Below are 381,935 nucleotides of genomic sequence, written 5' to 3' on the forward strand. Positions count from 1 at the left end.
CCATTGCGTCAGCGTCGCATCCCAATAGCCGCCGACGAAGCTGCTATTGGATTTCAGCCATTGCTCATCCCAGTTCCATTGCAGTCCGCCGCGCACAAACTGCGACTTATTACCGCTGGCGAACTCAGCGGAATAGGAATCAATGGCTGATGCGCTAGCGCTGGCGAGCAGACAAGCTGCACCGAGCAGGAATCTTTGTGTTAGTGTTTTCATGGGATGAACAGAGCTTGGGTTGACGATCAGTAAAACAGCAAGACTAACACAATTTCAGGCCTCACTTTTGGCGCGGAAACAAGGATCAATTGCAAGGAGCAAATGCAGCGATGGAGCAGACAAGCACAAATTCAAATATGGCGTTCAGGCCGCGCCGTATCGCCTTACTCGGAACCGGTCTGATGGGGCTTCCTATGGGGCTACGCTTGCTGGCAGCAGGGCATCAGCTACATGTCTGGAACCGCACTGCGGCTAAGGCCGCGATGTTAATGCAGCAAGGTGCCGTGCTGGCCTCTGACCCTGCCCACGCCGTTGCGGATGGAGAGTGGCAGGCAGAACTGATCATCAGCATGCTGGATTCCGGACCCATCGTGGCGCAGGTTCTGGAACAGTCAGCGGCTGCCTGGCGTAAGGGGATGTGCGTGATCGATATGAGTTCAAGCCGCCAGTCTGAAGCGCTGGCATTGAGTGCGCGCTGTGAGGCCAGCGGTCTCGCGTTTGCGGATGCACCGGTGTCCGGCGGTGTAGCGGGGGCGCAGGCCGGAACTCTGGCGATCATGGTTGGTGCCCGCCCTGAGGTTTTTGCTGAACTTGAACCTGTGCTGCAGGCTTTGGGCAGGCCTGCTCTGGTGGGGCCACCGGGTTCCGGACAGTTAGCTAAGTTATGCAATCAGCTGATCGTAGGTGGCACCATACAACTGGTGGCTGAAGCTTTGTTACTGGCACAGGCTGGTGGTGCCGATCCGGCCGCAGTCAGAACTGCTTTGCGTGGTGGGTTTGCCGAAAGCCGCATTTTGGAGCTGCATGGACAGCGTATGCTGGAAAGGAATTTTATTCCCGGTGGTCAGGTGAAAACCCAGGCCAAAGATATGCGCAATATTCAGGCTGCAGCCGATGCAGCCGGGTTGCAATTACCTGCAACGGCCTTGATTGCTCAGCTGTTCAGTGAATTGGAAACCCATATTGCGACGGCCGATCATTCTGCGGCACTGCTGCAACTGGAAATGATGAATCCTGGTCAGCGCTTGGGATTGCAGCACAATAATTTACCTGAAAGTTGAGCTTTCTGGACGTTTGTAAAGCCAGATGCCAGGCGCCGTACGTGGTTTTTGTGCGCTGCAACCAGGGCTAGAGGAGATTTTCAACTGGACTTTAAAATGCTTGCCTTGCCTGCACTAAGCCGCTAGCATCGGCGCTGGAGATATTGCGGTCGATAAAAAGAACGGGCATGCTTTTTATTTGCCTGTTGATGAACGTTTTATACAATAAAAATCAGCGAAAAGGAGAGTTATGGACAAGTTTTGGCTTAAATCCTACCCAGAAGGTATTCCGACGGAAATTAATGTCAATCAATACCAGTCACTGGTTCAGTTATTGGAAGAATCGTTTAAGAAATTTGCGGACCGCAAAGCTTATGCCTGCATGGGTAAATTCCTGACTTACGCACAGGTCGACCGCATGTCACAGCAGGTCGCTGCATGGCTGCAGGGGCAAGGGCTGCAAAAAGGTGCACGTGTCGCCATTATGATGCCTAACGTGTTGCAATACCCAGTGGTAATGGCTGCTATTCTGCGTGCCGGTTATGTGGTGGTGAATGTGAATCCCTTATATACGCCACGCGAACTCGAGCATCAGTTGACCGACTCTGGTGCGGAAGCGATTTTTATTCTTGAAAATTTTGCGACCACCTTAGAACAGATACTGCCAAAAACGAAGGTCAGGCACATCGTGGTCGCCAGCATGGGTGATCTGCTGGGCGGACTAAAAGGGACCATCGTCAATTTCGTCGTCCGGAATGTGAAAAAGATGGTGCCAGCCTTCAGTCTGCCGACCGCGATCCGGTTTAATCAGATGTTGTCTGCTGCAGCAGGCAAGCGTTTTCAGCCTGCGACGCTGCAACCGGGTGACGTCGCTTTCCTGCAATATACGGGTGGGACTACCGGCGTCTCTAAAGGTGCGACGCTGTTGCACAGTAATGTGGTCGCCAATATTCTGCAAAATGATGCCTGGCTGCGCCCCAGCATGTCGGGACATGAAGATGAAGCCAAAGTCATCGTTTGCGCTTTGCCGCTGTATCATATTTTCGCGCTCACCGTTTGCAGCCTGCTGGGTACCCGCATCGGTGCGATGAATCTGCTGATTCCTAACCCGCGTGATATTCCGGGTTTTGTCAAAGAACTCCGTAATTACCGCGTGAATATTTTCCCAGCAGTGAACACGCTGTACAACGGTTTGCTGAATAATCCTGACTTTGCCTCGCTCGATTTTTCTGGCTATGAAATCTGTAGCGGTGGCGGTATGGCGGTGCAAAAAGCAGTGGCCGATAAGTGGCTGAAGATCACTGGTTGCGCGATCGCAGAGGGGTATGGTTTGTCCGAAACCTCACCGGTTGCAACAGCCAACCCTGCTAATACCAAGGAATTCTCCGGTACTATCGGTTTGCCTATCCCATCGACAGAAATAGCCATTCTGGATGATGATGGTAATCGTCTGCCTTTAGGTCAGCCCGGTGAAATTGCAATTCGTGGACCGCAGGTGATGGCGGGTTACTGGAACCGTCCGGATGAAACTGCTAAGGTCATGACTCCGGATGGTTTCTTTAAAACCGGTGACGTAGGCATCATGGATTTCCGCGGTTACACCACCATCGTCGATCGTAAGAAAGACATGATTCTGGTCTCTGGATTTAATGTGTATCCAAATGAAATCGAAGGTGTGGTGGCGCAGCATCCTGGCGTGCTGGAATGTGCGTGTATCGGTGTGCCGGATGCGAATTCCGGTGAGGCTGTGAAATTGTTCGTGGTGCGCAAAGATCCTACACTGACCGTGGATCAGCTGATGGATTATTGCAAAGAGCAGTTCACTGCTTACAAAAAACCGAAGTACATAGAATTCCGCATGGAACTGCCGAAAACGAATGTGGGTAAGATTCTGCGTCGCGAATTACGTGATGAGAAAAAAGCGTAAACCAGACTGAACATCGATCAAAAAGGCAGCTGCGGCTGCCTTTTTTACGTACTAACTTCATGTGCCGGCAATGCCGGGTTTGCCGTGTTCGACCACAAAGGATTTAAGCACTTTAATACCGGAGTCGGCTTTGCTCACATCGTCCAGCGCTAAGTACTGCGTCGTCATGCTGGTACCATTGATATCGCTCAGCATAAAGCCGCGTTTATCACTGCGCCCGTAGACCAGGTGGGGATTCTCTTGCAGGATTTGCTCAGTCTGAGATTGCGGACGTGAATTTGAGGTCAGTGAGGTGCCGCAAAATTCGGTCGCGATCACCGGATTGCTGGCTGAGGCCGGCTGATTGAGATCACGCGTCAGGTTCGCAGCATAAAAAGTATGTACATCGCCTGACAATATAACGGGGTTCAGATTCTGATGGCGATGCAAATTATCCAGCAAACGCTGACGTGCAGCCGGATAGCCATCCCAGCCATCAGTCCAGATCTGACTGTCCCCTGTGGACTGGCTGGCAGCGCTATGTTTGCATGGTGCGAACAAGGTCTGCTGTGCCAGAATATTCCATTTAGCTGTTGAGCTCGCTAAGCCCTGACTTAGCCAGGTTTCCTGTTCTTGTCCCAGCATAGTGCGACCAGCGGCAGACAAATCTGCGCAGGCATTTGGGCTGACCAGGCGTGAGCCACCACGGTCAGCAGGTGTGCATGCCTGGTAGCTGCGGTATTGACGGTCATCCAGTAGATGAAAACGCGCCAGCCTGCCCCAGTCATAGCGCTCATAGATGCGCATGTGGGCGAACTGTGAAGGATGCACCGTCACCTGATGCAGTCTGACAGGCATGTGCTCATAGAAAGCCTGATAGGCGGCGGCCCGTCTTTGCAGAAATTGCGGGTTCAGGCGTTCATCACGGTCTGCAGCATAATCATTCGCGACTTCATGGTCATCCCAGGTGACTATCCAGGGAGCACAGTGATGCGACATTTGCAGCAGCGGATCGCTTTTGTACTGCGCATAGCGGGCACGGTATTCGCTGAGGCTAAAGCTCTCTATATCACGGCGTCTCGGTCTGGCCGGATGCTTCAGGTCATACGGTCCCCATTCATAGATGTAATCACCGAGGAAGGCGATCAGATCCGGATTGGCGGCGGCAATATGTTGATGCGCCGCATACTCGCCGAACTCCCAGTGCTGACAGGACGCGACCGCGAGACGCAGTTTACTCAGACTGTCGTTATCCGGTGCGGTCCGGGTGCGTGCAATCGGGCTGATCGCAGCACCATGCATAAAACGGTAAAAATACCAGCGGTCCGGACTAAGACCAGTGACATCCACATGCACACTGTGCCCCAGTTCAGGCAGCGCAAATACTTCACCCTGGCGCACTATGCGTTTGAAATGTATGTCCTCCGCCACTTCCCAGTTGAGCTTGTACACCAGCGGTGGTAGAGGCACGGCATTGAGCGGATCGGGCAGCAGTCGGGTCCACAGCACCACGCTGTCATGGCGTGGTGAGCCGGAGGCGACGCCGAGTGAAAAAGGATAGCTGGAAATCTGCTCAGCAGCATGGCTGGGAAAGGCTTGCGATAAAGCAGCGAGTGTTCCCAGTTGCAGCAAATGCTGCAGAAAGTGACGGCGGGATGGCATCAATTTAAAGTTTGTGAGCCAGACTTATACTGAGCCGGAAAGTGATTCCAGCGGCGGAATCTGGCGCGGCTTGCGGTCTTCACCAGTGGCGACGTAGGTCAGGATGGCCTCTGTCACTTTGACGGTTTCAGCTTGCAGACGGTTACGTTCTGCATATACTTCAACTGAGATCGTGATCGAGGTTTTACCGACTTTCACGATATCTGCATAGAATGAGAGCAGATCGCCCACAAATACCGGTTGCTTAAACAGGAAAGAATTCACCGCGATGGTGGCAACCCGTCCATTGGCGCGGCGTGCCGCCGGAATGGCACCGGCAATATCGACCTGCGCCATGATCCAGCCGCCAAACACATCGCCGTGGACATTGGCATCAGAGGGCATAGGCATCACACGCAAGGTAGGCATGTGGGCTGGCAGGGTAGTATGTAGATGTTCAGACATCGCGGACTTTCTTAAAACGTTACAATCATAATGACGCCAGAACGCTGACAGCTGCCTGATTTCATCAGACAATATAGTCAGTTCTGCGGGCTTTACCAATAACAGGACTTACGCAAAACCATCCCGGCGGTGTTATGGCTCCTTGTCGTACACTGCGTACTGCCTGCGTCGCCATGCCTTGCCGGGGTAATTTTGCGTGAGTCCTAAATAAATACGTAAATAACGCAAAATGCATACCATGGCGCTGCGAGCGCGGCAGGATCAGCCTTAGCGGCGAACCCGTCATGATAAACCACTTCAAGAAAAGACACTTTCCATGCGTCGCAGAGACTCCTCGTCACAAATTCCCCCTGACAGTCAGCAACAACGTGGCGACTGGGGAACGATCAAAACCTTGCTGCCCTATTTTTGGGCGTACAAATGGCGCGTCATCCTCGCTTTAACGCTGCTGGTCGGCGCCAAGCTGGCCAATATCGGTGTACCGGTTGTACTCAAGCATATCGTCGACAGCCTGACGATCACTGCGGGTAATCCGGCTGCAATCATGGTGTTGCCAGTCAGTTTATTACTGGCTTATGGCGCATTACGTTTATCGACCACGGCATTTACCGAGCTCCGGGAGTTTGTATTTATCCGCGTTACTCAGCGTGCAGTCAGGACTATCGCCTTGCAGGTATTCCGGCATTTGCATGCGCTCTCACTGCGCTTTCACCTGAATCGCCAGACTGGTGGTGTCACGCGCGATATCGAGCGTGGCACGCGTGCCGTCTCTTCTCTAGTCTCATTTGCGCTGTTCAGTATCGTACCGACTTTGCTGGAAATTGCGCTGGTGCTGATTTATCTGTCGACGCACTACGACATCTGGTTTTCCATTATCACCTTCAGCGCGTTGGTGATTTATATTACTTTTACTATCGTGGTCACGGAGTGGCGTACCCATTTTCGCCGCACCATGAATGAGCTCGATTCCAAAGCCCAGAGTAAGGCGATCGATTCGCTGCTCAACTATGAGACAGTCAAATATTTCAGCAATGAAGAATATGAAGCAGCGCGTTACGACCGTGGTTTACAGAGTTATGAAGATGCCGCAGTCCGCTCCCAGAGCAGTCTGTCGCTGTTGAATACCGGGCAATCGCTGATCATTGCGACAGCTGTGACCCTGATTTTATGGCGTGCGACGCAGGGGGTGATCGATGGCAGCATGAGTCTGGGTGACCTGGTGCTGGTCAATTCCTTTATGCTGCAACTGTATGTGCCTTTGAATTTCCTGGGCGTGCTGTACCGCGAAATCAAGCAAAGTCTGGCCGATATGGAGAAGCTGTTTTCACTTCTTGAACAAAATAAAGAAGTCGCAGATCAGGAACATGCACAGGCTTTGCAGATATCCGAACTGCAGGGCGCTGCGATCCGTTTTGCGGCAGTGAATTTCAGTTACGAGAGTAAGCGCCAGATTTTATTTGATGTCGACTTCACGATACCTGCAGGTAGCACCACCGCCGTGGTCGGACACAGTGGTTCCGGTAAATCGACTTTATCGCGCTTACTGTTCCGCTTTTATGATATTCAGTCTGGCAGCATACAGATACAGGATAGGGATATTCGCAGCTATACCCAGTCCAGCCTGCGCAATGCAATTGGCATCGTGCCGCAGGATACCGTGCTGTTCAATGACAGCATCGCATACAACATCGCGTATGGCAGACCGGATGCCAGCCATGAAGAGGTGGTTGCGGCGGCGAAAGCAGCTTTCATTCATGATTTTGTGGAGTCGCTGCCTGACGGCTATCAAACCACGGTTGGTGAGCGTGGTTTGAAATTATCCGGTGGCGAGAAGCAGCGCGTTGCGATTGCGCGTACCTTGCTCAAAAATCCGGCTATCCTGATTTTTGATGAAGCGACTTCTGCGCTGGATTCGCATTCCGAACAAATGATACAAGCCCAGATTAAGGAAATCGCGCGCAGCCGTACCAGCCTGGTCATTGCGCATCGCTTGTCGACTATCGTGGATGCGCAGCAGATACTGGTGATGGATCAGGGCCACATCATAGAACGTGGCACCCATCAGCAATTAATGGAACAACGCGGTAAGTATGCGCAGATGTGGGAGCGCCAGCAAAGCGGTATGTCTGATGATGCAGACGACGCAGAAGATGAAGATAAGTTGCAGCAGACAGTGAGCGGCGGACAGCAAAATATGGCAGCAGGAGTGTAAATGGAAACCAAATGGTTAGAGGATTTTGTGTCACTGGCGGAGACCAATAGTTTCAGCCGTTCGGCAGAATTGCGCCATGTGACGCAGCCTGCTTTTTCACGCCGCATACAATCGCTGGAAGCCTGGCTGGGTAGCGATCTGATCGACCGTACTTCCTATCCAACCCGGCTCACGCATGCCGGTGAAGTGTTTTATGAGCAGGCGATTGTGATGCTGGGCCAGATCAACAATGCTCGCGCGCTGTTGCGCGGCAAGCGCACCAGCACCCAGACTACGGTGGATTTTGCCGTACCGCATACCTTGTCGCTGACTTATGTACCGCGCTGGCTGACCGGACTGGAGCAAGCCTTTGGTGAAATCAATAGCCGCCTGCTGGCGCTGAATGTACACGATGCGGTCATGACCTTGGTCGAGGGCGGCTGCGATTTGCTGCTCTGCTATCACCATCCACGTCAGCCTTTGCTGCTCGATGCCAGCCAGTACGACATGATCAGCATGGGAACGGAGGCTTTGCGCGCTTATACCCGTTGCAATCAGCAAGGCGTGCCGGATTTTGTCTTGCCCGGTAGCGAAGAGCAGCCTTTGCCTTTTCTCGCTTATGCCAATAATGCCTATCTGGGACGTATGGTGGATCTGCTACTGAATGACGCACGCACGCCGCTGCATCTGGAAAAATGCTATGAAACCGATATGGCGGAAGGCTTGAAAATGATGGCATTGGAAGGGCGTGGTATCGCTTTCCTGCCTGAGTCTGCCGTGACCCGTGAAATCCGCCAAAAGCAACTGGCGCGCGCTGACGACGGCAGCGGTGCATGGGAAGTGAATATGGAAATCCGGCTTTACCGCGAGCGGCCATCGATACAGCGTCCCGGCAAAATGTTGGTCTCACGTTTGTGGGATTACCTGCAGCAGTTGCAGGCAGAAGCGGTCTCCGGCAAGGCTAAACGCCTGCGCCATGCCTCAGAAAAATAAGTGCCGCCGGGCTGTCCTGAGCAGTCCAATTAATGGTTATGCATTTCGTGCATAGATTAATGCAAACAAAGCATTGGCTGATCTGCGTGAGATAAGACTACTATGCGTCACCTTTTTGGTGCGAATTCATGATTTTCGCACCAAAACAATACACATAATTAGTCTAACCCTTGCAGGAGGCCTCATCATGTCCAGCCAACACCAGATTCCGTCTTACCTGACTCCGGCCGAAACCGGTCCTTGGTCCGTCTACCTTGAACAAATCGATCGCGTTACGCCTTACCTGGGCAGCTTGTCACGCTGGGTGGAAACACTGAAGCGTCCTAAGCGTATTCTGGTGGTTGATGTCCCTATCGAACGTGATGATGGCACGATTGCGCATTTTGAAGGCTACCGCGTGCAGCACAACACGTCCCGTGGCCCGGGCAAGGGTGGTGTGCGTTTCCATCAGGACGTGACTTTGTCTGAAGTAATGGCATTGTCGGCCTGGATGACGATCAAAAACTCGGCAGTGAACGTACCTTACGGTGGCGCTAAAGGCGGTATCCGTGTTGATCCTAAGACCTTGTCCAAAGGCGAACTGATGCGTATGACACGTCGTTATACGTCTGAAATCGGCATCATCATTGGCCCGGACAAAGATATTCCTGCACCAGACGTTAACACTAACGAACAAACCATGGCATGGATGATGGATACCTATTCCATGAACGAAGGCCGTACTTCTACCGGCGTCGTGACTGGCAAGCCTATCACCCTGGGCGGTAGTCTGGGTCGTCGCGAAGCGACTGGCCGTGGCGTGTTTGTGGTTGGTTGTGAAGCCGCTGCAAAACGTGGTCTGCAAATCGCTGGTGCCAAAATTGCGGTACAGGGCTTTGGTAACGTCGGTGGTATCGCTGCGCGTCTGTTCGCAGAAGCGGGTTCCAAAGTAGTCGCAGTACAGGATCACGGCGGCACGATTTTCCACTCTAATGGTCTGAACGTACCTAAGCTGTTAGCCCATGTAGAAAAACATGGCAGCGTTGCCGGCTTTGAAGATATCGAAGCGGTATTGCCTAACCACGAATTCTGGGAAGTGAACTGCGACATCCTGATCCCAGCTGCATTGGAACAGCAAATCACTTTGCTCAATGCCGATAAGATCAAAGCGAAGATCATTCTGGAAGGCGCGAATGGTCCAACCACACCGGAAGCAGATGATATCCTGCGCGAAAAAGGTGTACTGGTGGTGCCGGACGTGATCGCGAATGCAGGCGGTGTGACAGTTTCCTATTTCGAATGGGTACAGGATTTCTCCAGCTACTTCTGGACTGAAGACGAAATCAACAACAAACTGACGCGCATTATGAAAGACGCGTTCAATTCAGTGTGGGAAGTGACTGAAGATAAGAATGTTTCCCTGCGTACTGCAGCATTCATCATTGCATGTACCCGTGTACTGCAGGCGCGTGAAGTGCGTGGCTTGTATCCATAATCTGGCTTTGCCGTATCGTTCCTGATGCGGCAGCTTGTTAAAAAGCGCCCATGATCTAAGCTGACATTTTGTCTTCAGATCATGGGCGCTTTGTTTTTTTACTGCCTGTGTTAAGCAAGTGCTTTTCTCGTTTTGCCTCTGTGTGCCAGCCTGAAGTAAATGAAGATGCTCCGGACACACTTGCAGGCAATTTGCCTGGCGTGCAAATAAAATGCATTGAAGAAATTATCACAATTTTTGTCGGATAATTACTATTTTAACTTTTTAGTAATGCTTAATTATCAGATTTAGCCAAACAATATTTTGGAAATATCTGCGTTTTTTGTTGGATTTTGTTGCCGTTTGTCATTACCATCCTGAGCAATTCAATATTAGGAGGTGTTATGCGTCAATTCAACATCGGCTGGCAGCGCTGCTTGCTGACGATACTCGCAGCCTGGGTGGCCTTGCCTGCTGCGGCCAATACGATGGCTCATATTAAGGAAACACAAACAATTACGATCGCACACAGAGAAAGCTCGGTGCCGTTTTCCTTCGTCAATGACGGTAAGCCTGTTGGTTACTCGGTTGATCTGTGTATGAAAATTGTAGACGCGATCAAAAAAGAATTAAAGCTGCCTCAGCTTAAAGTGAACACCTTGCTGGTCAATACCAGCACGCGTATTCCTGCTATCGCCGAGGGTAAGGCAGATCTGGAGTGCGGCTCCACTACCAATAATGCAGAGCGCAGAAAACAAGTCGCGTTCACCATCCCGCACTTTTTTGCGACTACCCGTATGGTAGTACGCAGCGATTCCGGTATCAAAAACTGGACTGATCTGAAAGATAAAAAAGTGGTGACGACCAAAGGCACGACTACAGTGAAGCTGCTGAATGATCGTGATAAGGCGCGCAATCTGAACGTACGTCTGTTGGAAGGCGCAGACCATGCTGAGTCTTTCAATATGGTGGAAAATTTCCAGGCCGATGCCTTCGCGATGGACGACGTGTTGTTGTTTGGCCTGCGTGCCAAAGCCAAAGATCCGGAGAAATTCTCTGTGGTAGGTGAGGCCTTGTCGACCGAGCCTTACGCCATCATGTTCCGCAAAGATGACCCGGCATTCAAGGAATTTGTAGACAAGGAAGTCTCTAAACTGATGAATGAAGGTGAAGTCACACGCTTGTATGAAAAATGGTTTAAAAAGCCTATTCCACCAAAGGCAACAACCTTGGCGATGCCGATGGGATTCTTATTACGCGATACGATCCGCTTCCCAACGGATAAAGTAGCGGACTAAGATCGCTTAACTTGTCACTGTTTTACCGGAAGTCGTAAAAATATCGGATAATTTACGTATATTTACGTATGAAATGATGCGACAAACAAGGTCAGTTAAGCCTGGCTTTTGTTAAACTCGTTTGTATGAACTTTTTCGGTTTACTTATAGGAGACGGTATGAAATTGTTGAAAGTTTTAGCGGTGATGATCAGCGCTGGTGCAATTGCAGGTGTAGCTCAGGCAGAAGAAACTGGCACCCTGAAAAAAATCAAAGACACAGCGACGATCACGCTGGGTGTACGCGACTCTTCGATCCCGTTTTCCTATTTGGATGACAAACAATCGTATCAGGGGTACTCCATCGACCTGTGTATGAAGATAGTCAGTTCCGTACAAAAGCAACTGGGCTTGCCGGAATTGAAGGTCAAAATGAATCCTGTCACATCGGCGACCCGTATTCCGCTGATGGCCAACGGCACCATTGATCTGGAATGCGGTTCGACCACAAACAATGTTGAACGCCAGAAGCAAGTATCGTTTGCACCAACCACCTTCGTGACTGCCAACCGTATTCTGTCCAAGAAAACCGCTGGCATTAAAACTCTGGCTGACCTCAAAGGTAAGGCTGTGGTGTCTACTTCCGGTACTGCCAATCTGAAACAGCTGACTACTTTGAATGCAGATCAGAATCTGGGTATCAATATTCTGCCAGCCAAAGATCATGCTGAAGCTTTCCTGATGGTAGAAACCGGACGTGCTGTGGCATGGGTGATGGACGACATTCTGCTGATTTCTCAGGCGGCTAACTCCAAGTCGCCAGGCGACTATGAAATCAGCAAAGAAGCGCTGTCGGTTGAGCCTTACGGCATCATGCTGCGCAAAGATGACGCAGCGTTCAAAAAAGCTGTTGATACAGCGATCAGCACAGTACTGACTTCAGGTGATATCAACCGCATCTACCATAAGTGGTTCCTGCAACCGATACCACCAAAAGGCATCTCGCTGAACTTGCCTATGTCTGATCAGTTGAAAGCTGTGGTCGCTAAGCCGACTGACTCCGGTGAGCCATCTGCCTACGCAGCGGTACCGGAAGCTCAAAAAGCTGTTCTGAAAAAAGTAAAAAAATAACAGAAGCCGCAAAGTGTTAACAAGCGGGGGGCGAAGCTCGCCTCCCGTTTTATTTGGGATGCGCAATTTGTGTGTCCCAGGCAGCGTGCAGCCTGAATCTACAGGCGTCGCAGGTCTGCTGTGGTCGTGTACAGGAGGGATAGACAATGAATTACAACTGGAACTGGAACATCTATTGGGAAGATGCGCCAGATGGGATGGGCACCTACTTTGACTCGCTGATTGCCGGTCTGAAGTGGACACTGGCTACTGCCGGTACGGCCTGGGTATTAGCCTTAGTGATCGGTTTGCTGATCGGTACCCTGCGCACAGCACCCAATAAATGGATAGTCAGGGCAGCCAACGCCTATGTCGAGTTATTTCGCAATATCCCGCTGATCGTACAAATGTTTTTGTGGTATTTCGTATTCCCTGAATGTCTGCCAGTAGACATGGGAAATGCGCTCAAACAGTTGCCGAATGCACCGTTTGTGACCGCAGTGCTGAGTCTGGGATTCTTTACTTCTGCGCGCGTCGCGGTACAGGTTTCCACCGGTATTCAGGCCTTGCCACGTGGTCAGCGTATGGCTGGTGTGGCACTGGGACTCACGCTGCCGCAGACTTATCGCTACGTGCTGCTGCCTATGGCTTTCCGTATCATTATTCCTTCCCTGACCAATGAAGTCGCTGCGATTATCAAGAACAGCTCCGTGGCTTTGTCCATCGGTCTGATCGAGCTGACCGCAAGTGCGCGCTCTATGCAGGAAATGTCCTTCCAGACGTTTGAGGCATTTGGTGCCGCCACAATAATTTATCTGGTGGTGTCAGTGATCGCGATTCTGTTGTCGAATCTGTTGGAAAAAACTTTGCGTGTGCCCGGCTTTATTGCCGCTGGCAGTGCGAAGTAAGCGGGGAGAAAAGTATGGGAAATTTTGATTTTGACGTGATTCAGCGCTCCTGGGTATATCTGTTCCAGACCGGCATGGTGTTCACGCTCAAGCTGACTTTGCTGGCGATGACGGGCGGTATCGTGTTTGGTACGCTGCTGGCCATGATGCGCTTGTCCAGCAATAAGCTGGTGTATTTGCTGGCCTCCGGCTATGTGAATATCATGCGCTCGATTCCGCTGGTACTGGTGATTTTCTGGTTTTACTTCCTGGTGCCATATATCGGTGCCTGGATTACCGGCTCGAATGAACCGGTGCAGGTGGGTGCGTTTGCTTCCTGTCTGATTACCTTTGTGATGTTTGAAGCTGCGTATTACTGTGAAATCATGCGCTCCGGCATACAGTCGATTCCGCGTGGTCAGATCTGGGCCGGTTATGCGATGGGGATGAACTATTGGCAGACTATGGCGCATATCGTGCTGCCTCAGGCCTTCCGCAATATGATCCCGGTGTTGCTGACCCAGACCATCGTGCTGTTTCAGGACGTGTCACTGGTGTCGATCTTGTCGATTGCAGACTTTTTTGGTTCCGCTGCCAAAGTGGCGCAACGCGATGGTCGTCTGGTCGAAATGTATAGCTTTGCGGCCGTGGTGTATTTCATCATGTGCCTGAGCTTATCGACTGCAGTCAAGAAACTGCAACAGAAAGTCGCGATCATCCGCTAAACCTCAGTCATTACAAAACGCTATACAGCGGGGTTTTCTCGGCATACGCCTGGCAGGAAACCCGCTTTTCAGAACAGAATTGGAGAATCACATGATTAAGATTAACAACGTCAGCAAATGGTATGGCCAGTTTCAGGTACTGACCGACTGCACGACCGAAGTCAAAAAAGGCGAGGTAGTGGTGGTCTGCGGTCCTTCCGGCTCCGGCAAATCCACGCTGATTAAAACCGTCAATGGTCTGGAACCTTTCCAGAAAGGTGACATCACAGTCGACGGCATCTCGGTCGGCGATCCGAAAACCAATTTGTCCAAGCTGCGCGCGCGCATAGGCATGGTGTTCCAGAACTTCGAATTATTCCCACATCTGTCTATACGTCAGAATCTGACGCTGGGTCAGGTCAAGGTACTCGGCCGTTCAGAAGAAGAAGCGACTGAGCGTGGTTTGAAATATCTGGACCGGGTTGGTCTTCTCGCGCATAAAGACAAATTCCCAGGTCAGTTATCCGGCGGTCAGCAACAGCGCGTTGCGATTGCACGTGCCCTGTCTATGGACCCGATCGCCATGTTATTCGATGAGCCGACTTCGGCGCTGGATCCTGAAATGATTAACGAAGTGCTCGATGTGATGGTAGGTCTGGCACAGGAAGGCATGACCATGATGGTGGTTACGCATGAAATGGGCTTTGCGCGTAAAGTCGCTAACCGCATCGTATTCATGGATAAAGGCCTGATCGTGGAAGACTGCGCCAGAGATGAATTCTTTAATAATGCGCGTTCAGACCGCGCGCGTGATTTCCTGGCAAAGATCATTTCTCACTGATTCCGCACTGGCAGTTTCAGCACGCCTCGTGAACAACCCGTACCACGCTGTGGTGCGGGTTTTTTTATCTTTATCGCCCCGCAAGGTAAAATGCAGCCTGCAACGTATTTGACCTGAATTCAGAAAGCCGACCTCATGACTTCCACGCCATCCTCCCTGACTATTACCCGCCCTGATGACTGGCATCTGCATTTGCGCGATGGCGCTGCATTAGCCAGTGTTTTGCCGCATACTGCCGCGCAGTTTGGCCGTGCCATCGTGATGCCTAACCTGAAACCCCCGGTCACCACGACCGCACAGGCGCTGGCCTATCGTGAGCGCATTCTGGCTGCCCTGCCAGCCGGGATGAAGTTTGAACCGCTGATGACGCTGTACCTGACGGATAACACGGCACCTGATGAAATTCGCCGTGCCAAAGACAGTGGTCTGGTGCATGCAGTCAAGCTGTATCCGGCCGGCGCAACTACGAACTCGGATGCCGGTGTGACCGACCTGAAGAAATGCTATGCAGCGCTGGAAGCCATGCAGGAAGTTGGCATGCCTTTCCTGGTACATGGTGAGGTGACCAATCCTGAGATAGATTTATTCGATCGTGAAGCCGTGTTTATCGAACGTGTGATGCAGCCGCTGCGTAGCGATATGCCTGAGCTGAAAGTGGTGTTCGAACACATCACCACCAGCGATGCTGCTGCCTATGTGGCAGAAGCTTCCGGCCCTATCGCCGCCACCATCACAGCGCATCATTTGCTGTATAACCGCAATGAAATTTTCAAGGGTGGCATACGTCCGCATTACTACTGCCTGCCTGTGCTGAAACGTGAAACCCATCGTCAGGCTTTATTGAAAGCGGCGACTTCCGGCAGCCCACGCTTCTTCCTTGGCACCGACTCTGCGCCGCATCCTAAAGGCTTGAAAGAACATGCCTGTGGTTGCGCCGGTTGTTATACCGCTTTGCATGCAATGGAGCTGTACACCGAAGCCTTCGATCAGGCCGGTGCGCTCGATCAGCTGGAGGCGTTTGCCAGCTTCAATGGCCCGGACTTCTATCAACTGCCGCGCAATACAGACCGCATCACGCTGGTGCGTGAAGACTGGACCATACCCGCCGAACTGCCATTCTCAGAAACCGTGATCGTGCCGCTCAACAGTGGTGAAACCATACACTGGAAAATGCAGGCAGCCTGATGTCTGTAGTGCGTTTTTTTGATGGCATAGACTGGTCCTGTGCCTGGTTTTCTACCGTCCGGCCGGTGGCAACTGAGTTGCTGGCCGCAGCTGACTGGCGTAGTTGGCTGAATCATCAGGCACATCAGCTCGCCTTGCGTAATCATCGCGGTTTGCCTTTGCAATTCATCCCTCAGGAAGACTTGCCGGATGGTGTTGCTTATGAGGCGCATATCAGTGCCAGCGGCTGTGTGCCTACGCGTGAGAATCTGCATGATTTTTTTAATGCCCTGGTCTGGCTGCGTTTCCCGCTGATTAAACGTCAGCTCAATGCCTTACAGGCGGCGCAAATTGCGCAACTGGGCATAGGTAAGTCGCGTGGCCCGGCGCGTGATGCAGCGACGATCTTTGATGAAAATGCAGCTTTGCTGGTGGTGGCAGATGATGCGCGCGGCGATAGTCTGACGGAAGCATTACGCCAGCATGACTGGCAGCAGGCATTCATCACGCAGCGTGAAGCATTTGGTCAGTGTGCCGAAGTGTGGAGCTTTGGCCATGCCTTGATGGAGAAACTGGTTGCTCCCTATAAGGCGATTACCGCGCATAGCTGGGTAGTGCGGGTCAGCCCGGAATTTTTTACGGCGGACGCCGATGAAAAGTGTCGTTGGCTAGATAGTCAGGTGGCAGCGCAACTGGAGCAGCATAGCCTGACTACCGCGGATTACACCCCTTTACCAGTGCTGGGGATACCGGGTTGGTGGCCGGAACAGGATCTGGCGTTTTACCAGGATACCCAGGTATTTCGTCCTGCCCGGCAAGCCAGGCGTTGAGCTGAGTCTGGCGCAGTTGGCGTCGTCCACAAATGCCATTAAGACCGCTATCGCTCAGCAAGGATAGCGGTTTTTATCTTGACGATCAGGCATCAAAGCGGGAATTGGCGATTTTTTTGTGCTGCATGTCATTCTGTATATGAGTGGCAACCACAGCGGCCTGGACAGGTACTTTTTTAAACTGAGTGCTGTGTGCAGTTAAAGGTTTTTCGTCATTCAGTTTGAATACGCTGACCATCTGCGCCAGATGTTGTGCCTGATCTTGTAAGGATACCGACGCGGTCGTTGCTTCTTCCACCAGTGCTGCATTTTGCTGCGTCGTATCATCCATTTGATTGATGGCCTGATTGACCTGGGCTATCCCCTGACTTTGTTCCTGGCTGGCGCTGGTAATGTCATGCATGATGCTGGCCACCTGCTCCACACTTTGCACGATATCCTGCATGGTAGTACCGGCTTGTTCGACCAGCTTGCTACCGGCCTGCACCTGATTCACAGAGTCACCGATCAATACTTTGATTTCTTTCGCGGCGGCGGCACTGCGTTGCGCCAGATTACGCACTTCGGTCGCCACCACTGCAAAGCCACGGCCCTGATCACCGGCACGTGCGGCTTCGACCGCAGCATTCAGCGCCAGAATATTAGTCTGGAAAGCGATGCCGTCAATCACACCAATGATTTCTGTAATCTTATGCGCAGAGTTGTTGATGCCATGCATAGTATGTACCACCTGGCTCACGACTTCGCCTCCCTTGGCTGCAATATCAGAGGCTGATGCTGCCAGCTGATTGGCCTGCCGCGCATTATCGGCATTTTGACGTACGGTGGAATTCAACTGCTCCATCGATGCGGCAGTTTGTTCCAGTGCACTGGCCTGTGCTTCGGTACGTCCGGATAAATCAAGATTACCGGCTGCAATCTGATCTGAGGCGCTGGCGATGGTTTCCGTACCGGCCCTTACCTGGCTGACGATATTGGCCAGGCCATCGCGCATGGTTTTCATGGCATACAGCAGGCTGCTTTGATCACGTGGCTGTAACACCACCTCAGTCGCGAGATCGCCTTGCGCTATGCGTCGAGCAATGGCGGAAGCATAGGCCGGTTCACCGCCGAGTTCGCGCAGGATACTGCGTGCCAGTAGCCAGGTACACAACAGTCCACATAAAAATGCGAGCAGGCTTAAGCTGGTGAGTATCGTTTTTGTGCTCTGATAATCCACTTCGATTTTCTTCGCCAGCCGGTTTAACTCCTCGCGCTGCTCTTCTTGTAATTCCTGTATCAGTCCTTGATAGCGTTTTGCCGCCGGCATGAACGTCGTCGTAATCAGCTGATTCGCCATTGCTGTATCGCCACGCTCTTTGGCTGCCAGTATTTCTTCCCGCGCATTGGTATAGATTTTCCGTTCTGCCGTGATATCCGCAAACAGCTTCTTTTCTTCGTCAGTGCTGAGCAGGCTTTCTATTTTGTTTTGCATATCGCTCGCGCCCTTCATGGTCGCTGCGGCGTCTTCAGAAAAAAATTGCAGTAAGGAGGTGTCGCTGCTTTTAGCGATCGCTGCAGTTCTGCGTACGCCGACCTGGATGTAACGATACCAGTCAGAAATCATACGTTCTTTTGCTAAGGGCTGCTCCATCATCTGGCGGGTTTCGTCGGCAGTCTGTTGCAGGCGCCATTGGGCGAGCGCGGTGGCGAGAAAGGAGAAGACCAGGATGCTGGCAAAGCACAGCGCGAGCCGGGTAGCGATTTTGAGTTGAGGGAGATTCATGATGACGTTCGATAGACAAGGAAAACAGTGTTGAACTATGTGACAGACGAAATCCGGCCTGCCCGCTTACCGGGGGCGGTAAGAAAAGTCAGAGCTGATTGCTGGCCGCTGCTGCCGGTCGGGCCGATAATGTGCCTGGTGGCGTTTCAGCAGAGATGCCTGTGGAGGCGGAGAACATAGGGCAGAGCGCGCGCCTCTGCCCAAATGTGAAGATTAGTTTGCCGCCGATTTCAGCAATTGAAACAGCTGGTCTTTCAGGCTGATGCGAACTTTTTTCAAGTCTTCCAAAGCGACATCGGCCAGATGCTCGACGCCGTTTTCTGCACGGATGACCGCCTTGTCTGCGTCCTCATATTCTGTGAACAGTTTAGCGAAATGCGCATTGTTCATTTTCAGATGATGAATGGTCTCTTTGTATTCTGGAAAATCAGCAGCTAATGGATGATGGTCAACTTGCATTTTGGCTCCTTAGGGGATGCAGGACAATTCCTGTTGACTCCATCGTATATTTTTAGCACTCGTTGTTCGTGATATACATCAAGCCGGAATGACATTTTATTCAGATTTCAACTATCCGCATTTTGTCGGAAACGCGCTTCAGGCAGTCTGGCTTCAATCGGCCCTGAACAGAGGAAGGCATTAAGGCAAACGGAAGACGCTGACGGCCTGGGCTAATACCAGTGCCTGTTCTTCCATGCTTTCCGCAGCAGCTGCAGCTTGTTCTACTAAGGCTGCATTTTGCTGCGTCATTTCATCCATTTCAGTGATCGCAAGGTTGATCTGTTCTATGCCTGCGCTTTGTTCCGTGCTGGCGGCACTGATTTCACTCATGATGTCGGCTACATGCTGCACGCTGCTGACAATGTCTTGCATAGTCTTACCCGCATCATCCACCAACAGGCTGCCGCGTTCTACATTGCCGACCGAGTCATCGATCAATTGTTTGATTTCTTTAGCGGCACCCGCGCTGCGCTGCGCCAGATTGCGCACCTCGGCAGCGACTACCGCAAAACCGCGCCCCTGTTCACCAGCGCGCGCTGCCTCGACCGCTGCATTCAGTGCCAGGATATTGGTTTGAAAAGCGATGCCATCGATAACACTGATGATGTCGACAATTTTCTGTGAACTGCTCTTAATCTGGCCCATGGTGTCAACTACCTGACCAACTACACTGCCGCCTTTAGTGGCGACCTGGCTGGCTGACAAGACTAATTGATTCGCCTGCCTTGCATTGTCCGCATTTTGTCTGACCGTACTGGTCAGTTCATCCATAGAACTTGCGGTTTCTTCCAGCGAGCCAGCCTGGTTTTCGGTGCGGGACGACAGATCGGCATTGCCAGTCGCTATTTCCTGTGAGGCTGTTGTGATGGTGGATGCGCTGTCTTTAATTCTGGCGATGGTCTGCACAAAGTTATCCTGCATCTGTCGCAAAGAGCCGAGCAATTCCCCCAGCTCGTCCTGCGTCCTGACCTCTATTCTCGCAGTCAGATTATTGTTGGCGATCGCATCGGCAATATGCACCGCAGCTTTCAGAGGGGATACGATGCTGCGTGCAATCAGCCATCCGGCCAGTGCGCCTGTGATTAAGGTTAGTACACCGATGATGAGTAAACTGATCACAGAGCTGCGGTAATTCGCCAGTGATTGCTCGTAGGTAGAGCGCATTGCATCATGCTGTAATTTGGCCAGTTCGGTCAGCTCAGCCATCCATTTTTCATGCGGTACCAGAAACTCGGTTTGCAATAAGCCTGAAGCATCGAAATAATTGCCTTCAGCAACGAAGGCCTGGATTTTTTTGATCACCGCGAGTACTGCTTGTTTTTGAACGATGGCTGCTTGCAGACGTGTCAGGTCATTCGGATCGGACAACAGTTTTTTGGCGACGGCTTCAGATTCTTCAAAGCTGCTAAGGGCACTGACCAGGCGTTTGGTTTCTTTTTCTGCCTCACCCTGATCGCGTGGTGCCGTCATTTTGCGCAAGGTCAGGGTAAGGGCGCGTCCTTGCTCGCGCATCTCCGTTGCTGCATCCAGACTCGCCACCTTAGTCTGGAAAATATAATCTGTGCTGCGTTGCAACTGACTGAGTTTAAATAAGCCCAGACCCAGTATGCCGCTGGTCAACAGCAACACTATGCCAAAGCCCAGTGTGAGTCGTAAGCGTATCGTGATACGGGTCAGAATAGTCTTCAGCATGTGATCAGTCCAGGTGAGAGTCAGCTAGATATCGGGATTTCTGTTGGGTAACATGTTAATGCAGGGCATGAAAATTGTTCTACGTATTTTCCGATGTGTTACTTGCTATGCACAGAATTCTTAATAATCAACATTGCCGTTCTTGACGAGGAAAATTTTTAATGCCATGAATCAACAATAGAACGGGAGCGGAATTTTTCAAGCCAGGAGACAATTTTTCATCTGTGGGCTGAGTGCTGTGACTGGCTGTGACTGCATGTTGCAATACAAAATGCGCAAAAAAAACGGAAGCACTTGCTTCCGTTTTTGTCAGGGAGAGGTCAGACTGCGATTACTGCTCGCGTATCCACACTTGTGAACGTCCCAAAAATGGCGTACCTATATAACCGCGCACATTGAGCTTTTTATTGTTATCGGTCAGGTGCATTTTGCTGCTATATACCTTGCCATTGGCCGGATCGATAATTTTTCCGCCATTGTATTCTTCACTGTCTTTTTTGAGACCGTACAGGATAGTCATGCCTATCACAGGCTGATCTTTATTCGCACCTTCGCATTTATCACATTTCGGATTTTTGTCTGCGCCATCCTCGAGAAATAACTTTTCGATTTTCCCCTGCAATTCGCCGTTGCTCTCAGTAATCCTTATCAGAGCCTTGGGCTTGCCCGTTTTATCATCAATATTCTTCCAGAGTCCTACCGGTGTCTCTTCCGCATGCGCAAAAGGCATGGCCACGAGCGAGAACAGTATCGCTAAAATACTCATTTTTTTCATGTTGTCTCCTGATTCGGTTTTTAATGACGCGCAATAGACATCAGTCCTGTCGGTGTGCTACCGATTGCTGATTGTACGTGTTAGCTCTGGTATTTTGTTTAAGTTTTATAGAGGGCAGCCTTTAGATTTTTTTGTGTTGTGCGATACGCAGCTGCAAACGAAAATTTGGAAAATCACGCTTTGCCCAGCTTTATTTCTTCAACGTAAATTATTTGACTGAAATGACGAAGGCAGCAGGCAAAAAAAACCGGAGCAGCATAAAAACGCGCTCCGGTTTTATGTTGGCCTTATTGGTTGTATGGGCTTCAGGCTGGCGGTAACTTCGCTGCCTGTTCACGTAATTTTGCCAGCGTCGCAGAGAAGTTCGCCATTCTTTCTTTTTCCTGTGCGACTACCGCTGCCGGAGCGCGCGCGACAAAGCTTTCATTGCTCAGCTTAGCTTCAGCTTTTGCAATTTCTGTTTCCAGACGCGTGATTTCTTTGCTCAGACGTTCACGTTCGGCGGCAACATCGATCTCTACTTTCAACATCAGTTTCGATTCACCGACGATAGAAACCGGTGCCGGAGAGTCAGGTAAAGCATCCACCACCTGGACTTCAGACAGCTTGGCCAGTGCCTGCAGATACGGTGCAAATGACTGCAGTCTTGCCTTGTCTTCCGCATTGGCTGCCTGCATTAACAAAGGAACGCGCAATGCGGGCGACAACTGCATTTCACCACGCAGATTACGGCAGGCGTCAGTCATTGCTTTGAGTGCTGACATCCAGCCTTCGGCTTCTTCATTCACATTGGCTGCGACTGCCAGCGGATACGGCTGCAGCATGATGGAATCGCCAGCCGGATTGAGCTGCTTGCCTGCCAGCGGTGCCACGGTTTGCCATAACTGTTCGGTCACGAAAGGAATCACCGGATGCGCCAGACGCAGGGTGACTTCCAGTACGCGCAGTAATGTGCGACGGGTTGCACGTTGCTGTGCTTCTGTGCCTTGCTGTACCTGGACCTTAGCCACTTCCAGATACCAGTCACAATATTCGTCCCAGACAAATTTATAGATCGCAGATGCAATATTATCGAAGCGGAAGTCACTGAAGCCCTTTTCGATTTCCATCTCAGCGCGTTGCAGCGTCGAGATGATCCATTTGTCCGCTTGCGAGTAATCCAGATCTGCGTCTGTGACATCCGCGCCAAAGCCACAGTCCTTGCCTTCGGTATTCATCAATACGAAGCGTGTCGCATTCCACAGCTTATTGCAGAAGTTACGATAACCTTCGCAGCGGCCCAGATCAAAATTGATATTGCGACCCAGTGACGCATAGCTGGCCATAGTAAAGCGTAAGGCATCGGTGCCATAGGCCGGGATACCATCAGCAAATTCCTTGCGGGTAGCTTTTTCGATCGCCGTTGCCTGCTTAGGATTCATCAGGCCGACAGTACGTTTAGCGACCAGATCATCGATCTTAATGCCATCGATCAGATCAATCGGATCTAGCGTATTGCCTTTGGATTTAGACATTTTCTGGCCGCTGGAATCTCTGACCAGACCATGCACATACACGGTGTTAAATGGCACTTTTCCAGTGAAATGCACGGTCATCATGACCATACGCGCAACCCAGAAGAAAATAATGTCGAAGCCAGTGACCAGCACAGAAGACGGCAGGAAATGGCGTATATCCGGTGTCTCTTCCGGCCAGCCCATGGTGGAGAAGGGCACCAGCGCCGATGAGAACCAGGTATCGAGCACATCATCATCGCGTTTCAGGGCACCTTGGTAACCCGCTGCCTGTGCTTTCGCCTGCGCGTCCGCTTCATTGCGCGCCACGAAGACTTGGCCATCATCGCCATACCAGGCAGGTATCTGATGGCCCCACCACAACTGACGGGAAATACACCAGTCCTGAATATTGTTGAGCCACTGGTTGTAAGTGTTACTCCAGTTTTCAGGAACGAACTTAATTTCACCGGAAGCGACTTTTTCAAGCGCGACTTCAGCGATGGATTTGCCCGGGAAGTGGGTACCTTCCGGTGCCGGTTTGCTCATCGCCATGAACCACTGATCGGTCAGCATAGGTTCGATCACGACATTGGTGCGGTCGCCGCGTGGCACCATTAATTTGTGTGGCTTAACCGATTCCAGCAAGCCTTGTGCATCGAGGTCAGCCACGATTTGCTTACGAGCTTCAAAGCGGTCCAGACCGCGGTATTTTTCCGGTGCATTGTCATTGATTTTCGCATCCAGTGTCAGGATGCTGATCTTTTCCAGGTCGTGGCGCTGACCAACAGCGTAATCATTGAAGTCATGCGCAGGTGTGATCTTCACACAGCCGGTACCGAATTCTTTATCGACATAGCTGTCGGCAATCACAGGAATTTCGCGCTCAGTCAAAGGCAGTTTGAGCAGCTTGCCGACCAGCGCGCTATAGCGCTCATCGGTAGGGTCAACCGCGACGGCCACGTCACCCAGTAAGGTTTCAGGACGCGTAGTAGCAACGGTCAGATGACCCGAACCATCCGCAAACGGATAGCGGATATGCCACATAGAACCGTCTTCTTCTTCCGATACCACTTCCAGATCGGATACCGCAGTACCGAGTACTGGGTCCCAGTTGACCAGGCGTTTGCCACGGTAAATCAGGCCTTGCTCCACCAGACGCACAAACACTTCAGTCACAGACTTGGAGCGTTCCGCATCCATAGTGAAGTATTCACGGTCCCAGTCTGCCGATGCACCCATACGACGCATCTGACCGGTGATGGTGGAACCGGATTTCTCTTTCCATTCCCAGACTTTTTCCAGGAACTTTTCACGGCCCAGATCATGGCGTGAGATCTTTTGTGCATCAAGCTGACGTTCCACCACGATCTGCGTCGCAATCCCAGCATGGTCGGTACCCGGTACCCAGGCAGTGTTGTAGCCACGCATACGGTAGTAGCGGGTCAGGCCATCCATGATGGTCTGATTAAAAGCATGGCCCATATGCAGTGTGCCGGTCACATTTGGCGGTGGCAATTGTATAGAGAATGAAGGTTTGCCATCGTCCATGCTGGCCGCGAAATATCCGCGTTGCTCCCATTCGGCGCGCCATTGTTGTTCGATTTCTGCGGGTTCGAAAGACTTCGCTAATTCCATGATGATCTGTTGGTTGAGTGCTAAACGTTTGATTATAAATGAGAGTAGTGCTGCTGACGTGGACTTCGCCTTGCTTTTTAAGCGGGTATGCCCTGTATTGCAGCAGTGCCTTGCTGATCGCGCAGAAATAGCAGGGTTTAAGTGTAATTTGTGATTTTTTTATTAATTTGCATCGTCAGGTGTGATCATTTTTTTTGCAAGTGACTGTAATTGCACTATAAAGTAGGTGGGGCAGTTTGTTTGCTGAAGTGTAATTTTACTCAGCCAGCGTGGAGGCGCAGGCGGCATTGAGGTACTTTGTAACGCCTGACGCAGAGGGAATGCAAACATTGTTACGATGCTGCTTGAATTAAAGTCAGCAAATGAATCAGATGAATCAACGCGGCCATCACATGTGCAATTGACCGATTATTGTACAGACCCGAAGACGGATGGCAGCACGTTGCAGCAGGCCTGAACAGGCGTATCCGTTACACTTAACTAAAAACGATCTCATGCATAAATCTAAAACGGGCGTTTGTCATCTGTTACTCTTTCTTGGTCTGATGTTTACCCTGTTGTGCATGCGTAGTGCGTATGCAGATGAGCAGCGTGAACTGCAAGCCGTATTTGATATTTTCTCCGTGGCTGATTCCGACAATGCGCGTGCTTTGCAACAGCTGGAGCAGCTCTATCGACAACAGGATGCATCCACCAGTATTCCGGTCAGGCTGACGACACTCAGAGCCTTATATCATCTGCATGCAGAACTGGGTAACAACAGCGCCGCCCAGTTATTTTTATCTGCGATGCGAAAACTGGCTATCGATAGCGGAGACAAGGATGCCTTATTGATGGCGGATGTGATTTTGGCTTACCAAAAGTATTCATCAGGACAGCCCGCTCAAGCCCTGAAGGAATTAACGCAATTATTAGACAATTTGCACGCCAATGTGAGTGATGACGCCAAATTCCGGCTTTACGGCGCACTTGGCGCCATGCATTTCGTGATGGGTAACTACGAAGCTTCGCTACGTTTCTATCACGATGTATTACGACTGACTGACAAACTGCCGTATCGTCGCGAGCAAAACCGGATTTTCATGCTTGAGGGCTTAGCCCAGTTATATATTGCGATGCGTGATCCGGAAAAATCGCTGCAGACTGTGAATGAGGCGATGGCATTGACGCCTTATTCCAGAGCCCCCAAAAATTATGCATCGCTGTTGATCGATGAAGGGGGGGCACTCACTCTGCTCGGGCGCGATGAACAGGCACTGGATGCTTATCGACGCGCCTTGAAAATTGCACGCGACAGCCATCTGGAAGAAACTGAGCTTAACTGCCTGCTTTATATTTCCACTTATTATCTGCAGAAGCACGACTATAAAAGCGCAGAAGCGAATGCGCGCCTGGCCTTCCAGTTAACAACACAATTTCCTGACAGTAGCTATATCCGGGGGACAAAAGCGAATATTGGTTTCGCTTTGCTCGGACAAGGAAAAATCAGCCAGGGTGCTGAACTGGTGAATGAGGCGCTTAAGATCACGACTGCGACGGGTCAGAAAAACGAAGCCGAACAAATACTGGAGCAACTAGCCGCGATCTATGAGCATGCTGGTATGTACAAAGAAGCCTTAGCTGCATTGCGTCAGCATCAGGAGTTCAGCGCAGAGTTATTTCGGGCTGACCGCAGTAAGGCCATTGCCGCAATGCAGGAACAATTCCAGTCTGAGCAAAAGCAAAAACAGATCGCCTTACTGGAACGCGACTATGCCTTAAAAGATGCTGATTTACAGACTCAGCTATTGCACCAGCGGGTTACGATGCTGATTGCTGGCATGATCGTGGTCGCCGGGATATTTATTTTTGTGTTGTATCGCCGTGTCAGTCAGACCAACCAAAAATTACGTGAAGCCAATACACAATTGGAGTTTCATGCCGTGCATGATCCGCTGACGGGTTTGCATAATCGTCGCTCTTTTGTCGACATGATGAAGCACCGTCAGGATTGCCAGAGTCAGGAGCGTCGCTCGCTCGATATGGATAGTCCTGATTGCCTGATCTTGCTGGATATCGATCACTTTAAGCAAATCAATGACACCCTCGGACATGCGGCAGGCGATGTTGTGTTGGTCGAAGTGGCCAGACGTCTGCGTGCAGCAGTGCGTGACAGCGACATGGTATTGCGCTGGGGCGGTGAAGAATTTCTGGTGTATTCCCCCAAGTCGCAATATGTCCAGGTGCTGACTTTGGTTGAACGGGTGTTGTATGCAATCGGGGAAAAGAGAATTCATGCTGGCGGCCGTGATATTCAGGTGACTGTTTCTGCTGGTTTTATCGCTCTGCCGTTTTCAGGTGTGAGTGAAAGTCAATTGAATTGGGAAAAGGTCTTGCAAATTGCTGATATGGCGCTGTATCTGGGTAAAGTAAATGGCAGGAATCGCGCCTATGGCGTGTCCGAATTGCTGGTCGCGCCCGATCTGGCGTTGCCGATACTGGAGCAGGATCTGGCCGCTGCGATCGATGCCGATATGGTCAGTCTCACTGAGGTTGAGGGACCGCCACGCTTTGAACAGACGATATTCGATAAACATACAAAAAAGGAACAAAACGAATTATTAGCGCTATAATGCGCCCGCTGTTACGAGCGAAGTCGTGACAACACAAATGCTAGGGGTCCTGTTTTCTGCGTATGAATTTGCAGATAACGGGTGAGAAATACCCTCGAACCTGATCTGGATAATGCCAGCGAAGGGAAGCTGCTAGAGCGTGCACAAACCCAGGTTTGCTGTGGTTCTATACCAACTCCTTTGCTGGCTCCAAGCCATAAGTAAAGTGCAAAGGAGCCACACCCATGAATGCCAATCCAAAATTTTTGTCCGCAACTGCGACAGTGGATGAAGCTGCAATTCAAGCCTTACCCAATTCCCGTAAAGTTTATGTCCAGGGCAGCCGTCCGGATATCCGCGTGCCTATGCGCGAAATCTCGCAATCCGACACGCCGGCCATGTTTGGCTCAGAAAAAAATCCGCCAGTGTATGTCTACGATACCTCAGGTCCTTACACGGATCCGGAGGCAAAGATCGATATCCGCTCTGGTCTGGCTTCGGTACGTGGCGCCTGGATTGCAGAGCGTGCAGATACTGAGGAGCTGTCTGGTCCCAGCTCTGAATATGGCATCGCAAGACTGAATGATCCGGCACTGGAAGAGCTGCGTTTTAATCTGAAACGCCAGCCAAGACGTGCGCTGGCCGGACGCAATGTGACGCAGATGCATTATGCACGTCAGGGCATCATCACACCGGAAATGGAATTTGTCGCGATTCGTGAAAATCTGCGTCGTCAGGAATATCTGGAGAATCTGCAATCCTCTGGCCCCATGGGAAAAAAACTGGCTGATATGATGGGGCGTCAGCATCCTGGCCAGTCTTTCGGTGCCTCGATTCCGGCCGTCATTACCCCTGAATTTGTGAGGGATGAAATCGCACGCGGCCGTGCCATTATTCCTGCCAATATCAATCATCCTGAATCTGAGCCTATGATCATAGGCCGTAATTTCCTGGTCAAAATCAATGCCAATATCGGTAACTCGGCAGTGACTTCTTCAATAGGCGAAGAGGTCGAAAAAATGACCTGGGCGATACGCTGGGGTGGTGACAATGTGATGGATTTATCGACTGGTAAGCACATCCATGAAACGCGTGAATGGATCATCCGCAACTCGCCGGTACCTATCGGCACCGTGCCGATTTATCAGGCACTGGAAAAAGTTAACGGTAAAGCCGAAGACCTGACCTGGGAAATTTTCCGCGACACGCTGATCGAGCAGGCAGAGCAGGGCGTAGATTACTTCACCATCCATGCCGGCGTCCGTTTGCAATATGTGCCGCTGACCGCCAGGCGTCTGACCGGCATTGTGTCGCGTGGTGGTTCCATCATGGCGAAATGGTGTCTTGCACATCATAAAGAGAGCTTCCTGTACGAACATTTCGAAGATATTTGCGAAATCATGAAGGCCTATGACGTGTCCTTCAGTCTGGGTGATGGACTGCGTCCGGGTTCTATTTATGACGCGAACGATGACGCGCAGTTAGGTGAGTTGCGTACGCTGGGTGAACTCACCCAGATCGCGTGGAAGCATGATGTACAGGTCATGATAGAAGGTCCAGGACATGTGCCCATGCAGCTGATCAAAGAAAATATGGATCTGCAGCTCGAGCAATGCCACGAGGCGCCGTTCTACACGCTGGGCCCGCTGACTACCGATATCGCCCCTGGCTATGATCACATCACGTCCGGCATAGGTGCTGCGCAAATTGGCTGGTATGGCACTGCCATGCTGTGCTATGTGACACCAAAAGAACATCTGGGCTTGCCCAATAAAGTCGATGTGAAAGACGGCATCATCACCTACAAAATCGCGGCCCATGCGGCTGATTTGGCTAAGGGCCATCCGGGGGCGCAAATCCGCGACAATGCCTTGTCCAAAGCGCGTTTCGAATTCCGCTGGGAAGATCAGTTTAATCTCGGCCTCGACCCGGATAAAGCACGCGAATTCCATGATGAGACTTTGCCTAAGGATTCCGCCAAAGTCGCCCATTTCTGCTCCATGTGCGGCCCGCATTTCTGCTCCATGAAGATCACCCAGGAAGTGCGCGACTTTGCGCAGAGCCAGGGCATCTCTGAAATTCAGGCCTTGAAGCAGGGTATGGAAGTCAAGGCCGTGGAGTTCGTTAAATCCGGTGCTGAAATCTATAAGAAGCAGTAAGGAGCGCAACGATGGAAATTCAGTTAAACGGTACTGCTCATCACTTGCCGGATGCGCAGTTATTGTCCGAGCTGATCGCCAGTATGCAACTGACCCAGCAAGCGATAGCGGTCGCCGTCAATCGCCAGATTGTTCCACGTCCGGCCTGGGCCACACGCATTTTGCAAGCGGCGGATCAGGTTGACATCGTACGTGCAATCGGCGGCGGCTGAGTGCTTGCTTCATTGCTGAAAATCTTAAACCTTAAAACCTTGAAACCTGAAAACCTCTCAACACAGAGGCACAGAGACACAGAGGAAAAAAAGAGAAAAGCTCGAAAGTGAAATTTTCCGCTGTGCTTGCTCTGAGCCTCTGTGTCTCTGTGGTTTGGCTTTTGACTGGGCTGTGATTAGGTGGCCGGAGTCAGTTTGAAAAACCTGAAAATCTCTCAACACTGAGACACGGAGACACAGAGGAAAAGAGAGAAAAGCTCGAAAGTGAAATTTTCCTCTGTGCTTACTCTGAGTCTCTGTGAATCTGTGATTTAGCTTTTGACTGAGCTGTGTTTAGGTAGTCAGAGTCAGTTTGGGAAACCTGAAGACCTTTCAACACAGAGGCACAGAGACACAGAGGAAAAAAAGAGAAAAACGGAGATCGGAAGCGATTCCGCTGTGTTTTCTCTGAGCCTCTGTGTCTCTGTGGTATAGCTTTTGGTTTGATTAGCTTCTTAAGTGATGTGCAGTTTTAGGTTGAATTGCACGCTCTGCGCCTGATGGGGCGGATATAAAAAGGAATTGAAATGCAAAATCAGAAAGACAGCGGATTGACGATCGCTGGTACAACGTATCGTTCGCGTTTATTAGTGGGTAGTGGGAAGTATAAAGACCTGGAACAAACCAGGCTGGCGACGGAGGCCAGTGGTGCTGACATTATTACGGTTGCGATACGCCGGGTGAATATTGGTCAGGATCCGAATGCACCTAGTTTGCTGGATGTGGTGCCACCTAGTCGCTACACCATATTGCCGAATTCTGCCGGTTGCTATAACGCAGAAGATGCGGTCTACACACTGCAGCTGGGGCGTGAGCTGCTCGGTGGGCACAAGCTGTGCAAGCTGGAGGTGTTGGGTAATGAGAAAACTTTGTTTCCGAATATGCCGGAAACCTTGAAGGCAGCAAAAATTCTGGTGCAGGATGGCTTCGATGTGATGGTCTACTGCAGCGATGATCCGATTCAGGCGAAGATGCTGGAGGACATAGGCTGTGTCGCCGTGATGCCGCTGGCGTCCCTGATAGGCTCAGGTATGGGCATACTCAATCCTTGGAATTTATCGCTGATCATCGAGCAATCCAGCGTACCGGTGCTGGTTGATGCCGGTGTCGGCACTGCATCGGATGCAGCGATTGCGATGGAGCTGGGTTGTGACGGCGTATTGATGAACTCTGCCATCGCGGCCGCACAAGACCCGGTTCGTATGGCGCATGCAATGGGGCTGGCGGTACAGGCCGGGCGTGAGGCGTATCTGGCAGGACGTATGCCACGTAAATTTGCGGCCTCGCCATCTTCTCCGATGAGCGGACGCGTGGTGTCCTGATGCCAGGGAAGCGACCGCTGGTGCTGGTGCTGGCTGGCCATGATCCCTGCGGCGGCGCAGGGATACAGGCGGATGTCGAAGCGATTGCAGCCCAGGGTGCGCATGCCATGCCTATTATCACCGCACTGACCGTGCAGGATCATGAGCGGGTTTATAGCGTGCACCCGGTAGCGGGCGATATCGTCCTCGTGCAGTTACGAACCTTGCTGCAGGCATATCGCTTTGATGCGGTGAAACTGGGCATTATCGGCAGTCGTGTATTGGCAGAGACATTAGCTAAAGAACTGGCACAGCTGCGATATGAACAGCCAGACTTGCCAGTGGTGCTGGACCCGGTATTGGGCAGTGGTTATGGTGATGCATTGAGCAAAGATGATGCGGTGCTGACGCTGCAAACTCTGCTGCAACAAGCGACCCTGATCACGCCCAACTTACCTGAGCTGGCGCGTTTGTCTGGGACCAGCGCAACTGACTGGCAAGCGCAGCTGGCGACATGGATGCCAACGCATGCGGCCGACGTTTTGCTCAAGGGCGGACACGGCACTGACCGCCTGGTACACAACTACTGGATACAGCGTGGTGGCAGGCTGGCGCGCGAATGGCAGTGGGAAAGGCTGGCGGGCGAATTTCATGGCAGCGGTTGCACGCTGGCGGCTGCGATTGCAGCACAACTGGCACTGGGCCAGTCGCTGGAAAACGCGCTCGATCAGGCGCAAGTCTATACCCAGCGCAGCCTGCAGCACGCGTTTGCTGTCGGTGCCGGGCAGCGCATTCCACAGCGTACTTTTATAGACTTTGAATGAGAATTTCATGATTCAGGAATCACAAGCGGGCCTGCGTGGCCTCTACCTCGTTACCCCTGACTGGGATGACACCCGGCAGTTAATCAGCGTCACTGAGCAAGCCTTGCTAGGCGGCGCAGCGCTGGTGCAATATCGCCATAAAACCGCCAACCCTGTACTCAGAATGCAGCAGGCTAGCGAATTGCTGCAACTATGCCGCTCGTATGCAGTCCCCTTCATCGTGAATGATCATCTGGAATTGTGCCAGGCAATTGATGCCGATGGTTTGCATGTAGGCGGCACTGATATGCAGGTGCAGGCCGCACGTGAGGCTCTGGGGCCAGGGAAAATTCTCGGGGCTTCCTGCTATGGCGATCTGGAGCGCGCACAACGTGCAGCAGAAGCGGGTGCCAGCTATGTGGCTTTTGGTGGATTTTATCCGTCCCGCATAAAAAAATATGAAGTCTCGACCGTACCCGACATCGTCAACGACGCTGCCGGGCTGGCGTTGCCACGTGTTGTGATCGGTGGTATGACGCTGGAAAACTGCAAGCCGCTGGTCGTGCGCGGCGCGGAAATGGTCGCAGTGATCAGCAGTGTGTATTTTGAGCGCGATCCGCAAGCTGCGGCACGTGCTTTGGCTGATTTGTTTGTATGAACTGACTGCTCAGTCTGCTCAGGTTTAGCAGACTGAGCAGACTTAGCAGACTGAGCAGACTGAGCAGATGTGTGTGGTGTAGCAGACGGAGCTGCCTGTGAAAGGCTGCTTTATTTTTCCACGCTTTTATCGACAGGATCTGTTTTTTCTTCACCGGGTTTTTCTGTTTCAGTCTTAGGATCGAGCGTGGATACATCCAGTCGCGCCAGCGTGGTGATGATGCCGGCACTGAGCGCGTCACCTTCCAGTTTCTCGCATCCTTTTGGACGTGGGCGCGCATTCGCCGGGCAGAACCAGACGCTTTGCTTACCCTCTTCCGGATAGTAGAAAATCAGCATATCCGAGGCATCCCGGATGTTCATGGCCTTATCGAGTAACTCAGGCGGGAACTTACCACCGCTGGTTTTCACTAAATATTCGCGCAGTCTGGGCACGCCATCGACTGAGATTTCCTTGGTCTCCTTATTGTGAGGAGCATGGAAGCCAAGTATGGTTTTTTTGTAATTTTTTTCTTCAATAATCTGACGCTGTTCACCCGCCATAAACATGACAGCGCAGGATGAGACACAAAATCCTTTGACTGAGGTGTTCAGATGGTTTTTACGGATCAGATCGGCAATGCCATAGGCAGAGCGTAAATCGCCGCCCGGGCTTTCCGCCAGTACCACATGCTTGACCGGGGCGCGTGACAGTTCCTGGCGAAATGGTGCCAGATCTTCAGGCAGCACCCTGCCGTACAGGATAATATTGGTATCCAGTCTGAGGATAGTCATCGCGTGCGCATGGACAGCCGGCAATAAGCTGGCACTGCTCAGCAAAAGGGTGGAAAGCAAACGGCGCATAGTGAAAATCCAGAAGTATGTTGATAGATAATCATTATGCATTTTTCTGTTCGTTATAACAAACATTGGCAGCTCCTTTCATCAGTCTGGTATCGCTTACTGCATGCCATACTTCGCTCAATTAGCTGTGTATATGTTCAGTATCTATGTCCAGCACCCATGTTCTGAACGTATAATCGGGGTATGCAAAATTTACTCCATAACCTGAATCCAGAGCAGCTTGCGGCTGTGACCCTGCCGGCCCAGTCGGCGCTTATTCTTGCCGGTGCCGGTTCCGGTAAGACCCGTGTACTGACCACGCGTATTGCCTGGCTGATCCAGACTGGACAGATCTCGCCGGGCGGCATACTGGCTGTGACTTTTACCAATAAAGCGGCAAAAGAAATGCAGACCCGTCTGTCGGCTATGTTGCCGATCAATACGCGCGGTATGTGGATAGGTACTTTCCACGGCTTGTGTAATCGCTTATTGCGCGCACACCACCGCGATGCCGGGCTGCCACAGACGTTTCAGATACTCGATTCGGGTGATCAGTTGTCGTTTATTAAGCGCTTATTGAAAGCGAATAATATCGACGATGAGAAATTCCCACCCAAGACCCTGATGTACTTTATCAACAGCGCCAAAGATCAGGGCTTGCGTGCGGCCCAGGTGGATGCCAGTGATGATTTCAATCGCAAGATGGTCGGGCTGTATGATTTATATGATGCGCAATGTCAGCGTGAAGGCGTGGTCGATTTTGCGGAACTGCTGTTACGTACTTACGAATTGTTGAGCCGCAACCAGCCACTGCGTGAGCATTATCAGGAGCGCTTCCGGCACATATTGGTCGACGAATTTCAGGATACCAATGACCTGCAGTATAAATGGCTGAAACTGATGGCCGGAGCCGGTAACCGGCGTCCGAATGCTGTGTTTGCTGTGGGTGATGATGATCAGAGTATTTATGCTTTCCGTGGTGCGAACGTGGGCAATATGACGGCGTTTGAGCGTGAATTTGAAGTGCAAAATCTGATTAAGCTGGAACAAAACTACCGTTCGCATGGTCATATTCTGGATAGCGCCAATATTCTGATCGCCAATAACAGCAAGCGTCTGGGCAAGAATCTGCGTACCGATGCCGGACATGGCGAACCGGTGCGCGTGATGGAAGCCAGCAGCGACATCCAGGAAGCCAACTGGATCATCGATGAAGCGAAAAACCTGATCCGTGAAGGTTCAGCGCGTAGCGAAATCGCCATCCTGTATCGCTCCAATGCGCAATCCCGTGTGATTGAGCATGCCTTATTCACGGCGAATATTCCATATCGTGTCTATGGCGGCCAGCGCTTCTTTGAACGCGCTGAAATCAAGCATGCGATTGCCTATCTGCAGTTGATGGATAACCCGCATAATGATTCGGCTTTTTTGCGGGTGGTGAATTTCCCTACCCGTGGCATAGGAGCGCGCTCCATAGAGCAATTGCAGGATGCGGCCAGACTGCACAATATCTCGCTGTACGCAGCGGTACCGCATGTGGCTGGCAAGGCCGGATCGGCACTGGCTAATTTTGTGCGTCTGATTGAGGGGGCACGCTTCGAAACGCAGAATCTGCCTTTGCCGGAAATGGTCAGGGTGGTGTTAGATATGAGCCAGTTGCTGGTGCATTATCAGACCGAAAAGGAGGGTGCGGATCGCATAGAAAACTTAGAGCAGCTGGTGAATGCAGCAGTCTTGTTTGTCTCGGAAGAGGGTTTCAATAAAGAGGCGCCCGCATTTGCCGGACCTGCGGTCAGGCAGCCAGTTTTGCTTAACAATGGCGCCAACGATGTCATTATCGATGCCGATGCGGCGTTGCCAACAGTGATGTCACCGCTGTCTGCGTTTTTGTCGCATGCCTCGTTGGAAGCTGGTGATAATCAGGCGCAGGCAGGGCAGGATGCTATGCAACTGATGACGGTGCATTCGGCCAAAGGGCTGGAGTTTGATGCAGTCTTTATCACCGGGCTGGAAGAGGGCTTGTTCCCGCATGAGAACAGCGCGCAGGAAGAAGCTGGCCTGGAAGAAGAGCGGCGCCTGATGTATGTGGCGATCACGCGTGCGCGCAAACGTCTGTATCTGAGTTTTTCACAGACCCGCATGTTGCACGGTCAGACCCGCTACAACATGCGTTCTCGCTTCTTTGATGAATTACCGGATGAGTCACTCAAATGGTTGTCACCCAAGGTACAACCCAGCTGGTTCGGGCAAAAAAAATCAGCCTGGGATGAAGTGCCTATGGCCGATGTGAACCAGATTGCACAGAATTTCAGCCAGACTTCTGCGCAGCAGAGCTGGCGGGTTGGACAGAATGTCGCGCATGCTAAATTTGGCGAAGGCGTGATCGTGAATATTGAGGGCAGCGGCATGAATGCGCGCGCTCATATCAATTTTGGCAAATTCGGGATGAAGTTACTGGACCTGAGTATCGCCAAGCTGGAAAAAATCTGAAGGCCACAGGGCGTAAGCTCTGTGTGCCATCTTCAACTGCATAAGGAGTAAGGATGAACACAGAGTTAATGCTGCAGTATTGTGCGGCCGGTATTTTTGCACTGGCCGTATTACATACTTTTTCCACCAAATATTTTCTGCATCTGGCGCACCAGAGTAAGCACCATGCCGGGCTCTGGCATTTGTTGGGTGAGGTCGAGGTGGTGTTTGGTTTTTGGGCCTGTGTTCTGGTATTGCTGATTTCTGCCATGGTGAATCAGAAAGAAGCAATCCATTATCTGGAAGCGCAGAATTTTACCGAGCCCTTATTTGTATTCGTGATCCTGGTGATCGCAGGCACCCGTCCGGTACTGTGGTTTGTGCAGAACGTAGTCTCGCGCATAGCACGCGCATTGCCGCTTAACACGCAGCTCGCTTCGTATTTCTTATGCCTGTCGCTGGTGCCTTTATTTGGCTCGTTTATTACCGAGCCGGCCGCAATGACGCTGGCGGCACTGATGTTGCGGGACAGTTTTTTCTCTAAAGCGATACCAGAAAAAATGAAGTACATGACACTCGGTGTCTTGTTTGTGAATGTGTCGATAGGCGGCGTGCTGACTTCTTTTGCGGCTCCACCGGTGCTGATGGTGGCGGAAAAATGGGGCTGGGATATCGCCTTCATGATGCAGAATTTTGGCTGGCGCGCGGCGATTGCGGTGCTCGTGAATGCCTTGTGGCTGACTATATTTTTCCGTCGTGAGCTGTGTGCTTTAGATCAGGCCGCTGGCTCAGACACTAATACACAGAACGCGACAGCGACGATACCTTTGAGTGTGGTCGCGATCCATTTTCTGTTCCTGGCAGCGACCGTCTGGTTTGCCCATTATCCAGTCGTGTTTCTTGGCTTGTTCTTATTTTTCCTGGGCTTTACCGAAGCCTATCAGCAATTCCAGGACCGCCTCATGCTGCGCGAAGGTTTGCTGGTCGCATTCTTCCTGGCGGGTCTGGTGGTGTTGGGCGGTAAGCAGGAATGGTGGTTGCAGCCGATATTGGCCGGGATGAATACCACCGTATTATTTTTCGGCGCAACCGGGCTGACCGCGATCACTGATAATGCAGCGCTGACTTATCTGGGCTCATTAGTCAGCGGCTTATCGGACAGTGCAAAGTATGCACTGGTGGCCGGTGCGGTGACTGGCGGTGGCTTAACTGTGATTGCCAACGCACCCAATCCGGCCGGGTATGCCATCTTGAAAGACTACTTTCATGAAAAGGCCATCAGCCCGGGCGGTTTGTTTTTGTCGGCGCTGATACCGACCGCTATCGCAGCTGTTTGTTTCCGTTTCTTTTAACCGGGGATGGCTGCCTTGCTGCAGCCTGTCTTGGTCCTGACGCTGGCTGTGCAGAATTACCTGCACGGCTTAACGTGAAGACGCTGATTGCCTGCTGCAAACGCAGAGTCTGGTCAGCTAAATTCCCCGCAGAAGCTGCAGCTTCTTCGACCATGGCCGCGTTTTGCTGCGTCATCTCATCCATGTGTGCCACCGCGCTGTTCATTTGCTCCACACCTTCTTTTTGCTCGCGGCTGGCGATCGTGATTTCATGGATAACAGCACTCACATGCTGCACTGACTGTACTAAGTGTTGCATGGTAGCTGAGGTGTCCTGCACCAGTTGATTGCCTTGCCCGACTTTATTGACCGAGTCATCAATCAAGACCTTGATTTCCTTAGCTGCACTGGCTGAACGCTGCGCCAGATTCCTGACTTCGCTGGCGACTACTGCAAAGCCGCGTCCCTGTTCACCGGCACGCGCTGCTTCCACGGCCGCATTCAGTGCCAGGATATTGGTTTGGAAAGCGATGCCATCAATCAGACTGATGATGCTTTCTATCTTACGCGCTGAACTACTGATTTCCTGCATCGTATCGCCGACCCGGCTTACCATTGCACCACCCTGATGAGCGACTGCTGACGCAGTTTCCGCCAGCGTATTGGCTTGCGCTGCATGGTCGGAATTCTGACGTACTGTCTCCGCAAATTGCTCCATGCTGGAGGCGGTTTGCTCCAGGCTGGACGCCTGCGATTCGGTACGCCCCGATAAATTCATGTTGGCATCTGCGATTTCCCGTGTGCCGCTGGAAATGGCTCTGGCATTCAGGTGTACATCATTAATGACGGAAACCAGATTGATATTCATCTGTCGCAGAGCCTGCAATAGCTGGCCCATTTCGGTGTCATCACCGCGCGGTATGTTGCGTGTCAGATCGCCACCGGCGATCGCTCTGGCGGCACTGACAGCAATCCCAACGGGATTGAGTAACTTTACGTGGATGACCACCCATTGATAGATCACCAAGGCTGCGCAGGCGATCAGACTTGCGACATTTGCCAGACTTGTGCCGTGTTCCGCGATATGCAGTCCACCCCAGATCAGCAGCGAAAGCAAAGTCAGACTCATGCCCAGCGCGAGTCTGGGCTTGGCAGCTAGCCGTAAGCGGCGCGCGATGCGGCCAGTCACAGTATCGGATAACAAGCGGCCTTCGCGTAGTAACAGACCCGTTTCACGACCAGCACGCATGCTTTGGTACAACTGGCTGGCTGCTTCGATTTCCTTACGTTCGGGCTTAGTCCTGACCGACATATAGCCAACCACCGCACCATTTTCGATTAAAGGCGTGACATTAGCGTTGACCCAGTAATGATCCCCGTTTTTACAGCGGTTCTTGACCAGCCCAGTCCACGGAATGCCACGCTTAACGGTATCCCATAAATCAGCGAAGGCTTGCGCCGGCATATCAGGGTGACGCACGATGTTATGTGGCGCACCAATCAGCTCGTTTTCGTCGAAGCCGCTAAGCTCCACGAAATACGGATTGCAGTAAGTGATTTTTCCCTTCAGGTCAGTCTTGGAAACGATGGAATGCCCATCTTTCATCAAAATTTCACGACCTGTCACTGGCAAATTTGTGCGCATAAAAATCTCCGCTGAAGGCGCGGAAGTGAGTATTCAACCGCGCCAGGTATGTTTCAGCATAGAACATGAACGTTCAGGTAGCGGAGGAAATGTCGTTTCCTTTGCCTAAATACCTGTCTATGAGGCAAGTATGCTGAAAAGAAGCGGGATTAAAGCACAAAAACAGAAAAAGTTCCTCAGGGAAACTGTTTGTGCTGAATCGGCTTGATACGCAAAAACTTAGATGTGGTAAGCAGTGCTGGTCATGATTTTAGCCATCGCCTTCATCCCCAGTCTGACTGGCAATGGTGTGCCTGTTGCTCCCAGCTGTTGAGCCGCAGCACCGTGGGCGATTTCGTCAATGCGCATCTGATCGACAATCGCGCGTGAGCGCAAATCGGCAACTGGCAATTCCCTGAGATGCCCCTCCAGATGAGCTTCTACTTGTCGTTCTGTCTCGACCACAAATCCGAGGCTGGCTGCATCGCCACATTTCGCAGCTATGACACCGCAGGTGTAGGCGCCGGCATACCATAAGGGATTGAGCAGGCTGGGTCTGGAATTGAGTTCTTTCAGGCGGCGTGCAGTCCAGGCCAGGTGATCCTCTTCCTCTAAGCAAGAGTGTGCCAACTGGCGCGCCACTTCCGGCGCATGCGAAAAAGCAGCTTGCGCATCATAGAGTGCCTGGGCACAGATTTCACCTACGTGATTAACCCGCATTAAACCTGCACTATGTTTTTTCTCGGCTTCACTGAGTGCTGACTCTGTAATACCAGCATCCGGATCTGGGCGCGAACTTCTGGTCTGGGCGGAAACAGTACGTAAAGCCCGGTCTAAGCCTATGATCAGGCGGTCGGTGGAAAGAAATGGCATCTTGCTGTCCTTGCAGAAATTTTTCGCCTTATTGTAATCCAAGCCCGGCCTGCACCACACTTGCCAACTGCTTTTCACTGGCTTTCTTGATATGCCTTAAATGATTGTTTAAATTGAAATTATTGAAGGGTTTTCTGAATAAAACGCTGTGGAGAAACCAATTCACCAACAAATTGTTGTCTGCTAACCACATAAAATTTGCATAAAAACGGTCGTTCGCAAATTCTCTTTGCTCAAATGCATTTGCTTTGGTTCAATGGAGTTCAACTTCTAGCAGCGATATTCCGAAGTGTTTGCACTATCCCTCAGACAAAATAGCCAAGCGCAGAGCTATGTCTGAAAGCCTGACTGACCAACTTATCTGGAGACTTTGACAATGAAAAAATCAGTACTCGCATTAGCTGTTCTTGGTATGTTTGCCTCTGCGGCGCAAGCCCAGTCCTCAGTAACTTTGTACGGCATCATTGATGCAGCGGCGGTTTACAACACAAATCAGGCAGCAAATGGTGGTGGCAAATTTTCCGTAGATGCTGGTCAATTGCTAACTTCGCGCTGGGGGATTAAGGGTTCTGAAGATTTGGGCGGTGGTTTGAAAGCAAATTTCAATCTGGAAGGTACGCTGGCCAATGATACCGGCGCGGCCGGTGCTGGATTCGGCGGCAATAGCTTTACTCAGGCGGGTAATAACACTTCCTTGTTTGACCGTTTATCCTGGGTTGGTATATCCGGTGATTTCGGTGCCGTGACACTGGGTCGCAATAACATTCTGGGTGTGGATTCTGTCGGTCTGGCGGACCCTATGAGCCTGGCACATGCGGGAACCAACCCTAACATTATGTTCAGCGGCATGAATTCGGGCGGGTTTTACGGTGGTTTTGGTACGAATCAGGGCGGTTCTGCCTTACGTCAAAATAACTCGATTAAATATGTTTCTCCCATCATGTCAGGCTTTGGTGGTGCGCTGATGTATGGCTTCGGTGAAAAAGCGGGTGATAACAGTGCCAGCTCCTATGCCGGTCTGTCAGGGTTTTTCACCGATGGCACCAATGGTGCAGCGATTGCTTATGCAAAAATGAAAGACGTATCGAATGCCGCGACGCTGACCAGCTGGGCGGCCGGTGCTAAGTACAAGGTCATCCCGACTTTGGGCTTGCGTGGTACTTACTCACATAGTGTCGTGGATGGCAATATCGTCATTGCACCATTTGGCAATGCGAATAACCGTAAAATTGCCGTGATCGGTCTGGGCGCAGATTACTTTTTATCTGATCAAATTACGCTGACTGGTGCTTATTACAACACCAAGCGCTCAGGTGACTTTGAAGGCAAGGCCGACCAGTTCATTGCTTTAGCAAAATATGCTTTCAGCAAACGTACTACTGCCTATGCCTCTGTGACTTACGCCAAAGCGGGCTCCGCTGCAATTCAGGATACCTCTCTGGCATTGGGCATTATCGGGGTAAATACCGGTAGTTCACGTGCCGGCCGTACTGCGGTAGGTCTGTTGCACTCATTCTGATTGCAATTCAATCCAGAAAAAGCCGCGTTTCGCGGCTTTTTCTTTTTTCTCTAAGAAAGCTTATTTAGAGAAGAAGTGATATGTTTTATATAATGGTCGTTGTCAATTTGAGACAATTTCTTGCTTAATTTGGCTAAAAGTGGCGAATCTGCTTGTGGCTTATAAGCAAAATTTGGTCAAATACGTAAAACAGTTTTCAGAATTAGCAGTTTTTAGGCAATTGTGTCGCTTCCGCTGGTGTTTCAGTTTTCTGCGATGCAGCTGCAAAATTAGGTTTATCTCAAAATCCTTTGGAGAAAAAAGAAATGAAAAAATCCTTGATCGCTCTGGCCGTTCTGGCTGCTGCAGCAGGTTCCGCACAAGCACAATCTTCCGTTACCGTGTACGGTGTTCTGGATATGGCTTTCAATGCAGAAAACAATGGCCAGTTTTCTAAAGGCAAAGGCAACATCTTCTCGCTGGATAGCGGCGTGCAATCCGGTTCCCGTCTGGGCTTCAAAGGCTCTGAAGATCTGGGCAATGGTTTGAAAGCTAACTTCAAACTGGAAATGGGCGTACAAGCTGACACAGGCGCATCTGCGCAAGGCGGTCTGGCATTTGGTCGCGCAGCATGGGTAGGTTTGTCCGGTGACTTCGGTGCGGTTCAGGTTGGCCGTCAAAACAAACCAATTTTCGATGCAGTTGACGCAGTGGATCCATTCAGCACCGGTATCATCGGTGGTTCCGCAACTGACAGCACCAGCGCAACTGGCCTGGGTAATCTGTTGTTCGCAACTAACCCACGTTCTAACAACACCATTAACTACACGACTAACAACCTGAGTGGTTTCACAGGTTCCCTGGCTTACTCTGCTGGTGAGCAAGCTGGTAACGTTGGTAGCGGCCGTGGTATCGGTGTGTCTGCTTCTTATGCAGGCGGCCCATTGCTGGTAACTGGTGCTTACCATGCAGATAACAATGTAGCAGTTGTTACAAATGCTACTAAAACAGCATTCATTGGTGCAACATACGATTTCGGTATGGCTAAAGGTGCTTTGTCTGTTGGTAAAGTTAAAACTGACAATGACAGCGTTGCATACAAACTGTGGAGCGTTGGTGTAACAGTTCCTGTCAGTGCAGCTGGTGCAGTGATCTCTTCCCTGACTATGGTTAAAAATGACGTAGTTAGCAGCGATAACGCTTCTAACCAGTTCGCTCTGGGTTACACACACTCCCTGTCCAAGCGTACTAACCTGTACACATCGGTTTCCCGTCTGAAAAACGATGCTAAGGTGAATGCTGGTGGTATCGCTTCCGGTATCGGCGCTACAGAACGTATGTTCAACGTTGGTATCCGCCACATGTTCTAATCATCGGCAAGCTTAGGCTTGCTGTTGAAAAGATCAAAAACAAAAAGCACCTTCGGGTGCTTTTTGTTTTGTTGTTTGTAAAATTTAAATCTGCCTGTGAGTATGTGTGTTGGTGTCGCAACTAGCCTCTCATACACCGACACTCAGGAAAAAGTGTCGAACCTGTGCAGGCAGACGAGCAGATTTGAATTGCCCATGGTAAAGCCAGGCCAGCGCTTAAGCGACCGGCCTGGCGGTGCGCGCAGATGGGATACGAATTAAGAAGCTGGCATCGCCACGCCAAAATGCTGGTAAGCCAGTGCAGTCGCAATCCGGCCACGCGGGGTGCGCTGCAGATAGCCTTGCTGGATCAGATAAGGCTCCAGTACATCTTCTATGGTGTCGCGTTCTTCACCGATGGCTGCCGCCACGTTATCAAGCCCGACCGGGCCGCCGCCAAATTTGAACAAAATCGCTTCCAGCAGCTTTCTGTCCATCAAATCAAAACCAGCCTGATCCACGTCCAGCATACGCAATGCCGCATCAGCAATGGCTTTGGTGATTTCACCATTGCCTTTGACTTCAGCATAATCCCTGACCCGGCGCAGCAAACGGTTGGCGATACGCGGCGTGCCGCGTGCGCGGTTAGCGATTTCACGCGCGCCGTCTTCCTGTATCGGTGCATTCAGCAGGGCAGCCGAGCGCGTCACGATGCGCGTCAATTCGTCAGCAGTATAAAATTCCAGTCGCGCCACGATACCGAAACGGTCGCGCAGCGGGTTGGTCAGCATACCGGCGCGCGTCGTCGCGCCAACCAGTGTGAATGGTTGCAGATCCAGTTTTACTGAACGTGCGGCTGGTCCTTCACCGATCATAATGTCGATCTGGTAATCCTCCAGCGCCGGATACAGAATTTCTTCCACCACCGGTGACAGCCGGTGTATCTCGTCGATGAATAACACATCATTGGCTTCCAGATTGGTCAGCAGCGCTGCCAGATCCCCGGCACGCTCCAGCACCGGCCCTGAAGTCTGGCGCAGATTGACGCCCATTTCACGCGCAATGATGTGGGCCAGTGTGGTTTTGCCCAGACCCGGCGGGCCAAACAATAAGGTGTGATCGAGCGCTTCCTGACGCTGGCGTGCAGCCGCAATGAAAATCTCGAGCTGACCGCGGATTTTTTCCTGCCCTACATACTCATCGAGCTGCTTAGGGCGCAGGGCGCGTTCTATCGCTTCTTCCTGTTGCGACACAGGCGTAGCAGCGATCAGGCGCGGCTCAGAAAAGTCGATAGACAGATTATCGGTTTGTATACTCATGGCGGGCTTCCGGTAGTGCTGAATTAAGGCGCAGTCAGGTTAGTGGCTCAGGCTTTAGATAAGGCTTTTAAGGCCAGCTTAATGCCTTCCGAGACGCCACTGTCTTTCGGTACCGCTTTGAGTGCAATGCGTGCCTCTTTGTCTGAGTAGCCAAGTGCCAGCAGCGCATTCAGTATGTCTGCGCTGTGATCACCACCAGGGCTGGCTTCAGCAGCGGAGAACAGGTCGGCACCCAGTTTGCCTTTCAGCTCCAGCAGCAAGCGCTCAGCGGTTTTCTTGCCTATGCCGGGGACGCGGGTGAGGCGACCGGCTTCCTGCATGCTGACGGCCTGTGCCAGATCCGCTACCGACATGCCGGACAGGATAGACAAGGCAGTACGTGCGCCGACGCCTGAAATTTTGATTAACTGGCGGAAGGTGGCACGTTCTTCGGCGCTGCCGAAACCAAACAGCACATGCGCATCTTCGCGTATCGCCAGGTGCGTCAGCAGTACCACTTTCTCACCCAAAGGTGGCAAATGGTAGAAGGTGCTCATCGGCACATCGACCTCATAGCCGACGCCCTGACAGTCGATCAGTAGCTGAGGGGGATTTTTTTCTATCAGGGTACCTGCGATGCGACCTATCATGCTGAACTTTCATACTGTATGAATAAACAGTGATAGTAAACGATTCTGTCTGGATTGAGGAGGGTGCAGGCAGGATTTTCCATCGCTCAGCAGCTTTCATCGCCGCAGCGCAGTCTGATACAACTGAAAAAGCTGCTTAGTATAGATAGTCCGCACAGAATAAGGCTGTCAGGCCATTTTGCCTTGGTAAGGCGCATGAATACTCAGTCTGTGCTTTCAGAACACAAAGCTCTATCAGCCTGTCAGCCTATCAGACGTCCGGCTTTCACGCGCAGCCCGCGTTTCGCCAGTTCCGGCGCGATAGCGCCCAGTGTGGCTAAGGCATCACCGCTATGGGCATGGCAAATTGCGACGCCCAGCGCATCGGCCGCATCCGGGCTGGGTGTGCCAGATAGCATGAGCAGCCTTTGCACCATATCCTGCACCTGCTCTTTGCTGGCGCGCCCTTGACCTACTACACCTTGCTTCACTTGTAAGGCGGTGTATTCAGCCACTGCCAGATCGGCTGCCACCAGCGCGCAGATTGCGGCGCCACGTGCCTGACCCAGTAATAATGTGGATTGCGGATTGACGTTGACGAAGACTTTTTCTATTGCCGCACAATCGGGCTGATAGGTGCGCACGATTTCGGAAACGCCGGAGAGGATAGTCTTGAGCCGTTCCGGCAAAGAGCCTTCAACGGTTTTGATAGTGCCGGAAGCGATATACGTCAGCTTCTGCCCCTGTTTGTGGATGACCCCGAAACCTGTGGTACGCAGGCCGGGGTCTATGCCTAATATTTTCATCGTTTCTCGTCATTCCTGCGCAGGCAGGAATCCAGTGGCTTACAAGATGCCTGAATATAAATCATTCCAATACGGATTAGTGGCTTCTATCAGCTTTATTTTCCACTCCCGGTTCCAGGCTTTGATTTGCTTTTCGCGCCGGATCGCAGATTCGATGGAGTCGGTTTGTTCATACCAAACCAGTTGATCAACGTGATATTTTTTCGTGAAACCATCCGCCAGATGCTGTTTGTGCTGAAAAACTCTTTGCACCAGATCACTGGATACACCTACATACAGCGTACCATTTCTGCCGCTGCTTAGTATGTAGATGTATGCCGACATAGACGCTAAAAAACGCCGCTGGGTTCCAGCCTGCGCTGGAACGACTGGGTATTAATGACGGAAATGACGCGTGCCAGTATAGACCATCACGACGCCGCGTTCATCTGCGGCATCGATGACTTCCTGATCGCGCATGGAGCCGCCTGGATGGATCACGCAAGTTGCACCGGCATCCACCACCACATCCAGACCATCACGGAAGGGGAAGAAGGCGTCGGACGCGACCGCAGAACCGCTTAAAGTCAGACCGGCATTTTGTGCCTTAATCGAAGCGATGCGGGCGGAATCGATGCGGCTCATCTGACCGGCGCCGACACCCAGTGTCATGCCATTGCCACAGAAGACGATGGCATTCGATTTGACGAACTTAGCGACGCGCCAGGCGAACATCATGTCTGCCATTTGCTGCGGTGTAGGCTGCAGTTTAGAGACCACGCGCAGTTCTTCCTGCAAAACGTTTTTCGCATCCGGTGCCTGTACCAGCAGACCACCGCCTACGCGTTTCAGGTCGTACTGATTGACGCCGCCGCCCAAAGGAATTTCCAGCAGGCGCACGTTTTGTTTGGCTGCGAAAATCGCTTTTGCTTCTGCTGTAAAGGAAGGAGCGATCAGCACTTCAACGAATTGTTTCGCGACTGCTTCTGCAGCTTTACCGTCGAGTTCGCTGTTGAAGGCAATGATGCCGCCAAACGCCGAAGTCGGGTCAGTCTGCAAAGCTTTGCTGTAGGCTTCCAGCGCATCGGCACCGAGTGCGACGCCACATGGATTGGCATGTTTGACGATCACGCAGGCTGTGCCCTGGAAGGATTTGACGCATTCCCAGGCCGCATCTGCATCGGCGATATTGTTGTACGACAGTTCCTTGCCTTGTAACTGGGTGTAGTTGGCCAGCGCGCCATCCACTGCTTTCAGATCGCGGTAGAAAGAGGCGGACTGATGCGGGTTTTCACCATAGCGCATTTCCTGCACTTTTTCGAAATGCAGATTCAGGGTTTGCGGATAGGCACTGCGTGTCGCATGGGCCTTGTCTTCTGCCAGGCTGGTCAGGTAATTGGTAATGGCACCGTCGTATTGCGCGGTATGGGCGAATACTTTTTTAGCCAGTGTGAAGTTGGTGTCATAGCTGACTACATTCGCATTGGCCTTCATTTCAGCCAGCACGATGCTGTAATCACTCGGGTCAACGATCACAGTCACGTCTTTGTGATTCTTGGCCGAAGAGCGCAGCATGGTCGGGCCACCGATATCAATATTCTCAATCGCGTCTTCCAGCGAGCATTCTGCCTTAGCGACAGTTTGCTGGAATGGATACAGATTCACTACCACCATGTCTATGGTCGGGATGCCATGCTGTTCCAGCGCTGCCACGTGTTCAGGCAGATCGCGTCTGGCCAGGATGCCGCCATGTACTTTCGGATGCAGGGTCTTCACACGGCCATCCAGCATTTCCGGAAAGCCGGTGTAGTCTGCGACTTCAGTCACAGCCAGGCCATTATCGGCCAGCAGTTTGGCGGTACCGCCAGTTGACAGCAGTCTGACACCGAGTGCTGACAATTCACGTGCAAAATCGAGCACACCGGTCTTGTCGGAGACGGATATGAGGGCTTGTTTGATCATGATAAGTTTTGAGAGTGAGGAAATCGGTGTCAGCCTGCTGAGCTATCCTAGAGCAAACCGTGTTGCTGCAGTTTTTTACGCAGGGTATTACGGTTGATACCTAACATATCCGCAGCCTGGGACTGGTTGCTGGACGCGCGTGACATCACCATTTCTAACATGGGTTTTTCTACGGCCAGTACCACCATGTCATAGATATTGGAGGCAGGTTGTTCGCCCAGATCACGGAAATATTTTTCCAGATTTTTGTGAACGGCGTCTTGGATACTATCTTTGCTCATGCTGTTTTTATTCAGTTCGTTCAGTGTGTTTATGCAGGGCGGCGTTTTGTGGCTGCGGGTAGCAGCAAAAAACGCAAATGGGTGTTGCTCGTTGCTACCTAATGCTGATCAAGCCGCCAGTTTTTCTTCAAAGGGGCGGTATTGTAACCGTTCCCCCGCCATGCAATCAAAAAAATGACCAACGGCTGCGAGTTGCTCTTCACAGTCGGTCAGCAGATTCATTTGCTGCCGGAATTCCTCACCGCCGACCAGATCCTGTACATACCAGCCTATATGCTTACGCGCAGTCCGGACGCCCAGGTACTCACCGTAAAATGCATAATGCGCCTGCAGATGATGCAGCATCAGTTGCCTGACTTCGGCAATCATCGGTGGCGGCAGATGCTCGCCAGTTTGCAGAAAATGCGCTACTTCACGGAAGATCCAGGGACGACCCTGCGCCGCACGACCTATCATGATGGCATCAGCACCGGTGTATTCCAGCACAAAGCGCGCTTTCTCCGGTGTGGTGATATCGCCATTGGCCACGACCGGAATTCCGACCGTCGCCTTAACTTGCGCGATGGTGTCGTATTCCGCGTCGCCTTTGTAAGCATCGGCCCGGGTTCTGCCATGCAGGGTCAGCATTTGTATGCCAGCTGATTCCGCCATGCGTGCAATCGACAAGGCATTTTTATTGGCTCTGTCCCAGCCGGTACGGAACTTCAGCGTGACCGGTACATCGACTGCACTGACGACCGCATCGAGAATTTGCCCGACCAGGCTTTCATGCTGCAATAAGGCGGAACCACACCAGGCATTACAGACCTTTTTGACCGGGCAACCCATATTGATGTCGATGATCTGCGCACCTTTATCCACGTTGTAGCGTGCACAGTCGGCCAGCATTTGCGGATCGGCACCGGCGATCTGGACCGCCTTGGGCTCCATCTCACCTTCATGGTTAGTGCGGCGGGTGGATTTCTCGGTTTCCCATAATTTAGGATTCGATGCAGCCATTTCTGATACGGCGTAACCGGCACCCAGCTCTTTGCATAACTGACGAAAAGGTCTGTCTGTCACGCCGGCCATAGGAGCAACAAATAAATTATTTCGCAGGAGATAAGGTCCGATTTGCACGATGAATCTGAGGGGAATTTTGAAGAAGCGCTATTCTACCTGAAAGCTGCCTAAATAATTAGCAAAAACAGCCTGTGTGGCAGGCTTTATTTATTGTGACAAATAATCATTTTTCATTGCCTTTTTTTAGCGTGTTTCTGCATCTGGTGGTGGACGACGGTCGTCGTCAAAACTGTGTATACTTTGTTCATGGATTTGCGCTGTTTTTTTGTTCAGTCTCGTTAAGTCTATCTACTCTTGTAACAAGTATGAATTCCTGAGCTGTCTGACAGTTGCTGGCGAACGGGTGTTTGCAGTGATCTCAGGAATGAATATTGACATCAGGAGGCACTATGCAGGCAACAGCATCTTTACCCAGAATTACCATCGTCGGTGGTGGAGCAGGAGGTTTGGAACTGGCAGTCCGTCTCGGTAAGCGTTTAGGAAAACGCGCTAAGGCGCACATCACGCTGGTTGACGCCAGCCGGACCCATGTGTGGAAGCCCTTATTACATCAGGTGGCAGCCGGTACGCTGGACAGTCATGCTGATGAACGAGAGTATTTTGCGCTGGCCAGGAGTAATCACTTTACTTTCCGCTTAGGCCGCATGGAGGGGCTGTCGCGTCAGAGTAAGGAAATTTTTCTGGCGCCGGTGCTGGATGAGCATGGTGAAGAGCTGTTGCCGCGGCAAGCGATCCCTTATGACACGCTGGTGATCGCACTCGGCAGCCAGACCAATGATTTTGGCACACCCGGCGTGCGTGAACATTGCATCATGCTCGATTCGCTGCCCGCTGCGCAGCGCTTTCATGAAAAATTGATTAACAGCTGTCTGCGTGCGCAGGCGACTTCCACGTCTGCCGGTGCAGGACGCTTCAACGTGACCATCATCGGTGGTGGTGCGACCGGTGTTGAACTCGCGGCCGAGCTGCATATGACCACCAGTATTCTGTCCAGCTACGGATTGCGCAATTTTCATCCCGAAAAAGAAATCAAGATCGCCATTGTCGATGCCGCGCCGCGCTTACTGCAAATGTTGCCCGAACGTTTGTCGGATGCAGTCGCGCGTGAATTACGCGGTATGGCGATAGAAATACACAGTAATGAACAAGTGCAGCAAGTGAGCAAAACCGGCGTGCACATGGTGAGTGGCAAAGTACTGCCCAGCAGTATCGTGGTGTGGGCAGCCGGGATTAAAGCGCCGGAATTTCTGAAGGATCTGGATGGACTGGAGACGAATCGCCTGAACCAGCTGGTGGTGAATCCGCAATTACAAAGCAGTCGTGATCCGGCGATTTTTGCGATTGGCGATTGCTGTGCCTGTCCGCAGGGAGAGGGGCTGCCGAATGTGCCGCCACGTGCGCAGAGCGCGCATCAGCAAGCCAGTTTGCTCGCGCGTTCGCTGGAGCGTCAGTTGCAAGGCAAATCCTTACTTGATTTCCGTTATAAGGATCATGGCTCGCTCGTATCGTTAGGTAATTACAGTACGGTAGGCAGTCTGATGGGCGCCATCGCCAGTGGTTCTGTATTTATTGAAGGGACGCTGGCAAAGTGGATGTACTGGTCGCTGCATAAGCACCATCAGGTCGCAGTGAATGGCTTATTTCATACCTGGTTATCGACCTGGGCCGAAACCATAGACAGAGTAAGAAATCCACGTATCAAATTACATTAAGCGAATAAGGATGAGCGAACAAGGATGAGACGCAGCAGGCTTTTCAGACTGCTGCGGCAGCTCTTTCAGGCTTGTGTCTGATTGATTTCATCCAGCGCATCAGCCGCATCCAGGTGAGCGATATCGCCCCACTGTAATAAGCTGATTTGACCGTCCTGGTAAACAAAACGGTTAATGCTGGCGTTATAAATCGTGACTTCGCGTGGCGCATCGAGTGGCAGTTGTTTCGCGGCGCGATACGCGCATTCCAGTACGCCGCCATGCGCGACGATGGCGATTTTTTTGCCGTCGAACTGACGCGCATAATGAAGAATATGCTCCATCACGCGCTGGTGAAAGCGGCGTATGGTTTCACCCGCATTTTCACCGGGAGGAAATTCCGCATCCGGATCATGCGCGCGCCAGGCCGCATGTTCTTTCGGATATTTATGCGGCAGTTCGCTATACAGCTCCCCTTCAAAACCGCCAAAGCAGCGTTCGCGCAAGCCTGGATCTGTACGCGTGCTCAGGCCTTGCAGGCGAGCGATCTCACCTGCGGTCTGCACGGCTCTTTGTAAGTCACTGGCGATAATGGCATCCAGTTTTTCATTTTGTAATGCTGCCGCCAATGCCTTGGCCTGACGCCTGCCTTCCGCATTGAGTGGAATATCGAGATGGCCTTGCAGTCGTTTCACCGCATTCCAGGCAGTTTCGCCATGGCGTATCAATAAAATTTCTGTCATGGCTCAGGAGGGTATTGCAGTATTAGCCGGTGCACGCTTGGTTTCCAGCCAAAAGGTGACTGGCCCGTCATTGGTGAGCGATACCTTCATGTCAGCGCCGAAGCGACCGGTTTGCACCAGTGCGTGCCGACTGCGTGCCTGGTCCACGAAGTAATCAAACAATTCCTGTGCCACGGCAGGCGTAGCAGCAGGTGTGAAAGAGGGGCGGGTGCCGGACTGGGTATCGGCCGCCAGCGTGAACTGCGGTACCAGCAGCAAGCCACCCTGGGTATCGCGGATACTCAGATTCATTTTTCCAGCTGCGTCGCTGAACACCCGGTAACTGAGTAATTTAGTCAGCAAGGCATCGGCTTCTTTGCGTGTATCGCCACGTTCTGCGCACAGCAACACCATCAGACCGGCATCGATACTGCCCAGCGTGTGGCCATCGACCACCACGCTGGCATGACTGACTCTTTGTAACAGCGCGATCATGCGCTGAGTGTGACGCGCGCAAACTTACGCTTGCCAACTTGCAGCACAAAGGTACCGGCTTCAACTTTCAAGCCCTTGTCGCTGATCACGACGCTGTCTATACGTACGCCACCTTGTTCTACCATGCGCAGTGCTTCAGACGTGGATGCACACAGATTTGCCTGTTTCAGCAACTGACCTATGCCGACCGGTGCGCCGCTCAGGCTGAGTTCAGGAATATCGTCCGGAATACCGCCTTTGGAACGGTTCACGAAATCTGCCAGCGCATCTTCACCGGCTTGCTTGCTGTGGAAGCGTGCCACGATTTCCTGTGCCAGTGCGACCTTGATATCACGTGGGTTCTGACCTTCCGCCACGGCTTTTTTGTAGCCTGCGATTTGCTCTATGGAGGTGAACGAAAGCAGGTCATAGTATTTCCACATCATTTCATCGGAAATACTCATCACCTTGGCGAACATGGTGTTCGCAGGTTCGGTGATCGCAATGTAGTTATTTTTGGATTTGGACATTTTTTCAACGCCGTCCAGACCTTCCAGCAAAGGCATGGTCAGAATACATTGCGGCTCTTGTCCGTAATCTTTTTGCAGTTCGCGACCAACCAGCAAATTGAATTTCTGATCGGTACCACCGAGTTCCAAATCGGATTTCAGTGCGACCGAATCATAGCCCTGCATTAATGGGTACAGGAATTCATGCACAGAAATCGGCGTACCTGCCTTGAAGCGTTTAGTGAAATCATCGCGCTCCATCATGCGTGCCACGGTGTATTTGGATGACAGTTGTATCATGCCGCGCGCGCCGAGCGGATCGCACCATTCGGAGTTGTAACGGATTTCGGTTTTGGACGCATCCAGCACCAGGCTGGCTTGCTTAAAGTAAGTCTGCGCATTGTCCTCGATTTGCTCGCGGGTCAGCGGCGGACGGGTGGCATTGCGTCCGGATGGGTCGCCGATCATGGAGGTGAAATCACCGATCAGGAAAATCACGGTGTGCCCCAGATCTTGCAATTGACGCATCTTATTCAGCACCACGGTGTGACCCAGATGCAAGTCAGGAGCGGTTGGGTCCAGACCGAGTTTAATTCTTAAGGGAACACCACTTTGTTCGCTGCGCGCCAGTTTCTGCGCGAATTCGGATTCGATGAGTAATTCATCCACACCGCGTTTTGCCACGGCCAGCGCGTGCTGGACCGCATCGGACAAAGGCAGAAGCTGATTAGGTGTGCTGGAGACTGGAGTTGGATTAGCTGTTGAAGTCATAATTAATTTACATCAAATTTTTTGTAACACCGCTGGTCATGGCTGCGCTTCTGAATCCATAATCAGCTTTTTGTCAAATTCTGGGTGGGGATAAACTCGGTATTTTGCCGTATTTTGTGCAGACTATTGATTTATAATCCCGTCTTTACTTTGTCAGCCGCATTCATTATTTTGCAATTTTTGCAAAGCCGACGGCGGCAACGACCTCGAATTTTCTATAAAACAGTCAATTTTAACTTATTGCATGCGTCCTACAGATAAATTACTTCGTGTGGCTACTGGCAGCAGACTGTTGTTCGGTTCGTCCCGTGTTTCCCGTGTTGTGAGCGTCACCGCTTTTTTCTTTGCCGTATGTGCCGTAGGTGCGACTGCAGTCGCGCCGCTGGCGCCCGATGCAGCAGATCTTCCGGTTAAAAAAATTACCCAGGTTTTAGCTTTACCATCACTCGATGAGCAAATCGCAGCGATCGCCGCCGTTGAACATCAGTATGTGCGTGAAGATGTGGTGCGACGTGGTGACACCCTCAGTGGCCTGTTGTTACGCCTCGGCGTGGATGATCAGGATGCCGACAAGTTTATCAAGTCCGATCCTGTCGCCCGTACTCTGTTGCAGTTACGCGCAGATAAAACCATACGTGTCAAAACCAATGAAGATGGCGACCTTGAATGGTTGCAGACCACGGTGTCTGATGGCCCGGATAAACCGGCGCGTAACCTGGAAGTCAAGCGCAATGCGGACGGACACTTTAGCGCCAGCGACAGCACAGCCCAGCTCGAACGCCGGATAGAAATGGCATCCGGTAATATCCGTTCCTCGCTGTTTGCAGCAACCGATGAAGCGCATATTTCTGATGCGATTTCTTCCCAGATCGTCAGCATGTTTGAGACCAATATCGATTTCCGTCGCCTGCAGCGCGGTGATCAGTTCAACGTGGTCTATGAAAGCTTCTGGCAAAACGGACAATTGATACGCACCGGTCGCGTGCTGGCCGGTGAATTCAAAAATGCCGGTAAGACTTTTCAATCGGTATGGTTTGATGAAGCCGGTGGTCAGGGTGGCTATTACACCTTTGACGGCAAGTCACTCAAAAAAGCCTTCCTGAAATCGCCTTTAGAATTTACCCGTGTCTCTTCCGGTTTCTCGATGCGGGTCCATCCTATTTCCGGTCAATGGAAACAGCATAAAGGTGTAGATTTCGCTGCGGTCAGCGGCACACCTATCCGTGCTACCGCTGATGGCGTGATCGATTCGGTTGGCCCTAGCGGTGGTTACGGTAATTTAGTGGTGGTACGCCATCATTCGAATTACACCACGGCCTATGCCCACATGAGCCGTTTTGCTGCGGGTATCCGTAAAGGCAGCCGTGTGAGTCAGGGTGAAGTGATCGGTTATGTGGGCTCGACTGGCTGGTCGACCGGGCCACATCTGCATTATGAATTCCGCGTCAATAACGAGCCGCGCGATCCTATGTCAGTGATCGTGCCGGATGCGCCGCCACTGGCTGGTGCAGATATGCCGCGCTTTAAAACCGTCGCCGGTGATATGCAGCATCGCTTTAATTTGCTGCGTCCTGAGCGTATGGCTGAATCCATGAAACTGGCTTCGCGCTGATCTGCGCAATGCAATATCACATCAGGCCGGACCGCGAGGTTCGGCCTTTTTTTTAATGCTGATGTGTGCCAGCTCGCCTGCTTTTGCAGTCAGGGTGAACGCGCCAGCCGTTTAGTGTTTGAGGACTTATGCATCCTTTACCTCCCATACCTCCCATACTCCCCATGAGTCAGTATATCTATATAGGGCTGATGTCAGGCACCAGCCTGGATGGCGTCGATGGCGTGATGGTGCAATTTGCGCCGGGTGGCGCGACGATGCAGATACTGGCTACTGCTTATCAGCCATTTGACGCAGCCTTGCAGCAGGCCGCCATGCAATTGCAGCAGCCCGGCGAGAACGAAATCGAGCGCGAAGCCGCATTGGCACAGCGTCTGGCGCAAGTTTATGCGGCCTGCGTGGCCGACTTGTGCAGACTGGCTCCGGATCAGACCGTACAGGCGATAGGTGTGCATGGACAAACGATACGACACCGGCCTGAACTCGGCTGGACCCGTCAGACCAATCATCCGGCCTTGCTGGCCGAACTCAGCGGGCTGGATGTGATTGCCGATTTTCGCAGTCGCGATCTGGCTGCAGGCGGGCAGGGCGCGCCCTTGGTACCCGCTTTTCATCAGGCGATATTCGGTTCATCTGTGCACCAGCGCGTGGTGGTGAATATCGGTGGCATCAGCAATATCAGTATCCTGTGTCCCGACGGAGCGGTGAGTGGCTTTGATACCGGTCCCGGCAATGTGCTGATGGATGGCTGGATACGGCAACATCTGGGACATGGCTATGATGCGGACGGCGCCTGGGCCGCCAGCGGTCAGGTGAGTCAGGCTTTGCTTGATTGTTTGCTGCAAGAACCTTATCTGCAACTGCCTGCGCCTAAGAGCACCGGGCGTGACTTGTTTCATGCTGAGTGGTTGCGCCTGCAATTGCGTGATTTTACCGACTTGGCTGCGGCTGATGTGCAGGCTACCCTGTGTGCCTACACTGCGCAGACTATCATCATGGCCAGCCTTGCACATAGCCCGGTCTGCGATGCGCTGTATGTCTGCGGCGGCGGTGCTTACAACAGCCAATTGATGCAGCAGATGCGTCATTATCTGGCGCTGTATGGCAGCAATGCGCAAGTACATAGCACAGCGGCGTTGGGCGTGGCACCGGAATATGTGGAGGCACTCGCATTTGCCTGGCTGGCACGCCAGTTCTGCCTGCGGCTGCCGGGTAATCTGCCAGCGGTGACCGGTGCCAGGGGCTTGCGCATCCTGGGGGCGCTGTACCCTGCCTGAGCAGGCTGAGGCCGCATCCTTTACAATCGTCCGCTTAGTACATTTACAGCACACATATTGAAAGACAGGACATGACAAAAGAACCCTTGCAACTACTCTATATCGCCGACCCTATGTGTTCCTGGTGTTATGGCTTCGGTCCTGAACTGGAGCAAGTGCTGAATGCATTGCCTGAGGCTGAACTGGACATCATGACCGGCGGTTTGCGTGCCTATGAAAAAGAAGTGTTGAGTTCAGAAAAACGCAGCACCATCATGGAACACTGGCGTCAGGTAGCGCTGGTAAGCGGTTTGCCGTTTTCTGATCAGGCCATGGCACAAACTGATTTTGTGTACGACACTGAGCCCGCCTGTCGCGCGGTGGTGACGGCCAAGCTGGTGGCCGATCATTTGAGTGGTCGCCAGTTGTTGCAAGTGTTCAGGGCAATTCAGCACGCGTTTTATGCCGAAGGCCGCGATGTCACGCAAGCGCAAGTGTTGACTGAAGTCTGCGTGCGCAGCATCAATCAACTCGAACAGGGCGCTGACTATGATCAGCCTAGTTTTGCCGAAACCCTGGCATCACCGGTGGCGATGGCAACGGTACAGGAAGAATTCCGCCAATGCCAGCAGTGGGGCGTGCGCGGTTTTCCCGCTTTGCTGATGGTGCATGATGAGGCTTTACATATGCTCACCTCGGGTTATACCCAAGCTGAGCAAATTCTGCAGACGATAGCGCAGGTGAGACAGTCATGAGCCAGCGCACGCCGCAAACAGAGATAGCGCCGCAAGGCCCGGCGTTTTCGCGCATCATCCTTGGATTGTGGCGGCTGGCGGAATGGAAAATGACGCCAGCCCAGCGTGTGAGTTTCCTGCAGCAGGCGCTGGAACTGGGCATCAATACCATCGATCAGGCGGATATCTACGGTGACTATCAGAGCGAGCTTTTATTGGGCGAAGCGCTGAACGCGGCGCCGGAACTGAAATCCGCCTTCCGCTTTGTGAGTAAATGCGGTATCTGCCTGCCATCGCGTCATCGCCCGGCGCATACGGTGCATCATTACAATACCAGCCGCGCGCACATTATCGCTTCAGCTGAAAACAGCCTGCAGGCGATGGGCATAGAACAGCTCGATCTGTTACTGATACATCGTCCCGATCCTCTGATGGATGCCGATGAAATTGCCGGGGCTTTCCTTCATTTGCAGCAAAGCGGCAAGGTGCGTCATTTCGGTGTCTCCAATTTCACCACTGCGCAGTTTGACTTACTCGCAGCGCGTTTCCCGCTGGTGACGAATCAGCTGGAATTATCGGTATTGCAGCAGCAGGCTTTGCATGACGGCACGCTGGATCAGTGCCAGCGTTTGCGTATTTCTCCGATGATCTGGTCCGCTCTGGGTGGCGGTACGCTGTTTCAGCAGCCTGCACCAACCGCGCAGATCGCCCGGGTACAAAGCGAGCTGCAACGCCAGTCTGCAGCCTCAGGGCTGCCAGCCAGTACCATCGCCTTGAGCTGGGTGCTGCAGCATCCGTCTAAACCCTTGGTACTGACCGGTTCCGGCCGGGTACAGGCCTTACAACAGGCGGTACAGGCCTGTGCTCATACGCTGAGCAGGCCAGACTGGTTTGCACTGTGGACGGCAGCTGCGGGTCATGCTTTACCCTGAAGTGGCCCAGCCACGCAATAATTGGAAAAAACAGATGAAAAAAACAGCTGACAAAATCTAAAAATTTTCCCTGTTTAAATTGATATTGTTGGTATAACATTAGCAAGACAAGTGTTCATGTTCGCTGATGCATAGCCATATCTATGGTCTGGTTTTGAGCTGATTCTGGAATGAGCATGGTCCGAACGCGACCAGATTATTGCCTGTTATCACTGACTACATCTTCATTGTTACGCATCACAGGGATGGTCGCCCGAGAAACGGCCAAACCTGTGCCGCCCGCAGCTTCAATCTGGCATCAGGCAACAAGAAGTATGCGCAGTTCGCCAATTTCCATCGCCTGGCAAGCAAGGATCAGAGAAGGACAGAGTTGTGACTGTTTTTCAATATTGTTATCGTCGCTTTCTATCGTTCGGGCCTGCGGGCTCGGGGACGCGCGCATGGCGCGACCAGATGCTGTCCGCTATTTTATTTGTTGGTCTGGTGTTAGGCGGCATTGCAGCCATACCCAGCATCGGGCTTGCCATCAGTGAAGGTTTGTGGTCTATCGTCGCGATCGACTTGCTGGCGCTGGGTTGGGTGGCAACACTGATCTTTCTGCCTAAGCTGAGTTTCAAGGCGCGGGCTTTACATTTTCTGGCGCTGATCTATTTGCTGGGCATCTGGTTTTTGCTCAAGGTTGGCGTCACTGGCCTGATTTATCTGCTGGCGTTTCCTGTCATTTGCTCGTTTTTATTTCCCTTACGCGAAGCCGTGTATGCCTTACTGCTGGCCTCAACTTCTTTACTGCTGGTCGGTTACTTCGGTGACGCGAATTTGCAGTTGCTGGGCTTCGAGATCAATGCGCTGCTGCGCTGGGTGATCATTACAGTCAATTTTTCTTTTATCAGTGCACTCATGACGGTCACTTGTAATGTGCTGATACACAGGCTGGAATATGCGCTGGAGGCACAACAGAAAGTGAGTGCGAGTTTGCAGCAGGAGCAGGAATCACTGCGTGCTGCCAACGAAGAGTTGCGCCTGACGGTCGCTGCCGTTGCGCGTCTCAACGATATCGTGATGATACTGGCTGATACAGAAGCGCCGGATAGTGCTTATTACCTGCGTATCGTACTGGTCAACGATGCATTTGAGCGCCACACTGGCTATGACAGTCTGGAGGTATTGGGGAAAAGACCTGACTTTCTGGCTGGCCCGAATACTCAGCCAGAAGAGCTGGAACGTATACGCTATGCAGTGCGTCAGCTGGAAGCTGTGCATGTGGAGATGATCGTATATACCATGGGTGGCAATGAATTCTGGCTGGAAGCGGATATCATTCCGCTGGCTAATGATGAAGGTGTGTATACCCATTGGGTGGTGACGGGGCGCGATATCAGTGAGCGTAAAAAATCAGAAGAGCATATCCAGCGGCTGGCTTATTTTGATGTGCTGACCGGATTACCGAACCGCCGCTTACTGCATGACCGCCTGCAATCCTTGCTGCAAGCGGCGCATCGTAGCGGCATGGTCAGTGCGGTACTGTATATCGATCTGGATAACTTTAAACTGATCAATGATGCGCGTGGTCATGTGGTGGGGGACGCCTTGCTGAAGCAAGTCACGCAACGCCTGTTACATACTTTACGTGAAGTTGATACAGTGGCCCGCATTAGCGGCGATGAATTCGTGGTGTTGCTGGCCAATCTCAGTGATGAGGTGCGCACCGGTGCGCACATGGCCTTGCATGTGGCAGAGAAAATCCGGCTGGCGATGATGCAGTTGTTCGAGGTCGACGGCTTGCAATACAGTTCTACCTGCAGTACGGGTGTGACTCTGCTGCCGCGCGAAAATCAGACTGCTGACGATATTTTGCGTGAAGCCGATACCGCGATGTACCGCGCAAAATCAGGTGGCCGTAACCAGGTCGTGTTTTTCGAAACAGGAATGCAGTCGGAAATTGAATTGCGCCTGACCATGGAGCGGGAACTCAGTCAGGCTATGGATGGCGGGCAGTTACAGATGTATATACAGTCACAGGTCGACCGGCTGGGTACGCCAGTCGGCGGTGAATTGCTGATGCGTTGGCATCATCCGCAGCGCGGACCGATTTCACCTGCAATTTTCATTCCTGTGGCAGAAGAATCCGGCATGATTATCCGGCTTGGTGACTGGGTGCTGCGTCAGGGTTGCCTGGCACTGAATCAGTTAGCCGGAGCGGGGTTCCTGTTGTCGCTGTCCGTGAATGTGAGTCCGAGACAATTTCGTCAGCCGGATTTCGTTGATAAGGTCCGCTTGGTATTGGCTGAGACACGGGCTGATCCGCATCATCTGATTTTCGAAGTCACCGAAGGTTTATTGATCGATAATCTGCATGACACCATTGCACGGATGCGGGAACTCGCCACACTGGGTATACGTTTTTCGATTGATGATTTTGGCACCGGATATTCGAGTTTTTCGTATCTGAAAAAACTGCCTTTATACGAATTGAAAATTGATAAGAGCTTTGTGCAGGATACGCCGGGAGATAAAAATGATACGGCCATCGTGCAGTCTATGCTGTCGATGGCCGAACATCTGGGCTTACGGGTGGTGGCTGAAGGTGTGGAAACCAGAGACCAGGCCGATTTCCTGATTGCCAATGGCTGCAGCTGTATGCAAGGTTATTTGTTTGGCCGGCCTATGCCGCTCGATGCATGGATAGACTTGCAGCGCAAAGTGGCGCTGCAGCCAGCCATGCCTGTGATCAGCGCGCCTGAAAAGTCGTTAGCATCCACTGAATAAACAGCTCCACTTCAGGACGCAGACTGGGTTGCGCCTCATGCACCAGATAATAGGCATGGGGTGGTGACGCCAGTTGGGTATCAAACAGTCTGACCACGTCGCCACTCTGTATCATCTCTTGCGCAAAATGCTGGCGTGTCAGACCTACACCATGACCGTGTTTGACCGCTTCCAGCAATAAGCCCAGATCATCTATCCGTAAACCGTGCGTGGGTTCGGCCCAATCCAGTCCTGCCACTTCAAACCAGGGCTGCCAAGGCTCGAGTGCCGAGCGCAACAAGCGCGCATGCTTGAGATCGGCCGGTGTGCGGATAGGGGGGATGGTTTTCAGATAGGCTGGGCTGGCGACGGTAAAGCTGGGTTCGACAAACAGTTTTTTGGTCACCAGATTCGGATACTCACCGGCACCGAAGCGGATTTCCACATCGCTTTCAGACAAGCTGAGGTCATACAGCGGTACAAACAAATAAACTTCAACTTCGATGTCCGGATACTGAGTGGAGAATTCCGCCAGTCTGGGCATGAACATATAGCGCGCAAAGGTGGGCGGCACCGTGACCTTGATGCGTTGCTGATGCTGAGCTGCTTTATGCGGCAGCGGGAATTCTGACAGGGTACGTAAGGCAGCGCGTACCACATCCAGATAACGCCGCCCAAACTCAGTCAGTGTCACACTGCGACCCTCGCGTACAAATACGCGTTCGCATAAGTGTTCTTCCAATAAACGGATGCGGTGAGATAAAGCGGAAGGCGTAATGCACAATTCTTCCGCGGCGACCGCAAAGGAACCAAAGCGGGCCGCAGCTTCAAAGGCTGACAATGCATGTACGGGCGGTAATCGTGTTGCCATTCTGTATCCTCAATATCCCAGTTAGCTCACTCGCGAAGAATGAACTTCTGTATCTGCTAAATCTACTGAATTTGCTGAATCTGCATAAGCTGAGCAATCTGCACAAGCAGCACAATCTGTGTTGCTGTGTTATCGACATGCTGCAAGCAGAGGTCTGCACTAAAAATCTGCCCTGGCATACAAGGCGTGGCAAAAGCCATATCGTGCGGAGGGTCTATTATGATGCGTTATTCTGTTTTTTGGCTTATCCTCTGCGACTTCTTACCAAATATTATTCGATATGGGCAACCGACTTTCAAAAATTGCGACGCGTACCGGCGATGCGGGAACTACTGGCCTCGGCGATGGAACCCGGGTCGATAAAGATGCGCTGCGTGTACATGCTATGGGGGACGTGGATGAACTGAATTCGCAAATCGGCGTGTTGTTATGCGAGGATATTCCTGAGACGATGAAGCAGGAGCTGTTTTCTATCCAGCACGATCTGTTTGATATGGGCGGCGAACTCTGCATACCCGGTTACACCATGATCACAGATGCCCAGGTCGCCAGGCTGGATGCTTTGCTGGAAAAGTACAATGCTGATTTGCCGCCGCTGAAGGATTTTATTTTACCCGGTGGTTCACGCGCTGCTGCTATCGCGCATGTATGCCGCACCGTGTGCCGTCGTGCTGAACGTGCGATAGTCAGCGTCGGTAAGGCCGAGATACTGAATGATCACCCTCGTCAGTACATGAACCGTTTATCGGATTTGTTATTCGTGTTGTCGCGCGTGCTGAACCGCTATGCGGGCGGCAGCGACGTGTTGTGGGAAAAAGAACGCGAGCGTTGATTGCTCAGACTGAGCTGCATGTCAATGCGGTATGTGGCCAGTCTTTGTTGACAGTATTACTTGTTTTGATGGCGCGCAATCATGCGCGCTAAAGCGGCATGCAAATCGCTATTGTGCTTGTTCTTTTCTAACGATTGTTCGAGCTCCGTCAATGCGTGCAGCGCGTGATTGGATAAACTGATCTGCTTGACCGGTGCCGGTTTCTCGATCACGCGTTTCACTTGTACTTTGATACGGATTGCGTTAACCTGCCAGCCTCGTTCTTGTAGGCAAGTTTGCAATTTCGTGCCAGATTGCTTGAGTTTGGTGGCGAGCGCCGCATTCGGCGCTGCCAGTGTCAGAACGTCGTCCTGTAATTGCAAGACCTCGCAACTATCAAACATGCGTGGCAGGATGTGCTGGCAATCCTGTTTCAGGCGCAGATTGCGCTGTATCGTCGGTAACAACATCGCCATCTTGTCGTTCAGACGCAAATAGTCTGCGGCACCGCTGACTTTCTGTTGAGGCCGGCCCCGATGGATAAAAATACGCGCTGGATTTTTCGTTGGTGTTGACATGCGCGACACCATAACACAAAGCGCCTGACCATTCAGTAGCTGATTTCTGAGGACCGTATTGATGCAAATAATATTAATGCATTCTCGCTTCACTCAGGCCAAGTCGGTCACCCTGAGTTCACATCATCTGATACTCGCCGTACTTGGCTTTTTGCTTATTACCTGTGTGTGTGGCGCCTTAATGGCAGCGCTGACTTTGCGTCTGGCCAGTGCGGACGTGCCGCTGTTGCGCAATCTGTTACCAGCCAGCGTCAGTCTGGCGCATGATCCGGATGCGAAAGAGCGCTATCTGAAAGAAAACCTGGCCGCCATGGCTGCACGACTGGGCGAAATGCAGGCGCAACTGGTGCGATTGGATGCGCTCGGCGAGCGGGTACAAGGTCTGGCCGGTGTTAAACCGGAAGAATTCAACTTCAAAGAAGCGCCCGGCCGCGGTGGCCCTGAAATACTGAAATCGCCTTCTGCAGAGCTGGATATGAAGGAATTGCAGGCTGCACTGGATGCCTTGGCGACCGATATCGAGCACCGCTCAGATTATATGAATGTGGTGGAAACCAAGCTGATGGCCTTTAAAATTCAGTCTAAGTTATTACCCACTATCCAGCCTGTCAATGTGGCCTATAACGCGTCCGGTTTTGGCTGGCGCATGGACCCGTTCACCGGTCGCAGCGCTTTTCATGAGGGGATAGATTTCTCCGCACCGACCGGTACGCCGATTATGGCCGCCGCCGGTGGCGTGGTGATCGCGGCTGAATACCATCCTCAGTTCGGTAATATGCTGGAAATTGATCATGGCGGCGAGCTGATCACCCGTTATGCGCATACCTCGAAAATCTATGTCAAACTCGGTGACATCGTGAAGCGCGGTCAGCATGTGGCCGATATCGGCTCGACCGGCCGCTCAACCGGCGCCCATCTGCACTTTGAAGTCAGGGTGAAAGATGTGCCGCAAAATCCGCATAAATTTCTGTCGGCCGGCGCAAATCAGGCAAATCTGGCGAAACTCGATCAGAAATAAGCTTGTTTTTGTGTATTTAGTCACCAACTCCGTATATGTGGCAGAGTTTTGATCAGTGTTTACTGGTCAAGGTGGTGTCACATGGTAAAATCGTGAGTTATCCATATTGTTGCTGTGCAAGCAAGTTTTTGCCGCGGCGTTTTTCAGAATTTAACTTTCCGTTCATAGCATGTCATTCCTGACCAAGATATTCGGCAGCCGTAATCAACGGCTTTTGAAGCAATACCAAAAGACGGTGCGTGAGATCAACGCATTGGAACCTCAGCTGGAAACTCTGTCGGACGAGGCCTTGCAGGCCAAGACTGCTGAATTCAAAGCACGCGTTGCAAAGGGCGAAACTTTAGATAGTTTGCTGGTTGAAGCCTTCGCGGTATGTCGCGAAGCCAGTAAGCGCGTATTGAAAATGCGCCATTTCGATGTGCAGCTGATTGGTGGTATGACTCTGCATTACGGCAAAATTGCTGAAATGGGTACCGGTGAAGGTAAAACCCTGATGGCGACCCTGCCGATTTACCTCAATGCCTTGTCTGGTAAAGGCGTGCATGTGGTGACGGTGAATGATTATCTGGCACAGCGCGATGCTGAATCCATGGGTAAGCTGTATGGCTGGCTGGGTCTGACTACCGGTACCAATCTGGCGCAGCTGGATCACGATGCCAAGCAAAATGCCTACGGCTCCGATATTACCTACGGAACCAATAACGAATTCGGTTTCGACTATCTGCGCGATAACATGGTGTTTGAAGCCAAGGACCGCGTGCAGCGCGGCCTGAACTTTGCTGTGGTCGATGAAGTTGACTCGATTCTCATCGATGAAGCACGTACGCCGCTGATCATCTCGGGTCAGGCTGAAAACCATACTGAACTGTATTACCAGATGAATGAAGTGCCTAAGCTGCTGACTTTGCAGGTAGGCGAAGAGACCCCTGACGGTAAAGGCGTGGTTGAAGTCCCTGGTGATTACACCAAGGATGAAAAAACGCATCAGGTCTTGCTGACTGAAGCGGGTCACGAAAAAGCAGAAAAAATTCTGACGCAAATGGGTCTGCTGCCGGAAGGCGCGTCGCTGTATGATCCGGCGCATATCACCCTGATTCACCATCTGTATGCCGCCTTGCGTGCACAGGCACTGTATTTCAAAGACCAGCACTATGTGGTGCAGGATGGCGAGATCGTGATCGTGGATGAATTCACTGGCCGTATGATGACTGGACGCCGCTGGTCGGATGGTCTGCATCAGGCGGTTGAAGCGAAAGAGGGCGTGCGTATCCAGAACGAGAACCAGACGCTGGCCTCGATCACCTTCCAGAACTACTTCCGTATGTACGGCAAGCTGTCCGGTATGACCGGTACTGCCGATACCGAAGCATATGAATTCCAGGAAATCTATGGTCTCGAAACCGTAGTGATTCCGCCTAACCGTCCATCCCAGCGTAAAGACCGCCAGGATCAGGTATATAAAACCTCGGAAGAAAAATATGGTGCGATGCTGAATGATATTCAGGATTGCTATACCCGTGGTCAGCCAGTATTGGTGGGTACCACATCGATCGAAAATTCCGAGTTATTGTCCGGCATCCTGACTAAGGCGAAGCTGCCGCACAACGTACTGAACGCCAAGCAGCATGCACGCGAAGCGGAAATCGTGGCACAGGCAGGCCGTCCACAGGCCATCACCATCGCTACCAATATGGCAGGTCGTGGTACTGATATCGTGCTCGGTGGTAATGTCGGTAAACAGGTGCAGATGATAGAGGCGAATGCCGCTTTGTCTTATGCTGAAAAACAGACTCAGTCCGATAAATTGCGCAATGAATGGCAGTCGCTGCATGACCAGGTGGTGGCAGCCGGTGGCTTGCACATTATCGGTACCGAACGTCATGAATCGCGTCGTGTCGATAACCAGTTGCGCGGTCGTTCCGGTCGTCAGGGTGATCCAGGCTCCAGCCGTTTCTACCTGTCGCTGGATGATCAGTTGCTGCGCATTTTTGCCGGTGACCGGGTAAGGGCGATCATGGACCGTCTGAACATGCCGCAAGGTGAGCCTATCGAAGCTGGCATGGTGACCCGTTCTATCGAATCAGCGCAACGTAAAGTGGAAGCACGTAACTTCGACATCCGTAAGCAATTGCTGGAATACGATGACGTCGCCAATGATCAGCGTAAAGTCATTTACCAGCAGCGTAACGAGTTACTCGAAGCGCATGACATGACAGAGATGATGACTTCGCTGCGTCATGGTATGTTCCACGATGTCGTGCGTACTTATGTGCCGGAAGAATCGGTGGAAGAACAATGGGATATCGCCGGTCTGGAATCCGTGTTGGCCGCAGAGTGGGACATCCATCTGAATCTGAGCAAGATGCTGGCTGACGAGGCTGACCTGACTGACGACGACATACTGGAGCGCGTGTTGCAGGTCGTGAACACGAACTACGATGCCAAGGTGGAATTGGTGGGCAAAGAATCCTTCGCAGGATTTGAACGCAACGTGATGTTGAATAGCATCGATACTCACTGGCGTGAGCATCTGGCTGCACTCGACCATCTGCGTCAGGGCATCCATCTGCGTGGCTATGCACAGAAAAATCCTAAGCAGGAATACAAACGTGAAGCGTTTGAACTGTTCGCCCAGATGCTGGATCAGATCAAGAGCGAAGTGATACGTACGGTCGTTACAGTACGCATACAGTCGCGCGAGGAAATCGAAGCAGCGGAACAGCAGATGGCACATTCTCAGGTAGAGAACGTGTCTTACCGTCATGCTGATTTTGATGCTAACGCGTCACCGGAAGAAATGCTGGCACCACCAGCTCTGGCAGACGGTGAACCGGAAGTGACAATGGGCCTCAAGATAGGCCGCAACGACCCTTGCCCATGCGGCAGCGGTAAGAAGTACAAGCAATGTCACGGTAAACTGGCCTGAGCCAGTTGGCAGTGAAAAGTGAGTAGTAAAAAATGAGTAGTAAAAAGTGAGTAGTAAAAAGGGCGGACAGGTTCCGCCCTTTTTGCATTTTTGGCTGATGTGATTCAGCGTGCGCTTGAAAATTGTTTCAGGTTTTGAGTTTGCTGAGTACAACTGTAATGACGAAGCATGTGATGCCAACAACCACTGCACGCTCCCAATCGAAGGTCGCGGCTGACGACAGGAATCGCGAATACAACAAAGTGCCACATGCAATACCCAGGCTGAATTTAAATGCGGCTTTCATTCTTTAACCCCTGACCAGTCGTGCTGTACTGGATGTTGAAAAAAGTTAGCTCTATGTGTCAGTAAGTATATTAACGCTGATAACGCTGATCTCAATGCGTCAGCGTCATGATCAGGCGCCAGCTGCGGGGGCGTCCCGGGAAGAAGGTGTTATCGCTGTCCACTTCCCAGGTATCACGGTTGAACAGATTACTGACCTGAAAGCGCAATTGCAGCTTCGCTTTGCCCCAGTCCAGTTGATGACGCAAACCCAGTTGTACCAGGACTTTCTTATCGAGCCTGCTGCCACTGGATTCTGAGCTCGTTTGTGGGCCAGTGTACTGCAGCCCCAGATCGGCTGAACTATTCGGTAATTGAGGCGGGCTGTATTCGAGATAGCTGCGCACTTCCAGCGGCACACTGGCAACCGGTCTGACGCGGGCCGTATTGCTGAGTGGCTGATTGACGCGTGCATCCAGATAAACCGCGGCCATCACCAGATTCAGGTGTGGCGTCAGATTCCCGGCAATACTGCCTTCCAGTCCACGGTGCTGCACTTGTCCGGTCTGTACATACAGTTGTTGGCTGTTGAAGCCGTAATGCGGCTTGCTGACTTCAAAATAGCCCAACACCGCATTCAGGCTGCGTTCATCCTGCTGCCATTTCCAGCGCAGGCCCGCATCTTTTTGCGAGGTATGGATGGCGGGCAGCGCGGCAAAGCGGTTGCTGGCACTAACCGGCGCCACGCCACTTTCTTCCAGTCCCTGGGTTTGACCGCCATACAGCGAATAGCCTGCACCTAAAGCCAGACTGAGATTCCAGTAACCGAGCAAGGGTTGATCCTGCATGCGCACAAAGCTGCGTTCCTGTGCAGTGCCGGTCCAGGTTTGTTTGTCATAGTAAGACTTCATCAGACCCAGATTCAGCGTGGCACGTGCATTTTTGTATTCGTAGGCCAGTCCCAGATTATTTTGTCGTACGCGGTCCAGTGAGCGTTCGCCATATTGGAAATCAGGGGCCGTAGCGGGCAGCGTCAGTTCGGCGAATTGCTGGCGAAATGCTACAGTTCCAAGATCGGCGTAGGCTTCGCCACCATAGCGTTGTTCGCTGCGCCGTCCACGCCAGACCAGATGAAACTGTTGCCTGCTGTCCTCATGTTGCAGGGTTTTACTCAGCCTCAGTTCGGCACTGTCAGCTTGCTTACTGACGTTTTTTTCTGAGTAGTAACTGTTCTGCCAGTGATTCGCGGACAATTGTTCGATCACATGCGTTTCTGATCGGGGGGAGTCGGCCGCTGAACGTATCAGGCTGCCTTTGATCAGCCACTGCCCTGGTAACTGTTGTTGGTAGATGATACCCAGGGTACGTGAGTGACCGTGGCCACGCATCCAGTCTGCCTTCATCGCGGACTTGTTCGCGATGTGATAGCTCTCTGCGGGCGGCAGTTTCCCATCCGGCACATACCAATAGCTGTGCGGTGTTTCATACGGCACCTGATCGTGGCTATAAAACGGCAGCAGTTCGAACGCGGTGTCGCCCTGATCTGCGCTGCGGATATGGCCTACGATGGCGGCCGAGCGGTAATACGATGCTTCATGCTGCGGGGTCAGTTCTTTAAAGGCCGATGCCGCAACCGATACGCCCATTTTGACGCGCGCATCAGGCGCTGTCAGTGGCAGCAGCGCATTGACATCGAGTGCACGGTCACCGGCGCCGCGCATAGAGTTTTCTAACTCCACAGAATAACTATATTCGGCCTGATCACCGGCTTTGCGCAGTTGATAATCCACGATGCCAGTCGGCGCCGGAAATGGATAACCTGTGACCGTGGTGCCTATCCTGACTTTAGAGCCATCCAGCAGCAAATGACCGAGATAAGCACGCTTATCAAAGTACATGCCTTCTATCCGCAAATTACCTGCTTTGCCAGGGGAGAAGCCGCGCACATTGCTGTCGCTGTAGATGCCGATGGATTCTTTTCCCGCCTGATTACCAAAGCCATCTTCGGCCTGCGTGACGGCATTGTTTTTATCTGGGGCAGCGGTTTCCGTGCGCACCGGACTGGCCAATTCATCCGCCTGCGCGGGTAGCAGCCAGGCCTGTGTGACCAATGCCAGCACAGTCAGGCACAGGTGTTGATGTTTTTTGACGGTGCGGGTCTTTTGCTTCATGGATTGGCCGGTGAAATCGTGAAAAAGCTTGAAAGTATGAACCTGCGCTCAGAAAGGTCAGTGTGTTTTTTTTTGAGGTGACAAAATAGCAAAGTCTCTGACCATGATTGTGGTCTTGAAGTTCCCAAATATGACTTGCTGTTGCAGAGGGATGTTGGCTCTGTCTTAGCGGAATGCAGGCGTTGATTTTGTTATCCGCCATGAGCGAACTCAGGCGTCGCAGCGCAACAAAATGCCCTACAATGTCGGCTTGATTTCATCGCTAGGAAAAAACATGGCTGTCAATTCCCCTATCCCCGTTGCTGCTGATCTGAAACCGGTCGCAGGTATCCGTCTTGGACATGCTGAGGCTGGCATTCGTAAAGCCAATCGCAAGGATGTGCTGGTCATGGAACTGGCGCCAACTGCGACTGTCGCAGGCGTGTTCACGACTAACCGTTTCTGCGCTGCGCCAGTGCAGGTGGCCAAGGCCCATCTGGAAAGCCTGCACATGGCGTCAGGCCCTATCCGTGCGTTGGTCGTCAATACCGGTAATGCGAATGCTGGCACCGGTGATGCGGGTCTGGCGGCAGCGAATAAAACCTGTGCCGCACTGGCTGATTTGCTGGGTTGCGAAGCGTCCCAGATACTGCCGTTTTCTACTGGCGTCATTTTGGAACAATTGCCGGTAGACCGCCTGGTGGCTGGCTTGCCGCAGGCGATTGCCAATCTGCAGGAAGATAACTGGTTCCTGGCAGCAGAATCCATCATGACGACCGACACGCAGCCTAAGGCAGCATCGGCTACCGTGCAAGTCGGCGGTCAAACTGTGACCATGACTGGTATCAGCAAAGGTGCTGGCATGATCAAGCCTAATATGGCGACCATGCTGGGCTATCTGGCGCTGGATGCAAAGGTATCCCAGCCTGTGCTCGACCATCTGGTCAAGCAGGCAGCTGATCAATCCTTTAACTGCATCACCATCGATGGCGATACCTCGACCAATGATTCCTTCATGCTGATCGCAACCGGTGCTGGCAGCGTGGAAGTCAGTGAGATCGACAGCCCGGAATATGAGCAACTGGCGCAGGCGGTGATAGCCCTGTCCCAGAAACTGGCGCACATGATTATCCGTGACGGTGAAGGTGCGACGAAGTTCATGACTATCGCCGTAGAACAAGGCCGTGACGTTGAAGAGTGCCGCAAAATCGCGTATTCGATCGCGCATTCGCCACTGGTCAAGACCGCCTTCTTTGCTTCCGATCCTAATCTTGGCCGTATCCTGGCTGCAATCGGTTATGCTGGTGTGACGGATCTGGATGTGAGCAAGCTCAATCTGTATCTGGATGATGTCTGGGTCGCTAAGAATGGCGGCCGTAATCCTGACTATCAGGAAGCCGACGGTCAGCGCGTGATGCAGCAAAGCGAAATCACGATACGCGTGAAGCTCGCGCGCGGTGAGGCGCAGGCCACGGTCTGGACTTGCGATTTGTCGCATGACTATGTGTCTATCAATGCCGATTACCGTTCCTGATCACGTCTGATATGACGCAACTGGAGCATTTCCTCAATCGTGCCGAGCAGGTGCTGGCGAGACTGGAAGCCTTGCTGCCAGCCGCTACGCCAGTGCCGGACTGGGCGCTGGGTACGGCCTTCCGCTGGCGTAAGCGCGGTGGCATAGGCTATTTGCAGGTAGTAAGGCATCCGGCCACGATACGGTTGGAAGACTTGCAAAACATCGTGCGTCAGAAAGACCTGATCACTCAGAATACGCGCCAGTTTGTACTGGGTTTGCCGGCCAATAATGTATTACTGACTGGCGCACGCGGCACCGGTAAGTCATCGCTGATCAAAGCCTGTCTGCATCAGTTTGCTGACCAGGGCTTGCGTCTGATCGAGGTAGATAAAGCGGATCTGGCCGATTTGCCGGATATCGTCGATCTGGTGGCAGAGCGTCATGAACGTTTCATTATTTTCTGCGACGATTTATCTTTCGAAGAAGGTGATGCGGGTTACAAGGCATTGAAAGTCGCACTCGATGGCAGCATCGCCAGTCCATCCGACAATGTGCTGATTTACGCGACCTCGAACCGGCGTCATTTGTTACCGGAAAAAATGTCGGATAACCAGGGCTATAGCCATGGCGATGATGGTGACCTGCATCCGGGTGAAACGGTAGAAGAGAAAATTTCTCTGTCCGAGCGCTTTGGTCTGTGGGTTTCCTTCTATCCCTTCCGTCAGGATGATTATCTGGAGATCGTGGCGCACTGGTTATGCACACTGGGCTGCGATGCGGAACAGATTGCGGCCGCGCGGCCTGAGGCTTTGCGCTGGGCCTTGCAACGCGGTTCGCGCTCAGGCCGCGTGGCATGGCAATTTGCGCGTGATTATGCAGGACAGTCAGCAGGGAGAAAACATGTCTGAAATTGCAGCAAAAGCGAAGCGCCCGGTCGATGTCGCGGTCGGCATCCTGATGCGTCCAGATGGGGATGTATTGCTGGCGCAACGTCCGCCCGGCAAGCCTTATGAAGGTTACTGGGAATTTCCGGGCGGTAAGGTCGAGTCCGGTGAGGATATCCTGGCAGCCCTCAAGCGTGAATTTCTGGAAGAACTGGGCATACGGATTATCGATGCCCAGCCCTGGTGTGGTGTTGAGCATGTTTATCCACACGCCCATGTGAGGCTGCATTTTTTCATCAGTCATCAATGGGAAGGTGAGCCGCAAAGTCTGGAAGGACAGGCGTTTGCCTGGCAGGGTCAGGTTGCGGTAGAGCCTCTGTTGCCTGCTACCATACCCTTACTCAGCTACCTGGGTTTATTGCAGGACGATTTGCAGGCCGCCTGAGCCCCACTCTGGGCTCAGACTAAAACGATACACCAGGCGGCACGGAAGCCACCGTGCCCGCGAGTCCTTGCTCTGTTCCATTTCCACATCTTCATACCGTCGCCTTGACGGGCGGCGCTTTTTCATCTGTTTGTCCAGCATTCGTGCGCTGTCTTATCTATACAACTCACTCCGTAGTTTTACTTATTGCCGGAACTAATCCTGACTGAGATGATCAGCACTTGATTTTCTTTATTGTGTATTGAAAACAATACAGTGTATTAAATTTGATACACTGTTCATGAATTCGTACGCTCTAGAGGGAGGCTTCAGTCTTTTGACTGGAGAATCAGTGAAGGGTGTACGGATTTTAATACACCTGGTTGCCAGAGTTTTTTCTGGTGTGTTGTAAGTCATTGAATCAGCTGACTATTTTGCAGTGGCATGAGCATTGCTAGGTGGAGTAAAACTTTCTACTAAGGGTGGCGCGGCCGCAAGTTGGAATATCTTGGCAAATGCCAGTGAAATTCGCAGGCTAAGGGCTCGCAGACATCCGGCTATCGAGCAATGGAGTGCGTGAATGATGCAAGAAATGACGGGAAGAAGTGGTGCAGTGCTGCGGGTGGATTTGCAAGCTGTGCAAAACAATTACCGCTTACTGAGTCAGAAACTGGGTAAGGCGCAATGTGGTGCGGCCGTCAAAGCCGATGCCTATGGGCTGGGCGCGATCCCGGTCTCGGGTGCCTTGTATGCGGCCGGATGCCGGCATTTTTTTGTAGCGCATCTGGAAGAAGCGATCAGTTTGCGTCCGCATCTGCCGTCTGACGCGCGCCTGATTGTGATGCATGGTTCGCCGGTCGGGTATGAAGCCGAGTTCCTCGAACATGGCTGCATGCCGGTACTGAACAGCCTGGCTCAGGTAAGCGCCTGGCGTGCTCTTGCGAAACAACAGCAGCGTGCATTGCCTGCCATCGTGCAGTTCGATACCGGCATGGCGCGCATGGGCTTGTCAGCACAGGAAGTGGAAGTCTGGCGCAATGATGCAGATTTCCTGGAAGGCATACAGGTTGAATACCTGATGAGCCATCTGGTCAGTGCGGAGGATGCGTCCCATCCTGTGAATGCAATGCAGTTGGCACGCTTCAACGACTTACGCGGTTTGTTGCCACAGGCGAAGGCAAGTCTGGCTAACTCCTCGGGTGTATTCCTGGGAGCGGCCTATCACTTTGATCTGGCGCGTCCGGGTGCTGCTTTGTATGGGGTGGCGCCGGTAGCAGGACAAGCCAATCCTATGCAGGCAGTCGCGTATTTGCAAGGCCGCATCATTCAGGTACGTGAGATTCCACCGGATACCGGCGTTGGTTACGGCTCCACCTGGCGTAGCCGGGATACTGCGAAAATCGCGACAGTCGCGGTCGGTTATGCCGATGGCTGGATGCGTAGTCTGAGTAACCGTGGTGTGGCACAGATAGGTGGGCAGGAAGTACCACTGGTAGGGAATGTATCGATGGATACCATTACGCTGGACGTGACAGCGATTGCCGACAGTGAGCTGCAAGAGGGGGCACTGGTGGATTTGCTGTCTGCCAGCAATACCGTCGATCAGGTCGCTGCGCGCGCAGGCACCATAGGTTATGAAATCCTGACCAGTCTGGGCCACCGCTATCAGCGCGTTTACCGCTAAGCAGTCAGCAGCATCTACAACACATCACTTATTAAAACAGGCATCAAGGAGCAAAACAATGAAAGTTATCGTACTCGGCGCAGGCGTGATCGGAACCGCAACTGCCTATTATCTGGCAAAAGCGGGTCATGAAGTGACCGTGATTGAGCGTCAGCAAGGTGCCGCACTGGAAACTAGTTTTGCCAATGCCGGTGAGGTATCGCCTGGCTACTCGGCACCTTGGGCTGGTCCCGGCGTGCCGCTGAAAGCCATCAAATGGCTGATGATGGAGCATAGCCCGCTGGCGATACGTCCGACTTTCGATCTGAACACCTGGCGCTGGGTCATGCAGATGCTGATGAATTGCACCAGCTCCCGCTATGAAGTGAACAAGGGACGCATGCTGCGTATGGCTGAATATAGCCGCGATGTATTGCAACAACTGCGTGCCGATACCGGTATTTCCTATGATGAGCGCACGCAGGGTACTTTGCAGTTGTTCCGTAATCAGGCACAACTGGAAGGCGCTGATGCCGATATCGCGATTCTGAACCGCTATGGCGTGAAGTATGAAAAACTGGATAAAGCAGGATGCCTGAAAGTAGAACCGGCACTGGCTAAAGTACAGGAAAAGTTTGTCGGCGCATTGCGTCTGCCTGGTGATGAAACTGGCGATTGCTTTAAATTTACGCAAAACCTTGCCAAGCTGGCAGAGGGCCTGGGCGTCAAGTTCCGTTACGGCGTCAGCATACAGCGTCTGGTGTACAGCGGTGATCAGGTCAGCTCAGTCATTACCTCAGAAGGCGAGCTGAAGGCCGATAGTTTTGTGCTGGCGCTAGGCAGCTATTCGCCTATCCTGTTGCGCGAGCTGGGCATACGGATTCCGGTCTATCCGATCAAGGGTTATTCGATCACCGTGCCGATTACCGATGCCAGCGCCGCGCCGGAATCCACCGTGATGGATGAAACCTATAAAGTGGCGATCACCCGTCTGGGCGACCGTATCCGTGTTGGCGGAACCGCAGAAATCACCGGTTACAACCTTGAGTTGCGTGCAGATCGCCGCGCGACACTGGAGTATTCTGTGAGTGATCTGTTCCCGGCTGGTGGCGATGTCAGCAAAGCGGAGTTCTGGACTGGTCTGCGTCCTATGACACCGGATGGCACGCCAGTGGTTGGTCCTACGCCTTACCGTAATTTATTCCTGAACACAGGACATGGCACCTTAGGTTGGACCATGGCTTGCGGCTCAGGGCAATTCGTTGCCGATATCGTTTCCGGAAAACGGCCGGCAATTTCCACGGAAGGTTTATTCATGAGCCGTTATGGCAGCGTGAACCGTCCCATCATTGTTCCCAAGGAGTTGGCATGAGCCAGTTTGAACAATTGTTTTCTTCTACGCAGGTGTTTGCAGACGCCAATCTGAATACCCGTTTTTATACCGCCATTGAATTGCTGGCGCAGGTGATGATGGTCATGCCACGCGCCGCGACCATCAGCAGTCTGGCGGAAGCAACGGGAAAAACACCGCGTCTGGTCCGTTCTATCTTATCGACCTTGAGTAAGGATGGACTGGTCGGCCGCGATGCCAAGGATAAAGATGCCTGGCATTGCCGCGACTGTAACGGCATCATCACACTGGCCGATGTGTACCGGTGTTTTGTCGAAGCAGAAGAGCGTGCGGCCCTGAAAGCAGCCCGGCGTGCAGAAAAAAATGCTGAGCACGCAGAGTTGGGAGTGCAGACTTCCAGAAGTTCAAGCCAGCAAAGTGTGGACCTGCTGATGTTGCAGGTCAAAATGACGGTCAACCGCGCAGTGTTGCAACAGTTGGAGCAATTCGACCTGAGCCGTCTGCGTGGCTTGGCCAGCACCACTGCATTCCGCGCGCAGCATGCCAGACCGCGCGGCTATATTCCTGAGCCTTACTGAGTTCCGGCCGCCTCTGCATGCGTATTAATATCCAGTTTCAGGACAGGGTCGGCATCGCCCATGAAATACTGGCCGTGCTGGCACAGCGCGGACTGAACGTGGTCGCGGTTGAGGTTGATCCGCCTCAGGTCTATATCGATATCCCTGAGCTGAGCAAAGACATGCTGCCTTCGCTGCAGCAAGCCTGTCAGCAAATCAGCGGCGTGACACAAATACAGGTGATCGACGTATTACCCGGTATGCGCCGTCGCCTGCATCTCGACACCATGATGGCCGTGATGGAAGATCCGGTACTGGCCATCGATGGTGAAGCCAGACTGGTGATCGCGAATGCCGCTGCGGCAGCCGTGACTGGCCTGAGTGAGGCGCAGTTAGCTCAGCTCAAACTCAGTGATGTGCTGGATGATCAGGGCTTGCAGGAAGAATTACTGCAGGCAGGCTTACGTATTCCCAGCCGCGAAGTGCGTTTGCATGGCGAACCGTTTTTCATGGATGTGACGCCGGTATCCGAGCCGGTGCTGCCGGATGGTACGGCGCTGCATCGCTCGGTCGGCGCGGTGCTGACCTTTCATGCGCCTTCACGCATAGGCGGACGGCTGCATGCCTTGCAGAATACCCAGGGAAATGGCTTTGATCTGATCATCGGTGATTCAGAGCAAATCCGCGCCATGAAAACCCGCGCCGCCCGAGTTGCGGTGGTCGATGCTCCTTTGCTGATCACTGGTGAAACCGGTACTGGCAAAGAATTGCTGGCGCAGGCCTGTCATGGCGTCAGCGCGCGCAGTAATGCGCCTTTTCTCGAACTGAATTGCGCTGCTCTGCCGGAAAGCCTGGCGGAAAGCGAATTGTTTGGCTATATGTCAGGCGCTTTCACTGGTGCGCAAAAAGGCGGCAAGCCGGGTCTGTTTGAAATGGCCGATGGCGGCACCGTTTTTCTGGATGAGATCGGGGAAATGTCGCTGTATTTGCAGGCGAAATTATTGCGCTTCCTGAATGACGGCAAATTCCGTCGTATCGGCGGCGATAAAGAGATACGTGTGAATGTACGCATCATCAGCGCCACGCATCGCAATTTGCGCAAAATGGTACAGGAAGGCTTGTTCAGGGAGGACCTGTTTTATCGCCTGAATGTCTTACATCTGGAAATGCCGGCACTGCGCGAGCGTCCGGATGACATCCTGCCACTGGCCCGCCATTTCATTGAACGTGCCTGTACCCAGTCGCAAAAGCCGGTGTGCCGTCTCAATACCGCAGCCTGTGCAGCCTTGGTAGCCAATCATTGGCCAGGTAATGTGCGGCAATTGCAGAATGTGGTATTCCGGGCCATTACTATGTCAGACCAGCGTGTGCTGGATGCGGCAGATCTGGATTGGGCTGAGGGCAGCATCAGTGCAGATGAACACAGTGCCGTTGACACAGAAAGCTGGGATCTGGCCTTACAACAGTTTGAGCAGAGTCTGTTGACGCGCCTGTATCCGCATTTTCCTTCCAGTCGTAAGCTCGCCGCGCGCTTGCAGACTTCACATTCAACGATCGCGGCCAAGCTCAGGAAATACGGCATACCGCAAAAGCGTTGACTGTCATTTGACAGTTCAGGCCAGCAGCAGGCAAATTTAATTTAGCTGGACTGGCTGAACTCATTGAGAAAGCAGGAAGGATTTACTCAGGCTGATCCGGATCTTCCGGCAGATTGACGGCGGGGATAGTGTATTTCTCTTCGGCCCAGGCACCCAGGTCGATTTGCTTGCAGCGTTCAGAGCAAAACGGACGCCATGTGCTGTCGGGCGTCCAGGCGACTTTTGCCTGACAGGTCGGGCAATTGACGAAGGTGGTCATAGTATTCAGGGCGTATTCAGTGTATCTTCAGAAGTTACAGAGTGTCAGATCAAACGGGATATCGTGCTCAGAGGCTTTAGGCTTCATATCCCCATCCTGGCTCATGTAACGTATCCAGAGCATGTATTTGTTGGCGGATATTTCCGGGATCGCGCCGAGTTCCTGTGGAATATTCACACGTAACAGCTGATACACCTTACCCTGCAACATTTGTTGGTAACTACCGGCCTGGGCAATTACCTTAGACGTGGTGCCAGACTCGCGTAACAGGCGTAAGACCACGCTAATGGCGGTAAACAGCGGTGCGATAGGTGCAAACCAGGCAGAAATATCCGCAAAGCGTTTCTCTGGCGGATTCTGCTGCCACGCATGATAACTCGGCAAATCAAACTCGCAGGCGCCACCCGGTATGATGGTACGGCCACGTATGCTCATCAGCCATTCATTTTCACGGATATGCTGACCGGTTTTGCCTGTGCTGGCGATCAGTGCAGAGCTGGCCTGATCGACTTCTTCCAGTACCTTGTCCAGCATTTCAGCCTGTACGTTAGGATTGGATTTAAAACTGATCAGTGTATGTTTTTGACGTTCGAGTTCCTGCAGCAAATCTGATTTCAGATCGGCACGACCAGCGACTTCCAGCATTTCAAAAATGGTGGCAAGCGCAACGTGATGCTGCAGTGGGTCTGACTGGTGCAAGAAAAAATTAAATTTTTCGTACAGGTCTTCCAACCGCAATAGCGTGCGAATACGCTCGTTGAAAGGGTATTCGTAAACAATCAAAATAGTATCCCTGTTCTAAATATGTGCCAAGCTCAGCTCCACGTGATTCTGAACCATACTGTCAGAAAATACAAATACCATGTGCGTTTTTTAAGAATTGTTTTTGTAGCAGACCATGCCGCAAACAGCCAGAAATCAGTTCCTGCCTGATTTTTTGGCAGCAAGGCGCAAGTAATGCTGATGCAAAGTGAGAATTTTCGCCTGTAGCAGATGGAGCTCTTCCTCATTCACTATCACATCGTCTGCTGCTGCCAGTCTTTCTTGCCGTGAGGCCTGATTGCGCATGATGGCTGATACTTGTTCCCGGCTTAGCTGGTTACGCTGCATCACACGTGCGATCTGGACTTCCTCCGCACAATCGACGACCAGGATACGATCCACTCTTTGCTTCCAGTTGCCGGACTCAATCAGCAGTGGCACCACAAAAATCAGATAATCTCCTGTTGCACTGGCGGCTGCCTGCTCAGTCTGTGAACGTATCAGTGGATGCAAGATGGCTTCCAGTCTGAGTTTGGCAGCGCTGTCATTGAAGACCAATGCGCGCATTCTGGCTCTGTCCATACTGCCATCATCAGAAATCGCCTGATCGCCGAATTCTTCGCGTATCTGCGGCATGGCCAGGCCATCTTTCCGGGTCAGAGCGTGAGCGATCAGATCGGTATCGATCAGGCTGGCGCCCAGCGCCTGAAATGCATTAGCGATGGTCGTTTTACCGCTGCCTATGCCTCCGGTCAGACCCAGGCTAAACTTTTCCAGACTCATCATCAGTTTATAAATGGCTAAGATAGGCCTGTACGATCTGCGGGCCCCAGAGCATCGCAATCAGGCCTGCCATGGCCAGATAAGGTCCGAAGGACAGTTTTGTTTCAAAGCCCATTTTAGATAAGAGTATCAGCGTGATACCGACCACTGAGCCGACTAAGGATGACAGCAGAATAATCAGCGGCAGCATTTGCCAGCCCAGCCAGGCACCAAGCGCAGCCAGCATTTTGAAATCGCCATAACCAAAGCCTTCTTTGCCGGTCAGCAGGCGATACAGGTGAAACACCAGCCATAAAGACAGATAGCCTGCGACTGCACCCAGTACCGATGCAGCCGGGCTAGAAAATGCACCAGTCAGACTTAGCAGCATGCCCAGCCAAAGCAGGCTATAGGTCAGATCATCGGGCAGGAATTGGGTGTCCGCATCGATCAGCGTCAGGGTAATCAGAAAAAAACAAAATACTGTTGCTGCCATTCCCGTAACACCGGTGCCGAAATGCCAGGCCATCGCCGCTGCCAGTGCCCCTGTGATCATCTCCACTAAGGGATAGCGCACTGAGATGTGGGCTTTGCAACTGGTGCATTTGCCGCCTATCAGCAGGTAACTGACAACCGGAATATTTTCCCAGGCCCGTATCTGATGTCCGCAATGCGGGCAGGCTGAACGCGGTACGACCAGGTTGTAGCGCTCAGTATGTGGTGGTTGCTTGCCCAATTCTTCAGCGAGATCATTGTCAAACTGGCGCTGCATCATTTTCGGTAGCCGGTAGATCACGACATTTAAAAAACTTCCTGTCAGTAAGCCGATCAGACCGAAACAAAATGTACCGAACCAGTTTGCTGCTGGTTGAAAAAAAATTTCTTGCAACATCAGATGACCGAACCCAGTTTGAAAATTGGTAAATACATCGCAACCACCAGACCACCGATCAGTACACCCAGGATCACCATGATCAACGGTTCCATCAGACTGGATAAAGAGGCGACCGCTTCATCCACTTCTTCTTCATAGAAGTCCGCCACTTTGCCCAACATATTATCAAGTGCGCCGGATTCCTCACCAATCGCGACCATTTGCGTGACCATGCTTGGGAATACATTAGAATTTTGCATCGCGACAGTCAGGCTGGTACCAGTGCTGACTTCAGTCTGAATTTTAATGGTGGCATCCAGGTAGACCGCATTGCCAGCAGCACCACCCACAGAATCAAGCGACTCAACCAGCGGCACACCAGCTGCGAACATGGTAGCCAGGGTTCTGGTCCAGCGTGCAATGGTGGCTTTGCGTATCACCGCGCCAAAAATAGGTGCCTGCAACAGGATGCGATCCATCGCTCTTTGCATTTGCAATGAGCGTCGCCAGGTCTGGAAGAAAAAGTAAATTGCGCCGAACAGACCGCCAAAGATGATGTACCAGTAGGTGACGAAGAAGTCTGACAGCGCCATCACAAACAGCGTTGGTGCAGGTAACTCTGCGCCGAAACTCATGAAGACTTCTTTAAATGCGGGTACCACCCAGATCATAATCACAGCGGTGACGATGAAAGCAACCGACAAAATAGCAATAGGGTAGGTCAGTGCAGACTTGATCTTTTTCTTAATAGTCTGGGTTTTTTCTTTATAAATGGCGAGTCGCGTCAGCAAGTCTTCTAAAATACCTGCCTGCTCACCGGCGCCAACCAGATTGCAGAACAGCGGATCAAAATAGAGAGGATATTTGCGGAAAGCCTGATTCAGGCTGGTCCCGGTTTCTACATCGCCGCGTATGTCTTGCAGTAATTTCGAGACAGAGGGGTTGGCGTTGCCTTTGGCGACGATATCAAACGACTGCAGCAGCGGTACGCCTGCTTTCATCATCGTCGCTAGCTGACGGGTGAATAAAGTAATGTCTGCATCTGAAATGCGTTTGCCCGAGCTATAGCTTTTTTTCTTGAGCTTGGTGACCAGAACACCCTGGCGGCGCAAGGTCGCATTGACGATCGCCTCGCCGCCAGCGCGCATTTCTCCTTGCACTTTTTTGCCAAATTTGTCCTTGCCTTCCCAGGCATACAGGACTTCCTTGACTTGCTTGGCTGGTTTCTGGGGATTTGTTGCCATTTAAGGGACTCCGGTTATTCGTTGGTGCAGCCGAGCACTTCTTCGAGGCTGGTCAGACCTTGTTTGACTTTGAGCAGGCCGGATTGGCGCAGATTACGTATGCCCTCGCTTTGTGCCTGCGATTCGATATCCAAGGCAGATCCGCTGGCCAGAATAATGCGCTCGATGGACTCAGAAATCGGCATCAGCTGATAGATACCAACCCGGCCCTTATAGCCGCTGCCACTGCAGCGATCACAGCCGACCGGCTCGTAAGGTTTCCAGCTGCCATCCAGATCTTCTTCTTTAAAGCCAGCCGCCAGCAAGACCTCGTCCAGCACCGTTGCCGGGCGCTTGCAGGTACACAGGCGTCGGGCCAGACGTTGTGCTGTAATCAGAATGACTGAAGACGCAATATTAAATGGCGCCACGCCCATATTCATCAAACGTGTCAGGGTCGATGGTGCATCGTTGGTATGCAGTGTGGAAAAGACCATATGGCCGGTTTGCGCTGCCTTGATCGCAATATCTGCCGTCTCCAGGTCACGAATCTCACCCACCATGATGACGTCAGGATCCTGACGCAGAAAGGACTTCAGTGCAGCGGCAAAGGTCAGACCCGCCTTGTCATTCACGTTTACCTGATTTACACCGGGCAAATTGATCTCAGCCGGATCTTCTGCAGTCGAAATATTGATGCCTGGCTTGTTGATCACGTTCAGACAGGTGTAGAGCGAAACGGTCTTACCGGAGCCTGTTGGCCCGGTCACCAGCACCATGCCATATGGACGCGTAATCGCATTGAGCAGCGTTTCTTTCTGATCCGGATCATAGCCCAGCGCATCAATACCCATTTGCGCCTGCGAGCCATCCAGAATACGCATAACGATTTTTTCACCGAACAAGGTCGGCAGGGTACTCACACGGAAATCGATGGATTTATTCGCATTCAAGTGCAGCTTCATACGGCCATCTTGCGGTACCCGTTTTTCCGAAATATCCAGCTTGGAAATGACTTTGATACGGGACGACAGCTTATCTTTGATCGCCAGTGGTGGTTGCGCGATCTCACGCAGCTCGCCATCGATACGAAAGCGGATGCGGTAAAACTTTTCAAAAGGTTCAAAATGTAAATCGGATGCGCCCATATTGATCGCATCAATCAGCATTTTTTGCAAGAATTTGACGATAGGCGCGTCATCGACTTCATTGGCTTGCGCATCGGCGGCAGCCTGATTCAGATCTTCTTCTTTAAAATCCAGTTCAAAATCATCACCGGCCAGTTCACTCAGACTTTGCTCTGAGGTTTTGCCAATTTTTTCCAGCAGCTTGCTCAGTGCATCGTGCTGTACGATGATGATTTCCAATGCAAGGCTGGTTTGAAACTTTACCTGATCCAGAGCGGAATTATTGGTCGGATCAGCAATGGCAACCGACAGCTTGTTACCCTTTTTAGCAATAGGAACCAGACGCTGTGACAGCATCAGCTTGAGATCCACCAGTTTTTCCGGGAGCAGCTCTTCGTTAATAGCAGATAAGTCGAGTAAGGGATAGCCAAAGGTGTCAGAGCAAAAACTGGCGACATCTCGGGCGCTCATAGAGCCACTGGAAATCAATGCATCTATAAATGGCGACTTATCGGCTGCGGCTTTTTTTAACGCCGTATCCAGCTGCGCGGCATTTAATAAGTTACCTTGCATTAAAGCGCGGGCAAGACCAGGCGTGCTGGCCGCGGGAGCAGAGTTCGGAGGGACAGCGGACATAGTGACTTATCGGTAAAGTTTGCCAAAACAATCAGTTGCCTAGCGATAATGCAACTGATGCCAGTATTTGTAAAGCGATGCTACTCTTTTTTACATATGCGGAGAAGCGCACCGCCGCCTGGCGCAACACTCGCCAGGTATCGTGTAAAAAGTAGCTTTTTCAGACAGGGTGAGGCGCGCGCCGGCTGGGATAATCCGGCGCTGCGTGTTCTTCAGTGGAATTGCTGTTCAATGGTTGCGGCTGACCGCAAACTGAGTGAGGGCAAGTAAGGCTGATTTGTAGGCAGATTCAGGTAAGTCAGTAACGGATTGTTTCGCAACTTCCGCAGCAGCCACTGCTTTATTGCGTGTATATTCAAGCGCGCCGGAGTCGGTGATAGCTCGCAGAATTGCATTGAATTGTGATTCATCGCCTTGCTCGATGCAAGTTCTGACTAGTTGCCGCTCTGCATCCGAGCCGTTTTTCATCAGATAGATCAGCGGCAGGGTCGGTTTTCCTTCGCGTAAATCATCGCCGACATTTTTGCCTATATCATCGGCATTGCCGGAATAGTCAAGCACGTCATCTATGAGCTGGAAAGCGGTGCCGATGGAACGTCCGTATTCACCGGCAGCACTGATTTGCGCATCATTGGCGCCCGCAATTAAGGCACCAATTTCAGCGGCTGCCTCAAACAACTTGGCCGTTTTGGAGCGTATCACTTGCAGATAGCGTTCTTCTGACACATCAGGATCATGCATGTTGAGTAATTGCAACACTTCACCCTCAGCGATCACGTTGGTCGCATCGGCCAGGATCTGCATGACGCGCATGCTTTGGATGGAAACCATCATCTGAAACGCACGCGAGTACAGGAAGTCACCCACCAGTACGGAGGCAGCATTACCGAACATCGCATTAGCGGTCTGGCGTCCACGGCGGAGAGAGGATTCATCCACCACGTCATCATGCAGCAAGGTGGCGGTATGGATGAATTCCACGATGGCGGCCAGATCGAAATGGTGTTTGCCCTGATAGCCGTAGGCATTGGCTATCAGTAGCACCAACACCGGACGAATGCGCTTGCCACCTGCGCTGATAATGTATTCGGCGATCTGGTTAACCAGTGCAACTTCAGAATACAGCTGCTGACGTATCACTTGATTCACTGCCACCATATCCGTGGCAATCACATCGGTAATCGGGTTGGGTTGTGCTGTGGCAGACAAGGGAAGATCCTGCTAAAGAATTCTAGACGCCGAGATTATACGATGAGGTGACTAAAATTGCTGTTCGCATCATGAGTAAAATCAGTAAGCACGCTGTTACAGACCCTGAAACAGCGTTTGATTTGATCTTTAACAAGCGAAAACCCGTTTTCTGCAGAACGGTAGTGCTGAAAAAATATGCAAATTGTTTTTGACGCTACTGCTAAGTCTATGTATAATTTGGGGTTTTCCCGAAAACAAACCCTGTTTTTGGGTGAAAAAAGAAATTCCCTATATTTATTTGATGAGGTTTCCCATGTACGCGGTCATAAAAACCGGCGGTAAACAATATAAAGTTGTTGCCGGTGAAAAACTTAAAGTAGAACAGATACCTGCAGACATTGGCTCCGAAATCACCATTGATCAAGTGCTCGCATTGGGCGCAGGTGAAACCATTAAATTTGGTGCTCCATTGGTCGCAGGTGCTACGGTGCTGGCTAAGGTAGTAGATCACGGTCGTCACGACAAAGTACGTATTTTCAAAATGCGTCGTCGTAAGCATTACCAGAAGCGTCAAGGCCATCGCCAAAACTACACTGAATTGCAAATCGTATCTATCAACGGTTAATCTCAGTTTCCACTGAATTACTGTTTATTACCTGTATCAAGGAGCTATTAAATGGCACACAAAAAAGGCGGCGGCACCACGCGCAACGGCCGTGACTCAGAGTCAAAACGCTTAGGCGTTAAAGTTTACGGCGGCCAGTCTATCAATGCTGGCGGTATCATCATTCGTCAACGCGGTACACGTGTTCACGCTGGTGAAAATGTTGGTATGGGCAAAGATCACACTTTGTTCGCTCTGGTTGACGGCAAAGTACAATTCGCGACCAAAGGTGCAAACAAGCACCAGTACGCAATTGTTGTTGCAGCTTAAGTTTTGAAGTAATTCAAAACCAGGCGCAAGCCAGTACTATAAATAGGCTCTGCCATTGGTAGAGCCTTTTTTTCTATGGTTTCACAAACTGTCCTATAGTGTGTCAGTGAAACAGAGAGATCCTGTATAAATCGGTTGCACCAATCGGGTGGCAAGGATTTATACAAGCTTTTTTAGGTGCTTAACATGAAATTTATTGATGAAGCCAGAATTGAAGTGATCGCCGGTGATGGCGGTAATGGAGTTGCCTCATTCTGTCGCGAAAAATTCCGCCCGTTCGGCGGTCCGGATGGTGGTGATGGTGGCCGCGGTGGCAGTATCTGGGCGGTTGCTGACCGCAATATTAATACCCTGGTTGATTACCGTTATTCCAAGCTGCATAAAGCGAAAGATGGCGAAAATGGCCGTGGCGCTGACTGCTATGGTAAAGGTGCGGATGATATTTTCCTGCGCATGCCAGTTGGTACTTTAATCTCAGACCGTAATACAGATGAAGTGATTGCCGATCTGACCGAGCATGGTCAGCAGGTTGAGCTGGTCAAGGGTGGCGAGGGTGGCTGGGGTAATATCCATTTCAAAACCTCGACCAACCGTGCACCACGTCAGCGTACTGAGGGTAAGGAAGGCGAACGCCGCGAATTGCGTCTGGAGTTGAAGGTCTTAGCCGACGTTGGTTTGCTTGGTATGCCAAACGCGGGTAAATCCACATTTATCACTGCGGTATCGAATGCGCGCCCTAAGATTGCAGATTATCCGTTTACTACGCTGCATCCGAATTTGGGCATGGTGCGTGTCAGCCATGAAAAGAGTTTTGTGATTGCCGATATCCCCGGTCTGATTGAAGGCGCGGCCGATGGTGCAGGTCTGGGCATACAGTTTCTGAAGCATTTGCAGCGCACTGGTATTTTGCTGCATATCGTCGATCTGGCGCCTTTTGACGAAAATGTCGATCCGGTCAAGGAAGCAAAAGCCTTGATCAAGGAGTTGCGTAAATACGATGAAAGCCTATATGAGAAACCACGCTGGCTGGTACTCAATAAGCTGGACGTATTAAGCGAAGATGAGCGTAAAAAGAAGGTGAAGGATTTCATCAAACGCTTTGCCTGGAAAGGTCCGGTATTCGAGATTTCCGCCCTGAGCCGCGAAGGTTGTGAAGACCTGGTCACGGCTATCTATGCACATCTCGAAGAAAAACGTACCCAGGAGCAGCGTTCCCAGGAAACCAAAATGAAAGAGGAAGCCCAAGGCATACTCTCGATTGATCCTGATGATCCACGTTTCAAAGTAATCGAAGAATAAAAAAAAGGCCTGAAATGTTCAGGCCTTTTTTACGTCTGCCTGCTTAGGTGGGATTAATTGTATTTAATGAAATCAATCAGTATTTATACGCAATTTAATCATCCAATTCTAAATAATATTCAGATTTAGTTATATCATTCCACATAAAGTATAATTGTGCGCATTCGGCAATGCTGCCCGGGTGACGTAGCTGTTCGTGCGCGCGCTCCGCCATCATCGCCAGCTCTGCAATCAACGCAGTCAACACATTCTTACTTTGTCGTGGTCTTACTATGCAATCTGTGATTCAACAAGCAAAACGCCTCATAATTAAAGTCGGTTCTTCGCTGGTAACGAATGATGGGAAGGGGCTGGACAGCGTTGCCATTGCCAAATGGGCGACCCAGATCGCTGCGCTGCGTGCGATGGGCAAGCAAGTTATTTTAGTCAGCTCCGGTGCAATTGCTGAGGGACGGCAAAGGCTGGGTTTTGATAAGCGTCCGACCGGCATACATCAGTTACAGGCTTGTGCTGCTGTGGGGCAGATGGGGCTGGCACAAATTTATGAGAGCAGTTTCCGGGTTCATCAGCTAGGCACGGCGCAGATTTTGCTGACCCATGCGGATCTGGCTGACCGCGAGCGCTATCTGAACGCAAGGTCAACTTTATTCACGCTGCTGGGCTATGGCATCGTCCCCATCATTAATGAAAATGATACGGTAGTAACCGATGAAATCAAATTCGGCGATAACGATACCCTGGGCGCGCTGGTCGCAAATCTGACCGAAGCGGATGCGCTGATTATTCTGACCGATCAAAAGGGTTTGTACACGGCCGATCCACGCAAGCAGCCAGATGCCGAGTTCGTGCATCAGGCACGCGCCGGTGATGTCGCGTTGGAGGCGATGGCTGGCGGCGCTGGCAGCAGTCTGGGTAGTGGCGGCATGCTGACCAAAATATTGGCAGCTAAGCGCGCTGCGAGTTCCGGTGCGCACACTGTGATTGCCTGGGGGCGTGAAGAAAACGTATTGATACGCCTGGCTCAGGGCGAGGCAATTGGTACGCAACTAGTTTCTGAGCGGGCTCCACTCGCCGCACGCAAGCAATGGATGGCCGATCATTTGCAAACGGCAGGCCAGTTCGTGCTCGATGCCGGTGCGGTTCAGAAGCTGCTGAAGGAAGGTAAATCTTTGCTGCCTATCGGTGTGACTGAGGTCAGTGGTGAATTTGGCCGTGGTGCGGCGGTGACGTGTGTTGATCAACAGGGTAATGCGATAGCGCGTGGCTTATCGAATTATGGCAGTGCCGATGCACGTCGTATTCGTCAAAAATCATCGCAGGATATTGCCGGGATACTGGGCTTTGTCGAAGAGCCAGAGCTGATACACCGTGATAATCTGGTGCTGTTGACTACATCAGCGCTCAGCGATAGCTAAGCTTGGCTTAAGCATCAGTGCAGCACAGCTTGCGAATTGCGCCGCAAGCTGTGGGCTTCAGAATTAGCGGCCGTAAAGGGTGCGCTTGCCACGCAGCCGGTCAAGTATGCTGTTTGCTTTACCCGCGATGGTATTTCCTTCGCAAAAATACTCTGTGAATAAGTTGTGGTGCTGCTTATTCGCGCCTGTTTGCGAAATCTTATCCCATTCATCACGACGGCTACGCGACCAGGTACCATCGCTGCGCCCAAAGGCATACAGCTTTTTTTCATAGGTCGCGCAACGTATGCCTTCATAGCTCACGTTGCGCGCGCCTGCGCTGCTGCTGGCGACCAAGGTGTAGCGTATGGTGCCATCACTGGCGATACTTAAAGACGTCGCATCGATGAAAAACTGCATGCTGCCGGACTGATAAAAAGGCAGCAAATTTTCATTTTTAGGTGCAGCCGGTAATTGCGCCTCGACTTCACGCCATTCCTTGTCAGGCTCGTCTTCCGCCGCCAGCGCAGTAGTGCTGTGCAGGCTGCCCGCTAACAGGAGCAGAGCCAGTGAGGCTGAGGTCATTAGGGATCGTTTGTGCATGGTTTTATTTGGTTTGTTCAGACTCATCGGTCTGCGGGGCCGGGATTTTTGCGGCTGCTTTATGCTGATTGCGCCGGTTACGTTGCGCTCCGGGGTGGTCCTGTCTGTGGATGAAACGCGATAACTCTTGCAGTGCAAGCTGGTACACGCCGCGTTTAAATTCAATCACCACATCCAGCGGCACCCAGTATTCATGCCAGCGCCAGGCATCAAATTCCGGGTGGTTGGATGCGCGCAGGTTGACGTCGCAATCGCGACCCACCATGCGCAGCAAAAACCAGATTTGCTTTTGCCCGCGATAATGCCCACGGATTTCACGTTTGATGAAGTGATCCGGTACTTCATAGCGTAACCAGTCACGGGTGCGGCCTATAATTTTGACGTGCTCAGGCAACAATCCTGTTTCTTCTTCCAGCTCACGAAACATAGCTTGTTCAGGAGACTCACCATACTTGATCCCGCCCTGAGGGAACTGCCAGGAGTGCTCGCGCACACGCTTTCCCCACCAGACTTGATTGTTGGCGTTCAGCAAAATTATGCCTACGTTAGGGCGGAAGCCTTCACGGTCTAGCATAGTTAACCTCAAAACTTTCTGTGGCTAACCGCTCGGTCTTGCAATTTCCTGGTTCTGAAATCGGTGTTTACGTCGAAAAGTGTGCCCATTTTGCTGCGGGCAGCATCAAGTCTGGCGAACAAAACGCGGTTTCCTTCATCAAATATGCAAAGAGTGGGCGCATTAGCCAGCTAATCCTTTAAAATTGAGTTGATTATAACCTTCCATTTAAAAAGAATCACTGTCATGCGAGCTACCCGATTTTTTATTTCTACACTCAAAGAAGCACCGGCAGACGCAGAGATCGTCAGCCACAAACTGATGATGCGCGCCGGCATGATCAAGCGTCTGGGTTCCGGCATCTATAACTACATGCCGATGGGGCTGCGCATTATCCGTAAAGTGGAAAATATTATCCGTGAAGAGATGAACCGCGCGGGTGCGATAGAGATGCTGATGCCAGTAGTGCAGCCCGCAGAATTGTGGCAGGAAACTGGCCGCTGGGACAAAATGGGCCCGGAACTGATGCGCGTCAAAGACCGCCATGGTCGTGATTTCATTATCCAGCCAACTTCTGAAGAAGCCATCACTGACGTGGTGCGTACAGAAATTCGCTCCTACCGCCAGTTGCCAGTGAATTTTTATCACATCCAGACTAAATTCCGTGATGAGCGTCGTCCGCGTTTCGGTCTGATGCGTGGTCGTGAATTCACCATGAAAGATGCCTATTCGTTTGATCGCAATGTCGAAGGCCTCAAGCAGTCTTACCAGGTGATGTACGACGCCTACACCCGTATTTTTCAGCGCTTTGGCTTGCAGTTCCGCGCAGTCGCAGCCGATAACGGTGCGATTGGCGGTTCCGGCTCCCACGAGTTCCATGTGATCGCGGAAACCGGTGAAGATGCACTGGTTTACTGCCCGACTTCCGACTATGCAGCGAATATGGAAGCGGCTGAAGCCTTGCCACTGGTGACGACACGTCCTGCCGCACAGGCAACACTGACTAAAACAGCGACACCAGGTAAGGCAAAATGCGAAGACGTGGCTGCCTTGTTGTCCATTCCTTTGCAAAACACAGTTAAGTCTATCGTTCTGACCGTGGATGCAGAAAAAGAAGAAGACAAACAAGTCTGGCTGCTGTTGTTACGCGGCGATCATGAACTGAATGAAGTGAAAACCAGCAAAGTGCCTGGCTTAGCGACGTATCGCTTCGCGACCGAAGCGGAAATCGTGGAGTGGTTTGGTACCAAGCCTGGCTATCTCGGTCCGATTCATACCCTGAAACCTGTCAAGGTCGTAGCAGACCGCACTGTGGCGAATATGGCCGATTTCGTCTGCGGCGCGAATGAAGCCGATTTCCACTTCACCGGCGCGAACTGGGGCCGTGATTTGCCTGAGCCAGTGGTGGCGGATTTGCGTAATGTGGTCGATGGCGATCCTTCACCGGATGGCAAAGGCGTACTGGCGATCCAGCGTGGCATCGAAGTGGGCCACGTATTCCAGCTTGGCACCCGCTATTCCGAAGACATGAAGGCGACCTTCCTGGATGAAAATGGCAAACCGCAGCTGTTACAGATGGGTTGCTATGGCATAGGCGTGACCCGTATTCTTGGCGCGGCGATAGAACAGAATTTTGACGACAAAGGCATCATCTGGCCAACTTCTATTGCGCCGTTTGAAGTCGTGATTTGTCCTATGGGCATGGATCGTAGCGAAGCGGTCAAGGCAGAGACTGAAAAGCTGTATCAGGCGATGCTGGAAGCCGGTATCGACGTGATTCTGGATGACCGTGGTGAGCGTCCTGGTGCGATGTTCGCAGACTGGGAGCTGATCGGTGTGCCGCATCGCGTCGTGATCGGTGACCGTGGTCTGAAAGATGGCAAACTGGAATACGTGGGCCGTCGCGATGCAGAAGCGACTATCGTTCCGGTGGCTGAGATGCTGGCTTTTGTACAGGCTAAGCTTGCGGCGTAACAGAGCGGGCAGGCCAGCCTGCCCGTTACTGTCTGTGCTGAACATCGTTCGCAGTATGTCCCGGATTGTAGTTCCTCTCTCTCTAAGCCGATTTTCCGTGAAATCCTGTTGTCGTCTGGCGGCAGGATTTTTCTTGTCCGCGACCTTAGGCGCGATGCCTGCGTGGGCCGGTAATCAAAAGGAAGAAGCGATGGCTGATTCCGTACGTCTGGCTTTATCCAAGGCGATCTCTGATCCACGTCCACCTAAGCCCAGCTTCAATAATATTGACGAACGTATCAGATATCTGCACTGGCTGGGTGAGATGTCGGTACGTCTGAAGCGGCGTATTCCCGATTACCAGAGCCGGATAGAATTGCTCGAAACGATATGGTACGAGTCCAAACGCGCAGGGCTGGACCCGGCGCTGGTAATGGGCCTGATGCAGGTGGAATCGGCATTCCGTAAATATGCGACCTCCGTGGTTGGTGCGCGTGGTTATATGCAGGTGATGCCGTTCTGGTCACGTGTGATCGGCGATGGCGATGCGAAGAAGCTGTTTCAGATGCAGACCAATCTGCGCTATGGCTGTTCTATCCTGCGTATGTATATCGATATGGAAAAGGGGGATTTGTATCTCGCTTTAGGTCGCTATAACGGCAGTCGGGGCAAGCCTGAATATCCGAACGCAGTGTTAGCTAACTGGAAAAACTGGGAATACACGCCGCCACGTTAAGACCTGCGTTACTCCCGCTATTAGGGAGTATCGCTATGCATCGCTATCAATACCCTGCGCGGCCCTGGCTGATACTGCCTTTGGTTGCGGCCTTTCATCTGCTGATACTGTGGTACTGGCCTGCATTTCACGCGCCAGCTAACTCACAACAGGCGAATGCTATGCACTTCGTACTGTTGTCGCCAGCGATCCGGCCGACACTGCCATTGTCTGAACCTGCATTGGAGGCAAACGCAAGAAGCAGCAGCACCCAAAGCAACCCGGAGCGTACGCGCCAGCGCACTGTCAGCGCGCCGTCTCAGGTTTTAAGCTCAACTCAAACACCAACCAAAGAGCAGGTAAAGGCTGAGCCGGAACAAGCTGTAGCGGTAGAGTCAGCTAATTCGGCTACATCAGCGACATCAGCACCCGCCAGTACTGAACTCAAGCGCGATGTACGTAGCCTGTTCTTCGGCCTGAAGAAAGAGTTTGAAGCGCGTGACCGGGTGTTAACGGCGGCAGAGAAATCGGCGTTCGCCAAATTTGCAGATCAGATCGCACGCTCAGGAACTGTGAATCACGAAGGGGTGAAACATGAGGTGCATATCATGGGCGATGGCCGTCCGGTGTCAAAAGTTATCACGCCGTTTGGCACCTACTGCATCATGCATCGAAAGCCCGGTGAGTTATTGGGCAACGAGATGCCGACTATTCCTATGAGTTGCGGGAATCTCTGAAGTCAAATCCGTCGCTGCGATATTCTTTGGATGGGAATTAAACTCAGCCTGACTGCCTGAAAACAAAAATGCCCGCGCGATGCGGGCATTTTTGTTTGGGATGGGATCATGACTCCCATTCAGCTTCCCAACGCACTTGGGCACTGCTCTGACGAATCAGGACAGATGACCGGAAATGAGTTTAGTCATTTCGAACATGGAGACTTGTTTCTTGCCACCGAAAACGGCTTTCAGTTTGTCGTCTGCATTGATGTTGCGTTTGTTTTCTGCGTCTTGCAGATTGTGCTTTTTGATGTATTCCCAAACTTTTTTCGTGACTTCAGTACGTGGAATTGGTGCTGCACCGATAACTGCTGCCAGTGTTGGGGAAATCGTCATAGGCTTCATGAACGCGGCGTTTGGCTTGCGTTCTGCAGCTGGTTTTGCTGCTGCTTTCTTAGGTGCCGCTGCAGGCTTTTTGGCTGCTGCTGCTGGTTTTGCTGCTGTAGATTTCTTTGGTGCTGTTGCCATAAATAGCCTCCTTCACAAATTTCTTGGATGGAGCTTTGATCGTTTTGAAAAGCTCCTGCATTGCGTCACTTCACGCATCGCTAATAGTGGTGTGGTTTTTATAGTGATGCAAGTCTTTTTTACTAGTTTTTTGTGAAAAAATGCAGGAATTTACGCTTCGTTGGATTTCTGGGCAAAAAAAAGCCGGATCAGCGTGATTTCTCCTCTGATCCGACCTGTTTTTTGACTGAATTTCGGAATGCGAATTAACGGCGTCCCGGCATCATTCCCTTCATACTGCGCAGCATTTTCATCATGCCGCCACCGCGCAGTTTTTTCATCATGCTCTGCATTTGTTCGAACTGGGCCAGCATGCGATTCACTTCCTGGATCTGTACGCCGGCACCTGCCGCGATACGGCGTTTGCGTGAGGCTTTGATCAACTCCGGCTTGGCACGCTCCAGCGCTGTCATGGAATTGATAATACCTTCCATGCGGCGTACCGATTTCTCAGCCTGATCCATATTGGCACCGCTGGCAGCCTGTTGTAACTGGGCAGGCAGTTTATCCATCAGATTCGACAGACCACCCATATTACGCATCTGGGAAATCTGCATCTTGAAGTCGTTCATGTCGAACTTGCCGCCATCCTTGATTTTATGCGCGAGGTTTTGCGCGGCGGCGACGTCCATGCCTTTTTGTGCCGATTCGACCAGGGCCAGAATGTCACCCATACCCAGCACACGGTTGGCCATACGGGTCGCGTCGAAGGATTCCAGACCATCCAGTTTTTCAGCGACACCCACAAATTTGATCGGCTTGCCAGTGATATGGCGGACTGACAAAGCGGCACCACCACGCGCATCACCATCGAGCTTGGTCAGCACTACGCCTGTGAGCGGCAAGGCATCATTAAAGGCCTTGGCAGTATTGACTGCATCCTGACCCAGCATTGCATCGACCACGAACAGGGTTTCAATAGGACGGACTGCAGCGTGAACCTCCGCGATCTCTTTCATCATCGCTTCATCGATACCCAGACGACCAGCGGTGTCAACGATCAGCACATCGTGATAATGCTTCTTGGCGTAATCCAGTGCAGCCAGCGCGATATCAACTGGTTTCTGGTCCGGGGTGGATGGGAAAAAGTCAGCACCCACCTGTTCAGTCACGGTCTGTAACTGACCGATCGCAGCCGGACGGTATACGTCGGCAGATACGGTCAATACTTTTTTCTTCTTTTGTTCGCGCAGGTATTTGGCCAGCTTACCGACAGTCGTGGTTTTACCGGCACCTTGCAGACCTGCCATCAGGATAATCGCCGGTGGCTGGCAGGCAAAGCTGAGTTGGGACGCATCTTCACCCAGATCGGCACCCATCAGGATAGCCAGTTCTTTCTGTACTACGCCAACCAGTGCCTGGCCCGGTGTCAGGGAAGAAATCACTTCTTCACCCATGGCTTTTTCTTTAACCCTGGCGATCAGTTCGCGCACTGCTGGCAGCGCTACGTCGGCTTCCAATAATGCCATGCGCACTTCACGCAGCATGTCGGCGGTGTTGGATTCTGTCAGTCGGGCTTCGCCGCGCATAGTCTTGACGACTTTGGCGAGGCGTTGGGTGAGATTATCAAGCATAGCGCAGAGTTCAGTTCTTTGAAATAAACACAATTAAGTAAAAAGTATGGGCAAAACTGCAGTGCAGGCACTGAAGTCGCCAAATCATCCCGCATTTTACCTGATCGCGATCTGTGTTCCGTGGAAAACCTGAATACCGCACTGTTACTTAGCCGCTTTTCCCATACTGAAGCTGTGATGGCTCAAGTCAGAGCGAAGTGTTGATGGAACAAATTGCTGTCATTGGCAGTCAAAGTTGCATTGCGGTAATTTTTGTCGACTAAGCTGTAACGGCATGAAGCTGGCGTTTCCAAGTTCCAGGTATAGCCTGCGCCAGGTTCTGGTCTGACCAGTCCGGTAGCGCATGCTTGTGCGGAATATCAGACGCTAGTCGTGCAAAATTCTGATTTTGCGGAAAAGAGATGAGGAGTGGCATTGCTTTTTAGCCAGCCGTCCGACGGTTTGAGGCAGAAGGCTAAGAATTGATACGGGACGGCATGTTTAGTGCTAATCCAGGAAACAAACAAAAAAGCAGATGCGCAAATGTGTTGCATCTGCATCAGATCATCAAGGAGACATCATGAACGTATTTTCCAGCCGCCGCCGTCAGGTCGCGGGTTTACTGGCTGCTTCAGCCATCTTGTTGCCATGCAGCGCAATGGCCGAGGATGGTATCAGCGACAGCCAGATACTGCTCGGCCAAACCGTAGGCGTCAGCGGGCAGATCGCTGGGCCAGTCAAGGAAATGATGGCTGGTGCCAATGCCTATTTTGCTAAAACCAATGCGGGCGGCGGTGTACATGGCCGTAAGATAGAGCTGATTACGCTGGATGATCAGTTCGACCCGGTCAATGCGGGGAAAAATGCGGAGCAACTAATACGTAAAGAACGCGTGTTTGCATTATTCCAAAGCCGTGGCACGCCGCATACCCAGGCCATCTTACCCTTATTGGCGGAACATAAAATTCCGCTGGTGGCGCCTAGTACCGGTGCTGCTATATTTCACCAGCCTGTGAACCATTACCTGTTCAATGTCAGAGCCATGTATCAGACCGAAGTGAAAAAAGCGATTGAGCATTTTTCCATGACCGGCCTGAAGGATATTGCACTGGCCCATGTCGATGACACCTTTGGTAAAGATGGCTTGACTGGATTTCAGGAGACCATGCAAAAGCAGGGATTGAAACCCAGCGCTGTTCTGAGCTATGACAGGGCCAAGCCGGATGTGCCTAAGGTAATACAGGCACTACACAATTCGAATGCCAAAGCCCTGATTGTGATTGGCTCCGCGGTGACTACTGCTGAAATCATTAACGGTTTGCGTAAAGCCGGGAATGCCATGCAGATCATGACCTTGTCCAACAATGCCTCGCAATCCTTCATTGACAGCCTCGGTAACAACGCACCGGGTATTATCGTTTCGCAGATTATGCCGGCGCCATTTTCCATTACTACCGCTTTGGGGCAAGAGTTTAAGCAGGCCGCCAAAGAGTACAAATTGCCGGAGTCTTACGCCGCGATGGAAGGCTATGTCTCTGCCAAGTTAATGGTGGAAGGCTTGCGCAGAGCAGGGCGTGGCTTGAGCCGGGATGGCTTGATACGCGCCTTGGAAGGTATCAAAAAGCATGATCTGGGTGGGATAGTGATTCAATACAGTGACAAAGATCATACTGGCAGTGAATTTGTAGAGCTGACCCTGATCGGGCGTGATAAGCACTTTATACGCTGATACGCTCAGGCTGCTTTTCCGCACGCACCCGGGGTGTAAAATCCGGTTATCCCGACGCTTTTTCACTTTGAGTGCTTGTTCAAACTGGTTCAGGCTTGAAAAATCAAGGACTTAGTAGCGGGCGGAAAATTGGCACAGTCTTTGCAGTATTTGGAGTGCATATAAAAAACATCAAGGAGATCAGTATGTTGAAAAAAGCGATGTGCCTGGCAGGTTTGTTGTCTGTAACGCTGGCTGGCAGCGCCACTGCGCAGGAAGTTGTGCGGCTGGGTAATCTGAAATTTGCGCACTATGGCGCGGTGTCCTATATCAAGGAAATCGCACCTAAGTGTGGCCTCAAAGTGGAAGAGCGCGTGTTCGCCAAAGGTCTGGATGCGATGCAGGCTGTGATCGCCGGTGAACTCGATGTCGGTGCCGTTTCTTCTGAAGCTGCGATTTCCGGTCGTGCCAGCGGCACACCGCTATATCTGGTGGCTGGCTTTGCCAAAGGCGGTGCGCGTCTGGTGGGGCGCACTGAGCTGGGCATTAAGACGGTGAAGGACCTGAAGGGTAAGAAAGTCGGCGTCACGCGCGGCGGCATTCAGGAAATTCTGCTGGCGGCGGAGCTGGCACAGAATGGACTGAGTTATTCGGATCAGCCTGGCAAAGATGTGCAGATTATTTATCTGGGCTTTCCCGATCTGAACCAGGCGCTGCTCGGCAAAAATATCGATGCCATCATGCAGTCCGAGCCGTATTCTTCACAGGCGATCAATAAGGGCTTTGGTAATGAAATCATCAAGCCTTATGACACACCGATAGGCGAGCCTATACGTACCATGGTGATGACAGAAAAGTTTTACAAAGAACGTCGTCCGGTCGCTGAAAAATTCATGCGCTGCTTTGTGGAAGCCACCAAGACTTTCATCGACAAGCCTGAAATCGCCGAAAAATATGTACGTGAAAATATGTTCAAAGGCCAGATCACGCGCGATGACTTTGCTGATGCAATCAGTAATTCGCCTTACAGCTATGATGTGACGCCTGAACATATACAGATCACTACCGATCTGATGCAGAAATATGGCATAGGCAAAATGGCCAAGCCACCAGTCGCTAAAGACTGGGTCAAGACTGATTTGCTGGAGCAGGCAAAGAAGTCATTGGGTATCAAATAATCCGTCTTCATACTGAGCAGTTCAGCCTGAAACAAAGCTGAACTGCCGGATAAATTTTCAAGGAATTTCTATGAATAGCAAATGGCGTGAAATTGGCGCGGGGCTGATTGTGCCCGTCGTTCTGATCGCACTCTGGCAATGGGTGACCAGTAATGGCTGGGTCAATCCGCAGGTATTGCCGTCACCGTTGGCGGTCGTTAAAAAATGGATAGAGTATGCGAGCCCGCTGGAAGCCTATGATCCGGCCAGCATGAGCCGCCTTGCCTGGATTTTTTCTGGTGAGCTGATCCGCGATACCTTAGGCAGTATGTATCGCGTCGTGGTTGGCTTTCTGATCGGGGCCGGACTGGCCTTGCCGCTGGGACTGGCGATGGGTTCCAGTCAGCGTGTGTATGCATGGATGAATCCGCTGATACAGGTGTTGCGTCCGATTCCACCGATTGCCTATATCCCGCTCTCTATTTTGTGGTTTGGACTGGGTAATCCACCAGCGGTTTTCCTGATTTCTATCGGTGCGTTTTTCCCGGTACTGATGAATACCATAGCCGGCGTCCGGCATGTGGATGGCATCTACATTCGTGCTGCGCGCAATCTGGGTGCCAGTCAGACAACCATGTTCTTACGTGTGATGCTGCCAGCGGCCGTGCCTTACATCTTGTCCGGTGTACGCATCGGTATCGGTACCGCTTTTATCGTGGTGATCGTATCGGAAATGATCGCGGTGAATAATGGTCTGGGTTTCCGCATTCTGGAAGCGCGTGAATACTTCTGGTCGGACAAAATTATTGCCGGCATGTTCAGCATAGGATTTTTAGGTCTGGCGATTGATCTGGCGATGAATAAACTGAATAACCACTTGTTGCGCTGGCACCGTGGATTGGAGAACTGAGATGACAAACACTGCACAAATTCAAGTTAAGGGCGTCAACAAGATTTTCCGCACCGGCGATAAAGAAGTCGTCGCCTTGCGCGATATCCAGCTGGAGATTCCGGAAGGGCAGTTTGTCTGCCTGCTGGGGCCTTCCGGCTGTGGTAAATCGACTTTGCTTAATGCCATCGCTGGCTTTTCGCTGCCAACATCGGGAGAATTGATCGCCAATGGTAAAGCCGTGACTCAGCCAGGGCCGGATCGTGGCATGGTGTTTCAGGAATATGCGCTATTCCCGTGGATGACGGTAGAACATAACATCGCGTTTGGTCTGGAAATCAAAGGTATGTCCAAAGGCGATATCGCAGCCCGCGTCAGTAAGTTATTGAGTATGCTGGGCTTGTCCGATTTCCGTCAGCGTTTTCCCAAAGATTTGTCCGGCGGTATGCGGCAGCGGGTGGCGATTGCGCGGGTGCTGGCGCTGGATTCTCCTATCATGTTGATGGACGAACCTTTCGGCGCGCTCGATGCACTGACCAGACGTAATCTGCAGGATGAGTTATTGCGCATCTGGGCAGAACTCAAAAAGACCATCATCTTCGTGACGCATAGCATAGAAGAAGCGATTTATCTGGCGGACCGGATCGTCGTGATGACTTATCGTCCGGGAACAGTGAAAAAAGATTTGCTGATCGATATGCCGCGTTTGCGTGATCCTTCATCCGCGGAATTCAATCAGCTCAAGCGCGAGCTGGGGCAACTGGTGATGGAAGAGCAGCAGCGTCATCACAATGATGAATTAAAAATGGCCGCAGTGGATTAAGCTGGCCGCGCAGGGACAAAGTCGGAAATAATACAGCCTTTGCCCCTGCGCTACAGAGCATGAATTCCTATAAACGCCAGATTGCCATGCTGTTACTTGCCACGCTCGCTGTGGTCAGTATTTTTGCGACCTATCTGTTCTCCAGCTACCAGGCCAGAAAAGATCTGCGTCAGAGTGGTGAGCGTCAGTTGCAGATGATCGCGCTGGATCTGGAGGCGGTGTTGGAGCGGCATGAAACCCTGCCCTACACCTTGTCTTATCTGCCGCAGGTAGCACAGGTTTTGGCCCATCCTGAGAGTCAGGACGGGATACGCGCACTCAATCTGGATTTGCAGGCGATACAGCAGCAAGCCAAGATTGCCGCCATCTATCTGATGGATGCACAGGGCAATACGATTGCAGCGAGTAACTGGGATCAGCCGCAAAGTTACATAGGTCAGAACTTCAGTTTTCGTCCCTATTTTCAGGATGTGATGCAAAGGCGTAGTGGGGCTGGCCATTTCTATGCGATCGGAAACACCACGAATATCCCCGGCTATTTTATTTCTCAACCAGTGTTCGCCTCACCCGGTCTGCGCGGCAGCAGCGAACCGATAGGCGTGCTGGCAGTCAAAATCAGCCTGCATGAATTTGAAAAAGCCTGGCGCAGCAGCGAAGATCCGATTGCACTCAGCGACCGGCATGGCGTCGTTTTTCTGAGTAACCGCGAAGTCTGGCAGTATCGCAGTCTGCGTCCGCTCGATGCGGAAGTGCAGCGTGATATTCAGGCGACGCTGCAGTATTCGGGAAAAACCATCCATGCTATTTCTGCACTGTCAAAAAAAGAACAAAACGGCTACGGTGAATACCTGACGCGTCCGATCGGACGCCTGGGCTGGCAATTGATGCTGTTTCCCGATGAAGCCAAAGTGAATACGGCAGGCTTAGAAAGTGCGGCTATTGTATTGCTGTTGTTAGTGGTGCTGGCGACTATCGCTGCCGCCTGGGATCAGCGTCAGCAACGTTTGCAGGAGCGGCTGGCGGCTCAGCAGGCTTTGCAACAGGCGGCTGCGCAGCTGGAACAACGTATCGCCCAGCGTACCCGCGATCTGACCCAGGCGAATGCAGACTGGGAGGCGCAATTCTGCAAATTACAGCAGGCAGAGCAGGTTCTGCGCTCTACTCAAAACGAGATGGTACAGACTGGTAAACTGGCCATGCTGGGTCAGATGGCAGCCGGAATTACGCATGAACTGAATCAGCCGCTGACCGCGATCCGCGCTTTTGCCGATAATGCGGATGTGTATCTGCAGCGCGGTAAGCTTGAACAGGTCAGCGCCAATCTGCATCACATCAGCAGTGCCAGCGAGCGCATGGGTATCATCATCGCACAGCTCAAAGGATTCGCACGCAAGAGCAGTGAGCAGCTGCAGGCTGTCAACGTTACACAATCGGTGCATGCCGCCATCGCTTTATTGCAAAATGACTTGCACAGACTGGGCTTGCAGCTGGAGCTGCATTTGCCTGAATCCTTACTCGTCTTAGGGGACAATATCCGTCTCGAGCAAGTCATCGTGAATCTGCTCAGGAATGCGATGGATGCGGTCGAACAACAGCCGCGCATATGGATAGAAATACGGGTTAGCGAACAGGTGGGGCAAGTGTGGATACAAATTTCAGACAGTGGTGCTGGCTTGCCGGATGCCGTGATCGCACATTTATTTGAGCCCTTCTTCACGACCAAGCCCAGTGGCCAGGGACTGGGTTTAGGACTGGCGATTTCTTCATCGATAGTGCAGGCCATGAATGGCACGCTGCAGGCTGAAAATCGCTCCGCCGGTGGCGCATGTTTTACTGTACGGCTACCGCTGCTGAATGCGGCATCCTGACAGGATAGAAAGGAAACAGAGTGACTGTAGCACGTGTGATATTGATAGAAGATGAGCAGGCGGTCCGGCTGGCGACTACACAAAGTCTGGAGCTCGGTGGTTTTGAAGTCAGCGCTTATGCCGCGCTGGAACAGGCTCTGCCGCATATTCATGCCGACTATGAAGGAATCGTCGTCAGTGATGTGCGTTTATCAGGCATGTCCGGCCTGGAAGGACTGGAAAAAATCAGTGCATTGGACAAGGATTTACCCGTGATACTGATTACTGGACATGGTGATGTACGCATGGCAGTTTCCGCCATGCGTAGCGGTGCTTACGACTTTATTGAGAAGCCATTTTCTGCCGAGCGCCTTAGCGAGACCTGTAGCCGGGCGCAGGAAAAGCGTCGCCTGGTGCTGGAAAACCGTCAGCTGCGGCGGACCCTGGCACGCCACCCGGCCACGCCGGAACTGATAGGGCAAAGTGCAGGTATAGAAAAATTGCGTCAGTTTATCCGGCATATCGGGCCGACCCAGGCGGATGTACTGATACATGGCGCCACCGGTACCGGCAAGGAAGTGGTGGCGCGTCAGTTGCATCTGGCCAGCGGCAGGACAGGAGAGTTTGTCGCCATCAATTGCGGAGCCTTGCCTGAGTCGGTATTCGAAAGTGAAATTTTCGGACACGAAGCCGGTGCCTTTACCGGTGCGCAGAAGCGTCGTATTGGCAAGCTCGAGTATGCGAATGGAGGCACCGTATTTCTGGATGAGATAGAAAGCATGCCGCTGGCCTTGCAAGTTAAGCTGTTGCGCGTTCTGCAGGAACGTAAGCTGGAACGGCTGGGCGGCAATGCGCTGATCGACCTCGACTGCCGCATCATCGCTGCCACGAAGGCCGATTTGCTGGCGCTGGCCGCGCAAAATCAATTTCGGGAAGATTTGTATTTCCGGCTCGCGATAGTGCAGCTTGCCTTGCCGCGTTTGCAGGACAGACGTGAAGATATACCTTTGTTGCTGGCCCACTTTGTACAATTATCGGCGCAACGTTTTGCGCGTCCTGTCCCGGCCTGGACACCAGCGCATATACAGGTATGGCAGCAGAAGGACTGGCCCGGTAATGTACGCGAATTACGTAATTTTGCCGATCAGCTGGTGCTGGGTTTAGTTGATCCTGTCGGAAGTGAGCCGGACGGCTCGTCTCCATTGCCAGCCAATACTGCGCCAGACAGCTTGCCACGTCAGCTGGAGCTGATGGAGATTTCGCTGATTTCCGAGGCCCTGCAAAAGCACCAGTTTCAGGTCGCTGCTGCCGCAGAGGCCTTAGGTATTCCGAAAAAGACGCTGTATGACAAGCTGAAAAAATATCAGATAGCATTGTAAGTTTGCACCGCATTCAGCCTGATGCCTATGATTGCTGCTGACGGCGAAATTCTTGTAGATTGCAGTGAGCTTTTCACCATCATCTTTATCCGCTTGATAGCAAAAAGCCCCCGTGTGTAACGGGGGCTTTCAGGATCATGCCGGGAGCGAGATTATTCTGCGCCCATTTCCTTGATCAGCTTGTCAGCTTTATCCACGTGTTTCATTTGCCACAGCATGTAGCGCAGATCAACTTGAATAGAGCGGGTTTTGGCTTTATTGAAATCCCAGTCAGAGATGATGGAATCCAATGTGCCGTCGAAGGCCAGACCGATAAATTCACCTTTGGCATTCAGCGCTGCGGAGCCTGAGTTACCACCTGTGATGTCGAGTGTCGCCAGATAAGCCAGCGGTACCGCTTTCAGGTGAGGATCGACATATTTACCAAAGTCTTTGGCTTTGATCGCAGCCAGTTGTGCAGCAGGTGCATTGAACTCGCCTTTGCCAGTTGCCTTAGGTGGGATACCATTGACAGTCGTGAAGGCAGACCATGCCAGACCATCGGCGGTGCCGTGATCGCGGCCAGCAACTTTACCGAAAGTGACGCGCAGGGTGCTGTTTGCATCCGGATAGACAGCCTGGCCTTTGCTGGTCATGTAAGCGATTTTTGCTTTCATGTAGTTGGCATAAGCTTGCTGGATTTTGCCAGCCAGCTCTTCATCTTCAGCTTCGCGCTTCATAAAACCATCATACATGGCGACTGCAGCTTTGATGAAGCTGTCATCGCTGGTTTTAAAGTCTGCTGGTTTTGCAGCCAGCCACGCTGTGCGTGCTGCTTTGTCAGCCAGTTTGCTGCCTGCATAGATCTTATCCAGCAATGCTTTCAGATCTGCTTCAGACATGTTATCGCTGATACCGATCGCTGCATCAAAATCTGCATTGCGTTCCGCTTTGGATTGCGCTGCATATTTTTTCAGGTTATTGAGTACCAGTGCCTTGTCTACACTTTCCACATAGCTGCGCTCCAGGCTTTCTACGCCAGCTTTGAAGCGTGGCAGATCACGTTCCTGGAAGCCTGCTTTACGTTCCGCATCCGGTTTGACACGTTCGTTAGCGAGACGGTACAGCGTACGTGCTGTGCCTAACAGGCGTGGGAAGGAGCTGCCCAGATAGAATTCCTGTTTGCTTTGTGCATCGCGTGCCGCGATCAGTTTTTCAACCTGAACCAGATCTTCGCCAAACTGTTTGGCACGTTCCGGATTGCCGTTGACCCAGGCTTTCAGCTCTTCATGTTCCTTGGTTTTACGTGCCAGGAAGTCGCTGCCAGCATAGCTGTCGAGCATACCCTGACGGTTTTTGTAGTAATTATTGATGCCGGCAACCTGACTTGCATACTTCAGGCGCGCATCATCATTGCCAGCGGTTTCTTTAGCGATGATCGCCAGTGTTTCGCCTGAGGATTTCACGAATGCAGGATAGTTCCAGTCAAAAGTGTAGGCTACTTCAGACGGCAGACGATGACGGTTAGTACGGCCAGGGTAGCCCAGTACCATCACGAAATCGCCTTCTTTCAGGCCGTCTTTTGCCAGTTTCAGGAAGTGCTTAGGAACGTAAGGAACGTTATCCTTGCTGTAGTCAGCGGCTTTGCCGTCTTTGCTCACATAGGCGCGGTAGAAGCCGTAGTCGCCGGTATGACGTGGCCACATCCAGTTATCGGTATCTCCACCGAATTTGCCTACACCTTCAGCTGGTGCATGGACCAGACGGACGTCGCGGATTTCCATCTGTTTGATCATGTAGAACTCGAGTCCACCATAGTAAGGGTAGACGTTGCAACGATGACCTTCGTCTTTTTCACAGGCGGAAACCAGTGCTTTGGAATTCTTTTCGATCGCATCGACGCGTTTTTTGCCAGTCAGTTTGGCGGTGTCTTTGTCGATGATTTTGTCGGTGACATTATTGACTTCTTTGGTCACGAAAATACGTGAACCTGGCTGAGCCGGTAATTCTTCTTCCAGGGTATTGGCCAGGAAACCATTGGCCAGCAAATCACGGCCTGGTTTAGAGTTGTAAGCAACGCTGCCGTATACGCAGTGGTGGTTGGTCGCAACCAGACCCTGAGGTGATACGAAAGAAGCCGAGCAACCACCCAGGCTGACGATGGCACCCATAGGGAATTCAGTCAGTTTGGTCAGGTTTTTCGGATCGAGTTGCAGACCAGCCGCCTTGAGCTGTTTCGCAACTTGCGGCAATTGTTGTGGCATCCACATACCTTCGTCGGCATAGGCGACGGAAGCAGTGCTGAGCACAGCCAGCGTAAGAAGTGTCTTTTTCATCTTTGTATTTATCTGAAAGTGTGAAATAAAATTTCTGTCCCTTGGGGCAATCCGGTAAGCCGGAAGGCGCGCAGTTTAGTGTGAATTCCAGCGAAAAAGTTCAAAAAAACCTGAAAATGCGGGAAATTTTATTCAGTCTTGAATTTCATTAGCTTCGAATTTGTCTTTTTAATAATTTACTTTTCTTCGTGAACGTGAGTCCGCCATCTGTGCATAGCCTTGCGCTATTGGTGGAAATCAAAAAAAGCTGTTGCAGATAGTGTAAACTTAGGCGATGCAAATCTATTTACCTTTCCTGTCTGCAGCCCTGTATCTGGCTGCGCTCCTGCTGCCATTACGACAAGTGCGCGCTGCTGCAGCACTCACGGCTGTTGCCTGGCTGCTGCAGGCGATCTCCTTGTGTAGCCATGTATTTGCGGGCGATGCCTTGCGCGTTGGCTTCGCAGTGATGTTATCGGCAGCGCTGTGGATGACAGTCAGCGCCTATGTGCTGGAAAACCGCAGCTTTGCCTTGGGTGGTTTGAAAATACTTTTGCTGCCGCCCGCCTTGGTTGCCGTCAGTCTGACCGCCTTGTTCCCAGGCAGCCTGATTCCGCTGGATGGGAAAACCCAGATGTTTCCCTGGCATGTAGCCATTGCGCTGCTGGCCTATAGTACGCTGACCATCGCTGCGTTCCATGCTGCGATCATGAGTCTGCAAGATAAGCATTTGCACAAACTACGTGCGCAGCCGGTCAGCCCGTGGCTGAATCAATTGCTGGATCAGTTACCCGCTTTGCTGACGATGGAAAAAGTCTTATTCCGGCTGATCACCATTGGCTTTGTATTGCTGACACTGACGGTGTTTTCCGGTATCGTTTTTTCCGAGCAGGTATTGGGCGTCGCGTTTAAATGGGATCATAAGACGGTCTTGTCTTTATTTTCCTGGGCCTTATTCGGCACTCTGTTAATGGGGCGTCATTGGCGTGGCTGGCGTGGAAAAACTGTGCTGAGTTTTACACTGTCTGGCTTTCTGGTCTTATTGCTGGCCTATGTGGGCAGTCGTTTTGTGCTTGAAGTGCTGTTGCACCGGAGTCTGGTATGAGAATTATTTTGTGGCTGGTGCTGGGCGTGCTGGTTATTCTGGCTTTGAAAAAGAAAGCAAGGGATATGCAATCCCGTGCATATCAGTCCCGCTCTGAGATGGGGCCGGCCTCTGCGCCATCGGCTGCACCCGCACATACGGTAAAAGATGCTGAAGATATGGTCAGCTGTGCCCATTGTCAGTTGTATGTGCCGGTTTCTGATGCGGTGCTGCGTGGCGAACTGCACTTCTGCAGCGTGGCGCATGCGGATCAGCATACACATTAAGCAGCACGATGCCGGCTCCTTTTCCCGGATTGTCTAATCCTTCGCCTTCGTTCTGGCGTTCGCTGCAGACTTTCAATATCTCGCGCATTATCATCGCAGCTTGCTTATTGCTCTTACTGAATTTGCGCAGTACCAAGGATATCTGGGTCTTCAGTCATTTGTTTGCCAAAGACATTTGCTTCGCCTACCTGTTTGCCAGTATTAGTTTTGCTTTAATCCGTTTTTTTCATCAGCGGCATTTCGTTGCACAGTTGTTATTGCAGATTATTGTTGATCTGCTTGTCATTTCCTTGCTGTATCTGGGTTCGGGCGGCGGGCGCGGCGGTCTCAGCATCCTGTTTATGTTTCCGCTGGCTGGTGTGGCTATCTTGTCGCCACTGATCTGGGCCTTCTTTTTTTGCGCCATCGTCAGTCTGTTTCTGCTGGTGGAAGGTGTGTACCGCGCGCTGGAACTGAATGATGGCAATCTGGTGTCGCAGGCTGGTTTGTTCGGTGCCTCTTATTTCGCCGTGATTTATGTGGTGAGTCGGCTGGCTAATAATCTGATCCGTCAGGAGCAACTCGCGACCCAGCGTGGCAATGAATTGGCGATGCAACAGGCGATTAACCGGCTGGTGATCGCAGATATGGGCGACGGCATCCTGGTACTGGATCATTCCGGCCGCGTGTTTGAAATCAATCCGGCTGCAGAGCGTATGCTGGGCGGTAACCTGACGAAGGAAATGCTGGGCATCAAGCTGGCCAATATTGTTGCGCTCAGACCGATGGCCGAGACCCTGGCTGATATGCGCCAGCGCAGTATCAGTGAGCTGGGGCGGAATCCCGAGGATGATATTTCCTTTGTGTCGATTCCCTGTTATCTGGATGAGGGGCGCGGTGGTTTGAAATCCGGCTTTGAGGTCAGCAGTTTCGGGCTGCGTGCTGAACGCCCGCATTTCGTGACCCATCTCAAGCTGCGTTTTATTCTGGTCGAGGATAGTCATCTGTTGCCGCTGTCCACACAACAGGCACTGGACCGGCGGTATACCATCGTCTTCATGCAGGATGTCTCGGATATAGAGAATCAGGCGCAGCAACTGAAGCTGGCTTCGATGGGGCGCTTAACCGCCAGTATTGCGCATGAAGTCAGGAACCCTTTGTCTTCGATTTCGTATGCGGCCTCCTTGCTGAATGAGGATTTAAGCCAGTTACTGCCTGAAAATCCGCAAGCACGGCGTTTGCTCCGTATCGTCGATGATAATGTCGCACGTTTGAATCAGTTGATTGAAGATATACTTAAGCTGTCGCGCAAAGCGAGAACCGACGTCGAAGCTTATCCTCTGATGCGTGTCGTGCGTGAGTGTGTACAGGATTTCAGTGAAACCCGCAGCATAGATCCAGAGCTCATCCTGATCAGCGATGAGGTGGATTTCCAGGTCAGTTTTGATCCTGGACATTTGTTTGAAGTGCTGACCAATCTGCTGTCGAATGCCGTTCGTTATGCCAGTGGTCAGCCCGGCAGTATCCGGCTGCATGCCATGACCAGCGCCAATGGCCGTCAGGAATTGCATATACAGGATGATGGTCCGGCGATCAGCTATGATGTCAGGGCACACTTGTTCGAACCGTTTTATACAACTTCGCGCATGGGCACCGGTCTGGGTCTGTACATGGCGCGTGAGCTGTGTCTGAATAACCGTTCTTTACTCGATTATGAGTACCGCGTTGATGACAGCCTGGGTGAAGCGGCTGAGCCTAGCGGTAGGTTTGTGATTAATTTCTCAGGATTGTCGGTGTAATGGTAATGAACACAAGCAGTTGCCCAAAAATTCTGGTCGTCGATGACGAGGCTCATCTGCGCGAGTTACTCGAGATTACGCTGATTAAAATGGGACTCGATGTCGACAGTGCAGAGAATCTCAGTGTGGCACGCAGTTATCTGCAGAAAAATACCTATTCGCTGGTGCTGACCGATATGCGACTGCCCGACGGCTCGGGGATGGAGCTGGTGGAGGAATTGAGTGCCAGCGATAAAAATACACCGATTGCAGTGATTACTGCTTTCGGCAGTGCAGACAATGCGGTAATCGCTCTGAAGGCGGGCGCCTTTGATTACGTATCCAAGCCGGTTGCGCTTGATCATTTGCGCAAACTGGTGCGTTCAGCGCTGGAAATGCATGAAGTGGCGGCCGCACCGGTCAGCCCTGATCCGGATGCCAGCCTGCGTGCACCGTCCTTCCTGATCGGCAGTTCAGCCGGTATGCAGATGGTACGCAGCCAGATCGAAAGACTGGCGCGCAGTATGGCGCCGGTGATTATTACCGGTGAATCTGGCAGCGGTAAAGAACTGGCTGCACGTGAAATTCACAAGACCAGCGCGCGTGCAGCTCAGGCATTTGTCGCGGTGAACTGCGGTGCAATTCCGGAAAACCTGATGGAAGCCGAGTTTTTTGGCTATCGCAAAGGGGCGTTTACCGGTGCCGTGGACGACAGGGATGGTTTTTTTCAGGCTGCCAATGGCGGCACCCTGATGCTGGATGAGGTGGCCGATCTGCCACTCGCGATGCAGGTTAAATTGTTGCGGGCTATCCAGGAGCGCCGTATCCGTAAAATCGGCGCCACGACGGAAGAATCTGTCGATGTCAGGATTATCAGTGCGACCCATCAGAATCTGGCGCGTTGTGTTGAAGAAGGGCGCTTCCGTCAGGATTTGTATTACCGCCTGAATGTGATTGAACTGCATTTGCCACCGCTGCGCCAGCGCCTGGAAGATATACCGGAACTGGCACAAGGCATGCTGACCAAGCTGGCACAGACGCCAGTCAGTCTGGCACCGGCCGCACTGCAAGCTTTGTTGCAATATGATTTTCCCGGCAATGTGCGTGAGCTGGAAAACATACTGGAGCGGGCACTGGCATTTGCCAATGATGGTTGTATAGAGCCCGGTGATCTGATGTTGCGTGGCACCCGCAGTGATACGCATGGGCTGCCTGCTGCAGCCTCAGCCTCGGCAGCTTCAGCCGTCGCTGCCGATCATGGTGCTGCCCCTGCAGCTATAGCTGAAGGGGCGTTGGAGTTGACTTTGCCCAGCTTGCCTTGTTCGCTGCCTGACTTCCTGGAACAGGTCGAGCGCGAAATGATACGGCGCGCCTTACAGCAAACCTATCAGAACCGGACCCAGGCGGCAGAGCTGCTGGGTGTCAGCTTCCGTCAGTTACGTTATCAGATTCAAAAGCTGAAAATACAATAAGCTGGTAACTCCGCCTGGCCTGGAATAAATGCATGCTTATTGGCTTCGTCAAGTCCCTGATTTCTGCTGTGCTGGCCGGAAACGGCTTTCGGTTAGTGCTTACTTGCACTGCTGGGCAGCATTTTCTGTGAGCCTCAGAAAGTCAATTCCCTCAGGGGAATTTTCATCAAAAAAATAAATATTTTTTCAATCAGAAAGCGCTTGCTACTGCCGCAGTGTGACACTAGAATTAGGGCTGTCGAGAAAATATGCACTATATCTAGTGTTTGATCTCATGATGAATTCTATGTTTTACCTTTCTTGCTTCACATCCCCCTCTAGCATTAACTGTTACACAAAGATGAGATTTACATAGCATTCAGCTATGTCAGGCAGTCTGTCGTAAAGCGCTGTACCCAATTAATCCCTCGTTATTCTGCGCACAATTTGCGCCGTATGACGCCCAGAAATTACTGAACCGGAGGCTCAATGCACTCTTCAACCGAAACATCCACGCTGACTCATTCTGATATTCCTGGTCTGCTGAACCCTGTCAGCGGATCTGCTGCGTCCAGCGGCCAATTCAGTCAATACATGGTGATCCGTCGTAATGGCGCAGTCGTTGGTTTTGAACCATCGAAAATTGCGATTGCGATGACTAAGGCCTTCCTCGCAGTGAATGGCGGTCAGGGTGCGGCTTCGGCACGGGTACGTGAACTGGTTGAGCAATTAACTGCGACAGTAGTTACTGCGCTGATGCGCAGACAGCCTGCCGGTGGCACATTTCATATTGAAGACATCCAGGATCAGGTCGAACTCGCATTGATGCGTTCGGGTGAACACGATGTAGCACGTGCTTATGTGTTGTATCGCGCCAAACACCAGGAAGAGCGCCGGCTGGCGCAGGAAGCACAGCGCGCATCCCAGGCCAGTCTGCCACAGATCCATGTTGTGGTCGATGGCGCAAAAGTTGTGCTCGACGTAGAAAAAGTACGTGCCATGATCGCGGCTGCCTGTATCGGCCTAGATAAACTGGCAGACGCAGAAGCGATCCTGACTGAAACCCTGAAAAATCTGTATGACGGCGTACCTGTCGAAGAACTGCACAAATCTGCCATTCTGGCGGCACGTGCCCTGATGGAAAAAGAGCCGGCTTACAGTCAGGTGACTTCCCGCCTGTTGCTGCATACAGTGCGTAAAGAAGTGTTTGGCAAAGAAGTCGCACAGAATGATGCGGCTGCTGAATACATTACTTACTTCCCTGAATTTATCCGCAAAGGTATCGCTGCTGATCTGCTCGATACCCGTCTGGCAGAATTTGATCTGCCTACGCTGGCTAAGGCCCTGGTGGCTGATCGCGATCTGCAATTCAGCTATATCGGTTTGCAAACTCTGTATGACCGTTATTTCCTGCACATCCGTGGTACCCGTATCGAAATGCCTCAGGCTTTCTATATGCGTGTAGCGATGGGGCTGGCACTGGAAGAAAAAGACCGTACTGCACGTGCGATTGAGTTTTACCATTTGCTGTCCAGCTTTGACTTCATGAGCTCGACACCGACGCTGTTTAACTCCGGCACACAACGTTCGCAATTGTCGTCCTGCTATCTGACTACCGTGGCTGATGATCTGGCCGGTATTTATGATGCGCTCAAAGAAAATGCCTTGCTGGCGAAATATGCAGGTGGTCTGGGTAATGACTGGACACCGGTGCGCTCACTGGGCGCGCATATCAAAGGCACCAATGGTAAATCCCAGGGCGTGGTGCCTTTCCTGAAAGTGGTCAACGATACCGCGGTTGCAGTCAATCAGGGTGGTAAGCGTAAAGGCGCAGTCTGCGCCTACCTCGAAACCTGGCATATGGATATTGAGGAATTCCTCGACCTGCGTAAGAACACCGGTGATGACCGTCGCCGTACGCATGACATGAATACAGCTAACTGGATTCCGGATCTGTTCATGAAACGTGTGATGGAAAAGGGCGACTGGACGCTGTTCTCCCCATCCGACGTACCGGATCTGCACGATAAATTCGGTAAAGCATTTGAAAGTGCCTATCTCGCTTACGAAGCCAAAGCCGCCAGCGGTGAGATCGAACTGTCGAAAAAAATCCCGGCACTCGACCTGTGGCGCAAGATGCTGTCCATGTTGTTTGAAACCGGACATCCATGGATTACATTCAAAGATCCTTGCAATATCCGCAGCCCGCAGCAACACGTCGGTGTGGTGCACTCGTCGAATCTGTGTACCGAGATCACGCTGAACACGAACGAAAGCGAAATCGCCGTATGTAATCTGGGTTCGGTCAATCTGCCGGCACACATGAAGGATGGCAAGCTCGATCACGTCAAACTGCAAAAAACGATACGTACCGCGATGCGTATGCTGGATAACGTGATTGATATTAACTACTATGCAGTTCAGAAGGCACGTGAATCCAATTTGCGTCACCGTCCGGTCGGCATGGGTATCATGGGCTTCCAGGATTGCCTGCACATCATGCGTGTGCCCTATGCATCCAACGAAGCAGTACAGTTTGCTGACACCTCGATGGAAGCCGTTTGCTATTACGCTTATCTGGCATCGACTGAACTGGCCGAAGAGCGCGGTACTTACAGCTCTTACAAAGGCTCGCTGTGGGATCGCGGCATCCTGCCACAGGACTCGCTCAAGCTCTTGATGGAAGAGCGTGGCGGTTATCTGGAAGCGGATTTCAGCGAATCGATGGACTGGACTGTCGTACGTGAGCGTATCAGGCAACACGGTATGCGTAACTCGAACTGCGTAGCGATCGCACCGACCGCGACCATCTCGAACATTATCGGCGTCTCGGCCTGTATCGAGCCTACTTACCAGAATCTGTATGTGAAATCTAACCTGTCCGGTGAATTCACTGAAATCAATGAATACCTGGTACGTGATCTGAAACAGCGTGGCTTGTGGGATGAAGTCATGATCGCCGATCTGAAATACTTCGACGGCAGTCTGGCTCGCATAGACCGCATCCCTCAGGATCTGCGCGAATTGTATGCGACCGCATTTGAAGTCAGCCCATCCTGGCTGGTCGAAGCTGCGTCACGCCGTCAGAAGTGGATAGATCAGGCGCAATCCCTGAATATCTATATGGCCGGTGCTTCCGGTAAGAAGCTGGATGAGACCTACAAACTGGCCTGGTTGCGTGGTCTGAAAACGACTTACTACCTGCGTACTATCGGTGCAACGCATACAGAAAAATCCACCACGAAAACCGGTGCCTTGAATGCGGTTGCGGTAGATGGCGGTAGTGGTTCTTTCAGCGCCGCATCGGTCGCGACAGTTCCGGCAGTTGCGCCTGAAGCGGAAGGTGCAGCCTGCTATCTGCGTCCGGGTGACGCTGGTTTTGAAGAATGTGAAGCTTGCCAGTAAGCGCTGGCGCTTGATTGTATCAACCGGTGACAGTCAGCTGATTGTCACCTCTGTGTACTGATAGCGGATGCAAAACAGAGCTCAAGTCTCTGCATAGTCATCAGTACTCATCAATGTAAGGAATAGTGAAATGTTATCTTGGGATGATGAGGCCACTCCGGCCGCGCCGGCACCGAAAGCTGCTGCCCCTGAACAGCAAACACGTTTGCAAACACAGGAAGTTGCGCTGAATCCGGCGCTGGTCAGCAAACCGGCTGCCGCTACAGATGAAACTGCACGCCGTGTGAATGCTGCAGACAAGCGCATTATCAATGGTCAGACTGATGTGAATCAGCTGGTGCCATTCAAGTACAAATGGGCCTGGGACAAATATCTGGCTGGTTGCGCAAATCACTGGATGCCGCAGGAAATCAATATGCAGCGCGACATCGAGCTGTGGAAAAATCCGAATGGCTTATCCGAAGATGAGCGTCGTCTGGTGAAGCGTAATCTGGGCTTTTTCGTGACCGCCGATTCGCTGGCTGCTAACAATATCGTGCTCGGTACTTACCGCCACATTACTGCGCCGGAATGCCGTCAGTATCTGCTGCGTCAGGCATTTGAAGAAGCGATTCACACGCATGCGTATCAATACATCGTTGAATCGCTGGGCCTGGACGAAGGCGAAATTTTTAACGCCTACAATGAAGTGGAATCGATACGCGATAAAGATCAGTTCCTGATTCCTTTCATCGACGTGCTGACTAATCCTGAATTCAAAACCGGCACCACAGAAGCGGATCAGACTTTGCTGCGTTCGCTGATTGTGTTTGCGTGTCTGATGGAAGGTCTGTTTTTCTACGTGGGCTTCACACAAATTCTGGCCTTAGGTCGTCAGAATAAAATGATGGGCGCAGCAGAACAGTATCAATACATTTTGCGTGATGAATCGATGCACTGTAATTTCGGGATCGATCTGATCAATACGATTAAGATGGAAAATCCACATTTGTGGACACCTGAATTCAGAGATGAAATTAAATCGTTGTTTTTGCGCGCGGTGGAGTTGGAATATCGCTACGCAGAGGATACAATGCCGCGTGGAGTGCTTGGATTAAATGCGCCTATGTTTAAAGGATATTTGCGCTTCATCGCAAATCGCAGAGCACAACAAATTGGTCTCGAAACTTTGTTCCCTCAGGAAGAAAATCCTTTCCCTTGGATGAGCGAAATGATAGACCTGAAAAAAGAGCGCAACTTTTTTGAGACGCGTGTAATTGAGTATCAGACCGGTGGAGCCCTCAGTTGGGAATAAACGCTTAATCAGCACCACGGGATTCCTGCCAGGGAGTACTCAAGGCTAACGCGAGATGTAAAACTCGAGAGGCCTCACCAAACCGAATGAACAGTCACAGACTACAAAGATTTGTACTGTCAGTGCCGCACTACCTGAGAAATTCAGGTATGGCGGCTTTTGGTCGTTCGTTTCGGAAGTCAGACATACCGACGCCGGCGTAGAACGCGGGCGTTTTTTTTGGTTTGATGTATTCTGCAGGAATAGATAAACCGATATGGCTGAAGTGCTGCATCGAGAGGGGATGCAGCAGTTCAGCCGGTGCCGAATTCATTAGCGCAACCAGCAGACTGTTTGCGCCGATGAATAATCCGCTTGAAAGGATAGAGCGGATTTAACTTTTATCCGATTTTTTTCCATCTCAATTGAAGGAGAAACAAAATGGCAACAGCACCACAAGATCAGCCAGGTTCGCCAGAACCAGCTGGCAAAAAAGCACCGGCAAAAAAAGCGACAGCGAAAAAAGCAGCAGCTAAACCAGCAGCTAAACCAGCAGCTAAACCAGCAGCTAAAGCGACTAAAGCTGTAGCGAAACCAGCCGCTAAGCCAGCAGCTAAAGCGACCAAGGCAGCAGCGAAGCCAGCAGCTAAAGTCACTAAGGCAGCAGCAAAGCCAGCAGCTAAAGCGACTAAGGCAGCAGCGAAGCCAGCAGCTAAAGTAGCGAAAGCGACTAAAGCCGTAGCAAAGCCAGCAGCTAAAGTAGTGAAGGCGACTAAGGCAGCAGCGAAGCCAGCAGCCAAAGTCACTAAAGCAGCAGCAAAGCCAGCCGCTAAAGTAGCGAAGGCAACTAAGGCAGCAGCGAAGCCAGCAGCGAAAAAAGCCGCCGCAAAACCAGCAGCTAAGGCGACTAAGGCAGTCGCAAAACCAGCAGCTAAAGTAGCGAAGGCAACTAAGGCAGCAGCGAAACCAGTAGCGAAAAAAGCAGTCGCTAAACCAGCAGCTAAGGCTGCAACAAAAGCAGTAGCGAAGCCAGCAGCTAAAGCAACGAAGGCAGCAGCGAAGCCAGCAGCTAAAGCGACAAAAGCAGCAGCGAAGCCAGCAGCTAAAGTGACAAAAGCCGCAGCGAAGCCAGCAGCAAAAGCGACAAAAGCAGCAGCGAAGCCAGCAGCTAAAGCGACAAAAGCAGTAGCGAAGCCAGCAGCGAAAGCGACTAAGGCCGCAGCGAAGCCAGCAGCTAAAGTGACTAAAGCAGCAGCCAAGCCAGCAGCTAAAGTAGCGAAAGCCGCAGCAAAGCCAGCCGCTAAAAAAACAGCAGCGAAGAAAACCACTGAAGCGAAAGCAGTTGTGAATGCCAATGCAGCATGGCCATTCCCAACCAGCGCGAATCGCCCTGCGTAATTCTGAACTGCTTGGACGCCTGTGAGTCTTCAGGCACAATACCCACTGTGTGAACCTTCACCCGGTGGGTTTTTTATTTTGAGGACGACCTGTGCTGCATGAACTTTTGACTTTTGTCGTGGATACCATCACTGGCTTGTTTGCCAGTTTCCTGCTGTTGAGATTTTGGATGCAGGTGCTCAGAGTCCGGCCGCCAGCTCAGTTGGCGCAAGCGATATTTCAACTGACCGATTGGCTGGTCCATCCTATCCGGCGTCTGGTGCCTGGCTATAAGGGTTATGACTGGGCCAGCCTGATCGCGACCTTTCTGGTTGCATTAGTCGCGATGCTGGTTGATTTCTGGGTGTTGGCGCAGTTTCCGGTGCAGGCCATACTGATCATGGCATTGTTCCGCGTGGTGCAATGGATATTGTATGGACTGATGGCGCTGCTGGTGTTGGAGGCTATCTTCAGCTGGGTGAATCCGAGTGCACCATTTGCACCTTTAATCCGCGCTTTGAATGAGCCAGTATTAAATCCGATCCGCAAAATTCTGCCGTCGCTGGGTGGTCTGGATTTTTCTCCGCTGCTTGCTTTGCTGTTGCTGCAGGTAGTGCACCGGGTGCTCAGTGCATCGCTACCTGCGTTGCTGATGCTCTGAGCTGCTTCAGGCTTGCACCAGCGCTGCGGTAGATTGCCGGATGATCAGTGCAGACTTCAGCATTTCGCGGCGTAATGGTGCATCAGGTTCCGCAATGCGCTTGACCAGGGTCTGCGCCGTCAGCTGCCCGATCGCATGTTTAGGCTGGGCGATCGTGGTCAGCGGCGGGTTGCTGAATGAAGCCAGTGCGATATCATCGTAACCGATCACCGATAAATCCTTCGGTATGCTCACGCCCGCTGCATTCGCGGCACAAATGCCACCGATCGCCATCAGATCATTGCTGGCAAAAATCGCAGTCGGCCTGTCGCTCAGTGCCAGCAACTGCTGAAATGCGTTATATCCGCCCTGGCTGGTGAAATCGGCATGGATCAGATAATCGGGACGGAAAGCGATGCCCGCTTCTTTGAGTGCCTGCATATAGCCGGTCACGCGGCCACCACTGGGCAGCAGGGTATCCGGGCCAGCCACGCAGGCGATTTTGTGATGACCCAGTGACAGCAGGTAGCGTGTCGCTTCATAGCCACCTTGTACATGATCGGCTTCAATAAAGTCTGCCGCCACACCGGTCACTTCGCGGTCGACCAGCACTTTGGGAATGCCTTCATCTGCCAGTAACTGACTCAGGTCTTCATCTGAACCGGAGGAGACCAGGATCAGACCATCTATCCTTTTCTCCATCAGTACGCGAATGTAGGCCGCTTGTTTTTTCGGGTCATCGTAGGAATTACACAGGATGATGTTGTAACCCAGCTTGAAAGAAGCATCTTCTATTCCCTGTATCACTTCTGCAAAATAAGGATTAGAGTTATTCGGTATCATCATCCCCAGCGTGTGGGTACGATCATTCTTCAGGCTGCGGGCGACGGCGCTAGGGATATAGCGCAACTCCTGAATAACCGACAAAACACGTTCGCGCGCATCTTCACTCACCACCCGGGTGTTGTTGATGACATGCGAAACGGTAGTAGTGGAGACGCGTGCTTTTTCAGCGACCTGCTTCATTGTTGCCATAAAAATTCCTGCCTTTCTGGGTCGTGATTATGACGCAGCTACACGACTGCGGTTAAACTTTTTATAAATTAACAGCGCAGACGAAGTAATGAGCCGGTCTCGTGACACGCAGTCTGCTGACAGATAAGGACCCAGCATGAATGATCTTATAGTGAGAAACGCCAGTTTAGCGGATGGCCGTCGTCATATCGATATCCTGGTCAGGGATGGAAAGATAGTCGCCACGGAGCCAGCTATTGCCGTGACCGGCATGCCTGAGCTGGATGCGGGCGGTGATTTGCTGTGTTCGCCTTTTGTCGATGCACATTTTCATATGGATGCAGTACTCAGCTATGGGCAGCCACGGGTGAATCAATCCGGTACGCTGTTGGAGGGCATTGCTTTATGGGGTGAGCTGAAACCGCATCTGACCCAGCAGGCCCTGGTTGACCGGGCACTCCAATACTGCGACTGGGCGGTTGCCAAAGGCTTGCTGGCGATACGCTCGCATGTGGATATCTGCGATCCGCGTTTGCTGGCGGTGGAAGCTTTGCTGGAAGTCAGAAAACAAGTGGCGCCTTATCTCGATCTGCAGCTGGTTGCCTTTCCTCAGGATGGTTTACTGCGTAGCGCCGACGCCTGGACTAACTTGCAGCGTGCCATCGCGATGGGTGTCGATGTGGTGGGGGGTATTCCGCATTTTGAACGCACTATGCAGGACGGCGCTGAATCGATACGTCTTTTGTGTGAATTCGCAGCAGAGCGCGGACTGATGGTCGATATGCATTGCGATGAGTCGGACGATCCTATGTCGCGTCATATTGAGACCCTGGCCTACCATGCACACAGGCTCGGTTTGCAAGGACGGGTCACAGGTTCACATCTGACTTCCATGCATTCTATGGATAATTACTATGTCAGTAAGCTGTTGCCGCTGATGAAGGAAGCGGGCGTAGCCGCTATCGCTAATCCCCTGATCAATATCACTTTGCAGGGGCGTCATGACCATTATCCTAAACGGCGTGGTATGACGCGGGTGCCGGAAATGCTGGCGCTTGGTATCCCGGTCGCGTTTGGGCATGATTGTGTGATGGACCCTTGGTATAGCATGGGAGCGGGCGATATGCTGGAGGTGGCGTCTATGGGCTTACATGTGGCGCAGATGACTTCGCAGGCGGCCATGCATCAGTGCTTTGACGCTGTCACGCGCAACCCCGCACAGATACTGGGCTTGCAGGGCTATGGGCTGGAGCCCGGCTGCCAGGCTGACTTTGTGATTCTGGATGCGCGCGACCCGATTGAGGCTTTGCGTCTGCGCCCGGTAAGGCGTTATGTAGTACGGCGCGGTCGTGTCATCAGTCAGACTGCCGCGCCAATTGCGCAGCTGAGTCTGGACGGAAGACAACAGTCTGTGAATTTCCGTTTGGGGTAATGCCTGATGCGAGGCAGCATGGTCAGTCCTGAGGGGCAACCATGCTGTCTGCTTCTTGTGGATCAGAGGCGGGCGAATGCGCGTTGTGCCGCTTCCAATGTGGCGGCAATGATGGCACTGTCGTGCTGGATAGAGACAAAGCCAGCTTCAAAAGCAGATGGCGCCAGATACACGCCTTCGTCCAGCATCAGATGGAAGAAGCGATTGAATTTCTCTTTATCGGTCGCCATCATGGCCGCGTAGCTGCGTGGGATTTCTTTGGCAAAGTAAATGCCGAACATGCCACCAACTGCATCGGCGCAGAAGTCGAAACCAGCGGCCTGACCTGCTGCTTGCAGACCATCCGCCAGTTGCCGCGTCTGTGTGGTCAGTGTTTCATAAAAGCCGGGTGCCTGAATCAGCTTGAGCGTGCTCATACCCGCAGCCACCGCAACCGGATTGCCGGACAGTGTGCCAGCCTGATAGACGCCGCCCAGCGGTGCCATATGTCCCATCAGATCGGCGCGGCCACCAAAGGCTGCCACCGGCAGGCCACCACCGATGACTTTACCCATACAGATCAGGTCAGCCGCAATGCCGTACAAGGCCTGGGCACCTTGCAGACCAACGCGGAAGCCGCACATCACTTCGTCAAAAATCAGGATGCTGCCATGCTGAGTGCACAGGCTGCGCATGGTTTGCAGGAATTCTTTGGTGGCCGGAATCAGATTCATATTGCCGGCGACCGGCTCCACAATCACGCAGGCGATCTGATCACCGATAGACGCAAATACCTCTTCCAGTTGCTGGCTGTTGTTGTAGTCGAGTACCAGCGTATGTTTGCTGAAATCTTCAGGAACGCCAGCGGAAGTCGGATTACCAAATGTCAGCAGGCCGCTGCCCGCTTTGACCAGCAAAGAATCGGCATGACCGTGATAGCAGCCTTCAAATTTGATGATCTTGTCGCGCTTGGTGGCGCCGCGTGCCAGACGCAGTGCACTCATGGTGGCTTCCGTGCCGCTGGAAACCAGTCTGACTTGCTCTACATTTGGCACGATTTTGCAGATTTCTTCTGCCATCAACACTTCACCTTCGGTCGGCGCACCAAAGCTCAGCCCTCGGGTGATCGCTTGCTGCACGGCGCTGATGACTTCCGGATGGGTGTGACCGACGATGGCCGGACCCCAGGAGCCGATGTAATCAATATAGCGTTTGTCATCCGCATCCCAGAAATACGGTCCTTCTGCGCGGGAAATGAAGCGTGGCGTGCCGCCGACTGAACGGAAAGCGCGTACAGGCGAATTCACGCCGCCCGGCGTGGTTTGTTGGGCACGGGCGAACAGGATGTCGTTATTGCTAGTCATGGTAAGAGCAGTCTGAAGAAAAATGAAAGGCTAAACAGCGGAGTCGGGCAGCGTTTCGCGTGCCCAGAAAAAACGGTCAGGGATCAGCTTGCCCATGCCCAGTTGCTGCGCATGGCGTAAGGCAGCATGGGTGAATTCCTGCGCTTCCAATACGGCTTCCGGCACATCAATGCCACAGGCCAGCAGTGCTGTAATCGCTGCCGATAAGGTAGTACCTGCGCCTGCATGGGAACCTGGTATGCGTTGCCATACGTCGCGCCGCACGACGCCCGCCTCATTGAATAAGGTATTGGCAAATTCATTGTTGCCAGCCTGAGTCCCGGTGACCAATACAAATTTGCAGCCAGAATCAATCAGGGTCATCACGTCGGCGGTCAGATCGTCGTCCTCGCCCTGATCTTTCCAGGTTTCAGCAAGACGGGATAATTCTACGGCTGAGATCACCAGCACACTCGCTTGCGGAATCAGTAACTCACGGATGGCCAGTATCAGGTCTTCTGCTTCAGCCGTCTGTTCATTCACTTCGGAATGGAAAGGGTCTAGTACAAAGGGCAGATCCGGATAATCAGATGCGATTTCAGCAATCGTGGTGACATTGTCTACACTGCCCGCCTGTCCCAGTTTTAATGCAGCGACCGGCATATCTTCCAGCACGGAGCGGGCTTGCTCGTCAATCAGGTCGGCTTCCAGTGCATGGATACTGTCTATTTGCGCTGTATCGCCGGTCAGTACCGAGGTCACAACCGGCAAACCATGACAAGCCATGGCCGCAAAAGTGCCGATATCGGCAAATAAACCAGTGGCAGAGACCGGATCGGAAGCGCCGAAGCTGAGAATGAGAGGAGAAATTTGGTTTTGCACGTTACGTAGATTAATATAGCCAGCTTAGCAGCGCAGTCAAACCTGAATTAGGGGACTATGCGGTCTGTTTATGCAGGATTTGCAGCAATTTTAATATTCTACTTGATTGAAGGGCTTTAGTCGTGAGTGATAACGTTGGTGGTACGCCTGAGTACAAAACATGGATGTGTCTGATTTGTGGCTGGGTGTACGATGAAGAGCAGGGTTTGCCGGATGAAGGCATTGCGCCAGGCACCAAATGGGATGATGTACCAATGAACTGGACTTGTCCTGAATGCGGCGCGCGCAAGGATGACTTTGAAATGGTTGTGATTTAACCGCAAATCCAGTTTTTTTCCTTGTATTAAATGTTTATTCAGGGAAAATAAGCACAGGTGTAATTTTTTTTTGATAGAGTGCTTGTTTGCTCCGAATTTGTCGGATTTAGTCGGGAAGAGATGCGTTTATGTCAACGATGACTGGTAATGAAAATTTAAAAATTATGGTGATCGACGACAGCAGTACCATACGTCGCTCAGCAGAAATTTTTCTCGGACAGGCAGGATACAAAATTGTATTGGCTGAAGATGGATTTGATGCCTTGGCCAAAATCAATGATTCGCATCCTGACCTGATCTTTTGCGACATCCTGATGCCGCGCCTGGATGGTTACCAGACTTGTGCCTTGATCAAGAAAAGCGCGAAATTCCGCGATACACCTGTGATTATGCTGTCCTCTAAGGATGGCTTGTTTGACCGCGCACGCGGCGCTATGGTAGGGTCTGATGAATATCTGACTAAGCCATTTACTAAGGACAGCCTTCTGAAAACAGTAAAGAATTACACATCAGAAGCGCAGGACAAATAATTCAGTTTTAAGTGAGGTATTAGCAATATGGCTATTCAAAAAATTCTGGTTGTAGATGATTCCCCAACCGAGCGTTATTTTCTGACCGATGTTCTGGTAAAGCACGGCTTTTCCGTGTCGACCGCAGAAAACGGCGAAGAAGCACTGCTGAAAATTAAAGCAGACAAGCCACAACTGATACTGATGGACGTGGTGATGCCGGGCCAGAATGGCTTCCAGATCACGCGTGCGATTGCCAAAGATCCGGAAACACAGGATATTCCCGTGATTATCTGTACCAGCAAAAATCAGGAAACTGACCGTATCTGGGGTTTGCGTCAGGGCGCGCGTGACTACCTGGTCAAGCCTATAGATCCTCAGGAGTTGCTGACCAAAATTGCTGCGCTCGGCTAAGCCGTTGGCGCACTGATCTCTGTTTCTTTCTATACTCCGGATAAGTTCATGACCCAAGCGTTGAGTGATACTGCCACTCTGTCTGAAGTGGCAAAGCCTGACAATAGTGTCAGGCGCACCCGCCTGCGCGAATTCCAGGCGCAGTTGGTTGACCGTATGCAGGCGGCTCAGCGTGGTGGTTTCACCCAGCTGAGTCAGTTGGGAGTGCTGATCGGTGGCGTACGGTATTTGCTGGATCTGCGCGAGGCAGGCGAAATCGTCAGTGTCGGTACGCTGACAGAAGTGCCGCTTACCCGCGACTGGTATAAGGGTGTGTCGAATATCCGCGGTAATCTGACCAGTGTGGTGGATTTGCCGCGTTTTCAAGGGCAGGAGCTGACGTCGCTGGACGCGTCCTGCCGTATTGTCGGTTTTGCTTCTGTGCTCGCATTTAATGGCGGGCTGCTGGTGTCTCAGGTTCTTGGCCTGCGTAACGTGGCGGAAATGGAAGTTGTTGTAAATGAACCCGGTGCGGCCGACAGTCGCGCCTGGTTGCCCAGAAGCTTTCGCGACAGCGAAGGCCGGATCTGGCATGAGCTCAGCCTGGCTGCCTTGGTGCAGGACCAGGATTTTTTGCATATAGGTTTGTAATCAGTAGTTGTTTATGAGTTGTTCAGTAGTTTATTGAATACTGCTGATAGCTTTTCAATCGTTTAGGAGACTTAGTAATGGCATTCAATCTACCGTTCTTGTCCAAAGGAAAAGAAACTCCGGAAGTTGACGGAACCGACGTTGCGGCAAGGTCGCTTGGAAATGCTGATTCGGTTGAAATAGAAGAAGCAACAAATGTCCGTATGCTGACCCCGGAAGCAGCACCGGCAGCAGCGGCAGGGGCCGAGACACGCCCGGCCTTAGCGGCAGACCCGCTGTCAGAAACCCACCCAGATGCGACCTTCATTGGTGATGCGCTGGAAAAAGGTGGTGATATCCGCCTGCCAGTCATCGGCAAGATGACCCTGCAAAAGCAGATGCGTATCCTGTCGATTGCGATGGGTGCTTCGCTGTTATCCGGCGCGGTGTTTGTGTATCTGAATGCGAGTCAGTCTGCGCTGGTGTCTACCCAGGTACAGATCGCGGGTGACGTGCTGATGCACTCCCAGCGTATCGGTAAAGCGGCGCCAAATGCGATTCAGGGTAATGTGGAAGCGTTTAAGCAGCTGGAAGACAGTCGCAAGGAAATCAATTCAGATCTGAAAATTCTGCTGGAAGGCGGTAACTATCAGGGCCGTGATGTGCGCAGTGCAAGCTCTTCGTTGACGCCGGTACTGAATGACACGATCAAAATCTGGCAAAGTTCGAATAAAGCGTCGGAAACAATTTTGAACCGCCGTAAAGAACTGACCGGTTTCGGTCAGACCCTGCGTAAATTGAATACTTTGTCGCCGGTTTTGCTGGAACTCACAGAACAGATTTCTACCTTAAAAGTTCAGGGCGGTGGCTCTGCGCGTGAAATTTCTGCTTCCGGTCAGCTGGTCATGTTGACCCAGCGTCTGGGTCGTAGTGCGAATGAATTCCTGACTTCTGAGGGTGTTAATCCTGAAACGGCTTTCTTGCTGAGTAAAGATACCAACACTTTCTATGATCTGGTGGAAGGTTTCCTGGCCGGTAGTGATGTTTTGCGTCTGACGGCCACCAAGGATGCAGATACCCGTGAAAAACTGGAAGAGCTGAAAAAAGTGTTCGCGGAATACAAAGACAGCGTGTCTGTGATTCTGGGTAACTTGCAAAACTTCATTGCAGCTAAACAGTCCGAACAGTTACTGTTTAACGAAAATGAGGAATTGAAAGCCAAGCTGAGCAATCTGCAAAAAACCTATACCGCGCAGCAGGATTCCACCAGCATCAGCTTCGTCTTGTTGATGTTGTCGGCAGCTGCCGCGCTGGCTTCTGCGTTAGGTATCGCGCTGGTTCTGTTGCAGGATAGCCGTAACCGCGCTAAAGAGGCGAATGAACGTCGTCAGGAAGCAGCGTCCCAGATGCTGCAGGCGAAGAAGCAGGAAGAAGAAGCGAAAGCTGCTAACGATCAGAACCAGGCTGCGATTTTGCGACTGATGAATGAATTGCAGGAAGTGGCGGACGGTGACTTGACAGTGCAGGCGACGGTTTCTGAAGATATTACCGGTGCGATTGCCGACTCGGTTAACTATACGGTGGAAGAGTTGCGTGGTCTGGTCGGTCGTGTTACCAACACAGCGGAACAGGTTACCTCTGCGTCTGATCTGGCGCAGGATATTTCTAATAATCTGCTGGATGCGTCTGAACAGCAATCACGTGAAATTACCGATGCAGGTCAGGCAGTTCTGACGATGGCGGCGGAAATTACCGACGTTTCGCGTTCTGCGAATGAATCGGCCGAGGTTGCGCGTCAATCGGTTGCTGCGGCGGAGCAGGGCGCGCATGCGGTGGAAGACGCGATCAAGGGTATGAACGAGATTCGCGAACAAATCCAGGAAACGTCTAAACGTATTAAACGTCTGGGTGAATCTTCCCAGGAGATTGGTGAGATCACAGAACTGATTTCTGACATTACCGAACAGACCAACGTACTGGCGCTGAATGCGGCGATTCAGGCGGCATCTGCGGGTGAAGCAGGACGAGGCTTCTCGGTGGTTGCGGAAGAGGTGCAGCGACTGGCGGAACGTTCCGCTGAAGCGACCAAGCAGATCGGTGCGCTGGTTCGTACGATTCAGACCGATACCCATGATGCGGTAGCGGCGATGGAAAAATCCACCCAGGGTGTGGTTGAGGGTGCGAAGCTGTCCGATGCGGCCGGTACTGCGCTGTCAGAAATCCGTAGCGTTTCTAATCGTTTGGCGGAACTGATTCAGGGCATCTCGCTGGCGACGGAACAGCAGGCAACTTCTGCGAATGGCGTTGCACAAAACATTCAGCACATTTTGAGTATGAATGACCAGACCCGTACCGGTACCCAGCAGACAGCTGACTCCATTAAGCAACTGGCGTTGCTGGCGGAAGAGCTGAAAAACTCGGTGTCACGATTCAAAGTGACGGCCTGATTTTCAAGCTATGGGGCAGTGTTGCCCCTGTCTTTTTGCAAGGCAATGAAGATTTCTTCATTGCCGCTTGAGTTTGCGGAGTACGCATGACATACGAATTTTCCAATTCGCCTGAGCTGTCAGAAGAACAGTTTGACACCGGACCTCTGTCCTGGGTAATGGCGGATATCCGTGAAGCGATTAATCATTCAGGCAAGTTCCTGACTGAGGCCCTGGTGCAGGATGAGGAAAGCCGCACCACGACTTTACTGCATGCGAAAAATTATCTGCATCAGGCGCATGGTGCTTTACAGATCGTTGATATTGATGGCGTTGCCATCGTCACAGAAACCATAGAAGAGTTACTGGAGCGCCTGCAGGCAAAGCAGCTCGATCTCAACCAGGAAAATATAGACGTTATCCTGGATGCTTTTCATGCGGTATTGCGCTATCTGGAAGACTTACTGTCTGGCGCCAGTCATCAGCCAGTCCGTCTGTTCCCTTACTACCGTGGCTTATTGCAGTTGAAAGGTGCCGAACGTATTCATCCGGCCGACCTGTTTTTCCCTGCACTCGCAGTACGTGAAAAAATCCCTGAACTGACCGTTACGCATACTGGTCCGGCACCGGCCTACAACGGTTTGCGTCAGCGTTTTGAAAAACAATTGCTGACGGTGCTGACTGCTAAAGATGCGCAAAAACAGCAGGAAGCCGCATTGGCGATGCAAGAGCTGGTTGCTGAAATCGATCAGGTCCAGTCTAACCCGCAGGCCAAAGCCTTCTGGGTGGTGATGCGTGCCTTCATCGAATCGGTAGCGACAGGCAGCATTCCGAATCAGCAATATGTGAAGCAAATTTTTGGCCGTATCAATTTACAGATACGCCGTCTGGTCGAGGGTGTCACCACGATACCGGAACGTCTGTTACGTGATGCGCTGTTTTTTATCGCCCAGGTCGAACAGCCTACGCCTTTTGTTGCGCGTGTGCGTCAGGCCTATGCACTGAATAACACTGTACCGCTCGATTATGACCAGAAAAATTATGGTCAGATCGCAGCTGGTGTGTTGAGCAGCGCGAAAGAGCAATTGACTGCAGTGAAAAATCTGTGGGGGCGCATTGCCAACGGCGAGTCCGGTCTGGCAGATAAATTCTCGGCGAAGATGAAAGACCTGGCTGAAACCGGCAGTGGCTTGAATTCTCCTGCGCTGTCCAAACTGTTGCGTGAACTCAGCGGTATTGCGCGTCATGTCGCGCATTCGGAAGATGGCAACAAGCTCGCGCTTGAACTCGCGACCAGCCTGCTGTTCGTCGAAAATGCACTGGATCAGATTACCCGTTTACCAGCGCATTTTGCGGAGCGTTCGGAAGAGATCACCTCTCGTTTATTGTCAGTCGTGTCTGGCGATGAACCACAATCCCAGGCCGCCTGGATGGGCGAAATCTCGCGTGAAGCACAGCAGCGTCAGACCATGTCAGTCTTGGTCGCTGAGATGCAGGCCAGCTTGCGTCAGATTGAAAAAAATCTGGATGAATATTTCCGTCATCCGGAACAGACTGACTTACTCAAACCAGTCGATGGTACCTTGCATCAGATCGGTGGTGCGCTGGCGATCCTGGATCAGGATGATGCTATGCGTGCAGTGGAGCATACCCGTGCGCTGATTACGCAATTTGTCGCGCCGGAAGACGGGCAGCTTAGCCCGGAACTGGAAGCCAGTCATCGTCAGGTGGCGCAGAATATCGGTGCCCTGAGCTTCTTCATCGAAACGATGCAGACGCAGCCCGAAACCGCCAGGAAGAAATTCACTTTTGATCCTGACAGTGGTGTGTTCCGTTCCCATTTACTCGAAGCCCCGGTACAGAAAGAGTTGTTGCCAGCTAACGCAGATGTGCAAACCGCGCATACCGCAGGTCAGGCCGCCGCTGTGCAGACTGCAGAACAAGAGCTGGCACATCAGCAACAGGAATCAGCCCGTCTGGCTGCGTCCTTAGTGGCGCATCCGGAAGATCAGGATTTGCAGGAGCAATTAAAGCAATCGCTGGAGTCGGAGCGCAAAGTGGCGACCCTGCTGGATGATGCCGATGCGAGTGACCGCGCACGCGCAGCGATTGCCATGCTGGATAATGCAGATGATGAAGCGCATTCCGGTTTGCAGCATCTGGTGGCGGGCGAAACACAGGCTGCGGCAGCCGCCGCACCTGCTGCGCTGAATACGCTGCCACAATCGGAAGAAGCGATCGATGCCGAATTGCTGGAAATTTTCCTGGGCGAAGCGGAAGAAGTGCTGGAATTCGTCGGCCAGACTTTGCCTTTGTCGCGTAAAGACACGGATAATCAGGAATACCTGACCAGCCTGCGTCGTTCTTTCCACACACTCAAAGGCAGCAGCCGCATGGTAGGCCTGAATGTGTTTGGCGAGACCGCATGGCATATTGAACAGGTCATGAATATCTGGCTGTCCGAATCTAAGCCAGGTAATGAGAATTTGTATCGCTTGCTGGAGCGTGCTTCCCATGAGCTGGCATTGTGGACCGAAGAACTGAAGCAACAAGCCTGGTCGCACCGTACAGGCGCTGCGATTATCGAAGCTGCGCAGCGTGTGAAATCCGGACTTGACTATGAAGATGTGCCTGAGACCCTGGCACCGGCAGCTGTTGCACCTCATGAGGTCGCAGAGGCCACAGATACCGGCGCTGAAGTCATTGAGCTTGCTGAGTTTGCTGAGCCGGTTCAGCCTGACAGCGCGCAATTGGATAGCATTGCTGAACAGCTGGCGCCGGATCATGCAGCGCTGACGGCGCAAGCCGGTTTATCGGTTGAAGCTGGTGCAGAGATAGCAGCGGGCCCTGCTGCAGACGACGCACATGAAATCGTTGCTGATGGCGTTATTGGTGATATAGCTGATATAGCTGATATAGCTGCAAATGCGCTGACAGACACGCACGAGAGCGATCAGGCTGCTGTGCATGAGCTGGACATAACAGATGTCGCGCCAAGCGCTGAGCTGGAATCAGCAGCTGTGATCGAGGCAGAGCCGTTCATTGCAGATGCCTCACCGGAATTTGAACTTACTGCAAGTACACCGCATCAGTTCCCGGAAACGATCGCTGCGCCTTTGCAGGCGGCGGCCTTGGCGATGGATGACCTGGCTGCTGATGTGGCTGAGGATGTGGTCGCGGATGTGAGCCTGGATACAGCGTTGCCGGAACTGACTACACTGTCGGATGTGCCGGCACTGTCAGAAGATACTGAGCTCGCAACAATTGCGGCTGAGGTACCGGCTGATCTGGCACATGTGGTACTTACACCTGACGCTGAACCGCTGGCCGGGACACATGCGGAAGCAGAATTCCAAACGGATGCACTGATGCCGCCAGTCAGCCCTGAACATCTGCCTGAGCACAGCGATACACCGCCGGACAGCTTGCCTGAGCTGACTTTGCCTGAAACAGCTGATAATGAATTTACTGTTACCGCTGAAGAGCTTGCTGCCTCAGTTTCTGGGCCTGAAACTGAAACTGCTGATATCCTGGCGTCGGAATTACCGTCTGAACCGGAACTGACTGCGCAGATACTGGCGGAAATCGATGCTGAAGTGCGCGCCGAAATGCAACAGGCAGCACAACAACCGGATGAACCGAACCCAGAGTCTGTTATGCCGGAAGACCAGCTGGCACAAGTCACAGCGCAAACTGAAACGGTGGAACCTGTTCAGAACGGCGCCAAAATCATTGAATTCCCTGACTTAAGCAAACCGGCAGTCACACTGGATGACAATATTAAGCGCATCGGTGATCTGGAAATCAGTTTGCCGCTGTTCTCTATCTACATGGCAGAAACCGATGAAATCGTGCGCTTCCTGAGCCAGGATTTCGCGGAGTGGCGTCATGAGTCCTACCGGCCTGTGACCACCCATGCGATTCATGCGACGCACTCACTGGCGGGCAGTTCTGCCACGGTTGGACTCAAGCCTTTGCAAGAACTTGCGCACAGCCTGGAATTGGTATTGCAGCGTCTGGCGCGTCACTCTGTGGTGTTGCAAGCCCATGAGTATGATGTGCTGGATCACGCGCTGGATACGGGCAAACGCATGCTGCAAAAGTTTGCCTTGTCCGAAATGGCCGATTATGCGCCGGATGAAGTCAAACAGCTGGAAGCCTTATTGCAGGATGTGATCAGCCGCTCGGATGCAGGTGCGGATGAGGAATTCATCACCTCCACCAATGAGCGTCTGGATTTGTCCGATTTGTCTGTAATGCATGACGATGCCGCTGAACAGCTGGTGCAAGCGGAATCTACTGAGCATGCACAGCCTTCCCCGGAACCTGTCGCCAGCAGTATCAACCTCATTGATACCCAGACTGTCAGTGAAAACACCGCTGGCATCCAGATCAATGATGAACTGGATCAGGATTTGCTGCCGGTATTTATCGAAGAAGGACAGGATTTGCTACCTATGGTAGGGCAGTTATTGCGCAGCTGGCAGGATAATCCGGCTGACAGTGCGACGCCACAGGCGATCGCGCGTCTGATGCACACCATCAAAGGTAGTGCAAGGATGGCTGGTGCGATGGGACTGGGACAGCATATCCATGATATGGAAACCCGCATCGAAAGTCTGATGGCTGCCGGTAGTACGGTACGTTTGCCTTTGCTGGATGATCTGATGGCACGCCACGATCTGAGCATGCAAATGTTCGATCAGCTGCAAAATCCTGAAGCATTTGCCCAGCCGGTCGCAAGCGATGTGCCGCTGACAGCTGCGCAAGAACTCGATCAGTTCCAGGAAGCGATGGTGGCTGGTGAAGCTGAACCCGCGGCTAAACCGCGCGATATGGTCAGTCTGACGCCATTGATGCCACTGAATACAGACGGCGTGAAGAAAACCAGTTTCACGCCAGCTGTTCCAGCTGCTACTCCGGCGGCTGCAACCGGTCCGGTACCGCTGGTGCGCGTGCGCGCTGACGTACTGGATCGCCTGGTCAATCAGGCCGGTGAAGTGTCGATCTCGCGCTCACGTCTGGAAAACGAAGTTGGCACCCTGCGTGCTTCGCTCAGTGAGCTGACCGAAAACGTGAACCGTCTGCGTTCCCAGTTACGTGAAGTGGAAATTCAGGCGGAAACCCAGATTACTTCGCGTATGGCACATTCCGGCGACCGCGAATTTGATCCGCTGGAGTTCGACCGTTTCACGCGTTTGCAGGAGCTGACCCGTATGATGGCCGAGAGCGTGAGCGACGTGGCGACGGTGCAGACCAATCTGACCCGTACCATCGATGGCGCTTCCGGTAATCTGCATGTGCAGGCCCGTCTGACCCGTGAATTGCAACAGGATTTGATGCGTGTGCGTATGATCCCGTTTGCCAGTGTGTCTGAGCGTTTATACCGTGTGACCCGACAGACTGCGAAAGAACTTGATAAGCGCGTCAATCTGGATATCCGTGGTTCCAACATAGAAATGGACCGTGGCGTTCTGGAAAAAATGGTAGGTCCGTTTGAACATTTGCTGCGAAATGCGATTGTGCATGGCATAGAAAGCCGTGAGCAGCGTAAAGCCACAGGTAAGAATGAAACCGGCGAGTTACTGATAGAAATCCGTCAGGAAGGTAACGAGGTCGTGATCCGCTTTAAGGATGACGGCCAGGGGCTGAACCTGAACTTTATCCGTGAAAAAGCCCTGAGCGTGGGCTTGTTGAGTCTGGATGATGAGCCAGGTGAAGCTGAGACCGCTGGCCTGATTTTTGAGCCAGGCTTCACTACCGCATCTGAAGTGACTGAGCTGGCTGGGCGCGGCGTTGGTATGGACGTGGTACGTTCCGAAGCTGCATCCTTAGGTGGCCGTGTCGAAGTCGCCACCAGCAGCGGTCAGGGTGCGGAATTCACGATTCACTTGCCGCTGACACTGGCTGTGACGCAGGTTGTATTGTTGTCCGCCGGTGGCCGTACGTTTGCCGTTCCCTCTGTATTGGTGGAGCAGGTACAGCATCTGAAATCGAATGCGCTGGCGAATGCATATAACGATGGTGCCGTCATGTGGCAGGGTCAGCGGGTAGCGATGCATTTCCTGTCATCGCTGCTTGGACATCGTGAGGTGGTGCCGATGGCGCAGCAATACACACCTTTGCTGATCATGAAGAGCGGTACTGAGCGCGTTGCTTTGCACATCGATGAAATTCTGGGTAATCGCGAGGTGGTGGTTAAAAACATCGGCCCGCAGCTGGCGCGTATGGCAGGTATTGCCGGTGCAACGGTGCTGGGTTCCGGTGAAATCGTGTTGATTCTGAATCCGGTACCACTGGCGCAGCGTTTCGAAACTGAACGTGCGCGTCTGCCACAGGCGGGCGTGGAAGCCGTGCCGGGTGCCGTGGCTGATCTGCATCATCAGGAAGCGGTGCAGCCTGTGCGTAGCGAACCGGTACAGGGTTTGCGTACCCAGCATACGGTGATGGTGGTGGATGATTCGCTGACTGTGCGCCGCGTGACCCAGCGTTTGCTGACACGTGAAGGCTATCAGGTGATATTGGCCAAAGACGGTATCGACGCGCTCGAGCAATTACAATCGGTCACGCCGGATGTGATGCTGGTGGATATTGAAATGCCGCGTATGGATGGTTTCGATCTGACCCGTAACGTGCGCAGTGACAGTCGTACCAGCCATATTCCTATCATCATGATCACTTCGCGTACCGCGGATAAACACCGTAATTATGCGAAGGAGCTGGGTGTGAATGAGTATTTCGGTAAGCCTTACCGTGAGGATGACTTATTAGCTGCGATCGTGCATTTTGTCGGACAGGAGCATGCCGTCATCGTCTGATGGTTTGAAGACTGGGTATTTGAATAAACAAAAAAGCGGAGTTAGTCTCCGCTTTTTTGTTGTGGTGACTTATTGTGCATTTGTTGCTTCTTACTTAGCTGTCGCCAGAAACAGCTGGATTTTTCACGACTGCGTAACGGCTGAGTGTTTGCTGGCGCGCGACATCGTGTTCAACGATGGGATAGGGGTAATTCTCACCCAGCTTGATGCCGGCCTGCTGCAGTAACATGGGCGCGGCTTTCCACGGTGCGTGTAGGCTTTTCTTATCCAGTCTGGCCAGCTGTGGCAGATAGCGTGTGATGAATTTGCCGTCCGCATCAAATTTCTCAGATTGGGTGATGGGATTAAAAATCCGGAAATAAGGTTGCGCATCGCAGCCTGAAGACGCGGCCCACTGCCAGCCACCATTGTTAGCCGCCAGATCAAAGTCCAGTAATTTTTGTGCGAAGTAGGCTTCGCCGCGCCGCCAGTCTATGCCCAGATCCTTGATCAGAAAACAGGCGGTTACCATTCGTAAGCGGTTATGCATGTAACCGGACTGATTCAACTGCCGCATCGCGGCGTCGACCAGCGGATAGCCGGTATTACCGCTACACCAGGCCGCAAAATGCTGATCTGCCTGTGCACCTTGCTCCCACTGGATAGCGTCATAAATGGGCTTGAAAGCATGTTGTACTACACGTGGATGGTGGTGCAGTATCATGAAATAAAAATCCCGCCAGATCAGCTCCGATAGCCAGGTTTCCGCGCCACTGCTGGCCTGAGTCCGTATCGCTTCTAACGCGTGCCTGACCAGCTGGCGTATCGAAATCGTACCGAAACGCAGATGTACGCTCAGGTAGGATGGGCCTTTTACAGAAGGATAATCACGCCTGACATCGTAGTGGTTCAGCCGTGGCAGAAATGCTTCGCACAGTGCTTCAGCGCCGGAGACACCGCTGGCTATTTTTAAATCTTCATCCAGGCTGGCGGCAAAGCCCATTTCGGCCAGACCCGGGACTTCACTGCGCAGCGGCGCCTGTAACTGCTGACAATAAGCATCGGATGGATAGGCACGCGCATAGAAATCACTGCCTTCGGCATAGAATTTTTTCAGCCACGCATTTTTATACGGGGTGAAGACAGAGAATGGCGTACCGCTTTGAGACAGGACTTCATTCTGTTCAAAAATGACCTGATCTTTGTCGTCCAGGAATGCACAGGACTGCGCTTGCAACTGCGTCGCTACACGCTGGTCGCGTGCGATGGCTGCAGGTTCGTAGTCGCGATTCACGAACACCGCATCGATGCCCAATTCGTGTACCAGTGTAGGGATCGCGCTTTCAGCTGCATCGTAGCGTACGATGAGTTCACCGCCACGTGTGCGTAGCAATTGCTGTAACTCGAGCACGCTGGCATGGAGGAAGCGTAGCCGCCTGTCATCGGCTGGCAGGTCTTGCAAAATAGACTTATCGAAAATAAAAGCAAAACAGACTTCGCGGCTTTGCTTCAAGGCGTGATACAGCGCTGCATGGTCGTGCAGACGCAAATCGCGGCGGAACCAGACCAATGCGCGCTGAAAATTAGGAGTCTTAGTCATACAGAACAGATCAGGTTTAGGGGGCTGGAACCCACGTCTTATATTACTGTGCGCAGGCTTCCTAGTATCCGGCGCACATTATCACACATCGAAAAAGCACGCTAAAACTGCTAAAATGGCGGCTATGGCGAAGCACACAAAATCCCTCCAAACTGAATCCCAGGAAGACAGTACGACGTCTGCTCCTGTTGTTTCTGATCCCGGCAGTCCGCTTTCTTCTGACACCGCTGCAGCTGAGGCTGCTGAATTAAATCTGAGTAATCACTTCCTGATTGCCATGCCTTCTTTGCAAGACCCGGTATTTGCCGGCGCTGTGGTCTATCTGTGCGAGCACAATCCACGCGGCGCGATGGGACTGGTGGTCAATCGTCCCACTGACCTGAATGTGGCAGGCCTGTTCGACCGTATCGATCTGAAACTGGAAAATATTCCTGACTCGCATCCTATGGGCAAACATGCTGTGATGTTCGGCGGCCCGGTGCAGGATGACCGTGGTTTTGTCCTGCATGCACCAGCCGGAAAATACAGCTCATCGCTCAAAGTGACGACCGAAGTCGCCTTTACCACTTCGCGCGATGTACTGGAAGCGGTAGCGGCTGGTGATGGCCCGGAAAAAGTACTGATCAGCGTCGGTTACGCGGGCTGGGGTGCCGGACAACTGGAAAAGGAATTACTCGCCAATAGCTGGCTCACAGTGCCTGCCCAGACGGATATTCTGTTTGATTTACCGGTCGAGGAACGTTATCAGGCCGCGATTCGTTTATTAGGTATCGATCCCTGGATGCTGACAGCTGAAGCGGGGCATGCCTGATGACTACTCCAGAGGGCAGCATACTTGCATTTGACTTTGGTCTGAAACGGATAGGCGTCGCAGTGGGTAATACCTTGCTGCGCCAGGCGGAAGCTTTACAGATTATTCACGCACCTGGCAATGATGCGAAATTCGCCGCACTGAGTAAGCTGATACAGCAATGGCAACCGGTGTTATGTGTCGTCGGTTTGCCCAAACATCCTGATGGCACAGAGCATGAAATGAGCGTGCGCTGCAAGCGCTTCGCGAATCAGCTCAATGGCCGCTATGGCGTACCGGTTGTATTGGTCGATGAGCGTTACACTTCCGCAGTCCTGCACGCACAACGCGGCGAACACATCGATGACGATGCTGCCGCCCTGATTCTGCAACAATACTTTGATGAGACACCATGAGTACATCTACTCCTACCCTTACGCTGGATGCAGAGGCGCTGTATGCGCAATTACTGCAGCAGATACAACAGGCTTTTCCCGATCCATCCGGACTGGCTGTGGTTGGTATTTATTCCGGTGGTGCCTGGATCGCGGAGCGCCTCGCGCGTGACCTGGGCTTAAGCACACCGGCTGGCATGATTGATGTTTCGTTTTATCGTGATGACTATGCGGCTAAAGGCTTACACGCAGAAGTCAGACCGACCCAGATCAGCTTCGCAGTCGATGCGGCGCAGATTATTCTGGTCGATGACGTGTTATACACAGGGCGCACCACGCGTGCCGCAATTAACGAGTTGTTTGACTACGGCCGTCCGGCCCGCATTATGCTGGCTGCGCTGGTTGATCGCGGTGGCCGCGAATTGCCGGTTGCTGCCGATTTCGTTGCCCATGTTGCCGCCTTTGAACCAGCTGTCTCTGTCAATCTGCACCGCGCAGACGATGGCCTCTTGAGTATCTCTATCGACCATGCATAATCCTCAGCTCAATAAACACGGCGAACTCCAGCATTTGCTGACTATCGAAGGTTTGCCGAAATCCATCATCTACCACATTCTGGATACAGCTTCTTCCTTCGTCAGTATCAGTGACCGCGAAGTGAAAAAAGTCCCGCTGCTGCGTGGTAAAAGCGTGTTCAATCTGTTCTTTGAAAACTCTACCCGCACCCGGACTACTTTTGAAATCGCATCGAAACGTCTTTCTGCCGATGTGATCAACCTCAACATCGCGGCGTCCAGTACCAGCAAGGGCGAATCTTTGCTCGATACGATAGACAATCTGGCGGCCATGCATGCCGATATGTTTGTGGTGCGACATGCGACGTCCGGTGCGCCTTTTCTGATCGCCAAACATCTCAATGACACGCGTCAGCATCATGTCCACGTGGTGAACGCTGGTGATGGCCGTCATGCGCACCCGACTCAGGGGCTGCTCGACATGTACACCATCCGTCACTACAAAAAAGATTTTAATAATCTGACGGTGGCTATCGTCGGTGATGTACTGCACAGCCGGGTGGCGCGTTCCGATATCCATGCCCTGACCACGCTGGGCGTGCCGGAAGTGCGCGTGATCGGCCCGCGTACCTTGTTGCCAGGCGGTCTGGAGCAGATGGGTGTACGCGTGTTCCACGACATGAATGAAGGACTCAAGGGCGTTGATGTGATCATCATGCTGCGCTTGCAGAATGAGCGCATGAGTGGTGCCTTACTGCCATCCGCACAAGAATATTTCAAGAGCTACGGCCTGACACCGGAACGTCTGGAGCTGGCCAAACCGGATGCGATCGTGATGCATCCGGGACCGATGAACCGTGGCGTGGAAATCGACTCTGCTGTTGCCGATGGACCGCAGGCTGTGATATTGCCACAAGTGACTTTCGGCATCGCCGTGCGTATGGCGGTGATGAGTATTGTTGCTGGTAACAGCGGTGGCGATGCCTGAGGAGATGAGTATGCAATTACAAATTAAAAATGGTCGTGTGATCGACCCGACAAGCAACACAGATGCAGTGCAGGATGTGTTTATCGCAGATGGAAAAATTGTCGCACTGGGTAGCGCACCTGCTGGCTTCGCGGCTGAGCGCATCATTGATGCCAGTGGTCTGGTGCTGGCGCCGGGCCTGGTGGACTTGAGTGCGCGTTTGCGCGAACCCGGTTTTGAATACAAGGCCACACTGGAATCTGAATTACAGGCCGCGATGCGCGGTGGTGTGACCAGCCTGGTCTGTCCGCCGGATACTGATCCGGTGCTGGATGAATCCGGTCTGGTGGAAATGCTCAGGCAGCGTGCCCATACCCAGCATAAAGCCCATGTATATCCATTGGGTGCACTGACTATAGGCCTCAAAGGCGAGTCCCTGACGGAGATGGCAGCGCTGACTGAGGCCGGTTGTATCGGTTTCTCTCAAGCAGAGCATCCGATCGCAGATACCAATACGCTGCAGCGCGCTTTGCAGTATGCGAGTACTTTTGGCTACACCGTCTGGTTGCGTCCACAGGATGCCTATATCGGACGTGGTGGGGTAGCGCATGCAGGGCCGCTGGCCTCGCGTCTGGGCTTATCCGGTGTGCCAGTGATGGCAGAGACTATCGCCTTGCATACGCTGTTTGAGCTGATGCGCGCAACCGGCGCAAAAGTCCATGTCTGCCGTATTTCTTCTGCTGCAGGACTGGAACTGATCCGTCAGGCTAAGAAAGAAGGTTTGCCGCTGAGTTGTGACGTGAGCGCACATCATGTGCATATGACCGATGCAGATATCGGCTTCTTTGATTCCAATGCGCGTATTGATCCTCCTTTACGCAGCCAGCGTGACCGCGATGCGATCAAAGCGGCACTGCAAGACGGCACGATTGATGCCATTTGTTCCGATCACACGCCGGTCGACGATGACGAAAAACTGCTGCCGTTTGCCGAAGCTTCAGCTGGTGCAACCGGTCTGGAATTACTGTTGTCACTGGCCTTAAAATGGGCCGAAGACAGTCGCGGTGAAGTCAGTATCGCGACTGCGATCCGTAAAATCACCAGTGATGCAGCGAAGGTGGCTGGCATCGCTGGCGGCAGTCTGCAAGTGGGTGCTGATGCTGATATCTGTGTATTCGACCCGGATACCCGCTGGAAAGTACAGGCCTCCAGCCTGCTCAGTCAGGGCAAACACACGCCTTTCCTGGGGTATGAGTTACCGGGTCAGGTCAGAATGACGATGGTGGCAGGTCGCATCGCCTACGAGTACGCTGAGCGCTAATCCATGTTGATCGCGCCGGAGCACAGAAGGGCTCCGGCGTTTTATTTTTTTCAGAGTTCTCAAGCTTCTTTTCGCTTCCGCAGTTCGCCGCATAAAACATGGTGTCAGCTGGGGTGAGATTGCCGCCTGGTCAGACCTGATCTGGCCGCGTCAGGCTAATGTTGTTGAATTCAGGCGCACAGAAATTCGCTTGCTTTACAACAATTGCATCATAGTGCTGGCGTGAACTCTGTTTTATCGTAAATAATTTAGTTTTTCCTCTCCCTGGCGGGTTGGTGAGTCCAGTATGATCGTTTGGCATTTTTTTCGGGTCTTTCTTCACCTGCTCGCAGGTTTGTTCACCTGTGGCTTGTTGTTTCCGTTTTCCTCTCCTGCCACGCAAGAGAAACTGATACGGCGCTGGTCCAGAAGGTTGCTGGCTATCTGTACGGTCGATGTGGTGTTTGATGATCGCTCCCAAGGATTGCACGCTGAACCAGCCATGATCGTGTCCAATCACGTGTCCTGGCTCGACATCTTTGTCATCAACACGCTGCATCCCTGTCATTTTGTCGCCAAGTCTGATATTCGCTCCTGGCCACTGATAGGCTGGCTGTGTGAAAAAGCCGGCACGATATTTCTCGCGCGTGGCAAACAACGCGAAGTGCGCCGCATTTACGAAGGTCTGGTCCATCAGATACAGGCCGGCAAACGCATCGCTTTTTTCCCCGAGGGCACGACTGCAGCGCAGGGCACAGTGTTACCTTTTCATGCCAACCTGTTTGAAGCCGCGATTGAAGCACAGGTACCGGTACAGCCTTTTGTGATTCGTTATGTGGACATGCAGGGCGAATTCCACCCGGCGGCGAATTTTATCGGCGACATGACTTTCGTTGACAGTATGCGTGAAATTCTGAAGGCACCGAAAATGCGTGCTGAACTGATACGTCTGCCAGCGATACCTACCCGCGATGCACACCGGCGTGAAGTCGCCCAGCAAGCCAGAATGGCGGCGCAACAGGCTTTGAACATAGCGGAAACAGCCTGAGTGTTGGTTGTAAGCCTTAGATCCGCTTAGTTTACGCGACACTTGCCGCTGAGTGCGGCTTTTGTGACAAACGGCAGTGCCGCCAAGCCTGTAAAGGAAATGCCAGCCGCTTTGGCAGGCGCAAATTTCAGTGCGTCCTGACCGGTGCACGCTGGCAGTGTGGCTTGCTGTAATTGTTGTTGCGTGCGCTCGCTGTCGCTGAGTGGCGGCGTTTGCAGCGAGTGACCAGAGGCCTGTGCCATTTTCTGTATATCGGTTCTGGCATCACGCACAGCAAGGCGCAGGCTATCCGGATTTAACAATTTGCTGCGTGGTGCCGCATAAATGTCAGTCTCTGAAAACGGTTGTTGCTGAACTGATGGTAAGTCATCCGTGATTTTTTGTTGGCTTGCTTCCGGCTGATGCTTGTCAGTATAGGGCTGAGCCGATGGGGAAATCCGTTGCTGTTGCACGGTATCCGGCTCATGCTGTTCTTTTCGACTGCTGGCTGTTGCGGCGTTTTTCAGTGATGGGCTGCTTGTTTCTTGCCGGACTTTCGCAGCCTCAGGGAGCCATACCTGTAACTCAGCTTGTTCAGGACTCCCCGGCATATGGCTGGTTCTGACTTGCAGTGCGCTCAGCAGCAGATAGCAAATACCTGTGGCAGCGATAACTGTGCCTAGTCTTTGCTGCCAGCTGTGACTGCTCAGCTGCGCCTCGTTTTCATTCCACATCAGTTGCATCATGCGACAGGCGCATCGAGCATATCGGCATTGGTCAGCAAGGCCTGTACCGCCCGCTCAAACAACGGTTCAGCTTCCAGGAAACGGACTCTGCCATGGGCGATCATACGCCGGAACATGCGTACGCTGACGACCGATGGCTCCGGCGTGCCAGTCAGACTCAGCACCAGATGATTTTGCTCAGGATCGACCCAGTTCAGTTTGCCTGAAGTGGGTTTAATTCCCAGATTCACTTCCAGACTTACACCACAACGCAGCCGCTCAAGTATCACGTCATCATTAAGTGCGCTATCTGTCTCAGGCAGGCTGGCCAGCAATGCCGGGTCTACTTCCTGATCCAGCAACTGCACTTGGATATCCAGATCCTGTATTGCCTGTTCCAGAATTTTCTGCGTTTCACTGGCGGCCAGTTCCGCATCGATATGCTTCATGGTCGCAGTCTGATAGGCAAAGCCTGAGAATAGTTCGTGCAGAGCTGGCAGGGTGTACAGGCGCTCATTATCCGGGCCGGGCGCCGCCCGCAAAGCACGGGTATGCGCATCAACCAGCCAGTCCATTAACTGCTGTTGTTCTTTAGGCGCAAATGCGATATTGCCCAGGCCTTCACGCAGAGTATTCAAAATCAAAGGCAGTAACGCAAATAACTGAGTCTTATCTTCCTGCTCCAGCTTGGGCAAAATACTCCATAGCAGATCCGGTACTGTGAGGCGGTAGCGCAGGCCACGTTTTTCGTCTGCGCGCTCGGCGAACTCTATCGCCTGTACCCAGCTGGTTTCGAGAAATTGTCCAAGGTAGGCATCCATGTTCAACACATGCAGCACTTCATGCAATTGTGCACTGATGTGCAACAGGCGCAATGTGCGGTGCTGCACGTCTTCTATCGTATTGACGGTGATCGCGATGTGCTCGTCACTCTCACGCAGTTTTTTGGCGATGAAGGCATCCAGCTCATCCAGCATGCGGGAAAATAACAGCGCACTTTCACTGTCATCATCCAGCAGCGTTTCGACGATGCGGCAGATTTCTTCGGCGATATCTGCACCAGTCGGATCTATCTGTTTCAAACCTAGCGAAATAGAGCCAACGCGGTTGATCAGCATGCGCGCAGGATGGCCTTTTTGCGTCAGCAGGCTGGGATCACGTAAGGCGACTTTCAGCACCAAAAATTGCAGACGCCCAAGCTGAGCGCGGATTTCAGCAGGTACGGTGTGGTCGCTCAGGATGAATTCAAACAGCATGGCGACCACATCGATGGTCATCTGTTCGTCAACATCCTGCGTCATTTCATTGAGCGAAGATCTTTGTTCGAGAATCAGATTACGGATTTCGCCGTATTGATTGAACATGTGCTCAACCGGTGTCTGAAATGCCTTTTGCAGGTAATGGACAGACTGCACGATGCCAGAGACAGGTGCTGGCGCCAGATTTTCTTGCCAGGCTGCTTGCGATGCTGCAGTTGAGGTGCCTGGCGCTGCTGGGGTAAATTCGTCAGCCTGATGATTTGCCTGTCCAGCTACGGCTTGCGGCAAAGGGCCGCCATCTTCTGTGTCTGATGTCGAATGGAATTGCTGCGCACCTGCAGCCGGTTCCCCATTCGCCTGTAGCGGATTGCTATGTGCGGGTGCAAACAACTGACGAATTGCTTTGCCGATAGAGCCTTGCTTACCCAGCCAGCCCGGGTTCATACTGGCAGACCTGCCTGTGTGCGCTGCATTTGTGCTGGCAGCGCTTGCTGTTGATGTCTGACCGGTGGCAGCCTGAGCCAGCGCGGCAGTCATATTCATCGCTGCAGGCATGACTGCCGTATTGTAGAGATTGTTATTGGTCGAATTTGCCGGCGCCGCTCCGCTGGCGGCTACGCCTCTGACCTTTGCCAGCAATTGCTCCAGCCTGCCGGGTGCGGGCAAATCCGGCATGGATGGCATGAAACCTCCAGGCTGGCCATGCATGGCGCTCATGCCGTTGGTGGCCTGCATCGGGTTCGTGCCTGCGGCATGGCCGTGGTGTAGGGCTTGTGTAGCGGCATATGGAGCAGGATATTGTTCTTCCCCTTGTGCAGCAGAATACGCTTCTGCTGAACTGTTAATTGCATTGTTACCCACGAAAGCGGGGACTGCCTGGGCTGCTCCGGTTTTTCTGATCTTGAATTGCAGTTCAGCCGCGATCCCGTGTGCGGCCAGCATTTGATTGATTTTTTCGTAGATATCCTGAATGTATCGGCGTAACACATAGGCCAGTTGCTCATGCATGATACGCGACAGATCGGGCTGCAGCTTTAATTCATCCAGCGCATTTGCGATACAGCGCGTCAGGATATAGGGGCGGAATGGGTTTTCTCTTTCCTTGATGGTTTCCTGGCCAAAAATCAGCGCAATACGAATATTCAGATCCCGGATCTGATCCTCAGCCTCAGTACGAAAGCTTGCGGTAGTTTCATTCAGCATCAACTCATTTTCTAATACACTGGAATCCAGCAGTGACAAGCCACTGCTTTCCATGCGCAACAGGGAGCTGGGCCGAAAAGTGTTGTAGGTAGTCTGAAAACTGCGTGTGAGCAGTGCGTCCAGGCTGTTTTCCAGTTGCGCCAGTAAGGCATCTGCTTTGCGGCTGATGGTGTACGCATGCAGCAGATTTGCCTGCTCTGATGAAGAGCGGGCAGCTTCGGCTAATTTGAAAATATTTTCTTGCAAAGTGGGCAGGCTGTCCTTTACCGCTTGCAAAAAAGCTGCCTGAAACTGCTGGCGCGCAGCAGGCAAAAGCTCGTTCGGATCCATTACTTTCCTTCACGACAGAACATGAATTTCCCGTTCGGCGCATTGTGACTCCGGCCTTGAGTACGAAGTAAAACTGCGCTCTGTGAAATATTGTAAAAAAAATATTGATATAGTATAAGGTCGATGAGTATGGCTGTGTTTCGTTTACGGCAGAAATTCAATATTGTTGACAAATATTACCGAAATGAAAACATGTACAAACAAAATTTTTAGTTTGTACTGAGCCCTGATGCCCGCTCATCGCCGCTTCGGGTCCTGCCATGACGGGCGCAACTTCACTGCTGCTACCCTCGCCAGGGTCTTGTAATGACGAACACAGGCAGGTTCAGCTGCGTTTAGTGACAATCTGAACAGTTTAGCCGGATTTCGGCGCGGCTGATTTCTGTGTAATGCTGCAACTGAGGGAAAAACAGCAGGAATTGCTGGTCGAGATAATCATGCGCTTCCCTGAGCACAGGCAAGCCAGCGATCAGCGCATCACCATTACGCGACAGCCGTCTGGCGGTTCTTTGCACCGCCCAACTGACACCATCCCAATGTGCATAGCCACCCAGCCAGTCATGCGCCACCATATGATCGCTGATGTCGAGTAGCCTGGGCGGCAGTATGGCTTTGTACTGAGCAATGCCTTGATAAAAGCTGGTAATCAGGCTGGCGCGCGGCTGTGGACTGAACTTGTTCCAGTGCGCAGACAGCAGAAAATCAAAATAAATATCGAGCAGAATACCGGCATAGCGGCGGCTGTCAGCGGGGAACACGCTTTTTGCCTCCAGCACAGCAGGATGGCGGTCCGTATAGCTATCAATCAGGCGATGGATTTTGATTTCCAGATTCATCTCGTCTGGAAAATCAAAACTATGCCGTACCGGCACAAAGTCTCCTAAAATTCCACCTAACATGGCGGCCTGGCTGTACTGAGCCAGGAAAATATGTGCCAGAAAATTCATGCAGACTTTCGCTTTGCAGACTTGCCACCGTAAGCCGGGCTAGCCTGGCTTTAGCTGTTTTTACCCGGTTTCTGTTGCTGAGGGCAATCGATTTGTATCACATGATGATCATGCAGCCGGACCGCAGTGAGCTGACCGCCCCAGACGCAGCCGGTGTCCAGGCTGATCAGATTGGATTCAACGATCAGGCCCAGCGTAGACCAATGGCCAAATACCACACACTGATCTGTTGACTGACGTGGTAAATCAAACCAGGCCTGATAGTGATCCGGCGCTGCGCGTTTGCCTTCCTTGATGGCAAAGTCCATGCTGCCGTCCTGATGGCAATAGCGCATACGTGTCATGGCATTGATGATGCAACGCCAGCGTTCTGCACCTTGTAAATCCTCGCTCCAGCGATCAGGCTGATTGCCATACATGACGGCCAGAAAATCCAGCCAATGGTCGGATTGCAGCATCTGACTGACTTCAGCGCCCAGACACTGTGCCTGCGCGATGCTCCAGTCCGGGAATAAGCCTGCATGGATCAACAAATGGCCTTGTTCCAGATGGGCCAGCGGACGCTGGCGCAGCCAGTTGAGCAATACTTCACGGTCTTCCGCCTGCAAGATATCTTGCAGAGTATCGGACGGATGCGGTTTGCGTAGGCCGTGCGCCACCGCCAGCAAATGCAGATCGTGATTGCCCAGTACTGATTCGGCCCGGCCCGCCAGTTGCAGCTCGCGTATCAGGCGCAAGCTGTCCAGCGATTTGGGGCCACGGTTGACCAGGTCACCGGCAAACAGATAGCGCGCACCTGGGGTCTGTGCCTCGGTTTTTTCCAGCAGTTCACGTAACTGATCGGCGCAGCCCTGGATATCGCCGATAAAGTAGGTGACTGAGGCAGTTGCGCTCACAAAGGCGCCCCGATCCGTTTGGCTTCCGAGCGGCTGATCAATGCCTGTTGTTTTTGCTCTTCGCGCAGACTGACGGTCATCATCGTTGGCCAGCCTATCAAATGCTGCTCGGCGATTTCTGCCAGCGCGCGTAACCAGGATGGTGACTCATTCAGGCAGGGGATGTAATTGAATTCCTTGCCGCCTGCATGTAAGAAGTCTTCCCTGACTTCCATCGCAATTTCTTCCAGCGTTTCCAGACAGTCTGCGATAAAGCCGGGGCAAATTACATCGATACGTTTAGTGCCTTGTTGCGCTAATTCTTTCACCGCATTCGAGGTGTAAGGCTGCAGCCATTCTGCGCGGCCCAGGCGGGACTGGAAAGTCACCAGATACTGGTCTTTACTGAGCCCCAGTTTCTCTGCCAGCAGTCTGGCGGTTTTATAGCATTCACAGTGATAAGGATCGCCGCGTAACAGAAAAGCCTTAGGCAAACCGTGGAAGCTCATCACCAGCTTTTCAGGGCGGCCATGGGTTTGCCAGTGCTTGAGCACAGACTGGCGCAAGGCTTCGATATAGGCATCGTGATCATGGTAGTTTTTGACCAGACGTAATTCCGGCACATTGCGCACTTGCTGATAATGCTGGAACACGGCATCAAAATTGGATGCGGTGGTGGTTGCCGAATATTGCGGATAACCGGACAGGATCAGTATCCGTTCATAACCCTCGGCTTTGAGCTTGTTCAGCACCGAAGGGATAGACGGTGAGCCGTAACGCATCGCATAGGTGACGTGTACTTCATGGCCACGTTCACCCAGATAGCCTTTGAGCAGCAAGGCTTGTTTTTCCGTATGGACTTTGAGTGGCGAGCCGTCTTTAGTCCAGATAGACGCATATTTTTTGGCGGATTGCCCGGAACGGAAGGGCAGGATGATGCCATTCAGGATCAGCCACCATACCGGACGTGGCACTTCCACTACGCGTCTGTCCCACAAAAACTGTTTCAGATAACGGCGCACTGCCGAACGTTCCGGCGCATCCGGTGTGCCGAGGTTAAGCAGTACCACAGCTGTTTTACCGATCTTGCCATGAGAGTAGTCGGGTTCAGGATAAAAGCGCATATCAGTGAGTAAAATAAGTTTTTCGGTTAATTGAAACTATGTGAAACTAAGTGAAATTGAGTGAAACTAGGCTGAAAACAGTCAGCGCAGGTTACAGGCTGCGCTACATGCACGGCTATAGCCTATCTCAGGAGGCTAGCAGCTCGCGTGCGTGTTTGCGCGTGGTGGCTGTGATCTCCAAACCTCCCAGCATACGCGCAATTTCTTCCACACGTTGCTTGTTGTCCAGCGCCGTGATGCTGGAGATGGTTTTGCCATCAGCTTGCCGTTTGCTGACCTGAAAATGTTGATTCGCCTGACTCGCCACCTGCGGTAAATGGGTGACGCACAGTACCTGCCTTTCCTGACCCAGACGCTTAAGTAAACGTCCGACCACTTCGGCCACTGCACCGCCTATGCCGCTGTCGACTTCATCAAAAATCAGGGTGGGCGTCGCGGTGGCACAGGAAGTGATCACAGAAATCGCCAGCGATATGCGTGCCAGTTCGCCACCGGATGCCACCTTGGCCAGCGGGCGGGCCTGTACGCCGGTGTGACCTGCGACTAAAAATTCCGTTTGTTCTAATCCGTAAGACGCCGGTTCGCAAGGCTGTAAAGCGATAGAAAAACTGCCGCCGCGCATACTCAGATCCTGCATCGCGGTGGTGACTGCCTGTCCCAGCTGGGCTGCGATATCGCGTCGTGCATGGCTGAGTTTTTTCGCCAGTTCCAGATAGGCTTGCTGCGCTTTTTCTTCTTGCTGGCGTAGGGTTTCCAGGTCGCTGGCGTCGGACAATTGATGCAATTGTGCCGACAGGGTGTCCAGTTCCAGATGCAGTTTATCTGGCGCTACATGGAAACGCCGGGCTGTGCTGTGTATCACATCCACTCTTTGCTCAACCTCGCGCAGACGGGCCGGGTCCAGTTCAGTGCGATTCAGGTAGTCACTCAGCGCATAGCTGGTTTCTTGCAAATGGATGCAGGCCGTATCCAGCGCATCAGTCACCGGTTTTAAGGCGCTGTCATAAGCCAGCAATTTCAGCAGACGCTGTTGAATTGAAGTGAGCTGAGACAGTATCGCGTGATCGGCATCCGATATCGCGCCAGCTGCCTGCTGCGCGCCGTCGAGCAGGCTGACAGCATGCGCAAGTTTGCTGTGTTCCTGGCTGATTTGCTCCCATTCGCCAGCCTTGAGCTGCAGCTTGCTGAGTTCGCCGACCTGCCACTCCAGCCGTTCACGTTCGAGTAAGACGTTCCTGGTATTGGTTTCAAATTCTTCGCGCTGACGGGCGATACTGCGCCAATATTGAAACAGCCGTGCGACCTCAGTTACCAGGCCCTGTAAGCCACCTTGGGTATCGAGCAAATCACGCTGCACTTCATTGCGCAGTAAGGCCTGATGCGCATGCTGCCCATGAATGTCGATCAATAGCTCGCCGAGTTCGCGTAACTGGGTGGCTGTCGCAGTGATGCCATTAATCCAGGCTTTGGAGCGACCTGCATTATCGATAGTGCGGCGTAAAATCAGCTGACCGTTGGCATCTGCAAACTCATGCTGCGCTAACCAGTGCTGACTGGCGGCATGGGTGGAAAATTCTGCGCTGATGTCCGCCTTGGCGGCGCCTTCCCTGACCATACTGGCATCGCCGCGTCCGCCCAGGCTCAGGCTCAGGGCATCGATCAGTATCGACTTACCGGCGCCGGTCTCACCGGTCAGCACGCTGAAACCATGGGAAAACTCCAGTTCCAGATGGTCGACGATCACGAAATTCCGGATGGCTAGGGTACGCAGCATAGCATTCGCTTATCAATGATGGTTACTGTAGGGTTGGTCTGAAATTTGGTCGGAAATCCAGCAGCTTATGGCGGAGGTAACTTCGTTTGCAGCATAAGAACAAGTGCCACAACATGAGCGCAAACTGCTGCAATTCCCGCCATTATAGGTGAGTCCTGTTACCGTATGAATGCCGTGAGCATGTTACAGCTTCAGTTGAGTGCACCGGATACCGTCGGGTATTCATTCCAGTGCAGTTTTTCACGCAGGGTATGATAGTAGTTCCAGTCCTGAGGATGCAGGAAGGTCACGTTATGCGCTGAACGTCTGACGATGATTTTGTCCCCATGCTGCAAACTGGCAAAGGTCTGCATATCGAAGTTCACACTGATATCGCGGCCGGCAGCGATTTCGATCACGATTTCGCTACTGTCCGGCAGCACGATAGGGCGGTTCGATAAAGCATGTGGCGCGATCGGCACCATCACTATCCCTTGCAGGCTGGGATGCAGCAGCGGTCCGCCCGCAGACAAAGCGTAAGCCGTCGATCCGGTCGGGGTGGAGATGATCAGACCGTCAGAGCGCTGGTTGTACATAAAATGGGTGTCGACATCGACCCGCAATTCGACCATGCCGGAACCGGCGCCGCGCGCCACCACGATATCGTTGAAGGCCACGCCGCTGAAAATCTGGTCGCCTTCACGCACTACGATGGCTTGTAACAGTGAACGGCGTTCAGAGACGTATTTTCCATCCAGCATATCCGTCAACACCGGCAACATGCGGTCGCGTGGAATATCCGTAATGAAGCCCAGCCGGCCCTGATTGATACCGATCAGCGGTATGTTATACGGTGCCAGCTGGCGCGCGATGCCTAACATAGTGCCGTCACCGCCGATGACAATCGCAGCGTCTGCGCTTTTGCCAATTTCAGCCACGGACATGACGGTAAACTGATCGATTTGCAGATGCTGTGCGGTCTCTGCTTCGATCACGACCGTATGGCCTGCCTCATACAGAAAAGCGGCCAGCTCGCTCATGGATTCGAGGATGCCAGCGGCATTATGCTTACCAACAAGTGCAATCGTTTTTGGGTGTACAGTCATAAATTCACATTGAGTTCTGCGCTGCTGCGGCTGGCCCTGAAGTAATTGCATGCGGATCAGAGCCTTTGCTAACGCAGTTTTCCAGCTATTTTTGCGAAATGCTAGGAGAGCTTGCTCAGATTAGACCATAATTCATAGAGTTTTGAATCAAATGAGTGCTGAATATGACAATAAAAGCGGTGTTACTCGATCTGGACGACACCTTATGGCCGGTTGCACCTGTGATCCGGCATGCTGAGCAAAGCCTGTATGACTGGATGTGTCTGCATACTCCGGCAGTCTGTGCGGTACATAGTATAGACAGCCTGCGTCAGCGCCGTAATCAGCTGGTCAGCACCGACACGCGGTTTTCTTATGATTTGTGGGCCTTACGCCATACTTTACTGACCCAGGTATTTCGCGAACATGGCGAGTCTGAACCAGAGTCGCGTGCCGATGCAGCGATGCAGGTTTTCGCCCATGCACGCAATCAGGTGCAGTTGTTCCCGGATGTGCAGACAGGTTTGCAAAGCCTGGGACAGCGCTTTCAACTGGGGACGGTATCCAATGGCTTTGCGGATCTGGAGCAGATTGGGCTGGCGCCACATTTTCAGGTGTCACTGGCCGCACACCGCTTTGGTTGCGCCAAACCCGATCCGCGCATTTTTCATGCCGCCTGCGATGCCTTAGGCGTGTTGCCGGAACAGACGCTGTATGTCGGTGATGATTTGCAGCTGGATGTGCTGGGTGCGCAACAGGCAGGTTTGCGTAGTGCCTGGATGTATCGTCACTCCCTGTCTGCGCTTCCTGCTGAAGCGGCGCATATACAGTTAGACCTGCAGGTAAGTAATTTGCATGAACTGGCGCAAATTCTTGAGACACTTGAGACACAATAAGCTGTCTCTGTGACAGCTTGGTTTAGAATGACATGATGCAACTTGATATCCGTGCTCAAACATTATTAAAAGCCTTGGTTGAACGTTATATTGCTGACGGTCAGCCGGTAGGGTCGCGCGCCTTATCGCGCATATCTGGCCTGGAGTTGTCGCCAGCGACGATACGCAATGTGATGGCCGATCTGGAAGAGATGGGGTTCGTTGCCAGTCCGCATACTTCGGCTGGGCGGGTACCTACACCACGCGGCTATCGCGTGTTCGTTGATGAATTGCTCACGGTGCAGGAAATCAGTGAAATTGAGCTGGAATCGCGTCTGCAGCCTGGCAGCTTGTCTCAACCACCTCAAAAAATTATTGCCAATGCGGCGCAAATATTGTCATCTCTGTCACAGTTTGCCGGGGTGGTGATGACGCCAAAAATCGGTTCTGTGTTTCAGCAAGTGGAGTTTTTACGCTTGTCTGAAAAACGGATTTTGCTGGTCGTGGTGGCACCCAACGGCGAAGTACATAACCGCTTATTGCTGACCGACGTAGATTATGGCCCATCCCAACTGACGCAGGCGGCCAATTACCTGAACCAGAATTTCAGCGGCATCAGTTTTGACGAGGCCAGGTTACGTCTGAACGGCGAGTTACGTCAGTTACAGACGGATATGACCAGACTGATGCAGGCAGCGGTCGAGGCGGGTAGTGATGCCTTATCCGATCAGGAAGACGGCATGGTGATTTCTGGTGAGCGCAATTTGCTCAATGTGCAGGACTTATCGTCGAACATGAGTTCTTTGCGCAAGTTGTTCGATATGTTTGAGCAAAAAAGCGGTTTGCTGCAGTTGCTTGATGTTTCGAGTAAGGCAACCGGGGTGCAGATATTTATCGGTGGTGAGTCGCAATTAGTGCCTATGGATGAAATGAGTATTGTGACGGCACCATATGGTGTAAATGGAAAAATAGTCGGTACTTTGGGGGTGATAGGCCCAACCAGGATGGCTTATGAGCGCGTGATTCCTATCGTTGACATCACGGCCAAGCTGCTTTCTAACGCATTGAGTCAATAAGCCCGCTATACTGAAGTGAACAACACGTTGGCTTTGTTTTCGTATCCTGTCTGAGAAACGAGAAATATGATGAACAAAAATGTGTCTATTCTGTTGATTGATGATAATGACATCACGCGCGAGGTGTTGCGAGTCGTTTTGCGTGGTGAAGGTTATAACGTGGTTGGCGAGGCCACAGATGGTGGTAGTGGCCTTGAAATGGCACTGAAACTGAGGCCAGATATCATATTGCTGGACGTCGTGATGCCAAAAATCAGTGGCCTGGAAATTTTGCCAAAAATGAAGGATTTGGTGCCTGAGGCACGCATTTTGATGGTAACCGCAAACAAAGATCAGGAAACCGTCAGCGAGGCGGTAAAAGCTGGCATACATGGCTTCATCGTGAAGCCATTTAATGCGCAAAAAATTATAGATACCGTGGCTGGCGTCGTCGCCAAAATGGGCAAGTGATGCAGTGGAAGAATTAAAAGTAACTAAAAGACAAAACGTTGCGCAAAATTAGTGCACGCTGATGCTACTGAGGGTCGTAAATATGGCTACTTTGTAATTTATTTTTATTGTTGATTAATTAACTTTGCTTGTTTTCCTTGTCTTTGTGCTCGCACTTTTCTTTGGTGCAGTTCCCGTAAATCGCCAGTGCATGTTCTGCAATTTTGAAGCCGCGATCCAGTGCAATCGCATGTTGTTGCTTCTCGATTTGCTCATCGTAAAACTCTTCTACGCGTCCGCAATCCAGGCAAACCAAATGGTCATGGTGTGAGCCTTCATTCAGCTCGAAAATTGCTTTGCCCGTCTCAAAATGATTACGATGCAATAAGCCCGCCTGCTCAAACTGCGTCAGCACCCGGTAGACGGTCGCCAGGCCCACATCCATATTTTCATTGAGCAAAATTTTATAGACGTCTTCGGCGGTCAGATGGCGTACTTTACTGTTTTGAAAAATTTCCAAAATTTTCAGACGGGGTAAAGTCGCTTTCAGGCCGCTGGCTTTCAGGTTTGAGGTGCTGTTTGTCATGTTTTCATTCAAAAGAGTGCTATCTGCTTTATGATATCGGGTTTTAGGGCATGTTGCTCGATTACTGAGGTTACCTATGCGAATGTTGTTTTCAGAATCCATCCCAGTCCATGCTGGCCGGTTCGCAGCGATATTATTGCTGACAGCCTTAAGCGCCTGCGCATCGAAGACGCCTTTGCTGGCGGATGATGCAAATAAAGCAGACGCTGCAGCGACTGCCAGCTCCGGCACCCAGGTGTATGCGCCTACTGGTGCTAAAAAGTTTTTAGGCTATATCTCGCCGTATCGCATTACTGTGCAGCAGGGTAATTTTATTTCTCAGGAAATGATGTCCCAAATTAAAGAGGGCATGAATCGTGAGCAGGTGCGCACAGTGCTCGGCACCGCCTTGTTGACCGATATGTTTCATGAGGATCGCTGGGATTATCCTTTCAATCTGACCAAGCCGAATGGTGAGCGGATTGTGAGCCGCGTTACGATCCATTTTAAAAATAATCTGGTATCGAAATTCGAAGGCGGTAATTTGCCGAACGAGAAAGAATATCTGGCCCGCATTACCGAGTCCGCACTCACTGGTAATCGCGTTGAATCAGTGACTGATCTGGACGGTACACCTAAGAAAAAAGATAAAAAATAACGACCCGGAAGAGACAACACTGAGCAATACCGGGTAATAAGGATGGCGTGAAACGTGTCGCGTCATCCGCAAGAATGACAGCATGACTGAAGAAGAAATTATGAGCGAAATCAAAGTTGCAGTTGCCGGTGCTTCCGGTCGTATGGGGAAAATGCTGGTTGAGGCGATTGCTGATGCAGGCGATATGCGGCTGGCAGGCGCGCTGGACGTGGCTGCTTCCCCGGCGCTGGGTACGGATGCGGGAATCTCACTGGGCAAACCATCCGGCGTGCTGATTTCCAGTGATTTTGCTGAAGGCTTGAAAGATGCCGCTTTCCTCATCGACTTCACTCGCCCTGAAGGTACGCTGCAACATCTGGAATACTGCGCCGCGCATGGTATCAAGATGGTCATCGGTACCACGGGCTTCGACGAAGCAGGTAAAGCCGCGATTGCAGAAGCTGCTAAGAAGACAGCCATCGTGTTTGCGCCCAATATGAGTGTGGGCGTGAATGTGACCCTGAAGTTGCTGGAAATGGCAGCCAAGAGTTTTTCGCACGGCTACGATATTGAAATCGTTGAAGCGCATCACCGTCACAAGGTCGATGCGCCTTCAGGCACAGCATTGAAAATGGGCGAAGTCATCGCCGATACCTTAGGCCGTGACCTCAATGAAGTCGGCGTATTTGCGCGCGAAGGCGTCACAGGTGAGCGCGATCCGTCTTCGATTGGCTTTGCGACTATCCGTGGCGGCGATATCGTGGGTGACCATACCGTGCTGTTTGCCGGCATCGGTGAAAGAGTGGAAATTTCCCACAAATCGTCCAGCCGTGTGACTTATGCGCATGGCAGTTTGCGTGCGGTACGCTTCCTGCAGGATAAGCAGACTGGCTTGTTCGATATGTATGACGTGCTGGGTTTGCGTTAAATCCCTGGCCTGATTTGAAACCCTGAGGCGTTTTCAGACTGAAAGCGAAGGATGATGAGTCAGACTATTGCGCAATACTGGCAACAGGCAGACAGCTTTGCCCAGGCGCTGGCGCTGCTGCTGTTGCTCATGTCTTTAATTAGCTGGACCATCATACTGGCGAAGGCCTGGCAACTCGGCAGTTTGTCGCGCAATGCCCGCAGTGTTGTGGCATTCTGGACAGCACCGGATTTGCAGGCTGGCTGCCAGTTGCTGCAAGTGGCGGGGCGCCGCTCTCCTTATCTGTTTCTGGCCTCAGCATTGCCAACTTTGCTTGAACATCCTGCGCAGCATCTGGGACGGCCTGCTGCGCTCAGCGATCGCCTGAGCGCTACCTTGCGCCAAGCCTTGCAGGTACAAACCCGAGTGCTGGAGTCCGGGCTCACAGTCTTAGCCTCAATTGCATCCAGTGCGCCATTTGTTGGCTTACTGGGTACGGTGTGGGGCATCCATCAGGCACTCTTGAAAATCGCAGACAGCGGTGCGGTGCAAATTGATCAACTGGCCGGTCCGGTCGGTGAAACCCTGATCATGACGGCATTTGGCTTAGTCGTTGCGATTCCTGCCTTACTGGCCTATAACGCGCTGGGACGCCAGCTACGACTGCATCTGGCACAGCTCGATGGTTTTGCCCACGACTTGCACGCGCATTTCAGTGCGCCGCAGGCTGCAGACCAGGTATGAGCATAGGGCGCTTCAGTCAAACCGGCTCGTCCAATCAGGACGGCAGCTCTGCGCTGGCAGACATCAATGTCACGCCTATGGTCGACGTGATGCTGGTCTTGCTGGTCATTTTCATCATGGCAGCGCCGCTGATGCTGCCTGCGGTTCAACTGGAATTGCCCGCTACTCAGGCTCGTACGGCACCCGCTCCCGCTGTGACTGTGCAAATCGCGATTGCGGCTGACCAAAGCCTGTACTGGGGCGGCAGCCGGATTTCTGCTGAAGATTTATCCGGGCGCCTGCAGATCCAGGCCAGACAGTCACCGCAAACCGTAATCAGCCTGCAGGCGGATAAGGCCACTCCCTATGAACAACTGGCAAAAGTCATGGCGGCAGCCCAGGCTGCAGGCCTGAACCAGATCAGCTTTGTGACTGACAGCATCCAGCCTGCGCGGCCCTGAGTCTCCTTATCCGCCAGACAGTTAGCGTAGATTTCAGCGTGCAGTTCGGCTGACACGCTGGCGGGCAGGCGCAATTTTGCGTCAGTCACGACCGAAGCAGTTATAATCAAAGGTTCTGTTTATTTCCGCACCTATTTCCGCACCTACTTCCGGCCACGCCATGCAAGAAAAATACATCCCATCCGACGTCGAACAAGCGGCGCAAACTCATTGGAAAAACACGAATGCCTATCAGGCGGTGGAGAATGATCCACGTTTCCCCAAGGGGAAATACTATGCCTGTTCTATGCTGCCTTACCCTTCCGGCAAGCTGCATATGGGCCATGTGCGTAATTACACCATCAATGACATGCTGGCACGCCAGTTGCGCATGAAGGGCTATAACGTGCTGATGCCTATGGGTTGGGATGCGTTTGGTCTGCCAGCGGAAAATGCAGCGATTGCCTATAAAAAATCGCCGGCCGAGTGGACTTACGCCAATATCGAAGACATGAAATCCCAGATGCAACCTCTGGGTCTGGCTTTCGACTGGAGCCGTGAAGTCGCCACCTGCGATCCGCAATACTATCGCTGGAACCAGTGGCTGTTCCTGAAAATGCTGGAAAAAGGCATCGCTTACAAAAAGACCCAGGTGGTGAACTGGGATCCGATTGATCAGACGGTACTCGCCAATGAACAGGTGATCGATGGCCGCGGCTGGCGCTCCGGCGCTTTGGTGGAAAAGCGTGAAATTCCAGGTTACTACTTCGGCATTACTCAATATGCTGATGAATTATTGAATAGCATAGATACGCTCGATGGCTGGCCGGAACAAGTGCGTACCATGCAGCGTAACTGGATAGGCAAGAGCGAAGGCGTACGTTTCGCGTTCACGCATACTATCCGCGATGCGGACGGTGCTTTGGTACAAGACGGCAAAATGTTTGTGTTCACCACCCGTCCTGACACCATCATGGGCGTGACTTTCTGCGCAGTAGCGGCCGAGCATCCGCTTGCTACGCTGGCGGCAAAAAACAATCCTGCACTGGCCAGCTTCATCGAAGAATGCAAGGCAGGCGGCACCACCGAAGCGGAAATGGCAACCAAGGAAAAAGAAGGTCTGCCTACCGGTTTGTTTGTGACGCATCCTTTGACTGGCCAACAGGTTGAAGTCTGGGTCGGTAACTATGTGTTGATGACTTATGGCGACGGCGCTGTGATGGGCGTACCTGCACATGATGAGCGCGATTTTGCGTTTGCTAAAAAATACCAGATCGCGATTCAGCAAGTGGTGCAGGTTGCTGGTGAAGAATTCACGACTGATGCCTGGGCCGAATGGTATGGCGATAAGCAAAAAGGCCTGACCGTTAATTCGGGCAAGTACGATGGCCTGAGCTACAAGGCGGCGGTAGATGCGGTTGCGGCTGATTTGGCAGCCAAAGGTTTGGGCGAAAAGAAAACTACCTGGCGTTTACGTGACTGGGGTATCTCCCGTCAGCGTTACTGGGGTACGCCTATCCCTATCATTCATTGCGATAGCTGTGGTGATGTACCGGTTCCTTACCAAGATTTGCCTGTGGTATTGCCGACGGATTGTATTCCTGACGGTTCCGGCAATCCGCTTAAAACCCGTGCCGACTTCCTGCATGTCGATTGCCCAAAATGCGGCAAACCGGCGCAGCGCGAAACCGATACCATGGATACCTTTGTCGATTCCAGCTGGTACTTCATGCGCTATACCTGCCCGGATGCGACCGATATGGTGGATGCACGCAATGACTACTGGATGGCGATGGATCAGTACATCGGTGGCGTAGAGCATGCGGTACTGCATTTGCTGTATGCGCGCTTCTGGACTAAGGCCATGCGTGATCTGGGTCTGGTCAGCATAGCCGAGCCATTTAAAAATCTGTTCACGCAGGGCATGCTGCTCAATGAGTCCTTCTATCGTGAAGAGGCGAATGGTAAGAAGACCTGGTTCTACCCGAACGAAATCGAAGTGCAGCACGATGACAAAGGTCGTCCAGTTGCCGCCATCCTGAAAAGCGATGGTCAGCCGGTGCAGATGGGTGGCATAGAAAAAATGTCCAAGTCTAAGAACAACGTGGTCGAGCCTAAGGACATCATTTCTCAGTTCGGTGCTGACACGGCACGTCTGTTCACCATGTTTGCCGGTCCACCGGATCAGAGTGCGGCCTGGAGCAACAGCGGTGTTGAAGGCGCGTCGCGTTATCTGCGTCGTCTGTGGGCCTCGGCACTGAAGTTATCGGACACGATAGCCGCCGGTGCAGTGGCTGCGACCAGCGCGCCAGCCTTTGCCGCCGATGTGAAGGTGCTGCGACGCGAAGTCCATCTGACTCTGAAGCAGATCGATGCTGACTATGACCGTCTGCAATACAACACGGTTGTTTCCGGCGCGATGAAACTACTCAACACGATAGAGTCGTTCAAATCGGAAGCAGAAGGCTATCAGTTCGCATTGCGTGAAGCCTTCGGCATCTTGCTGCGTGCCTTGTATCCGGTATGCCCACATGTCACGCATGCTTTGTGGCAGGAGCTTGGTCTGGTGGCTGAACATGGCGAACTCATCGATGCGCCGTGGCCGACGGTGGATGAAGCCGCTTTGGTGCAGGATGAAATCGAGCTGGTGGTGCAGGTCAATGGCAAACTGCGTGGCAGCATCAAGGTCGCTAAGGATGCCGATAAAGCGACGATAGAAGCGACTGCGCTGGCTTCGGAAGCAGTGCAACGCTTCCTCGAAGGCGCACCGAAGAAAATCATCGTAGTCCCTGGCAAACTGGTCAATATTGTTGCCTGAGGCGCGAGCCTGAACGCCAACCAGGCTGCGGTCTCCAGTATCAGGCCGCAGCAGTTTATCTAGCTTATGTTGTTTATTTCCGGAGTGCGTCACATGCGAATTGGTCTGAGTTCAGTTATGAAAAAACTGCTGCTGTTGCAGCTGGTTTTTATCCTGAGCGCATGTGGCTTCGCCTTGCGTGGCCCTGTCAGTTTCCCGTTTTCCAGCCTGTATATTGCCTTGCCTGATGCCTCGCCTTTAGGGGGGGAGTTAAAGCGCCAGATTCGTGCCAATGGAAAAACAGAAATCCTGAGCGCGCCGGATAAGGCCCAGGTGATACTGGAAGTGATGGGCGAAAGCAGGGAAAAGCAAATCCTGTCGCTGAATAGTCAGGGCCGGGTGCGCGAATACAATTTGTTATACACCTTCAGCTTCCGACTGCGCAGCCCCGATGGGCGTGAGTATCTGGCGCCAGCCAGCATGCAGTTCAAGCGTACCGTGACGTTTAATGAATCACAGGTGCTGGCCAAAGAGGCAGAAGATGCCTTGTTGTACCGCGATATGCAGACTGATCTGGTGCAGCAGATTATGCGCCGTTTGTCGGTCGTGAAATTAGATCAGTAAGCGCCTCTCAGCGCAGGCTACGGAAAATTTATGCAGTTACGCTACGACGCTCTCGAAACGCATTTAGCCAAGTCACTGGCACCGCTTTACGTAGTGACCAGTGATGAGCATCTGCTGGCGCTGGAAGCTGCAGATAAAATCCGTCGCGCGGCAAAGGCGCAGGGTTTTTATGAGCGTGAAATTCTGAGCGTGGAGCGTAGCTTTAAATGGGGTGCGCTGCTTGCCGCGAACCAGTCGCAATCCCTGTTCGGTGATAAAAAACTCATCGATTTGCGTATTCCTTCCGGCAAGCCGGGCAAGGATGGTGCTCAGGCTTTGCAGGAATATGTGGCCAATCTTTCGCCCGATAATCTGACGCTGATTACCTTGCCTAAGCTGGATTGGGCCAGTCAAAAAGCAGCCTGGGTGACCAGTTTGCAGCAGGCTGCGGTGTATATCGACATTCCGCTGGTCGAACGTTCCCATTTGCCGGGCTGGATACAGCAGCGCCTGGGACAGCAACAGCAGAGTGCCGATCGCCAGAGTCTGGAGTTTATCGCGGACCGGGTCGAAGGCAATCTGCTCGCGGCACATCAGGAAATCCAAAAGCTGGGTTTGCTGCATCCGCCGGGCAAGCTGAGTTTTGAGCAAATCCACGATGCGGTCTTAAATGTGGCACGCTATGATGTGTTCAAACTCAATGAAGCTATGCTGACTGGTGATGTGGCGCGGCTGGTCAGAATGCTCAACGGGCTTAAAGGTGAGGGCGAAGCTTTACCACTGGTATTGTGGGCCATGGCGGAAGAAATCCGTACTCTGCTGAAGCTGAAAACCGGTATGAGTCAGGGGCGTCCGCTGTCAGCCTTATTAAAAGAATTCAGGATCTGGGGACCAAGAGAAAAACTCATGGACCCGGCACTGCGTCGCGTGACTCTGCAGACCTTGCAGATAGCGCTGCAGGAAGCATCACAAGTCGATAAGATGGTGAAAGGTCTGCGCAGTAAAGCATTTGCAGGCGATGCCTGGGATGCGCTATTACAATTAGGACTCAGAGTCGCGCGCGCAGCGTGAAGCCGAACAGGCTGCACCGCAGCCGCCAGAGCATTTGCCTCAGCGCTGAGCCAGACATGATTAACCAGTTCGGATGCACAGGCATCCGCCAATTCCGGGAGAGCGCAGCAGGCTCTCAAAAACTATGAGCGATATCAAGCAATATATGAATGGGCTGGGCCAGCGGGCACGTGCTGCATCGCGCGCCATGGCCAAAGCTGACAGTGCGGCAAAAAATCAGGCTTTAAAACTGATTGCTGCAGCGATACGGCGTGACGCTGCCATTTTGCGCGCTGCCAATGAGCAGGATCTGGCTGCTGCACGTGCCAATGGCATGGATGCGGCGATGCTGGATCGCCTGACTTTATCTGATCAGGCTATCACGACGATGGCAACTGGCCTGGAACAAATGATTGCCTTGCCAGATCCGGTCGGTGAAATCTCTGACATGAAATTCCGCCCCAGCGGTATCCAGGTCGGCAAAATGCGTGTGCCGCTCGGGGTGATCGGCATTATTTATGAAGCCCGTCCGAACGTCACGGTGGATGCGGCCGGTCTGTGCATCAAGAGTGGCAATGCGACCATATTGCGCGGCGGTTCGGAAGCGATAAACTGCAACCGCGCACTCGCGGGCCTGGTCATGGAAGGCTTATCCGGCGCCGGTTTGCCAGCCGATGCGGTGCAAATTGTGGAGACCACGGATCGCGCTGCAGTCGGCGAGCTGATCACCATGCCGCAGTACGTCGATGTGATCGTGCCACGCGGCGGCAAAAGCCTGATCGCACGCCTGATGCAGGAAGCAACCGTACCGATGATTAAGCACCTGGACGGAAACTGCCACGTGTATATCGATGATAAGGCTGACCAGCAGAAAGCACTGGACGTCGCATTCAACGCGAAATGCCACCGCTATGGTACCTGCAACACCATGGAAACTCTGTTGGTGGCAGAGGGTATCGCAGCGCAAATATTGCCTGCGTTGGCGCAGCGTTACCAGACTAAACAGGTGGAACTACGCTGTGATGCGGCTTCCGAGGCCATTTTGGCTGATTACCCATATCTGGTGCGGGCAAGCGAAGAAGACTGGAGTACCGAATATCTGGCTCCGGTGCTGGCAGTGAAAGTGGTGCCTGAGATGGATGCAGCGATTGCCCATATCAACCACTATTCGTCCAAACACACAGAGGCGATCGTGACCGAAGACTATAGTCGTGCCATGCGCTTTTTGCGTGAAGTGGATTCGGCTTCGGTGATGGTCAACGCATCGACCCGTTTCGCCGATGGTTTTGAATATGGTTTAGGTGCAGAAATAGGTATCTCCAATGATAAGCTGCATGCGCGTGGGCCGGTAGGACTGGAAGGTCTTACCTCGCTCAAGTACATCGTGTTTGGTCATGGTGAGGTGCGTCAGTAAAATCGCTTCTCAGTCTGTCCTCATTTTTTGAAAGTCCGTATGCTCTGGATTAAAGCTTTTCATATACTGTTTGTGATCTCCTGGTTTGCCGGGCTGTTTTATTTGCCGCGTATCCTGGTCAACCTCGCTATGGAAAATGATGCGACCAGTACGGAACGTTTGTTACTGATGGCACGTAAGCTCTACCGTTTCATGACGATACTCGCGGTTCCGGCGCTGGCTTTGGGGCTGTATCTGTGGCTGGTCATCGGTATAGGGCGCGGTCCTGGCAATGGCTGGATGCATGCCAAACTCTTGTGTGTCGTGCTGTTGCTGGGCTATCACCATGCCTGCGGCAGCTTGCTGAAAAAATTTGAACAGGGCAAAAACACGCGCAGCCACGTCTGGTTCCGCTGGTTTAACGAAGTACCTGTACTGTTGTTGTTAGTTGTATTAATTCTGGTGGTGGTAAAACCGTTCTGAGAAGACCATCACCTTCTCCTGGCGCTTATTTTTGCTTTTATTTTTGCGCTCGTACTTGTGTTTATTTAACGGATAAAAGGTTCCCCATGACACGTTACTCTTATTTTTGTCCATGCCCGCGCGGCATGGAAATTGCGCTGGCTGAAGAGCTGGCTGAAATCGCGGCAATGGATAAAACCATGGCTGTCCACAATCAGGTGCCGGGCGGCGTGCATTGCTCTGGCAGCCTGCAGGATGGCTGGCGTATCAACCTGCATTCGCGCATCGCTTCGCGCGTATTGATGCGCATGGGGCATTCCAGCTATGCCAATGAAAACGATATTTACGATCTGGTGCTGGAACAGCCATGGGAAGACTGGTTCGGCTATCACCACACCATACGGGTGGATGTGACTGCAGTGAAGTCGCCGCTCAAGAGTCTGGAATTCACGACGCTGAAAATCAAGGATGCGATCTGCGACCGTTTCCGCGATCAGTTCACCCAGCGTCCATCTGTGAATACCCGTAATCCTGATATGCGCATCGTCGGTTTTCTGGATGCGAGAAATTTTACGATTTACCTGGATTTGTCTGGCGAGCCTTTGTTCAAACGCGGCTGGCGTCTGGAAACCGGTGATGCACCTCTGCGTGAAAATCTGGCGGCGGGTTTGCTGCGTACCGCAGGCTGGAAACCAGGTACGCCGCTGTTCGACCCTATGTGTGGCTCCGGCACTATCCTGATCGAGGCAGCGCAGATACTGGCTGGCATACCACCAGGCCTGAAGCGTGAATTTGCATTCGAAAAATTCCATCAGTTTGACCAGGATGCCTGGAATGCGATCAAGGCGCAGGCCAAGCCGCATCCTTTACCGGCTGAGCCAACTTTGTTCGGCAGCGATATTTCCGGCGACATGGTGGTCATGACGCGCAATAATCTGAATAAAGCCGGTATCCGTTTTGAAGTGCCGCTCAAGCAGATCGAGGCGCAGGAAATCAAAGCGCCGACCACCCAACCAGGCATATTGCTGACCAATCCGCCTTACGGTGAGCGTATCGGTGTGCGTGGTGACAGCAATCTGGAATCGGATGAACTGGCCAGAGAATTTTTCAGCGCGTTCAGCGCCACGCTGAAACAGCGCTTTGCCGGCTGGAGTGTGTTTTTGTTTACCGCCGATCTGAGCGTGCCAAAACTGCTGCGCCTGAAAGAAGCACGCAAAACGCCGTTTTTCAATGGTGCGCTGGAATGTCGCTTGTTCCGCTTCGATATGGTGGCAGGCTTCAACCGGCGTGAAGAGGCTAAGCCTAAAGCGCAGGATTGAATGCTTCAGGTTTGAATCTGCAATAGTATGAAGGAAACAGCCGGCTCTCTGCAGAACTGGCTGTTTTGCTTTAGGCTCTCGGCTTTACATTCGAAATCCGGCTGGCCAGATGCGTCAGATGAGTCAGGCAAGTCACAAATAGGACTTACGCAAAATTGTCCCTGCAAGGCATGGCGACGCAGGCAGTACGCATAGTACGACAAGGAGCCATAACGCTGCAGGGGCGGTTTTTCGTAAGTCCTGACAAAATAAGAAAGGGATGAATATGCAGCACGCAGCACAGACTTTAGCTTTGCAGGACCCCGCATTATTGAAGGAGTCCGCCTATATCAATGGCGCATGGCACGATAGCGCAGACCGCTTTGACGTTGTTAACCCATCCAATGGCAGCTTGCTGGCACAGGTCAGCAATCTGGATAGCGATGACGCAGAGCGCGCGATTCAGGCAGCACAGACGGCGTTTGGCCCCTGGTCGGCAAAGACAGGTAAGGAACGCGCGCAACTGATGCGGCGCTGGTTTGATCTGATGATCGCGCATGCCGATGATCTGGCGCGCATCATGACAGCGGAGCAGGGCAAACCCCTGGCTGAAGCCAAGGGCGAGGTGATCTATGGTGCCAGTTTTATAGAGTGGTTTGGCGAAGAAGCGAAACGGGTTGCTGGTGATGTGCTGAGCACGACTGCAGCGGATAAACGCATGCTGGTCTTACGCCAGCCCATAGGCGTATGCGCGGCCATCACGCCCTGGAATTTCCCGATTGCGATGATTACCCGCAAAGTTGCTCCGGCCATTGCGGCTGGCTGCACTATCGTGATCAAGCCAGCTGAACAGACTCCGTTGTCCGCATTGGCATTGGCGGAGCTGGCGCATCGCGCGGGTATTCCCGCTGGCGTAGTCAATGTCTTGACTGCAGACGGCGCACGTTCCGTAGCGATAGGAAAGCGCCTGTGCGAAAGCACGGTAGTCCGGCATTTGTCGTTCACAGGGTCTACGCCGGTTGGCCGCATCCTGATGCAGCAATCTGCGCCTACGATTAAAAAACTGGCGCTGGAACTCGGTGGTCATGCCCCTTTCATCGTCTTTGAGGACGCGGATCTGGATGCGGCGGTAGAGGGCGCATTGCAATCAAAGTATCGCAATGCCGGACAGACTTGCGTCTGCACGAATCGCTTTTATGTCCATCGTTCGCTGTATCAGGAATTCGTTGCGAAACTGGTGGCTGGCGCGCGCAAAATCCAGGTCGGTGACGGCTTTGCGGCTGGCGTGCAGCAGGGGCCGATGATCGATGCGCAGGCGATTGCCAAAGTACAGGAACATGTCAGCGATGCGCTCAGCAAAGGTGCGCAACTGTGTGCGGGCGGTCAGCAACATGCAGCTGGCGCCTTATTTTTCGAACCCACGGTATTGGCAAATGTCACAGACGACATGCTGGTCATGCAAGAAGAAACTTTTGGCCCGGTTGCAGCCGTCATGCCTTTTGATACCGAGGAGCAGGTAATCGCCGCTGCCAATGCGACCGATTTTGGTCTTGCTTCTTACTTTTATTCACGTGATATCGCACGCGTCTGGCGGGTGGCAGAAAAACTCGAATACGGTATGGTCGGCATCAATACCGGTCTCATGTCTAACGAGGTGGCTCCGTTCGGTGGCGTGAAGCAGTCGGGTCTGGGACGCGAAGGTTCCCGTTACGGGATGGATGAATATTTGGAAATGAAATACCTGTGTATGGGGCAGATGCAATAGTGCTCTTCACTTGAGCCTGCTTAGGATCTGTTAACAAAGACAGGCTCAGACCTTGTTTAAGCCAAAAAAAGAAAGAATTTATGCGTTCCTCGACGCCTATGAACAGCACCGCGCTGGCCTGTATTCTGGCTGCGCTGGCGATGCTGGGGCCTTTTGCGATTGACACTTATTTGCCGGCGTTTCCGGCTATTCAACAAAGCCTGCAGGCGCATACGCTGGAAGTGCAGCAGACGCTGACCGCTTACATGCTGTCGTTCGCGGTGATGACCTTATGGCATGGTGCTTTGTCTGATTCCTTCGGTCGCCGCAATGTAATCCTGATTGCCTTGTCGGTATTTGCTGTTGCCAGTTTTGGATGCGCTTCAGCACACAATATTCATTATTTATGGGGATTCAGGATACTCCAGGGCGTGTCGGCCGGTGCCGGTATGGTGGTGGGGCGCGCGATTATTCGCGACTTGTATGAAGGGCCTGAGGCTGAAAAGTTATTGTCACTGGTGACCATGATTTTTTCTATCGCGCCTGCAATTGCCCCCATTTTAGGTGGCTGGCTGGTCGGAATTTGGGGGTGGCGTGCTATCTTTTTGTTGTTATTTGGCTACACTGTTGTGCTGTGGATTGCATGTTATCGCTGGCTGCCAGAATCTTTAACAATTGATAAGAGACAAGCTTTTAGTGCAGATTTTTTGTGGTCCAGTTACCGCCAGGTATTTCGCTCCAGGTTGTTTTATCTGAAGGCGGGCACGATAGCGTTTAATTTTGCCGGTTTGTTTTTGTATATCTCTGCAGCGCCTGCGTTTATTACTCAGCACCTGAAACTGGGTGCCGACCAGTTTGGCTGGCAATTTGTACCTACCGTCGGCGGTATCTTTCTCGGCGCTCTGGCGGCCAATCGTATGGCCGGTAAATTGACGGTCTGGGTCCAGGTAAATGCTGGCTTTTGCTTTTTAATAGGAGCAGCATTCACTAATGTCGTTTATCACGCGCTGTTTGCTCCTCAGTTGTTCTGGTCTGTGATGCCCTTATTTTTTTATGCTTTTGGCATGTCTTTGGTGGCGCCGGGTGCAACTTTATTGGTATTGGACCTGTTTCCGGAAATTCGTGGCGTAGTGGCATCTTGCCAGTCTGCCAGCGTCACTTTTGTCAGTGCGCTCATAGCGGGCCTGGTTGCACCAGCACTTGATCATGCCGTATTTTCACTGGCCTTGGGACAGCTCACATGCTGCGTGATCGCGGCCAGTCTGTGGTATTCAGGCAGGCGTTTTTCACGTTCACACATGTAAACCAAACAAGACCTTGCAGCGTTAACTTCATGCTCAAAAACAATTTTTTGGCGGGGTCTTGAAATCTAGGTGATTTCCCTTATATGCATGGTGCTGTGCAGCATCCGCAAAAATTGCCTATAATGTGGCCTTAAGTCGTGAATAGATGCTAATTTGATGTGAACTTATCAGTGTCTGTCATGTCTTTATATTGCAACGCTTTGTAGTGCCTTGTTGTGAATTTGTTCGATTTCATCAAAGCGTCATTTTGTGCAGGTAAGGTGTCGCTTGTCATTGAATCAATCTTGGTTCAAGGCTGTAAAGAACCTGCAATCTGTTTTTTGCTGTGCCTGGCTCTTTGGTGTCAGCAAAAATTAACATTCATTTTTGGATACTAGACAATGAAAAAATCATTCCTCGCACTCGCTCTGATGGGTGCTTTCTCTGGCGCAGCTTTTGCTCAATCTTCCGTAACTATCTACGGCGTAGCTGACGTTGGCGTTCAAGGTGTTAGCGCTGGTGCTGGTAAAAAAGCGATGGTAACTAGCGGCCAACAAGGCGGTTCCCGTCTGGGTTTCAAAGGCACTGAAGATCTGGGTGGTGGTCTGAAAGCTAACTTCGTTCTGGAACAAGGCGTTAAGATCGATGATGGTTCTTCTGATCAAGGTGGCCGTACATTCGGTCGTACAACTCTGGTTGGCCTGTCTGGCGATTTCGGTTCTGTGAACCTGGGTCGTGACAAGACTACAACTCTGAAATTCTTCGACAAGTACGATCCGTTTGGTTCCGCACTGGTTAACAACGGTAACGGTACACGTGCTCTGTATTTCGTAGCTGGCAAAACAGCACAAGATACAAACGGCCGCGTTAGCAATGCGATTTTCTACAACACTCCAGATCTGAGTGGTTTCACAGCATCCGCTTCTTACGGCGCTGGCGAAGCAGCTGGTGACAACTCTGCAAACCGTTCTGTTGGCCTGACAGCTGGTTACAAAGTTGACGCGCTGGAAGTTGGCTACAACTACGCAAAAGACAATGTTGTTGGCAATGCTGTTTCTGCAAACACAGTTGCTGCTGCTTACGACTTCGGCGTAGCTAAGCCAGTTTTCCTGTTCCAAAAACAGAAAGACGACAAAGGTATGGATCGTAAGATCTACACTCTGGCTGTTAGCGCACCTGTAACTGCAACTGGCAAAGTATTGGCTGGTTTCACTAAAGTGTCTGACTCTGCAGTAGCTAAAGACGTTAAACAGTTCTCCCTGGGCTATGTCCACGGTCTGTCTAAGCGTACTGACCTGTATGCAGCATACGCATACGCTAAACAAGATGCTAAAGCTGACCTGGTTAGCGCAGCATTCGGTGGCGTTGCTGGCTCCAAAGTTCACGAACTGACAGCTGGCGTTCAACACCGCTTCTAATCTTTACGGGCTTAGCCTGTATTGATTTGAAAAGAGCAGCTCAGGCTGCTCTTTTTTATTGGAATTCAGCTAAATACCTGGCGTAATCAGGCACTGCGCCGTGCTGTTTGTTACAATGAAAGAATTCCGGCTTCACCGAAAGACCATCATGAAAAACGCTCTCCTGCCCATCGCCGCAGTGATTTTCGCTGCCCAGCTTGCTACACCTGTGTGCGCCCAAATGCCAGCTAAAGCTGAGGTGCCACCGCCACCGAAAATGGAAAAACTGGAAGAGGGGCCAACTGAAAAGAATTTATCTGTCGGTAAGCCTGAGCAAAAAAATAAAGTTGTCGAAAAAAAGAATAATGCAGGCAAAGTCACTGAAGTCGAAGTGAAGTCTGGCAAAAGCAGTTACACCCTGAAAGCAGACCCTCAGGCGGGTAATGCTCAGCCTGGTACCGTACAAGGTCAGGGTAATCGTGCTGCCCAATGGACACTCCTGGAGTTCGGCGGAAAAAAAGAAGCCAAAGAAGCGCCGGAACCCTTACCCGTCTTACCGCCAGCTCCGGGCAAGCCAGCCCCCGCCAGCGCAGCAGCAAAAAAATAACATCGTTGATAAGAAAAGAGTATGGCAGTTTTTACCCCCGTTTCTCTGGAAGATCTGAGTTCTTGGATAGATCAGTTCCCATTAGGCAAAGTCAGTGCAGTGAAGGGCATCTCTTCAGGCATAGAAAACAGTAATTTCTTTATCACCACTGAAGCAGGGGAGTATGTACTGACCATTTTCGAGAACCTGAATTTTGAGCAACTGCCTTTTTACCTGAAACTGATGCGTCACCTGGCGGATCACGGGGTATTGGTTCCTGCGCCGGTTGCCAACCGCGATGGAGAACTGGTTGTGCCCTTGCACGGTAAGCCAGCTGCGATAGTCAGTAAGCTGGAGGGAAGTTCCCAAATGCAGCCACAGGCTGTACATTGCGCTGCCGTGGGTCAAATGCTGGCGAAAATGCATTTAGCTGGTACCAGCTTCCCTTTGTTTCAAAAAAATCTGCGCGCCTCAGACTGGTGGCATCTGACCGTACCTAAGGTCTTGCCTTTCATCAGCGATGATTTGCAACACTTACTGCGTGCAGAAATCCACTTCCAGGATGCCTTTGAGGCTAGCGCCATCTATAAAGCCTTGCCACGCGGCCCTGTACATGCCGATTTGTTCCGTAATAATGTGATGTTCTCAGGTGAGCAACTCACCGGTTTTTTTGATTTTTATTTTGCAGGCTGTGACACCTGGTTGTTCGATGTGGCAGTGACGGTCAATGACTGGTGTATAGACCTTGCCACCGGCACGTTGGATAACGCACGGGTCATTGCTATGCTGAGCGCCTATCACGCAGTCCGGCCGTTCACCCCGGAAGAAAGTAGTGCATGGCAGCCGCTGTTGCGTGCTGCGGCCTTGCGTTTCTGGCTCTCCCGTTTGTACGATTTCTATCAGCCACGGGATGCAGAAATGCTCACGCCGCATGATCCGGCACACTTTGAACGCATCTTGCGCCTGCGCGAATCCCAACCTGTTCCACCTTTGCCTGTTAATTCATGAATGCGATGCCTGCCTTGACCGGATGGTCGTGGGTGAAGCGCGGCTTTGCCTATTTCAAACAACAGCCAGCAGAAATGTTGAGCCTGTTTTTTGCCTATATGTTTTGTTTGCTGTTGGCAGGAATTATTCCCTTGCTCGGCGTAGTGCTGCCATTTTTGCTGATGCCGGTTTTCTCTATGGGGTTCATGCAGGCTTGTCAGGATATTGATCTGAAGAAGAAAGTCACGCTGCCAGTGTTGTTCAGCGGTTTTCGTGCCAAGCGCTGGCCTGCATTGATTAATCTGGGCGTCTTGTTTTTACTGGCAATGACGATCGCGGTTGCTGCGTCTAAGCTCGTTGGCAATGCAGAATTATTCACGGTGCTGACCAGCACTGAACCACCCGACCCGAAAACGGTGGACGCGGGTAATCTGATGCAGGGTATGCTGGTGATGGGACTGGTCTTTATGCCTGCATTAATGGCATTCTGGTACGCCGGCCCTTTAATTTTTTGGCAGAAAATGTCGGTTGCTAAGGCCTTATTTTTCAGCTTTTTATCAGTGAAGCGTGCCTGGCGCGTTTTCCTGGTGTATTGCCTGTGCTGGTTGTTGCTGGCTGGTCTGTTGCCGGCCTTGATAATGGAAGTGCTGGTCGCGATTGCCGGACAGGAAGCGATGCTGCTGCTGTTCATGCTTCCTGTGCTGTCCGTGCTGACCACGATACGCTATTGCTCGTTTTACCCAAGCTACACCGATGTGTTCGGTGTGCCGGACGTGGAAACTCAGGCCTGAACGTCGTGCTCTGAAGGCAATTCACTGTCTTCGATAATTTCAAAGCTATGTGTCATGCTGGCCGTTTTTTCCAGCATGATTGATGCGGAGCAATATTTTTCGTGAGAGAGTTTGATGGCGCGCTCGACCGTAGCAGGCTTCAGATTGCGGCCACGCACCACGAAGTGGAAATTGATTTTCGTGAACACCTTAGGCTCGGTTTCTGCACGTTCAGCACTCAATTTGAGGTCGCAACCACGTACATCTTGCTTACTCTTCCTCAAAATCAGCACCACATCATAAGCCGTGCATCCACCGGTGCCCAGCAACAGCATTTCCATCGGCCTCGGTGCCAGATTGCGGCCACCACCTTCCGGCGCGCCATCCATCAGTACGGCGTGACCAGAGCCTGTTTCTGCTAAAAAAGACATACCGGATGTTCCTGTCCAGCGTACCGTTGCTTCCATATTCTTTCCTTCTTGTTGAGTGACTTGCATCACAGTGTAGCCCAGAGCGGGCAGGGCTTACAATCCTGAGTCCTGCTTCCGACTGTATCCCGTGTATTTAGAGGGAATCTTCGCATAAATCCGGGAAATTTTCTTGCACTGCACAATTTCTTCACCTATTATTGACTCATCGGTTAGTTATTCTTCTTGAGCAGCTAACCACGCTTTGTCTCCTCCACCTACTCCTTTGGTGGATTCCACCCGAAGCCTGGTCTTCGGGTATTTTTTTGCCTGTCAGCCTTGCATGCGCAAAAAATCTGCCTAAATTTTAAACATTTCTTGCCTTAAGTCTTTGAAAGGCTTTATAATTTTCGATTCTCGATTTGCCCATGCGAGAAATGAACAAGGGAGAGTCTGCCGGAGCAAAGGCAGAACCACCGCAACAGGGCGTATTTAACTATTTAGGATTCAACATGAAAACCTTTTCCGCTAAGGGCCATGAGGTTCAGCGCGACTGGTTCGTGATTGACGCGACAGATAAAGTACTCGGACGTGTTGCCAGCGAAGTGGCACTCCGTTTGCGCGGCAAACATAAACCAGAATTTACACCACACGTAGACACAGGCGATTTTATCGTTGTTGTTAACGCAGCTAAACTGCGCGTGACTGGTACTAAAGCTCTGAACAAAACATACTACCGCCACACTGGTTACCCAGGCGGTATCTATGAAACAAACTTCACGAAAATGCAACAGCGTTTTCCAGGTCGTGCACTCGAGAAAGCTGTTAAAGGCATGTTGCCTAAAGGCCCACTCGGCTATGCAATGATCAAGAAGCTGAAAGTTTATGCAGATGCAACACATCCGCACGCTGCTCAGCAACCACAAGTACTCGACATCTAAGGATTAGCCATGATCGGTAATTACAACTACGGTACTGGCCGTCGCAAGAGCGCAGTTGCTCGTGTATTCCTGAAATCTGGCAGCGGCAAGATCGTTGTCAACGGCAAACCAGCGAGCGAATACTTCTCTCGTGAAACTGGCCTGATGGTTATCCGTCAACCACTGGAACTGACTAATAATCTCGAAACTTTCGATATTATGGTTAACGTTCACGGCGGCGGCGAATCCGGCCAATCCGGTGCAGTTCGTCACGGTATCACTCGTGCGCTGATCGACTACGATGCAACTTTGAAATCTGAATTGTCCAAAGCTGGCTTCGTTACTCGTGACGCTCGTGAAGTTGAACGTAAAAAAGTTGGTCTGCGCAAAGCACGTCGCGCAAAACAATTCTCCAAGCGTTAATTTTTTTATCGCTGGAAACAAAAAGCCGCCTGTTTGGGCGGCTTTTTTGCTTTTCCGGTGCTCGGCCTCGCGCAGCAATATCAGCGTGGTCAGGATCGCATCTGCTGTTAAAATAACGGAAAATTTCTTGCAAGGAACGTTCATGATTAAAGTTGGTATTGTCGGTGGCACCGGATATACGGGTGTCGAGTTATTACGTATTTTGTCCACCCATCCCGAAGTCGAGCTGACCGCGATCACATCGCGCAAAGAAGATGGCTTACCGGTGGCTGATATGTATCCCTCCCTGCGTGGCAAGGTCGGTATAGCGTTTTCTTCGCCTGATAAAGCCAGGCTGACCGATTGCGACGTCGTTTTCTTTGCCACGCCACACGGTGTGGCCATGGCGCAGGCACCGGAATTGCTGGCTGCGGGTGTCAAAGTGATTGATCTGGCGGCGGATTTCCGTTTGCAGGACGTAGCCCAGTTTGAAAAATGGTATGGCATTCCACATACCTGCCAGGATGTATTGAAGGAGGCTGTATATGGCTTGCCTGAGCTGAACCGCGATGCCATCAAAGCGGCACGTGTGATTGGAAATCCCGGCTGTTATCCGACCACCATGCAGCTCGGTTTTGCGCCTTTGCTCAAAGCAGGTGTGATTGATGCGGGCAGCCTGATTGCCGATTGCAAGTCCGGTGTCTCGGGCGCCGGTCGCAAAGCGGAAATCGGCATCCTGTTCTCAGAAGCGAGCGACACATTCAAAGCCTATGGCGTATCCGGACATCGTCACACACCGGAAACTACAGAGCAGCTGCAACGTCTGAGCGCTGAACCGGTCGAGCTCTTATTTACACCGCATCTGGTACCGATGATACGTGGCATGCACTCAACTTTGTATGCAAAACTGAAGACGGATATCAGTAATGAAGCCTTGCAGGCCTTGTTTGAAGATGCTTATAAAGATGAAGAGTTTGTCGATGTGATGCCATTTGGCTCGCATCCTGAAACCCGCTCCACACGTGCTTCGAATATGCTGCGCCTGGCTTTACACCGTCCCGGCAATGGCAAGACGTTGGTGATTCTGGTGGTGCAGGATAATCTGGTCAAAGGCGCATCCGGTCAGGCTGTGCAGTGTATGAATCTGATGTTTGGCCTGGCGGAAAACACAGGTCTGCAGCACGTTCCGGTCATGCCATAAGTATGGCCAAGCGTCCTTTGCGTCATCATCCGCTGTTGTCTGCAAAACTGACGGTACGCCAGGAGCAACCCTGGCATACCAGGTTCGCTTTGCTTGCATTGGTGTCGGTGCTTGTTCTTGGCGCGCTGTACGGCGCTTATGTCATGGGTAAACGCAGCGTCAGTGCAGTGGGGCAGGGTGGCGTCAGTATCCTGGAATTACAAGAGCAGATCAGTGAGTTGACCTCTGAGCGCGATCAGTTGCGCAAACAGACCAATACCATAGACAGTAAGCTCAACATTGATCGCTCTATGCAAAAAGAGCTGATGGATCAGGTTAAGACACTGACCGCCGATAATCAAAAGCTGAAAGACGATCTGGCTTTTTTTGAAAGCTTTATGCAGGCAGGTACTGGGCCGGATGGCGTGGCAGTACAAAACCTGAAGGCTGAGCTGGTAGCGCCGGGGCAGTTGCGTTATCGCGCCTTGTTAGTGCAGGGCGTGAAAAAAAGCAGCGAGTTTTCCGGTGAAATGCAATTGACCCTGAATTTGGTACAGGCCGGTAAACCTGTTACGATGCTGTTCCCTGATCCTAAATCCGGCGAAGCTGCTAAGCTTAAATTGTCGTTTAAGCACTATCAGCGTATGGAAGGCGTCATACCGCTACCTGAGGATGCAACGGTAAAATCGGTTCAGGTGAAAGTGCTGGAGCGCGGACAGCAACGTGCTCAACAGACGATCAATGTAACCACTTGAATCAGCATGCTCTGACCGCTTGTTCGGTGCACAGGCGCTGCTCTGATTTTCTGAAGAAGGGATGCTCATGTTTAATCGCAAAGCAAAAAATACTATAGACAGCCTGATAGGCTCGACCACACGCATCGCCGGTGACCTGCATTTCAAAGGTGGGCTGCGCATAGATGGACATATCAGCGGCAATGTGATCGCCGAATCGGATGCTGCCAGTATGCTGATTATTTCTGAGCAGGCGGTGATTGAGGGTGAAGTGCGTGCCTCGCATGTGGTTGTGAATGGTGTCATCAACGGGCCGGTATTTTCCAGCGATTTGCTGGAGTTGCAGCCTAAGGCAAGGATTTCCGGAGATGTGCATTACAAGACACTGGAAATGATGAGTGGTGCACTGGTGTCCGGCAAGCTCACGCATGACGTGGTGCAGGAACCGGTGTTGAAGCTGGCGGCATCCGCTGCATAGATCTGCACTCAGGTCTATAATGGAACAATCTTAGATACAAGGAGCAAGAAATGAACGCCGTTGCAGAAATGCCAGCACCAATTATTTTCACCGACAGCGCTGCTGCCAAAGTAGCGCAACTGATAGAAGAAGAAGGTAATCCAGACCTGAAACTGCGTGTATTCGTACAAGGCGGTGGCTGCTCTGGTTTCCAGTATGGCTTCACTTTCGATGAAATCACCAATGAAGACGACACCACCATGACAAAAAATGGTGTGCAGTTGCTCATCGATTCCATGAGCTACCAGTATCTGGTCGGTGCCGAAATCGACTATAAAGACGATCTCGAAGGCGCGCAGTTTGTGATTAAAAATCCGAATGCATCCACCACTTGTGGTTGCGGATCTTCATTCTCCGTGTAAGCACGCTGAATGCAAAAACTGAATGCAAAAAACAAAGGACGCTGCGGCGTCCTTTTTTTATGCCTTGAAAACAATTCAGCGGCAGCCGTTGAAACTATTCATCCCAAAGCCTGTAAAGCTGATTACACTGAGACTCATTAGGACTTTCGCAAAACCGCCCCAACTGCGTTATGGCTCCTTGTCGCACTATGCGTACTGCCTGCGTCGCCAAGCCTTGTTGGAACAATTTTGCGTAAGTCCTCACCATGTAACTCAGGGCGCTGTGACTGCTGTGTTTGCGCGCTGGCAGGCTTGCAGCCTTTGCCTGAGTAAGAACTCATGTTGAATACGCCGATAACAAAGAGGTGAATATGCAGCAGACCGAGCAGGGACCGATGATAAGGCAAAGGCAGCGTGAACTGGTGCAGGCCTTATTACAGATATTACCTAAGCATTCCATCCTGCATCATGAAGAGGATACCCGCCCCTATGAATGCGATGGCCTGACTGCCTATCGTCAATTGCCTATGGTGGTTTGTCTGCCTGAAGATGAAGCACAGGTAAAGGCAGTGCTGCGTATTTGTTCCCGATTGCAAATCCCTATCGTACCGCGTGGTGCGGGTACAGGCTTATCGGGTGGTGCTACGCCTATCGCCGACGGGCTGGTGTTATCCACTGCCAAACTGAACCGCATAGTGCATATCGATGCGCTGGCGCGGACTGCGCGGGTGCAGCCCGGTGTGCGTAACCTGGCAATTTCTGAAGCCGTTGCCGGGCATGGCTTGTATTACGCGCCTGATCCTTCGTCACAGATAGCCTGCACCATAGGCGGCAATGTGGCAGAAAACTCGGGCGGTGTGCATTGCCTGAAATACGGACTGACGGTACACAATGTGTTGCGGGTCCGTGTCGTGCTGATGGATGGTGAGGTAGTTGAGCTAGGCAGCGAAGCGCTGGACGCGCCAGGGCTGGAGCTGTTATCGGTCTTCATCGGCTCTGAGGGGATGCTGGGTATCGTGACCGAAGTGACGGTCAGACTGGTGCCGAAACCGCAAGTCGCGAAAGTCATCATGGCCTCGTTTAACGACGTGGTCACGGGTGGCAATGCTGTGGCAGAAGTGATCGCGGCTGGCATTATTCCGGCCGGACTGGAAATGATGGACAAGACTTCCTCTCGCATGGTGGAACCCTTTGTTCATGCGGGTTACGACACGGATGCCGAGGCCATACTGCTGTGCGAATCAGATGGTACTGCAGCTGAAGTGGAAGAGGAAATCGCACGCATGACTGCGGTATTGCAGCAAGCCGGTGCCAGCGCGATTGCGGTATCGCAGACCGAGGCTGAGCGTTTGCGCTTTTGGTCTGGCCGTAAAAATGCCTTTCCCGCAGCAGGCAGAATCTCGCCCGATTATTACTGCATGGATGGCACGATTCCACGCAAACGCCTGGCTGAAGTGCTGACCGGGATCGCCACGATGGAGCAGAAATATGGCCTGCGCTGTGCCAATGTATTTCATGCCGGTGATGGCAATCTGCATCCGCTGATCATGTTTGATGCGAATCAGGAAGGCGAATTTTTCCGCGCCGAGGCCTTCGGTGCGGAAATTCTGGAATTGTGCGTTGCTGTCGGTGGCACCATCACCGGCGAGCATGGTGTGGGTATAGAAAAAATCAATTCCATGTGCGTACAGTTCACGGAAACTGAGTTAAACGCTTTCTTTGCCGTTAAAAAGGCATTCGATACCGCTGGCTTACTCAATCCGGATAAGGCGATTCCTACCCTGCACCGCTGTGCGGAATACGGACGCATGCACGTCAGGAAAGGGCAACTGAAGTTCCCGGACTTACCCCGTTTTTAATGAAAGGCCAGTCTAGGCATGAGTGCAAAGAATAATCCCGTCCTCAATGATTTACGTGAACAGGTGCTGGCGGCCGCTGCACAGGCGCAGCCACTACACATACAAGGGGGCGGCAGCAAAGCCTGGTATGGACGGCAGAGCAGCGGGCAATTGCTGGATACCCGTGCTTACCGCGGTATTCTGTCTTATGAACCGACCGAGCTGGTGATCACCGCCTGCGCCGGTACTCCTTTGCGTGAGATTGAGGCTGTATTAGCGGAGCAGCAGCAAATGCTGGCTTGTGAAGTGCCACATTTTTCAGAACACGCTACCTTCGGCGGCATGCTGGCAGCGGGTCTGGCGGGTCCACGTCGTCCCTATGCCGGTGCTGTGAAGGATTTTGTGCTGGGTACAGCGCTGATGGATGGGCGTGGCCAGATTGCGGAATTTGGTGGTCAGGTCATGAAGAACGTCGCTGGCTATGATGTGTCGCGCATGCTGGCGGGTTCTTTGGGTACGCTGGGCCTGATCCTGCATGCCTCGGTCAAAGTATTACCCAGGCCAGTGGCAGAAACCACGCTGGTATTTGCACTATCCGAAGCCGATGCACTGCGCAAAATGAATACCTGGGCCGGACAACCCTTACCCATTTCAGCGACTTGCTGGTACGTCGGGCGTTTGCTGGTACGTCTGTCAGGTGCGCAGGCCGCGGTCGATGCAGCGCGCCACAGCATGGGCGGAGAAGAGATTAGCGATGCCAGCAACTGGTGGCAGGCATTGCGGGAGCAGACGCAGGACTATTTTTCCCAGGAAGAGGCGCATGTTTTATGGCGCTTGTCCTTGCCACCGACGACGCCCGCTTTGCCTTTGACCGGTAAATCCTTGATCGAATGGGGCGGCGCGCAGCGTTGGCTGTACAGCGATGAAAGTCCAGAGCGTATTCGGACACTGGCAAGGGAAGCGGGCGGACATGCGAGTATTTTCCGTGGCGGCGACCGTCAGGCCGAGGTGTTCGCTCCTTTATCTGCGCCTTTGCTGCGCATACACCAGCATTTGAAACAAGCATTTGACCCCGCAGGAATCTTCAATCCTGGCCGTATGTACAAGGATATCTGACGCTTATGCAAACCAATCTCGCCGATTTCATTAAAGACAGCCATGCCGGTCAGGAAGCTGACGAAATCCTGCGCAAGTGCGTGCACTGCGGTTTCTGTACTGCGACTTGCCCTACCTACCAGTTACTGGGCGATGAGCTCGATGGGCCGCGTGGCCGCATCTATCTGATCAAGCAGGTGTTAGAAGGTCAAGCCGCTACCGAGAAAACCCAGCAGCATCTGGACCGTTGCCTGACCTGTCGCAATTGTGAATCCACCTGCCCATCCGGGGTGAAATACAGCCGCTTGCTGGATATAGGACGCGCCGTAGTTGAGCAGCAAGTCGGACGTTCAGTCACGCAGACCTTGCTGCGGAAAACTCTCAGCGCGGCTCTGCCGCGACCATGGATATTCCGGCCAGCGATGCAGGCAGGACAATTCCTGCGCCCGGTATTGCCGCAGTTCCTGAAAAATAAAATCCCTTTACGCAAAGCGGCACAGCCTGTATCGCCGCTATCCGTAATGGTTCAGCCAGGCAGTCGCATGTTGTTGCTGGATGGTTGTGTCCAGCCCGCGATGGCACCGGAAATCAATGCGGCGGCGCGGCGTGTGATGGCCGCACTGGGCACAGAGCTGATCGTAGCGCCTAAAGCCGGTTGCTGTGGCGCGATCCGTCATCATTTGAATGAGCAGGAGGCCGCATTACAGGATATGCGCCGTAACATCGATGCCTGGTGGCCAGCGATCGAAGCAGGTGTGGACGCCATTTTGATGACCGCTTCAGGCTGCGGTGTGACGGTCAAGGAATATGGCCATTTGCTGGCGCATGATGCAGCTTATGCGGAGAAAGCAGCCAGGGTCACGGCCTTGTGCAAAGATTTAAGCGAAGTATTAGCAGAGCGTGAGCCGCAAATACGCGCGCTGGTGAAGCTGCCGGTCGGTAAAAAGATAGTCTGGCATCCGCCCTGTACTTTGCAGCATGGTCAGCAAATACGTGGCAAGGTGGAATCCTTGCTGCGTGCGGTGGGCGTGGATGTCAGCCTGTGCGCCGACAGCCATTTATGCTGTGGCTCGGCCGGTACTTATTCGGTGTTACAGCCGCGTCTGGCTTATCAGTTACGCGATCAGAAGTTAAAGCAATTACTGGCCAGTCAGCCGGTCGCGGTGGTGTCAGCCAATATCGGCTGCATCACGCATCTGCAATCCGGAACCGATACGCCGGTGCAGCATTGGATAGAATGGATAGACCAGGCTTTACGTTAACTAAATTGATTCATCTAGGTGAAGCGACTGAACATTGATCATCACAAAGTAAAAAGGCTTGATTCCCTACTGGATTTTCTGGAAAAAAACGACTGGGTATGTTGCGAGTATCGAAAATAAGATCATCGGAGGTGTCTAGCTCACAGTTGGAGGATGGCGTTATCTCTGGAAGATACAGGTTGTAAACCGCTGGTTGGTTATGGACAAACCAAAATCCCAATGGGAAAAATTTTAAGATATGTCCGTATAAAACTTTATCATCGCTGTTTACAGAAAAATCTGTCATTGCAACATGTCTATGTATGACCTGATTTTTTCCGAGGTATGGCCAACAGTAAAGTCGCCATTCCTTTGGGAAGCCAAGGGTTGAATCTAAAAGATATTTCCGCAAGGATTCGCTTGCACCTATTGGGGCTAACTTGTTTTTTGTATGTTCGACAGAATGAGCAGCGAGAATATGGCCAATTACAGAGCGTGCAATTTTATGTGATTCTAGGGATAGCTTAAAAACAGGAGAAACGCCGGGATTTTGTCGAAGGCGTAGAGCTTCAAGCATATTCGCAGCAAAATTATTCAACGATGGGTCATATCGGCGACCTAGCAGGTCGCTATTGCAATTCGTGCAAACTGTGTTGAATTTTACGCCTCCTTGGATTATTGGGGGGCGTCGCTGATCTCTGTCTTCGGATAAAAAATTCCTAAATATCACATCCTTTATAGCTCCACTAATTTTCAGGCACCCAACTGGCGGAACATGGTCTGCAGTTAGTTTTCCATAGTTACCACATATGGCACAAAAACCGGAGTTATTTGTAGTTCCAAAAATCTCAGACTTTTTGCGAAAATTTCTTAAAGTATTACTCATGCCCAGATTTCGGATTTTTATTTTTTATAAGAAATTACGCTGAATTGATTTGGAAATGCGAATTTTTCAAATCGCTTTAGGGAGTCAGGGAGTGGTTGAGCAGCAAAGCCTCGATATCCTGTATCAGATCTTCCGGCTTGGTTTGCGGTGCATAACGTTTATACACACTGCCATCCTGACGTATCAGGAATTTAGTGAAATTCCATTTAATGGCCTGGGTACCTAACAGTCCGGGGGCAGCAGACTTCAAATGCTGATACAGCGGATGCGCTTGTGCACCGTTCACTTCTACTTTCTCAAATAAGGGGAAAGTTACACCAAAGTTTTTTTCACAGAAGCTGCCTATCTCCGATGAGTTGCCGGGTTCCTGATGACCAAACTGATTGCAGGGAAAACCAAGCACCACCACGCCACGCTCTTTGAATTGCTGGTACACCGCTTCCAGCCCCTTGTATTGCGGCGTAAAGCCACATTGGCTGGCGGTATTCACGACCAGTACCAGCTGGCCCAGGTACTGGCTGAGATCAACTGGTTTGCCACTGATGTCGTTAGCGGTAAAGGCGAGTGCATGCATATCAGACGATTCCTAAATGATGGGTTCCGGCGCTCAGATCGCGTTCTTTGGCTTCTTTGCCGTTGAGCATAATAGCGAGTCGCAGTTCGTTGACCGAGTCAGCGTTGCGTAAAGCATCTTCATACGAGATTTTATCTGCTTCGTGCAAATCGAACAGCGCCTGGTCAAAAGTCTGCATGCCCAGTTCCCGCGATTTTTTCATGATCTCTTTAATTTCATGTACCTGACCTTTGAAAATCAGATCAGAAATTAAAGGTGAATTCAGCATGATCTCGACTGCAGCAACGCGGCCTTTGCGTCCTTTGAGTGGGATCAGACGTTGCGAAATCACGGCTTTCAGATTCAGCGATAAATCCATCAGCAACTGTGCACGGCGCTCTTCCGGGAAAAAGTTAATGATACGATCCAACGCCTGATTGGAGCTGTTGGCATGCAGGGTAGCCAGGCACAGATGGCCGGTTTCAGCAAAGGCAACCGCAAAATCCATGGTTTCACGGTCGCGGATTTCACCGATCTGTATCACGTCCGGCGCCTGACGCAGCGAGTTTTTCAGCGCTGCGCCCCAGTCTTCGGTATCGATACCAACTTCACGTTGGGTCACAATGCAATTCGCATGCGGATGCACATATTCAATCGGATCTTCGATCGTAATGATATGACCGTGACTGTTCTGATTGCGGTAGCCGACCATGGCTGCCAGCGAGGTGGATTTACCCGAGCCAGTCGCACCCACCATGATCACCAGACCCCGTTTGGTCATGGCAACTTCTTTCAGATTATCCGGCAGACCCAGATCTTCCAGTTTTGGAATGGCGGTAGTAATCGTACGCAGCACCAGACCGACGCGGCCTTGTTGCATGAAAGCCGATACACGGAAGCGTCCCATGCCAGCCGGATTGATCGCGAAATTACATTCCTTGGTCGATTCAAATTCAGCGGCCTGCTTGTCATTCATGATGGCACGCGCCAGATCGACGGTGTGTGCGGGCGTCAGCGGCTGGTTCGAAACAGGTGTGACCTTGCCATCAATTTTGAAAGCAGGGGGGAAATCTGCTGTGATGAATAAATCTGAACCATTTTTGCTGAGCATCAGCCGCAGCAAGTCGTGCATAAATTTGGTAGCCTGATCGCGTTCCATGTGTTTATCTCCAGTTCAGCATCAGCCAGGGAAGTTTTCAGGGATTTTTGCTGCGCCACGAGCGGTGCCGACAGAAATCACATTGCGTCTGACCAGATCGGTCAGATTTTGGTCCAGCGTCTGCATGCCGACATTATTGCCAGTCTGAATCGCGGAATACATCTGAGCGATCTTGGCTTCGCGTATCAGGTTACGGATAGCTGGCGTACCTACCATGATTTCATGCGCAGCCACACGTCCTGAACCATCTTTGGTTTTCAGCAGCGTCTGGGAAATGATCGCTTGCAGCGATTCGGATAGCATGGAACGCACCATTTCTTTTTCTTCCGCCGGGAACACGTCGACAATACGGTCTATCGTTTTTGCCGCAGAGGATGTATGCAAAGTACCGAACACTAAGTGGCCAGTTTCTGCCGCGGTCAGGGCCAGGCGTATGGTTTCCAGATCGCGCAACTCACCGACCAGAATCGCATCCGGGTCTTCACGCAGCGCAGAACGCAGAGCATTGTTGAAGGACATGGTATGCGGGCCGACTTCGCGCTGATTGATCAGGCATTTTTTCGATTCATGCACGAATTCAATCGGATCTTCGACGGTCAGAATGTGGCCGTATTCATTTTCATTGAGGTGATTCACCATGGCGGCCAGCGTGGTCGATTTACCTGAGCCGGTCGGGCCGGTCACCAGTACCAGACCACGTGGTTTCAACGCCAGATCGGCAAAAATACGTGGCGTGTTTAATTGTTCCAGCGTCAGGATTTTAGACGGAATGGTACGCATGACCGCTGCCGGTCCGCGTTCCTGATTAAATGCATTGACACGGAAACGGGCCAGGCCGGGGATGGCAAAGGAAAAATCGCATTCCAGCGTTTCTTCATAGGTTTTGCGCTGGGCATCATTCATGATGTCATAAATCAGCTCATGCACATCTTTATGTTCCAGCGGCGGCAGGTTAATGCGGCGCACATCCCCGTGCACGCGTATCATCGGCGGCAATCCTGAGGATAAGTGAAGATCGGAAGCGTTATTCTTGACCGAGAACGCCAGCAGTTCAGAAATGTCCATTTATAATTCCGGAAAGTATTGATGCCGATTGATTTACTGATATGGTTGCAGACGGCCACAAGGCCAGCCCATGCCAGACCAGCACAGAAGAGTAGTTGATTATGTCCTTAATATCTGACAACTTGCAAGCCGTCAGCCAGCATATCCGCGCCACTGAGAAGCAGTATAGCCGCCCGCCGCTGGAGGTAAAGTTGCTTGCTGTTTCAAAAACTTTCCCGGTACAGGCAATTATCGAGGCAGCACTATGGGGGCAAGTCGCGTTTGGCGAAAATTATCTGCAGGAAGCGCTCGATAAGATACAGTTTGTGAGGGAAAACCAGCCTGCGCTGGCGCTGGAATGGCATTTCATCGGCCCGATACAAAGCAATAAAACGCGTGCTATTGCAGAAAATTTTCAGTGGGTGCACTCGGTCGACCGTGAAAAAATCGCGCTCAGATTATCTGAGCAGCGCCCCGCCACGCTGGCCCCACTTAACATTTGCTTACAAATTAATATCAGTGGCGAGACTAGTAAGAGTGGTGTGCCGCCAGCGGAGGCGGTCGAACTGGCCTTGCGTATCGCCAGCCTGCCCAATTTGCGCCTGCGTGGTTTGATGGCAGTACCCGAGCCCAGCGAAGATGTGGCAGAGCAGCGTGCAGCATTTGCTGCACTCAGGCAGATACAGGAAATACTGAAGCAGCGTGGATTAGCATTGGATACCTTATCAATGGGGATGAGCAGCGATCTGGATGCTGCGATTGCAGAGGGCAGTACTATGGTTCGTATCGGAACCGCTATTTTCGGGAAAAGAGATTATGCAAAATAAGACCAATCATCCTAAATTGAAAATCGCCTTTATCGGTGGTGGCAATATGGCGGCAGCCCTGATGGGCGGCTTGATCCCTGCGGTCGCAGCGGCCAGTGATGTGCACGTCGTTGATGTCAGTCAGCTGAGCCTGACCCGGCTGGAAGCTGAGTATGGCGTCAGCACTGCATTACAGATAGGTCAGGATGTAGCGGCTGCAAATGTGATTGTGCTCGCGGTGAAACCACAACAAATGCGCGATGTGATTCAGAGCCTGCAGCCTTTTCTGACGAAACAGTTGTTGATTTCGATAGCCGCTGGTATACGTGCTTCGGATATGTCGCGCTGGATGGGCGACTATCCGCACATAGTCCGTTCCATGCCAAATACGCCCGCGATGGTAGGGAAGGGAATCACAGGCTTGTATGCGCTGCCGGGTGTTACGGCTGACCAAAAGCAAATTGCAGAAACCATACTGTCCGCAGTGGGCATGACTTCCTGGTTTGAGGACGAGGCCAAAATCGATGCGGTGACTGCGATCTCCGGCAGTGGTCCGGCCTATGTGTTTTATTTCATCGAAGCGCTGCAGCAGGCTGCGCTGGAATTGGGCTTCTCGCCGGAGCAAGCCAGCCAGTTTGCAATCGCCACTTTTGAGGGGGCGGCCAGTCTGGCTTTACATGCGGATGAGCCAGTAGCGACTTTGCGTGAGAAAGTTACCTCCAAAGGCGGAACCACTTTTGCTGCCTTGAGCAGTATGCAAGAGGCAGGAATACAGACTGCTATCGTGCGCGCCGCAAAAGCAGCAGCACAGCGCGCCACTGAACTGGGCGACGAATTCGGTCGCCAATCCTGAGTGAATTGCCTGGTTTAGTCTTACACAAGCAGGCTGAACCGGGCTAAATGACTGCCTGAGTGCTGAAATTTTCTGCATCTCTCCTCATACCTTGCCATGCATGCTGAGCTTGTAAGGCATGTCAAAATAATACTGCGTTACAGTCATAATAAGCTGATCTTCTTCAGTTCCTCCTTATCCTCATACGCTGCGTAGCGTAGACATACTTAGGCAGTATCTTGTCAGGACAGGCATGATGCGATGTCAATCGTCTGGTAGTTGTTACAGAAAATGATGTTAATAAAATCATTTAAATCGCCTTTGTACGCATTTGGCACACGCCGGAAAGTTGTTCTGTTGAAATATAAGTCCATGATTATATGAAGAAAAGTGAATATATTTATCTAAAATAAGTGGAAATGGTCTGTATAAATCCGATACAATCCGTTACTTTACATGGCGGGGTGTTACTTTCCTTTTGAGTGCCTTCAGCCACCTGAACATGGATGCTAGGATAGGCAAGCAAAATATGATGGCAGAAAGTGATGCGCGATGGAGTCCCGCAGTCTGGATACACACTGGTGTATCGGGTGTTTACCGTTCATTGACGAATATGCGTTTCATGCGACTGGAGCGTGGAGCAGTCTTAGTGCTTATGCTGGGCATGGTCTATTTATTCCCCGGTCTGGTAGGGCATGATCCCTGGAAGCAGGATGAGGCTTATATATTTGGCATTATTCAACACATGGTGGAAACTGGTGACTGGATAGTACCGACGATGGCTGGCGAACCGTTTATGGAAAAGCCGCCTTTGTATTACTGGCTGGCGAGCGTGCTGGCGATCAGCTTTTCTCCGTTGTTACCATTGCATGATGGCGCGCGCCTGGCAACGGGGGTCTTCATGCTGATCACCTGCTGGGCAACAGCCTGGACCAGTCAGCAATGGTGGGGGCGGCAGCATGGGCGTTTCGCCGTGTTTGCCTTGTTGGGCTGCATAGGCTTGATTCTGCATTCCCATATGATGTTGACGGATGTGCCCTTACTGACCGGATTCGCGGTCGCTATGGCCGGGTTCGTGCAGCCAGAAAAATTCCCTCTGCGTTCAGGATGTTTGCTTGGAACGGGTATCGGTATCGGCTTCATGGCAAAAGGTGTGCTGGGACTCGCCATTTTTGGTTCGACCACGATCTTGTTACCACTGCTGTTTGCCAACTGGCGTCACCGTAATTACCTGAAGGCTTTGTGCTTTGCTTTTTTGTTTGCTTTACCGTGGATGCTGATTTGGCCTCTGGCTCTATATTTGCGCTCTTATCAGTTGTTTATGGATTGGTTCTGGCTGAATAATGTAGGACGCTTTTTTGGCTTTTCTGTCGCTCAGCTCGGTGCGCCGCATACCTATGCATTCTGGCGTACTACTTTACCCTGGTTCTTATTCCCAGCCTGGCCTTTAGCCTTGCTGACACTCTGGCGTTATCGTCTGCAATGGAAAAATAGTGCCGCGCTGCAGTGCTGCATGCTGGTTGCCGGACTCATGATGTTGGTATTGTGGAAGTCTGCATCCGCCAGGGATAATTACGCGCTGCCTTTGATTTTGCCTTTCGCCTTGTTGGCTGCACCGGCTGCGGCTAGCCTGAGCCAGCGTTGGGATAGCTTACTGAGCTGGAGTGCACGCATCGTGTTTACTTCAGTTGCCATTGGACTGTGGTGGATCTGGGGTGTCATGCTGGCAGAGGGAAAACCACCTGCCTGGGCCTGGTTGATCCGTATGTTGCCTGAAGATTTCAGTCCGGTTTTTTCCTGGTCCTCGGCATTGACTGCAGTGATACTGACCAGTGCTTGTCTGTATATGGTAATTGCTACCCGTGGTAGCCGTGGCCGCGGGCTGACGAACTGGATGGCGGGCGTCAGTGTCTGCTGGATGTTGTTGGTCAGTTTGCTGTTACCCTGGGTCGATCATGCAAAAAGCTACCGCAGCGTGTTCGCAGAGATGGAGACGGTGTTACCGGAACGCTTTGACTGTATGGCGAGTAAAGATCTGGGCGAGTCAGAGCGCGCCATGCTGCGCTATTTTTCCGGCATCATTACTTCCCGTCAGGAAGTTAGGCCAGATCATCAATGTGACTTATTGCTGGTCAACGGCTTGAATGCCATCAAGCCAGCTGAATTGCTCACACATCCGGAATGGCAGTTGGTATGGGAAGGTGCTCGTCCGGGTGATCAGCGCGAACGCTTATGGTTATTCGCTTCACGCAAAATTCATCACCAGTTTGCCGCCATAGATCGCCATCAGGCTTTACGCTGATGGCACATCTTTGGAAGAAGCAGAAGACGGTGGCCTGATTTCGCGCCAGATCATCCAGGCCTGTAATGCCGTTTTGGCGATGCTTAACACGCGCCTTGGTCTGAGTAATACGAGGCCAGCCGCCAATGTGGCTGTCAGTAAGGGATGATCTTTAGCGCGACTGAACAGATTCAGGCCCAGTTTCTGACTGACCGCCGCCAGGTTGAGCGAGCCGGATAATTCGCTTTTTTGCAGGCTGAGCAGCTGACGCTGAGCTTGAATTTTGACTAGCAGAGCCTGTTTTCTAAGTGCGAGTTGCTGAGCCTGTTTATGCATCATTCACTCCGGCTTGGCACTGGATGCAGGTACTTGCAGCCCCTGAACATCTTTGTCCAGTTCGCCCAGTGTAGCGCTCAGAAAGCGTGGGCGTTGCCTTAACTGTTGACGTACCCAGAACGCAATACCAGCCGCGCTGACGGCGAAAAACAGGATCAGTACGCTGATTAAAGCGACCCGATGCGTTTCCCAAAATACGGCGATGAGCAATAAGGCTGCCAGCATGGTGGCAAAACAGGCGCAAAACAGGGCGGCTAAGGACCACAGCAGCATGGAGGAAAAACGCTGCAGTTCTTCCTCCACTTCCACAGAAGCCAATGCCAGCCGCGTCTGCAGCATATCTGCAAACGTGGCTGTCAATTGCCGGATGGAGTCCAGAACAGCCATGGATCAGCGACTGCGACCGATGAGTAAGCCGACCAGCAAGCCGACACCGGCTGCGATACCAGCGGATTGCCATGGATTTTCTTTGACGTAGACGTCAGTCGCCTTGGCAGCGTCTCTGGTACGTGTCACGACCAGATCTTCTATCCTTGCCACTTCGGCTTTGGCATTACGCAATGTGTGTTCAAAACGTTCTTTGGCAGATTTAAAGCCTTCGCTGCCTTGTTGTTCGCTATTGCGTAACAAGTCTTCTGCATCTCTGATGACCTGATTCAGGTCGTGCATCAGTTTGTCTTTGTGCTGTTCTGCTGAGCTCATAGTTTTTCCTTTGTAAAAAAAACAGTGTTAATCACATCAACGCATACTGCCATGTTGTAAGGCCGGGAACTACCACAGTTCTCAGTCTAAGCAAGTATGGGTAAGACAATTTGTGACAAGTCAAACAAAGCGACATCGGATACAGCAGCCAGAGTTGTCTTTACTTTAAAGCATAGTCAAAGGCAATTCCAGCGAAGATTGCCGCTCCTAACCAGTTATTGTGGCGGAATGCTGCAAAACAAGACATGCGTTCACGATCTTTGATCAGCACATAGTGGTAAAGCGCACACAGGGCGGCAGTGGCTATGCCGAACAGGAAAATTTTCCCTAGTCCATTGTTCAGACCAACCAGCGTAATCAGACCCAGGCTGATGCTATAACACAGCATCACGGCCAGCACATCAAAGCGCCCAAAAGTAATTGCGGAAGTCTTGATACCAATTTTTAAGTCATCATCGCGGTCAACCATCGCATACTCCGTATCGTAGGCGACAGCCCAGAATACATTCGCGATCAACAGTAGCCAGGCACTGGCTGGCAGCAAACCCTGCACAGAGGCATAAGCCATAGGAATCCCGAAGCCAAATGCGATACCCAGATAAGCCTGAGGAATAGCAAAAAACCGTTTGAAATACGGATAGCTGGCCGCGATCAGTACGGCGAAAACCGATAACTGTTTGGTCAGTGCATTCAGTGGAATGATAAGCGCGAAAGAGATCAGTGCCAGTGCAGCAGCGACTGCCAGCGCTTCTTTGCCTGAGATTTTTCCACTGGTGATAGGGCGCCCGGCGGTGCGTTTGACGTGTTTGTCAAAATCACGGTCGGCATAATCATTGACGGCACATCCGGCTGAGCGCATGAGCAAGGTACCCAAACTGTAAATCAGCAGCAGCTGCCAGTCCGGCATACCACCTGATGCGAGCCATAAAGCACCCAGTGTAGGCCACAATAACAACAGGGTGCCAACCGGTTTGTCGAGACGTATCAGACGTGAATACCAATAAAGACGTTCCGTAACAGACATGAAGGGCATACTCCAATAAGCAATGCCCGCCATTATAAGGCTTAAGCTTTACATCAGTACCCTTTGCGGGCGTATCAAGGAGGGCAAGGGCGTGCCTGCTTCTTCCGGAATCTGTTCATCACTCATCAAAATATCCGAGTTCGCTGGACAGCTGGCCGCGGCAGCGGGAGCGCTGCCAGTCTGCTCGCGTCCGGTCAAAAATCCAGCCAGAAAGATGATCCCGGACAGAAGGAGGCAGATGGCATAGAGAGCGATATTTTTCATACTGGCTTTCTGTACTTTGCAAAGTGAGGTCTGCGCACTGGCAGCCGTGGGCGGCTGAGTTGCATGCTGTAGTTAATAGATAGGACTTACGCAAAACTGCCCCAGCGGCGTTATGGCTCCTTGTCGTACTGTGCGTACTGCCTGCGTCGCCATGCCTTGTTGCGACAATTTTGCGTCAGTCCTGATAGAAAAAGAAATAGTGCCGCAAGTTCAGAAAATTAGTACCATAGCATTTGGAAAGGGGTAAGATTTCCAATCTCAGGTAGCGTAGGGCGCTACCATGTCAATAATGCAAACTGATCAGGAGAGAAAATGAGTTCACCGGAATTGCTGTTGCAGGTCTTGCGTTCAGAATTACGTGCAGCCGGCGTGACCTATAAGGTGCTGGCAGAGCGTATTCACATGAGTGAATCCAGCGTCAAGCGCATGTTCGGTCAGAAGGACATGAGCTTGTCTCGGCTGGCTGAAATTTGTAAAGCATCCGGTGTGGCGATGGAAGACATTTTGCGTCAGGCGGCAGATGTCACTCCGCACTCAGACACGCTGACGCTGGCGCAGGAAAAATCCCTGATCGCCGCGCCCAAGCTCTTGCTGGTCGCGATTTGCTGCCTCGGTAACTGGACGATGGAGCAGATCGTTGAGACGTATCAGATGACGGAGTCTGAATGTGTACTGCAATTGATTGCACTCGACAAGCTGGAATTGATTGAATTACGCCCCAATAACCGCTACCGTCTGAATGTATCGCCTGCTTTCCACTGGTTGCCAGATGGCCCGGTACAGCAGTATTTCCGGGATTATGTGGTCGCTGATTATTTCAATGGCAGCTTCGATCATAAAGGGGAAACGCTGCTGTGCGTTCCAGCGCGCGTGTCCAGCCGCAGTGCACAGGAAGTGGTGCAAAAGATTCAGCAACTGGTCGCAGAGCTGGCACGTTTGCATCAGGAAGACCGGCGCTTGAAAGCCGAAGAACGCGATGGCTTCACTTTGCTGGTAGGCTTCCGTTCCTGGGAATTTTCCGCATTTACTGCGCTGCGCCGTCCGGAAGCCAAACCTGAATTACCCAGTATGACTCACCAGATCGGTCCTAAGAAAAGATAAACAGAGGAACCCGCACCGCGGGTTGCTCCTACGCCGAAATACAGGGGGCCAAACCGGGTATCGACTGATAAACTGGTACTGGCTGCCTGTTTCAGTTCGCGCAAATGGAAGCTATTTTCATTACCATACGCGCCGCCCAGTTCAGCCGAAAAGCCCAACCGTATGGCACCGCCCACGGTCGCAGGCAAAGCGCCGATTTTTCTCGCAATCAGTACGCGGCTAAAAACGTTAGAGTCACCCGTCAATGAGTTTCTGGGTAAGCCAGACAGCCGCAAAAAACCACCCAGCGCAGAAGGCGCATTGCTATGCTGTGAACGGCCCCATTCACCGTATACATGACCAGCCCAGTCGCCATACTGGAAGGCGCGCATCATGCTGATTTCCGAACTTGCCTGGGACCGTTCACTGGCATCCTTACCCGGTGAGCGTTGCCATGACAGGGTAAATAAGGAGCCTTTGCTAGGGAAGTTAAGTGAATCCAGCGTATCTGCACGGAAGCTTAGGAACTGTGTGGTATCAAAGAATTTGGTATTGGGATCAATCGGTGCCACCGGGATGACACTATTCAATTTGGCATAACCACGCCGGATACCTGCTTCGATACTGCCCCAGTTGCCGAGCTGGCGTCCCAGCAAGAACGAGACGCTGGTCTCGCTGGCATTAATCCTGCCTACGCGTAATCCCTGACTGTAGTTATCCAATCCCGTTGCATTGTAGTCAAAGCCTGGAGCAAGATACCAGGGCGAGGCCGGTGCCAGCGGTTGCCAGAACTGCGTGCTGAATTCCTGATGACTGCCGATTCTGGCGACTGAGCGCAATTCTGCACCATAGCGATTGAGTGAAGAAGCGACATGCATCACGCTCAGAGAAAATCGATTATCGTCTGAAAAATCGCTGGATAACTCCACGCCAAGGCGCAGACGGTTGCGGCTGGACTCTGACTCTTTGGCCTCTATCGTGACTTTGCGCTCAGTAACCACGTCTTCTATTTTTGCCTCTACGACATCGAGATCGCCGCGTCCATACAACTTCGCTGTCGCTGCACGGATTTGATCCTGGGTCAGGCTCACACCGGCTTCCAGTCCGGTCTGCGAGATCAGAGTCTGCGGATTAATGTATTGCGTGCCCTTCACTTCAATTTGCGTAATCGGCATAGCGACCAGGCTGGTCTTGGCGGTGCGCGTGGCGTGAGTACGTTGAGCGTCAGTTGCCAGATATTGTGCTTCGTCGACTGCATAGTTGCGTAACTTACTTTGCAACTGGAAGGCTGCATTTTCACCTGCGGAAATCGCACGCCGGTAAGCAGAAAAATCCAGAAAACTGATGCCGTCCAGTTTGGGCGCGATCAATACATCGCTATCTTTCAGTTCCTTGATTGAGCGCTGCACATTTTGTTCAGTCAGTATTTGTAACATCTGGGTCGCAACGTCAATCGCGCTGTGTAAATCTCTTTCTTTTGCCAATGGCGTTCCCACGTTAACTGCAATGATGACATCCGCGCCCATAGAGCGCGCCAGTTCGACCGGCAGATTGCTGACCAGACCACCATCTACCACCAGTTTATCTTTAATGCGTACCGGGGCGAACACACCGGGAACGGCCAGCGAAGCGCGCATGGACGCCAGTAATGGGGTATCCGATAATTCCACCAGGTCGCCCGTGAGCAAATCGGAGGCGACTGAGCGGAAAGGCAATGCCAGCTGATTCACGGCATGGTCGCGCATCCCCTCTGGCACCAGGCGTCCCAGTGCATGATCCAGCGTGGCATTACCTGCAGCGGCTGCTGGCAAAAATACGCCTGATTTGGTAACTGCCAATTCCAGCCGTGTGGGGATGATCGTATCTTCGATTTTACGGCGATAGTCGAGGTCGTAACGGGCGGGGCGGTCTGCCATCACATGATCCCAGTCGGTTTCGATCACGATGCGTTCCAGTTCATCGGCCGTTCTGCCCGCCGCATAAGCGCCGCCGACCACTGCGCCCATGCTGGTTCCAACCACCACATCAACCGGTACCCGCATCTTTTGCAAAGCCCGTAACACGCCGATATGTGCAAAGCCACGTGCACCTCCACCTGACAATACCAGCGCTATCCTTGGCCGCTGGGTCATTGTGGCGTTAGTGGCAGCATTTGCTGCTGTACTAGCCAGTGCATTTGCCGTCGGGAGCGTGGATACTGAGCTGCTGACAGCTTTATTCGTATTGGTCTGCGCTGCCGCTGGCAGGCAGAGGCTGAGTAGCAAGCCAGACAGTAGTGTAGGGAATAGGGACATCAGGCGCGAGAGCTTCATGAGATGATGAATCCGGAAAAAACAAACAACGAGCTGGAGACGAAAATAGTTGACGCTGGCCGACAGGGAGAGCAGCGGCCTTGACGATCAGTCTGGACTTGAGGGAGCTACCAGGGCAGTCAGTACATGATCGCGCCAGCTGCCATTGATGCGCAAATAAGCTTTGGCATAGCCCTCCTGCTCGAATCCCAGGCTGCGCAACAAGGCGGCACTGCGTGTATTGTCTGGTACATAATTTGCCATCACCCGGTGCAGGCCCTGCTGTAGAAAGACGTAGTCCAGGCCAGCCTGCACTGCTTCACGCATTAAAGCTTTACCCTCGCAGTCGGCAGCAATCGCATAGCCCAGATGGCAGGCTTGAAATGCTCCCCTGACTACATTGCTGAAATGGCAGATGCCTATCATCCTGTCCTCTAACCAGACTGAGAAAGGAAATCCTGTTCCGCTGATAAATTGCTGATTGAACTGAGTGATGCGTGCTTCGCAAGCCTGTATTGAAAAATAATCAGGCTGACGCTCTGGCTCCCATCGCTGAAGATGAGCCTGATTGTCCAGCAAATAATGCTGATAGGATGGGCTATCCTCCAATTGCAATACACGTAAGGTCAGTCTTTCGGTTTGCAGGATGGGATAGGGCATGGCGGCCTCAGAAAATGGCAGTGGCCGAAGTATACAACTTTTGTTGTTTATATGGCAGTTTTTTGCTATTGCGCACTCGCATCTTCGCTCAGCATGGTCACGCCAGGTAAGGTACAGGCAAGTACAGTCTGGCGTATCGCCTCGATGGCAGCCTGACGGGTAAAACTTTTACGCCAGGCGATCACAATTCTGCGTTCCGGCGCCGGGGCCGCAAAGGGTACATAGCGCAGCATACCATCTTTGCTGTGCAAGTCAGCGACTGAGGCTGCCGGCAACACCGTCAGACCTACACCAGATGCCACCATATGGCGTATGGTTTCGAGTGAAGAGCCTTCAAAAGTGCGTGCAATGCCATCGCCGGTAGTGGAAAAGCGAGCCATCTCTGGACAGACTTCCAATACCTGATCGCGGAAGCAATGTCCATTCCCAAGCAATAACATGGTTTCCGTCTTTAACTCAGCAGCTGAAATTTCTTCACGCTCAGCCCAGGCATGGTCTTTCGGCATGGCGACCACGAAGGGCTCGTCATACAAAGCCTGTATCATCATGCCGTGATCAGGCAGTGGCAACGCCATGATGGCCGCATCGAGCTCACCCTGGCGCAGTAATTCCAACAGTTTGACAGTGAAATTTTCTTGCAGAACCAAGGGCATCTGCGGCACCCGCTCTATCATATTTTTGACTAGCGAGGGCAGCAGATAAGGGCCTACGGTATAGATCACACCAAGGCGGAAAGGGCCCGCCAGCGGATCTTTATTTTGTTTGGCAATTTCTTTGATGGCAGCGGTTTGCTCCAGCACCCGCTCAGCCTGCGCTACGATTTGTGCGCCCAGCGGTGTGGTTGAAACTTCAGTGCCGCCACGTTCGAAAATCGTGACGCCCAGCTCATCTTCGAGCTTCTTGATCGCGACAGACAAAGTCGGCTGCGCCACAAAACAGGCCTCTGCAGCATGACCAAAATGTTTTTGCCGGGCGACCGCGACGATGTATTTTAATTCGGTGAGTGTCATGACGTTAGTTTGGCACAGTGTGGTGTGAGAATCAGCTTTTTTTTCAGGCTTTCGAGAAAAAAGCTATCGAATTAAGAATACTTAATGTTATTTGTGTATTTGTACTTTTCTTTTCTGATAACATCACTGCTCTTGTTTTTGACAAGATATTCTCAAAAAATAAAATCAGGTGATTTATGAAAAAAATAATATGTGTTGCAGCAGTGGCATCGTCCTTGGTTGGTTGTGCTTCTATCGTGAACGATTCTTCACAACAAATCCGGGTGGAGACAAAAACTCAGACTGGTGAGATGGTTGCCGGTGCAAATTGCAAATTATCAAACGATTACGGTACTGTGGAAGTCAAATCGGGCAATTCTGTCGCTCTACATCGATCCAATAAAGATTTTGATATCACATGCGTTCATCCGAGTAATCCGGATGCGACCGCGAGAGGAATTTCACGTGCCAATGCAGGTTTAGCCGGTAATATCCTGTTTGGTGGTGGAATCGGTGCAATTATTGACCATAACAAAGGGACGGCATACACCTACCCGACATGGATACAATTAGTGTTTGGAAAAACACTGGTATTTGATCGTTCCGCTGAAAAAGAGGGGCAACCTGTTGCGCCGGTAGAGCCAGCAACGGCAAGTAAATAAGCGACGCTTAAAGCAACATAAAAAAATCCTACATTGCTTGTTTTAGCTGTGTAATGTGAAAAGTAAAAAGCCAGCCATGATTTTTGCATGACTGGCTTTTTCTTTGGGCGTTAGCGCATTGGAATTGTATTTTGTATTATTTTCTATTTGCCATAGCCTTAGTCAATTCCAGATGCCCTTGCGCCATGCCGCTTTCCGGCACGGTTTCGTGCTCGCGCTGACGTACTTCCGCCAGTTGTGCAGCCAGCTGTTCCGGTGCGTCGCTCGCATGGCCTATGTGTACACCTTGTGTCAGTGTGATGTGAGCTGCCTCAAAACTGCCAGCTCCGGCGCATAAAATAGTTCTGTTCGGCGCCTGTTCAGATGCGAGCACCAACATGGCAGGAACCACATCGGCGGGTTGCAAGGCCTGTAAAAACTCAGGCGGGAACAGGCTTTCCGTCATGCGGGTAGCGGCAGTCGGGGCGAGGCTGTTGACCCGGATATCGTATTTAGCGCCTTCCAGCGACAAGGTTTGCATCAGGCCTACCAGTGCCATTTTGGCCGCGCCGTAATTGGATTGGCCGAAGTTGCCGTACAGGCCAGAGGATGAGGTCGTCATCACGATACGGCCATATTTTTGTTCCGTCATGATGGGCCAGACGGCTTTACAGCAGTGCACCGCGCCCATCAGATGCACATCCAATACGAGTTTGAAATCGTCCAGCTCCATTTTAGCGAAACTCTTATCGCGCAGGATGCCAGCATTGTTGACCAGGATATCGATGCGGCCCCATTTGGCCATGGTCTCATTCACCATCGCCTGTACTGCCGCGTAATCGGTGACTGATGCGCCATTCGCGATCGCCTCGCCACCGGCAGCACGGATTTCTTCAACCACAGCGAGCGCTGCAGCGGATGAACCACCCGAACCATCACGTGCACCGCCCAGGTCGTTAACCACCACTTTGGCACCTCTGGCAGCCAGGGCCAGCGCGTGCTCACGACCCAGTCCGCCACCGGCGCCGGTGACGATGGCTACGCGTCCTGTCAAGTCTATGCTCATGCTGTCATCCTTTATATTTTTCGTTGAAATTGAGTTGCTGAATGAGTGTCTTGTTTAGCGTCTTGTTTAGCGTCTTGTTTTTGCGCCAGTCTTGGCCTGGCTTGAAGCCCGGTCAGACTGCAGGTATGCATTGTAACCTGACATGATAGTTGGTTTATCAGCTCAGTTTTTTCTGCATCATGATGGCGCCACCCATGGCAGGATCAAGCTCATATGTGGCAAAGCCCTGGCTCAGATACAACTGACGTGCCGGATGATTACCCTCCAGGACTTCCAGCGTGAGCTTGCAATAGCCTTGTTGTTGCGCAAATTCGCCTATGCTGTGCATGAGTCTATGGCTGATACCCCGTCCGCGGAAATCGGGATGCACGGCAAAGTCGTGAATATTCAATAAGGGCTGACAAGCGAAAGTAGAAAAGCCCTCTATGCAGATGGCAAAAGCAGCGGCCTGTTCAGCTTCATATGCCAGAAAAGCATGCACCATTGTTTGGCGTTTTTGCAGTTCGACGATTAAATTCGCCTGACTGTAAGCAGACAGGGCTGCGCCGCCGCCCATGGGGTCCAGCGCATAGGCATTCAATTGCTGCAGCAAGTCTTGCGCATGACGCGGATTGTGCAGGTCGGCTTTGATGATTGTGAGCATAAGTTGTCGTGTGTGTGGAGTCGCTGAGTGCATGCCGCCATGGCAGCCTCAGACCCGCAAAAATTCTTCTTTGTTCCCCAGCCAGCGTTCCAGATGGGCGGCGACCGTGACCGGGTCGTGTTTGAGTAATTCCTGCGCCAGATTGCGCGCTTTTTCAACCAGCCACTGATCGGTTTCCAGATTCGCAAAGCGTAACATCGCCTCGCCGGATTGGCGCGCACCAAGGAACTCACCGGGGCCGCGCAATTCCAGGTCTTTTCTGGCGATTTCAAAGCCATCATTACTCTCACGCATCGTGGCCAGCCGTTGTTTGGCCGTGCCGCCCAGCGGGCCTTGGTAAAGTAACAAACAGACCGAAGCCGCCGCGCCGCGCCCGACCCGGCCGCGCAACTGATGTAATTGCGACAGACCGAAGCGCTCGGCATGCTCTATCACCATCAGACTCGCATTCGGCACGTCGACCCCGACCTCAATCACCGTAGTGGCGACCAGTACCTGGCTGCGCTGGTGGATGAAATCATCCATCACGGTTTGTTTTTCAGCCGGTTTCAGACGTCCATGCACCAGGCCGACCTGTATGCCGGGTAAGGCGGCAGCCAGCATCATATGGGTATCGGTCGCGGTTTGTAATTGCAGGGTTTCCGACTCTTCGATCAGCGGGCAAACCCAATAGACTTGTTTGCCTTCCTGTGCTGCCGCATGGACTCGGGCGATCACTTCATCACGCCGGTTCTGGTCGATCACGCGCGTGACGATGGGCGTGCGGCCGGGGGGAAGTTCATCAATTACGGAGACTTCCAGATCCGCAAAATACGTCATCGCCAGCGTACGCGGGATAGGCGTAGCGGACATCATCAGCTGATGCGGGACTTTGCCGGCCACGGCCTTATTCGCCAGATTCAAGCGCTGGCCCACGCCAAAGCGATGCTGCTCATCGACCAGCACCAGTCCCAGATTAGCGAACTGCACGCTGTCCTGGATCAGCGCATGCGTGCCTATCACCAGTTGCGCCTCGCCAGAGCTGATCATGGCATTGGCCTGATCTTTTTCTTTCTTTTTCAGGCTGCCGGTCAGCCAGGCAGTTTTCACGCCCAGCGGTTCGAGCCAGGCGGCGATTTTACGGAAATGCTGTTCTGCCAGAATTTCAGTCGGTGCCATCAATGCCGCCTGAAAGCCATTGTCTATCGCCTGTGCCGCCGCGAGTGCCGCAACGATGGTTTTGCCGCTGCCTACATCGCCTTGCAATAAACGCTGCATAGGGTAGTCCTGACGCATATCGGCGCGGATTTCTGCCAATACTTTTTCCTGCGCCCCAGTTAGCGCAAACGGAAGATTAATCAGAAAAGCATTGCTGAGTTCACCGACCACGGGCATTGCCGGTGCGCCTTTGCTGCGTCTTGTCAGCTGGGCACGCTTAAGCGAGAGTTGCTGTGCCAGCAGTTCATCGAACTTCATGCGCAGCCAGGCCGGGTGTTCGTGCTCCATCAGACTGTGCTGATCGATATCGGGCGGCGGGTGATGCAGGGTACGGACGGCAGTTTCAAATCCACATAATTGCAGGCTGGCCAGCCGTGCTGCGGACAAGGTGTCGCGCCAGTGTACGCGTTCTATCGCATTGCTGATGGCCTTCCGCAGCAAGGCTTGTGGCACACCTTCGCCCGATGGATAAACTGGCGTCAGCGCATTCGGCAGCGGTGCGCCTTCATTCACGATTTTATAGTTAGGATGGACCAGCTCGGCACCCAGGAAGCCATGCCTGAGTTCGCCACGTGCACGCACCCTGGTACCAATGGCTAATTGCTTGGTCTGGCTGCCGTAAAAATTCAGAAAACGCAGCGTGACCTGATCGCTGTCATCGCTGAGGGTCACCACCAGTTGCCGGCGTGGCCGGTATTGCACATCTGCGGCCGTGACCACGCCTTCGATCTGCACCTGGCTGCCGCCGCGCAGACTGGCTTCGCGCATACTCAGGATCTGGGTTTCATCCTCATAACGCATAGGTAAATGCAGGATAAAATCCATGTCTTTACGTAAGCCCAGTTTGGCCAGCTTATCACTGGCTTTAACGGGGGCTTTTGCGGGGGGCTTGGCGTTTTTTTTTGTATTGGTTTTCGTGCGGGCTGATGTCTGTGCCGACTCGCTGGCATCGCTTTCCATAGCGCTTTCCGCTGCGGGCGCTGCCGTAGTCAGGGCTATCTCATCCTGTGCATTTGGGTGTTCCGCTGCCATGGGTGTAAAATGGTGGGTTTTGCCGTCGGCTTTGCCTAGTCGGTTATAAACAAGTTTGCTAAAAAATCAGCATACCGCATGTGCACTTTCCCCTGAGTTTATGCTGAGGGGCCGGTTGTTGTGCTTTATTTTACTGATTTTTTATACAGTGCGCAGCATTTTGTTCCATTTGATACGGTTTCCCGAGCATGAACTATTCTTTGAGTGATTTTGATTTCGATTTGCCCGATGCCTTAATTGCGCAGACTGCCTTGCCAGACCGGACGGCATCGCGCTTATTGCATGTGGATGGCGAGCGCCTTCTGGATCGTCAGTTTCCTGACATTCTGGAGCAATTGCAGGCTGGGGATGTGCTGGTGTTTAACGATACCCGCGTACTCAAAGCACGCTTCTTCGGCGTCAAGGAAACCGGTGGCAAAGTGCAGTTGCTGGTCGAGCGTATTCTGTCCAATACTGAGGAAAACCGGTGTGTGCTGGTACAGATGCGCGCCTCTAAAGCGCCGTTAGTGGGTAGTAAAATCCGTCTGGCCGATGCATTTGATGTGACTGTCGGTGAGCGTGTCGGTGAGTTTTTCACGCTGCACTTCCCGAACGATATTTTTACCTTGCTCGACACCTATGGCCGCTTGCCCTTGCCACCCTACATTGAGCATGATGCCGATGACTTTGATGAGCATCGCTATCAGACGGTGTACAGCCGGGTGCCGGGTGCAGTCGCCGCGCCGACCGCAGGCTTGCATTTTGATGAAGCCCTGCTGCAGCGCTGCCGCGATAAGGGGATTACGCTGGCCTATGTGACGCTGCATGTCGGTGCCGGTACGTTTCAGCCGGTGCGTACTGAAAACCTGAGCGAACATGTGATGCACAGCGAGTGGTACACCGTGCCGCAGGAAACCGTGGATCTGATCCGCGCGGCCAAGGCTGCCGGACGCCAGGTGGTGGCAGTCGGCACCACCAGTATGCGTGCGCTGGAATCTGCCTCGCAATCCGGCAGTCTGCAGGCGGGCAGCGATGATACCTGCCTGTTTATTACGCCGGGCTATGTATTCAAGACGGTAGACCGTCTGATTACCAACTTCCATTTACCTAAATCGACATTGATGATGCTGGTATCGGCCTTTGCCGGTTATGAGCGTGTTAAGCAGGCTTATGCACACGCCATCGCACAACAATATCGTTTCTTCAGCTATGGTGATGCCATGTTGCTGACCAATACTTCCGGGAAAGATCATGCTTGAATTTACCTTAATTAAAAAAGACAAAACCACAGCAGCGCGCCGTGGCCGCGTGAAAGTCAATCATGGTGTGATTGAAACGCCTATCTTTATGCCGGTCGGTACCTATGGCTCGGTGAAGGCGATGTCGCCGCTGGAACTCAAGGAAATCGATGCCCACATTATTTTGGGTAATACCTTCCACCTGTGGCTGCGCCCGGGGCTGGAGGTGATGAATAAATTCGGTGGCTTACATGGTTTCATGGGCTGGGATAAACCTATCCTGACCGATTCCGGCGGTTTCCAGGTGTTTTCGCTGGGCGCGATGCGCAAAATTACCGAAGAGGGTGTGAAGTTTTCTTCTCCTATCAGCGGCGAGCGCCTGTTCCTGTCGCCAGAGATTTCCATGCAAATCCAGCGTTCCCTGAATTCCGATATCGTGATGCAGTTCGATGAATGCACACCTTACGAAATCGATGGCCGTCCGGCGACAACCGAAGAAGCCGGAAAATCCATGCGCATGTCGCTGCGCTGGGCGCAACGCTCTATCGATGAATTCAATAAAACCGAAAACCCGAACGCACTGTTTGGTATCGTGCAGGGCGGTATGTTTGAACATCTGCGCGACGAATCGCTGGCGGGCCTGAATGAGCTGGGCTTCCATGGCATCGCCATCGGTGGCTTGTCGGTGGGGGAGCCAAAAGAAGACATGATGCGCATCCTTGCGCATACCGGTCCGAAATTGCCGGAAAATAAACCGCATTACCTGATGGGCGTGGGCACACCGGAGGATCTGGTAGCTGGCGTTGCGAATGGCATCGATATGTTCGATTGCGTGATGCCAACCCGCAATGCGCGTAATGGCTGGATTTTCACCCGCTTTGGCGATGTGAAAATCAAGAATGCACGTTATAAAGAAGATAAAGAGCCGCTGGATGCGACTTGTGAGTGCTATACCTGCAAGAATTTCTCGCGCGCTTATCTGCATCATTTACACCGTACCGGCGAAATTCTGGGTGCCCGTCTGAACACTATCCACAATCTGCACTATTACCTGGATCTGATGAAAAACATCCGCCGTGCGCTGGATGACGAGCGTTTCCCGGAATTTGTACAGCAATTCCATGCTGATCGTCAGCGCGGGATCTGAGTCAGCAAGCTACAGTATTACTCTGCCTGCTGTGAGCCTGTCACGCGGCGGGAAAGGCAGTAAACGGGAGTAAAAAGCAGGAAAACGCAGGAAATAGCCGTTTTTTCGATAGCCGGTGCTAGAATGTGGCGCTTTGCCAATTGAAAAAATGGCTTTTGGCATCAGATGAGGGATGGCCGCGCTTTGTCCCGGCGAGTTGGCTTGCGCAGCATGCCTGGCTGGTACATCCGTCCGGATCAGCGTCCGCCTGACAGGTATTTACCATCCTGCTTATCTGGAATTGCAACGAAAACAGTATGTCGGTTTGATCACATACTGTGGATTATTACAACGATTGGAGTCTGAACGTGTTTATTTCTAACGCTTACGCGCAAACTGCGGGTGCAGGTGTCGATGGTGGTCTGATGAGTTTCTTGCCACTGGTGTTGATGTTTGTGGTGCTGTATTTCCTGATGATACGTCCACAGATGAAGCGTCAGAAAGAACAGAAATCCATGATGGATGCGCTGGCTAAGAACGATGAGGTCGTGACCGCCGGTGGCATACTGGGTCGTGTGACCAAGGTGAACGAAAGCTATGTCACGCTGGAAGTCGCTAACGGTACCGAAGTCGTGGTGCAGAAAATCGCGATTTCGACTTTGCTGCCAAAAGGCACAATCAAGGCGATTTAAGCTCATCATACAGGCAACGCAGTCCATGTTTATTGTGGACTGCGTTGTGCTTTTCAGCATCCCATTCTTAGATAATTATGAATCGCTATCCACTCTGGAAGTATGTCCTGATCCTGATTGCCCTGCTGTTCGGTGCTTTATACACGGCGCCTAACTTCTTTGGTGAGTCTCCTGCGGTACAGATCAGCAGCGCCAAGTCGACCGTCAAGATCGATGAAAGCATGAGTAAACGCGTTGAACAGGTGCTGCAACAGGCGGCACTTAAAGACAGCGGTATTTTTTATGATTTCAACGGTATGCAAGGCTCGGTACGTGCGCGTTTCGCCGATACAGATACCCAGTTCAAGGCCAAAGACGCACTCGAAAAAGCGTTGAATGCTGATCATAATGATCCCACCTATACCGTTGCATTCAATCTGTTATCGAATACGCCGAAATGGCTGCAAAGCATCCATGCACTGCCTATGTATCTGGGTCTGGATTTGCGTGGTGGTGTGCACTTCCTGATGCAGGTTGACACCAAGGCAGTCATGAACAAGCGGATCCAGGGTTTGCAATCCACAGTGAAAACCAGCTTGCGTGATAAAGAAATCCGCTATGCGGGTCTGAGCCGCGATGGTGACGTGATTTCTGTCAAGTTCCGTGATGCAGAAACCCGTAGTAAGGCGAAAGCTGTACTGGCTGACCAGATGCAGGACGTCAGTTTGCAGGACGTGCCAGAGTCGACTGAATTCGAAGTAAAAATCGCACTCAAACCCGAGGCATTGAAAGCCGTCATCAGTGAGGGTGTGAAACAGAATATTACGGCCTTGTCCAAGCGCGTAAATGAGCTTGGCGTGGCTGAACCTATCATCCAGCAACAAGGTCCTGACCGCATCGTGGTGCAATTACCTGGTGTGCAGGATGTGGCGCGTGCTAAAGAAATTATCGGTCGCACTGCAACGCTGGAAGTCCGTGTACTGGATGAAAGCGTACTCGGCGCGGTTGATGAAAATACACCGGCTCCGTTTGGTGCAGAACGCTTCCGTTCTGACCGTAACGGCGAATGGCTGATGCTGGTCAAAGATCCTGTGGTCACAGGTGATTACATTACCGGTGCTACCGCCAGTTTTGACCAGAACCAGCAGCCAGCGGTATCGGTTGAACTGAATGGTGACGGTGGTCGCAAAATGCGTGACGCAACCCGTAGCCGCGTCGGCAAACGCATGGCCATCGTGCTGTTCGAAAAAGGCAAGGGCGAAGTTCTGATTGCGCCGACTATCCAAAGCGAACTGGGTTCCCGCTTCAATATTACCGGTATGGGTACGCCTGCAGCAGCAGCCGATCTGGCGTTGTTACTGCGCGCCGGCTCGTTGGCGGCACCGATGGAAATCATCGAAGAGCGCACCATAGGACCGCAACTGGGTGTGGAAAACATTAAGCAAGGTAAGAATGCCACGCTGTATGGTTTTGCTGCGATCTCGGTATTCATGATTGCCTATTACATGCTGTTTGGTTTCTTCAGCGTGCTGGCCTTATCGGTTAACTTGCTGCTGCTGGTGGCGATACTGTCGCTGATGCAGGCAACCCTGACCTTACCTGGTATCGCGGCGATTGCGCTGGCGCTGGGTATGGCGATCGACGCCAACGTGCTGATTAATGAACGTATCCGTGAAGAGCTGCGTGCTGGCCGTGCGCCGCAAAAGGCGATAGAAGAAGGTTTTGCGCATGCCTGGGCGACGATTCTGGATTCCAACGTGACGACCATGATCGTCGGTCTGGCCTTGCTGATATTTGGCTCTGGCGCTATCCGTGGTTTCGCCGTGGTGCACTGCCTAGGTATTCTGACCTCGATTTTCTCATCCGTGTTTGTCTCGCGCGGTGTCGTGAATCTGTGGTACGGACGTAAGAAAAAACTGAGCGCAATTTCTATCGGTCAGATCTGGAAACCCAGCGAAGACGCTGCGAAGTAATTTAAAGGACACAGGCATTTATCATGGAATTATTCCGCATTAAAAAAGACATTCCTTTCATGCGCCATGCGCTGATTTTCAATGTCATCTCCGCACTGACTTTTGTCGCTGCTGTGTTTTTCCTGGTACAAAAACAACTGCATTTTTCCGTCGAATTCACCGGTGGTACGGTGATGGAAGTGAGCTACACCAAGGCGGCAGACGTGGAGGGGATCCGCCGTACCGTCGATAGCCTGGGCTATGTAGATGCTTCGGTGCAGACTTTTGGTAAGGCGCAGGATGTGGTGATCCGCTTACCGCTGTCAAAAACCCTGAGTTCCACGCAGCAGGCAGATCAGGTCATGGCGGCGCTGGTTGCTAAAGATCCTGATGTCAAAAAGCAGCGTGTAGAACAGGTCGGTGCCCAGGTGGGTGATGAGCTGGCCCACGATGGTCTGATGGCCTTGTTATTTGTGGTACTGGGCGTGATGGCCTATCTGGCGATACGCTTCGAATGGAAATTCGCGGTGGCAGCGATCGTCGCAAACTTGCATGACGTGATCATTATTCTGGGCTTCTTTGCTTTCTTCGAATGGGAATTCAACCTGTCCGTGCTGGCTGCGGTGTTAGCGGTGTTGGGTTACTCGGTCAATGAATCGGTGGTTATTTTTGACCGTATCCGCGAAAATTTCCGTAAGCAGCGCAAGATGTCGGTGACAGAAGTGATCGACAATGCGATTACCAGCACCATTTCACGTACCATCATCACGCACGGCAGTACGCAGATGATGGTGTTGTCCATGCTGCTGATCGGTGGCCCGACGCTGCATTATTTCGCTATGGCGCTGACCATCGGTATCTGCTTTGGTATTTATTCCTCGGTCTTCGTGGCGGCAGCGATTGCAATGTGGCTGGGTGTGACCAGAGAAGATCTGATCAAGCCGGTTAAAGAAAAAGACGATACAGACGGTGCCGTTGTATAAAACATGTCTTTATCGTGTAACGGAAAGTATCTACACTGAAAGCCAGCGGAAACGCTGGCTTTTTATTTGTTAGCATACAAAATGTATGCAAGCCGTGCACTTCAGAGTGAAACATCGGCGAAATGAGCGTTTGACGCTAAGGTGTTCTTAGCTCGCTAATCGCCCTGATCCCGTTCGCGAAACCGGTATTGTTACTTCACTTACCGGAATTGACCGCAAATCAGCATAGGTTCCGCGAACTTTATGTCTCTAAGGCAGTCCTAGCGTCCGCGAAGTAAAAAAAGAATTGAAAAAAATGAGCCAACTGAAAACCATCACACTCGTTGCGGCGATCGCCGCTCTGTCCGCTGGCGGCTATTATGCGTACCAGTCATCTGCATCCAAAAATCCTGAAAGCGTTAATACGAAGAACGCTGACGCCAGCGCAAAATCATCGGCATCGGCTTCCGCCAGTGCCTTGGCTGGTAAAGGCGATAGCCGCCCGGTCAGTGTCTCTACCATACTGACGCAGAAAAAAGATTTCCCGGTTCGTCTGCAGGCTAACGGTGTGGTGTCCAGTCTGAACACCGTCGATATCCGGCCGCAGATCACCAGCACTGTCACCCGTGTGCATATCAGGGAAGGGCAGTTTGTACGCGCCGGTGAGTTGTTGTTTACGCTGGACAGCCGTAATGACGAAGTGAACCTGGCTAAGGCGCAGGCGCAGCTGGACAAGGATATGGCCACACTGGCTGACTTACAGCGTCAGTTGGTACGCAGCAAGGATCTGGTCAGCAAAAAATTTGTCGCGCAAAGTGCGCTCGATACCAGCCAGACTCAGGTCGATGCGCAGCAGGCAGTGATCGCAGCGGATAAGGCCGCAGTGAATGCCGCTAGGGTCGCGCTCAGCTACAACCGCATCGTGGCGCCCGCATCCGGCCGTACCGGCATCATCAGCGTATTTGTGGGGTCTCTGGTGCAGCCCAATGCGACGGCTGCCGCGATGGTCACCATTACTCAGATCGATCCGATAGCTGTGACTTTCCCGCTGCCGCAGCGCCATTTGAACGATGCCCTGCAAAGCATGCGCAATGCAGACAGCTTTGTGCAGGCCAGTCTGCCGGATGGTCAGGGTAAATATAAGGGCAAATTACAGTTTGTTGATAATGTGGTTGATGCAGCCTCTGGTACCGTTAAAGTCAAAGCGGTGTTTGATAATAAAGAGATGAAGTTATGGCCCGGCGCTTACGTCAATCTGGACATGAGTGTGCGCACCATTAAGGATGCCGTGGTGGTACCGCAGGATGCGATTGTGATCGGTGCACGCGGTAAGTCGGTCTATGTCGTGAATGCAGAGTCAAAAGCCGAAGTGAAACCTGTGACTGTGCTGGAAAGCTATGGCAACGAAGCGGTAATTTCCGGTGTTGAGGCTGGCGTCAAGATTGTATTGGATGGCAAGCAGAACCTGCGTCCCGGTGGCCTGGTGAAAGAGCGTAGTGCGGATGACAAAGACGCCGCTAAAGCTAAGGATGGCAAAGAGGCCAAAGAAGGCAAGCCAGCCAAAGCCGCTGAAGCACACAGCGCCTCTGCAGCGAGTGCATCATGAATTTATCTGAGTTATTTATCCGCCGTCCGGTGATGACGGTATTACTCAATCTGTCTATCGTGCTAGCGGGTATTCTGGCCTACCGCTATATCCCGATTGCGGCTTTACCCAGCTATAACACACCCGTCATTAGCGTGAATGCCAATCTGCCGGGTGCCAGTCCTGAAACGATGGCGACTTCGGTCGCTCTGCCATTGGAAAAGCAGTTCGCTACCATACCCGGCTTATCTGTCATCAGCTCCAGCAATACGCTGGGTAATACCTCGCTGACGCTGGAGTTTGATCAGAACCGGAATATCGATGCCGCTTCGGTTGATGTGCAAGCAGCCTTGCTGCGCGCCCAGCGTTCGCTGCCGATTGATATGACGTCGCCCCCTTCTTATCGCAAGGTGAATCCGGCCGATGCTCCGGTCTTGTTTATTGCACTGACTTCACCTTCTCTGAGTCTGGCTGAACTGACTAACTTTGCCGAGCATCTGATTTCGCCCAGCCTGTCTACGCTGGAAGGGGTGGCACAGGTCAATATCTTCGGTATCAAGCGTTATGCGGTGCGTATCCGCGTGATGCCGGATGCACTGGCTGCGCGTAATCTGACCCTGGATGACTTGTCGACCGCCATCCGCACCTCAAATGCGAATACCCCGGTTGGTACGCTGGATGGTGACAAACAAACCCTGACCCTGACTGCGAATAAGCAATTGCAAAGCGCACAGGAGTTCGCCAATCTGGTGGTCAGCAATAAAGGTGGTCAGGTGGTGCGTCTGCGCGATGTGGCCAACGTCGAAGACAGCTACGAACAGGTAAAAACCAGCGCCAACTTCAATGGCGAGAGCTCGATTACGCTGGCGATTCAGCGCCAGTCGGATGCCAATACCGTGAAAGTGGTGGATTCGATCAAGGCTGCCTTACCGGGTTTCAAGGCCCAGTTGCCTGCTTCGGTGAATATGAATCTGGTCAATGACCGTTCAGTCTCTATTCGCGACGCCTTACACGACGTGAACCTGACGCTGCTGTTCACGATTTTCCTGGTGGTGCTGGTGATTTTCCTGTTCCTGCGCCGCATGGTTGCCACCCTGATTCCTACGCTCTCGCTGCCAGTTTCGCTGGTCGGCGCGATCAGTCTGTTATGGGGCTTTGGTTATACGCTGGATAATGTGTCGCTGCTGGGTCTGACGCTGGCCGTTGGTCTGGTGGTGGATGATGCGATTGTGATGCTGGAAAACATTATGCGTCACGTCGAGAATGGCGAAGAACCGTTCAAGGCTGCATTGCAAGGCTCACGCGAAGTCGGCTTCACGATTATCTCGATTTCCACTTCGCTGATTGCGGTGTTTATCCCGATTTTCTTTATGCCTGGCGTGATCGGTCAGTTATTCCATGAGTTCGCTGTGATCGTCAGTCTGGCGATTGTCGCTTCCGCCTTTGTCTCGCTGACCCTGGTGCCTATGCTGGCCAGCCGCTTTTTGAAGAATGAACATGAAATGGCTGCGCCACCGCGTTTGGTCGGCGCCATGTTAGGTGCGTTTGAACGTGGCTTCGATGCGTCCCTGCGGGTCTACACACGTGGCCTGGACTGGTCACTGCGCTATCGCAAGCTGATTTTGTTACTGGCGTTGGCCACCTTCATAGCGACAGCTTATCTGTTTAATGTGATTCCTAAAGGCTTCTTCCCGCAAGAAGATATAGGTCAGATTAATGTGACGACTGAGGCGGCTGAAGACACCTCTTTTCCTGCCATGGTGGTGTTGCAGGATCGCGTGGCGAAGATCATACGCGATGATCCGAATGTGGCGACTGCCACCTCCTTCAATGGCGGTAGCGGTGCGCAGAATAATGGACGTATGTTTATCAATCTGAAGCCACGCGATCAGCGTAAGCCGATGAAAGAAGTGGTCGATGGTTTACGCAAGAAGGTCGCGGCTGTTCCTGGTATCACGGTATTCCTGCGTCCTACCCAGAACTTACAGCTGGGTGGCCGCCCGAGTAAGAGTCAGTATCAGTACATCCTGCAAAGTGTGGAAGCGGGTGAACTTAATGACTGGGCGCTTAAGCTGGTGGATAAACTGCGTAATGATCCCGGTTTTAAAGATGTGACGACCGACTCTCAGCTCAAAGGTTTGCAGGCCTCGATCGATATTGACCGTGACCGTGCGAATAGTTTGGGCGTGGGCATGGACAGCATACGTTCTGCGCTATACAGCGCGTTTGGCGAGCGTCAGGTATCAACCATGTATACCAGTGTCGACAGCTATTCCGTGATTATGGAACTGGCTGCCGAAGCGCGTAAAGATGAGAGTGCGATCAATGGTATCTACGTGCGCAGCAATACCGGCACGCTGGTGCCGCTGAACAGTATCGCCACGGTCAAACGCACTGTAGGACCGACCTCCATCAACCACGTCGGGCAGTTACAGGCTGTGACGGTGTCCTTCAATCTGGCACCTGATACGGCGCTGGGAGAGGCGACCAAGCGCATAGAACAATACCGCGAACAGATTAAATTGCCGCCTTCGGTGATTACTTCTTACGGTGGCGATGCTGCGGTGTTTAAAGACTCACAGTCTGGTCAGGTGGTGTTAATCGTTGCGGCTTTGCTGGTGATTTATGTACTGCTGGGCGTGCTGTATGAGAGCTATATCCATCCGATTACGATCTTGGCCGGTTTGCCATCGGCTGCAGTCGGCGCGCTGATTACGCTCAAGTGGTTTGGTGAAGATCTGACGCTGATCGCAACCATAGGCATATTGCTGCTGATAGGTATCGTGAAAAAGAATGCGATCATGATGATCGACTTTGCTTTGGATGCGCAGCGTCATCAAAACATGACACCGGCAGAAGCGATACGCGAAGCCTGTATCCAGCGTTTCCGTCCGATTATGATGACTACACTGGCCGCGCTGGTAGGCGCTTTGCCGATTGCACTGGGGCTGGGCGCCGGTGCTGAACTGCGTCAGCCGCTGGGCCTGGCAGTCGTCGGCGGCTTGATTTTCTCGCAGGCGATTACGCTGTTCATTACGCCAGTGATTTATCTGGCGTTGGATAAATACAGTGGTTCCGGGCCGATAGTCGGCGACCGTTTGCCGGGGCGATAGTCCTTAGCTGAGCAAGGAAAAAAAACGGCACCTGAATTCAGGTGCCGTTTTTTTATTTGATTACAGAAAATCATAATTCGTTGAAAGTTACACTTATAAAATATCTCATAATGTTGTATTTTTGTGTCAAAAAGTATCGTTAATATTGATTTATTGCATTTTTAATTGTGCTTATTGAAATTAAATAGTTATATTTATATTGATGAATATCATCATTCTAAGATTGACTCTGCAGCTCAATAGTGGCTTTTTGCATAGCTTTTCGTTCTTTTTTATAAAAATTTACTTCTGTTAAAAATGTATACACAAAATAAAAAAATAATTTCTGCTTTCTTGGCTGTGGTGCTTCAGTTTTCTATTTTTAATAGAGTAAATGCTGAAGTTCAAACTGTGATAATTGTTGGAGTAAATGCACAAACATTTGGTGAGTCAGGAATAGGTAGTGGTGGAGAGGGCGGTGGATGTGGTAGTCGGCCAACAGATTGTGATTTTATGACCATGCCTGAGCAAGAGAGAAGTGTAGAGATTGTTGCAGATGCCAGTAAATACGATGTGCGCTGTAGGCAAGACAAATATAGCAATGTCACATCCCTTGATAGCATTGAATCGAGGAAAGAGGTGGCTAAAGAAGTATTTAAATGGGTAGATTTCACGCAGTTAAGTGTGGTAAACGGAAAAAATGCATTTAAAGTTACCTATGCTGATGGCGGATTTGATTGGTGGTACTTCGAAATAGTTAACCCTTGGAGTACTGGCTTTCGAATGACTGGTGAGCTTGCAAAGCGCGTTGTTGCTGATGGTGTGATTCGCCCAAATCCCAAATGTACACAACAAGGATGAGCATGACGCCTGCTTTGAAATTTGCCGGCATAGGTGCGATCTGCGTATCTATCGCTACCTTGAGTTATCTGACGATGTCCAGGTATACCGAAGAAGTTCAAACTACTGCGCCTGCCCAGCCAGTATCGGGCTACGCTCAAAGCAAACAGGACAGCTCTGCCGTTGGCGTGCCTGATGGCAGCGTGAATGAGCAGCGGCCCGCCGACCCCACAACGACACAGCATCCTTTGCAGAGTGCTCGGGCTGCTCAGCGCTTTCAGGAAAGTAAAAATCTATATCTGTTAGTGGAGCAATTACGTGCAGATAAAGTGACGGGGGCGGTCGCTTACGAAGCGGAGGCGATGGAGCGTTGTATCGGATTCATCGGGTATAAGCCCGCTTATGATGGCAAAGGTGATAGCAAGAATTTTTCCAGAAAAATTGAACTGGCGCGCCATTGGCAAGAACGCTGTCAGAACTTCACTGAACGCGATTTACGCAGGCGTATCGATTATGATGCGCCTGATTATGGAGACAGACGACGTAGTGATGATTACATAGCGATTAACCGGGGCATAGATAAAGTCGACCGGAGTGATCGCGCTGCAAAGCGAGCCTTCGTACGGCAGTGGCTGGCTACCCAGGACCCCTTTGTGATCGATCGTATGGCCAGCAAAGTATTGGGCTTAAGTGAGCGGGAAGTGGAGGGGCGCAGATCGCGTTACTGGTTTGATGGAAAATTGCTCACACCCGATGAAACCTTTCTATATCAGTTATCGGTGGATTTATTCGCTTGTTATCTGGGTATGGTTTGCGACAAATACGAAGGCTTTGTGGCTCAGTTTTGTATAGAACTTAATCAGTGCTTTGACAGCCGCTTTGATTATATTCGTCTCTATCGTCTAGGCAAAGGAGCGGAACAGGAATACAAGAAAGTGCTGAGTTATGCGGAACGTGCAGTCGCTGCGATCCGGCGTCAGGATGTCGATGTATTTTTCCGTCCGGACGATATACCTGAGCAGTAAGCATGGCGTGATGTCGCACAGCGGTCGCAACAATTCCTGTTGCGATCAGGTGCTAATCGGTCAGCTTGGTACGGGATAACGAAGTATCTTCATTGCCCAACTCGGCACCCAGATGCTGCTTCAGCTTGCTCAAAGCCGCTTCCAGCTGCGCGAAATCTTCCTCGCTATATGCCTGAAATCTGACTGCACCAGCTTCTACCACTTGCGGGAAAATCTCTGCAAAGCGTTGTTCACCTTTAGCCGTGAGCTGGATGAAAAAATGGCGTCGGTCTTCGGTGCTGCGGCTGCGTTGTACCCAGCCTTGCTGTTCCAGACGATCAACCACGCCGGTTAAGGTGCCTTTGGTGATCAGGGTTTTTTCACCGAGTTCTTTGCACGTCATTCCTGGCGTATTGCCTAGCGTGGCGATGATGTCGAACTGAGATGGTGTGAAGCCGAAGCGCCGCACATTGCGCGCGGATGCGTGTTCAAACAATTGCATGCATTCCGATAACAATCGTATGCTGCGCAGATAAGTCTTATTCATAATGAAGAGAAGTGATACTGATCTGAGCAGACTTTGGTGATCTGCTCAGATCAGTATTTTGTCACCGCGGCGCAGGCCGCTGTGACAAAACATGAAGCTGCCGCTGGTGGATTAGTCAGCGCGGATCGCTTCAACCTGGATCGCCAGGCGGACTTCCGGTGCGAAGCGTGGCAAGCCGTAGTTCAGGCCAAAATCAGAGCGCTTGAATTCTGCCGTTGCGTCGGCACCGCAGACTTCTTTTTTCAACATAGGATGCTGGATGCATTTGAACTTGTTGATTTTCAGTGTCAGCGGTTTAGTCACGCCTAACAGGGTGAATTCGCCTTCAACCGCAACTGGTGTGTCGCCATCAAATTTGATGGAGTTACCTTTGTACGTCGCAGTCGGGAATTTGGCGACATTGAACATGTCCGGGGACTTTGCATGTTCATTCATTTTTTCGTGACCGAAATCAACCGAGTTGGCATCGATAGTGATGTCAACGGTACCGGTTTTTGCCGCACGGTCCAGTGTGACTTTGCCGCTGGATTTATTGAACTTGCCGCGCCATACCGAGATGCCGAAGTGATCGGCTTCGAAGCTAGGGTAGGTGTGGCCAGGTTCGATGACATAGCTGTCAGCGAATGCTGGGGCTGCGCTCAGCAGCAAAGTGGCGGCGATCAGTTTAGTCAATTGCATGGGATAGCTCCTGTGTGAAAAACTTAAGGTTGTGTGACTACATGAAATTTAATCGTGACTTCATCGGCGACCATACTGGTATCTTTCCATTCACCTTCACCGATGTTGTAAGTCAGACGTTTAATAGGTAAAGCACCATCGAAAATCTGCTTGCCGCCCTCTTGTTTGATCGTGACCGGGAAGCTCACATTGCTGGCCTTGCCTTTGATGGTCAGGGTGCCGCTGACATCCAGTTTGCCGGCACCAGCTGGTTTCATCGAGGTACTGGTGAAGCTGGCTTTAGGGAATTGCGCCGCGTTAAACCATTCTTTTTTCAAGACTTCTTTGTTGTATTCGGCATCGCCCAGATCAAAGCTGTTGAGCTCGATTTCCACATTCGCTTTGGAGCTTTCAGGTTTGGCGGCGTTGTAGTCGATATTGGCGCTGAATTTTTTGAATTTGGCATCGACCGGTACATTCATTTGCTTGAATACGATATTCACCTGGCTCTTGCTGGCATCAACTTTCAATACGGCGGCAAAGGCAGGAATGGCCAGCACAAGGGCAGCCAGGCTGGCGGCCCAGCGGGTACGGCGTGACAGATTGGATAAGCGTTTCATCAGATTTCCTTATGGGTTGGATTTGCCTGGCATCATGCGGCGCATCAAGCCATCTTTGTCGATGACCTGGTGCTTCACAGCGGCTGCGATATGCAGCAAGACCGTGAACAGCATGAGGTTGCTGAGTATTTCGTGAACTTCTTTCAGGGTGTGTTTCAATTCCGGTGCCGGAGCGATGATGCTGGGCAGCTCGATCAGACCCAGGTAGACCACAGGATAACCGGCTGCGCAGGTATAGACATAACCCGACAGCGGAACGGCAAACATCAGAAAATATAAAAATACATGGGTGCCGTTGGCGACCTTCTTTTGCAACTCACTCATATGCGCCGGGTAGGCGGGTGCCTGGGTCAGCAAACGGCTGATCAGACGCAGTGCGACCAGACCCAATACCGTCACCCCTAACCATTTATGATAAGAGTAGTATTGCAGTTTAGTCGGGCTGATGCGCATATCGGTCATGATCGTGCCCAGCACAAAAGCAGCGACGATCAGCAGAGCCACCAGCCAGTGCAGGATGATGGTTGGGGTCGCATAGCGGGTCTGATTACTCATAGTCTTTCCTTAAAAACTGACACAAAAATTATTCTGACATGACGTGCAGAAGCAGAGTATGCGCTTATTGCGGTCTTGGGTCATGGCGCAACTTTTGTGGACAGATCACTGTCTAATACTTCACTGAACTTTTAAAAAAAATAATTAGTTCGCATTAGGACTAATATAGCAAAAAAAATGAAAGTGTGCTGAGCAGGCCAGATTTTTGGACTTGGCACACAGGCAGCGTAGTAAAGAAATGCAAAAAAGCCAGTCTGCAATTCACTGCAGACTGGCTTTTTGCTTGCTAATGACTCCAGCTGACTATGTGCGTTGCGCTGACGATCAGCGCGATGCACATCGCTTAGACTCGTTTGCTCAGGCTCAGATCGCTTTGGCGAGCTTAACGGCGATACCGGTGTAGTTGGCCGGTGTCATGGCCAGCAACAAGTCTTTGGCTTCTTGTGGGATTGCCAGGCCTTCGACGAATTCACGCAGTGCTTGCTTAGAAATGCCTTTGCCACGGGTCAGTTCTTTGAGCTGTTCGTAAGGATTTTCTATGCCATAACGACGCATGACGGTTTGCACCGGTTCAGCCAGCACTTCCCAGGTTGCATCCAGATCCGCAGCCAGACGCTCAGGATTGGTTTCGAGTTTATTCAAACCACGCAGGCAGCTGTCATAAGCGAGCAGGGTGTAGCCAAATGCAACGCCGATATTGCGCAATACGGTGGAATCGGTCAGGTCACGCTGCCAGCGCGATACCGGTAATTTTTCCGACAGATGACGCAGCAGGGAGTTGGCCAGGCCCAGATTACCTTCGGAATTTTCAAAGTCGATAGGATTAACTTTATGTGGCATGGTAGATGAACCGATTTCGCCAGCCTTGGTTTTCTGTTTGAAATAGCCTACCGAGATATAACCCCAGATGTCGCGGTTCAGATCGAGCAGGATGGTGTTGACACGTGCAAACGCATCAAACATTTCAGCCATGTAGTCATGCGGTTCGATCTGGATGGTGTAAGGGTTGTAAGTCAGACCCAGACGCTGTTCGATCACGTTTTTGGAAAAGTTTTCCCAGTCATACGATGGGTAAGCAGATAAATGCGCGTTGTAATTGCCGACCGCACCATTCATCTTGCCGAGTATTTCTACCTGTTCTATGCGCTTGACCGCACGTTGCAGACGCGCGACTACGTTGGCAACTTCCTTGCCCAGGGTTGTCGGGCTGGCAGGCTGACCGTGGGTGCGTGACAGCATAGGCACTTCCGCATTCAGATGCGCGAGTTCAGTCAGTTTGCTGATGACTTTTTGCAGCGCCGGTACCATGACCTGATCACGTGCTGTTTTGAGCATCATGCCATGCGAAGTATTGTTAATGTCTTCTGACGTGCAGGCAAAGTGGATGAATTCGCTGGCGGCTGTCAGTTCTGCGGAGCTGGCGACTTTTTCCTTGAGCCAGTATTCGACCGCTTTCACGTCGTGATTGGTGACAGCTTCGATTTCCTTGATGCGTGCCGCATCCGCTTCGGTGAACTCTGCCACCAGTTTGTCTAACAAGGCATTTGCTTCGGCCGAGAACGGTTTGATCTCATCAAAGCCAGCCTGGGATAAGGCTTGCAGCCAGGAGACTTCAACTTTGACGCGATGATGCATGAAGCCAGCTTCAGACAAGGTGGCACGCAAGGCATCAACTTTTGCGGCATAACGGCCATCAATAGGGGAGAGGGCGGACAGAGAGGATAAGGACATGATCACTCGATTTTGTAGAGAAAAAATGGGAACTGCCGTTGCAAAATCTCCCTCAGGCTTTTCTTGCTCAGCGCATTCTTTCCAAATTATTGCCACATGGAATGAAGCCGCGCAGAAAAGTTGACTTGGTGCAAAAGTCTCATGGAAGGCTTGCGCAAAAAACAACAGAACGAATGAAATTTTTGCCAAACTTGCCAGAGCTCATGTTCACTGGGTAATCATGGTGAAATGATCTGAATGCTGGGAGTTCTTGCATGAATGCGCGGATTTTACCATTTTGTACGCTGAAAATCTGAACTTTCCCCTTTGTGTTGCAATGCAATAGGTATTTTCCCGCGGCAAGGGAGAGGCATTTGCCGATGGTATAATCGATGCTAAATTAATTTCTCAGAAACTATGAAACTCTTAGGCTCTACGACCAGTCCATTTGTGCGAAAAGTCCGTGTTGTTCTGGCGGAAAAAAAACTCGACTACAGTTTTATCCTTGAAAACGTATGGGCGGCAGACACGACCATTCAGCAGTCCAATCCTTTGGGGAAAGTTCCTTGTCTGCTGATGGAAGATGGCGCGGTGATGTTTGATTCACGCGTGATTGTGGAGTATCTGGATACCCTGACGCCGGTTGGCAAGCTGATTCCTGCGCTCGGCCGCGAACGTGCTGGTGTGAAGTGCTGGGAAGCGCTGGCCGATGGCGTGCTGGATGCGGCTATTCTGATCCGTCTGGAAAAAACCTTGCGTCCGGTGGAGCAGCAAAATGAAGAGTGGATACAGCGCCAGTGGAGTAAGGTGCATGCCGGTTTGAAAACCATGTCGGCTGATTTGGGCGAAGCGACTTTCTGCGCAGGCAATCATTTGACGCTGGCCGATATCAGCGTAGCCTGCACCTTGGGATGGCTGAGTTTCCGTTTCCCTGAAATCGACTGGCGTACGGATTATCCGAATTTGGCCAAATTGTTCGATAAACTGTCTGAGCGTCCTTCGTTTAAGGACACGATTCCACACTGAAGCAGGCTATGCGCCACGCAGCGGTGTAAAAGTAAAAAGGGATGGCCTCGCGGCGCATCCCTTTTTTTTATTCCTCAGCAGACAACTGGGATTGCAGATAATTCTGGATACCGATTTTCTCTATCAGTTCTATCTGGGTTTCCAGCCAGTCTATATGTTCTTCGGTGTCTTCCAATATCATCTGGAATAAATCGCGCGATACATAATCGCTGCAAGCTTCACTGGTGGCGATGCCTTCTTTCACGGTTTTTTGTGCAGCTTGTTCCAGCTTCAGATCGCACTGCAGCATTTCCAGTGTTTCTTCGCCTATCATCAGCTTATGCAGGGCTTGCAGGTTAGGTAAGCCGCCCAGCATCAGGATGCGGTCTATCAGCTTGTCCGCATGCTTCATTTCGCCTATGGATTCCTGGTATTCTTTTTTCGCAATCTTTTCAAACCCCCAGTGCTTATACATGCGCGCATGCAGGAAGTATTGGTTGATTGCACTCAATTCATTGGTTAACTGCGCATTGAGCAGTTTGATGACTTTGGCATCGCCTTTCATTTTCTTTCCTTTCGTAAACGGAACTGGCCCACGCTCACATGATAGCAAGCGCGGGCCAGTGTATGTGGGAAATATCAGGAATCCAGCGAGAAATGGATAGTTGCGGTAGCGATCATCGCCAGTGCTTTGCCATCTTCATGATAAGGCTTAAACACCGCACGCATGATGGCGACTCTGGCAGCATCATCCAGCCTTGGGAAACCGGAAGACTGATGGACTTCAATTTTCTCAGCCTGACCTTTGTCATTGACCAGTACCCGCATCACAACTTTGCCTTCTTCTCCCATACGACGTGACAGCGAAGGATATTCAGGACGCGGTGGGCGCAGATATTCGACCGCGCTGACGGATTTCGGTGTGGCTGGCGCAGGTGGTGTTGGCGTCGCACTGACCACCGCCGGTGCCTCGGTCTTAGGCGGAGGCGGTGCATCATTGACCACCGCAGTAATGCTGTGTGACGTAACCGGAGTATTGACAACTGGGGTAGGGATCACAGGCAGATGGATTTCCGGCTGTTTCAGGCTGACCGGTTTCTCGATGATTTTTGCCGGTGGCGGTGTGACTTGTTTTTCCGGCTGCACAAAGGTCATCACGACCTCTTCCGGAATGACCTTGACCACATGTGAAATCAGGCCATTTTGCAGCGCATAGAATAAGGCAGCGTGTGCCATTACGATGCCTGCCATGGGCAAGAAACGACGCCAGGATGTAGTTTGACCAGACAGGGAGAACTCAGAATTCATGACGGCATTCATGCTGGCATGGCCTCAGATGGCATCTGCAATTTGTGCAGCAAGATTTGTAAGCCGGATTGCGGTGCGGGTTGCTGCGCGCATTCGCGCAATACCTGACGCGCACAACCTGCACATTTGCCACAGCAGGTGCCGACTTCCAGATTGTCACGGATAGCGGCGAAAGTCGTCATGCCTGCATCGTAGGCACGCTGTATCTTTTTCTCTGACACGTTATGGCAAACACAAACTATCATGCAGTCCTCACTGGCTTGTTGCTTTAGGTTCAGGCATTTCCCGGTGTGAGCCAGGAAAAGCGTTTTAATTTGCTGGGTGGTGGCAGATGCTGATCGATCAGCCCTGCCCATTGTTCCGATAACTGCTGGCACGTCGCTCTGACCACGGGTGCTAAATCAGGCAACTCAGACAGAGCTTTCAAATGGCGCTCTATCACTGCTGCCAGCTTCAGGCAAGCCTGGTCTTTATCTGCTGCATTGGCGTTCACGCTGTAATGCGACATCAGATGCAATACGGCGGATACCAATAAATCAGGCTGGGTCGAGCTGCGCTCAGTGGCCGCTGCTGCCTGGGTCAGAGGTTCATACGTCATGGCATTTCTCCATTGAAGGGTATGGTGTCCGACTGGCTGCGAGGGGGAGTCTCACTGGCTGGCTGACCATGCCTGGCTCATGCTGTCAAAATCAACTTATTCAATTGGGTGACACGCAGGCGGTAAATCCGGCCTTCGTGATCGATTTCTAACTCGCGCGACTGTTGCATCAGTTCCTGGCTTTTCAGACGTGGAACAGGCTTGCCATGGACGCTATGCACTTTGGCTGGCAGGGCGGCGGCAAGTGGATTTGTTGTATCAAATTCAGCCATATTCACTCCGGTAATCTAAACGAGAACAATTCTTATTTAGATTATTGTGTAAACCCGAAAAATTTGCAAGCGATTTTCTATCGCAGGAATAGAAATTCACTATCTCTTGTGTAATCGCAAACGAAGCAGGCAATTTGGACTTACGCAAAACCGCCCCAGCGGCGTTATGGCTCCTTGTCGTACACTGCGTACTGCCTGCGTCGCCATGCCTTGCCGGGACAATTTTGCGTAAGTCCTGGTAATAAAAAAACCCACGCTATGCGTGGGTTCGTGTCTTTAGCCTTGGTAAGCCGCTTATTGTGTGGTCTGGCGATCTGCCATTTTTTCACCCAGGCGTACCGGCCGGGCGGCATCCCACTCCGTATTAATAGTCACAGTGGCAGGCGGGAATAACAACACTACTGTCGAACCCAGCAGGAAGCGTCCCATTTCTTCACCCTTTTTGAGCAGGATTTGTTGGGCAGAGTAATCCCATTCCTGGATGTGACCCGGGCGCGGAGGATTGACCACGCCATGCCAGACCGTGGCCATACTGCCAACGATGGTGGCACCGACCAGCACCAGCACGAAGGGGCCGAACTCAGATTCAAAATGGCAGACGACGCGTTCATTCCTGGCGAATAAGCCCGGCACACCGCGCGCCGTGGTTGGGTTGACCGAAAACAGATCGCCCGGTACATACACCATGCGCTGCAGCTTTGCATCGCAAGGCATATGAATACGATGGTAGTCACGCGGGCTCAGGTAAATGGTGGCGAAGTGGCCATCCGTATATCGTGCAGCGGCCTGACTGTCTCCGGCCAGCAAAGCGGTGGTCGAGTAATTGTGACCTTTGGCCTGGAAAATCTGATCTTTTTCAATCGGTCCGAACTGGCTGATGGCGCCATCCACCGGGCAGACCCAGTCTGATTTCGCGAGAGGGCGGGCGCCGGCTTTCAATTCACGTGTGAAAAACTCATTGAAGGAGGCGTAACTGCTGAGGTCGGAATTTTTTGCTTCCTCCATGTTCACCTGATATTTGCCAGCAAACCAGCTGATCAGATGTGTCGTCAGCTTACCTGCGCGGGCATTGGCAATCCTGCCAGCGAAACGGGTCAGAGCAAGTTTAGGCAGCAGATATTGAGGAAGAACGGCAAGTCGATCAGACACAGTGGAAACCCCTGAAATGAATTGGTCGGGAATTATAACGTTGTGCCGTGATAGCGACTATGATTTGTTCATGCTGCAACGCAGATCGGCCTGGTTTTTGACTGCGGTCGCAAACGTATGACACATGCACTTCACGAGTTTGCGGTATACTTGCATCTTGATAGTTAAATTAAATCAAGTTGATAAATTTAATTATCTTTGTAAATGTTGCGCATGATATTAAGATACGCACATTCCCATTCAACAAGACTTTCAACCACGAAGGAAACGCTATGTCTCTGATCAATACAACTGTTAAACCATTCAAAGCAACCGCTTACCACAACGGCAAATTCATTCCGGTTTCCAGCGAAGATCTGGCTGGCAAATGGTCGGTATTCGTGTTCTACCCAGCAGACTTCACGTTTGTTTGCCCAACAGAACTGGGCGACCTGGCTGATCACTACGAAGAATTCAAAAAGCTGGGCGTAGAAATCTACTCTGTTTCTACTGACACACATTTCACACACAAAGCATGGCACGACACATCTGACACCATCGGCAAAATCCAGTACCCAATGCTGGCTGATCCTACACTGCAGATTTCCCGTAACTTCGAAGTACTGATCGAAGAAGAAGGCCTGGCGCTGCGCGGTACTTTCGTCGTGAATCCAGCTGGCGAAATCAAAGTGATGGAAGTGCATGACAACGGTATCGGCCGCGATGCAAAAGAATTGCTGCGTAAAGTACAAGCTGCACAATACGTAGCGAGCCATCCAGGTGAAGTTTGCCCTGCAAAATGGACACCAGGCGCGGAAACACTGACACCATCCCTGGATCTGGTCGGTAAGATCTAAATTCTGATCAAGTAATACCTTACTTAAGCAGGATTCCTCAGCGCCGCATTTCCTGTACCGCGACAAACTGGCTGCAGTCAGCCGGTTTGCCAGCAGCGGCGCTGAGGAGCTATACAGCTCTAAAAAACAGGAAACACAAGACGACCCCAGCGGCCTGATGGCTCGCGATGCTGAGTGCTTTTGATGCACCTCCGTGATAGCCAGCCCTGGACCTCATTTTCTTCATTCCTGAGAAAGAAGCATCATGTTAGACAATACGCTCAAAACGCAATTAAAAGCTTACTTAGAACGCCTGACCCGTCCGCTGCAATTAGTGGCATCGCTGGATGACAGTGATAAGTCCAGGGAAATGCACGAGCTGCTGCGCGAGATCGCTGAGTTGTCTGACAAAATTTCCGTGGTCGAACAACGCGATAATGCAGAACGCAAACCTTCGTTTGCGATCACCTCCCCGGGACAGGCGATTTCCCTGCGTTTTGCAGGCATCCCTATGGGACATGAATTTACCTCGCTGGTACTGGCTTTGCTGCAGACCGGCGGCCATCCGCCGAAAGTCGACGCGGATGTAATACAGCAAATACAGCAGCTCGATGGCGATTTTCATTTCGAGACTTATATCTCCCTGAGCTGCCAGAACTGCCCTGAAGTCGTTCAGTCACTCAATCTGATGGCGGTACTGAATCCGCGTATTAAGTCGGTCACGATAGACGGCGCGCTGTTTCAGAGCGAAGTCGAACAGCGTCAGATCATGGCGGTGCCGACGGTGTATCTGAACGGTCAGGTCTTCGGTCAGGGTCGTATGTCGGTAGAAGAAATACTGGCTAAACTCGATACCGGTGCGACTCAGCGTGCGGCAGAAAAACTGAATGCCAAAGCGCCTTACGATGTACTGATCGTCGGTGGTGGCCCGGCTGGCGCAGCGGCAGCGATTTATGCTGCCCGTAAAGGCATACGTACCGGCGTGGTGGCTGAGCGTTTCGGCGGTCAGGTGCTGGATACGATGTCGATAGAAAACTTTGTTTCCGTGACTGAGACCGAAGGACCGAAATTTGCGGCCGCACTCGAACAGCATGTGAAAACCTATGACGTTGAAATCAGCAATCTGCAACGTGCAGAAAAGCTGATACAAAAAGATGGTATGACGGAAGTGCAGTTAGCCAGCGGCGCAACGCTGAAAGCAAAAAGCGTGATCCTGGCAACTGGTGCGCGCTGGCGCGAAGTGAACGTGCCCGGTGAAAAAGAATACCGTAACCACGGTGTGGCTTACTGCCCACATTGCGATGGCCCGCTGTTTAAAGGCAAGCGCGTAGCAGTAATTGGTGGTGGTAACTCAGGCGTGGAAGCGGCAATCGATTTGGCCGGTATCGTCAGCCATGTCACCTTGCTCGAATTTGCCGCAGAATTACGTGCCGATGCCGTTTTGCAGCGCAAGTTACATAGCTTGCCGAATGTGACCGTGATCACCCAGGCGCAAACCAGCGAGATCCATGGCGATGGCCAGAAAGTGAATGGCATCAGTTATAAAAACCGTAGCGATGACAGTATCCACCGCATAGATCTGGAAGGTGTATTTGTACAGATCGGTCTGGTGCCGAATACGGAATGGCTGAAAGATACGCTGAATCTGTCACGCCATGGTGAAATTGAAGTTGATGTACGTGGCCAGACTTCGCTGCCAGGCGTGTTTGCCGCAGGCGATGTGACGACTGTGCCTTACAAACAAATCGTCATTGCGGTTGGTGAAGGTGCGAAAGCTGCACTCAGTGCTTTTGATCACCTGATCCGCCAATAAACCTATCCACTCAGTCAGCCCTGATCACACGCGGGGCTGACTTCTGCCCCGGTTTTCCATTGAGTTGGAGACCGGGGTTTTTTTATTTTGGGCGTGATATTCGTCAGATTGAACGTGTCTTAAATTACAATAAAGTATGATTGCTAAATAAATAATTGTTATAATGTGTAACTTATATAACAATGGGACTTGCGCAAAATTGTCCCGGCAAGGCTTGGCGACGCAGGCAGTACGCATAGTACGACAAGGAGCCATAACGCCGCTGGGGCAGTTTTGCGTAAGTCCTAAACAATTTGTTTGGCTATGACTCTCTTTCCTCAATGCTTGCGTAATTTTCTCGGCTGGCAATATCCTGAACGGCAATTGATGGTGAGTCTGAGTTTGCCATTGGTGAAGGCCGCGGCCGCACCTGTGCTCAATGATTTGCATCAACTACAAAAAAAGCGCGAAAACGATGAACAGGATGCGGAATTCTTGCGTTTGCTGTTACAGAAGCTGCGCCAGCTGAATCGCTGTCGTCTGCGTGTTGCTGTCAGGGAAGAGTTCAACCATACGCTGGCTGCCTTGTTTTACCCGCTGGCGCAGGCAAAGCTTACGCAGTACGGTAAAGATGGTGGGGTGCCGGATAGTCAGACCCGTGCTCAGGTGCTCGAAATGCTGATCGCAAGCTGTGCTGAATTCGTCAATTCTTATATCGTCATCACCCAGTACTATCAACGATGTTCGCGTTTTCGCTATGCCAGATCCATCAAAAAGTCGGATCTGGCATCGGCCCGGGTGCTGGAATTTCTGAAACTCAAACAAAGTCTGAAAGCCTTGCGTTATCAAGAGCTGAGTCCGCGTGCCTGGGCATTTGCCAATACCCTCATGCATCAGATCGTCGCTGCCGGGCGGCAGGATGAACTCTTGTCGCCGCTGCAGCGTAGCTATGGCAGCGATACCGAGCTGGAGACCATACGCGTGCGTGATGTGTATCTGTCGCTGCACATGGTACAGCGCTTACAGCTCAGTTACTGGCCGGTGCAATGGCAAACCTGGTTGTTGCGTTCTATCGGCCTGGGCGATTTGAAAATTGCGCTGGGCAATGCAGCCTCAGGCGCGCCTTCACGTCATACCTCGCTGGTTTATTGTGGTGATGAGCAGCCGACCCGCTTTGTGGCTGTACCCGGCCAAGCCGGGCCTGCGCCTTTGGTATTGCAGTGGGAGTCTTTGCAGCAGGCGCTGACCTCAGACCTGGCTCAGGTCTTGCGTACGCGCCGTGGGCAAGAGGTTGCTACTTTATCGCGCCATCTGAGTCTGTTTGGTCCTACTGAACGGCTGGCACTGGCGCAGTTACAGTTTGAGCGTTTCATGGCCTACTCGGACAGTGTGGAACCGAAGCTGGATCAGCAGCGAGAAGTACCGGACCTGCGCATTTTTATTGGCTTTCAAAATGTGTTTGCCTTGCTGCGCCATATTGCCAAAGGTGGTGACTGGAAGGCGGTCGGTGAGCGCATGGTGGATTTGCTAGCGCGTCATTCCGCAGTGTTTTCCGATGACGCCGAGGGCAGTGTGCAAAGCTCCTGGACCTTACGTCACCAGGATGAACAGCATCTCTGTTTATCCACTCAGGAAAGTCGCCATACCACGCAGATGCAGATTGGCGACCTGGCCGCTTTTATGCTGGAACAGGCAGACTGGCATGTGCCTAAGCTGGGTGTGATACAACGCATACTACGCCCGCAGAATGGACAACTGCTGATTACGATTAAGTTGCTTTGTGAGAATTCACAAGCCGTTTTGATAGACAGTCAGGCCGGACAGTCTTCTGCGATCAGCCATCACAACACCGATCAGCGTTCTGCGCTAATGCCTGCAATTCTGGGCGGCCGTGAAAAGTTGACGCAACTGTTGCTGCCAGTTGGGGTGCGCACACGTGAAGAGGGGACGCTGCTACTGCAAACGCGTCAGACTCTGGAAACTGCGCAACTGGGCCATATGATCAGCGCGAGTAAGGGATTTACGCTGTATGCCCTGCGGCGTCAGCCGCAAGCCGTGCCAGCCGTGCGCCAGGCAAAACGAGCACCAGCCATTCACACTGCGCAAGGGCTGAGCCTGAGCGAGACTGAAACGGGTTTGCTGCCATAAGTGCTAAGGTGTCCAGTCGCATTTCAGCCTGAACACTGGGCGAATGAGGGGAACTGAACAAAGAAATAGCGGGGCAGCTGGCCCCGCTTTTGAGCAGAATTGAGCAAAATTAAGCAGAAAGATCTCAGCGATTTGTTTCCGCCGCCGCTTTATTGCCGATCTGCAGGAAAGGAATCACGCCACCGGTCGTGGTTGGCAGACGGCCATCCCATTTTTCTATCGCTTTAGCCTGATTTTCCACTTCACGCAAACGCAGCAGTTCCGGTGTGACTTGCTGACGTTGCAGGGCCAGCGCTTCGGCCTCAGCACGGGCGCGTGAGACTTTTTGCTTGGCTTCGACTTCTATCCTTTGCAGATCGCGCTCAGCCTTCATTTTTAACTGATCAGCGGTGGTTTTTGCTTCAATCGCTTCATTGAAGGTCTTGCTGAAGTTGAAGTTGACTATCGAGAATTCATCCACCACCAGGCCGTGTCTGGCCATTCTTTCCTTGAGCGCCAGCACAATTTCATCACGTACCTGGGAACGTTTGGAAATCAGTTCTTCGGCGGTAAAGCGTGCAGTCACTGCTTTCACCGCTTCCTGTACGCTGGGGATAATGATGCGTTCACCCGGCTCATTGCCGAGATCACGGTAGACTGAAACCGCCGCATCGGGGCGTATGTGGTAATTGATGGCGATCTTGGTATGTACGGTCTGCAAATCCTTGGAGGCCGCATCGCCGTCGCCTTCACCTTTCTGTATCGCGACCGAGACTCTGTGCATACGCTGAGCAACTGGCCATACAAAATGCAGACCTTCGCTATACACCTGATCAGACGGTTTGCCAAAGGTGGTCAGCACACCGCGGTAACCGGCGGGTATGGTGGCGAAAGGATTTAAAATCAGGATCAGAAGCAGGACGCCGATTGCAGCGGCGATTTTGGGGAGAGCACGCATGATTTTCCTTGTTGATGTTGTTTGGAAAGCATGCTGAGTATAGTGAGGAACAGACAACTTAAAACGGTAATTGCATCAGCAATCCACCGTTCTGCCGGATAGTGATGTGATCACGCAACAGCTGCTCAGCCTTCACGATCCATGTCGGCCAGTTCTGAAGCAGGTGCCCTGTGCTTGGTGTTGCTTTGAAGCGGATCCTGATACAACCAGGGCAGCACAAATTTAGTCATTTCTGACGCCGCATGGACTGGTGCCTTAGCCTGATGCGCAACTGCACTGCAAATCGCTTCAATCAGACACAGAGCCGCACCTTCGGAATTCGGTGAAAATTGTCGGCGGGTCTGCGCAAACAGGGTGACATTGGCCATCGACGCCAGCGGTGAACTGGGTGCATCCGTCAGGGCCAGAATCGGCACGCCTTTTTCTTTCAGCTGGCGCAGGATGGTGACTACATCATCGGCATAACGCGGGAAAGAGATACCGATCACCAGGTCTTTTGCTGTGTACTTAAACAACTGTCTTGCCACGGTAGATGGCCCGGCGGTTCCCATCGTTGATTGTACAGTGTTGCAAAACGGATCTAAGCTGTGTGCCATCAAACCACCTAAAAATCCGCTGGCACCATAGCCGATGATATAGATGCGTTCGGCATTCAGTATCATGCGTACCGCCTGATTGCACAGCTCAGGGTCCAGCCCGCGACGGGTGGCTTCCAGATTGGTCAGATCTTCGTTCAGCGAGCCCGCGATAATCTCCGTGCTGGTGGCTGGCCGTTGTACTTCACTGCGCAAGTTATCAATAGGCACCAGCATCGCTTCGAAACCGCTCACCAGCTCCGCACGGAACTGAGGATAGCCTTCGAAACCCAGCGCACGCGCAAAGCGATTCGCTGTTGCGACAGAAATGCCGACGGCATTGGCCAGTTCGTCTATTGACATCGTGGCTGAGCGGAACACATTGGTCAGCACATAATCGGCAGCTTTTTTATGTGCTTTCGACAGGTTCATATACACCTTGCCGATACGGGCATTAACGGTTCCACCGAGGGCTTGCTTGTCAGGACGATTCATGATGGCTGGCTTTTCCAGTGTAAGAGAAATGTAAATATAATTTCATTAATTTGAAATGTAAAGTAATGAAACGTATCAAGTCAGAGAGGTGCTTATTTCTGCCTGGATACAGATATTCTCACCAGTAATGCTGAATTATCGCCAGATAATTTTAAATAATTCAAATATTATTTATAAAAAATTCAGAAATGCTGCGAAAAACGGCGCGTTATCCGTGAAATGTATAAGCAAATTTGAATTCTGAGGCAGGCCATCAGTTGCGGACTGCGCGTGCAACTGATGGTGAGGCAGGAAGTGAGTGTAGGAAGCGTTTATCCAGCCTGATGAATGATGCCACCGCCGAGGCAGACATCACCGTCATACAGGACTGCAGACTGGCCAGGCGTGACTGCCCATTGCGCGTCAGGGAAATGCAGTTGGAATTGTTCGGTGTCACCGGCAAACTGGCAGGCCACATCAGGCTGGCGATAACGGGTTTTGGCCGATAACTGGGCTTGCGCAGGTGCATAACCTGCGACCCAGCTGACTTGCGTGGCTTCCAGCTGAGCCGACAGCAGCCAGGGATGATCATGGCCCTGAACCACGTACAAGGTGTTATTCAGCACATCTTTGCGTGCCACATACCAGGCATCGCTGCTGCCATCGGCATTTTGATGGGATTTGATGCCGCCTATGCCTATGCCTTTGCGCTGACCCAGCGTATAAAAACTCAGCCCTACGTGCTGGCCGATGACCTTGCCTTCCGGCGTCTTGATATCACCGGGCTGATACGAGAGGTAACGGTTCAGAAACTCGCGGAATGGACGTTCGCCGATAAAACAAATACCGGTTGAGTCTTTCTTTTTCGCATTCGGCAGTTGCAGTTGTTCCGCGATTTTTCGTACTTCCGTCTTATGAATTTCACCCAGTGGGAACAGGGTATTGGCCAATTGCTTCTGATTCAGCCTGTGCAGGAAGTAACTCTGATCTTTGCTGGCATCCATCGCCTTGAGCAACTGGAATTCACCATTCACTTCGCGCACCCGCGCATAGTGACCGGTAGCGATATAGTCAGCACCCAGCTTCATCGCATGATCGAGGAAGGCCTTGAACTTAATCTCAGCGTTGCACAGCACATCCGGATTCGGAGTGCGGCCAGCCTGGTATTCACGCAGGAATTCGGCAAACACACGGTCTTTGTATTCACTCGCGAAATTCACCGCTTCGATATCGACGCCGACCACATCGGCGACGCTGACCGCATCGATCCAGTCTTCGCGTGTTGAGCAATATTCAGAATCGTCGTCATCTTCCCAGTTTTTCATAAACAGACCGATGACTTCATAGCCCTGTTCCTTTAACAGCCATGCCGAGACCGAGGAATCGACCCCGCCAGACATACCGATTACTACACGTTTTTTACTCATAATGCGCTCGGGTGGGTAAACAGCAGCGAAAGCGGAGCACGCTTGCCGCGTAAATAATCATCCACACATTGCAGCACCAGCGGGCTGCGATGGATGTGTTCAGAGTTCAGGATATCGTTATAGCTCATCCAGACCGCTCTTAAAATGCCGTGATCCAGCGTGCGTCCGGTATCGGCGCCCGCATCACCGGTAAAGGCGAAGCGCAGATAGCTGACCTGCTCTTGCGTCACTGGGGAAGTAAACGTCGATAAATACATTCCTACCAGCGCCGTCGGCGTAAATTCGTAAGCCGTTTCTTCCAGGGTTTCACGGATCACGGCCTGTTCCAGCGATTCCTTAGGATCGAGATGGCCCGCAGGCTGATTGATGCGCACCCCGTCGGGGGTTTCTTCTTCCACCATTAAAAAGCGGTGATTGCGCTCAATAATGGCGGCGACGGTGACAGATGGTTTCCAGATGGCAGACATAACTTCTTTCGGTAATAGAACCTGAGCTGGCACTGTCGCCCTGTCAGGGGGGCGCATTCAGCGTGTCGGTAGGGCTGACGTGGCAGGAAAATCGTACTTCAGGATCTAAGTAAGTCCGTCATTTTACTTGGCTGTCACATTTTGTGTGGCGAAGCAGCAAATTTGACTGCGCATTTGCTAATGCAAATTTTGTCTATGGGGCATTTTTTGAATGGTAAATTGTTGCGATCGCACAATTTTGCTTTGTTTTTTATAAATATTTTTCAGGCTAAGCCTCTGTTTTGTATAAGAAAAAAATAAATTAATACGAATTGGATTGCATTGATGGTTTTCAGAAAGCTGATGAAAGTTGCAAATGATCTGAAAAAACTTCGTTTGTTCAGTCCTGCAGAATCCATGTAATATCGTTGTCGAATATGACATGTAAGATTGTGGTAAGCATACTGCGCATGTCATCAGACTGTGCCGCGGAACTTAGAATTGTCCGGTTGCGATGTACAGACTGAGGATTGGTTATCCCCAAAAGGGAATTCCGTCACGAGATTTCACAGCGGGGTAAGCCCTCAGTTTGTTGAACTGAATATGAAAGTAGGAATGGAGCCCTGATTGCGGCGGCAAACAATTGCCGGGCTCGCATATGGCTGCATTCCTGAAAGAAATTGCTTAGCGTACTAACGAGAACGATTTTATTTTTACATCATCAGGGAGCACATCTATGAAAATCGGCATTCCCGCCGAGACCCGGCCGGGGGAAACACGCGTTGCGGCCACCCCCGAAACCATCAAGAAGTATGTCGCCGCAAAACATCAGGTCATCGTGCAGTCTGGCGCCGGTGTGGCAGCCAGTATTACCGATGAGGCTTATCAGGCGGCAGGTGCCCAGATAGGCAGTGCAGCTGATGCATTTGGCGCAGAACTGGTCCTCAAAGTGCGTGCACCGGATGCCAGCGAACGCGCGCTCATGGCATCCGGCAGCGTGTTAGTAGGGATGCTCAATCCTTTCGATGCTGACAATATCAGCGCCATGGCAGCGACCGGTTTGTCGGCCTTCGCGCTGGAGGCAGCACCGCGCATTACACGCGCGCAATCGCTGGATGTTCTGTCCTCTCAGGCAAACATCGCAGGCTATAAGGCGGTGATGCTGGCAGCGAACACTTACCAACGCTTTATGCCTATGCTGATGACCGCCGCCGGTACTGTAAAAGCCGCCCGCGTGCTGATTATGGGAGTAGGGGTGGCCGGCTTGCAGGCAATCGCGACCGCCAAGCGTCTGGGGGCGGTGATTGAAGCGTCCGATGTTAGACCTCCGGTCAAAGAACAAGTAGAATCTCTCGGCGCGAAATTCATTGATGTCCCCTATGAGACCGATGAGGAACGCGAAATTGCTCAAGGTGTTGGCGGCTATGCACGCCCTATGCCTGCAGCCTGGATGCAACGCCAGGCCGCACTTGTCCATGAGCGGGCCAAACAAGCTGACATTATTATCACTACTGCTTTGATACCGGGCCGAAAAGCGCCGGTGCTGATTTCCGAAGACACGGTAAAAGCAATGAAGCCAGGCTCAGTGATCGTCGATATGGCGGTCGAGCAGGGCGGCAACTGTCCACTCTCTGAATTGGGTAAAACTGTCACCAAATACGGCGTACATATTATCGGCGAGCCAAATCTGGCTACGCTGGTTGCCGCAGATGCGTCTGCTTTGTACGCACGTAATGTGCAGGATTTTCTCAAACTGATTATCGATAAAGAAGGTGGACTGGCGATTAACCGCGAAGACGAAATTGTCGCCGCGACGCTGATGTGTGCTGCGGGTGAAATACTCAGGAAGTAGCTGGTAAGTCAAATTTACCGAAACACGTATCAGAAAGTTGAAACACCATGCAAAGAAATATGCTCCGCGCCAAAATTCATCGCGCAACTGTAACCCAGTGCGACCTCCACTATGAAGGTTCATGTGGAATCGATGAAGATCTGCTCGATGCTGCGAATATCATCGAGAACGAACAGATCGAGCTGTATAACGTCAATAACGGTGAGCGCTTCTCCACCTATGCCATCAAAGGCAAGCGTGGCAGTGGTGAAATCTCCCTGAATGGCGCTGCAGCCCGTAGGGTGCAACTGGGCGACCTGATGATTATTTGTACTTACGCGCCGATGACGGAAGAAGAAGCGCGTAATCACAAACCGAATGTGGTGTTTGTGAACGCAAAAAATCAGATCACCAGTTTGAAAGAGTATTGAACCGCTATTGACTGATGCGCAAGGTGGTAAGCTGTGTCAGCCTGATCTGAATCAGGCTGACACAGCGGCTACATCAAGCGTAAGTTGGTGACGGAAATGTCTTTGCATGTCTTATTCATTTAAAAAGAGAGGACATCATGGAAGTTAGTCATACCCTTACCAACCTCATCATTTTCGTGTTAGCCGTGTATGTCGGTTACCACGTGGTGTGGACTGTAACGCCTGCATTGCACACGCCATTAATGGCGGTGACAAATGCTGTTTCTGCCATCATTATCGTTGGTGCCATGCTGGCTGCCGGTCTGACTGAAGGCTTGCTGGCGCAGGTGATGGGCACCCTGGCCGTCGCGCTGGCTGCGGTGAATGTATTCGGCGGTTTTCTGGTGACCCAGAGGATGCTGGAAATGTTCAAGAAAAAAGACAATAAAGCAGCAGGCAAGGAGGGCAAATAATGAGTATGAATCTCGTTACGATGCTGTATCTGATCGCATCGGTATGCTTTATTCAGGCGCTCAAAGGCTTGTCACATCCATCCACTGCTCGGCGCGGTAATGCCTTTGGCATGGCCGGTATGGCAGTTGCGGTGTTCACTACCATTGCACTCATCGTCAAACTGAAAACCGAAGCAGCGGGTTCAGGCCTGGGCTATGGCCTGGTCACGCTCGGTGTGGTGGTTGGTGGCGGCATCGGTGCCACGCTGGCGAAGCGGGTGGAAATGACCAAAATGCCGGAACTGGTCGCTGCGATGCATTCGCTGATAGGTCTGGCAGCCGTCTGTATTGCAGTCGCGGTGGTTGCAGAACCATGGATATTCAATATCACTACGCGTGAAGTCGCGATCCCGTTTGGTAACCGTATTGAGCTGTTTATCGGTACCTTTGTCGGTGCGATCACTTTCTCTGGCTCAGTAATAGCTTTCGGTAAATTATCCGGTAAGTATAAGTTCCGCCTGTTTCAGGGCGCACCTGTCACTTTCTCCGGTCAGCATATGCTCAACCTGATCCTGGCGCTGGCGATGGTTGCTCTGGGACTGGTATTTTGCTTCGATGGCGGTGTCACACCGGCCTGGACGCCGTTTATTATCATGACAGCCATCGCATTTGTGCTGGGTGTATTGATCATCATCCCTATCGGTGGTGCCGATATGCCGGTCGTAGTATCCATGCTCAACAGTTATTCAGGCTGGGCGGCAGCAGGTATCGGTTTTTCGCTGAATAACTCCATGTTGATTATTGCCGGTTCGCTGGTGGGTTCTTCCGGCGCGATCCTGTCTTACATCATGTGTAAAGCCATGAACCGCTCCTTCTTCAACGTGATTTTGGGTGGTTTTGGTGGTGCCCCGGCGGAAGCTGCTACTGGTGGTGCTGTTCAACGTAATGTGAAATCCGGCTCACCGGATGACGTGGCTTTCCTGCTGGGGAATGCAGAAACCGTGATTATCGTTCCTGGCTATGGTCTGGCCGTGGCACGGGCTCAGCATGCTTTAAAAGAGCTGACTGAGAAACTCACGCACAAAGGGATAACCGTGAAATACGCGATTCATCCGGTCGCAGGCCGTATGCCGGGTCACATGAATGTTTTGCTGGCAGAAGCGGAAGTGCCTTACGACCAGGTGTTTGAGATGGAAGATATCAACAGCGAATTCGGACAAGCTGACGTGGTCTTGGTGCTGGGTGCGAATGACGTGGTCAATCCTGCTGCAAAAGATCCAAAATCCCCGATTGCCGGTATGCCGATTCTGGAAGCCTATAAAGCCAAAACTGTGATCGTCAATAAGCGCTCTATGGCCTCGGGTTATGCCGGTCTGGACAATGAATTGTTCTACATGGATAAAACCATGATGGTGTTCGGCGACGCTAAGAAAGTCATCGAAGATATGGTGAAAGCGGTTGAGTAAGTAAAAGAAAGCATTTCCGGTATGTGTTAATAAAAACCCACGAATTTACGTGGGTTTTTATTAAATAACAGGCACTTTATTGGGCAAATGAGCTTTGTGTATTATCTTGACGGTATCTTTTTTTTAAAGGAATAACAAATGAAAGCCTTGCTTTTTGCAGCTCTTGTTATCGTATATTCGTCGGATGTATGCGCAGATGACTTTTCTGAGGCGACTGCACTCCATGCAAAGAAAGACTATAACGCTGCATTTAAAAAATTCCTGAAATCGGCCGAGGCGGGGAATTCTGAAGCGCAATACATGGTAGGCGAGATGTATTGGTTTGGCGAAGGAACAAAGCCTGATTTGGTCAATGCGGAACGTTGGTTTAACCAAGCCAACCAGGCTGGCAATCAAAAGGCGGCAGAGTTTGTAAAATTAATCAATGTAAGAAAGAAAAATCAAGAAAAAATTAGTTACTTCACTACCGGATTTGATGGCGATGCGGTTAAGTTATCCAACTTCACTTGTGAAGAGCCTGTCCTGCCACAAGTATCAAAAACAAACGCAGAAATTACGGGAATTAGTCAGGCCATGAATAAATGGCAGACTTGTTATCAGCATTTTGTCGGACAATTAAATTCAGTGTTGCCAGTTGGTTCGGTAATTCCGGCTGAAATTGAGAGAATACTAACCGAAGATGAAATGCAGGCAGCAAGATCTTTGATGGACAAGACATACGCAGAGATTAGTCTGAACATTAAAAATCGGGTAGAAAAAGTCCAGCAGAGTTACTCGGGCTGGAAAGCAGAAACTGAGAAATTTGTGCTTGCAAATAATGAAAAAACGAAGCGTGAACAGGAAATGCGCCAGAAAGATTTGGATGCAGGTGTAGGAGCATCGCGAGACAGGATGTTGGGCAAACCACCTGCTGACACAAAAAGATAGACTAAATTTGAAACGATACACGGTTCGCTAACCGTGTATCTTCATTACAGCAATTGCAGCCTTAAATCGAAACTATTTCACGCTCAGATACGTACCAGCGTCGACTTGCCGAACAGACTTTCAATCAGATCAACTGCCAGGATCGCAGTCTGATTGCGGATATCCAGCGCAGGGTTGAGTTCGACGATATCGAGTGAGCCCATCAGCCCTGTGTCTGCGATCATCTCCATGCACAATTGCGCTTCGCGATAAGTCGGGCCGCCGAGTACCGCCGTCCCTACGCCCGGTGCAATTTGCGGGTCCAGGCAATCCATATCGAAACTGACGTGGATATGGGTATTGGCATCGACACCGGCCAGCGCAGAACTCATCGTGTTACGGATGCCATATTCATCGATGTAGCGCATGTCATAGACTTGTATGCCCATCTCGTGGATGAATTTTTTCTCACCCGCATCCACACTGCGTATGCCGATCTGACGGATTTCATGTGGCAACATGGCCGGTGTGTGACCGCCATAGCCGATCAGCTCTTTCGGGCCATGTCCCATCAGGCAGGCAACCGGCATACCGTGGATATTGCCGGTAGGGCTAATGGTTGACAGATTGCTGTCTGCGTGTGCATCGAACCACAAAACACGCAGTTTTTTCCCAGCCCGACGGCAGTGTGCTGCCACCGCGCTGATAGAACCGATTGCCAGACAATGATCGCCACCCAGCATCATGGGAAGATGACCATCGCTCAGAGCCTGTCCGACCGCATCAAACACGGCCTGGTTCCAGTCGATGGCTTCTTTCAGATGACGCAAGCCGTTGACCGGCTCTTGCCAGGGATTGGCCGGACCGTGCAGATTGCCACGGTCGACCACCTGCAACTGACGTGCCTGCAACGCTTCCGTCAATCCGGCAACGCGCAGTGCGTCTGGTCCCATGCTTGCGCCTTTGACGCTGGCACCAACATCGGTTGGTGCTCCAATTAAGGAAATGGTTTTCATTCTTTTCAAGTAAATAAGGCAGGTTAAATAACCGTTTGCTACGCCCGGATCAGGCGTGTATAGGAACGGCTGTTACGGTATTGACCGTCTGGCTGGCATTGTGTACCAAGGACGGGTTATTTGCCATCCCCATACCAAACAAATCTTTAGGATCCATCATTTCGGGTACTAAATCCAACATAGTCGTTCCGGCTTGCAACACATATCTTTCCAGATAGCGCATGGCGGAAAAATCTTCCAGCGCGAATCCGACAGAATCAAACACAGTCACTTGTTGCGCATTGTGGCGGCCAGTATTGTTGCCATTGAGTATGGTCCACAGTTCGGTAACAGCAAAGTCAGCTGGCATTTGCTGTAACTCACCTTCAATGCGTGATTGTGGTTCATATTCCACCACCACCATTGCTTGTCTGAGTATGTCTGCATGCAGCTCGGTTTTTCCGGGGCAATCGCCACCCACACCGTTGATATGCATGCCGGGTTCTATCATGTCTGGCGTCAGGATGGTGGCATTGGTTTTGTCGGCGGTAACTGTCGTTACGATATCCGCACCTTTGACTGCCTGTGCGGTTGATGTTGCGCGGATCACGGTTAATTCCGGATAAGCACGCAGATTGCGTATCAGTTTTTCGGTTGCTGCCGGGTCCACGTCGTATACACGTAATTCACGGATACCCAGCATTTTGTGAAAAGCGATGGCCTGGAATTCACTCTGTGCACCGTTGCCAATCAGCGCCATGACTTTGCTGTCAGGACGTGCCATATATTTAGCAGCCAGTGCCGAGGTGGCAGCTGTGCGAATAGCGGTCGTCAGTGTCAATTCAGATAGCAGACGCGGATACCCGGTATCCACATCAGCGAGTACGCCAAAAGCAGTCACTGTGAGTAAGCCTGCCTGGGTATTTTTAGGATGTCCATTCACATATTTAAAAGAATAATTGCTGCCGTCAGAAATAGGCATTAATTCAATCACACCAACTTCTGAATGGCTGGCGACGCGTGCAGTTTTGTCAAACAGCGACCAGCGCAGATAATCTTCTCTGATCATTTCTGCCATGTTAATAATCGCATTTTCAGGCTTCACCTGACGTAAATGATTCTGCAGGTCGCGGGTGCCGATAAAGCTAACCATGATGTTCTCCAAGTTTTTTAATATGGACAGGGCTGACACATTGACTCCAGCTGAGGGAGCAATCAGGATGGCGGTTAATCACTGAAACTTTGTAATTAACTTTGCTATGTCAGCCCTGATGTAAGAACATCGTCAATGGACTTAGCCACGCTGCTAAGCAGGCATGTCCCGAAGCTGTTGCGAAATTTTTCCACATTTCGCAAAAGCCTCATGCACATCAGACAGTGCAATGAAACTGACGAGTTCTATGTCCATTGTAGCCAGCCCGCCAGATAATTAGATTGCTAAATTTCCCAAAAAAAACATGTGATTAGAAATAAAAATGCATAAAATGTGAAAATTGGTGATTAAATTTCATAAATCACATTTTAAATAAAATATATCAAAATCTTGCTCTTGATTGTATGCAAGCTGTAAGGAGTCAGTGTATGGACAATTATGATTTGAGTATCCTGCGTCATCTGCAGCAGGACGGGCGTATCAGCAACCTGAATCTGGCCGAAAAAATTCACCTGTCTGCACCCCAGACTTTACGCCGGGTCAGAGTGCTGGAAGAGCAGAAGGTGATACGCGCTTACAGTGCGCAAGTGAATCCGGAGGCGGTGGGGCTGGGCGTGATGGCGTTTGTGAATTTATCGCTGGACCGCGAACAGTTCCGCAATGTGCGGGAAGTGGAGCGCAAGCTGCAGGCATTCCCGAATATCATTGAGTGCCATACCATTTCCGGCGATTTTGATTACATCCTGAAAGTGGTGGCTGCCGATCTGAAGAGTCTGTCGCAGTTTTTAACGGATACCCTGATGCAGGTACCCGGGGTGGCTTCATTGCGCTCCATGATATGTATGGAAGAGATCAAACCGGTTTCTGGCTTGCCTATCGCCTAAGGACAGGCAGGCCAGAAAGCTGGCCTAGTGCGCTTCTTCCCAGTTATGGCCGATGCCGACTTCGGCCAGTAAGGGCACGTCAAGTGTGGCGACATTAGCCATCAGTTCCGGCAGTTTTTGTCTGACCAGCTCCACTTCAGCATCCGCCACTTCCAGCACCAGTTCGTCATGCACTTGCATGATCATGCGGGTTTGCAGTTTTTCCTGTTCCAGCCAGTTCTGTACGGCGATCATGGCCAGCTTGATCAAATCCGCTGCAGTACCCTGCATAGGGGCATTGATCGCTGCGCGTTCTGCGCCCTGGCGGCGCGGGCCATTCGGGCTGTTAATTTCCGGCAGCCACAGACGGCGGCCAAAAACCGTCTCTACATAACCATGTGCTTTCGCCTTAGTGCGGGTATCGGCCATGTACTGCGCCACGCCCGGATAACGCTGGAAGTATTTATCGATATAGCTTTGTGCTGCCGCACGTTCTATCCCCAGATTGCCCGCCAGACCAAACGCGCTCATGCCATAGATCAGACCAAAATTAATTACCTTGGCATAGCGGCGCTGTTCATTGCTGACTTCCGCAGGCGTAACACCGAAAATTTCTGCCGCAGTCGCACGGTGTACGTCTTCGCCATCGGCAAAAGCCTTGAGCAGACTTGCATCGCCTGAGATATGGGCCATGATGCGCAATTCTATCTGCGAGTAATCGGCCGACATGATGATATGACCCGGAGAGGCAATAAAGGCTTCGCGGATGCGGCGTCCTTCCGCAGTGCGCACCGGAATATTTTGCAGATTAGGATCATTCGAAGCCAGCCTGCCGGTGACGGCCACGGCTTGCGCATAATTGGTATGAACACGCCCGGTAGCAGGATTGACCATCTTCGGCAATTTGTCGGTATAGGTCGATTTCAGTTTGGCCAGACCACGGTATTCGAGCAGGATTTTCGGCAGAGGATAATCTTCCGCCAGTTTCTGCAAAACCTCTTCATCGGTAGATGGCGCGCCGGATGGGGTTTTTTTGACCACCGGTAAACCCAGCTTGCCGAAGAAGATTTCACCCAGCTGTTTAGGTGAGTTCAGGTTGAACGGCTGACCCGCCAGTGCATAGGCATTTTGTTCCAGCTCCAGCAGGCGGATACCGATTTCATGCGACTGCGCTGCCAGCAAGGCAGGATCGATTTTTACGCCATTGCGCTCGATTTTTTGCAGCACCACAGAAGTCGGCAGTTCGATATCGTGATAGACCTTGAGCAGCTTGGCATCGGGTGCGATTTCCGGCCACATGGCTTGATGCAATTGCAGTGTGATATCCGCATCTTCAGCCGCATAGTCGGTCGCGCGTTGCAGCTCGACCTGGTCAAAACCTATTTGCGATGCACCCTTACCGCAGACTTCTTCAAAGCTGATGGTTTTCTTACCCAGATGGCGCAGTGCCAGGCTGTCCATATCATGTGATTTATGGGATTCAAATACATACGATTCCAGCAAAGTATCATGTGCGATACCGCGCAGCTGTATGCCATGATTGGCCAATACATGGCTGTCGTATTTCAGATTTTGTCCTACCTTGGCTTTGCTCGCGTCTTCCAGCCAGGGGCGCAGTTTTTCCAGTACCAGTTCACGCGTGAGCTGCAGCGGGGCATCCGCATAGTGGTGCGCCACCGGGATATAGCAGGCATGACCCGCTTCGCAACACAGTGAGAGGCCAACTAACTGTGCATGCATAGGTTCCAGCGAAGTGGTTTCGGTATCGAATGCAGTCAGGCTGGCTTGTTGTATCCGTGCCAGCCATGCGTCCAGTGCAGACTCAGTCAGCACCAGTTCATAATTTTTTTCGATGACGGCTGCATTTTCTTCTTCCTGAAACAGTCCGCCCTGTACCGGTGAATTCGCTGGTGCAGCGGCGCTTGTAGCGCTGGCTGCTTTGAGTGGTGTGGCACCGGCGGTGGCGTCGCCCGATAATTCACGCAACCAGGTTTTGAAGCCGTAACGGCTGAAGAAAGCCAGCATGTCTTCCTTGCTTTCCGGTTTGGCGACCAGGCTGTGCTGAATATCCTGATAATGCGCACTCAGGTCGCAATCGGTCTTGACTGTGATCAGTACCCGTCCCTGCGGCAGCCAGTTCAGCGCGGCGCGCAGGTTGTCACCGACCACGCCCTTGATTTTATCGGCATTGGCCATGATGCCATCGAGGCTGTCATATTCAGTCAGCCATTTAACGGCGGTTTTAGGGCCACATTTCGTCACGCCAGGTACATTGTCTACCGTGTCTCCGATCAGGGTCAGATAGTCGATGATGCGCGCCGGTGGCACGCCGAACTTAGCTAATACGCCCGGTTCATCCATGACTTCATTGGACATGGTATTAATCAGCGTGACCTGGCTGTTGACCAGCTGCGCCAGATCTTTGTCACCGGTCGAGACCACGGTTTTCATATTCTGCCGGGTCGCAGCAACGGCCAGTGTGCCGATCACGTCATCGGCTTCCACGCCTTCTACCATCAGAATAGGCCAGCCCATCGCGGCCACCGCCTGATGAATAGGCTCTATTTGCAGACGCAGGTCGTCCGGCATAGGGGCGCGTTGCGCTTTGTATTCGGGATACAGGTCATCGCGGAAAGTCTTGCCTTTTGCATCAAATACGCATGCCATGTATGCTGCCGGATAATCGCTGCGCAGACGGCGCAGCATATTAATCATGCCGTAAATGGCACCGGTGGGCTCGCCTTGTGGATTACGTAAATCCGGCATCGCATGGAAGGCACGGTACAGATAGCTGGAGCCATCGACTAACAAGAGGGTATTTTGCATATGAACGGAAACAGAAAAAATGTGACCAGATTGCGTCAGATTATTGATCAGGACAGAGCGACAGCCTTAAAAGCGCGCGAATCCTGGCATATGTTCACGATTATGGCAGAGTTTATCGAGTCTACCGAACGCCTTTCTACGATACGTCCGGCCGTCACGATTTTTGGCTCTGCGCGTACCAAACCGGACGATCCCTATTATGCGCAATGTGTGGACTTGTCGCGACGCTTGTCTGACGCCGGTTTTGCGGTGATTTCCGGCGGCGGCCCAGGCATTATGGAGGCGGCGAATAAGGGCGCGTATGAAGGCGCGTCTCCTTCTGTCGGGCTGAACATCGAATTGCCGCATGAGCAGCGCAGTAATCCCTGGCAAAACATCAGCCTCAGTTTCCGGCATTTCTTTGCGCGTAAAGTCGCGTTTGTGAAGTATGCCGATGCCTACGTGGTTTTTCCTGGCGGCTTTGGCACCATGGACGAGGTCAGTGAGGTGTTGACGCTGATGCAGACCGGTAAATCACGTCGTATTCCAGTCATTTTGGTTGGCACCACTTTCTGGAGTGGTCTATTGGAATGGATCAAGGTACAGATGGCAGGCAATGGCATGATCGCGCCTGAAGACCTGAATCTGGTCCAGCTGATCGATGAGCCTGCGAATATTGTCGATGCGATTTTTGCATTCTATGAAGCGCGTGATATCGAGCCGTCTGAGGATGAGCGTCAACGCATGCTGTATTTGTAAACAGATTTAACCGGAAAACCCCGGCACGGCGCGTTGGCTCCCCGTCATCTGTAGCGGGCGCCAGCCTTGCCTGTTTCAATGTGTGCTTCGCCTCTCAAGCTAAAGGAAGACTGAACGATGAAGAAAAAAAACTGGATGCTGGTCAGCGCTGTGCTGCCGTTCGCTGCGCTGGCACAACAGCAGGATTGCAGCCAGCTTGCACAGGATGCAGAGCGTCTGGCTTGTTATGACCGCTTGTATGGTAAGCCTGCAAAGCAGAGTCCCACTCAGATCAGTCATGAAACCGGTACGGCAGCGCAGCGCAAGGAGCAGCCTGTCGCCACTGCCAGCCCTGCAGCGCGCGAGGTGGATGGACTCAGTGAACGCTGGGAATTAGAGCCCGCAAATGCGAAATCCCTGTTTTTCCCTAAGCCGTATAAGCCGGTGTATATCCTGCCAGTCGCATACAGCAATCGCATCAATGCAGCTCCGTTTTCGCCCGCTCCCGGCCATCAGGCGGATAAAGTGGATCTGGATGCAGTCGAAGCGAAATTCCAGCTCAGCTTTAAGTCAAAAATAATGGAAAATGTGCTGGGGACCAAAGCCAATCTGTGGGGTGCCTATACCCAGTCATCTCGCTGGCAAGTATATAACGGCGGTTTGTCGCGTCCGTTCCGGGAAACTAATTATGAGCCGGAAGCCATGTTGGTTTATCCGCTCAGCTTCGATATGCTGGGCTGGCAGGCCAGGATGGCTTCGCTAGGCATCAACCATCAGTCGAATGGACGCGCTTTACCCTTGTCGCGTAGCTGGAACCGTATCATTGGCGAGCTGGCGCTGGAACAAGGCGACTGGAGTATCAGTCTGCGTCCATGGTGGCGTATCAAGGAAAGCGACGCGGCTGACGATAATCCCAGCATTCAGGACTACGCAGGGCGTGGTGAATTACTGGTGACAAGGAAAACAGGCACGCATATCTTTACGTTTCAGGGCCGCCACAGCCTGCGTTCCGGACAGCAGTCACGCGGCTCGGTACAGCTGGACTGGGCTTTCCCTTTGCTTACCGGCCTGCATGGCTATGTACAGATTTTCAGCGGCTATGGCGAAAGCATGATTGACTATAACTTCCGCCAGACCCGGGTAGGAATGGGTGTTTCGCTGGTAGAGTGGCGTTAATCCCTGCGGCTGGCCTGCGCGATGCACGTCAGCCGTAACAGTCATTCAGGCCAGATACAGCAAGGCCAGACCTATTGTGGCAGGCACCGCCTGAATAAACAGAATTTTGCGTGAGGCAGTCGCTGCGCCATACAGGCCTGCAATCAATACACAGAGCAGAAAAAAGGTACTGACCTCTTTGCCAGCCGCGCCCAGACTCAGCCCCCAGAACAGACCCGCAGCCAGAAAGCCGTTATACAGGCCCTGGTTCGCTGCCAGCGTCTTCGTGGACTTGGCCATTTCCGCGCTCATACCGAAGGCACGGCGGCCCGCTGGTTTTTCCCATAAAAACATTTCCAGAACCAGAATATACACATGTAATACCCCGATTAGTCCTATTACGATATACGCGGCTGTTTGCATGCCTGACCTTTATTTGAAAAGTGAAAAGTGGAACAGCAAGTTTAAACGAAAAATTCAGTTGGGCAGCCAGTTCGCCTGCGGGAACTTGGCCATGAATTCTGGTGGCATCGCAACGACTTTACTGATCTGGTAGTCGAAAAATACAAAGCCAGACTTTGCCATCGCGATCAGCGTGTTATCCGCTGGACGTGTAATACGGAAAATAATATCGCCGCCATATTTGTTGAAGTCCATCACCCCGACTTCAAACAGCAACTGGTCACGTGCATGTGCTTCGGCTTTGTAGGTGGTCGCCAGGTCAGTCACGATGATGCCCAGTCCCTCATTGGCTGTTTCACGGATACCAAACTCAAACATAAAGCGGGCGCGGGCTTCTGAGATCATCGACACCATAGAATCATTACCGACATGGTTGGCGGCATTGATTTCAGTCACCCTGACATTAAGCTGGGTGCGGTAGTAATACTGATCTTCAGGAAACTGTAGTTGTAAGCGTGCCATAGGGATATCAAGCGGGAGAGAGTAAAAAATTGTACTGACGGCGCAGTCAGATAATGAATTTCCTCATTGTAACGGTCTTTTACCTCTCTCTTGAAATTCAGAAAAAGTCAGCGCAAGAATGAGAAACATTTCCTTGAGTTAACAATTGTTTGAATCTTGCTGCTTGTAAATACTTAAATACTGAGTAGTATGAAATTCAGGAAAATAGAACCAAAGCTGGGCTACGGGGGCGCAAGGTGCGCCACAAAGATATGAAATAGTTGTTTTTCGGGTAATTATTTGGCAGGGCAGATCAGCTGATGTGGGGCCAGAGATGGAAAACCAATTTGAATATTTCGACTTATCTGCGCCAGCACCGGCGACCACAGCGGCTGCCAGTGCCAGTCAGCCTGCGAGTGTCAGTCAGGAAGTAGCGCAACATAATCGTCTGAAATATCTGATTGATAATACGCCTGCGATTATTTACAGCAGCGTGCCGACCGGCGATTTCAAAATGACTTATGTCAGCTCCAATGCGCAACGCATACTGGGCTACGATTCCGCGATGATGGTATCCGATCCGAATTTCTGGTTTGATCACATTCATCCTGAGGATGTGCCGCAGATATTTTCCAGTCTGGCCATGCTGTTCTCGGAAGGCGAGCGTACCTACGAATACCGTTTTAAAAACAGCAATGGCCACTACATCTGGATGCACGATATGTTGCGCCTGATCCGGGATGAGGCTGGCAATCCGCTTGAAGTAGTGGGTTCATTGACCGACATCAGCGAACGCAAGGCGATGGAAGAGTCGCTGCAAAAAAAAGGCGAGGAGCAGAAACAGTTAATCCATAAGCTGCAAGAGGCGCAGGATCAGTTGATGCAATCGGAAAAAATGGCCTCGGTGGGTCAACTGGCCGCAGGTATTGCCCATGAAATCAATAATCCTATCGGTTTTGTAAATTCCAACATGGGATCATTGCAGGGTTACGTAGAGAAGCTGTTTGAAGTCCTTGGACAATATGAGCAGTTAATTCTCCAGCCCCAGGCAGCGCAGTCTGCGGTCGCACGGGTCAACGCCATCAAAAAAGAAGCCGATCTGGAATTCCTGCAGGAGGATGTGGAAGATTTAGTCAGAGAGTCTATGGATGGCCTGAAACGGGTGCGCGACATCGTACAGTCACTCAAAGATTTTTCGCATGTCGGTGAAACTGACTGGCAAGAGGCAGATATCCATCATGGCATAGACAGTACGCTCAATATCGTGATCAATGAGATCAAATATAAAGCCACCGTGATCAAGGAATACGGCAATTTGCCGAATGTACGTTGCGTCATTTCGCAAATCAATCAGGTGGTGATGAATCTCTTGGTCAATGCCTCACATGCGATCAAGGATAAAGGCAATATCACCATCAATACCGGATGCAAGGATGACTGGATCTGGATACGTATCAGTGATACAGGATCCGGTATTCCGCCTGAAATCATGACACGTATTTTTGAACCTTTTTTTACCACTAAGCCGATAGGCAGCGGAACCGGTTTGGGCTTGTCGCTGTCGTACGGAATTATCAAGAAACACAATGGACGTATTGAGGTGAAAAGCGAGTTGGGTGTGGGGACCAGTTTTACCATACATTTGCCACTGCATCCGGATAAGGTGGAAGTGAACAAAGAATAATTACCGCCACAGATCAGGGACAGATCAGAGAAATCAGGATGCAAGCTATGAGTCAGGAAAATACCAATAAAATCAGGGATGACTTCACTGCGATGCTCAATATCGGCACGGATGGTATGTTCGATAGCATGAGCAGTTTGCGTTTGAGTAGTAATGAAGCCAGAATACTGACGACCATCAGTCCACAGCTGGCACAGATACGCGCACAGTTTGATCGGGCCTTACGCGAGCATATCGCTGATACGCCTTTCCTGTCTTATGGCCTGCCTGACAGTTTGCAGCAACGCATACATCAGCGTCAACGCAGCTATTTTTCACTATTACTGCAGTCCAAATCGGATAGCAGTTTTCTGGCAGATCGCAGCAAAATCGAGTTTGCCCATCAACAAATGGGACTGAACCGCGACTGGTATTTTTCTGCTTACAGAAAATACCTGGGGGCGGTGTGGGGGGATCTGCAGGATATTAAAGCGGATTACCAGCTCTCCTTCAGTGGCATGATGCTGCTGGTGTTTAAGCTATGCATGTTCGACCTCGGGCTGGCGCTGGAAGTATATTCTGAAGTCGAGAAAAAGCGTTTTTTTGAAAGCTATATCGCCGATATGCAGGTGCCGCCACCGATGCTGGCAGAAACCCGCCAAGCTGGTTTGGTGGATCACTCCAAGCGTAAAAAACTCGATACGCTGCTACAGTCTTCGATAGATCATTCACCACAGATAAGCGGGCATCTGAGCGTCTGCTATCTGGGGCTGGATCAATATGAACAAGTTGCTGAAAGCTATGGCTTCGAAGCTTCACGGCTGGTGTTACAGACCATAGAAATGCGTTTACGTGCTGAACTGCGCGATCATGATGTGATTACCCACCTTGGCGCTGGTGAATACTTGCTGATCTTGCCTGGCCATGCTGACTCTGCTGAAGTGCTGGCGCTTTGTCAGCGCGTCATGAATACTTTCACGCAAGCGATTTCCCTGATTGACCAGAAACTGAATATGTCCTGTTGCATAGGCATCGCCATGTATCCGGACGATGGGCAATTGGCAGAGGATATTTCCAGATGCGCTGAAGTCGCATTTCGCAGAGCGCGCGAATGTGGGTGTGGCAATCTGCGTTTTTATTCATCGGCCCTGAATGGCCCGGTCGATGAACAGATAGCGCTGGCCTCAGATTTGCGCTTAGCGATACAGGACAATCAGCTGCACTTGTTTTATCAACCTAAAGCGGACCTGCGTACCGGAAAAATAACAGGATGCGAGGCTTTACTTCGCTGGCAGCATCCAACGCGGGGTGAAATCTCACCGGCAAAATTTGTACCGATTGCAGAGCAATCCGATTTAATCGTGTTGCTGGGCTATTGGGTGATACGACGTGCGTGTGAGGATATTCAGCGCTTACTGGCACAACAGCTGGCGCAGCCGGTCGTGGCGATTAATGTATCACCACGCCAGTTGAAGGAGGTGGATTTTCCGGAACGTATGCTGGCCATTATGAATGAGTACGGCGTGACAGCTGCGCACATCTCGCTAGAGGTGACGGAGAGTGTGTTGATAGGCTGCGATGAGGAATTTGATGCCTTATTTTTCCGGCTGAAAAACCTGGGCTTCAGCCTGTCGCTGGATGATTTTGGAACGGGTTATTCTGCACTCGGTTATCTGAAGCGTTTTTCATTTGATTATGTCAAAATCGATCAGTCTTTTGTCAGGGAATTGCCTGGCCATCAGAGCGATGCCTCGATCTCTAAAGCCATCATCTCCATGGCGCATAGCATGGGGATGGAGGTGATTGCTGAGGGTGTAGAGACAGAAGCACAATGTAAGTTTTTTTCAGATAATTTATGCGAACAAGTGCAAGGCTATTTCTATGCACGCCCTATGCCATTTGCGCAGTTACTGGATTTCATACGTCAGGATATCAGTCTGCATCCACATGTATTACAGGCTACCCGGCCGGAGCGTACTTTACTGCTGGTGGATGATGAACCCAATATTTTGTCTGCACTCAAACGCTTGCTGCGTAAAGATGGCTATCGCATCCTGACCGGCAACAGCGCGAGTGAAGGCTTAGAAATACTGGCCAGTGAAAATGTCGATGTGATTATGTCGGATCAGCGCATGCCTGCGATGTCAGGTGTCGAATTTCTGCGTCAGGCCAAGGCCTTATATCCGGATACAGTCAGGATCATCTTATCCGGCTACTCCGAACTGCAATACATTACTGACGCGATCAATGAAGGTGCAATCTATAAGTTTCTGACCAAACCCTGGGATGATGAGCAAATACGGAAAAATATCAGTGATGCATTTCAGTTTAAGGAAATTCTCAATGAGAACCGCAGATTGAATGTGGAGATACAAAGCAGTAACCGGGAATTGGCGAAAACCAATCGCCAGCTATCGGACATTTTGAAGCAAAAGCAGAATCAGATACAAAGAGATGAGGTCAGCATTGGTGTGATCCGCGAAATTTTGCATCAGATACCATTTCCCCTAATTGGGATTGATGACGAAGACCGTATCGCATTTTGCAATCTGCAGGCAGAAGAATTATTACCTGGTGCCGCAGTGAATCTGGATAATGAACTGCATCAGGTATTTCCAGAGCTGGCGCAGCGTTTAAACGGGCCAGATCAGCAGGACATGACTTTTGTGCAGATCAGCGGGAAAACTTACCATGTCGATTGCCGCGCAATGGGAAAACACTCTGGCTCGAACGGACGTATTATTATTTTTCTTCCAGTGGCGGGGATGCGTGAAACGGGGAGTCAGGAAAGTATATAAATTCGCGCAGGCTCTGGCGCGACACATGCTGCAATAGCGGGAATAATAGCCGGAATAATAGTGGGAAAAAATAGCAGGAATATCAGAGGTTCTATATGAGTGCCATATCTGCAGAACAGCTTGTACGTGCACTGGAGGAACTGCCCTCCTTACCACAGGTATTGTCTGAACTGATAGAGGCCATCGAGCACGATAATGTGGATCAACGCTCCATCATCATGCGGATTGCTCAGGATCAGGCCTTAACCTCTAAAACTTTACGTCTCGCAAATTCTTCTTTTTATGGCTTGTCCTACCGCGTAAATTCCTTGTCAGATGCGGTTTCTATACTCGGTTTTCGCAGTCTGCGCACACTGGTGACCAGTACTGCCATCGCCAATCTGTTACGCCGCTTTGTGTTGGAGCGGAATGACGTGGACTATTTTCTCGAGCATTCTATTTCGGTCGCGATTTTTGCCAAATTGCTGGCTGCGCACATCTGTGCCAATCAGGAGCAAGCCTTTACCACCGGGCTGATCCATGATCTGGGTAAGTTAGCGCTGGTGACAAAATTCCCCGCCGAATATGCTGCGGTGAAGCGCTATCAGAAAGAGCAGGATTGCGCACGTTATGAGGCTGAAAATGCCGTGCTTTCTATGAGCCATGCATCGATAGGGGCAATGCTTGCGCGCAGATGGCGCTTTCCGCTCGAGATGCAACAGGCGGTCAGTGCGCACCATGATCCGGTTACGGCAGAAACCAGTGAATTGGCTATGCTGATGACCGTAGCGAATATTTTTGCCAAAGTACGTGTAAGCGACGAGGAACGCATCCATTTGCTGCGTGAATCCAGTTATGCATGGCAGCGTCTGGAATTGAATGAAGAATTATGTCTAAGGATTTTTGCGATGGAGAAGCAGCAATATGCCGAAATCAGCCAGATTTTACTCAGTCACTGATCCTGCTGACTTAGTCGGCAGAGCAGGCTGAACGCTATTGATTTAACGCATAGCCACCAACCACTTAGCCCATTTGGGAAAGCAGGCATGATGAATACAGAATTGCATGCTGAGCCGCAGACTGAACGCGTCTACCGCATCTTATGCGTCGATGACGAGCCGAATATTTTGTCATCGTTGCGCCGTTTGTTCCGTGGCAAAGGATATCAGGTCCTGATCGCTAATGGCGGTCAGGAAGGACTGGCTACGCTGGAAACAGAAACGGTTGATCTGGTCATTTCAGATATGCGAATGCCGGTGATGGATGGAGCAGTTTTTCTCGAACATGTCAGGGCACGCTGGCCAGATACCATACGCCTGCTGCTGACTGGTTACGCTGACATACAATCGATCATCGATGCGATTAACCGTGGCGAAATTTATCGCTACATCACCAAACCCTGGGACGATAACGACATTGTCCTGATCGTGCGGCAGGCGCTGGAACGCAAAGCCCTGGAGCAGGAAAAACTCAGGCTGGAAGAGCTGACCTTAAGGCAGAATGAAGAATTAAAAACGCTCAATGCCAGCCTGGAGATCAAAGTCGAGGAGCGCACAGCCGATCTCAGAAAAGCGCACGAATCGCTGTTGAGTGCGAATGATAAACTCAAGGATAGTTTTCTGACCTCGATCAAGGTATTTTCCAGCGTGATCGAAATGCGCGGCGGTAAGCTGATGGGGCACTCGCGCCGGGTGGCTGATCTGGCGCGCAAGATCGCACGGCGCATGGGGCTGGAAAGCAAAGATACGCAAGAGATTTTTGTCGCTGCCTTGTTGGCAGATATAGGCAAAATCGGATTTTCTGATGAATTGCTGGAGACACCATTGAATCAGATGAATGGCGACCAGTTAGGCCAGTTTCACAAACATACTCTGCGGGCCGAGCAATTGCTGATGCCGCTGCAGGATTTGCAGGGAGCGGCGCGCATTATCCGCTTCCAGCATGAGCGTTACGACGGCCGTGGTTTTCCCGATGCGATCGCGGGAGACCAGATTCCGCTGGGCTCCAGAATACTGGCGCTGGCTGGCGATTATGATAGTTTGCAAATAGGCTGCCTGGTCCCTAAGCGCGTACATCCGGATGATGCCTTGCCACTTATCGTGCGTGGTGCCGGTAACCGCTATGATCCCAAGGTGGTTGAAGCTTTTCAGCAGGTTATGGGTAATGTCAGCGAGGAGCCGCATGATAAAGAAGTCATGGTGCTGCAGTTATTGCCTGGCATGGTGTTGTCGGCGGACGTGGTATCCAAAGACGGTATGCTCTTGTTACCCGCTGACTTTGTGCTGGATGAAGGGGTGATAGAAAAGCTCAGGCTTTTCAGTGAACCTGTACATGGCCGTATGGCTGTTCGTATCTATACCAACAGGAGGAAATGATGCGAAGAATTCTTTTACTGGATGATGAGCAGAATGTACTCTCAGCCTTAAAACGCAGTTTCAGAAGCATTGCGCGTAACGACCAGCTCAGGATAGATACCTACAATGTGCCTGAGGAAGCATTAGCGCATTTGCAGGATACTGCTTACGATTTCATTATCTCTGACTATCATATGCCATCCATGAATGGCATAGGTTTCCTGACGCTGGCCAAAGCGATACAGCCGGATGCGGTGCGTATGATGCTGAGTGCGTCTGCTGAGTTCAAAACCATACTTGGCGCGATTAATGAGGCGGAGGCTTTCCGTTACATTGCCAAACCCTGGACGCAGGAAGAACTGGCTGATACTTATCAGGCTGCTTTGCAAAAGCGCGATCAGATACTCGAAGACCGGCGGCTGGCCGATGAATTACGCGTGCAGCGCGGTCAGCTCTCACCGCAGGAAGAGGCGTTGCGCAGGCTGGAAGAGAGTGAGCCAGGCATCACCAAAGTGAAGTGGGGTGCTGACGGTTCGGTTATGCTCGAGTAAGCAAGGGGGGCTGATGCAAAACCGACGCGGCGGCCCTGGTTCTTTGCTGATCTTGAGCGGGAAGGCAATGTGCGGCTGGCTTTGTGTTGGTTTGAAACTGGCGTGGTCTGGTAAAATGCCGCCTTTCTGTCCTGTTCTGTAGCCGGTTGTCTGATCTCAGTATTGTCACTGCGATATCTTCCGCTTCACAGTATGACCTCTTTTTACTGAAACTCCGTATGTCCGACTCTACACCTGCTGACAACAGCAAAACGCTGTTTTATGACCCGACTGAACGTCGTATCCGTAGCTTTGTCACCCGCACTGGCCGTGTCTCTGACGCGCAGGCCCGCGCAATCGAAACGCTTGGACCTGTCTTTTGCATCCCTTATCAAAAATCCCTGCTTGATATCGATGCGACTTTCGGCCGTCAGGCACCGACTGTGTTTGAAATCGGTTTCGGCATGGGGGAGACCAGCGCCAAAATTTCTGCCAGCATGCCTGAGAAAAATTTCATCGGCGTCGAAGTGCATACGCCTGGCGTAGGCAGCCTGCTCAAGCTGACCGATGAAATGGGCTTGAAAAATCAGCGCATCATCCAGCATGACGCGGTTGAAGTGCTGAATTACATGATTGCGCCGGAATCGCTGCATGGCGTCCATGTGTTCTTCCCTGATCCCTGGCATAAGGCGCGCCATAACAAGCGTCGCCTGATTCAGGGTCCGCTGGTGCAATTGCTGGCATCACGACTGGCGCCGGGCGGCTATCTGCATTGCGCAACGGACTGGGAAGAATATGCCGTGCAGATGCTTGAAGTGCTGAGTGCTGAACCTGCTTTGGAAAATACCGCAGAGGCATATGCGCCACGCCCAGAGTATCGTCCTGTGACGAAATTCGAAAACCGTGGCCTGCGTCTCGGTCATGGCGTGTGGGATCTGGTGTTCCGCAAAAAATAAGTCTGCGCGTCATAGCGCCAGCCGTGCTTGCCGCACGGCGCGCTGTATCAAACTGCTCACTCGTCAGAAAAAAAGCAGCCGTGTGGCTGCTTTTTTTTTTGCCCGTCAGCGTGGCTTGAACTGCAATTGCATCACACCCAGCTTGCCAAAGCGGACTGATACCGGCACGTATAGTGGTACGTCCGGGCTGCCGGCGTAGGAGCCGGTAATCACAAACTGGCCTTGTCGTAATCCCATGCCCTGACTGCGCAGGAATTCAGCCAGCCAGTACAGCGGCTGACGCGGGAATCCGGCCGGATGTTCGCCGCGTAATTGCTGTATGGTCTGTGCTTGCGTCTGGATTTCTATGTTAATAAGGCCAGGCTCATTGCCCAGGTAATCCGCAGCCAGTTGTGGCCCCAGCACGCAACCCTGATTGTACAGACCGTCCGCCAGATGTTCGGTGTATTCCGCTGTCTCTGGCTCCAGATAACGGCTGCCTATCAATTCCAGCGCGATATGACAGGCAGAGACTGCCTGATCGACATCCTGCATGCCATACGCAGCTTCACGGGGCGGTAAATCCTGACCCAGTACAAATGCCAGTTCCGGTTCTATGCGCGCCATTCCATGCAGGGGCAGCAGGCTGATGCTATTGTCGTTTTTGAATACGCGGCTGGCAAAGATGGGCGCCAGTACCACGCGTCCATCGCTGGGGATGCCGCATTTCCAACCTGCTATGGTTTCCCCTGACAGGGATGGAACCAGCGCCTGTATTTGCAAAGCGTCGTCTATACTGCCAGGGCGCAAGGAGAGTGGCAGCCGCTCACCGCGTTGCTGCTGCGTGTGACGCTGGGCTAATTCGGCTGCAGCCTGTTGTTGCGGGGAGTCGCTTGAGGATGTGCTGGTCATGATCTTACCTGTCTGAGGATACGCTGCTTCCGTATAGCGGGTGGAGATCAGCGTATCTTAAACCAGCTCAGCACGGATTGCCTAGTTAGCTTTTATTTTTACCAGGGTTACTGTGGCGGCTGCCAACAATAACAAGGCACCTGCCAGCCGGATCACGTTTTCCGGATTGCCGCCCAACAGGCTGTGGTAGTACAGCGGCAGTGTGAAAATCTGAATAATCATGGGGATCACAATGAACATGTTAAAGATGCCCATATACACACCGGTTTTAGCGGCAGGGATGCAGCCCACCAGCATGACATAGGGATTGCCCATGATACTGGCCCAGGCCAGGCCTATTCCTAACATCGGTAACAGCAACCAGATGGGATCGTGAATGGCAGGTATGCTCAGCATGGCCAGACCAGCCAGCGTCAGGCAAGTGGCATGGGTGAATTTGGCGCCAAAACGCCGTGTCATAGGGATTAATGCGAATGCCGCGATAAAGGCGATGAAATTATAAAACGCACCAATCTGACCATTGAGCAAACCCGCATCACGAAACCCGGCAGAGCTGGGATCACTGGTGTCGAACAAGGTACGAGCCAGTGATAACACGATGTATTGCCAGTAGCAGAACATGCCATACCACTGAAACAGCTTCATCACAGCCAGCTGGCGCATGGTCAGGGGCATTTCTTTGAACGCATTCAGTATGTCTTTGAGCGTGGTTTTCCAGCCGGCCGGCTCCGCCTGAATCGCCTTAATTTCTTCTGTAGTCAGAGGAATTTCCGGTGTGGTCTTCAAGGTCCATAAGATAGACGCCAGCGAAAAGAAAGCGCCTATCATAAAGGCGGCGATCACGATGTGCGGGATATGCTGGGCGTTCACCGCATCCTTGTTCATCCCCAGCCAGACCAAAAGAGACGGCGTCAGATAAGCCAGCGTCTGGCCCAGCCCGGTAAATGCGCTCTGCGTCAGAAAGCCCAGCGTATGCTGGCTGCGATTCAGCTTGTCACTGACAAAGGCACGGTAAGGTTCCATCGTCACATTATTCGCTGCATCCAATATCCACAGCAGACTGGCTGCCATCCACAACACCGGGCTATAAGGCATTGCGAGCAAGCCCAGGCTGCACAATATGGCACCGATCAGAAAATACGGCGTACGGCGGCCCCAGCGGCTGATGGTGCGGTCGCTCATGGCACCTATCACCGGTTGCACCAGTAAGCCGGTGACCGGCCCAGCCAGCCATAGATAGGGCAGGCTGGCTTCATCCGCGCCCAGATACGAGTAAATCGGACTCATGCTGCTTTGCTGTAAACCGAAGCTGAACTGGATGCCGAAGAAACCGACATTCATATTGACGATCTGCCAGATATTCAGCAAAGGGCGCTGTGTGCTGCTGGCGGGTGAACTCTGATGATTCATACTCTTTCCTGTCTCTTGAGGATAAGTGTCTGCTGCGCTTTCTGTTATGCGTGTTGCGCGTATGGTGTGTTTTGTGCGCCCTGAGTATTCACGGCAGCTTATGGCGTGTTATTCCAGGCCTTTTCTCAGGTCTTTTCCCATACCTTTTCCCAGGCCTGATAAAACGGCTTATCGCCGACTGCACCACGCACGCCGCAAATCGCCGAGGCAAATGCCTGTGCTCTCTGCAAACTCAGCAAGCGCGGCCAGTCGCGTAACATGCCCAGCAAAACTATCGCAGAAAAGGCATCCCCGGCACCGACGGTGTCGACTACGTCTATCGCAGACGCAATGCTGCCGCGGCTTTCCAGACCTTCGCCATCTACATACAAATAGCCTTGCGCGCCCAGGGTCACGATCAGTGTCTGCAGCTTGCAGGTCTGCAATAACTCACGTAACAGCTCGATTGAGGGGATGCCTGGTGCGCTGAATTGTTGTTCTGCAGGCGTAGACAAACCCGGATACAGGCGCAGTAAGACCTGTAATTCATCTTCATTGATTTTCAGGATATTTGCCGCAGCAATTGAGCGCAGTATGGTATCGCGACTGGCCTGATCCTGACGCAGGTTCAGGTCCAGATAGCGCAGTGCGCTTGATTGCTTCAGTATGTCGTCTAATGCCTGATGCGAAGCCGGTGCGCGCTGCGCCAGGGTGCCGAAGTAAATGATATCCCTGTCTGGTGGCACTGCAAACGAGGCATTACGCTGCGCACAGGCCTGGCTGGCAGATGCGCTGGCTATGTGATCATAGGCCTGATCTGGCAGGATATGGAACTGATGGCTGAGCAGATCGTGGGTATGCTGTATCTCCACACTGACTTTTCCAGTCGGGAAGTGGGGATCAGTTTGCAGCCCGGCATCTGACATGCCGAATTTGTGCATATCTTCGCGTATCCAGGTGCCGTAAGGGTCGTCACCAATTCGCGAAATGAATAGCGGATCGCAGCCGAAATAAGCCAGCGTGCGGGCCACGTTGTAGGGTGCGCCACCTATCACCGGGCCATCCGGGAAATCATCGATCAGTACTTCACCGAATATGCAGATATTTGAGGCGGACATCAGTTCACTCCTGTTGCAGATAAATTCGATGCGATCAGCCAGCATTGCGACCAGGCTGGAATCAGCAGTATATCCGGCGGAACTTCGCCATCCGGGGTTTGCCAGCATCGTGATATTGAGCTGGCAGTTGGCTGTATGGATGCTAGTTGTTGCGCAAGTGTGCTCAGTATCACCGTCTGTGGCTGATCAGAGAAATTTCCAATGAAAACAAAGGGCGCACGGGCTTCACCGCGACTGAATGCCAATAAGGATGAGGAGTTTGTATGCAGCAGACTTCGGGCTGCCTGCGCTTGTAATTGCGGTAGCTTGCGGCGCCATTGCAGCAATTGCTGCAGACCTGAGCTGCACAGATGTGCCGCACTGCCAGCCGTTTGGCTTTGTGCAGCCAGCGCCGCATTCCATTGTGGCCGGTGCAGCCAGCGAGCGTCGTACTGATGGGCAGCGACTGAACGGTAATCCTCATTGTTTTCCTGCGCAAATTCATCACCCATGTAAATCAGTGGCATACCACCGAAGCAAAAACTCAAACCATATAACAGCAATTGACGCTGCACAGCTGTGCGTCTTTGTTCTTCATCAGTCGCGCGGCTTAAGCCACATAGCGCAGCGGCCATGCCTACCGTGCCATGCACCGCAGCAGGATCGCTGGCCTGAAAGCTGGCGCCGCTGGCGAAGCTGTCGCCCTGTCCCGCAAAAAACTGGCTGACTGCCGACAGTCTTTGTTCTACATCCATCGCTTGCAGATTGGCTTCCGGACGCAATACATTCCAGCCTATGTCGTCATGGCACCGCACATAGCTGAGCCAGCCGGTGTTCGGTGGCAGTTGCGGTGTGCCAGCGATGACTGCTGAAATCAGGCTGGTATTTTGTTCCGCGACCGCGACCCAGGCGGCTGCCATCAGGCTGCTGTGATAAGCGAGATGACATTCCTGCACGCCACCCTGCACATCACCCAGATAGGCGGGCAGATCACGGGTTGCGACGATTGCCTCTGCCTTCAACAAGACGCCGGGCATCGTGATTTCAGTGATGCAGCGCAGGCATTGCAGTAGCCAATGCGCCTCCGGCTGATTCATGCAAGTTGTGCCCGGCCGTTTCCATAAGAATGCGGTGGAGTCGAGCCGGAATACTTCTATGCCACGATTGGCCAGTTGCAGCAAAGCCGCTGTCATGTCCAGAAACACGGCAGGATTGCTGTAGTTCAGATCCCATTGATACGGATAAAAGGTGGTCCATACCCAGGACTGCAGCGCATCGATGTAGCTGAAGTTACCTGGCGCTACCTGAGGAAAAACCTGACCCAGCGTGGCTTCAAACTGATCCGGCACTGTCCGGTCAGGATAATGGTAAAAATAATCGCGATACTTCGCATCGCCCGCACGCGCTGCAATCGCCCAAGGGTGATCGTCGGCGACATGATTCAGGATAAAGTCAGAACACAGACTGATACCGGATTCGCGTAATGCCTGAGTCAGTTGTTCCAGATCCTGCATACTGCCCAGCGTGGCTTCGACCTGATTGAAATCGGATACGGCAAAGCCGCCATCATTCTCACCGGCCCGCGCTTTGAGGAAGGGTAGTAAGTGCAGGTAAGTCACGCCCAGCTGCTGCAGATGTGGGATACGTTGTATGACGCCTTGCAGCGTGCCGGCAAAGCGGTCGGTATAAGCGCAATAGCCCAGTCTGTCTTCACGGGTGAACCAGTCGGGCTGTTGACTGCGTTGCTGATCCAGTGCCTGTAGTCCGGCCGGGCGCGCCTGCAGCGCATCGGCCATGACTTGCATCAGGTGCAGGCACCAGTTTTTCAATTGCACCTCGTCGGCAAAGCGCGTTGCGTATAGCTGGCTTAAGCGCGTGATCAGCGTTGGTGCGTGCTGCGTAAAGCGCAGTTCTGCAGTGGTTCTGAGCGCAGGCGCAAGCTGCATCAGAAAAGCCTCCTTGCAGGCACTGAGCAGGGCGGTGGAATTGGATGAAGAATGGACAGGCATAATGGTCTGGTTAAAATGGGCTCCCCCGGTAAGTAGGGGTTACAGGGGGAGCTCAAGTGCTGCGGGGACAATCGGTCGTACTGAGTTTCAGACTCAGAACGAATATTTCAAGGTGGCGCGTATGCTGCGTCCGTTGATGGAGCGCGCAGCATGTCCATCGCCTTCGACTTCGGTGTAGCCTATGGTGTTGAGTAAATTATTGATGCTTACCGACGCCTGCAGGCGTTCTGTCAGCTGATAGTTGGCAAAGGCGTTCAATACATTGAAGCCACCCAGCGTCAGGGTATTGCCATCGTCGCCATAGGACTTGGTGGTGCCGATCAGGCTGGCGCCAAAGACGGCATCACCCATGGTGTAGGTGGGAGCGATCTGATACACATACTTAGCCTGGCGTCTTGGCGTTTTTCCTATGATACTTTTATCGGCTGCTGCGGTGATGTTGGCATTGGTATACGTCAGTCCACCGGTCATGCGGAAGGCGCCGATTTTATAACTGGCTTCGACTTCCAGACCTTTTGCATCATAGGTGTTAGATGAAAATTTCTGCGTGGTCGCTTCGAAATTAGACTCTGAGGTTTTGGCCTGGAACAGAGTTACAAAGCTGCTGAAATCGCCGCTTTTCCACTTCACACCTGCTTCGTTTTGCTTGACGATATTGGTGCTGATCGGTGTGCTGCCATCCAGTGGGTTACCAAACATAATGCGATCGGCATTGAACGCGATACCATCGCTGGTACGCGCAAACAAGGCCAGATCTTTATTCAGGCGGTAGTTCACACCGACCGAATACGAAGTGTGATTCACATCGTAATTGATGAACTTGGTATTGGCCTGAATGTAAGTCTGTTTAACGGCCTGATTGTAAGTGCCGCTGGCATTTTGCTTGTCATAGCGCAGGCTGGCATCGACATTCCAGTCGCCTTTTTCCCAGCCCAGATTGGTGTACAGGGCATTGGTTTTGTATTGGGCATCGATGGCGCGGTTACAGCAGCCACCCCACACATCAGTACCTTGTGCCAGCAAGCCCGGGCTGCCTGCGACGGTAGCGGCAGAATTCAGCAGTGCCGGTTTATCGCCGCTGGCCTGCATCAGATATTGATTGAAATTCCAGGTCAGTGCGACATTTTGTATGGAGCTGAAATAACCCACGGTAGTCGCGAGTTTGCCTTCTGCCAGCTCGAACGCACGTGATAAGCGCACATCATTGGTGGTGCTGCCCAGATCATCCAGCGAGGTATTGAAGACAGTGGCCGTAAAAGCCGGACCGCTGTAAGCCTTACCTGCATTAGGCCCGGTTGCATATGTCATACCGCTGCTATTGTTGGCATTGTCCGCCGGGAAGATAGAAATGAAACGGCCGGTATTAGTCGATTTGCGGAATTTTTCATCCAGCGTCCAGCCATTGCCTACATTTAAAGAAGCCTCTAAGCCGAAGGCATTGCTCACTGCATGCAAGCCATCATTCACATTTGTGGAGACTTTGTTGTTGTTTTTATCCAGTACGATATCGCGCGTCCAGTAAGGCGAGTAAAAGCTGACAGTACGCGGATCAATGCCTGCCATTTCAGAGATAGAACCGTTCACGGTACGGACAGGTACTGGCATATTCATCGGCGTTTTGTCGTCCAGATGTTTGACGCTCAGGCGGATGTAGCCATTGTCCAGTTCATGCGTGATATTGGCGCGCAACTGGCCGCCATCTTCAGCGGTGACACCGGCCGGACGCGAACTGTCACCATTACGATAAAAGCCAGCGATAAACATCCGTGTTTTTGGTGACAGTGCTGCACCATAGTCGAAATCGAAACGGGTCTGGTTAAAATCCAGGCCTTTGGTGATACCTATGCTGCCGCCTTTTTCCTTACCATTTTTGCTGATGAAGTTAATGATGCCGCCAGGTGCATTGGTCGCCATCGTCGATGCGGTACCGCCGCGTACCACTTCCAGGTGGCTCAGGCTGCCATCGGCGCGCAGATACATATCGGGTGTGGCAAAGGCGATGTCACCGAACAGCAATACCGGCAAACCGTCTTCCTGGAATTGCACATAGCGCGCGCCACCGGCAGAGATCGGTACGCCACGCACGGTCAGGTTGGCATTGCCTTCACCACCTGAGGATTCGGCACGTACACCTGGCACGGCGCGCAAAATTTCTGCTGCATTGGTTGGGGCGGACTGGGAAATCTGATCCGCATCGAGCGAGCTGATGGAGACGCTGGCCTTCATTTTCGAGGTGCCGGTCGGTGTGCCGGTCACGATCACCGAATTCAGGTTCAGGGAATTTTTCTCTTTGTCGCTGCTGACTGTGCCGGCTGCTTCCTGCGCCAGTGCACTGCCCATATGGAATACGGCCAGGGATACCAGACTGGCCATGCGTGTCAGTTTGAGGCTATGTGATGTCATTTCTGTCTCCATTGTTTTTGCATGCCGACTTATAAGGTGTCGGCGGTTTGGCATACCTGTTAGCACCAAGTCGAACTTTTGCCGGTGTTCAGCATGGACAACTCAGGAGCAAAAGACCTCCAACAATCCTCGCCTTGCCCAGCAATGGTGAGAGCGGTGCTGGTTTAGCGATCCGGCAAGCATTCTTGAAGATCTTTTGCACTGTAGGTGAGCTGCATTATGGTGCAAGTTATTTTTCTTTGCAATCGATTGCAAAGATGCGGTGCAATAAGTTTTATTTTGGTGCAGGGAATAAAATTCGCTGTTGTTTCAAACGAGATAGAGTCAGGCTGCGGACGAAAACGATTGCATCACTCTTGCCAGTCAGGCGCTAAAGACTCAGCTTTGATGCGCTCTTAGACTGCTTTTCTTGGTGTAAAGTTGAATTGATTTTGTCTGCAATATGCAACGCTTCAGCGTTTGGTAGGTAATTTTTGATGCGATGCACAATAAAAATTGAGCGGAAATAAGCCGATTTTCATTGTGTCTTCCGGGTGTGCTTGCAGTATTTTGCAAACGTTTGTAATTGATGGGCGACTGTTGTCTGCTCAGCCTGCCGGATCAGAAAATGAAACAGGTTTTGCGTCGCCTTAGTGCTGGCTCACTGGCTGCTGCGACGGATGATGAGTTCGGTATCCAGCAAAAATGCCTGACTGGCATGCGTATCGATTTGCTGTAATAAGGCATCGACCAATGCCAGTCCGGCGACCGGCATGGGTTGCCGGATGGTCGTCAGTGGTGGATGAAAATAGCGAGCCAGCTCAATATCGTCATAGCCGACGACTGCGACATCGGCGGGAACGCTGAAGTCGCGCTCGCGCAGTGAATTAATCGCTGTCATGGCCAGCAAATCGCTGCAGGCGAACAGGGCATCGAATTTCACCTGACGTGCGCACAGTTCGGCTACCGCCTGTTTGCCACCATCTTCTACAAATGATGCCGCCACTACGAGTTCCTCACGCACAGGCAGCCCGGCTTCGCTCAGCGCTGCACAGTAGCCCTGATAACGCTGACTGACTTCCGGTAGCTGGATGTCGCCAAAAAAAGCAATCGCGCGGCGTCCCTGATCCAGTAAATGGCGGGTAGCGAGTTTGCCACCGTTGATGTTATCGCTGCCTACCGTCACGTACAGTTGTTTTGGAAGTTGCGCACCCCACACCACCAAAGGCACTTGACGCAATGCGAGTTCATTGAGCTGATCATGGTGGCGCCATTGACCAATCAGGATAATGCCGGAGGCGCGGCCTGTGTCATAGATCTGCGATACGCTGTCCAGCTGCTCTGCATCGACGCGCGAGACCAGCATGTCAAAACCGCGCTCTGTCAATGCGTCGGCCAGACTACCCAGCATGCCCAGAAAAAACGGATCGGTTAAATGTTGGCGGGTGGCGCTGTCAGATGGAATCACGACCGCAATGGTGCGGCTTTGCTTCAGACGCAGATTTTGTGCGCCGATATTGATGGAATAATTGAGCGACTTGGCCAGTTCAGCAATGCGGGTCTTGGTTTCATCATTCACCAGCTTGCTGCCGCTTAATGCGCGCGATACGGTGGATGTGGAAACCCCTGCCAGTCTGGCGATATCTGCCATTTGCAGGCGGCGCTGTTCCTTTTTATCGGCGCGCTGAGTCGTGTTGGCGGTGTCCGGGCTAGTCTTCATCTGATCTGCGTGTAGAGTGAGCGGAGCTGTAGGCTGTAGCTTATAGGCTCCTAGCATAGCAAATCCGCTCAGCGCTTGGGTAAAGTTCCTGCTCGCTGAAGTCTTAGCTTGTGCTGAGTTCTGCGATCAGTTGCAGGATGTCATTGCCATAGCTCTCCAGCTTTTTATCGCCGACGCCAGAAATTGCACGTAAATCGACCAGAGTTTGTGGTGCATTTCTGGCGATTTCGCGCAGTGTCGCATCGGGGAAAATCACATAGGCCGGTACATTATGTGTGCGTGCCGTTTCAACCCGCCACCAGCGCAGCTTATCGAACAGTTGCCGCTGCTCGCCGCTGAGTTCACTTTCTGCGTAATCTTTGGCTGACTGACGCTTATGCTTGAGCGCTTTTTCAGCTTTCTTATACTGCCTGAGCTGTATCTTCGTTTCACCGCGCAGCACAGGGCGCGCAGCTTCGGTCAGTCTGAGCGCGCTGTAGTTATCGTAATCGACTGCGATCAGTTCCAGCGCGATCAGCTGCCGCAATAAGGCGCGCCATTCAGCCTCGCTTTTGTCTGAGCCTATGCCGAAGGTGGAGAGCTGATCATGGCGCCATTGTTTGACGCGGTCGGTATCAATACCGCGCAAAATATCCACCACATGGCCGGCTGCAAAGCGCTGATCGACGCGGTAAATGGTGGACAGGATTTTTTGTGCTGCGACAGTGCCATCAAAGGAAACCGGCGGACTTAAGCAGGTATCGCAATTGCCGCATGGGCTTGAAGCCTGACCAAAGTAATCCAGGATATGCACGCGGCGGCAATTGATGGTCTCACATAGTGCCAGCATCGCTTCCAGCTTGACGCTTTGCACCCGTTTATAGGCTTCATTGGCATCGGACTCATCGATCATGCGACGCTGCTGCACCACATCCTGCAGACCATAAGCCATCCAGGCATTTGCCGTCGCGCCATCACGACCGGCACGTCCGGTTTCCTGATAATAGCCTTCTATACTTTTCGGCAGATCCAGATGGGCGACGAAGCGCACATCTGGCTTATCGATACCCATGCCAAACGCAATTGTCGCGCACATCACGATGCCGTCTTCACGCAGGAATTTCGCCTGATTTTTGCTGCGCTCGGTCAGCTCCATACCAGCATGGTAGGGCAGGGCGCTGATGCCATGTTCATTTAAAAAAGCGGCGGTTTCTTCGACTTTTTTGCGCGACAGACAGTACACGATGCCCGCATCGCCATTGTGCTGGGCTTCGATAAAATCGAGTAATTGCTTACGTCCATTCGCTTTCTCTACGATTTGATAGCGTATATTCGGACGGTCAAACGAGGAGACAAACTGCAGCGCATTTTCCAGCTGCAAGCGGTGTATGATTTCATCGCGGGTTTGCTGATCGGCGGTCGCTGTCAGCGCGATGCGCGGTACATGTGGAAAGCGTTCATGCAGGGTGGACAGTCGTATATACTCGGGCCGGAAATCATGTCCCCATTGCGATACGCAGTGCGCCTCATCGATCGCAAACAGGGCGATGTCGAGTATCTCCAGTAACTCCAGACAGCGTTGGGTGAGTAAGCGTTCTGGCGCGATGTACACCAGATCGAGTTCACCTTCGCGCATTTTCTTTTCCACTTCCAGGATCTGATCAAAGCTCTGGGTAGAATTCAGGAAGGCGGCACGCACACCGACTTCCGCCAAAGCATCGACCTGATCCTGCATCAGTGCGATCAGCGGTGAAACGACGATGCCTACGCCGCGCCGTATCAAGGCGGGTATCTGATAACAAAGGGATTTACCACCGCCGGTGGGCATCAGCACCAGGGCGTCACCACCCTGTATCACATGATCGACGATCTGCCCTTGTTGCGAGCGGAAAGCGGGGTAACCGAATACGGTCTGCAGTAAATGCAGCGCCTGATCCGTGCTTTCCCCGCTATCCTGGCTGTGTTGGTCTTGCAGGCCGTAATGGCTGTTGGAACTGAATGAGGACACTACTTAATCAACCCACTGAATGGCACCCGTGTAGGCGGTGATCAGGATCATGATGCCGAAGGCAATGCGGTACCAGGCAAAGACCTTGAAGTCATGCGAGCTGATATAGCGCAGTAACCAGCGCACACAAAAGAAAGCAGAGATGAAGGCTGCAACTGTACCCAGGGTGAACATAGGTACATCTGCCATGGATAAGTCATTGCGAGCTTTGTACAGCGAGTAGACCGTGGCGCCGAGCAGCGTTGGAATGGCCAGGAAAAAGGAAAATTCAGTCGCGGCTTTACGTGACAAACCAAACAGCATGCCGCCAATGATAGTCGCACCCGAACGGCTGGTGCCTGGTATCAGCGCAAACGCCTGTGCCAGTCCGATTTTGATGGCATCAGTGATGGTCATATCGTCCACGGAATCGATGCGTGCGACTTGCTGATCCGCAGGTTTACGTTCCACCCACAGAATGATGAAGCCACCAATAATGAAAGCGAGTGCAACCGGTACCGGTGCGAACAATACCGCCTTGATGTGTTTGGAAAACAGCACGCCAAGTACAGCCGCAGGTAAAAACGCGATGAACAATTTCAATGCGAAAAAACGCGCTTTTGCATCCGATCCCAGGCCGCACAGCACGCTCGCGATTTTTGCGCGGTATTCCCAGCAAACCGCAAAAATGGCACCCGCCTGAATGACGATCTCAAATACTTTTTGTGTTTCGCCTGTGAAGTTGAGCAGACTGCCGGTCAGGATCAGATGTCCGGTGGAAGAAATGGGCAGGAATTCAGTCAGACCTTCGACGATACCCATGATGATGACTTTGATGGCGAGTAATAAATCCATATGCTAAATCTGTCGTGTTTGTGGTGAGGAAGTAAAAAACCGGAGCGAAGCTTACCATGTCAGGCTGAGCGGCTGTTGAGTTTTCATAGTAAAACCAGCTTGAATTCAAGCGGGGGGCGCAGTACAGACGGAGAAAAAAATCCTCGTCGCTTAGTATCCAGGTGAGAGCGGTGTGCAGCAGTTCATTGCTGTTTACAACATCCTGACTTGAGCAAGCTGATCGTCGGGGTTGGATTTTCTTTTATGCATGGATTTCACTGATTGGTACTGAAATTTAATGCCAATCAGTATTTGATTGAGCGGTATGTTGTTATTGCCGATACTTCCGGATCCCAGTGTAGTGGCAGTGTTCTGTTCGTGTAGCACCGTACAGTCACCGCGACGAGCGCTGCTACCATGAGCGAGCGATGTTTGATGTGTACATTGGTCGCCGCTACTGATCTGATACCGGAGGCATGATGACTAAGAATGAAAGCACTTCCCTGCACACCGAGGCCGCTCCAGCCGTAAGTGCCTGCTTTGGCGAATTTCAGCAACAAGCCGAAATTTCCTCATCCGAAACGACACGCATGGGTGTCTACCAGTTTCAGCTGCAGCCTTTCCGTGCCGCCAAAGGGATGGTGATGGAAGTCGAGCGCGAAGGCCAGCGCATTATTTCTGCGCATTTACCTGCCTCGTTTTCACGCGGGGTGATGCGTAGCGCGAGCATCCATATTCGTGGTGCAGAGTATTTGCTGCTGGCGGCCAGTTCTGCCAGCCGTATGCTGGCGCATAGCAAGCGCTGGTTTGCGATGTTCCGCGCCGATGGCAAGAAAATCTATGCCACCAGTCTGGAGCAACATGTGGCGCGGGTATTGCCTATGGAAGATGGTGTCTCCCTGCTGTTTATGAATGGGGACTCCATGCGCATCAAACTCTGAATTTGACTCAGGGACAGGTCGCCAGCTCCAGTGCATTCAGCCACTGTATCGCCTGTTCCTTATTCTCCCCACACATCTCCGCCGACGCCTGCAAGCCTGAACAACAGGCCGGGCGCTCAGGCCGGCCAAAAATCATACACAAGCCCTGTTCCGATAATTGCACACATGCGACACCGGCTGCTTTGCCGTGCGGCATACCAGGTATAGGGCTAGAGATCGAAGGTGCGATACAGCAGGCGGCACAGCCGGGACGGCAAGAAAAAACGGGATTTTGCATGAAAAGGGGCGGCTGGCTAACGATGAGAATTGCATAAAAACGGGGTTTTCTGCAATTAAAGCACAGGATTTTGCATTTCATCGCATTTCGCTGTGTTTCCTGTGAGCGCTTTGGCATGATGCGTCTGCATTCCGGCTTGACGCTCATACGGGGGCGGATTACATTACTGACTCAAGAGTAAGTTATTCAAAATTGGCATTTTCTTCTGGCGCTACGGCGCAAGTGTGGAGATGACCGACAGATACCGCGAGTAGTAGTGATATGTTATGTCCTTGTAAGCCCAAGTGGGAAAGGCGCAAAGAGGCGCGACCCCAAGAGTTATTAGCCGCTGCGCTGGATTTGTTCGTTGAGCGCGGCTTTGCCGCGACACGTCTGGACGATGTGGCGAAGGCGGCGGGCGTTTCTAAGGGGACGCTGTATTTGTATTACTCGAGTAAGGAAGATTTATTCAAAGCGGTGGTGCGTACCAGCATCGTGCCGCTGATTGGTGAGGCTGAAGAGCTGATTAACCAGTTTACCGGTAGCAGTGAGGAATTGTTCCGGATCGTGATCAGAACCTGGTGGGCCAGCGTCGGTGATACCAAATTATCAGGTTTGCCCAAGTTAATGATGGCCGAAGCGGGAAACTTTCCTGAATTGGCAAAATTTTATCAGGATGAAGTGATTACCCGTGGCGAATTGCTGGTTGCAAATATGCTGAGACGCGGTATGGAGCGCAAAGAAATACGTCAGGTTGACTTGGAAATTGATGCCAGACTATTAATTTCGCCTATCATAATGATGATGATGTGGAAACATTCTGCGGGTGTTTGCCAGGTTGAGCCAGAAAAAATGGGACTTTACCTGGAACATTACATAGAGATGGCCTTGCATGGCCTGTTGATCCATCAAAGTACCTGAGCACCTTGGCCGTCTGACTAAGTTTGAAGAATTTTAAGAATTGTGTGGGGGAATTATCCGCTGATATCCATGATTGCAGATCTTTTGTCCGAATTCCAGCTGTCACCCAGCTGAAAATGACAAGGTAATCCTCAATCTGTGCATGTGCTTTGATAAAATGCGGTTTCCCTTAATAAATGCATCGAGTGAAGAAATGAATATCGAAAAAGCCCGTTTCAACATGATTGAACAACAAATCCGTCCTTGGAATGTGTTGGACAAGGACATTTTAGATATGTTGATCGTTGTGAAACGTGAAAACTACTTCCCGGACGAGCAGAAATCGCTGGCTTTTTTTGACACAGAATTGCCTTTGCCAGGCGGGACAACAGCCATGTGTCCACGCGTAGAAGCGCGTATCGTGCAGGAACTGGCGCTGAAGAAAAATGAATCTGTGCTCTTGCTGGGAGCCGCATCCGGTTACCTGGCTGCCTTGCTTGCCCATATGACACGTCATGTCACTGTGATGGAAGCATCAGCAGAACTCAAAGCGCTGGCTGAAAAAAATCTGGCTGACAATGGCGTACGCAATGTCAGCGTATTGCATGCCAATGGTCTGACTACAGCGCATACCGGTACTTACGATGTGATCGTGGTGGCAGGTGGTCTGGACGTGATGCCGGAACAGTTACAAAAGCAATTGAATGTTGGTGGTCGTCTGCTGGCGATTGCCGGTGCTTTGCCAGTCATGCATGCGAATGTCGTGACCCGTGTATCGGATGCCAGCTTCACTAGCCGCACCGCGTTTGATACAGCAATCGCCCCGCTGTCAGGTTCTGTACCTGCCTCGCAATTTAAGTTCTGATTGAAAGCAGGGAAAGCATGCAACACATTACCGCTACAGAACTTGCGCAGTGGCTCGCAGATAAGAGTAAAGAAACACCGGTATTGCTGGATGTGAGGGAACCTTGGGAATACGAGACCTGTCATATCAGCGGTGCTCAGCTCATGCCCATGCAGACTGTGCCGGTTCGCGCGAACGAGCTCGATCCGGATGCTGTGATCGTCTGCATCTGTCATCACGGCGGACGCAGTATGCAGGTGGCCAATTTTCTGGAGCGTCAGGGATACAGCCAGGTCATTAATCTGACTGGTGGTGTGCATGCATGGGCTGCGCAGGTTGATCCTGCTATGCCAACTTATTAGAACTGACGATATTGGCCTGGTCAGCTGAGGTGAAGTTTGCCTGCTTCTGTTGTACTGAGCTATTAATACGTGAGTCCTGCTTAATAAACTATTTTTCACTCGGAGCGTTTGATGCGTAATCCTATCTTGGCAGCCTTGCTTGCCAGTGCTTTTTTTAGTCTGAATGCTAGTGCGACTGACTTATTGCAGGTCTACAAAGATGCGCTTGCAAATGACGCGCAGTTTGCCAGTGCACGTTCTGCACTGACTGCCGGGCAGGAAAAAGTGGTGCAGGGCCGCGCTGGTTTATTGCCTACGATAGGATTGTCCGGTTCGGATACCCGCTCCCGTATCACTTCACAGTCTGATCTCCCGGTTCCGGACCGCAGCTTTACCACAACCACTAATTCCTGGACGCTGGGTCTGACTCAACCTTTATTCCGTTGGGGTAATTGGGAGCAGTATGAGCAAAGTAAATTATCCGTCGTCGCCAGTGAAGCGCAGTTTGCGCAGTCGCGTCAGGATCTGATCGTACGTGTAGGTCAGGCTTACTTTGACGTACTGGCAGCTCAGGATACGCTGGCGACTTTACAGGCTCAGAAAATTGCGACTGGCGAGCAACTTGCATCAGCTAAGCGTAATTTTGAAGTGGGTACATCGACCATTACAGATACCCATGAGGCACAGGCTCGCTATGATCTGATCACGGCTCAGGAGTTTGCGGCGCAAAGCGATTTGCAGGTAAAACGCTCAGCATTGCAGCAGATCATCGGCAAAGAAGCTGGCGATCTGGCGACCTTAAAGTCAGGTGTAAAGCTCAGTGCGCCACAACCAAATGGCATTAATGAATGGGTCAGCACTGCTGAGAAACAAAATTATAGTGTGGTGGCGAGTGAAGTCAGCGTTGAGATTGCAAAACGCAGTATTGCATTGAGCCGCGCTGGCCATTATCCGACACTGGACCTGGTTGCGAGTACCGGTCGTTCTTCTACGGGAGGCAGTCCGGTTAGCAGCGGTGTCACTAAGCCGACTACGATAGGTGTGCAATGGTCAGTACCGATTTTTGCCGGATTTGCGGTCGATAGTAAAGTCAAGGAATCGATTGCTCTCGAAGAGAAAGCCCGCAATGATCTGGAAGTCGCACGTCGTGCTGCAGCACAGGGCGCACGTCAGGCTTACACTGGCGTCACCAGCGGCCTGGCACAGGTCAAAGCGTATGAGGCAGCGGAAATCTCCAGTCAGTCTGCACTGGATTCGAACAAGCTCGGTTATCAGGTAGGTGTGCGTATCAATATCGATGTACTGAATGCACAGCAGCAGTTGTACACTACTCGCCAGACGCTGGCAAAAGCACGTTATGACACGATTTTGAATGGCCTGCGTTTGAAGTCAGCAGCAGGTATTCTGAAAGAAGACGATTTGCTGGAAATTAACGCTTTGCTGCAAAACTGATCGTCGCAATGCCAAATAAAGAAACCGCGTATCCTGAAAGGAACGCGGTTTTTTTATAGCCGCAGCCAGCGTTTGGACAGTGCCTGTGCTTATTTATACCGCGTAAAACAAATTTCTGAAGTCGTCAGGCGCAATCCGGTATAACCAGAAGCCAGTATCATCACTGGCGATCTGACGTAACAAATGTGCTGGTGAAAAGCCCGTCAGCTCAACAAATTCTTTGTGCATATGGGCCTGATCGTAATAGCCAAACTGCTGCGCAATCTGGGTCAGATCACCACGTTGCGTCGGATGGCTGAGCAGATGCAGCAAACAAAAGCCATAACGCGACAGCTTGCGCATATCGCGCAGATTCAGACCAAACGTATCCTGTACCCTGCGTTCTAGCTGCCGCTGGCCGATGTCAAAAAAACTGGCCAGTTCCAGCAGAGGTAAAAACATCTTCTGATGCGAACGCAAAAACCGTTCACCCAAACCTTTCCCATTTTTATAATCGAGTATCTCGGACAGGAACTTCTGAAACAAGGCTGCTTGCACAGCGATTTCTTCTTGTTGATCAATGCACTCAAGAAAACGCTGTACTGTTTGGGCATCAAACGCCAGTTCCATTTCCACACTGTTACCCGCCAGCGTTACCGGGGATAAGTTGCATGCCTGCGGCAGCATACCTGGCCGGAAGCAAACCGACATCGTGACTGTACCTGGCGCATACCGGGTATGGATAGGATTCATGAAGGGGCCGAGTATCAGAAAACGTGGCGATGGCTGATAAGTGTGATCCGGCATCCGTACCTGAGTCGCGCCGCGCAGCGTCAGCATAATCGACGGGCAGGGCGAAGCAGGAATATAACCATCGCAGTCATCGAGTTCGCTCACCAATACATGCATCAACAGATGCTGTAATTGTGGCAGAGGGGGGAAAGTCTGGTATTTCATGTTGCCAGTTTCGGATAGCTGAAGCAAACGAAATGGATGAGGTTCAGCGTAGCGTGGGTCAGTATCGCCATTTCGATGCGGCCGTTACGCTGATATATCCATCCATAGCCCAGACCAGCTGTCGTGGCAAGTATCATATAGACCAAACCACCACCAAGATGGACCAGCCCGAATAAGATTGCTACGATCACGATACTGATCGCTGGCGGATACTGTGCAGGTAGTAGCTGTGACAGTTTTTGCTGAAGAAAACCACGGAAAAAGGCCTCCTCAGCAACGCAGGTAAAGACTAAGTTCACGGCCAGAAAAACTGCAATATCGGTATTCCACTTGAGGTCCCAGCGTATCAGCTGCAGCATGCAAGCCAGCGTCAGTACGGTCGTTATGGTCAGGATGGCGGGCCGCAGGCTATGCCTGACATCAGCAAGGAACTGCTTCACATCGGCTGCGCGTGGGCTCAGGTAAGACAGCAGTAAGAACCCTGCATAGCCTTTATCAAAATTCGCATACAAGGTAAAAGGCATGCTGTCTGGCGCATAGCGTACGGCTGAAATCAACTTTAGATTGTGGAAGCCAGGCAGTAAATGACTCGCCATTCCCAGCACCAGCAGTGTGCTGCCCAGGCCGCTGGCTATGCGCCAGGTGGCTGACAGCTGTGGTTTCGCACATACATGGATGAAAAACCAGCATAGCAGGCAAATCAACAAGCCTGGCCAGCTCAGCAAACCACTACTGACTGCGGCAGCCAGGCTGCATGTGGCCACGATGTGGGCGGGTTGCCAGCGCCAAGACGCTTGCTGTGGCAGCCAGCACAGCGCGATAGCGCAAAACAGCAGCAGGTAGGGGATGTAGAGCAGATTCATAAATTTCCGGATCGGGGTCACTTCCGGGTATGCCGGTAGTGTTGGATGGAAAGCCTGGTTAGTCAGTCACGGAGTTGAACAGTCCGGGTGTGCTGACAAGTTCTTGTAATTGCTGGGGGCTACCTGCACTGATGACAGACAAGTGTCGTGTGATCGTTTCTATCGGCCAGTTCCACCAGGCGAGCTGTTCCAGGATATCGATTTGTTCTTGTGGAAAGCGCTGGCGGATTATTTTTGCAGGATTGCCACCAACTATGCTGTATGCGGGTACATCCTGCACCACCACCGAGCGGCTGGAAATTATCGCTCCATTGCCAATACGGACGCCGGGCATAATCAGACTGTCATAGCCTATCCAGACATCATTGCCGATGACCGTGTCGCCCTTATACGGCAGCCCGGCAAGCTGCAAGGGTGCTGATTCCCAGCCATTGCCAAAGATCGCAAATGGATAGGTGGACACGCCTCCCATAGGGTGATTGGCGCCATTCATGATGAACTTGACGCCACGGGCAATGGCACAAAATTTGCCGATAATCAGCTTATCGCCGATGAAAGGAAAATGGTAAAGCACATTACGTTCAAAGTCGCGCGCATGTTCCGGGTCATCGTAATAACTGTACTCGCCAACTTCGATGTTGGGATTGCTGGTGGTATTGCGGATAAAACAGACTTGTGGGAAACCAGGCAGCGGATGCGCCTGATTTGGGTCGGGGCCAAATTTATGCATATCTTATTTTTATTTATATCCACTCCGGACAGCCGTTGTGAATTTTGTATTTAAGCAGTACCAGCGCAATCAGCTTAGCAAGGATCGCGTGGATAAACCCAGAAAATGTCCGATGAGTAAGATAATAACAAAGGGCACCATGCCATAAAAAGCGGACAGTAAATAGCGCCAGAATATCCAGATTTTTTCTGAAATAAGTGCTTCCATCATCCAGATACAGCCGCCATACACCAGAACAAGCGTCAGCAGAAAAAACATGAACAGAAAATGATCAGGACGGAAGGGGGCCGTTATCGCGAAAATGCTGCACCAGATGATCCAGGCGGGAACTGCTACCAGTATCAGACGCTGAAATGCTTCCAGAAATGCCAATGTGCGCATGGTCAGACTCACTTATGTCAGGGACTACTATGGTAATACACATTATAGCCAACACATACAGCTGCCTGTTATCCGGGATGCGCACATGACAGCACTGGCTGTGTGGTGTTGATGCCAGTAAAGATATCAAGCCAGATTGGCTGTGATTTTGCCATGCTATTGCCTTGGAATACACCCCATATTATCTGCTGGCGAAATAAACATCACAGACAGACGATGTATCAGGCGGCTTAAGCAATCTCTGTCCAGCCTTGTTGTACAAACAGGTAAGTCCGCTTAAAGCAAATTAACTTTTTTGTTGAATATGATCAATTAAACTGTGCAATCCACGCGTCATTGCGGCTACCGATGTTTGCATATCCCATTGATCGTCGCCGACTTTAACAATATTTGAGATTGCGCGCAATTCCAGAAATGCCTGTTGTTCCTTTTGGCAGACATGAAAAAAGGCAGCACCTTCCATATTTTCCAAATCGGCGTCGGCGATATCAATGAAGTCTGCCATTGCTGCATTCACAGAAATGCTACGTGCCTGACGCATAGGGAAATCTGGCGGAAGGTGAGGGCAGTGTAAGACATGGCGGCGCTCAAACTCCATATCGATGGGCAGCTGTGCCATATGTACAAAACCATGTGGTGTAAAAAAACCGAGGTCAGCTTCCACTTCGCTGTGAATCAGGGTGACTTCGCCCAGCGCAAAATCCCGGCCGGGAAACACGCCTGCGATACCCGCCAGTATCAGCATGTCTGGCCTGTCCTGATGAATGGCTTTGAGTGTGGCATAAGCAGTTGCTGTCAGTCCTACGCCGGAAATGCAGGTTTTGACTTCATCTCTGTGGAACAGGCTGGCTTCGGTTGCTGTGGGGAAAAGAACTTGAATTTTCATACTGGGTTCGCGTTGGAATAGATGCTCATACAGGGGACAAAGTGGGTTTACGGAGCGCAGCATACCCTAAACTATTGATGCTGACTTGCAACACACATACTACACTGTGAACACAATAATCTGGTTCAGGCCTTGTCCAGTCAGGCTGCTAATGGCTATGATGACCTCAATGTGCGTGTTAGATGTTCCTTGTCCTGAGCAAAAAATTATTTACTACGATAGGAAAGCAGGGCATGCAAACCATCCGTGATCTGGGGGTTACACCAGAAGATCAGGCCAGAATTGATATAGAGCCGGACGTACAGAGTTATGTCTGGCGCCGCTCGACCACAGATTTGTACATCCGCTCCAAACCCGGCCCGGTTTTTTATCTGCTGGCATGCGCGATCAGTTTCTGGCTGGCGGGTTATATTCAACAATCCTGGTGGGTGATGCTTGCGCCAACAATAGCATTTGGCGTGCTCGGATATTTACGCATCGCACACAAACCACCGGAAGCACATGCCGCGCAACAAGTCTTTGAACGCTGGAAACAGGTGCACTGGACTTACATTCATATCGGCTCCGTTTTGTGGAGCGTGATTGCAGTCACGATAGGCTGGCTGGAGAGAGAGCCGAATCAGGCCGTGATCGTTTCTGTGATTACCACGATAACGTTTAGCACAGCAGCCAGCCATGCATTTGCCATGCACCCCCTGCATGCGCGTATTTGCGTGATGGAATTGATTTTACCTTCCATACTCTTGTATATTTTTGGCACCAAAAATTTACAGGCGACCGGCATCACACTGTGTATTTTCTTTGGCTATTTGTTGCTCAATGTCAGAACAACGATACGCGAATACCAGAAACAGATTGATGTAGAAGTCATGCTGATACGCAGCCGTGCAGAGATATCCAGTTTGTCTATGACGGATGCACTGACCGGTTTGCCTAACCGTCGTAAATATGAGCAGGCCTGGCAGAGCATATGGTATATGGCTGCACGCAAGCAAGAAGTACTGGGTTTGATCGTGGTTGATCTGGATCACTTCAAACATATTAATGATGAGTTTGGTCATCTCGCCGGTGATACTTGTCTGCAGCATTTTGCAGAGATATTGAAGCGCCATGTGCGCAGGGATAGTGATATAGCAGCACGTATAGGCGGTGAGGAGTTTGTGATTATTATGCCAACTTGTGGTAAGGTGCAATTGATACAAGTTGCTGAGAATTTGCGTGCGGATTTGCAAAAAACACCTTGCCAGCTCGGTGCTGTACAAATCGTCTTCACTGCCAGTATGGGAACCGGTGTCGTTGATTGGAAAAACGATGACAGTCCAGACCTGACGTTTGAACGCATCGATAAAGCTTGTTATCAGGCCAAAGCCAGTGGACGTAACCGCGTAGTTGCTGTATGAGCTGTTTCTATGCCTGGCGATGCAAAACGGCCTGAATGTATCTGATGGCGATGTTTCAGGCCTGCACTGGCTTGACTAAATTCAGTTCTTATCCGGATAGGGCAACGTAAATCTGGAAATTTCCCTTATTTTCCATTGCGTACAGCGAAATTTTTCATGCTTGGTAGAATGCTGCGCGTAATGCACCTGCATCTGGCCCCAGCCTGTTCCTACACTTTTGCCCACTCAGTGCGGCCCCCGGTCTGCGTGCATTTTTCGGATTTGTGCATATGAAGGCCTGTATGCAGATGCATAGTCCAATTTCTTCATTACAAGACAACCGCTCAGTGGCGGTCTATCACAGGAGTACACATGAAGTTTCGTTTGAGTGCCTTGCTGGCGCTGGCATTTGCCGGTGCTGCACAGGCTGAGATGCGTGGTTTGCAAATTGAAGATCTGGTCAAAATGGAGCGCGTTGGCGCTCCTGTGATTGCGCCGGATGGTAAGAAAATGCTGTACACCCTGCGTCAGACCGACCTCGAAAAAAATCGCGGCAGCACTAACCTCTGGCTGCAAGATCTGAGTCAGCCACGTCAGCCAGCGCAAAATCTGACTACTCAGGGCGCGACTGATCCGGTCTGGTCGGCCAAAGGTGACGCAATCTATTTTCTGTCGGCCCGCTCCGGCTCATCCCAAATCTGGAAATTGCCTTTGCAAGGTGGTGAGGCTCAGCGTGTCACTGATTTACCTTTGGATGTCGATAACTTCCGGCTCTCACCTCAGGGCGACAAGCTCTTGTTCAGCATGGCGGTATTCCGCGATTGTCCTGATCTGGCCTGCACTCAGAAAAAACTGGCAGACAAAGCCGCAAATAAAGCGACCGGACGTATCTACGACCGCCTGTTTGTGCGTCACTGGGATACCTGGGCTGATGGTCGCCGCTCCGTTTTATTCACTGCCCAGCTCGACAGCAAAGGTATCGTGCAGGGCGCACCGGTGGCTCTGAGCGCAGCGCTGGATGGTGACGTTCCATCTAAACCGGATGGTGATCAGGAGGAATATCAATTCACACCGGACGGCAAAAGCGCCGTATTTGCGATTCGTATCGCCGGAAAAACCGAGGCCTGGTCGACTAATTTCGACCTGTATCAGGTTGCGCTTGATGGTAAGCAGGCTGCGAAAAATCTGACTGCTGACAATCCAGCCTGGGATACCCGCCCGAAATTTTCGCCCGACGGTAAAACCATGGCCTATGTGGCGATGCGTCGTCCCGGCTTTGAAGCAGACCGTTTTCAGTTAGTGCTGATGGATGTCGCCACTGGCAAGAAGCGTGAGCTGGCGGCGAACTGGGATCGCTCAGCTGCTGACTTCCGTTGGGCACCCGATGGACAGTCCTTACTGGTTGTGGCCGACGATCTGGGACAGCACAGATTATTCCGTATCGACGTGAACAGCGGCAAGGTCAAGCCCTTGACTGGCCTGGGCGCTGTCAATTCCTGGGATGTGCATGGCGATCAGTTACTGGTGAATTTTGGCAGCCTCAATGGCGATGGTCAGATTTATCGTTTGTCGCTGAAACAGGCGGATAACACCGATGTGAGTAAGGCTGAGCAACTGACATTTGCGAATCGTGAGCTGATGCAAAATGTGCGTCTTGGCAGTTATGAACAATTCAGCTTTGCCGGTGCAAACGGCGATCAGGTTTATGGCTATGTGATGAAGCCTTGGAATGCGCAGCCAGGCGTCAAGTATCCGGTTGCTTTCCTGGTGCATGGTGGTCCGCAAGGCAGCTTTGGCAATAAATGGGGCTATCGCTGGAATCCGCAGATTTATGCTGGTGCCGGGTATGCTGCGGTATTCATCGATTTCCACGGCTCTACCGGTTATGGTCAGAAATTTACGGACTCCATCAGTGGCGACTGGGGTGGCAAGCCGTTGGAGGATTTGAAAAAAGGGCTGGCTGCCGCAGCAAACAAATATCCATGGCTGGATACCAACCGCGCTTGTGCATTGGGTGCGTCGTATGGTGGATATATGATGAACTGGATCGCCGGTAACTGGTCAGATGGCTTCCGTTGCATCGTCAATCATGACGGCGTATTTGATACCCGTGGCATGGCCTATGCGACCGATGAAATCTGGTTCACAGAATGGGAAAACGGCGGTGCTTACTATGATGTGCCGGAAAAGCATGAGCAGTTTAACCCGGCACGTTTTGTGAAAAACTGGAAGACACCGATGCTGGTGGTACAGGGCGAACTGGATTTCCGTATTCCGACTGAGCAGGCCCTGGGCAGCTTCACCGCCTTACAGCGCCGTGGCATAGAGAGTAAATTGCTGATTTATCCGGATGAAAATCACTGGGTCACCAAACCGGCTAACTCAGTGTTGTGGCATCACACCGTACTGGACTGGCTGGGTCAGCATGTAGGACCTGAAAAGAAGTAAGTATATCAGCCAGGCTGGTACGACTGCAGTTGGCATGCAGATAAAAAACGGACACTGTCAGGTGTCCGTTTTTTTTATCAACGCAGTCTCAGACTGCATAAGCTGCTAAGCCGTGATTAACCACAGGCGCCGACATAGCCACAAGAAACACAACGGCTGCAGCCATCGATTTTTTGTAAGGCATGCGCGCCGCATTCCGGGCATTTTTTCCCGGTTGGAATATAGCTGATCGGCGCGGTTTCAGCCTCGTAGGCCAGATCATCCAGACCGTATTGCTGCAGACGTGCTTTGAATTTTTCTGCCAGCACGTGGACTGGAATCTGGTTTCCGGAAGCATCCAGATAACCGCGTTTCATCAATATTCTTTGCAAAGAGTAGCCGATCGCGGCTACTTCTGATTCATGGAACAGCGGCGCCTGACTGCCATCATCCTTGGTGAGCATGCCGCAGCGTACCGTGCCTTTATCCCACACTACTTCGCGCATATCGGCCAGCGCTTTGGCAATGGAGCCACCGGAGCGGGCAGCCATCGATAACAGACGCATACTGGCAGAGATCCATTGCTGGCCATCGTTTTTCTGACCGGCGGGCATAAAGAATTCAAACGGACGTTCTATCGTCACCAGTTCACCACCCACCATGCCTTGCACATGAATAAAACTCACGGTCAGGTAGACAGTTTTCTTGCCTTCATAAGTCATGTACTGCACCTTGGAGGTTACGGATTCCAGATCACCAAATGGACGGCCTTCGAATTGCTTACGCAATAAATCTTCATCCGCTACAGCTTTGATTTCAGGTTTGACTTCCGGTGTGCCGACTGACAGTACACTGCCAAGGATATTGTTTGGCCGGTAGGTTGCGAGTCCTTTTAAACCTGCCTTCCAGGCATCCATGTACAGATTCTGGAAGTCCGCATATGGATAATCGGCCGGTACATTGACGGTTTTAGAAATCGCAGAATCGATATAGGGTTGCACCACCTGCAGCATCTTCATGTGGTCGCTGGCAGACATATTGAGCGCAGTCACAAACTGAGGTGGCAATTTGCTGTCGTCCGTTACATCATGGCCCATCGCGCGATACAGACGCCAGGCGTGATCAGCCACTTCATACACCCGTGGATCACCGCTGGCCATACGCTTTTTACGGTTATAGACCCAGGAGAAAGCGGGTTCTATACCATTCGATGCATTGTCCGCGAAGGCCAGTGTGATGGTGCCGGTCGGTGCGATGGACAGTAAATGGGAATTGCGTAAACCGTGCTTTTTTATCGCTTTGCGTACCGCTTCAGGCAGGCGTTGCGCGAATTTACCAGCCAGATATTGCTTGGCATCGAACAAGGGAAACGCGCCTTTTTCTTTAGCCAGTTCAGCCGAAGCCAGATAGGCGGTATCGCGCATTGCTTCCGATACCTGACGTGCAAATTCACGGCCTTGTTCCGAGTCATAGCGTATGCCCAGCATCACCAGCGTGCTGCCTATGCCGAGGAAGCCCAGTCCGACGCGGCGCTTGGACATGGCTTCTGCCTGTTGCTGTGCCAGTGGCCAGGCGGTCGCATTGAGTACGTTATCAAGCATGCGGGTGGCTACGCTGACCACAGACTGGAAAGCTTCAAAGTCAAAGCTGGATTCAGTACTGAATGGCTGGCGCACGAAGCGGGTCAGATTGACCGAGCCCAGACAGCAGCAGCCGTAATCCGGTAAAGGCTGTTCTGCACACGGATTGGTCGCTTCAATTTTTTCGCAGTAGTACAGATTGTTTTCTGCATTCATGCGTGACAGGAACAGAATGCCCGGCTCAGCATGATCATAGGTCGACTGCATCACGATATCCCACAGCTCACGGGCGCGTACCGTTTCATAAACCCATAAGCCATCTGCACGCTGATAGGCTCCCGCTGCTTTGCGATCTTCACTGGGTTCTGCTTTGTGTACCAGGCTGAAGTCAGTATCCTGTTCGACCGCTTGCATGAACTCATCGGTGACACCGATAGAGATATTGAAGTTGGTCAGCCCACCCTGATCTTTAGAGCGGATAAATTCCAGAATATCGGGATGATCGCCACGCAGCACACCCATTTGTGCGCCACGCCGTGCGCCGGCGGATTCAACGGTGGAACAGGAGGCATTAAACACCTGCATGAAAGAGACCGGACCGGACGCGCGCGAACGGGTGCCGCGTACCAGTGCATCTTTAGGACGTATGCTGGAAAAATCATATCCGACACCGCCACCGCGTCGCATGGTTTCAGCCGCATCGGCCAGGGCCGCGTAAATGCCAGGCTTACCATCGGTAGGATTCGAAACGGAATCCCCAACCGGTTGTACAAAGCAATTGATCAGGGTCGCGTGCAGATCCATGCCTGCCGCAGAGTTAATTCGTCCGGCGGGTACAAAGCCATTTTTCTGAGCCCATAGAAACTGCTCTTCGTAGTAGGCGCGGCTATCCTGCTGCTCTACGCTGGCCAGTGCCTTAGCCACGCGTGTTTGTACGTCATGTATGCTGGCTTCATCGCCTTTAGCATATTTTTCAAGTAAGACATCGAGCGAGATTTCTTGCGGTGCCATGGCTGTGATTCCCAGGATGTTGTCGTTGGCATTCATATCAATAGTTCATTTCTCTTCGGGTTGATGCGGAAGGCAATAGGACGAAGGCAGTCAGCGAACCTTCTCAGTTTGGCCTGGACTTGCCGGAGTGCTATTGCCTCATTCTATTTGATAGGGGGCTGCTGGTGCGCAGTGCTGCTTACCGCTGCATCAGCATCAATCTGTCATTCAATACTATAGCGCCAGTTGCGCAGTTTTGCGCGGCTGGGCTCAAGGCAGAACCGTGTCTGACTGTGGCATGTACTTTGTCAGTCCGGCTTGAGGGGGCGCAAGCCGAGGGGGAATCTCTTGTCTTGCTTAAGGTTTGCAACTGCGAAGGGAAGCCGGACTTCGCATAGTAGCTCCGCGTCACCACAGAGCTGGGACATGCAGGTTCAGCTCTGTTTCAGCCAGGCTTGCAGCAGTTGTAGTGTGCGTGCAGTTGCACCCTGATGTTGCAGGAAAAAGGCATGTGCTTGCTGGCCCATCTGCTGGCGTTTGAGCGGATTGCCGAGCAGGGTGAGGGCGAGACTCAGCATGCTGCGCGCACCATCGGTACGCAATGCGGCCTGAGCAGCAATGGCCTGATCGGTGATTTCTGAAAAATTGAAGGTATGGCTGCCAGTTAATACCGGCTTGCCCATGGCACAGGCTTCGATCAGATTATGACCACCCAAGGGAACCAGGCTGCCACCGACAAAGGCGACATCGCAGGCCGCATAATACATATACATTTCCCCCATACTGTCGCCCAGCAAAACCTGTATATCTGATGGGACTGTAGGCGCGGCGTGCTCAAGCGCAGAGCGCCGCATATAGCGCACACCGCGCTGCTCCAGCAATTGGGCGACCTGGTCAAAACGTTGTGGGTGGCGCGGGGTGATGATCAGTAATGGTTTTTCCTGCAACAGCGGGAACTGTTCCTGAAATGCTTCCAGTATCAACTCTTCTTCACCATCGCGGGTGCTGGCACACAGAATCACCTGACGCTTGCCAAACTGCTCACGCAGCGCACGGCCGCGTGCTTCCATATCTGCCGGTGGGGTGACATCAAACTTCATATTTCCAGTGACGACTGACTGATGTACACCCAGTTGCATCAGGCGGTCAGCATCCGGTGTTGATTGGGCTGCAACGGCATTAATTGCATGTGCTGCAGGCAGTATCAGCTGTTGCATACGCAGGGCTTTACGCAGCGATTTTTCTGACAGGCGCGCATTCACCAGCGCGACCGGAATCGCGGCCAGCTGACATTGTGCGATCAGATTGGGCCAGACCTCAGTCTCCATCAGGATACAGATTTCGGGGCTGAAATGACGCAGGAAGCGCGCCATCATCCAATTGATATCGTAGGGCAGAAAAGCTTGCTGCAGCCGCGCACCAACATCAGCAAATAACAGCGCGCCGGTTTCGCGACCGGTGGCTGTCATGTGGGTCAGCAGTATCCGGTGTTGCGGATACTGTTGCAGCAGTGCACGTATCAATGGTTCGGCCGCCCTGGTTTCGCCTGCAGACACCGCATGCACCCAGATCAGACGGCCGGCAGTGAAGTCCGGGTAGAATCCCAGTCGTTCCGGGATATGGCGGCGATAGCCAGGCTCCTGACGCCCGCGCCACCATAGCCGCAGCAGCGCAAAGGGCAGTGACAATCCCCAGATCAAAGAATAAAAAAGACGCATTCTGTTAGTTTTTCCTGAAATTCAACAGCACGATACCACCGGGTCCTGCCTTTACGCTAATTTCCAAGCGGTTTAGACTCAGGTACCAAGCCAGTTGGGCGCGAAAGTGCATAGCATATTGCCTCAGAGCGCACATCGTTGCAGCCAGAATCATGCCAGCGTATCAGCGATGTATAGCATCCTGCCTGGCAGAGCTGGGCGATACCGGCATTTTTAAGAAGCAGGACTATACCCTAAGTTCAGCCACGGCTAAACTTCTTATTCAGCAATTTCCAGATGTGAGTCAGGGAGGCGCGGCGCTGCGATTGTATGAGCCGGCGTTTTTTCCAGGCTTGGGGGATACCGGTAAAGGCATCGCGCTTGGCGCGCCAGATTACCTGCCCCTGGCCCTGACGTATAAAGTAAGCGATCGTGATCAGGTTCAGGGCTAAATGCAGTGGCAGGCATAACCAGAACAGCAAACCCGGCATATTTTTGATAAAGGTCCAGACCAGATTTCTGTGTCCATAATAGACAGAAAAATCACTGCGTTTTCCTGTCAGGGCAGAACCTACGTGTTTCGCAACAGATGTGGGAACATACAGGCAGCGATAGCCAGCTAACTGATAGCGAAAGCCCAGGTCTATATCTTCCACGTAGCAAAAGTAATCTTCATCAAAGCCACCCAGTGCATCAAACACATCGCGTCGATACAAGCCAGCCGCAGCGCAGGTTGAAAAAATTTCTTTACTGACCAGATGTCCTTGCTGCACAGGCTGACCATGTGCCTCACGCCATACCAGGCCGCTCAGGTGATAGGCATCACCGGTTCCATCCAGCAGAGTGCCGCTGTTCGCATCCATTAAACGACTGCCAAAAATCGCAAATTCTGGATTTCGGATCGCCGCATCGAGCAAGCTTTCCAGCCATTCAGGCTCAGGGAAAGCATCAGGATTAAGTAATGCAATCCAGCTACTGTCAGATGCCGCCTGGCGTACCGCCAGATTATTACCCGCTGCAAAACCCAGATTACTGCCGGCATGGATCACGCGTATGTGCGGGAAGGCTTGTTCTACTGCCAGCCCTGAGCCATCGCTGCTGGCATTGTCGACTACGATGATTTCATTTGGGAGCACAGTCTGTTGCTGCAGTTCTGCGATACAGCGCTGCAGTAAGTCTCCGCCGTTCCAGTTGACGATGACTACACTGACTTTAGGATAATTTTTTATTGTGCTGGACATAGGTAAGTCTGCTCTAGCCTAATGCTGAGATGTTAGGTCGAAATTGCTGTACCGCCTGAATGACAACATCCACGGTTGGCGGCTCGCCATTATCGCCAAGATTGATAATACGCTCCGACCAGTTACCTTCAGTTTTCCACTTCGGTGAAGCACAGTACAGTTCTATGGTCGGTGTCTCATAAGCGGCGGCAATGTGGGTCAGACCGGTGTCGACACCTATCGCCAGCGTGGCGGAATAGGCGAGCAGGGTCGCTTCCTGCATAGACAGTGCAGGGAGTACGCTGGCATTTGGCATGGCTGCTGCCATCGCTTCTGCTTCGGCTTTTTCTTCTGCATTCCCCCACGGTAGCAGCACCGGCAATGCAAGTGTCTGCAGGTAGTCAGCGACGGCTATCCAGTTGGATCTTCCCCATTTTTTTGCAGCACCGGCAGTGCCATGGAAAAAAACCACAAAGGGATGTGCCGGCATCCAGGCCGCATCACAAATGGGTGGCTGTATACCAAACACAGCCGGTCGGTCGACGGTATAGCCTGCAGCAGCCGCTGCGACCAGGCGGCCGCGTAATACGGCATGGGTATAGGGATCAACGGCTACGCTCTGGTCGTGGAAGATTCGGGATATGCCTTCATAGCCCGAGCCCACAGTACCATTCGCGAGTCCGGCTTTTTTCCCGTTCTGGCTGGTTTGAGCCCAGCCCATCAGCAAACCGGTTTTGAGCAGGCCCTGGGTATCGAGGATCAGATCATACTGTTCTTCACGCAAGGCACGCAGAAACTGCCGCATTTCAGCGCGGTTTTGGGAAGACAGCAGTTTCTTTCTCCAGCGCCGTAATGCAAACGGGATGATGCGCCTTACTCCCGGGTGCAGACGCACCAGATTTACGTAGGCTTCTTCTACCACCCAGTCGATGCTCGCATTCGGAAAATGCTGCAGTAAATCGCTGACGACCGGCATATTGTGCAGGACATCCCCGAGGGAGGAAACACGGATGATGAGGATTTTCACTGAATACGAAAGAAAAAGTCTGTGGCGGAAAAAAGGGTGAGTCCCAGGACAAGCATGCATCCTGTGCTCAGGATGTCAGCTTGTCCTCTGTATAGCGGATACTCAGAATGGCATCTGTGCGTCAGGTTTGACGGCTAACACGGCTGCTTTGAGCGCAGCTTGTATGCGTTGCAGAGCCTCTGGATTTTCTGCTTCAAAGCGCATCACGATCACCGGGGTGGTGTTGGATGAGCGAGCCAGGCCAAATCCATCCGGGTATTCGACACGCAGGCCGTCGATGGTGATGACTTCATCTGCGCCCGGGAAATTGGCATTCGCCTGCATGGCAGCGATGATGCTGAAATTCTCGCCTTCATTGAGCTTCAACTGGAGTTCCGGCGTCGATGGCGATTGTGGCAAATTATTCAGGGTAGCAGTCATATCTTTCACGCGGCTGATGATTTCCAGTAAACGCGCACCGGCGTACAAGCCATCGTCAAAGCCATACCAGCGGTCTTTAAAGAAAATGTGACCACTCATTTCGCCGCCCAGCGGCGAGCCGGTTTCGCGTAATTTCGCTTTGACCAGAGAGTGACCGGTTTTCCACATCAGCGGTACGCCACCGCGCGCTTTGACCCATGCCGAAATATGGCGGGTGCATTTCACGTCATACAGGATTTGCGCGCCAGGGTTACGTGTCAGTACATCTTCAGCAAATAACATGAGCTGACGATCCGGATAAATAATCTGGCCATCTTTGGTCACGACACCTAAGCGGTCGCCATCGCCATCAAAGGCCAGGCCAATTTCTGCATCCGTGGTTTGCAGGCAGTGAATCAGGTCTTGCAGATTTTCCGGATGGGCCGGATCAGGATGGTGATTCGGGAAAGTGCCATCCACTTCGCAGAACAGCTCGATGACTTCGCAACCCATGCCACGATACAGATCTGCCGCAAACGCACCGGCCACGCCATTGCCGCAATCCACTGCAATTTTTAAAGGGCGGGCGAGCTTGACGTCGCTCAGTATGCGTTCCAGGTAAGTGGCTTTGATATCATGCGTACGATATTGACCCTGTCCACTCACGAAATCCTTGTTCAGGATGCGCTGATACAAAGCCTGAATCGCATCGCCATAAATCGCTTCGCCAGCCAGTACCATTTTGAAGCCATTGTAGTCCGGCGGGTTATGGCTGCCTGTTACCATGATGCCGGAAGTCGCACCCAGCACATTGGTGCCAAAGTAGACCATAGGTGTGACGACTACACCCAGATCGATGACGTCCACTCCCGTCGCTTGTAAGCCTTTAGCCAGCGCTGCGATCAGGTCTGGCCCAGACAGTCGGCCATCGCGGCCTATCACCACGGTTTTTTCGCCTTTAGCGATGGCCGCAGAACCAAAAGACTGACCGATCAGATAAGCCACATCGGCATCCAATGTTTTGCCAATGATGCCACGAATATCATACGCCTTGAAAATGCTGGCTGAAAGTAGGGACATGATGAATTACCTGTTTGATTAATGGAGGGTTGATGTGTGGTTCGTCGGTTTGCGTGATCTGGCTTGCCACAGCAAGTCCTCGATCCCGCATTGCGGCTGATATTCTGCCACCGTCTTGAGCAGTAAAGCACGTAATTGTGGAATGTCGAATTGTTCGCAGGCCTGTTCTATCGCTGCCAGGCTGGCTTCCAGCGCAGACCAGGGGAGTTCGTTTTCACGTGCGCGCATGATCAGCGGATGCGTGGTGCCTTCAACATTGTCACCTATTAGCAATTCTTCATAGAGTTTTTCGCCCGGACGTAAGCCTACGTGCTGAATCTCTATCTGGCCATCTGGTGTTTCTTCGCATTTCACTTCGAGACCACTCAGATGTACCATGCGCCGCGCCAGATCAATGATGCGGACCGGATCGCCCATATCGAGCACAAAGACATCACCACCTTCGCCCATGGCACCGGCCTGCAACACCAGTTGGGCTGCTTCCGGTATGGTCATGAAATAGCGTGTGATTTCGGGGTGGGTGAGTGTGATCGGCCCACCAGCCTGAATTTGTTTTTTGAAGAGGGGAACGACAGAGCCGGATGAGCCCAGCACATTACCAAACCGCACCATGCAAAAACGCGTCGCTGACTGGCGTCTGGCACAGGCTTGTAAAACCAGCTCAGCCATGCGCTTGGTCGCTCCCATAATATTGGTCGGACGTACCGCCTTGTCAGTGGAAATCAGGACAAACTGGCTGACACCGGCACGCATGGCGGCACTGGCCACACTCAGGGTACCAAATACATTATTACGTATGCCTTCTATAGGATTATGTTCGACCAGTGGCACATGTTTATAAGCGGCTGCATGATAGACAGTATCAATCTGCAGGGTAGTAAAAATATTATCCAGCTTCTTGCTATCTAAGACAGAACCCAGAAAAGGCAGTATGCGCAGCGCAATCTGCTCCTGCCTGGCGAGCTCTGATAATTCCTGCTCGATCGCATACAAAGCGTATTCCGACATATCGAGCAGGATCAGACTGGCCGGACGCTGGCGCAGGATTTGACGACACAGTTCTGAACCGATAGAACCACCCGCCCCGGTAACCATTACCTGCTTATCACGAATACATACGCTCAGCAATTGTGGATCCGGTGCGACTTGATCCCGGCCCAGCAAATCATCGATTTCCACATCCCTGACATCCTGCACTCTTAGCTCTCCGTTCACCAGGCTGGTGAGCGATGGTGTCATACGTATCTTGAGTTTAAAGGGTTCCAGCTGATCCAGAATTTGTTTGTGCCTGGCCTTGGAAATCGAAGGCATGGCCAGTAAAATTTGTTCTGCACCAAAACGTTCTGCGATTTTAGGAATATCTTGTGGCCCGTAGACTTTAATGCCAGCGATGGTTGCACCCTGACGGTTAGGATTATCATCGACAAAGGCAACACACAGATAATCGCCGCCTGAGCGCATGACAGACGCCAGTTGCGCGCCGGCTTTACCGGCACCATAGATGCAGACTGGCACCGTATTTTCGTTAATATCGGTACGTACCAGCCAGGCACGTGCAATAAAGCGGCTGGCGCATAAGTAAAAAATGGAGCCCGCCCAAAAAAAGCCAAATACCGCACGCGAAATCGGCAAAATGTGCAACATCAGGCTGATAAACGTCAGTAGCAGCACCGAAACTGTGGCACCGAACACCACTACGCCCAGAATTTTCTGATCAATGTATCTGACGATAGCGCGGTACAAACCAGTGCGTATGAAAATCGGCACGCTGACAAAGGGGATGGCAACGATCAGCCAAAAATAATGCTGAAATAAGGCCTGACTAAAGGTCTCGTAGCGTAACCAGATCGCGCAGATAAAGGCCAGCGGCAGGCAAACCGCATCCGTGGCGATGGCGAGTAACTGCTTTTTCCTGCGTGGCAGCTGTATCAGTAAATTCAGCATCGCCCGTCCTTAGTGCGTGATACCGTCACGACGTATCACTTTGAGAAAGGTCAGCAGCAATATACGCAGGTCAAATCCAAGTGACTGATGCTGCAGATAGTAGCTGTCGAGTGCGACCTTTTGTGGAATCGGTATTTCATCGCGTCCGTTAATCTGGGCCCAGCCGGTCAGACCTGGCGGAATGGTGTGTACGCCAGCTTTTGTACGCAAAGCGATCAGATCATCTTGATTGTAGAGTGCAGGACGGGGACCGACAAAGCTCATATCGCCCATGAGTATGCTCCACAACTGAGGCAGCTCATCCAGGCTGGATTTGCGTAAAAAAGAACCGATCGGCGTCAGGTATTGTTCAGGATTGCTCAGCAGATGGGTGGCGACCGCTGGTGTATCGATGCGCATGCTGCGGAATTTGGGCATTTTGAAAATCTGATTATGTTTGCCGACCCGGTCTGACCAGTACACAATGGGTCCGCGCGAGCTCAGTTTGACGCAGAGTGCAGTCAGCAATATTGGGATCAATAATGCGATGCTGGCGCACAAGGCCAGTCCCAGATCGAATATGCGTTTCAAGATACTATACATACTTATTTATATCAATTCCGTGATGATTCATGCTCTGCGGTGTATTGCAGGCCTTGTGCGACTGTAAAAGGCGGCTCCCAGCCTAATTGGCGTCTGGCTTTGCCTATATCTACCTGCAGTGACTCACATAAGCGGTCAGCAACCGCACGTCTGCCCAGTATGCGCGCTAACAGACTGAGCCAGCCGGGCGGAAATGCAAATAATCTGGGTTTGACCTGCAAAGCCTGCGCGCAGGCCTTCAATAAGGCTGGTGTGGATAAATCCTCGTTATCTGACACCTGAAACACTGCATTCTTTGCTTGCGGATGATACAGGCAATGCGTCAGAAAGTGCGTCAGATTGCCGATATAAAGCAGACTGCGCTGATTGCTGATACTGGCCAGTGGCAAAGGGATGCCACGTCTGACTGCCTGCATCATGCTACGGAAATTGGCTTTGACACCAGGACCGTAAATCAAAGGCGGGCGCACGATAGTGATGGCCATGCTGGTTTTTTTTCCGATTGCAAGCAAAGCCCGTTCTGCTTCATATTTCGATAAACCATAAGGGTCATGCGTTGCCGCGATATCTTTTTCCGATAAAGGATGACCTGGCAGGCTTTTTTCGCCATTCACCTTGACCGAACTCAGATAAATAAAATGTTTGACTCCCGCCGCTGCGGCCTGCCTGGCCAGATTGACGCTGGCATCGACATTCAATGCGCGGAACAGGCTGAGCGGATCACCGGCCGTTTCATGCATCACATGCACCCTGGCTGCACAATGGATGACGGCACCGGCCTGATGCAGATGGTCTGTCCAGTCGGTTTGTGCGTCCATACCCGGGATCACCGGGTTTTGCATATTGGTATGCTGAGTATTCAGTGGCTGGCGCGTGGGGCAGACCAGGTGATAGCCCAGCTCAAGCATGTGCGCAGTCAGCGCCTGGCCGACAAAACCGCTGGCGCCGGTGATGAGTACGGGTTGGTTCATAGGGACTTCAAAGTATGTAGGCGACGCGGATAAACACAATATTTACGGAAAATAAAGCGTATGAAGCTGGTCAAAAACCATCTTGCATGCGGTGATGCCAGGCTGCGGTTTCTGTGTGCACCAAAATGTACCGCATGCAGATCCGGATAATAGCGCACACCATGTCCTGTCCGCAGATAAGAGCGATAGCACAAGTCCACATCTTCAAAATACATGAAGTAATCGTCGTCGAAACCGCCCAGTTGTTCGAAATGCGCGGCCCGCATCGCCAGAAAAGCACCTGAACACCAGTCAATTTCACAGCTCTCTGGCAACTTGCTTTTGTCATAGACACTGGTCAGTGAGCGCACCAGCGGTACACGGAGCGGCGATAGCAGATCAGGAAAGATGCGGATATTTCCATCTGCAATCGTTCCGGCATGGTCTTTATATAAATTCAGCGTGGCGCTGAGAGCGTGGTCATTTTGCATACGCTGTTCAAGCTCTGCTATGCGTTCCGGTGTAATGGCAATATCCGGATTCATGATCACGAACAGGTCATCCGCTGCGTAGTCTGCGCTTTGCCGGACTAACTGAAACAAAAAATTATTATTTGCACCAAAGCCCAGACCAGGACTGGCGTCCGTGTAATGGACACCCGCTTGCTCGCAATAGTGACGTAAGCTGGCGGATGGGCGGTTATCTTTTACCCATATCTGCATTTGTTCACCGGCCTGCGCTAAGCCACCCAGCTGGCTGGAGATCAGCAATTCTTCGTGGCCGTGGCTGACTATAGCGATATGTATCATGATAAAAGTGTCGTTCTGAAGATAGGCAGGTGGTGAGTTGGCTTACGCAGGCGGCTCTTGCAATGACAGCCGTCTGCGTAAAAATCAGCTTGCAGCCAAAGGGTGTTGTTGATCCAGGCACTCCGCCAGTGCGCTTTGCCAGTCCGGTATCGAAACTGAGAAAGTTTGCTGAATTTTCTGAGTATCCAAACGGGAGTTCACAGGTCTTTTCGCGGGCGTCGGGTAGTCGGAGGCGGGTATGCCTTCCAGTGTGGGTGCCGCTTTGTTGAGTAGTCCACGCAATCCTGCCTGTTCTACAATCGCTGTAGTGAAACCGAACCAGCTGGTGTAGCCGGTGTTGGTCAGATTGTATAAACCTTGGAATTGCTGCCACCAAGCCGCTTGATCCGGCGCCGCCGCCAGTTGACGCACAATTTGCTGCGTTACTTGTGCAATGCTCAAGGCAGAAGTTGGCGCGCCAAACTGATCGTTGACGATGCGTAAGTGATCGCGCTCATTGGCCAGCTTCAACATAGTCAGCAAGAAGTTTTTACCATGCAGTGAGTAGACCCAGCTGGTACGGAAAATCAAATGCTGGCACTGGCTGTCCTGAATCGCCTGTTCACCTTCGTATTTGGTTTTACCATACTGATTCACCGGGTTGCAGGCATAGCTTTCCGTATATGCCGGCAGCTCAGTCTGGGGTTGATCTGTGCCCAGACTGCCATCGAACACATAGTCCGTCGAGTAATGAATCAGGCCTATCTGCAAGCGTGCAGCCGCGCGCGCCATTGCCTGCGGTGCTAATACATTAACTTTATATGCGGTATCGGTATCCGTTTCCGCTTTATCAACGGCGGTATACGCCGCAGGATTGATCATCAGATCAGGGCGGATTTGAACTATCGCACTTTCGATCGCGTCTGGCTGGCTCAAGTCCAGCATCTCCCGGTCTGCGGCGATGATTTCATGTTCAGCTCCCAGCAGACGCTGCAGCGCAGCGCCGAGCTGACCACTGACACCGGTCAGTAAAATCCTCATGCAAAAACCTCAGCTTCAGCCAGGGTTTTCGCGAGCTGATCTTTGCCGGATAAGACTGGTGCCTCGCTGATTGGCCAGGTGATGCCTATGGCAGGATCATTCCAGGCCAGGCTGCGTTCAAATTCAGGCGCCCAGTAATCGGTCGTTTTGTACAAAAATTCAGCCTTTTCACTGAGCACCACGAAGCCATGCGCAAAGCCAGGCGGTATCCATAACTGACGCTGATTTTCTGCAGACAAACGCACGCCGGCCCATTGTCCGAAGCGTGGCGAGCTTTTTCTGATATCGACAGCAACGTCGAACACTTCACCTGATACGACGCGTACCAGCTTACCCTGCGCTTGCTGGATTTGATAATGCAAGCCACGCAAAATATTTTTTGCTGACAGCGAATGGTTGTCCTGTACAAACTCAGTCTGCACACCGGTCAGTTCAGCAAATTTTTTGGCATTAAAGCTTTCAAAGAAAAAGCCACGCTCGTCGCCAAATACCTTGGGTTCGATAATCAGTACTTCGGGTAAGTTAGTTGCAACAACTTTCATCTTCAGCCGACCTTTTTCTCTAATAATTGCAATAAATAGCGGCCATATTCATTCTTCTTCAGAGGCTGTGCCAGTTTTTCCAGTTGCGCGGCATTGATGTAATTGCGACGGAACGCGATTTCTTCCGGGCAGGCAATTTTCAAGCCCTGGCGTTTTTCTATGGTTGCAATGAACTGGCTTGCATCGAGTAAAGACTCATGGGTGCCGGTATCCAGCCAGGCCATGCCACGTCCCATCAGCTCCACATTCAGCTCACCTTGTTTCAGATAAGTATTATTGACGTCTGTTATTTCCAGTTCACCACGTGCAGACGGTTTGATCGCGGCTGCGATATCCACCACTTGCTGATCATAGAAATACAGGCCGGTGACGGCATAATTCGATTTCGGTTTCAGCGGCTTTTCTTCTATGCTGATGGCCTGGCGATTGGTATCAAAATCAACCACGCCATAGCGTTCCGGATCGTGCACATGATAAGCAAATACAGTGGCGCCACTGCCACGTGCATCGGCATTGCGTAATTGCGGCTCAAAGTCATGACCGTAATAGATATTGTCGCCAAGGATTAAGGCCGACGGCGAGTTACCGATGAATTCCTTGCCGATGATGAAGGCTTGTGCCAAGCCATCTGGTGAGGGTTGTACTGCATATTGCAGGTTGATACCCCATTGCGAACCGTCACCGAGTAATTCGCTGAAGCGTGGCGTGTCCTGAGGAGTGGAAATGATCAGGATATCGCGTATGCCCGCTAACATTAAAGAAGTCAGCGGATAATAAATCATGGGTTTGTCGTAGACTGGCAGCAATTGCTTGGAAATTGCCTGCGTCACAGGATACAGGCGCGTGCCTGAGCCGCCTGCCAGGATGATTCCTTTGCGTTGTGTAGCTTGTACCATTGCTTATTCCTTGTTGCTGTATTGCAAATCAACCCATTTCATGTAATCGCCCGACTGTACATCGCTGACCCAAGCATCATTCTCCAGATACCATTGCACAGTTTTGCGTAAGCCAGTCTCAAAAGTCTCAGCAGGTTTCCAGCCCAATTCACGTTCAATTTTGCGCGCATCGATCGCATAACGGCGGTCATGCCCCGGGCGGTCTTTGACGTGGCGGATCTGATCGCGGTAACTGCCCGCTGCTTTTGGCTGTAACTCATCCAGTAAGTCGCAGATGGTATGTACCACGCTCAGATTGGTCTGTTCATTCCAGCCACCGACGTTATAGGTTTCACCCGGACGTCCTGCTTCCAGCACGCGGCGAATAGCAGTGCAATGATCAGTTACAAATAACCAGTCACGCACTTGCTGCCCATCGCCATACACAGGCAAGTCTTTACCTGCGCGCGCGTTGGTAATAATCAGAGGGATCAGTTTTTCCGGGAAATGATAGGCACCGTAATTGTTAGAACAATTTGTGGTCAGTACCGGCATGCCATAGGTGTGATGGTAGGCGCGAACTAAGTGATCAGAGGCCGCTTTTGATGCAGAGTAAGGACTGTTTGGTGCATAAGCGGTTGTTTCTGTGAACGGAGGATCTTCTGCCGACAAAGTGCCATAAACCTCATCAGTGGACACATGCAGGAAACGGAAGTCAGCTTTTGCTTCGCCTTCCAGACCATTCCAGTAAGCACGTGCCGCCTCCAGCAGGCTGAAAGTACCGTTCACATTGGTGGTGACGAAAGCGGCCGGGCCATGGATGGAGCGGTCTACATGACTTTCCGCCGCAAAATGCAGGATGGCGCGTGGTTTATGCTCGGCAAACAAAGCATGAAGCAGCCCGGTGTCACAGATATCGCCTTGCACGAAGATATGCCTGGGGTTATTGCGTACAGCGGCCAGATTATTCAGGTTGCCTGCATAAGTCAGTTTGTCAAAATTGAGCACCGCCTCATCATGCTGCGCCAGCCAGCTTAAGACAAAATTGGAACCGATGAAACCAGCGCCGCCAGTTACGAATATCATTCACCACTCCTAGAAATGCGGTATTTAAAATATAAAGCGGCGATTTTACTGGAAAATTCGTCAAAATCAGCACTATGTTATATTTGTTGCAATTTTAAATTAACGCTGATTTTGCGCGCAAATAGAAATCAGGCTGAGACTTACGCAGGTCCACGCTTTGGCGAGGCATTTTGACGTATTTTTATGGTGGTTATAAATAGTTGACTGCCCTGTATATGGGTGAAATTTCTGGGAAATGGGGGAAACATCCTTTATTCTGAGTTATTTTTAAGGGAGGGGCTTGATTTATTCCGCTACGCCCCCAATTGCAGCAGCAATAAAGTTTTGACTGGAGAGTTTGTATGCAAGAGCAAGATAAAAAAACGGAACAAGATATTCCTGTGACAGAGACTGCTGCCGAAACAGCGCAGGCGAATCCAGAGCTGGATGCGACAGCCGATCAGACTGTACAAAATAATGATCAGTTGATTGCTGAGCTGCAGGCGAAAGTTGCAGAATTGCAAGATGCGTTCATGCGCGCCAAGGCTGAAGGTGAAAATATCCGTCGCCGTGCCCAGGATGATATTGCAAAAGCGCATAAATTTGCGATCGAAGGTTTTGCAGAGGCCATGGTGCCAGTCAAAGACAGTCTGGAAATGGCATTGAAAGTAGAGACGCCTTCTATCGACTCGCTCAAGGAAGGCGTTGAGTTAACATTGAAGCAATTGTCGTCTGCATTTGAGAAAAACCGCCTGCTCGAAGTGAATCCGCTTCAGGGTGAAAAATTGGATCCTGATAGGCATCAGGCGATTTCTATGGTGCCTGCAGAACAGGACGCGAATACCGTGGTGACGGTTTTGCAAAAAGGTTACATGATCGCTGATCGCCTGCTGCGCCCTGCATTAGTGACAGTCGCACAAGGAAAATAAAAAAATGCGTAAAAAACGCGCAAATTTCGCTTGAAAACTGCGTTTTTTACCTTATATCCGGAACAGACGAATCGGAAATACAGGCAAACTGAGCTGATTCTACAATCTCAACAAATAAAATTGACATTCTGAGGGAAAATCATGGGCAAAATGATCGGTATTGATTTGGGTACAACCAATTCTTGCGTAGCAGTTATGGAAGGCGGGCAGCCAAAAGTCATCGAAAACGCAGAGGGTGCACGTACCACTCCTTCTATTATTGCTTATCAGGAAGACGGTGAAATTCTGGTTGGCGCATCCGCTAAACGTCAGGCTGTGACCAATCCGCGTAATACACTGTACGCAGTGAAGCGTCTGATTGGCCGTAAGTTTGAAGAAAAAGAAGTGCAGAAGGACATCGGCCTGATGCCTTACGCAATTTCCAAAGCAGATAACGGCGACGCATGGGTGTCTGTGCGCGACAAAAAACTCGCGCCACCACAAATTTCCGCTGAAGTCTTGCGCAAAATGAAAAAGACCGCCGAAGACTACCTCGGTGAAGAAGTGACTGAGGCCGTGATTACTGTTCCGGCTTACTTCAACGATGCGCAACGTCAGGCAACCAAAGATGCAGGCCGTATCGCTGGTCTGGATGTAAAGCGTATTATCAATGAGCCGACCGCTGCTGCGCTCGCGTTTGGTCTGGATAAAAAAGAAAAAGGCGATCGTAAGATTGCAGTGTATGACCTCGGCGGCGGTACTTTCGACGTGTCCGTGATTGAAATCGCTGACGTAGACGGCGAAATGCAATTTGAAGTGTTGTCCACTAACGGCGACACCTTCCTCGGTGGTGAAGACTTCGATCAGCGCGTGATCGACTACATCATTGAAGAATTTAAAAAGATCAATGGCCTGGACCTGGCAAAAGATCCGATCGCGCTGCAGCGTATCAAAGCGTCTGCTGAACGTGCAAAAATCGAATTGTCCAGCTCCCAGCAAACAGAAATCAATGAACCGTATATCGCCATGGCCAATGGCGCACCGGTGCATTTGAATCTGAAAATTACACGTGCCAAACTGGAAGCACTGGTCGAAGACCTGATCCAGAAAACCATAGAACCATGCCGTATGGCGATCAAAGATGCGGGAGTTAAAGCATCTGATATCGATGACGTGATTCTGGTCGGTGGTATGACACGTATGCCTAAAGTGCAGGAAGCGGTCAAAGAATTCTTCGGCAAAGATCCACGTAAAGACGTGAATCCGGATGAAGCTGTGGCAGTTGGTGCCGCGATTCAGGGTTCTGTCTTGTCTGGCGATCGTAAAGACGTATTGTTGCTGGACGTGACGCCGCTGTCTCTGGGTATCGAAACCCTGGGTGGCGTGATGACCAAAATGATCCAGAAAAACACGACTATCCCGACTAAATTCAGTCAGGTATTCTCGACAGCGGATGATAACCAGCCTGCGGTAACGATCAAAGTATTCCAGGGTGAGCGTGAAATCGCTGCTGGTAACAAAGGTCTGGGCGAGTTCAATCTGGAAGGTATTCCACCGGCAGCGCGCGGCACACCGCAAATCGAAGTCACTTTCGACATCGACGCGAACGGTATTTTGCATGTAGGTGCAAAAGACAAAGCGACCGGCAAAGAAAACAAGATCACCATCAAGGCTAACTCCGGTCTGACCGAAGATGAAATCCAGAAAATGGTGAAAGATGCTGAGCTGAACGCTGAAGAAGACAAGAAAGTGAAAGAACTGGCAGAGTCCCGCAATCAGGGTGATGCACTGGTTCACTCCACTAAGAAAGCCTTGTCTGAGCACGGCGATAAGCTGGAAGCTGGCGAAAAAGAGAAAATCGAAGCAGCGATCAAGGATCTGGAAGATGTATTGAAATCCGGCGACAAAGCTGAAATCGACACTAAACTGGGTGCCTTGTCGACCGCTTCTCAGAAACTGGGCGAAAAAGTTTATGCTGACATGCAGGCGCAGCAAGCTGCAGCAGGTGGTGCAGCTGGTGGTGCGGGTGCAGCTGGCGCAGCAGAAGCGAAAGCGCAGGACGATGACGTAGTTGATGCTGACTTTAAAGAAGTCAAAGACAACAAATAATTCGTCACTTCAGTCTGAAAATGGCTGCAGAGGCGCAGAGCACGCAGAATGAGTTTGGTCTCTGCGCACTCTGCGCCTTTGTGGCATAGAGCCCGCTTTTTTTTAATATTGAATCGCCATATTTTGTGTACCAGTCCCAAAATATGAACTACGAAAACAAGGTGTAATCCAGATGGCGAAGCGTGATTTTTATGAAATTCTCGGCGTGGGCAAAAATGCCTCCGACGAAGAAATCAAAAAGGCTTATCGCAAACTGGCGATGAAATACCATCCGGACCGTAATCCGGACAATAAAGTCGCCGAAGACAAATTCAAAGAAGCCAAAGAAGCCTACGAAATGCTGTCCGACAGTCAAAAGCGTGATGCTTATGACCGTTATGGTCATGCGGGCGTCGATCCGAATATGGGTGGCGGCGGTGGCGCCGGTGCGGGTGGATTTGCAGATGCATTTGGTGATATTTTTGGTGATATCTTCGGCGGTGGTCGCCGCAGTGCAGGGCCGCAGGTTTATCGTGGTGCGGATCTGCGCTACAACCTCGAAATCTCGCTGGAGCAGGCTGCGAACGGCTATGAAACCACGATACAGGTACCAAGCTGGGATGAGTGCGATACTTGTCACGGTTCCGGTGCTAAACCAGGTACCTCGCCGGTAACCTGTACCACTTGCGGTGGTCATGGTCAGGTACGTATGCAGCAAGGCTTATTCAGCATACAGCAAGCCTGTCCTAAGTGTCATGGCACTGGCAAGATGATTCCTGATCCTTGCACCACATGCTTAGGCGTAGGCCGCATCAAGCGTAAGAAAACACTGGAAGTGAAAATACCTGCCGGTATTGATGATGGTATGCGCATCCGTTCTTCCGGCAATGGTGAGCCAGGTGTTAACGGTGGCCCTCCGGGCGATTTGTATGTGGAAATTCACATCAAGCAGCATCCTGTGTTCCAGCGCGAAGGCGATGACTTGCATTGTGAAATCCCGATTTCCTTCTCTAAAGCTGCTTTAGGTGGCGAGATTGAAGTGCCTACACTCAGTGGTAAAGCTTCATTCACGGTGCCGGAAGGTACGCAGTCCGGTAAGACTTTCCGTTTGCGCGGCAAAGGCGTCAAAGGTGTGCGTTCAGGCTATGCGGGAGACTTGTTCTGCCACGTACTGATAGAAACCCCGGTCAAGCTGACTGAGCGTCAGAAAGATTTGTTGCGTGAGTTTGAGCAACTGACAGTCGAAGGTGGCTCCAAACATAATCCTCAAAGTAATACCTGGATGGATAAAGTCAAAAAGTTCTTCGAGTAAGCGACGGACTTGTTTGACGGTACCAGATGAACCCCGCTACACGCGGGGTTTTTTTACGTCCATCCGTATGATGCAGGAGCCTCAGTGGGTACATGAAAATGCTGTTCTAGAGCGCTTTTTCCATAAAAAATCTGCATAAAATTTCCGCCTTCAGTTAAGCTAAAGCACCGCGTTAAGCGCGGAAAAATAAAGGATATGGCCGCATCGGCAGTACTGATGCTGACCTGATCCAACACAAACTAAACGGAGACAGGAAAATGCTTTGGAATCAAACGAAACAATGGCTGGCCGGATGCAGTCTGGCACTGGGACTGGTGATGCAGGCGCAGGCAACGGAAGTCGCAGGCGTTAAACTGGATGAAACGATACAGTTGGCCAATACCGAGTTAAAACTGAACGGCGCCGGCATACGTTACAAAGCGATTTTCAAGGTTTATGTGGCTGGCTTATACCTGAAAGAAAAGAAGACCACTGTGCCCGATGTGCTGGCTGCACCAGGACCACGCCGTGTAACTATCGTGATGCTGCGTGACCTCAGCAATGAGGATTTTGGCCGTGGCTTCATGCAGGGTATTCAGCAAAATACCGATAAGGCTGAGAAAGCGAAACTGACCTCGCAATTCCTGCGTTTCGGTGAATTGTTTGCCTCTGTACCGGAATTGAAAAAAGGCGATGTCATGACCAATGACTGGATTCCTGGTGTAGGCACCGTGTTGACCCTGAACGGGAAAAAACTGGGTGAGCCTTATCCTGATCTGGCTTTTTACAATGCCTTACTGCGTATCTGGTTGGGCGACAGTCCGGTCGACAAAGGCTTGAAAAAAGCCATGCTGGCGGAACCTGACGACCGTAGCAATTATCGTTAATCGCAGTTTGTCGTTCTGGTCTGAGGCATCTCGCGCAGACGATAAGCATCATTTAACGGAAGATCACAGCGTATCGGGAGTTTCTCCCCATACGCTGTTCGTGCTCAAGCTTTTTGTACTGTAAACAGTTAGAATCACGCCTGTTTCGATCAATGGGCCAGATGATGACAGTGCAAAACAGCAAAAAATTGACCCCTGAGCAGCTATTTGATAATAACCGCGCATGGGCACAGTCCATACGTAGTAAAGATGCCGATTTTTTCAAAAAACTCGCTGCCCAGCAAAACCCTGAATACCTGTGGATAGGCTGCTCTGATAGCCGTGTCCCTGCCAATGAATTACTGGGCTTATTGCCAGGTGAGTTATTTGTCCACCGTAACATCGCCAATGTGGTAGTGCATTCTGATCTGAATTGCCTCTCTGTTTTGCAATTTGCCGTCGATGTGCTGGGCGTGAAACACATTATCGTCTGCGGCCACTATGGCTGCTCCGGTGTGCATGCCGCAATGACGCGTGGCCGCGTCGGTCTGGCTGACAACTGGCTGCGCCATGTACAGGACGTGCATCAGAAACATGAGCGCTATCTGGGTGAGACCTTGTCGCTGCGGCAGCGCGCTGACCGTTTGTGCGAACTGAATGTGATAGAACAAGTGGTCAATGTCTGTCAGACCACCGTGATTCAGGATGCCTGGCAACGCGGTCAGGAAGTCACGGTACACGGCTGGGTATATGGCTTACAGGATGGCTTACTCAATGAACTGGGGATGACCATAGACTCTCAGGATGTGTTGGCAAAACACGTTGAAGCCAGTCTGGCCCGCTACCAATAATTTCTGCATCAAAGCCGCACGCCGCGGCTTTTTTTACGTACCAGACCTGTCGCGCCAGCAGGCATTTGAGTGCTGCCCAGCAACTTCACACAAATCATGGCATGATCGCGCTCATTCATTCTGATGCACGAGCGAGCTGAATCTAACCATGAAAATGCGAAAAAAATCTGATCTGCCGGTACGCCATTGTGTACAGTGTGGCTTGCCTTTTCAGTGGCGTAAAAAATGGGAAAAGGTGTGGGATGAAGTGAAATACTGTTCCGACCGTTGCCGTCGTCAGCCGAAAGCACCGATATGAAAACCCGCAGTCTTCGCCTGATTTTGGGGGATCAGCTCAACCCTCAGCATTCCTGGTTTCAGCAGGTCAGTGATGAACACGTCTATGTGATGCTGGAAATGCGGCAGGAGACCGATTATGTGCTGCACCACGCACAGAAAATCATCGCAATCTTTGCTGCCATGCGTGCGTTTGCGCGCAGCCTGCAACAAGCAGGTCACCGTGTCCATTATCAAACCATACAAGATGCCGGTCCGGCGCTTAGCCTGCCCATGCTGCTGGACCAGTTATTGCTGCATTATCAGTGCACAGAGCTGCGCTACCAGGAGCCCGACGAATACCGGCTGGACCAGCAATTAGCCACTTATCAGCCTGCAGCGGGCATACGCAAATACGGCGTCAGCAGCGAACATTTTTTCACCATGCGCCACGAAGTCGCAGCGCAGTTCAAAGGCAAATCACGCTGGCTGATGGAGCATTTCTATCGCGCGATGCGGGTACGTCACCAGATACTGATGGAGCAGGACCAGCCTGCCGGTGGTCAGTGGAATTATGATGCCGATAATCGCGCAGCCTGGTCTGGTCTGCCGTGGGAACCGGCTGATCAGCGGCCGGTATATGACCACAGTCAGCTGTGGCAAGACATACAGGCAGCCGGTGTTGCCAGTTTTGGCGAGCCGCAGGCCGCACAGTTCCGCTGGCCGCTGGACAGGACAGAAGCGCTGCAGCAGTTACAGGTTTTTGTGAGCACGGCGCTGCCGCATTTCGGCTCTTATCAGGATGCGATGAGTCACCGTGCCTGGCGGCTGTTCCATTCGCTGCTGTCTTTCGCCTTAAATACCAAGATGTTGAATCCGGCTGAGGTGGTGCAGGCGGTTGAGCAGGAGTGGCGTGCAGCACGCATACCACTGCATACGGCAGAAGGTTTTATCCGCCAGATCCTCGGTTGGCGCGAGTATGTGCGTGGTGTGTACTGGGCCAGAATGCCCGACTATGTGGAACAGAATCACTTTAACCATCAACAGCCTTTACCCGCCTGGTTCTGGACCGGACAAACACGCATGCATTGCGTCGCAAGTGCGATTGGACAGTCGTTGGAACATGCGTATGCGCACCACATACAGCGCCTGATGGTGATAGGGAATTTCGCCTTGCTGGCGGGTTTGCAGCCGCAGGCTGTACATCAGTGGTATCTGGGGATATACATCGATGCATTTGAGTGGGTCGAGTTACCAAATACGTTGGGCATGAGTCAGTATGCGGATGGTGGTTTTCTGGCGACTAAGCCCTATGTCTCGACTGCCACCTACATCGATAAAATGGGTGATTACTGCAAGGGCTGTTATTACGATAAAAAGCAAAAAACCGGTGAGCGCGCCTGTCCCTTTAATGCCTTGTACTGGGATTTTTTTGCGCGTAATGCAGAACAGTTGTCACGCAATCCGCGTATCGGCATGGTGTATCCGCAATGGCGCAAAATGAGCCCGGAGATCCAGGCCGCTTACCAGCAGCAGGCGCAGCTGATACGGGACAATCTCGACAGCCTGTAAGGCCAGCGACAAGCAATATTAATAGTAGGACTTACGCAAAATTGTCCCGGCAAGGCATGGCGACGCAGGCAGTACGCATAAGTACGACAAGGAGTCATAACGCCGCTGGGGCGGTTTTGCATAAGTCCTAAATAGACTGAATACTGATGCGCCTGCTGGCAGCAAAATGCCTGCAAACCCAGGCGTACTGCGGACTTGATAAAAAAGGAGAGCGCGATGCAAAGCAGAGCGATCAGGAAGTTATTGCATTCTAAGTGGACAGCGCAGCAAGTGGTGGACAAGCAAAAGCATTTCATCGTGACGAAGCTGATAGAGCCGCAATGTCCGGATGCACCGGTCAGCGAAGTGGAGATAGAAGCGGTGATGACTAAGCGCTCGCGCATAATCCCGTGGCGCGAACTGGACAATCCTTTGCAATGGAAAAGAGGCTGGTGATGGATCAACACATACTGAAGAGTTTTCCCACCGGTTACCGTGTGCTGATACTAGGCGCATCCGGTGGCATAGGCGCTGCATTTGCCGATCAGCTCAGCGCACAGCCTGCTTGTGGCGCGGTGCATGTGCTACACCGGCACAGTGAGCCTGCCTTAGACTTTGCTGATGAAGCCAGTATCGCTGCGGCAGCAGCCAGCATGCGCGCGCATGGCCCCTTTCATCTGATCATCAATGCGGCCGGTCTGCTGCACAGTCCTGACTTCATGCCTGAGAAAAAACTCAGCGATCTGCATTATGCGCAATTAATGGCGACCTTTCAGGTGAACACCTTTGGGCCAGCGCTGGTGCTACGCCACTTTTCCGGCTTGCTCGATACCCAGCGTGCGGTGCTGGTGATGTTATCGGCCAAGGTCGGCAGCATAGAAGATAACCGGCTCGGTGGCTGGTACAGCTATCGCGCCTCCAAAGCTGCGCTGAATATGCTGATCAAGACTGCTGCGATAGAACTCAAACGCAGCCAGCCTGCGACGGTGTTACTGGCCATGCATCCGGGTACGGTGACGACCCGTTTGTCGCTACCTTTCCGTGGTGGGAGTGCGGCCCGGCCAGCAACGCAGGCGGCGCAGGAAATGCTGGCGGTGATCGATCAGAAAATGCCAGCCGACAGTGGCAGCTTCGTCACTTACAGTAACGAGAATTTACCCTGGTAGTTTATTGCGTCACCAGCCGGTAACCAACGCCGGTTTCAGTCAGAAAGTAGCGCGGTTGAGCGGGTTCGGCTTCCAGCTTCTGGCGTAAGTTGGCCATGTAAATACGCAGATAATGGCTGCTTTCTGCATGGCCGGGGCCCCATACTTCTTTCAGTAATTGCTGATGCGTGAGTACCTTACCTGCATTCCTGGCCAGTACCGATAACAGGCGATACTCTATCGGACTCAGATGCACTGCAAGGCCAGCCCGGCTTACGGTGCGCAAGGCAAAGTCGATACTGACATCACCGAATTCAAACCGTGCTTCCTGTTGCGCATTAGCGGGCTGACGCCGCCGTAAATGCGCCCGTATGCGTGCAATCAGTTCGGCTGCACCAAATGGCTTACTCAGATAATCATCGGCACCGGCATCCAGTGCCGCTACCTTTTCGTGTTCCTGCGTGCGCGCTGACAGGACGATCACAGGGACTTCACTCCAGCTGCGGATATCGCGTATCACATCCAGCCCATTCATGTCGGGCAGCCCCAGATCGACGATCAGCAAATCCGGTTTGCGGGTAGCACAACTGATCAATCCCTGCTTACCGGTTTCACTCTCAAATACGGTCATGCCCTCAGCCTCAAGCGCGGTGCTGAGAAAGCGTCGTATCTGTTTTTCATCCTCAATCAGGACGATATGAATTTTTGCGTCACTCATTCCAGTTCATCTTCTATCATCGGTGGCAGTGGCGGCGCATTTCCCAGTGGCAGAGAAACCGTGAATTGCGCGCCACCATCTGGCCGGTTGGACGCGACGATTTTTCCGCTATGCGCGAGCACAATACTCTCGCAAATCGCCAGCCCCAGCCCTACACCAGGGCTGGCCGCTTCCAGTTCGCCACGGGTAAATTTTTCAAAAATATTGACGCCTGCCGGCAATCCGGGACCATCGTCCAGTACACTCAGATGCACAAATTCTGTATCTGCCTGCGCAGTGATCTGAATTTGAGTGCGGCCATATTTTGCCGCGTTTTCTAACAGATTGCACAGTACACGCTCCATCAGCACCGCGTCAAAGTACAGCAACGGTAAGTCCGCCGGTATCGCGGTTTTGAGACCATGGCCTTGCAAGCTGTGCTGACAGGCGCGCAGTGCGCTGCCGACCACTTCTTCCAAAGGTTGCCATTGCTGGTTCAGCGTGACTTTACCCGATTGCAGCCGCGCCATGTCCAGCAAATTGACCACCAGTCCGCTCATGCGCAGCGCTTCATCATGGATAGCCAGACTCAGTTCAGCCCGTTTAGGCGGCGCTAAATCAGCTTGCTCATTCAGCGTGCTGGCCAGACCCACAATGGCCGTCAGCGGGGTGCGCAGGTCATGTGAGATCGCAGATAACAAGGCATTGCGCATGCGTTCTGCTTCCATGCTGATTAAGGCATCCTGCGCCACATCGACATAATGCACGCGCTCCAGCGCCAGCGCTATTTGCGCGGCAAAGGTATCGAGTAACTGTTGCTGCTCAGGCTGGAAAATCTGTCGCGTATCCTTAGGTGCGATCGCCAGCACACCGCGCGTGCGCATTGGTGCGCGCAGAGGCAAATACAAGACAGCATTCGAGGGCAGGGTCTGGGTGCCCAGACCTGCGCTTTGATGATGATCGTAGACCCACTGTGCAACGCTGGTATCGAGTGTACTGAGCAGCATAGCCTGCATAGGATCTGGCTGAGCAGTTTCTGCCAGTGGCTGGCGGATTTTGTCATGACTATCCGGCAGCAGGATGGCGACTCTGGCCTGGAATACCGGTGCCAGATGGTTGACGCCGATTTCGATAATCTGTTCCACCATCAGGGCACCGGACAAGGCTTTGCTCATGGTGTACAGCGCATCGGCACGGCGTTCCCGGTACAGCGCAACCTGGGCCTGAAAGCGCAGATTGGTCATCAGTTTGCTAATGGTCAGTGATACGGCCAGCATGATGACGAAGGTGAACAGATACTGACTGTCGCTGACGCTAAAGGAAAAACGCGGTGGCACAAAAAAATAATCAAAGCTGGCGACACTTAAGAAAGAGGCGAGTATCGATGCACCACGCCGAAATTGTATCGCGACAAAAACCACTGCCAACAAATACAGCATCACGACATTCGCCAGATCAAATACCTGAGTCAGCCCGGCACTTAGCAGGGTTGCCGCCAGGCAGATAACTATCGTCCAAAGATAATCAGATAGCGGTGTGCGTTGCTCTTGTTCGAGATCGATATGATTGCTCTCAGTATGACGTTCGCTGTCTTGCACGCTAAGGTCATGGCCGACCATCACCACATCAATATCGGTGCTGCGGCTGGCCAGTTCATCTGCCAGGCTGGTGCGCAGCAGGCGGGTCCAGGCCGGACGTAATGATTTGCCTATCACCAGTTTCGATGCATTACGGCTGCGCGCATAGCTGAGCAGCAGGCTTGCCAGATTGTCCCCTGCCAGTGTGGTGGTTTCAGCACCCAGTTCCTGCGCCAGTTTCAGCGCCTTCAATATCGCATCTTGTTGTCCCGCCTTGCGTTTAGCCAGTTTCGGCGTTTCCACATAGACGGCGATCCAGTCGGCACGCAGGCTGGCCGCCAGTCGTGCTGCACCTCGTACCAGCTTGCTGGCGCTGGCATCTGGCCCGATACAGACCAGCAGCCTTTCTTTCGCTTGCCAGACTTGATGGATGGCCTGATCGGCGCGGTAATCGCGCATCTGCACATCAACCTGATCGGCAGTGCGGCGCAGTGCCAGCTCGCGTAAAGCGATCAGATTCCCTTTACGGAAAAAGTTTTTAGCAGCACGCTGCGCCTGATGTTCAAGATAGACTTTGCCTTCCTTTAAACGGCGCAGCAATTCATCCGGCGGTAAATCGACCAGCGTGATTTCATCGGCCAGATCAAAAATTTTATCAGGTACGGTTTCCCACACCCGGATGCCGGTGATCTGTCCCACCACATCATTCAGCGTCTCCAGATGCTGTACATTGACAGTGGTGTACACATCGATCCCAGCCGCAAGTAATTCTTCCACATCTTGCCAGCGCTTGGCATGGCGCGAGCCTGCCACATTGGAATGCGCCAGTTCATCGACCAGTAATAAGCCGGGACGACGCAGCAGTGCTGCATCGAGGTCAAACTCTGACAAAGTCCTGTCTTTATAATGGATTTGCTGTGCTGGCAGGATGTCGATCCCTTGCGCAATCTGGATGGTATCCTGCCTGCCATGGGTTTCAACGATGCCGATCACGACATCGACCCCTTTTTGTTTTTGCAGATGCGCCGCATTCAGCATCGCATAGGTCTTACCCACCCCGGCACAGGCGCCAAAAAAAATCTTTAAGTATCCGCGCTGCTGTTTTGCGTCTTCACGCTGTATCTTGTCCAGCAAGGCATCCGGGTCGGGGCGGTAATCGTTCATCATTTACTTCAACATTTATTTCTTGATTTGATCAAGTGCGAGATTCAGTTCCAGCACATTCACACGTGCTTCGCCCAGAATACCGAATTGTGCAGACTCTGTGTGTTTTTCCACTAAAGCGCGCAGTTGCTTAGGACTGATGTCGCGTATCCGCGCTACCCGCGCTAACTGATATTCGGCAGCAGCCGGGCTGATATGTGGATCGAGGCCGCTGCCGGAAGCCGTCACCAGATCGACCGGAACCGGCTTGGTATTACCCGGATCGGCATCGTGCAAAGCCTTGATGCGCTCTTCCAGCGCAGCTTTCAAAGCGGGATTGGTCGGCCCCTGATTGGCACCTCCGGAAGCCAGGCCATTATAAGAAAACGTGCCACTGGCTGATGGGCGGCTCCAGAAATACTTGGGATCGCTAAAGCTTTGCCCTATCAGCTTCGAACCGAGCAGCTTGCCATCTTTTTGTATCAGGCTGCCACTGGCTTGCTCAGGGTAGGCGATTTTGCCAACGCCGGTGACTGCCAAAGGATAGAGTATGCCAGTGATGGCGCTCAGTATGATGAATGAGCCGATTAAGGGACGCAGAATTTTCATAACAGGACTCCTTATTAAACCAGACCGAGTACGGTCAGAATGATGTCGATGAGCTTAATGCCGATAAACGGAACCAGCAGGCCGCCCAGACCGTACACCAGCAAATTGCGACGTAACAGGATATCCGCGCCTAGCGGACGATATTTAACGCCTTTCAATGCCAGCGGAATCAAAAACACGATGATCAGCGCATTGAAGATCACCGCCGACATGATGGCGCTGGCCGGGCTGGTCAGATGCATCAGATTCAGTGCGTTCAGTTGCGGATAGGTAGTCGCAAACGCAGCCGGGATAATCGCAAAATACTTGGCGACGTCATTGGCGATACTGAAGGTGGTCAGCGAGCCGCGTGTCATCAGCATTTGCTTACCGATTTCGACGATTTCGATCAGCTTGGTCGGATTCGAATCCAGATCGACCATATTGCCGGCTTCTTTTGCTGCCTGGGTGCCGCTGTTCATCGCGACTGCTACGTCGGCCTGCGCCAGCGCCGGTGCATCATTGGTGCCATCACCAGTCATCGCGACCAGTTTGCCATCGGCCTGATGTGAGCGTATCAGTTTCAGTTTATCTTCCGGCGTTGCTTCTGCCAGGAAGTCATCGACACCGGCTTCGGCTGCAATGGCGGCTGCGGTCAGGCGGTTGTCGCCGGTGATCATGATGGTTTTAATCCCCATTTTGCGCAGTTCCGCAAAACGTTCTTTGATACCACCTTTGACGATGTCTTTCAGTTCTATCACGCCCATCACGCGTTGATCGTCGGTCACGACTAATGGTGTACTTCCTTGACGCGAAACCTGATCAACGATGTCGAGTACCGCTTGTGGGAACTGCATGCCGGTTTCAGCGAATGCTTTACGCATCGCATCGACTGAGCCTTTGCGAATTTTGCGCACGCTACCGTTTTGCTGCAGATCGACGCCGCTCATGCGCGTCTGTGCAGTGAAAGGAATGAATTCGGCACCCAGCGACTGTATGTCTCTTTCACGCAGCTGGAATTTGTTTTTTGCGAGTATGACGATGCTGCGGCCTTCCGGTGTTTCATCTGCCAGCGACGACAATTGCGCGGCATCGGCCAGCTGTTCTTCAGAGACGCCGGACGCAGGATAAAACGCAGATGCCTGGCGGTTGCCCAGCGTAATGGTGCCGGTTTTATCGAGCAGCAGCACATCGACATCGCCTGCGGCTTCAACGGCGCGACCCGACGTGGCGATCACATTTGCCTGCATCATGCGGCTCATGCCAGCCACACCGATCGCCGATAGCAAACCACCTATCGTCGTAGGAATCAGACACACCAGCAGCGCGACCAGTACCGTGATCGTGACCGGCATGCCAGCACCGGATGCTTCCACGCTGAACAGCGAGAAAGGCAGCAGGGTCACGGTTGCCAGCAAGAACACGATAGTCAGGGCCACCAGCAATATCGTCAATGCGATTTCATTCGGGGTTTTTTGACGTTTGGCACCTTCCACCATCGCGATCATACGGTCGAGAAAGGCTTCACCCGGATTGACCGTCACTTTGACGATGATCCAGTCTGACAGCACGCGGGTACCACCAGTCACAGCACTGAAATCGCCACCGGATTCGCGTATTACAGGTGCGGATTCGCCGGTAATAGCGGATTCATCGACCGAAGCTACGCCTTCGACCACTTCGCCGTCAGCAGGAATTACATCATTTGCTTCAACCAGGATGAAGTCACCTTTACGCAGGCTGGAACCATTGACCAGGATTTGCGTTGCATCACGCTTAGCGGTCTGCAGTTTTTTTGCTCTGACATCCTGTTTTGCACTGCGCAGCGACTCTGCCTGCGCTTTGCTGCGGCCTTCTGCCAGTGCCTCGGCAAAATTGGCGAACAAGACGGTAAACCACAGCCACAGGCAGATGGCGAGTATAAAGCCAGCCGGTGCTTCGCCTTGGCTCAGGAAGGCTTGCACGGTCAGGGCGGTGGTGAGCAAACTGCCGATATACACCACAAACATCACCGGATTTCTCATCTGGACTTGCGGTTGCAGTTTGCGGAAAGCATCGACAATAGCTGGTTTTACAATGCTGGAATTCAGCAAGGACAGCTCGATTTTATGGCTCATTTTCTTCTTTCTAAACGAGAGACTTCTGCATATTCAAAGTGACGAATAACACTCCTGTTACCTTCCCTGCGCGGCGCTGGCGATGACGCCTTTGCGCTGCACAGGGAAGCACGGGACAGCGTTGAGCAGTTCTCTTATTGGGCGATCATGATCAGGTGTTCGACGATAGGGCCCAAGGCCAGCGCCGGAATATAAGTCAGTGCACCAACGATGACTACTGTGCCTAACAACAGACTCACGAATAAAGGACCGTGGGTAGGCAAGGTACCTGCCGTCGGTGTCAGACGTTTCTTGGCAGCGAGTGAACCGGCTATCGCGAGGATAGGTATGATGATCCAGAAGCGGCCGAACCACATGGCAATTGCCAGCATCACGTTATAGAAGGGCGTGTTGGCAGACAGTCCGGCAAACGCACTGCCGTTGTTATTGGCTGCGGAAACGAAGGCATACAGAATTTCGCTGAAGCCGTGAGCGCCTGGGTTGGCAATGCCCGCCTTGCCATCCGCTGCCAGCACGGAGATCGCGCTACCTGCCAGCACCAGCAAAGGGCCGATCAGGATAGAGACCGCAATCATTTTCATTTCGTAGGCTTCGATTTTCTTACCCAGATATTCCGGTGTACGACCTATCATCAGACCAGCGATAAACACCGCCAGAATCGCGAAGATCAACATGCCATACATACCTGCGCCGACGCCACCAAACACCACTTCACCGAGCTGCATCAGAATCATTGGCACCATGCCGCCCAGCGGTGTGTAGGAATCGTGCATGCTATTCACAGCGCCACAGGAAGCTGCCGTCGTGATGGTCGCAAACAAGCCACTGGCCGCGATACCAAAACGCGCTTCTTTGCCTTCCATATTGCCGCCAGCCTGAGACTGCAAGGCAGCGTCGCTTGCCATCTGATCGACGCCTAATTTGCTGAACATGGGATTGCCTTGCTGTTCGGCGGTGATCGCTACGCCGGCCAGGCAGACAAATAAAATCGTCATCACTGCGAAAATCGCCCAACCTTGACGCTGGTCGCCGACCATCTTTCCGAAAGTGATACACAGCGCTGCGGGAATCAGGAAAATCGCGAGCATTTCTAAAAAGTTCGAAAACGGCGTCGGATTTTCAAATGGATGCGCGGAGTTGGCATTGAAGAAGCCGCCACCATTGGTGCCCAGCATTTTGATGGCTTCTTGCGAAGCAACCGGTCCCATAGGTAAAGTCTGGGTTGTCGTACTTTGCGCTTCAGGCACAGCTTTGCCAGCAGCATCCAGCACAGGTGCACCGGTTGCGTCGACTTTAGGAACCGTGTAATCGAGTTTTTCAAGCAAATCAGCCGTTTTGTATGCATCGAAATTCTGGATCACACCCTGGCTCATTAAACCAGTCGCAAATATAAAAGCAAGCGGCAGCAGTATGTACAAAGTGCCGCGTGTCAGATCAAGCCAGAAATTGCCTATGCTTTGCACCGTATGACGCGCAAAGCCGCGTATCAGGGCAATCGCAACTGCCAGGCCAGTTGCTGCGGACAAGAAGTTTTGTACGCTCAAACCCAGCATCTGGGTCAGATAGCTCATCGTCACTTCCGGCACATAACTCTGCCAGTTAGTATTGGCGACAAAGCTGACTGCAGTATTGAGTGAGGAATCTGGCGTGATGCCTGGCAGGTTTTGAGGGTTCAGCGGCAGCGCAAACTGCAGGCGTTGTAAACCATACACTACAAAGACACCGAGCACATTAAATGCAAGTAAAGCGATCGCATAGTGCTTCCACGACATTTCTTCTTTTGTATCGATGCCGAAAATTTTATAGCAGAGTTTTTCCAGCGGCTGTATCAGCCAGGTCAGCGCATTTTTTTCTCCGCTCATCACTTTGGTGATGTAGAGCCCCAGCGGTACTGCGAGTACCACGAGTACGCCCATATACAGGGCAATCTGGAAAAAGGCAGAGTGATTCATTTTAAAATGCCTCCGGTTTCAGCAAGGCATACACCAGGTAAATCAATAGCAGCAGCGCGACGATGGCGCCTATGACGTGAAACAGGCTCATGCTTTGCCTCCGAGACGGTTGCAGCCCTGAACCAGGGCGAAACAGGCGACTGCGAATAGCAACAGATAGCCGAGATATAAAAAATCCATATAAACTCCAACGAGAATGGCTGAGTCATTACGATAGGGAAATTGGGGTAAAGATGTCGTATAGCTTGTATAAAGCGGTGTAAAAATTGCGTAAACGTGTGGTCGGGGCTAGCGCGCTTAGCGCTTGAATGCGGGGATGGCTTTACTTAGGTCTGAATAAAAATCGGGTGTCAGACCTGATGTCCTGACACCCGATTTAACGGTAGTGACTGCCTGCGTATTCGATAACTCAGAAGGTTTTACTGACGCTGACGACCAGGCTGTGTTTGCCCATGAATTTGCCATTCGCTGGCGAGGCGTAAAAGCTTTTATCAGCATTCGTGCCGATCGCGGCCAGGCTGAATGTCATGCCACCGAGCAGATTGACATCCTGACTGAGCCCGATTTTGTAATCGCTGTAGGTGGCTGCACTGGCATTGATGCCCTGAACTTTCTGGTAGCCCGCATGCAGATTCAGCGTCAGGCCTTCACGCAGTACGATATTCGCACCGAGGTCGAGGTAGCCGCTGTTTTTACTATCAACAATGCCGAACAAGGGGGTAAGGGCATGTGAATACTTGAGGTAGGCCGGACCGTAATTCAGCTGACCGTACAGCTCCAGGGTATTCGCATCTTTCAATCCCACCTGATCCAGTTTGTTACCAGCATACACATAGCCCAGTACGCCCACATCGTAGCTCAGGTCCTGACTGAGTTGCCCTTTTTTACCCGCATACACATCCCATTCCAGTGGCGTGCTGCCAGCGCCTGGCGTGTCTTTAATCCACTTAATTGTCGATAACCAGGTGCCAGCATACAGACCGGTAGGCGTATGGCTGAGATCGGCACCGCCTTGCAGTGCAGGTTCCAGGCGGGTCTGTGAAATGCCGCGGTAACGGTAATCACTGATCAGGCTGGCATTGAAACTCAGATCCAGATCAGGTTTCGCTTCCTGCGCCCACGCGGCAGAAGTGCTAAGGGTTGCGCTGCTCAGCAGCAAAGCGGCGTACAGTTTATTTTTCTTCATGTGAATTCCTTGATGGCGCTCGCCGGAATAGCGAACGGAACGCACAAGAGAATACGCATTCGCACATAAAAACAGTGCAAAGACCATTTATACGAGTATTAAGAAACTGTAAAAATGCAGCAGATTTGCTGTGTACTGAATGTTGAATTACGCGCTAGGGAAGGGAAGTTGAAAACTGCTGTTGTCAGCCGCATCGCTAACAACAGCAGTGATCCGAACACAGTCTGAAGGCGGTGTTCAGAACCAGTGTTCCGGCGCTGGGAAGCTTTGCGCTTTGACTGCCTGCACATAGGCGCTGACAGCCGCATCGATACTGGTCTGACCTTCCATGAAGTTCTTCACGAAGCGCGCTTTACGGCCAGGGAAGACGCCGAGCAAATCATGCATGACTAACACCTGACCAGAGCAATCCACGCCCGCACCTATACCTATGGTGGGAATATGCAGCGAGTCTGTAACTTCTTTACCCAGTGTCGCCGGAATGGCTTCCAGCACCAGCAGGCTGGCGCCCGCTTCTTGCACAGCAAGTGCTTCCGTCTTCAGTAATTCCGCTGCGGCGCTGGTTTTACCCTGCACTTTATAGCCACCCAGCTGATGTACCGATTGCGGTGTCAGACCCAGATGGGCACATACCGGTATCGCGCGTTCAGTCAGGAAGCGTATGGTCGGCAACAACCAGGTACCGCCTTCCAGTTTCACCATTTGCGCACCGGCGCGTATCAGACGCGCGGCATTCTCAAAGGCGGATTCCGGGGTGGCATAGGCACCGAACGGCAGGTCGGCCACGACCAGCGCTTTTTGATTGCCACGTGCGACAGACGCGGTGTGATACACCATGTCATCCACCGTCACTGGCAGCGTGGAGTCATGTCCCTGACTGACCATGCCAAGTGAATCACCGATGAGCAAAATCTCAACGCCGCAGCGATCCATCAGCGCTGCAAAGCTGGCGTCATAGCAGGTCAGCATGGTGATTTTTTCTCCCTGCTCACGCATGGTCATCAGACCCGGGATACTGACCGCTTTGCGGTCTTGCAGATATTCCGCCATTTTCTTCTCCAAAGGATGTTACTTTGTTGCTTAAGGATTTGTGGGCTGCTTCACCAGATGTCTCTCCGGCTATTTCATCGACAATTTCGTCAGTTTTTTTATTAAAACAAGCTCAGCAGCGGTCCCGCTTGTTTATCGCTGCGGCAAACGGAAAATACTTTGTTGTGCCACTGCGGGCAAATAATCCGCCGCAGCTCCGCGCCCAGGTATTTGTATGTCAGCCGCGATTTCACAAAGCGGCAGCAACACAAACGCGCGTTCCGTCATACGCGGATGGGGCAGCTGCAAATTCGCACTATCCAGTATCAGCTCACCGTACAGCAGAATATCCAGATCCAGCGTGCGCGGCGCATTACGATACGGGCGCTCGCGTCCGAAATCTGCTTCTATGGCCTGAATCGCAGTTAATAAATCCTGTGCAGACAAACCGGTATGCAGCGCCGCTACCGCGTTCACATAATCATCACCGCTGGAGTCAACTGGCGCACTGCTGTACAGCGATGAGACTTGCAGTAAACGCGTTTGTGGTAATTGCGCTAAACGCTGAGCCGCAGCCAGCACAGTGTCTGCTGCCTGCCCGAGATTAGCGCCCAGCGCAATGTAAGTCAGTTCCATAGAAGCCAGTTCCATTACTCTTGCGCTGCTGCGGTTTTCTTAGGACCGCGACGGCGTGGCTTACGTTTTTTAGCACCGCCCGCTGCGACTGCTGTCCGTGGCTTGGTATTGATCAGGCGTTCACGCGTTTCGGCGTCGCCTTCGATAAATTCTGTCCACCAGGTACCGGTTTCTTCATCCAGTTCACCCGAAGCACAGCGCAGCAGCAGGAAGTCATAACCGGCACGCAGGCGCTGATGTTCCAGCATTTTGTATGGGGTCTTACCTATGCGTTTTTCGAAACGCGGTTGCATGGCCCAGATATCACGCATATCGGCCGCCACTTTGCGCTGAATCGCGAGTGCATCGGTCTGACGGTTCAGCACATCATCGGCTGCCAGGTGTAAGGCCGGAATCGGGAATTCACCGGCTGCTTTATAGGCCTCCCATTTTTCCAGTACCTGATGCCACAGCAGTGAAGCAAACAGGAAGCTAGGCGACACTGGCTTACCTTGCTGTACGCGCGCATCGGTATTGGCCAGTGCCAGCGTCACGAATTTTTCGCCCATAGGCTGTTCCAGCACTACGTCCAGCAAAGGCATCAGACCATGATGCAAGCCTTCTTTGCGCAATTGCTGAAGACAGGCCATGGCGTGACCACTGGTCAGTAGCTTGAGCATTTCATCAAACACGCGTGCAGCAGGAACATTGTTGATCAATGGTGCCATTACCGCGATTGGAGCGCGGGTCGCATCATCGATCTGGAATTGCAGCTTGGCCGCAAAGCGGACGACGCGCAGCATGCGCACCGGATCTTCACGGTAACGCTCTTCCGGCACGCCGATAATGCGCAGGGTTTTTTTACGAATATCCTTGATGCCGCCGTGATAGTCGAGCACCGTTTGCGAAGCCGGATCGTAATACATGGCATTGATGCTGAAGTCGCGGCGCGCCGCATCTTCGTGCTGTTCGCCGAAGGTATTGTCGCGTAACACGCGTCCATGTTCATCGGTCAGCGCAGCTTTATCAGAAGGGCCACGGAAGGTGGTGACTTCCAGCAAATCCTGGCCAAACATCACATGCACAATCTGGAAGCGGCGACCGATAATGAAGGCGCGCCGGAACAGACGTTTGACCTGCTCCGGGGTCGCATTGGTCGCGATATCAAAGTCTTTAGGCTTGACCCCGGTCAGCAGATCACGCACTGCACCACCGACGATGAAGGCCTTAAAGCCATTATCCTGCAGCGTCTGCGTAACCCGGATCGCGTTGGCCGAAACCAGTTGCGGGTTGATGCCATGGTCTTTGGCACTCAGTATCACAGGCGTGGCATGGTCACTGGCCAGATGGCCGGATTTTTTAACGCCGAGGATTTTTCGTATAAATTTCTTGATCATTGTTTCTCAAACAGCTGGAGTAGAGGCCAGTTTTTCGCCTGTGCATGGGCCCGCAGCTTATCGTTGGGGTTGGTTGCGACTGGGTGGGTCACTGCCTCGAGTAAGGGAATATCGTTATGGGAGTCGCTGTAAAAATAGCTGCTGCCAAAATCACTGAGTTGTTTTTCTTGTTGATTCAGCCAATTCTGTAAATGGATCACTTTTCCTGCCCCTGAGCTCGGGACACCGATCAGTTTTCCGGTGATGTTATTGTTGGTATCTGTTTCAGGTTCTGCTGCGAGCAAATGCGCTACACCCAGCGCACGTGCGATTGGCGCCGTCACAAAGCGATTGGTGGCCGTGATGATGGCGATCAGATCACCCTGATCCTGATGTTTTTTCAGTAAATCATAAGCGACTGGTAACAGCGCAGGCTGTATCACTTCCTGCATGAACTGCGCATGCAGCGCATCCAGCTGTGATCTGGGAAAGCGTGCCAGCGTACCAAGGGCAAATTCCAGGTATTCGACCGCATCGAGTGTGCCAGCCTGATACTGGGCAAAAAAGTCGGCATTACGACGCGCAAATTCCTGCGCATCGACAGCACCGACGCGGCACAGAAACTGTCCCCACTCATAATCGGAGTCGATAGGAATCAGCGTGTGGTCGAGATCAAACAGGGCGATGTCAGCGGGTTTCATGGTCGTGTTCAGGGCTGTTGTTGCAGCATCAGTTCGCGCAATAAGGGCAGGGTGATAGGGCGTTTGGTGACCAGCGAATAATGATCTAACTGATCCAGCATAGCCGTCAGCGAGCTCATGTCACGCTGATAATGCGTAATCAGGTAGGGTATCACGCCAGCGGAGATCTGTATGCCACGTGCATGCGCCGCACGTTCCAATGCATCGATTTTGTCTTCGTCCGTCAGACCATGTAACTGATAAATCAAGCCCCAGCCAAAGCGCGTACGCAAGTCATCGCGCATGCTCAGTATCATAGGAGGATGATTGCCAGCCGCGACCAGAAAGCCACCGCGCGCGCGGGCTTCATTAAACAAATTGAATGCGGCAATCTGATTTAACGGTGACAGATGTTCACAGTCATCCAGCAGATACAGACTGACTGCCTCGCTGAAATCAAACGCGCTTTCAGGCGCATTGGCTGGTATGTAGCGGGAATCCGGATGGTCGGCCAGCGCATGCAGTAAATGGGTTTTGCCCGCACCAGGCTCACCCCAGATATAGACCGAGCGCTCGCCGTACTGACTTGGAATACGCTGCGAAAACAGTCCCAGCAATTGTGCCAGCTCTGCATTCTGGCCCACCACAAAGGTGGCCAGGGATGGCAGTTTTTGCGCATCCAGATCGAGAAGTAATTGCTTCATGACTGACTGTAAAAAGTACTGTTCAGGTAAGAGCTGCGCAAATGGCGTACCGCGACCGAAATGATCGCTGATGCCGGCAGTGCAACCAGAATACCGATAAATCCGAATAACTGACCAAATGCCATCAGCGCGAAGATGACGGTCAGCGGATGCAGACCGATGCGCTCACCAACCAGGCGTGGTGTGAGTATGAAAGACTCCAGCAACTGACCTATGCCATAAATGATGGCGACCGCGATCAGACCTTGCAAACCATCAAATTGCAAGACCGCGCCTATCAGCGCCAGCGCCAGTCCGAGGCCGTAACCTATGTAGGGAATAAACACCAGAAAGCCGGTGATGATACCGACCGGTATCGCCAGGTCAAAACGGGCTATCGACAAAGCAATCGAATAATAGGCAGCCAGCACCAGCATTACCAGTATCTGTCCTCGCAGATACTGCGCCAGCAAATCATCCACTTCCAGTAAGCCTGAGGTTGTGGCGCTGACCCAGCGGCGCGGAATAAAGTGCGACAGCCGCTCTAGTAAGGCATGCCAGTCCAGTAGCAGATAAAACAGCACGATGGGGATCAGCAATAAGTTAGCCAGCATCCCAAGTACCGCAGTACCGCCAACTTTGATGGAGGACAGGACGGCTTTACCGATCACATCGCCACTACCGGCCAGCTGTTCAGTCAATAAGTCTTTAATGCCAGCGCTGTCGAGGCGGATATTAAAGCCATGCGCTGCCAGTAAAGGCGATAAAGTCTGGTCGAATTTATCAAAAAAGCGTGGGATCTGCGCCTGTAACTGCGGAATTTCCTTTTGCAGAATAGGCACGATCACCAGTACCATGGCCAGCACCGCCGTGATCAGCAGCAAGATGGTGATGCTGGCGGCCATAGGACGTGGCAGTGACCATTTCTTAATCCGCCAGGCGCTTAATTTATCGACCCAGGGATTAAGCACATAGGCCAGTATCCCGGAGACCACAAACGGCATCAGCACCGGCCCCAGTAAAGCCAGTAAGACTACCAGCGCCAGCGCAACGCTGAGCCAAAGTAGTGACTGTTTCTGCTCTGTGGACAAAGGTATCAGCATATTCAGGACGGGAACCCCAGGATTAGTTAAGCTTTTGTTATGCATCGACCGAAAATCAGGTCAAGGCGCAGTCGTTTTGTTAAAATAGCGTTTTTGCCGCTGATTTCTGGCAATTTCTCTATTTTACCGCCTCAAGCCCCTACTGACGAATATCATGAGCACTTCTACCCCTGTTTCTCTCTCTTACGCCGACGCCGGTGTCGATATGGTTGCCGGTGATGCACTGGTCGACGCGATCAAACCATTTGCAAAACGTACCATGCGCGAAGGCGTTATGGCTGGCATCGGTGGTTTTGGTGCGATGTTCGAAATCAGTAAAAAGTACAAGGAACCGGTCCTGGTTTCGGGTACAGATGGCGTTGGTACCAAGCTGAAACTGGCGTTTCATCTGAATAAACATGACACGGTCGGTATCGATCTGGTCGCAATGAGTGTTAACGATATTTTGGTTCAGGGTGCTGAACCTTTATTTTTTCTGGACTACTTCGCTTGCGGCAAACTGGATGTGGCAGCAGCGACAGACGTCATCAAAGGCGTAGCTTTCGGTTGCGAGCAGGCTGGCTGCGCGCTGATCGGTGGCGAAACCGCAGAAATGCCTTCCATGTATCCGGATGGTGAATATGATCTGGCCGGTTTTGCAGTCGGTGCAGTAGAGAAATCCAAAATCATCGATGGCAGCAAAATTCAGCCGGGTGACGTGATCCTGGGTCTGGCTTCTTCGGGCATCCATTCCAATGGATTCTCGCTGGTACGTAAGATTATCGAAGTGGCCAATCCTGATCTGAACGCGGATTTCGATGGCCGTACTTTGGGCGATGCACTGATGGCGCCGACCCGTATTTATGTCAAACCTTTGTTGGCGCTGATGGAAACGCTGGAAGTGAAGGGCATGGCGCACATTACCGGCGGTGGTCTGGTCGAAAACGTACCACGTGTGTTGGGCGACAAATTGACTGCAGTATTGCATAAAGATGCATGGCCATTGCCACCACTGTTCTCTTGGTTGCAACAACACGGTGGTGTGGCGGATGCTGAAATGCACCGCGTTTTTAACTGCGGTATCGGCATGGTCGTCATTGTTTCTCAGGAAAATGCGCAGGCAGCAATGGAGCAATTAAGCGCCGCTGGTGAAACGGTATTCCGTATCGGTGAAATCCGTGCGCGTGATGGTAATGAGCATCCGACTATCGTAGTCTGAGCTGAAGTGTATTCAACAAAAAAAACCTTGTCCGTGGACAAGGTTTTTTTATGTCTGCACCTATGAATAGTGAGTTTTCCAGATGATGAACTATTGAGATATCCGTGTTTTTGTTTTGAATTACTTAAACGGAAACCAGGCTACTGTAAATAGGTGTTTTATTCAGTATGGTAAATTTCATACAGCTAAGAAAACTTTTTTTACAATTTACATCTATAGTCGTAGAATTTGCTCGCAATAGTGGTATTTGATTAACGTAATTGAAAATGGTGTTTTATGAAGCGATATGGCGTAACTCTGGGCTTGCTGACATTGCTGACTGCATGTGGCGGTGGCGGTGGCGGAGGCGGTGGCGGTGGTACTGATGTTGGCGGTTTGCCGTCTTCTGCATCACTGGCGAATTTGTGTGCTAACCCACGTGCGGGCAGTGCTGACCGTCAGGGCACGATGGATAATGAAAAAGCATTCCTGCGTTCTTTTGTTGATGAGACTTATCTCTGGTACAAAGATGTACCAACGAATCTGAATCCAGCCAGCTACGCCAATCCTCAGCTGTATTTTGATGTACTGAAAACGACAGCAAAAACAGCATCGGGTGCAGCGGTAGATCAATTCCACTGGTCACAAACCACCGAATCCTATGAAGCGTCTTCCTCCGGTATTTCTCAGGATTATGGTATTCAATGGGCTTCCCAAAGTAATGTACCACCGCGTAATTGGGTGGTGGCTGAAGTTGCAGATAGTTCACCTGCTGCACTCGCCGGTGTGAAACGCGGAGACAAGCTTACTTCGGTCGATGGGATCAATTTTATTACGGATAACACGACCACAGGTATCGCGACGCTGAATGAAGGTCTGTTCCCGAGCAAATTGGCTGCTCATAAGCTGGGCTTCAATGGCAAGGCTGAGATCAGTCTGCTGCCAGCTAATTACACGATTGCTACCGTCAAAAATGTCAAAATTATTCCTACAGCCAAAGGCAATGTGGGTTACTTTATTTTTGATACACATATCGCGAAATCTGAAAATGAGTTGATCGCTGCCATCAATACACTGAAAAATGCCGGTGTACAGGATCTGGTCATCGATCTGCGCTATAACGGTGGCGGTTTGCTATATATCGCAAGTCAGTTGTCATACATGATTGCAGGCCAGGCTCAGACTGGAGGTAAGATATTTGAACTGTTGAGCTATAACGATAAGCTGACTGCGAAAAACCAGAAATACCCTTTCTACGATACCACGACTACGAATGCAGGCTTGCCGACACTGGGGCTGAAGCATGTGTCTTTGCTGGTCAGTCATGGAACGGCCTCTGCGAGTGAATCGATTATCAATGGTTTGCGCGGCGCAGATGTGGCCGTGGATCTGATCGGTGATGTCACGCGTGGCAAACCATATGGTTTCGTTCCTCAATCAAATTGCGGTTACACCTATTTCACGATTCAGTTCAAGGGTGTCAATAACAAGGGATTCGGCGATTACGCGGATGGTTTTGCGCCGACCTGTAAAGCATCAGATGACTTTACAAAGTTGCGCGGTGATGTGGCTGAAGGAATGTTACAGACTGCCCTCAGTTATCGTCAAAATGGCACTTGTCCTGTGCTCGCAACTACCCAGAATGGTGTGCGTTCTGTGCCGGTACTGGATCAGCCGTATGAGTTGATACGTCCAGCCAGCCAGGAAATGCGTATCGTGACACCTATGCCGCGTTCATAATGAAATTCTGGAAACTAAGTTTCCTGCTAAGCCTGTCCGCCTGTCAATTGACGGGCGCGGCGGGCTTGCAGCCAGCCGTGCTGACACAGCCGGAGGGCGCATCTGCTCAGGAATTACGTCGCGTCATTGCTGAATTAAGCGGTTTTTCCAGTGTGATGTTGGCTGAGGATGATCTGACACGTAGCAGTGAATTAGTGATAGAGCGGCGTCATCAGTATAGGCCCAATGGTGACCTGATACAGGGGCGCGATTTGGAGCCGCCTCAGCGTTTCCGGTTGTTGCAAGGCGGTGCACAGTGTTGGCTGCTGCATCTGAATTCTGGTCAGCAACGACTATTGCAAGGCCTTTCCTGTCGACCGTTAACGCCGGCATCCGCAGTCATTCCACCAAAATCTGAGTGAGTCTTACATGAAACGCTGCGCCTGGGCCAATTCCGCCAATCCACTTTACCTGGATTACCATGATCATGAGTGGGGCGTACCCTGTCACGATGAATTGCGCTTGTTTGAAATGCTCAATCTGGAGGGCGCGCAGGCGGGATTGAGTTGGGAAACCGTGCTGAATAAACGCGAAAGCTATCGCCTTGCTTTCGATGGCTGGGATGCGAGAAAAATTGCCAATTACGATGCACAAAAAGTGGCGTCTTTGCTGGCAGATCCCGGCATCATTCGTAATAAACTCAAAGTCGCTGCTGTAATTACCAATGCGCAGGCCTATCTGCGCTTATGTGAAGAGACTGGCGGCCTTGATGCCTATTTGTGGGCGTACGTGGGTGGTATACCTATCATCAATACCGGTGAGCGCATTATCACCACACCTTTATCCGATCAGATTTCAAAAGATCTTAAAAAGCGTGGTTTCAAATTTGTCGGCTCTACCATTATCTATGCCTATATGCAGGCTATCGGCATGGTGCAGGATCATGCCGCTGACTGTGACTGGCGTTGCCCCAAATGAGCCTGTGGGGCAAACGCAGACTCAGTCTGGCGGGCTGTTCAGATGGTTTTTCGATTTACCATTACTGGTTTGCACGCAGGTCTTGCGGTATTCAAAATAGGGTGTGCGCTGGTCTCGCTATCAGGATTCCAGGCCGGTGCTTCTATGCCTTCAAACACGTGTTTTAATTGCTCGCCCCAGCGATCCCGTATCATCTGGAAATAGGTATTTTTTTCATCAATGGTGGTGAAGCGTGTGACTTGCAGACTACCCGTTTCATACACTAGTAAGTCCAGCGGCAGGCCAACCGAGATATTCGAGCGCAAGGTCGAATCCATAGAAATCAAGGCACATTTCGCGGCATCGTCCAGGCTGGTTTCCGGATTGACGACGCGATCAATAATCGGCTTGCCATATTTGGCTTCGCCAATCTGGAAATAGGTATTTTCATCATGTGCTTCGATGAAATTGCCCGCTGCGTAGATTTGAAACAGGCGGCAACGCTCGCCTTGAATCTGGCCGCCAAATATCATACTGACGTTGAAGTCGATACCAAAGCCAGACAGGGACTGGGCATCACGCTCATGCACACGTTTAACTGTTTCGCCGAGTATTCTGGCCGCTTCATACATATTTGGCGTGTTCCAAATAGTATGACCATTGGCATCTTCGTACTCAGAAAGCAGTTCGCGTACTGATTGCGAAATCGACAGATTACCGGCTGTCATCAGCACCATCATGCGTTCGCCAGGTGTTTCAAAAACAGACATTTTGCGGAAGGTGCCGATATGATCGACACCCGCATTGGTTCTGGAGTCGGATAAAAACACCAGCCCGGCATTGAGGCGCATGCCCACACAGTAAGTCATAGTTACGAAGCTAATCTGAAAAGAAACCGATTTTAACTCAAGCCAGTCCTGTGGCTGCCAATATTTAATGCAGTTGTAATAGAGATACCGTACCCGAAAAACCAGGTGCTATTTATAGGCAGCAGTTCAGTGACGGCTGAGTGGCAGAGCTGGTTAGTCACTGCCTGCCGGGCAAGGCTACCAGGCGCCGGCAGTAATGTGGGTCTGCACACTCACACTGACCGACATGCTCTCATTGCCACCGCCACGCCTGACGCCACGTACCGGTGAGGCGGATTCATAATCGCGACCTATCGCAAGACGACAGTAGGCATCATTCATCAGCCTGGCATGCGTCACATCGATACTGACCCAACCTGTGTAATCATGCTGCTCCACCCAGACATCAATCCAGGCATGACTTTCTGCGTGATCGCTGGACTCAGGATCGATATAGCCTGAAACATAGCGCGCAGGTATTCCCTGGACGTGGCAGCAAGCCAGGAAAATATGTGCATGATCCTGGCACACGCCGCTGCCCTGAGCCAGTGCCTCGCTGGCGGTGCTGGTCACGATGGTGCTTCCAGACAAGTAGCTGACGCGGTTTTGAATGGCGCTGGCCAGTTGCAGTGCCTGTTGCGTGTTACAGTGTTCAGCTGGCAGCTTGCCGCGTGCGAAATCCAGCAGGTGCTCACTGGCTGCCGTTAGCCGGCTTGGCACTGTAAAGATCAAAGGCGACAGTTCTGCGTGATCTGCAATCCTGCCCTGCAAAGGGGTACTGACTTCCACCACGCCTTGCGCCACGATGTTGATGTCGGTGTGCGCGCCTGTCACTACCAGTAATTCAGACAGATTGTGATAAGCATCCTGAAATGCCTGGCGTTTGCCCGGGCTGTTGATTTCCCAATGCACAATTTTCTGCTGCGCTTCCAGTCTGGGGCGCAGCCGCAACTGCTGTATCGTATAGCCGGAAGGCGACGAGTAATGGTAAGTAGTACGGTGTTGGATGGCGAGTTGCATGCGCTAGTATCCGGTCATCAGACGGTGGGAACCAGAAAATCACGGCTGATCCGGTTTCCGAGTTCAAAAATACGTTCTAAAAAAGTCGTCAGCGTGGCATGAAGTCCTGTTTGCAGGATATCTTCGATATTCGCGAATTTCAAATCAGCATGTAGTTTTCCGGCAAATTTTTCGGTATCGAGCGAAGCATCGTTACGGATTTCAGCCAGACTGGCAATGACTTCATCCATGCAGGCGAGCAGGGAACGTGGCATATCGGGACGTAACATCAGCAATTCAGCGACGCGCTCAGGTGTAATTACATCGCGATACACCTTACGGTAAATTTCGAAGCCAGATACTGAGCGCAGCAGCGCCGCCCAGTAGTAAAAATCTCTTTGCATGGGATCGATGCCAGCCACTGAATCTTTGCTTGCGTGGAATTTGACATCAAGAATACGCGCCGTATTGTCTGCCCGTTCCAGGAAAGTACCGAGGCGCAGAAAACTCACTGCCTCATCGCGCAACATAGTGCCTACAATGACGCCGCGCGATAAATGCGAGCGAAACTTTACCCATTCAAAAAACTGACTGGGATCTTTTTCCAGGCTGCCGCGCGCCAGCTTATCCTGCATAGACAGCCAGGTCGCATTCTGGGTTTCCCAGACCTCGGTTGTTAAGGTGCCACGCACAGCACGTGCATTTTCGCGTGCTTCATTCAGGCAGGCTGCGATCGAGGAGGGGTTCATCGGGTCACGCACCATGAAATCGAGCACATCACGCTTGCTCAATAATCCATATTGATGATCGAAGGCTTCTTGTAATTCTGAGATACCCAACATGGCACGCCAGCCTTGCTCTGCATCTTGCGCGCTTTGTGGCAGCATGGAAGTCTGGATATTCACATCCAGCATCCTTGCGGTATTTTCTGCACGTTCAGTGTAACGGGCCATCCAGAATAAGTGATCGGCGGTACGGCTCAGCATTCTTTTCTCCCTTTATTTTTCCAGTACCCAGGTATCTTTGGTTCCGCCGCCCTGCGAGGAATTGACCACCAGCGAACCCTCTTGCAAGGCAACCCGGGTCAGACCACCCGGTACCATGGAAATCTGTTTTCCGGAAAGCACAAACGGGCGTAAATCGATATGGCGTGGTGCAATGCCCTGATCAACAAAGGTCGGGCAGGCAGACAGAGCCAGGGTAGGTTGTGCGATATAGGATTCTGGTTTTGCCAGTATGCGCTGCCGGAAATCTTCTATCTGTTGCTGACTGGACGCTGGGCCGACTAACATGCCATAGCCACCTGCGCCGTGCACTTCTTTGACCACCAACTGCGGCAGATTTGCCAGCGTATAGGACAGGTCGGCAGGTTTACGGCACTGATAAGTCGGCACATTGTTGAGGATGGCGTCTTCGGATAAATAAAAACGTATCATGTCCGGTACGAAAGGATAGATCGATTTGTCATCCGCCACGCCGGTACCTATCGCATTGGCCAGACTGACGCGGCCAGCACGATACACCGCCAGCAAGCCCGGCACGCCTAGTGAGGAATCTGCGCGGAAGGCCAAAGGATCAAGAAAATCATCATCGACGCGGCGGTAAATCACATCTACCCGCTTAGGCCCGCGAGTGGTGCGCATATACACAGCGTTATCATTGACGAATAAATCCTGCCCCTCCACCAGTTCCACACCCATTTGCTGAGCCAGGAAAGCATGCTCAAAGTAAGCGGAGTTATACATGCCAGGCGTCATGACGACTACTGTCGGATCATCGACGCCAGTTGGCGCGACTGAGCGCAGATTGTCAAGCAGCATGTCCGGATAATGGTCGACAGGAGCGACCTTGTTCTGCGCAAACAGCTCAGGAAACAGGCGCATCATCATCTTGCGGTCTTCCAGCATGTAAGACACACCGGATGGCACGCGCAGATTATCTTCGAGTACATAGAACTCGCCTTCACCGGCGCGTACTATGTCTACCCCGGCAATATGCGCATAGATGTCCGATGCGACTTTAATGCCTTGCATTTCGGGCCGGTATTGCGCATTTTTATAAATCTGCTCGGCAGGAATCACGCCCGCTTTGATAATGCGTTGTTCATGATAGATGTCATGAATAAACATATTCAAAGCCTGCACACGTTGCGCCAGACCGCGTTGCAGATGACTCCATTCATGTGCGGGGATCACCCTTGGGATGATGTCGAAAGGAATTAAACGCTCGGTACCGGCATCATCACCATAGACCGCAAATGTAATACCGACCCGACGGAAACTCAGATCTGCCTCGGCGCGCTGGCGTTGCAGATGTTCCCCTGTTTGTTCAGCCAGCCATTGCGCATAGCGCTGATAATGTTCTCTGGTGGATGCTGGGGAATTGTCATCTCCGGCATGCATCTCATTATAAAATCTGGCCATTTTTTCTCCCCACAAAGACGCGTTAAACGCACTATATCAAGAAGCATGCCAGTTGTGGTATGCAGACTCAGGGGCGGCGGATATGGTCGACCAAATCTGTTGTTTGCCGGTCCGGTGCCGGGGTCAGTAAGCTCACGATGATCATCATTAAAATACCGAAAGGCACACCAAAAATCCCGGCTGATATAGAAGCAATGTTTCCCCACTGTAATGCTGGATTGCCGCCAAACAGAGGGTGGGTGTACATCATATAAAAAATGCAGAGGCTGAATCCTGCGATCATGCCCGCTACCGCGCCCTGATAATTGGCACGCTTCCAGAATATGCCCAAAACCAGTGCAGGAAACAAGGTGGAAGCTGCAACTGAGAATGCGGCGCCTACCAGCGACAGGATGTCGGCTGGCTTGAGTGAAGCGACGTAGGCAGCTATCAGTGCCACCACCAACAAAATCAGTTTTGACATGGTCACGCGTTTTTGTGTGGACGCGCTGGGGTCGACAATTTTGTAGTAAATATCGTGCGACAGCGAATTGGAAATAGTCAGCAATAAGCCGTCTGCGGTGGACAATGCGGCCGCCAGTCCGCCTGCTGCCACCAGTGCCGACACCACGTAGGGTAAGCCTGCGATTTCCGGCGTGGCCAGTACGATGATGTCGCCATCCATCACAATTTCTGCGAGTTGTACGATGCCATCCCGATTGACGTCGATGATGCTGACCAAAGGATTGAGCTTATCTATATTCGCCCAGTAAGTAACCCAGGATGGCAGCTTGGAAAATTCGCTGCCAACCAGAGAAGTATAAATATCATACTTGACCAAGATCGCGAGCGCCGGAATCGTAATGTAGAGCAGCATGATGAAGAACAGTGACCAGAATACAGAGTCGCGTGCTTCAGTTACTGAGGGTGTGGTGTAATAGCGCGTCAGTACATGGGGCAGGGCGGCCGTCCCCATCATCAGACACAAGACCAGCGCCATGAAATTATTACGTTTGCTGTCGGATTCTTTCTGGTCTTTGGCCGCATAGGGCGTGTACTGCGCATACCCCGCTTGCGACTTGCTGAGTAAGGCGTTGCGTGCATCCTGCCATTGCTGACGTGCTTCGGTTTCTGATTTTGGATAGCGGGCCAGATTTTTACTCGCAGTTTTAATTTCTATCAGCGATCCATTGCCACTCTTGAGTTCATCCAGTCGACGCTGCAATTCGTCACGTCCAGCCAGCCAGGAGGCAGGCAATTGTTCGATCTGGCGTTGTAATACATCGGCGCGCTGGCGGTAGATAGTGCGCACCTGTTGTTCTTTGTCGCTGTGTGCAAATTCCTGTTCTTTGTTGACCAGTTTTTTCAGAAACTCGCCATACGAAATTTGTGGTACCGGATTATCTGCATGTTTGAGTGACAGCCAGCTGACCGGTATCATGAAGGCCACGATAATGATGATGTATTGCGCTACCTGGGTCCAGGTAATTGCACGCATCCCGCCCAGAAACGAACAGACCAGAATACTGGCCAGGCCGAGAAAAATCCCTACCGAAAAATCGACACCGGTAAAGCGTGAGGTAATCAGCCCCACGCCGTAAATCTGCGCGACTACATAAATAAATGAAATGAAGACCGTAGCTGAAACAGCCAGGATGCGGACCAGATTATTGTTTTGTGGCCCGGCAAAGCGTGTTCCTAAAAAATCCGCGATAGTGTACTGGCCGAACTTGCGAATATAGGGTGCGATCAGCATGGCGACTAAACAGAAACCGCCGGTCCAGCCTATGATGTAGGCCAGGCCATCAAAGCCCTGCAGGAATAAACCACCGGCCAGACTCAGAAAACTTGCGGCAGACAGCCAGTCGGCAGCGGTGGCCATCCCATTAAAGACTGCCGGTACCCGCCGTCCCGCCACATAGTATTCCGTGATATCCGATGTTCTGCTCACCAGTCCGATACCGGCATAAATCACGATGGTGGCAAACATGAACAGATAGCCTATCCAGGTACGAGGCACACCTTCTTTTTCAAGAATAGAAAGACTGATCAGGAAAACCAGAAATAAGAGGGTGTACCACAGATAGTAGAGTGTCAGTTTTTGGGTAAATTTTCCGGGGACCATACACTTAATCCTTGCCATAGCGATACGCGATCCAGCGCATGCCAACAGAATAGACCGCCAGTATCAGCACGAAACTCAGCGTCAGGCCCTGAGCCAGCATATAGAACGACAGATTCCATCCAAAAAAATCGATGGTGGCCAGCTCACGTGCGAAAAACAAGGTGCCAAACACCAGCGCTGCCCAGAAAGCCAGCAATAATACTGTCAATAGCCTGGTTTGAAGCCAGTAACGTGCTCTGGCGCTGTGCGCTGTGTGGCGAGGGTTAGCTGACATCATCGATCAGATTCTGTGCATGGTTGAGTGGGAATTCTATGCGGAACAGACAGCCAGGAAAGCCAGGGGCTGTGCTGTCAGTCGCATCGCGTATGCTCACTGTCGCCGCATGCTGCTGCGCGATTTCCCTGACGATAGCCAGTCCTAGCCCACTACCTTGTACATTACTCCCGAGGATACGGTAGAAACGTTCAAAGACATGCTCGCGCTCTGTTGCCGGGATGCCGGGCCCATGGTCTTCCACTTCCAGTACTGCCAGTGCCTGGCTGGCATCGATATCAACCCTGACTGTCACGCTCTTTCCCGATGGCGTATAACGGATCGCATTGTCGATCAGATTGCTCAGCATTTCCCTGAGCATGAGTGGGTTACCGAAAATCTGTACCGCTTGTTCACATTGTTCAAAACCCAGATCGATCTTTTTATTAAAGGAAGCCGGTATCCATTCACGCACGACCTGCATTGCAAACTCATTCAGATTCAGCGGTTCCAGCATCTGTACGGCCGGGCTTTGATTTTCTGCTTTAGCCAGTGCCAGCAATTGATTAATCAGGCGGGTTGCCGCTTCTGAACTGGTTGAGAGTTGTAGTAAGGAGCGGTGAATTTCTTCCTGATCGGTTTGTCGTAAAGCGAGTTCAGATTGCATGCGCATCCCGGCCAGCGGTGTTTTCATCTGATGCGCCGCGTCAGCGATAAAGCGCTTTTGTATCGCGATGGTTTGCGCCAGCCTTTCCAGCATTTCGTTGAGTGAGGCAACCAGTGGCGTGATCTCTTCCGGCACATGGTGCGAATCGATAGGGCTCAGATCATCCGGCCGGCGTGCGCGTATGCGTTGCTGCAGCTCTGCCAGCGGCGAAAGTCCGCGACTCAGTGCAAACCAGACCAGTGCAAGTGCGATCGGCAAAATTATAAACTGTGGCAGTACCACGCCTTTGATGATTTCGTTGGCCAGTACCGCACGTTTTTCCAAACCCTCTGCGACTTGTATCAGGATCAGTTTGTTTTGATTGACGGGTGTTGTTTTGATCAGGTCGACATAAGCATACGCGATACGCATTTCGCTGCCATGAAAGTTCAGATTGCGGAATTGTATGGCGCCGGGCGCCGCGCGCTCTTCTTCCTGCAGCACAGGAAAATCGGTATCACCGTCTATGATGCCGCCTTCCGGCGAGCTGATTTGAAAATAAATATTGTCCAGATCATCCGCACGCAAAATATCGCGCGCCGGTTTAGAGAGTTGGGTAATGGCCTGTCCATCCAGCTCTTTGACTTGCTGCGCCAGCACCAGCACTTTGTCTTCCAGGGCGCGGTCAAAAGGCTGATTGGCGATCGATTTGGCGACCAGATAAGTAATGGCGATACTCATAGGCCACAGCAGCAGCAGCGGTGCCAGCATCCAATCCAGAATCTCACCAAATAAGGAGCGTTGTACCGCTTCATTTTCGTGAGGCAGTAGCGCGCTTACTGTCGCGTCGTGCTGATCTGGTTTGTGGCTATGCTCAGAATTCATGCGGATTCTGGCGGCTGTTCAGGGCTGCGCGCAGCCGGTGCAACATAGAATTTTTCCAGGCAATAGCCCAGGCCTCGCACGGTGGCTATCCGTACACCGTCAACTTCGATTTTCTTACGCAGCCGGTGTACATAGACTTCAATGGCATTATTGCTGACTTCCTCGCCCCATTCACATAAATGGTCGACTAACTGCTCTTTCGAGACCAGCCGTCCGGTGCGTTGCAGCAGCACTTCAAGTAATCCTAATTCACGTGCCGACAAGTCCAGCATTTGTTCATGGATGTAGGCAATCCGGCCAACCTGGTCATAGCTGAGTGGGCCGTGTTTAATGACGGTTGGGCCGCCACCCGCACCGCGCCGCGTCAGTGCGCGTACTCTGGCCTCCAGTTCGGACAAAGCAAAAGGCTTGGCCATGTAATCATCTGCACCCAGATCCAGGCCTTTAACCCTTTGCTCGACCGAGTCGGCTGCGGTCAGTATCAATACAGGCAGATGGGAATTTCTGGCACGCAGCCGGCGCAATACTTCGAGCCCACTCATTTTTGGCAGCCCCAGATCGAGTATCAGTAAATCAAAATCCTGAGTGGATAAGGCGGAATCCGCTTCCTGCCCGTTGCCAACGCAGTCGGTGGCATAGCCGGATTGGCGTAAGGAGCGTGTGAGGCCGTCGGCCAGCACACTGTCGTCTTCTGCAAGCAAGATACGCATGATGTTTGAATTGTCCCGGAATTTTTATCATTGTCACAGGCGATACACGCGTGGTATCCAACCTGTCTCAGTCCTGCCTGTGATTATCGGCATGTGTACTGGGCTCACGTTGAGCCAGATACAACTTTACCGCAAAAAACCTGGCTTTATCCTGATTTAAGATAGATATTCTGCTATTTCAGAAGAATCTTGTGACACTTTAATGAATGTTGTCTATACAAGTGGAACTTTCCCGGATACTTAGCGACTAAGTGCCTGTGAAATTTCTTCCTGCCTAAACACTTTTAAGAGAAGCCCGAATGAAACTGAATCTGCGTCAGTCTGCCTTAAGTCTGTTTGTTGCTGCCTGTTTTACACCTTTCGCTGACGCTGCTGTCCTCGGCAATATCACGCATCAGGAGTCAGCAGCTGCGCTGCCTGCTGGGGTGCAGTTTAAAACTTCCAATGGAGCCATAGTACGCATAGAACTGATCAGTGCGGATGTGTTCCGGGTACAGGCTGGTCTGAATGGACAACTGACGCCGGCTACCGATAAGGCTGCGCCTATCGTATTGCCACAAGCGCCGCAGACAGTGAAATTTCAACTGACACAGCAAGAAGGTTATCGCTTATTACAGACCACAGGCTTTGCACTCAGAATTTACGATCAGCCTATGCGTCTGGCTTTGTATGCGGCAGACAATCAAAGAAAAATCTGGGAAGAAGTGCAGCCTTTAGAAATTTCGGAACAGCAGAGTTTTCAAACCTTATCGAGTTCAAAAGACGAAGTGTTTCTCGGTGGCGGGCAGCAAAATGGCAGCTATGCGTTTAAAGGCAAGACGCTGGATATTTCTTATTCTGGCGGCTGGGAAGAGGGTGACAGACCAAGCCCGGCACCGTTCTATATGAGTAATCGCGGTTATGGCGTCTTGCGCAATACTTGGTCGAACGGCAGCTATGATTTCCGCTCCGCTGATGCGATCCATACCAGCCATTCAGAAGCACGCTTTGATGCTTACTATTTTGTCGGCGGCTTGCCACGCATACTCGATGCCTATACCAGTCTGACTGGCAGGGCAAAGTTGTTGCCACGCTGGGCGCTGGAGTTTGGTGATGCGGATTGCTATAACGATGGCGATAATGTCAAAAAGCCAGGCACGGTACCAACTGGCTGGTCAGACGGCGCTACTGGCAAAACGCCGGATGTGGTGCAGTCAGTCGCGGCACGCTACCGTGAACACGATATGCCGGGTGGCTGGATCTTGCCGAATGACGGTTATGGTTGTGGCTATGCAGATTTGCCAGCTGTGGTCAGCGGCTTGAAAAAATACGGATTCCGTACCGGTTTATGGACAGAAAATGGCGTCGATCAAATCGCCTGGGAAGTCGGCAAAGCGGGAACGCGTGCGCAAAAGCTGGATGTCGCCTGGACTGGTAAAGGTTACCAGTTTTCGCTGGATGCGAATCAGGCAGCCGCGCAAGGTATATTGAATAACTCCGATGCACGGCCTTTTGTCTGGACCGTGATGGGTTGGGCCGGTACCCAGCGCTATGCAGTGACCTGGACCGGAGATCAGTCCGGCAGCTGGGATTACATACGCTGGCATATTCCTACCCTGATCGGTTCCGGCCTGTCCGGGCAGGCCTATGCCACCGGTGATGTGGATGGGATTTTCGGCGGTAGTCCGGAAACCTTTACCCGTGATCTGCAATGGAAGACTTTCACGCCAGTATTGATGGGGATGTCCGGTTGGTCAAAAGCAGTGCGCAAGCATCCATGGTGGTTTGATGAACCTTACCGTAGCATCAATCGTCAGTACCTGAAACTGAAAATGCGGCTGACACCGTATATGTACACCTATGCCCGGGAAGCCGAGTTGAGTGGCGCACCCATCGTGCGTGGTCTGATGTGGGATCATCCGCAGGATGCGCATGCACTGACTGAACAATACAAATACCAATTCTTTCTCGGTAAAGATTTTCTGGTCGCGCCTGTTTACAAAAGTCAGGCCGCCAGCCGTGGCTGGCGCAAAGGTATTTATCTGCCACAGGGGCAATGGATAGATTACTGGGATGGCCGTGTGGTCGATGCCGGTGTGAATGGCAAAGTGATAGACCAGCAGGTGACGCTGGAGCGCTTACCTGTGATGGTACGCGCCGGTGCCATTCTGCCTATGTACCCGACTGCTTTATATGACGGTCAGGTCGCGAAAGATACGCTGACACTGGATATTTATCCGCATGGAAAATCCAGTTTTACCATGTATGAAGATGATGGTGAAACCCGTCAGTATCAGAAGGGTGAATTCGCTTCCCAGACCTTTACGGTGGATGCGCCTGTCGGTACAGCGGGAGATATTCAGGTCAAGGTGGACGCAGTGACTGGCAGCTACCGCGATATGGAAGCCGCACGTGCATTGGAATTACAGATACATAGCCGGGTTGCACCGCGTCAGGTCCTGGCCGGAATGCAGGAAATGCCTGCGTTGAACAATCGTGCGGCCTGGCTGGCCGCATCAAGCGGCTGGTATTACGATGTCCGGGATAAGTACGGCACGGTGTATGTCAAAACCGCTAAGCAATCTGTGCGTGAAGCGCAGGAATTTTTACTGCGTATTCCTGCAGATCAAAAGCTGACCGCAACGGCATCTTACCCATCCGCACCTGACTTAGGCGATGCGATTGCGCCGGACAACCTGTTAGTGGTCAATCGTCCTGCTGAAGAGCCTGGTCACCCGCTGGAAAATGCGTTCGACGGTAAGCCAGAAACCTGGTTCCGTACTGTGCGTGATCAGTCGCAGAAAACCGGTGCGCATGAATTTGCGCTGGCGCTGGGCGAGCGCCGCATGGTGAAAGGCTTTGAAATTGCACCGCGTACTGATCAGCATTGGCGATATGGTCAGCCTAAGGATGTTGAGGTGTATCTGGCGGATAGTAATGGCGAGTGGGGACAGCCGGTATATCGTGGTCGTCTGCTTAAGCAGCAGGCTAAGCAAAAAGTCGAGTTTGCAGCCAAACCCGGACGTCTGTTCCGTTTCCGCATTTTAAGTACCTATGACCAGAGTGATGATGGCAGCACGCAGGATCCTATGGTACTCACATCTGCAAATGAAGCGAGTCCGGCAAAAGCCTATCACGCCGCAATTCCAGCGGTAGTCACACCGGTCACGATCTCCGAATTCAGTGTTTTGGAGCAAGCCTTACCCGACCTGCCTAAGCAGCAACTGTATTTGTCGGATGCACTGACTAAGACCAATTTACCGGTCAGCCTGGATCAGTCTGCCTATCGACCTGATGGAAGTTCTGGCGTGATGCAAATGAATGGACTGAAATTCCGCAAAGGACTGGGCGTGGTGGGTAATACCGCTATACCTTTACAACTGAGCGGACAATGGCAAACCTTCCGTGCCGACGTCGGTATCGACGATGCGTGTCGTCTGTTTGGTGGTTTGCAATTCCAGGTCTGGGGCGATGAGCGCCTGCTGTTTGACAGTGGTTTGATCAAAGCGCCAGCGGTGGTGAAACCTGAACTGGATATCCGTGGTGTGAAACAATTACGACTGGTGACCACTGGCGTACAAGGCAATACCAAAGCACCGGTCTGCGCCAACTGGGCAAATGCACAACTGATAGGATTCCAGGGCGATCAGGTGCAGCCTTGAAGTCTTGCCGTTTCACAGACCCCGTATTCAGGCCTGTGCGACAGGAAAAATACGGGGTCACAGAAAGTTTGAAAAAATTGCTTGCCAAAAGAACTGATTTTTTATACAGTGCTGAAAACGCTCAATGTACTGTATTTAAATACAGCACTTTTCCACCATCCGATTATTGACTGAAAGAATGTATGGACGATAAAAAACCTGACAACAGCTCTGAAAAAGCTAAAGCACTTGCCGCTGCACTCGCGCAAATCGAGAAGCAATTTGGTAAAGGTTCGGTCATGCGTATGGCCGATGGCGAGGTGGTTGAAGAAGTGCAGGTGGTTTCCACAGGCTCACTCGGTCTGGATATCGCGCTCGGCGTAGGTGGTTTGCCACGTGGCCGTGTGGTGGAAATTTACGGTCCTGAGTCTTCCGGTAAAACCACACTGACACTGCAGGCGATTGCTGAAATGCAGAAGCTGGGCGGCACTTGTGCGTTTATCGATGCGGAGCATGCATTGGATGTGGGTTATGCACAGAAGCTGGGTGTGAATTTATCTGATTTGCTGATTTCTCAGCCTGATACCGGCGAGCAGGCATTGGAAATTACCGATGCACTGGTTCGTTCCGGCAGTGTCGATCTGGTGGTGGTGGATTCGGTGGCCGCATTGACGCCAAGAGCGGAGATTGAAGGCGATATGGGTGATTCTCTGCCGGGTCTGCAGGCACGTCTGATGTCGCAGGCTTTGCGTAAGCTTACAGGCAGTATCAAACGCACCAATACTCTGGTCATCTTTATTAACCAGATTCGTATGAAAATCGGTGTGATGTTCGGCAGCCCTGAAACCACAACAGGCGGTAACGCACTGAAGTTCTATGCATCGGTTCGTCTCGATATTCGCCGCACAGGTTCGATCAAGTCGGGTGATGAGGTTGTCGGTAGCGAAACTAAAGTGAAGGTAGTGAAGAATAAAGTTGCGCCACCGTTCAGAGAAGCGCATTTCGACATCATGTATGGCGAAGGTACTTCACGTGAAGGTGAGATACTGGATCTGGGTGCGGAAGCAAAGATTGTTGAAAAATCCGGTGCCTGGTATAGCTATAACGGTGAAAAAATCGGTCAGGGCAAGGATAATGCGCGTAGTTTCCTGAAAGATCATCCGGAATTGGCATACGAGATTGAAAACAAAGTACGTGAACATCTGGGCGTTCCTTTGTTGCCACCAGCAGGCCATGACGAGTAATAAGCGCTGACTGAAGATGTAACACTAGTCAGGTGTCGCAACTGATGCGCATGAACGCCAGCATGGATTGCTGGCGTTTTTTATTCCTAACGGTAAAACTGAAGATTGCTGTCTGATGCAAAAGCCTAAATTAAGCCTCAAAGGCCGTGCCCTGCGCTATTTATCGCAACGCGAACATAGTCGCCTGGAATTGGCACGCAAACTCAGTCCCCATGTGGCGGAAGGTGAGGATCTCGATGCGGTGCTGGATTGGCTGCGGGATGCCAATTTTCTTTCCGCTGAGCGATTTTCTGAGTCACTGGTACACCGCCGTGCTGCACGCTTTGGAAATCATCGCATCCTGGCTGAGCTGCAAAGTCATCAACTCAGTGCAGAGGATATGGAAAACCGTAAAGCAGAAATGCAGGAAACAGAGTTAGCCAGAGCCGTGAATTTATTACATAGGAAATTTCCTGTAGCACCGGTTGATCAGGAAGAAAAATATAAGCAAATGCGTTTTTTGCAACAGCGCGGATTTTCCAGCGCGTCGATACGCGCGGCTATGCGGGCTGAGCGTGAGGAGTGGCACTGACAGCCCCGATGGTTATGGCGGACGCTTAAATTGCTACCACGCGTAAGCTATATAAATTTGTTTCAAGCTTATTGTCTTTAAGTAAATGGTTCTGTTAAAAAACAGCTTGTCCTTGCAAGTTCCTTATATAGCTGTGCTAGAATTCCGTGGTTTTTGCAGCGCCGCAGGAGCGGCTGTTACCGTAGAAGCTGCGGTAACGACACGCAATTGTGGCTCTTTTATTCAGAATTAGCCGCCCAAAAAGGCATGATGCCCATATCTCAGTCCACCACAAAACGCACGTTGAAGCACACGCGCGCGATCACCATCGAAGCGTTTGCGCGCGACGATGGTCTGTGGGATCTTGACGCTCGCATAACTGATCACAAGCAACGTGATATTCAGCTCGCTTCCGGCCTGCGGCCGCAAGGCGCGGCTTTGCACGACCTGACTTTGCGTGTGACGGTTGATCTGCAACTCAATGTGGTTGATGCGTTTGCCTGTTCGGACGCGGTTCCCTATCCTGGATATTGTGAGTCTATTGGCCCTGATTACCAAAAACTGATAGGTTTGAACCTGATGCGTCAGTTCAGGCAGGGCGTTAAAGAGCGACTATCCGGTACTAATGGATGTACTCACCTGACAGAGTTAGCTCAGATTTTACCTACCGCAGCAATTCAAGCATTCGCCGGTGACGTGATCGATACACGTGACGCCGCCAGCAATTCCACTGATTCCAACCAACCTTTCCAGCTAGACCGTTGCCACGCATTGCGTCTGGATGGACCGGCCGTTGTTCAGTATTACCCGCGTTGGGCGAAATCTTCGCCTGATGCAAAATCACCCAGCTAGTTTGTTTAATTATTATTTATACCTCAGTGTCTGAAGGGAAGTCGTATGAAAATCCATGAGTATCAGGGTAAAGAAATCCTCCGCAAATACGGAGTGACCGTACCACGCGGTATCCCATGCATGTCCGTTGAAGAAGCAGTCAAAGCGGCTGAAACTCTGGGCGGACCAGTCTGGGTCGTCAAAGCACAGATCCATGCCGGTGGCCGTGGTAAGGGTGGTGGCGTTAAAGTTGCAAAATCCCTGGAGCAAGTGCGTGAATACGCAGATGCCATCATGGGTATGCAATTGGTCACACACCAAACCAGCCCTGAAGGCCAGAAAGTTCGCCGTCTGCTGATCGAAGAAGGCGCGGACATCAAGAAAGAACTGTACGTCAGTATGGTGACTGACCGTATCAGCCAGCGCGTTGTTCTGATGGCATCTTCCGAAGGCGGTATGGACATTGAAGAAGTTGCGGAAAAACATCCGGAACTGATTCACTCCATTGCTATCGACCCTAGCGCTGGCCTGCAAGATGCAGAAGCTGACGATATCTCCCGTAAAATCGGTGTTCCTGAAGGCTCCATCGCTGACGCACGCGTACAGTTGCAAGGTTTGTACAAAGCATTCATGGAAACTGACTGCTCCCTGGCAGAAATCAATCCACTGATCCTGACCGGCTCCGGTAAAGTAATCGCACTGGACGCGAAATTTAACTTCGATGCAAACTCCCTGTTCCGTCAACCGGAAATCGTGGCTTACCGCGATCTGGATGAAGAAGATCCGGCTGAAATCGAAGCGTCCAAATTTGACCTGGCTTACATCTCCCTCGACGGTAACATCGGTTGCCTGGTGAACGGTGCCGGTCTGGCGATGGCAACGATGGATACCATCAAACTGTTTGGCGGCGAGCCAGCTAACTTCCTCGACGTAGGCGGTGGCGCGACAGCAGAGAAAGTCACTGAAGCATTCAAGATCATGTTGAAAAACCCAGGTCTGAAAGCCATCCTGGTCAACATCTTCGGCGGTATCATGCGTTGCGACGTGATCGCAGAAGGCGTGATCACTGCATCTAAAGCTGTTTCCCTGCAAGTACCTCTGGTTGTACGTATGAAGGGTACGAATGAAGACATCGGTAAGAAAATGCTGGCCGACTCCGGTCTGCCTATCATTTCTGCTGACACGATGGAAGAAGCAGCTCAGAAAGTTGTTGCCGCTGCTGCTGCTCACGCTTAATTATCGCAAGGAATCACTATGTCCATCCTGATTAATAAAGACACTAAAGTCATTACCCAAGGTATTACTGGTAAAACAGGCCAGTTCCATACACGTATGTGCCGCGATTACGCGAACGGCAAAGAATGTTTCGTTGCTGGCGTGAATCCAAAGAAAGCTGGCGAAGATTTCGAAGGCATCCCGATTTATGCAAACGTTACAGAAGCAAAAGCTGCAACTGGCGCTACTGTTTCCGTGATCTATGTTCCGCCAGCAGGTGCAGCGGCAGCGATCTGGGAAGCCGTGGAAGCGGAACTGGATCTGGCGATCTGTATCACTGAAGGCATCCCTGTCCGTGACATGATGATGTTGAAAGACCGCATGGCTAAAGCCGGTAGCAAAACAAAATTGCTCGGCCCTAACTGCCCAGGTCTGATCACTCCTGACGAAATCAAAATCGGCATCATGCCTGGTCACATCCACAAGAAAGGCCGTATCGGCGTGGTTTCCCGTTCCGGTACTTTGACTTATGAAGCAGTTGGTCAGTTGACCGCACTGGGTCTGGGTCAATCTTCCGCCGTTGGTATCGGTGGTGATCCGATCAACGGTCTGAAGCATATCGATATCATGCAGATGTTTAACGATGATCCTGATACTGATGCCGTGATCATGATTGGTGAAATCGGTGGTCCGGATGAGGCAAATGCCGCTTACTGGATCAAAGAAAACATGAAAAAACCAGTCGTTGGCTTTATCGCTGGCGTGACTGCACCTCCAGGCAAACGTATGGGCCATGCTGGCGCATTGATTTCCGGCGGCGCAGATACAGCACAAGCTAAACTGGAAATCATGGAAGCTTGCGGTATTAAAACAACAAAGAACCCGTCTGAAATGGCGCGTCTGTTGAAAGCAATGCTGTAATCTCAACTGATTCAGGTTTTCAGGTATCAAAAGGCCGCGCATGTCGCGGCCTTTTTTTGCGTCTGGCGCACGCAGTATTTGTGCTTGTGTGTGAATTAAGTGCAAACTGTTGTGGTCAGTGTTAAGCTTATTAGCGGCAAGGTCTTTTGGGATCTGGATCATGATGAGGTTTGCGTAAAGGCATATGAAATTGGTCTGACTTCCTGTAAGCACCGGAAATGCCGGAAACGCTGATTTACCTGTAGTTAGCAGGTCCTGAAAAACAAAGAGATAATGCCCAGCCCGCAAAAAATAGAATTTTCTGCACTGTCCGATATAGGAAAAGTCAGAGCACATAATGAAGACGCCATCGTCGTGTGCGAAGACTATGCCTGCGCAATTCTGGCAGATGGGATGGGGGGATACAAAGCGGGGGAGGTGGCCAGTGCGATGGCAGCGCAGATCATTGCTGATGATTTAAGCAGTCATTTTGAGCGTCGCTGGCTACCGCATTTCCGCCTTCGTGCCAAGCAGATTAACCGTTGGCTGCATGATGCAATTGACCATGCGAATGCGCAGATAATGCGCGCTTCACAGGCTGATCCGGCCTGTTTCGGAATGGGAACGACAGTGGTGGTCGCTTGTTTTTTTGAAGATAAGCTGGCTATTTCGCATGTCGGCGATTCGCGTGCTTATGTTTTCCGGCAAAACAGGCTGATCAGGCTAAGCTATGATCACTCGGTATTACAAGAGCAAATTGATGCTGGTTATATCTCGGAAGAGCAGGCACGCTTTTCTGCGATTAAAAATTTAATTACCCGGGCTGTCGGTACCCAGAGCTATGTGCAGGTAGAACAGCATATACATGAAGTATACGATGAGGACATCGTTCTGCTGTGCTCGGATGGTTTGAGCGACATGCTCAGTCATGATGAAATTCTGCAAATTATTGAGCAGAATAAACTGGATCTTCCGGCTTGTTGTCAGCGCTTGATTGCAGCTGCGAATGCGCAGGGTGGATTTGATAATGTCTCTGTGGTTTTGCTGCGCGTACCCGCAGTACGTGCGCAAAGCTGGTTGCAGCGTCTGACCGGACGCTGATTGCTAATTTAATTATTTTCTGAATCTGAGATTATGGCGAAAATCATCGTCACCTTTAATGGGTTGATACAACAAGAAGTCAGCATAACCAAGTCACGCATTACGATAGGGCGCAGACCGGGTAATGACATCGTGATCGATCATCTGACCGTAAGTGGTCAGCACGCTGCAATAGACACCACATCGAATGGCTCTTTTATTCTGGATCTGGGCAGTACCAATGGCACCATGGTCAATAGTCAGCCTGTTAAAAAACATTTGCTGCAACACGATGATGTGATTGATATTGGCAAATATAAATTGCGCTTCCAGGTCAATAAACAAGAGCAGATCAGAACACTGGACACGGTAACGGGAGCTCCTGCTGCAAAAGCTGGCATCGCGAAAATCAAAGTGATGAACGGCGCCAATATCGGAAAAGAGCTGACGCTGACTAAGCCAGTCACTACGATAGGATCACCAGCTGCGCAGGTGATTGCGATTGCTAAACAGGATGGTCGTTATACCCTGCGCTTTGTGGAGGGGAAGGAAATGCCAAAAGTAAATGGTCAGATTCTCGGCGATGCGCCTTACCTGTTGAACCACGCCGACATCATAGACTTGATGGGCGTACACATGCAGTTCAGTTTGTCCTGAAGCCTGAATAGTCAGGCAAGGCGTTGATATTGGAAGTTTTTGACGAAAACTGGCAGTTTACTGACAAATTTTGTCTAACATCAAAAAAACGTCAATCTTTACCCTGGATGTTTCCTACCTGGATGAGCTGGCACACTGTTTGCTCAATATACGATCAGGAATATTCCTGATTACCTCTCAACTGGAGATTAAGCATGAAATCGATGAAATTTGCTAAGAAAGTACAACAAGGTTTTACTCTGATCGAATTGATGATCGTTGTTGCGATTATCGGTATTCTGGCTGCTGTTGCATTGCCAGCATACAACGACTACACAACACGCGCTCAGGTATCTGAAGCTGTTGAATTGCTGGGCGGTATGAAAGGTCCTCTGGCTGCATACGGTTACGAGCAAAATGCTTGGCCTGCTCTGGTTGCATCTAACCCAACAGCAACTGACATCGTCGCAACTTTGACTGGTAAATATACCTCTATCACAAACTCTGTTACAGGTACTTTCCCAACTGGTGCGATTACTGCAACAATGTCTTCCGGTCAGGCTAGCGGTAAAAAAGTAGTGTTGAAAACTACTGATGGTGGCCAGACTTGGGCATGTAATTCCACAGCAGGTACTGACGTTGCGATCAAATGGTTGCCACAAGCTTGCAAATAATCTGCTGGTGTAATTGACAAAGAAAGGTGCTTTTTGCAGGGCACCTTTTTTTTTATCGATGTATTGCGTCTTTGATAACTTTTTATGTGAGGTTTAATCTGTTGTTAAAACCTTTGTAAGAGCTGCCTGATGCGATAGGGAATTTGATTCAATTGACTGCTTAATCTAAGACCAGAAGCAAGGGAATTGATGCTTCCTGTGGGGAGAGTGAAAAATGAAACCAAGAAGATTATTAAAAAAAATCCAGCGTGGATTTACCTTGATCGAGTTAATGATAGTGGTCGCTATCATCGGCATTCTGGCTGCGGTTGCATTGCCAGCGTATAACGATTACACCACGCGTGCCCAGGTCGCGGAGGCAGTGGAATTGCTGGCAGGCTTGAAGGGCGCAGTGGCGGCTTATGGGTATGAAAATTCGTCCTGGCCTACTATGGTGACATCCAGCTCTACAGTCACAGCGACCAATATCGTCGCAACTTTATCCGGTAAATACGCGACTGTGACACCTAGTGTGACGGGGTCATTTCCGGCGGGAACCATCAAGGCAACAATGCAGTCTGGTCAGGCAAATAGTAAAATTGTTGGTTTGGCTACCACCAATGGTGGACAAACCTGGAATTGCTCATCCGGAAATGGCGTAACGACGGTTGATGCAAAATGGTTGCCGCAAGCCTGTAAGTAAATTGTGTGAACGATTCATTGTATTTTTTCCTTAAGGCACCTGAGGGTGCCTTATGTTTTTTTGATTGTTTTTGTGTGTGTTGCTGATGGGATGAATTTGTTATGTCCTTGCTATAGATGTACAAAATACAGCGCAGTACAATGTTGCTTTTGACCCTCAGACGGCAAAGCTGAATTAAATATGAATACAGGAAAGCGTAGATTGCAGGCGGCAGCTTTACACTTGTTATTTTCAGGTGTGATTGCAGGTGTTGTGACCGCATTGATTTTATTGCTCTGGTACCCGGGGCAATATGCCCAAATTGCCCGAGGCTTAAAGCTGATCGTGCTGGTGGTTGGGGTGGACATCGTATTAGGTCCATTATTGACGTTAATCGTCTTTAATCCTGTCAAAAGCCGGACGGAACTGGTGCGCGATATCAGCGTGATCGCACTGTTGCAATTGTCAGCCCTGGCGTATGGTGCCCACACTGTGTTTATCGCGCGTCCGGTTGCTTTGGTGTTTGAAGGTAGCCAGTTCCGCCTGGTCAGTGCAGCGGAAGTCGAGCAAAAAGAATTAGAGCAGGCATCTCCGGGCTTGCAGAAATTGTCTTTGACTGGTCCTATGTTATTGGGAACCAGAGATTTTAAAGATGAAAAAGAAAAATCTGATGCAGCGCTCACTGCTTTTTCAGGCTCAGATATCGGGGTCAGGCCTACATTTTGGCAGAACTACGAACATTCAGCCGCCAAGGTTAAACAGGTAGCAAAACCTTTATCCATCTTGCGCTCGAAATATCCTGCACAAAAAGCCTTGATCGACCGTGCTGCGCAAGATGCAGGTGTATCTGATGCTTCCTTATGTTTTGTGCCTGTGATCGCACGTGGTACCGAATGGTCTGTTTTGGTGGATGCGGAGACCGCGGCAGTCAAAGGATTTGTTCAATTGGATGGTTTCTGAATCTTTGCCAGCGCAATGCGGCCGGCGGTTATAGCTTAATTCTCGGTCTGCAACACTTGCTTTATATTGCAAATACCAAAATTGGGTTTGCAATTTTTTTATCGAATTATGAAACCACAACTTGTTTTTGCAGCACTCCCATTCGCATTGGGCATGGTGATTGCGTTTCTGACACCTGTGCATTTACATCCCCTGCGCTCTTATTTTAATGATTTGGCGATCATACTCGGCCTGATAGTCAGTGTTTGGATGGCTGCAGGCAATGCAGGATTTCGTTGGCGGGTAAATGCTATCGCTGCAGGTTTCGCAGCGATGCTGTTATTGATCTGGCTGCAATATGGCTTGGCAAATCACCAGGCCTGGTACGATCTGTTACTGCCATCTGTCTATTTTGTGTTGGCTGCTTTTGCTGTCATGCTGGGCGCTGGCTGCGGCGATTACACTGAGCAAAGCGACAGGCTGGGTTTGATATTGGCGATTGCATTTCTATTGACTGGTCTGTTATCGGTGCTGATACAAGTAGTCCAGTCTATGGGCTGGTATCTGGGGCCTTTGCTCATGTACATGGGCAAGTCAGGTGTGTTTCAGCGGCCTTATGCCAATCTTGCGCAGCCAAATCAACTCGCTCTGGTACTGAGTTTTTCATTAGCCGCCTGCTGGTTCCTATATCGTGAAGCGCGCTTAGGCCGCGGTTTGGCTCTGATGTTCAGTTTGATTTTATTGACGGGTCTGGTGATAACGCAGTCTCGCATAGGCTGGATTATCGTCCCTGCTTTCGCCCTGGTGTTGGCTCTGCGTGATGCTGCTGGGCGGCGTTTACATCCTGCTGTCGTAGTGGGCTTGCTTGCCGCGTATCTGGCTGCAGTGCTGTTACTACCTAAGCTGGTTGCGGCCGCCGGATTGTCTGGTGCATCGGTGATTGATCATGTTGTTGGCAGCCGCTCCGAGCGCCTTGGTCTTTGGAAGCAAGCGTTGCAATTGGCGCAAACTCATCCCTGGACTGGTGTCGGCTGGTTTGGCTTCGGCGCAGGACAAGTACAGATAGCAGCTGATTTGCCATCCACCACTTATGCCGAACATGCACATAATCTGTTGCTGAACTTCGCTGCGGAAATGGGCTTTCCGGTCACTATCATCATGGCTGCTGGTTTGTTGTGTTGGTGCTGGCTAACATGCATACGTACTACACAGTCTCCTTTTGTGCGTTTTGCTGGCTTATGTCTGATTGCTGCGGCTGTACACAGCATGGTGGAATTCCCATTGTGGTATGCCTATATATTGTTGCCGCTGGCATTTATCATGGGGATGTTACATCAGCGCCGCTGGCCTGTTTCAGGCTACGCGGTACCAGCCGTTTTTCCGCGTATGCTGGTTCTGTGTGCGCTGATGGCTGCAGCCTTGCTGACCTGGGACTATTTGCGCGTAGTCCGTGCATTTAAGGTGTTAAGGGTCGATCCGGTGGCGAATCAGCAGCAGAGTCAGTTGAAACAACCTGCATACACGGTGTTCCCACAGTTTTATGCCTATTTTCATTTGTTTGAGATACAGCCGCATGCAGGAATGTCTGATGCCGAGATCGAGGAATTACGTTTCTGGGTTGAGCGTTTTGGCTTTGTACATAATCTCAATAAGCTGGCCGAGGTCTATGTACTGAATCAGCGTCCCGATGAGGGCGTGCGCGCAATGCATACGCTACAGCGTTTGCATCCTGAAGTCTATGTAGAATATTTTGATTACTGGCAGGCTAAAGCCCGCCAAGAGCCTGCATTCCGCGCCATAATCGACAGAATTCCTGCCAGGGACGCTCCTTAAATCTGAACCGTCGAGTTGCTTGCAGGCCGCCAGTCATCGCCACAGCTTGGCGATGACTGGCGTACAATTCAGGCCTGACCTGAGGATGCATCAATCAGGCTGGTCCAGTCACCAGATTTGCCGCCATGTTTTTCCAGCACCCGGATATCGCTCATTACCATGCCACGGTCGACTGCTTTGCACATATCGTAAATAGTTAATAAGCCGATCTGGACTGCAGTCAGGGCTTCTATTTCTACCCCGGTTTTTCCTAAGGTTTCCACTTGCGCGGTGCAGATTATCATTGCCTTCTCTGCCACGATGTTAAAATCAATACTGACCCGAGTCAGCGGGAGTGGATGACATAAGGGAATCAGATCGCTGGTACGTTTGGCTGCCATAATCGCGGCGATGCGTGCGATGCCTAATACATCGCCTTTTTTTGCATTTCCTTGCATGATGATGGCTAATGTTGCTGGCAGCATGCGTATCGTTCCACTCGCAACGGCAATACGGTGAGTATCTTGTTTTCCTGCCACATCGACCATATGTGCTTGTCCAGTCTGGTCGAAATGGGTCAGTTCTGTCGATTGCGCTTCTGTAGTCATAGCTTGAGAGGATCAGTGAAAGATGTCCGGAGTATATCCAGCAGTGCCGCCACGTGGGGCGTTGATCAGAAAAAAAATCACGCAAGTCGGACGCTTGGCAACAATGGGCTTACTGGTGGCAAGCTGTATTTATCCGGCGGGTTGGTCAGCCAGTGTGCAGGCGCAAAACCTGCCGAATCTGGGGGATACAGCACGCGAAGACTTGTCGCCGCTGATGGAGCGGCGTCTGGGTGAGCAGATCATGAGTAGCGTGCGGCGTGATCCGGATTACATGGATGATGGCCCAATTTCGGAGTATCTGAACCAGCTTGGTAATCGTATGCTCGACGCCCGTCCCGACGCGCGCGGCGAGCAATCCTATGATTTTGAATTTTTTGCAGTGCGCGATCCGGTATTGAATGCATTTGCCTTTCCCGGTGGTTTTATTGGTTTTCACTCCGGCCTGATACTTGCAGCCCAATCTGAATCCGAGCTGGCTTCGGTCATGGGCCATGAGATTGGTCATGTGGCACAACGACATATAGCACGCATGATCGCGGGTCAGAAATATGATGCATTTATCCCTCTGGCTGCACTGGCACTGGCCATACTGGCTGCCCGTTCCAGTCCCGATGCGGCTATGGCAGTGGCGGCAGGTGGGCAAGGGCTGGCGATCCAGAAGCAATTGAATTTTAGCCGGGAGGCTGAACGTGAGGCCGATCGCATTGGTTTTCAGATTTTGCGGGATGCTGGTTTTGACACCAATGGCATGGTTGCTTTTTTTGGTCGCTTACAGGCATCGATGCGTAATTATACGGATAACGCACCAGCCTATTTGCGCAGCCATCCGCTGACCAGTGAGCGTATCGCCGATATCCAGGCCAGGGTACTGGATCAGCGCTATCGCCAGGTCGAAGACAGTATCGACTTCTTCTTGCTGAAGGCGCGTATTCGGGTCTTGCAAGACAGCACGGTACAGGGCTTGATGGATAGTAAAACCGCATTTGAGCTGCAAATGAAGTCGGAACGCCCGGAAGACCGAATTGCTGCTACTTATGGTTTAGCCTTCGTCGCGCTCAAGCAGTCAGATACCCAGAAGGCTCAGGCTCTTTACAACCAAGCCAGAAAGCTGGTGGAGCAAAGCAAGGCAGCGCAAGCCACACTGACCCGTAGCAGCATGTTCGCCAGCCTGGCGATAGATATTGCCGTGGCCGAAAAACGCTATACCCAGGCAATTGCGGATGCTGAAAAATCTATGCAGCAGCTGCCCTTGTCGCGCGGATTGGTCTACCAGTATGCGGAAGCATTGATTACTGCGAAACAGGAAACCAAAGCCGAAGGATTTTTGCGCGATCAAGTCGTGCTATACCGGCAGGATGCGCGCTTACAGAATTTATTAGCCAAAGTTTATGCTGCACAGGGTAAACAAGCCTTACAACACATCGCACTGGCTGAAGCTTATGCGATCCAGGTCAACTGGAAAGCCGCCATGCAGCAACTGGAGTTGGCCAGACGCGAAAAAGACGCGCAGTATTATGAGTTATCAGTGATCGATGCACGCGAACGTGAATGGAAAGAAGCGCATAAAGACGAGTTGACTGAAAAGAATAAAAAATGAACCCGGCGCTGATTGCACTGGCATCACTACTTTGCTGAATGACAGGGGTTTGCCACATTTCTTTACTTGAGGACTTACGCAAAACCGCCCCAGCGGCGTTTGGCTCTTTGTCGTACTGTACGTGCTGCCTGAGTCGCCAGGGTGTAGCCAGGGTTTCAGGCAACACCTTGCCTGCTGGCGAAACGGACATCGCTTGCCTGCGATGTCACCCAAAGCAGAGAAGGGTTTTTTAGCTCTTGTCGGGACATTGGTGCGTAAGTCCGATACTTACTTGCCGCACTAATTTGGTTTTTTTGAAAAAAAATGTAGGTTCCGTTTGGTTTTGGCGAGCAGGCATGTATATTGGAGCGAAGTAAAAATGAGAAATTAAGGAGTCTTCATGTTCGCATGGTTCAATGCAAAAGAAAGTAAGCAGTTTGGTGTATCTTTGGCTGAGTTCTATCTGGAACGGGTTTTGGTTGAAGGTAAATCAAGCGGAAAAAAAAATGTGGGGATGAAGCAGGCCGAGCTTTTAATTAAATTACAGGCACAGTTACGAACTTTTACAACTAAGCACCCGTTAAATCTATACAAGAAAGCGGCGTTGAGTAATGCTTTCCAATGGAAGCTGAAAGACGCTGGTTTGGAGAGTGAGCAAGTTGATCAGTTGGTTACCTGGTTGACCCGACAACTGTAAATTTAGCCGACAACGCCAGATCAGAACTGGCAGTGTGTGGCTAAGGTTCATTGCTAAGACGCATACGCTCTTGTTATGCCATGACTGCGCAAGTCTGTGCCAGTTCAGTATGCAAATCGTAGTGTCAATTTTTCCTGTCTGTTGATAGATCATGACTTTGCTTAATCGTTTCCTTGCATTTTTGAGTAAGAAAGAGGGCAAGAGCTCTCAGGCTCAACCCGTTTCCGGTCAAACCGGCAATGAGGTGAAATTGGCGATTGCCCTGATTGAGCAGGGCAATGTACTGGAAGAGCAAGGCAAGTCCGAACTTGCTTTACAAAAGTATCGCCAGGCGAGCAGTACCGACCCGCAGTCAGCACGCGCCCATCTGAATATCGGGAATATTCACACTTCAGCCGGTCGCTTCAATGATGCCTTGCGCGAATACCGTACGGCGATTTCCAAGCAGGCGGATTATGTTGGCGCTCATTTCAATCTGGGGCGCTGCTATATGCTCGCCGCGCAGCCAGAGGCGGCGCAAACCGCGTTCCAGACCGCGCTGGCGCTGGATCCTTCGTTTGCACATGCGTATATCGCGCTGGGTAATGTACAGGCTGAACTTGGTAAAACCGAAGCGTCCATTGCCAGTTATGAAAAAGCACTGACTTTGACGCCGGATAATCCTGAGATTTATCGCAATTTGGCGCTCACTTATTCCGAACAAAGGGCGCATGCCAAGGCGATAGAGAAATTTGAGCGCATACTGGAGATGGACCCGGCATCTGAATTAGCTCACCAGGGGCTGATCACGGTTTATCAGCGCATGGGTGCCTTAGATAAAGTGCTGGATGTATGTCGCCACGCGTTGCAACAAAGCCCAGATTCAGTGCCTGTCTACACGCAACTGTTATTCCAACTTTCTCACGATGTGCATACCAGTCCGCAAGACTTGTTTGTGCAACACAAAGAATTCTCGACTAAATTTGAGTTGCCATTACAGTCTGCACGCTACCAGCATGAGCCAGCAGGCTCAGCCGACAAGCAACTGCGCGTGGGTATCGTCAGTGCGGATTTACGTGGGCATGCGGTTACGTCTTTTATAGAGCCTTTGTTGCGCGCTTTGGCAGTTGTTCCGGATGTGGAACTACATATTTTCTATAATTTTCCGGAAGAAGATGAGGCGAGTGCACGTTTGCGTACTTTCTTACCGCTTTGGAAAAATGTAGCTGCTTTGACCGACGAGCAGTTTGCTCAAGTGGTGGTAGGCGATGAGATTGATATCCTGATTGATTTATCTGGTCATACGCAATGGCATCGCCTGTTATCGTTTGCACGCCGTCCGGCACCGGTGCAGGTCAGCTGGCTCGGTTATCCGGGGACTACCGGATTGCAAGAGATGGATTATTTCATCGCAGACCATCACTTTTTGCCTTACCCTGAGTTTGATGCATGCTTCACTGAAAAACTCGTTCGTTTGCCGATTACCACGACTTTTCTGCCGTTTGAAGCAGCACCGGAAGTATTGCCATCGCCTTTATTGCAACGCTCGCATCTGACCTTTGGCAGTTTTAACCGTGCCAATAAGATTAGCCGTGAAGTAGTGGCTTTATGGGCCCAGGTACTACGCCAGATTCCTGATGCACGCATGAAGCTGGCTGGATTGCCTGAGCTGATGGATTATCAGTTTTTGATTAATTGGTTTCAGGAAGAAGGTATAGCTGCAGACAGACTGGAATTTTATACCCGCACCTATATGGAGGATTATCTGGCCTCACACAAAGAAGTCGATGTCTGTCTGGATACCTTCCCCTATACCGGCGGCACGACGACTAACCATGCGATGTGGATGGGGGTACCTACGCTGACCCTGACCGGAAAAACAGCGCCGGGACGGCAGTCCGCTGCCAACTTACTGCATGTCGGTATTGCTGAGCATTTCGTTGCCGAATCTGAACAGGACTTCGTAGCGAAAGCAGTCTGGCTTAATGAAAACCGCAGCTATCTGACTGAATTACGGATGCAGTTACGCGCGCAGTTTGCACAATCCGGATTTTTACAGCCAGAGCAAGTCGCGCTTGCATTGCATGCTGCTTTACGCCAGATGTGGGTATACCGCTGTCAGGCCCAGCCACCAAAGCCATTCGAGGTGTTGCTGCAAGATGAGGCCTATGTCTGTCTTCCGCTGGAAGGGCGTTCAACATGAGCAAAGAGCCGGTATATGTGACGCGCCCCAGTCTGCCACCGCTGGCAGATATGCAGCCCTATCTGGAAAAAATCTGGCAGACCGGCATTTTGACCAATGGCGGCCCTATGCATCAGGAGTTAGAGCTGGCTTTGGCGCATTATCTGAATGTACCGTATATCTCCCTGTTTTCGAATGCGACCATTGCTCTGATCACAGCGTTCAAAGCTTTGCATTTAAGCGGTGAAGTCATCACGACGCCATATTCATTTGTCGCGACTTCGCATGCATTGATGTGGAATCAGATTACCCCCGTGTTTGTTGATATTGATCCGCTGACCCTGAATCTGAATCCTGATCTGATTGAAGCAGCTATCACCGACAAGACTACCGCGATTTTACCTGTGCATTGCTATGGCGTGCCTTGCAATGTAGAGGCGATACAGGCGATAGCAGATAAACACGGTTTGAAAGTTATTTATGATGCTGCACACGCATTTTCGGTGTGTCAGGGAAAGCGTAGCTTGCTTAGCGCAGGTGATCTGTCTGTCTTAAGTTTTCATGCAACTAAAGTATTCAATACCTTTGAAGGTGGTGCCATCGTCTCACCGGATGAGGCGAGCAAACGGCATATTGATCACTTAAAGAATTTTGGTTTTGTCGATGAAGTCAGTGTGGTCGAAATTGGCATCAACGGGAAAATGAATGAATTTCAGGCTGCTGTAGGTTTGCTGCAGTTACAGCGTGTCGATGCGGCGATACAGAGTCGTGCCGAAATAGATCGCTATTACCGCGAACAGCTGGCGAACGTGAAAGGGATATCTTTTCTACATACGCCGACTGACTGGAGCTCTAATTTCTCTTATTTTCCGATTCAAATTGGCAGTGAATTTCCTGTGTCGCGCGATGCGCTGTATCACCACTTCAAACAGCATGATATCCATCCCAGACGCTATTTTTATCCTTTGATACCAGAATTCGAAATGTATCGGCACCTGGCTTCCGCTAATATTGCGAAGCTGCCGATAGCTAAGCAAGTCTCAGAACGTGTTTTATGTTTGCCGATTTATCCCGACATGCCGCGTGAAGTGCAGCAAAAAATCGTCAGTCTGATCCTGAAGCTGGCACAGGGAGCTGAGGCATGAAAGGATATGCCAGCATACAGGCGCTTGCGTATGCATTGCCTGAACAGATTTTAGATAATGCGCAACTGGCACAGATATTCCCTGAGTGGACCGCTGAGAAGATCTTTGAAAAAACCGGTATTCGTCAGCGCCATATCGCAGCAGCCGGGCAGACCGCAGCTGACCTGGCTGTGCAGGCTGCAAAGAAGTTATTTACTACGCCGGAAATATCTCCGGCCAGCATAGATTATTTGCTGTTTTGCACCCAGACACCGGATTATCTGCTACCCAGCTCGGCCTGTCTGATTCATCAGCAATTAGGTCTGTCTTCTGCTTGTCCTGCGCTGGATTTGAATATGGGCTGCTCCGGCTATGTCTATGGTTTGTCCGTCGCTAAAGCCCTGGTCGAGTCCGGCATGGCGAACAATGTTTTACTGCTGACGGGTGACACCTATACCAAGTTAATTGCAGAAAATGACCGCAGTGTACGGCCATTGTTTGGCGATGCGGCAACCGCTACGCTGATCCAGGCAAAACCGGGTGAGCAAGCAGCGATATCTGCGTTTAACATGGGTACAGATGGCAGTGGCTATGAGCATTTGATCGTCCCGCAAAGCGGCTGTCGCTCTATGGGGTGCGAGGATGCAGCTGTATTTACCGATCATGCCGGCAATGTCAGGGATGCGTCCAGGCTGTATATGAACGGGCCTGAGATATTGAAATTCACGCTGCAAAAAATTCCCGGACTATGTAAAGAGACGCTGGAGCTGGGCGGCTTGGGCTGGGATAGCATCGATATGCTGATACTGCATCAGGCGAATCGATTTTTGCTGGAAGCACTCAGGAAGAAAATCGGTATTGCTTCAGAACGGTTTTTAATCGAACTGGAACATGTAGGAAATACGGTTTCTTCATCGATTCCGCTTGCGCTGGCCATCAGCATAGAAAAAGGCTGGAATGCGGAGCAGAAGACAGTGTTACTGGCCGGTTTTGGCGTAGGCTATTCCTGGGGCGCTTGTATAATCCGGTTCGATCAACAACTTATCGTAAAAAGTTAAAGAAATTATTATCAGGAGTAAGGTATGCAAGAATTTTTTGAAGGTATGGCGGAGATTTTGGAGCTGGATAGCGGGCAGATACAGCCGGATCTGAGTCTGCAGGATTATGCATGGGATTCGCTGGCGGTAGTATCGACGATGGCGCTGGTTGATGATGTGTACTCTGTAATGCTGGATGGCCAGGCGCTGGCAAAATGCACTACTGTTGCTGATATTCTGGCGCTGATAGACGCGGCGAAGAAAGACTGATATGAGTGTTACTGATGCGCAGAGCGGCTTGCAGATTCGCGTAGATCACGTTGCTATCCGTGGCGTAGTCAGCGCAGTTCCTCAGGGTATTTGTACTAATCAGGATTTCGCAGACCGCTTTGATACGCAGGTGATTGATGAGATCACCAAGATGACTGGCGTCGAGCGCAGGCATATCGCAGGCCCTAATCAGACTACCGCCGATCTGGCGGAAGCTGCGGCAAGTCGCTTACTGAGTCAACTGGCATGGTCAGCCGAAAGCGTGGATGCGATCATTTTTGTATCGCAAACTCCGGATTATCGTTTGCCTGCGACCGCCTGCACCTTACAGCACAGGCTGGGCTTATCTAAGAATTGTGCAGCACTGGATGTTAACCTGGGTTGCTCCGGTTATGTGTATGGCTTGTGGCTGGCTTCACGTCTAATTGATGGCCTTGCTGTCAAGCGCGTGCTGCTGCTGGCCGGAGACACCTCCAGCAAACTGGTTAATACGGAGGACAGGGCGACTGCTTTGTTGTTTGGCGATGCCGGAACTGCGACTGCGCTGGAATATAACGAGCAAGCTCAGCCAGCGTATTACGTGATTGGTACCGATGGTGGCGGCGCACGTCATCTGATGGTGCCACGCAGCCCGGTACGTGTGGAGCAACAAGAGGATGCGCGTCTGAGTCAGCTGAATCCCGACTATTTGTATATGGATGGCGCACAAGTATTTAACTTCACAATCAGTAGCGTACCAACATTAGTAAAGCAGTTGCTGAGTTTTTCCGGGCAAACGCTGGAAGGCACTGAACACTTCCTGTTTCATCAGGCAAATGCCTTCATGCTGAGGCACATCGCAAAAAAACTCAAGATTCCTGCCGACCAGTTTTCCCTGAATTTGCAGCGCTTCGGCAATACCTCCAGCGCTTCTATTCCCTTGTTACTGACCGATATATGCCGCGAGACGCCCTTACGTGAACGCGTTGTGATGGCTGGTTTCGGCGTTGGTTATTCCTGGGCCGCTGTCAGTTGCGATCTCAGTCTGATGCAAGTCACCGATTTAATTGAAGTCGAGTCATGATATTTAAAGAAAACGCTTTGCAGGGACGACACATACTGGTTACAGGTGCTTCGTCCGGAATTGGACGTGCAGCTGCGATTGCCATGGCGGCTTGCGGTGCCAGATTATGTCTGAGCGCACGCGATGCGACGAGACTGGAAGAAACCCTGCAAGCCTTGGCCGGATCAGGGCATTATTGCGTACCAGCTGATTTGGATGGCAGTGATCAGATCGTCGAACTGGTGCAGAAAACGGCACAGTTACATGGCCCGTTTAATGGCATGTTCCATGCGGCCGGTATCAGCATGTTACGTCCCGCAAAGCTGTCTAAGGAAAAGCAGTTTGATGAAATATATGCTTCCAGTGTGAAGTCGGCGATGGCACTGGCGCGCGCTGCGTCGCTGCGCGGTGTGATGGAAGACGGCAGTGCTATCGTGATGATGTCGTCTGTGGCCGCAACGCGCGGGCAGACTGGCATGGCGCTGTACTCTTCGGCGAAAGCGGCGATAGAAGGCCTGGTTCGCTCACTCGCGGTTGAGTTTGCCCCACGTCGAATTCGTGTGAATGCGATTGCTGCAGGTGCGGTGGAAACAGCGATGCATGCACAGCTGACTCATACACTGGGTGAGCAATCCTTGTCCGCGTATGAGCATAAGCATTTGCTGGGATTCGGTACTGTGGACGATATCGCCAGCGCCGTGATCTATCTGATGGCGGAGTCCGGACGTTGGATGACAGGCACCAGCTTGTCTGTCGATGGTGGTTATTCAGTAAGGTAAAAGATGACTCTCCCAACTCAACTCATATTGGCCGGTGCTGGTGGCATGGGCCAGGAATTACTGGCCCTGCTGGCGCCGGATATTGCCAGTGGACGTGTTGTTATCCGTGGCATCATTGATGATACGATTGCGCCCACCTCCTGTTTTTCAGCCGATTTTCCTTACCCGGTACTTGGTGGCATTGCCGGTTTTCAGCCAGAGCCTGAAGACCGGATTCTGCTGGCGATAGGCGAACCTCAGGCCAGGATGACGGTGGCACATGCACTCAGAAAACAGGGGGCACGTTTCTATACCTACGTCCATGCGAATGTGATCGTTGCACCCAATGCCAGCCTAGGTGAAGGCGTCGTGATTTACCCGTTCTGCCTGATTTCAGCTAACACCCGGCTTGCGGATTTTGTCGTGATTAACACCCATTCCGGTGCCGGACATGATGTGGACATCGGCGAATCCAGCGTCATCTGTGCGCATGTGGATCTGACCGGGCATGTGAAGATAGGCAGCGCGGTATTGGTCGGCTCGCATGCTTCGGTATTGCCATCGGTGGTTGTGGGCGATGGCGCCAGGATAGGTGCCGGTGCAATTGTGGTCCGGCGCGTGCGCGAGCAGACTACCGTTTATGCGCAACCAGCCAGAACTCTGACATGATGAATAAGAAATTACGCGATCAGTACTGGCACTTGCTATGCCACCGTTCCGAATTACCGCAGCCCGGAGATTTTCTGCGTTTGCAATGGCTGGGGCAGGATGTCGTAGCCGCCAACGATGCGGGTGAAATTATTGTTTTTGATAATTTGTGCCCGCACCGTGGCGCGCGTTTTTTTGATGCCGAATACGGCAATGCTCCCATCAGTTGTACCTATCATGGCTGGACATTTCAAGCAGGGACTTTACTGATACCTGCGCGTGAAAAGTATAAGGCCTGTGAATTAAGCAAAGTCAGCATGGGTATGCTGAAGACGGAATGGTGTGGTGATTTTCTGTTTGCCTCAGTGAAGCCAGCACAAACGCTGGACATGCAATTAGGCGACTTGTCGCAACAACTGGCCTCCATTTCTATGGATATTAACGGACGTGCAGACTGGAATGCCTATACCTATGAGTGCGATTGGAAAATCGCCATTGAAAATGGCCTGGATTCGCTGCATACACCCTATGTCCATACTGAGACCTTGGGGCGCTTAAGCTTGTCTGATCCTGAAAATGCCTACGTCGCAGACAATTCAACAGCGTCTTTTCAAATTACTGATACGTCTGTGGCTAAGAAACTCAAGTCAGCTGCGCGCTTGTTTTCGCGCACTGAGCCGATAGAGGGATACATCAGTATTTATCTGTTCCCATTCACGATGCTGACGTCTACCTGTGGCCTGTCGTATTCGCTGCAAAATTTTTTCCCGTCAGCGCAAGAGCAAAAAACTCACTTTTACAGCCGCTTATTGAAAACCTCATTGCGTACGGGCATGCCAGCCACCAGTATGGATCATTTTTTCCTATCCACTGCTGAGGTTAACCGTCAGGTGTTCCGGGAAGATCATCACATTTGCAGCCGTATCCCCATACAGAACTATGACTGGAATGATGTCAGCCGTTTATCTGTGGATGAAGAAAAAATTATTCATTTCAGAAAAAGCCTGCAGCGTGTCGCCAGTACCGGAGAATGTTAAATTCCCCGGTGTGTCAGCTATCCTGTCGTGGTGTGGCTTGAAACGGATAGCTGGACCTGAGTGACTGGGCGCTGCCTTTACGCAGACCTACAGCGGCTGAGATACCCGGCAGTTCCAGCCATAAATCGCTGGCCTCGTCTGCTTCTATCCAATGCATCAATGCTTCAGTGCTGAGTGCCTGAGCCTGATGATCGCGGATACGATCGAGGCAGTCTGCAATGTCTCTGTCTTCGAGCAGGCACAGCTTGTGGTCCCATACAAAAAACAGCCGGCCAGCTTCGTCCATCACTGCCTCGTGTAGCTGATGCAGAACTGTGCCGGTATGTAGTTGCAGATGGGTTGGTGAGAGAGTGCAGATATAAGGTGCTGCTTCCAGGTCGACATAGACGCGTTGCGGGCCATTCTGGAAATACCAGCGACCGTCCTCGTCATGGGTGTAATTACGCTGTATGAAGTTGATCAGACTGGGGTGTCGAATGATATCGCCGGGCAGGCCGAGTGCCTGACAGCGCTCATCGCGCATGCGCCACTGGCCGCGTGCATCGAGTGCCAGCCAGCCAAAACAATGGGGTACATTTGGCCATTTCGTCATGGCTGCTTTGACTATCTCATCCATCCTTCACCTGTTTCTGCGTCCATCTTGCTATGGAGTGCGCTGTTACGCTTTGTGCTTGAATAGCCGTCTGAACGCTTATACAAACTGTTCAAAATAGCCCAGAATTTTTTGCGGCAGCCAGTCCAGTTTTCCGGGGAATCCACCCGTCGCAAAGCCCACATGGCCACCATGTTGCGGGTAGTCCAGTGTGACACACTGCGCAGCCTGGCGGGGTAAATGTTGACCTGGCAGGAAAGGATCATTCCTGGCATTCAGTACCAGCGCAGGAATACGGATATCGTTCAGTATCCAGCGGGCGCTGGCGCGATGCCAGTAATCGTCAGTATCGCGATAGCCATGTAAAGGCGCAGTGACTACATTGTCGAATTCGTACAGATTTTGCGCTGCCAACATGCGCTGCTGATCAAACAGACCTGGGAATTGTCTGAGCTTTTGCAGGCATTTGGGTTTCAGGGTTTTCAGGAACATGCGGGTATACAGCATGTTCAGTCCGCCAGACAAAGCAGCGCCACCCTGTGCCAGATCCAGCGGAGCAGAGACCGCGCATACCGCATCGGCCAGGCTGGCCTGATGCTGAGATTCGCCGGTCCAGCGTAATAAGGCATTGCCACCCAGCGAAACACCGGCCGCAAAAAAACGCGCTGTTGTATGCTGAGTCCGCCATTGCTGGTGCAGACGGCGCAGTATCCAGTTGATCTCAGCGGAGTCGCCGGAATGGTAAAAGCGTGGTGCCTGATTGAGCTCACCCGAGCAGCCACGGAAATGCGGTATCACACCTGACCAGCCACGCTGCTGCAGCGCATGCATCAGTGCCTGGGCATAATGGCTCTGACTCGAGCCTTCGAGGCCGTGAAACAGCACCACGCAAGGCTGACCGGGCTGGCCATCGAGAAAATCGATATCAATGAAATCCTGATCCGGTGTTTGCCAGCGTTCGCGTCGTAGCGCAACCGCTGGACGCGGTATCCAAAGTGCAGGAAGTATGGTTTGCAGATGGCCACCGGGCAGCCATGCAGGAGCCTGATAAGTCATGGTCAGTGCAGGGTGCTGGCTTTGAACAGATCCAGTGGTGCTTTACCTGCTGCGACGGAGGAGTGATGCATGGTGATGCGCCATCCTTGCGGTGTTTTCATGTACACGTTGGTCGCCAGGATGTGGATATCGGCTAATTGTTCGTTAGGGCGCTGTATCTGCTCGATCACACTGTGGACAGCGGTCAGCATATTATGCGTCGCATGAATCTGATGTGCCTGCACTTGTACGCCACCGCGTTCGAAAATGGCTTCCCACGAAGCCCTGATCGCGGCATGTCCAATCAGGCGTGGCGCGCCCGGATGGATGCAGACGATTTCTTCATCCTCTGCCCACAGCGCCATCATCGCTTCAAGGTCAGCACGGCTCAGCGCATCGTAAAAGGCAGCTTCGGTTTCTTCCGGGCTGCCGTTCATTTGCTTTTTGGCTGGCATATTCTGATCCGGTTTCAGGCTGGCCGGATTAATGCGCCTTGAGCACAGTGCCGGGTGCCAGCTTGTATTTGGTGCCGCAATAAGAGCAAGTCGCTTCGCCACCATGGGACAGGTCCAGGAACACACGTGGGTGCGAGGACCACAAAGGCATGGCTGGATTCGGACAATGCGCAGGCAGGTCTTTGGCTTGCAGTTCAACGACATTGTTCGCAGTATTTGGGGTGGACATAAGCGCTCCGTTGGTAAGTGTCATCAGTCAGCTGACCGGCGGGGTCAGCGTTAAGCCGCGATTTTAACGGATTTGCGCTACTTCGGTCAGCGTTCTGCGCTGATTTTCATTCAAGGCTAGAATACCGGCCTGCCTGCGACTGTCGGTGCGCTTTAGCGCTTAGCCGGACTCCCGCAACTGATCAGACTCAGCGCTCAGCGCCGTTACAGGCGGCGCTGCGGTCCGAAACTGAGCGATTTCAAGGCTCACTGCCTGGCTGATGCTGTGCACGTGGGTCAATTTTTCTTTAAGTCAGAATACATGACGTCTATTAAAACAAATCAGGATGCCTGGAAAGAGGCGCTGCAAGCCGGTGCGCCTACCTGGTTCGGTATCGCGGCCTGGGGGCTGGTGGTCGGTGTGGCCATGATTAAGGCAGGTCTCAGCACGCCGCAAGCGCTGGGTATGACGCTGCTGGTGTTTGCCGGTTCGGCACAACTGGCATCTCTGCCTTTGCTGGCTGCACATGCACCTCTGTGGGTCATTTTTGCGACCGCGTTGGCGGTGAACCTGCGTTTCGTGATTTTTTCCGCGATACTCGCTCCGCATTTTGCCCATCTGCCGCTGCGGTCCCGCGCCTGGCTGGGTTATACCTCAGGGGACTTGTCGGTCAGCCTGTTTTTACAGAAATACCCTGAGCTCAGCGATGCCAAAGGGAAGCTGACTTATCTGAAGGGTTTGATTTTCCCAAATTGGCTATCCTGGCAGACCGGGTCCATCATCGGTATTCTGGCCGGAAGCCAGGTGCCGGAATCCTGGGGGCTGGGCTTTGCCGGTACGCTGGCGATACTCTGCGTCATGCTGCCCTTGATACTCAACCGTGCAGCAACCGTGGGTGTGCTGGTATCCGGCGCTGCGGCACTGGCGACATTTGCCTGGCCGTATAAGCTAGGCTTATTGTTTTCCGTTGTAGTCGGGATGGTAGCCGCGATGCTGTTTGAAGAATACGGCACACCGCGTGCAGCCAGGGAGCAGCATGATGCGTGATCTCGATGTCTGGCTTACGATTGCTTTGTTAGTACTTGCTACCTTTATCGCGCGCAGTGGCTTTTGGCTGGTCGGCAGCCGGGTGCAATTGCCTAAACGGGTGCAGGATGGCTTGCGTTATGCGCCTGCCTGCGCACTGGCTGCGCTGATCTTCCCGGATTTATTGATGCTGCAAGGGCAGTTGGCGATCAGCTGGAACCAGCCCAGACTGGTGGCTGGTTTGCTGGCCACCGCCTTTTTTCTGGTCAGGCGCAATATGCTGCACACCATCCTGTTCGGGATGGCAGTATTCACTTACCTCAGGCTGGGCCAGTAGGCTGGGGCCAGTCTGTCTGCGGCCTGCAGGATAAAAGTGGTATCAAACCAAGAAAACGCTATAGCCACGGCTGGCGCTTTGGTAAAATAGCGAATTCACTCCAATTTCTGAGAAAAAACGCGCTGCAATTATTTATTTTGCAATGCTTTCAGGCCTGCACTACAGCATGCAGGCCAGACCGTAACGGTCATCTCATGAAGAACGGAGCGCAGATTTCCTCACTTTGATACTGAAAAGACGATGCAATTCAACCGACTCAGCGATCTCATCGCAGCTAATCAGCTCCAGAGCAAGCGCGTATTTATCCGTGCTGATCTCAATGTTCCACAAGATGATGCCGGTCAGATTACCGAAGACACCCGCATCCGCGCCTCCGTACCTGCAATACAACAGGCTTTGCAAGCTGGTGCTGCCGTGATGGTGACTTCCCATCTGGGACGTCCGGTCGAAGGCGAATTCAAGCCTGAAGACAGCCTGGCGCCAGTCGCACAGCGCCTGTCTGAATTGCTGGGCTTGCCAGTTGCATTGAAACAGAACTGGCTGGACGGCGTCGATGTCGCACCTGGTCAAGTGGTATTGCTGGAGAATTGCCGCGTCAATAAAGGCGAAAAGAAAAATGACGACGCGCTGGCGCAGAAAATGGCAGCTTTGTGCGACGTATATGTGAACGATGCCTTCGGTACTGCTCATCGTGCAGAAGCCACGACCCACGGTATCGCGAAATATGCACCGGTAGTTTGCGCCGGTCCTTTGCTGTCCGCAGAACTCGATGCGCTGGGTAAGGCTCTCGGCCAGCCAGCACGTCCGCTGGTCGCGATCGTGGCGGGCTCCAAAGTATCCAGCAAACTGACTATCCTCAAATCCCTGGCAGATAAAGTTGATAACCTGATCGTAGGCGGCGGTATTGCCAATACCTTCATGCTGGCATCCGGTTTGAAAATCGGTAAGTCGCTGGCCGAAGCGGATCTGGTCGAAGAAGCTAAAGCGATTATCGACATGATGGCTAAGCGTGGTGCTTCGGTACCGATTCCTACTGACGTGGTATGCGCCAAAGAATTTGCGGCGACCGCCGTGGCGACGGTGAAAGCCGTGGCAGATGTGGCTGATGATGACATGATCCTTGATATCGGCCCTGAAACGGCTGCCAAGCTGGCGGAACAGATACGCCAGTCCGGCACTATCGTCTGGAATGGACCGGTCGGTGTATTTGAATTTGACCAGTTTGGTCAGGGCACTCAAGTGCTGGCGAATGCGATCGCTGAATCCTCTGGTTTCTCTATCGCCGGTGGCGGCGATACCCTGGCAGCGATTGCCAAATACCATATCGCTGATCGCGTTGGCTATATTTCCACAGGCGGCGGCGCTTTCCTGGAGTTCCTGGAAGGTAAAACACTGCCTGCAGTAGAAATTCTGTTGCAGCGCGCAGCAGGCTGATCGTCAGTGCAGGCAGCAGGCTGATCGTCAGTGCAGGCAGCGGGCAACTCAGATGAGCGCCTGCTGTCAGTCTTTACGCCTGCATCGCCAGGAAGCAGATGCAGGCTGAAAAGATAAAAAGATACGCAAAAGCGTACTGTTTGTTAGATGGTTAGATGGTTAGATAGTTAGATGTATAAGTGCATTGTTTGTAATCGCCTTATTTGTAATCGCATTTTTCGTCCACATTAAAAACTGAACTTTATACTCAGGAGACCCGATGTCACGTGCTACCAAAATCGTCGCTACGATAGGACCTGCTTCTAATGATCCGGATACGCTGAAGCGTATGATCAAAGCTGGCGTGAATGTCGTACGGCTGAATTTTTCGCATGGTAAGGCACAGGATCATATCGACCGTGCCAGCATGGTACGCCAGGCTGCAGCTGAGTGTGGACGCGAAATCGCGATTATGGCCGATTTGCAAGGTCCGAAAATCCGTATCGGTAAGTTTGAACAGTCTAAAATCCAGATCGCAAATGGCGATAAATTTATTCTGGATGCAGATTGCACCTTGGGTAACCAGGAGCGCGTAGGACTGGATTACAAGGCCTTGCCGCGCGATGTGAAACCGGCTGACGTGTTACTGCTCAACGATGGTCTGATCGTTTTGGTGGTTGAGAAAATCATAGGCAATGAAATTCACACCATTGTTAAAATCGGTGGCGAATTATCCAATAACAAAGGTATTAACCGTCAGGGCGGCGGTTTGACCGCACCGGCGCTGACGGCCAAAGACATGGAAGACATCAAGACTGCGATGTCGTTTCAGGCCGATTACATCGCTGTTTCATTTCCGAAAAACGCCACAGATATGGAAATGGCACGTCAGTTATCGAATATCGCCGGTGAGCCGTATAACCACAAGCCGATGATGATCGCCAAGATAGAGCGCGCTGAAGCAATTCCGGTCTTGCAGGAGATTCTGGATGCATCGGATGGCATCATGGTGGCGCGTGGTGATCTGGCGGTAGAAGTCGGCAATGCTGCTGTGCCTGCGCTGCAAAAGCGCATGATTAACATGGCACGCGCCTCGAATAAACTGGCAATCACTGCGACCCAGATGATGGAGTCCATGATCGTCAATGCTGTACCTACCCGCGCTGAAGTGTCGGACGTGGCAAATGCGGTGCTGGATGGCACTGACGCGGTGATGGCATCGGCCGAAACAGCCTCCGGCAAGTATCCTGTAGAAACCGTGGAAACCATGTCAGCGATCTGTCTGGAAGCTGAGAAGTTCCAGGAATCCAAGCTGGATGCGGATTTCATGAATCTGACCTTCACACGTATCGATCAGTCGATTGCTTATGGCGCGCTGTTCACTGCGCATCATTTACGGGTGAAGGCGATCGTTGCGCTGACCGAGTCTGGCTCAACCGCGCTGTGGATGAGCCGTCACAGCATAGATGTACCTCTGTTTGCGCTGACGCCTAGTATCGCAACCCAGCGTAAAGCTGCCTTGTACCGTAATGTGCGTACTTTTGCCTTGCCATCTTCCACTGACCGTGATGCAGTGCTGAATGCAGCAGAAACAGTTTTGCTGGACAAGGGCGTGGTCAGTAAGGGCGACATGATCGTGGTGACATGGGGTGAGCCTATGGGCCAGGTTGGTGGTACCAATGCACTTAAAATTGTGAAAGTGGGTGGCTGAGCGGCTGCCGCCATTCAGCTCAGAAAAGGACAGAATTTGTAGTACTCAGCGCGGATACAAACAGGTGCGGACCAGATGGCGTATGCGAAGCGGTCCGCCACCGCTGTAGTGTCAGTTTTGCTGAAGAAGTTTAGCTTGTTGTGCTGCGCCGCTGCGCCATATGCGCCGGTCACAATGCCAGGTGCGGACCACAAGCGCTACCGTTTTTTTTATCGACCTTCTGGAGTTTATTATGCCTCTCGTTTCCATGCGTCAATTGCTGGATCATGCTGCCGAAAATGGCTATGGTCTGCCAGCGTTTAACGTCAACAATCTGGAACAAGTTACTGCGATTATGCAGGCTGCGGACGAAGTCGGCGCGCCTGTGATTATGCAAGCCTCGGCTGGTGCGCGTAAGTACGCCGGTGAAGCCTTCCTGCGCCATCTGATTGAAGCTGCGGTTGAAGCCTATCCACATATTCCTGTTGTGATGCATCAGGATCACGGCCAGTCGCCTGCCGTGTGTATGGCTGCAATCAAATCCGGCTTTACTTCTGTGATGATGGATGGCTCGCTGATGGAAGACGGTAAATCTGTCGCCAGCTATGAATACAATATGGAAGTGTCACGCAAAGTGGTGGAATTCTCGCACGCGATTGGTGTGACGGTTGAGGCGGAACTCGGTGTGTTGGGTTCGCTGGAAACCATGATGGGCGACAAGGAAGATGGCCACGGTGCTGATGGTAAAATGACCCGCGAACAATTGCTGACTGACGTGAATCAGGCAGCTGACTTTGTAAAAGCCACCCAATGTGACGCGCTCGCGATTGCAATCGGTACCTCACACGGCGCTTACAAGTTCTCCCGTAAGCCTACCGGCGACATCCTGGCGATAGACCGCATCAAGGAAATCCACGCACGTATTCCTAATACCCATTTGGTCATGCATGGTTCTTCTTCCGTGCCTCAGGAACTGCTGGAAGAGATCCGTCAGTTCGGCGGCGACATGAAAGAAACCTATGGCGTACCAGTTGAAGAAATCGTCACTGGTATTAAGCATGGCGTACGCAAGATCAATATTGACACCGATATCCGTCTGGCGATGACTGCCGCGATCCGTCGCTTCATGTTTGAAAATCCAGGTAAATTTGATCCGCGTGACTACCTGAAGCCAGCACGTGAAGCGGCTAAGCTGGTGTGCAAAGCACGCTATCTGTCCTTCGGCTGCGAAGGTCAGGCTGCCAAGATCAAGCCGATGTCACTCGAAAAAGTCGCAGAGCAATACAAAAAAGGCGCATTGTCGCAGATCGTCAACTAAGCTGAAGTAGTCACCAGGGCGCAGATAATGCGCCCTGCGCATTTTTACTGATTCAGAATCGGGGCCACGGACTGGTCTGGCAGAGCACAGTGTGAATCTGCCTTCGGTCTGAATCACAGACAGACACAAACTGCAGTATCCAAAGTATCGAAATCACCATGACAACCCAAATCAATTCCACTCTCCATTCCCTGCCATTGCTCGGTCGCGGTAAAGTCCGTGATAACTATGCGGTCGGCGACGACAAATTATTGATCGTGACCAGCGATCGACTGTCGGCTTTCGACGTGATCATGAACGAGCCTATTCCTGAAAAAGGCCGCGTGCTGAATCAGATGGCGAATTTCTGGTTTGAAAAGCTCGGCCATATCGTACCAAATCACTTAACTGGTATTGCTCCAGAGTCCGTGGTGGCAGCCGATGAAGCGGAACAGGTACGTGGTCGCGCCGTAGTTGCCAAACGTCTGCAACCTATCATGGTGGAAGCGGTGGTACGTGGTTATATCATCGGTTCCGGCTGGAAGGATTATCAGGAAACCGGCGCCGTCTGCGGCATCACGCTGCCTGCCGGTTTGCCACAAGCGGCGAAACTGCCTGTGCCTATTTTTACACCCGCTGCCAAAGCGGAAATGGGCGAACACGATGAAAACATCAGCTTTGCCGATATGGAGCAAAGAATCGGTGCTGAGCTGGCGGCGAAAATCCGTGACATCAGTATTCAGTTGTATACCGAGGCATCTGAATATGCGGCAACACGCGGCATTATCATCGCCGATACCAAGTTTGAATTCGGCCTCGATGAACAAGGCGTGCTGCATTTGATGGATGAGGTGCTGACCGCTGACTCTTCACGCTTCTGGCCTGCAGATTCCTATGCGACCGGCATTTCTCCACCTTCGTTTGACAAACAGTTTGTGCGTGATTATCTGGAAACCATCACCAGCTGGAATAAGACCGCACCGGCACCGGCTTTGCCTCAGGATGTGATCGCCAATACCTCTGCTAAGTATCAGGAAGCGCTGCAGCGCCTGACTGGTGAAACCTTGAAGGCGTGATCATGACTCAGAATAAAAAAATTCAGGTCGGCGTGGTGATGGGTTCTTCGTCTGACTGGGATGTGATGCAGCATGCTGTCGCGGTTTTGAAGGAATTTGACATCGCTTTCGAAGCACAGGTGGTCTCTGCTCACCGTATGCCAGATGAGATGTTCCGTTATGCCGAGACAGCGCGCGAACGTGGTCTGCGTGGCATTATCGCCGGTGCTGGTGGCGCTGCCCATTTGCCAGGCATGATCGCAGCTAAAACTATCGTGCCGGTATTTGGTGTGCCTGTGCCATCCAAGTATCTGCGTGGTGAAGATTCGCTGTTGTCTATCGTGCAGATGCCTAAGGGCATACCGGTTGCGACCTTTGCGATCGGGGAAGCCGGTGCGGCCAATGCGGCGCTGGCGGCGGTTGCGATGCTGGCCACTACGGATGCAGCACTGGCAGAAAAATTAGAGGCTTTCCGTGTACGTCAGACCCAGGTCGCACGCGATATGGTATTGCCAGTCTGAGTATTGTAGTGGGTGATGCGGGCCAGGCGGTGGCTTCGCCTGCATTGCTCGTTTTGTTTGCATTCACAGCCTCATTTGCATAGTCTGCTTAGTTGAGTGTTGTATTGAGCTGTGCAGCTGGTATGACTACACTGCCAGCTTGCAGGTGTATTTTGCTGGCTCTGACTTCATTCAGATGAGGGGCCGGATTTTTAAACCTGAGGAGAGTCTGCTCCTCGGGGCTGAAGCGGCACAGGCCAGTCACAGCGACTAGCGCAAAGGCATAGCAGCCTTGCAGGGTCGCCACGTTAAAGCTTCAGCGCTATTCCTTTTCATTTTCAGTAAGACATCATGAATATCGACAAACAAGATCAGCCGCGCCAGCCGTTGTTACCGAATACCGCAGCAAGCCGTCTGGGCATCCTGGGTGGTGGTCAGCTGGGCCGTATGTTTGCCCACGCGGCGCAGGCGATGGGTTATCAGGTCGCCGTGCTGGAGCCCGAAGCGGCTTGTCCTGCGGCGCAAGTGGCAGAGCACCACGTGCAACTGGCTTATGACGACGAACAAGGTCTGGCCTTATTGTCCAGGCTGGCGCCGCGTGTCACCACAGAATTTGAAAATGTACCGGCAGACAGCCTGAAACTGCTGGCGACCGGCGGCTTCGTTGCACCTGCCGCAGCCTGTGTGTCGATTGCACAAGACCGTCTGGCGGAAAAGCATTTCTTCACCCGTTGTGGCCTGCATACCGGTGTGTATCCGGCACCGCATTGGGGTATCGCTTCTGAAGAAGACCTGAACAGTGTGAAAGACGATTTGTTGCCCGGTATTTTGAAGACAACACGCATGGGCTATGACGGCAAAGGCCAGGTCCGCGTGCGTAATCGCGAGGAATTGCATACCGCTTATGCGCTGATGCAGGGCCATTGTGTGCTCGAAAAAATGCTGCCGCTGGCGTATGAAGTCTCCGTGCTGGTTGCACGTGGCGTTGATGGTGAAGCAGTGGTTTATCCTATCGCAGAAAATGTACACCGCGATGGCATCCTGTTCACCACGCTCGCACCTAGCCCGAATGTGTCGCCGGAAGTCGCACGCCAGGCCCAGAAAGCAGCGCTGGATATCATTGCCGAGCTCGGCTATGTGGGCGTATTGTGCATAGAGTTCTTTGTGCTGACTGATGGTTCTATCGTGGTTAATGAAATGGCGCCGCGTCCGCATAACAGCGGCCATTACACCATGGATGCCTGTGATACCAGTCAGTTTGAACAGCAAGTCCGCGCACTGGCGCAACTGCCACTGGGCAGTGTGCGTCAGCATTCGGCAGCGGCCATGCTGAATATACTCGGTGATGTCTGGTTTGATGGCGAGCGTCAGCGTGAACCCGCCTGGGATAAGATACTCGCCATCCCTGGTGCGCATCTGCATTTGTATGGTAAGGCTGAAGCACGCCGTGCGCGTAAGATGGGGCATGTCACTTTTGTCGCATCCAGCATGGAACTGGCCCGCGCCAATCTGCGCAGTGCCTGCGTCATCCTTGGCATTGCTGCACCGGAGTCCGCATGAAAGCTGTAGCTTGTACCCCTTGCGCGATTGCTGAAGCAGCGGAAGCCTTAGAAAGCGGCCTGCTGGTCGCATTCCCGACTGAGACCGTGTATGGCCTCGGTGCCGATGCCGAAAATCCGGATGCCGTGGCGCGTATTTATGAAGCCAAAGGCCGTCCCTCCAATCATCCCGTGATCGTGCATGTGGCGCCCGGTGCCGATATTTCTTATTGGGCACAGCAGATTCCCGAGCAGGCGCAGCAATTGATTGCGGCTTTCTGGCCAGGTCCGCTGACCCTGATCCTGAAGCGTGCTGCGCATATACCGGATGCGGTATCCGGCGGACAGGACACAGTAGGCATACGTTGCCCATCGCACCCGGTAGCGCAGGAATTGCTGCGTGCTTTCAAAGGTGGGCGTGGTGGTCTGGCAGCTCCCTCAGCCAATAAATTCGGTCATGTCAGCCCGACCATGGCTGAACATGTGATGGAAGAGTTTACCCAGGAGCTGAGTCCTGGCGGCCTGATTGCTGCTGTATTGGATGGCGGTCAGAGTGAAGTTGGTATCGAATCGACCATCGTTGATCTGAGCCGCTTGAGCACCCACGGGCCAGTCTTGCTGCGTCCAGGTCATATCAGCGCGGCCCAGTTAGAGCAAGTCATGCAGATGCCGGTGGCCAGTCCTGATGCCACGGCACCACGTGCTTCCGGTACTTTGGATGCACATTATGCGCCGCATACGCCGGTGGTGCAGGTCAGGGCGGATGAGCTGGATCAGGTCGTAGCGCAATTACAAGCACGTGGTAAGCAGGTGGCACTGATGAGTTATCAGGCGCATCCTGCGATACAGGCTCAGGCCTGGCGCCATCTGCCCGCTGATCCGGTATCGTATGCACACGATCTGTATGCCGGATTGCGTGAGCTGGATCATGCGCAGGCTGATCTGATTCTGGTCGAGGCTTTACCGCAAGAACAGGATTGGCAGGGCGTCAATGACAGGCTGCGCCGCGCTGCTTTCGATTCGCGCGATGTGCTCGCACGACTGCTGGCCTAAGTGGGTTGAGCGGGTAAGTTGCCAGCTTATTTGTAAATCAGTTTCATCGCCAGGATGAAGGACGCGAGCATCAGCGTCACGATATTGGCGATGATCACTGGCCAGGCTGAGAGCAGTATGCCGTAAGTGAGCCACATCAGAATACCGCCGATGAAAATCACATACATGCTCAGCGAGACGCCTTCTGCGCGTTTGCAGCGCCAGGTCATCCAGGCTTGAGGAACGAAGGCAGCAGTAGTCAGTACGGCTGCGATGTAGCCGATGATGTCGGAAGTTTGCATAGACTTATTACGGCAGGGTCTGAATAAATTGACCGGAATGATAAACCAGCGGGGCTTGTGGGGTAAATTCACAATGCTCGACTTCGCCGACAAAAATCACATGATCGCCTTCGGGGTAGCGGCTGCGGTTATGGCATTCAAACCAGGCAGAAGCACCTTTGAGGATAGGGTGTCCGGTACGCGATAAGCTGAATTCCACGCCCTCAAAGCGATCGGTTTTTTTGCTGGCAAACTGTTCCGCCAGCCAGCCCTGTTCGGCTGACAAGACATTTACTACATAATGAGAATTGCCGCTGAAAACAGGCATGCTGTTGGCTGCATTGCCCAGACTCCAGAGTATCAGGGGCGGGTCCAGCGAAACTGAGTTGAAGGAGCTGGCAGTCAGCCCTAAAAACTGGCCATCCGCCAGGCGGGTCGTAATGACGGTCACCCCGGTCGCGAACTGAGACAGGGCCTGACGGAAATGGCGGGTATCGAATTCGCGCTTTTCAGCGCGCGGAGCGCGGGTGTGCATTGGGAGTCCATGGCTTTTTTGCGACATTATCCCAGATTTCCCTGCATTCGTAGAAGTCGATGCGGCTTTCCTGTTCTGACGGCGGCTCTGTGTTAAACTTGCGCCCTTGACGGATTCCTGATCCAGACTTTAAGTGGTTGATTTGTTTGGCTTTTTTTAAACACTGACAGGTTGAATGATATGAAGACACTAAGCAGCCTGGCTGGATGCCTGGGTTTATTGCTATGCCTGCTTTTCTTAGGGGGCAGTGCATTTGCGCAAATGACGACTGAGCGTCAGTTCCCGCCCGGAACAAAACGCGGTGTGCTCGATATGTCACGTTATCCGGATATACGCCTTGATGGTAAAGCCCGTTATTTGTCGCCGGGAGCCAGGATTTTTAATAATGAGAATCTGCTGGTGCTGCCTTCCACACTGGATGCGCCAAAAATCATCGTCAATTACACCGAAAACACTATGGGTGATATTGATAAGGTCTGGATACTGACGACAGCGGAAATGCCTAAAGTTTTGCCTAAACCGGAAGTCTGGGCACCGATACCGTTTAAAAATCCGGAAATAAAGTAAGTAGCACCTCCCCGCTACAGCGAGGCTTAGTGAGGCTTAAGTGGCTGGCAGTACAGACGCGTTGCCGTCAGCACGACATCCTGTGCTGTCATTGTTCCGGCGAACCGGGCCAGATGGCACAGCTAGCTGACAGCAGATCACTGAAGCGCAAACTTCCGTTTCATAGTTTTGCTTAAATTTTCAAAATAGTAGAAGTAGATAATGCAAAAAAAAGTATTTATTAAAACCTTTGGCTGCCAGATGAATGAGTATGACTCAGATAAAATGGCGGATGTATTGAATGTCTCTGAAGGTTTAGTCAAAACCGACACGCCGGAAGATGCGGATGTGATTCTGCTCAATACCTGCAGCGTGCGCGAAAAAGCCTCGGAAAAAGTGTTTTCCGACCTCGGGCGTCTGCGCGAACTCAAAAAGAAAAATCCTGACTTGCTGATCGGTGTCGGCGGCTGTGTGGCGTCCCAGGAGGGCGAGGCCATCATCAAACGAGCGCCTTATGTCGACGTGGTGTTTGGCCCACAGACGCTGCACCGCTTACCACAACTGATTGATGCGCGACGCCATTCAGGGCGTTCGCAAGTGGATATCAGTTTCCCTGAAATCGAAAAATTTGACCACCTGCCACCAGCCAAGATAGAAGGCGCGACCGCCTATGTGTCTATCATGGAAGGCTGCAGCAAGTATTGCAGTTACTGTGTCGTGCCTTATACCCGTGGTGAAGAAGTATCACGCCGCTTTGAAGATGTGCTGGCCGAAGTGGCCGGTCTCGCGGCGCAGGGCGTGAAAGAAATCACTTTGCTGGGTCAGAATGTGAATGCGTATCGCGGTGTGATGGAAGATGGCGAGATCGCCGACTTTGCCTTGCTGATCGAGTACATCGCTGAATTCCCGGAAATTGAACGCATACGCTTTGTGACCAGCCATCCTAAGGAATTCACCCAGCGTCTGATTGATTGCTATGCCAAAGTGCCTAAACTGGTGAATCATTTGTATTTGCCAGCTCAGCATGGTTCTGACCGCATCCTGTCCGCTATGAAGCGCGGCTACACGGCGCTGGAATACAAATCGGTGTTGCGTCGTCTGAAGCAGGTGCGCCCTGATATCGCCGTATCTTCCGATTTCATCGTTGGTTTCCCGGGCGAGACGGACGAGGATTTCAATGCCTTGATGAAGCTGATAGAGGATGTCGGCTTTGATAACAGCTTCAGCTTTATTTTCAGTCCGCGTCCAGGCACGCCAGCGGCGAATCTGGCTGATGATACGCCGCAGGAATTGAAATTGCGCCGTCTGCAGCATCTGCAGGCTGTGATCGATGCGAATACCAAAAAATACAGCAATGCCATGATAGGCACGGTGCAGCGCATCCTGGTCGATGGCCGTTCTGTGAAAAATCCGGCCGAGCTGCAGGGCCGTACTGAAAACAATCGGGTCGTGAATTTCCCTGGTCCTGCCAGCCTGATCGGTACCTTGGTAGATACCCGCATCACAGAGTCGTATAACTATTCGCTGCGCGGCGAACTCATAGACACGAAGGATGCGGCTGCATCATGATAAAAACGCCTGTGCCGGTTACGCATTTTGTGCCTCAGCCGCTGGATAATAACCGGCTGGCGAATCTGTGCGGTCCGCTCGATGAAAATCTGCGCCAGTTATCTGCTGCGCTGGATGTGACGATATTCCGTCGTGGTGAGAAATTCATCATCAGCGGGCATCAGGGCGAGCGTGCGCTGGCTTTGCTGGAGCATTTTTATACAATGGCGAAAAAGCCTGTGTCTATCGACGAGGTGCAACTGGCGCTGGTGGAGCAACGTGCGCGCCAGCATCAGGCTCAGAGCGCAGACAAACCCGAGCTGGTCAGCCCGACCCCGGCTGGTGTGCCGGCCTTACCGCTGACACCAGCGGATGTCAGTGAGATTGAAAGTCCGCTGCTGAAAACCCGTCGTACAGATTTGCGCGGGCGTACCCCGCTGCAGAATTACTATCTGAAATCGATCTTAGAGCACGACATCACCTTCGGTATCGGGCCGGCCGGAACTGGTAAGACTTATCTTGCGGTTGCCTGTGCGGTTGATGCGCTGGAGCGTGATGCTGTCAAACGCATTATTCTGACCCGGCCTGCGGTAGAGGCCGGTGAGCGGCTGGGTTTTCTGCCCGGTGATCTGGCTCAGAAAGTCGATCCCTACCTGCGTCCTTTGTATGACGCGCTATACGACTTACTGGGTTTCGACCGCACGCAGAAGCTGTTTGAAAAACAAGTGATAGAAATCGCACCGCTTGCATACATGCGTGGCCGTACCCTGAACCATGCTTTCATCATTCTGGATGAGGCGCAAAATACCACGCCGGAGCAAATGAAGATGTTCCTGACCCGCATAGGCTTCGGCAGTAAAGCGGTGGTGACCGGCGATCCTTCTCAGGTGGATTTGCAGCGCGGACAGCGCAGTGGCTTGATGGATGCCTGCCATGTGCTGAAAGAAGTGCGCGGCATCGCCTACACCCAGTTCACCAGCGCCGACATCGTGCGGCACCCGCTGGTCGGCCGTATCGTCGATGCCTATGAAGCTGCCAGCGAGCACAGTGCCGCGCATCAGACCGCACTTGGCATGTTTAAAACCGGCAGTTCTGCCTCTACTTCCACACTCAGTACTTCACATCATGGCCGTAAAAAATCCAGCTAAACCTAAACTGACTTTATCCGTGCAATATGCTGATGCCAGACTGCAGGAAGTCCTGCCAAGGCCTCTGCTCAGAAAAACGGTGCAGGCTGCTTTGTTTTTCCCGGCAGAGCTGAACCTGCGTTTTGTCGATGCTGAAGAAGGGCAGATACTGAACCGTGATTACCGCGGTAAAGATTATGCGACCAATGTACTGACCTTTGCCTATACCGAAGATCAGGATGCCGAAGTGACCCAGGCTGATATCATTTTGTGTACCGATGTCTTGCAGCGTGAAGCCGCGGAGCAGGGCAAAGCGGTAGTCGATCATGCGCAGCATCTGATCGTGCATGGCGTCTTGCATGCGCAGGGCTATGATCACGAAGTCGACGAAGAAGCGGAAGAGATGGAAGCGCTGGAAATTGAAATCCTCGCGGCTCTGGGTTTAGCTAATCCTTATCAGGAGTAAATCTGCATGCGGTTTCCCTGGCAGCAGCGACATTATGGACAGCGCATCACCATGGGTGGGCGTGATGTGGTGGTGTTCGGTATGGAGCGTCACTACTGGCAGGATATTTACTATTATGCGATGACGTCCAGCTGGCCACAGTTTTTTCTGGCGGCGGCGCTGGTTTTTCTGAGTTTCAATCTGATCTTCGCCAGCCTGTACATGCTGGGCGATCATCCGATTGCGAACATGGCGCCAGATAATTTTCTGGGTGCTTTTTTCTTTAGCGTGGAAACCCTGGCGACGGTTGGCTACGGCGATATGCATCCGCAAACTGTGTACGCGCACTGGGTGTCGACGACAGAAATTTTTGTCGGGATGGCCAGCGTCGCTTTGATTACGGGCGTGATGTTTGCCCGCTTTTCACGTCCGCGCGCGAGCATTCTGTTTTCTCAATATCCGGTTTCCCATGTCGCAGACGGTAAGCAATTACTCTTATTCAGGATAGCCAATGCACGCCTGAATATCATCAGTGAAGCATCGGCTAAATTGCGCATGCTACAAGATGAAGAAACCACCAGCATGGGCAAATTCCGTAAGCTGACTGATCTCAGGCTGGAGCGTGATCAGCATCCTATGTTCAGTCTGGGCTGGACGATTATCCATGTGATTGATGCGAACAGCCCTTTATACGGAAAAACGCCGGAGCAACTCAAAGAGGTGAATACTGCATTTGTACTCACCATCGAAGGCGTGGATGAAACTACCCATCAAATGCAACGTGCACGCCAGTATTATCCGGTGCAGGAAATTCGTTGGAATCATCGTTTTGTGGATGTATTAAATTATCAGGGTTCAGTAGCTCATCTGCATTACCAGCACTTTCATGAGACTGTAGCCATTTCCGAATCAGCGCAAGCTGGTCAATGAGCGCTGCACGCGGTCGTGCTCATGCTAAGCTAAGTGTGGATTTGCAATAGATGCAACACGAATCGGCAGGATAATTTTGGATTCCGCTCTATTTGTTGTATTCTGTAGGATTGAAACAACGGCGTTAAGCCTCCTATGCAAGAGCACTCTAGCAAGGTCAGATCTGCTGACCTTAAACCTCACCGGTCACTTTTTGAACGATTGACCGCCTTAATTTCTCCCGAACCCGAAAATCGTGCGGAACTGTTAGAAGTTCTGACTGAAGCCCAGGAGCGCAATCTGATCGATGCCGACGCACTGGCAATGATAGAGGGCGTGTTCCAGGTATCCGATTTGTCTGCCCGCGACATCATGGTGCCAAGGGCTCAGATGGACGTGATCGACATTTCCAAACCTATTGATGAATGGATGCCTGAAGTGCTGGCCACTGCACACTCACGCTTCCCTGCCATCGATGATGATGACGAAAAAGTGGTCGGTATTTTGCTGGCTAAAGACTTATTGCGCTATTACGCGGAAGAGGCGTTCGATGTGCGCGACATGCTGCGTCCCGTCATTTACATTCCGGAATCAAAACGCCTGAATGTCTTGCTGCGTGATTTCCGCGCCAATCGCAACCATATGGCGATGGTGGTCGATGAATACGGTGGCATTGCTGGTCTGATCACGATTGAAGATGTGCTGGAACAAATCGTGGGTGACATCGAGGATGAGTACGATTTCGAAGAGGAAGAAGACAACATCCTGGCGCTGGAAAACAAAGGTAATGGTAAGCGCTGGCGCGTGAAAGGCGTCACAGAAATCGGACAATTCAACAGCGTATTAGGCGTACGTCTGGCTGGCCCGGAGAGCGACAGTCTGGCGGATTTCCTTGCTGGTCATCTGGGCGAAGTCCCCCACAAGGGCGATGAGTTTACACTCGCCAATCTGCATTTTGAAGTATTGCGTGCCGATGCACGTCAGGTTCAGATTGTACAGGTAGAACAAAGGCCCCGGACGGATGAGGATGAATAAAGCGGTTGCCACGGCCGCGACCTGGCTGACATCCTGCCGTAGCTGGAAACTGAATTTGTTGTTGCTCATCGCAGGTGGATTGAATGTATTTGCATTTGAGCCTTACGGCTTCTGGCAAATACAGACGCTGGGTCTGGCGCTATTGTTCATCGTGCTGCTGGCACCAGCGCCGGAACAGCAAAGCTATCGTCGCGTCATGCTCCAGTCGGGTTTGTACAGCTTTGCCTGGCTGACGACTAGCATCAGCTGGCTGGTGATAGCAATGTCGCGTTATGGTGGTATGCCCTGGCCGCTGGCCGTGCTTGCGCTGATCGTGTTAACTCTTTTCCTGTCACTGTATAGCGCGGCTTTTGCTGCGCTCTCGCTCTATTTACGTCGCCGCTTTGCTTTAAGTCGTTTGCAAGTCTTGCTGAGTATTTTTCCGGCAGTCTGGATGCTGACGGAATGGTGTAAAGGCTGGATGTTCACCGGCTTTCCCTGGGCGATTGCCGGTTATGCACACACCAATAGCCCGCTGGCTGCGTATGCGCCAGTGGCGGGCGTTTATGGCCTGAGTCTGCTGGCTGCCATGTTAGCAGCACTGCTGGCAACTACCTTGTTGCCCGCTGTGAGCCGGCGCACACGTTGGGCTGCACTGGCCGGAATTGCTGTCTTACTGTTATCCGGCGCGGCATTGCATGAGGTGCGCTGGACTCAGCCACTGGGAAACACCTTGCAAGTCAGATTATTGCAGGGGAATGTGGATCAGGATCTGAAATTTCAACAGGAACGTCTGAACGATTCGCTGCGCCTGTATTTCGACATGATCACCGCAGCACCCGCAGATTTGATCGCGACTCCGGAAACGGCCTTGCCGACCTTGTCGTCTATGCTGCCGGAAGACTATCTGCCACGTATCAATGCGTTTGCGCAGCAGAGTGGCAGCACTGTTTTGCTGGGCCTGGGCGTGCAGGATGCGGCTGATAAATATTCAAACAGCCTGCTTGGTTTTTCGCCGCAATATAAAGAACGCGCCTACCGCTACGATAAACATCATTTGTTGCCCTTCGGTGAATTTATTCCTTTCGGTTTTCATTGGTTTGTAAAACTGATGCATATACCGATTGGGGATTTCTCCGGTGCCGGTTTGTATCAGATGCCGATGGCGGTCAAAGATCAGTTTGTGATGCCCGATATTTGTTACGAGAGTTTGTTTGGTGAGGAAATCGCAGCGCAGATCAAAGCCCGTTATGTGGCGCAACAGGCGGTACCCAGTATTTTGCTGAACGTGTCAAATCTGGCCTGGTACGGCGACTCGATAGCCATGCCCCAGCATTTGCAGTTTGCACAGATGCGGGTACTCGAAACCGGGCGTCCTTTAATCAGTGCTACCAATACTGGCGCTACCGTGATTATCGATGCCTCGGCACAGGTGAGGCAGCAACTGCCTTACCAGCAGCAAGCGGTATTGCAGGGTGCGGTGCAGGGTATGCAGGGCGTCACACCTTATATCCAGTTCGGAAATGGCCTGGCGCTGGGCGTGGCTTTGCTGCTGATCTTATTGGCGGTGGTAGCACGTCGGCGCGGGCACTAAACGCGGGCAACTGGCTGAGCGGAATCAAAAAGGCACTCATAAGAGTGCCTTTTTTTTGCATCGCAACCTGAAGCCATGCTATGTCAATTTGTTTTAGCCTGCCTGTTGTTGCTCTATATCTTCCAGGCATTCGCGGCCGCGTTGTGTGATTTCCAGTTGTTGTGTGTCTGGATTTAACTGCACATGCGCCTTTTTGCTCAGGAAGTTAACGATTGCATTCGGCAATTTGACTTCTTCACCTTTGGCGATAGCGCGTAAGCCATCAATGCATTGTTTGATAAACAGAGTCTGACGTCCGATTTCTGTTAATTCCAGACTGCCATCCTTGCGAAATGCAATCAATTTAATGCCGGATAATTTTTTTGCGTTACGGTTGACGCAGACACTGGGCTTGCCATGCTTGCCGAGCAGACTAACCTGCTCGAGTGCATCGAATTCATCAATGCTCAGTTTGTGATTCATAGTACGGGTCTTTCTTTGGAGTTTGCGGTAACTGGTGCGCACGCCTGACGGATGGGTGGCAGGGAATCGCAGAGCTTGCGGGCGGGTTTTGCAGAACTCTCGGCTCTGTGCATCGCATTCTTGCCCTGCCGGGTGTCAGTGCTGCTGTTCATGCTGCTCAATCAGGGGTCTGAATATAGCACATGCGGGCAGTGATCTGCCTTATCTGACTGGAGATGAGCGGGATTCTTTTCATGAGGATGGCGGGAGTGGACCAGCCGGGTCTGTAGATTTCAGTGATGAGGATTGGATTGATGGCAACTGGTATTGCTTCTATGTAATTTTTAAAAAAGTAGTTGAACTACAAAAAGTAGTATAACTACAAAACATTTGCGCTATTTGTGGGCTCGTTGCAACATCGATGGGCATTGTTTTAAGGCGTATGCACTGTTATCGGTCAAATTTCTGTAGTTGTATGTAGTCTTCGTTTGACACTGAATCTAGTTTTAGTACAAAATTCTTTCTGGAACGTAGGGTTCTGGTTCGTAAAGTGGTAGATACAGTGCAGCTCAAAAGTGTAGTTTTATACAAGAGTGAGGGGACAAACAGATGAAACAACAAATGCAACAGCGTGTGCAGGCTCAGCCTGCGCAGCGTTTTCAGTTAAGCCCGGTCGCGATCGCTTGCGGCGTATTGGTCATGAGTATGTCCAATCTGGCGCAGGCGCAGGAAGCCAAAGCGGAGAAGCCAGCCGCCGACGCCAAGTCAACGACCGTCGTTGTGACCGGTATCCGTAAAGGTATCGAAGACGCGATCAGCGTGAAAAAAAATTCCAACGCGATTGTTGAGGCAATTTCTGCAGAAGACATCGGTAAACTGCCGGATACCAGCATTGCAGAATCGATCGCCCGCCTGCCTGGCTTGTCAGCGCAGCGCGTGAATGGTCAGGCGCAGCAAATCAGTATCCGTGGTACTTCCGGTGATTTATCTACCGTGACCCTGAATGGCCGTGAACAAGTATCCACCAGTGCCAGCCGTGTAGTTGAATATGATCAGTATCCATCCGAGCTGATCAGCGGTGTGACAGTATATAAAACTGCAGATCCTTCTTTGGTAGGACAAGGTTTGTCCGGTACCGTCGATCTGCAAACCGTGAAACCTTTGGCCTTTGCCGGCCGTACGATTGCTGTGAATGTACGTGGCGAACGTAACTCCCTGGGCAGCGAAAGCCCGGGTGCACCGAGCACCGGTAACCGCGTCAGCGCTTCCTATATCGATCAGTTTGCTAACCGCACCGTTGGCGTGGCACTGGGCTTTGCGCACAGCGATAAACCAAATGTGAACAATTTCTTCGAAACCTGGAACTGGGTAGAAGGTAATAAAGGCGTACCTGATGGCGTGAAAGCCCCGCAAGGTATTAAAGCCCTGGCGATCACAGGTAATTCCAAACGTGATGGTCTGATCGGTGTGGTCGAATGGCGTCCATCCAAAACCTTTACATCGACATTTGACGCTTACCATTCTGAGTTAAAGCAGGATGAAGTGCGTCGTGGTTTTGAAGTTCCGCTTGAAAGCTGGTCCGGTGCCAGTTTCTCTAACCTGAATGTGGTCAACGGTCTGGCAGTCGCTGGTACGATTAACGCGAGTCCGGTGATCCGTAATAATTCCTTTACTAAAGAGAGTGAGATCACTGCTTTTGGCTGGAACAATAAATTCACGCTGGATCAATGGACATTGGTGGCTGATATCAGCCATTCTTCAGCCAAAATCAAAGAAAAACTGATAGAGATCAACTCTGGTCGTGCAGCTGGCAACATCAGCTACAACTATGCAAATGGCCGTGATATTCCGACTTTCACTTTCTCTGATAGCCTGTCCGATCCGGCTGCGATCAAGATCGGCGGTAAATTCGGTGATGGTTATGTGAATGTACCTTCGCTCAACGATAAGCTGAATTCTTTCCGCCTCAGCGCTCGCCGTGATTTTAGCGACGGCATGATTTCCAGTGCTGAAGTTGGTGTGAATTACTCCAAGCGTGATAAATCCAAAGAGCATCTGGAAACTGGCTTTGATAAGATAGGCGATGGTTCTTTCTCATCCAGTGTTTTGTATGGCCCGCAGGATCTGAGCTTCCTGAATATGCCAAACACGCTGAGCTGGAATATTCCTGGTGTATTGGCTGCGAATTTCGGCCCTTATAACGCGGTAGTATTGAACCCTTGGGGGGCAACGAAGAACTGGTCGCTGACTGAAAAGGTCACTACCGGCTATGCCAAACTGAATCTGGATACCGAAGTCTCCAGCATTCCGGTCGCTGGTAATTTTGGTGTGCAGGTAGTCCGTACCGACCAGTCCTCCACCTCGAATGCTTTGCTGTCCTGGCCTATCGCTGCGCTTGTACCGGTCACGGATGGTAAGGTGTATACCGACGTATTGCCTAGTCTGAATCTGGCTGCGACTTTCCCTGGTGAGCAAATCGTCCGCTTTGGTATCGGTAAGTCGATAGCACGCGCCAAGCTGGACGAGTTGAATGCTGCACGTGAAGTCGGTTTATCTAACGGTAAAACCGGGACCCCTAGCGGCAATGGTGGTAACGCCAGACTCGATCCGTGGAAAGCAGATTATGTCGATCTGTCTTACGAAAAATACTTTGGTAAGAAGGCTTATGTCTCCGCTGCGGTATTCCACAAGCAATTGAAATCGTATATCTACAAACAGACCACACCTTACGATTTCTCTGCCATGAATATCCCTGGTGCGACGACCAATACCGGTACCTTCACGCAGCCTATCAATGGCCAGGGCGGTAAGCTGCAGGGACTGGAGCTGGCGGTATCTTTACCATTGGATCTGGTTTCGCCTATGCTGGATGGCTTCGGCGTAACAGCGAACCTGTCGCTGACCAATAGCGCAATTTCGATTAAAGATCAGCGTTTTGGCAGCCAAAGCGTACCTCTGCCAGGCTTGTCTAAAAATGTCGCTAACCTGACTGCTTATTATGAGAAAGATGGTTACTCTGCCCGTATCAGCCAGCGTCGTCGTAGCGATTTCGTCGGCGAAATCGGTGGCCCTGGTGGTCAGAATGAGCTGACTTTTGTGAAGGCGGATACTGTCGTTGATCTGCAATTGGGTTATGACTTCACAACGGGTTTCGCGAAAGGTGCTTCGCTCTTATTCCAGGTGAATAATCTGACTGATACCGCATTCCAGACCTACTCCGGTTCACCAGATCGCCCACGTGGCTATCAAAAATATGGCCGCCAGATGTTCGTCGGCATCAACTATAAGATGTAATTTTTGTCTTGTTATTGAAAGCCCTTCTGCAGCCCAGGCTGAGAAGGGCTTTTTTTGAGATATGCTGCGGCACTGTATGCAGACTTGGCATATCTGCTGGAATGACAAGAGCAAGCCAGTCATAATCAGACTTCATGAGGCGAAACCGTAGCAGTTTCGTGAATTGGAGCATTTCTTATTCAGGCGGGGACAAACAGATGCAAAGTATCGTCAATAAGCCCACACTGTCGTTCTGGCAGTTGTGGAATATGAGTTTTGGTTTTTTTGGTATTCAGTTTGGATTCGCTCTGCAAAATGCGAACACCAGCCGCATTTTTTCAACGCTGGGCGCACTGCCTGATGACCTGCCTTTATTCTGGCTCGCAGCACCGGTGACCGGCTTGCTGGTGCAGCCGATAATCGGCTATCTGAGCGACCGTACCTGGCATCCGACCTGGGGCCGTCGTCGTCCTTTTTTCTTTATCGGGGCCTTGCTGGCTTCATTCGCTTTGTTAGCGATGCCACATGCCAGCGCAATCTGGATGGCGGTTGTGGTCTTATGGCTGATGGACGCGGCGATTAATGTCTCTATGGAGCCTTTCCGTGCCTTCGTCGGCGATAAGCTGGCACCATCACAGCAAACTGCCGGATTTGCGATGCAAACCTTCTTCATTGGTTGCGGCGCCGTGATTGCCTCGCTGTTACCGACTTTTTTCTCGGATGTCATGGGCGTGAGCAATGTTGCATTGGATGGTGGCATACCGGATACCGTCAGATACTCGTTTTACGCCGGTGGCAGTATTTATTTTCTGGCTGTGCTGTGGACGGTGATTAGCAGTGAGGAATTACCACCGCAGGATATGCAAAAGTTTGAGCAGCAACGTGCTGCCAGCAAGGGTATAGCGGCAGCCGTGCGTGAAATGGTATCCGGTTTCATGCATATGCCTGAGACCATGATCAAGCTGGCGGTCGTACAATTCTTTACCTGGATCGCTTTGTTCGCGATGTGGATCTACACCACCACCGCAATTGCAGAACATATTTTTGCGACCACGAATTCGCAATCCTCCAGTTTTCAGGAAGCGGGTAACTGGGTAGGTACCATGTTTGCGGTCTATAACGGCGTGTCTGCGCTGGCGGCCTTTTTGTTGCCTGTGCTGGCGAAACGCAGCAGTAAAAAATTAGTCCATATGCTGTGTCTGCTGGCAGGTGGAGCCGGGCTGATCAGCATCTACTTCATCCATACACAACTGTGGTTATTGCTGCCTATGCTGGGCATGGGACTGGCGTGGGCCAGCATACTCACGATGCCTTATGCATTGCTGGCGTCTTCTTTGCCACAAGAAAAAATGGGCTATTACATGGGGGTGTTTAACTTCTTCATCGTGATCCCGCAAATTGTGAGTGGCTTATTGCTGGGTTGGGTGACGCGTCACTGGTTTGATGGCCAGACCGTCAAAACCCTGATGCTGGGCGGCGCCTGTATGATCATTGCCGGTTTGCTGAGCCTGATGATTAAAGAAGAAGCTGCCGCGTAAGCGATTTTCTACTCAAGGGTGAAATATCACTCTGCGCTTCGGCCTTTGCTGGCTGAGGCTAGCAGAGTGGCGCTTTATCCGCGTAATGGAGTGAGAGCCAAATGAAGTATGTATTGAGTACAGCCCTGGCCGGATTGCTAAGCTTATCGGGCTGGAGCTTAGCCCAGTCTCAGCCTCAACGAGCGCAACAGCGCACACAAACGTCCTCCGCAATAGCCGCTGCGAGCAGCGCTGCAAAACCCCATACACAACAACAGGCAGCCCGTTTTTTATGGGCGAATGCGACGGTCTATTTCTTAATGACCGACCGCTTTTTGAATGCCAATCCGCGCAACGATCATGCCTATGGGCGTCAGGCCGATGGCGCTGCTTTGCGTTCTTTCATGGGTGGTGATCTGGCAGGTGTGACCCGAAAAATCAAAGAGGGCTACTTCAATGCTTTGGGTGTAAATGCAATCTGGATTACGCCACCGGTAGAACAGGTGCATGGCGCAACCGATGAGGGTAGCGGCCGCTCGTATGGCTTTCATGGTTATTGGGCCAAAGATTTCACTCGCCTTGATGCCAGTCTGGGTAGTGAGCAGGATTTACGCGAACTAGTCGACACCGCGCACAAACACGGTATACGGATATTGCTGGACGTGGTGATGAATCATACTGGCCCGGCGACTGAAAAGGATGCACTGTGGCCAGACAGCTGGATCAGATTAGATCCGGTGTGCACTTATCAGGATGTGCCGACTACCGTAGCCTGTGCCTTGGTGAAGGGCTTGCCTGATCTGAAAACTGAGGTGATGAAGGATACGCCTCTGCCGCCCGTACTCGCGGAAAAATGGAAGGCAGAAGGGCGCTATGAACAGGAAGTGCTTGAACTCGATACTTTCTTTGCGCGTACCGGCCTGCCACGTGCGCCGCGCTATTACCTGATGAAATGGCATACCGATTGGGTGCGCCGTTTTGGCATCGATGGCTTCCGTGCAGATACTGTCAAACACACAGAACCGGAGTTGTGGAAGGAGCTGAAGACACTCGCGAGTGAGGCGCATAGCGACTGGAAACGCAGCAATCCTGCCAAGGTCTATTTCGATGAACCGTTTTACATGACGGCAGAAGTGTACGGCTACAGCTTGCAACAGGGCCAGCAATTCCGCATGGATGGTGGCAGTCAGATCAATTACTTTCAGTATGGCTTCGACAGCCTGATTAATTTTGGCTTTAAGTCTGATGCGAAAGCCGATTATGAAACCCTGTTCTCGTCCTATGCGCGTCAGTTACACGGTCCGCTTAAGTCATATTCTGTCTTGAATTACATCAGCTCTCACGATGATGATCAGCCTTTTGATCCGCTACGGCAGCAAGCGATCTCAGCGGGTACGCGCCTATTGCTGAGCCCGGGAGCGGCACAGATTTACTACGGTGATGAGACCGCACGCGACTTGCAGGTGGCGCATGCGCGTGGTGATGCCAAACTGCGTTCTGTGATGAACTGGGATGAGTTGAAAAAAAATCGTCGGGTACAGTATAGCCATGTGCAAGAGATACTGCAGCATTGGCAAAAGCTGGGACGTTTCCGCCAACAGCACCCAGCTATAGGCGCGGGTCAGCATCAGCAACTGACGGCGCAACCGTATACGTTTTCCAGAATTTTGCAGCAGGCTGACTGGCAGGATCAGGTGGTGATAGCACTGGATCTGCCCGCCGCGCAGGCCGTTAGCATCACCGTTGCGCCTGTGTTTGCCAACGGCAGCAGGGTCAAAGACAGCTATACCGGACACTCCGCTATTGTCAAAGATGGCAAAGTCAGTTTGCCGCGCGCAGGTATTGTCGCGCTTATCGCACAGGATCAATGATGAATTCCACACTCAGTAATCAGTCTAAAAAACATCGTATGTCTAGCCCTGTCCGTCAGTCACGCGGCCTCTATACAGTATGGATCAGCACCTTACTCGCGGCGGCTTTGATACCTGCTGCCTATGCCCAGAATGCGCAGCGCAGCGTGCAGGACGTTGTACAGAAAGAGTCGGTCTTAGAGCTGCGCCTGAACGATGGTGTGGTGCAGTTTCGGCCCTATGCAGCGAATCTGATCGAAACCAGTTTTACTCCTTCAGATGCAGCTTCGCCACCGCCATCGCATGCGGTAGTGATGAAGCCTTTACAGGTGCCTGTGCGTTTGCGGCAGGATAAGGAGCAGATAGAATTCCGGGCCGGTGATATGCTGCTCAAAATCAGTAAATCGCCGTATCAGGTCAGTTACTTTTATAAAGACCGGCACTTACTCTCTGAACAGCAAGGCTTTCACCAGGCGGGTGCTGTGCAAGCGGTCGATTTCAGCATTAGTCAGGATGAGGTGCTGTATGGTGCCGGTGCGCGTGCGCTGGGTATGAACCGGCGTGGTCATCGCCTGCCGCTGTATAACAAGGCGCACTATGGCTATGAAGAGCGTTCAGAGCAAATGAATTTTTCTATGCCGCTGGTGTATTCATCGAAGTTATACGGCATTCATTTTGATAATGCCAGCACCGGCTTTCTGGACCTGGACAGTCAAAAGAATAACCGCCTGGCTTTTGAGGCCAATGGCGGTCGCCAGACTTACCAAATTTTTGCGGCAGACAAGTGGGAGCATCTGGTCGCCACTTACACCACGCTGACCGGTAAGCAGCCTTTGCCTGCACGCTGGGTACTGGGAAATTTCGCGAGTCGCTTTGGCTATCATACCGAGCAGGAAGCGCGCACCATAGTTCAAAAATATAAGGCTGAGACCATCCCGCTGGACGCGATTATTTTCGACCTGTTCTGGTTTGGCAAAGAAGTCAAAGGTAGCATGGGTAATCTGGCTTTCGATCGTGACAGCTTTCCTCAGCCGGAAAAAATGATGGCGGATTTTGCTAAACAGGGCGTGAAAACTATCCTGATCACTGAGCCATTTATCCTCACCACATCCAAGCGCTGGAAAGAGGCGAGCGAGCAGCGCATCCTGGCTACCGATATGCAGGGCAATGCGGCGACTTATGATTTTTATTTCGGCCATACCGGCCTGATCGATGTGTTTGATCCGGTCGCCAAAGACTGGTTCTGGAATATCTATGCCGGCTTGAAGAAGCAGGGCGTAAGTGGATGGTGGGGCGATCTGGGGGAGCCGGAAGTACATCCGGCCCATGTGCAACACAAGACTGGCAGCGCCGATCAGGTACACAATATTTATGGTCATGAGTGGGCCAAGCTGATCGCGCAGGGATACCAGAAACACTACCCCAACGAGCGTCCGTTTATCCTGATGCGCGCCGGATATTCCGGTTCTCAGCACTATGGCATGATACCTTGGTCGGGCGATGTGAACCGGACCTGGGGCGGCTTGCGTTCGCAACCAGAGATCGCCTTGCAGATGGGGATGCAGGGTATGGCTTATATGCATTCCGATCTGGGTGGTTTTGCCGGCGCGAATCTGGATGATGAATTGTATGCGCGCTGGTTGCAGTATGGCGTGTTTCAACCGGTGTTCCGGCCCCATGCGCAGGAAGAGGTCGCATCTGAGCCGGTGCTGCGTTCCGCACATGCAAAAGCCCTGGCAAAGGCCGCGATAGAATTGCGTTATCAACTGCTGCCGTATAACTACACACTGAGCTTTTTGAATCATCAGCGCGGCTTGCCGCTGATGCGCCCTTTATTCTTTGCCGAGCCTGCCAATCCAGGCTTGCAGGCGGATGCCAGCAGCTATTTCTGGGGTAATGATTTCCTGGTGCATCCTGTGCTGCAAGCCGGCCAGAAACAGGCAGAAATCTATTTCCCGAAAAACGGACCCTGGCTGGATTTTTATACAGGTCAGCGCTATGCAGCCAGCAGTCGTGCCACAGTCCCTTTGCAAGCGGACCGGATACCGGTATTCGTACGCGCCGGTGCCTGGATTCCACAGGTGCAGGGTTTGCAAAATACTGCGCAATTTGATGTGAGTAAACTGGATCTGCATTACTACTATGACGAGGAGCAGACACAGAGCGACGGTATGCTGTATGACGATGATGGATTGACTGCCAATGCCTATGAGTCGCGCGCTTATGCCATCATGCGTTTCCGTGCGCAAAAGCAGCAGGCACTGCCAACCCGGCAAAAACAGTTGACGCTGTCTTTCGACCACGAATATGGCAAACAATATATTGCTAAGGACAGAAACTGGCGTCTGGTGGTGCATCAGATCAAACAGCGCCCGCAGTCTGTGAAGCTGAATCAGCAAGATGCCGCGTTTACCTGGGATGCAGAGAAGCAGGAGTTAACAGTGGATCTGGCATGGAAAGCCAGACAGCAATTACGTATGCAAGTGCTGTGGGCTGAAGCTGAAAAATAGTCAGCATCGCTGACGCTGTGGTAAATTGCAGGGAATTTCGTCACCCTTGTTCCGTGCTGCGCCTGAACGCACACGGCGTGGTGACCCGCTTAAGAAAATAGCGCATGATAGCGCGCAGAATGAACAAGCAAGCCTGGACATGACCGACAACGCAATTGCAGATGTAGCCAGCGCCGGATTTTCCGGCGGCCCACGATTACTCGCCGACATAGGCGCGACCCATGCACGCTTCACACTCGAAACCGCACCCGGCGTATTTGAAGCGGTGCGGGTGCTGAAATGTGATGATTTCAGTGGTATTGTTCCCTTATTACAGGCTTACCTGAGTGAGCATGAAGGACGACGTATCCACCATGCTGCCTTTGCGATTGCCAATCCTATCGATGGCGATGATATCCGCATGACCAATCGCGCCTGGTCGTTTTCTATCGAAGCTGTACGCCGCGAATTCGGTCTGTACACGCTGTTGATTGTGAATGACTTTACCGCACTGGCGATGTCGTTGCCTGGCTTGCAGCCGACAGACGTGCTGCAGATAGGTGGGGGGCAGCCTGTGGCCAAGTCTGTCATCGGCGTACTTGGTCCGGGTACGGGTTTGGGCGTATCCGGTCTGATTCCGACTTCCGATGGTTTCGTGACTTTAGGTTCTGAAGGTGGTCATGTTAATTTCGCGCCTTGTGACGAACGTGAATATGCGATTTTGCAGTACGCCTGGCGAGAGTGGCCGCATGTATCCACTGAGCGCCTGATTTCCGGCCCCGGGCTGGAGCTGATTTATCTGGCGCTGGCCGATAGTCATCAGCGTCAGGCCGAGCCGCTGGCGGCGCAGGAGATCATGCGCCAGGCTTTGCAGGATAAGGAGGCGCTGGCGCAGGAAGCGATAGAATGTTTCTGCGCGATGTTAGGCAGTTTCAGCGCCAATCTGGCGGTAACGCTGGGAGCCTTCGGAGGCATTTATATTGGCGGCGGTATCGTGCCGCAGATGGTCAGTTATTTTGCCGAATCCCCTTTCCGTTCCCGTTTCGAAGCCAAAGGGCGCTTCAGTACTTATCTGGGACAGATACCGACTTACGTCATCACTACACCGAATCCGGCTTTCTATGGTGTGTCAGCGATTTTGTCTGAGCATTTGCGCGGGCGCAGCGGTGACAGTTCACTCATGGACCGCATACAGCAAATCCAGACTGAACTGACGCCAGCAGAACGCCGGGTCGCCAAGCTGGTGCTGGAAAATCCACGCACCGTCTTGAATGAGGCGATTGCCGAGATCGCACGGCTGGCCGATGTGAGTCAGCCTACGGTGATCCGCTTCTGCCGTTCGCTGGGCTTCACCGGACTGGCCGACTTTAAACTCAAATTTGCCAGTAGTCTGACTGGCACTATCCCGGTGCGGCACAGCCAGGTCCGGCGTAGCGATAGCACGCATGATCTGAGTGCCAAGGTGATTGATAATACCGTATCGGCGATATTGAATTTCCGCGATCAGCTGGAGGTGCATGCGATAGACCGTGCCATCAGCCTGCTCAGAAAAGCGAATAAAATCGAATTTTACGCAGTCGGCAATTCTCGTGCAGTGGCACTGGATGGACAGCATAAATTTTTCCGTTTCCGCATTCCTACCGCCAGTTATGGCGATGCGCATTTGTTCAGCATGGCGGCGGAATTGCTCAATCCCGGCGATGTGGTGATCGTGGTGTCGAATTCCGGTAAACTGCCGGAATTGCTGCACGCCGCCGAAGCCGCACTGGCTGCTGGCGCCGATGTGATTGCCATTGCACCGCATCAGTCGCCGCTGGCACGTCTTGCCAGTGTTTGCCTGGCGGTGAATCATACCGAAGACAATGCGACCTTCCTGTCCATGATTTCCCGCATCCTGCAGTTATTGTTGATCGATATTCTGGCCGTCGGTTTATCCATGGATGCCGGTGTCAGCCCGTCCGGGAGTCGTGCGCGTGAGGCTTCGCGCCTGAGCCATTTGCTGATCTCCCACCTCGATAGCTGAACGCTGCTGTTCATTCACCGGCACAGACCTTACAATGCGGTCTGTTGCCGCATATTTTTGTTCGGCCAGGCTGCCTGCGTTGGGGCATGCTGCCCGTTGCCCATCCACCGCGACGAAAGCGCGTGCTCAATTCTTCTTAATTTTTGATCGTTTTCCTATGAAGTCTTTTTTGAAGTCTGTGCAGACATTAAAAAATCAGTGGTTTTCTTCTGCACCTGCCGTGAATCCTGTGTGTTTGCCGGCTGGCGTTGCCGCGACTGATCCGGTACTGACTGCCTTATTGATCACCGTATTGCAGCAGCACCAGAAGCTAACAGAGGAAGGCGAAGGATATGTGCGCCTGTTCAGCGGCTTATGTCTGAGCATCCAGGCTTTGGAAAAAAAAGAACTGGGACCAGAGCGTATAAAGACGGTGACCCGGATTACAGTCTGGCATCCAGAGTTTTTCCCTGAGGGCGTCACTGAGTATCAGCACGCGTTGGGGAAAGATGAAAGCAGTGCGCTGAGTGAAGGTATGCTGAACTGGATCAATATGGATTTGGTCGCACTGGAAGATGCGATTGCGGAATACCCGCAACAATGTGCGGTGATCGAACTCAATACTGCCGCTGGTGAGCGTGCCGCTGCACGCTATCGCCAGATCATACTCGGACCGGTCGCACATCTGGCCACGCTGCCTGAAAAGAAAAAGGAAGAGCATCCATTTTGCCCATGCTGCCTGATGACAGAGACGATGGAGGCTTTCCATGATGTGCTGCAAACTGAGCGCCTGCTTGGCATACGCTTGTTTGTCTCGCGTGACCAGCATGGACAATTGAATGCAGATTGCCGTGTGAATGGAGAGGATTTTCCTGCCGCTTTGCCTTTGCTCACCGCATATGCAGAAAAATGGCCGCAACGTGGTTTGGAATTCCGCAAACAATATGTGATCGTGCGTTCTGCGCAGAACAGCATTCATCAGAAATCGCAGTCTGTGCAAGCATCAGAGCATCCAACTCAGTGAGTCGCCTATGAATCCAGCTTTTATCTTGAGTCGCATGTTCGCTATCGTCACAGCAATTGCGTTGACTGCCTTATTGATACTGGCGCCGTTCTGGGTGGTGAACCATGCAGGCCCAGCGGCTTTGCTATGGTATGAAGGCTTGTCAGCAGCGATGCAAAGCAGGGTGGACTTTGCCTTACGCTGGTTTGCACCCGCCATCATTGCTGTTTGTGGCTTGATATTGTTAGCCTTAATGGCACGTCGCGCCTTGGCCGCCAAACGCGGCGATGAACACCGCCCTTTGTAAAACTCTGCATCATTGGTGGCAGTGTTAAGGTATTTAAAAGCGTTTAAAACCTTAAACCTTAAAACCTTAAACCTTAAAACTTTAACAGCGTTTAACACAGAGACACGGAGATAGCACAGAGGGCGCAGAGAAAAGCGAAGTAAGCTGATCATTTAGTTATGCTCTTGCGCCTTTCTCTGTGCCTCTGTGTCTCTGTGTTTAAAGGTCTAAAGGTTTACACGTTTAAAACCTGAAAAGTCTTCAACACAGAGACACGGAGGGCGCACAGAGGGCACAGAGAAAAGCGAAGTAAGCGGATCAATCAGTCTCGCTCTCCTACCTTTCTCTTAAGCCTTTTTCTGTGTCTCTATGTTTAAAGGTTCAAAGGTTTAAATGTTTGAAACCCGAAAAGCGCTTAACACAGAGACACGGAGGTTGCACAGAGGTCACGGAGAAAAGCAAAGAAAAGTAAGCTGATCAAGCTTCACTTTCTTACGCCTTTCTCTGTGCCTCTGTGTCTCTGTGTTTAAAGGTTTAAAGGTTTAAAGGTTTAAAGATTTAAAGATTTAAAGATTTAAAACGTTTAACACACAGAACGTGCAGGCAAGAAAAAAGGCAGGGTATCCCTGCCTTTTTTTGATCAGTCCGGCTTGCATAGCGATGCATGCCGGGGGCGATGATCTTTACTTCATAAACTGCTCATTGCCGACCATACCGATCTTGGTCACGCCCAGGCGCTGGGCTGAGGCCATCACCGCTGCCACCGATTTGTACGGTACCACGGCGTTTGGACGCAGATGCACTTCCGGCTGGTCAGCCTGTGTTGCGACTTCGG

339 protein-coding genes and 1 riboswitch (1 of these 340 cut by a window edge) are annotated in these 381,935 nt (G+C 51.8%); of the genes, 197 read left to right on the plus strand and 142 right to left on the minus strand.

All coding sequences use genetic code 11. From position 1 onward, the window contains the following. Positions 1-213, minus strand: the start of a protein-coding gene (locus H8K43_RS04475; protein ID WP_186902729.1) for an acyloxyacyl hydrolase. Its footprint begins 327 nt before the window's first position; the window shows 213 of its 540 coding nt (coding positions 1-213); its start codon is at positions 211-213; its stop codon lies off the left edge, out of view. Between the two features lie 137 nt (positions 214-350). Between H8K43_RS04475 and H8K43_RS04480 the strand changes: the two genes are divergently transcribed. Together H8K43_RS04480 and H8K43_RS04485 are read left to right on the plus strand one after the other, a co-directional pair. After that, entirely contained in the window at positions 351-1,274 is a 924-nt protein-coding gene (locus H8K43_RS04480) for an NAD(P)-dependent oxidoreductase (RefSeq protein ID WP_230403666.1), read from the plus strand. Between the two features lie 229 nt (positions 1,275-1,503). Further along, complete coding sequence (locus H8K43_RS04485; protein ID WP_186902731.1) at positions 1,504-3,180, plus strand: long-chain fatty acid--CoA ligase; 1,677 nt, start codon at positions 1,504-1,506, stop codon at positions 3,178-3,180. A gap of 57 nt (positions 3,181-3,237) precedes the next feature. Here the strand turns inward: H8K43_RS04485 and H8K43_RS04490 are convergent, their stop codons facing one another. Further along, positions 3,238-4,821: an alkaline phosphatase D family protein gene (locus H8K43_RS04490; RefSeq protein WP_186903022.1), complete on the minus strand. Its 1,584-nt coding sequence runs from the start codon at positions 4,819-4,821 to the stop codon at positions 3,238-3,240. A 24-nt stretch (positions 4,822-4,845) separates the two neighbouring features. Beyond that, the gene (locus H8K43_RS04495) at positions 4,846-5,265 is read right to left on the minus strand and encodes an acyl-CoA thioesterase (RefSeq protein ID WP_186902732.1); all 420 of its coding nucleotides are present in this window, start codon (positions 5,263-5,265) and stop codon (positions 4,846-4,848) included. A gap of 316 nt (positions 5,266-5,581) precedes the next feature. On the opposite strand from H8K43_RS04495, the gene H8K43_RS04500 reads away from it, so the two are divergent. The 10 genes from H8K43_RS04500 (at position 5,582) to H8K43_RS04545 (ending at position 16,714) form a co-directional block, all read left to right on the plus strand. Then, positions 5,582-7,477, plus strand: coding sequence for an ABCB family ABC transporter ATP-binding protein/permease (locus tag H8K43_RS04500; RefSeq protein ID WP_186902733.1), 1,896 nt, complete (start codon positions 5,582-5,584; stop codon positions 7,475-7,477). Further along, a complete protein-coding gene (locus H8K43_RS04505; RefSeq protein ID WP_186902734.1) occupies positions 7,478-8,449 on the plus strand; it encodes a LysR family transcriptional regulator in 972 nt (323 codons plus the stop codon). It begins immediately after the preceding gene. Between the two features lie 187 nt (positions 8,450-8,636). Next, complete coding sequence (locus tag H8K43_RS04510) at positions 8,637-9,923, plus strand: Glu/Leu/Phe/Val family dehydrogenase (RefSeq protein WP_162021673.1); 1,287 nt, start codon at positions 8,637-8,639, stop codon at positions 9,921-9,923. Between the two features lie 383 nt (positions 9,924-10,306). After that, complete coding sequence (locus tag H8K43_RS04515; protein ID WP_230403667.1) at positions 10,307-11,200, plus strand: amino acid ABC transporter substrate-binding protein; 894 nt, start codon at positions 10,307-10,309, stop codon at positions 11,198-11,200. A 158-nt stretch (positions 11,201-11,358) separates the two neighbouring features. Next, complete coding sequence (locus H8K43_RS04520) at positions 11,359-12,309, plus strand: transporter substrate-binding domain-containing protein (protein ID WP_186902735.1); 951 nt, start codon at positions 11,359-11,361, stop codon at positions 12,307-12,309. A 146-nt stretch (positions 12,310-12,455) separates the two neighbouring features. Continuing rightward, positions 12,456-13,196, plus strand: a complete 741-nt coding sequence (locus H8K43_RS04525) for an amino acid ABC transporter permease (protein WP_186902736.1) — start codon at positions 12,456-12,458, stop codon at positions 13,194-13,196. Between the two features lie 14 nt (positions 13,197-13,210). Next, a complete protein-coding gene (locus tag H8K43_RS04530) occupies positions 13,211-13,900 on the plus strand; it encodes an amino acid ABC transporter permease (RefSeq protein WP_162021676.1) in 690 nt (229 codons plus the stop codon). 91 nt (positions 13,901-13,991) lie between these two features. After that, positions 13,992-14,720 (plus strand): amino acid ABC transporter ATP-binding protein, encoded by a 729-nt coding sequence (locus H8K43_RS04535; RefSeq protein ID WP_186902737.1) that lies wholly within the window; start codon positions 13,992-13,994, stop codon positions 14,718-14,720. 135 nt (positions 14,721-14,855) lie between these two features. Further along, the gene (gene pyrC, locus H8K43_RS04540) at positions 14,856-15,905 is read left to right on the plus strand and encodes a dihydroorotase (protein ID WP_186902738.1); all 1,050 of its coding nucleotides are present in this window, start codon (positions 14,856-14,858) and stop codon (positions 15,903-15,905) included. Continuing rightward, positions 15,905-16,714, plus strand: a complete 810-nt coding sequence (locus tag H8K43_RS04545) for a DUF3025 domain-containing protein (RefSeq protein WP_186902739.1) — start codon at positions 15,905-15,907, stop codon at positions 16,712-16,714. Before pyrC ends, H8K43_RS04545 begins: the two co-directional genes overlap by 1 nt. A gap of 85 nt (positions 16,715-16,799) precedes the next feature. Here the strand turns inward: H8K43_RS04545 and H8K43_RS04550 are convergent, their stop codons facing one another. The 5 genes from H8K43_RS04550 to H8K43_RS04570 form a co-directional block, all read right to left on the minus strand. After that, a complete protein-coding gene (locus H8K43_RS04550; protein WP_186902740.1) occupies positions 16,800-18,479 on the minus strand; it encodes a methyl-accepting chemotaxis protein in 1,680 nt (559 codons plus the stop codon). A 213-nt stretch (positions 18,480-18,692) separates the two neighbouring features. Further along, entirely contained in the window at positions 18,693-18,938 is a 246-nt protein-coding gene (locus H8K43_RS04555; protein WP_186902741.1) for a YdcH family protein, read from the minus strand. 180 nt (positions 18,939-19,118) lie between these two features. Continuing rightward, positions 19,119-20,672 carry a methyl-accepting chemotaxis protein gene (locus H8K43_RS19155; protein WP_186902742.1) on the minus strand — a complete coding sequence of 518 codons (1,554 nt, stop codon included), beginning with the start codon at positions 20,670-20,672 and terminating at the stop codon, positions 19,119-19,121. Between the two features lie 331 nt (positions 20,673-21,003). Continuing rightward, positions 21,004-21,438, minus strand: a complete 435-nt coding sequence (locus H8K43_RS04565) for a DUF2147 domain-containing protein (RefSeq protein ID WP_230403699.1) — start codon at positions 21,436-21,438, stop codon at positions 21,004-21,006. A gap of 314 nt (positions 21,439-21,752) precedes the next feature. After that, the gene (locus H8K43_RS04570; RefSeq protein ID WP_186902744.1) at positions 21,753-24,578 is read right to left on the minus strand and encodes a valine--tRNA ligase; all 2,826 of its coding nucleotides are present in this window, start codon (positions 24,576-24,578) and stop codon (positions 21,753-21,755) included. Between the two features lie 494 nt (positions 24,579-25,072). Between H8K43_RS04570 and H8K43_RS04575 the strand changes: the two genes are divergently transcribed. The 6 genes from H8K43_RS04575 to thiE all read left to right on the plus strand — a co-directional run bounded on the left by H8K43_RS04575 (position 25,073) and on the right by thiE (position 32,341). Next, on the plus strand, positions 25,073-27,190 hold the full coding sequence (locus tag H8K43_RS04575) for a tetratricopeptide repeat-containing diguanylate cyclase (protein WP_186902745.1): 2,118 nt from the start codon (positions 25,073-25,075) through the stop codon (positions 27,188-27,190). A gap of 32 nt (positions 27,191-27,222) precedes the next feature. Continuing rightward, positions 27,223-27,334, plus strand: a riboswitch (TPP riboswitch). Positions 27,335-27,414: 80 nt separating this feature from the next. Then, entirely contained in the window at positions 27,415-29,328 is a 1,914-nt protein-coding gene (gene thiC, locus H8K43_RS04580; protein ID WP_186902746.1) for a phosphomethylpyrimidine synthase ThiC, read from the plus strand. An 11-nt stretch (positions 29,329-29,339) separates the two neighbouring features. Next, positions 29,340-29,540: a sulfur carrier protein ThiS gene (gene thiS, locus H8K43_RS04585; RefSeq protein ID WP_186902747.1), complete on the plus strand. Its 201-nt coding sequence runs from the start codon at positions 29,340-29,342 to the stop codon at positions 29,538-29,540. A 566-nt stretch (positions 29,541-30,106) separates the two neighbouring features. Next, complete coding sequence (locus tag H8K43_RS04590; protein WP_186902748.1) at positions 30,107-30,901, plus strand: thiazole synthase; 795 nt, start codon at positions 30,107-30,109, stop codon at positions 30,899-30,901. Continuing rightward, positions 30,901-31,704, plus strand: a complete 804-nt coding sequence (gene thiD / locus H8K43_RS04595; protein ID WP_186902749.1) for a bifunctional hydroxymethylpyrimidine kinase/phosphomethylpyrimidine kinase — start codon at positions 30,901-30,903, stop codon at positions 31,702-31,704. Before H8K43_RS04590 ends, thiD (H8K43_RS04595) begins: the two co-directional genes overlap by 1 nt. A gap of 7 nt (positions 31,705-31,711) precedes the next feature. Continuing rightward, positions 31,712-32,341, plus strand: coding sequence for a thiamine phosphate synthase (gene thiE / locus H8K43_RS04600; protein ID WP_186902750.1), 630 nt, complete (start codon positions 31,712-31,714; stop codon positions 32,339-32,341). A gap of 110 nt (positions 32,342-32,451) precedes the next feature. Here the strand turns inward: thiE and H8K43_RS04605 are convergent, their stop codons facing one another. Next, positions 32,452-33,183 (minus strand): hypothetical protein, encoded by a 732-nt coding sequence (locus H8K43_RS04605; RefSeq protein WP_186902751.1) that lies wholly within the window; start codon positions 33,181-33,183, stop codon positions 32,452-32,454. A gap of 183 nt (positions 33,184-33,366) precedes the next feature. Between H8K43_RS04605 and H8K43_RS04610 the strand changes: the two genes are divergently transcribed. Further along, on the plus strand, positions 33,367-35,652 hold the full coding sequence (locus tag H8K43_RS04610) for a UvrD-helicase domain-containing protein (protein WP_186902752.1): 2,286 nt from the start codon (positions 33,367-33,369) through the stop codon (positions 35,650-35,652). A 53-nt stretch (positions 35,653-35,705) separates the two neighbouring features. After that, a complete protein-coding gene (locus H8K43_RS04615) occupies positions 35,706-36,983 on the plus strand; it encodes a putative Na+/H+ antiporter (protein ID WP_186902753.1) in 1,278 nt (425 codons plus the stop codon). Here H8K43_RS04615 and H8K43_RS04620 read toward each other — a convergent pair. Further along, positions 36,952-38,607, minus strand: coding sequence for a methyl-accepting chemotaxis protein (locus H8K43_RS04620; RefSeq protein ID WP_186902754.1), 1,656 nt, complete (start codon positions 38,605-38,607; stop codon positions 36,952-36,954). The genes H8K43_RS04615 and H8K43_RS04620 overlap by 32 nt on opposite strands. 219 nt (positions 38,608-38,826) lie before the next feature. Further along, a complete protein-coding gene (gene coq7, locus H8K43_RS04625; RefSeq protein WP_186902755.1) occupies positions 38,827-39,459 on the minus strand; it encodes a 2-polyprenyl-3-methyl-6-methoxy-1,4-benzoquinone monooxygenase in 633 nt (210 codons plus the stop codon). 376 nt (positions 39,460-39,835) lie between these two features. Between coq7 and H8K43_RS04630 the strand changes: the two genes are divergently transcribed. After that, positions 39,836-40,978, plus strand: coding sequence for a porin (locus H8K43_RS04630; RefSeq protein WP_186902756.1), 1,143 nt, complete (start codon positions 39,836-39,838; stop codon positions 40,976-40,978). A 305-nt stretch (positions 40,979-41,283) separates the two neighbouring features. Continuing rightward, on the plus strand, positions 41,284-42,327 hold the full coding sequence (locus H8K43_RS04635; protein ID WP_186902757.1) for a porin: 1,044 nt from the start codon (positions 41,284-41,286) through the stop codon (positions 42,325-42,327). A gap of 257 nt (positions 42,328-42,584) precedes the next feature. Here H8K43_RS04635 and ruvB read toward each other — a convergent pair whose 3' ends face one another. The 7 genes from ruvB to dusB all read right to left on the minus strand — a co-directional run bounded on the left by ruvB (position 42,585) and on the right by dusB (position 48,380). Further along, a complete protein-coding gene (gene ruvB / locus H8K43_RS04640; protein WP_186902758.1) occupies positions 42,585-43,625 on the minus strand; it encodes a Holliday junction branch migration DNA helicase RuvB in 1,041 nt (346 codons plus the stop codon). Positions 43,626-43,672: 47 nt separating this feature from the next. Next, on the minus strand, positions 43,673-44,254 hold the full coding sequence (gene ruvA / locus H8K43_RS04645) for a Holliday junction branch migration protein RuvA (RefSeq protein WP_162021699.1): 582 nt from the start codon (positions 44,252-44,254) through the stop codon (positions 43,673-43,675). 242 nt (positions 44,255-44,496) lie between these two features. After that, positions 44,497-45,039: a crossover junction endodeoxyribonuclease RuvC gene (gene ruvC / locus H8K43_RS04650; RefSeq protein WP_186902759.1), complete on the minus strand. Its 543-nt coding sequence runs from the start codon at positions 45,037-45,039 to the stop codon at positions 44,497-44,499. 39 nt (positions 45,040-45,078) lie between these two features. Beyond that, positions 45,079-45,363 carry a GIY-YIG nuclease family protein gene (locus tag H8K43_RS04655; RefSeq protein WP_186902760.1) on the minus strand — a complete coding sequence of 95 codons (285 nt, stop codon included), beginning with the start codon at positions 45,361-45,363 and terminating at the stop codon, positions 45,079-45,081. A gap of 51 nt (positions 45,364-45,414) precedes the next feature. After that, complete coding sequence (gene purH / locus H8K43_RS04660; RefSeq protein WP_162021701.1) at positions 45,415-46,980, minus strand: bifunctional phosphoribosylaminoimidazolecarboxamide formyltransferase/IMP cyclohydrolase; 1,566 nt, start codon at positions 46,978-46,980, stop codon at positions 45,415-45,417. A gap of 47 nt (positions 46,981-47,027) precedes the next feature. Then, on the minus strand, positions 47,028-47,261 hold the full coding sequence (locus H8K43_RS04665) for a helix-turn-helix domain-containing protein (protein WP_162021702.1): 234 nt from the start codon (positions 47,259-47,261) through the stop codon (positions 47,028-47,030). Between the two features lie 108 nt (positions 47,262-47,369). Continuing rightward, positions 47,370-48,380 (minus strand): tRNA dihydrouridine synthase DusB, encoded by a 1,011-nt coding sequence (dusB, locus tag H8K43_RS04670; protein ID WP_186902761.1) that lies wholly within the window; start codon positions 48,378-48,380, stop codon positions 47,370-47,372. A 332-nt stretch (positions 48,381-48,712) separates the two neighbouring features. Between dusB and H8K43_RS04675 the strand changes: the two genes are divergently transcribed. After that, entirely contained in the window at positions 48,713-50,035 is a 1,323-nt protein-coding gene (locus tag H8K43_RS04675) for an NAD(P)/FAD-dependent oxidoreductase (protein WP_186902762.1), read from the plus strand. 65 nt (positions 50,036-50,100) lie between these two features. Here the strand turns inward: H8K43_RS04675 and H8K43_RS04680 are convergent, their stop codons facing one another. Genes H8K43_RS04680 through tyrS form a run of 3 tightly spaced genes read right to left on the minus strand, consistent with a single transcriptional unit; the run spans position 50,101 to position 52,490 of the window. Further along, the gene (locus tag H8K43_RS04680; protein WP_186902763.1) at positions 50,101-50,757 is read right to left on the minus strand and encodes a histidine phosphatase family protein; all 657 of its coding nucleotides are present in this window, start codon (positions 50,755-50,757) and stop codon (positions 50,101-50,103) included. A 3-nt stretch (positions 50,758-50,760) separates the two neighbouring features. Further along, on the minus strand, positions 50,761-51,231 hold the full coding sequence (gene dtd / locus H8K43_RS04685) for a D-aminoacyl-tRNA deacylase (protein ID WP_186902764.1): 471 nt from the start codon (positions 51,229-51,231) through the stop codon (positions 50,761-50,763). Continuing rightward, positions 51,228-52,490: a tyrosine--tRNA ligase gene (gene tyrS, locus H8K43_RS04690; RefSeq protein ID WP_186902765.1), complete on the minus strand. Its 1,263-nt coding sequence runs from the start codon at positions 52,488-52,490 to the stop codon at positions 51,228-51,230. The genes dtd and tyrS overlap by 4 nt, the downstream gene beginning before the upstream one ends. Before the next feature lie 244 nt (positions 52,491-52,734). Here tyrS and H8K43_RS04695 point away from each other — a divergent pair, with 244 nt between their 5' ends. From H8K43_RS04695 to H8K43_RS04715, 5 genes are all read left to right on the plus strand, one after another. Then, positions 52,735-54,102 carry a M23 family metallopeptidase gene (locus H8K43_RS04695; RefSeq protein ID WP_186902766.1) on the plus strand — a complete coding sequence of 456 codons (1,368 nt, stop codon included), beginning with the start codon at positions 52,735-52,737 and terminating at the stop codon, positions 54,100-54,102. Between the two features lie 164 nt (positions 54,103-54,266). Further along, complete coding sequence (locus H8K43_RS04700) at positions 54,267-55,379, plus strand: anhydro-N-acetylmuramic acid kinase (protein ID WP_186902767.1); 1,113 nt, start codon at positions 54,267-54,269, stop codon at positions 55,377-55,379. 71 nt (positions 55,380-55,450) lie between these two features. Then, positions 55,451-56,113: a DsbA family protein gene (locus H8K43_RS04705; protein ID WP_186902768.1), complete on the plus strand. Its 663-nt coding sequence runs from the start codon at positions 55,451-55,453 to the stop codon at positions 56,111-56,113. Next, positions 56,110-57,024: an aldo/keto reductase gene (locus H8K43_RS04710; RefSeq protein WP_186902769.1), complete on the plus strand. Its 915-nt coding sequence runs from the start codon at positions 56,110-56,112 to the stop codon at positions 57,022-57,024. The genes H8K43_RS04705 and H8K43_RS04710 overlap by 4 nt, the downstream gene beginning before the upstream one ends. A 372-nt stretch (positions 57,025-57,396) precedes the next feature. Continuing rightward, entirely contained in the window at positions 57,397-59,790 is a 2,394-nt protein-coding gene (locus H8K43_RS04715; protein WP_329604478.1) for a putative bifunctional diguanylate cyclase/phosphodiesterase, read from the plus strand. Here H8K43_RS04715 and H8K43_RS04720 read toward each other — a convergent pair. Further along, positions 59,753-60,640 carry a LysR substrate-binding domain-containing protein gene (locus H8K43_RS04720; RefSeq protein ID WP_186902770.1) on the minus strand — a complete coding sequence of 296 codons (888 nt, stop codon included), beginning with the start codon at positions 60,638-60,640 and terminating at the stop codon, positions 59,753-59,755. The two genes, H8K43_RS04715 and H8K43_RS04720, sit on opposite strands and share 38 nt — an antisense overlap. Positions 60,641-60,920: 280 nt before the next feature. On the opposite strand from H8K43_RS04720, the gene H8K43_RS04725 reads away from it, so the two are divergent. Beyond that, positions 60,921-61,472, plus strand: coding sequence for a cob(I)yrinic acid a,c-diamide adenosyltransferase (locus tag H8K43_RS04725; protein ID WP_186902771.1), 552 nt, complete (start codon positions 60,921-60,923; stop codon positions 61,470-61,472). Positions 61,473-61,528: 56 nt separating this feature from the next. Here H8K43_RS04725 and H8K43_RS04730 read toward each other — a convergent pair whose 3' ends face one another. Continuing rightward, a complete protein-coding gene (locus tag H8K43_RS04730) occupies positions 61,529-62,029 on the minus strand; it encodes a DciA family protein (RefSeq protein WP_186902772.1) in 501 nt (166 codons plus the stop codon). 61 nt (positions 62,030-62,090) lie between these two features. Here H8K43_RS04730 and H8K43_RS04735 point away from each other — a divergent pair, with 61 nt between their 5' ends. After that, positions 62,091-63,047: a M23 family metallopeptidase gene (locus H8K43_RS04735; protein WP_186902773.1), complete on the plus strand. Its 957-nt coding sequence runs from the start codon at positions 62,091-62,093 to the stop codon at positions 63,045-63,047. 169 nt (positions 63,048-63,216) lie between these two features. Beyond that, complete coding sequence (gene secA, locus H8K43_RS04740; protein ID WP_186902774.1) at positions 63,217-65,973, plus strand: preprotein translocase subunit SecA; 2,757 nt, start codon at positions 63,217-63,219, stop codon at positions 65,971-65,973. 127 nt (positions 65,974-66,100) lie between these two features. Here the strand turns inward: secA and H8K43_RS04745 are convergent, their stop codons facing one another. Next, positions 66,101-66,259, minus strand: a complete 159-nt coding sequence (locus H8K43_RS04745; RefSeq protein ID WP_186902775.1) for a hypothetical protein — start codon at positions 66,257-66,259, stop codon at positions 66,101-66,103. Between the two features lie 91 nt (positions 66,260-66,350). Then, the gene (locus H8K43_RS04750) at positions 66,351-68,408 is read right to left on the minus strand and encodes a porin family protein (RefSeq protein ID WP_186902776.1); all 2,058 of its coding nucleotides are present in this window, start codon (positions 68,406-68,408) and stop codon (positions 66,351-66,353) included. 274 nt (positions 68,409-68,682) lie between these two features. Between H8K43_RS04750 and argJ the strand changes: the two genes are divergently transcribed. The 7 genes from argJ (at position 68,683) to H8K43_RS04785 (ending at position 76,380) form a co-directional block, all read left to right on the plus strand. Further along, positions 68,683-69,921, plus strand: a complete 1,239-nt coding sequence (gene argJ / locus H8K43_RS04755; RefSeq protein WP_162021718.1) for a bifunctional glutamate N-acetyltransferase/amino-acid acetyltransferase ArgJ — start codon at positions 68,683-68,685, stop codon at positions 69,919-69,921. An 11-nt stretch (positions 69,922-69,932) separates the two neighbouring features. Further along, positions 69,933-70,811, plus strand: a complete 879-nt coding sequence (locus H8K43_RS04760) for an ATP-binding protein (protein ID WP_186902777.1) — start codon at positions 69,933-69,935, stop codon at positions 70,809-70,811. Further along, positions 70,804-71,232: an NUDIX domain-containing protein gene (locus H8K43_RS04765; protein WP_186902778.1), complete on the plus strand. Its 429-nt coding sequence runs from the start codon at positions 70,804-70,806 to the stop codon at positions 71,230-71,232. The genes H8K43_RS04760 and H8K43_RS04765 overlap by 8 nt, the downstream gene beginning before the upstream one ends. A gap of 559 nt (positions 71,233-71,791) precedes the next feature. Next, positions 71,792-72,895 carry an alanine racemase gene (gene alr / locus H8K43_RS04770; protein ID WP_230403668.1) on the plus strand — a complete coding sequence of 368 codons (1,104 nt, stop codon included), beginning with the start codon at positions 71,792-71,794 and terminating at the stop codon, positions 72,893-72,895. Beyond that, positions 72,876-74,246: a D-amino acid dehydrogenase gene (locus H8K43_RS04775; protein ID WP_329604483.1), complete on the plus strand. Its 1,371-nt coding sequence runs from the start codon at positions 72,876-72,878 to the stop codon at positions 74,244-74,246. The genes alr and H8K43_RS04775 overlap by 20 nt, the downstream gene beginning before the upstream one ends. After that, complete coding sequence (locus tag H8K43_RS04780) at positions 74,243-74,803, plus strand: hypothetical protein (protein WP_186902780.1); 561 nt, start codon at positions 74,243-74,245, stop codon at positions 74,801-74,803. Before H8K43_RS04775 ends, H8K43_RS04780 begins: the two co-directional genes overlap by 4 nt. A gap of 17 nt (positions 74,804-74,820) precedes the next feature. Next, positions 74,821-76,380, plus strand: coding sequence for a sigma-54-dependent transcriptional regulator (locus tag H8K43_RS04785; RefSeq protein WP_186902781.1), 1,560 nt, complete (start codon positions 74,821-74,823; stop codon positions 76,378-76,380). A gap of 82 nt (positions 76,381-76,462) precedes the next feature. On the opposite strand, the gene H8K43_RS04790 is transcribed toward H8K43_RS04785, so the two are convergent. The 7 genes from H8K43_RS04790 to ispB form a co-directional block, all read right to left on the minus strand. Continuing rightward, positions 76,463-76,639: a DNA gyrase inhibitor YacG gene (locus tag H8K43_RS04790; protein ID WP_186902782.1), complete on the minus strand. Its 177-nt coding sequence runs from the start codon at positions 76,637-76,639 to the stop codon at positions 76,463-76,465. Between the two features lie 27 nt (positions 76,640-76,666). Further along, positions 76,667-77,422, minus strand: coding sequence for a cell division protein ZapD (gene zapD, locus H8K43_RS04795; protein ID WP_186902783.1), 756 nt, complete (start codon positions 77,420-77,422; stop codon positions 76,667-76,669). Between the two features lie 135 nt (positions 77,423-77,557). After that, entirely contained in the window at positions 77,558-78,187 is a 630-nt protein-coding gene (gene coaE, locus H8K43_RS04800; RefSeq protein WP_186902784.1) for a dephospho-CoA kinase, read from the minus strand. Between the two features lie 4 nt (positions 78,188-78,191). Further along, positions 78,192-79,055, minus strand: coding sequence for a prepilin peptidase (locus tag H8K43_RS04805; protein ID WP_186902785.1), 864 nt, complete (start codon positions 79,053-79,055; stop codon positions 78,192-78,194). Next, entirely contained in the window at positions 79,055-80,281 is a 1,227-nt protein-coding gene (locus H8K43_RS04810; protein ID WP_186902786.1) for a type II secretion system F family protein, read from the minus strand. The genes H8K43_RS04805 and H8K43_RS04810 overlap by 1 nt, the downstream gene beginning before the upstream one ends. 14 nt (positions 80,282-80,295) lie before the next feature. Further along, positions 80,296-82,023: a type IV-A pilus assembly ATPase PilB gene (pilB, locus tag H8K43_RS04815; RefSeq protein WP_186902787.1), complete on the minus strand. Its 1,728-nt coding sequence runs from the start codon at positions 82,021-82,023 to the stop codon at positions 80,296-80,298. Between the two features lie 228 nt (positions 82,024-82,251). After that, a complete protein-coding gene (gene ispB / locus H8K43_RS04820; RefSeq protein ID WP_186903026.1) occupies positions 82,252-83,181 on the minus strand; it encodes an octaprenyl diphosphate synthase in 930 nt (309 codons plus the stop codon). Positions 83,182-83,527: 346 nt separating this feature from the next. Between ispB and rplU the strand changes: the two genes are divergently transcribed. The 4 genes from rplU (at position 83,528) to proB (ending at position 86,862) form a co-directional block, all read left to right on the plus strand. Further along, positions 83,528-83,839 carry a 50S ribosomal protein L21 gene (rplU, locus tag H8K43_RS04825; RefSeq protein ID WP_162020347.1) on the plus strand — a complete coding sequence of 104 codons (312 nt, stop codon included), beginning with the start codon at positions 83,528-83,530 and terminating at the stop codon, positions 83,837-83,839. 51 nt (positions 83,840-83,890) lie between these two features. Next, positions 83,891-84,148 (plus strand): 50S ribosomal protein L27, encoded by a 258-nt coding sequence (gene rpmA / locus H8K43_RS04830; RefSeq protein ID WP_186880779.1) that lies wholly within the window; start codon positions 83,891-83,893, stop codon positions 84,146-84,148. Positions 84,149-84,334: 186 nt separating this feature from the next. Then, positions 84,335-85,447 carry a GTPase ObgE gene (gene obgE / locus H8K43_RS04835; protein ID WP_186902788.1) on the plus strand — a complete coding sequence of 371 codons (1,113 nt, stop codon included), beginning with the start codon at positions 84,335-84,337 and terminating at the stop codon, positions 85,445-85,447. A 272-nt stretch (positions 85,448-85,719) separates the two neighbouring features. Then, positions 85,720-86,862 carry a glutamate 5-kinase gene (gene proB, locus H8K43_RS04840; protein ID WP_186902789.1) on the plus strand — a complete coding sequence of 381 codons (1,143 nt, stop codon included), beginning with the start codon at positions 85,720-85,722 and terminating at the stop codon, positions 86,860-86,862. 63 nt (positions 86,863-86,925) lie between these two features. Here the strand turns inward: proB and H8K43_RS04845 are convergent, their stop codons facing one another. Together H8K43_RS04845 and H8K43_RS04850 are read right to left on the minus strand one after the other, a co-directional pair. Further along, positions 86,926-87,471: a CNP1-like family protein gene (locus tag H8K43_RS04845; protein WP_186902790.1), complete on the minus strand. Its 546-nt coding sequence runs from the start codon at positions 87,469-87,471 to the stop codon at positions 86,926-86,928. Further along, complete coding sequence (locus H8K43_RS04850; RefSeq protein ID WP_230403669.1) at positions 87,449-88,018, minus strand: RNA pyrophosphohydrolase; 570 nt, start codon at positions 88,016-88,018, stop codon at positions 87,449-87,451. Before H8K43_RS04850 ends, H8K43_RS04845 begins: the two co-directional genes overlap by 23 nt. Positions 88,019-88,243: 225 nt before the next feature. Here H8K43_RS04850 and H8K43_RS04855 point away from each other — a divergent pair, with 225 nt between their 5' ends. From H8K43_RS04855 to H8K43_RS04865, 3 genes are all read left to right on the plus strand, one after another. Continuing rightward, positions 88,244-89,971 carry a proline--tRNA ligase gene (locus H8K43_RS04855; RefSeq protein ID WP_186902791.1) on the plus strand — a complete coding sequence of 576 codons (1,728 nt, stop codon included), beginning with the start codon at positions 88,244-88,246 and terminating at the stop codon, positions 89,969-89,971. Between the two features lie 154 nt (positions 89,972-90,125). Then, on the plus strand, positions 90,126-90,686 hold the full coding sequence (locus H8K43_RS04860) for a lytic transglycosylase domain-containing protein (RefSeq protein WP_230403700.1): 561 nt from the start codon (positions 90,126-90,128) through the stop codon (positions 90,684-90,686). A gap of 35 nt (positions 90,687-90,721) precedes the next feature. Further along, positions 90,722-91,402 carry a hypothetical protein gene (locus H8K43_RS04865; RefSeq protein ID WP_186902793.1) on the plus strand — a complete coding sequence of 227 codons (681 nt, stop codon included), beginning with the start codon at positions 90,722-90,724 and terminating at the stop codon, positions 91,400-91,402. A gap of 156 nt (positions 91,403-91,558) precedes the next feature. On the opposite strand, the gene H8K43_RS04870 is transcribed toward H8K43_RS04865, so the two are convergent. Together H8K43_RS04870 and ffh are read right to left on the minus strand one after the other, a co-directional pair. Then, on the minus strand, positions 91,559-91,912 hold the full coding sequence (locus tag H8K43_RS04870; RefSeq protein WP_162020354.1) for an SWIB/MDM2 domain-containing protein: 354 nt from the start codon (positions 91,910-91,912) through the stop codon (positions 91,559-91,561). Between the two features lie 245 nt (positions 91,913-92,157). After that, on the minus strand, positions 92,158-93,525 hold the full coding sequence (ffh, locus tag H8K43_RS04875; RefSeq protein WP_162020355.1) for a signal recognition particle protein: 1,368 nt from the start codon (positions 93,523-93,525) through the stop codon (positions 92,158-92,160). A gap of 559 nt (positions 93,526-94,084) precedes the next feature. On the opposite strand from ffh, the gene H8K43_RS04880 reads away from it, so the two are divergent. The 6 genes from H8K43_RS04880 to H8K43_RS04905 all read left to right on the plus strand — a co-directional run bounded on the left by H8K43_RS04880 (position 94,085) and on the right by H8K43_RS04905 (position 101,307). Then, entirely contained in the window at positions 94,085-95,233 is a 1,149-nt protein-coding gene (locus H8K43_RS04880) for an ABC transporter substrate-binding protein (RefSeq protein ID WP_230403670.1), read from the plus strand. 185 nt (positions 95,234-95,418) lie between these two features. Further along, entirely contained in the window at positions 95,419-96,390 is a 972-nt protein-coding gene (locus H8K43_RS04885; RefSeq protein WP_186902795.1) for an ABC transporter substrate-binding protein, read from the plus strand. 70 nt (positions 96,391-96,460) lie between these two features. After that, positions 96,461-97,279 (plus strand): ABC transporter permease, encoded by an 819-nt coding sequence (locus H8K43_RS04890; RefSeq protein WP_162020358.1) that lies wholly within the window; start codon positions 96,461-96,463, stop codon positions 97,277-97,279. Between the two features lies 1 nt (position 97,280). Then, positions 97,281-98,081 carry an ABC transporter ATP-binding protein gene (locus H8K43_RS04895; protein ID WP_186902796.1) on the plus strand — a complete coding sequence of 267 codons (801 nt, stop codon included), beginning with the start codon at positions 97,281-97,283 and terminating at the stop codon, positions 98,079-98,081. Positions 98,082-98,140: 59 nt separating this feature from the next. After that, positions 98,141-99,949: a sensor histidine kinase gene (locus H8K43_RS04900; RefSeq protein WP_186902797.1), complete on the plus strand. Its 1,809-nt coding sequence runs from the start codon at positions 98,141-98,143 to the stop codon at positions 99,947-99,949. 20 nt (positions 99,950-99,969) lie between these two features. Further along, positions 99,970-101,307 carry a sigma-54-dependent transcriptional regulator gene (locus H8K43_RS04905; RefSeq protein ID WP_329604479.1) on the plus strand — a complete coding sequence of 446 codons (1,338 nt, stop codon included), beginning with the start codon at positions 99,970-99,972 and terminating at the stop codon, positions 101,305-101,307. A gap of 152 nt (positions 101,308-101,459) precedes the next feature. Here H8K43_RS04905 and H8K43_RS04910 read toward each other — a convergent pair whose 3' ends face one another. Beyond that, the gene (locus H8K43_RS04910) at positions 101,460-103,622 is read right to left on the minus strand and encodes a S46 family peptidase (protein ID WP_186902798.1); all 2,163 of its coding nucleotides are present in this window, start codon (positions 103,620-103,622) and stop codon (positions 101,460-101,462) included. A gap of 274 nt (positions 103,623-103,896) precedes the next feature. On the opposite strand from H8K43_RS04910, the gene H8K43_RS04915 reads away from it, so the two are divergent. The 8 genes from H8K43_RS04915 (at position 103,897) to H8K43_RS04950 (ending at position 114,896) form a co-directional block, all read left to right on the plus strand. Beyond that, positions 103,897-104,706 (plus strand): cytochrome C assembly family protein, encoded by an 810-nt coding sequence (locus tag H8K43_RS04915; RefSeq protein ID WP_186902799.1) that lies wholly within the window; start codon positions 103,897-103,899, stop codon positions 104,704-104,706. Then, positions 104,703-104,972, plus strand: a complete 270-nt coding sequence (locus H8K43_RS04920) for a PP0621 family protein (RefSeq protein WP_186902800.1) — start codon at positions 104,703-104,705, stop codon at positions 104,970-104,972. The genes H8K43_RS04915 and H8K43_RS04920 overlap by 4 nt, the downstream gene beginning before the upstream one ends. Positions 104,973-104,980: 8 nt before the next feature. Then, the gene (locus H8K43_RS04925) at positions 104,981-106,750 is read left to right on the plus strand and encodes a sensor histidine kinase (RefSeq protein WP_186902801.1); all 1,770 of its coding nucleotides are present in this window, start codon (positions 104,981-104,983) and stop codon (positions 106,748-106,750) included. Between the two features lie 5 nt (positions 106,751-106,755). Next, the gene (locus tag H8K43_RS04930) at positions 106,756-108,201 is read left to right on the plus strand and encodes a sigma-54-dependent transcriptional regulator (RefSeq protein ID WP_186902802.1); all 1,446 of its coding nucleotides are present in this window, start codon (positions 106,756-106,758) and stop codon (positions 108,199-108,201) included. 468 nt (positions 108,202-108,669) lie between these two features. Continuing rightward, positions 108,670-111,585, plus strand: a complete 2,916-nt coding sequence (locus tag H8K43_RS04935; RefSeq protein WP_186902803.1) for a ribonucleoside-diphosphate reductase subunit alpha — start codon at positions 108,670-108,672, stop codon at positions 111,583-111,585. A gap of 130 nt (positions 111,586-111,715) precedes the next feature. After that, positions 111,716-112,879 (plus strand): ribonucleotide-diphosphate reductase subunit beta, encoded by a 1,164-nt coding sequence (locus tag H8K43_RS04940; protein ID WP_186902804.1) that lies wholly within the window; start codon positions 111,716-111,718, stop codon positions 112,877-112,879. Between the two features lie 420 nt (positions 112,880-113,299). Next, positions 113,300-114,256 carry a hypothetical protein gene (locus tag H8K43_RS04945; protein ID WP_186902805.1) on the plus strand — a complete coding sequence of 319 codons (957 nt, stop codon included), beginning with the start codon at positions 113,300-113,302 and terminating at the stop codon, positions 114,254-114,256. 91 nt (positions 114,257-114,347) lie between these two features. Continuing rightward, positions 114,348-114,896, plus strand: coding sequence for a YggT family protein (locus H8K43_RS04950; RefSeq protein ID WP_186902806.1), 549 nt, complete (start codon positions 114,348-114,350; stop codon positions 114,894-114,896). A gap of 6 nt (positions 114,897-114,902) precedes the next feature. Here H8K43_RS04950 and H8K43_RS04955 read toward each other — a convergent pair whose 3' ends face one another. After that, the gene (locus H8K43_RS04955; RefSeq protein ID WP_186902807.1) at positions 114,903-115,910 is read right to left on the minus strand and encodes a LacI family DNA-binding transcriptional regulator; all 1,008 of its coding nucleotides are present in this window, start codon (positions 115,908-115,910) and stop codon (positions 114,903-114,905) included. Positions 115,911-116,046: 136 nt separating this feature from the next. On the opposite strand from H8K43_RS04955, the gene H8K43_RS04960 reads away from it, so the two are divergent. Continuing rightward, entirely contained in the window at positions 116,047-117,321 is a 1,275-nt protein-coding gene (locus H8K43_RS04960; RefSeq protein WP_186902808.1) for an amidohydrolase family protein, read from the plus strand. A 62-nt stretch (positions 117,322-117,383) separates the two neighbouring features. Here the strand turns inward: H8K43_RS04960 and hemL are convergent, their stop codons facing one another. Further along, positions 117,384-118,664: a glutamate-1-semialdehyde 2,1-aminomutase gene (gene hemL / locus H8K43_RS04965; protein WP_186902809.1), complete on the minus strand. Its 1,281-nt coding sequence runs from the start codon at positions 118,662-118,664 to the stop codon at positions 117,384-117,386. A gap of 30 nt (positions 118,665-118,694) precedes the next feature. After that, positions 118,695-119,525, minus strand: coding sequence for a bifunctional hydroxymethylpyrimidine kinase/phosphomethylpyrimidine kinase (gene thiD, locus H8K43_RS04970; RefSeq protein WP_186902810.1), 831 nt, complete (start codon positions 119,523-119,525; stop codon positions 118,695-118,697). Positions 119,526-119,689: 164 nt separating this feature from the next. Between thiD (H8K43_RS04970) and H8K43_RS04975 the strand changes: the two genes are divergently transcribed. From H8K43_RS04975 to H8K43_RS05000, 6 genes are all read left to right on the plus strand, one after another. After that, a complete protein-coding gene (locus H8K43_RS04975) occupies positions 119,690-119,842 on the plus strand; it encodes a rubredoxin (protein ID WP_162020595.1) in 153 nt (50 codons plus the stop codon). Positions 119,843-119,970: 128 nt separating this feature from the next. Next, entirely contained in the window at positions 119,971-120,372 is a 402-nt protein-coding gene (locus H8K43_RS04980; protein WP_186902811.1) for a response regulator, read from the plus strand. A 27-nt stretch (positions 120,373-120,399) separates the two neighbouring features. Next, a complete protein-coding gene (locus H8K43_RS04985) occupies positions 120,400-120,765 on the plus strand; it encodes a response regulator transcription factor (RefSeq protein ID WP_162020375.1) in 366 nt (121 codons plus the stop codon). 48 nt (positions 120,766-120,813) lie between these two features. Then, the gene (locus tag H8K43_RS04990; RefSeq protein ID WP_230403671.1) at positions 120,814-121,395 is read left to right on the plus strand and encodes a chemotaxis protein CheW; all 582 of its coding nucleotides are present in this window, start codon (positions 120,814-120,816) and stop codon (positions 121,393-121,395) included. A 77-nt stretch (positions 121,396-121,472) separates the two neighbouring features. Beyond that, positions 121,473-123,821 carry a methyl-accepting chemotaxis protein gene (locus H8K43_RS04995; protein WP_186902812.1) on the plus strand — a complete coding sequence of 783 codons (2,349 nt, stop codon included), beginning with the start codon at positions 121,473-121,475 and terminating at the stop codon, positions 123,819-123,821. Positions 123,822-123,907: 86 nt separating this feature from the next. Further along, the gene (locus tag H8K43_RS05000) at positions 123,908-130,618 is read left to right on the plus strand and encodes a hybrid sensor histidine kinase/response regulator (RefSeq protein ID WP_186902813.1); all 6,711 of its coding nucleotides are present in this window, start codon (positions 123,908-123,910) and stop codon (positions 130,616-130,618) included. A gap of 94 nt (positions 130,619-130,712) precedes the next feature. Here H8K43_RS05000 and H8K43_RS05005 read toward each other — a convergent pair whose 3' ends face one another. Continuing rightward, positions 130,713-132,197, minus strand: a complete 1,485-nt coding sequence (locus tag H8K43_RS05005; protein ID WP_186902814.1) for a cryptochrome/photolyase family protein — start codon at positions 132,195-132,197, stop codon at positions 130,713-130,715. Between the two features lie 115 nt (positions 132,198-132,312). Here H8K43_RS05005 and H8K43_RS05010 point away from each other — a divergent pair, with 115 nt between their 5' ends. The 6 genes from H8K43_RS05010 to H8K43_RS05035 all read left to right on the plus strand — a co-directional run bounded on the left by H8K43_RS05010 (position 132,313) and on the right by H8K43_RS05035 (position 137,212). Continuing rightward, positions 132,313-133,008, plus strand: coding sequence for a YqgE/AlgH family protein (locus H8K43_RS05010; RefSeq protein ID WP_408058484.1), 696 nt, complete (start codon positions 132,313-132,315; stop codon positions 133,006-133,008). Then, positions 133,008-133,403, plus strand: coding sequence for a Holliday junction resolvase RuvX (gene ruvX, locus H8K43_RS05015; protein WP_186902816.1), 396 nt, complete (start codon positions 133,008-133,010; stop codon positions 133,401-133,403). The genes H8K43_RS05010 and ruvX overlap by 1 nt, the downstream gene beginning before the upstream one ends. Next, positions 133,400-133,918: a bifunctional pyr operon transcriptional regulator/uracil phosphoribosyltransferase PyrR gene (pyrR, locus tag H8K43_RS05020; protein ID WP_186902817.1), complete on the plus strand. Its 519-nt coding sequence runs from the start codon at positions 133,400-133,402 to the stop codon at positions 133,916-133,918. The genes ruvX and pyrR overlap by 4 nt, the downstream gene beginning before the upstream one ends. After that, complete coding sequence (locus H8K43_RS05025; protein WP_186902818.1) at positions 133,911-134,885, plus strand: aspartate carbamoyltransferase catalytic subunit; 975 nt, start codon at positions 133,911-133,913, stop codon at positions 134,883-134,885. The genes pyrR and H8K43_RS05025 overlap by 8 nt, the downstream gene beginning before the upstream one ends. A 10-nt stretch (positions 134,886-134,895) precedes the next feature. After that, the gene (locus tag H8K43_RS05030) at positions 134,896-136,185 is read left to right on the plus strand and encodes a dihydroorotase (protein ID WP_186902819.1); all 1,290 of its coding nucleotides are present in this window, start codon (positions 134,896-134,898) and stop codon (positions 136,183-136,185) included. A 286-nt stretch (positions 136,186-136,471) separates the two neighbouring features. Beyond that, positions 136,472-137,212, plus strand: coding sequence for a lysophospholipid acyltransferase family protein (locus tag H8K43_RS05035; protein WP_186902820.1), 741 nt, complete (start codon positions 136,472-136,474; stop codon positions 137,210-137,212). Positions 137,213-137,238: 26 nt separating this feature from the next. On the opposite strand, the gene H8K43_RS05040 is transcribed toward H8K43_RS05035, so the two are convergent. The 7 genes from H8K43_RS05040 to H8K43_RS05070 all read right to left on the minus strand — a co-directional run bounded on the left by H8K43_RS05040 (position 137,239) and on the right by H8K43_RS05070 (position 146,513). Then, positions 137,239-137,937: a hypothetical protein gene (locus H8K43_RS05040; RefSeq protein WP_186902821.1), complete on the minus strand. Its 699-nt coding sequence runs from the start codon at positions 137,935-137,937 to the stop codon at positions 137,239-137,241. Continuing rightward, positions 137,934-140,708, minus strand: a complete 2,775-nt coding sequence (locus H8K43_RS05045) for a DUF1631 family protein (protein WP_186902822.1) — start codon at positions 140,706-140,708, stop codon at positions 137,934-137,936. The genes H8K43_RS05040 and H8K43_RS05045 overlap by 4 nt, the downstream gene beginning before the upstream one ends. Before the next feature lie 335 nt (positions 140,709-141,043). Further along, positions 141,044-141,655, minus strand: a complete 612-nt coding sequence (locus tag H8K43_RS05050; RefSeq protein WP_186902823.1) for an acyl carrier protein phosphodiesterase — start codon at positions 141,653-141,655, stop codon at positions 141,044-141,046. Positions 141,656-141,705: 50 nt separating this feature from the next. Further along, entirely contained in the window at positions 141,706-142,551 is an 846-nt protein-coding gene (locus H8K43_RS05055) for a symmetrical bis(5'-nucleosyl)-tetraphosphatase (protein ID WP_186902824.1), read from the minus strand. Then, on the minus strand, positions 142,548-143,654 hold the full coding sequence (hemH, locus tag H8K43_RS05060) for a ferrochelatase (protein ID WP_186902825.1): 1,107 nt from the start codon (positions 143,652-143,654) through the stop codon (positions 142,548-142,550). Before hemH ends, H8K43_RS05055 begins: the two co-directional genes overlap by 4 nt. Before the next feature lie 127 nt (positions 143,655-143,781). Continuing rightward, positions 143,782-145,428, minus strand: coding sequence for a DNA repair protein RecN (recN, locus tag H8K43_RS05065; protein ID WP_186902826.1), 1,647 nt, complete (start codon positions 145,426-145,428; stop codon positions 143,782-143,784). Positions 145,429-145,619: 191 nt separating this feature from the next. After that, positions 145,620-146,513, minus strand: a complete 894-nt coding sequence (locus H8K43_RS05070; protein WP_186902827.1) for an NAD kinase — start codon at positions 146,511-146,513, stop codon at positions 145,620-145,622. Between the two features lie 164 nt (positions 146,514-146,677). Between H8K43_RS05070 and H8K43_RS05075 the strand changes: the two genes are divergently transcribed. The 3 genes from H8K43_RS05075 (at position 146,678) to H8K43_RS05085 (ending at position 148,893) form a co-directional block, all read left to right on the plus strand. Then, positions 146,678-147,388, plus strand: coding sequence for an HAD family hydrolase (locus H8K43_RS05075; protein WP_186902828.1), 711 nt, complete (start codon positions 146,678-146,680; stop codon positions 147,386-147,388). 35 nt (positions 147,389-147,423) lie between these two features. Continuing rightward, positions 147,424-148,443 (plus strand): heat-inducible transcriptional repressor HrcA, encoded by a 1,020-nt coding sequence (gene hrcA / locus H8K43_RS05080; RefSeq protein ID WP_186903029.1) that lies wholly within the window; start codon positions 147,424-147,426, stop codon positions 148,441-148,443. 66 nt (positions 148,444-148,509) lie between these two features. Next, a complete protein-coding gene (locus H8K43_RS05085; protein ID WP_186902829.1) occupies positions 148,510-148,893 on the plus strand; it encodes a response regulator in 384 nt (127 codons plus the stop codon). Positions 148,894-149,011: 118 nt separating this feature from the next. Here the strand turns inward: H8K43_RS05085 and fur are convergent, their stop codons facing one another. After that, positions 149,012-149,458 (minus strand): ferric iron uptake transcriptional regulator, encoded by a 447-nt coding sequence (fur, locus tag H8K43_RS05090; RefSeq protein WP_186902830.1) that lies wholly within the window; start codon positions 149,456-149,458, stop codon positions 149,012-149,014. 82 nt (positions 149,459-149,540) lie between these two features. Here fur and H8K43_RS05095 point away from each other — a divergent pair, with 82 nt between their 5' ends. The 16 genes from H8K43_RS05095 to H8K43_RS05170 all read left to right on the plus strand — a co-directional run bounded on the left by H8K43_RS05095 (position 149,541) and on the right by H8K43_RS05170 (position 166,535). Then, positions 149,541-150,095, plus strand: coding sequence for an outer membrane protein assembly factor BamE (locus H8K43_RS05095; RefSeq protein ID WP_186902831.1), 555 nt, complete (start codon positions 149,541-149,543; stop codon positions 150,093-150,095). A 100-nt stretch (positions 150,096-150,195) separates the two neighbouring features. Continuing rightward, the gene (gene dapB, locus H8K43_RS05100; RefSeq protein ID WP_186903030.1) at positions 150,196-151,002 is read left to right on the plus strand and encodes a 4-hydroxy-tetrahydrodipicolinate reductase; all 807 of its coding nucleotides are present in this window, start codon (positions 150,196-150,198) and stop codon (positions 151,000-151,002) included. A 51-nt stretch (positions 151,003-151,053) separates the two neighbouring features. Then, complete coding sequence (locus H8K43_RS05105) at positions 151,054-151,725, plus strand: MotA/TolQ/ExbB proton channel family protein (RefSeq protein ID WP_329604480.1); 672 nt, start codon at positions 151,054-151,056, stop codon at positions 151,723-151,725. Then, a complete protein-coding gene (locus tag H8K43_RS05110; RefSeq protein ID WP_186902832.1) occupies positions 151,722-152,165 on the plus strand; it encodes an ExbD/TolR family protein in 444 nt (147 codons plus the stop codon). Before H8K43_RS05105 ends, H8K43_RS05110 begins: the two co-directional genes overlap by 4 nt. 160 nt (positions 152,166-152,325) lie before the next feature. Continuing rightward, positions 152,326-154,962, plus strand: coding sequence for a leucine--tRNA ligase (gene leuS, locus H8K43_RS05115; RefSeq protein WP_186902833.1), 2,637 nt, complete (start codon positions 152,326-152,328; stop codon positions 154,960-154,962). 117 nt (positions 154,963-155,079) lie between these two features. Then, positions 155,080-155,565: an LPS-assembly lipoprotein LptE gene (locus H8K43_RS05120; RefSeq protein ID WP_186902834.1), complete on the plus strand. Its 486-nt coding sequence runs from the start codon at positions 155,080-155,082 to the stop codon at positions 155,563-155,565. A 30-nt stretch (positions 155,566-155,595) separates the two neighbouring features. Further along, positions 155,596-156,615: a DNA polymerase III subunit delta gene (holA, locus tag H8K43_RS05125; protein WP_186902835.1), complete on the plus strand. Its 1,020-nt coding sequence runs from the start codon at positions 155,596-155,598 to the stop codon at positions 156,613-156,615. Positions 156,616-156,739: 124 nt separating this feature from the next. Further along, positions 156,740-158,008, plus strand: a complete 1,269-nt coding sequence (locus H8K43_RS05130; protein WP_186902836.1) for a glutamate-5-semialdehyde dehydrogenase — start codon at positions 156,740-156,742, stop codon at positions 158,006-158,008. 39 nt (positions 158,009-158,047) lie between these two features. After that, the gene (locus H8K43_RS05135) at positions 158,048-158,470 is read left to right on the plus strand and encodes a CopD family protein (RefSeq protein WP_186902837.1); all 423 of its coding nucleotides are present in this window, start codon (positions 158,048-158,050) and stop codon (positions 158,468-158,470) included. Between the two features lie 86 nt (positions 158,471-158,556). Beyond that, entirely contained in the window at positions 158,557-159,768 is a 1,212-nt protein-coding gene (locus tag H8K43_RS05140; RefSeq protein ID WP_408057840.1) for a THUMP domain-containing class I SAM-dependent RNA methyltransferase, read from the plus strand. 265 nt (positions 159,769-160,033) lie between these two features. Continuing rightward, positions 160,034-161,512: an NAD-dependent succinate-semialdehyde dehydrogenase gene (locus tag H8K43_RS05145; protein ID WP_186903032.1), complete on the plus strand. Its 1,479-nt coding sequence runs from the start codon at positions 160,034-160,036 to the stop codon at positions 161,510-161,512. An 80-nt stretch (positions 161,513-161,592) separates the two neighbouring features. Beyond that, positions 161,593-162,795 carry a multidrug effflux MFS transporter gene (locus H8K43_RS05150; protein WP_186902838.1) on the plus strand — a complete coding sequence of 401 codons (1,203 nt, stop codon included), beginning with the start codon at positions 161,593-161,595 and terminating at the stop codon, positions 162,793-162,795. 380 nt (positions 162,796-163,175) lie between these two features. Next, positions 163,176-164,192: a porin gene (locus H8K43_RS05155; protein ID WP_186902839.1), complete on the plus strand. Its 1,017-nt coding sequence runs from the start codon at positions 163,176-163,178 to the stop codon at positions 164,190-164,192. A 148-nt stretch (positions 164,193-164,340) separates the two neighbouring features. Further along, positions 164,341-164,778, plus strand: coding sequence for a hypothetical protein (locus H8K43_RS05160; RefSeq protein ID WP_186902840.1), 438 nt, complete (start codon positions 164,341-164,343; stop codon positions 164,776-164,778). Positions 164,779-164,799: 21 nt separating this feature from the next. Next, positions 164,800-165,765 carry a homoserine kinase gene (locus H8K43_RS05165; RefSeq protein ID WP_186902841.1) on the plus strand — a complete coding sequence of 322 codons (966 nt, stop codon included), beginning with the start codon at positions 164,800-164,802 and terminating at the stop codon, positions 165,763-165,765. A 5-nt stretch (positions 165,766-165,770) separates the two neighbouring features. After that, on the plus strand, positions 165,771-166,535 hold the full coding sequence (locus tag H8K43_RS05170) for a BPSS1780 family membrane protein (protein ID WP_186902842.1): 765 nt from the start codon (positions 165,771-165,773) through the stop codon (positions 166,533-166,535). Here the strand turns inward: H8K43_RS05170 and H8K43_RS05175 are convergent. Beyond that, the gene (locus H8K43_RS05175; protein WP_186902843.1) at positions 166,526-166,981 is read right to left on the minus strand and encodes an OsmC family protein; all 456 of its coding nucleotides are present in this window, start codon (positions 166,979-166,981) and stop codon (positions 166,526-166,528) included. The genes H8K43_RS05170 and H8K43_RS05175 overlap by 10 nt on opposite strands. 452 nt (positions 166,982-167,433) lie before the next feature. On the opposite strand from H8K43_RS05175, the gene rplM reads away from it, so the two are divergent. The 9 genes from rplM to glcF all read left to right on the plus strand — a co-directional run bounded on the left by rplM (position 167,434) and on the right by glcF (position 175,210). Beyond that, a complete protein-coding gene (gene rplM / locus H8K43_RS05180; RefSeq protein ID WP_162020409.1) occupies positions 167,434-167,862 on the plus strand; it encodes a 50S ribosomal protein L13 in 429 nt (142 codons plus the stop codon). A 9-nt stretch (positions 167,863-167,871) separates the two neighbouring features. Continuing rightward, the gene (gene rpsI / locus H8K43_RS05185; RefSeq protein WP_162020410.1) at positions 167,872-168,264 is read left to right on the plus strand and encodes a 30S ribosomal protein S9; all 393 of its coding nucleotides are present in this window, start codon (positions 167,872-167,874) and stop codon (positions 168,262-168,264) included. A 142-nt stretch (positions 168,265-168,406) separates the two neighbouring features. Further along, positions 168,407-169,444: an N-acetyl-gamma-glutamyl-phosphate reductase gene (gene argC, locus H8K43_RS05190; protein ID WP_186902844.1), complete on the plus strand. Its 1,038-nt coding sequence runs from the start codon at positions 168,407-168,409 to the stop codon at positions 169,442-169,444. A gap of 2 nt (positions 169,445-169,446) precedes the next feature. Further along, a complete protein-coding gene (locus tag H8K43_RS05195) occupies positions 169,447-170,178 on the plus strand; it encodes a DUF6776 family protein (protein WP_186902845.1) in 732 nt (243 codons plus the stop codon). A 67-nt stretch (positions 170,179-170,245) separates the two neighbouring features. Further along, positions 170,246-170,635, plus strand: a complete 390-nt coding sequence (locus H8K43_RS05200; RefSeq protein WP_186902846.1) for a bactofilin family protein — start codon at positions 170,246-170,248, stop codon at positions 170,633-170,635. Positions 170,636-170,685: 50 nt separating this feature from the next. Continuing rightward, positions 170,686-171,036 (plus strand): iron-sulfur cluster insertion protein ErpA, encoded by a 351-nt coding sequence (erpA, locus tag H8K43_RS05205; RefSeq protein WP_162020414.1) that lies wholly within the window; start codon positions 170,686-170,688, stop codon positions 171,034-171,036. Positions 171,037-171,386: 350 nt separating this feature from the next. Next, positions 171,387-172,874 (plus strand): FAD-linked oxidase C-terminal domain-containing protein, encoded by a 1,488-nt coding sequence (locus tag H8K43_RS05210; protein ID WP_186902847.1) that lies wholly within the window; start codon positions 171,387-171,389, stop codon positions 172,872-172,874. 18 nt (positions 172,875-172,892) lie between these two features. After that, on the plus strand, positions 172,893-173,969 hold the full coding sequence (gene glcE, locus H8K43_RS05215) for a glycolate oxidase subunit GlcE (RefSeq protein WP_186902848.1): 1,077 nt from the start codon (positions 172,893-172,895) through the stop codon (positions 173,967-173,969). Between the two features lie 5 nt (positions 173,970-173,974). Next, positions 173,975-175,210: a glycolate oxidase subunit GlcF gene (gene glcF, locus H8K43_RS05220; protein ID WP_186902849.1), complete on the plus strand. Its 1,236-nt coding sequence runs from the start codon at positions 173,975-173,977 to the stop codon at positions 175,208-175,210. Positions 175,211-175,220: 10 nt separating this feature from the next. Here glcF and H8K43_RS05225 read toward each other — a convergent pair whose 3' ends face one another. The 4 genes from H8K43_RS05225 to H8K43_RS05240 all read right to left on the minus strand — a co-directional run bounded on the left by H8K43_RS05225 (position 175,221) and on the right by H8K43_RS05240 (position 178,852). Beyond that, a complete protein-coding gene (locus H8K43_RS05225) occupies positions 175,221-176,075 on the minus strand; it encodes a hypothetical protein (protein WP_186902850.1) in 855 nt (284 codons plus the stop codon). A 76-nt stretch (positions 176,076-176,151) separates the two neighbouring features. Next, the gene (locus H8K43_RS05230) at positions 176,152-176,649 is read right to left on the minus strand and encodes a glutathione peroxidase (RefSeq protein ID WP_186902851.1); all 498 of its coding nucleotides are present in this window, start codon (positions 176,647-176,649) and stop codon (positions 176,152-176,154) included. A 1-nt stretch (position 176,650) separates the two neighbouring features. Then, on the minus strand, positions 176,651-177,787 hold the full coding sequence (locus H8K43_RS05235; RefSeq protein WP_186880714.1) for a PilT/PilU family type 4a pilus ATPase: 1,137 nt from the start codon (positions 177,785-177,787) through the stop codon (positions 176,651-176,653). Between the two features lie 21 nt (positions 177,788-177,808). Next, positions 177,809-178,852 (minus strand): type IV pilus twitching motility protein PilT, encoded by a 1,044-nt coding sequence (locus H8K43_RS05240; RefSeq protein WP_162020421.1) that lies wholly within the window; start codon positions 178,850-178,852, stop codon positions 177,809-177,811. 101 nt (positions 178,853-178,953) lie between these two features. On the opposite strand from H8K43_RS05240, the gene H8K43_RS05245 reads away from it, so the two are divergent. From H8K43_RS05245 to H8K43_RS05255, 3 genes are all read left to right on the plus strand, one after another. Continuing rightward, a complete protein-coding gene (locus tag H8K43_RS05245; RefSeq protein ID WP_186902852.1) occupies positions 178,954-179,658 on the plus strand; it encodes a YggS family pyridoxal phosphate-dependent enzyme in 705 nt (234 codons plus the stop codon). After that, a complete protein-coding gene (gene proC, locus H8K43_RS05250) occupies positions 179,648-180,490 on the plus strand; it encodes a pyrroline-5-carboxylate reductase (protein ID WP_186902853.1) in 843 nt (280 codons plus the stop codon). Before H8K43_RS05245 ends, proC begins: the two co-directional genes overlap by 11 nt. Positions 180,491-180,998: 508 nt before the next feature. Continuing rightward, a complete protein-coding gene (locus H8K43_RS05255) occupies positions 180,999-182,771 on the plus strand; it encodes an ArnT family glycosyltransferase (RefSeq protein ID WP_186902854.1) in 1,773 nt (590 codons plus the stop codon). Here H8K43_RS05255 and H8K43_RS05260 read toward each other — a convergent pair. The 5 genes from H8K43_RS05260 to H8K43_RS05280 form a co-directional block, all read right to left on the minus strand. After that, positions 182,763-183,089, minus strand: a complete 327-nt coding sequence (locus tag H8K43_RS05260; RefSeq protein ID WP_186902855.1) for a YqjK family protein — start codon at positions 183,087-183,089, stop codon at positions 182,763-182,765. The genes H8K43_RS05255 and H8K43_RS05260 overlap by 9 nt on opposite strands. Then, positions 183,090-183,473 carry a phage holin family protein gene (locus H8K43_RS05265; protein ID WP_186902856.1) on the minus strand — a complete coding sequence of 128 codons (384 nt, stop codon included), beginning with the start codon at positions 183,471-183,473 and terminating at the stop codon, positions 183,090-183,092. A 3-nt stretch (positions 183,474-183,476) separates the two neighbouring features. After that, positions 183,477-183,788: an ElaB/YgaM/YqjD family protein gene (locus H8K43_RS05270; RefSeq protein WP_186902857.1), complete on the minus strand. Its 312-nt coding sequence runs from the start codon at positions 183,786-183,788 to the stop codon at positions 183,477-183,479. A gap of 160 nt (positions 183,789-183,948) precedes the next feature. Beyond that, positions 183,949-184,812, minus strand: a complete 864-nt coding sequence (gene ubiA / locus H8K43_RS05275; RefSeq protein WP_186902858.1) for a 4-hydroxybenzoate octaprenyltransferase — start codon at positions 184,810-184,812, stop codon at positions 183,949-183,951. Between the two features lie 48 nt (positions 184,813-184,860). Continuing rightward, a complete protein-coding gene (locus H8K43_RS05280; RefSeq protein ID WP_186902859.1) occupies positions 184,861-185,076 on the minus strand; it encodes a hypothetical protein in 216 nt (71 codons plus the stop codon). Positions 185,077-185,388: 312 nt separating this feature from the next. Between H8K43_RS05280 and H8K43_RS05285 the strand changes: the two genes are divergently transcribed. After that, a complete protein-coding gene (locus H8K43_RS05285; RefSeq protein WP_162020430.1) occupies positions 185,389-186,177 on the plus strand; it encodes a helix-turn-helix domain-containing protein in 789 nt (262 codons plus the stop codon). On the opposite strand, the gene H8K43_RS05290 is transcribed toward H8K43_RS05285, so the two are convergent. From H8K43_RS05290 to H8K43_RS05300, 3 genes are all read right to left on the minus strand, one after another. Further along, positions 186,150-188,468 carry a patatin-like phospholipase family protein gene (locus tag H8K43_RS05290; RefSeq protein WP_230403673.1) on the minus strand — a complete coding sequence of 773 codons (2,319 nt, stop codon included), beginning with the start codon at positions 188,466-188,468 and terminating at the stop codon, positions 186,150-186,152. The genes H8K43_RS05285 and H8K43_RS05290 overlap by 28 nt on opposite strands. An 87-nt stretch (positions 188,469-188,555) precedes the next feature. Beyond that, positions 188,556-189,107, minus strand: a complete 552-nt coding sequence (locus H8K43_RS05295) for a GNAT family N-acetyltransferase (protein ID WP_186902860.1) — start codon at positions 189,105-189,107, stop codon at positions 188,556-188,558. Between the two features lie 65 nt (positions 189,108-189,172). Further along, the gene (locus H8K43_RS05300) at positions 189,173-190,117 is read right to left on the minus strand and encodes a hydrogen peroxide-inducible genes activator (protein ID WP_162020432.1); all 945 of its coding nucleotides are present in this window, start codon (positions 190,115-190,117) and stop codon (positions 189,173-189,175) included. Between the two features lie 176 nt (positions 190,118-190,293). Here H8K43_RS05300 and H8K43_RS05305 point away from each other — a divergent pair, with 176 nt between their 5' ends. After that, positions 190,294-190,758 carry a hypothetical protein gene (locus H8K43_RS05305; RefSeq protein ID WP_186902861.1) on the plus strand — a complete coding sequence of 155 codons (465 nt, stop codon included), beginning with the start codon at positions 190,294-190,296 and terminating at the stop codon, positions 190,756-190,758. A gap of 136 nt (positions 190,759-190,894) precedes the next feature. On the opposite strand, the gene H8K43_RS05310 is transcribed toward H8K43_RS05305, so the two are convergent. The 3 genes from H8K43_RS05310 to recG all read right to left on the minus strand — a co-directional run bounded on the left by H8K43_RS05310 (position 190,895) and on the right by recG (position 194,675). Beyond that, positions 190,895-191,803, minus strand: a complete 909-nt coding sequence (locus tag H8K43_RS05310) for an SDR family NAD(P)-dependent oxidoreductase (RefSeq protein ID WP_186902862.1) — start codon at positions 191,801-191,803, stop codon at positions 190,895-190,897. Between the two features lie 157 nt (positions 191,804-191,960). Then, positions 191,961-192,446: a GNAT family N-acetyltransferase gene (locus tag H8K43_RS05315; protein WP_186902863.1), complete on the minus strand. Its 486-nt coding sequence runs from the start codon at positions 192,444-192,446 to the stop codon at positions 191,961-191,963. A 48-nt stretch (positions 192,447-192,494) separates the two neighbouring features. Then, positions 192,495-194,675, minus strand: coding sequence for an ATP-dependent DNA helicase RecG (gene recG / locus H8K43_RS05320; protein WP_186902864.1), 2,181 nt, complete (start codon positions 194,673-194,675; stop codon positions 192,495-192,497). A gap of 188 nt (positions 194,676-194,863) precedes the next feature. Here recG and queA point away from each other — a divergent pair, with 188 nt between their 5' ends. From queA to H8K43_RS05365, 9 genes are all read left to right on the plus strand, one after another. Further along, a complete protein-coding gene (gene queA / locus H8K43_RS05325; protein ID WP_186902865.1) occupies positions 194,864-195,913 on the plus strand; it encodes a tRNA preQ1(34) S-adenosylmethionine ribosyltransferase-isomerase QueA in 1,050 nt (349 codons plus the stop codon). After that, positions 195,906-197,039 carry a tRNA guanosine(34) transglycosylase Tgt gene (gene tgt / locus H8K43_RS05330; protein WP_186880697.1) on the plus strand — a complete coding sequence of 378 codons (1,134 nt, stop codon included), beginning with the start codon at positions 195,906-195,908 and terminating at the stop codon, positions 197,037-197,039. The genes queA and tgt overlap by 8 nt, the downstream gene beginning before the upstream one ends. A gap of 347 nt (positions 197,040-197,386) precedes the next feature. Then, complete coding sequence (gene yajC, locus H8K43_RS05335) at positions 197,387-197,710, plus strand: preprotein translocase subunit YajC (RefSeq protein WP_162020438.1); 324 nt, start codon at positions 197,387-197,389, stop codon at positions 197,708-197,710. A gap of 77 nt (positions 197,711-197,787) precedes the next feature. Then, positions 197,788-199,662, plus strand: coding sequence for a protein translocase subunit SecD (gene secD, locus H8K43_RS05340; RefSeq protein ID WP_186902866.1), 1,875 nt, complete (start codon positions 197,788-197,790; stop codon positions 199,660-199,662). A gap of 23 nt (positions 199,663-199,685) precedes the next feature. After that, positions 199,686-200,624 carry a protein translocase subunit SecF gene (secF, locus tag H8K43_RS05345; RefSeq protein ID WP_186902867.1) on the plus strand — a complete coding sequence of 313 codons (939 nt, stop codon included), beginning with the start codon at positions 199,686-199,688 and terminating at the stop codon, positions 200,622-200,624. Between the two features lie 295 nt (positions 200,625-200,919). After that, entirely contained in the window at positions 200,920-202,209 is a 1,290-nt protein-coding gene (locus tag H8K43_RS05350) for an efflux RND transporter periplasmic adaptor subunit (RefSeq protein ID WP_186902868.1), read from the plus strand. Then, positions 202,206-205,301 (plus strand): efflux RND transporter permease subunit, encoded by a 3,096-nt coding sequence (locus H8K43_RS05355; protein WP_186902869.1) that lies wholly within the window; start codon positions 202,206-202,208, stop codon positions 205,299-205,301. Before H8K43_RS05350 ends, H8K43_RS05355 begins: the two co-directional genes overlap by 4 nt. 297 nt (positions 205,302-205,598) lie before the next feature. Continuing rightward, the gene (locus tag H8K43_RS05360) at positions 205,599-206,141 is read left to right on the plus strand and encodes a hypothetical protein (protein ID WP_186902870.1); all 543 of its coding nucleotides are present in this window, start codon (positions 205,599-205,601) and stop codon (positions 206,139-206,141) included. Between the two features lie 2 nt (positions 206,142-206,143). Next, positions 206,144-207,145: a hypothetical protein gene (locus H8K43_RS05365; protein ID WP_186902871.1), complete on the plus strand. Its 1,002-nt coding sequence runs from the start codon at positions 206,144-206,146 to the stop codon at positions 207,143-207,145. A gap of 52 nt (positions 207,146-207,197) precedes the next feature. On the opposite strand, the gene H8K43_RS05370 is transcribed toward H8K43_RS05365, so the two are convergent. The 5 genes from H8K43_RS05370 to purB all read right to left on the minus strand — a co-directional run bounded on the left by H8K43_RS05370 (position 207,198) and on the right by purB (position 211,234). Then, positions 207,198-207,626: a MarR family winged helix-turn-helix transcriptional regulator gene (locus H8K43_RS05370; RefSeq protein ID WP_230403675.1), complete on the minus strand. Its 429-nt coding sequence runs from the start codon at positions 207,624-207,626 to the stop codon at positions 207,198-207,200. Between the two features lie 156 nt (positions 207,627-207,782). Then, positions 207,783-208,349: a YceI family protein gene (locus H8K43_RS05375; protein ID WP_162020444.1), complete on the minus strand. Its 567-nt coding sequence runs from the start codon at positions 208,347-208,349 to the stop codon at positions 207,783-207,785. A 23-nt stretch (positions 208,350-208,372) separates the two neighbouring features. After that, positions 208,373-208,948, minus strand: coding sequence for a YceI family protein (locus tag H8K43_RS05380; protein WP_186902873.1), 576 nt, complete (start codon positions 208,946-208,948; stop codon positions 208,373-208,375). A gap of 9 nt (positions 208,949-208,957) precedes the next feature. Next, positions 208,958-209,503, minus strand: coding sequence for a cytochrome b (locus tag H8K43_RS05385; RefSeq protein WP_186902874.1), 546 nt, complete (start codon positions 209,501-209,503; stop codon positions 208,958-208,960). 363 nt (positions 209,504-209,866) lie between these two features. Next, entirely contained in the window at positions 209,867-211,234 is a 1,368-nt protein-coding gene (gene purB, locus H8K43_RS05390) for an adenylosuccinate lyase (RefSeq protein ID WP_186902875.1), read from the minus strand. Positions 211,235-211,630: 396 nt separating this feature from the next. Here purB and H8K43_RS05395 point away from each other — a divergent pair, with 396 nt between their 5' ends. Next, on the plus strand, positions 211,631-212,239 hold the full coding sequence (locus H8K43_RS05395; protein WP_186902876.1) for a glutathione S-transferase C-terminal domain-containing protein: 609 nt from the start codon (positions 211,631-211,633) through the stop codon (positions 212,237-212,239). A gap of 67 nt (positions 212,240-212,306) precedes the next feature. On the opposite strand, the gene bfr is transcribed toward H8K43_RS05395, so the two are convergent. From bfr to asd, 6 genes are all read right to left on the minus strand, one after another. Continuing rightward, positions 212,307-212,783 carry a bacterioferritin gene (gene bfr, locus H8K43_RS05400; protein WP_186902877.1) on the minus strand — a complete coding sequence of 159 codons (477 nt, stop codon included), beginning with the start codon at positions 212,781-212,783 and terminating at the stop codon, positions 212,307-212,309. Positions 212,784-212,857: 74 nt separating this feature from the next. Further along, on the minus strand, positions 212,858-213,526 hold the full coding sequence (locus H8K43_RS05405) for an energy transducer TonB (RefSeq protein WP_186902878.1): 669 nt from the start codon (positions 213,524-213,526) through the stop codon (positions 212,858-212,860). Between the two features lie 8 nt (positions 213,527-213,534). Further along, positions 213,535-213,771, minus strand: coding sequence for a (2Fe-2S)-binding protein (locus H8K43_RS05410; RefSeq protein WP_186902879.1), 237 nt, complete (start codon positions 213,769-213,771; stop codon positions 213,535-213,537). A gap of 29 nt (positions 213,772-213,800) precedes the next feature. Then, positions 213,801-214,124 carry a hypothetical protein gene (locus H8K43_RS05415; protein WP_186902880.1) on the minus strand — a complete coding sequence of 108 codons (324 nt, stop codon included), beginning with the start codon at positions 214,122-214,124 and terminating at the stop codon, positions 213,801-213,803. A 77-nt stretch (positions 214,125-214,201) separates the two neighbouring features. Next, complete coding sequence (hemP, locus tag H8K43_RS05420) at positions 214,202-214,396, minus strand: hemin uptake protein HemP (RefSeq protein ID WP_162020453.1); 195 nt, start codon at positions 214,394-214,396, stop codon at positions 214,202-214,204. A 294-nt stretch (positions 214,397-214,690) separates the two neighbouring features. After that, complete coding sequence (asd, locus tag H8K43_RS05425) at positions 214,691-215,545, minus strand: archaetidylserine decarboxylase (RefSeq protein ID WP_186902881.1); 855 nt, start codon at positions 215,543-215,545, stop codon at positions 214,691-214,693. Between the two features lie 272 nt (positions 215,546-215,817). On the opposite strand from asd, the gene ahpC reads away from it, so the two are divergent. The 3 genes from ahpC to H8K43_RS05440 all read left to right on the plus strand — a co-directional run bounded on the left by ahpC (position 215,818) and on the right by H8K43_RS05440 (position 220,300). Beyond that, complete coding sequence (ahpC, locus tag H8K43_RS05430) at positions 215,818-216,381, plus strand: alkyl hydroperoxide reductase subunit C (RefSeq protein WP_162020455.1); 564 nt, start codon at positions 215,818-215,820, stop codon at positions 216,379-216,381. A 244-nt stretch (positions 216,382-216,625) separates the two neighbouring features. Then, positions 216,626-218,173: an alkyl hydroperoxide reductase subunit F gene (gene ahpF / locus H8K43_RS05435; RefSeq protein ID WP_186902882.1), complete on the plus strand. Its 1,548-nt coding sequence runs from the start codon at positions 216,626-216,628 to the stop codon at positions 218,171-218,173. A gap of 303 nt (positions 218,174-218,476) precedes the next feature. Beyond that, positions 218,477-220,300, plus strand: coding sequence for a hypothetical protein (locus H8K43_RS05440; protein WP_186902883.1), 1,824 nt, complete (start codon positions 218,477-218,479; stop codon positions 220,298-220,300). A 124-nt stretch (positions 220,301-220,424) separates the two neighbouring features. Here H8K43_RS05440 and H8K43_RS05445 read toward each other — a convergent pair whose 3' ends face one another. The 4 genes from H8K43_RS05445 to H8K43_RS05460 all read right to left on the minus strand — a co-directional run bounded on the left by H8K43_RS05445 (position 220,425) and on the right by H8K43_RS05460 (position 224,180). Beyond that, on the minus strand, positions 220,425-221,237 hold the full coding sequence (locus H8K43_RS05445) for a prohibitin family protein (protein WP_186902884.1): 813 nt from the start codon (positions 221,235-221,237) through the stop codon (positions 220,425-220,427). A gap of 125 nt (positions 221,238-221,362) precedes the next feature. Then, entirely contained in the window at positions 221,363-222,307 is a 945-nt protein-coding gene (locus H8K43_RS05450; protein ID WP_186902885.1) for a MurR/RpiR family transcriptional regulator, read from the minus strand. Positions 222,308-222,618: 311 nt separating this feature from the next. Next, the gene (gene mnmA, locus H8K43_RS05455; protein ID WP_186902886.1) at positions 222,619-223,713 is read right to left on the minus strand and encodes a tRNA 2-thiouridine(34) synthase MnmA; all 1,095 of its coding nucleotides are present in this window, start codon (positions 223,711-223,713) and stop codon (positions 222,619-222,621) included. Next, complete coding sequence (locus H8K43_RS05460) at positions 223,710-224,180, minus strand: NUDIX hydrolase (protein ID WP_186902887.1); 471 nt, start codon at positions 224,178-224,180, stop codon at positions 223,710-223,712. The genes mnmA and H8K43_RS05460 overlap by 4 nt, the downstream gene beginning before the upstream one ends. A gap of 715 nt (positions 224,181-224,895) precedes the next feature. On the opposite strand from H8K43_RS05460, the gene H8K43_RS05465 reads away from it, so the two are divergent. The 5 genes from H8K43_RS05465 to H8K43_RS05485 all read left to right on the plus strand — a co-directional run bounded on the left by H8K43_RS05465 (position 224,896) and on the right by H8K43_RS05485 (position 229,245). Then, complete coding sequence (locus H8K43_RS05465; protein ID WP_186902888.1) at positions 224,896-226,011, plus strand: Re/Si-specific NAD(P)(+) transhydrogenase subunit alpha; 1,116 nt, start codon at positions 224,896-224,898, stop codon at positions 226,009-226,011. Between the two features lie 47 nt (positions 226,012-226,058). Continuing rightward, positions 226,059-226,421: an aspartate 1-decarboxylase gene (gene panD / locus H8K43_RS05470; RefSeq protein WP_162020464.1), complete on the plus strand. Its 363-nt coding sequence runs from the start codon at positions 226,059-226,061 to the stop codon at positions 226,419-226,421. Between the two features lie 137 nt (positions 226,422-226,558). Then, positions 226,559-226,873 carry an NAD(P) transhydrogenase subunit alpha part 2 gene (locus H8K43_RS05475; protein ID WP_162020465.1) on the plus strand — a complete coding sequence of 105 codons (315 nt, stop codon included), beginning with the start codon at positions 226,559-226,561 and terminating at the stop codon, positions 226,871-226,873. Continuing rightward, a complete protein-coding gene (locus H8K43_RS05480; RefSeq protein WP_186902889.1) occupies positions 226,873-228,318 on the plus strand; it encodes an NAD(P)(+) transhydrogenase (Re/Si-specific) subunit beta in 1,446 nt (481 codons plus the stop codon). The genes H8K43_RS05475 and H8K43_RS05480 overlap by 1 nt, the downstream gene beginning before the upstream one ends. A 138-nt stretch (positions 228,319-228,456) precedes the next feature. Continuing rightward, entirely contained in the window at positions 228,457-229,245 is a 789-nt protein-coding gene (locus H8K43_RS05485) for a tetratricopeptide repeat protein (RefSeq protein WP_186902890.1), read from the plus strand. A gap of 83 nt (positions 229,246-229,328) precedes the next feature. On the opposite strand, the gene rocF is transcribed toward H8K43_RS05485, so the two are convergent. Then, positions 229,329-230,240, minus strand: coding sequence for an arginase (rocF, locus tag H8K43_RS05490; protein WP_186902891.1), 912 nt, complete (start codon positions 230,238-230,240; stop codon positions 229,329-229,331). A 49-nt stretch (positions 230,241-230,289) separates the two neighbouring features. Next, positions 230,290-231,372 carry an ornithine cyclodeaminase gene (locus tag H8K43_RS05495; RefSeq protein WP_186902892.1) on the minus strand — a complete coding sequence of 361 codons (1,083 nt, stop codon included), beginning with the start codon at positions 231,370-231,372 and terminating at the stop codon, positions 230,290-230,292. Positions 231,373-231,800: 428 nt separating this feature from the next. Between H8K43_RS05495 and H8K43_RS05500 the strand changes: the two genes are divergently transcribed. Then, positions 231,801-232,256: an Lrp/AsnC family transcriptional regulator gene (locus H8K43_RS05500; RefSeq protein WP_186902893.1), complete on the plus strand. Its 456-nt coding sequence runs from the start codon at positions 231,801-231,803 to the stop codon at positions 232,254-232,256. 24 nt (positions 232,257-232,280) lie between these two features. Here the strand turns inward: H8K43_RS05500 and polA are convergent, their stop codons facing one another. Then, positions 232,281-235,061, minus strand: a complete 2,781-nt coding sequence (polA, locus tag H8K43_RS05505) for a DNA polymerase I (RefSeq protein WP_186902894.1) — start codon at positions 235,059-235,061, stop codon at positions 232,281-232,283. Between polA and H8K43_RS05510 the strand changes: the two genes are divergently transcribed. Both H8K43_RS05510 and H8K43_RS05515 read left to right on the plus strand, forming a co-directional pair. Beyond that, positions 235,062-235,799, plus strand: coding sequence for an LOG family protein (locus H8K43_RS05510; protein ID WP_186902895.1), 738 nt, complete (start codon positions 235,062-235,064; stop codon positions 235,797-235,799). A gap of 117 nt (positions 235,800-235,916) precedes the next feature. Beyond that, positions 235,917-236,954 carry a phospholipase A gene (locus H8K43_RS05515; RefSeq protein WP_186902896.1) on the plus strand — a complete coding sequence of 346 codons (1,038 nt, stop codon included), beginning with the start codon at positions 235,917-235,919 and terminating at the stop codon, positions 236,952-236,954. Positions 236,955-236,999: 45 nt separating this feature from the next. Here H8K43_RS05515 and H8K43_RS05520 read toward each other — a convergent pair whose 3' ends face one another. Next, complete coding sequence (locus tag H8K43_RS05520; protein ID WP_186902897.1) at positions 237,000-237,356, minus strand: DUF1304 domain-containing protein; 357 nt, start codon at positions 237,354-237,356, stop codon at positions 237,000-237,002. Positions 237,357-237,410: 54 nt separating this feature from the next. Next, positions 237,411-237,857: a thioesterase family protein gene (locus H8K43_RS05525; RefSeq protein ID WP_186902898.1), complete on the minus strand. Its 447-nt coding sequence runs from the start codon at positions 237,855-237,857 to the stop codon at positions 237,411-237,413. Positions 237,858-238,170: 313 nt separating this feature from the next. On the opposite strand from H8K43_RS05525, the gene H8K43_RS05530 reads away from it, so the two are divergent. The 6 genes from H8K43_RS05530 to trmB all read left to right on the plus strand — a co-directional run bounded on the left by H8K43_RS05530 (position 238,171) and on the right by trmB (position 246,116). Beyond that, positions 238,171-239,520: an ATP-binding protein gene (locus tag H8K43_RS05530; RefSeq protein WP_186902899.1), complete on the plus strand. Its 1,350-nt coding sequence runs from the start codon at positions 238,171-238,173 to the stop codon at positions 239,518-239,520. Between the two features lie 47 nt (positions 239,521-239,567). Further along, entirely contained in the window at positions 239,568-242,297 is a 2,730-nt protein-coding gene (locus H8K43_RS05535; protein WP_186902900.1) for an EAL domain-containing protein, read from the plus strand. Positions 242,298-242,392: 95 nt separating this feature from the next. Beyond that, a complete protein-coding gene (locus tag H8K43_RS05540) occupies positions 242,393-243,235 on the plus strand; it encodes an HDOD domain-containing protein (protein ID WP_186902901.1) in 843 nt (280 codons plus the stop codon). An 87-nt stretch (positions 243,236-243,322) separates the two neighbouring features. Beyond that, positions 243,323-244,651, plus strand: coding sequence for a response regulator c-di-GMP phosphodiesterase, NosR family (gene nosR / locus H8K43_RS05545; RefSeq protein ID WP_230403678.1), 1,329 nt, complete (start codon positions 243,323-243,325; stop codon positions 244,649-244,651). Next, positions 244,651-245,181: a response regulator gene (locus H8K43_RS05550; protein ID WP_186902902.1), complete on the plus strand. Its 531-nt coding sequence runs from the start codon at positions 244,651-244,653 to the stop codon at positions 245,179-245,181. Before nosR ends, H8K43_RS05550 begins: the two co-directional genes overlap by 1 nt. Before the next feature lie 218 nt (positions 245,182-245,399). Beyond that, positions 245,400-246,116, plus strand: a complete 717-nt coding sequence (gene trmB, locus H8K43_RS05555) for a tRNA (guanosine(46)-N7)-methyltransferase TrmB (RefSeq protein ID WP_186902903.1) — start codon at positions 245,400-245,402, stop codon at positions 246,114-246,116. 105 nt (positions 246,117-246,221) lie between these two features. Here the strand turns inward: trmB and H8K43_RS05560 are convergent, their stop codons facing one another. The 8 genes from H8K43_RS05560 to H8K43_RS05595 all read right to left on the minus strand — a co-directional run bounded on the left by H8K43_RS05560 (position 246,222) and on the right by H8K43_RS05595 (position 258,425). Continuing rightward, a complete protein-coding gene (locus H8K43_RS05560) occupies positions 246,222-247,007 on the minus strand; it encodes a fumarylacetoacetate hydrolase family protein (protein WP_186902904.1) in 786 nt (261 codons plus the stop codon). Positions 247,008-247,088: 81 nt separating this feature from the next. Next, complete coding sequence (locus tag H8K43_RS05565; RefSeq protein WP_186902905.1) at positions 247,089-248,417, minus strand: MFS transporter; 1,329 nt, start codon at positions 248,415-248,417, stop codon at positions 247,089-247,091. 125 nt (positions 248,418-248,542) lie between these two features. Continuing rightward, on the minus strand, positions 248,543-249,514 hold the full coding sequence (locus H8K43_RS05570; RefSeq protein ID WP_186902906.1) for a PfkB family carbohydrate kinase: 972 nt from the start codon (positions 249,512-249,514) through the stop codon (positions 248,543-248,545). Next, entirely contained in the window at positions 249,514-251,502 is a 1,989-nt protein-coding gene (locus H8K43_RS05575; RefSeq protein WP_186902907.1) for an alpha-amylase family glycosyl hydrolase, read from the minus strand. The genes H8K43_RS05570 and H8K43_RS05575 overlap by 1 nt, the downstream gene beginning before the upstream one ends. A gap of 93 nt (positions 251,503-251,595) precedes the next feature. Beyond that, positions 251,596-253,905 carry a TonB-dependent receptor domain-containing protein gene (locus tag H8K43_RS05580; protein ID WP_186902908.1) on the minus strand — a complete coding sequence of 770 codons (2,310 nt, stop codon included), beginning with the start codon at positions 253,903-253,905 and terminating at the stop codon, positions 251,596-251,598. A 640-nt stretch (positions 253,906-254,545) separates the two neighbouring features. Beyond that, positions 254,546-255,604, minus strand: a complete 1,059-nt coding sequence (locus H8K43_RS05585; RefSeq protein WP_186902909.1) for a LacI family DNA-binding transcriptional regulator — start codon at positions 255,602-255,604, stop codon at positions 254,546-254,548. A gap of 103 nt (positions 255,605-255,707) precedes the next feature. Further along, on the minus strand, positions 255,708-257,558 hold the full coding sequence (gene recQ, locus H8K43_RS05590) for a DNA helicase RecQ (protein ID WP_186903035.1): 1,851 nt from the start codon (positions 257,556-257,558) through the stop codon (positions 255,708-255,710). A 36-nt stretch (positions 257,559-257,594) separates the two neighbouring features. Beyond that, positions 257,595-258,425 carry an undecaprenyl-diphosphate phosphatase gene (locus H8K43_RS05595; protein WP_186902910.1) on the minus strand — a complete coding sequence of 277 codons (831 nt, stop codon included), beginning with the start codon at positions 258,423-258,425 and terminating at the stop codon, positions 257,595-257,597. A gap of 455 nt (positions 258,426-258,880) precedes the next feature. Here H8K43_RS05595 and H8K43_RS05600 point away from each other — a divergent pair, with 455 nt between their 5' ends. Continuing rightward, positions 258,881-259,345, plus strand: a complete 465-nt coding sequence (locus H8K43_RS05600) for a hypothetical protein (protein ID WP_186902911.1) — start codon at positions 258,881-258,883, stop codon at positions 259,343-259,345. Positions 259,346-259,352: 7 nt separating this feature from the next. Here the strand turns inward: H8K43_RS05600 and H8K43_RS05605 are convergent, their stop codons facing one another. Continuing rightward, entirely contained in the window at positions 259,353-259,622 is a 270-nt protein-coding gene (locus H8K43_RS05605; RefSeq protein ID WP_186902912.1) for a YkgJ family cysteine cluster protein, read from the minus strand. Positions 259,623-259,883: 261 nt separating this feature from the next. Between H8K43_RS05605 and H8K43_RS05610 the strand changes: the two genes are divergently transcribed. The 4 genes from H8K43_RS05610 to H8K43_RS05625 all read left to right on the plus strand — a co-directional run bounded on the left by H8K43_RS05610 (position 259,884) and on the right by H8K43_RS05625 (position 263,138). Next, a complete protein-coding gene (locus H8K43_RS05610; RefSeq protein ID WP_186902913.1) occupies positions 259,884-260,522 on the plus strand; it encodes a TetR/AcrR family transcriptional regulator in 639 nt (212 codons plus the stop codon). A gap of 193 nt (positions 260,523-260,715) precedes the next feature. Continuing rightward, positions 260,716-261,366, plus strand: a complete 651-nt coding sequence (locus tag H8K43_RS05615) for a protein-L-isoaspartate O-methyltransferase family protein (protein WP_186902914.1) — start codon at positions 260,716-260,718, stop codon at positions 261,364-261,366. 17 nt (positions 261,367-261,383) lie between these two features. Further along, the gene (locus H8K43_RS05620) at positions 261,384-261,707 is read left to right on the plus strand and encodes a rhodanese-like domain-containing protein (RefSeq protein WP_186902915.1); all 324 of its coding nucleotides are present in this window, start codon (positions 261,384-261,386) and stop codon (positions 261,705-261,707) included. 111 nt (positions 261,708-261,818) lie between these two features. After that, positions 261,819-263,138 carry a TolC family outer membrane protein gene (locus tag H8K43_RS05625; RefSeq protein WP_186902916.1) on the plus strand — a complete coding sequence of 440 codons (1,320 nt, stop codon included), beginning with the start codon at positions 261,819-261,821 and terminating at the stop codon, positions 263,136-263,138. Positions 263,139-263,231: 93 nt separating this feature from the next. Here the strand turns inward: H8K43_RS05625 and H8K43_RS05630 are convergent, their stop codons facing one another. The 5 genes from H8K43_RS05630 to H8K43_RS05650 form a co-directional block, all read right to left on the minus strand. Beyond that, positions 263,232-264,074 (minus strand): AraC family transcriptional regulator, encoded by an 843-nt coding sequence (locus H8K43_RS05630; RefSeq protein ID WP_186902917.1) that lies wholly within the window; start codon positions 264,072-264,074, stop codon positions 263,232-263,234. Continuing rightward, entirely contained in the window at positions 264,071-264,937 is an 867-nt protein-coding gene (locus tag H8K43_RS05635; RefSeq protein ID WP_186902918.1) for a CPBP family intramembrane glutamic endopeptidase, read from the minus strand. The genes H8K43_RS05630 and H8K43_RS05635 overlap by 4 nt, the downstream gene beginning before the upstream one ends. Before the next feature lie 58 nt (positions 264,938-264,995). Then, positions 264,996-265,667 carry a Vat family streptogramin A O-acetyltransferase gene (locus H8K43_RS05640; RefSeq protein ID WP_186902919.1) on the minus strand — a complete coding sequence of 224 codons (672 nt, stop codon included), beginning with the start codon at positions 265,665-265,667 and terminating at the stop codon, positions 264,996-264,998. 69 nt (positions 265,668-265,736) lie between these two features. Further along, positions 265,737-266,048: a hypothetical protein gene (locus tag H8K43_RS05645; protein ID WP_186902920.1), complete on the minus strand. Its 312-nt coding sequence runs from the start codon at positions 266,046-266,048 to the stop codon at positions 265,737-265,739. A 286-nt stretch (positions 266,049-266,334) separates the two neighbouring features. Beyond that, positions 266,335-266,934: a phosphorylase family protein gene (locus tag H8K43_RS05650; protein WP_186902921.1), complete on the minus strand. Its 600-nt coding sequence runs from the start codon at positions 266,932-266,934 to the stop codon at positions 266,335-266,337. Positions 266,935-267,167: 233 nt separating this feature from the next. On the opposite strand from H8K43_RS05650, the gene H8K43_RS05655 reads away from it, so the two are divergent. Both H8K43_RS05655 and H8K43_RS05660 read left to right on the plus strand, forming a co-directional pair. Beyond that, a complete protein-coding gene (locus tag H8K43_RS05655) occupies positions 267,168-268,334 on the plus strand; it encodes a GGDEF domain-containing protein (protein WP_186902922.1) in 1,167 nt (388 codons plus the stop codon). Between the two features lie 351 nt (positions 268,335-268,685). Beyond that, positions 268,686-270,761, plus strand: coding sequence for a S9 family peptidase (locus H8K43_RS05660; RefSeq protein WP_186902923.1), 2,076 nt, complete (start codon positions 268,686-268,688; stop codon positions 270,759-270,761). A 116-nt stretch (positions 270,762-270,877) separates the two neighbouring features. Here the strand turns inward: H8K43_RS05660 and H8K43_RS05665 are convergent, their stop codons facing one another. From H8K43_RS05665 to rfbB, 13 genes are all read right to left on the minus strand, one after another. Then, positions 270,878-273,367 (minus strand): adenosylcobalamin-dependent ribonucleoside-diphosphate reductase, encoded by a 2,490-nt coding sequence (locus H8K43_RS05665; protein ID WP_186902924.1) that lies wholly within the window; start codon positions 273,365-273,367, stop codon positions 270,878-270,880. Between the two features lie 377 nt (positions 273,368-273,744). Further along, positions 273,745-275,028, minus strand: a complete 1,284-nt coding sequence (gene waaA, locus H8K43_RS05670) for a lipid IV(A) 3-deoxy-D-manno-octulosonic acid transferase (protein ID WP_186902925.1) — start codon at positions 275,026-275,028, stop codon at positions 273,745-273,747. Between the two features lie 239 nt (positions 275,029-275,267). After that, on the minus strand, positions 275,268-276,248 hold the full coding sequence (locus H8K43_RS05675) for a glycosyltransferase family 2 protein (RefSeq protein WP_186902926.1): 981 nt from the start codon (positions 276,246-276,248) through the stop codon (positions 275,268-275,270). A 13-nt stretch (positions 276,249-276,261) separates the two neighbouring features. Beyond that, positions 276,262-277,254 carry a lipopolysaccharide heptosyltransferase I gene (gene waaC / locus H8K43_RS05680; protein ID WP_329604481.1) on the minus strand — a complete coding sequence of 331 codons (993 nt, stop codon included), beginning with the start codon at positions 277,252-277,254 and terminating at the stop codon, positions 276,262-276,264. 102 nt (positions 277,255-277,356) lie between these two features. After that, the gene (locus H8K43_RS05685) at positions 277,357-278,733 is read right to left on the minus strand and encodes a phosphomannomutase/phosphoglucomutase (protein WP_186902928.1); all 1,377 of its coding nucleotides are present in this window, start codon (positions 278,731-278,733) and stop codon (positions 277,357-277,359) included. A gap of 18 nt (positions 278,734-278,751) precedes the next feature. Continuing rightward, positions 278,752-280,677 (minus strand): polysaccharide biosynthesis protein, encoded by a 1,926-nt coding sequence (locus H8K43_RS05690; RefSeq protein WP_186902929.1) that lies wholly within the window; start codon positions 280,675-280,677, stop codon positions 278,752-278,754. A 9-nt stretch (positions 280,678-280,686) separates the two neighbouring features. Next, on the minus strand, positions 280,687-281,247 hold the full coding sequence (locus H8K43_RS05695) for a sugar transferase (RefSeq protein ID WP_186903036.1): 561 nt from the start codon (positions 281,245-281,247) through the stop codon (positions 280,687-280,689). 23 nt (positions 281,248-281,270) lie between these two features. Then, entirely contained in the window at positions 281,271-282,230 is a 960-nt protein-coding gene (locus H8K43_RS05700) for a UDP-glucose 4-epimerase family protein (RefSeq protein WP_186902930.1), read from the minus strand. Next, positions 282,227-283,018 carry a glycosyltransferase family 2 protein gene (locus tag H8K43_RS05705; RefSeq protein WP_186902931.1) on the minus strand — a complete coding sequence of 264 codons (792 nt, stop codon included), beginning with the start codon at positions 283,016-283,018 and terminating at the stop codon, positions 282,227-282,229. Before H8K43_RS05705 ends, H8K43_RS05700 begins: the two co-directional genes overlap by 4 nt. A gap of 84 nt (positions 283,019-283,102) precedes the next feature. Next, positions 283,103-284,038, minus strand: a complete 936-nt coding sequence (gene rfbD, locus H8K43_RS05710) for a dTDP-4-dehydrorhamnose reductase (RefSeq protein ID WP_186902932.1) — start codon at positions 284,036-284,038, stop codon at positions 283,103-283,105. Then, positions 284,035-284,580 (minus strand): dTDP-4-dehydrorhamnose 3,5-epimerase, encoded by a 546-nt coding sequence (rfbC, locus tag H8K43_RS05715; protein ID WP_408058485.1) that lies wholly within the window; start codon positions 284,578-284,580, stop codon positions 284,035-284,037. Before rfbC ends, rfbD begins: the two co-directional genes overlap by 4 nt. Positions 284,581-284,582: 2 nt before the next feature. Next, positions 284,583-285,476: a glucose-1-phosphate thymidylyltransferase RfbA gene (gene rfbA / locus H8K43_RS05720; RefSeq protein WP_186902933.1), complete on the minus strand. Its 894-nt coding sequence runs from the start codon at positions 285,474-285,476 to the stop codon at positions 284,583-284,585. Between the two features lie 3 nt (positions 285,477-285,479). Then, positions 285,480-286,541: a dTDP-glucose 4,6-dehydratase gene (gene rfbB / locus H8K43_RS05725; RefSeq protein ID WP_186902934.1), complete on the minus strand. Its 1,062-nt coding sequence runs from the start codon at positions 286,539-286,541 to the stop codon at positions 285,480-285,482. Between the two features lie 341 nt (positions 286,542-286,882). Here rfbB and grpE point away from each other — a divergent pair, with 341 nt between their 5' ends. The 9 genes from grpE (at position 286,883) to H8K43_RS05770 (ending at position 295,496) form a co-directional block, all read left to right on the plus strand. Next, positions 286,883-287,449, plus strand: coding sequence for a nucleotide exchange factor GrpE (gene grpE, locus H8K43_RS05730; RefSeq protein ID WP_186902935.1), 567 nt, complete (start codon positions 286,883-286,885; stop codon positions 287,447-287,449). A 141-nt stretch (positions 287,450-287,590) separates the two neighbouring features. After that, positions 287,591-289,537: a molecular chaperone DnaK gene (gene dnaK / locus H8K43_RS05735; protein ID WP_162020513.1), complete on the plus strand. Its 1,947-nt coding sequence runs from the start codon at positions 287,591-287,593 to the stop codon at positions 289,535-289,537. Between the two features lie 172 nt (positions 289,538-289,709). Beyond that, complete coding sequence (dnaJ, locus tag H8K43_RS05740; RefSeq protein ID WP_186902936.1) at positions 289,710-290,828, plus strand: molecular chaperone DnaJ; 1,119 nt, start codon at positions 289,710-289,712, stop codon at positions 290,826-290,828. A 257-nt stretch (positions 290,829-291,085) separates the two neighbouring features. After that, on the plus strand, positions 291,086-291,694 hold the full coding sequence (locus H8K43_RS05745; RefSeq protein WP_186902937.1) for a chalcone isomerase family protein: 609 nt from the start codon (positions 291,086-291,088) through the stop codon (positions 291,692-291,694). A 164-nt stretch (positions 291,695-291,858) separates the two neighbouring features. Beyond that, a complete protein-coding gene (gene can, locus H8K43_RS05750; RefSeq protein ID WP_186903038.1) occupies positions 291,859-292,524 on the plus strand; it encodes a carbonate dehydratase in 666 nt (221 codons plus the stop codon). A 148-nt stretch (positions 292,525-292,672) separates the two neighbouring features. Then, positions 292,673-292,822 carry a DUF2256 domain-containing protein gene (locus H8K43_RS05755; protein WP_186902938.1) on the plus strand — a complete coding sequence of 50 codons (150 nt, stop codon included), beginning with the start codon at positions 292,673-292,675 and terminating at the stop codon, positions 292,820-292,822. Further along, on the plus strand, positions 292,819-294,351 hold the full coding sequence (locus H8K43_RS05760; protein ID WP_186902939.1) for a cryptochrome/photolyase family protein: 1,533 nt from the start codon (positions 292,819-292,821) through the stop codon (positions 294,349-294,351). Before H8K43_RS05755 ends, H8K43_RS05760 begins: the two co-directional genes overlap by 4 nt. 216 nt (positions 294,352-294,567) lie before the next feature. Further along, positions 294,568-294,786, plus strand: a complete 219-nt coding sequence (locus H8K43_RS05765; RefSeq protein WP_186902940.1) for a TIGR02450 family Trp-rich protein — start codon at positions 294,568-294,570, stop codon at positions 294,784-294,786. Continuing rightward, positions 294,786-295,496: an SDR family NAD(P)-dependent oxidoreductase gene (locus H8K43_RS05770; RefSeq protein ID WP_186902941.1), complete on the plus strand. Its 711-nt coding sequence runs from the start codon at positions 294,786-294,788 to the stop codon at positions 295,494-295,496. The genes H8K43_RS05765 and H8K43_RS05770 overlap by 1 nt, the downstream gene beginning before the upstream one ends. A 1-nt stretch (position 295,497) precedes the next feature. On the opposite strand, the gene kdpE is transcribed toward H8K43_RS05770, so the two are convergent. The 13 genes from kdpE to H8K43_RS05835 form a co-directional block, all read right to left on the minus strand. After that, on the minus strand, positions 295,498-296,193 hold the full coding sequence (gene kdpE / locus H8K43_RS05775; protein ID WP_186902942.1) for a two-component system response regulator KdpE: 696 nt from the start codon (positions 296,191-296,193) through the stop codon (positions 295,498-295,500). Further along, a complete protein-coding gene (locus H8K43_RS05780) occupies positions 296,190-298,916 on the minus strand; it encodes a DUF4118 domain-containing protein (RefSeq protein WP_408058486.1) in 2,727 nt (908 codons plus the stop codon). Before H8K43_RS05780 ends, kdpE begins: the two co-directional genes overlap by 4 nt. A gap of 12 nt (positions 298,917-298,928) precedes the next feature. Further along, positions 298,929-299,501 (minus strand): potassium-transporting ATPase subunit KdpC, encoded by a 573-nt coding sequence (gene kdpC, locus H8K43_RS05785; protein ID WP_186902943.1) that lies wholly within the window; start codon positions 299,499-299,501, stop codon positions 298,929-298,931. A gap of 14 nt (positions 299,502-299,515) precedes the next feature. Next, complete coding sequence (gene kdpB, locus H8K43_RS05790; protein WP_186902944.1) at positions 299,516-301,597, minus strand: potassium-transporting ATPase subunit KdpB; 2,082 nt, start codon at positions 301,595-301,597, stop codon at positions 299,516-299,518. Positions 301,598-301,731: 134 nt separating this feature from the next. Beyond that, positions 301,732-303,549, minus strand: a complete 1,818-nt coding sequence (kdpA, locus tag H8K43_RS05795; RefSeq protein ID WP_186902945.1) for a potassium-transporting ATPase subunit KdpA — start codon at positions 303,547-303,549, stop codon at positions 301,732-301,734. Between the two features lies 1 nt (position 303,550). Next, the gene (gene kdpF, locus H8K43_RS05800; protein WP_186902946.1) at positions 303,551-303,640 is read right to left on the minus strand and encodes a K(+)-transporting ATPase subunit F; all 90 of its coding nucleotides are present in this window, start codon (positions 303,638-303,640) and stop codon (positions 303,551-303,553) included. 318 nt (positions 303,641-303,958) lie between these two features. Continuing rightward, positions 303,959-304,735 carry a TorF family putative porin gene (locus tag H8K43_RS05805; protein ID WP_186902947.1) on the minus strand — a complete coding sequence of 259 codons (777 nt, stop codon included), beginning with the start codon at positions 304,733-304,735 and terminating at the stop codon, positions 303,959-303,961. Between the two features lie 237 nt (positions 304,736-304,972). After that, complete coding sequence (gene panB, locus H8K43_RS05810) at positions 304,973-305,785, minus strand: 3-methyl-2-oxobutanoate hydroxymethyltransferase (protein WP_186902948.1); 813 nt, start codon at positions 305,783-305,785, stop codon at positions 304,973-304,975. A gap of 132 nt (positions 305,786-305,917) precedes the next feature. Then, positions 305,918-306,415, minus strand: a complete 498-nt coding sequence (gene folK, locus H8K43_RS05815) for a 2-amino-4-hydroxy-6-hydroxymethyldihydropteridine diphosphokinase (RefSeq protein WP_186902949.1) — start codon at positions 306,413-306,415, stop codon at positions 305,918-305,920. Then, positions 306,415-307,776, minus strand: coding sequence for a polynucleotide adenylyltransferase PcnB (gene pcnB / locus H8K43_RS05820; RefSeq protein WP_186902950.1), 1,362 nt, complete (start codon positions 307,774-307,776; stop codon positions 306,415-306,417). Before pcnB ends, folK begins: the two co-directional genes overlap by 1 nt. Further along, positions 307,773-308,456 (minus strand): histidinol-phosphatase, encoded by a 684-nt coding sequence (locus tag H8K43_RS05825; protein ID WP_186902951.1) that lies wholly within the window; start codon positions 308,454-308,456, stop codon positions 307,773-307,775. Before H8K43_RS05825 ends, pcnB begins: the two co-directional genes overlap by 4 nt. Before the next feature lie 8 nt (positions 308,457-308,464). Continuing rightward, positions 308,465-309,139 (minus strand): DnaA regulatory inactivator Hda, encoded by a 675-nt coding sequence (gene hda, locus H8K43_RS05830; protein WP_186881581.1) that lies wholly within the window; start codon positions 309,137-309,139, stop codon positions 308,465-308,467. Further along, entirely contained in the window at positions 309,136-310,221 is a 1,086-nt protein-coding gene (locus H8K43_RS05835; protein WP_186903040.1) for an AI-2E family transporter, read from the minus strand. Before H8K43_RS05835 ends, hda begins: the two co-directional genes overlap by 4 nt. 154 nt (positions 310,222-310,375) lie before the next feature. Here H8K43_RS05835 and purM point away from each other — a divergent pair, with 154 nt between their 5' ends. The 4 genes from purM (at position 310,376) to H8K43_RS05855 (ending at position 314,095) form a co-directional block, all read left to right on the plus strand. Next, positions 310,376-311,419 carry a phosphoribosylformylglycinamidine cyclo-ligase gene (gene purM / locus H8K43_RS05840; RefSeq protein ID WP_162020532.1) on the plus strand — a complete coding sequence of 348 codons (1,044 nt, stop codon included), beginning with the start codon at positions 310,376-310,378 and terminating at the stop codon, positions 311,417-311,419. Between the two features lie 276 nt (positions 311,420-311,695). Continuing rightward, positions 311,696-313,138 (plus strand): S41 family peptidase, encoded by a 1,443-nt coding sequence (locus tag H8K43_RS05845; protein ID WP_186902952.1) that lies wholly within the window; start codon positions 311,696-311,698, stop codon positions 313,136-313,138. Then, positions 313,138-313,539, plus strand: a complete 402-nt coding sequence (locus H8K43_RS05850; protein WP_186902953.1) for a hypothetical protein — start codon at positions 313,138-313,140, stop codon at positions 313,537-313,539. Before H8K43_RS05845 ends, H8K43_RS05850 begins: the two co-directional genes overlap by 1 nt. 7 nt (positions 313,540-313,546) lie before the next feature. Then, on the plus strand, positions 313,547-314,095 hold the full coding sequence (locus H8K43_RS05855; RefSeq protein WP_186902954.1) for a DNA-3-methyladenine glycosylase I: 549 nt from the start codon (positions 313,547-313,549) through the stop codon (positions 314,093-314,095). Between the two features lie 38 nt (positions 314,096-314,133). Here the strand turns inward: H8K43_RS05855 and H8K43_RS05860 are convergent, their stop codons facing one another. The 8 genes from H8K43_RS05860 to H8K43_RS05895 form a co-directional block, all read right to left on the minus strand. Continuing rightward, positions 314,134-314,943 carry a proteasome-type protease gene (locus tag H8K43_RS05860; RefSeq protein ID WP_230403681.1) on the minus strand — a complete coding sequence of 270 codons (810 nt, stop codon included), beginning with the start codon at positions 314,941-314,943 and terminating at the stop codon, positions 314,134-314,136. A 177-nt stretch (positions 314,944-315,120) separates the two neighbouring features. Then, positions 315,121-315,942 (minus strand): transglutaminase family protein, encoded by an 822-nt coding sequence (locus tag H8K43_RS05865; protein WP_186902955.1) that lies wholly within the window; start codon positions 315,940-315,942, stop codon positions 315,121-315,123. 17 nt (positions 315,943-315,959) lie between these two features. After that, positions 315,960-316,907, minus strand: coding sequence for an alpha-E domain-containing protein (locus H8K43_RS05870; protein ID WP_186902956.1), 948 nt, complete (start codon positions 316,905-316,907; stop codon positions 315,960-315,962). A 12-nt stretch (positions 316,908-316,919) separates the two neighbouring features. Beyond that, positions 316,920-318,344, minus strand: coding sequence for a circularly permuted type 2 ATP-grasp protein (locus H8K43_RS05875; protein ID WP_186902957.1), 1,425 nt, complete (start codon positions 318,342-318,344; stop codon positions 316,920-316,922). Between the two features lie 67 nt (positions 318,345-318,411). After that, positions 318,412-320,448, minus strand: a complete 2,037-nt coding sequence (locus H8K43_RS05880; RefSeq protein WP_186902958.1) for a sodium:solute symporter family protein — start codon at positions 320,446-320,448, stop codon at positions 318,412-318,414. Between the two features lie 4 nt (positions 320,449-320,452). After that, on the minus strand, positions 320,453-320,725 hold the full coding sequence (locus tag H8K43_RS05885) for a DUF4212 domain-containing protein (protein WP_186902959.1): 273 nt from the start codon (positions 320,723-320,725) through the stop codon (positions 320,453-320,455). Next, a complete protein-coding gene (locus H8K43_RS05890; protein ID WP_186902960.1) occupies positions 320,712-322,232 on the minus strand; it encodes a sensor histidine kinase in 1,521 nt (506 codons plus the stop codon). Before H8K43_RS05890 ends, H8K43_RS05885 begins: the two co-directional genes overlap by 14 nt. Then, on the minus strand, positions 322,229-322,942 hold the full coding sequence (locus tag H8K43_RS05895; protein WP_162020542.1) for a response regulator: 714 nt from the start codon (positions 322,940-322,942) through the stop codon (positions 322,229-322,231). The genes H8K43_RS05890 and H8K43_RS05895 overlap by 4 nt, the downstream gene beginning before the upstream one ends. 299 nt (positions 322,943-323,241) lie before the next feature. Here H8K43_RS05895 and H8K43_RS05900 point away from each other — a divergent pair, with 299 nt between their 5' ends. From H8K43_RS05900 to H8K43_RS05955, 12 genes are all read left to right on the plus strand, one after another. Further along, positions 323,242-326,583: a TIM-barrel domain-containing protein gene (locus H8K43_RS05900; protein ID WP_186902961.1), complete on the plus strand. Its 3,342-nt coding sequence runs from the start codon at positions 323,242-323,244 to the stop codon at positions 326,581-326,583. A gap of 182 nt (positions 326,584-326,765) precedes the next feature. Next, positions 326,766-327,806 (plus strand): recombinase RecA, encoded by a 1,041-nt coding sequence (recA, locus tag H8K43_RS05905; protein ID WP_162020544.1) that lies wholly within the window; start codon positions 326,766-326,768, stop codon positions 327,804-327,806. A 115-nt stretch (positions 327,807-327,921) separates the two neighbouring features. Continuing rightward, positions 327,922-328,377, plus strand: coding sequence for a recombination regulator RecX (recX, locus tag H8K43_RS05910; protein ID WP_186902962.1), 456 nt, complete (start codon positions 327,922-327,924; stop codon positions 328,375-328,377). Between the two features lie 249 nt (positions 328,378-328,626). Next, positions 328,627-329,208: a DUF2889 domain-containing protein gene (locus H8K43_RS05915; protein WP_186903041.1), complete on the plus strand. Its 582-nt coding sequence runs from the start codon at positions 328,627-328,629 to the stop codon at positions 329,206-329,208. Between the two features lie 30 nt (positions 329,209-329,238). Further along, positions 329,239-330,423 (plus strand): ADP-forming succinate--CoA ligase subunit beta, encoded by a 1,185-nt coding sequence (gene sucC, locus H8K43_RS05920; RefSeq protein ID WP_268970542.1) that lies wholly within the window; start codon positions 329,239-329,241, stop codon positions 330,421-330,423. Positions 330,424-330,441: 18 nt separating this feature from the next. Continuing rightward, on the plus strand, positions 330,442-331,323 hold the full coding sequence (gene sucD / locus H8K43_RS05925) for a succinate--CoA ligase subunit alpha (RefSeq protein WP_162020547.1): 882 nt from the start codon (positions 330,442-330,444) through the stop codon (positions 331,321-331,323). 273 nt (positions 331,324-331,596) lie between these two features. Further along, on the plus strand, positions 331,597-332,403 hold the full coding sequence (locus tag H8K43_RS05930; protein ID WP_186902964.1) for a Stp1/IreP family PP2C-type Ser/Thr phosphatase: 807 nt from the start codon (positions 331,597-331,599) through the stop codon (positions 332,401-332,403). Between the two features lie 33 nt (positions 332,404-332,436). After that, the gene (locus H8K43_RS05935; RefSeq protein WP_186902965.1) at positions 332,437-333,039 is read left to right on the plus strand and encodes an FHA domain-containing protein; all 603 of its coding nucleotides are present in this window, start codon (positions 332,437-332,439) and stop codon (positions 333,037-333,039) included. Between the two features lie 194 nt (positions 333,040-333,233). Continuing rightward, complete coding sequence (locus H8K43_RS18925) at positions 333,234-333,692, plus strand: pilin (RefSeq protein WP_222610961.1); 459 nt, start codon at positions 333,234-333,236, stop codon at positions 333,690-333,692. Between the two features lie 214 nt (positions 333,693-333,906). Next, positions 333,907-334,374, plus strand: a complete 468-nt coding sequence (locus H8K43_RS19080) for a pilin (RefSeq protein WP_186902966.1) — start codon at positions 333,907-333,909, stop codon at positions 334,372-334,374. Positions 334,375-334,554: 180 nt separating this feature from the next. Then, positions 334,555-335,313, plus strand: a complete 759-nt coding sequence (gene tfpZ, locus H8K43_RS05950) for a TfpX/TfpZ family type IV pilin accessory protein (protein WP_186902967.1) — start codon at positions 334,555-334,557, stop codon at positions 335,311-335,313. Between the two features lie 108 nt (positions 335,314-335,421). After that, complete coding sequence (locus H8K43_RS05955) at positions 335,422-337,125, plus strand: PglL family O-oligosaccharyltransferase (protein WP_186902968.1); 1,704 nt, start codon at positions 335,422-335,424, stop codon at positions 337,123-337,125. Positions 337,126-337,193: 68 nt separating this feature from the next. Here the strand turns inward: H8K43_RS05955 and moaC are convergent, their stop codons facing one another. Next, complete coding sequence (gene moaC / locus H8K43_RS05960) at positions 337,194-337,712, minus strand: cyclic pyranopterin monophosphate synthase MoaC (RefSeq protein WP_186902969.1); 519 nt, start codon at positions 337,710-337,712, stop codon at positions 337,194-337,196. A 22-nt stretch (positions 337,713-337,734) separates the two neighbouring features. Between moaC and H8K43_RS05965 the strand changes: the two genes are divergently transcribed. From H8K43_RS05965 to H8K43_RS06010, 10 genes are all read left to right on the plus strand, one after another. Next, complete coding sequence (locus tag H8K43_RS05965) at positions 337,735-339,309, plus strand: M48 family metalloprotease (protein WP_230403686.1); 1,575 nt, start codon at positions 337,735-337,737, stop codon at positions 339,307-339,309. A gap of 379 nt (positions 339,310-339,688) precedes the next feature. Next, positions 339,689-339,985, plus strand: coding sequence for a hypothetical protein (locus H8K43_RS05970; RefSeq protein WP_186902970.1), 297 nt, complete (start codon positions 339,689-339,691; stop codon positions 339,983-339,985). A 151-nt stretch (positions 339,986-340,136) separates the two neighbouring features. Then, positions 340,137-342,167, plus strand: a complete 2,031-nt coding sequence (locus tag H8K43_RS05975) for an O-linked N-acetylglucosamine transferase, SPINDLY family protein (protein WP_186902971.1) — start codon at positions 340,137-340,139, stop codon at positions 342,165-342,167. Further along, entirely contained in the window at positions 342,164-343,291 is a 1,128-nt protein-coding gene (locus H8K43_RS05980) for a DegT/DnrJ/EryC1/StrS family aminotransferase (protein ID WP_186902972.1), read from the plus strand. The genes H8K43_RS05975 and H8K43_RS05980 overlap by 4 nt, the downstream gene beginning before the upstream one ends. Next, complete coding sequence (locus tag H8K43_RS05985) at positions 343,288-344,328, plus strand: 3-oxoacyl-ACP synthase III family protein (protein WP_186902973.1); 1,041 nt, start codon at positions 343,288-343,290, stop codon at positions 344,326-344,328. The genes H8K43_RS05980 and H8K43_RS05985 overlap by 4 nt, the downstream gene beginning before the upstream one ends. Positions 344,329-344,352: 24 nt before the next feature. Continuing rightward, positions 344,353-344,577 carry an acyl carrier protein gene (locus H8K43_RS05990; RefSeq protein ID WP_162020559.1) on the plus strand — a complete coding sequence of 75 codons (225 nt, stop codon included), beginning with the start codon at positions 344,353-344,355 and terminating at the stop codon, positions 344,575-344,577. A gap of 1 nt (position 344,578) precedes the next feature. Then, positions 344,579-345,640: a 3-oxoacyl-ACP synthase III family protein gene (locus H8K43_RS05995; RefSeq protein WP_186902974.1), complete on the plus strand. Its 1,062-nt coding sequence runs from the start codon at positions 344,579-344,581 to the stop codon at positions 345,638-345,640. Continuing rightward, positions 345,640-346,398 carry an SDR family NAD(P)-dependent oxidoreductase gene (locus H8K43_RS06000; protein WP_408058491.1) on the plus strand — a complete coding sequence of 253 codons (759 nt, stop codon included), beginning with the start codon at positions 345,640-345,642 and terminating at the stop codon, positions 346,396-346,398. The genes H8K43_RS05995 and H8K43_RS06000 overlap by 1 nt, the downstream gene beginning before the upstream one ends. Before the next feature lie 3 nt (positions 346,399-346,401). Then, on the plus strand, positions 346,402-347,046 hold the full coding sequence (locus tag H8K43_RS06005; protein ID WP_186902976.1) for a NeuD/PglB/VioB family sugar acetyltransferase: 645 nt from the start codon (positions 346,402-346,404) through the stop codon (positions 347,044-347,046). Next, positions 347,043-348,062 (plus strand): aromatic ring-hydroxylating oxygenase subunit alpha, encoded by a 1,020-nt coding sequence (locus tag H8K43_RS06010; RefSeq protein ID WP_186902977.1) that lies wholly within the window; start codon positions 347,043-347,045, stop codon positions 348,060-348,062. The genes H8K43_RS06005 and H8K43_RS06010 overlap by 4 nt, the downstream gene beginning before the upstream one ends. Positions 348,063-348,075: 13 nt before the next feature. Here H8K43_RS06010 and H8K43_RS06015 read toward each other — a convergent pair whose 3' ends face one another. The 4 genes from H8K43_RS06015 to H8K43_RS06030 form a co-directional block, all read right to left on the minus strand. Next, entirely contained in the window at positions 348,076-348,678 is a 603-nt protein-coding gene (locus tag H8K43_RS06015; RefSeq protein ID WP_186902978.1) for a DUF2946 family protein, read from the minus strand. A gap of 75 nt (positions 348,679-348,753) precedes the next feature. Beyond that, positions 348,754-349,710 (minus strand): YheT family hydrolase, encoded by a 957-nt coding sequence (locus tag H8K43_RS06020; protein ID WP_186902979.1) that lies wholly within the window; start codon positions 349,708-349,710, stop codon positions 348,754-348,756. A gap of 2 nt (positions 349,711-349,712) precedes the next feature. Continuing rightward, complete coding sequence (locus tag H8K43_RS06025; RefSeq protein WP_162020565.1) at positions 349,713-350,144, minus strand: YybH family protein; 432 nt, start codon at positions 350,142-350,144, stop codon at positions 349,713-349,715. Between the two features lie 28 nt (positions 350,145-350,172). Beyond that, positions 350,173-350,373 (minus strand): zinc-finger domain-containing protein, encoded by a 201-nt coding sequence (locus tag H8K43_RS06030; protein WP_162020566.1) that lies wholly within the window; start codon positions 350,371-350,373, stop codon positions 350,173-350,175. Positions 350,374-350,673: 300 nt separating this feature from the next. On the opposite strand from H8K43_RS06030, the gene H8K43_RS06035 reads away from it, so the two are divergent. The 9 genes from H8K43_RS06035 (at position 350,674) to H8K43_RS06075 (ending at position 360,261) form a co-directional block, all read left to right on the plus strand. Further along, on the plus strand, positions 350,674-351,399 hold the full coding sequence (locus H8K43_RS06035) for an AzlC family ABC transporter permease (protein ID WP_186902980.1): 726 nt from the start codon (positions 350,674-350,676) through the stop codon (positions 351,397-351,399). Further along, positions 351,392-351,715 (plus strand): AzlD domain-containing protein, encoded by a 324-nt coding sequence (locus H8K43_RS06040; RefSeq protein ID WP_186881618.1) that lies wholly within the window; start codon positions 351,392-351,394, stop codon positions 351,713-351,715. Before H8K43_RS06035 ends, H8K43_RS06040 begins: the two co-directional genes overlap by 8 nt. 240 nt (positions 351,716-351,955) lie before the next feature. Then, positions 351,956-353,149: a phosphoglycerate kinase gene (locus H8K43_RS06045; RefSeq protein ID WP_186902981.1), complete on the plus strand. Its 1,194-nt coding sequence runs from the start codon at positions 351,956-351,958 to the stop codon at positions 353,147-353,149. A gap of 259 nt (positions 353,150-353,408) precedes the next feature. Next, positions 353,409-354,839 carry a pyruvate kinase gene (pyk, locus tag H8K43_RS06050; protein WP_186902982.1) on the plus strand — a complete coding sequence of 477 codons (1,431 nt, stop codon included), beginning with the start codon at positions 353,409-353,411 and terminating at the stop codon, positions 354,837-354,839. Positions 354,840-355,071: 232 nt separating this feature from the next. Beyond that, positions 355,072-356,136 (plus strand): class II fructose-bisphosphate aldolase, encoded by a 1,065-nt coding sequence (gene fba / locus H8K43_RS06055; protein ID WP_162020570.1) that lies wholly within the window; start codon positions 355,072-355,074, stop codon positions 356,134-356,136. Between the two features lie 158 nt (positions 356,137-356,294). After that, positions 356,295-357,191: a phosphoribosylaminoimidazolesuccinocarboxamide synthase gene (locus H8K43_RS06060; protein WP_186902983.1), complete on the plus strand. Its 897-nt coding sequence runs from the start codon at positions 356,295-356,297 to the stop codon at positions 357,189-357,191. A gap of 2 nt (positions 357,192-357,193) precedes the next feature. Beyond that, positions 357,194-357,691 (plus strand): 5-(carboxyamino)imidazole ribonucleotide mutase, encoded by a 498-nt coding sequence (gene purE, locus H8K43_RS06065; RefSeq protein ID WP_186902984.1) that lies wholly within the window; start codon positions 357,194-357,196, stop codon positions 357,689-357,691. Positions 357,692-358,021: 330 nt separating this feature from the next. Beyond that, positions 358,022-359,230 (plus strand): 5-(carboxyamino)imidazole ribonucleotide synthase, encoded by a 1,209-nt coding sequence (locus H8K43_RS06070; RefSeq protein WP_186902985.1) that lies wholly within the window; start codon positions 358,022-358,024, stop codon positions 359,228-359,230. Beyond that, positions 359,227-360,261: an L-threonylcarbamoyladenylate synthase gene (locus tag H8K43_RS06075; protein WP_186902986.1), complete on the plus strand. Its 1,035-nt coding sequence runs from the start codon at positions 359,227-359,229 to the stop codon at positions 360,259-360,261. The genes H8K43_RS06070 and H8K43_RS06075 overlap by 4 nt, the downstream gene beginning before the upstream one ends. A gap of 26 nt (positions 360,262-360,287) precedes the next feature. Here the strand turns inward: H8K43_RS06075 and H8K43_RS06080 are convergent, their stop codons facing one another. Next, positions 360,288-360,542, minus strand: a complete 255-nt coding sequence (locus H8K43_RS06080) for a SemiSWEET transporter (RefSeq protein WP_162020575.1) — start codon at positions 360,540-360,542, stop codon at positions 360,288-360,290. A gap of 7 nt (positions 360,543-360,549) precedes the next feature. After that, positions 360,550-361,056: a flavin reductase family protein gene (locus tag H8K43_RS06085; RefSeq protein WP_186902987.1), complete on the minus strand. Its 507-nt coding sequence runs from the start codon at positions 361,054-361,056 to the stop codon at positions 360,550-360,552. 180 nt (positions 361,057-361,236) lie between these two features. Here H8K43_RS06085 and H8K43_RS06090 point away from each other — a divergent pair, with 180 nt between their 5' ends. The 7 genes from H8K43_RS06090 to lnt all read left to right on the plus strand — a co-directional run bounded on the left by H8K43_RS06090 (position 361,237) and on the right by lnt (position 368,239). Beyond that, positions 361,237-361,623 carry a hypothetical protein gene (locus H8K43_RS06090; RefSeq protein ID WP_186902988.1) on the plus strand — a complete coding sequence of 129 codons (387 nt, stop codon included), beginning with the start codon at positions 361,237-361,239 and terminating at the stop codon, positions 361,621-361,623. 201 nt (positions 361,624-361,824) lie between these two features. Next, a complete protein-coding gene (miaB, locus tag H8K43_RS06095; RefSeq protein WP_186902989.1) occupies positions 361,825-363,171 on the plus strand; it encodes a tRNA (N6-isopentenyl adenosine(37)-C2)-methylthiotransferase MiaB in 1,347 nt (448 codons plus the stop codon). Then, entirely contained in the window at positions 363,165-364,298 is a 1,134-nt protein-coding gene (locus H8K43_RS06100) for a PhoH family protein (RefSeq protein WP_408058492.1), read from the plus strand. The genes miaB and H8K43_RS06100 overlap by 7 nt, the downstream gene beginning before the upstream one ends. After that, complete coding sequence (ybeY, locus tag H8K43_RS06105; RefSeq protein WP_186902991.1) at positions 364,276-364,743, plus strand: rRNA maturation RNase YbeY; 468 nt, start codon at positions 364,276-364,278, stop codon at positions 364,741-364,743. Before H8K43_RS06100 ends, ybeY begins: the two co-directional genes overlap by 23 nt. A gap of 6 nt (positions 364,744-364,749) precedes the next feature. Then, positions 364,750-365,652 carry an ion channel gene (locus H8K43_RS06110; RefSeq protein ID WP_186902992.1) on the plus strand — a complete coding sequence of 301 codons (903 nt, stop codon included), beginning with the start codon at positions 364,750-364,752 and terminating at the stop codon, positions 365,650-365,652. A 135-nt stretch (positions 365,653-365,787) separates the two neighbouring features. Beyond that, on the plus strand, positions 365,788-366,666 hold the full coding sequence (locus tag H8K43_RS06115; RefSeq protein ID WP_186902993.1) for an HlyC/CorC family transporter: 879 nt from the start codon (positions 365,788-365,790) through the stop codon (positions 366,664-366,666). After that, entirely contained in the window at positions 366,659-368,239 is a 1,581-nt protein-coding gene (gene lnt / locus H8K43_RS06120; protein WP_186902994.1) for an apolipoprotein N-acyltransferase, read from the plus strand. Before H8K43_RS06115 ends, lnt begins: the two co-directional genes overlap by 8 nt. Positions 368,240-368,332: 93 nt before the next feature. Here lnt and H8K43_RS06125 read toward each other — a convergent pair whose 3' ends face one another. After that, entirely contained in the window at positions 368,333-368,701 is a 369-nt protein-coding gene (locus tag H8K43_RS06125; RefSeq protein WP_186902995.1) for a hypothetical protein, read from the minus strand. 588 nt (positions 368,702-369,289) lie between these two features. On the opposite strand from H8K43_RS06125, the gene H8K43_RS06130 reads away from it, so the two are divergent. The 7 genes from H8K43_RS06130 to H8K43_RS06160 all read left to right on the plus strand — a co-directional run bounded on the left by H8K43_RS06130 (position 369,290) and on the right by H8K43_RS06160 (position 381,121). After that, positions 369,290-371,974, plus strand: a complete 2,685-nt coding sequence (locus H8K43_RS06130; protein ID WP_230403687.1) for a TonB-dependent receptor — start codon at positions 369,290-369,292, stop codon at positions 371,972-371,974. Between the two features lie 197 nt (positions 371,975-372,171). Continuing rightward, entirely contained in the window at positions 372,172-373,491 is a 1,320-nt protein-coding gene (locus H8K43_RS06135) for an MFS transporter (protein ID WP_186902996.1), read from the plus strand. A 101-nt stretch (positions 373,492-373,592) separates the two neighbouring features. Continuing rightward, positions 373,593-375,341 carry an alpha-amylase family glycosyl hydrolase gene (locus H8K43_RS06140; protein WP_186902997.1) on the plus strand — a complete coding sequence of 583 codons (1,749 nt, stop codon included), beginning with the start codon at positions 373,593-373,595 and terminating at the stop codon, positions 375,339-375,341. Positions 375,342-375,379: 38 nt separating this feature from the next. Then, a complete protein-coding gene (locus H8K43_RS06145) occupies positions 375,380-377,830 on the plus strand; it encodes a glycoside hydrolase family 31 protein (RefSeq protein WP_186902998.1) in 2,451 nt (816 codons plus the stop codon). 139 nt (positions 377,831-377,969) lie between these two features. After that, positions 377,970-379,832, plus strand: a complete 1,863-nt coding sequence (locus H8K43_RS06150) for a glucokinase (RefSeq protein ID WP_186902999.1) — start codon at positions 377,970-377,972, stop codon at positions 379,830-379,832. Positions 379,833-379,989: 157 nt separating this feature from the next. Beyond that, a complete protein-coding gene (locus tag H8K43_RS06155; RefSeq protein WP_186903000.1) occupies positions 379,990-380,835 on the plus strand; it encodes a DUF6348 family protein in 846 nt (281 codons plus the stop codon). 7 nt (positions 380,836-380,842) lie between these two features. After that, complete coding sequence (locus H8K43_RS06160) at positions 380,843-381,121, plus strand: hypothetical protein (RefSeq protein ID WP_186903001.1); 279 nt, start codon at positions 380,843-380,845, stop codon at positions 381,119-381,121. Positions 381,122-381,783: 662 nt separating this feature from the next. On the opposite strand, the gene H8K43_RS18940 is transcribed toward H8K43_RS06160, so the two are convergent. Further along, positions 381,784-381,935 (minus strand): ExbD/TolR family protein (locus H8K43_RS18940; protein ID WP_408058493.1); only part of this gene is annotated, 152 nt, incomplete at its 5' end.

The organism is Cognatundibacterium curvum (genome assembly GCF_014284235.1).
In the GTDB taxonomy this organism is placed as follows: Bacteria; Pseudomonadota; Gammaproteobacteria; order Burkholderiales; family Burkholderiaceae_D; genus Undibacterium; species Undibacterium curvum.

Excerpts from the sequence above, each read along its gene's own strand:
- H8K43_RS04480 (WP_230403666.1), top strand. The coding sequence starts at position 351 with ATGGCGTTCAGGCCGCGCCGTATCGCCTTACTCGGAACCGGTCTGATG.
- H8K43_RS04485 (WP_186902731.1), top strand. The coding sequence starts at position 1,504 with ATGGACAAGTTTTGGCTTAAATCCTACCCAGAAGGTATTCCGACGGAA.
- H8K43_RS04490 (WP_186903022.1), bottom strand. The coding sequence starts at position 4,821 with ATGCCATCCCGCCGTCACTTTCTGCAGCATTTGCTGCAACTGGGAACA.
- H8K43_RS04495 (WP_186902732.1), bottom strand. The coding sequence starts at position 5,265 with ATGTCTGAACATCTACATACTACCCTGCCAGCCCACATGCCTACCTTG.
- H8K43_RS04500 (WP_186902733.1), top strand. The coding sequence starts at position 5,582 with ATGCGTCGCAGAGACTCCTCGTCACAAATTCCCCCTGACAGTCAGCAA.
- H8K43_RS04505 (WP_186902734.1), top strand. The coding sequence starts at position 7,478 with ATGGAAACCAAATGGTTAGAGGATTTTGTGTCACTGGCGGAGACCAAT.
- H8K43_RS04510 (WP_162021673.1), top strand. The coding sequence starts at position 8,637 with ATGTCCAGCCAACACCAGATTCCGTCTTACCTGACTCCGGCCGAAACC.
- H8K43_RS04515 (WP_230403667.1), top strand. The coding sequence starts at position 10,307 with ATGCGTCAATTCAACATCGGCTGGCAGCGCTGCTTGCTGACGATACTC.
- H8K43_RS04520 (WP_186902735.1), top strand. The coding sequence starts at position 11,359 with ATGAAATTGTTGAAAGTTTTAGCGGTGATGATCAGCGCTGGTGCAATT.
- H8K43_RS04525 (WP_186902736.1), top strand. The coding sequence starts at position 12,456 with ATGAATTACAACTGGAACTGGAACATCTATTGGGAAGATGCGCCAGAT.
- H8K43_RS04530 (WP_162021676.1), top strand. The coding sequence starts at position 13,211 with ATGGGAAATTTTGATTTTGACGTGATTCAGCGCTCCTGGGTATATCTG.
- H8K43_RS04535 (WP_186902737.1), top strand. The coding sequence starts at position 13,992 with ATGATTAAGATTAACAACGTCAGCAAATGGTATGGCCAGTTTCAGGTA.
- pyrC (WP_186902738.1), top strand. The coding sequence starts at position 14,856 with ATGACTTCCACGCCATCCTCCCTGACTATTACCCGCCCTGATGACTGG.
- H8K43_RS04545 (WP_186902739.1), top strand. The coding sequence starts at position 15,905 with ATGTCTGTAGTGCGTTTTTTTGATGGCATAGACTGGTCCTGTGCCTGG.
- H8K43_RS04550 (WP_186902740.1), bottom strand. The coding sequence starts at position 18,479 with ATGAATCTCCCTCAACTCAAAATCGCTACCCGGCTCGCGCTGTGCTTT.
- H8K43_RS04555 (WP_186902741.1), bottom strand. The coding sequence starts at position 18,938 with ATGCAAGTTGACCATCATCCATTAGCTGCTGATTTTCCAGAATACAAA.
- H8K43_RS19155 (WP_186902742.1), bottom strand. The coding sequence starts at position 20,672 with ATGCTGAAGACTATTCTGACCCGTATCACGATACGCTTACGACTCACA.
- H8K43_RS04565 (WP_230403699.1), bottom strand. The coding sequence starts at position 21,438 with ATGAGTATTTTAGCGATACTGTTCTCGCTCGTGGCCATGCCTTTTGCG.
- H8K43_RS04570 (WP_186902744.1), bottom strand. The coding sequence starts at position 24,578 with ATGGAATTAGCGAAGTCTTTCGAACCCGCAGAAATCGAACAACAATGG.
- H8K43_RS04575 (WP_186902745.1), top strand. The coding sequence starts at position 25,073 with ATGCATAAATCTAAAACGGGCGTTTGTCATCTGTTACTCTTTCTTGGT.
- thiC (WP_186902746.1), top strand. The coding sequence starts at position 27,415 with ATGAATGCCAATCCAAAATTTTTGTCCGCAACTGCGACAGTGGATGAA.
- thiS (WP_186902747.1), top strand. The coding sequence starts at position 29,340 with ATGGAAATTCAGTTAAACGGTACTGCTCATCACTTGCCGGATGCGCAG.
- H8K43_RS04590 (WP_186902748.1), top strand. The coding sequence starts at position 30,107 with ATGCAAAATCAGAAAGACAGCGGATTGACGATCGCTGGTACAACGTAT.
- thiD (WP_186902749.1), top strand. The coding sequence starts at position 30,901 with ATGCCAGGGAAGCGACCGCTGGTGCTGGTGCTGGCTGGCCATGATCCC.
- thiE (WP_186902750.1), top strand. The coding sequence starts at position 31,712 with ATGATTCAGGAATCACAAGCGGGCCTGCGTGGCCTCTACCTCGTTACC.
- H8K43_RS04605 (WP_186902751.1), bottom strand. The coding sequence starts at position 33,183 with ATGCGCCGTTTGCTTTCCACCCTTTTGCTGAGCAGTGCCAGCTTATTG.
- H8K43_RS04610 (WP_186902752.1), top strand. The coding sequence starts at position 33,367 with ATGCAAAATTTACTCCATAACCTGAATCCAGAGCAGCTTGCGGCTGTG.
- H8K43_RS04615 (WP_186902753.1), top strand. The coding sequence starts at position 35,706 with ATGAACACAGAGTTAATGCTGCAGTATTGTGCGGCCGGTATTTTTGCA.
- H8K43_RS04620 (WP_186902754.1), bottom strand. The coding sequence starts at position 38,607 with ATGCGCACAAATTTGCCAGTGACAGGTCGTGAAATTTTGATGAAAGAT.
- coq7 (WP_186902755.1), bottom strand. The coding sequence starts at position 39,459 with ATGCCATTTCTTTCCACCGACCGCCTGATCATAGGCTTAGACCGGGCT.
- H8K43_RS04630 (WP_186902756.1), top strand. The coding sequence starts at position 39,836 with ATGAAAAAATCAGTACTCGCATTAGCTGTTCTTGGTATGTTTGCCTCT.
- H8K43_RS04635 (WP_186902757.1), top strand. The coding sequence starts at position 41,284 with ATGAAAAAATCCTTGATCGCTCTGGCCGTTCTGGCTGCTGCAGCAGGT.
- ruvB (WP_186902758.1), bottom strand. The coding sequence starts at position 43,625 with ATGAGTATACAAACCGATAATCTGTCTATCGACTTTTCTGAGCCGCGC.
- ruvA (WP_162021699.1), bottom strand. The coding sequence starts at position 44,254 with ATGATAGGTCGCATCGCAGGTACCCTGATAGAAAAAAATCCCCCTCAG.
- ruvC (WP_186902759.1), bottom strand. The coding sequence starts at position 45,039 with ATGAAAATATTAGGCATAGACCCCGGCCTGCGTACCACAGGTTTCGGG.
- H8K43_RS04655 (WP_186902760.1), bottom strand. The coding sequence starts at position 45,363 with ATGTCGGCATACATCTACATACTAAGCAGCGGCAGAAATGGTACGCTG.
- purH (WP_162021701.1), bottom strand. The coding sequence starts at position 46,980 with ATGATCAAACAAGCCCTCATATCCGTCTCCGACAAGACCGGTGTGCTC.
- H8K43_RS04665 (WP_162021702.1), bottom strand. The coding sequence starts at position 47,261 with ATGAGCAAAGATAGTATCCAAGACGCCGTTCACAAAAATCTGGAAAAA.
- H8K43_RS04675 (WP_186902762.1), top strand. The coding sequence starts at position 48,713 with ATGCAGGCAACAGCATCTTTACCCAGAATTACCATCGTCGGTGGTGGA.
- H8K43_RS04680 (WP_186902763.1), bottom strand. The coding sequence starts at position 50,757 with ATGACAGAAATTTTATTGATACGCCATGGCGAAACTGCCTGGAATGCG.
- dtd (WP_186902764.1), bottom strand. The coding sequence starts at position 51,231 with ATGATCGCGCTGTTACAAAGAGTCAGTCATGCCAGCGTGGTGGTCGAT.
- tyrS (WP_186902765.1), bottom strand. The coding sequence starts at position 52,490 with ATGACTTCAACAGCTAATCCAACTCCAGTCTCCAGCACACCTAATCAG.
- H8K43_RS04695 (WP_186902766.1), top strand. The coding sequence starts at position 52,735 with ATGCGTCCTACAGATAAATTACTTCGTGTGGCTACTGGCAGCAGACTG.
- H8K43_RS04700 (WP_186902767.1), top strand. The coding sequence starts at position 54,267 with ATGAGTCAGTATATCTATATAGGGCTGATGTCAGGCACCAGCCTGGAT.
- H8K43_RS04705 (WP_186902768.1), top strand. The coding sequence starts at position 55,451 with ATGACAAAAGAACCCTTGCAACTACTCTATATCGCCGACCCTATGTGT.
- H8K43_RS04710 (WP_186902769.1), top strand. The coding sequence starts at position 56,110 with ATGAGCCAGCGCACGCCGCAAACAGAGATAGCGCCGCAAGGCCCGGCG.
- H8K43_RS04720 (WP_186902770.1), bottom strand. The coding sequence starts at position 60,640 with ATGGCAACACGATTACCGCCCGTACATGCATTGTCAGCCTTTGAAGCT.
- H8K43_RS04725 (WP_186902771.1), top strand. The coding sequence starts at position 60,921 with ATGGGCAACCGACTTTCAAAAATTGCGACGCGTACCGGCGATGCGGGA.
- H8K43_RS04730 (WP_186902772.1), bottom strand. The coding sequence starts at position 62,029 with ATGTCAACACCAACGAAAAATCCAGCGCGTATTTTTATCCATCGGGGC.
- H8K43_RS04735 (WP_186902773.1), top strand. The coding sequence starts at position 62,091 with ATGCAAATAATATTAATGCATTCTCGCTTCACTCAGGCCAAGTCGGTC.
- secA (WP_186902774.1), top strand. The coding sequence starts at position 63,217 with ATGTCATTCCTGACCAAGATATTCGGCAGCCGTAATCAACGGCTTTTG.
- H8K43_RS04745 (WP_186902775.1), bottom strand. The coding sequence starts at position 66,259 with ATGAAAGCCGCATTTAAATTCAGCCTGGGTATTGCATGTGGCACTTTG.
- H8K43_RS04750 (WP_186902776.1), bottom strand. The coding sequence starts at position 68,408 with ATGAAGCAAAAGACCCGCACCGTCAAAAAACATCAACACCTGTGCCTG.
- argJ (WP_162021718.1), top strand. The coding sequence starts at position 68,683 with ATGGCTGTCAATTCCCCTATCCCCGTTGCTGCTGATCTGAAACCGGTC.
- H8K43_RS04760 (WP_186902777.1), top strand. The coding sequence starts at position 69,933 with ATGACGCAACTGGAGCATTTCCTCAATCGTGCCGAGCAGGTGCTGGCG.
- H8K43_RS04765 (WP_186902778.1), top strand. The coding sequence starts at position 70,804 with ATGTCTGAAATTGCAGCAAAAGCGAAGCGCCCGGTCGATGTCGCGGTC.
- alr (WP_230403668.1), top strand. The coding sequence starts at position 71,792 with ATGATGCAAGAAATGACGGGAAGAAGTGGTGCAGTGCTGCGGGTGGAT.
- H8K43_RS04780 (WP_186902780.1), top strand. The coding sequence starts at position 74,243 with ATGAGCCAGTTTGAACAATTGTTTTCTTCTACGCAGGTGTTTGCAGAC.
- H8K43_RS04785 (WP_186902781.1), top strand. The coding sequence starts at position 74,821 with ATGCGTATTAATATCCAGTTTCAGGACAGGGTCGGCATCGCCCATGAA.
- H8K43_RS04790 (WP_186902782.1), bottom strand. The coding sequence starts at position 76,639 with ATGACCACCTTCGTCAATTGCCCGACCTGTCAGGCAAAAGTCGCCTGG.
- coaE (WP_186902784.1), bottom strand. The coding sequence starts at position 78,187 with ATGATGAGTCTGGAAAAGTTTAGCCTGGGTCTGACCGGAGGCATAGGC.
- H8K43_RS04805 (WP_186902785.1), bottom strand. The coding sequence starts at position 79,055 with ATGTTGCAAGAAATTTTTTTTCAACCAGCAGCAAACTGGTTCGGTACA.
- H8K43_RS04810 (WP_186902786.1), bottom strand. The coding sequence starts at position 80,281 with ATGGCAACAAATCCCCAGAAACCAGCCAAGCAAGTCAAGGAAGTCCTG.
- pilB (WP_186902787.1), bottom strand. The coding sequence starts at position 82,023 with ATGTCCGCTGTCCCTCCGAACTCTGCTCCCGCGGCCAGCACGCCTGGT.
- ispB (WP_186903026.1), bottom strand. The coding sequence starts at position 83,181 with ATGGTGGCAGTGAATCAAGTGATACGTCAGCAGCTGTATTCTGAAGTT.
- rplU (WP_162020347.1), top strand. The coding sequence starts at position 83,528 with ATGTACGCGGTCATAAAAACCGGCGGTAAACAATATAAAGTTGTTGCC.
- rpmA (WP_186880779.1), top strand. The coding sequence starts at position 83,891 with ATGGCACACAAAAAAGGCGGCGGCACCACGCGCAACGGCCGTGACTCA.
- obgE (WP_186902788.1), top strand. The coding sequence starts at position 84,335 with ATGAAATTTATTGATGAAGCCAGAATTGAAGTGATCGCCGGTGATGGC.
- proB (WP_186902789.1), top strand. The coding sequence starts at position 85,720 with ATGCAATCTGTGATTCAACAAGCAAAACGCCTCATAATTAAAGTCGGT.
- H8K43_RS04845 (WP_186902790.1), bottom strand. The coding sequence starts at position 87,471 with ATGAGTCTGAACAAACCAAATAAAACCATGCACAAACGATCCCTAATG.
- H8K43_RS04850 (WP_230403669.1), bottom strand. The coding sequence starts at position 88,018 with ATGCTAGACCGTGAAGGCTTCCGCCCTAACGTAGGCATAATTTTGCTG.
- H8K43_RS04855 (WP_186902791.1), top strand. The coding sequence starts at position 88,244 with ATGCGAGCTACCCGATTTTTTATTTCTACACTCAAAGAAGCACCGGCA.
- H8K43_RS04860 (WP_230403700.1), top strand. The coding sequence starts at position 90,126 with ATGCCTGCGTGGGCCGGTAATCAAAAGGAAGAAGCGATGGCTGATTCC.
- H8K43_RS04865 (WP_186902793.1), top strand. The coding sequence starts at position 90,722 with ATGCATCGCTATCAATACCCTGCGCGGCCCTGGCTGATACTGCCTTTG.
- H8K43_RS04870 (WP_162020354.1), bottom strand. The coding sequence starts at position 91,912 with ATGGCAACAGCACCAAAGAAATCTACAGCAGCAAAACCAGCAGCAGCA.
- ffh (WP_162020355.1), bottom strand. The coding sequence starts at position 93,525 with ATGCTTGATAATCTCACCCAACGCCTCGCCAAAGTCGTCAAGACTATG.
- H8K43_RS04880 (WP_230403670.1), top strand. The coding sequence starts at position 94,085 with ATGAACGTATTTTCCAGCCGCCGCCGTCAGGTCGCGGGTTTACTGGCT.
- H8K43_RS04885 (WP_186902795.1), top strand. The coding sequence starts at position 95,419 with ATGTTGAAAAAAGCGATGTGCCTGGCAGGTTTGTTGTCTGTAACGCTG.
- H8K43_RS04890 (WP_162020358.1), top strand. The coding sequence starts at position 96,461 with ATGAATAGCAAATGGCGTGAAATTGGCGCGGGGCTGATTGTGCCCGTC.
- H8K43_RS04895 (WP_186902796.1), top strand. The coding sequence starts at position 97,281 with ATGACAAACACTGCACAAATTCAAGTTAAGGGCGTCAACAAGATTTTC.
- H8K43_RS04900 (WP_186902797.1), top strand. The coding sequence starts at position 98,141 with ATGAATTCCTATAAACGCCAGATTGCCATGCTGTTACTTGCCACGCTC.
- H8K43_RS04910 (WP_186902798.1), bottom strand. The coding sequence starts at position 103,622 with ATGAAAAAGACACTTCTTACGCTGGCTGTGCTCAGCACTGCTTCCGTC.
- H8K43_RS04915 (WP_186902799.1), top strand. The coding sequence starts at position 103,897 with ATGCAAATCTATTTACCTTTCCTGTCTGCAGCCCTGTATCTGGCTGCG.
- H8K43_RS04920 (WP_186902800.1), top strand. The coding sequence starts at position 104,703 with ATGAGAATTATTTTGTGGCTGGTGCTGGGCGTGCTGGTTATTCTGGCT.
- H8K43_RS04925 (WP_186902801.1), top strand. The coding sequence starts at position 104,981 with ATGCCGGCTCCTTTTCCCGGATTGTCTAATCCTTCGCCTTCGTTCTGG.
- H8K43_RS04930 (WP_186902802.1), top strand. The coding sequence starts at position 106,756 with ATGAACACAAGCAGTTGCCCAAAAATTCTGGTCGTCGATGACGAGGCT.
- H8K43_RS04935 (WP_186902803.1), top strand. The coding sequence starts at position 108,670 with ATGCACTCTTCAACCGAAACATCCACGCTGACTCATTCTGATATTCCT.
- H8K43_RS04940 (WP_186902804.1), top strand. The coding sequence starts at position 111,716 with ATGTTATCTTGGGATGATGAGGCCACTCCGGCCGCGCCGGCACCGAAA.
- H8K43_RS04945 (WP_186902805.1), top strand. The coding sequence starts at position 113,300 with ATGGCAACAGCACCACAAGATCAGCCAGGTTCGCCAGAACCAGCTGGC.
- H8K43_RS04955 (WP_186902807.1), bottom strand. The coding sequence starts at position 115,910 with ATGGCAACAATGAAGCAGGTCGCTGAAAAAGCACGCGTCTCCACTACT.
- H8K43_RS04960 (WP_186902808.1), top strand. The coding sequence starts at position 116,047 with ATGAATGATCTTATAGTGAGAAACGCCAGTTTAGCGGATGGCCGTCGT.
- hemL (WP_186902809.1), bottom strand. The coding sequence starts at position 118,664 with ATGACTAGCAATAACGACATCCTGTTCGCCCGTGCCCAACAAACCACG.
- H8K43_RS04975 (WP_162020595.1), top strand. The coding sequence starts at position 119,690 with ATGTGTCTGATTTGTGGCTGGGTGTACGATGAAGAGCAGGGTTTGCCG.
- H8K43_RS04980 (WP_186902811.1), top strand. The coding sequence starts at position 119,971 with ATGTCAACGATGACTGGTAATGAAAATTTAAAAATTATGGTGATCGAC.
- H8K43_RS04985 (WP_162020375.1), top strand. The coding sequence starts at position 120,400 with ATGGCTATTCAAAAAATTCTGGTTGTAGATGATTCCCCAACCGAGCGT.
- H8K43_RS04990 (WP_230403671.1), top strand. The coding sequence starts at position 120,814 with ATGACCCAAGCGTTGAGTGATACTGCCACTCTGTCTGAAGTGGCAAAG.
- H8K43_RS04995 (WP_186902812.1), top strand. The coding sequence starts at position 121,473 with ATGGCATTCAATCTACCGTTCTTGTCCAAAGGAAAAGAAACTCCGGAA.
- H8K43_RS05000 (WP_186902813.1), top strand. The coding sequence starts at position 123,908 with ATGACATACGAATTTTCCAATTCGCCTGAGCTGTCAGAAGAACAGTTT.
- H8K43_RS05005 (WP_186902814.1), bottom strand. The coding sequence starts at position 132,197 with ATGACTAAGACTCCTAATTTTCAGCGCGCATTGGTCTGGTTCCGCCGC.
- H8K43_RS05010 (WP_408058484.1), top strand. The coding sequence starts at position 132,313 with ATGGCGGCTATGGCGAAGCACACAAAATCCCTCCAAACTGAATCCCAG.
- ruvX (WP_186902816.1), top strand. The coding sequence starts at position 133,008 with ATGACTACTCCAGAGGGCAGCATACTTGCATTTGACTTTGGTCTGAAA.
- pyrR (WP_186902817.1), top strand. The coding sequence starts at position 133,400 with ATGAGTACATCTACTCCTACCCTTACGCTGGATGCAGAGGCGCTGTAT.
- H8K43_RS05025 (WP_186902818.1), top strand. The coding sequence starts at position 133,911 with ATGCATAATCCTCAGCTCAATAAACACGGCGAACTCCAGCATTTGCTG.
- H8K43_RS05030 (WP_186902819.1), top strand. The coding sequence starts at position 134,896 with ATGCAATTACAAATTAAAAATGGTCGTGTGATCGACCCGACAAGCAAC.
- H8K43_RS05035 (WP_186902820.1), top strand. The coding sequence starts at position 136,472 with ATGATCGTTTGGCATTTTTTTCGGGTCTTTCTTCACCTGCTCGCAGGT.
- H8K43_RS05040 (WP_186902821.1), bottom strand. The coding sequence starts at position 137,937 with ATGATGCAACTGATGTGGAATGAAAACGAGGCGCAGCTGAGCAGTCAC.
- H8K43_RS05045 (WP_186902822.1), bottom strand. The coding sequence starts at position 140,708 with ATGGATCCGAACGAGCTTTTGCCTGCTGCGCGCCAGCAGTTTCAGGCA.
- H8K43_RS05050 (WP_186902823.1), bottom strand. The coding sequence starts at position 141,655 with ATGAATTTTCTGGCACATATTTTCCTGGCTCAGTACAGCCAGGCCGCC.
- hemH (WP_186902825.1), bottom strand. The coding sequence starts at position 143,654 with ATGCGCTTTTATCCTGAACCCGACTACTCTCATGGCAAGATCGGTAAA.
- recN (WP_186902826.1), bottom strand. The coding sequence starts at position 145,428 with ATGCTGCGTACCCTAGCCATCCGGAATTTCGTGATCGTCGACCATCTG.
- H8K43_RS05070 (WP_186902827.1), bottom strand. The coding sequence starts at position 146,513 with ATGACTGTACACCCAAAAACGATTGCACTTGTTGGTAAGCATAATGCC.
- H8K43_RS05075 (WP_186902828.1), top strand. The coding sequence starts at position 146,678 with ATGACAATAAAAGCGGTGTTACTCGATCTGGACGACACCTTATGGCCG.
- hrcA (WP_186903029.1), top strand. The coding sequence starts at position 147,424 with ATGCAACTTGATATCCGTGCTCAAACATTATTAAAAGCCTTGGTTGAA.
- H8K43_RS05085 (WP_186902829.1), top strand. The coding sequence starts at position 148,510 with ATGATGAACAAAAATGTGTCTATTCTGTTGATTGATGATAATGACATC.
- fur (WP_186902830.1), bottom strand. The coding sequence starts at position 149,458 with ATGACAAACAGCACCTCAAACCTGAAAGCCAGCGGCCTGAAAGCGACT.
- H8K43_RS05095 (WP_186902831.1), top strand. The coding sequence starts at position 149,541 with ATGTTGTTTTCAGAATCCATCCCAGTCCATGCTGGCCGGTTCGCAGCG.
- dapB (WP_186903030.1), top strand. The coding sequence starts at position 150,196 with ATGAGCGAAATCAAAGTTGCAGTTGCCGGTGCTTCCGGTCGTATGGGG.
- H8K43_RS05105 (WP_329604480.1), top strand. The coding sequence starts at position 151,054 with ATGATGAGTCAGACTATTGCGCAATACTGGCAACAGGCAGACAGCTTT.
- H8K43_RS05110 (WP_186902832.1), top strand. The coding sequence starts at position 151,722 with ATGAGCATAGGGCGCTTCAGTCAAACCGGCTCGTCCAATCAGGACGGC.
- leuS (WP_186902833.1), top strand. The coding sequence starts at position 152,326 with ATGCAAGAAAAATACATCCCATCCGACGTCGAACAAGCGGCGCAAACT.
- H8K43_RS05120 (WP_186902834.1), top strand. The coding sequence starts at position 155,080 with ATGAAAAAACTGCTGCTGTTGCAGCTGGTTTTTATCCTGAGCGCATGT.
- holA (WP_186902835.1), top strand. The coding sequence starts at position 155,596 with ATGCAGTTACGCTACGACGCTCTCGAAACGCATTTAGCCAAGTCACTG.
- H8K43_RS05130 (WP_186902836.1), top strand. The coding sequence starts at position 156,740 with ATGAGCGATATCAAGCAATATATGAATGGGCTGGGCCAGCGGGCACGT.
- H8K43_RS05135 (WP_186902837.1), top strand. The coding sequence starts at position 158,048 with ATGCTCTGGATTAAAGCTTTTCATATACTGTTTGTGATCTCCTGGTTT.
- H8K43_RS05140 (WP_408057840.1), top strand. The coding sequence starts at position 158,557 with ATGACACGTTACTCTTATTTTTGTCCATGCCCGCGCGGCATGGAAATT.
- H8K43_RS05145 (WP_186903032.1), top strand. The coding sequence starts at position 160,034 with ATGCAGCACGCAGCACAGACTTTAGCTTTGCAGGACCCCGCATTATTG.
- H8K43_RS05150 (WP_186902838.1), top strand. The coding sequence starts at position 161,593 with ATGCGTTCCTCGACGCCTATGAACAGCACCGCGCTGGCCTGTATTCTG.
- H8K43_RS05155 (WP_186902839.1), top strand. The coding sequence starts at position 163,176 with ATGAAAAAATCATTCCTCGCACTCGCTCTGATGGGTGCTTTCTCTGGC.
- H8K43_RS05160 (WP_186902840.1), top strand. The coding sequence starts at position 164,341 with ATGAAAAACGCTCTCCTGCCCATCGCCGCAGTGATTTTCGCTGCCCAG.
- H8K43_RS05165 (WP_186902841.1), top strand. The coding sequence starts at position 164,800 with ATGGCAGTTTTTACCCCCGTTTCTCTGGAAGATCTGAGTTCTTGGATA.
- H8K43_RS05170 (WP_186902842.1), top strand. The coding sequence starts at position 165,771 with ATGCCTGCCTTGACCGGATGGTCGTGGGTGAAGCGCGGCTTTGCCTAT.
- H8K43_RS05175 (WP_186902843.1), bottom strand. The coding sequence starts at position 166,981 with ATGGAAGCAACGGTACGCTGGACAGGAACATCCGGTATGTCTTTTTTA.
- rplM (WP_162020409.1), top strand. The coding sequence starts at position 167,434 with ATGAAAACCTTTTCCGCTAAGGGCCATGAGGTTCAGCGCGACTGGTTC.
- rpsI (WP_162020410.1), top strand. The coding sequence starts at position 167,872 with ATGATCGGTAATTACAACTACGGTACTGGCCGTCGCAAGAGCGCAGTT.
- argC (WP_186902844.1), top strand. The coding sequence starts at position 168,407 with ATGATTAAAGTTGGTATTGTCGGTGGCACCGGATATACGGGTGTCGAG.
- H8K43_RS05195 (WP_186902845.1), top strand. The coding sequence starts at position 169,447 with ATGGCCAAGCGTCCTTTGCGTCATCATCCGCTGTTGTCTGCAAAACTG.
- H8K43_RS05200 (WP_186902846.1), top strand. The coding sequence starts at position 170,246 with ATGTTTAATCGCAAAGCAAAAAATACTATAGACAGCCTGATAGGCTCG.
- erpA (WP_162020414.1), top strand. The coding sequence starts at position 170,686 with ATGAACGCCGTTGCAGAAATGCCAGCACCAATTATTTTCACCGACAGC.
- H8K43_RS05210 (WP_186902847.1), top strand. The coding sequence starts at position 171,387 with ATGCAGCAGACCGAGCAGGGACCGATGATAAGGCAAAGGCAGCGTGAA.
- glcE (WP_186902848.1), top strand. The coding sequence starts at position 172,893 with ATGAGTGCAAAGAATAATCCCGTCCTCAATGATTTACGTGAACAGGTG.
- glcF (WP_186902849.1), top strand. The coding sequence starts at position 173,975 with ATGCAAACCAATCTCGCCGATTTCATTAAAGACAGCCATGCCGGTCAG.
- H8K43_RS05225 (WP_186902850.1), bottom strand. The coding sequence starts at position 176,075 with ATGAGTAATACTTTAAGAAATTTTCGCAAAAAGTCTGAGATTTTTGGA.
- H8K43_RS05230 (WP_186902851.1), bottom strand. The coding sequence starts at position 176,649 with ATGCATGCACTCGCCTTTACCGCTAACGACATCAGTGGCAAACCAGTT.
- H8K43_RS05235 (WP_186880714.1), bottom strand. The coding sequence starts at position 177,787 with ATGGAACGCGATCAGGCTACCAAATTTATGCACGACTTGCTGCGGCTG.
- H8K43_RS05240 (WP_162020421.1), bottom strand. The coding sequence starts at position 178,852 with ATGGACATTTCTGAACTGCTGGCGTTCTCGGTCAAGAATAACGCTTCC.
- H8K43_RS05245 (WP_186902852.1), top strand. The coding sequence starts at position 178,954 with ATGTCCTTAATATCTGACAACTTGCAAGCCGTCAGCCAGCATATCCGC.
- proC (WP_186902853.1), top strand. The coding sequence starts at position 179,648 with ATGCAAAATAAGACCAATCATCCTAAATTGAAAATCGCCTTTATCGGT.
- H8K43_RS05255 (WP_186902854.1), top strand. The coding sequence starts at position 180,999 with ATGATGGCAGAAAGTGATGCGCGATGGAGTCCCGCAGTCTGGATACAC.
- H8K43_RS05260 (WP_186902855.1), bottom strand. The coding sequence starts at position 183,089 with ATGATGCATAAACAGGCTCAGCAACTCGCACTTAGAAAACAGGCTCTG.
- H8K43_RS05265 (WP_186902856.1), bottom strand. The coding sequence starts at position 183,473 with ATGGCTGTTCTGGACTCCATCCGGCAATTGACAGCCACGTTTGCAGAT.
- H8K43_RS05270 (WP_186902857.1), bottom strand. The coding sequence starts at position 183,788 with ATGAGCTCAGCAGAACAGCACAAAGACAAACTGATGCACGACCTGAAT.
- ubiA (WP_186902858.1), bottom strand. The coding sequence starts at position 184,812 with ATGTCTGTTACGGAACGTCTTTATTGGTATTCACGTCTGATACGTCTC.
- H8K43_RS05280 (WP_186902859.1), bottom strand. The coding sequence starts at position 185,076 with ATGAAAAATATCGCTCTCTATGCCATCTGCCTCCTTCTGTCCGGGATC.
- H8K43_RS05285 (WP_162020430.1), top strand. The coding sequence starts at position 185,389 with ATGAGTTCACCGGAATTGCTGTTGCAGGTCTTGCGTTCAGAATTACGT.
- H8K43_RS05290 (WP_230403673.1), bottom strand. The coding sequence starts at position 188,468 with ATGAAGCTCTCGCGCCTGATGTCCCTATTCCCTACACTACTGTCTGGC.
- H8K43_RS05295 (WP_186902860.1), bottom strand. The coding sequence starts at position 189,107 with ATGCCCTATCCCATCCTGCAAACCGAAAGACTGACCTTACGTGTATTG.
- H8K43_RS05300 (WP_162020432.1), bottom strand. The coding sequence starts at position 190,117 with ATGACACTCACCGAATTAAAATACATCGTCGCGGTCGCCCGGCAAAAA.
- H8K43_RS05305 (WP_186902861.1), top strand. The coding sequence starts at position 190,294 with ATGAAAAAAATAATATGTGTTGCAGCAGTGGCATCGTCCTTGGTTGGT.
- H8K43_RS05310 (WP_186902862.1), bottom strand. The coding sequence starts at position 191,803 with ATGAGCATAGACTTGACAGGACGCGTAGCCATCGTCACCGGCGCCGGT.
- H8K43_RS05315 (WP_186902863.1), bottom strand. The coding sequence starts at position 192,446 with ATGCTCACAATCATCAAAGCCGACCTGCACAATCCGCGTCATGCGCAA.
- recG (WP_186902864.1), bottom strand. The coding sequence starts at position 194,675 with ATGGCAGCGGAACACCCAAATGCACAGGATGAGATAGCCCTGACTACG.
- queA (WP_186902865.1), top strand. The coding sequence starts at position 194,864 with ATGAACTATTCTTTGAGTGATTTTGATTTCGATTTGCCCGATGCCTTA.
- tgt (WP_186880697.1), top strand. The coding sequence starts at position 195,906 with ATGCTTGAATTTACCTTAATTAAAAAAGACAAAACCACAGCAGCGCGC.
- secD (WP_186902866.1), top strand. The coding sequence starts at position 197,788 with ATGAATCGCTATCCACTCTGGAAGTATGTCCTGATCCTGATTGCCCTG.
- secF (WP_186902867.1), top strand. The coding sequence starts at position 199,686 with ATGGAATTATTCCGCATTAAAAAAGACATTCCTTTCATGCGCCATGCG.
- H8K43_RS05350 (WP_186902868.1), top strand. The coding sequence starts at position 200,920 with ATGAGCCAACTGAAAACCATCACACTCGTTGCGGCGATCGCCGCTCTG.
- H8K43_RS05355 (WP_186902869.1), top strand. The coding sequence starts at position 202,206 with ATGAATTTATCTGAGTTATTTATCCGCCGTCCGGTGATGACGGTATTA.
- H8K43_RS05360 (WP_186902870.1), top strand. The coding sequence starts at position 205,599 with ATGTATACACAAAATAAAAAAATAATTTCTGCTTTCTTGGCTGTGGTG.
- H8K43_RS05365 (WP_186902871.1), top strand. The coding sequence starts at position 206,144 with ATGACGCCTGCTTTGAAATTTGCCGGCATAGGTGCGATCTGCGTATCT.
- H8K43_RS05370 (WP_230403675.1), bottom strand. The coding sequence starts at position 207,626 with ATGCAATTGTTTGAACACGCATCCGCGCGCAATGTGCGGCGCTTCGGC.
- H8K43_RS05375 (WP_162020444.1), bottom strand. The coding sequence starts at position 208,349 with ATGCAATTGACTAAACTGATCGCCGCCACTTTGCTGCTGAGCGCAGCC.
- H8K43_RS05380 (WP_186902873.1), bottom strand. The coding sequence starts at position 208,948 with ATGAAACGCTTATCCAATCTGTCACGCCGTACCCGCTGGGCCGCCAGC.
- H8K43_RS05385 (WP_186902874.1), bottom strand. The coding sequence starts at position 209,503 with ATGAGTAATCAGACCCGCTATGCGACCCCAACCATCATCCTGCACTGG.
- purB (WP_186902875.1), bottom strand. The coding sequence starts at position 211,234 with ATGTCCTTATCCTCTCTGTCCGCCCTCTCCCCTATTGATGGCCGTTAT.
- H8K43_RS05395 (WP_186902876.1), top strand. The coding sequence starts at position 211,631 with ATGAAACTCTTAGGCTCTACGACCAGTCCATTTGTGCGAAAAGTCCGT.
- bfr (WP_186902877.1), bottom strand. The coding sequence starts at position 212,783 with ATGAAAGGCGATGCCAAAGTCATCAAACTGCTCAATGCGCAGTTAACC.
- H8K43_RS05405 (WP_186902878.1), bottom strand. The coding sequence starts at position 213,526 with ATGAATTCTGAGTTCTCCCTGTCTGGTCAAACTACATCCTGGCGTCGT.
- H8K43_RS05410 (WP_186902879.1), bottom strand. The coding sequence starts at position 213,771 with ATGATAGTTTGTGTTTGCCATAACGTGTCAGAGAAAAAGATACAGCGT.
- H8K43_RS05415 (WP_186902880.1), bottom strand. The coding sequence starts at position 214,124 with ATGACGTATGAACCTCTGACCCAGGCAGCAGCGGCCACTGAGCGCAGC.
- hemP (WP_162020453.1), bottom strand. The coding sequence starts at position 214,396 with ATGGCTGAATTTGATACAACAAATCCACTTGCCGCCGCCCTGCCAGCC.
- ahpC (WP_162020455.1), top strand. The coding sequence starts at position 215,818 with ATGTCTCTGATCAATACAACTGTTAAACCATTCAAAGCAACCGCTTAC.
- ahpF (WP_186902882.1), top strand. The coding sequence starts at position 216,626 with ATGTTAGACAATACGCTCAAAACGCAATTAAAAGCTTACTTAGAACGC.
- H8K43_RS05440 (WP_186902883.1), top strand. The coding sequence starts at position 218,477 with ATGACTCTCTTTCCTCAATGCTTGCGTAATTTTCTCGGCTGGCAATAT.
- H8K43_RS05445 (WP_186902884.1), bottom strand. The coding sequence starts at position 221,237 with ATGCGTGCTCTCCCCAAAATCGCCGCTGCAATCGGCGTCCTGCTTCTG.
- H8K43_RS05450 (WP_186902885.1), bottom strand. The coding sequence starts at position 222,307 with ATGAATCGTCCTGACAAGCAAGCCCTCGGTGGAACCGTTAATGCCCGT.
- mnmA (WP_186902886.1), bottom strand. The coding sequence starts at position 223,713 with ATGAGTAAAAAACGTGTAGTAATCGGTATGTCTGGCGGGGTCGATTCC.
- H8K43_RS05460 (WP_186902887.1), bottom strand. The coding sequence starts at position 224,180 with ATGTCTGCCATCTGGAAACCATCTGTCACCGTCGCCGCCATTATTGAG.
- H8K43_RS05465 (WP_186902888.1), top strand. The coding sequence starts at position 224,896 with ATGAAAATCGGCATTCCCGCCGAGACCCGGCCGGGGGAAACACGCGTT.
- panD (WP_162020464.1), top strand. The coding sequence starts at position 226,059 with ATGCAAAGAAATATGCTCCGCGCCAAAATTCATCGCGCAACTGTAACC.
- H8K43_RS05475 (WP_162020465.1), top strand. The coding sequence starts at position 226,559 with ATGGAAGTTAGTCATACCCTTACCAACCTCATCATTTTCGTGTTAGCC.
- H8K43_RS05480 (WP_186902889.1), top strand. The coding sequence starts at position 226,873 with ATGAGTATGAATCTCGTTACGATGCTGTATCTGATCGCATCGGTATGC.
- H8K43_RS05485 (WP_186902890.1), top strand. The coding sequence starts at position 228,457 with ATGAAAGCCTTGCTTTTTGCAGCTCTTGTTATCGTATATTCGTCGGAT.
- rocF (WP_186902891.1), bottom strand. The coding sequence starts at position 230,240 with ATGAAAACCATTTCCTTAATTGGAGCACCAACCGATGTTGGTGCCAGC.
- H8K43_RS05495 (WP_186902892.1), bottom strand. The coding sequence starts at position 231,372 with ATGGTTAGCTTTATCGGCACCCGCGACCTGCAGAATCATTTACGTCAG.
- H8K43_RS05500 (WP_186902893.1), top strand. The coding sequence starts at position 231,801 with ATGGACAATTATGATTTGAGTATCCTGCGTCATCTGCAGCAGGACGGG.
- polA (WP_186902894.1), bottom strand. The coding sequence starts at position 235,061 with ATGCAAAATACCCTCTTGTTAGTCGATGGCTCCAGCTATCTGTACCGT.
- H8K43_RS05510 (WP_186902895.1), top strand. The coding sequence starts at position 235,062 with ATGAACGGAAACAGAAAAAATGTGACCAGATTGCGTCAGATTATTGAT.
- H8K43_RS05515 (WP_186902896.1), top strand. The coding sequence starts at position 235,917 with ATGAAGAAAAAAAACTGGATGCTGGTCAGCGCTGTGCTGCCGTTCGCT.
- H8K43_RS05520 (WP_186902897.1), bottom strand. The coding sequence starts at position 237,356 with ATGCAAACAGCCGCGTATATCGTAATAGGACTAATCGGGGTATTACAT.
- H8K43_RS05525 (WP_186902898.1), bottom strand. The coding sequence starts at position 237,857 with ATGGCACGCTTACAACTACAGTTTCCTGAAGATCAGTATTACTACCGC.
- H8K43_RS05530 (WP_186902899.1), top strand. The coding sequence starts at position 238,171 with ATGGAAAACCAATTTGAATATTTCGACTTATCTGCGCCAGCACCGGCG.
- H8K43_RS05535 (WP_186902900.1), top strand. The coding sequence starts at position 239,568 with ATGAGTCAGGAAAATACCAATAAAATCAGGGATGACTTCACTGCGATG.
- H8K43_RS05540 (WP_186902901.1), top strand. The coding sequence starts at position 242,393 with ATGAGTGCCATATCTGCAGAACAGCTTGTACGTGCACTGGAGGAACTG.
- nosR (WP_230403678.1), top strand. The coding sequence starts at position 243,323 with ATGATGAATACAGAATTGCATGCTGAGCCGCAGACTGAACGCGTCTAC.
- H8K43_RS05550 (WP_186902902.1), top strand. The coding sequence starts at position 244,651 with ATGCGAAGAATTCTTTTACTGGATGATGAGCAGAATGTACTCTCAGCC.
- trmB (WP_186902903.1), top strand. The coding sequence starts at position 245,400 with ATGTCCGACTCTACACCTGCTGACAACAGCAAAACGCTGTTTTATGAC.
- H8K43_RS05560 (WP_186902904.1), bottom strand. The coding sequence starts at position 247,007 with ATGACCAGCACATCCTCAAGCGACTCCCCGCAACAACAGGCTGCAGCC.
- H8K43_RS05565 (WP_186902905.1), bottom strand. The coding sequence starts at position 248,417 with ATGAATCATCAGAGTTCACCCGCCAGCAGCACACAGCGCCCTTTGCTG.
- H8K43_RS05570 (WP_186902906.1), bottom strand. The coding sequence starts at position 249,514 with ATGTCCGCCTCAAATATCTGCATATTCGGTGAAGTACTGATCGATGAT.
- H8K43_RS05575 (WP_186902907.1), bottom strand. The coding sequence starts at position 251,502 with ATGCCTGTCCATTCTTCATCCAATTCCACCGCCCTGCTCAGTGCCTGC.
- H8K43_RS05580 (WP_186902908.1), bottom strand. The coding sequence starts at position 253,905 with ATGACATCACATAGCCTCAAACTGACACGCATGGCCAGTCTGGTATCC.
- H8K43_RS05585 (WP_186902909.1), bottom strand. The coding sequence starts at position 255,604 with ATGAAGACTAGCCCGGACACCGCCAACACGACTCAGCGCGCCGATAAA.
- H8K43_RS05595 (WP_186902910.1), bottom strand. The coding sequence starts at position 258,425 with ATGGATTTATTACTCGCCATCAAAGTCATCATCATGGGTATCGTCGAA.
- H8K43_RS05600 (WP_186902911.1), top strand. The coding sequence starts at position 258,881 with ATGATGACTAAGAATGAAAGCACTTCCCTGCACACCGAGGCCGCTCCA.
- H8K43_RS05605 (WP_186902912.1), bottom strand. The coding sequence starts at position 259,622 with ATGCAAAATCCCGTTTTTTCTTGCCGTCCCGGCTGTGCCGCCTGCTGT.
- H8K43_RS05610 (WP_186902913.1), top strand. The coding sequence starts at position 259,884 with ATGTTATGTCCTTGTAAGCCCAAGTGGGAAAGGCGCAAAGAGGCGCGA.
- H8K43_RS05615 (WP_186902914.1), top strand. The coding sequence starts at position 260,716 with ATGAATATCGAAAAAGCCCGTTTCAACATGATTGAACAACAAATCCGT.
- H8K43_RS05620 (WP_186902915.1), top strand. The coding sequence starts at position 261,384 with ATGCAACACATTACCGCTACAGAACTTGCGCAGTGGCTCGCAGATAAG.
- H8K43_RS05625 (WP_186902916.1), top strand. The coding sequence starts at position 261,819 with ATGCGTAATCCTATCTTGGCAGCCTTGCTTGCCAGTGCTTTTTTTAGT.
- H8K43_RS05630 (WP_186902917.1), bottom strand. The coding sequence starts at position 264,074 with ATGAAATACCAGACTTTCCCCCCTCTGCCACAATTACAGCATCTGTTG.
- H8K43_RS05635 (WP_186902918.1), bottom strand. The coding sequence starts at position 264,937 with ATGAATCTGCTCTACATCCCCTACCTGCTGCTGTTTTGCGCTATCGCG.
- H8K43_RS05640 (WP_186902919.1), bottom strand. The coding sequence starts at position 265,667 with ATGCATAAATTTGGCCCCGACCCAAATCAGGCGCATCCGCTGCCTGGT.
- H8K43_RS05645 (WP_186902920.1), bottom strand. The coding sequence starts at position 266,048 with ATGCGCACATTGGCATTTCTGGAAGCATTTCAGCGTCTGATACTGGTA.
- H8K43_RS05650 (WP_186902921.1), bottom strand. The coding sequence starts at position 266,934 with ATGAAAATTCAAGTTCTTTTCCCCACAGCAACCGAAGCCAGCCTGTTC.
- H8K43_RS05655 (WP_186902922.1), top strand. The coding sequence starts at position 267,168 with ATGCAAACCATCCGTGATCTGGGGGTTACACCAGAAGATCAGGCCAGA.
- H8K43_RS05660 (WP_186902923.1), top strand. The coding sequence starts at position 268,686 with ATGAAGTTTCGTTTGAGTGCCTTGCTGGCGCTGGCATTTGCCGGTGCT.
- H8K43_RS05665 (WP_186902924.1), bottom strand. The coding sequence starts at position 273,367 with ATGAATGCCAACGACAACATCCTGGGAATCACAGCCATGGCACCGCAA.
- waaA (WP_186902925.1), bottom strand. The coding sequence starts at position 275,028 with ATGCGTCTTTTTTATTCTTTGATCTGGGGATTGTCACTGCCCTTTGCG.
- H8K43_RS05675 (WP_186902926.1), bottom strand. The coding sequence starts at position 276,248 with ATGTCCAGCACAATAAAAAATTATCCTAAAGTCAGTGTAGTCATCGTC.
- H8K43_RS05685 (WP_186902928.1), bottom strand. The coding sequence starts at position 278,733 with ATGTCCCTACTTTCAGCCAGCATTTTCAAGGCGTATGATATTCGTGGC.
- H8K43_RS05690 (WP_186902929.1), bottom strand. The coding sequence starts at position 280,677 with ATGCTGAATTTACTGATACAGCTGCCACGCAGGAAAAAGCAGTTACTC.
- H8K43_RS05700 (WP_186902930.1), bottom strand. The coding sequence starts at position 282,230 with ATGAACCAACCCGTACTCATCACCGGCGCCAGCGGTTTTGTCGGCCAG.
- H8K43_RS05705 (WP_186902931.1), bottom strand. The coding sequence starts at position 283,018 with ATGATACATATCGCTATAGTCAGCCACGGCCACGAAGAATTGCTGATC.
- rfbD (WP_186902932.1), bottom strand. The coding sequence starts at position 284,038 with ATGAGGATTTTACTGACCGGTGTCAGTGGTCAGCTCGGCGCTGCGCTG.
- rfbC (WP_408058485.1), bottom strand. The coding sequence starts at position 284,580 with ATGAAAGTTGTTGCAACTAACTTACCCGAAGTACTGATTATCGAACCC.
- rfbA (WP_186902933.1), bottom strand. The coding sequence starts at position 285,476 with ATGGTACAAGCTACACAACGCAAAGGAATCATCCTGGCAGGCGGCTCA.
- rfbB (WP_186902934.1), bottom strand. The coding sequence starts at position 286,541 with ATGATATTCGTAACTGGCGGCGCTGGTTTCATCGGTTCCAATTTTGTC.
- grpE (WP_186902935.1), top strand. The coding sequence starts at position 286,883 with ATGCAAGAGCAAGATAAAAAAACGGAACAAGATATTCCTGTGACAGAG.
- dnaK (WP_162020513.1), top strand. The coding sequence starts at position 287,591 with ATGGGCAAAATGATCGGTATTGATTTGGGTACAACCAATTCTTGCGTA.
- dnaJ (WP_186902936.1), top strand. The coding sequence starts at position 289,710 with ATGGCGAAGCGTGATTTTTATGAAATTCTCGGCGTGGGCAAAAATGCC.
- H8K43_RS05745 (WP_186902937.1), top strand. The coding sequence starts at position 291,086 with ATGCTTTGGAATCAAACGAAACAATGGCTGGCCGGATGCAGTCTGGCA.
- can (WP_186903038.1), top strand. The coding sequence starts at position 291,859 with ATGACAGTGCAAAACAGCAAAAAATTGACCCCTGAGCAGCTATTTGAT.
- H8K43_RS05755 (WP_186902938.1), top strand. The coding sequence starts at position 292,673 with ATGAAAATGCGAAAAAAATCTGATCTGCCGGTACGCCATTGTGTACAG.
- H8K43_RS05760 (WP_186902939.1), top strand. The coding sequence starts at position 292,819 with ATGAAAACCCGCAGTCTTCGCCTGATTTTGGGGGATCAGCTCAACCCT.
- H8K43_RS05765 (WP_186902940.1), top strand. The coding sequence starts at position 294,568 with ATGCAAAGCAGAGCGATCAGGAAGTTATTGCATTCTAAGTGGACAGCG.
- H8K43_RS05770 (WP_186902941.1), top strand. The coding sequence starts at position 294,786 with ATGGATCAACACATACTGAAGAGTTTTCCCACCGGTTACCGTGTGCTG.
- kdpE (WP_186902942.1), bottom strand. The coding sequence starts at position 296,193 with ATGAGTGACGCAAAAATTCATATCGTCCTGATTGAGGATGAAAAACAG.
- H8K43_RS05780 (WP_408058486.1), bottom strand. The coding sequence starts at position 298,916 with ATGATGAACGATTACCGCCCCGACCCGGATGCCTTGCTGGACAAGATA.
- kdpC (WP_186902943.1), bottom strand. The coding sequence starts at position 299,501 with ATGAAAATTCTGCGTCCCTTAATCGGCTCATTCATCATACTGAGCGCC.
- kdpB (WP_186902944.1), bottom strand. The coding sequence starts at position 301,597 with ATGAGCCATAAAATCGAGCTGTCCTTGCTGAATTCCAGCATTGTAAAA.
- kdpA (WP_186902945.1), bottom strand. The coding sequence starts at position 303,549 with ATGAATCACTCTGCCTTTTTCCAGATTGCCCTGTATATGGGCGTACTC.
- kdpF (WP_186902946.1), bottom strand. The coding sequence starts at position 303,640 with ATGAGCCTGTTTCACGTCATAGGCGCCATCGTCGCGCTGCTGCTATTG.
- H8K43_RS05805 (WP_186902947.1), bottom strand. The coding sequence starts at position 304,735 with ATGAAGAAAAATAAACTGTACGCCGCTTTGCTGCTGAGCAGCGCAACC.
- panB (WP_186902948.1), bottom strand. The coding sequence starts at position 305,785 with ATGGCGGAATATCTGCAAGACCGCAAAGCGGTCAGTATCCCGGGTCTG.
- folK (WP_186902949.1), bottom strand. The coding sequence starts at position 306,415 with ATGGAACTGGCTTCTATGGAACTGACTTACATTGCGCTGGGCGCTAAT.
- pcnB (WP_186902950.1), bottom strand. The coding sequence starts at position 307,776 with ATGATCAAGAAATTTATACGAAAAATCCTCGGCGTTAAAAAATCCGGC.
- H8K43_RS05825 (WP_186902951.1), bottom strand. The coding sequence starts at position 308,456 with ATGAAACCCGCTGACATCGCCCTGTTTGATCTCGACCACACGCTGATT.
- hda (WP_186881581.1), bottom strand. The coding sequence starts at position 309,139 with ATGAAGCAATTACTTCTCGATCTGGATGCGCAAAAACTGCCATCCCTG.
- H8K43_RS05835 (WP_186903040.1), bottom strand. The coding sequence starts at position 310,221 with ATGCTGATACCTTTGTCCACAGAGCAGAAACAGTCACTACTTTGGCTC.
- purM (WP_162020532.1), top strand. The coding sequence starts at position 310,376 with ATGAGCACTTCTACCCCTGTTTCTCTCTCTTACGCCGACGCCGGTGTC.
- H8K43_RS05845 (WP_186902952.1), top strand. The coding sequence starts at position 311,696 with ATGAAGCGATATGGCGTAACTCTGGGCTTGCTGACATTGCTGACTGCA.
- H8K43_RS05850 (WP_186902953.1), top strand. The coding sequence starts at position 313,138 with ATGAAATTCTGGAAACTAAGTTTCCTGCTAAGCCTGTCCGCCTGTCAA.
- H8K43_RS05855 (WP_186902954.1), top strand. The coding sequence starts at position 313,547 with ATGAAACGCTGCGCCTGGGCCAATTCCGCCAATCCACTTTACCTGGAT.
- H8K43_RS05860 (WP_230403681.1), bottom strand. The coding sequence starts at position 314,943 with ATGACTTACTGTGTGGGCATGCGCCTCAATGCCGGGCTGGTGTTTTTA.
- H8K43_RS05865 (WP_186902955.1), bottom strand. The coding sequence starts at position 315,942 with ATGCAACTCGCCATCCAACACCGTACTACTTACCATTACTCGTCGCCT.
- H8K43_RS05870 (WP_186902956.1), bottom strand. The coding sequence starts at position 316,907 with ATGCTGAGCCGTACCGCCGATCACTTATTCTGGATGGCCCGTTACACT.
- H8K43_RS05875 (WP_186902957.1), bottom strand. The coding sequence starts at position 318,344 with ATGGCCAGATTTTATAATGAGATGCATGCCGGAGATGACAATTCCCCA.
- H8K43_RS05880 (WP_186902958.1), bottom strand. The coding sequence starts at position 320,448 with ATGGTCCCCGGAAAATTTACCCAAAAACTGACACTCTACTATCTGTGG.
- H8K43_RS05885 (WP_186902959.1), bottom strand. The coding sequence starts at position 320,725 with ATGATGTCAGCTAACCCTCGCCACACAGCGCACAGCGCCAGAGCACGT.
- H8K43_RS05890 (WP_186902960.1), bottom strand. The coding sequence starts at position 322,232 with ATGAATTCTGAGCATAGCCACAAACCAGATCAGCACGACGCGACAGTA.
- H8K43_RS05895 (WP_162020542.1), bottom strand. The coding sequence starts at position 322,942 with ATGCGTATCTTGCTTGCAGAAGACGACAGTGTGCTGGCCGACGGCCTC.
- H8K43_RS05900 (WP_186902961.1), top strand. The coding sequence starts at position 323,242 with ATGAAACTGAATCTGCGTCAGTCTGCCTTAAGTCTGTTTGTTGCTGCC.
- recA (WP_162020544.1), top strand. The coding sequence starts at position 326,766 with ATGGACGATAAAAAACCTGACAACAGCTCTGAAAAAGCTAAAGCACTT.
- recX (WP_186902962.1), top strand. The coding sequence starts at position 327,922 with ATGCAAAAGCCTAAATTAAGCCTCAAAGGCCGTGCCCTGCGCTATTTA.
- H8K43_RS05915 (WP_186903041.1), top strand. The coding sequence starts at position 328,627 with ATGCCCATATCTCAGTCCACCACAAAACGCACGTTGAAGCACACGCGC.
- sucD (WP_162020547.1), top strand. The coding sequence starts at position 330,442 with ATGTCCATCCTGATTAATAAAGACACTAAAGTCATTACCCAAGGTATT.
- H8K43_RS05930 (WP_186902964.1), top strand. The coding sequence starts at position 331,597 with ATGCCCAGCCCGCAAAAAATAGAATTTTCTGCACTGTCCGATATAGGA.
- H8K43_RS05935 (WP_186902965.1), top strand. The coding sequence starts at position 332,437 with ATGGCGAAAATCATCGTCACCTTTAATGGGTTGATACAACAAGAAGTC.
- H8K43_RS18925 (WP_222610961.1), top strand. The coding sequence starts at position 333,234 with ATGAAATCGATGAAATTTGCTAAGAAAGTACAACAAGGTTTTACTCTG.
- H8K43_RS19080 (WP_186902966.1), top strand. The coding sequence starts at position 333,907 with ATGAAACCAAGAAGATTATTAAAAAAAATCCAGCGTGGATTTACCTTG.
- tfpZ (WP_186902967.1), top strand. The coding sequence starts at position 334,555 with ATGAATACAGGAAAGCGTAGATTGCAGGCGGCAGCTTTACACTTGTTA.
- H8K43_RS05955 (WP_186902968.1), top strand. The coding sequence starts at position 335,422 with ATGAAACCACAACTTGTTTTTGCAGCACTCCCATTCGCATTGGGCATG.
- moaC (WP_186902969.1), bottom strand. The coding sequence starts at position 337,712 with ATGACTACAGAAGCGCAATCGACAGAACTGACCCATTTCGACCAGACT.
- H8K43_RS05965 (WP_230403686.1), top strand. The coding sequence starts at position 337,735 with ATGTCCGGAGTATATCCAGCAGTGCCGCCACGTGGGGCGTTGATCAGA.
- H8K43_RS05970 (WP_186902970.1), top strand. The coding sequence starts at position 339,689 with ATGTTCGCATGGTTCAATGCAAAAGAAAGTAAGCAGTTTGGTGTATCT.
- H8K43_RS05975 (WP_186902971.1), top strand. The coding sequence starts at position 340,137 with ATGACTTTGCTTAATCGTTTCCTTGCATTTTTGAGTAAGAAAGAGGGC.
- H8K43_RS05980 (WP_186902972.1), top strand. The coding sequence starts at position 342,164 with ATGAGCAAAGAGCCGGTATATGTGACGCGCCCCAGTCTGCCACCGCTG.
- H8K43_RS05985 (WP_186902973.1), top strand. The coding sequence starts at position 343,288 with ATGAAAGGATATGCCAGCATACAGGCGCTTGCGTATGCATTGCCTGAA.
- H8K43_RS05990 (WP_162020559.1), top strand. The coding sequence starts at position 344,353 with ATGCAAGAATTTTTTGAAGGTATGGCGGAGATTTTGGAGCTGGATAGC.
- H8K43_RS05995 (WP_186902974.1), top strand. The coding sequence starts at position 344,579 with ATGAGTGTTACTGATGCGCAGAGCGGCTTGCAGATTCGCGTAGATCAC.
- H8K43_RS06005 (WP_186902976.1), top strand. The coding sequence starts at position 346,402 with ATGACTCTCCCAACTCAACTCATATTGGCCGGTGCTGGTGGCATGGGC.
- H8K43_RS06010 (WP_186902977.1), top strand. The coding sequence starts at position 347,043 with ATGATGAATAAGAAATTACGCGATCAGTACTGGCACTTGCTATGCCAC.
- H8K43_RS06015 (WP_186902978.1), bottom strand. The coding sequence starts at position 348,678 with ATGGATGAGATAGTCAAAGCAGCCATGACGAAATGGCCAAATGTACCC.
- H8K43_RS06020 (WP_186902979.1), bottom strand. The coding sequence starts at position 349,710 with ATGACTTATCAGGCTCCTGCATGGCTGCCCGGTGGCCATCTGCAAACC.
- H8K43_RS06025 (WP_162020565.1), bottom strand. The coding sequence starts at position 350,144 with ATGCCAGCCAAAAAGCAAATGAACGGCAGCCCGGAAGAAACCGAAGCT.
- H8K43_RS06030 (WP_162020566.1), bottom strand. The coding sequence starts at position 350,373 with ATGTCCACCCCAAATACTGCGAACAATGTCGTTGAACTGCAAGCCAAA.
- H8K43_RS06035 (WP_186902980.1), top strand. The coding sequence starts at position 350,674 with ATGACGTCTATTAAAACAAATCAGGATGCCTGGAAAGAGGCGCTGCAA.
- H8K43_RS06040 (WP_186881618.1), top strand. The coding sequence starts at position 351,392 with ATGCGTGATCTCGATGTCTGGCTTACGATTGCTTTGTTAGTACTTGCT.
- H8K43_RS06045 (WP_186902981.1), top strand. The coding sequence starts at position 351,956 with ATGCAATTCAACCGACTCAGCGATCTCATCGCAGCTAATCAGCTCCAG.
- pyk (WP_186902982.1), top strand. The coding sequence starts at position 353,409 with ATGTCACGTGCTACCAAAATCGTCGCTACGATAGGACCTGCTTCTAAT.
- fba (WP_162020570.1), top strand. The coding sequence starts at position 355,072 with ATGCCTCTCGTTTCCATGCGTCAATTGCTGGATCATGCTGCCGAAAAT.
- H8K43_RS06060 (WP_186902983.1), top strand. The coding sequence starts at position 356,295 with ATGACAACCCAAATCAATTCCACTCTCCATTCCCTGCCATTGCTCGGT.
- purE (WP_186902984.1), top strand. The coding sequence starts at position 357,194 with ATGACTCAGAATAAAAAAATTCAGGTCGGCGTGGTGATGGGTTCTTCG.
- H8K43_RS06070 (WP_186902985.1), top strand. The coding sequence starts at position 358,022 with ATGAATATCGACAAACAAGATCAGCCGCGCCAGCCGTTGTTACCGAAT.
- H8K43_RS06075 (WP_186902986.1), top strand. The coding sequence starts at position 359,227 with ATGAAAGCTGTAGCTTGTACCCCTTGCGCGATTGCTGAAGCAGCGGAA.
- H8K43_RS06080 (WP_162020575.1), bottom strand. The coding sequence starts at position 360,542 with ATGCAAACTTCCGACATCATCGGCTACATCGCAGCCGTACTGACTACT.
- H8K43_RS06085 (WP_186902987.1), bottom strand. The coding sequence starts at position 361,056 with ATGCACACCCGCGCTCCGCGCGCTGAAAAGCGCGAATTCGATACCCGC.
- H8K43_RS06090 (WP_186902988.1), top strand. The coding sequence starts at position 361,237 with ATGAAGACACTAAGCAGCCTGGCTGGATGCCTGGGTTTATTGCTATGC.
- miaB (WP_186902989.1), top strand. The coding sequence starts at position 361,825 with ATGCAAAAAAAAGTATTTATTAAAACCTTTGGCTGCCAGATGAATGAG.
- ybeY (WP_186902991.1), top strand. The coding sequence starts at position 364,276 with ATGGCCGTAAAAAATCCAGCTAAACCTAAACTGACTTTATCCGTGCAA.
- H8K43_RS06110 (WP_186902992.1), top strand. The coding sequence starts at position 364,750 with ATGCGGTTTCCCTGGCAGCAGCGACATTATGGACAGCGCATCACCATG.
- H8K43_RS06115 (WP_186902993.1), top strand. The coding sequence starts at position 365,788 with ATGCAAGAGCACTCTAGCAAGGTCAGATCTGCTGACCTTAAACCTCAC.
- lnt (WP_186902994.1), top strand. The coding sequence starts at position 366,659 with ATGAATAAAGCGGTTGCCACGGCCGCGACCTGGCTGACATCCTGCCGT.
- H8K43_RS06125 (WP_186902995.1), bottom strand. The coding sequence starts at position 368,701 with ATGAATCACAAACTGAGCATTGATGAATTCGATGCACTCGAGCAGGTT.
- H8K43_RS06130 (WP_230403687.1), top strand. The coding sequence starts at position 369,290 with ATGAAACAACAAATGCAACAGCGTGTGCAGGCTCAGCCTGCGCAGCGT.
- H8K43_RS06135 (WP_186902996.1), top strand. The coding sequence starts at position 372,172 with ATGCAAAGTATCGTCAATAAGCCCACACTGTCGTTCTGGCAGTTGTGG.
- H8K43_RS06140 (WP_186902997.1), top strand. The coding sequence starts at position 373,593 with ATGAAGTATGTATTGAGTACAGCCCTGGCCGGATTGCTAAGCTTATCG.
- H8K43_RS06145 (WP_186902998.1), top strand. The coding sequence starts at position 375,380 with ATGTCTAGCCCTGTCCGTCAGTCACGCGGCCTCTATACAGTATGGATC.
- H8K43_RS06150 (WP_186902999.1), top strand. The coding sequence starts at position 377,970 with ATGACCGACAACGCAATTGCAGATGTAGCCAGCGCCGGATTTTCCGGC.
- H8K43_RS06155 (WP_186903000.1), top strand. The coding sequence starts at position 379,990 with ATGAAGTCTTTTTTGAAGTCTGTGCAGACATTAAAAAATCAGTGGTTT.
- H8K43_RS06160 (WP_186903001.1), top strand. The coding sequence starts at position 380,843 with ATGAATCCAGCTTTTATCTTGAGTCGCATGTTCGCTATCGTCACAGCA.